Source organism: Pseudomonas sp. E1MeOHC2, from assembly GCF_058745025.1.
In genome coordinates this window covers 2976993-3430449 of sequence record NZ_CP196675.1, presented here as the reverse complement: position 1 = coordinate 3430449, position 453457 = coordinate 2976993, and the positions used below count along the sequence as shown (strand labels likewise).

Below are 453457 nucleotides of genomic sequence, written 5' to 3'. Positions count from 1 at the left end.
ACCAGTCCGGTGGCAACATCAGCCGCCAGATCCGCCGCCTCGGCTCGTCGGTCGACTGGAGCCGCGAACGCTTCACCATGGACGACGGCCTGTCCGAGGCGGTCAAGGAAGCCTTCGTGCGCCTGCACGAGGATGGCCTGATCTACCGTGGCAAGCGCCTGGTCAACTGGGACACCAAGCTGCACACGGCCATCTCTGACCTCGAAGTGGAAAACCACGACGAGAAGGGCCACCTGTGGAACCTGCGTTATCCGCTGGCCGACGGCGCCAAGACCGCCGAAGGCAAGGACTACCTGGTGGTTGCCACCACGCGTCCGGAAACCCTGCTGGGTGACGCTGCCGTCGCGGTCAACCCGAACGACGAGCGCTACCAGGCCCTGATCGGCAAGTTCGTCGAGCTGCCGCTGGTCGGCCGCCGTATCCCGATCATCGCCGACGACTATTGCGACCCGGAATTCGGCACCGGCTGCGTGAAGATCACCCCGGCTCACGACTTCAACGACTACGAAGTCGGCAAGCGCCACAACCTGCCGCTGCTGAACATCTTCGACAAGAACGCGATGGTGCTGGCCAATGCCCAGGCCTTCAACCTCGACGGCAGCGTCAACGAGCAGGTCGATACCACCCTGCCCGCCCAGTACGCCACCCTCGACCGTTTTGTCGCGCGCAAGCAGATCGTCGCCGACCTGGACGCCCAGGGCCTGCTGGTCAGCATCGACGACCACGCCCTGAAAGTGCCGAAGGGCGACCGTTCGGGCACCGTCATCGAGCCGTGGCTGACCGACCAGTGGTACGTTTCCACCAAGCCGCTGGCAGAGCCTGCCATCGCCGCCGTGGAAGATGGCCGTATCCAGTTCGTGCCCAAGCAGTACGAGAACATGTATTTCTCCTGGATGCGCGACATCCAGGACTGGTGCATCAGCCGCCAGCTGTGGTGGGGCCACCGTATTCCGGCATGGTACGACGAGGCCGGCCAGGTCTATGTCGGCCGTGACGAGGCCGAAGTACGCACCAAGCACAACCTGGGTGCCGACGTCACTCTGCGCCAGGACGACGACGTACTCGACACCTGGTTCAGCTCGGGCCTGTGGACCTTCTCCACGCTGGGCTGGCCGGAACAGACCGAGTTCCTCAAGAAGTTCCACTCCACCGATGTGCTGGTCACCGGCTTTGACATCATCTTCTTCTGGGTTGCGCGCATGATCATGCTGACCATGCACCTGATCAAGAACGAGGACGGCACGCCGCAGGTTCCGTTCAAGACCGTGTACGTGCACGGCTTGGTGCGCGATGGCCAGGGCCAGAAAATGTCCAAGTCCAAGGGCAACGTCCTGGACCCGCTGGACATCGTCGACGGCATCACCCTCGACGCCCTGCTGGAAAAACGCACCAGCGGCATGATGCAGCCAAAGCTTGCCGAGAAGATCGCCAAGCAGACCAAGGCCGAGTTCCCGGACGGCATCGCCAGCTACGGCACCGACGCCCTGCGCTTCACCTTCTGCTCGCTGGCCTCCACCGGCCGTGACATCAAGTTCGACATGGGCCGCGTCGAAGGCTACCGCAACTTCTGCAACAAGATCTGGAACGCCGCCCGCTACGTGCTGGACAAGGGCGAGGACTGCGGCCAGAACGGCGAGGCCTGCGAGCTTTCGCTGGCAGACCGCTGGATCATCTCGCAGCTGCAGCGTACCGAAGCCGAAGTGACCCGCCAGCTGGAGCAGTTCCGCTTCGACCTGGCCAGCCAGGCCCTGTACGAGTTCATCTGGAACCAGTACTGCGACTGGTACCTGGAACTGTCCAAGCCCGTACTGTGGGACGAGAACGCCCCGGTCGAGCGCGCCCGTGGCACCCGCCGCACCCTGGTGCGCGTGCTGGAAGTGGCCCTGCGCCTGGCGCATCCGTTCATGCCGTTCATCACTGAAGAAATCTGGCAGCGCATCGCGCCGCTGGCTGGCATTCAGGGCAAGACCATCATGCTGCAGCCGTGGCCGGTGGCCAATGAAAGCCGCATCGATGCTGCTGCCGAAGGCGACATCGAGTGGCTCAAGGAGCTGATGGTCGGCCTGCGCAACATCCGCGCCGAGATGAACATCGGCCCGGGCAAGCCGCTGCCATTGTTCCTGAAAAACGCCAATGCCGATGACCAGCGCCGCCTGCAGGAAAACGAAGCCCTGCTGAAGAAACTGGCCAAGGTCGAGTCGTTCACCGTGCTCGGCGATGCCGACGAAGCGCCGCTGTCGGCCACCGCACTGGTGGGCGATCTGCAGGTACTGGTGCCGATGGCAGGCCTGATCGACAAAGACGCCGAGCTGGCTCGCCTGAACAAGGAAATCCAGCGTCTGCAAGGTGAAGTCCAGCGCGTGGGCGGCAAGCTGTCCAACGCCGCCTTCGTCGACAAGGCACCGCCTGCGGTGATCGAGAAAGAACGCGCCAAGCTGGCCGAGTCCGAACAGGCCCTGGCCAACTTCACCGAGCAGCATGCGCGGATTGCAGCGCTGTAACCTGACAATGCTGACCTGACCAGCGAGGGCCTCGCCCTCGTTCGCGGCACAAGGCCGCTCCCACAGGAATTGGGCTGCCTTCAAGGAGCCCCACTATCCTGTGGGAGCGGCCTTGTGCCGCGAATGGGCCGCACAGCGGCCCCCTGGCCAGCACATGCAGCACCGGACCCGAGCATGACCCAAAACAAACCCACCCTGCACCCGCGCAACCGCCACCAGGGTCGCTACGACTTCCCCAGCCTGATCAAGGCGCACCCCGACCTGGCCCGCTTCACCATCACCAACCCGCACGGTAAACCCAGCATCGACTTCGCCAACCCCGAGGCCGTTCGGGTGTTCAACCGCGCCCTGCTCAAGGCCCAGTACGGCATCCAGCACTGGGACATCCCCGCCGACTACCTGTGCCCGCCCATCCCCGGACGCGCCGACTACATCCATGTGCTCGCCGACCTACTAGGCGAAGACAATGCCGGCGAGATTCCCAAGGGCGCCCAGGTGCGTGCACTGGACATCGGCGTGGGTGCCAACTGCATCTACCCGCTGATCGGCTACAGCGACTACCGCTGGCGCTTCCTGGGCTCGGACATCGACCCTGTGGCACTGGCCTCGGCCAAGGCCATCGTCCAGGCCAACGGCCTGAACAAAGCCATCACCCTGCGCCAACAGGCCAACCGCACGCACATCCTCAGCGGCCTGCTGCAGGCAGACGAGCGCTTCGACCTGACCCTGTGCAACCCGCCCTTCCATGCCTCACGCGAGGAAGCCACCCGCGGCAGCCAGCGCAAATGGAAAAACCTGGGCAAGCAGGACCCCAAGCGCAAACTGCCCGTGCTCAATTTTGGTGGCCAGAACAACGAACTGTGGTGTGAGGGCGGCGAGATCCGCTTCGTGACCCAACTGGTCGGGGAAAGCGCGCAGTACGCCGAAAGCGTGCTGTGGTTCACCAGCCTGGTGTCAAAGGCCAGCAACCTGCCAGGCATCGAGGCTGCGCTGAAAAAAGCGGGCGCCAAGGCCGTGCGCATTATCGAAATGGGCCAAGGGCAGAAGCAGAGCCGCATGGTCGCCTGGAGCTTCCAGGACGACACCGCGCGCCAGGCCTGGCACGCGCGACGTAAAACCCAAGGCTGAAAAAAACCGCGCCCGGGCAAGCCGGGCGCGGTTTCGTCAACGCTTCAACAATTACTTGTTGATGGCGTCGGTCAGCACTTTGGCTGGAACGAACTTGACGACTTTCTTGGCAGCGATTTCGATGGCAGCGCCAGTCGAAGGGTTGCGGCCGGTGCGGGCAGGACGCTCGGTGACTTTCAGCTTGCCGATGCCTGGCAGGGTGATTTCAGCGCCGTTTTCCAGTTGGTCAGCAACGATCTGGCCCAGTTGCTCCAGTGCGTTACGCGCGGTGGTTTTCGGTGCGTCGATAGCTTCGGCGATGTCGGCAATCAGTTGGTCTTTGGTCAATGCCATGGTGATGTTCCTTCCCTATCAAATTCAGTGGTTATGCAGCGAGCTACGACGTTATCGGGCCAGCCCCTGAATTTTGGAGGGCCGCGCCAATCGCGTATGTAGATACGTAAATCGGCGTTTGGTTCGACACGACGTTAGCGTGCTGCCAGCAATGCGCCACGCAAGGGGCGCAAGACCGCGCAAAGCTACCACAGGAATGGATAAATATCCGCTGCGCACTTCGATTTAATGCAGGTTTTTCGGGGGTTTTAGCTTAAAACGCACAAATCTGAACAAAAAACGAACAACCGGCATTTCTGCCAACATCCGGCCACTGCATCGCCTTGTCTCTGGGGTAAACTGGACGACTTTTGCAGCGGCGGCCGTGCACCGCCCCAGACTCGCCGAGGACTTCATGCCAATCCGTCACTGTATCGTTCACCTGATCGACAAGAAGCCCGATGGCAGCCCCGCCGTGCTGCATGCACGTGATACCGAGCTCGGCGCATCCGATGCCATCGAAAACCTGCTGGCCGACCTCAACGACAGCTACAACGCCAAGCAAGGCAAGGCCTGGGGCTTCTTCCATGGCGAATCGGGCGCCTACCCCCTGAGTGGCTGGCTGAAGCAATACCTGGAAGCGGAAAAGGACTTCGCCGCGTTCAGCCGCACTGCCGTCGAACACCTGCAAAAGCTGATGGAAGAGTCCAACCTCTCCACCGGCGGCCACATCCTGTTTGCCCATTACCAGCAAGGCATGACCGACTACCTGGCGATCGCCCTGCTGCACCACAGTGAAGGCGTGGCGGTGAACGCCGATCTGGACGTGACGCCATCGCGCCATCTGGACCTCGGCCAACTGCACCTGGCTGCGCGCATCAACTTGTCCGAATGGAAGAACAACCAGAACTCCAAGCAGTACATCTCGTTCATCAAGGGCAAGAACGGCAAGAAGGTCTCCGACTACTTCCGTGATTTCATCGGTTGCCAGGAGGGCGTCGACGGCCCCGGGGAAACCCGCACCCTGCTCAAGGCCTTCAGCGACTTCGTCGAGAGCGAAGACCTGCCCGAGGCATCGGCACGCGAGAAGACTCAGACCCTGGTCGACTACGCCACCACCCAAACCAAGCTGGGCGAGCCGGTTACCCTCGAAGAGCTGTCCAGCCTGATCGATGAGGACCGCCCGAAGGCGTTCTACGATCACATCCGCAACAAGGACTACGGCCTGTCGCCGGAGATCCCCGCGGACAAACGCACCCTCAACCAGTTCCGCCGCTTCACGGGCCGCGCCGAGGGGCTGTCGATCAGCTTCGAGGCACACCTGCTGGGCGACAAGGTGGAGTATGACGAGGTGGCGGGCACCTTGATCATCAAAGGGCTGCCGACGCAATTGATCGATCAGCTGAAGCGGCGCAAGGACTGATACCGCCAGTGCGGCCTAGGGGTTGTTGAACGAGGCCACCAGCGCCTCCTTGGCCGATTTCCGCAGCCGCTTTACCAGCCGCTCCTGGCGCAGCGCTTCGCCTTTGTCGGGCCATTGCTCGACATACACCAGCGCCTGCGCCGGGCTGGTCTTGAAATAGCGCGCGCCCTGCCCCTTCTGATGCACCAGAAAACGCCGCTGCGGGTCATCACTGATCCCGCAGTACAGCGACCCGTTGGCCGCCCGTACCAGGTAGACATACCAGGGTTTCACTGCCTGATCCGGCACTGCTTCACTCACGACGCCTGCTCTTTCCATCATTAAGTTGGTGAGCCCACTCATTGAGGGCTTCATCATGTTCAATAAACTGAGCGGTACCCTGCTCTATGCAACGCTACTGACAACCGCATTCAACGCCCACGGTTCGATTGGCGCACAAACCGCCGATCAAATGCAGAGGAACTACGATGCCACCCCCGCGTACTGCAAAGGCAATGCGGTACCTGCCCACGCCTGCTCGGGCGTGCTGATCAGGTCAACCAAGCCTTCACCGCATTATCACACCTGGCATCATAGCCAGAACAGCAAGGACAAGGGCGGCGTATCGTTCTCCTACCTGCGCGCCGACATTCCCACGACCCGCCTGGCAGCCGATGCCCGCAGTGGCTTCACGCTGTTCCCCCTGCTGCAACGGCCCAAAGATTCGCTGCGTTACGAGATGCTGTGCGCCTCGCCCACCGACGGCGATACCTGGGAGCGCGATGCCCGAGGTTGTGGCGACAATCGGCAGACTGCCGAAACCGAAGCTGCTTGCCATGCGCAAGGTATCTTTACCGCCGAGCAATGGATGGAGCAATACAGGCAAAGCGGTGATTACAAGCGCCAATGCGCCTTTGATATCCGCCGCGCGCGCGTTCCCGAACGCGCCGAGGCGTTCCACCAGAGCGTGCGGGCAAAGCAGCTGTACGCCTCCGAACTGCCATTCCCTTGGAACGAAGTGGTGATCGGCGCATGGAATGAGGCAGACGCGGCTAGCCTGCCGATCCAGTCGTTCTTCCATATCGAAGGCGAATACGGCGCCTTGCAGCAGGCGCAGGCCGACCAGCAAGACTGGCACACGACCAACGGCACCTTCATACCCGTGATCCGTGTCCGCCTACCGCGCACCCTCGAAGAACGTGCAACGTTCAGCTACCACGACAGCGATCAGGCCGTGGCATTGCCTTGACTGTGCTGGTACGCCCGCAGGCCCTTGAATGCCTGCTGGCGTACCTTGTTCTGAATCAACGGCGACCAGCCCAGGAGCACCCCGGGCGCGCCGAGGGCCTGGCGCGACCAGCGCCACAGGTCAAAGCTGTCGTCATGCTGGCAGATCAAGCCATCGCGGATGACGAAACGTGCCTGGATGTCGTTGACCACGGTACGGCCAGTCTGGCTGAACAGGTAGGACGCGACCCAGTGCGCGCTGCCTCCGCGTTCGTCCGCACGCACGTTGTCGAAGGTCAGAGTGAAGTCTTTGGCGCGCGTGGTGAGCATCCGCCACATGTCGCCCGCATCCTTGCCGCGCAGGGTGCCGAAAACCGGGTCGCTGAAGACGATGTCGGCGCTGTAACAGGCCACCATGGCCTCGGCATCCAGCCGCTGGAAGGCCTGGTAGAAGCGGGTGATCAGGTCGCGGTTGGCGTCGCTCATGGGGGCAGGTCCATCCTGGGAGTCGAAAGGTGCACGATAATCTGCTCGATGCACTTGCGCCAGTGCCGGCCCATTCGCGGGGCAAGCCCGCTCCCACAGGATGGTGGGGCTTTCAGGCACTGCGGGCTCCTGTGGGAGCGGGCTTGCCCCGCGAATGGGCCAACACTGGCAAACCCAGTCTCAGACTTTTTCGCAGGTCACCTGCACATGCAACGCGCGCCCAGCCCCAAGCCCAAAACAAATGGCGCCAATGCCCAGCACAGCAAAGATCCACCCCACTGCCGCCCAGCCACCGGTGAGGTCGTGTACCAGCCCCACCGCAAATGGCCCCATGGACGCCAGGGTGTACCCGACCCCCTGCGCCATGCTCGACAGGTTCGCGGCCACATGCGCGTCTTTCGAACGCAGCACGATCAACGTCAGCGCCAGGGCAAACGTCCCGCCCTGCCCCAGGCCCAGCAGCACCGCCCACCCCCACAGCCCTGAAACGGGCGCATACAAGCAACCAAACAAACCGGCCAGGGTAACCAGCATGACAATCACGATGGCCAACCGCTGATCCTTGCCGCGCGTTGCCAGCCAAGGTGCACTGAGCGAGCTGATCAATTGCACGATCACCGACCCCGACAGCACCAACCCCGCCTCGGTAGGGCTCAGGCCGCGGCCAATCAGAATCGAAGGCAACCAACCGAAGACGATATAGGCCAGCGAGGATTGCAGGCCCATGTACAAGGTCACCTGCCAGGCCAAAGGGTCGCGCCAAAGGCCACGCACCCGATAGGCAACCTTGTGCAGGCCATGCCCCTGCCGCGCCTGCGGCAGCCACACCAGCATGGCCAGCAGTGCCGGCACCGCCCAGAAGCCCAGCCCCAGCGCCCAGTTGCCGTCGTAGTGTTGAGCCAACGGCACCGTGGCGCCGGCCGCCATGGCCGCCCCCAGGCACAGGGCCATGGTGTACACACCGGTCAACGTACCGGCGTATTGCGGGAAGTCGCGCTTGACGATGCCCGGTAACAGCACGCCGATGATGCCGATACTGGCACCGGCCATGAGGCTGCCGAGGAACACCCCGACCGCCCCAAAGGCACTGCGCACCGCAATGCCCAATGCCAAGGTCACGAGAATGCCGAGGATTACCCGCTCACTGCCAAAACGCCGTGCCAGGATTGGCGCCAACGGCGCGAACAGGCCCAGACACAGCACCGGCAAGGTGGTCAGCAAGCCTGCCTGCGAGGCGCTCAGGCCCAGGCCCTCGGAGACCAGGCCCAATACCGGGGCCATGCTCGACAAGGCCGGGCGCAGGTTCAGCGCCACCAGCACCAGGCCCAGCAGCAGCAACCAGGGCCGGCGCAGCACCACGGGCTGCTGTTGAACCTGCTCGTCATCGGCTTCGGCGTCGATCAACAGTTCTTCGAGTTCCCGCTCGCCGGTGTGGGTGCTACGGGTGATTGATTCCGCCATGGGCCTTCTCGTGTTCAGGATTCGATGAGGGTTCGGCTCAGGCGCTTGGCCCGCTCCGAATCACGTTGTTCGATGGCGTCGAGGATCTCCCCGTGCAGATCGAACGTGGACTGGCAGCGCGGCACAGTGCTCATGTTGCGTTGCAGCGCGGCGGCCACCACGCCGGAAAAATACCGGTACAACTCACTCAATGCAGGGTTGTGGGCGGCATCCACCAGGCGCTGGTGAAACACCAGGTCGCAGGCCACATAGGTATCGATGTCACCGTGAAAGTGCCCGGCACTGCCTTCAAGGGCTTCGCGCAGGGCTTGCAGGTCTGCGTCGGTGCGGCGCAGCGCCGCCAGGCCGATGGCCTCGGTTTCGAGGATATGGCGGGTCTCCCGTGCCTGCTCCGGCGTGCAACGGGCCATCGCCTGCACAGCCATCAACGGGTCCTGGGCGGTACGCAGATAACTGCCATCGCCCTGCCTGATTTCCACCAGGCCACTGAACGCCAGCACGCGCATGGCCTCGCGCACGGTGTTGCGGCTTATGCCCAGTTCCTGGGCCAGCTCCGGCTCGGTCGGAAGGCGCTGCCCAACCTGCCAGTCGCCCTTGAGGATGCGCTCGCGCATGCGCTCTACGGCGAGTTCGACCAGGGAACGCTTGGTCAACTCTACGCTCATCACATTCAACCAATCATCCGATGAATTGACGCAGCTTAATGGATAGCCTTCTGGACGGCAAACCACCTGTTATTTCTGCCAGTTGTGAGCAGAGCGCTTTATTGCAACGCTCGCCGCAACATTCCCGGATACCTCTCCATGCCACTATCACGCTTGCTACTGATGACATGGGTGCTGCTGGCAGGTTGCGACCACGCATCTAACGCCCCCCAACCGAAAACCTTGATCGTCGCCATGGAAGGCGTGCAGCTCGACCACTACGAAGCGCTGGGTGACGCCACCAATCTGAAGCAACGCCTGTATTACGCCAGCGCCTACACCGGCGGCATCACTGGCCTGGCCAGCGAACAGCCAACAGTCAGCGGGCCAGGCTGGATCACCTTGCTGACCGGGGTCTGGAGCAACAAACATGGCGTTGATTCGAATGCCGAGTCACTGCGGGTCGACCCGGCTTTTCCAAGCCTGTTCAAGCGGCTTCGCCAGGCGCTGCCGACCGCCTACCTGTCCAGCGTGGTCAACTGGTCGCCGATCAATACCGCGTTCCTGCTCGAAGATGCCCATGGCAATGATGTGCGCGAAAGCGGCTTATCCGATGTGCAGGTCACCGAGCGCGCGCTGGAAATTCTCGGTAACACACCCGGCGACTTCACCTTCATCCAACTGGGCGAACCGGATAAGGCAGGCCATGACGGGGGGTTCGACGCGCACTACCAAGAGGCGCTGCGCGAAGCCGACAGCCAATTAGGGCAACTGCTGGACAAGATCGACGAGCGGCGCCGCAACCATCCGCGAGAAGACTGGCTGGTAATCGTCAGTACCGATCATGGCCGCGACTATTGGGGCAAAGGCCACGGAGGCGTCACGGAGCAGGAAAAGACCATCTTCATCGCCAGCAACAAACCGTTGAACGAAGAACTGACCCAGCCCAGCATCCCGGAGGAAAAACCAGGGCCGAACAACCTGTATCGCCTTGCCGCGCAGACTTCTGTGGCGCCCACTGTCCTGCGCCATATGGGCCTGGCACTGCAACCGCAATGGCTTCTGGACGGCACACCCCTGCTGGGGGGTACGGGTGTTCGCAAAGCCAGGGCCGATGAAGCCAATGCCCGACTGCGCTGGCACAGTACCGCCAAGGGTTACCTGACCATCCTCAAGAATGGGCATGTGGTTGCACAAGTACCGGCCGCTGCCGAGCAATGGACCGACCCGGATGGCATGGATGACATCAACGATTATGTGCTGATACTCGATGGCACCCCTGCAGCAGTGCGCAACAGGCCAGCCGGAAAACCCTACAGCATCGAGGAAGTGGCCTACTGAGGTCCGTCTTTCAACCCTGAAAGCAAAAACCCCGCCTGGCAACCAGTGCCAGACGGGGTCGGATCGAAGCGCGTGGCTGCGTGAGCCACTCCTTGATCAGTTCAGCGCATCGAGCAATGCCTGGTTCATGTCTGGCGTACCGATGGTAATGCGCAGGAACTGGGCAATCCGCGCCTGCTTGAAGTGCCGCACGATCACACCCTGCTCACGCAGGCGAGCCGCCAACTCGGCCGCATCCTGCTGCGGGTGACGGGCGAAGATGAAGTTGGCCGCCGACGGCAGCACTTCGAAGCCTTTGGCCGTCAGTTGCTCGACCAGCACTTCACGGCTGGCGATCACCTTGCGGCAGGTTTCTTCGAAGTAGGCACGGTCTTCGAACGCCACGGCCGCGCCGACGATCGCCGCACGGTCCAGCGGGTAAGAGTTGAAGCTGTTCTTGATCCGCTCCAGCGCCTCGATCAGGTCCGGGTGGCCAACCGCCAGGCCAACGCGCAAGCCGGCCAGCGAGCGCGACTTGGACAGGGTCTGGGTCACCAGCAGGTTGTCGTAGCGGTCCACCAGGCTGATGGCGGTCTCGCCACCAAAGTCGATGTAGGCCTCATCCACCACCACCACCGAATCACGGTTGGCCTGCAGCAGTTGCTCGACTGCCTGCAACGGCATCAGGCAGCCGGTCGGCGCATTCGGGTTAGGGAAGATGATCCCGGCGTTAGGCTTTTTGTAGTCCTCGATACGGATCTGAAACTGCTCGTCCAACGCCACCTGCTCGAAGGCAATACCATACAGGCCGCAGTAGACCGGGTAGAAGCTGTAGCTGATGTCCGGGAACAACAGCGGCGCGTCGTGCTGGAACAGGCCATGGAAGATGTGCGCCAGCACCTCGTCCGAACCGTTGCCGACAAAGACCTGCCCAGGGGTTACGCCATAGTACTCGGCCACCGCCTGCTTGAGCCGGTCACCATTCGGGTCCGGGTACAGGCGCAGGTTGTCGCTCAGCTCGCCGCGCATGGCCTCCAGCGCCTTGGGCGATGGGCCATAGGGGTTTTCGTTGGTGTTGAGCTTGACCAGGCGGGCCAGCTTGGGTTGCTCGCCCGGCACGTAAGGGACCAGGTCCTTGACGAAGGGGCTCCAGAATCGACTCATGCTCAGTTCCCCTTGTCTTGGGTCAGGATACGGTATTCGGCGCTGCGGGCGTGGGCGGTCAGCGACTCGCCACGGGCCAGGACCGAGGCGGTGTGACCCAGCTCGGATGCGCCCTGCTCGGAGCAGAAGATGATCGACGAACGCTTCTGGAAGTCATACACCCCCAGTGGCGAGGAAAAACGCGCGGTGCCAGAGGTCGGCAACACATGGTTGGGGCCTGCGCAGTAATCACCCAGCGCTTCGCTGGTGTGGCGGCCCATGAAAATGGCGCCGGCGTGGCGGATCTGCGGCAGCCAGGCCTGCGGGTCGGCGACCGACAGTTCCAGGTGCTCGGGGGCAATCCGGTTGGCCACTTCAATGGCCTGCTGCATGTCACGCACCTGAATCAGCGCACCACGGGCGTTGACCGACTTCTCGATGATCTCGGCACGTTCCATGGTCGGCAGCAGCTTGTCGATGCTGGCGGCAACGCGGTCGAGGAACTCGGCGTCCGGGCTGACCAGGATGGCCTGGGCGTCTTCGTCATGCTCGGCCTGGGAGAACAGGTCCATGGCGATCCAGTCCGGATCGGTCTGGCCGTCACACACCACGAGAATTTCCGAAGGGCCGGCAATCATGTCGATACCGACCTGGCCAAACACGTGGCGCTTGGCGGTAGCCACGTAGATGTTGCCTGGGCCGACAATCTTGTCCACCTGCGGCACGCTCTCGGTGCCATAGGCCAGGGCGGCGACGGCCTGGGCACCGCCCACGGTGAACACACGGTCTACACCGGCAATGCAGGCGGCGGCCAGTACCAGTTCATTGACCTCGCCACGCGGGGTCGGCACCACCATCACCACTTCAGTCACGCCGGCGACCTTGGCCGGAATGGCGTTCATCAGCACCGAGGACGGGTACGACGCCTTGCCACCGGGCACATACAGGCCGGCGCGGTCCAGCGGCGTGACCTTCTGGCCCAGCACGGTGCCATCGGCTTCGGTGTATTGCCAGGAATCCTGCTTCTGCCGCTCGTGGTAGATGCGCACGCGCTCGGCGGCTTTTTCCAGGGCGGCACGCTGGGCGTCGGTAATGCGCGTCAGGGCAAGCTCAAGGCGCTCACGCCCCAGAATCAGGTCATCGATGGACTTGGCATCGACGCCATCGAAACGCTGGGTGAACTCGACCAGCGCCGCATCGCCGCGTTCGCGGACGGCTTTGATGATGTCGAGCACGCGCTGGTTGACCGCGTCATCGGACACACTTTCCCAGCTCAGCAGATGATCCAGATGTCGGGCGAAATCCGGGTCAGCAGCGTTGAGACGGGCAATTGCAGTGGACACGGTCATGGCGAGGGCCTCGATTATTAGCGAATGCTCAGGCGCCCTAGGCTACCAGTCCATCCGCGCGGGCACCCGAGAAAAGTGGCTATGACGCGGATAGACGGGCGCGACAGCGGAGGTCGCGCGCAGGAGGTAGAGTCTTAGCCGCGGTGTCGCGATTCGACGGCCTTGCGCAAGGTGTCGATCAGGCTTTGGATGCGGGCATGCTGCATCTTCATGGAGGCCTTGTTGACCACCAGACGCGAGCTGATCGTGGCGATCATGTCTTGTGGCTCAAGGCCATTGGCGCGCAGGGTGTTGCCGGTGTCGACGACGTCGATGATCTTGTCAGCAAGGTTGATCAGCGGGGCAAGTTCCATCGAGCCGTACAGCTTGATGATATCGACCTGACGGCCCTGTTCGGCGTAGTAACGCTTGGCAACGTTGACGAACTTGGTGGCCACACGCAGACGGCCCTTGGGCTCCGGTGCGCCAACCACGCCAGCGGTCATCAGCTTGCAGCAGGCAATCTGCAGGTCCAGCGGCTCGTACAGGCCTTGGCCGCCGTACTCCATCAGCACGTCCTTGCCAGCCACACCGAGGTCGGCGGCGCCATGCTCGACATAGGTCGGCACGTCGGTGGCACGCACGATCAGCAGGCGCACGTCGTCCTGCGTGGTGGGGATGATCAGTTTACGGCTCTTGTCCGGGTTCTCGGTCGGCACGATACCGGCCTCGGCCAGCAATGGCAGGGTATCGTCGAGAATTCGGCCTTTGGATAGCGCGATGGTCAACATGGGAAACGTCGGTCCTTAAGCGGCTACTGCCGGCCAGGTCATCGACCTGGCCGCATTCAATTCTTTATGTGGGAGCGGGCAAGCCCGCTCCCACAACAGATGATTAGCCCGGTACGCGACGAATCTTCGCGCCCAGCATCTGCAGTTTTTCCTCGATGCACTCGTAACCACGGTCGATGTGGTAGATGCGATCGATCAGGGTATCGCCCTCGGCAACCAGCGCCGACAACACCAGGCTTGCGGAAGCACGCAGGTCGGTGGCCATTACCGGAGCACCTTTGAGCGCCTTGACGCCAGTGACGATGGCAGTGTTGCCTTCGACCTGGATCTGCGCGCCCATGCGGTGCATCTCGTAAACATGCATGAAACGGTTCTCGAAGATCGTCTCGATTACCGCACCAGTGCCTTCGGCGATGGCGTTGAGCGAGATGAACTGCGCCTGCATGTCGGTCGGGAACGCCGGGTACGGAGCCGTACGCAGGTTCACAGCCTTGGGCCGCTTGCCGTGCATGTCCAGCTCGATCCAGTCTTCGCCGGTGTTGATGTCGGCGCCCGATTCCTTGAGCTTTTCCAGTACCGCTTCAAGGATGGTCGGGTCGGTGTCCTTGACCTTGACGCGGCCACCGGTGACGGCAGCGGCGACCAGGTAGGTGCCGGTTTCGATACGGTCGGGCATGACCCGGTAGGTGGCCGAGTGCAGGCGCTCGACGCCATCGATGGTGATGGTGTCGGTGCCGGCGCCCTGAACCTTGCCGCCCATGGCGTTGATGAAGTTGGCCAGGTCGACCACTTCAGGTTCACGCGCGGCGTTCTGCAGCACGCTGCGGCCGTTGGCCAGGGCAGCGGCCATCATGATGTTCTCGGTACCGGTCACGCTGACCGTGTCGAAGAAGAAGTGCGCACCGCGCAGGCCACCTTCAGGCGCCTTGGCCTTGATGTAGCCGCCTTCGACCTCGATCTTCGCGCCCATGGCTTCCAGGCCACGGATGTGCAGGTCGACAGGGCGCGAACCGATGGCGCAACCGCCAGGCAGGGCCACTTCGGCCTCACCGAAGCGAGCGACCATCGGGCCCAGTACCAGAATCGAGGCGCGCATGGTCTTGACCAGCTCGTACGGTGCGACCAGCGTCTTGATGGTACGCGGGTCGATTTCCACCGACAGCTTTTCGTCGATCACAGGCTCGATGCCCATGCGCCCGAACAGCTCGATCATGGTGGTGATGTCGTGCAGGTGCGGCAGGTTGCCCACGGTGACCGGGCCGTCAGCCAGCAGGGTCGCCGCCAGAATCGGCAGGGCCGCGTTCTTCGCGCCCGAAATGCGGATCTCGCCGTCAAGGCGAGCGCCGCCAGTAATAATCAGTTTGTCCATTGGAGTCTCGCCGCCAAGTTGGCTCAGGTGCGCTCAGCCCAGGCTGCGCTGCTGAAAAATTTCATGGTTACCGCATGGATGCTGCCATTGGCGATCCAGGGATTAAGGTGAGCATAGATCGCCTGCTGACGCTTGACCGGGCTCAGGCCAGCCAACTCGTCGCTGATCACGTTCAACTGGAAGTTGCAGCCTTCGCCTTCAACTTCGACCCGGGATCCCGGCAATTTTTCTTCAAGGAAGCTTTTAACTTCTACGGCCTGCATGCTCAACCTCAATCGGCGCCCGATGCGCACGGGTCGGCCATCATACAAAAAAGCCCCTCGCCTGCGAAGCCCACTGAGGGCGTGCGCTGACCGAGGGGCCATCTTTCAGTGCGAGGCCATCAACTGGCCAGCACTTCATCGAGGTCGTAGACCTCGGCAATTTCCCGCATATCGTCAGGCATACCGCGTACCTGGCAGGCCTTGCCGGCCGCCTGGGCGTCACGCATGAACGCCAGCAGCAGCGACAGGCCGACGCTGGACGATTTCGCAACAGCCGAGCAATCGAGCACCATCTGCGGCTCGCGCGAGGCGTCGATCAATGCCTTGCCTTGCTTGCGCAAGGCCGGGCCACTGCGATAGTCCAGCACGCCAGCCAGGCGCAGTACGCCCGGTTCGGCCATGCTTACCCCCGCCTCGCTCATTTCACTTCCTTGTCAGGCGAGCTGTCGGCGGCCTGCTTGGCCTTGGCCACTTCGCCGGCCCAGCCGTCGATGGTCTTGTCCAGGTTGTTGCCGTTGCGCTGCATGGCATCGGCGAACTGGTCACGGAACAGCTTGCCGATGTTGATGCCGTTGACGATGACGTTACGCACCTTCCACTCGCCGGCAATGTTCTCCAGGGTGTACTGCACCGGGTACACGGCACCATTGTTGCCGGTCACCTTCATGCCGACGCTGGCACGCTTGCCGTCATCGGCCTTGGCCGGATCGACGACGATGCCCTGGTTGTTGTACTCCAGCAAGGCATTGCCATAGAACTGCATCAGGCTGCGCTTGAAGTTGTCCTGAAAGCGCTGCATCTGCTCAGGCGTGGCTTTGCGCGAGTACTTGACGGTCATGATGCTGCGGGAAATGCCGTCAGCGTCCACCACCGGGCCCAGGATGCGGTTGAGCGCATCGTAGAAGGCGTTGGGGTTGGACTTGTACTGATCCTTGTTGGCCTTGAGGTCGCCAAGCAATTCGTTGGTCGTACCCTGAACCACATCGTGAGGCGTCTGCGCCGCCACGGTCAGCAGGGGGAAGGCCGCCAGCAGGACCAGCAGGCCACGTCGCAGGATCGAAATCATGGAAACTCCTTAATTAGCCGGTTGCGCTTCTTTCGGTTCCTTGCCAACGGAGTTGAGCAGGAACTTGCCAATCAGATCTTCCAGCACCAGAGCCGATTGGGTGTCGTGGATGGTCGCGCCGTCCTTGAGCACCTGATCTTCACCGCCCACGCTGATGCCGATGTACTTCTCGCCGAGCAACCCGGCGGTCAGGATCGAGGCAGTGGAGTCGGTCGGCAGGTTGTCGACGGTCTTGTCCAGCTGCAACGTCACCCGACCGGTGTAGGAATCACGGTCCAGATCGATGGCGGTGACCTTGCCGATGGTCACACCGGCCATGGTCACTTTAGCTCTGACCGTCAAACCGGCGATATTGTCGAAGTACGCATAAACTTTATAGGTGTCGCTGCTCGGGCTGGCCGACAGCCCGCTGACACGCAGGGCCAGCAGCAACAGCGCCAGGATCCCGGCCAGGAGGAACAGGCCGACACCGATTTCCAGGGTGCGGTTTTGCATCAGAAATCTCCAAACATCAAGGCGGTCAGAATAAAGTCCAGACCCAGGACTGCCAACGAGGCGTAGACCACGGTCTTGGTGGTGGCACGGCTGATCCCTTCTGAGGTGGGCTCACAGTCGTACCCCTGGAATACGGCGATCCAGGTCGTGACGAAGGCGAACACCAGGCTCTTGATCAACCCGTTCAACACGTCGTCGGTAAAGGAAACACTGTTCTGCATATTGGCCCAGAACGAGCCTTCGTAGACGCCCAGCCAGTCCACTGCAACCCAGGAACCACCCCAGATACCGACCACGCTGAAGATCAGCGCCAGCAGCGGCAGCGAGATGAACCCGGCCCACAGGCGCGGCGCGACGATGTACTTGAGCGGGTCGACGCCGATCATTTCCAGGCTCGACAGCTGTTCAGTGGATTTCATGTTGCCGATCTCGGCGGTCAGCGCAGAACCCGCGCGGCCGGCAAACAGCAAGGCGGTCACCACCGGCCCGAGTTCTCGCAGCAGGGTCAGGGCAACCATCTGCCCGACCGCCTGCTCGGAGCCGTATTTGGTCAGGATGCTGTAACCCTGCAGGGCCAGCACCATGCCAATGAACACGCCGGAGACGACGATAATCGCCAGCGACAGCACGCCCACCGAGTACAACTGCTTGGTCAGCAGCTGGAAACCACCGCCAATGCCGCCACGCCCGATCAGCGCGTGGAACAGGAACAGACAGGAACGCCCGAGCACTGCCAGCACGTCGATCGCCGAGCGACCGAGCAGGCGAACCCGTTCGAGTAAGGATTTTCTGCGCATCAACGCGCTCCCAGCAGGTCGGCGCGGTAATCAGGCGCAGGAAAGTGGAAGGGAACCGGGCCGTCCGGATCGCCCTTCATGAACTGGCGAATACGCGGGTTGTCCGAGCCCATCAGTTCGTCGGGGGTGCCCTGCCCCAGCACCTGGCCATCACCGACCACGTAAATGTAGTCGGCAATGCTGGCGGTTTCGGCCAGGTCGTGGGAAACCACAATGCTGGTGATGCCCAACGCATCGTTGAGCAGGCGGATCAGGCGCACCAGCACACCCATGGCGATCGGGTCCTGGCCGACGAACGGTTCGTCGTACATGAGGATCTGCGGGTCCAGGGCAATCGCACGGGCGAGCGCCACCCGGCGCTTCATGCCGCCGGACAGCTCGTCGGGCATCAGGTCGATGGCGCCGCGCAGGCCGACGGCCTGCAGTTTCATCAACACGATGTCACGGATCATTTCTTCCGACAGCTGGGTATGCACGCGCAACGGGAAGGCGACGTTCTCGAACACATCAAGGTCGGTGAACAGCGCGCCACTCTGGAACAGCACGCCCATCTGCTTGCGCGCATCGAACAGATCGCTGCGCGACAGCGTCGGCAGGTTCTGCCCGGCGACCCATACCTCACCACCGGACGGGCGCAGCTGCGCGCCCATCAGGCGTAGCAAGGTGGTCTTGCCGCAACCCGATGGCCCCATGATGCCGGTGACCTTGCCGCGCGGGATACGTATGTCGACATTGCTGAAAATGCTGCGCGAACCGCGCTTGAAGGTAAGCCCCTTCAACTCGACCGCGTAGGCGCTATCCACACTCATCTAGACTCCTTGCTAGTGCAGCCTCGTCCTAATTGACGCCGGCCCTCTTCTTGAAGGCACACGCGCCCCTGGCAGGCCGAATAGCGGCGAACTATAGCACCGCTGACAGCGCCGCCCCAAGGCCGGGGAACGAGTCGTTCAGCCCTCAGACAGGCTTTGATGACATTCGTCACAGCAATCGAAAGGGTGAGGGTTTCTTTCATTGCGGCTATAATCGCCGCCTTTTCATCAGGCATTGCTTTTTCGACATGAGCCAATCCAGCGAGCTGATCCAATCCGCCCAACGCACCCTGCGCCTGGAACTCGAGGCCGTAGAGGCCCTGCTTGCGCGCATCGACGACAATTTCGTCAAGGCCTGCGAACTGATCCTGGCAAGCAAGGGCCGGGTCGTCGTGGTTGGCATGGGCAAGTCCGGGCACATCGGCAACAAGATCGCCGCCACCCTGGCCAGCACTGGCACGCCTGCGTTTTTCGTACATCCGGCCGAGGCCAGCCATGGCGATATGGGCATGATCACCCGCGACGATGTCATCCTGGCCCTGTCGAATTCCGGTAGCACTGCCGAAATCGTCACCCTGCTGCCCTTGATCAAACGCCTGGGCATCAAGCTGATCAGCCTCACCGGCAACCCGGACTCGCCCCTGGCCCAGGCCGCCGAGGTCAACCTCGACGCCCGTGTGGCCCAGGAAGCCTGCCCGCTGAACCTGGCGCCGACCTCCTCCACCACGGCATCGCTGGTACTGGGCGATGCCCTGGCGATCGCCCTGCTCGAAGCCCGCGGCTTCACCGCCGAGGACTTTGCCTTCTCGCACCCCGGTGGCGCGCTGGGCCGTCGCTTGCTGCTCAAGGTCGAGAATGTCATGCACAGCGGCGACGAGCTGCCTCAGGTGCCACGCGGCACCCTGCTCAAGGACGCCCTCCTTGAGATGTCTCGCAAAGGCCTGGGCATGACCGTGATCGTGGAGCCGAACGGCACACTGGCCGGGATTTTCACCGACGGCGACCTGCGCCGCAGCCTTGATCGCAACATCGACGTGCACACCACCCTGATCGACGAGGTGATGACCGTGCATGGCAAGACTGCCCGCGCCGAAATGCTCGCCGCCGAGGCCCTGAAAATCATGGAAGACCACAAGATCGGCGCCCTGGTGGTGGTGGACCGCGACGACCGGCCGACCGGTGCCCTCAACATGCATGACCTGCTGCGCGCCGGAGTGATGTAAATGAACCAGAACCTGATGCAACGCGGCAAGGCCATCAAGCTCGCCGTATTCGACGTCGATGGCGTGCTCACCGACGGTCGCCTGTATTTCCTCGAAGATGGCAGCGAGTTCAAGACCTTCAACACCCTCGACGGCCAGGGCATCAAGATGCTCATGGCCTCGGGTGTGACGACGGCGATCATCAGCGGGCGCAAGACGCCAGTGGTCGAGCGCCGGGCGAAGAACCTCGGTATTCCTCACCTTTACCAGGGCCGCGAGGACAAATTGGTGGTGCTTGACGGCCTGCTCGCCGAACTGGGCCTAAGCTATGATCAAGTCGCCTACCTGGGCGACGACCTGCCTGACCTGCCGGTGATTCGTCGCGTGGGCCTGGGCATGGCGGTGGCCAATGCCGCGCCGTTCGTTCGCCAGCACGCCCAAGGCGTAACCCAGGCTCGCGGCGGCGAAGGCGCCGCCCGTGAATTCTGCGAACTGATCATGCAGGCCCAGGGCACCCTGGACGCTGCCAACGCCAACTACCTGTAAGGCTGCCCATGTTCAGCAAGAAAGTCCGCAACGTTGCGCTGCTCGGGGTCATCGCCGCCCTGCTGGTGGCGATCGGCTACTGGAACGTCAGCCCGGAGAGCTTCCTCGACAAGCCGGTGAGCCAGGTCGATGACAGCGCCATCGACTACTACGCGACCAACGCCCACAGCCTGCAATTTCTGCCCGATGGCAAGCTGCAGTATGAAATGACCGCCGACAAGGTCGAGCACCTCAAGGCCAGCGAGATCACCCTGCTGACCACCCCCGACCTGCACATGTACCGTGGCACCGAGTACCCGTGGCACGTGCAGAGCGCCCGCGCCGAGGTCAACCCGGACGGCACCGAGGTCGAACTGATCGATAAGGTCCGCGTTGCCCGCATCGACGAAAAGCAGCGTGAGACCATCATTACCAGCTCACGCATGACTGTGTTCCCGCAGAAGCAATATGCGCAGACCGAGCAAGCCGTTAGAATCGACGGCGCCGGTGGCACAACTACGGGCAAAGGAATGAAAGCGTATTTGAAAGAAAGCAGGATGGACCTGCTCTCTAACGTAAGAGGACAGTATGAGGCTCGTTAAAACCCTCCCCCTTTTGCTCAGCCTGAGCGCAGCACTGGGAAGCGCGAGCGCCTTCGCACTGCCGAACGACCGTGATCAGCCGATCCGCATCCAGGCCGACCAGGCCCACCTGGATGACAAGCAAGGCGTAGCCACCTACACCGGCGACGTGGTCATTACTCAGGGCTCGATGATGATCAAAGGCAACACCGTGACCATCACCCGCTCCGCCTCCGGCGACATCGATGTGGTGACCTCGGTGGGCAACCTGGCCTACTTCGAGCAGCAGCAGAGCGCAGCCAAGCCAGACAAGATGAAAGGCTGGGGCGTGACTATTCAGTACCAGTCGCAGAAGGACCTGGTGATTCTCACCGACCGCGCCAAGGTCGAGAACGAAGGCAACACCACCGAAGGCGAGAAGATCGTCTACAACACCCAGACCCAGGTGGCAACCGCCGGCCGTGGTGGCAACGTGACTACACCGCGTCAGCGTATCGACATGGTGATCCAGCCCAAGAAGAAGGCCGAGTAAATGGCAACCCTCAAAGCCCAGCACCTGGCCAAGAGCTACAAGGGTCGGCAGGTCGTGCGCGATGTCAGCCTGTCGATCGACAGTGGCCAGATCGTCGGCCTGCTCGGCCCCAACGGCGCCGGCAAGACCACCTGCTTCTACATGATCGTCGGCCTGGTCCAGGCTGAGCAAGGGCGCGTGCTGATCGACAACCTCGATGTCAGCCACCAGCCCATGCATGGTCGTGCTCGCGCCGGTATCGGCTACCTGCCGCAGGAAGCCTCGATCTTCCGCAAGCTGTCGGTAGCCGATAACATCATGGCGATCCTCGAGACCCGCAAGGAGCTCGACCGCGATGGCCGCCGCAAGGAGCTGGAGAGCCTGCTGCAGGAGTTCCACATCAGCCACATTCGCGACAACCTCGGCATGAGCCTCTCGGGTGGCGAACGCCGCCGTGTCGAGATCGCCCGAGCCCTGGCGACCGCACCCAAGTTCATCCTGCTGGACGAACCCTTCGCCGGCGTCGACCCGATTTCCGTCGGCGACATCAAGCAGATCATCCACCACCTCAAGACCAAGGGCATCGGCGTACTGATCACCGACCACAACGTGCGTGAGACGCTGGATATTTGCGAAACCGCCTATATCGTCAATGATGGCCGACTGATCGCCGAAGGCGATGCCGAAACCATCCTGGCCAACGACCTGGTCAAAGAGGTTTACCTGGGTCACGAGTTCCGACTCTGACCCCGGGACGCACCTGGAGCACTGGCAAATCGCCCGTATTGGGGTTTAAGTTGTTACGGTGCTCTAGGCAAACGCTACAATTTAAGGCATAAAACTTGCTTGAAATGGCGCTCCGGCGCCCTCGTGTAGTGGATGGCGCATGCGCGCCGGCGAACAAGGTATTAAGCCCCTGCCATGAAACCATCGCTCGTCCTAAAAATGGGCCAGCAACTGACGATGACTCCTCAGTTGCAACAGGCCATCCGCCTCCTCCAGCTCTCCACCCTGGACCTCCAACAGGAAATCCAGGAAGCGCTGGAGTCCAATCCGATGCTCGAACGTCAGGAAGACGGCGAAGACTTCGACAACAGCGATCCGATGGCGGACAACGCCGAAAACAAGCCGGCCGCCGAAGTCCAGGACAACAGCTTCCAGGAAAGCACTTCAAGTGCCGAAAACCTGGAGGACGGTGAGTGGAGCGAGCGAATCCCCAACGAGCTACCGGTCGATACCGCCTGGGAAGACATCTACCAGACCAGCGCCAGCAGCCTGCCAAGCAACGATGATGACGAGTGGGACTTCACCACCCGCACATCGGCCGGCGAGAGCCTGCAAAGCCACCTGTTGTGGCAACTGAACCTGGCACCGATGTCCGACACCGATCGCCTGATCGCCGTCACCCTGATCGACAGCATCAATGGCCAGGGCTACCTGGAAGACACCCTCGAAGAAATCTGCGCCGGTTTCGACCCTGAACTGGATATCGAGCAGGACGAGGTCGAAGCGGTGCTGCACCGCATCCAGCAATTCGAGCCTGCCGGCATTGCTGCACGCAACCTTGGCGAATGCCTGCTACTGCAACTGCGCCAGCTACCGGCCAGCACACCTTGGATGGCCGAGGCCAAACGCCTGGTCACCGACTTCATCGACTTGCTTGGCAGCCGCGATTACAGCCAACTGATGCGGCGCATGAAGATCAAGGAAGACGAGCTGCGCCAAGTCATCGAACTGGTGCAAAGCCTCAACCCGCGCCCCGGCTCACAGATCGAATCGAGCGAGCCCGAGTACGTGGTGCCCGACGTCATCGTGCGCAAGGACAGTGACCGCTGGCTGGTGGAACTGAACCAGGAAGCCATCCCGCGGCTGCGCGTCAACCCGCAGTACGCAGGCTTTGTCAGGCGCGCCGACACCAGCGCCGACAACACCTTCATGCGCAACCAACTGCAGGAAGCGCGCTGGTTCATCAAGAGCCTGCAGAGCCGCAACGAAACCCTGATGAAGGTCGCCACGCAGATCGTCGAGCATCAACGCGGCTTCCTCGACCATGGCGACGAAGCGATGAAGCCTTTGGTCCTGCATGACATTGCCGAAGCCGTGGGCATGCACGAGTCGACCATTTCGCGGGTTACCACGCAGAAATACATGCACACGCCTCGCGGCATCTACGAACTGAAATACTTTTTCTCAAGCCACGTCAGCACCGCCGAAGGCGGAGAATGCTCGTCCACGGCGATCCGCGCGATCATCAAGAAACTGGTTGCGGCGGAAAATCAGAAAAAGCCATTGAGTGACAGCAAGATCGCTGGTTTACTGGAGGCACAAGGCATCCAGGTAGCCCGTCGCACCGTCGCCAAGTACCGCGAGTCTCTCGGCATTGCACCGTCGAGCGAGCGCAAGCGACTGATGTAGCCCCTGGGGTGTGCCACAGCGTTTTTGGGGCAGGTGCAAGACTTGCCTCTTTATGCACGGGCAATAAAGGAGAAGCTGTATGCAAGTCAATATCAGTGGACAGCATGTAGAAGTCACCCAGCCGCTGCGCGAATACGTGCTTGAAAAGCTCGCCCGCTTGGAGGGTCACTTCGACAAGATCACCAATGTGACTGTCATCATGAAAGTCGAGAAGCTGCAGCAAAAGGTCGAAGCGACCCTGCAGATTCCAGGCGGCGAAGTGGTTGCCAACGCCGAACACGAAGACATGTATGCAGCAATTGACGCCTTGACCGACAAGCTCGACCGCCAACTGAAAAAACACAAGGAAAAACAGCAAAGCCTGCTGCAAGGTGCAGCTGCTCGCTGATCCCCCTCATCCATGATCCGACTTGAAACCATCCTGACCCCCGGCCGTTCCCTCGTGAACGTGCCGGGCGGCAGTAAGAAGCGCGCCCTCGAAAAGGTCGCCACCGTCATCGCCGAACAAGTGCCAGAGTTGGAGATGCAAGACGTCTTCGAAAAACTGGTCGCCCGTGAAAAACTCGGTTCGACCGGGTTCGGCAACGGCATCGCCATCCCCCACTGCCGTCTCCACGGATGTACCGCTCCGGTCAGCGCATTGCTGCACCTGGAAGCGCCGATCGAATACGACGCCATCGATGGCGCGCCTGTGGACCTGCTGTTTGTCCTGCTGGTGCCCGAAGCTGCCACCGATGCGCACCTGGAACTGCTGCGCCAGATCGCCAGCATGCTCGATCGCAAAGAGGTTCGTGATCGTCTGCGTGCCGCCAGCAGTAACGAGGCCCTGTACCAGGTTGTCCTGGACGTACAGAACGAGCACTGAACATGCGCCTGATCATCGTCAGCGGCCGGTCCGGCTCCGGCAAGAGCACCGCCCTCGATGTCCTGGAAGACAACGGTTTCTATTGCATCGACAACCTGCCCGCCGGGTTGCTACCGCAGTTGGCGGAAAATGCGTTGATCAATACCGAATTGCTGCAACCCAAGGTGGCCGTGTCGATTGACGCGCGCAACCTGCCCAGCCACCTGACGCGTTTCCCCGAGCTGCTCGAAGGAGCGCGTGCCCGGCATATCAAGTGCGACGTTCTGTACCTGGACGCCGACGAAGACACGCTGCTCAAACGCTTCTCCGAGACCCGTCGGCGCCACCCGCTGACCAATGCCAACCGCTCCCTGGCAGAAGCGATCCGTGTGGAAAGCGATATGCTGGGGCCGATCTCGGACCTGGCTGACCTGAAGATCGACACCACCAGCCTCAATCTTTATCAACTGCGTGATTCGATCAAGCTGCGCCTGCTCAACCAGCCCGAGCCCGGTACCGCGTTCCTGGTCGAATCGTTCGGCTTCAAGCGTGGCATGCCGGTCGATGCTGACCTGGTGTTCGACGTGCGCTGCCTGCCCAACCCGTACTGGAAGCCCGAGCTGCGCGAGCACTCCGGCCTCGATCAACCCGTGATCGACTACCTCGCCGCCCAGCCGGATGTCGAAGACATGTTCAACGACATTTCCAGCTACCTGCTCAAATGGCTACCCCGCTTCGCCGCCAGCAACCGCGCCTATGTCACCATCGCCATCGGCTGCACCGGCGGCCATCACCGGTCGGTGTACCTGACCGAACGCCTTGGCCAGTTGCTGCAGCAATCACTGAAAAACGTCCAGGTCCGCCACCGCGACCTCTAGCCCACAGGATCTGCCTCACGATGCCCGCCCGCGAAATCACCATCATCAACAAGCTGGGCCTGCATGCCCGGGCGGCGGCCAAGTTCGTCGGCGTGGCCGGGCGTTTTCCTTGCCAGGTCCGGGTAGGCCGTGCGCCAGACAAGCTGGTGGACGGCAAGAGCATCATGGCGGTGATGATGCTCGCGGCGGGTAAAGGCACCCAGGTGCACCTGCTAACCGAAGGCGAACAGGACAATGACGCGCTGGACGCATTGGTTGAACTGATCAACAACTACTTCGACGAAGGCGAGTAGGGAACGCTGGGGCTCGCCACAACACGTTCAGCGCCTGTGAGACCGAGCACCGCCCGCGCGGCGCATCGCGAGCAAGCTCGCTCCTACATCCGTTTCGGGCCAATTATTCCTGTGGCATTGGCGCGCGCGCCCTTGGCGTATGGCACGAATATCGTGTCGTGAAAACAAGGCGGTCGCGCACGTTGGCGTAGGCGTAACTGGCCCGAAACGGATGTAGGAGCGAGCTTGCTCGCGATGCGCCGCGCGGGCGGCGCTCGGTCTTACAGGCGCAGACAATCTCCCGCCGAGCCATTGCGACCACGCCGCGATCGGTATCGGTGCGATAAATTCAAGACATCGCCGTATCCATCACCATCATCAGGCAAAAGCCGATACATAGCCCCAGACTGGCCAAGCGGTGATGCCCATTGCTGCGCGACTCGGGGATGATTTCCTGGGTCACCACCAGCAGCATCGCCCCTGCGGCACACGCCAAACCCAACGGCAGCAGCAGCTCGGCAATGTTGACCAGCCAAGCGCAGATCACCGCCGCCACGGGTTCGACCAGGCCTGAGGCGGCACCGATCAGGAATGCCTTGAATCGCGGCATGCCCGCCCCCGCCAACACCAGCGCAATCACCAGGCCCTCGGGCACATCCTGTAAGGCGATGCCCATGGCCAGGCTGTCGGCATCGGCCATGCCACCACCCGCTGACACGCCAATGGCCATGCCTTCAGGAATGTTGTGGGCGATGATGGCGATGACGAACAGCCAGATTCGCGCGGCGATCACTGGCTGGTTATCCGTGCCGACCAAGGCTTCCGGCGAGGCGCCGGAGACCTTGAGGTCGACCAGAAACAGGCACAAGGCGCCGAACATCAGGCCAAAGCTGATCAGCCCTCCCGCGCCCCAGGGGCTGAAGCCGATGCCCTGGGCCGCTTCCAGCCCAGGAATGATCAGGGAGAATGCGGTAGCCGCCAGCATCACACCCGCGCCAAAACCCAGCAGCGTGTCGGCCAAAGCCACCGGCATGTTACGAATGACCAACACCGGTACCGCGCCCAGGGCTGTCCCCAACGCGCACAGTGCGCCCCCCTCGAGGGCGCGCAGCATACGTGGTTCCAGGCCCAGCCAGGCAATGCCCTGCGCCAGCAGCAATGCTGTGCCAACCAGCAGCAGCAAGGTTCCTATCGCCAGGCGAAACAGACGCACGCTGCTGACGGACAACACCTGTGAACGCATACCGGATCGACTCACTTCAAGGCTTCGAGATAACGACGTTCCACTTCCGCCCAGTCGACGACGTTGTAGAAGGCACCGATGTATTCAGGGCGACGGTTCTGGTATTTGAGGTAGTAGGCGTGCTCCCACACATCCAGCCCCAGGATCGGCGTGTTGCCGTGCATCAGCGGGCTGTCCTGGTTGCCGCTGCTTTCAACCACCAGCTTGTTGTCCGGGGTGACGCTGAGCCAGGCCCAGCCGCTGCCAAAGCGGGTCAGCGCAGCCTTGGTGAACGCATCCTTGAAGGCGTCGAAACCACCGAGCTCGGCCTCGATCGCCTTGGCTACCTGACCTTGCGGCTCGCCGCCACCCTGTGGCGCCATCACGGTCCAGAACAGCGAGTGATTGGCGTGGCCGCCCCCCTGGTTGATCACGGCAGCCTGCAGTTTCTCCGGCAATTGCTTGACCGCGGCTACCAACTGCTCCACTGGCCACTCGGCCCATTCGCTGCCTTCGATGGCGGCGTTGAGGTTGTTGATGTAGGTCTGGTGATGCTTGCTGTGGTGAATCTCCATGGTCTGGGCATCAATGTGCGGTTCCAGCGCATCGTAGGCATAGGGCAATGCGGGCAAGGTATGTGGCATGTCAGTGGATTCCGTAAGCATGGGTTCTGGGCGTCACGTCTGCCTTGGCGGCCAGTTCGCTGGCCTCGGGTGCGTGACGGTTGAGCAGGCGCTCGGTACGCGGGTACTGACCGTACTCGTCGATAAAATTCAGCAATTCGGTGTAGGTGCGCCCACTGTGGCGCAGCGCCGCATCCCGCAGCGCCTGGGGCAGGCGAGCCTCCTGGCTGGCCTGAAGCAAGCGCTGATGCGCAGCGCACAGGTAGTCGGCGCTCTCGTGCGGCTGGTTCAGGCGCAGGTGCAGGTCGGCCAGGTTGTGATGGGCGATGACAAACACCGCCACCGCTTCGTCGACGTCATGCCAGCGCTCGAACAGCACCTGGGCCAACGCCAAGGCCTGCAGGTAGTGTTCCCGTGCATCGACCCACTCACCCTGCTCGAACAGGCGATTGGCAGTTTCCGTGGTACGTTTCCAGTGCTGCATGGCTTATCTCCTGGGCGGTGACGCAGGGTCAGATGCCGCCAGCGGTGAGTTTCTCCGGGTCCAGCAGCGCTTCCAACTGGTCGCGCGACAAGTCGGTATGCTCCAGTGCCACGTCGATGATCGGGCGGCCCTGCTTGTACGCGGTCTTGGCGATTTCGGCGGCCTTGAGGTAGCCGATGATCGGGTTCAGCGCAGTGACCAGGATCGGGTTGCGCGCCAGGGCCTCCTTGAGCTTGCTTTCATTAACCTTGAAGGTGGCGATGGCCTTGTCGGCCAGCAGACGGCTGACGTTGGCCATCAACTCGATGCTTTCCAGCAGGTTGCGGGCGATCACCGGCAACATCACGTTCAGCTCGAAGTTGCCCGACTGGCCGGCGATCGCGATGGTCGCGTCATTGCCGATCACCTGCGCGGCAACCATGGCAGTGGCTTCCGGGATCACCGGGTTGACCTTGCCTGGCATGATCGAAGAGCCTGGTTGCAGGCCCTGCAGTTCGATCTCGCCGAGGCCGGCCAACGGACCGGAGTTCATCCAGCGCAGGTCGTTGGCAATTTTCATCAGCGCCACGGCGGTGGTCTTGAGCTGTCCCGAAAGGGCTACTGCAGTGTCCTGCGAACCGATCAGAGCAAACAGGTTGTGCCCGGGGGTGAACTCAACCTGGGTCAGGCCACTCAGCTGACGCGCGAAACCGGCAGCGAATTGCGGATGGGCATTGATGCCGGTACCCACGGCGGTGCCGCCCTGGGCCAGCGCCTGCAGGCTCGGCAGGGTTGCCTCGATGTGCGCCTGCGCACCGTTGATTTGCGCTGCCCAGCCGTCGAGTACCTGGCTCATGCGCACGGGCATGGCGTCCATCAGGTGGGTGCGGCCGGTCTTCACAAACGGGTGCACCTGCGCCGACTTGGCCTCGATCACTTGCACCAGATGACGCAAAGCCGGCAGCAGCTGCTCATGCAGCGCCAGGGCAGCACTGACGTGGATGGTGGTCGGGATGATGTCGTTGCTGCTTTGGCCACAGTTCACATGGTCGTTGGCATTGACCGTATCACCGAGCACTCGGCTGGCCAGGGTGGCAATCACCTCGTTGGCGTTCATGTTCGAGCTGGTGCCGGAACCGGTCTGGAACACATCCACCGGGAAGTGCTGGATGAAATCTTGCGCCAGCAGTTGTTCGACCGCCTTGACGATGGCTTGGCCCTGCTCGGCGGTCACCTGCTCCAGCTCGATGTTGGCCTTGGCCGCTGCGGCCTTGGCCAGCAGCAATGCGCGAATGAACTGGGCCGGCATGCGCTGGCCGCTGATCGGGAAGTTGTCGACCGCGCGCTGGGTCTGGGCGCCATACAGGGCCTCGGCAGGCACCTGCAGCTCACCCATGCTGTCACGCTCGATACGGGTATTACTCATCGTCTAATCCTTGCATCAGTTCATCGGGAGAAATCGAAGGCAGCAGCACGCAGTTGGCCAATTGCAGGGCGTAGGGCTGCCAGCGCTGGTTTTGTTCGCGGCGGTCGAGGTTGCGCAGGTCCAGTAATGGTCGCCAGGCCTGGTCCAGGCACAAGCAGCGCCAGTGCCAGGGCAACATGCGATCGCAGGCGGTATCCAGCAGCAGGCGGAAGGCGGTCAGGGCCACCGTCCATGGCGAGGTTTCGGTGCAGCACACCAGGTAGCGGCCTTCGGCCAGGTAATGCTCGATCAGACGTGGCTCATCGGGCTCGAGCGCGCAGCGAATGCGCCGGCTGAGCCAGCGCCAGTTTTCCAGGTAGGGCAACTCGTGGAGGACAGATTTCATGAACACCATCGCCAAGCAACTGGGTAATGATATTCATTATTAAGTGATAAATAGAATCACTTCAAGTGGGCATCGACCAAAGCAGGGAGGTATGGCGCATAAAAAAACCCGGCGCTAGGGCCGGGTTCTCTCAATCAGTTTGAAACAAACGGTGGCTATACCGCCCTCTTCGCGGGCAAGCCCGCTCCCACAGGGATCGCACCACATGCGAAAAATGTGCAGTACCCGCAAGCGGCCAGCGCAGGTTACCTGTCAGCTCCCGGCAACGGTCATCCGCTCGATCAACACAGAGCCTGTGTGAATGTTGCTTCGCGTCTCAAGATCGTTACCGATCGCGACAATTTGCTGGAACATGTCCTTCATGTTCCCGGCGATGGTCACTTCCTGAACCGCATGCTGGATCTCGCCATTTTCGACCCAGAAGCCTGCGGCACCGCGTGAGTAATCGCCCGTCACCATGTTCAGGCCATGCCCCATCAGCTCGGTCACCAGCAAGCCACGCCCCATGCGGCGGATCAAGGCAGCCTGGTCTTCGATGCCGTGGGTAACATACAGGTTGTGCACGCCGCCGGAGTTGGCTGTGCTCGGCAGGCCGAGCTTGCGCCCAGAATAAGTGCCCAGCAGGTACGACACCAGCTCGCCTTTGTCGACGAACGGCTTGGCGTAAGTCGCCAAGCCGTCACCGTCGAACGCAGCACTGCCCAACGCGCGAGGAATAAGTGGGCGCTCATCCAGCGTCAGCCAGCTTGGGAACAGGCGCTGGCCAAGGGTGCCTTCAAGGAACGACGACTTGCGGTACAGATTGCCGCCGGAAATGGCCGACAGGAAGCTGCCGAACAGGCCGCCGGCGAGCTCTGCAGAGAACAGCACCGGCACTTCGCACGTTGGCACCGGGCGCGCCCCGAGGCGGCTGGCCGCACGCTGGGCTGCACGCTGGCCGATACTGCGCGGATCGGCCAGCAAGTTGCCCTGACGGTTCACGTCATACCAGTAGTCGCGCTGCATCTGCCCTTCGCCCTCGGCGATCATCACGCAGCTCAGGCTGTGTCGGGTCGATGCATAGCCACCGATGAAACCGTGGCTGTTGCCATACACCCGGCACCCTTGATGGGTGTTGAGCGTAGTGCCATCGGCGTTGAGGATGCGCGGATCGGCGTCGAACGCCGCAGCCTCGCAGGCCAGGGCCATCTCGATCGCCTTCTCGGGTTCGATATCCCAGTCGTGGTAAAGGTCCAGGTCCGGGATGTCGCGGGCCATCAGCGCCGCGTCGGCCAGACCGGAGCATTCGTCTTCAGACGTGTGTTTGGCGATAGCCAGGGCTGCGGCAACGGTCTCGCGGATCGCCTCGGGGCCACTCGCCGAGGTACTGGCCGAGCCTTTGCGCTGGCCGACATAGAGGGTGATGCCAAAGCCCTGGTCACGGTTGAACTCGACCGTTTCGACCTCGCGCTGGCGCACCGTGGTGGACAGGCCCTGCTCCAGCGACACCGCCACTTCGCAGGCACTGGCCCCCTGGCGACGCGCTTCGGCGATGATCGCTTCGACCTGCTCCTGCAATGCTGGCAGGTCTTTGGGGCCTACGCTCTGGACTGCACTCATGGTTCTCTCCACTCAAATTCTGCGTTCGGCGAGGGTCATTCTACGACCGGGCCGGACAAGCGGCCCCCGACTGGTTATCATGGCGGCGATTTCTAGCGGACTGCCACCATGGTTGATTCAAACGACGCCTACGACGGCGAAAAAAGCAAAACCCAGATCAAGCGCGAACTGCATGAGCTGGTTGAACTCGGCGAGCGCCTCACGACGCTCAAGGCCGACACTCTGGCGCGTCTGCCGTTGACCGACGAGCTACGCAAGGCGCTGGCCGAGGCCAGCAAGCACACCGCTCACGGCGCCCGTAAACGCCACATGTCGTTCGTCGGCAAGCTGATGCGTGTCCAGGACCTGGACGCTATCCATGCCCTGCTCGAACAGATGGACAGCTCGACCCGCCAGTACAACGAGCGTTTCCACGGCCTGGAACGCTGGCGCGACCGGCTCATCGACGGTAATGACGAAGACCTCGAGCGTTTCGTCAATGAATACCCCGATACCGATCGCCAGCAACTGCGCTCGCTGATCCGCCATGCCCAGCACGAAAAAGCGCGGAACAAACCGCCTGCTGCTGCGCGCAAGGTGTTCAAGTACATCCGCGACCTCGACGAGTTACAGCGCGGGCTACGTTGATCGGCCTGGGGCCGCTTTGCGGCCCATTCGCAGCGCAAGGCTGCTCCCACAAGGAGCGTGTGCACCTGTAGGAGCAGCCTAGTGCTGCGAAAGGACCGCACGCGGTCCCCAAAGCCATCACGCCCCGGTACCGCCAACCGTGATCGCGTCCAGCTTCAATGTCGGCTGCCCTACCCCTACCGGTACCGACTGCCCATCCTTGCCACACGTGCCCACGCCACTGTCCAATGCCAGGTCGTTACCGACCATCGACACCCGGCTCATGGCCTCCGGCCCGTTGCCAATCAGGGTCGCACCCTTGACCGGCGCGGTGATCTTGCCGTCCTCGATCAGGTAGGCCTCACTGGTTGAGAACACGAATTTGCCGCTGGTGATATCCACCTGACCACCACCCAGGTTGGCGCAGTAGATGCCTTTTTTCACCGAGGCGATGATTTCCTGCGGGTCACTTTCACCGGCGCGCATGTAGGTGTTGGTCATGCGTGGCATCGGCAGATGGGCGTAGGATTCGCGGCGGCCGTTACCTGTCACGGCCATGCCCATCAGGCGGGCGTTCAATTTGTCCTGCATGTAGCCTTTGAGCACGCCATTCTCGATCAGGGTGGTGCACTCGGTCGGGGTGCCTTCGTCATCCACGCTCAGCGAACCACGGCGGCCCTCAAGGGTGCCGTCGTCGACGATGGTGCACAGCTTCGACGCCACGAGCTCACCCATGCGGCCACTGAACGCCGAGCTGCCCTTGCGGTTGAAGTCGCCTTCCAGGCCATGGCCAACCGCCTCATGCAACAGCACGCCCGACCAGCCTGACCCCAGCACCACTGGCAAGGTGCCCGCCGGCGCAGGGATCGCCTCCAGGTTCACCAGCGCCTGACGCAACGCTTCACGGGCATAGCCCATGACTTTCTCTTCAGTGAAGAAGCGGTAGTCGGTACGCCCACCGCCCCCCTGACCACCGCGCTCGCGGCGGCCATTCTGTTCGACGATGACGCTGACGTTGAAGCGCACCAGCGGGCGCACGTCGGCGGCCAGGCTGCCATCGGCGGCGGCGATGAGAATCCGCTCCCAGACCCCGGCCATGCTCACGCTGACCTGCTGGATACGCGGGTCCAACGCGCGGGTTGCGGCGTCGACACGCTTGAGCAGGTCGACCTTTTCAGCGCGGCTGAGCACGTCCAAGGGGTTGTCCGGCGCATACAGGGCCGTCACATCCTGGCTGCGGAACGCCTGGACTTTACCGTTCTGCCCGGCACGCGAGATGGAACGCGCGGCGCGGGCCGCCGAGGTCAGGGCTTCCAGGTTGATGGCGTTGCTGTAGGCGAAGCCGGTCTTTTCACCGGACTGGGCACGCACGCCCACGCCTTGGTCGAGGTTGAAGCTGCCCTCTTTGACGATGCCGTCCTCCAGCGCCCAGGTTTCCGAGATCTGGCCCTGGAAATACAGGTCGGCGGCATCGATGCCTGGGCCTGCCAACTCACCCAGCACAGCCTGCAGGCTGTCCAGGGTCAATCCGCCTGGGGCCAGGAGCTGCTCGCTGACGGTGGATAACATCTGGCTCATAGTCACTCCGAGGTGTGCGCAGGCCGCAAGGCGTCCTGCGAGAAAAAGCGCCGGTGCGAAACCACCGGCATGCGCGCCCGAATGGACGCTTGTTCATCAATGTCGCGCTCGGCGAGCAATACCGCTTCGCCCTGCGCCTGTTGCGCAACGATCCGCCCCCAGGGGTCGACGATCGCTGCATGGCCGTGGGTTTCCCGTGGCCCTGGATGGGTGCCGCCCTGCGCTGCGGCCAACAGGTAACACTGGGTCTCGATGGCACGCGCGCGAATCAGCACGTCCCAGTGCGCCGCACCCGTCACCGCGGTAAACGCGGCAGGCGCGGTGATCAGCTCTGCCCCAGCTGCGCGCAATGCACTGTACAGCTCGGGGAAGCGCAGGTCATAGCATACGCTCAGGCCCAGGCGCCCCACCGGGGTATCGGCCACGACCACCTGCGCGCCATGGGCATAGTCGTCGGACTCACGGTAGCGCCCCCGGTTGTCGGCGACGTCCACGTCGAACAGGTGCAATTTGTCGTAGCGCGCCGCCACTTCACCCTGTTCATCGATCAGCAGCGAGCAGGCATGGGCCTTGGCATCAGGCTGGCCGACCGGTGGCAGAGGCAAGGTGCCGGCAACAATCCATAACCTGAGGTCACGAGCGGTGCGTTTCAACCAGGGCAGGATCGGCCCCTCTCCCAACGCTTCGGCCCGCCCGATCGCGGCGGCATCCTTGCGCCCCATCGCGGCGAAGTTTTCTGGCAGCACGGCCAGCCGCGCGCCACCGAACGCCGCCTGCTCAAGCAGGGCGCCGGCACGCTGGAGGTTGGCCAGCACGTCGTCCTGGCTGACCATCTGGATCACCGCTGCCTTCATGGAGACTCCTAGCGCGATTTCTCGAAAGGTTTCACAAATGTGATTCTAGGCTCTTTCCACGGCCCTTCGACGCGGTAGTGCACACTGGCAAAGCGCGATACCCGGTCACCGATCAACCGATCGACCAGAAACAGCGCGCCCCCCACCGCTGGCGCCCCGACGATCAACGCCGCCAGGGGCAGGTTGTTGGTCACCGGCAGGCTAACCTGCAAGTTGGCATCCACCCGGTCACGGACCAGGTCCAGGGTGCCGTCGAGCTCAAAATTGCTCGAAGGGCCGGTTACGGTAATCGGCTCGCGGGTCACGTACACACCATTGCTGGCCACCAGCAGGCCCTTGACCCGGTCATAGGCCAGGCCTTTGTCGAACAGGTCGGAGAAGTCCAGGCGCAGGCGGCGGCCAATGGAGTTGAAGTTGAGCAGGCCGAACACACGCAAGGCCTGGGCACTGCCCTCGACCTCGACGAACTGGCCGGTACGCAATGCGGCGTCCATGCTCCCGGAGAAGCGGTTCAGGCCCACCCAGGCAGGCGAGCCGGGCCAGCGGCCATCGACATCCAGGCGGAAATCGCGGCTGGTCACGGTAGGCGCGAAGCCCCAGGCCTTGAGCACATCGGCCAGATTCTTGCCGTCCAGGCGCCCTTTGTACCAACTGCTGCTGCTGCCTGGCTCGCCTTCCCAGCCACCCCCGCCGTCAATACGCAGGCCTTTGAAATCAAGGTCGATATCATCTGCCGAAACGCCACGTGCGGTCGGGCGCAGCTTGATCGATGCACTACCGAACAAGTCGTCGCCGCGATAAAGCTTGTCAATGGTCAGGTCCAGGGCAGGCACCTTGCGGGGGTCGAACGATGCCAGCGGGTCGGGCCCCTCCTCGGCCTGCGCCTGGGCCGGGTCGGCCGCCGGCAGGCGCAAGGTCTGCAAGCGAACCGACATAGGCGCGGCCTTGGCGTCAGGCACGCGCGCATTGCCGATGACTTCCTTGCTGTCCAGGCGCAGGTCCCACGCCGGGCCACCACGGGCCAGGCGCACCACCGCCTGGTTCAGGTCCATGCCGAAGGCCTTGAGCTGACCAATGCTCAGGTCAACGCTTTGCAGGTTCTGCCGGGCACTGCCTCCGGGGTCATCGCCGCCCAGGCTGGCCATTTGCGCCTGCCAAGGCGCGAGGTCCAGGGTTTCCAGGCGACCGCGCACCCGCAGCCCCTGGCCCGCCGGCACTTGCGCCTGGCCTGCACCCAGCAGCAGCTCACCACGGCCTTGGGCCAGTTTGTCGGCGGGCGCGGCATAGGCGAAGCGCGCAAGGCCGGCATAGCTGGCGTCGAAACGCCGCTCCTGGCCTTCGAGGTTCATGCTGAAACGGCTGTCGCGGGTATCCGCCGCGGCCTTGCCGAAAGGTGCCGGCAAGTCGATGGCCAAGCCCTTGAGCGACGAGTTGACGCTGAGGCTGTTGTCCCGGCTACCCAGGTTGACCTGCAACTGATAGGGCAGCTCGCCCGAGGCAGGCAACGCCTGCTTGAACTGCAGCCAGTCGGTCAGCGCTTTCAACGCAACCTGGCCATTGGCGTTGATCCGGGTCTGCATCTGCCCAGGCCCGCCCTCGGCGACGATCTGCGCGGTTACCGGCTTGCCGAATGCCTGCAGGCTGATGCCCTTGCCGCTCAGGCCCTTGTCGAAATCGAAGTTGAAGTCCCCCTTCAGGCGGCTCAGTTCCAGGCTCGGGGGGGCCACCTTGAGGCGGGCGTCAGCGGTGGCGAACGCCACCTCAACCTTGGGCCGCTCCCCGTGTGCCAGGGGGATATCGAGCTTGACCTTGCCCTTGAGCGGGCCCTCGCCCTCCCAGCCAGCGAAGATTTCGCCCGTGCCAATCGGGGCTTCCTTGAGAATTTTCAGGCCATCACCCAGGCTGCCGTCGAAATCGCCATCGAGGTACAGGTGGCTGTGCTGGTCGCCGTCGACGTGGGGGATATCGACACTGACGTCACTGACCTTGGTGTCGAGCAACAGGCCATGGTGGGCCTTGATGCGCACACCGCTGTCCTCAATCAGCACATCGCCATCAACCTGCTGCACTTGCGGCCAGCCGGGCTGGAAGTCCAGCGCCGCATCGCGCACCTTGAAGAACAGGCTGATACTGCGGGCCTGCGGGGCGGCGCCGTGGTTCAGCGAACCCTGGTACTGGAAGTAGCCCTCATCCACGGTGCCCTTGACGATCGCACTGCGCAGCCATTCGTCGAGGGCCGGGCTCAGCACTTCGGGCAAGTACTTAGCCGTGTAGCGACCATCGCCGTCGGTCAAGCCGACCCGCAGGTCCATGTAGTCCTCGCGGCCCTCTTCGAACAGCAGGCGGATAAGGAAGTCACCGGCGATCTTGCCCTCCTCGCCCAGCACCTTGAGGTAGGGCGCGACGAGGGTGAAGCCTTCCTTGTCGAGGGCCCAGGTCAGGCGGGCATTGGCCTGCAGGTAATGCCAAGGTTTGGCGAAAATCGGGTACAGGTGCAGCATGAAGGCGTCAGTATCGAGCCGCAGTTCTCCATGGCCCAGGTCGCCACTGATGCTGCCACTGACGTTACCGGCCGCCGGGGCACCGTGATAGGCATTGAAACCGACCTTTTCCAGGTTGGCGGCAAATTGCAGACGCTGGTCGCCCTCGGCCTTGGGCCGCGCCTCCAGGCGTACGTTGCGCAGCGCACCGGTGACCTTCAGGCCATCGACCACCGCCATGAGGTTGTCCGGCAGCGGCGCCAGGGCATCGATCACCGGGGTCAAAGGGGTGAGGTCGAGGCGGTCGGCCTGCACTTCCCAGCGTTCTTCCGCGGGATTCTGGCCTGGGCGCTGACGCAACTGAAGGTGGGATTCCCATCGGGTCTTGCCGATATTCATGGCCAGGGAATCGACCACCACGTCAAAACCTTGTTCGTTGCGCTGGAACCAGGCGGCCAGCGCCAGGTTGTCCAGGGTGGCGGCCTTGCGCTCGGCATAGGCCCCTTTAAGCTGGGGAGCATTGAGCCGGACCACCGCTTGTTGCAATTGGCCTTTGCGCCAATCGACCCAGAACTCGCCCCCCGCACGCAGCGCCTCGGCATGCCACTGGCCTAGCAGGCGCGGCGGCAGCCAGCGTGCCCAATCACTCTGTGGCAGGCTCAGGTAGGCTGCAACCTCACCGTCGCGCCAGGCTTCGGCCGACGCGCGGCTGCGCAGGTTCAATGCCAGGGGCTGGCCGTCAGGCAGGGTTGCGCGCAGGTCCAGGGCCTGACGCGAAGCACCGGCCTGCAGGCCCGCGCTCACATAGGTCAAGGTCAAAGGGTCGCGCTGCCAGGGGTGCAAGGTAACCTGGCTGTCGAAGACATCGATACGCCCCAGTTGGCGCAAACGCTGCAACAACTCGGCGGGGTCGAGCGGGGCATCGTCCTTCTTCGGCAGGCCTTCGAGGTTCCAGGCGCCTTGGGCGTCTTCGCGCAGGATCAGTTGCAAGCCGCCCAGTTGAATACGGGCCAGACGTACCTGGCGGGAGGTCAGGCTGGCCCAGAGGTCCGGCACCAGCTTGACGTCGTCCAGGCGCAATGCGGTGGCGCCTTCGCCCACTTGCAGGTCGCGCACGCGCAACACAGGCGCCAGCCCGCTCCAACGCCCCTCCAAAGCACCGACATGCACCGGCAGGCCCAGCGCCTGCTCGGCCTTGCTTTGGACATCGGCGCGGTATTCGGCCACCAGCGGCACCAGTTGCCGGCCGAGGCTGACATACAGCGCCACCAGAACCGCCAGCAGTGCGCACAAGCCCAACCCCCAGCGGGTCAAGGCGACAAGAACGCGGTTCAGACGTCCCATGGCCATGGCCCTCCAGGTCGTTTATCCATGATGGCCCCAAGTACCGGTTTTGCCAGCCCGACCATCCTGTGATGCGTTTTGGAATGCCTCAGAGCAGCACCACATCGTATTGTTCCTGCGAGTACATCGACTCGACCTGGAAGCGAATAGTTCGACCGATGAAGGTTTCAAGCTCCGCCACGTTGCCGGACTCCTCGTCTAGCAGCCGATCGACCACCTTCTGGTTGGCCAGCACGCGGTAACCCTCGGCCTGGTAGGCACGGGCCTCGCGGAGGATCTCACGGAAGATTTCGTAGCAGATGGTCTCGGGTGTTTTCAGCTTGCCACGGCCCTGGCACGCCAGGCAGGGTTCGCACAGCACCTGTTCGAGGCTCTCGCGCGTGCGCTTGCGGGTCATCTGCACCAGGCCCAGCTCGGTGATGCCGATGATGTTGGTCTTGGCGTGATCACGTTCGAGCTGTTTTTCCAGGGTGCGCAGCACCTGGCGCTGATGCTCTTCATCTTCCATGTCGATGAAGTCGATGATGATGATGCCGCCGATGTTGCGCAGGCGCAGTTGCCGGGCAATGGCGGTGGCGGCCTCAAGGTTGGTCTTGAAGATGGTCTCTTCAAGGTTGCGATGGCCGACGAAGGCACCGGTGTTGACGTCGATGGTGGTCATCGCTTCAGCGGGGTCGACCACCAGATAGCCACCGGACTTGAGCGGCACCTTGCGCTCCAGGGCGCGCTGGATTTCGTCTTCGACACCGTACAGGTCAAAGATCGGCCGTTCTCCTGGGTAATGCTCTAGGCGGTCGGCAATCTCCGGCATCAATTCGCCGACGAACTGCGTGGTTTTCTGGAACGTTTCCCGCGAGTCGATGCGGATTTTCTCGATCTTCGGGTTGACCAGGTCGCGCAGGGTACGCAGGGCCAGCCCGAGGTCTTCGTAGATCACCGTGGGCGCGCCGCAGCTCTGGATCTGGCTGCCGATCTGCTCCCACAGGCGGCGCAGGTAGCGAATGTCTTGCAGGATCTCTTCGGCACGGGCGCCCTCGGCGGCAGTGCGCAGGATGAAGCCGCCAGCGTCCTTGATGTTCTCGCTGTCCATGCAGCTGCTGACCACCTGTTTGAGGCGGTCACGCTCGGCTTCGTCTTCGATCTTCAGGGAAATACCCACATGGCTACTGCGCGGCATGTACACCAGGTAGCGCGAAGGGATCGACAGCTGGGTGGTCAGGCGAGCGCCCTTGGTGCCGATCGGGTCCTTGGTCACCTGCACCACCAGGGCTTGGCCTTCATGCACCAGCGCGGTGATGTTCTCTACCGCCGAGCCTTCACGCTGGGAGATCTCCGAGGCATGGATGAACGCGGCCCGTTCCAGGCCGATGTCGACGAACGCCGCCTGCATGCCCGGCAGCACGCGCACCACCTTGCCCTTGTAGATATTGCCGACGATGCCACGACGCAGGGTGCGTTCGACGTGCACTTCCTGCAGCACCCCGTTTTCCACCACCGCCACACGTGACTCCATCGGGGTGATGTTGATCAGGATCTCTTCACTCATGGCAGGCTCTCGTCAAAGGTCTTGGATAATGATGGATCGCGCAGGCAGCGCTGGCTACCGCTGCTTTGTTACCTCTGGAGAACACGCGGGCAGTTGCCAGCAGGCGATGCCGAACGCAGCGAGCAGTTCGGCGGTTTCGCTCAGCGGCAAACCGACCACGGCGGAGTAACTGCCTGTCAGGCCGGTGACGAACACCGCGCCCAACCCCTGGATCGCATAGCCACCGGCTTTGTCCGCAGGTTCGCCGCTGGCCCAGTAGCGTGCTGCTTCATCGGCACTGATGGCGCGAAAGCGCACGCTGCTGGAGACGCACAGGCTTTGCGTACGCACGCCGTCGCTCAGGGCGACAGCGGTCAGCACCTGATGCTCGCGGCCAGACAGCTCAGCCAGCATGGCCAAGGCATGTTCGCGGTTTTCCGGTTTTCCGAGAATACGACCATCGAGGACCACCGCCGTGTCTGCGCCAAGCACCACAGCCGGGCCCTGGAGGCCGGCAAGGCCAGCCTGCGCCTTGGCCCGGGCAAGGCGCTCGACATAGGCTTGAGCGCCTTCAGCGGCGAGCGGCGTTTCATCGATGGGGGCGCTGAGCGTGGTGAACGGTACGCCGATCTGGGTCAGCAATTCACGACGACGTGGCGAGCCAGAGGCCAGGTAAAGCGGGTTCATGTAGACATCTCCCTGTCAGTCGCGGCAACGCCGTCAATTTATATGCAAGCGTCGGCGCAGGTCGCGCAGGGCAAAACTGATCCATGGCCAGAGCAAGGCGCTGATAACCGCCGACCACACCAGCGCCAGGGTCGGCAGGCGGTTGCCGGTCAGCGCGCTGAGCCACAGCTGGATCAACTGGGCAATGCCGAAGATCACCAAGATCACCAGGCTCTGCTGCCACATGGGGAACATGCGCAGGCGCTGCTGCAGGGACAACACCAGGAAGGTGATCAAGGTCAGGATCAACGCATTCTGCCCGAGCAACGTGCCATACAGCACATCCTCGGCCAGCCCCAGCACGAAGGCCGTGGTCATGCCGACCTTGCTCGGCACCGCGAGCGTCCAGAACGACACCAGCAACGCCAGCCACATGGGCCGGAACACTTCCATGAACTGGGGCATCGGCGAGACGCTGAGCAACAGGCCAATGGCGAAAGTCAGCCAGATGACCCAGCCGTTGTTGCGGCGTGATGCAGCCATCATTGCCTCCGGGGTTGGGCGGGCGCTGCCGCCGGTACAACGGGTGCCGCTGGCGCTACAGGTGCAGCAGCGGGCGGCGTGGCAGGTACCGTCGGCGCTGCAGGGGCGACAGAGGCAGGTGCCGTGGCAGCTGGGACGCCTGGCACGCCATTGGCGCCAGGCTGAGCAGCGATCGACGTGCCCTTGCGATCGGCCTCTTCCTGCGCAATCGCAGCGTCCGTGGCGCGCTGCTCCGGGCTGCGCCGGTCACTGAACACCAGCAGCATGTAGCGGCTGCGGTTGAGTGCGGCAGTGGGGATGGCGCGGACAATGGCAAACGGCTGGCCGGAGTCGTGAATCACTTCGTTGACCGTGGCCACCGGGTAACCGGCCGGGAAGCGCTGACCCATGCCGGAGCTGACCAGCAGGTCGCCTTCTTTGATGTCGGCGGTGTCGGCCACATGGCGCAGCTCCAGGCGCTCCGGATTACCGGTACCGCTGGCGATGGCGCGCAGGCCGTTGCGGTTGACCTGCACCGGAATGCTGTGGGTGGTGTCGGTCAGCAACAATACCCGCGAGGTGTAGGGCATCAATTCGACCACCTGGCCCATCAGGCCACGGGCATCGAGCACCGGCTGGCCAAGGAACACGCCATCGCGCTCACCCTTGTTGATCAGGATGCGGTGGGTGAACGGGTTGGGGTCGACGCCGATCAGCTCGGCCACTTCGACCTTCTCGTTGACCAGGGCCGAAGAATTGAGCAACTCACGCAAGCGCACGTTCTGCTCGGTCAGGGCCGCCAGCTTCTGCAGGCGCCCCTGCAACAGCAGGGCCTCGGTCTTGAGCTTCTCGTTTTCAGCGATCAGTTCGGTACGGCTGCCGAACTGGCCGGCCACACCTTGCCACATGCGCTGTGGCAGGTCGGTGATCCAGTACGACTCCATCAGCACCATGCCCATCTGGCTGCGCACGGGCTTGAGCATGTCAAAGCGCGCGTCGACCACCATCAGCGCGACCGACAGCACTACCAATACGAGCAGGCGAACGCCCAGCGAAGGGCCCTTGGAGAAAAGCGGTTTAATGGGCCGTTCCTCGTGGACGACTCAGGAGGTCATTGGACATGGGACAACGCACCAGCCTGGTTGCGGGTTGACGGAAACGACGCCCGAACGGACGCCAGCCCAGCGCATACAGGTAGCACTGCGCGTGCTACCTGTAAACCGGGCGCTCAGATGCAGCGGGTATCACTCGCTGGAGAGCAGGTCCATCGCGTGCTTGTCCATCATCTCCAGGGCGCGACCGCCGCCACGGGCGACACAGGTCAGCGGGTCCTCGGCGACGATCACCGGCAGGCCGGTTTCCTGGGCCAGCAGTTTGTCGAGGTCGCGCAGCAGTGCGCCACCACCGGTCAGCACCAGGCCGCGCTCGGCGATGTCGGAGGCCAGCTCCGGTGGCGATTGCTCCAGGGCGCTCTTGACCGCCTGGACGATGGTCGCCAGGGATTCCTGCAGGGCTTCGAGGACTTCGTTGGAGTTCAGGGTGAAGGCACGCGGCACGCCCTCGGCCAGGTTACGGCCACGGACATCGACTTCGCGCACTTCGCCGCCCGGGTAGGCGGTGCCGATTTCCTGCTTGATACGTTCGGCAGTAGATTCGCCGATCAAGCTGCCGTAGTTGCGGCGCACGTAGGTGACGATGGCTTCGTCGAAACGGTCGCCGCCGACGCGAACGGATTCGGCGTAGACCACGCCGTTCAACGAGATCAGGGCGATTTCAGTGGTACCACCACCGATATCGACGACCATCGAGCCACGGGCCTCTTCGACCGGCAGGCCGGCACCGATGGCGGCGGCCATTGGCTCTTCGATCAGGAACACTTCACGGGCACCGGCACCCAGGGCCGACTCGCGAATTGCGCGGCGCTCTACCTGGGTCGACTTGCACGGCACACAGATCAGCACGCGTGGGCTGGGCTGCAGGAAGCTGTTTTCGTGAACCTTGTTGATGAAATACTGCAACATTTTTTCACAAACGCTGAAGTCGGCAATGACGCCGTCCTTCATCGGACGAATGGCAGCAATGTTGCCGGGCGTACGGCCCAGCATGCGTTTGGCTTCGGTACCGACGGCGACGACGCTTTTCTGATTGCCATGGGTACGGATGGCAACAACCGAGGGCTCATTCAGGACGATACCGCGCTCACGCACGTAAATAAGGGTGTTGGCAGTACCCAGGTCGATGGAAAGATCGCTGGAAAACATGCCACGCAGTTTCTTGAACATGGGAAAGTGACCCTGGGGAAAGCGTGGGTAAAAAAGTGCGGCAAACTCTAACAATGGCAGGGATTTTGGGCAAGGAGCCAATATGTTAAATTGGTCGTTTTTCCGAGCACGCCAGCAGATGATCGCGGCCGTATGACCGCCAGAATGCCGACATGTTCCTCATCACGGACCCTAATTCCGTTCTTTGTTTCCCTTGGAGATCCCCATGGCGCTTGAACGCTGCGACGTGGAAAAGATCGCCCATCTGGCCCGTCTGGGGCTGAATGATGGCGAACTGCCACGTATTACCGATGCACTGAACAGCATTCTCGGGCTGGTCGACCAGATGCAAGCGGTCGACACCACGGGCATCGAGCCCCTGGCCCACCCCCTGGAGGCCAGCCAGCGACTGCGTCCTGACCAGGTCACCGAACGCAACCAGCGCGAGGCCTACCAGGCCATCGCACCCTCGACCGAAAGCGGTCTGTACCTGGTTCCCAAAGTCATCGAGTAAGGGATAGAGCCTGCCATGCATCAATTGACCCTGGCCGAGATCGCCCGCGGACTCGCCGACAAGTCGTTTTCCTCCGAAGAGCTGACCGGCGCCCTGCTGGCGCGCATCAAACAGCTCGACCCACAAATCAACAGCTTCATCAGCGTCACCGAGGAGCTGGCCCTGAGCCAGGCCCGTGCCGCTGACGCCCGTCGCGCCGCAGGCGAGAGCGGTGCACTGCTGGGCGCCCCCATCGCCCACAAAGACCTGTTCTGCACCAACGGCGTACGCACCAGCTGCGGCTCGAAGATGCTCGACAACTTCAAGGCGCCGTATGACGCCACCGTGGTCGCCAAGCTGGCCGAAGCCGGCATGGTCACCCTGGGCAAGACCAACATGGACGAATTCGCCATGGGTTCGGCCAACGAATCCAGCCACTATGGCCCAGTGAAGAACCCGTGGAACCTCGAGCACGTCCCTGGCGGCTCGTCGGGTGGCTCGGCTGCGGCAGTCGCCGGTCGCCTGCTGCCGGCCGCCACCGGCACCGACACTGGCGGCTCGATCCGACAGCCGGCAGCGCTGACCAACCTCACCGGCCTAAAACCGACGTACGGTCGTGTTTCGCGCTGGGGCATGATCGCTTACGCCTCCAGCCTCGACCAGGGCGGCCCCCTGGCCCGCACCGCTGAAGACTGCGCGCTGCTGCTGCAAGGCATGGCCGGTTTCGACGCCAAGGACTCCACCAGCATCGAAGAGCCGGTGCCGGACTACAGCGCCAACCTCAACGCTTCGCTGCAAGGTCTGCGCATCGGCCTGCCGAAGGAATACTTCGGCGCCGGCCTCGACCCACGCATCGCTGAGCTGGTGCAAGCCAGCGTCAAGGAGCTGGAAAAGCTCGGCGCCGTGGTCAAGGAAATCAGCCTGCCGAACATGCAGCACGCCATCCCGGCGTACTACGTGATCGCGCCGGCTGAAGCCTCCTCCAACCTGTCGCGCTTCGACGGCGTGCGCTTTGGCTACCGCTGCGAAGACCCGAAAGACCTGACCGACCTGTACAAGCGTTCCCGTGGCGAAGGCTTCGGCGCCGAAGTGCAGCGCCGTATCATGGTCGGCACCTACGCCCTGTCGGCCGGCTACTACGACGCCTACTACGTGAAGGCGCAGCAGATCCGCCGCCTGATCAAAAACGACTTCATGGCCGCCTTCGAAGGCGTCGACCTGATCCTCGGCCCGACCACGCCTAACCCGGCCTGGAAGCTTGGTGCCAAGAGCAGCGACCCAGTCGCCGCCTACCTTGAAGACGTGTACACCATCACCGCCAACCTGGCGGGCCTGCCGGGCCTGTCGATGCCTGCTGGCTTTGTCGATGGCCTGCCGGTCGGCGTGCAGCTGCTGGCGCCATACTTCCAGGAAGGCCGCCTGCTCAACGTCGCGCACCGCTACCAGCAAGTGACCGACTGGCACACCCGTGCCCCCAACGGCTTCTGAGGAGTTCACACATGCAATGGGAAGTTGTGATCGGGCTGGAAATTCATACTCAGCTCGCCACCCAGTCGAAGATCTTCTCCGGCAGCGCCACCACCTTCGGCTCCGAGCCGAACACCCAGGCCAGCCTGGTTGATCTGGGCATGCCCGGTGTACTGCCGGTGCTGAACCAGGAAGCCGTGCGCATGGCCTGCATGTTCGGCCTGGCGATCGATGCCGAGATCGGCAAGCGCAACGTGTTCGCGCGCAAGAACTACTTCTACCCCGACCTGCCCAAGGGCTACCAGATCAGCCAGATGGAGTTGCCGATCGTCGGCAAGGGCCACCTGGACATCGCCCTGGAAGACGGCACCATCAAGCGCATCGGGGTAACCCGTGCGCACTTGGAAGAAGACGCCGGCAAGAGCCTGCACGAAGACTTCAGCGGCTCCACCGGCATCGACCTGAACCGTGCCGGCACGCCACTGCTGGAAATCGTCTCCGAGCCGGACATGCGCAGCGCCAAGGAGGCCGTGGCCTACGTCAAGGCCATCCACGCCCTGGTGCGCTACCTGGGCATCTGCGACGGCAACATGGCCGAAGGTTCGCTGCGTTGCGACTGCAACGTGTCGATCCGGCCCAAAGGCCAAACCGAGTTCGGTACCCGCTGCGAGATCAAGAACGTCAACTCGTTCCGCTTCATCGAACGTGCGATCAACAGCGAGATCCAGCGCCAGATCGACCTGATCGAGGACGGCGGCAAGGTCATCCAGGAAACCCGCCTGTACGACCCGAACAAGGACGAGACCCGTTCCATGCGCAGCAAGGAGGAAGCCAACGACTACCGTTACTTCCCCGACCCGGACCTGCTGCCGGTGGTCATCGAGGACAGCTTCCTCGAAACCATCCGCGCCGGCCTGCCGGAGCTGCCGCCACAGAAGGTCGAACGCTTCCAGAGCCAGTACGGCCTGTCGGCCTACGACGCCAACGTGCTGGCCTCCAGCCGCGAACAGGCGAACTACTTCGAAGAAGTGGTGAAAATCGGTGGCGATGCCAAGCTGGCAGCCAACTGGGTCATGGTCGAGCTGGGCAGCCTGCTGAACAAGCTGGGCATCGAGATCGACCAGGCGCCGGTGAGCGCAGAGCAGCTTGGTGGCATGTTGCTGCGTATTCGCGACAACACCATCAGTGGCAAGATTGCCAAGACCGTGTTCGAGGCCATGGCCGCCGGTGAAGGCGATGCCGACAGCATCATCGAGAGCAAAGGCCTGAAACAGGTTACCGATACCGGTGCAATCGAGAAGATGCTCGACGAGATGCTGGCAGCCAACGCCGAGCAGGTCGAACAGTACCGCGCCGCCGACGAGGCCAAGCGCGGCAAGATGTTTGGCTTCTTTGTCGGCCAGGCGATGAAGGCGTCGAAGGGCAAGGCCAACCCTGGGCAAGTGAACCAATTGCTCAAGGCCAAGCTCGAAGGTTGAGCTGAAAAATGCGGCGAGGGCTGCGCCCTCGTTCGCGGGGCAAGCCCGCTCCCACAGGTATTCCACAGCTTCAAAGCCAGTGAAATACCTGTGGGAGCGGGCTTGCCCCGCGAAGGGCCGCACAGCGGCCCCAATGGCAGCTATTCCACAGCTTCAAAGCCAGTAAAATACCTGTGGGAGCGGGCTTGCCCCGCGAAGGGCCGCGCAGCGGCCCCAATGGCAGCACCGGAGCATCAGACTTGCTAAAACGATCCCTCAGCACCCTCGCTCTTTTCTCCCTGCTGGCCGGCTGTGCCAGCCACGATATCGACCCCCGCGGTTACGACAAGACCGGCACCGCGTCCTATTACGGCTCCCGTCACCACGGCAAACGCACCGCCAGTGGCGAGCCCTTCAACCAGCACGGCCTTACCGCCGCCCACCGCAGCCTGCCGTTCGGCAGCCGCGTGCTGGTCACCAACCTCGCCAACCAACGCAGCGTGGTGGTGCGCATCAACGACCGCGGCCCGCACACACGTGGCCGGCTGATCGACCTGTCACGCGCTGCAGCAGAAAAAATCGGCATGCTCCGTAGCGGAACGGCGCGCGTCCGGGTACAAGGTCTGAGCGACTGACCGACTGGAGCCCCGACCATTTTCGACCTGGCCACCCTTCCCACCTTCAGCCTCCTGCAACTGGGCGTCGCCTTGCTGCTGCTGGTCTGCGGTGCCGAGCTGCTGGTACGCATGGCCCTGCGCCTGGCCCTGCGCTTGCACGTGCGCCCTCTCATCATCGGCCTGAGCCTGGTGGCCTTCGGCAGCACCGCACCGCAGCTCACCGTGAGCCTGCAGGCCGCCTATCAGGGGGCACCGGATGTCGCGGTCGGCAGTGTGATCGGCAGCAACATCTTCAACGTGTTGGTGATTCTCGGCCTGGCCGCGCTGATCATCCCGCTGCGCGTATCACGCCAGCTGGTGCGCCTGGACCTTCCCCTGATGATCGTCGCCAGCGCACTGGTGTACGCACTTGCCGCCAATGGCCACTTGAGCCGCTGGGCGGGTTTGCTGCTGTTGCTGGCGCTGCTGGGCTATCTGGCGATGCTCTGGCATCAATCGCGTCATTACGCCCGCACCTACCCTGCCCCCAGCGGCATCATGATCAGTGGCGCACGCTTCTGGTCAGGCACGCTGCTGCAGATTGCCCTCGGCCTGGGTCTATTGAGCCTGGCCGGGCACCTGCTGCTGGAGGCCGCCGTCGAGGTGGCCACCGACCTGGGCCTGTCCGAACGCATCATCGGCCTGACCGTGGTCGCGGTGTGCACGTCACTGCCAGAGCTGGCCGCCGCGATGATCGCCGCCCTTCGTGGCGAGCGGGAAATCGCCGTGGGCACGGTAATCGGCAGCAACCTGTTCAACCTGCTGGGTGTGCTGGGCCTGACCGCACTGATCACCCCTGAACCGCTGTCGATCTCACCCAACGCACTGGCCTTCGACCTGCCCGTGATGCTGGGCGTCGCCGTCTTGAGCCTGCCGGTGTTCTATTCGGGCTACCGAATCACCCGCGCCGAAGGCCTGGTGTTTCTCTGCCTGTACCTGGCCTATGGGCTGCATGTGGTGGCCTTTACCACCGGCATGCCCTTGGCCGGCCGCCTGGAGCGGCTCATGCTGTTCTACGCACTGCCAGTGCTCGCGGTGGTGTTGCTGTACACCACCGTGCGCGCCTGGCGGCGGCAGCACTGAGGTCGGTAGAGGGCGCTAGGGTACGCCTTAGCCCCTGGCCTGCCGAGCCTTCTTCAAGCGGAACGCCACCCACAGCACCGCAATCCAGCCCGGAATCAGCATCACCGAGATGCGAATCGGCGGCGTCAGGTACATCACCACCAGAATCAGCACGATGAACGCCAGGCACAGGTAGTTGGTCACCGGGTGCCCCCAGCTCTGGTAGAACGGCGCAATGCCCGCCGCCAGCTTGGCTTTGCGGAACTTGAGGTGGGTGATACTGATGCTCGCCCAGTTGATCACCAGCGCCGACACCGCCAGGGCCATCAGCAAGCCGAAGGCTTCACCCGGCATCAAATAGTTAATCAGTACGCACATGCCCGTGGCGAACGCCGAAACACCCAGCGCCGTCAGCGGTACGCCACTGCGGCTGACCTTGAGCAACTGACGCGGCGCATCGCCCTGGCTGGCCAGGCCGAACAGCATGCGGCTGTTGGCGTACACGCAGCTGTTGTAGACCGACAACGCAGCCGTCAGCACCACGATGTTGAGGATGGTCGCCACCAGGTCGCTGTCCAGCTCGTGGAAGATCATCACGAACGGGCTGCCCCCCTGCACCACCTTCTGCCACGGGTACAGCGACAACAGCACCGCCAGGGCACCGATGTAGAAAATCAGGATGCGGTAGACCACCTGGTTGGTGGCTTTGGGAATGCTCTGGCGCGGATTGTCCGCCTCGGCTGCGGTAATACCCACCAGCTCCAGCCCGCCGAAGGAGAACATGATCACCGCCAGGGCCATGACCAGCCCGGTAACCCCATTCGGGAAGAAGCCGCCGTACTGCCACAGGTTGGCCACGCTGGCATCCGGGCCGCCATGGCCACTGCTCAGCAGCCAGGCACCAAAGCCGATCATGCTGACGATGGCCACCACCTTGATCAAGGCGAACCAGAACTCCATCTCACCGTAGACCTTCACCTGCGTCAGGTTGATGAGGTTGATCACCACGAAGAAGATCGCCGCCGTCGCCCAGGTGGGGAAGTCTGGCCACCAGTACTGCACATAGATGCCCACGGCCGTCAGCTCGGCCATGCCCACCAGCACATACACCACCCAGTAGTTCCAACCCGAAACAAAACCTGCGAACTCGCTCCAGTACTGGTGAGCGAAGTGGCTGAAGCTGCCGGCGACCGGCTCTTCGACCACCATTTCGCCAAGCTGGCGCATGATGAAGAAAGCCATCAGGCCGGCAATGGCGTAGCCCAGCAAAACGGAGGGGCCAGCCAGCTGAATGGTCTGGGCGATGCCCAGGAACAGCCCGGTGCCGATGGCCCCACCCAGCGCGATCAGCTGGATATGGCGGTTCTTCAACCCTCGCTGCAAACGCTCGGGCGTGCTCTGGTCTTGCATGAAGTGTCCTTTAGCTCAGTGAGGCAGTGTTATTGCTGTTATTTGCAGTCAAGGATCTAGATCCATCCGCCCCACTGCAATATGAAAATACCGATATTGGTGGTGATCGCCGCCATTAGCGTAGTGATCACGATGATCGATGCCGCCAATTCATGGTTGCCGTTGGCCGCCCGCGCCATGACGTAGCTGGCCGCCGCTGTGGGGCTACCGATGTACAGGAACAGGATGCCCAACTCGGCACCGCGAAAACCGCAGAGCCAGGCACCCAACGTGCCGACCAGCGGCAACCAGACCATCTTCACCAGGCTGGCATCGATGGCCAGCCTGCCACTGTCACGCAGCGCCGCCAGTGACAAGGTGCCACCGATGCACATCAGCGCCAGCGGCAGGGTCATCTGCGCCAGGTAGTCGCCCGAGGTGAGCAACCAGTTGGGCAACGGCACCTGCCCATAGGCCATGGGTGTAGCCACCAGCACGCTGATGATCAACGGGTTGCTGAAGATGCTCTTGCAGATACTCCACGGGTCGGACTTGAGGTCCGGGCTGTACACCGCCAGCACCACCGCAGACAGCGAGTTGTACAGGAGGATCACCAGGCCTGCCAGGACCGCGCCTAACGAGATACCGTAGTCGCCGTACAAGCTGGCGGCCAGGGCCAGGCCAATCACGCCGTTGTTGCCGCGAAACGCGCCTTGGGTGTAGATGCCGCGATCCGCTGGCGGGCAACGCCAGATGGCCAGGCCCCAGGCCACGCCGAAACCGACCAAGGTGGCAACGACGAAATACAGGAGCACGCCAGGTTTGACCGCTGTTGCCAGGTCGGCGTGATAGATGCCCAGGAACAGCAGGGCCGGCATGCAGACATTGAATACCAGCTGCGACGCAACACGGTTGAAGTTGTCGTCGATCAGGTGGATGCGTTTGAGCAGTACGCCCATGAACAACATGGCGAAGACTGGTGCCGTGATGTTCAGCGTCTGGATAAGAAGGGCGAGCATGCGCAAGCGATCCTGCAGGGAGTTGCCGTCAGGGGGCTAATGATACGTCAACGGCTGCGAGTTGCGGGGATCGGGGTGTGATTAAGGGAAGTCTCCGACAGGTAAGGCCCTTTCGCGGGGCAAGCCCGCTCCCACAAGAACACTGTCGCCGGTTTGTGCGGCGCTTTTCTGTGGGAGCGGGCTTGTCCCGCGAAAGGGTCAACGCCGATTCAGCGCCGAACCGGCCGCTTCTGCAGTTTGCGCTGCAAGGTCCGCCGGTGCATGCCCAGCGCACGCGCCGTTGCCGAGATATTGCCCTCGTGCTCGGTCAGCACGCGCTGGATGTGCTCCCACTGCAGGCGGTCGACCGACATCGGGTTTTCCGGCACCAAGGCGTCCAGGTCGGCATGCTCGGACAGCAGAGCAGCGAGTACATCGTCAGCATCGGCCGGCTTGCACAGGTAATTGCAGGCACCGCGCTTGACCGCCTCCACCGCCGTGGCGATGCTGGAGTAACCCGTCAGGATCACCACGCGCATCTCCGGGTCCAGCTCCAGCAGCTTGGGCAGCAACACAAGCCCCGAGTCGCCTTCCATCTTCAGGTCCAGCGTGGCGTAGTCCGGCAAGTCCTGCTGGGCCAGGATCAGCCCCTCCTCGGCGGAGCCTGCGGTGCTCACGCGAAAGCCCCGACGGCTCATGGCGCGCGCCATGACTCGGGTAAAGGTGGCATCGTCATCCACCAGCAGCAGGTGCGGCAGCTCTTCGCTTTCAACCTGGGATTCTTCGCTCATCATTCATCTCCTCGCTTGCCATGGGGCAGGCGCAGTTCGGTCAGGGTGCCACCCTGCTCATGACTATAGAGTTTCACCGAACCGCCCGCACGCGTCACGCTGGCCTTGCTCAAGAACAGGCCCAGGCCGAAGCCTTTGCCCTTGGTGGTAATAAAGGGTTTGCCAATCGCTTCGGCGATAGACGGGGGTACACCGGGGCCATGGTCACGGATACTGATGACAATGTCCTGGGCATCCCAGTCCAGGCGCACCTCGAGATCGTCCGGGCACGCGTCGGCTGCATTGTTCAACAGGTTCAGCAGGGCCTGGGTCAGGTCAGGCGGCGGCGTTAGGCGCGGTACCTGGCCGTCTCTGAGCCGCTGGAAGCGGTAGCTGGCCTCGGGCCGCATCAGGTGCCAACGGTTGAGCGCCTCGTCCAGCCAGGCAGTGACGTCCTGCTCGACCATGGCCAGGCGGCGGTTGGCCTCGGCGGCACGCACCAGTTGCTGCAAGGTTTCCTTGCACAGTTTGACCTGGTCCTGAAGGATCTGCAGGTCTTCCTGCAACAGCGGGTCGGGGTGGTCCTGGCGCATTTCGTTGAGCAGCACGCTCATGGTCGCCAGCGGAGTACCCAGCTCATGGGCAGCGCCAGCGGCCTGGGTGGCCACGGCCAGCAACTGCTCATCGCGCAGGCTCTCTTCGCGGCGCTCGGACCGCAGTTGCTCCTGGCGTCGCAGCTCTTCGGCCATGCGCGCGGCAAAGAAGGTGATCACCGCAGCCGCCAGGGCGATGCTCAGCCACATGCCGTAGACCTGCATCTTGTCCCGCGCCATCGGCAGCCCCTCAAGCGGGTAGAACTGCACCAGCAGCAGGCTGTAGGCGGTCAGGGCAATGCCCGAGAGAATCAGCGAATAGAGCCACGGCAAGGTCACCGCAGCAATGGCCAGCGGCACCAGGTAATAAGAAACGAACGGGTTGGTCGAACCGCCGGAGTAATACAGCAAGGCACTGTGGATCAGCAGGTCACAGGCAAGCTGCAGCGCATATTCCAGTTCGGTGACGGGCAGCGACAGGCGCAGGCGCAATGCGGTGAACGCGCACAGGATCGACGACAGGGCCAGCGTCGCCGCCAGCGAAAACCACGGCAGGGGCAGCAGGTCGGTCCAGTAGGCGACGCCCACGGAGCCTGCCTGGGCAGCCAGGACCAGCACGCGGATGACAGTCAGGCGCCAGAGGTTCTGACGGGTAGCGGACAACGGTTGTACGGCAGCGAGCATGAGCTCTCCTGATGAGTGCTCCAGAAAATCGGCTGGAGTATACCGAAGCCGGGCGCCTCGCTGCAGCGATGCGGCAAAGCGCCACACTTTGTCACAGGTGCATAGTGGCACTTTTGAACCCACTACACTGTTCCCGGTCTGATGGGCCATGCGTGGAATGGATGACCAAAACCCACGCCCTTTTATTGCCAAGGAGTCTTACATGCAAATCCCTCGTCGCGGCACTGCCCTGATCCTGTCTTGCGGCCTGCTCGCCAGCCTGCCCGCGCTAGCGGCCGATGAGCCGCGCTTCAACCAGGTGTCGCTGCGTGCCGAAGTCAGCAAAGAAGTGCCGCGCGACCTGATGGTCGTGACCCTCTACAGCGAAGCGCAGAACACCGACCCGGGCAAACTCGCCAAAGAGATCACCGAGACCATGAACAAGGCTGTGCAACAGTCGCGTCAGGTCAAGGATGTGAAGATCAGCCAGGGCAGCCGCAACAGCTACCCGGTCTACGACAGCAAAGGGCAGAAGATCACCGGCTGGCGTGAACGCGCCGAGCTGCGCCTGGAAAGCGCCAACTTCCCGGCCCTGTCGCAACTGACCGCCGACCTGCTGCAAGACCTGAAAATGGGCGGCATGGACTTCTCCATTGCCCCGGCCACGCGCAAGGCCAGCGAGGACGACTTGCTCAAGGACGCTGTCAATGCCTTCAAGGCACGCGCCCAGTTGGCCACCGAGGCGCTGGGTGGCAAGGGCTATAAAGTGGTCAACCTGAACCTCAACAGCAGCGGTTATCCACGCCCTTACCTGCGCAGCGCGCCGATGGCCATGAAAGCCATGGGCGCTGACGAAGCGGCGCCAGCGCCGGATATCGAGGCAGGTACCAGCGAAGTGAGCATGAATGCCGATGGCTTGATCGAAATTCAGATGCCCTGATGACGCTGGGGGCGCTTTGCGCCGCGATGGGCTGCAAGGCAGCCCCAATTACGCAACTTAAGATATTTCCTACGCACTTTTAAGGTGCAGCTTACAAACCCCGCCTCTTCGAAACATCCCGCAATTGCCATCATTTTGCCCGCGCAAACGTTCAACTTCGCCGAAAGTTATACCGATGCGACATCCATGTACGCCCGTACCACCTTTCTGGCGCCAACTATCCTTGTGAGTGTTGCATTGGGAATAGCCCCTGCATAAGTATCCTCAGGTCGGCTCACGAGGCCGCCTCAATCGAAAAATGACAACAATGAGGCCACCATGCTCAAACACGCAGTCATTCCGTTCCTGCTCGGCGCAGGTTTGCTCGCTGGCGCACCGCTCGCCCACGCGGCGTCCAACCTGGTGTTCTGCTCCGAAGGCAGCCCGGCAGGCTTCGACCCAGGGCAGTACACGACGGGAACCGACTTCGACGCCTCGGCCGAGACCGTGTTCAACCGCCTGACCCAGTTCGAGCGCGGCGGTACCGCTGTGATCCCGGGCCTGGCGACAAAATGGGAAGTGTCCGACGACGGCAAGACGTACACCTTCCACCTACGCGAAGGGGTCAAGTTCCACACCACCGACTACTTCAAGCCCAGCCGCGAATTCAATGCCGACGACGTGCTATTCACGTTCAACCGCATGCTCGACAAGAACCACCCGTTCCGTAAGGCCTACCCCACCGAATTCCCCTACTTCACCGACATGGGCATGGACAACAACATCGCCAAGGTGGAGAAAGTCGACGACCACACCGTCAAGTTCGGCCTCAACGAAGTGGATGCCGCGTTCATCCAGAACCTGGCGATGAGCTTTGCCTCCATCCAGTCCGCCGAGTACGCCGACCAGTTGCTCAAGGGCGGCAAGGCCGCCGACCTCAATCAAAAACCGATCGGCACCGGCCCGTTCGTGTTCAGCAAGTACCAGAAAGACGCGCAGATCCGCTTCAAGGGCAACAAGGACTACTGGAAACCCGAGGACGTGAAGATCGACAACCTGATCTTCGCCATCACCACCGATGCCTCGGTGCGCATGCAAAAGCTGAAGAAGGGCGAGTGCCAGGTCACGCTGTTCCCGCGCCCGGCCGATATCGAGCCGCTCAAGGCTGACAAGAACCTGCAAATGCCGCAGCAGGCCGGCTTCAACCTCGGCTACATCGCCTACAACGTAATGGACAAGATCAAGGGCAGCAACGAGCCCAACCCCATGGCCAAACTCGAAGTGCGTCAGGCACTGGACATGGCAGTGGACAAAAAAAAGATCATCGAGTCGGTTTACCAGGGTGCCGGCCAACTGGCAGTGAACGGCATGCCGCCCACCCAGTGGTCCTATGACGACACCATCAAGGACGCCGCCTTTGATCCGGAGAAGGCCAAGCAGCTGCTCAAGCAAGCCGGCATCAAGGAAGGCACCGAGATCACCCTGTGGGCCATGCCGGTGCAACGCCCGTACAACCCCAATGCCAAGCTGATGGCCGAGATGCTGCAAGCGGACTGGGCCAAGATCGGCATCAAGGCGAAGATCGTCAGCTATGAATGGGGCGAGTACATCAAGCGCTCCAAAGGTGGCGAACAGGGCGCCATGCTGATCGGCTGGAGCGGCGACAACGGTGACCCGGACAACTGGCTGGGCACCCTGTACGGCTGCGATGCCGTTGACGGCAACAACTTCTCCAAGTGGTGCTACAAGCCCTACGACGACCTGATCAAACAGGCCAAAGCCACCTCGGACCAGGCCAAGCGCACCGAGCTGTACAAGCAGGCGCAGCACATCCTCAAGGAGCAGGTACCGATCACCCCGATCGCCCACTCCACCGTCTACCAACCCATGAGTGCCAAGGTGAAGGACTTCAAGATCAGCCCATTTGCGCTGAACGCCTTCTACGGCGTCAGCGTGGACAAATAGGGTAGCCCCCGGCACCCGCCGCGCAGCGGGTGCCTGCCCCACCACAGCCTTAACCCTCCCGCCGCCCGCTGCTACCCGCAGCGGGATAGGCACCCTGTTGCCGCCATTCGTACCCCGAGGCGGCCAAACAGACGAACAAGGACTTGCCATGCGCCATGCCACCGCCCTTTCGACCCTGCTTGCGCTGGGCCTGATGAGCCAATCCCCTGCGTTGCTCGCAAAAAACCTGGTGTTCTGCTCCGAAGGCAGCCCGGCCGGGTTCGACACCGCCCAGTACACCAGCGCCACCGACAACGATGCTGCCGAACCGATCTACAACCGCCTGGCCGAATTCGAACGCGGCGGCACCGCCGTGCACCCGGCCCTGGCCACGAAATGGGACATCTCCGAAGATGGCCTGCGCTACACCTTCCACCTGCGCGAGGGCGTCAAGTTCCACGCCAACAAGGCGTTCACCCCAAGCCGCGACTTCAATGCCGACGACGTGCTGTTCACCTTCAACCGCATGCTCGACAAGGGCCACCCGTTCCGGTTGGCCTACCCCACCGAATTCCCCTACTTCATCAGCATGGGCCTGGACAAGAACATCGCCCGCATCGAGAAGGCTGGCCCACTGACCGTGGTGTTCACCCTGAACACGGTCGACGCCGCGTTCATCCAGAACATTGCCATGAGCTTCGCCTCCATCCTTTCCGCCGAGTACGCCGAGCACCTGATGGCCAGTGGGCGACCCAGCGACATCAACCAACAGCCCATCGGCACCGGCCCGTTCGTGTTCCAGCGCTACCAGAAGGATTCGCAAATCCGCTTCAAGGGCAACAAAGACTACTGGGCACCGGAAGAGGTAAAGATCGATAACCTGGTGTTCTCGATCAACATCGACCCCTCGGTGCGCATCCAGAAACTGCGCCGCAACGAATGCCAGGTCACCTTGCACCCGCGACCGGCTGACTTGCCGGCGCTCAAGGCCGATACAAAACTCGACGTGCTGCAACAACCCGGCTTCAACCTCGGTTATATCGCCTACAACACCCAGCACCCCCCCTTCGACCGCCTGGAAGTACGCCAGGCGATGGACATGGCGGTGAACAAGCAGGCGATCCTCCAGGCGGTGTATCAGTATTCCGGGCAGTTGGCGGTGAACGCCATGCCCCCCACCCAGTGGTCCTATGACGACAGCCTCAAGGACGCCCCCTTCGACCCGGATAAAGCCAAGCAGTTGCTCAAGCAGGCCGGGGTCAAGGAAGGCACCGAAGTCACCCTTTGGGCCATGCCGGTACAGCGCCCGTACAACCCAAACGCCAAGCTCATGGCCGAAATGCTTCAGGCCGACTGGAGCAAGTTGGGCTTCAAGGTGCGGATCGTCAGTTACGAATGGGGTGAATACCTCAAGCGCATGAAAAGCGGCGAGCACGACATTGCCCTGATCGGCTGGACCGGTGACAACGGCGACCCGGACAACTGGCTCGGCACCCTCTACAACTGCGACGCCATCGGCAGCAACAACTACTCCCTGTGGTGCGACCCGCAGTACGACAACCTGGTCAAACAAGCCAAGCAAGTGACCGACCGCGCACAACGCACAGCCCTCTACCAGCAGGCCCAGCAGCGGCTCAAGCAGCAGGTGCCGATTACCCCGGTGGCGCATTCCACGGTGAACCAACCGATCAGTGCAAAGGTTTCCGACTTCAAGGTCAGCCCCTTTGGCCGCAATGATTTTTCCGGTGTGAGTGTTGATTGATTTTTAAACCTGCACTGGCCTCTTCGCGGGCAAGCCCGCAAAGAGGCCAGTGCTGGCAACACACTCTCCCCCTGATTAGCCCGGCACCCCCAGGCAACCCTGGCAACACCGCAGCAACACGCCCGGCTCACAAGGCCGGTAATAACTAGAAAAAGGAAAGGGAGCTTTCACCTTGAGAATATTCACCTCAACCGCACTGGCCTTGACCATCGGCAGCTTCTGCTCCGTGGCCGAGGCCGAACCCCAGAGCCAGGACTACGTCCCCTTCAGCCTCAAAACCAGCAGCGAACAAGACCAGGCTAAAGGCTTCGTCGACGGCCAGAGCCTGACCGGCTCCACCCGCAACTGGTATGCCCGCGAGCGCGCCACCCGCGCCCCGCTGTGGAAGTACTACAAAAGCGACGGCACCCGCCACGACACCCACAGCCGCGAGAACTGGCTGCAAGGCACCATTCTGAATTACAGCTCGGGCTTTACCCAAGGCACCGTGGGCTTCGCTGTCGAAGCGGCCGGCTACAACGCCGTTGCCCTGCTGCAGGACCGCCAGGCCATCGCTGGCCCCAACAACCGGACACTGACCCACAGCGACGGCGACCCCATCGGCCAGTGGAGCAAACTGGGCCTGGGCAACATCAAGGCCCGTGTGTCCAACACCACCCTGACCGTCGGCCGCCAGCCGGTGGACACACCGATGATCGCCTACATCGGCAATCGCGCCCTGCCTTCGAGCTTCCAGGGCGCCTTCCTGCACAGCGCCGAATTCGACAACCTGTCGTTCGACCTGGGCACCTTCGACCGCGTCTCACCGCGCACCGAGCAAAGCCTCAGCAAGTTCCGCAGCGAGTACGGCGCCGCTGGCGTCGAGACCGACCGCGCCAGCACCGCCGGGGTCAACTACCAGCCGTTGCGGAGTTTGAACACCAGCCTGTACGCCACCAAGGTCGACGACTTCTGGAACCAGTACTACTTCGGCGCCAACCATGTACTCGGCGACAGTGGCGTGCTGAGCCTTTCCACCGGCCTGAACTACTACAAGACCGTGGACGCAGGCAGCAAGAAGATGGGCGAGATCGACAACGACACCTACAGCCTGTCGCTTGCCCTGACACACCAGGCCCACACCCTTTCGGCCGCCTGGCAGCAGGTCAACGGCAACGAGTACTTCGACTACCTGCACGAAACCAACGGCATCTACCTGGCCAACTCGCTGCTTTCGGACTTCAACGGCCCGAACGAGAAATCGCTGCAGATTTCCTATGTGCTGAACATGGCGCCGTACGGCGTGCCGGGCCTGAAGTTCAACCTGTACAACGCGCGCGGCTGGGGTATCGATGGCACGCATTACCGTGGCACCGCCTATGACGTCGCTGGCATGGACGGCGAGACCCACTACGAGTGGGGCATCGGCACCAGCTACGCAGTGCAGAGCGGCCCGCTGAAGGACACCAGCATCCGCGCCACCTACACCGCGCACCGCGCGAGCAAGGCCCAGGCCGATGGCAGCCTGGACGAGTTCCGGGTGGTGACCACCATTCCGTTCAACATCCTCTGACCCATGACGCCACGGCCTGCTTCGCCAAACTGAAAAAAACAGGCCGTGGCGGCTACGCTGGAATCAATGCTTGCAGGGAGTACTCATGAAATCGCTACCGCTTCGCGCTGCCCTGGCAGCGCTCATCCTGGGCAGCGCCACGCACCTTGCGGCCAAGCCGCTGGTGGTGTGCACCGAAGCCAGCCCCGAAGGCTTCGATATCGTCCAGTACACCACTGCGGTTACCGCCGACGCCTCGGCCGAAACGGTGTTCAACCGCCTGGTCGATTTCAAACCCGGCACCACCGACATCGAGCCGGCCCTGGCCGAACGCTGGGACATTTCCGCCGATGGCCTGACCTACACCTTCCACCTGCGCCAGGGGGTGAAGTTCCACACCACCGACTACTTCACCCCAACCCGCGACTTCAATGCCGACGATGTACTGTGGAGCCTGCGCCGCCAGCTCGACCCGCAACACCCCTGGCACGCCAAGACCAGCGTCGGCTACCCGTATTTTGAAAGCATGGCCTTTGGCAAATTGCTCAAGTCGGTGGACAAGACCGACGCACACACCGTGGTGATCACCCTGACCCGGCCAGAAGCGCCGTTTCTGCGCGACATGGCCATGGCCTTCACTTCAATCTACTCGGCCGAATACGGCGACCAACTGCTCAAGGCCGGCAAAACCGGTGACCTCAACAGCAAGCCGATCGGCACCGGCCCGTTCATTTTCCAGCGCTACAACAAGGACGCCCAGGTCCGCTACAAGCCCAACCCGGACTATTTCCGCGGCAAGCCACCGGCCGATGCCCTGATTTTTGCCATCGCCAACGACAGCAATGTGCGCCTGCAAAAGCTTCGCGCCAACGAATGCCAGGTAGCGCTGTACCCCAAGCCCGACGACGTGCCGTCGATCAAAGCCGACCCTAAGCTCAAGGTCGCCGAAATCGAAGCGCTGGTCACCGGCTACATCGCCATGAACACCGAGCACAAATACCTCAGCGATGTGCGGGTGCGCAAAGCCATCGACATGGCGTTCGACCGCCAGACCCACGTCGACCAGTTGTTCGGCAAAGGCAACGCCGTGGTCGGCATCAACCCCTACCCGCCTGCCATGATCGGCTTCAACAGCAGCAACAAAAACCCGCCCCGCGACCTCGACAAGGCACGTGCACTGCTCAAAGAGGCCGGCGTGCCGGAGGGTACCGTCATCACGCTGTTCACCCGCAACGGCGGCGGCCCAACCAACCCCAACCCTCGGCTGTCGGCCGAAATGCTCCAGGCGGACCTGGCCAAGGTCGGCATCAAGCTCGATATCCGTGTCATGGAGTGGGCAGAGATGCTGCGCCGGGCCAAAAAAGGCGAAGCCGACCTGGTTTCCACCGGTTGGGCCAGCGACAACGGCGACCCAGACAACTTCCTCACCCCGCTGCTCAGTTGCGAGGCGGCGAAAAATGGCGAGAACTACGCACGCTGGTGCAACTCGAAATTCCAGGCGCTGATCACCCAGGCCCGTGAAGTGACCGACAACGGCGAGCGTGCAAGGCTCTATAGCGAGGCATTGAAGGTGTACGATGACGACCAGCCCTGGATCAGCATGGCCCATCCGAAGATGTTTACCGCCATGCGTGACAATGTGGAGGGTTACGTGATCAACCCTCTGACCAACAACAACTTCGCCACCACTCGGGTGAAGTAGAAAAACAACGACCGCCGGCAGCCCACACGGGGACCGGCGGCACTGCCGTGACGCGCTGACTGCCGCATGGCCTGAAGAGGTAACCCCGACAATGTTGAGTTTTATTGCCCGGCGCCTGGGCCTGCTGATCCCGACCTTCTTCGGTATCACCTTGCTGACCTTTGCGCTCATACGCCTGATCCCCGGCGACCCGGTGGAAGTGATGATGGGCGAGCGCAGGGTCGACCCCGAAATGCACGCCCAGGCCATGGAGCGCCTGGGCCTGAACAAGCCGCTGCCGGTCCAGTACCTGGACTATGTGGGCAAGCTCGCCCAGGGTGACCTGGGCGAATCGCTGCGCACCCGCGAAAGCGTGTGGACCGAGTTCCTCACCCTGTTCCCCGCCACCCTGGAGCTGGCCTTCGCCGCCCTGCTGTTCGCCGGCATCGTCGGCCTGTTGGCCGGGGTGATCGCCGCGCTCAAGCGCGGCTCGTTGTTCGATCATGGGGTGATGGGGATTTCACTCGCCGGTTACTCCATGCCGATCTTCTGGTGGGGCCTGATCCTGATCATGTTCTTCTCGGTAAGCCTGGGCTGGACGCCCGTGTCCGGGCGAATCGACCTACTTTACGACATCGAGCCGAAAACCGGTTTCATGTTGATCGATACCCTGCTCAGCGACGAAGAAGGCGCGTTCAAGGACGCGGTGATGCACCTGATCCTGCCGGCCATCGTGCTGGGCACCATTCCGCTGGCGGTGATTGCCCGCATGACCCGCTCGTCGATGCTCGAAGTGCTGCGCGAAGACTACATCCGCACTGCCCGCGCCAAAGGCCTGTCGCCGGCCCGCGTGGTGTTCGTGCACGGCCTGCGCAATGCGCTGATCCCGGTGCTCACCGTGTTCGGCCTGCAGGTCGGCACGCTGCTGGCCGGTGCCGTGCTGACCGAAACCATCTTTTCCTGGCCGGGCATCGGCAAATGGCTGATCGAAGCCATCGGTGCCCGTGACTACCCCGTGGTCCAGAACGGCATCCTGTTGATCGCCTGCCTGGTGATTCTGGTCAACTTCGTCGTGGACATCCTCTACGGCCTGGCCAACCCACGCATCCGTCATCAGCGCTGAGGCCTTCGTCATGACTAGCCCGATTACAAAACCCGTCACACCGGCAAGCCCGGTGGACCAGAGCCTGCTCTACCCCTCGCCGTACAAGGAATTCTGGCACGCCTTCGCGCAAAACAAGGGCGCGGTGATGGGCCTGGCCTTCATGTGCCTGGTGGTGTTCTGCGCGCTGTTCGCGCCGTGGGTCGCGCCACATGACCCAAGCGAGCAGTACCGCGACTTCCTGCTGACCCCTCCGGTGTGGCTCGAAGGCGGTACCTGGCAATTCATCCTCGGCACCGACGAACTGGGCCGCGACCTGCTGTCGCGCTTGATCCAGGGCGCCCGGCTGTCATTGCTGATCGGCCTGTCGTCGGTGGTGATGTCGCTGATCCCAGGGATTCTGCTGGGCCTGCTGGCCGGCTTCTTCCCGAGCTTCCTCGGCCCATCGATCATGCGCCTGATGGACGTGATGCTGGCCCTGCCGTCGCTGCTGCTAGCCGTGGCCATCGTCGCCATCCTCGGCCCTGGCCTGATCAACACCGTGATCGCCATCGCCATCGTCTCGCTGCCCGCCTATGTGCGCCTGACCCGCGCCGCAGTGATGGGCGAACTCAACCGTGACTACGTCACCGCCGCCCGCCTGGCGGGTGCCAGCTTGCCGCGCCTGATGTTCGTCACCGTGCTGCCCAACTGCATGGCGCCGTTGATCGTGCAGGCCACCTTGAGTTTCTCTTCGGCGATCCTCGACGCCGCGGCCCTGGGCTTCCTCGGCCTGGGTGTGCAACCGCCGACCCCCGAGTGGGGCACCATGCTGGCCTCGGCCCGCGACTACATCGAGCGGGCCTGGTGGGTGGTGAGCCTGCCGGGGGTGACCATTCTGCTCAGCGTGCTGGCAATCAACCTGATGGGCGACGGACTGCGCGATGCGCTGGACCCGAAACTCAAGAACGCCGCCTGAGGAGAACGCCATGTCACTGTTGCAGATCAACAACCTGAACGTGCGCTTCGGCGACGCCAACGCGGTACCGGTGGTGGACGGCCTGGACCTGGCGGTGGATGCCGGCGAGATCCTGGCCATCGTCGGCGAATCCGGCTCGGGCAAATCCGTCACTATGATGGCCCTGATGGGCCTGATCGACGCCCCTGGGCGCATCACCGCCGATGCCATGACGTTCAACGGCACCGACATGCTCAGGCTCAGCGGCCGTCAGCGGCGCAAAGTGGTGGGCAAGGACATCGCCATGGTCTTCCAGGACCCGATGACCGCGCTCAACCCCAGCTTCACCGTGGGCTACCAGATCGAGGAAGTGCTGCGCCAGCACCTGGGCCTGAAGGGCAAAGCTGCGCGCCAGCGTGCCTTGGAGCTGTTGAAGAAGGTCGAGATCCCGGCTGCGGAAAGCCGCCTGGACGCCTACCCGCACCAACTGTCCGGCGGCATGAGCCAGCGCGTGGCGATCGCCATGGCGATTGCCGGCGAACCCAAGCTGCTGATCGCCGATGAGCCGACCACCGCCCTCGATGTGACCATCCAGGCACAGATCATGGAGCTGCTGGTCAACTTGCAGAAGGAGCGCAACATGGCGCTCATCCTGATTACCCATGACCTGGCCGTGGTGGCCGAAACCGCCAAGCGTGTCTGTGTGATGTATGCCGGGCAAGCCGTGGAAGTGGGCCAGGTGCCCGAGCTGTTCGACGTCCCAGCCCACCCCTACAGCGAAGCACTGCTGGCGGCGATCCCCGAGCACAGCATCGGCGCTGAGCGCCTGGCCACCCTGCCCGGCATCGTCCCTGGCCGTTATGACCGGCCGCAAGGTTGCCTGCTGTCACCGCGCTGCCCGTACGTGCAGGACAATTGCCGGCAACAACGCCCGCCCCTCGCCCCCCAGGCCCACAGCCTGGTGCGGTGCTTCTACCCGCTGAACCAGGAGGTGGCGTGATGGCCGTCGTACTTACCGCACGGGAGCTGACCCGGCATTACGAAGTCTCCCGTGGCCTGTTCAAGGGCCACGCCCTGGTGCGCGCACTCAATGGCGTATCGTTCGAACTGGAGGCGGGCAAGACCCTGGCCGTGGTCGGCGAGTCCGGCTGTGGCAAATCGACCCTGGCACGCGCCTTGACCCTGATCGAAGAGCCATCTTCCGGCTCACTGCAGATCGCCGGCACCGAAGTCAAAGGCGCCAGCAAGGCCGAGCGCAAGCAGTTGCGCCGCGATGTGCAGATGGTCTTCCAGAGCCCGTATGCCTCGCTCAACCCGCGCCAGAAGATCGGCGACCAGTTGGCCGAGCCACTGCTGATCAACACCTCGCTGAGCAAGGCCGAGCGGCGCGAAAAAGTGCAGAAGATGATGGAGCAGGTCGGCCTGCGCCCCGAGCATTACCAGCGCTACCCGCACATGTTCTCGGGCGGCCAGCGCCAGCGTATCGCCCTGGCCCGGGCGATGATGCTGCAACCCAAGGTGCTGGTGGCGGACGAACCCACTTCGGCGCTGGACGTGTCGATCCAGGCGCAGGTGCTGAACCTGTTCATGGACCTGCAGAAAGAATTCAACACGGCCTATGTGTTCATCTCGCACAACCTGGCGGTGGTGCGGCATGTGGCGGATCAGGTGTTGGTGATGTACTTGGGAAGGCCGGCGGAGATGGGGCCGAAGGCGGATATTTACGAGAAGCCGCTGCATCCGTATACCCAGGCATTGCTGTCGGCGACGCCGGCGATTCACCCGGACCCGTTGAAGCCGAAGATCCGCATTGTGGGGGAGCTGCCTAACCCGCTGAACCCGCCGGATGGGTGTGCGTTTCACAAGCGCTGCCCGTATGCGACGGAGCGGTGTGCTGTTGAAGTGCCGGCCTTCAGGCAGGTGGGGACCCGGCAAGTCGCCTGCCATTATGCGGAGCAATTTCTCTAGGTCGGTGTGACATTCTTCGCGGGGCAAGCCCGCTCCCACAGATATCTCACTGTTCTTGAGAGCAGTGGGATATCTGTGGGGGCGGGCTTGCCCCGCGAAGGGCCGCAAAGCGGCCCCATCGTCTCAATGCATGAATATCGCGATCAGGATAATCACCGGAATCGGCACCCCAAGCATCCACAGCAGTAATGAGCGCATGATGTTTCTCCTTCCTTAACGTTGAATGCTTCGATGGGTCGTGTAACCCACGCCGTCCCCTTCCAGCCACACCACGCGGTCGCGCTGACGGCCACCGAACAATGCAGCCAGGCTGGCAAAGAACGCCCCGCAGAGCAGCGCAACGAAGGTCCACAGCGCGGTCCAGGCCGCCACTTTGGCCGCCGTATCAGCCGCCTGTTTGGCTTGCACCTTGGCCTGCTGCACCTGAGCGTACACTTCGTCCACCCGCGCTTCGGCTTGCGCCTGGCTCAAGCGAGTACGCTGCGCGACCAATTGTGCGAGGTAGGCGCGATCACCTTCGGCCATTGCGCCACCCTGTGCGATCGACTTGGCCAGGATCCGCGCCGCTACACCGTTGGCAGCATCGTCGCTGACCGCTGCCGGGCCATCGCTACGGAACAGGCTGTCGACGAAATACCCATGGGCATCAGGCTTGGGCGCCATGCTCGCAGCAGCCCCGACCGCAGTCGCACCCGCCTGCACGCCTGCGCCGGCCAAGCCACCGACGGTGCCCACGATCAACAGGGCGGCAACCAGCGTGGCCACTGCCCACGCCAGGAAGCCATGGGCCGTATCGCGGAAATACACTTCATCGCCGTGCAGATTGGCCCACTTCACCCGCAGCCGGCCGGCGATATAGCCGCCCAGGCCTGAAGCGAGAATCTGCGTCAACAGCAACCAGATGATCGCCGACACGCCCAGGGTCTGGGCGCTGGCGCCTTCATCGGCCCAGGGCGAAGTGGCCGCGAAGCCCAGGCCCGCACCCAGCACCACAAGGATCAATGACAACGCGGCAGCCGCTGCGGCCCCCGCGAAGATGGCCGCCCAGGACACGCCTGAGCGTTGCTGTGTATCTACATAGGGGTAATCGGCAGAGGGGATCATGGTGTTTTCGCCTTTGTAGTGATCAACAAGTCCGTTCGCCCTGTAGCCGGTGCACGGGATGTGCCAGTTGTGTCAAAGAATGACATTCAGCGAAATCAATCACTTAATGCGCAGAGCTACTCATTGACCGTGCAAAATGCGGGATTAAAGGCTTACCGACGCCGTGTTCTGCAATGCCGGTCGATCTGGCACTATCTGTACATGAGCACCCTGCGCCCAACTGACGGCCCTAAGCAGACGCCATCACCGCCGAAGTTGTGATGCGCTACACCTGTGCTGGAAACACCGCGACCTCGACCGGGTGCTCGCGCTCACATTGACCGATTGTGGAGCCGAACCTGATGCAACCCCTGCGAACCCTCAGCCTGTGGATGGACCAGCTCGACGAGCCGCTGTGTGCCCGCCCGGCGCTGCGCGAAGACCTCGACGTAGACGTGTGCATCATCGGTGCCGGCTACACCGGCCTATGGACTGCGTATTACCTCAAGCGCCAGGCGCCACACCTGAGCATTGCCGTGATCGAAGCCAACATCGCCGGTTTCGGTGCCTCCGGGCGCAACGGCGGCTGGCTGATGGGCAATATGCTCGGCGAAGACCGCCTGCTCGCCACCCTGTCGCCGCAACAACGCCGCGCCAGCATCGACCTGCTGCAGGGCATCCCCGACCACGTCCACGCCGTGCTGCAGCGCGAAGCCATCGACTGCGACTACCGCAAAGGCGGCGTGCTGTATTGCGCCGCCCGCTACCCGGAACAGGAGCGCAGCCTGCGCGCCTACCTCGACGACCTGTACCGCCAGGGCATGACCGAGGAGGACTACCGCTGGCTGCGGCCCGAGCAGTTGGATGGGCACCTGCGGGTGAGCAACGCCTACGGCGCGATCTACAGCCCGCACACTGCAACCATCCAGCCCGCCAAGCTGGCACGCGGCCTGGCCCGGGCGGTTGAGCGCCTGGGTGTGCCCCTCTACGAAAATTCCCCCGCCATCGACTGGCAGCCTGGTGAAGTGCGTACCCCCCAGGCGCGCATCCGCTGCCAATGGATGGTGCCCGCCGTAGAAGGGTATGCCGCCAGCCTGCCACCGCTGGGCAAGCATCAACTGCCGGTGCAGAGCTTGCTGGTCGCCACCGAACCACTGCCAGAGTCGACCTGGGAGCAGATCGGCCTGAGCCAAGGCCAGGCGTTCAGCGAAAGCAGCCGTCAGGTCACCTACGGCCAGCGCACCGCCGACAATCGCCTGGTGTTCGGCGCTCGCGGCGGCTACCGCTTCGGCGGCCGGCTACGCGAAGACTTCACCCTGAACGAGGCCGAAGTCGAGCTGCGTCGCTACCTGTTCAGCGAGCTGTTCCCACAACTCAGGCATGTGCGCATCACCCACTCCTGGGGCGGCAACCTGGGCATGGCCCGGCGCTTCCGCCCGCACATGCTGTGCGACCGTCAGCGTGGTATTGCACTGGCCGGTGGTTATGGCGGCGAAGGGGTTGGTGCCACCAACCTCGGCGGGCGGACCTTGGCCGCACTGATCCTCGGCCAGCAGAACGAACTGACCGGCCAACCCTGGGTACTCGACAACCGCCCATTGTCGAGCCTGGCCAGTTGGCCGCCCGAGCCCTGCCGCTGGCTGGGCTACAACGCGATCATCCAGAGCTTCGTCCACGAGGACCGCACCCTCGCCAACCCCGCCAGCGCGCCCTGGAGACGGCGCCTGGCCAGCTCGCTTGCGGACTTCATGGAAGGTTTCATGCATTGAGAAGGCGGTAGAGAGACGGCGCCCGAGAGATCGACCCCGCCAGGCCCCGTATCAAAGCCGGAAACTGGCGTAGGAGCAGCCTTGCGCTGCTCCTACAGGGCTCTAGGTCAACTCGACGATCAGTGGTGTTCGCGAGTAGCGCGGAACTTGACGTCTGGCCAGCGCTCTTCCATCAGCGCCAGGTTGACCCGGGTCGGGGCCAGGTAGGTCAGGTGGCCGCCACCGTCGATGGCCAGGTTTTCCATGGCCTTGACCTGGAATTCCTCGAGTTTCTTCTTGTCGTCACAGCTGATCCAACGCGCCGACCAGACGGTGATCGGCTCGTAGGCGCACTCGACCTTGTACTCTTCCTTCAGACGGCTGGCGACCACATCGAACTGCAGCACACCGACCGCACCGAGGATGATGTCGTTGCTGCGCTCTGGGAAGAACACCTGGGTCGCGCCCTCTTCTGCCAGCTGCTGCAGGCCCTGGCGCAGCTGCTTGGACTTGAGCGGGTCCTTCAGGCGCACGCGGCGGAACAGCTCCGGGGCGAAGTGCGGAATACCGGTGAAGCCCAGCGCTTCGCCCTCGGTGAAGGTGTCGCCGATCTGGATGGTGCCGTGGTTGTGCAGGCCGATGATGTCGCCGGCAAAGGCCTCTTCCAGTTGCTCACGTTCGGACGAGAAGAACGTCAGCGCGTCACCGATGCGCAGGTCCTTGCCGGTACGCACGTGGCGCATCTTCATGCCCTTCTCGTATTTGCCCGAGCAGATACGCATGAAGGCGATACGGTCGCGGTGTTTCGGGTCCATGTTCGCCTGGATCTTGAACACGAAGCCTGTGAACTTCTCTTCCACCGGCTCCACGGTACGCTCGTGGGCCACACGGGCCAGCGGGCGCGGCGCCCAGTCGACAACAGCGTCGAGCACATGGTCGACCCCGAAGTTGCCCAGTGCGGTACCGAAGAACACCGGCGTCAGCTGGCCGTTGATGAACTCGTCCTGATCGAATTCATGGCAGGCGCCCTGTACCAGTTCGAGTTGTTCGAGGAAGCGATCATATTCGTCCCCCAGGTGCGAACGGGCTTCATCGGAATCGAGCTTCTCGATGATTTTTACCTCGGTACGCTCATGGCCGTGGCCTGGGGTGTAAACGATGATGTAGTCGCCGGCCAGGTGGTACACACCCTTGAAGTCGCGGTAGCAACCGATCGGCCAGGTAATTGGCGCGGCCTTGATCTTGAGGACCGCCTCGATTTCGTCGAGCAGTTCGATCGGGTCGCGGATGTCACGGTCGAGTTTGTTGATGAAGCTGACGATGGGCGTGTCGCGCAGGCGGCAGACGTCCATCAGCGCGATGGTCCGCGGCTCTACACCTTTACCGCCGTCGAGCACCATCAACGCCGAGTCCACTGCGGTCAGGGTGCGGTAGGTGTCTTCCGAGAAGTCTTCGTGACCGGGGGTGTCGAGCAGGTTGATCATGTGCTCGCGGTACGGGAACTGCATCACCGAGGTGGTGATGGAGATGCCGCGCTGCTTCTCCATTTCCATCCAGTCGGAGGTGGCGTGGCGGTCGGACTTGCGCGACTTCACGGTACCGGCGACGGCAATGGCCTTGCCCATCAGCAGGAGCTTCTCGGTGATGGTGGTCTTACCGGCGTCGGGGTGGGAAATAATGGCGAAAGTGCGGCGCTTCGCGACTTCGGCGGCCTGGTTGGTCATGGGAAATCGCCTGACTGGGGATCGAAAAGGGGCAGTATCATACCTGAAGTAGCACGCGAGACCAAAATGCGTGCCGACCGGACGTGCCCCCCTCTTATCGCGCCGCTGGAAAATCAGACGTGTGAAACCGGGTCCTCAGTAAAACCCTCGATTGTGACCGGCGCGCGTCCCGGCAAATGAACCACCAACTCCAGCCTACCGCCCATGGCTTCCAGATACGTTCGCAGGGTGGAGATCAACATATCACTGCGATTTTCAACCTTCGAAACGTTCCCCTGACGCACGTCGAGACGCTCCGCCATCCCTTCCTGAGTGATCTCAAGCTGCTTGCGCAGCGCCTGAAGCGTCATTTCTTCGCGGATAAGTTCACGGCCGCGCTTTTCGACTCTCGCTCTGCGCTCAGGAGAAAGCTCGCTCATCACCTCTTCAAGTGTCTTGTACATGTTTTCAACCTCTGGACAGGTGTCGATCAAAGCGCTCATCGGCACGCTCGATCAGGCTTCGGTAAAACCTATGCTGACTGATGCCGGCTTTATCACCCGCAACCAACAGAAGCGCACAACGTGTCTTGTCGAACGCGAACGCGACTCGCCAAACACCGCCATCGGCGCTGAAACGCAACTCTTCATGTTCGAGTGCTTCGAGCCATTCAGGGTATCCACACGAGGTCTCCCAAGAGCAGGGCCTCGGCGTTCAAGCAGTTGAAGTTGGGACAGCAATTCGTCCTGTACTTCATCGGCCAATTGCTCGAACTCGACCATGAATTCCATGCACATCCCTATAGACCACACGGCCAACATACCTCCGAAGGAATATTCCCTCAAGTGAATATTGAGTTAATTTCAGCGGAGATATTGCCTCTCGTGCAAATCGCTTGATAGCAGGTAATCCAACGCCTTTAGCGAGGAATTGCGCTGTTTTTTCGTACGAACATTCGATACCTCCAGTGATTAACACTGGCCAAATGCCGCCTCAGATGGGAACCTTTACGCCCACGGAGACGTCCACTCCCCTGCAACCCGCTTCGCTTGGGGACTGGTTTCATCAGCATTTTCGGGCCCGACGGGGTTCGGCTCATGGCCTGATCGCAGCCTTCGGTTGCTTCACGCTGCTACTCGCGAACACACCACTCGCTGCCAGGTATGGCCGGCCAAAAAGAGAGTGTGCTCGCCGACTACACAAGGAGTCCGCCTGTGGCTACACGCTACGGAAAAGGGCTGTTGGGATGCGCCACCGTGCTCGTCATCCTGGCCCTGCTGATCCACTGGATCGGCACTGACACAATCGCGCGTTACCGCGACGATCTTGGGTTCTACCTGCAAGCGCACCTGGTACTGGTGCTGGCTTCGATGGCGGCGGCGTTGGCCGTGGGCATCCCCGCTGGCATTGCGTTAAGTCGACCGCACCGGGTCGACAAAGCCGAACGCTTCATGCAGTTTTTCAACGTTGGCAACACCATCCCCCCTCTGGCCGTTCTGGCCATCGCGCTCAGTATCCTGGGCATCGGCGCCGGGCCCGCGATCTTCGCGCTGTTCCTCGCCTCCCTCCTGCCCATCGTGCGCAACACCTACGAGGGCCTTAAAAACGTCCCCGCCTCGCTCAAGGAAGCCGCCACCGGCATCGGCATGACCCCGCGCCAGCAACTGTGGCAAGTGGAGCTGCCCAATGCCGTACCGATCATCGTCGGCGGCGTGCGCGTTGCACTGGCGCTGAACGTGGGTACTGCGCCCCTGGCGTTTTTGATCGGCGCCAACAGCCTGGGCAGCCTGATTTTCCCTGGCATTGCCCTGAACAACCAGCCACAGCTACTGCTGGGCGCCGCCTGTACGGCGCTGCTGGCACTGTTGCTCGACGCCCTGGTGAGCTTCTCCAGCAAGCGCTGGCTGGAACGTGGCCTGGCCCAATAAAACGAGGGAACGTATGAAAAAGAGAATCGCCTTGCTGCTGGGCGCGGCCCTGCTGTTCGCAGGTTTTGCCCAGGCAGCGGACAAACCGCTGATTCGCATCGGTGCGCGGGTGTTCACCGAACAGACCGTGCTCGCCGAAATCACCGCCCAGTACCTGCGCGCCAACGGCTTTGACGTGCGCGTGACCACCGGCCTTGGCAGCAGCATCGCCCGCCAGGCCCAGGAAACCGGCCAGCTCGACCTGATGTGGGAATACACCGGTGTGTCGCTGGTGTCCTACAACCACATCGACGAGCGCATGCCCAACGCCGAGGCCACCTACGCCAAGGTCAAGGCACTGGATGCGAAGAAGGGCCTGATCTGGCTGACGCCATCGAACTTCAGCAACACCTATGCCCTGGGCCTGCCCCCGCACGTTGCCGAAGCCTACCCACAGGTCAACTCGATCAGCGACCTCAACCGGGTGCTACGTGACGAGAGCGACCGCCCCCATCTGGTGGCCCTGGACACCGAGTTCGCCAACCGCCCCGATGGCCTGGTAGGCCTGCGTGAGCTGTACGGGTTGCCGCTGGACCGGCGCAACATCCGCCAGATGGACGGCGGCCTGGTGTACACCGCCATGCGCAACAACCAGGTATTCGCCGGCCTGGTCTACACCACCGACGGCCGTCTGAGCGCGTTCAACCTCAAGCTGCTGAACGACGACAAGCACTACTTCCCCGACTACACCGCCGCCCCGGTGGTGCGCAAGGCCGTGCTCGACGCCAACCCGCAACTGGCCCCCCTGCTCAAACCGCTGGCCGAGCAACTCGATGACGAGACCATGCGCCAGCTCAACGCCAAGGTCGACGTCGAACACCAGAACCCGACCGCGGTGGCCGCAGCCTTCCTGCGTGAACACCCTCTGAAGGAGGTACAGCCATGAGCCTGCTCGACACCTTCGCCCACCTCGACTGGGCCCAGGTCCTGCAGCTGACCTGGCAGCACATCATGCTGGTGGGCATCGCCGTCAGCCTGGCGATCCTCGTCGGCGTGCCACTGGGCATCCTGATGACCCGCTTTCCGGCCGTCGCCGGCCCCCTGCAAGCCAGTGCCACGGTGCTGTTGACCATCCCGTCGATCGCCCTGTTCGGCCTGCTGCTGCCGTTCTATTCCAAGTTCGGCCAGGGCCTTGGCCCGCTGCCGGCGATCACTGCGGTGTTCCTTTATTCGCTGCTGCCGATCCTGCGCAACACCTACCTGGCGCTGACCAACGTCGAGCCCGGCATCCGTGAAGCCGCACGCGGCATCGGCATGACCTTCGGCCAGCGCCTGCGCATGGTCGAGCTGCCCATCGCGGTGCCGGTGATCCTTGCCGGTGTGCGCACTGCCGTGGTGATGAACATCGGCGTGATGACCATTGCCGCGACCATCGGTGCCGGCGGCCTGGGTGTGCTTATCCTCACCTCCATCAGCCGCAGCGACATGTCGATGCTGCTGGTCGGCGCCGTGCTGGTCAGCCTCCTGGCGATCATCGCCGACCTGCTCCTGCAAACCCTGCAACGTGCCCTGACTCCAGAAGGACTGCGCTCATGATCGAACTCAAGAACCTCAGCAAAACCTTCAACGTCAACGGCAAGGATGTCAAAGCCGTGGACGCCGTCAGCCTGACTGTCAACGAAGGCGAAATCTGCGTGTTCCTCGGCCCCTCGGGCTGTGGCAAAAGCACCACGCTGAAGATGATCAACCGCCTGATCACGCCGACCTCCGGCCAGGTGTTCATCAATGGCGAAGACACCAGCGCGCTGGACGAAGTGACCCTTCGCCGCCACATCGGCTATGTGATCCAGCAGATCGGCCTGTTCCCCAACATGACCATCGAAGAGAACATCACCGTGGTCCCGCGCCTGCTCGGCTGGGACAAGCAGAAGTGCCACGACCGCGCCCGTGAGCTGATGCACATGATCAAGCTCGAACCCAAGCAGTACTTGCAGCGCTACCCGCGCGAGCTGTCCGGCGGCCAGCAGCAGCGCATCGGCGTGATCCGCGCGCTGGCGGCCGAGGCCCCGGTGCTGTTGATGGACGAGCCGTTCGGTGCGGTCGACCCGATCAACCGCGAGATGATCCAGAACGAGTTCTTCGAGATGCAGCGGGCGTTGAACAAGACCGTGATCATGGTCAGCCACGACATCGACGAAGCGATCAAGCTAGGCGACAAGATCGCCATCTTCCGCGCCGGCAAGCTGCTGCAGCTGGACCACCCGGACACCTTGCTGGCACACCCGGTGGATGATTTCGTGAGCAACTTCGTCGGCCAGGACAGCACGCTGAAACGCCTGCTGCTGGTACGCGCCGAAGATGCGGCGGACAACGCGCCGTCGGTGAGCCCGGAAACACCGGTGAGCGATGCGCTGGAGCTGCTGGACGAGCACGACCGCCGCTATGTGGTAGTAACCGACGCGCAGAACAAGGCGCTGGGGTATGTGCGCCGGCGCGACATGCATCGCCAGCAAGGGACCTGTGGCGACTTCCTGCGCCCGTTCAATGCCACGGCTTCGCACGATGAGCATTTGCGCATCCTGTTGTCGCGGATGTACGAGTTCAATCGGGCGTGGTTGCCGGTGCTGGATGCCGAGCAGGTGTTTTTGGGCGAGGTGACGCAGGAGTCGATTGCGGCTTACTTGAGCTCGGGGCGATCGCGGGGGGCGAAGACCAGTATCGTTTCGCCGGCTGAGGCGGTGGTTTCCTAGAAAGCTGGGGGCGCTTTGCGCCCCATTCGCGGGGCAAGCCCGCTCCCACAGGTTCTGCGCAGCGCAAAGCCTGTGGGAGCGGGCTTGCCCGCGAAGAAGGGGATGCGGTATCAGAACCCTACACTGGCCTGCACATAGAAGGTCCGCGGCTCACCCACATAAATGCCGGCATTGTTATCACTGGAGCGGGTGAAGTACTGCTTGTCGAACAGGTTCTTCACCCCCGCCGCCAGCTTCAGGTTGGACAGCTTCGGCCCGAAGTCATACCCGCCACGGGCATGCCAGGTCACGTAACCCGGAATGTCGCCATACTGCCCATCGGCGCTCGGCTCGGTGATGTAGTCGCCGTTGAAGCTGCCATCGGCATTGATCCCGGTACCCGGCGCGCGCTGCTTGGATTGGGCGTAGGCGTCCAGGTTCCAGGTCCAGTGGTTGATCTCATAGCGCACACCGGCAGTGGCCACCTGGCGTGAGTAGAACGGCAAATCGCGGCCCTTGAAGCCTGGAATCTCGCCTTCGTACGTAGCGCGGGTGTAGGTGTAGCCGCCATTGACCGACAGGCCTTCCAGACGCGGGTCCAGCCCGGCCAGGTCATAGCGCACCGAGGCCTCGATGCCCTGGTGCTGGGTGGCGCCCAGGTTGGTCCAGCCGACATCGTTGCTGATGTACTGCAGCTCATCATCGAAGTCGATGTAGAACGCCGTCAGCTCACCGGCGAAGCCGCCGTTGTCATACCGCGTACCAATTTCGTAGGTCTTGGCCTTTTCCGGCTCCAGGCCGTTGGCCGTGCTGTTGCCGGTGCCGCCCTGGCCCAACTGGAAGTACTGCAGGCTGCCAAACGAGGTCTCGTAGTTGGCGAACACCTTCCAGGCATCGGAAATGTGGTACATCACACTCAGCGCTGGCAACGGCTCGTTGCTGGTGATGCTGCGTTTCTTCTCCGCCACCGGACGGTTGTTGGCGTCCAGCACCGGGCGGTCGCGCCAGTCGGTGTTGATGTGCTCGAAGCGGATGCCCGGGGTGATGGTCCAGTTGCCGACATCGATCTTGTCATCGATGTAGTAGGCGCTGGCCTCGGTGCCGCCGCTGCGGTCCTGGAACACATGGCCGTCGGAGGTCGGGGTGGGCGTCGGTACGTTGTCGATCAACGCCAGGCGAGTGGACTGCTCGCGCATGGCTTCTTTGAGGTAGCGGTAGCCAACACTGACTTCCTGGGTGGTCGGGCCGGCGAAGAAGATCCGCGACACCCGTGGCTCGATGGCGAAGGTGTGGTAGTTGCGCGGGTACGACGACAGGGTCTTCATGTCCCGCGAGGCGATGGCGCTGCCGCGAAAGCTGTCGGTGTAGTAGGTCAGCACTTCGAACTGGGTAGCGTCGTCGAGCTGGCGTTGCCATTTGAACGACACATCCTTGCGCCGGCCAGCGAAGTAGTCGTAGTCACGCAGCGACTGGTACGGATTGCTGTCGTACTGCGCCTGGGTCAGGCCACCGGGCATGTCGGCACGGCCATCGTAGTAATGGAAGTTGAGCCAGAACTCATCGACGTCGGTCGGCGCCCAGTGGGTCTTGAGGATGACGTCGTCGATGTCGTTGCCGTTATTGCTCTCGCGGTAGCCGTTGCCGTTCACCCCGGTATACAACAGCGCGACGCCCATGCCGTTGTCGGCGGTGCCGCCGACGAAGGCCGATTCGGTGTGTTTCCAACCACCGTGCTGCGAGGTTTCCAGGGTGGTGGAAAGCGCTGCCGAGGCTTTCTGCGGGATGGCCCGGGTGACGAAGTTGATCACCCCGCCGACGTTCTGCGGGCCATAGCGTACGGAACCGGCGCCGCGCACCACGTCGATGCTGTCGAGGTTACCCGAGGAGATCGGCGCCATCGACAGCTGCGGTTGGCCATAGGGGGCGAAGGCGGCAGGAATGCCGTCAATCAGCACGGTCGAGCGTGGCGACAGCCGCGAGGTCAGGCCACGCACGCCAACGTTCAGCGACAGGTCACTGCCACCGGTGCCGTTGGAGTCCTGCACCTGCACGCCGGGGATGCCACGCAGCACGTCGCGCACATTCATCGCGCCCTTTTCCACCATGGCCTCGCGACGTACCACGGTGCGCGCACCCGGGTGGTTCTGCACCACGGCCTGGTCGGCATCGCCCAGCCAGTCGCCGACCACCTTGATGTCGGTTGGCGCCAGTTCCAGGCTACCGCTGCCCAGGTCAAGGGTGGTCGGCAGCGGCTTTACCACTACGGTGTCCTGGGACATCTCGAAGGTCAGCCCGCTGCCTTGCAGCAACTGCTGCAGCGCCTGCACCGGCGCCAGGTTGCCGGACACCGCCGGCGCCTGTTTGCCGGCTACCAGCTCTGGGCTGTAGAACAGCTGCAGGTTGGTCTGCTGGCCCAGTTGGCTCAGCGCCGAAGCCAACGGTTGCGCCTGGATCTGGATTGCAGCGCCTGCCTGTTCGGCGTGGCTGTTGACGGCCACGGCACTGACCGCGAGGGCCAGCGCCAGGGCGCGCAAGCGTGGGAAGGGCTTGTTGTTATTCACGTCGTCAAGACATCCTGAAGTTCGGGATAAACGCCAACCGCATGCAAATGTAAATGCTTGGCAGTTGCAGCTGGCGAGGAAGACGAACGAGCTGAAAAAAACCTGAATCTATTTCGCGATAATTTCGCGAGAGCCGTCTGCATGGGCCTTGATGGCCACCGGCAGGATGCTCGGCAAGGCCCGCAGCAGCGCATCGGTGTCGTCGGTGCTGAAGGTACTGGACAGGCGCATTTGCGCCACCTTGCCGGGGGCTACGCGCAGTGGCTGGGTGCGGTAGCGCGAAGCTTCGGTCACCACATCGGCCAGCGTTGCGTTGTCGAACACCAGCTTGCCCTGGCGCCAGGCGGTCAGCGCAGCGGCGTTCACCGCGTAAGGCGCCGCCACGTTACCTTGTGCATCTATATGCGCGCCCAGGCCGGCCGTCAGTTGCGCCAGCGAAGTATCCTTGCCCTGCACACGTACCGAACCTTGCTCCACTGCCACGCGGGTGGCACCAGGGTCCAGGCGCACATCGAAGCGGGTACCGGTGACGGTCACGCTGCCCTGGGCGGTATCGACCACGAACGGGCGGCTGCTGTCATGGGCGACGATGAACATCGCTTCGCCCGCATCAAGCTGAATGTGCCGCCGCCCGGCGCTGAAATCGACCTGCAGTTGCGTACCACCGTTGAGCGCCAGCTGCGAGCCGTCCGGCAGTTCGACCTGGCGGCGCTCGCCGAAGGCGGTCTGCAACTGGTCTTGGTGGTTGAGGCGCTGGTACTGCCAGCCACTCCACCCCAACCCCAGGGCAACCACCGCCACCCCGGCCGCCAGCGCCTGGCGCATGACGCGCCGCCGTGGCAATTGCTGGACCGGCTCAGGTTGGCACAGCGCGTCGAGGCGCTGGCGCGGAATGAAGTCGGCGGCGCGCCAAAGGCTGGAAAGCTGCTCATATTCTTCACGATGTCGAGGGTCTGCCTCCAGCCACCCTTGCAAGCGCGCCAGCAGCCCGGCATCCCGCGGCGCATCCTGCACGCGGGCGAACCATTCGGCCGCCTGCTCGCGGACGGTATCGGCCCCGTGCTGTTTCATCGAAAAGGTCTCCTGACTCATCATGCCGACACGTCCAGCTGTTCACGCAGGTGTCGGAGCGTGCGGATCATATACTTTTCGACCATGTTCTTGCTCAACCCCATCCGCTCGGCAATCTCGGCCTGGGTCAGGCCTTCGAGCTTCTGCCAGATGAACACTCGACGGCAGTTGAGTGGCAGCTCGGCCAGCGCCCGCTCCACGCTGTCAGCAAGTTCCAGGGCATGGACGTAGGCTTCAGGGTCGCCGTTGCTGGCGGCGCTTTGGTCAAAGGCTTCCAGCTCCAGCGCCTGGCGCCGGTCTTCGCGGCGAAAACCGTCCACGGCAATGTTGCGCGCCGTCTGGTGAAGGTAGGCGCGTGGCTGCTCGACCTGCTCGCGGGGGTTTTCCAGAACCCTGACGAAGGCATCGTGGGTGAGGTCCTCGGCCTGCTGACGACTGCGCAGCTTGCGCGTCCAGGTGCCGATCAGCTCATGGTAGTGGTCGAGGAAGCCTTTGGGTCCAGACACGGTCGGGGTCGTCAGGGAGGCAGAGATGGGTGCGAATAGTAATGTTTCTCATCAAAATCGGCAAATCCGCCAGTCGGTAACAAAAAATTTTTGCGGATTTCATGGACGGAAGTACCTGAAGCGTGTGGCCATAAATATGAACACCTTGCGCCTTTTCGCGGGCAAGCCCGCTCCCACATAAGCCATGCAAAGCCTGTGGGAGCGGGCTTGCCCGCGAAGAGGCCGACAGGGTCCTTCCACAATATTTAACGCTTGAAACATCCCAGGGAACATCTGCCGGTCACACGAGTCGGTTATTCAAACGATGGGGCCTCAATCCACGACGAACACGCCCGGATTGCCTGTTGATCTTGCATTCTTCACGCCCTAAAGTGCGCGCCGAACGTCCATGCTGGAAACGATCCATCCGGCTCAAGTACTGAGTAGGCGAACCAAAGTGGGGATACGGAGGACGTTCAGTTTGCAGCCACTTATCTTTTCAGTTTGCCCATGGAGTCCCTGAGCATGTCGATCCAGGTCGAAGACTATTTCGCACGTGACACCTTCCAGAAAATGAAGGCGTTCGCCGACAAGCAAGAAACCCCGTTCGTACTCATCGATACCCAGATGATCAGCCAGGCCTATGACGACCTGCGCGCCGGTTTCGAATTTGCCAAGGTTTACTACGCGGTCAAGGCCAACCCGGCGGTCGAGATCATCGACCTGCTCAAAGAGAAAGGTTCGAGCTTCGACATCGCCTCGATCTACGAGCTGGACAAAGTGATGGACCGTGGTGTCAGCGCCGACCGCATCAGCTACGGCAACACCATCAAGAAGTCCAAGGACATCCGCTACTTCTATGAGAAGGGCGTGCGCCTGTTTGCCACCGACTCGGAAGCCGACCTGCGCAACATCGCCAAGGCAGCGCCGGGCTCCAAGGTTTACGTGCGTATCCTCACCGAAGGCTCCACCACTGCCGACTGGCCTCTGTCGCGCAAGTTCGGCTGCCAGACCGACATGGCCATGGACCTGCTGATCCTCGCCCGCGACCTGGGCCTGGTGCCATACGGTATTTCCTTCCACGTCGGTTCCCAGCAGCGCGACATCAGCGTCTGGGACGCGGCCATCGCCAAGGTCAAAGTGATCTTCGAGCGCCTGAAGGAAGAAGACGGCATCGAGCTGAAGCTGATCAACATGGGTGGTGGCTTCCCGGCCAACTACATCACCCGTACCAACAGCCTCGAAACCTACGCCGAAGAGATCATCCGCTTCCTGAAGGAAGACTTCGGTGACGACCTGCCGGAAATCATCCTGGAACCTGGCCGTTCGCTGATCGCCAACGCCGGTATCCTGGTCAGTGAAGTGGTGCTGGTGGCGCGCAAGTCGCGCACTGCGGTCGAGCGTTGGGTGTACACCGACGTGGGCAAGTTCTCCGGCCTGATCGAAACCATGGACGAGTCCATCAAGTTCCCGATCTGGACCGAAAAGAAGGGCGAGATGGAAGAAGTGGTCATCGCCGGCCCGACTTGCGACAGCGCCGACATCATGTACGAGCACTACAAGTATGGCCTGCCGCTGAACCTGGCCATCGGTGACCGCCTGTACTGGCTGTCCACCGGTGCCTACACCACCAGCTACAGCGCGGTGGAATTCAACGGCTTCCCGCCGCTGAAGGCTTACTACCTGTAATGAACAACGGGGCCGCAAGGCCCCGTTTTCATGTGTGCTGGCTTGTGCCGCTCTTCGCGGGCAAGCCCGCTCCCACAGGTATGGCGCGACTCTCAGGCCTGTCAAAAATCCTGTGGGAGCGGGCTTGCCCGCGAAGAAGCCAGCACTGTAGTGATCAATCCTCGCGCTGTTCGAGCTCCTCGGCATACCCCGCTGCATACCCCGCCAGCAAAGGCCCAGCCCCCCGCAATGTAGCCACTGCACTGCGCAGAAAATTCACATTCCCCTCAACCCGCGCCCGCTCCAGCCAAGGCCCCGCCTCGGCCGTCTGCCCGCGCTCGACCAGCACCAGCGCCAGGCTGAACATTCCACGGAAATCCCCCGCCTCGGCCGAGCGCCGATACCAGCGCACCGCCCGCGCCGGGCTGGGCGCCGTAGCAATGCCCTGCTCCAGATAACGCCCATACAGGTTCATCGACTTAGCATGCCCCAACTGCGCAGCCTTCTCGTAGCACATCAGTGCCTGCACCTGATTGGCTGGCACCCCACGCCCGGTCGCCAGCAGGTTGCCCAGGTTATACAGGCCCCAATCCAACCCGGCATCGGCCGCGCGGGCATAGTGAACGGCAGCCTGCGGCAAACTCACCTCGCCGCCCCAACCATGCTCCAGGCAACGCCCGAGCATGTTGTGCGCCATGGCACTGCCACCTTGTGCAGCGATGCCGAACCAACGCCGGGCGACGGTGGCATCCTCTTGGATTCCACGCCCATCCAGCAGGATCTGCCCAAGCAACAACTGCGCCTCGAGCGCACCCTGCCCCGCCGCGGCCAGAATCGCCTGGGCGGCCTTGCCGGGGCTGTCTTCGAGCATGGCCTTGAGGCCTGCAACATCCACCACTTCCTCACGACGCAACGGGTATGACACGGTTCAGACCTCGGCCCAGCGGCGCAGCAGGTTGTGGTAGGTCCCCGTCAACTGCAGCAGCGAGGGGTGATCAGGCACATCGGCGGTGAGTTGCTGGATGGCATTGTCCATCTCGAACAACAGCGCCCGCTGGCTGTCCTCGCGCACCAGGCTTTGTGTCCAGAAAAACGCAGCATAGCGCTGGCCGCGGGTTACCGGGTTGACCTTGTGCAAACTGGTGCCGGGGTACAGCACCAGGTCACCGGCCGCCAGCTTCACCTGCTGCACGCCGTAGGTGTCCTGGATCACCAGTTCGCCGCCGTCGTAACTGTCCGGGTCGCTGAGGAACAGCGTCGAGGACAGGTCGGTACGCACGCGCTCCGGGCTGCCCTTGGGCTGGCGCAGGGCATTGTCGATGTGGAAGCCGAAGTTGCCACCTTCGCGGTAGCAGTTGATCAGCGGTGGAAAGACCTTGTGTGGCAACGCTGCCGACATGAAGCGCGGGGTGTTCCACAGGCGGTCGATCAGCGCGCTACCCAGTTCTTTGGCCAGCGCATGGCCTTCTGGCAACTGCAGGTTGTGCTTGGCCTTGGCCGATTGATAGCCCGCCGTGACCTTGCCGTCGGCCCAGTCGGCCTGCTCCAGGGCCTCGCGGATACGCGTGAGTTCGTCGGCATCGAACAGGCCGGGGATGTGAAGCAGCATGGCGGCGGCACCTGGGCAACTGTAAAGGCGTCAATGATATTGATTCCCTTTTACATACCACAAGCCCCATTTGCCGCTTAAGACGTTTCAGCCGTCGAAAACCGTAAGGGCAAACTGTAAAGATTGTAAATTCTTCACGAATGGTAACGACTCTCAATTGTTAGTCACAATTGCTTACATTAAGATCCGGCGCCTTATCACCTTGGGGAAGGTCCTTACCAATGCGTCACTACGTGCCATCTGCTGTGAGTTCACCACGCCTGATCGTGACCGCCATCGGCGTCGCCATCACTGCCTCGACCGCCTACGCTGCCGAGCCTGCCGCCAACAGCGCCGTCACCCTGGACGCCACCAGCGTCAACGGCAAGGCCGAACAGGCCAGCACCGATTACAAGGTCGAGAAGGCTTCGTCGCAAAAGTACACCGCGCCGCTGGTAGACACACCGCGCTCGGTCACGGTGATCCCGCAGCAGGTCATCAAGGACACCAACGCCCTCAGCCTGCAGGACGCCCTGCGTACTGTACCTGGCATCACCTTTGGCGCCGGTGAAGGCGGCAACCCGCAAGGTGACCGTCCGTTCATCCGCGGCTTCGATGCCCAGGGTGACACCTACCTGGATGGCGTGCGTGATACCGGCGCGCAAACCCGCGAAATCTTCGCCATCGAGTCGGTGGAAGTGGCCAAGGGCCCGAACTCGGCCATCGGTGGCCGCGGCGCCGCCGGCGGCACCATCAACCTGGTGAGCAAGCGCGCGCACCTGGGCAACTCGCTCGACGGCGCCTGGACCTGGGGCAGTGACCAGACCCAACGCTACACCTTCGATGGCAACTACCAGTTCAGCGACACGGTTGCCGGTCGTCTCAACCTGATGACCCACGAGAGCAACGTCGCCGGCCGCGACAAGGTCAACTACGACCGCTGGGGCATCGCCCCGTCCCTGGCCTTCGGCCTCGGTACCCCAACCCGCGTCAACCTCGACTACTACCACTTGGAAAGCGACGACCTGCCAGACTCGGGCATTCCGTACACCATTCCTGCTGGTGGCAGCGGCGCGCGTACTTCGGCGCACCCAAGCAAGCCGAACGACGGTGGCGACAGCGACAACTTCTACGGCCTGACCGGCCGTGACTTCCGCAAGAGCCGTGTCGACATCGCCACCTTCGCGATCGAGCACGACCTGACCGACTCGCTGACCATCAAGAACACCCTGCGTCACGGCAACAGCATGCAGGACTACATCCTGACCCAGCCTGACGACAGCAAGGGCAACGTCAACAACGGCAGCGTCTGGCGCCGCGCCAACAGCCGTGTGGGTAACACTGCGACCACCACCAACCAGACCGACCTGTTTGGCGAGTTCTATGTGGGCGGCATGAAGAACAGCTTCTCCACCGGCATCGAACTGAGCCGGGAAGAGAGCAAGCGTTCGTCGTACACCGTCGATACCGATACCGTGCCTGGCGGTACTGCAAACACCAACTGCACCCCGAGCATGATCGGCGCCAGCAGCGGCTACAACTGCACCTCGCTGAGCAACCCGAACCCGGACGATCCTTGGAACGGCAGCATTGCACGCAACTACGCGGGCACCGACACCAAGAGCAACACCCGCGCCCTGTACGTCTTCGACACCCTGGAGCTGACGCCTGACTGGCTGCTGAACATGGGCCTGCGTTACGACCACTTCGACACCCAGTACCGCACCTACGACGCCTCCGGCGCCACCGTGGTGAACACCAAGGGCGTTGCCTCCAAGGGCCGTGACACCAGCGAGTTCATCACCGGCCAACTGGGCCTGGTCTGGAAGCCGGCTGAAAACGGCAGCATCTACGTTTCCTATGCCACCTCCGCTACGCCACCAGGCGCAATGTTGGGTGAAGGTACCGAAGGCAACCCGCTGGGCAACACCAGCGACCGCGCCGGCAACCTGCTGAGCAGCGACATGGAGCCGGAAGAAACCACCAACTACGAGATCGGCACCAAGTGGGACCTGCTCGACCAGCGCCTGTCCCTGGCCGCCGCGCTGTTCCGCACCGAGAAGGAAAACGCCCGCGTCCAGGTGGACACCACCACCTACGAAAACGTCGGCGAAACCCGCGTGCAGGGCATCGAACTGTCGGCCAGCGGCAAGCTGACCGATAAGTGGCAAGTATTCGCGGGCTACACCTACATGCAGGCGCGCCAGATCGACGGCGGCGCGCTGGGCAAGGCCAACGATGGCAACCAGCTGCCGAACACGCCAAACAACAGCGCAAGCCTGTGGACCACCTACTCGATCACGCCGAAGCTGACCATCGGTGGTGGCGCGTTCTATGTGGATGACGTGTACGGCAGCGTGGCCAACACCACCATGGTCGACAGCTACGTGCGCTACGACGCCATGGCCGCCTACAAGCTGACCAAAAACGTTGACCTGCAGCTGAACGTGCAGAACCTGACCAACGAGGTGTACTACGACAAGGCGTTCTCCACCCACTTCGCCAACCAGGCGGCGGGCCGGACCGCACTGCTGACCACCAGCGTTCACTTCTGATGTGAAGGTGCATGCGCCGACCGATACCGGCGCATGCACCTGCAATCTTGGTTGCAAACGAGGACCCTGTGGGAGCGGACTTGCCCGCGAATGGGTTGGTGGATTCACCGACGCATTCGCGGGCAAGCCCGCTCCCACAGGGTTTGTGTGTATCAATGATTCGCCCATACCAAGGCATAATGCTCGCCGCCTGAACTGAAACGGCAACACAAGGTGATCGATGTGGTGAAGAAGACGCTGTTCCAATTGCACTGGTTCTTTGGCATCACCGCTGGCCTGGTGCTGGCCTTGATGGGCATCACCGGCGCGCTCTACTCGTTTCAGGAAGAACTGCTGCGCGCATTCAATGCCGATGTGCTCAAGGTCGAAGTACGCCCGGAGGGCGTGTTGCCGCCCGCCGAGCTGGTGCAGCGGGTCGAGGCCGCGCAAGGCGACAAGGTGTCGATGCTGTGGGTCGACCTGCACGAAGGCAACGCTGCGCGGGTCTTCTTCACCCCGCCGCCGGGCCAGCGCCGTGGCGAACTGCGCTATGCCGACCCGTACACCGGCGAGCTCAAGGGTGAAGTGGCCGGGCAAGACTTCTTCAACCTCATGCTCAACCTGCACCGTTTCCTGGCCATGGGTGACAGTGGCCGGCAGATCACCGGTGCCTGCACCCTGATGCTGATTTTCTTCTGCCTTTCCGGCCTGTACCTGCGCTGGCCGCGCAAGGCGCTCAACTGGCGCACCTGGCTGACCTTCGAGTGGGCCAAGAAAGGCCGCGCCTTCAACTGGGACCTGCACGCCGTGGCCGGTACCTGGTGCCTGCTGTTCTATCTGCTGTTCGCCCTCACCGGCCTGTTCTGGTCGTATGAATGGTACCGCGAGGGCCTGAACAAGTTGCTGGCCGACGCGCCGGCCGCTGGCCAGCAGCAAAAACGCGGCGAAGGCCGGGGCCGCCACGGGCCGCAGAAAGTCGACAAGAATGCCCCGCCGCTGGTGGTCGACTACGATGCCATCTGGGCCAACCTCAAGGATGCCGCCGGCCCAGGCCTAGCCATGTACAACCTTCGCCTGCCACCTGCGGGCGGCCAGCCGGCCAACCTGTTCTACCTCCTCGACGATGCCGCGCACCCGCGTGCGTTCAACACCCTGGTGCTGGACCCGGCCACCGGCCAGGTGAAAAACCACGACCGTTACACCGACAAATCCTTCAAGGCGCAACTGCTACAGAGCGTTTACGCCCTGCACGTGGGCGAATACTTTGGCCTGCCGGGGCGGATCATCGTCACCCTCGCCAGCCTGACCATGCCGCTGTTCTTCGTCACCGGCTGGCTGCTGTACCTCGACCGCCGCCGCAAGAAACGCCAGGTTCGCGCCGCCCGTGGCAGCGTTGACAGTGCCAGTACAGGCAGCGACAGCTGGCTGATCGGCTTCGCCAGCCAGAGCGGTTTCGCCGAACAGCTGGCCTGGCAGAGTGCCGGGCAACTTCAGGCGGCAGGCCTGCCCGTGCAGGTCCGCGCCTTGGCCGAGCTGGGCGAAAATGACTTGCGCCAGGCCCGCCGCGCCTTGTTCGTGGTCAGTACCTTCGGCGACGGCGAAGCCCCTGACAGTGCCCGCGCGTTCGAACGCAAGGTGCTTGGCCAACCCTGGGCGCTGCACAACCTTCACTATGCCGTGCTCGCCCTGGGCGACCGTCAATACCCGCACTTCTGCGGCTTTGCCCGTCGCCTGCAAGCCTGGTTGGGTGAGCGCGGTGCCAGCACTGCGTTCAGCCCGGTGGAGGTGGACAACGCCGACCAGGCGGCCCTGCAGCAATGGCAGCAGGAACTGGCGCAGCTGACCGGCGCACAACCGGTAACGGCCTGGCAGCCGCCGAGTTTCGGCAACTGGGCCCTGGTACAGCGTGAGTTGATGAACCCTGGCAGCCAGGGCCTGCCGGTTTACCTGATCGGCCTGCGCGCCGAAGCACCTGCCAGCTGGCAGGCCGGCGACCTGGTGGAAATCCTGCCGCGCAATGGCCAGCCGCGGGTGGATGCCTTCCTTGACGGCCTGGGCCTGAATGCCAACACGACCGTGCAACTGGACGGCCTGAGCGAAACCCTCGGCCAGGCGCTAGCCAGTCGCCAACTGCCCAGCCGCCGCGATCAACTGGTGGGCCTGCACGCACAGGCGCTGGTCGATGCGTTGGTGCCAATCGGCACGCGTGAATACTCCATCGCCTCGATCGCCAGTGACGGTGTACTGCAACTGATCGTGCGCCAGGAGCGTCACCCAGATGGCAACCTCGGCCTGGGATCCGGTTGGCTGACCGAGTACCTGCCGGTGAATGGCGTGCTTGGCCTGCGCCTGCGCCGCAACAGTGGCTTCCACCTGCCCGAGTCGCCGGTGCCGATGATCCTGATCGGCAATGGTACTGGCCTGGCCGGCTTGCGCAGCCTTTTGCGCGCGCGGGTCAACGCGGGCGAACAACGCAACTGGCTGCTGTTCGGTGAGCGCAATCGGGCGCATGACCTGCTGTGCGGCGACGAGCTGCAGGGTTGGCTCGACAGCGGCGACCTGGCACGCCTGGACCTGGCGTTTTCGCGGGATCAGGCAGAGAAGGTGTATGTGCAGGATGTGTTGCAGCAGCAGGCTGATGAGTTCAAGCGCTGGGTGGCGGATGGCGCCTGTGTGTATGTCTGCGGCAGTTTGCAGGGCATGGCGGCCGGCGTTGATGCGGCGCTGAAGGGCATTCTCGGCGATGAAGTGGTCGAGCAGTTGATCGAAGATGGGCGGTATCGCAGGGATGTTTACTGATCGCCTATTGATGTAAACAGTACCGGCCTTTTCGCGGGACAAGCCCGCTCCCACAGGTTCCCTGCCGTACTCATGTCCAACGAGGTTCCTGTGGGAGCGGGCTTGCCCCGCGAAGAGGCCGGTAAGGATTCAGTGCAAGTCGAAGGTATCGGCATCCAGGTTGGCGGGGAACTTGGCCCGGTACGCCGCCAGCTCCGCCGCCCTGAGCACCACCGTGAACACCCCGTCCGCCTCGCCTGCACTGAGCAGGCTCTCACCCTGGAAGTCCAGCACCTGGCTGTCGCCAGAATAGGCAAAGCCCTTGCCATCGGTGCCCACGCGGTTCACCGCCGCCACAAAGCACAGGTTTTCGATGCCCCGCGCCGGTAGCAAGCGGTTCCAGTGCTGGCGGCGCGCGGCCGGCCAGTTGGCGGTGTACAGCAGCAGGTCGGTGTCCTGGGCATCACGGCTCCACACCGGGAAGCGCAGGTCGTAGCAGATCAATGGGCGCACCCGCCAGCCTTTGATTTCGAACTGCACCTGGCGCTCGCCGGGGGTGTAATGCTTGTGCTCGCCCGCCATGCGGAACAGGTGGCGCTTGTCGTAATGCAGAATCTCGCCATCCGGGCGCGCCCAGAGCAAGCGGTTGCGGTGGCTGCCATCGGCGGCCTGGATGATCACGCTGCCGGTGATCACCGCGTTGTACTTCTTCGCCTGGGCCTTGAGCCATTTGTAGGTCGGGCCGTTCTCGGGTTCGGCCAGGGTTTCAGATTGCATCGAGAAGCCGGTGGTGAACATCTCCGGCAGGATCACCAGGTCCACCTCCCCCACTTGCTTGAGCAATTCCTCGAAGTGCGCATAGTTGGCCTCGCGGTCGTGCCAGGCCAGGGTGGTTTGCACCAGGGCGATTTTCAGGTCGGGCAGTGTGCTCAGATCGCGCATAGTTTTTCCGCTGCCTGACGCAGCGTCTCCTCACGTTTGGCAAAGCACAGGCGCACCAGGCGTTGCTCGGGGATGGGTTGCTGGTAGAACACCGACACCGGAATGGTCGCCACGCCGTGCTCGCGGGTCAGCCATAGCGCCATGTCAACGTCGTTCAGGTCCGGGCGGATCTGCGAATAGTCCACCAGTTGGAAGTAGGTGCCGGCCGTGCGGCGCAAGCTGAAGCGCGAACCTTCGAGCAAGCCGCAGAACAGGTCGCGCTTGGCCTGGTAGAAGCCTGGCAGTTCGTCAAGGTGCTGCGGGTGCTCGGCCATGAAATCGGCCAGCGCGCACTGCAAGGGCGTGACGCCACAGAAGTTGACGTACTGGTGCACCTTGCGCAGCTCGGCGCTCAGGGCCGGGGGTGCGATCACGTAGCCGGTCTTCCAGCCAGTGACATGGTAGGTCTTGCCGAACGAACTGACCACGAAGGCACGGCTGTAAAGCTCGGCATGGGCCAGCACACTGGCGTGGCGTACGCCGTCGTAGACCAGATGTTCGTAGACTTCGTCACTGACCAGGTAGATATCGCGATCAGCGATCAACCGCGCAAGCTGGTCGAGGTCTTCACGGGTGATCAGCGCGCCGCTGGGGTTGTGCGGCGAGTTGAGGATGACCATGCGCGTACGCGGGCTCAAGGCATCGCTGAACTTCTGCCAGTCGATGCGGAAATCGCCGTCGCTCAGTTGCACATGCACGCAGCGGCCACCGGCCAGTGCCACGGAAGGCTCGTAGCTGTCGTAGCACGGGTCGAAGACGATCACCTCGTCACCGGCGTGGATCACCGCCTGAATAGCGCAGAAGATCGCCTCGGTGGCACCGGGGGTGATGGTCACCTCCTGGTCGGCATCCACCAGGGCGCCATACAGCCGCGCGACCTTGGCCGCTACCTGTTGGCGCAGGGCCGGCAGGCCGGTCATCGGTGCGTACTGGTTATGCCCGGCGGCCACATGCCGGCCCACTGCATCGAGCAACGCCTGCGGGCCGTTGAAGTCGGGGAAGCCTTGGGAGAGATTGAGCGCGCCAGTCTGCACGGCGAGCTGGGACATGGTGGTGAAGATGGTCGTGCCGACATTCGGCAGTTTGCTGCGGATCATGGAGCCCTCTTTCCTGGGGTTTATCCGGCACGGGGGTGGAGCCCGAGCATAGCGGATCAAGCAGTCAGGAAAAAGGTTGAAACAATAGGGGGATTGCTTTGGATCAAGGGCCTATTCGCGGGCAAGCCCGCCCCCACAGGTACCGCGCTGTCCTTAAGGATGTGCGATCGCTGTGGGAGCGGGCTTGCCCGCGAAGAAGCTGACGCGAAATCAGCGCTTGTCGCGGCGCTTCTTCTCGGCCTTCTTGTGGTGCGACATCAAGCGGCGCTTCTTGTTGACCTGGCGATCGGTGAGGGTGTTTTTCTTGCCCTCATACGGGTTCTCACCGCCCTTGTACTCGATACGGATCGGCGTACCGACCAGTTTCAGCACACGGCGGTAGGTGTTTTCCAGGTAACGCGAGTACGACTTGGGAATGCTGTCGGTCTGGTTGCCGTGGATCACGATCAGCGGCGGGTTGGCACCCCCCAGGTGGGCATAACGCAGCTTGATGCGGCGGCCATTGACCAGCGGCGGCTGGTGCTCGCTCACGGCATCTTCGAGGATCTGCGTCAGGCGGCTGGTCGGCCAGCGGGTCACCGCCGACATGAAGGCGGCCTGCACCGACTTGTACAGGTTGCCCACGCCCGTGCCGTGCAGCGCGGAAATGAAGTGGATGTCGGCAAAATCGACGAAGAACAGCCGGCGTTCCAGCTCGGTCTTCACGTAGGCGCGCTCACCCGACTCCATGCCATCCCACTTGTTCAGGGCGATGACGATGGCGCGGCCGGCTTCGAGGGCGAAGCCCAGCAGGTTCAGGTCATGGTCGACCACACCTTCGCGGGCATCCATGACGAAGATGACCACGTTGGCATCCTTGATCGCCTGCAGCGTCTTGACCACCGAGAACTTCTCGACTTCCTCGTGGATCTTGCCGCGCTTGCGCACCCCGGCGGTGTCGATGAAGGTGTACTTCTCGCCATCGCGCTCGAACGGGATGTAGATACTGTCACGGGTAGTACCCGGCTCGTCGTAGACCACCACGCGCTCTTCACCGAGCATGCGGTTGACCAAGGTCGACTTGCCGACGTTCGGGCGGCCGATGATGGCGATCTTGATGCCATCCTTCTCGCTTGGGCCAGGAATGCGCACGGCTTCCTCACCTTCGGCGACGTCCTGGTCGAGGGCTTCGTCCTCGGCATCGCGCGGCAGGTGGCCGAGCACGGCTTCCATCAAGGCGTTGATACCACGGCCCTGGGAACCCGCCACCGGAATGGCATTGCCCATGCCCATCGGCGAGAACTCGGCGCGGGCAACATCGGGGTCGATGTTGTCGATCTTGTTGGCAACCAGAATCGCCGATTTGTTCCGCTTGCGCAGGTGCTCGGCGATCATCTGGTCTGCCGCGGTCATGCCCGCACGGGCATCGACCAGGAACAGCACATAGTCGGCTTCTTCGATGGCCATGAGCGACTGCTCGGCCATTTTCTCGTCCATGCCCACTTCGTCACCGGTGATACCACCGGTGTCGATCAGGATGAAGGAGCGACCCTGCCAGGAGGCATCACCATACTGGCGGTCACGGGTCAGGCCCGACAGGTCACCGACGATGGCATCGCGGGTTTTGGTCAGGCGGTTGAACATGGTGGATTTACCGACGTTCGGCCGTCCCACCAGGGCTATTACGGGAACCATGCGGCTCTCCACTCTTGAATTCTTGAAAATGCAAAGGCCGCTGCAAGGCAGCGGCCGGAGTTTGTGCGGCGTTTCCTACACCGCGGCTCAAGACCGTTGGCGGTCTTGAGCTTAGCTTCAGCGGACGGTCAGTGCCTCGAGCTTGCCGCTGTTGCCGAAGACGTAGATGGTGTCGCCGACCACCAGGGGCCGGGCGCGCAGGCCATCGCTGTCGATGCGCTCACGGCCGACAAAGCGACCATCGACCTGGCTGAGCAGGTGCAGGTAACCCTCGAAGTCACCCACCGCCACGTAGCTGGAGAACACTTCCGGTGCCGACAGTTGACGGCGAGCCATGGAATCGTTGGTCCACAGGGCGCTGGAAGAGCGCTCGTCGACGCTTTCAACGGTACCCGAGGCTTCGCTGACATAGACGTTACCGTAACCCTGGGCGACACCCACGTAGCTGGAAGCATCACGCTGCCACAGCACGCGGCCGCTTTCCAGGTCCAGGCCCGCTACGCGGCCCTGGTAGGTGCTGACGTACAGAGTACCACCGGACAGCAGCAGGCCGCCGTCGATATCCACCACGCGATCCAGCTCGGAACGCCCCTGCGGGATGGCCACACGGCTCTCCCACACTGGCACGCCGTTGTTGATATCCACCGCGATCACTTTGCCGGTGGACAGCCCGGCAACCGCCATGCGGTTGGTCACGATCGGCGCACCGGTGCCACGCAGGGTCAGTACGGCCGGGGTGCTTTCGTAGATCCAGCGGCGGTCGCCGGTCGCGGCATCGAGGCCGATCAGGCGGTCGTCCTGGGTTTGCACCACCACCACGTCACCATTGTTGGCGGGTGGTGCCAGCACTTCGCTGGTCACGCGCGAGCGCCAGCGCTCTTCACCGGTGCTGGAGTCCAGCGCGATGACTTCGCCCTTGAGGGTACCGAGCATGACCAGCCCGTAACCCACGCCGACGGCGCCCGACACCTGCAGATCCAGGTCTTTCTTCCACGCCACGTCGCCGGTGATACGGTCAAGGGCGAAGACTTCGCCGTTGACGTCGGAGGCGTAGATACGGTCGTTTTCGATGGCCGGAACCAGGGTGTTGTACGTCTCGCCCTGGCCGTCACCGATCGAGCGGCTCCACTGCTTCTTGAGTACCACTTCCTCGGTGAACTTGGTCAGCTCGGCCGGGGGCAGTTCCTTCTTGCTGTTGCTGCTGCAACCCGCGGCCAGTACGGCCAGGGTCAGCACTGCTGCTTGTTTCCAACCGATCACGTCACGCGTCCCCTTTGGCCAAGTCATCCAGCTTCAGTTGCAGGCCACCGACCGCCGCTTCATCGGACAGTGCGGCCTTGGCTTTCTCATAAGCGCTGTGAGCATCGTCGGTGCGGCCCAGCTGCACCAGCAGGTCGCCCTTCAATTCTTCGCGGCTGGCCAGGAACGCCTTGTCGGCGTCGCCGTCGAGCAGCTTGAGGGCCTCTTCGGCCTTGTCCTGGGCTGCCAGTACACGGGCCAGACGCTGACGCGAAATTTCGCCCAGGGTGGCATCGGCAGGCTTGTCCAGCACACCCTTGAGCTCGGCGGCGGCGTCGTCGAGCTTGCCGCTCTCGACCGCGACCTTGGCCACGAACAGGCTGCCGTACTGGGCGTAGGCGGTACCGCCGAACTCGCTCTTGAGCTTGCCGGCCAGTTCGGCGACCTTGGTCGCGTCGGGCTGGCCGCTCGGCGTCAGGCTGGTCTCAAGCAACGCCTGGTACAGCTGCGAGGCACCTTGCGACTGGTTGTTCTGGTACTTGTGCCAGGTATTCCAGCCCAACACCACCACGCCGGCCAGCAGGGCACCGGTCAGCAGCGGCTTGCCGTTGCGGTTCCACCAGTCCTTGACCCCTGCCAGGTCATCATCATCGGTACTCGACACCCCAATACTCCTTTTCGCCTATTCGCTTGTTGAACCGCGTTACGCCTGAGCGACCGCGGTTTCCAGGTGCTCAGCCAGAGCATCCCAGGCAATGTTCTGTTGTTCGCCTTGGCCACGCAGGGGCTTCAAGCCGATCTCTTGCTTGGCCAGTTCGTCGTCGCCCAGAATCAGGGCGAACAGCGCGCCGCTCTTGTCGGCTTTCTTGAACTGGCTCTTGAAGCTGCCGCCACCGGCGTTGACCACCAGGCGCAGGCCCGGCAGGCGATCACGCAGGCTTTCGGACAAGCGCAGGCCCGCCAGTTCTGCCTGCTCGCCGAAGGCGCACAGGTAGACATCGACCTGACGGCTGATCGACTCAGGCACCTTGCCGAGGGTTTCCAGCAGCAGGATCAGGCGCTCGATACCCATGGCGAAACCGACGCCGGTGGTAGGCTTGCCGCCCATCTGCTCGACCAGGCCATCGTAGCGGCCACCAGCACAGACGGTGCCCTGGGCGCCGAGCTTGTCGGTGACCCACTCGAACACGGTCTTGCTGTAGTAGTCCAGGCCACGCACCAGCTTGGTGTTGATCACGAACGGGATGCCGGCAGCATCAAGGCGGGCCTTGAGGCCTTCGAAGTGCACGCGGGACGCTTCGTCCAGGTAGTCTTCGAGTTTCGGCGCGCCGACCAGCACCGCCTGGGTGTTCTGGTCCTTGCTGTCGAGGATGCGCAGCGGGTTGCTTTTGAGGCGACGCTGGCTGTCTTCGTCCAGCTGCTCAAGGCGTGCCGAGAGGAACTCGACCAGCGCATCACGGTAGCGCGCACGCGCTTCGCTGGTGCCCAGGCTGTTGAGCTCGAGCTTGACCGCGTCCTGGATGCCCAGCAGGCCCCACAGGCGCCAGGTCAGCATGATCAGCTCGGCGTCGATGTCCGGCCCGTCGAGGTTGAACACTTCCACGCCGATCTGGTGGAACTGGCGGTAGCGGCCCTTCTGCGGGCGCTCGTGGCGGAACATCTGGCCGATGTACCAAAGCTTCTGCACCTGGCCATTGCCAGTGATGCCATGCTCTAGCACGGCACGCACGCAGGCGGCGGTGCCTTCGGGGCGCAGGGTGAGCGAATCGCCGTTGCGGTCCTCGAAGGTGTACATCTCTTTTTCGACGATGTCGGTCACTTCACCGATGGAGCGCTTGAACAGCTCGGTGAACTCCACGATCGGCGTGCGGATCTGGCTGTACCCGTAGGTGTCCAGCAGGCCGGCCACGGTGCCCTCGAAGTAGCGCCACAGAGGCGACTGTTCTGGCAGGATGTCGTTCATGCCACGGATGGCTTGCAGCGATTTGCTCACGAAAAGTCCTTACGAATGCTGTGTGTCAGCCACGGGCGATCAGCGCCGCGTCGGCCTCGACCTTCTCGGCCGCTTTCTGGCGGATGAGCTTTTCCAGCTCATCGACCAGGTTGTCATTGGTCAGCTTCTGCGCTGGCTTGCCGTCGATGTAGATCAAGTTCGGCGTACCGCCGGTCAGCCCCACATGGGCTTCCTTGGCTTCACCGGGGCCGTTAACCACACAACCGATCACCGCGACGTCCAGCGGCACCAGCAGGTCCTCCAGGCGCCCTTCCAGCTCGTTCATGGTCTTGACCACATCGAAGTTCTGCCGCGAGCAGCTCGGGCAGGCGATGAAGTTGATGCCACGCGAACGCAGGTGCAGCGACTTGAGGATGTCGTAGCCGACTTTCACTTCCTCGACCGGGTCGGCGGCCAGGGAGATACGAATGGTATCGCCAATGCCTTCGGCCAGCAGCATACCGAGGCCGACGGCGGATTTCACTGTCCCCGAACGCAGGCCACCGGCTTCGGTGATGCCCAGGTGCAGAGGCTGGATGATCTGCTTGGCCAGCAGGCGGTAGGCTTCGACGGCCATGAACACGTCCGAGGCCTTGACGCTGACCTTGAAGTCCTGGAAATCCAGGCGGTCCAGGTGCTCGACATGGCGCAACGCCGACTCGACCAGCGCAGCTGGGGTTGGCTCGCCGTACTTCTTCTGCAGGTCCTTTTCCAGGGAGCCTGCGTTGACGCCGATACGGATCGGGATACCGCGGTCACGGGCCGCATCGACCACAGCGCGTACACGGTCTTCACGGCCGATGTTGCCCGGGTTGATGCGCAGGCAGTCAACGCCCAGTTCGGCTACACGCAAGGCGATCTTGTAGTCGAAGTGAATATCGGCGACCAGCGGCACGCTCACCCGTTGCTTGATACGGCCGAACGCCTCGGCGGCGTCCATGTCCGGCACCGAGACGCGCACGATATCGACACCGGCATCGACCAGACGCTGGATCTGCCCCACGGTGGCGTCGACATCGTTGGTGTCGGTGTTGGTCATGCTTTGCACCGCGATGGGCGCATCACCACCCACCGGCACATTGCCGACCCAGATTTTGCGGGATTCGCGACGTTTGATCGGAGATTCGCCGTGCATGACTTACTGTCCCAACTTCAGGCGAGCGGTCTCGCCACTGGTGAACGGAGCAACATCGACGGCCTGGCCGTTGTAGCTGACCTGGGCGCCACGGGCAAAGCCCAGGCGCACCGAGAATGGCGGCTTGCCGGTCAGTTCCAGGTTGTCGCCCTTGCGCTTGACGGCGCTGAACAGCACCTTGCCGTTGCCGTCGCTGACCTGGGTCCAGCAATCGGCAACGAACTGGATCGCGACCTTGGCGCTACCGGCTGGCACTGCGACAGGCGCAGCCGGCTGAGCGGCGGCTACCACCGGTGCAACAGCAACGGGGGCCGCGGCCACAGGTGCTACCGGAGCGGGCGTTGGCGTTGGCGTTGGCGCTATGGCTGCCACTGGCGCTTGTACTTGCGGCGCCGGCGCGGGCGTTGCAGCCGGGGTTTGCGCAGGGCTGGCGGGTGCTTGCTCGGCAGCGGGAGCCGGCTGTTCGCCAGCGGCCTGCTCCAGCGGCAACGGTGCGCTCTCGGGTTGCTGGCCTGCGCTCACGGCCTGGTCTTCAGGCTCGTCCAGCGGGTGGATCTGCGTGGTGCCGTCGGCGCTTTCGACCTCGACGTGCTCCAGGGCAATCTTGGCCAGGTCCTTGCCACGCAGGCTGCCCTGGTCCTGCCACCAGACGAAACCGCCGCCGACCACCGCCACCAGCAGCAACAGGCTGACGCCGCGCAGGATGTTGTGCGACAGACGCACGGGCTCTTCGATGCGGCCCAGCGAATGCACTTCGCTGCCCTTGGCGTGGGTGCCAGTGTAACGGTCGAAAGCCTCGACCAGAGCGGCCTGGTCCAGGTCCATCAGTTTGGCATAGGCGCGGATATAGCCGCGGGCGAAAGTATGCCCAGGCAGCTTGTCGAAGGCGCCGGTTTCCACGTGGTTCAACGAACTCACAGTGAGGTTGAGCTTGCGGGCTACCTCGGCTTGTGACCAGTCCCGCTTCTCACGGGCCTGGCGCAAAAGCTCACCGGGGTTCTGGCCAGGCGCTACTGCTACTTCGGGATGCGCGGCGTTCATCGTTGCTCCGACAGGTATTGCTGATATTCCGGCGTACCGGGATAAAGTCGTTGTAATTGCTGGCCCAGGTCGGCCACTGTGCCCTGCTCGTCGAATACCCGGGCAAGGCGGCTACCCAGCAGAAGGCTACGGGCGTCAGGGTCGCTCAACCGGCTGAAACGATCGTAGTAGTCCAGGGCAGGCACATAATGCCTGTTTTCGTAGGACAACTCAGCCATTTCCAGCAACGCCTTGGGTTGCCGTGGGTTGAGTTGCAACGCTTTGAACAGATACGCGTGCGCCTGGTCTCGACGCTCGAGCTTCAGGGCGGTCAAACCAAGGTTCTCGTACACGCGGGAGCGTTCAGGATACAGGGTATCGGCGCTGGCCAGGCGAAACATCTGCTTGGCCTCGGCAAAACGCCCCTGAGCATAAAGGAAACTGCCGTAATTGTTGCGAATTCGCGTGTCACCCGGGCGGACTTGCAGGGCTTTTTGAAAGTGCTGCTCGGCCAGGGCCGGCTCACCTTCAGCCTGGAACAGCAGTGCCAGCGCAGCATGTGCACCGGCATCACTGCCGTCCAGGGCAAGGGCTTTGCCCAGCGGCGCCTTCGCCTGCTCGGTCAAACCTTGTTGCAAATACCCAAGACCAAGCTGCACATACGCCCTACCCGCCTCTACCCGCCCTTGGCGGCTGGCCAGTGGGTCGTTCGCGCCACCCGACACGCAGCCGGCCAGCAGCAAAAGCGCAAGGATCGACAGCGCGGCGCGCAGGCTCATGGCGGGGTTCTCGGTCAGTGGCGCGCAGCGCTGTCTTGCAGCTCGGCGTCGGCAGACAGCTGGCGCACGGCGATGTAGCGCTCGCTGCGGCGGGTGCGGTCGTTGACCTGACCGACCAGCTGACCACAGGCGGCGTCGATGTCTTCGCCACGGGTGGTGCGGGTGGTGACGTTGAAGCCACCATGGTGCAGCAGGTCCTGGAAGCGGCGGATAGCGTTATTGCTAGGGCGCTCGTAACCGGAATGCGGGAACGGGTTGAACGGGATCAGGTTGATCTTGCACGGCACGTCGCGCAGCAGTTCGATCATCTGTGCGGCGTGCTCGGGCTGGTCGTTGACGTCCTTGAGCAGGGTGTACTCGACGGTGAGCACGCGCTTGCCACCCAGGGTGGCCATGTAGCCCATGCACGATTCCAGCAGCACTTTGAGCGGGTACTTCTTGTTGATCGGCACCAGCTGGTTGCGCAGCTCGTCGTTCGGCGCGTGCAGCGACAACGCCAGCGACACGTCGATGTGCTTGGCCAGTTCGTCGATCATCGGCACCACGCCCGAGGTGGACAAGGTGACGCGACGCTTGGAAATGCCATAGCCCAGATCATCCATCATGATCTTCATGGCGGCGATGACATTGTCGAAATTCAGCAGAGGCTCGCCCATGCCCATCATGACCACGTTGGTAATCGCGCGGTCGACTTTGGCCGGGACGGTCCCGAAGGATTTGTTGGCAAGCCACACCTGGCCGATTACTTCGGCGGCGGTGAGGTTGCTGTTGAAGCCTTGCTTGCCTGTGGAGCAGAAACTGCAGTCCAGGGCGCAGCCGGCTTGCGACGAGACGCAGAGGGTACCGCGGTCGTCGGTTGGAATGTAGACGGTCTCGACGCAGCTGCCGGAGGCAACGCGGATCACCCATTTACGGGTGCCGTCGGCGGAAATGTCTTCACTGACCACTTCCGGAGGGCGAATTTCAGCAACAGCCTCGAGCTTTTCGCGCAAGGCCTTGCCGACGTTCGTCATGGCGGCGAAATCATCGACGCCAAAATGGTGAATCCATTTCATCACCTGGCCGGCACGGAAGCGCTTCTCCCCGATAGAGTCGAAGAATTGTTCCATTTCCGGCTGGGTCAGGCCCAACAGGTTGATTTTGCCAGTAGATGTCGTCATGGATTCACCCTCACCCGTAAGCTTTCGCTTAGCGAGTGGTTACCTCGGTAGCAGCGAAGAAGTAAGCGATTTCGCGAGCAGCAGCAGCTTCGGAGTCCGAACCGTGAACGGCGTTGGCGTCGATCGACTCGGCGAAGTCAGCGCGGATGGTGCCGGCAGCAGCTTCTTTAGGGTTGGTAGCGCCCATCAGCTCACGGTTCAGTGCGATGGCGTTTTCGCCTTCCAGAACCTGAACAACAACCGGGCCGGAAGTCATGAAGGCAACCAGGTCGCCGAAGAAGCCGCGCTCGCTGTGCTCAGCGTAGAAGCCTTCGGCTTCGGCTTTGGACAGTTGCTTGATTTTCGAAGCAACGATTTTCAGGCCGGCGTCTTCGAAGCGAGTGGTGATCTTGCCGATGACGTTTTTGGCAACTGCGTCAGGCTTGATGATCGAGAAAGTACGTTGAACAGCCATGGAAAACTCCAGAAATATGAGTGTTGCGAAAAATTAAACCCGCGAATTATACGCGGGTTCAAGGGGATTGCCTAACCTGCAGCGTCGCACTTAGTCGGCTTCATCAATCCAGGCCGCCTGGATGGCCTCGAGCACTTTCTCACCGCCGCGTGACGGATCGTCGCTGAAGTCAGGCAATGCCAGCACCCAGCGGTGCAGATCGACGAAATTCACATAACGAGGATCGACGTCCGGCTTGCTTTCTGCAAGCTGGATGGCGATCTCAAGTACATCAACCCATTTCAGACTCATGCAAAAATCCTCAGTGGGGCGCTTCGGCAGCGTGGTTAAGCGAATACTTGGGGATCTCGATGGTCAGGTCTTCATCACCGACGACCACCTGGCAGCCGAGGCGCGACTGGGCCTCCAGGCCCCAGGCCTTGTCCAGCATGTCCTCTTCGAGCTCGTCGGCTTCCTCGAGCGAGTCGAAACCTTTGCGAACAATGCAGTGGCAAGTAGTGCAGGCCTTGACGCCACCGCAGGCGCTTTCCATCTCGATGTGATGATCGTGGGCCAGCTCCAGGATGTTGGTCCCGGTCGGTACCTCCACGGTCAGCCCTTCTGGGCAGAACTTCTCGTGCGGCAGGAATGTCACCAGCGGCATCGGTTACTCCTCGATCTCATTCAGGTTGCGCCCGGCCAGTGCGGCTTTGACCGTCGAATCAAGGCGACGGGCGGCAAATGCATCGGTCACCTGCGACAGACGCTTGGTCTGTTGCTCGATGGCGGGGCCATCGGTGCCGGTCAGCAAATCACGTAGTTCTTGCATCTGGAATTCGATGGCTTCGCGCTCTTCGCTGCTGAGCAAGCGTTCGCCGTCGGCGTCCAAGGCGCCCTGTACCGCTTCGAGCAGGCGTTCGCCGTCAACCTGGTGTTCACGCAGCTGACGCGCCTGCTTGTCACTGCCTGCGTGCTCGAAGGAATCCTTGAGCATGCGGGCGATCTCACCGTCGGTCAGGCCGTAGGACGGCTTGACCTGAATGCTGGCCTCGACGCCCGACCCCAGTTCGCGGGCAGCGACACTGAGCAGGCCATCGGCATCGACCTGGAAGGTCACGCGGATCTTCGCGGCGCCGGCAACCATCGCCGGAATGCCGCGCAGCTCGAAGCGCGCCAGGGAGCGGCAGTCGCTGATCAGCTCGCGCTCACCCTGCAGGACGTGGATCATCATGGCCGACTGGCCATCTTTGTACGTGGTGAACTCCTGCGCGCGCGCCACCGGAATGGTGGTGTTGCGCGGGATCACCTTCTCCATCAACCCGCCCATGGTCTCAAGCCCCAGGGACAGCGGGATGACGTCGAGCAGCAACAGCTCACCACCTTCGCGGCGGTTGCCAGCCAGGGTGTCGGCCTGGATGGCAGCACCGATGGCCACCACCTGATCGGGGTCGATTGAGGTCAGTGGGGTACGGCCGAACAGCGTGCCGACGGCGTCGCGTACGCGCGGCACGCGGGTCGAACCGCCAACCATGACCACCGCACCGACTTCTTCCAGCTCGACGCCGCTGTCGCGCACAGCGCGGCGGCAGGCCTTGAGGCTGCGGGCGATCAAGGGCTCGATCATGGCTTCGAAGGCTGCGCGGCTCAGCTCGCCCTGCCAGGCGCCGTGACTGACGCTGACCACGTCGGCATCGGTCAGGGCCTCTTTGGCGGCGCACGCGGCCTGCAGCAACTGGCGCTGAGTCGCCGGGTCCAGGTCGGAGGAAAGGCCTGCCTGCTCGATGATCCAGCCAGCGATGGCGTGGTCGAAATCATCACCGCCCAGGGCGGTATCGCCGCCGGTGGCCAGGACTTCGAAGACGCCGGCAGTCAGGCGCAGAATGGAGATATCGAAGGTACCGCCGCCCAGGTCATAGATGGCCACCACGCCTTCGGCGTTCTGGTCCAGGCCATAGGCCACGGCCGCTGCGGTCGGCTCGTTGAGCAGGCGCAGCACATTGAGGCCTGCCAGGCGCGCGGCGTCCTTGGTGGCCTGGCGCTGAGCGTCGTCGAAATAGGCCGGCACGGTGATCACCGCCCCCACCAGATCGCCACCGAGTGTTTGCTCGGCGCGCTCACGCAGTACCTTGAGGATGTCGGCGGACACTTCCACCGGGCTTTTCGGCCCCTGGACGGTGTCGATGAACGGCATGTGCGACTCACCGCCAATGAAGCGGTACGGCAGCTGTTCGCCCAACTGCTTGACGTCGGCCAGACCACGCCCCATCAGGCGCTTTACCGACAGCACGGTGTTCAGTGGGTCGCTGGAAGCGGCATCGCGCGCAGCCTGCCCGACTTCGCTGCGCCCTTCGAGGTAGCGCACCGCAGACGGCAGAATGACATTACCCTGCGCATCGGGCAGGGGCTCGCTACGACCGCTGCGCAAGGCAGCGACCAGAGAATTGGTGGTACCCAGGTCGATACCCACCGCCAGGCGGCGCTGGTGCGGCTGAGGGGTCTGACCGGGTTCGGCGATCTGCAGTAGGGCCATGCTTATCTGAATACCTTAGGCGTCATCACGGGAGACACCGGGTTAATCGTCGAGGCGCTCTTCCAGTTGGCGCACTTCTTGGGCGAGCTTGTCGAGGAACTGCATGCGGCGCATCAGGCGTTCAGCCTTCTCGCGCTCGTCTGCGACATCCCAGCAGGCGGCGAAATCCTCGTTCAGCGTGTCCTGAGCGACCTTGAGGCGCTTCTTGAACACGCCAACACCATCAAGGTCGGCTTCGTCCTGCAGCTCTTCGAGCTCTTCACGCCACTGCATCTGCTGCAACAGGAAGTCGGGGTCGTGGACCGTGACTTCCTGGGGCACTTCGTGGCCACCGATGGCCAGCAGGTAGCGGGCTCGGCGCGGCGCACTGCGCAGGGTCTGGTAGGCGTCGTTGAGGGCCGCGGATTTTTCCAGCGCAACGCGCTGCTCACGCTCGGAAGCGTCGGCAAAGCGATCGGGATGGACTTCGCGGGCCAGCTCGCGATAGCGAGTGGCCAGCTTGTCGAGATCCAGGCGGAAGCTTGGCTGGAGGTCAAACAGTGCGAAATGACAAGGAGTACCCACAGCCAGCCTCAGACGTTGAAGCTTTCGCCGCAGCCACACTCACCGCGCACGTTGGGGTTGTTGAACTTGAAGCCTTCGTTCAACCCTTCCTTGACGAAGTCCAGCTCGGTACCGTCGAGGTACACCAGGCTCTTGGGATCGATGATCACCTTGACGCCGTGGTTCTCGAAGACCGTGTCTTCGTCAGCCAATTCGTCGACGAACTCCAGCACATAGGCCAGGCCCGAGCAACCGGTGGTGCGCACGCCCAGGCGAATACCTTCGCCCTTGCCGCGCCCTTCGAGGGAACGCCGCACATGGTTGGCGGCGGCTTCTGTCATGCTGATAGCCATCGAAACTCCTTACCTCGCAACAGGCGACTTAGATCAAGCCTTTCTTCTGCTTGTAATCGCGTACGGCTGCCTTGATGGCATCTTCGGCGAGTACCGAGCAGTGGATCTTGACCGGCGGCAACGCCAGTTCTTCGGCCAGCTGGGTGTTCTTGATGGTTTCGGCTTCGTCCAAGGTCTTGCCCTTCATCCACTCAGTGGCGAGGGAGCTGGAGGCGATGGCCGAACCGCAGCCGTAGGTCTTGAATTTGGCGTCTTCGATGACGCCCTGCTCGTTGACCTTGATCTGCAGACGCATCACGTCACCGCAGGCCGGCGCGCCGACCATGCCGGTACCGACATCCGGGTCTTCGGCGTTCATCTTGCCGACGTTACGTGGGTTTTCGTAGTGGTCGATGACCTTTTCACTGTATGCCATGGTGCAATTCCTTCCTCATCAGGGAGCCGCTCTTGCCGGCGACTGCTTAGTGGGCGGCCCACTCGATCTTGGAGATGTCAACGCCGTCTTTGTACATATCCCACAGCGGCGACAGCTCACGCAGTTTGTTAACGGCCTCGCAGACTTTCTGCGCGGCGTAGTCGACTTCTTCTTCAGTGGTGAAGCGGCCGAAGGAGAAGCGGATCGAGCTGTGCGCCAGCTCGTCGTTGCGGCCCAGAGCACGCAGTACGTACGACGGCTCGAGCGAAGCGGAGGTACAGGCCGAACCGGACGATACGGCGATGTCTTTCAGGGACATCAGCAGCGACTCGCCTTCGACGTAGTTGAAGCTCAGGTTCAGGTTGTGCGGCACGCGGGCAGTCTGGCTGCCGTTGACGTACAGCTCTTCAAGGTCCGAGACCTGCTTGAAGAAGCGGTCGCTCAGGGCCTTGATGCGCGCGTTCTCGCTGGCCATTTCCTGCTTGGCAATGGCGAAGGCTTCGCCCATACCGACGATCTGGTGAGTCGGCAGAGTGCCCGAACGCATGCCGCGCTCATGGCCACCACCGTGGATGATCGCTTCCAGACGGACACGCGGCTTGCGGCTGACGTACAGCGCGCCGATGCCTTTAGGGCCGTAGACCTTGTGCGCCGAGAACGACATCAGGTCGACCTTGAGCTTCTGCAGGTCGATTTCGACCTTGCCAGCCGACTGGGCGGCATCGACGTGGAACAGCACGCCGCGGGAGCGGGTCAGCTCACCGATGGCGGCGATGTCGTTGATCGAGCCGACTTCGTTGTTGACGTGCATCAGCGAGACCAGAATGGTGTCGTCGCGCAGCACGGCCTCGACTTGGGCCGGGGTGACGATGCCGTCTTCGCCTGGCTCCAGGTAGGTGACTTCGAAACCTTCACGCTCGAGCTGGCGAGCGGTGTCCAGGACCGCCTTGTGCTCGATCTTGGAGGTGATGATGTGCTTGCCCTTGGTCTGATAGAAGTGCGCGACACCTTTGAGTGCGAGGTTGTCGGACTCGGTGGCACCGCTGGTCCAGACGATTTCGCGCGGATCGGCGTTGATCAGTTCGGCGACCTGGCGACGACCGTTCTCGACCGCTTCTTCGGCTTTCCAGCCGAAGACGTGGGAGCGCGAAGCCGGGTTACCGAAGTTCCCGTCGACCAGCAGGCAGTCGGCCATTTTCTGGGCGACGCGGGGATCGACCGGGGTGGTCGCGGAGTAATCGAGGTAGATCGGCAACTTCATGGATATCTCCTATCAGGCGGTGGCGTCGCTCGTCGCTTTCATAAAGGTCAGTCGACGGCGGACGTCTCAATCTTGTCCAACTGGGCGGATCGGCCTGCGACACGACGCAGGTCCTGGCGCTGGGCGACTTCCTGCACCTCACGGCGCTTGACGAGGTCGGCCAGGCTGATGCCGCTGAGGAATTCATGGATCTGCTGGCTGAGATCGCACCACAAGTGGTGGGTCAGGCAGGTGTCACCGGCATGGCAATCCCCAAGGCCCTGGCAACGGGTGGCATCGACCGATTCGTTGACCGCGTCGATGACCTGCGCCACCTGGATGGTTTCCATGCCCCGCGACAGCTGATAGCCACCGCCTGGACCGCGCACACTGGATACCAGGCTGCTGCGGCGCAGCTTGGCGAACAGCTGTTCCAGATAAGAGAGGGAAATGCCCTGGCGCTCGGAAATGTCGGCCAAAGACACCGGCCCATGCTGCGCGTGCAACGCCAAGTCAAGCATGGCTGTCACGGCGTATCGGCCTTTGGTAGTCAGTCGCATGGCTATTGGGTACCACGGGAGTTACAGGATGTGAGCGAGTATGCGATTCCCGAGCATTTAAGTCAACTATTAGACCTACTGCTTTAGTCGGGTTTTGCGTCGGGAGGCGGGCGCGATTGTAGCAGACGAGGGGCGTGAGCACACGCCCCGTATGTCACTATGATTTCAGCGCGGCGCGATCAATGCGACTGAGTGTCGCGCTGGGCGCCCTGGGCAACTTCGGTGAAATCGTCTTCCGGCAGTGCCGGCAACTCCTTGGCGCAGTAGTCACTGCCCATCTTGGTCAGCGCACCGCACATGCCTTCCAGGCGCTCATCGACCGCTTGCAGATGGTCGAGCATCTGGCCGATGGCGCGCGCAACCGGGTCGGGCATGTCGCCACTGACGCCATAGGCATCGAAGCCGATCTTCTCGGCCATGGCTTTGCGCCGGGCTTCGACTTCGGTCTCTTCGCTCTTGACGATAATGCGGCCTGGGATGCCGACGGCGGTCGCCCCTGCCGGCACCGCCTTGGTGACCACGGCGTTGGAGCCGATCTTGGCCCCGGCACCGACCGTGAACGGGCCCAGCACTTTGGCCCCCGCCCCCACCACCACGCCGTTTTCCAGGGTCGGATGGCGCTTGCCTTTATTCCAGCTGGTACCACCCAGGGTCACGCCCTGATAAAGCGTGACATCGTCGCCAATCTCGGCGGTCTCGCCAATGACGATGCCCATGCCGTGGTCGATGAAGAAGCGCCGGCCAATGGTGGCGCCGGGGTGGATTTCGATCCCGGTCATCCAGCGCCCGAAGTTCGACACCAGCCGGGCCAGCCATTTGAAATCACGCGTCCACAAGGCATTGCCAAGCCGGTGCAGCCAGATGGCGTGCATGCCGGGGTAGCAGGTCAGCACCTCAAAGGCGTTGCGCGCAGCGGGGTCACGGTGGAATACGCTTTGAATATCTTCACGCAGACGTTCGAACATCTGTCAGCCCTTCCTTTTATGCGGTTCGCCCCGAGCCACTTTCTGGGTCTCGGTGAGGATACCGCGCAAAATGCTCATTTCCGGACGCTCGACGGAGCTTCGCCCATACAAACGGCGCAGGCGCGCCATCAGGTGCTTGGGCTTCTCGGGGTCAAGGAAGCCGATGTCCACCAGGGTCTTTTCCAGGTGGTCGTAGAACAGCTCCATTTCGTCCATGGTCGCCAGCTCGCTGGCGTCGACCTTCTCGACTTTGGCCGGTGCATCCTCGGCCGCCAGCCAGGCCATGCGCACCTCATAAGAGAGCACCTGGACAGCGGCAGCCAGATTCAGCGAGCTGAAGTCGGGGTTCGAGGGAATGTGCACGTGGAAGTGACATCGCTGCAGTTCTTCGTTGGTCAGGCCGGCGTGCTCGCGACCGAACACCAGGGCGATTTCCTCGCCGCCCAGCGCATGCCCCACAGCCTTGGCCCCGCATTCGCGAGGGTCGATCAGCGGCCAGGGAATACTGCGCTCGCGGGCACTGGTGCCCATCACCAGGTTACAGCCGACCAGCGCCTGCTCCAGGCTGTCGACGACCTGGGCGTTGCCCAGCACATCGTCGGCGCCCGAGGCACGCGCACTGGCTTCGGCAGCGGGAAACTCTTTCGGCTGCACCAGCACCAGACGCGACAAGCCCATGTTTTTCATGGCACGCGCAGCGCCGCCGATGTTGCCGGGGTGGCTGGTATTGACCAGAACAACACGAATATTTTGCAGCACGGTGTTGTGCTCTCAGAGGCAGATATCAGGGCCTTCGATCTTACAGAACCGACAGACGTAACGCCATGAAAGCAAATGTGACACTTCTGCCGTCAAAGATTTCTGCTAGAATGATCGGCTTTCTTCTTTAACATCTCCAGGTGACCCGCCCATGCAGCCTATGCTGAATATCGCCCTGCGCGCCGCTCGCAGCGCCAGTGAACTGATTTTCCGCTCCATCGAACGCCTGGATAGCATCAAGGTCGATGAGAAAGAGGCCAAGGACTACGTTTCCGAAGTCGATCGCGCCGCCGAACAGAAAATCGTCGACGCCCTGCGCAAGGCCTACCCGAACCACTCCATTCAGGGTGAAGAGACCGGCATGCACGCGGGCACCGGCGAAGAAGGCAAGGACTACCTGTGGATCATCGACCCACTGGACGGTACCACCAACTTCCTGCGTGGCATCCCTCACTTCGCCGTCAGCATCGCCTGCAAATACCGTGGCCGCCTTGAGCACGCTGTGGTTCTCGACCCGGTTCGCCAGGAAGAATTCACCGCCAGCCGTGGCCGTGGCGCCCAGCTCAATGGTCGTCGCCTGCGCGTCAGCTCGCGCACCAGCCTGGACGGCGCCCTGCTGGGTACCGGCTTCCCGTTCCGTGACAGCCAGATGGACGGCCTGGACAACTACCTGGGCATGTTCCGCGCCCTGACTGGCCAAACTGCCGGCATCCGCCGCGCGGGCTCCGCCAGCCTGGACCTGGCTTACGTCGCCGCTGGCCGTTTCGATGCCTTCTGGGAGTCGGGCCTGTCCGAGTGGGACATGGCTGCAGGCGTACTGCTGATTCAGGAAGCAGGCGGCCTGGTAAGCGACTTCAACGGTGGCCATGACTTCCTCGACAAGGGCCACATCGTCGCTGGCAACATCAAGTGTTTCAAAGCGGTACTGACGGCTATCCAGCCGCACCTGCCAGAGAGCATGAAGCGCTAAGCGCGAATTGCATTTAAAGAAGCACCCCTTGGGGTGCTTTTTTATGGGCACGCAGAGCGCTTGGCATTTAGCTGACTGTGCAACGTATTGATAAAACACCGGATCCCAGCAAACAGCCACTCAATGGCAGTTGCTATTAATTGCTGTTTCCAAGGCTGCCGTGGTCTTCTCATTCAACTCGATGCGCAGCGCTACCGCCCGCTCAACGCCAATTTGCAACGCTGGGCCGAAGCGGCTGATATCCAGGCCCAGACGAATCAACATCTTCTCGACCCCTACCGTGGTCACTGTGACAAACTGTTTTACACCACAATCTACGGCATAGTTGACGATGGCATGAATGGCCTGCGTGGTGCCCTGCGAGAAACCGAACCGATTGCCGTCAGGCAGCTCGATGGCAAAGCGGCTAAGCTCCCAGATTGTGTCGGAGCAAGGCGCAGGATGCCCATGCAGCAGCTCAGGGAACGTATGCGCCAGCATGTTCGGGCCGGTGGTCGGCAGTATCCGCCAGCAACCACACACATAGCCCTCATCGTCATTGCGGTTGATGATCATGTAATAGGGGTCGAGTGCATCGTAACCATCGATCTCCATGTCATTGATCAGCGGAATGTCCCACATCTTCTTAACTTTGAAAATACGCGCCCGAAGTTTATGCATGGCATTCAGCGCTTGTGGGTCGATGTTCGTGCGGCGATCAATGGAGATAAGCATAGTGGCAAATACCGGCAGGGGTTGGAGTTGCCGCCCACGGTATATTCACGCTGAATAAATAAAATCCTACCTAATTTGGGAGGTGGCCGAAGTTAATCAGGCTTGTTAATTTTTCGGCTTTTGCAGGATGGATTCCCGATGAAGCTACTCAATACCTCAGCTGTGCGCGAGGTCGCCCATCAAGCCATCAGCCTGCGCCTGGGGCTCAAGCAGAGCCAGACCGAGTTCTGGTCAAGATTCGGCATCAGCCAGGCCTGCGCCAGCCGCATCGAATGCACCAGCCAAGTCCCCGCCCCGGTATACATCCTGCTGCGCCTGTACCTCAGCGGCCGCCTTGAGGAAAGCGACCTGGCGCAACGCCCGAAGTAGCACTCAAGGCGTGATCGATTTTTGCTGGATGGCCTTGAGCACCGCCATCTGACGCGAGCTGACCTGAAACTTGCGGCGGATGTTCTTGAAGTGGAAGTCGATGGCCGAGGTCGTGCACGACAGGATCATCGAGATTTCCCAGGTCGTCTTGCCTGCCGCGCTCCACTGCAGCACTTCTTTTTCCCGGCTCGTCAGGTGTACCGGCGTGGAGCACTCAATGCGCGCCCTGAGCATCCCCTCCATCGCGTAATCGCGCAGCAGGGTCGCCATGGGCAAGGACTGGATCATCGCGACCGCCGCCTGCGCGCCGCTCTCGTCTGGCTTGAGACAGAGCATGCCTGCCTCGCCTCGCGGGCCATGCAAGGGCAGCGCAAGCCCTTGCTCCAAGCCATGCGCCGCGGCTTCCTCGAAGAATTCCGATTCAGAGGGACGGCAGTAGTTTTCCCGGTCCCACAGCAAGGGCCGGTTTGCATTCAGGCAATGCTGAACGACCGGGTCAACCGCAGCGTAAGACTCGGCATCGTAACGGGTACGCCACGCATCAGGGTAATCGCTGTAAATCAGCACCTGCTGATTGGCGTCAGTGGGCGCAGGCTTGAGACCGATCAGAAAGTTCGAATATCCCAGCTTGCGGGTCAAGATTTTCAGGTGAGCCAGCCAGTCCTCAAAGCGCTCCATTTCGCTGAGTTGCAGCAGCTCATCCATCACCAGTAGGGCCATTCCCTTCCTCGTAGACACCGTTTGACGGTGGTCTCATGTCGAGACAACACGCGAGGGAATATCGACTCCCTCATTCAGGTGGGTCGATAAGATAGTTACATGGCACTTTGAAATCAACGTGCGAGTAATGTCCGCCGACGAGATACACGCGCGACGCAAACGGTCGCAGACACTATTCAGTTGCCGGCGCGGCCACAACCTCCCTGTTCTGGGAGGTACCAGGCAGCGCGCGCAACCTATTTACTAGCGTGGCACCAGCCTGCACCGGCAGGCGGCACTACTTTGCACATGGACGGCACGGGAAGACACCTGAAGCTGTATTTCGGCTGACCCTCAAGGAGACCCCTGCATGTTCCAGCAACAGTTCTTTAGCATGGTTGCGCGCCATCGTGACTATCCGGCGGTCGTCGACAGCCATGGCAAAACCCGCAGCTATGGCGAATTGCTGCAGGACATCGACCAATTGCGCGCCAGGCTGCACGCCGCAGGCCTGCGTGAAGGCGACGTGGTGGCCACGCAACTGGAAAACAGCACGGGTTATGTCGCGCTGCTGTTTGCCATGGCCAGCCTTGGGCTCATTCATTGCCCTGTGAGCGTGACCAGCAGCATTCATCAGCGGGCCATGCGCCTGGGCCAGGTCGGTGCCTCCCTACTGATTACCGAAGCCGGCATCGTGCCCGCTGGCCTTGGCGTGCCAGGCTTCACCCTGCAATCGCCAACACCTGTAAACATCAAGACTCCAGCCTGGCGGGACTGCGCCGGGCTGATGCGCATGCAGGAAACCTCAGGTAGCACCGGCACCCCAAAGCTTGCGCTGTGGCGCCAGGACCGGCTGTACCGAGAAATCATGCACTGGGTCGAGAGCGCCGGCCTCGACGCCGGCGCGCGCTACCTGAACATTCATACCCTGGATGGCGGGCACGCAGTGGACCTGCATGTATTCCCGGCCTTGCTGACGGGCGCCACGCTGTATCTGGGCGATGCGGCGCAGGTGGAGAACACCCTGCGCACTCTGCACGAACAGCGCATCAGTGTGATGAGTGCACTGCCGTCGCAATACCTGGAACTGGCCCGTACCGCGCAGAGCCGTGGCATCCGCCTGCCGGCGCTGAGCAAACCCTTCTGCGGCGGCACCTACCTGGATGATCATGTGGTGCTTGAATGCGAGCGCCACCTGGGCGTGCACCTCAGGCGGATCTATGGCTCAACGGAGTTCGGCATGATCCTGGCCAACTTCGCGCCAAAACTGCAGGTCGGCTGCGGCATGCGCCCGGTGGGCGATGTCGAGGTGACGCTGGAGCCCCTGGACCCTGCACAACCGGAGGTGGGTGAAGTGATCGCTCGCTCCTCGCACCGTGGCTCTGGGTACTTCCCGCCAGCGCCCATTCCCTGCGAAGACCACGCCTATGCCACCGGTGATATCGCCCGGCGCCTGGCCGACGGCAGCTTGATGCCCATGGGCCGCGCAAGCGATGCGCTGCTGACGAAACAAGGTACCCAGTTCGCACCCGCCCTCGAAGCGCAGATTGCACAGGCCATGAAGTTCGAAGGGGTGGTGATACTGGTGGACGAGCAGGATCGTCGTCGCGCCCAGGTGGTGGTGCAGGCCAGTACGGCTGACGCCCATGAGCGGTTGGCCGATCTGACCGGGGGGCTGGAGCGACTCGGCATCTGTGCCGGTATCGCAGTGCTTGAGCGGATTCCATTGACGCCCACCGGTAAGCCGGACCGTGTGCGGCTTCGCAAGCTGTTAGCCGCTCAAGCAGTGCTGTAGGCGATCGACCGTAGGATCGCGTTTAACCAGAGCGCGATCACTGCCCCGCCTGGTTCTCACTGAGAATCAGCTTGCCATTCTTGTCCAGGGGGATGGTCGAGCCTGGCTCGTGGTCCATCTTCACCTGCCCCACCTGGTCGCCGATGGTGTACTTCACGTTGTAGCCAACGACTTTGTCACTGATGTCATTGACCGTGTTGCAGCGGGTTTGCGTCGTGGTGTAGGTGTCACGCTCCTGCATGCCTTCCTGCACCTTGTTACCGGCATAACCACCACCGACCGCACCGGCCACCGTGGCGATCTTCTTGCCGGTGCCGCCACCAATCTGGTTACCCAGCAGGCCACCGGCCAGGGCGCCCACTACGGTACCTGCGATTTGGTGCTGGTCCTTGACCGGCGCCTGACGCGTCACAGTGACATCCTTGCAGACCTCACGCGGCGTCTTGACCTGCTGCTTGATTGGCTGCACGTCGGTGACCTGGGCGTACTCCGGCCCTTTGTTCACCAAGCTGTAGGTCGCCACAGCACCTCCGGCAGTCACACCGACAGCACCCAGCACCGCACCCACCAGCATTGATTTATTCACGTGAACCTCCTGATCATACCCGCGGGGCTTGGCCCGCCTTCGCCCTGCCTTGGAGCAAAAAAAAAGGCGCGAGTTCAATACTCGCGCCTCTTGATTCGCCAAACGGCGTAGGAAAAGCCCTTACGGACGCTCGTCCACACCCTCAGCCTTGGCTGGCGGAATCAGGTCTTCGCTGTTCAGGTTCAGCCAGATCAGTACCACGTTGGCGATGTAGATCGACGAGTAGGTACCGGCCATGACACCAATGAACAGTGCCAGCGAGAAGCCGAACAGGTTGTCACCGCCGAAGAACAGCAGCGCAGCAATGGCCAACAGGGTCGAAACCGAGGTGGCGATGGTACGCAGCAGGGTCTGGGTGGTGGAGACGTTGATGTTCTCGATCAGCGAGGCCTTGCGCATCACGCGGAAGTTCTCACGCACCCGGTCGAACACGACGATGGTGTCGTTGAGCGAGTAACCGATGATCGCCAGCACCGCCGCCAGCACCGTCAGGTCGAAGGTGATCTGGAAGAACGACAGAATGCCCAGGGTCACCACCACGTCGTGGATCAGCGAGATGATCGCGCCGACGGCGAACTTCCACTGGAAGCGGAAGGCCAGGTAGATAAGGATACCGCCCAAGGCCAGGAGCATGCCCATGCCACCCTGGTCACGCAGCTCTTCACCCACCTGCGGGCCAACGAACTCGACGCGCTTGAGTGTGGCCGGGTTGTCGCCGCCGGCTTTTTGCAGTGCCGCGGCTACCTTGCTGCCCAGCTGCGGGTCATCGCCCGGCATCCGCACCAGCAGGTCGGTGGTAGCGCCAAAGCTCTGCACCACGGCTTCGTGGAAACCGGAGTCAACCAGCTCGGCACGGACCGCCTTGAGGTCGGCCGGGCGCTCGTAGGTCAGCTCGATGAGCGTACCGCCGGTGAAGTCCAAACCGAAGTTCAGGCCCTTCTGCCACCAGCTGAACAACGCCAGGACGGTGAGGAGCACAGTGATGGCGAACGCGACATTGCGCACGCCCATGAAGTTGATGGTTTTCATCGCAGCTCCCTCAAACCCACAGCTTCTTGATGTCACGCCCGCCGCAGGTCAGGTTGACCATTGCACGGGTCACCATGACGGCGGTGAACATCGAGGTGAAAATCCCGAGGGACATGGTGACCGCAAAGCCCTTGACCGGGCCGGTACCCATGGCGAACAGGATGCCGCCGACCAGCAGGCTGGTCAGGTTGGCGTCGATGATCGCGGTATAGGCGCGGTTGAAACCTTCATGGATGGCGCGCTGCACCGACATGCCGGCTTTGAGCTCCTCACGAATCCGCGAGAAGATCAGCACGTTGGCGTCCACCGCCATACCCATGGTCAACACGATACCGGCGATACCCGGCAGGGTCAGGGTCGCACCCAGCAGCGACATCAATGCCAGCAGCAAGACCATGTTGCCCGCCAGGGCGATGGTGGCGATCACGCCGAAGCCGCGGTAGATGGCGATGATGAACAGCGAGACGAACAGCATGCCCCACAGCGACGCATCAATACCCTTGGTGATGTTGTCCGCACCCAGGCTTGGGCCAATGGTACGTTCTTCAGCGAAGTACATCGGTGCGGCCAGACCACCGGCACGCAGCAGCAGCGCCAGTTCGGACGATTCGCCCTGGCCGTTCAGGCCGGTGATGCGGAACTGGCTGCCCAGTGGCGACTGGATGGTCGCCAGGCTGATGATCTTCTTCTCTTCCTGGAAGCTCTGTACCGCCACTTCCTTCTCGACGCCGTCGACGGTCTGCTTGACGTAGCGGGTAACCGGCTTCTGCTCGATGAAGATCACCGCCATGCTGCGGCCGACGTTGCTGCGCGTGGCGCGGCTCATCAGCTCGCCGCCGTGGCCATCCAGGCGGATATTCACCTGCGGGCGGCCATGCTCGTCGAAGCTGGCCTGGGCGTCGGTGACCTGGTCACCGGTGATGATCAGGCCACGCTCGACCGGGGCGGAACGGCCGCCCTCACGGAACTCGAAGACCTCGGTGGTCGCCTTGGACGCACCCGGTTCGGCGCCGAAGCGGAACTCCAGGTTGGCAGTCTTGCCGAGGATACGCTTGGCTTCGGCAGTGTCCTGCACGCCTGGCAGCTCGACCACGATACGGTTGGCGCCCTGGCGTTGAACCAGCGGCTCGGCCACGCCCAGCTCGTTGACACGGTTACGGACGGTGGTCAGGTTCTGCTTGATCGAGTATTCGCGGATCTCGGCAACTTTCGCCTGAGTCAGCGCCAGACGCAGCACGGCGAGGTCATTGCGCTCGGTGGCGGTCAGGTCGAAATCATTGAAATTCTTGCGGATCAGGGCGCGTGCCTGTTCGCGGGTTGCATCGTCAGAGAAGCCCAGCATGATGCCGCCATCCTGCTGAGGCAGGCTGCGGTAGCGGATGCGCTCTTTGCGCAGGAGGGTCTTGACCTCGCCTTCATAGACTTTCATGCGGGCGGTCATGGCCTTGTCCATGTCCACTTCCAGCAGGAAGTGCACACCACCGGACAGGTCCAGGCCCAGTTTCATCGGGCTTGCACCCAGGTTGCGCAGCCATTGCGGAGTGGTCTGAGCCAGGTTCAGGGCCACGACGTAATCATCGCCCAGTGCCTTGCGCACTACATCCTTGGCCGGAAGCTGGTCTTCCTGGTTGGTCAGGCGAATCAGCGCACTGCCCTTCTCACCCAGGCTACCGCCCTTGACGGTGATACCCGCATCGGTCAGCGCCTTGGTAACGCGATCGAGGTCGGCCTGGCTTACCTGCAGCGCCGAACTGGCACCACTGACTTGCACCGCCGGATCATCTGGGTAGAGGTTGGGAGCGGAATAAATAAAACCGATCGCCAGTACCAGCAAGATCAGTGCGTATTTCCACAGAGGGTATTTGTTCAGCATCACGCCGCCCGTTCAAGACGCGGGGCGCGTTGCGCGCCCCGACTGGAAAAATAAAACCGGTAACTCAGATAGCCTTGAGCGTACCTTTTGGCAGGGTCGCGGCGATGGCGCCCTTCTGGAACTTCAGCTCGACGGTGTCGGAAACTTCCAGCACCACGAAGTCATCGGTAACTTTGACGATCTTGCCGGCGATGCCGCCGTTGGTGACAACTTCGTCACCTTTTTGCAAGTTGCCCAGCAGGTTCTTCTGCTCTTTGGCGCGCTTGGCCTGAGGGCGCCAGATCATCAGGTAGAAGATGACCAGGAAGCCGACCAGGAAGATCCACTCGAAACCGGTACCGGCTGGGCCGGCGGCGGGTGCAGCTGCGTCCGCGTAAGCGGCGGGAATCAGAAAGCTCATGAGGCACTCCATTACTGAATTTTAATATTTAAGTGCTGACAGTCAGCCCAAGGGCGGCACAGGCAGCCCGCGCTTGGCGTAGAAGGCGTCGACAAAGGCGGCCAATTTACCCTGTTGAATAGCCTCGCGTAAACCGGCCATCAAGCGCTGGTAATGGCGCAAGTTGTGGATGGTATTCAGCATGCTGCTCAACATTTCGCCGCATTTGTCCAGGTGATGGAGATACGCGCGGGAGAAGTTGGTGCAGGTGTAGCAATCACAGGTCGGATCCAGCGGCGATTCATCGTGGCGATGGAACGCGTTGCGGATCTTGATTACCCCTGTATCGACGAACAGATGGCCGTTGCGCGCGTTACGCGTCGGCATCACGCAATCGAACATGTCGACGCCGCGGCGCACACCCTCAACGAGATCTTCCGGTTTGCCTACCCCCATAAGGTAACGAGGTTTGTCAGCGGGCATCTGATCCGGCAGGTAGTCCAGCACCTTGATCATCTCGTGCTTGGGCTCACCCACCGACAGGCCGCCGATGGCCAGGCCGTCGAAGCCGATGTTTTCCAGGCCTTCCAGCGAGCGCATGCGCAGGTCCTGGTACATGCCGCCCTGGACGATGCCGAACAGCGCCGCGGTGTTGTCGGCATGGGCGTTTTTCGAGCGCTGGGCCCAACGCAGCGACAGCTCCATGGAGGTGCGCGCCACGTCGTGCTCGGCCGGGTAAGGGGTGCACTCGTCGAAAATCATCACCACGTCCGAGCCCAGGTCACGCTGGACCTGCATGGACTCTTCTGGGCCCATGAACACCTTGGAGCCGTCGACGGGCGAGGCGAAGGTCACGCCTTCCTCTTTGATCTTGCGCATGGCGCCCAGGCTGAATACCTGGAAGCCACCGGAGTCGGTGAGGATCGGGCCTTTCCACTGCATGAAGTCGTGCAGGCCGTTGTGCTTCTTGATCACCTCGGTACCCGGGCGCAGCCACAGGTGGAAGGTGTTGCCCAGGATCATCTCGGCGCCGATGGCCTCGATGTCGCGCGGCAGCATGCCCTTGACCGTGCCATAGGTGCCGACCGGCATGAACGCCGGGGTTTCCACGGTGCCACGAGGGAAGGTGATGCGACCACGACGGGCCTTGCCGTCGGTGGCCAGCAGTTCGAAGGACATTCGACAGGTGCGACTCATGCTTGATCCTCGGGCCCGCGTGGCGCCGGATTGCGGGTGATGAACATGGCATCACCGTAACTGAAGAAGCGGTACCCCTGCTCGACCGCCGCCGCGTAGGCGGCCATGGTCTCGGGGTAGCCGGCGAAGGCCGAGACCAGCATCAGCAGCGTGGACTCCGGCAGGTGGAAATTGGTGACCAGGGCATCGACCACATGGAACGGCCGGCCCGGGAAGATGAAAATATCGGTATCGCCACTGAACGCCTTGAGCACGCCATCGCGCGCCGCGCTTTCCAGCGAACGCACGCTGGTGGTGCCCACGGCAACCACGCGCCCGCCACGGGCACGGCAGGCCTCGACGGCATCCACCACATCCTGGCTCACTTCGAGCCACTCTTTATGCATGTGATGGTCTTCGATCTTGTCGACCCGCACCGGCTGGAAGGTGCCCGCGCCGACGTGCAGGGTCACGAAGGCCCGCTCCACGCCCTTGGCGGCGATCTTTTCCAGCAGCGCTTCGTCGAAGTGCAGGCCGGCCGTTGGTGCAGCTACAGCACCGGCACGCTCGGCGTAGACGGTCTGGTAACGCTCACGGTCGGCGCCTTCGTCGGGGCGGTCGATGTAAGGTGGCAGCGGCATGTGCCCGACGCGTTCGAGCAGTGGCAGCACCTCTTCGGTGAAGCGCAGCTCGAACAGCGTGTCGTGGCGCGCGACCATTTCGGCCTCGCCACCGCCATCGATGAGAATCTGCGCACCGACCTTGGGTGCCTTGCTGGAGCGCACATGCGCCAGCACCCGGTGGCTGTCGAGCACGCGCTCGACCAGCACTTCCAGCTTGCCGCCGGAGGCTTTCTGGCCAAACAACCGCGCCGGGATCACCCGGGTGTTGTTGAAGACCATCAGGTCGCCGGGGCGCAGGTAGTCGAGCAAATCGGTGAATTGCTGATGTACCAACGCGCCGCTCGGCCCATCGAGGACCAGCAGACGGCTGCCATGGCGCTCGGCCAAAGGGTGGCGGGCGATCAGGGAATCGGGGAGTTCGAAGGAAAAATCGGCGACGCGCATGATGATGTTCGGTTCGGCAGGGCCGGGAAGTTTAGCCCAATGTGTGAAAATTGACCATGAAACCCGATTGACCGACCGAAGGCACCTCTCTATACTGCGCGCCACTGCCCTGATGGCGGAATTGGTAGACGCGGCGGATTCAAAATCCGTTTTCGAAAGGAGTGGGAGTTCGAGTCTCCCTCGGGGCACCAAGATCCGGAAAAAACCGACCTTATGGTCGGTTTTTTTTCGCCTGAATTTTGGCTGGCTGCGCGGTGTTTGATTTTGTTCCGGGTCGGCATCAGGTACGCGCCATGGCATTGCATTATGGCTAACAGGCGCATGCCTTCAGATCTGCAGCGTTCTCAAGAACGAGCGCCGCCCGCGCGGCGCTCGATCTAAAATGCACTACTAGAGCCGCGGCAAGCACTTCTCAGGCCCACAACTCAGGCTGCCAACGACGAAAATGCCCAGGCCAGCCAGTCACTCGCTATGACCTGGCTTTGTGCTCTGGTCGCCATGTTTACCAAGGGCCGATCTCGTTTCACCAGTCATAGGTCAGGTTTGCGGTGACCGTTCTTCCCTGCCCATAGGTGCACTCCCACACACCGGAGCACCGGCTTACGTAACGTTTGTCATCGATGTTCTCGACATTGGCCTGAATACGCACGCCCTTGATTGCCAAAGGTGATTTCTCCAGGTCGTAAGCGATCATGCCGTCATAGACCGAGTACGACGGGACATCGAATTCACGGTAGGCCCTGCTCGTCCCGGGGCTGCTACGCACGTAACGAACGCCAACCCCAAAACCCAGGCCGCGCAGGCTGCTGCTCTCTGGCATCTTGTAATCCAGCCATGTAGCAGCAGTCAGTGGCGATATACCTACCGGATGGCGACCTTTCATCTCGTCGTTGTCCTTGGTGTACTCGGTGTCGACACGCGAGACCGAGGCGATAAGATTGAGGTTGCGGGTCAGCTCAGCTTTGCCTTCGATCTCCAGGCCAGTCGAGCGCAATTCACCCGATTGGTTGCTGTAGCCCAAATGAACCGAGTCCGCCGTCAGGACATTCCTGCGGTCAATCTGATAAGCCGACACCTGCACGAAACTGTTGGAACCTGGCGGCTGATACTTGATACCCACTTCGTATTGCTTGCCAGTCGATGCATCGAAGGTATTGTGGTGAAAGTCAGTGCCGGTATTGGGCTGGAATGACTCGGAATAGCTGAAGTATGGGGTGATACCGTTGTCGAACAGGTAGCCGAAGCCGACACGACCAGAGAACTTCTCATCCTTGATGCTGTTGTCGACTTTGTACAGAGGTTGCTTGTTTTCAGTTACAGCCCAGTCATAACGGCCACCGATGGTCAGGAACCAGCGTTCCCACTTGATCTGGTCCTGCAGGTACAACCCGGTCTGGCGGATGGTGTTATCCCAGGTATTCTCGGCAACCAGGCTGAAATCGACTGGCTGACCATAAACCGGGTTGTACAGATCAATACCGGGCGGGTTGTTCTGGTAGCGGCCGAGGAACCTGGAATTGAAGTGGTAGTAGTCGGCCCCCAACAGCAGCGTGTGGTCGACCTCGCCCGTTTTGAATACGGCCTGGGCGGTGTTGTCGATGCCATAGACCTTGTTGGTCTGCGCCCAGTCGATGGCGTAGCGGCCAATCGAGCTCAGGTCGTTTGCACCACTGACCTGGTTGGGGATGAACTCGTAGCCGTGCAGCAAGGATACAAAGCGGTCGTCGACATAGGCATAGCGCGCGTTCTGCTTGAGCGTCCAGACCTCGTTCAGCTCGTGGGCAACCTCATAGCCGAGGGTGTACTGATCTCGGTCGTAGGACGCATAGTTGGGCTCACCAATGAAGCGGTCGCGGTCGATAGTGCCGTTGGGGTTGGCCAATACCGTGCCCCACACAGGGAGACCCTGCGGCTCGGGTGTGTCGTTATCCTTCTGAAAATGGCCGTAGAACGTCAGGGTGGTGCGGTCGTTGACGTTCCAGGTGAAACTTGGAGCAAGGGTCATGCGTTTCTGGTCGGCATAGTCGACTTCCGAATTCACGTCGCTGACCACCCCGGTAAGGCGATACAGAAAAGTACCCTGTTCGTCGAGCGGGCCGCCAAGGTCGAAGGCACCATACTTGCGATCATGGCTACCCGCCCCCAGTTTGACCGAGCGCAAGGTTTCGGCTGTGGGGCGCTTTGATACCATGTTGACGATGCCCCCCGGCTGGTTTTGGCCATACAGCACGGAAGCCGGCCCTTTGAGTACTTCGACGCGTTCGAGCAGGTAGGGGTCGATCTGCAGGGCGCCGCCGGTACTGCCGCCGCCGTAGGGCAGGTGCAAGCCGTCCAGATACATGGGCGTAGCGTTGAACCCCCGCGAGGTGGGTTCGTCAAACGCCTTGACCCGTGCCGAGAAGCCATCGACTTGTATGCCGGGTGTATAGCGCAAGGCCTCGCTGACCGAGAGTGAGCCACGCGCCTTCATTTCGTCCTGGGTGATGACGTTGATGGTCTGCGGGGTTTCCAGGATAGACGTATCGGTCTTGGTGGCTGTGGCAGTGCGCTTGGCGACATACCCGTCCACCGGGCCGTAAGCTGACTCGCCCTGTGCGTTTACATTAGTCGCCCCAAGCTCCAGGGCCGTACCGTCCTGCGGCAACGGCTGCAGGCCGTACACGTTGCCCCCGCGAGGTATGGCCTGCAGGCCGGTCCCGGCAAGCAGCCTTTGAAACCCTTCTTCAATTCCGTATTGCCCCTGTAGACCAGGGCTGGTAAGCCCTCGCGTCAGTTCCGAGGTGTATTGCAGGGTAATTCCCCCTTCACTGGCAAACCGGCCAAGTACCTGGGCCAGGCTCCCGGAGGCGATGCTGTAGCCGTGCTGCGCCTTTTCAGGCGCAGCCAATGCTGATGCACCGCTGCCCTGCAGGGCAATGGCCAGGGCACTGAGGGCGAGGACGCGTCGATAGCTGGATGCACGCGGTTTACCCATGATCGGATCGGTCGTTAAACGCGTTGAACTAGAGCGGATCATTGAGAAATTGTCCCTATGTATGTGGCAGTTCCACAGGTAAGGACTGACGAATTGGCAAAACGGGCCAATTCTCATTAACGCGCGGTGACGGTCACCCAGTACCGGGTCCGGTAATCGACCTGAACCGGCAACGTGGCGGGCAATGCGGCCAGGATGGCGTCGGTATTGTCCAACTGGAACGCACCGCTGAGCAGCAGCTGCCCTACATCGGCCTGGCAGCGAAGCCAGCCCGGTCGATACCGGCCCAGCTCGCTGAGGAATTCGCGCAGCGGCATTTCGTCGACCACCAATTGGCCACGCGTCCACTGGCTGTCTTGTTCACGTGCAACCGCCAGGGCGCCCTGGCCCCAGGCGTCGAAGGTAATCTGCTGACCGGCATCGAGGGTTGGTTCTGGACCATGAGTCGGTATTACCCGCACCGCCCCCTCAAGCACGGACAGTTGAGTAGCGCCCTCTCGCTGGCGGACCACGAAGCGAGTACCCAGGGCTTCCATCAGGCCTTGCTCGCTGGCTACGCGCAATGGCCGGTGATGAGCGCTGAGGGTATCGGGCCCACTGTCCACCAGAATTTCGCCACGGCGCAGGCTTATCAGGCGTTGATGCGCATCGAAATCTACATCCACTGCGGTGTCGGTGTTCAGGTCCAGAACCGTACCGTCGGCCAGTGTCAGCTGCTTGCGTTGGCCAACGCGGGTGGCATAGGCCTGCTGAGGCACAAGCTGGCGGTAACCTGCATAACCAAGCGGGGCAACGATAGCCAGCGCCAGCAGTTGCTTGATCATTTGTCGACGTTCACGGTTCAGGGTACCCATGGCCAACTGCTGCGGCAGCAGCCCCAACTGTGCCCGCACCCGCTGCGCCTTCTGCCAGGCCCGCTCGTGCTCGGGCGCCGCCGCGCGCCAGCGGGCACAGGCATCACGCTGGGCCACGCTGATCGCTTCGTCGAGCATCAGCATGTGCCAGTGGGCCGCTTGCCGTGCCACTTCCGGGGTGATTCGGTTTTGCTGGCTGAGCATCAGAAGTCGTCGTCGAACAGGATGCAGGCTTCCAGGGCGTTGGCCATGTGCCGCTTGACCGTGCGCTCGCCGATGCCCAGGCGGCGCGCCACCTCGACATAGGTCAGGCCCTCCAGTTGCACCAACAGGAACACCGAGCGCACGACCGGTTTGAAGGTGTCGAGCAATGCGTCCAACTGCTGCAGCGTTTCGCGCATTGACCACTGTTCCTCGGCAGATAGCGCAAACAGTTCTGGCAGTTGCGCGAGCATTTCGAGGTAGGCGCGCTCCAGCGACTGGCGGCGAAAATGGTCGTATACCAGACGTCGGCTTACCGTTGCGAGATAGGCACGCGGCCTTTGCAGGCTTAGGCTTGCCCCCGCTTTCTGCTGCGCCTGAAGGATCCGCAGAAAAGTGTCCTGTGCCAGGTCAGCGGCCTGGGCAGAGCAACCCAGCCGACGGTAAAGCCACTGCTTGAGCCATCCGTTGTGCTCTGCGTAGACCTGACTCAGATCATCGTTCATCACGGGTATCCCTCCGAGGCGAGGATGGCACCTTAGATGATAACGATTATCAAATCAATCCAGGCGGGCTTTGCCTTCGCCAAGAACAGTCAGCAGGGTTTGCTACCAATATCTTCTGCAAAGCGCAGCAAGTAACCGTCAGGGTCGAGCACCAGAAAATTGCGCTGCCCGAACAGAGATTCACCGCTGCGGTACCAACGCTCTTCAACCGGGTTTCTAAGCGGATGCCCAGCCGCCTCCAGTGCCGAAACCAGCGCTGATGCGTCCGGGCATGCGATAGACAAGTTGATCCCTCGCCCATAGGGCGGTTCAAGCGGGCCGACCCGCCAGGGCGATTCACTGTGCCAGTCCTGCTCCAGCATCAGCTGGCTGCCGCCGAAGGACAGGAAGGCGAAATGGTCTTCTGGGCGCTCATACTCGATCTTGAAACCAAGGATGTCGCAGTAGAAGGCAAGGCTTCGCGTAAGGTCGGAAACGATGAGCTCGGGGACAAGGGAATTAAGCTTCAGCATTATTGACTCCTTTCAATTGTGATCTGCAAACAGGCTCGAGCAATGTGTGGCAATGCCCACTCAATGTCACCGCCCAGCCTCGACCCATATCCAGCTCAGCCTGCAACAACGGCTCGAACTGCGCTCAGGATTTTGATTGGCGAGGTCATGGCACTTTGAAAGCAGCTCAATGTAGCTCAATACAGCTCAATTGAGCTCACCTCGAATGGGGGGGTTGTGGCGGTGGCTGCCGAACCTTGAGCAGTCGGCGGTGATCTCCAACTGAGGCAGTGCTAGCCTGTGAGCGGGGCTTGGCCGCAAACGGCCAGCCAAACCACTGCAAAAGGACCTGCCATGCACCTGCACCACCGCCCTGTTCAGCCCAGCGACATCCCTGCCATCTGCTGCTTCCCCCAGGGCCCGGACGAACTGTTCTACATGTTCCCCAAAGCAACCTACCCGCTCACACCTGCGCAACTCACCGAGGCCATCGCCCAGCGCAACGGTTCTACGGTGGCAGAAGGCGACGGCACGGTGCTGGGCTTCGCCAACTTCTACAAAGCCGAGCACGGCGGCGTGTGCGCCCTGGGCAACGTGGTAGTGGCGCCAGCCGCCCGCGGCCGTGGGGTGGCGAGCTACCTGGTAACCGCCATGATCGAGCTGGCCCGCGAGCAGTTTGCGGCGCGAGAGATTTGGGTGTCGTGCTTCAATCACAACACGGCGGGGTTGCTGCTTTATCCACAGCTGGGCTTTGTGCCGTTCGGCATCGAAGAACGCCAGGCGCCAGATGGGAAGCGGGTGGCGTTGGTGCAGATGAGGCAGGTGCTGGCCTAGCCTGCGAAATCTAGGCTCTGTACGAAAAGTTTTGTGGGAGCGGGCTTGCCCCGCGATGGAGTGCGAAGCGCTCCTGTACCTGATATCAAATAGTGTCAAAGACGCCGCGAACTCAGGCTTTGCTGCCGCGTTGCGGCAGATCGCGGTGCAAGCCCGCTCCCACAGCGATGGATGACTGACGACGTGTGGGGCTGAACAAAAAGCTCCACGCCTAGGGCACGTATGACTTTAAGCACTGTATCAAAGCGGCGCTTAGCGCCTGGGCTAAGTGCTTTATAGAGGCTTTCTCGACCTAACCGTGCCGCCTCACCTTTGCGAAGAGAATTCAGTAGCGTCCGATACCTCAGTCAGTTTTTTCTTTCAAACACGCCCAAAAAAATGTCTTGCAACATCAGCTGCCGAACCATACCCATCCCTCGACGTCCGATCCTGCATCCCCCGCGTTTCGAGGTACCCCGTGTGAAAGAGATCATCGCCCGCAAGTACCGCCTGGTGGTGAAGACCATCGGTTACATCGGCTGGTCGCTGTTCTGGCTGCTGATCTGGGATGTGCTGGTCACCATCGACTTCATGCTGTTCTTCAACAGCAAGTTCACCCTGCCGTTGATTCCCTTGACCTTGCTAGGTTCGGCGCTGGTGGTGCTGGTGAGCTTTCGCAACAGCAGCGCCTACAACCGCTGGTGGGAGGCGCGCACGTTATGGGGCGCATTGGTCAACAGTTCGCGCAGTTTTGCCCGGCAGACGCTGACGCTGATCGATGACCCGGATGACGGGCTGAACCCGATCAAGGCGACCTTGCTGCGCCGGCATATCGCCTATGTGAACTGCCTGGCCGCGCACTTGAAGGGCAACCACTGCGCGGATGAACTGATAGCGTTCATCCCGCAAGCGGAGTTCGAACGGCGCAACCGCTCGAACAACTTCGCCAACGACATCCTCAGTGGCTCGGCAGCCCTGCTGGCGCGGGAATACCAGGCCGGGCGCCTGGACAGCATTCGCCTGGCGCGGCTGGAATCCACGCTAGTGGACCTGTCCAATGCCCAGGGCGGCATGGAACGGATTGCCAATACACCACTACCCTACCCTTATGTGTACTTTCCACGGCTGTTCATCACGCTGTTCTGCCTGATCGTGCCGGTGGGCCTGGTCGAGTCGTTGGGGTGGTTCACGCCATTGGCATCGACGGTGGTGGGGTTCATGTTGCTGGCCATCGAGCGGATCGGCACCGACCTGCAAAGCCCCTTCCGTTTCAGTGAGCACCAGATCCAGATGGACACCATCTGCGAGACGATCGAGCGCAACCTGGAGTCGATGCAACGGGAAGCGCAGCATGGCGAACTGACCACCTGATGCATGCGCGGGCTGCCCAGCAGCCCCAGTCAGGCGCGCACATACCGCTGGCGCAGCACATCACTCAAGGCATCCACCAGCAACACCAGCACCAGCATGGCGATGATCACCGTGCTGGCTTGCGCCTCCTGGAACAGGCTCAAGGTGGTGTAGAGCATCTGCCCCAACCCACCCGCCCCGACAAACCCCAACACGCTGGCCATGCGGATGTTGTTCTCCCAGCGGTACAGGCTGTAGGCCAGCAACTGCGGCCACAGGTTAGGCAAGGTGCCAAAGCAGAATGCCGCCACCTGACTGCCGCCCTGCAAGCGAATAGCTGCAGCAGGCTCTGCCGGCGCGTTCTCCAACGCCTCGGCAAACAAGCGGCCCAACACGCCGGCTGTGTGTAACCCCAAGGCCAGGGTCCCGGCATTCGGGCCAAGCCCTGCGGCCAGCACGGTGAGCGCCGCCCAGACCAACTCGGGGATGGCCCGCAAGGCATTGAGCAGTACACGCGCCGCTGCCTGCAGCGGCCAGCCGAAGCGGCCCGCCGCCGGCAACGCCAGCAGCATCCCCAGCATCACCGCCAACAAGGTCCCCAAGCCCGACATCGCCAGGGTCTCCAAGGCGCCATGCCACACCGCGCGCAAATGCTCGACGGACAGGTCCGGGTGCAGGAATCGCCCCGCGTACTCGCCCATCTGCCCTAAGCCGCCATCGCCGACCAGCGCGTGCAGGTCCAGCTCCAGATAGGCGAACGAGGCCACCACTGCGGCGATGATCACGCCGAGCACCAGCAAGTTGATCGCCCGGTTCATGCCAGCCTTGCTCGCAGAAAGCGGCTGAGCAGGTCAGCCAGCGATACCAGCAGCAGAAACGTCAGCAGCATGCTCGCCACTTCCGCGCCGGCAAACATACGCATCGACAGGTCGATCTGCTGCCCCAGCCCGCCAGCGCCGACAAACCCCATCACCACCGAGGCACGCACTGCGCACTCCCAGCGGTACACGGTGTACGACACCACCTCCGACACGGCATTGGGCAAAATGCCGTAGAAAAAGGCCATCAGCCGACCACTGCCCGCCTGCAACAGGGCATGGGCCGGGCGTTGGTCGACCGACTCGAAGATTTCGGCGTAGACCTTGCCGAGCATGCCGCTGTAAGTAATGGCGATGGCCAGCACTCCTGCCGTTGGCCCAAGCCCCACGGCACGCACGAACAGCAAGGCCCAGACGATCTCCGGCACGCTGCGCAGAAAGATCAGCAGCCCGCGTACCGGCAACCGCAGCACCCGCGACCACCATCCTGCCCGCCCGCCTCGTGAAGCCGCCCGCAGCGACAAGGCACGGCTGGCCAGCAGGCTCGCCGGCACCGCCAACAACAGCGCCAGCGTCATGCCGGCCGTGGCCACGGCGAGCGTCTGCAAGGTGGCCTCGTACAGCAGTTGCAAAAATGCCGAATCATGCGCCGGCGGCCAGAAAGCCTGAGTGAAACTGGCGATCTGCTGGCGGTTCTCTGCCTGCCACAGCACACCTGGGTTCAGCTCGCTCAACTGCAGGCCCGGCCATAACACCGCTACTGCCAGCAGGGTCAGCAGCAACCGTGGCAGCGCCGCCGGGTCGCGGGCCCTCAGCATCGTGGTATCTGCACCGTCAGCACCGCTGCAGGCCCTTGCAAGGGGGGCGAAGACAAGTGTTCGTTGGCATAGAGTGCATCGAGCATTTGCGGGCTGACCGCCTCGGCCGGGCTGTCGAACACCACCTGCCCCTCACGAATGCCGATCACCCGTGGAAAGTGCGCCAGCGCCAGCTCGACCGCATGCAGGCTGGCCACCAGCGTTACACCGTTGGCCTGGGCGTGGCGGTTGAGCAATGCCAAGCTGTGGTCGGCTAGAACCGGGTCCATGGCCGAGACAGGCTCGTCGGTCAGCAGCAATTGCGGGCGCTGATACAACACCCGTGCAATACCCACCCGCTGCAGTTGGCCGCCGGACAGTTGCCCGCACTGGACGAACAATTTGTCTGCCAGCCCCAGCTCGGCCAATGCCTGACGCACGCCAGGCACATCGGTCGGGTACAGCAGGTTGAACAGGCCACGCAAGATGCCCCACTGCCCCAGCCGCCCCGCCAGCACCGCCGTCACAACCCGCTGGCGCGGCGGCAAGGGCGGTGCCTGATGCACCAAGCCGACCCGCGCCCGCAAGCGCTGACGCGCCCTACCAGATAACTGCCAGGGTTGCTCAGCAAACAGCTCCAGGCGCCCGGCACTGGGCTGGATGGCCGTGGCCATCAAGTGCAGCAGGCTCGACTTGCCCGCGCCAGAGGGGCCGATGATCGCGACCCGCTCGCCCCGCTCGATACGCAGGTTGAGCGCGTCCAGGGCGCGGACCTGGCCGTGGTGCAGGCTGGCATCGTGCAACTGAATGGCCACCCGAAGGTCAGTCACTTGAGCAGGCCGGCCTCGCGCGCGGCTTGTTCGGTGCCCTTGTAGTTCTCAGGCTTGGTCTCGATGAAGCGGCTGGCGGCCTGCAGGTCGAGGATCGCCTTGTGCTCGGGGTTGGCCGGGTCCAGGTCGAGGAACGCCTGCTTGATCTTCGCCTTGAGTGCCGGCGCCATGTTGCCGCGCACGGTCCAGTTGTAGTCGTAATAGGTCGGGGTGGTGGCAAACACCCTCACCTTGCTGGTATCGACCTTGCCGGCATCCACCAGCTTTTGCCAGACGCTGGCATTGAGCACCCCTGCATCGACCTTGCCAGCTTGCACCCAGGCCGCAGTGGCGTCATGGGCACCGGAGTAGGCCACCCGGCTGAAGTAGTCCTCAGGCTTGATGTTGTCCTCTTTGAGCATGAAGTAACGCGGCATCAGGCTGCCCGAGGTGGACGAGATGGAGCCGAAGGCGAACGACTTGCCCTTGAGGTCGGCCAGGCTCTTCACATTGGGGTTGGCGGTGATGAACTTGGACGTGAACTGCGCGTCCTGCTCACGCTGCACCAGTGGCGTGGCGGTCGGGTCTTTCAAGTGCACCTGGACAAAGGTGAAACCGCCCAACCAGGCCAGGTCGAGGCGGTCGGAGGCCAATGATTCGACCACCGCCGGGTAGTCGGCGACCGGCACGAATTTCACCTCCATGCCCAGTTGCTTGGACAGATACTCCCCCAACGGCTTGAATTTACGCTGCAGCTCGGTTGGCGCTTCGTCGGGGATGGCACTGACCCGAAGGGTTTCTGCAGCCTGGGCGACAACGGCACAGCAGGACAGCACGAGGCCGGCGGCGAGCGCCAGAGGGCGTTTGAGCATGGGCATTCTCCGGGTCATTGGCGGGTATTGAGTCGGCAGCCGCGCCGACCGTGAAAAGTATATGTGCCCATGGCGCAATGGCCAGCTTTGCTACAATCGCGCAACAATTTGATCTGCTGAGGTACGTATGAGCGAGCCAATCCGCCTGACCCAGTACAGCCACGGCGCCGGTTGTGGCTGCAAGATCTCCCCCAAGGTACTGGACGTGATCCTTGCCGAAAGCGGCGTCCAGGCCCTGGACCCGAAACTCTGGGTCGGCAACGCTTCGCGCGACGACGCCGCCGTGTATGCCCTGGACGAGGAACGCGGCGTGGTCTCGACCACCGACTTCTTCATGCCGATCGTCGATGACCCGTATGACTTCGGCCGTATCGCCGCCACCAATGCCATCAGCGACATTTACGCCATGGGCGGCGACCCATTGATGGCCATTGCCATCCTTGGCTGGCCGATCAACGTGCTGGCGCCAGAAGTGGCCCGCGAAGTGATCCGTGGGGGGCGCGCGGTCTGCGCCGAAGCGGGCATCCCGCTGGCCGGCGGCCATTCCATCGACGCCCCGGAACCGATCTTCGGCCTGGCCGTCACCGGCGTGGTCAGCAAGCGTCATCTCAAACGCAACGACACCGCCACCGCCGGTTGCCGCCTGTACCTGACCAAGCCGCTGGGCATCGGCATCCTCACCACCGCCGAGAAAAAAGCCAAGCTGCGCGAGCAGGACCAGGGCCTGGCGCGCGACTGGATGTGCACCCTCAACACCCCCGGCAGCCGCTTTGGCAAACTCGAAGGCGTGATGGCGATGACCGACGTCACCGGTTTCGGCCTGCTGGGCCACCTGGTGGAGCTGGCCGAGGGCAGCGGCCTCACCGCGCACCTGGACTACGCCGCAGTACCGCGCCTGCCCAGTGTCGAGCATTACCTGGCCGAGGGCTGCATCCCCGGCGGCACCTTGCGCAATTACGAAAGCTACGGCCACAAGATCGGCGCCCTGAGCGAGGACCAGAAGCACCTGCTGTGCGACCCGCAAACCAGCGGTGGCCTGCTGGTGGCGGTCAGCCCTGAGGGTGACGCGCAATTCCTTGCCGTGGCGGCCGAACTGGGCCTGCAACTGTCACCTATCGGCACACTGGTCGAGCGACAGGGCCACGCAGTCGAGGTGCTTTGATGCGCCCCGACTGTAGCGATTATCGCCAGCTATTTTTGAACGACGTGCCGATGATGGACATCCGCGCACCGGTCGAATTCGCCAAGGGCGCCTTCCCCGGCGTCGTCAACCTGCCGCTGATGAACGACCAGGAACGGCAGAAGGTCGGCACCTGTTTCAAACAGCAAGGCCAGGCCGCCGCCATCACGCTTGGCCACCAACTGGTCAGTGGCGCGATCAAGGGCGAACGCCTGCATGCCTGGGCCAGCTTCGCCAAGGCGCATCCCGATGGCTACCTTTATTGCTTTCGCGGTGGCCTGCGCTCGCTGATCGTTCAGCAGTGGCTGCGCGATGAAGCGGGCATCGACTACCCACGGGTCAAGGGCGGCTACAAAGCGATGCGCACCTTCCTGCTGGACACCACCCAGCAGGCCGTGGAGCACTGCGATTTCGTCCTGATCGGCGGCCTCACCGGCACCGGCAAGACCGATGTACTGCATCAGCTGGGCAACGGCCTGGATCTGGAAGGCCACGCCAACCACCGCGGCTCCAGCTTCGGTAAACGGGCCACCGCGCAACCGGCGCAAATCGGCTTCGAAAACAAGCTGGCCATCGATGTACTGAAAAAGCGCGCGCGTGGCATCGAGCAATTCGTGCTTGAGGATGAAGGCCGTATCGTCGGCAGCTGCACCGTGCCGCTGGCGTTGTACCAAGGCATGCAGCAGTACCCGTTGGTATGGCTGGAGGAGAGCTTCGACAACCGTGTTGAACGCATCCTGCGCGATTACGTGGTCAACCTGAGCGCAGAGTTCGTCGATGTGCACGGGGGCGAAGCCGGCCGCCGACTGTTTGCCGAACGCATGCTGTCGAGCATGGCCAATATCCACAAGCGCCTGGGTGGCGAACGCTGCCAGCGCTTGTCCGCCATCTTGCAGCAAGCACTGGAAGAACAGCAGCGCAGCGGCGCGGTGGACCTGCACCGGGGCTGGATCGAAGGGTTGCTGAAGGAGTATTACGACCCGATGTATGCCTATCAGCGCGAGGCCAAGGCTGAACGTATCGAGTTTGCGGGGGATGCCATTGAGGTTCGGGAGTACCTCAAGGCCCGCGCGCAAAGGCAGAAACACTAAGGCCGCTTAACCAACCGCCAAACACCTTGCACCGATGTCGTCTGTAGGAGCGGCCATCTCACTGCCCCGGGCTGAGCACCCGCTCAAGCTCGGCTGCCCGGTCCCGGGTCATGTCCATCCCGCACACGCCGCCTTCCAGCTGCGCCATGGTGCCGCCACTGGCCTGTACGTGGAACGTGCAGTTATCATCGCGGTAAGCGATCCACTTACGCTGCACCTCGCGCAGGCGTTTCTGCTGCCCAGCCTCCAGCTTGCCCATCAACTGTTTGTACACCCGGTTCAAGCGCTGGTCCTGCAACTGGGTTTCGGCCTGGATGCAGTTGCTCATGGCCACTGTGCTGGACGCCTGGTCCATGCACTGCCCGTAGCCCGGCGAATAGTCTTCGGCCATCGCCAGCGGCAGCACACAGGCCAACGCCAAGCCAGTCAGGTAATACCTGTTCATCAAAATGCTCCCTGTGGGTGTCAAAACGTCTGCGGTTGTTCCGGCGGCATCAGCACCTTGCCCGGTTCGAAACGCAATGACGGCATCTGGGTCGCGGCATACAACGCGACACCCAATGCCGCTATCAAGGCCACATCAAACCAGCGCCAGCCGGGCATGTCGTCGGCACTGCGGGCCTTCCAGCAGTGCCAGGCCTGGCCTGCGCAGAACACCAGCATCGCTGTCAGCCACAGATAGAAGCCCGCGCCAAAGCCGGTGCGCTCGTGGAACGCGTAGCTCTGGCTGTCTGGCAAGCGGTCGATGCCGAAGCTGCTGGCGGCCAGGTACAGCGCCGCCAGCCCGCAGACCAACGCCAGCCGGCGGAACCGACGATGGGCAAGAATCGCCACGGCCAGCAGCGGGTTGGCAAACCACTGGTACAACCCGAAGGGCATGCCCCATGGCCCGTACAGCAACATCTGCAGGGCGGGCATATGGCGGTCGGCAGCCATCAGGGCGCCATCGAAACAGAGGCTGAATAGAAACAGCAGCAAGCTGGCGCTGAGATAGAAAACGGGCAAAGGGCGCACCTGGAGAACACGGGACAGGCTGCGACCATAACCCAGGCCCTGCCCCGCTTCCAGAGCTTCAGAAGTCTCCGCTCGCCGCAACACTATGCAACCGGTGGTTCCAGCAGCAGCCCATAAAGGCCCGAGTCGGACAGCTCACCGGCCACGCACCAGCGCGCCCGCAGGGTGCCTTCGAGCACGAAGCCCTGGCGTTCGAGCGTGCGCGCCGAGCCTTGGTTACGGGGGGCTATCTCGCCCTCCAGGCGGCGCATGTGCAGGGTGTGGGCGAGGTAGTCGATGAAGCAGGTCAGCGCCTCGTCCATGTAGCCCCTGCCCTGTACCGCGCTGGCCAGGCAATAGCCGATCTCGCCACGGCGCGAGACGTCGTCAATATTGAACAGCTGGACCATGCCGATCAATTCGCCGTTGTCACGGCGGTACATGCCGAGCTTAAGCTGGTCGCCATTGGCGTAGGCTTCGCGGTCGGCGGCCAGGGCGCTTTCGGCTTCGGCCAGGTTGTGCCAGGGGGCATGGTGCCAATAACGCATGACCTCGGGGTCGGCCATGATCGCCAGCCATTGCGCGGCATCGCCATGGCGCATCGGGCGCAACTGCAGGCGGGGGCTGTCGAGGCAGAGGTCACTGGGGAAACTGCGGGGTGGGGTCACGCCGGATCTCCTGTCCATTGCTGGGGAGATGACAGTTTAACGTCAAGCGGGGCGGCTGGGGGATGCGTTGGGTTTTATCGTGTGTTTGAGAGTGGGTGACTCGGTGCGGGGACTGCGTCATGGCCAGTAGGTGCCTGGCGGGGGTTTTGCGTTGGGGCGCAAATCGAGCGCCGCGCGGGCGGCGCTCGATCTCAAGGACGCTGCAGCACTTTCGCCATGCGCCTATCAGCCGTTACTCGCCGTTTAAAAATGGCTCAACCGCCCCGGTTCAACCCCATTTCCATGTCATTGATCAGCGCCTTGGCCATGGCACTGAGAATCCGCGCGGCGCTGCCTGCAACCTTGTTGCCCTCCATCTCGGCCTCTTCGCTGAGGTGGCGTATGCACCCAAGCAGCACGGACAATTCGTCGAACGCGTGATCAAGAGGGATGCCCGGCTCGATACGAAACAGTTCGAGAAACGTCTCCACGCCAGCAGTGGTGTGGGTTTTCAGGTGATTGCTCATAGCACTGCCTCCTGCGCCTTCATGTGGGCGAACAGCGCATACAGCAGTTCGGTATGGATCGACATGTTTTCGAGGAGGATGCAGCGTTGAGCGCGGTCTTCGGCTTTGAGGTACAGCTCGATGGTTTGGGAAAGGCTGCCCATGAGCCTGACTGTTTGGCACTTCGCGTCTTTTTGAGACAGGTCGGCGGTTATCGAGATGTATGGGATTGGGAAAGTGGGTGGGTCTGGAACGAGCTTCTTCATAGTCACCTCAGAATAATTTTCAGAAGCAACCACTCATCCTTCTCACAGATTGGGTGGCAGCCGTACGCGAGGTGAGAAGACCGTGTCTGGAGGCACCACGGCCAGACCGAAGTCTGCACGCGCACGGCTGCCATAACTGGCAAGCCACCTCATCAGCGGGCTTCTCACACCCGATCGCCAATAGCAGCGACGGCGAGACGTTAACCCTGAGGTACTTGCCAGACTATCAGACGGCGTCCGACACAAGTCGTAGGATAATTCCACGCGCTTGCCAATCTGAAGCACTTGGTTTCAAGTTCAGAATTTTCTTACAGCTGATGGCCCTTTCGCGGGCAAGCCCGCTCCCACCAGTATCTCCGGTGCCATCAAGAGCAGTGGAGAGCCTGTGGGAGCGGGCTTGCCCGCGAAAGGGCCGGCACAGACGACCCAAAAACAGTCAGGCCACCTCAGCCCCATCATCATCCGGCCAATGCGGCTCGTTGGCCCCAGGCGGGGTCAACGGCGGCAGCCCATAAGCCGCGCGCGCATCGTCGCAGCTGGGGTTATGCACCCCACCCTCCCACGACGCTTCGAACTCCCGGCAAGGGCTCGAGCGGTTGGCGTAGATGGTGCACGCCACCTCTTTGCCGATCTCGCCGGCAAGGCTGACGCAGCGGCAAGGCTTGGCATCGGTGCCGATCATCGCGACCCGGGTCGGGTTGATCTGCACCACCAGGTCGTCAGGCACAACACCCCCGGCAGACTGGCATTCGCCCCAGAAGAAAGACACACGGAAGTACCCGCAGCAGGCGCCGCAGTCAAGGCAAGGGTTATATTCGGACATGAGACCACGGAGGGAAGGTTGTTGTTATCGGGGCTGGGCCCGCGGCGCCATTTTCATTCCAACCGGGGCTGGCTGGATAGAGGGGGAATGCAAAAAAAATTGCCGCTGATCCGGCAAGCCTCAAGGCCCGCAAAACGGGCGGACAGCACACCTGCCACCCGCCCGACTGGGTTAACGCAAGGCCTTGTAGGTGTTGGCATCCCAGTGCTGCAGGCCAAGGCCTTCGCTAGGGTCATAGCTGTCGCCGCTCACCTGGCTGAAGCGCGTACGGGCTTCACCGCAGTGCACCAGTCGGTCGTCCCTTTCACCCTCGGTGATGACGGTATACGACTGGCTGCGCATGGCCTGGTAGTCCTCATCGGCGGCCGCCATGGCCAGGTGATGCTGCATCAGCTGGTTGTCATCCAGCACCAACTGCTTGTCCAGCTCGACACCCCAACGGCTCAGGCAGACTTCGGCGAAATGCCGCACGATCAGCCCGGGCTCGATCAGCACCTTTCCATCGCCTGCGCCATCGGCTGAAGCATTACCTACCAGCGTGGCATGGCGGCCGGGCATGGGGTAAATGCACATGCGTGTGCCACTCTCGACAGAAGGAATCACGCAGGCAAACCCTTTGGAGCGTTCATCCCGCGAATAGAAACCGACGTATTCCCTGACATTGCCCGCCAGCGTTACCCGTTGCGCCTGGATGTTGCCTACACCCGGCACTGGGTCGATGGCAAAGATGTTGACCGGGATATCCCGCAGCATCGGGTCCTCGGCCATCGCATTGGCCAGCATATGGCAGCTGACACCGCCCCGGCTCCAGCCCACCAGGTTGACCTGGGTCGGCAGGCGCGGCTTGCGGAACATCGTGATGATCTGCTCTTGCAGTGCCTGCGGGGTTGGGTGGCGATCGCCGTAGTCATAGGTTCGCCAAAACCAGGACGCCGTGGCGGATGCATCCGGGATCGGTACGCCTGCGTCTTTGAGCCGTGCGTAATCTTGCTCGGTGAGTTTGGTGCGCTGCCAGCTGCATTCGCCCTTTATCACCTGCAGTACATGGCCCACATTCTCTTCCCAACCACGACCGAACAACTGACCACTCCAGTTGAAGTAGCCACCCGGCTCGACGAACAAATCATCGTCCTGAAGGTTGCCACTGCCCGGCCCATCAACCGCAACCCAGTGGGCGAACTCGCGCCCCTGATCATTGCCGGCCAATGTCGAGACCAGTTCACCGTTCCAGAAATTGGGGTTGGCAGCATCGAAGCGGTGGGAACCCGTACCGCAGAAATAGGCTGTAAATACACTCATTTGGATACCCGAAAAGGAAAAATGAGTGCTCAAGGTAGTCGTGCGAATAATCGGCAGGCAGTCGGAAGGCCACCCCCATCGACAGAACTGGGGCCGCCGAGCGGCCCCTTGCTGCTTACTTCTGGGTCAGGCCATCGGCCCTGAACATCTGGCGGATACCCCGGATAGCCTGGCGAATACGGTCCTGGTTCTCGATCAGCGCAAAACGCACGTGGTCGTCGCCATAATCGCCAAAGCCGATACCCGGCGACACGCAAACCTTGGCCTCGGCCAACAGCTTCTTGGAAAACTCCAGCGAGCCAAGGTGCGCATACTCCGGCGGGATCTTCGCCCACACGTACATCGATGCCTTGGGGTTCTCGACCATCCAGCCCAGTTCGTGCAAACCCTTCACCAACAGGTTGCGGCGCTGGCGGTACTGCTCGGCGATATCGCGCACGCACTGTTGGTCGCCTTCAAGCGCCGCGATGGCTGCCACCTGCAAGGGCGTAAAGGTACCGTAGTCGTGGTAGCTCTTGATGCGCGCCAGGGCATTGACCAGCTCTGGGTTGCCCACCATGAAGCCAATACGCCAGCCGGCCATGTTGTAGCTTTTGGACAGCGTGAAGAACTCCACCGCAATGTCCTTGGCGCCTGGCACCTGCATGATCGAAGGTGCTTTCCAGCCGTCGTAGACGATATCGGCGTAGGCCAGGTCGTGGATCACCAGCACACCATACTGCTTGGCCAGTGCCACCACGCGCTCGAAGAAGTCCAGTTCCACGCACTGCGCGGTAGGGTTGGACGGGAAGCCGAGGATCATCATCTTTGGCTTGGGGATGGACTCGCGGATGGCCCGCTCAAGCTCATTGAAGAAGTCCACACCCGGCACCAGTGGCACCGAACGCACCTGGGCGCCGGCGATCACGGCGCCGTAGATGTGGATCGGGTAGCTGGGGTTGGGCACCAGCACCGTGTCGCCCTGGTCGAGGGTGGCGAGCATCAGGTGGGCCAGGCCTTCCTTGGAGCCGATGGTGACGATGGCTTCGCTTTCCGGGTCGATGTCGACCTCGTAGCGGTCCTTGTACCAGTTGGAGATGGCCCGGCGCAGGCGTGGGATGCCGCGGGAGGTGGAGTAGCCGTGAGTGTCTTCGCGTTGAGCGACCTGAACCAGTTTCTCGACGATGTGCGGCGGGGTCGCGCCATCGGGGTTGCCCATGCTCAGGTCGATGATGTCTTCGCCACGGCGTCGGGCGGCCATCTTGAGCTCGGCGGTGATGTTGAAGACATAAGGGGGGAGACGATCAATGCGCGCGAAGCGGCGCGGCGAACCTGGGTTGGCCATGGTTTCCTCTGAGTACGTAAGCGCCCGGAACCGTCCGAGCGACGTTGGCCGATGTGGCGGCCTGGATCAGAAGATAGTGCCGAAACAGGATTCGTGTAAAGGACAAAATCCTGTTTTGTTAGAATTTTTCAGATGTATTTTTTGAAAATTAGAGAATTATGTTTTCAGGGGCGGCCTCTTCGCGGGGCAAGCCCGCTCCCACAGGGATCGCACCGGTGGGAGCGGGCTTGCCCCGCGAAGAGGCCGGCACAGGAGAACACCCATAAAAAAACCCCGGCACATGGCCGGGGTTTTCGTGTAACAGGCAGCGGTATCAGCGTGCGTAGGTCATCAGCACGTCCGCAGCGGTCTGGCTGTCTACCGACATCATCACGCTCAGGGCAGTGACGGTGAGGATCGAGAAGCCGAACACCTTGCGGGCCCACTTGCTGTCGTCCTCGGCCTTGTAGCCACCCCATGCCATGTACAGCCAGTACAGGCCCATGGCAGCAGCCACGGCCATGTAACCGAGGCCGGCGTAACCGCCGAGGGTGAGCATCAGGGTCGCGAGCACGAAGGCCAGCACGTACAGCACGATCTGCTTCTTGGCTGCAAGAATACCGCGCGCCACCGGCAGGACCGGGATGTTGGCAGCGCTGTAATCCTTGAAGCGGAAGATGGCGATCGCAAAGCTGTGCGGCATCTGCCACAGGCTGAACATCACCAGCAGGGTCACTGCAGCCAAGTCGAAGCTGTTGCTCACGGCGCAGTAGCCGATCACCGGAGGCATGGCACCCGAAAGGCTGCCGACCAAGGTGCCGTGCACCGATTTACGCTTCAGCCAGAGGCTGTAGAAACCGACGTAGACGATGAAGCCGATCAGCGCACAGAACGCCGACAGTGGGTTGGCCTGGACATACAGCAGGCTGAAACCCGCCACCCCAAGCAGGGTGGCGTAGATCAGCGCGAGGGGCAGCGACATGCCGCCCTGGACCATGACGCGGTTCTTGGTACGTTCCATCTTGATGTCGATGTCGCGGTCGATGCAGTTGTTGAACACACAACCCGACGCCACCACCAGAGAAGTACCTACCACCACCGCCAGGAACAGGGCGAAGTCCACATGGCCCTTCGCGGCAAGGAAGAAACCGCCTGCCACGGAAAGCACGTTACCGAAAATGATCCCCGGTTTGGTGATTTGGATAAAGTGCTTAACGGACATGCAGTCTTACCTCACTTGGCCATCATTTCGATGTGGATGTTGAACATGATCCACAGCGACAGGCCGACCAGCAGTGCAATTACCATGGCGGTAAACAGGAACGTCGACACGTTGGAACGCTGCTCTTTCGAGCGGTCCATGTGCAGGAAGTACACGAGGTGCACTACTACCTGAATCACAGCCATCGCGACCACGACCAGAACGGTCAGGTTCTTAGGCAGGCTTGGGAACATCACCAGGCCGAACGGGATCGCGGTCAGGATGATCGACAGTACAAAGCCGATCATGTAGGACTTCACGCTGCCGTGATTACCTTCGTGATGAGTGTCGTGTGCGTTAGCCATTACAGAACCCCCAGCAGGTAGACGACGGTGAATACGCAGATCCAGACCACGTCCAGGAAGTGCCAGAACAGGCTCAGGCAGCTCATGCGGGTCTTGGCAGTCGGGGTAATGCCCTTGGTGCTGATCTGATACATCAGGATTGCCATCCAGATCAGACCTGCAGTCACGTGCAGACCGTGGGTACCGACCAGCGCGAAGAACGCCGACAGGAAGCCACTGCGCTGCGGGCCGAAGCCTTCGGCGATCAGGTGATGGAATTCATAGATTTCCATCGCGATGAACGCAGCACCGAACAGGAAGGTCACAGCCAACCAGCCCAGTACGCCTGCTTTCTTGCCATCGAACAGCTTCAGCATGGCGAAGCCGAAGGTGATCGAGGACAGCAGCAGGAAGGCAGTTTCGACCGCTACGAAGTCGAGCTGGAAAATGTCATGACCCGACGGGCCGCCGGCAAAACTGCCGGACAGCACCGCGTAGGTGGCGAAGAGCGACGCAAACAAGATGCAGTCGGTCATCAGGTACAGCCAGAAACCGAGTACGGTCATCTGGCCCGAGTCGTGGTGGTGATCGTCGTGCCCATGGTCGTGACCATGAGCAGCGCCGTGGATTACTTGACTGGACATTGATTACACCCGTTCAAACGATTCGACACGTGCGCCGCCAGCAGGCAGTGCACCGGCCTTGGCCAGGGCTTTCAAGCGCTCGCCTTCGATACGCGCCACTTCCTCGGCAGGCACCATGTAGCCCTGGTCGTCACGCGCAGCGTGGCGAACGAAGACAGCGATGGTTGCAACCAGGCTCGCACCTACCAGCCACCAGATGTGCCAGATGAAGGCAAAGCCGAAGACGGTCAGCAGCAGGCCCATGAACAAACCGGTAGAGGTGTTGCTCGGCATGTGGATCGCTTCGTACTTGCCCGGCACCTTGTAGGCAACACCGGCTTCTTTGGCTTCGTGCCAGGCGTCCAGACCAACTTTCTCAGGCATGTGAGCGAAGTTGTAGAACGGAGGTGGCGAAGAAGTCGACCATTCCAGGGTACGGCCGCCCCATGGGTCGCCGGTCACGTCCAGGTTCTGGTTGCGGTCGCGGACCGAAACGAAGATCTGGATCAGCTGGCAAGCGATACCGAACAGGATCAGCACGGCGCCGACAACAGCTACCCACAGGTAGGGTTCCCACAGTGGGTTGTCGGAGTGGTTCAGACGACGGGTCATGCCCATGAAGCCCAGGGCGTACAGCGGCATGAACGCAACGTAGAAGCCCGAGATCCAGAACCAGAAGGCAGCTTTGCCCCACTTCTCGTTCAGGGTGAAACCGAAGGCTTTCGGGAACCAGAAGGCGAAACCGGCGATGTAGCCGAATACCGCGCCACCGATGATCACGTTGTGGAAGTGAGCAATTACGAACAGGCTGTTGTGCAGAACGAAGTCAGCACCTGGAACGGCCAGCAGAACGCCGGTCATGCCACCGATGGAGAAGGTGACCATGAAGCCCAGGGTCCAGAGTACTGGCGCGGTGAAGCGCAGGCGGCCCTGGTAGATGGTGAACAGCCAGTTGAACAACTTCACACCGGTCGGGATCGAAATCAGCATCGTCGCCAGACCGAAGAAGGTGTTGACGCTCGCGCCGGCACCCATGGTGAAGAAGTGGTGCAGCCATACCGCAAAGCCAAGAATGGCGATCGCGCCCGATGCATAGATCATCGAGTGGTGACCGAACAGGCGCTTGCCTGCGAAGGTCGAAGTCACTTCCGAGAACACGCCGAAGGCCGGCAGGATCAGGATGTAAACCTCAGGGTGACCCCACGCCCAGAACAGGTTGACGTACATCATCGGGTTCCCACCAAGCTCGTTGGTGAAAATGTGGAAGTCCAGATAACGGTCAACAGTCAGCAGAGCGAGTGCAGCGGTCAGAATCGGGAAGGAAGCAACGATCAGCACGTTGGCCCAGGTGCAGGTCCAGGTGAAGATCGGCATGTCCATCAGTTTCATGCCAGGTGCGCGCATCTTCATCACGGTGACGAGGAAGTTCACACCGGTAAGCGTCGTACCCAATCCGGATAGCTGTAGCGCCCAGATGTAGTAGTCGACACCCACGCCAGGGCTGTACTGAATGCCCGCGAGCGGCGGATAGGCAACCCAACCGGTCTTGGCGAATTCGCCGACGCCCAGGGAGATGTTGACCAGCAGCACGCCTGCCAGCAGCAGGTAGAAGCTCAGGGAGTTCAGGAACGGGAAGGCAACGTCACGTGCACCGATCTGCAGAGGCAGGGCCAGGTTCATCAGGCCGGTGAAGAACGGCATCGCCATGAAGATGATCATGATCACACCGTGAGCGGTGAAGATCTGGTCATAGTGTTCAGGCGGCAGGTAGCCTTCGGATCCACCAGTGGCGGCAGCCAGCTGGGTACGCATCATGATGGCGTCGGCAAAGCCGCGCAGCAGCATGATCATCGCGACGATGATGTACATCACCCCGATTTTCTTGTGGTCGACAGTCGTCAGCCACTCGCTCCACAAGTAGGTCCACTTGCGGAAATAGGTGATAAGACCGACGACAGCGATACCGCCGAGCGCGATCATGGCAAGCGTCACCATGACTATCGGCTCGTGATAGGGTATCGCCTCCAGGCTTAGTTTACCGAACATCTCTTACTCCTCTGCACCGGCAGCTGGTTGCATACTCGATTCCACACCCTTGGTAGTGGCCAGATCTTTGCTGCCTGCTTCTTCGTGGACCGGCTTGCCGCGGTTCATGCCTTCGTACTTGTCGACGATGGACTGGAACAGCTCTGCCGGGGCCTCGCTGTACAGCGCGACTGGGTTGTATTCGCTAGGTTTGGCCAGAGCGTCGTACTCGGCTTTGCCCAGTTTCAGCGGCGACTGCTTGACCTCGGCGACCCATGCATCGAAGTCGGCCTGGGAAGTGGCAGTAGCCTTGAATTTCATGCCGGTGAAACCAGCACCGCTGTAGTTGGCGCTGATACCGTCAAACACACCGTTCTCGTTGGCGATCAGGTGCAGTTTGGTGGTCATGCCGGCCATGGCGTAGATCTGGCCGCCCAGACCCGGGATGAAGAACGAGTTCATCACGGCGTCAGAGGTGACGCGGAAGTTGATCGGGGTATTGGCCGGGAAGTTGATCTTGTTGACCGTGGCAATGCCCTGTTCCGGGTAGATGAACAGCCATTTCCAGTCCAGCGCGACCACGTCGATCTGGATCGGCTTCACGTCGGAATCCAGCGGACGGTAAGGGTCCAGCTTGTGGGTGGAGTGGTAGGTGAAGTAACCCAGGGCAATGATGATCAGGATCGGGATGATCCACACCGCGGCCTCGATCTTGGTCGAGTGCGACCAGTCAGGCGTGTAGGTGGCGGCCTTGTTGGAAGCACGGTACTTCCAGGCGAACACCAGGGTCATGATGATGACCGGCACCACCACCAGCAGCATCAGGCCGGTAGCGATGAGGATGAGGTTCTTTTGCTCAATGCCGACCTGACCTTTCGGGTCGAGCAGGGTCCAGTTGCACCCACTGAGTAAAAGCATGCCTAAAAAGGGCAATATGCCAAACAGTCTGGGGTAACGCTTTTTACTCATCTCACGACCTCTAGATCAGCTTGCTTCAATGCAATTTGTGTTTTGGTAGCCAACACTTCGTCCTGCCAAGTGCGGCATTTCGCGCCCGTAGTCACTCCTGCCAGGGGTCCGACTGCAGGACCTTGGCTAAAGCGGTTTAACGGTGCTTATGGTTTCGTAGGCAACAGGCCTGTACTTCAGACCAAGTCCATTTGGTGCGGGAAAACGCGGAGGGGTGTCCGCTCGGTATCGCCGCTGGGCGAAACTTGACGAAGTCAGCAAAAGGGAGCGCTGAGGCTTCCTTCAATCCTGCGACTCGCAAGCAGTGCCGAACGGAAATTGGGGGCGATTGTAGATAGGTCGCCAACCCTTGACTATGACTTATTGAGCAACAGTCTTTTACAGAATCTGCAACAATGCGACGCGATGGATCAACTTCGCGACAGTTTGTCGCACCCCGCCGGGTAGCCCTCAAAGCCGCATTCTACAAGGCTTTGTCATTGATCTGGATCAAGCGGGGAGCAACTTTCTGCGCATCAGGTGCGGTGCAAAAGCCCCGATGTAATTCGGGACTTTTGTCTAAGCCTGACGTCGGTTGCGGTAGATACCCAGCGGCACCAGGATAGCGGTGAGCACGAACGCGACAAGCGCCCATTGCGCCAGCGACAGGCCGAGGATCGGTGGGTACGGCGTGCTGCAGAAGCCATCGACCTGGAATGCCAGTGGCCACAGCTTGGCCAGGGGCAGGTCGTCGACGATCGGCTGCAGGGTATCGATGCCGCAACTGACCATGGGGTTGGCGAGTATATACACATGGTTGCCGGCCGCAACGATTCCGCCAACGGCACTGAGCACCACCAGGCCTTCGAAGAAGGTCAGGCTGCGGCGCCCAGGCATCGCGGCGGCGATGAACGCGAACACGGCAATAAACAGAAGGGCATAGCGCTGCAGGATGCACAGCGGGCAAGGCGCCTCGCCAAGCACGATTTGCATGTAGAGGGCGCCACCGATCAGCGACAGGCAGATCAGCCCCAGCAGCACCAGAAAGCGCCGTTCCCGATTCAGGCGCGATGTTTGTTCGTTCATTGCCGGTTCCTTCGATGGATAGTGGCCGCGTGGTCCGCCTGCCTGAGCGCAATTCTACACGCTGGGCAGGGCCTTTGAGCGTGCCGAGGAGGCAACGTGACAGCACTGCGCGGGGCTATCCGGAGATGGCTGAGACCGGCCGTAGCGACATCGGTTCAACGTCGCGAGGCAAAAAAGCGGCTACCCGGGTGCCGTGCAGGGGCAAGCCCCTCGACACCCGGGAGTGAAGGATACCGTGATTAAAGGAGGATTAAAGATGAAAGCTTGGACGCCTGTTTCATCTTTCCTTTATATAAGCAGGCAGGAGCAGCCTTGTGCTGCCCCTGCACTGAAACCTGCGCGAACCAGAGGCGTTTACTCCAGCGCCGCCGCCGGCCCGAAGAACTCGTAGCGGCTCTGCTGCTCAGGCACACCCAGGCCCTTCAACTGGCGTTTGACCGCTGCCATGAAGCCCTTGGGCCCAAGGAAGTAGGCATCGACGTCACGTTCACGCGGCAGCCACTCGGCCAGCAGGTCTTCGCTCAACAGGCCTACGGCATCGGCCGCAGCACCACCTTGCGGCTCGGCATAGCAGTAGAAGCGCTTGAGCTGTGGATGACGCGCGGCCAGGCCGTCGATCCAATCACGGAAGGCATGCACGGCGCCGTTACGCGCACAGTGGATGAAATGCACTTCACGCTGAGTCTGCAGCGCCGCTTGCAACATCGCCAAGGTCGGGGTGATACCCACACCGCCACTGATCAGCACCAAGGGTTTTTCACTGGCGGCCAAGGTGAAATCGCCGGCGGGCGGGAACAGCTGCAGGGTCTGGCCCACGACCAGTTCGTCATGCAGGAAGTTGGAGACCTTGCCACCGGCTTCGCGCTTGACGCTGATGCGGTATTCCTTGCCATCGCACAGGGCCGACAGGGAGTAGTTGCGACGCTGCTCGGCACCGTCGATGAACAATTGCAGGCCAATGTACTGCCCAGGCTCGGCTTTGAGCACCGGCTTGCCATCCACCGGAGCAAAATAGAACGAGACGATCTCGCTGCTCTCCTGCTCGCGGCGTACCAGGCGAAACTCGCGGGTACCACGCCAGCCACCGGCGGCTTCTTCTTTCTCTTTATAGAGGCTTTCTTCGGCGCCGATGAGGATGTCGGCGAGCTGACCATACGCGGCGCCCCAGGCAGCGATCACCTCAGGGGTGGCGATTTCCTTGCCGAGCACTTCTTCGATGGCACGCAGCAGGCAGCTGCCCACGATCGGGTAGTGCTCCGGCAGAATCTGCAGGGCGACGTGCTTGTTGATGATCTGACCGACCAGGCCGCCGAGTTGTTCGAGCTGGTCGATATGGCGGGCATACATCAACACGCCGTTAGCCAACGCACGTGGCTGGTCGCCGCTGGCCTGGTGGGCCTGGTTGAACAGCGGTCGTACCTCAGGGTACTCGTTGAGCATCATCTGGTAGAAGTGAGTAGTCAGCGCTTCACCGCCGCTTTCCAGCAGGGGGACAGTGGCTTTGACGATTGCACGTTGTTCGGCATTGAGCATTGCAACAACTCCTGAGCCTGTGGCTTCAAATGATGGCTTTAGCTACTTCACCATTCGTGCCAACTTTTACAGCCAGCAAAATCAGGGGGTTGACGCAGGTCATGTCAAAAAGACCCACCCCGGCGTATAGTCATATTGACCAACAGGAGTCCCTATGACTGCAAAACCTCTGCTCACCGCCCTCCTCCCTTTGGTCAGCGACCTGTCCCGCGACCTGAGCGACCAGGAACGTTACCGCCGCCTGCTTCAGGCCATGCGCGGGCTGTTGCCGTGCGACGCCGCCGCGCTGCTGCGCCTGGACGGAGAGTGGCTGGTGCCGCTGGCGGTGGATGGGTTGAGCCCCGACACCCTGGGCCGACGCTTCCGGGTCAGCGAGCACCCGCGCTTCCAGATCCTGCTCAGCCGCCCGCACCCCACCCGCTTTGCCAGCGATTCGGAACTGCCCGACCCATACGACGGCCTGGTCAACGCCCCGGATGCCGACCTTGAAGTGCACGACTGCATGGGCTGCCCATTGATGGTCGATGAGCGCCCCTGGGGCCTGCTGACCCTGGATGCACTCAGCCCTGGGCAGTTCCAGAGCCTGGAACTCGATGCCCTGCAGGCCTTCGCCAGCCTGGCCGCCGCCACGGTGACCGTGGCCGAGCGCATCGAGCACCTGGCCCTGCGCGCAGAGGATGAACACCACCGCGCCGAGATCTACCGCCAGGCCAGTACCCAGGACAAGGAGCTGATTGGCCAGAGCGCCGCGCACAAGCGCCTGGTGGAGGAGATACGCCTGGTCGGCGGCAGCGAACTGACCGTGCTGATCACCGGCGAGACCGGCGTCGGCAAAGAGCTGGTGGCCCAGGCCCTGCACCAGGCCAGCAACCGTGCCGACAAACCGCTGGTCAGTCTCAACTGTGCGGCACTGCCCGACACCCTGGTGGAAAGCGAGCTGTTCGGCCACGTGCGCGGCGCCTTCACCGGCGCCCATGGCGAACGCCTTGGCAAGTTCGAACTGGCCAACGGCGGCACGCTGTTCCTCGACGAAGTCGGCGAGTTGCCACTGACCGTACAAGCCAAGCTGCTGCGCGTACTGCAGAGCGGCCAGTTGCAACGCCTGGGTTCGGACCGTGAACACCGGGTCGACGTCCGCCTGATCGCAGCAACCAACCGCGACCTGGCAGCAGAAGTACGCAATGGCAACTACCGCGCCGACTTCTACCATCGCCTGAGCGTGTACCCACTGCATGTTCCCCCGCTGCGTGAACGCGGGCGCGATGTGCTGCTATTGGCGGGCTACTTCCTCGAACAGAACCGCTCGCGCCTGGGCCTTAACAGCCTGCGCCTGAGCAGCGAAGCCCAGGCCGCGCTGCTGGCCTACGACTGGCCAGGCAATGTGCGAGAACTGGAACACCTGATCGGCCGCTCGGCACTCAAGGCGCTGGGCCAGCACCCCGACCGACCACGCATCCTCACCCTGGAAGCCATCGATCTGGACCTGCGTGCCGTCACCCCGGCGAACCCTCTGCCCTCCCCCACGCCTCTGCAGGAGGCGACACTGCCCGAAGGCGGGCTGCGTGAAGCGATTGACGGCTACCAACGCCAGGTGATCGAAAGCTGCCTGCAACGGCACTCGGAAAACTGGGCAGCCGCCGCGCGCGAACTGGGCCTGGACCGCGCCAACCTCAGTCGGCTGGCGCGTCGGCTAGGGCTTCGCTAGGGCCTTCTTGCCAGACGGCACCCTCTGCACATTGAACCGGGCCAAGAAAGCCCTGCGCGAACGCTGAAAAAGGCCCGGTCACATCCTCCTGTGGGAGCGGGTTTACCCGCGAACACCGGCGAAGCCGGTGCCATGTCGGCGCCTTCTCGATAGGCGGCATTGCTTGTGGACTAAAGCGCAGCACGAACACGCCGATAACCCGTTATCCCTCTATTCCCCACGAAGGTCACCATGGCCACGCAAAAAGCTCGCGCGGATTCGCTGTCCCTGCTGCTGTTCACGCTGCGCAGCGGCAAGCTGATGGCAATCAACCTGCTCAAGGTCAGCGAGATCATCCCCTGCCCTGCACTGACCAAGTTGCCTGAATCGCACCCCCACGTGAAGGGCGTGGCGACCTTGCGTGGCAACTCGCTGTCGGTCATCGACCTGTCCCGCGCCATCGGCGAGCGCCCGCTGGCCGACCCGCAGGGCGGCTGCCTGATCGTCACCGAAATAAGCCGCTCACGCCAGGGCCTGCATGTTCAGGCCGTGAGCCGCATCGTTCATTGCCTGAGCACCGATATCAAACCGCCGCCCTTCGGCTCGGGCAACCGCTCGTTCATCACGGGCGTGACGCGGGTCGACAACGCACTGGTGCAGGTGCTGGACATCGAGAAAGTCATTCATGCCATTGCCCCACCCGCAGCCGAGCCACAGCACGGCACCCTGACCGAAGAAGACGCAAGCCTGCTGGCCGCCGCCAACATCCTGGTGGTGGACGACAGCCTGGTAGCCTTGCAGCAGTCGGTGCACACCCTGCGCAACCTCGGCATCGAATGCCACACCGCGCGCAGCGCCAAGGATGCGATCAACGTGTTGCTGGAATTGCAGGGCACCGAGCAGGAGATCAACATCATCGTCTCGGATATCGAGATGTCCGAGATGGACGGCTACGCCTTCACCCGTACCCTGCGCGAAACGCCAGACTTTCAGCACCTGTATGTACTGCTGCACACCTCGCTGGACAGCGCCATGAGCGGTGAGAAAGCCAAACTCGCAGGGGCCAACGCCATCCTTACCAAGTTCTCCTCGCCGGAGCTGACCGATTGTCTGGTGGTGGCGGCGCGGGCGGTGGTGTTTGCCGAGCGTTGATATATTAAGCGACAAACTCCCCGGCTTGCCGTCAGGGGTGACTCGGGCATAATTCGCTCCCCTCGGAAGATTTTTGCCGGAATCGCGTATGAAGTTTCTCAGCTCCCTCCTTGTCGTTTGCGCGCTCTTCAGCGGTGTTGCCCAGGCCTCCAGCAGCCAGGCCTGGAACGAGCAGCGCCAGCAGATGCTCAAGGCGTGCCTTGCCGCCAGCCAGTTCAAGGACGCCCACGCGCGAGGCAAGCCCGCCGAGTTCGATGACCAGGTCGGCATGAGTGCCCTGCTGATCGAAGGCGTCTACCCGCAAAAACACATGCAGCAACGCACCGGCACCGAACTGTGCCTGTACGACCGCCAGCACCAGCGTGCTTTCGTCAGCGAATGGAACCCGGAAGCCAAGTGACCGACAGCGTGCAATTCGCCTGCACCGGCTGCGGCAAGTGCTGCACCGGCCACCATGTGCCACTGACCCTCGACGAAGCCCGCCAGTGGGCGGCCTCCGCTGGCCAGGTAATTGTCTTGAACGAGGCCTTCGTGGCCGATGGCCCAGGCATGCCAGTCGAGCAGCGCGAGCATGTGCTGCGCCGCTCTTACCCGGTGGCCTGCGGCGACACTGAAGCCCGCGTTTCGGTAACCTTCGCGGCATTCAACCCGGGGCGCTGTCGCAACCTCGACGATAACGACCTGTGCACCATCTACGACGAGCGCCCACTGGTGTGCCGTATCTACCCGGTGGAGATCAACCCGCATATCCCACTGCGGCCAGAGAGCAAAGACTGCCCGCCCGAAGCCTGGCAACAAGGGCCTGAGCTGATTCACGGCACGCAACTGGCCGACCCACAGCTGGCGGCGCTGGTGCAGGCGTCGCGCCAGGCAGACCGTGATGACATCGCGGCGAAGGTTGCCGTATGCCAGGCGCTAGGCATGACCACCAGTGCGCTGAAAGGGAATGGGTTTACCGCTTATCTGCCGGACATGGGAGCCTTTGCTGCCGCGCTGGCGCAGGTGCCGGCGGACAACGGTGCGCGGTGGACGCTGCATGTGCAGGATGAAGAGCTAACGGCCAGTTTGCAGGGCCATGGCCTGCATACCACCTGCGACACGCCGGTTTATTACGCTTTTATTGGTTTTTGATGGGATTGCGGGGTGGGCCCAGGTGCATGGTTTGAGCCTTGTGGTGTAGCGGCGCTCGATCTCGAAACCACCGCAAAACCTTCGGCAAACCCTTCGGCAAACCCGAAACTGACAGGCCTGTCAGCCAGGCGTCATGCTGCCGACCCGGTCCTGGGGCTATAAGCTTGAATACAGACAACCGTCCCCACCCTTCTGGCCCAGGTGCCCGCTCCGATGCGACGTCCGTCCCGTTCTGTCTTCCTCGCCGCGTTGGCGCTGCTCATCCTGGTAGCGCTGGGCGTTTGGCTCAGCCAGCGTAAGGAGGCCCCCGCCCCCCGTACGCAGGCCGCTATTCCGGTGCGCGTGGTCAGCGTCGCCGAGCAGGACGTGCCACGCTATGCCAGCGCCATCGGCTCGGTGCTGTCGCTGCACAGCGTCGAAATCCGCGCACAGGTAGAGGGGGTGTTGACCCAGGTGCTGGTCAAGGAAGGCCAGTGGGTGAAGGAAGGCGACCTGCTCGCGACCCTCGACGACCGCGCCATCCGCGCCAGCCTCGACCAGGCGCGCGCGCAACTCGGGCAGAGCCAGGCGCAAATCCAGGTAGCCGGTGTCGACCTCAAGCGCTATCGCCTGCTGAGCACCGATGACGGGGTGTCAAAGCAGACCCTCGACCAGCAGCAGGCGCTGGTCAACCAGTTGCAGGCCACGGTCAAGGGCAACCAGGCGGCCATCGCCAATGCCGAAGTGCAGCTGTCCTATACGCAGATCCGCTCACCGGTGACCGGCCGGGTCGGCATCCGCAACGTCGACCCCGGCAACCTGGTGCGCAGCAGCGACACCCAGGGCCTGTTCAGTGTGACCCAGATCGGCCCCATCGCCGTCGAGTTCGCCCTGCCGCAACAGATGCTGCCCACCCTGCAAAGCCTGCTCAAAGCACCCACCCCGGCGCTGGTGCAGGCCTACATGGACGCCGACGGTGAACGCAGCCTGCTGGGTGAGGGCCACTTGGCGTTGATCGACAACCAGATTTCCGCGACCACCGGCACGGTACGGGTCAAGGCCGAGTTCGACAACAAGGACGGGCGCCTGTGGCCCGGCCAACTGGTCACCCTTCGCTTGCGCACGGCCATGCAAGAGAATGCCCTGGTGGTACCGCCGCCGGTGGTGCAGCGCGGTCTCGACGGCCATTTCGTCTACCGCCTGGACGGTGACAAGGTCACCAGCGTGCCGGTCAAGGTGCTGTACCAGGACAGCGGGCTGAACATCATCGCCGGGGTCAAGGCGGGTGATCGCCTGGTGCTCGATGGCCAGTCGCGGCTCAAGCCGGGCTCGCGGGTAGAGGTCACCGCCGATGCGCCCGCCTCTTCGGAAATGGCCGACCGTCGGAGCCAGCCATGAACACGCGCAACGGGGTTTCGGCGTGGTGCATCGACCACCCCATCGCCACCCTGCTGCTGACGTTCGCCCTGGTGCTGCTGGGCGCCATCGCCTTCCCCCGCCTGCCGGTGGCACCGCTGCCAGAGGCCGACTTCCCGACCATCCAGGTCACTGCCCAATTGCCGGGTGCCAGCCCGGAGACCATGGCCTCGTCGGTCGCCACGCCGCTTGAAGTGCAGTTCAGCGCCATCCCCGGGATGACCCAGATGACCAGCAGCAGCGCGCTGGGCTCGACCACCCTGATCCTGCAGTTCACCCTCGACAAGAACATCGACACCGCAGCCCAGGAAGTGCAGGCCGCCATCAACACCGCCACCGCGCGCCTGCCACAAGACCTGCCCAACCCGCCGACCTGGCGCAAGGTCAACCCGGCCGACAGCCCGGTGCTGGTGATGACCGTCAGCTCGAACCAAATGCCCGGCAATGACCTGAGCGACTATGCCGAAACCCTGCTGGCTCGCCAGCTGAGCCAGATCGACGGGGTTGGCCTGATCAACATTACCGGGCAACTGCGCCCGGCCATCCGCGTGCAGGCGCAACCGGAAAAGCTGGCGGCCATCGGCCTGACCCTCGCCGACCTGCGCCTGGCCATCCAGCAGACCAGCCTCAACCTGGCCAAAGGCGCGCTGTACGGCGAGCACAGCGTGTCGACCCTCGCCGCCAACGACCAGCTGTTCCACCCCGAAGACTATGCCCAGCTGATCGTCTCGTACCGCGACGGTGCACCCGTACACCTGCAGGACGTGGCCAAGGTCATCAACGGCGCCGAGAACGCCTACGTCAAGGCCTGGTCCGGTGACCTGCCGGGGCTGAACCTGGTGATCTTCCGCCAGCCCGGTGCCAACATCGTCGACACCGTGGACCGGGTGCTGGCCGCGTTGCCCAAGCTGCAGGAAATGCTCCCGGCGTCGATCGAGGTGTCGGTACTGCAGGACCGCACCCAGACCATCCGCGCCTCGTTGCACGAGGTGGAGCTGACCTTGATGATCGCCGTGGCCCTGGTGATCGGGGTGATGGCGTTGTTCCTGCGCCAGTGGTCGGCGACCCTGGTGGTGTCGAGCGTGCTCGGGGTGTCGCTGATTGCCAGCTGCGCGCTGATGTACGTGTTCGGCTTCAGCCTGAACAACCTGACCCTGGTGGCCATCGTCATTTCGGTGGGGTTCGTGGTGGACGATGCCATCGTCGTGGTGGAGAACATCCATCGCCACCTGGAAGCGGGCGATGACAGCCGCACCGCTGCACTCAAGGGCGCCGGTGAAATCGGCTTCACCGTGGTCTCGATCAGTTTCTCGCTGATCGCCGCCTTTATCCCGCTGTTGTTCATGGGCGGTGTGGTCGGGCGGCTGTTCAAGGAGTTCGCCCTGACCGCCACGGCCACCATCCTGATTTCGGTGGTGGTCTCGCTGACCCTGGCGCCCACCCTGTGCGCGCTGTTCATGCGCCGCCCGACCGGCGCGCAGCACGGCGGCTTCGGTGAGCGCCTGGTCAAGTGGTACGAAAAAGGCCTGAACCGCGCCCTTGCCCACCAGCGCCTGACCCTGGGCGTGTTCGGCCTGACCCTGGCCCTGGCGGTAGTGGGTTATGTGGCCATCCCCAAGGGCTTCTTCCCGTTGCAGGACACCGGCTTCATCCTCGGCACCAGCGAAGCAGCAGCGGACGTGTCGTACCCGGCCATGATCGAAAAGCACCAGGCCTTGGCCAAGATCATCGAGGCCGACCCGGCGGTGCGGGCGTTTTCCCACTCGGTCGGCGTCACCGGCAGCAACCAGACCATCGCCAATGGCCGCTTCTGGATTGCCCTCAAGCCTCGCGGCGACCGGGATGTGTCGGCCAGCGAGCTGATCGACCGGCTGCGGCCCAAGCTCGCTCAGGTGCCGGGCATCGTCCTGTACATGCGCGCCGGCCAGGACATCAACCTCAGTTCAGGCCCGTCACGCACCCAGTACCAGTACGTGCTCAAGAGCAACGACGGCGTGGCGCTGAACCTGTGGACCCAGCGCCTGACCGACCGCCTGCGCGAAAACCCGGCGTTGCGTGACCTGTCCAACGACCTGCAGCTGGGGGCCAGCGTCACCCGCATCGACATCGACCGCCAGGCCGCTGCGCGCTTCGGCCTGACCACCACTGACGTCGATCAGGCGCTGTACGACGCCTTCGGCCAGCGCCAGATCAGCGAGTTCCAGACCGAGACCAACCAGTACAAGGTCATCCTCGAACTGGACGCCCGCCAACGCGGCAAGGCCGAGAGCCTCAACTACTTCTACCTGCGCTCGCCCTTGAGCAACGAGATGGTGCCGTTGTCGGCGGTGGCCCATGTGGCGCCGCCGAGCACCGGGCCCTTGTCGATCAGCCACGATGGCCTGTTCCCGGCCGCCAACCTGTCGTTCAACCTGGCCCCCGGCGTGGCCTTGGGCGATGCGGTGAGCATCCTTGAGCGCACCCAGCGCGAGCTGGGCATGCCGGACTCGATCAGCGGCAACTTCCAGGGTGCGGCCCAGGCCTTCCAGAGCTCGCTGTCGAGCCAGCCTTGGCTGATCCTGGCCGCGCTGGTGGCGGTGTACATCATCCTGGGTGTGCTCTACGAGAGCTTCGTCCACCCGCTGACCATCATCTCCACCCTGCCCTCGGCGGGCTTGGGTGCGCTGATGCTGCTCTGGGCCATGGGCCAGGACTTCAGCATCATGGGGCTGATCGGCGTGGTGCTGCTGATCGGCATCGTCAAGAAAAACGGCATCCTGCTGATCGACTTCGCCCTTGAAGCCCAGCGTCATCACGGCCTGACACCCGAGCAGGCGATCCACCAGGCCTGCCTGACGCGCTTCCGGCCGATCATCATGACCACCCTGGCCGCCTTGCTCGGCGCGGTGCCGCTGATGTTCGGCTTTGGCACCGGTGCCGAGCTGCGCCAGCCGCTGGGCATTGCGGTGGTGGGCGGGCTGTTGGTGAGCCAGGCCCTGACGCTGTTCACCACCCCGGTCATATACTTGGCCCTGGAGCGCCTGTTCCACCGCCGCCGAGCCGCCAATGCGACCGCGCCAAGTGCCAGTTGAGACAAGACCATGCGTGTGCTGATCATCGAAGACGAAGAAAAAACCGCCGACTACCTGCACCGTGGGCTGAGCGAGCAAGGCTTTACCGTGGACCTGGCGCGTGACGGTATCGACGGCCTGCACCTGGCCCTGGAAGGTGACTACGCGGTGATCGTGCTCGATGTGATGCTGCCAGGCCTGGACGGCTATGGCGTGCTGCGCGCCTTGCGCGCACGCAAGCAGACGCCAGTGATCATGCTGACCGCCCGTGAGCGGGTCGAAGACCGCATCCATGGCCTGCGCGAGGGCGCCGACGACTACCTGGGCAAACCCTTTTCGTTCCTCGAACTGGTCGCCCGCCTGCAGGCCCTGACCCGTCGCAGCAGCAGCCACGAACCGCTGCAGATCCAGGTTGCCGACCTGTGGATCGACCTGATGGCGCGCAAGGCCAGCCGGGCCGGCCAGCGCCTGGACCTGACCGCCAAGGAGTTCTCGCTGCTCAGCGTACTGGCGCGCCGCCAAGGCGAAATCCTGTCCAAGACGGCGATTGCCGAGCTGGTCTGGGACATCAACTTCGACAGTGACGCCAATGTCGTCGAGGTGGCCATCAAGCGCCTGCGGGCCAAGCTCGATGGGCCCTTCGACAACAAGCTGCTGCACACCATCCGAGGCATGGGCTATGTCCTGGAAAGCCGTGCGGGCTAACTCCATCGCGCTGCGCCTGTCGGCGCTGTTCATCCTGGTGGCGGTGGGGGTGTTCCTGCTGATCGGCTCGGCGTTGTATCGCCAGGTCGACCACAGCCTCGACCTGCTGCCGGCCGCCGAGCTGGATGCGCGCTTCAGTGTGCTCGAATCCACCCTCAACCGCTTCGGCACGGCCGATCACTGGGCCAAGGTCAGCAACAAGCTCAACCTGCTCAGCGAAGAGGACAAACGCATCCGCTTCTGGGTAGTCAGCAGCGACCCGGCATACGAGTATGGCCACCCCAGCGAGCGGGTCCGTGCGTTTGCCGAAGGCCCGCAGGGCATGCGCGACCTGCGTCTGCCCGACCAGCCCTACCCCTACAAGGTGCTGGTCAGCGAGCTGCCGGCACTGGCCGACCGCCCGCCGCTGCGCTTTCTGATCGGCATCGACACCGAAACCTTCTGGCAGGCGCAGCACAGCCTGCTGGTGGCCATCGTCGGCCTAGCGGTGCTCGGTGTGCTGCTGGCGTCTGTGCTCGGTTACTGGGTAGCCCGCATCGGCCTGCGCCCGTTACTGGCGCTGTCCAATGAAGCCCAGGCGCTGGCACCGCCACGCCTGAACGGGCGCCTGCAGACCCACGACCTGGCCCCGGAGCTGGCGCAGTTCGCCGGGGCCTTCAACGCCGCACTCGACCGGGTCAGCCAGGCCTACTCGCGACTGGAGGCGTTCAACGCCGACGTCGCCCACGAGCTGCGCTCGCCGCTGACCAACCTGATCGGCCAGACCCAGGTGGCACTGACCCGCGGCCGCAGCGCCGAGCATTACTTCGAAGTGCTGCAATCGAACCTCGAAGAGCTCGAGCGCTTGCGCAGCATCATCAACGACATGCTGTTCCTGGCCAGCGCCGACCAAGGCAGCAAGGCCACCGCACTGACCGAGGCCTCGCTGGCCGAGGAAGTGGCGACCACGCTGGACTACCTGGACTACATCCTCGAAGACGCGCACGTCAGCGTGACGGTCAGTGGCGATGCCCAGGCGCCGATCGAGAAAGCCCAGCTGCGCCGCGCGCTGATCAACCTGCTGAACAACGCGGTGCAGCACACCGCGCCCAACCAGCAGATCCAGGTGCGGATCGACAGCGGGCCGGAGCAGGTCAGCATCGCCGTGAGCAACCCGGGGCCGGCGATCGATGATGCGCACCTGCCACTGCTGTTCGAACGCTTCTATCGGGTGGATGCGGCGCGCAGCAACAGTGGCGGTGGCAACCATGGGTTGGGCTTGGCGATCGTCAAGGCGATTGCATTGATGCATGGCGGAGAGGTTTTTGTGCACAGTGAGGCCGGCGCCAACACCTTTGGCATTCGCCTGCCAAGCGCTCAACTACGCGGGTTTCCAGCAAAAACCTGAGCAATCGCCGCACGATCGTTACCTTTTGCGCAATAGTGCTTATCGTACTTCGCTCTGTTTCAAGTGCCTTCAAGGGACTAACTTTAGCCCTGTCCTCATTAGCACTTGCATCGCAAGAAGGTAGTTTCAAATGTCCAACAGTATGGGTATTGCCAGCGTCTTCGTTCTGTCTTCCCTGTTGTTGTCGCCCCTGGCCATGGCCGAAGAATCCCAGGCTTTCGTCGCCCGTAATGCAGAGCTCGCCGCCGTCCATCAAGAGGCCCGCGACGCTGTAGCCGCACACCAGGCCGATGCCGTAAAAGACGCGAAGCAGAACGCTTCCAAGGTCAACAGAGACGCTAACGCCGACAGCTGATCAGCCGCTGTACCTGCTCCCGATTTCCCTTGGCTACGCCATGGGCACCGCCGGTGCCGATATGTTAGCCTTTTAAAGCCGCTGCCGATCAGCGGCTTTTTTTATGTGCTTTAACTCTCAGCCCCGCTGTAATTTCCCCAATAAAAAAGTTGCACATTCAAAAATAAAAACTGCCCCACCGTCAGACCAAAGGAGCTAGTACCGGTGCCTTCCGCGTTTCGTTTTACCCCGTTGTTCATTGCATTGACTGCAATGATGCCTATCGCCGCTCAGGCAGATGAAGACAAGGCTGATGGCTTCATCGAAGGTTCTTCTTTCAAGCTGCATTTTCGTAATGCCTATTTCAACCGCGACAACCACAACGCCGGCGCGCGCGACACCCGCGAGTGGGGCCAGGGCGCGGTTGCGCGCTTCGAGTCCGGCTATACCCCTGGCGTGATCGGCGTTGGCGTGGACGCCCATGCCATGCTGGGCCTCAAGCTCGACGGCGGTGGCGGCCATGCCGGCACCAGCATTCTGCCGGCGCATGTCAAGGACGATGGCGAGTTGGGCGCGGCCCCGCATTCGTTCTCTACCGCTGGCGCGGCGGTCAAGCTCAAGGCCTTTGACACCGTGCTCAAGGCGGGTGACCTGTTCCTCACCAACCCGGTGATCGCGGGCGGCGAAAGCCGCATGCTGCCGCAGACCTTCCGCGGTGTGAGCCTGACCAACACCAGCATCGACGGCCTGCTGCTCGAAGGCGGCCAGGTCAGCTTCACCAAGCCGTACAACCAGAGCGGCCACCGCCGCATCGACACCTACTACGGCTCGCTGGACGAACACGACAAGAGCAAGCACCTGAACTGGGCCGGCGCATCGTGGAGCGGTACCGAGAACATCACCGCCAACCTTTACGCCGCCGAGCTGAAGGACATCTGGAACCAGTACTACGCCGACTTCGACTACACCTATGTGGTCAACGACCTGGTCAGCCTCAACCCGGGCGTGCACTTCTACCACACCCAGGACACCGGCCAGGCCCTGCTGGGCAAGATCGACAACAACACCTACAGCGTGCACTTCACCGTCAACGCCGGGTTCCACAGCGTCACGGCCGCCTACCAGCGGGTCAATGGCGATACGCCGTTCGACTACATCAACCTGGGCGACAGCGTGTACCTGGACAACTCGCGCATGTACTCGGACTTCAACGCGCCCAATGAGCGCTCGTGGAAGCTGCAGTACGGCTATGATTTCGCAGGCCTGGGCATCCCTGGCCTGAGCACGACACTGTCGTATTCGCGTGGTGAGGCAGACCTGACCAAGGCTGACCAGGGCAACACGCACTACGACTACTACCGCGCCGACGGCAAGAATGCCAAGCACTGGGAACGTGACCTGGACGTGAAATACGTGTTCCAGGAAGGCGACTTCAAGGACCTTTCGGTGCTGGTGCGTTATGCCGCACACCGTGGCAGCCAGGGTTATGCGTCGATCGACAGCAACAGTGACAACGATGAACTGCGCGTGATCGTTGATTATCCGTTGAACGTGTTCTGACCCGCTCCTAGATTTCATTGACTTAACGCAGACCCAGTGGGAGCGGGCTTGCCCCGCGAACACCGGCGCAGCCGGTGCCAGGCACCGCATGAGGCCATTCGCAGGGCAAGCCCGCTCCCACCGGATTGAAGGCAGGCTTGCGACCACTGTTCTCTGCACCACCGCGTGATTCCGTCGGACAAATCTTGTCCGACAATCACCACTTCCCTAGAATGTCGCCGCCGCGAATGGCCCTGCCTCAGCAGTAGCGAGCATGCTCACCCGATCACCGCGTTTTGCACTCTACAGGTCGCACCCCGAGCTGATCCTCAACCTGGGCAGTTGCCTCGCCGTGCTCGCCATCGTGGCCATCGTCAGCTACCTGCTCGCCCGTGAGCGCGACAGCGTTGAGCTGTCCGCCATCCGCTCCTCCAACAACATCGTCCAGTTGATCGAAAGCGACATCGTGCGCAACGCCGAACTCTACGATCAGTCGTTGCAAGGGCTGATTTGGGCGGTCGGGCGCAAGGAGTTGCCAGAAGTGCCCGGCGCGTTGCGCCAGCGCCTGTTGTTCAATGAAGCGTTCGTCGACCGTAAACGCGGTGACGTGCTCTGGCTCGACAAGCAAGGTAACGTGGTGGGCGATTCCACCAGCGCTATTCCACGCAAGGCCAACTTCGCCGACACCGGGGTGTTCAGGGCGCATGTACGCGACGCCAACCTCGGTTTGCTGGTCGGCCCGCCCTTCAAGGCCAGGCTGGGCGACCTGGACTGGTGCATCAGTTTCAGCCGGCGCATCGCTGGCCCCGACGGCCAGTTCGCCGGCCTGGCCGTGGGTGCCCTGCGCCTCTCTTACTTCAGCGAACTGTTCAAGCGCCTGGACATCGGCGATGACAGCAGCATCAACTTGTTCAATACCGACGGCCAGCTGCTGGCCCGCCAGCCTACCCGCCAGCAAGACCCGCCGATTGGCACCAACTATGCCGAACGCGCCAATTTCAAACGCATCCTGGGCGAGCGCAGTGGCAGCTTCACCGCCCGCTCAGCCACACATGGCACCCCACGCATGTACACCTTCGCCCGAGTGGCCGACCTGCCGCTGATCGTGTTGGTGGTGCATTCGGCCGATGAAGTGTTCCAGTCATGGCGGCGTACCGTGATTCTGGTGGGTGTTGCCACCGGTGTGCTGTGCATCGGTATCCTTTGGCTGTCCTTGCTGCTGGGCCGCGAGCTGCGTCGTCGCCACGAGGCCGAACAGGGCCTGGCCACGCTGGCCGCCACCGACAGCCTGACCGGCCTGGCCAACCGCCGCCGGCTGGATCAGGTGCTGCGCCAGGAGTGGGCACGCGCCCAACGCAACCACAAACCGTTGGCGGTGCTGATGGTGGATGTGGACCATTTCAAGGCGTTCAACCAGCGCCATGGCCATGCGGGTGGCGACCATGCCTTACGGGAAGTGGCGAAGTGCATCGAGGGGTGTATCAGGCGCCCGGCGGACCTGGCGGCACGCTATGGCGGCGAGGAGTTTCAGGTGATATTGCCGGAGACCGACCTGGCCGGCGCACGGCTGCTGGCCGAGCGCATTCGGGCCAGCGTCGCGGCGCTGGCGCCCTTTGCCAATGACACCCGTGCAGTCACGGTAAGCATCGGCATCGGCCTGTACGAAGCAGGCCCTCAGCACGATCTGGCGAGCGTACTGGGGGCTGCGGACGAGGCGCTCTACCGGGCCAAGGCCAATGGCCGTAACCGGGTAGAGGGGCCTACCCTTTAGGAGCGGGCGCGGGCTGCGTTACGCAGGGCCTTGACCTGGTCGTGGTTACGCTGCACACCTTGCAGTTGTTTTTCTACCAGGGTGTAGGTCTGATCACTGGCGGTGCGGCCAAGCTTGACCAGTTTTTCGCGCGCTTCCTTGTAGGCTTTCAGGGCATGGTCCTCGCCTCGCTCAACCTCATTGAGCACGGCCTCCTCATCCTTGCCGGTGACCATTGCCTTGAGGTTGACCCAGCCACGGTGCAGGTCGCCGCTGATGCTGGTGGAGGTCTCCGGGTCACCCCCCAGGCGGCGCACTTCACTTTGCAGCTCACCGGCGGCATTGGCGCACTCACCAGCACGCTGGACGAAGAAGGCTTTGAGCTCTGGGTTTTTCACATCATCGGCCGAGGCCTTGAAACCTTTTTCGCCATCCTTGCTGTATTCGATCAGGTCGTTGAGCACATCGATTACGTCTTTGTTGGGGTTGCTCATGTCACGAACTCCTTGGCAGGTGATAGTCATCTGTAATGGAGCAGCGTTCGTGCCAACCCTTGCAGTAAAAATAAATTCTTTAAAATCAATGAGTTAATTTTTGATTGAAGCCGACGAAAGCGGCGTTCTGCATGATTGGCGCTTTGGCCTTCGTGCAGATTGCAGTATGGTCGGCGCTTTCCCACAGCCAGGTGCGCCGATGAAACCGGAAACCCTCGAACTGCTGGTCACCCGGACCATGCCCTTTGGCAAATACCAAGGCCGGATCATTGCCGACCTGCCAGGTGACTACCTGGCCTGGTTCGCGCGCAAGGGCTTCCCGGCCGGGGAGCTGGGCGGGTTGCTGGCGCTGATGCATGAAGTCGATCACAACGGCTTGATGGACTTGCTGGAGCCTTTGCGCCAGAAGCATCGGCGCTAGCCAGGGGCGCTTGGCGCCCCTCTACCTCACCCCTTCACCGGCGCCACTGCCAGCTCCACTTGCTCGCTCTTCTTGATCACCGCATACACCACAGCCGTCAGCAGGCTCCCCGCCACGATCGCCAGCAAGTACAGCAACGCATGGTTGATGGCATTAGGGATCAGCAGCACGAACAGGCCACCGTGCGGCGCCATCAGCTTGCAGCCGAAGTACATCGACAGAGCACCGGTCAAGGCCCCCCCAGCCACGCTCGCCGGGATCACCCGCAGCGGGTCCTTGGCGGCAAACGGGATCGCACCTTCAGAGATAAAGCACAGCCCGAGAGCCAGCGCGGCCTTGCCCGCCTCGCGTTCACTCTGGGCGAACTTGCGCCGGGCAAGGAAGCTGGCAATGCCCAGGCCGATCGGCGGCACCATGCCAGCGGCCATGGTCGCCGCCATGGGCGCGTAGCTCGACGAAGCCAGCAGGCCCACCGAGAAGGCATAGGCCGCCTTGTTGATCGGGCCGCCCAGATCGACGCACATCATGCCGCCGAGCACCAGCCCCAACAGGATGGCGTTGGTGGTGCCCATGCTGTCGAGGAAGTGCGTCAGCCCTTCGAGCATGGCCGCCACCGGCTGGCCGACCACGTAGATCATCACCAGGCCGGTGAATAGGCTGGCCAGCAGTGGAATGATCAGGATCGGCTTGAGCGCTTCCAGGCTGCTCGGCAGCCGTGCCCAACGGGCAATGGCCTTAGCGCTGTAGCCGGCCAGAAACCCGGCGATGATGCCACCGATGAAGCCCGCGCCCAGGGTGCTGGCCAGCAGCCCGCCGATCATGCCGGGCGCCAGGCCCGGGCGGTCGGCGATCGACCAGGCGATATAGCCGGCCAACAACGGCACCATCAGCTTGAACGCCGCTTCGCCGCCAATTTGCATCAACGCCGCCGGCAAGGTGCCTGGCTCTTTGTAGGCCTCGATACCGAAGACGAACGACAAGGCGATCAGCAGACCGCCCGCCACCACCATCGGCAGCATGAACGACACCCCGGTGAGCAGGTGCTTGTACACGCCGGTCTTCTCGCCCTTGCCTGTGCTGGAAGCCGCAGCGGCATCAGCAGCGTTTTCCACCTTGGCTTCGGCCAGGGCCTTGTCCAAGGTGGTGTGCGCCTGCTTGAGGGCAATGCCGGTGCCGCAGCGGTAGATGCGCTTGCCGGCAAAACGCGCCGTGGGGACTTCGATGTCGGCGGCCAGCAGCACCACGTCGGCCTCGGCGATGGCTTGGGCGGACAATGGGTTGCGTGCCCCCACCGAACCTTGAGTTTCCACGGTGAGTTGGTAGCCCTTCTGCTGCGCGGCCTGCTGCAAGGCCTCCGCGGCCATGAAGGTGTGCGCGACACCGGTCGGGCAGGCCGTGACCGCCACGATCCGTGCGCCAGCGGCCGTTGCCGCTACAGGGCTGTTGGGCACATCCACCAACAGCTGAGCCTTGGCCGCCGCCTCGTCGAGGAAACCCTCGCGGTCGGCCAGCGCCTGGGACGGCGTGCTCTGGTACACGCGCTTGCCAACGAAACGGGCCAGGTCCACCGGCCCGGTGCTGACCACCAACACCCAATCGGCTTCGCTGATCTGCGCCGGCGTCAGCTGCCGCTCAGGGTGCTCGGCATCCTGCACCTCGACGCTGGTGCTCCAGCCGCGACGCTGGGCAGCTGCGGCCAGCAAGCGCGCGCTCAAGACACTGGACACCTGGCCGTTGGGGCAGGCGGTGACAATGGCAATGTTCATCGGCAACCCTCTTGTTGTTCTGTCAGTTGCACACCGGCTTCAAGGCGTATCAGTTGCTCGCGGTCACGAATGCCAAAGCCGACCTGGGTCACGGCTTGGGCTGCGATGGCAGTAGCCCGGCACAAGGTCTGGGCAGGCGTCTCGCCCAGCAACAGGCCATGGACCATGCCGGCCACCAGCGAGTCCCCCGCCCCCACGGTGCTGGCAACCTGCACCTTAGGTGGCTGGGCCTGCAGGGCGAGGTCGCGGGCAAACCAGCTGACGCCCTGCTCGCCGGCGGACACCACCACATGCTCGACACCGCTGGCCAACAGCCGCTCGGCCGCAGCGCGTTGCTGCGCTGGGCTTTGCACGTCCAGGCCAAGCACCTCGCCCAGTTCCTCGGTATTGGGTTTGACCAGCCACGGCGCGCTTTGCAGGCCGGCACGCAGGGCTTCGCCGCTGCTGTCGAGGGCGACCTTGAGGCCTTGGGCCTTCAGTTGTTCGAGCAACTGGCGGAACCACTCGGGGCTGATACCCCGGGGCAGGCTGCCCGCCACCACCACTGCATCATGCCCTGGGGCGATCTGTTCCAGCCGCCGCAACAACGCAGAGCGGGCGGCCTCATCGACCTCTGGCCCCTCGCCGTTGATATCGGTCACGCGGCCATCGGCTTCGACCAGCTTGATGTTGCTGCGCGTCTCGCCGGGTACGCGGACAAAACAATCGGCAAAGCCACGCCAGTCGATCAAGGCCTCGAACGGCTGCAGGTTGTCCTGCCCGAGAAAGCCACCAACAGTGACGCTGTGACCAAGGTCGGCCAGTACCTGGGCAACGTTCAACCCTTTGCCCGCCGCATGGCTGTGTTGGGCCTGGCTGCGGTTGACGTGCCCGGGGCGCAAGGTATCGAGGCCGATAGTGATATCCAGCGCCGGGTTCAGGGTAAGGGTGAGGATCTTGGCCATCAGTAACGCTCCACCAGCGCGCGAACCGCCGCGGCGCTGTCCTGTTGCAAGGCTTCGCGCGCCAGGGCGCGGGCCGTCTGGTGATCGGCCTGGCGGACCAGGGCTTTGACTTCGGCAATGCTGCGGGCGGCGACGCTCAATTCGTCCACATCCAGGCCAAGCAACACGGCCACCGCCTGCGGGTCGGCGGCCAGCTCGCCGCACACGCCCACCCACTTGCCTTCGGCATGGGCAGCGCGCACGGTCATGTCGATCAGGCTCAACACCGCCGGGTGCAGGCCGTCGGCCTGGGCCGAAAGGCTCGGGTGGCCACGGTCGATGGCCAGGGTGTATTGGGTCAGGTCGTTGGTGCCGATGCTGAAGAAGTCCACTTCGCGGGCCAACTGCGGCGCCAGCAAGGCTGCCGAGGGCACTTCGACCATGATGCCCAGTTGCAGGTCTGCCACCGGGATTTCCTCACGCAAGCGCTCGACCATGGCCCGCGCTTCGCGCCATTCGTGCACCTGGCCGACCATCGGGAACATGATCCGCAGCGGGCGCTGGTCGGCAGCGCGCAGCAGTGCGCGCAACTGGTCTTCCATGATCTGCGGTTGCTGCAAGGTCAGGCGCACACCGCGCACGCCGAGGAAGGGGTTGTCTTCGGCAGCGATCGGCCAGTAAGGCAGCGGTTTGTCACCACCCACATCCAGGGTGCGCACCACCAGGGGCCGCCCACCGAGGCCATCGAGCACGCGGCGGTATTCGGCTTCCTGGGTGGCCACGTCCGGCGCCTGGGGGTGGGCCATGAAAATCAGTTCGGTGCGCAGCAAGCCGACGCCTTCGGCGCCCTGCTCCACGACCTTGTCGATACCGCTGCTCTCGCCGATGTTGGCGAACACCTCGACGGCATGGCCATCGCGGGTGACTGCAGGCTCATGCCGGTCGGCCCAGGCCGCCTGCAGGCGCTGCTCGCGCTGGTCGCGCTCGGCCAGGGCGCGGTGCAGTTCAGCGGCCGCTGGGGCAACACTGACCACGCCGCGTTGCCCATCGAGCAGCAATGGCGTGCCGGCATCGAGCAGCAAAATCGCCGCACCGGCGCCGACTACAGCGGGGATGCCAAGGGCGCGGGCGACGATGGCGCTATGGGCCGTCGCGCCGCCCTGAGCGGTGACGATACCGGCAACCCGGCTCGGGTCCAGCCGGGCCACATCGGAAGGGCCGACCTCGGTCATCACCAGCACATAAGGCTGCTCAGGTTCAACGTGCGCCTGCACGCCGCACAATTGGGCCAGCACGCGGCGGCCGATGTCGCGCAGGTCGGCGGCACGTTCGGCGAGCAAAGCGTCGTGCAGCGACTCCTGCTGCCTCGCTGCCGCCTCAATCACTGCCATCCACGCCGCCGGGGCGCTTTCGCCCTGGGCCAGGCGCTGCTCGACATCGTCGGCCAACGCCGGGTCGGCGAGCATTTCCTGGTGAGTGACAAAGATCTCGCCAATGGCCTTGTCGCTGCGCTGCACCAAGGTGTGCAGCTCGCTGTTCACCGTTGCCAAGGCATCGCGCAGCTTGACCCGTTCCTGGGCGAGGGATTCACCGCGCAGGGGGTAATCGATGGCGCGCTCGACGCAGACGTGGGCCGGCCCATGGGCGATGCCAGGCGCCGCGCCAACACCCTGGATCCGACTGCCCGCAGCGGGTGCCTGAAGCACTTCCAGCGGCGTGCAGGCAAGCGGTGCAGGGCTTTGCGGCAGCGGCTCGACGTCCTCGCCCAGGCCTGCTTCGATGGCCGCCAGTAGCACCGGCAACGCATCAGCGGCGATGCCGGGTTCGGCTATCAGCTCCAGTTCCTGACCACGCCGGGCGCCGAGGCTGAGCAGCTTGCTCAGGCTTTTGACCGACACCGCCGGCTGCGCGCTGTCGGTAAGCCGCACCCGGACTTCACCCTCGAAGCCCTTGGCCAACTGCGCCAGCACCTTGGCCGGGCGGGCATGCAAACCATGCGGGTTGGCCAGCACGATGCGCGCACTCGGCCAATCCACCGGCGCCTCGCCGCCCAGCACCTGCAGGACCGCACGGCTGTTGGTGGCCTGGTAGAGCATCTGCCCGCGCCCTTCGATCAGCACCTCGCACAAGCGCTCAAGCAAGGCCTGATGAGCGGCGCCAAGGCTGGCCAGGCAGAACAGGCCGTTAAGCGGCTGATCGCGATAGCGCAGGGGTTGCTGCGGGGTAATGAACGCCAGGCCAGGCTGGCGCACCTGGCGTTCGCTGTGCAGCCACCACAGGCCCTCGCCCAATGGCAACGGCTCGGCCTGCTGCAGCACGGCAGCAAAGCCACTGTCGACGCAACCGGCGCGCTGCAGCAGGCGCGCACCGCGCCAGGCCAACTCATCGAAATCTTCAGCTGGCAGGTTCAGACCGACCAGTTGCGCATCCAGCGCCAACGCCTGCGGCGCGCCTTGCAACAGTTTGAGCAAGGCCTCGGCCGAGCTGGCCCGACGCAGCGCTTCGGCAAGGTCCGTCTCGCCCAGGGCGCGGGTCAGCAATTGCAGCAAGCGCAGGTGTTCATCGGAGCGGGCGGCAATGCCGATGGCCAGGTAGACCCTTTGGCCATCACCCCAGTCCACGCCTTCGGGGAACTGCAGCAGGCGCACACCAGTGGTGTGGACCAGGTCCCGGGTCTGCGGTGTGCCGTGGGGGATGGCAATGCCCTGGCCGAGGAACGTCGAGCCTTGCGCCTCGCGGGCCTGCAGGCCTTGCAGGTAGCCCTCGGCGACCAGGCCGTCGGCAACCAGCTGATCCGCCAGCAGGCGCAATGCCTCGGCCTTGTCCGCGGCCTTCTGGCCCATGGCTATTTGCCCTGTGGCGAGCTCGAGCATGACCTTCTCCTTTTGCAGTGCCCAGGTCGGGTACTGAGGTATTGTTGTGAAATTCACGAAAACGGCCAGTTCAACCGCCTTGCACAGATAGCCGCCGAGGCAGAAAATTTGGCAGCTGAATCGTTTAATCTGACCAGGCGGCCACGTTACTCGATAATCTCCCGAGGAAAAAGCCCCATCCTGTCGGACAATTGCGACAATGGTCGTCTGCGCGTGAGCGCAGCTCCGGGTCAAACTATCCGGTCTGGCCTCGCAGCCAGCCCCGGTAATAACAAGGAAAATTCGGTGAAACTCAGCGATATCGCCCGTCTGGCCGGTGTGTCCGTGACCACTGCCAGCTACGTCATCAATGGCAAGGCCGAACAGCAGCGCATCAGCAGCAGCACTGTCGAGCGCGTGCGCGCAGTGGTCGAGGCCCATGGCTTTACGCCCAACCCGCAAGCCGCTGGCCTGCGCAGCCGGCATACCCGTACGTTGGGCTTCATTCTCCCGGATCTGGAGAACCCCAGCTACGCGCGCATTGCCAAACAGCTCGAACAAGGCGCCCGCGCCCGCGGCTACCAGTTGCTGATTGCCAGCAGCGATGACCAACCGGACAGCGAGCGCCAATTGCAGCAGTTGTTCCGCGCCCGTCGTTGCGATGCACTGTTCGTCGCCAGCTGCCTGCCAGCCGAAGACGACAGCTACCGTGAACTGCAGGACAAGGGCCTGCCGGTGATCGCCATCGACCGCCGCCTGGACCCCGCGCACTTCTGCTCGGTCATCAGCGATGATCGCGACGCCAGCCGCCAGTTGGCCGCCAGCCTGCTGAGCGCGGCCCCGCGCAGCATCGCGCTGATCGGCGCGCGCCCGGAGCTTTCGGTCAGCCAGGCCCGTGCCGGCGGGTTCGACGAGGCCCTGCAAGGCTATGCCGGTGAGGTACGTCGCTACCAGGGCGAGGCGTTCAGCCGCGAATGCGGTCAGCGCCTGATGCAGCAACTGATCGACGAACAGGGTGGTTTGCCAGATGCCCTGGTGACCACCTCCTACGTGCTGCTGCAAGGCGTGTTCGACACCCTGCAGGCGCGCCCCGCCGACTCGCGCCAGCTGCAGCTGGGCACCTTCGGTGACAACCAGTTGCTCGACTTCCTGCCACTTCCGGTCAACGCCATGGCCCAGCAGCACGGGCTGATTGCTGCCACGGCGCTGGAGCTGGCCCTGGCAGCCATCGAGGAGGAGCGTTACGAACCCGGCGTGCACGCCATCGGTCGAACCTTCAAGCAACGCATTACAGCGGGCTGAGCATGCGCCTGATCGACACCCACACCCACCTCGACTTCCCCGACTTCGACGCCGACCGCTCGCGCCTGCTGGCCAACGCGGCGGCGCGCGGGGTGGAACGCATGGTGGTGCTGGGGGTGTATCAGGCGAATTTCCAGCGGGTATGGGACCTGGCCTGCGCCGAAACGCACGTGTTTGCAGCCCTTGGGCTGCATCCGGTTTATCTCGACCAGCATCGCCCGGAACACCTTGCCCAACTGCGCGACTGGCTGGAGCGCCTGCGCGGCGACCCACGCCTGTGCGCCGTGGGCGAGTTCGGGCTGGACTACTACCTGGAAACGCTGGACAAGGGCCGCCAACAGGACCTGTTCGAGGCCCAGTTGCAGCTCGCCTGCGACTTCGAGCTGCCCGCGCTGCTGCACGTACGCCGCAGCCATGCCCAGGTGATCGCCACGCTCAAGCGCTACAAGCCGGCCCGGGCCGGGGTCATCCATGCATTCGCGGGCAGCTACGAAGAGGCGCGCGAATACATCAAGCTCGGTTTCCGCCTTGGCCTTGGCGGGGCGGCTACCTGGCCGCAGGCGTTGCGGTTGCGCAAGACACTGGCACGGCTGCCGCTGGACAGTGTCGTGCTGGAGACCGATGCGCCGGACATGGCCCCGGTAATGTACCCCGGGCAGCGCAATAGCCCGGAGCACCTGCCGGAGATTGCCGTGGCGTTGGCTGAGGTGATTGGCATAGAGGTGGACCTGTTGGCTAACGCCAGCAGCAAGAATGCCTGTGAGTTATTTGGCTGGTAGTGCAGGCCCTTTCGCCCATAGAACAAAACTTGACTCAGTGATTTAACACCGACGCTGTGGGAGCGGGCTTGCCCCGCGAACACCGGCGAAGCCGGTGCCATGCTCCGCGTGGCAGGTCAGACCAGCACGGTCCACAACGCAAACCCGGCATACCACAGCACCGCACAGCGCAGCAGCAACTCCCACAGGCTGTCTAACCGGCTCAGGCCACGCTGGCTGTCCTCCTGCTCGGGAATATCGTCGGCAATCCGGCCAACACGGGCCACCAGGTGCCCGGCGCTGATGTGCCAGTTGAGCAGCTCGTGCAGCATGACGCGGGTCACGGCGACGAAGTTGCCAACCAGCGCGAAGCTCAAGGTCATTACCCGCACCGGCAGCCAGTCCATGATGTGCCGCAGTTGCTCGGCACGCGCCTTGAGCGCGGGTTGCTTGCTGTGCTCACCGCACAGCGCCAGCAGGCGATAGGCCAATGCCGCACCTGGGCCGAGCACGAAATACCAGAAGATCACGGCAAAGAAGCTCTGATAGGCCTGCCACAGCAGGTAGCCTTGCACGCGCACCAGCAGGCTATGGGGTTCGTCGGCCACCAGGCCCAGGTCGCGCTCGGCAACGTGCAGGGCAGCCTGATCATCACCGCGCCGCCAGGCATCGCGAAAAGGCCCCAGTGCCGCCTTGGCGTCGCCACGGCCCAGGCTGTAGATCAGCACCAGCAAGTGCACCGGCAACGCCAGCAGCCCATAGGCCACCGGCTCCAGCACATGCAGCAGCAGGACCAGCACCGCCACCGGCGCCAGCACCAGAATGGCCAAGGTCCACCAGGGGTGCACCTTGCCGCTACGCTCCAGGCGCACCAGCTCACCCAGGAAAAAACCGTCGCGCTGTACTTGATGGCGCAATGCCGAGAATTTCTCGACCCACAGTGCCAGCAGCAAAACCAGAAAACTCATGGGTTGTCCTCGTTATCCTTCACGGTTTGGCGATAGCGATGCCAGTCGAATGCCGGGCCTGGGTCGGTCTTGCGCACTGGCGCAATGTCGCTGTGGCCCTGGATGCGCGCAAGGCTGATGACCGGCCAGGCGTTACGGATCTGCCGGGTGAGCTGCTCCAGCGTGGCGTACTGGGCATCGGTGTAAGGCAGGTCGTCAGTGCCTTCGAGCTCGATGCCGATGGAAAAGTCATTGCAGCCCTCGCGCCCGTCGAAACTCGACACCCCGGCATGCCAGGCGCGGTCGAGCAACGACACGAACTGGGTCACGGCGCCATTGCGCTCGACAAACAGATGCGCCGATACCGTCAGGTGACTGATGCTCGCAAAATAGGGGTGTTCATTGGCGTCCAGGCGGTTCTGGAAGAATTCCTGAACCTTGCCGGTGCCGAAACACGCTGGCGGCAGGCTGATGTTGTGGATCACCAGCAAGGAGATCGACTCGCCCTCGGGGCGTGCATTGAAGTTCGGCGAAGGGCAGTGGGTGATTCCGTGGAACCAGCCGGTGGCACGGTCCAATTGCATGGGGTAGATCCTGAAAAAACGCCGGGTACAGAGCAGCAGTATGCCCTGCGTCCGAGGCCGTTTGCATGTGAATCATTGTAATGGTGGTTCAGCGGACCTGCCGTTGCCGCAGCCCTTCGAGCACCGCCTCCAGCGCCCGCTCGAACAGCAAGCCGTCATCGAGCACCCGCACTTCCCCCCGCTGCATCGCCAGGGCAAGGCTGCCAATGTTCCACTCACGCACTTTCATGCCCGTGCGATTGGCGAAGACCAGCCGATCGCTGCTGTCGATACGCGCCACCAGCTTACAGCGCAGTGGCTGGTCTTCATCGAACACCTCGACCCAGGTGCCGATACGCAAACGCTGCACCTGGCGCTGCTCCGAGGCGTGGCCGTCGGCCACGTGCAGGGGCGCACAAGCCGGCTCTTCGGCCAGTGCCAGCACGATGTCCTCGGCCACAAGCACCGCCTCAAGCTCCGGGTGGTCATCGGCCAGGGGCCCTTGCGACGTGGAGCAGGCGCGCAGGTGCAACTGCTCCAACTGCAAAAAGAAGTCGCGGGTAGCGGTCGAGTCCAGCGCCACGCCAGCCAGGCCTTCGCGCAGTGCCTTGAGCAGCCCAGGCAGCGCTTGCAGCAATTGCTCACACGCCTGTGGGCCGTGGTGCGGGGCGATGCTGGCAAGCAGCGCGTCCAGGGTGGCCAAGGCGTTGTGCCAGGCCTGGGAGCCCTCGCCCTGCTTGAGCCACGCCAGCAACATCACCTGGCTCCAGGCCTGCACCAGCATCTGTACCACCACCTGCGGCAACACCCGTCCACGTAGACGCTGGTTGAGCACGTGCTGCACCTGCTGGCGAGCTTGCAAGGTGCGCGCCCGGCCCTCTTCGGCGTCGCGCGTGCGTTGTTCGAGCAGCTCGTTGCGGCGGCGTTCGTCCTGGCTGAAAGCGATAAAATCGTCGAGCAACTCGGCGAACAGGCTCGGGTCTTCGGTAAAGTCGTTGAGCAGGCGCTGAATGATTCGCTCCACCCGCACATGCAAACTGTCGCGCAATCCTTCACCCCCCTTCTCCCAACCGATCGCAGCACCCGCAATCTCGTTGAGCAAGCGGCGGGCCGGGTGGCTGGCACGGCTGAACAGCCCTTTGTCGAGCAGCGCGACCTTGAGCAGCGGAATATGCAGACGCGCGATCAGCGCCCTGAGGCTGGCCGGAAGGTTGTCGTCGTTGTGGATGTACTCGAACAGCAGGCCGACCAGATTGATCATGTCTTCATCGGCCGTGGCGATGCGCCGGCGTGTGCCACTGCGCACACTTACGCGCAACAGCAGTTGTTCAAGCTGCTGGCCGAGCTCGAAGTCATCTGCCGCCTGCGTGGCGGGTACATAGTGCTGCAGGTGTGAGAGCAGGCGTAGCAGGTCGGCGGTGCTGATCGGCCGGGCAGCGGCCACGGCCTGCAAACGCGGCGCGATCTGCCCCCGCGCCGGGGCCAGGAGTGTTTGCAGCGAAGCAAAATACGCTTGCCCCGCACTGTCGGCGCCCACCTGCACCTGTGCCTCCAGGCTTGCCGGCCGACGCCCGGCGCTCATGCGCCGGTCCTCGGCGCGCCGCCGTGGGGCCGGTTGCAGCTCGGGCAGCACGCCGGCTGCGGCGAGCAACTGGTTGGCCTCGGCATAGAGCACATCCACATCGCGCAGCACGTAGCGTTCGAAAAGCTTGAGCAGGACCAGCTTCACCCGTAGACCAACCCCCAGGTTGCGGCCGGCTTCGAGGAAATAGCCGCACAGGGCGGCGGGCCCAACTGGGTTCTGCTGCTCGCCCACAGGGCGATCAAGCAATGCCTGCAAGCGCAGGCCCAGTTGCTGCAGGGCAACGCCATCGCGCGACAGCACCCGCGCGACCATGCCATCGAGGGCCGACGCACGCTCTCGTTGGCTCTTGTTGCCGGTGCTTTCCCCGCCATCCAGGCCGCCCAAGGGGTCGAGCTTGCCGATGCTGGCGAAGGTGCCATAGAACGTATCGAGAAAGCCGCGCTCGATGCTTTTGCGCTTCAGACGCAAATCACGCATCGCTTCGAAATACAGGTTTTGGTCGCAGCGTTCAAAGGCCTTGTCGGCCATCTCGAAAAGGGTGTCGTCGGCGTTGTCGAACAAGCCTTGCAGGCCTTGACGCAATTGCAGTGCAGCTTTGTCCCGCACTTGCAGGAGCACCACCGGAAGGCAAGGCAGAGGCGTGCGCGCGCCCCGGTCGATGGCTGCCGCCAGCGGCACCACCTTGCCTTCTTTATGCATCCTGAACTCCTTGCAGGTTCGCTTGCCCGTCAGTGCAATGAATCGTCAAAACCATGACGCCAAATACTGGGCACCAGTATCGGCAAAAATTCTGATAGCTGCCAGCGCCGTATCGCTTGCAGGAAAATGACCCTGTTCTGGGTCAGACGCTCACACCGACCGACCAAAGGTCACTCGCTATGCGGCTGTACACACCGGCCCCCTGCCCTATAATCGCCGGCATCTAGCTTGTGGAGCCGACCATGCCGAACCTACGCCTCGCCGACCTGACCGCTGAAATCGAAGCCAACGTGCGCCGCGCGCTGCTGGAGGACATCGGCAGTGGCGATATCACCGCGCAGCTGATCCCGGCCGAGCGCCTGGCCAAGGCGACCATCATTACCCGCGAGGACTGCGTGATCGCTGGCACCGCCTGGGTCGATGCCGTGTTCCGCCAGCTCGACCCACGGGTGGCCGTGCACTGGCAGGTAGCCGACGGCGAGAGGGCGGTGGCCAACCAGCCGCTGTTCCACCTGGAAGGCCCGGCACGCTCGCTGCTCAGTGGTGAGCGTAGCGCGCTGAACTTCCTGCAGATGTTGTCTGGTGTCGCCACGCGCGCGCGCTTTCTGGCCGACATGGTCGAAGGGACCCAGGTACGCCTTCTCGACACCCGCAAGACCCTCCCAGGCCTGCGCCTGGCGCAAAAGTATGCGGTCACCTGCGGCGGTTGCGACAACCACCGTATCGGCCTTTACGACGCCTTCCTGATCAAGGAAAACCACATCGCCGCCAGCGGTGGCGTGGCCGAGGCAGTGGCGGCGGCGCACCGTATCGCCCCTGGCAAGCCGGTGGAAATCGAGGTGGAAAGCCTGGACGAACTGCGCCAGGCCCTGAATGCGGGTGCAGATATCGTCATGCTCGACGAGCTGACCCTGGATGAAATGCGCGAAGCGGTGCGCATCACCGCAGGCAAGGCCAAACTTGAGGCCAGCGGCGGCGTCAACGAGAGCACTTTGCGGGTTATTGCCGAGACTGGCGTCGATTACATCTCCATTGGTGCCATGACCAAGGATGTGAAAGCCGTTGACCTGTCGATGCGCTTGAGCCTCTGAGGGCGCGCGGCGCTTGTACCCCGGATAACATGGGTCATTGTGGGAGCGGGCTTGCCCGCGAAGCGGCCCGAACAGGCGCAGAAAATTCCAGGCATAAAAAAACCGGCCAGATGGCCGGTTTTTTTTCGGGCTTGGATCAGAACGCGGCGTTGGCCAGGCCGTCCAGATAACGCTCGACGTCCAGCGCGGCCATGCAGCCAGCACCGGCCGAGGTGATGGCCTGACGGTAAACGTGGTCTGCCACGTCGCCGGCTGCGAACACACCTTCGACATTGGTGGCAGTGGCATTGCCTTCGCGGCCGCCGTTGACCACCAGGTAGCCGTCCTTGAGGGTCAGCTGGCCTTCGAACAGCGAGGTGTTCGGCGTGTGGCCAATGGCGATGAACACACCGTCGACCTTGATTTCGTCGCTGCTGCCATCGTTGTTCTTCAGGCGTGCACCGGTCACACCCATGTTGTCACCCAGCACTTCGTCCAGGGTGGCGTTGAGCTTGAGCTCGATCTTGCCTTCGGCCACGCGGGCGTTGAGCTTGTCGACCAGGATTTTTTCGGCGCGGAAGGTTTCGCGACGGTGCACCAGGGTCACCTTGCTGGCAATGTTGGCCAGGTACAGCGCCTCTTCAACGGCGGTGTTGCCGCCGCCGACAACCGCTACCGGCTTGTTGCGGTAGAAGAAGCCGTCACAGGTGGCGCAGGCCGAAACACCCTTGCCCATGAAGGTTTCTTCCGACGGCAGGCCCAGGTAGCGGGCGCTGGCGCCGGTGGCGACGATCAGGGCATCACAGGTGTAGGTGCCACTGTCACCCTTCAGGGTGAACGGCTTGCTGGCCAGATCTACAGCGTTGATGTGGTCGAAGACGATCTCGGTCTCGAAGCGCTCGGCGTGCTCCTGCATGCGCTGCATCAGGGCTGGGCCGGTCAGGCCATGGGGGTCGCCCGGCCAGTTGTCGACTTCGGTAGTGGTGGTCAGCTGGCCACCGGCCTGCATGCCGGTGATCAGCAGCGGCTTGAGGTTGGCACGGGCAGCATAGACTGCGGCGCTGTAACCGGCAGGGCCGGAACCGAGGATGATGACGCGCGAATGACGTACTTCAGACATGTCGAACTCCTGTCGAGCCGGCCGCACGGGGCCAGCATCGGTGTGCCGGCGGTGCCAGCTGGAATTTAAAAAGGACCCACGCAACCTTGGGGAAGGCTACAACGCGTTGGTCCAAAACCTAAAAGTTGAGCGCACTGTAGCGAGGTCGCAAAGATTAAGGAAATATCCTTCGACAATCCACCTCATAGGCATCGTCTATCCAGCAATTTCATTCACCAAAAACGCCCTGATGCTTTTGTTACAGCCGGTTTCTCCGGCATCGCCCGCCTTTCGTCGGCGCAACAAACTCGGTAAGGTCAGCGCGTTTTCCTTATGTTCGGAGTGTCTCGATGCAAGCCCCTGTCCTCTCTGGCCCCCAGTATCTGCGCGAAGGCCTGAAACTGGTGCTGAGCCCGAACCTGCGGTTGTTCGTGCTGCTGCCCCTGGCAGTCAACCTGCTGCTGTTCGGCGGCCTGATCTACTTTGCCGGCCATCAGTTCAGTGTGTGGGTCGACGCGCTGATGCCAACCCTGCCCAGCTGGTTGAACTTCCTCACGTACATTCTCTGGCCACTGTTCGTCGCGCTGGTGGTGCTGATGGTGTTCTTCACCTTCACCCTGGTGGCCAACGTCATTGCGGCGCCGTTCAACGGTTTTCTGGCCGAAAAGGTCGAGGTGGTGGTGCGTGGCGAAGACAATTTCCCCGCCTTCAGCTGGGCTGAGCTGGTGGCCATGGTGCCGCGCACCTTCGGCCGCGAGATGCGCAAGCTGGGCTACTTCCTGCCACGGGCCATCGGCCTGTTCATCCTGTCGCTGATCCCGGTGGTCAACGTGGTTGCCGCGCCGCTGTGGCTGATCTTTGGTGTCTGGATGATGGCTATCCAGTACATCGACTACCCGGCGGACAACAACAAGATGAGCTGGCAGGACATGCTGGCGTGGTTGCGCCAGAAGCGCTGGCAGTCGCTGGGCTTTGGCGGCATCACCTACCTGGCGCTGATGGTGCCGGTGGTGAACGTGCTGATGATGCCGGCGGCGGTGGCGGGGGCTACGTTGTTCTGGGTGCGTGAGCGCGACTAACGCCAGGCGCGGCCTTGTGTGGGAGCGGCCTTGCGTCGCGAAAGGGCCGCGTAGCGGCCCCAGGTTTTTAGCATCGCCGCAGACATTGCCGAGGCTGCTACGCAGCCCTTTCGCGACGCAAGGCCGCTCCTACCCGAGCCGGCTGGAGAACTGCCCGACTACATCCACCACCCGCTTCGCGCCGTCCTGGATTTCGACGATCACATGGCCAGTTTCATCGGCCAGCGACAGCCCCTGCTCAGCCTGACGCTTGCTGGTGTCGATAATCGCTACCGCAGCCTGGGCCAATTGCTCGTTCTGCTGCACCACCCTGGCAATTTCTTCGGTAGCAGTGCTGGTACGCGAGGCGAGCTGGCGTACTTCATCAGCGACCACGGCAAAACCACGCCCCTGCTCGCCCGCCCGGGCCGCTTCGATGGCGGCGTTAAGCGCCAGCAAGTTGGTCTGCCCAGCAATGTCGCTGATGGTCTTGATGATCGAGCCGATCACTCGCGACTGGGTATCCAGCGCCTGAATGCCTTCGGCCGCTTCCTGCATCGACGACTCCAGCCCCCGCATGACGCTTACGGTCTGTGTGACCACGTCGGTGGCCTTGCGCGCACTGGCGTCAGTACTGAGGGAGGTGTTAAAGGCGATGTCCGCCGCCTCGGCAACCGCTTGCTCCTGGTTGACCTGGTCGGTGATCACAGTGGCAAACTTGACCACTTTGTACAGCACATCATGGGCATCAAAGATCGGGTTATAGGAGGCCTCCAGCCAGATGACCCGGCCATGGGCATCGATACGCTTGAACCGTTCAGCCACGTACTCGCCCCGGCGCAGCTTGTCCCAGAACGCCTGATAGCCCGCCGAATTGGCCTCGGCCGGTTCGCAGAAGATGCGGTGATGCTTGCCACGGATCTGCTCCAGGCGGTAGCCGACCGATGTCAGAAACCGTTCGTTGGCGGTCAGGATGGTGCCGTCGAGGTTGAATTCGATCACTGCGGTGGAGCGCATCAGCGCCTTGATCAGGCTTTCATGCTCACGCGATGTTTCGATGGTGCGGGTAAGGTCGCTGGAGTGCAGGCTGAAATACTTGATGCGCCCTTCGCTGTTCTTGACCGGCTGCAGGATGGAGCGCAGCCAGGCTTCCTGACCATTGCCGCGCAGCAGGCGGAAGGCCCCGTTAAGATGCTCGCCACGGCTGATCGCGGTTTTCATGCGCTGATAGAAGTCGAGCGTCTTCACATGGGCCGGGACAATGTCCTCGAGCTTGCGCCCAAGCAATTGGTCGGCACGGTAGAGCATCTCGCTCTCGAAGTTACCGTTGACCATCTCGATCCGTCCCTGGGGGTCGAGCTGGAGCACCAGCATCTCGCTGTCGAGGCTGCTCTTGACCTGCTCGACGGACATCAGGTCTTCACGCAGTTGCTGGATTTCTTGCTTGAGCTTGTTGTTGAACATTACCGCTCTCCTGGAGCGCAGCACGTAATCGAATGCATCTTCATCGGCTGCCGGTACTCGCTTCTTGAGTGCCCTCCACGCAAATATTCATAAAGTTGCAACAACCGGCAATCAGGCGTCACCTGCACGTCACGAGGCCGTCACATGGGCGCAATGATGCAAGCGGAAACTTTTTGTCATGAATACACCCGCCCTACGCATCACCCTCGTCAGCGAAACCTTCCCACCCGAGATCAACGGTGTAGCCAACACCCTTGGCCGCCTCTGCGAAGGGCTGCGCCAACGTGGGCATGACATCGAGATCGTACGCCCCCGCCAGGCCGGCGAAGCGCCTGTGCACAACGATCCGCATGTGCTGCTGTGCCGCGGTTGGGGCTTGCCCGGCTACCCCGGCCTGCAATGGGGCGAAGTGTCCATGCACAAGCTGCTGCGGCGCTGGCGCAGGCAACGCCCGGATGTGCTGTACATCGCCACCGAGGGGCCGCTGGGGCTGAGTGCACTGCGTGCGGCGCGGCGCCTGGGGGTGCCGGTGGTCAGCGGCTTTCATACCAACTTCCCGCAGTATTCCGGCCAGTATGGCCTGGGTCTGCTGGCACGGCTGCTCACCCATTACCTGCGCTGGTTCCATCGCCGCACGGCAATCACCCTGGTGCCCAGCGTCAGCCAGCGCCTGGAACTGGAGCGCCGTGGTTTCGAGCGCCTGGAGCTATTGGCTCGCGGGGTCGATGCCTGCCTGTTCAACCCTGCGCGGCGCAGCCAGGTGCTGCGCGAAAGCTGGGGGCTTGGCCCGGATGATATCGCCGTGCTGCATGTCGGGCGGTTGGCGGCAGAAAAGAACCTTGGCGTGCTGCGCCCGTGCCTGGACGCCCTGCAGAAGAGTTATCCACACAAGCGCCTGCGCCTGATCGTGGTCGGTGATGGCCCGCAGCGCGCCAACCTCCAACAGCAGGTGCCTGATGCCGTGTTCTGTGGTGCCCAGCGCGGTGAGGTACTGGCCGAGCACTATGCCAGCGGCGACCTGTTCCTGTTCCCAAGCCTGACCGAGACTTTTGGCAACGTGGTGCTTGAAGGCATGGCTTCAGGGCTGGCAGTGGTCGCCTACGATGAGGCAGCCGCCGCGCAACATATTCGTCATGGGCACAGCGGCGCGCTGGCGATGCCAGGGGATCAGGCGGCGTTTATCGATGCAGCGTGCTGGTTGCTGGAAGAGGAGGAAACCCTGCGAAGGGTACGCTTGAATGCGCGTCAACACGCCAGCCGCCAGGGTTGGCCGGGGATTGTCGAGCAGTTCGAGAATTATCTGAGTGTTGCTACAAGAGAGAATAGCGCACAGCCGGGGAGCACCAGCTCAGTGGTCGAGGTCAAACCTGAGTCATCTCAGACGCAAGGATGAGCGGAGATCGCCAGCTACCGTGAGCCCCTTATGGCTTGCGCGGACTCATTCACGGCCAGCAAGGCTTTTTCTGTATTGGCGATCCGAACACGAACTTTCTCGATTTCTACTGAAAGTACATCAGCGATATACTCTGGTGATTCGTCGAAAATGATCTTGCTACCTTCTTTCCCTTGCACTGCATTTGAATGACGCTTCGTCAATAACGCATAGTTATTCTTATGATATTCAAGGCTTTCGCTCAACATCATCTTGCCTACTTTTCTTTCTGCAGGTGTTAAAGCGGTATGCGGCATAGGCTTGCCCGCCGATGATTCGATCGGGTAAATCTCGTCAAAAATCCGCTTCCCGTGCTTGGCTTTAACATACTCATACATAATTGAGTCTGTTGCCTTGAGCACTCGTTCCCCCGCATTTCTCAGCATCCCTTTGAGCGCCTTCAGCATATGGCCTGACGGATCGCTGTGATTGACAGGATCACCTTTGCAATACGCGTAGGTGTTCATGCCGGCGGCACCGAAGGGGCTCCAGTCATCAGGTGCGGTAAACCGCATCAAGACAGGGCTGTAAAGGCGGTAACCCTTGCCTAGCAGATAGCCTTCCGTCAAAGACTCGGGTACCTGACCGGTAAACCCAGGCAGTAAAGGATGGGGGGCCTGGTAACCGTAGGGGGCGTAGAGGCGAAACTCTACTGGCTGTTTGGGGTGGGATTGCATGGCCGGTGATAAAGCATCATTGACCAGCAGTATCGATGTCTGTGCATCGGCGCTTTTAATCACGACTGCATGTGCGTGCTCTGCCACATCGAAGACACGTCGCTGCTCTTGCTCATGATGTAGCAGCGTCAGGCGATGCCCTTGATAAAAATACATAAGCGCCATTTGCCAAACCTCGTGATGCGGTTCGCGAGGTTGAAGTTTGACAGCGCACCTACTATTGCCGCTACTGGCAAAAATATCAGTTCATATCGGCGATGGGCCGCAAAGCGGCCCGTGTGTTCAGCCCAGCGCTTTCTCGATAGCCTGCACCACCGCAGGGTCGTCCGGCGCAGTCCTTGGCGAGAAACGCGCCAGCACGCGCCCATCCTTGCCCACCAGAAACTTTTCGAAGTTCCAGGTGATGTCGCCGGGAAATTCAGCCCCTTCCCCCGCCAGCAGGCGATACAGCGAATGGCGGTGCGGCCCGTTGACCTCAAGCTTGGCGCCCAGCGGGAAGCTCACACCGTAGTTGAGGCTGCAGAATTCCTGGATCTCTTTCTCGCTGCCTGGCTCCTGGCCGGCAAACTGGTTGCACGGCAGCCCCAGCACACTGAACCCCTTGCCCTTAAACTGCTGTTGCAGCTTCTCCAGCGAAGCGTATTGCGGCGTCAGGCCACACTTGGAGGCAACGTTGACCACCAGCACCACTTGGCCCTTGAACGGTGCGAGGGGCAGCTCCCCGCCGTTCAGTGCCTCCAACTTCAGGTCGTGAAATGCACTCATGTTGTAATCCCCTCTCAGGTTCCCGATTGCCGCGGGGGGCGAAATCCGCCCAATAAAAAGGCGCTCGTCCAAGCCGTCCACCTCCCGTTGGGAAGGCAAATCGGCTTGCCCGAGCGCCTGGCGACTCTCTGAGCTTAGCGCAGAAAATCAGTGGTGATGGCCACCTTCACCGTGGATGTGACGGTGCGCGATTTCTTCTTCGCTGGCGTCACGCACGTCGACAACCTTGACCTGGAAGGTCAGGCGCTGGCCGGCCAGCGGGTGGTTGCCGTCAACGGTGACGTCGTCGCCGTCGAGGTCGCGAATGGTGACGATCTGCATCTGGCCATCCGGTGCCGAAGCGTGGAACTGCATGCCGACTTCCAGCTCGTCAACGCCTTCGAACAGGCTGCGGTTCAGGGTGCTGACCAGCTCGGCCAGGTATTCACCGTAGGCGTCTTCCGGCTCGATGGAGACGTTCAGCTCGTCACCGGCCTGCTTGCCTTCCAGCGCCTTTTCCAGGCCCGGGATGATGTTGCCGGCACCGTGCAGGTAAACCAGCGGCGCGCCACCGGCGGAGCTGTCGATGGTCTCCCCGGCGTCGTTGGTCAGGGTATAGTCGATGGAGACAGCCTTGTTGGCGGCGATCAGCATGGGGCAAGACCTTTTGCAAAAGTATGTAGAGCGGACAAGTGTAACCAAGCCATCGCCCGATTGCGAACGTGCCTCGGCTGAGGAACGGTCCATCAGTCGGATCACAGGCTTCCATCAGGACCAAGAAGGCCACTGGGTGGTCGAGTTGTCGTGCGGCCACACCCAGCACCTTCGTCACCAACCTCCTTGGCAGGCGCGCCCGTGGGTGCTCGATGCCGAACAGCGCCAGCAGCGCATCGGCGAGGCTTTCGCGTGTGGCTGGTGTGCACAGGCAGCCGATAGCGCTACCCTTGGCCGTTGACTCCTTGCACCGCTTTAATTCGAGAAGCACGCATGCAAACATTTTTCATTGCGCCGACCGACTTTGGTGTCGGCCTGACATCGATCAGCCTGGGCCTGGTTCGCACCCTCGAACGCGCAGGCCTGAAGGTCGGCTTTTTCAAGCCGATCGCCCAGCCCCACCCGGGTGATACCGGCCCTGAGCGCTCCACCGAACTGATCGCACGCACGCACGGCATCAAGCCGCCCATGCCGCTGAGCCTGGCCCACGTCGAGCGGATGCTCGGCGATGGCCAACTGGATGAGTTGCTGGAGGAAATCATCCGCCTCTACCAACAAGCCTGCATCGGCAATGACGTGGTCGTGGTCGAAGGCATGGTGCCAACCCGCCACGCCAGCTATGCGGCGCGGGTCAACCTGCACCTGGCCAAGAGCCTGGATGCCGAGGTGATCCTGGTATCGGCCCCCGAAAACGAGGTGCTCAGCGAGCTGTCCGGGCGCGTCGAACTGCAGGCCCAGCTGTTCGGCGGCCCTCGCGACCCGAAAGTGCTTGGGGTCATCCTCAACAAGGTGCGTACCGACGAAAGCATGGCGGACTTCGCCACGCGCCTGCGCGAACATTCGCCATTGCTGCGCGGCAACGACTTCCGCCTGCTCGGCTGCATCCCCTATCAGCCCGAACTGAACGCCCCGCGCACCCGCGACGTGGCCGACCTGCTCGGCGCCCAGGTGCTCAACGCGGGGGACTACGAGCAGCGGCGCATGAGCAAGATCATCATCTGTGCGCGTACGGTGGCCAACACCGTGCCGCTGCTTACATCCGGCACCCTGGTGGTGACCCCAGGCGACCGGGACGACATCATCCTTGCGGTAAGCCTGGCGGCAATCAACGGCGTGCCCCTCGCCGGCCTGCTGCTGACCAGCGACAGCAAGCCCGATGCACGCATCCTGGGGCTGTGCCGTGGCGCCTTGCAGGCCGGCCTGCCGATTCTTTCGGTGAGTACGGGTTCGTACGACACGGCTAATCAGCTCAATTCGCTGAACCGCGAGATCCCAGTGGATGACCGCGAGCGTGCCGAGTTCATCACCGATTTTGTCGCCAGCCATCTCGACGCTGCCTGGCTGCATCAGCGCTGCGGCACGCCACGCGAGCTGCGCCTGTCGCCAGCGGTGTTCCGCTATCAACTGATCCAGCGCGCGCAGCAGGCCAACAAGCGCATCGTCCTGCCAGAAGGCGCCGAGCCACTGTTGGTGCAGGCAGCGGCAATCTGCCAGGCCCGTGGCATCGCGCGTTGCGTACTGCTGGCCAAGCCCGAGGAAGTCGAAGCGGTCGCCCGTGCCCAGGGCATCACCCTGCCTGCAGACCTGGAAATACTCGACCCTGAGTTGATTCGCGGGCGCTATGTCGACGCGATGGTCGATTTGCGCAAGAGCAAGAACCTCAATGCCCCCATGGCCGAGCAGCAACTGGAAGACCCGGTGGTGATCGGCACCATGATGCTGGCCCTGGATGAGGTCGACGGCCTGGTCTCGGGCCTGGTGCACTCCACCGCCAACACCATCCGCCCTGCCCTGCAGCTGATCAAGACAGCACCAGGCGCCAGCCTGGTGTCGTCGGTGTTCTTCATGCTGTTCCCCGAGCAGGTGCTGGTGTACGGCGACTGCGTGATGAACCCGCACCCAAGTGCTGCAGAACTGGCAGAAATTGCCCAGCAGAGCGCCGAATCGGCACACGCCTTCGGCATCGCGCCACGGGTGGCGATGATCAGTTATTCAAGTGATTCGGCGAGCGATGAAGAAGTCGACAAGGTGCGTGAAGCGACACGCCTGGCACAGGCCGCCGCGCATGATCTGCTGATCGACGGGCCGTTGCAGTATGACGCCGCAGCCAACCCGGCCATCGCCCGGGAACTGGCACCGAACAGCCCGGTTGCTGGGCGTGCCACGGTGTTCGTTTTCCCGGATCTGAATACCGGCAACACCACTCACAAAGCGGTGCAGCGCAGCGCCGATGGTGTCAGCCTGGGGCCGATGCTGCAGGGCTTGCGCAAACCGGTGAACGATTTGCCGCGAGGGGCTCAGGTTGACGACATCGTGCATACCATCGCCCTGACGGCGATTCAGGCCAGCGTCGTGCGTTGAACGTCAGGGGGCGCCTGGCGCCCCCGTCTCGCTTTTACGGGTACTGCTGAACCTGCCCCTGCTGGTCATACTGCTGGCCGGGAATTGGCTTCAGGTTGACCTCTACACGACGGTTCTGCGCGCGGCCGTTGGCGTCGGCGTTGCTGGCGATTGGCTGGTCCGGGCCCAGGCCACGTGCGGAAATGCGCGAAGCATCGACACCCTGCGAAGTCAGGTAGGTGCTGACCGCTTGCGCACGGCGCAGGGACAGGTCCATGTTGTGCTGGCGGCTGCCGGTGCTGTCGGTGAAGCCAACCACTTCGATGGTGTTCTGGTTGAACTGCTTGAACGAACCGGCCAGGTTGTTCAGCGGCGAGTAGAAGCTTGGCGCGATGTTGGCCGAGTCGGTGGCGAAGGTGATGTTGCCTGGCATGATCAGCTTGATCTGGTCGCCCTGGCGCTGCACCTCGACGCCGGTGTTGGCCATTTGCGCGCGCAGCTCGGCTTCCTGCTTGTCGGCGTAGTAGCCGTAACCCGCAGCGGCGGCACCCACTGCGGCAGCGCCGATCAGTGCGCCTTTACCCCGGTTGTTGTGGTCGATGGCGGCGCCGGCGATGGCACCGGCCAGCGCGCCCAGGCCGCCGTACTTGGCGGTCTTGCTCATCCCCGTGGAGCCCTGCGCCTGACCCTGGTTGTCGTACGGGTTCTGGCTGGCGCAGCCCGTCATCAGGGCGGCGGCGGTTGCGACGATAATCAGACGACGCATGGTGAACATGGACAAGCTCCTACTGAAATTCATAAATGCGGCAGGCCGCGAATGGCTCTATGCCAGCCTTGGATTGCCAAGATGGCAAAAAATTCCATGAACGTGTTTTCACCGAGGTTCATGCCCGCACAAACGGGTTCTCGCGCATCTCGTCACCCAGGCGGGTATCGGGCCCGTGACCTGTGACCACGATGGCCTCTTCATCCAGCCGGTACAGCCGCTCCTTGATCGAACGAACGATAGCCCGCTGATCGCCGCCCCACAAATCGGTGCGGCCGATACCGCGACGGAACAAGGTATCGCCGGCAATCAGCAGCTTGGCATCAGCGAACCAGAAACTCATCGACCCCGGCGTATGCCCCGGGGTGTGCAAGGCTACGCCACAACCGCAGGCCAGCTCCTCGTCATCGCCCAACCAGCGATCTGGCGGTGGCACCGGGGTGTAAGGCACGCCGAACATCTGGCATTGCATCTCAAGGTTGTCCCACAGCGACTGGTCATCTTTGTGCAGGTGCAACGTCGCGCCAGTCAGCGCCTTGAGCTTGCCTGAGGCGAGGAAGTGATCGAAGTGCGCATGGGTGTGGATGATGCTCACCAGGGTCAGGCCGTGGGCCTGCAGGCGGGCGAGGATTTTCTCCGGGTCACCGCCTGGGTCGACGACGATGGCCTTTTTGGTCAATGGGTCGCCGATCAGGGTGCAATTGCATTGCAACGGGCCTACGGGGAAGGTTTCACGGATGAGTGCTGACGGTGTCATTTCCATGGGTGAACACAGGAACCAATTAATCGAAGAGGGTTTGCACCCGAGCCAGCGCGTCGAGGACGACTACCTCGGGAACGGTTTCAACACGTTTGGCACTTCTGGCTTCGAGATCCACAGTGCGGATCTGGTTGCAGAGCATTACACCTTGCGTCTGCGTGCCCGCACCACTGAGGGTAACGGCAAACCCTGCATGCCTTGCAAAATCGCCACCTTGGGAGATAGGGACAATGACCGCGAGCCCCGCAGCATTGAAGGCTGCAGGCGTGAGCACCAATGCAGGTCGCCCTGCCCCCTGCTGCGCTCGACCGACGGTAGGGTCAAGATTGACGCGAACGATGTCGCCTCTGGCGAACTTGGCCCGCTTCACACTTCCCGCCCCACTGGACGCATCGCGTTCCAGTCGGCCATATCCTCTGGCTCCGGTGCGCTCAGATCACACTGTGCCATCAATTCTTCAAGGGTGTATTTGGGTTTTGTTCTGAGGGGCTTGAGCACCATCGTTTCGCCCGCCGTATCCAGGCTCAGCGTTGAGCCGACACCCAGTTGCAGCTGCTTGAGCACCGCTGCCGGCAGACGAATCGCTGCACTGTTGCCCCACTGCTGAATCTTGATCTGCATAAGTATCTCCCAAGGTAGATACATAGTAGAAACCCTCCAAGTGATTGCAAGTGAAATGTAGAAACGTCGTATCTACACTGTCACTCGCTTGGCTTTAACAAAAGCCCTGTAATCACTAGAAGGAAATGCCTTACATCGCCTTGGGAATCGACTCTCGGGAGCAATACCAGAAACTATCTAGTCAGGTGCAATGGCCACGACAAGGCTCAGGGCAAGAACAACCTGAACAACCCGCCTCCCAGCGCCCCACCATTGGAAATTTCGATCCGCCCCTTCACCCCATCGCTCTCATGCAACGCTGCGATCCGCGCGGCGAAATACAGGCCCAGGCCGGTACTGCCGCTGTGTGAGTCGATGCCCTGGATGAACTCTTCCTGGCGTTCGAGCATGCGCTGTGGATAACCTGGGCCGTCATCGTTGACGCAGATAACCAGCTGATTCGCCTCTTCCTCGATGCTGATCAACAACGCATGCCCGGCAAACCGGGTGGCGTTGGTGATCACGTTGGCAATCACTGATGCCACCAGCTCGCGGTCGAAGAAGCCCAGCGGGTTATCGGTGTCGATGCGCCAGGTGGCAAGGATGTCATTGTGCTTGAGCACTTCTTGATGGGCGGCCAACTGGGCTTCGATGAAGTCGTCCAGCTCATGGTAGTCCGGGCAGACCGGCAGCTGGTTCACGCCCAGTTTGTACAGCCCCAGCAGTTGCACCAGCATACCGTTGAGGTGACGGAACTCGTGTTCCATCACCCCTTGCTCGGTACCGCCGCGCAACTCTTCGGGCAAACGCGCCAGCCACTGGTCATGGGACTGGATCAGCGCTGACAGGGAGTTTTTGAGGTCGTGCACGGTGGAGGCGATCACCGTGGAAAAATCCAGCCCCTGATTGTCTTGATTCATGCGCCGAACACTCGGATGTGCAGTTTGCCATAGCGGTCATAGCGGTTGTCGCTGGCAGGGATGCCGGCCACGCGGGTCAAGGCGTCGCGGCATTCCTGCATGATCGCAGGCTGTGGGTCATCCCCCCCGATGCGCAGCAGCGCCTGGGCGGTGTTGAGGGCGATGCTGATGTTCTTGGGTTGCAAGGCCAAGGCCTTGCGGAACAACTGCAACGCTTCGTTGAGCTGACCTCCCTGGTAACTGCGCACTCCTTGGCGGTTAAGGGTGACTGCCTCGGTGATTGCATTGAGTACGGCCGGATCATCCGTCAGCTTGGCCACCCTCTGCATCACTTTGGGGTCGTCGCCGTAACTTTCAACGCAGCTTTTGAGCACGCCGATAGCGGCCGCTTCCTGCCCTGAGGCCTGCAACTGAGCAGCCACCGTCAACGCGGCATCGACCGAGAAGAACTGCTCCATCTTGTCCAGACGCTGCATGGCCTGCTCGGTGAGCTTGGCGGCGGTCTCGGCATCCCCGGCCTGCTGCAGGCTGGCGGCCTTCATCATGCGGGCGCGTACCTGCAGGCCCTGATCCTCAGGGTTTTCCTTGGCCACTTCACTGAGCACGGTGTTGATCTCGACGCGGGTACGGGCGTCCAGGCCGAAGCCTGCGTTCTTGTTCATCAACGCCTGAACCAGGCCAAGGTTGTTCTCGGCATCCTTGTAGCGCGAACTTTGCCCCTGGTTCACCGCATGGCGGAACGCTTTCGAGGCGGTTTCAAAATCTTCGTTGCCCAGCGCCAGCTTGCCCAGCGTGGCCTGTCGGCGTACCGACAGCGGCGACAGGCGTACCGCTTCTTCAAGCATGTTCTGGGCGCGCTTGTTCTCGCCTTGCGCCACCAGGGCCTCGGCCATGCCATCGTACAGGCCCGGCATGATCGGGAAGGCCTTGAGTGCCTGTTCGTACACGCCCTGGGCCTGTGCATGCTGGCCACGCTTGTGCATCAGGCTGCCCAGCGCCGAATACACCCACGGCTGCGGACGGCTGGCGAGAATGGCCTTGAGGAACTTTTCCAGCTCATCGAAGCGATTGAGGTTGCGCAGCGCATCGGCCCGATAGCGCAGGCACAGGGGTGCAAAGCGCGGGTCCTTCTTGCACAGTTCAGCGCAGGCCGCCAGGACTTCAGCCGGGCGCCCACGGTCCAGCGCCTGGAGGATGGGCTTGAGCAAGGTCTTGCGCTGGAACAGCTTCTCGACACGCTGGGCCAGCCCAACCCGGTTGAACGGCTTGGTCAGGTAGGCATCGGGCTCATGCTCGATGGCACTGAGGACAATGGCCTGGCTGCTCTCTGCCGTCACCATGATGAACACGCACTCATGGCTGATGTGCTTGTCGAGGATCAGGTCTTCGAGCACCTGCTGGCCGTTCTTCTTGCCGTCGCCCAGGTGGAAGTCCTGCAGGATGAAGTCATAACGTTTCTGCGCACACATGCGCAGGGCCTGCTCGCCGCTGTCGGCGGTGTCCACGTCGCGCACACCCAGTTCGCGCAGCATGGACCGGGTCGACGTACGAAAGTCGGTGAAGTCGTCGACGATCAGAAAGCTCTTTTGCCCGTACTGCAGCATCAACACGACCTGTATTGGGATGATTGAAAAATCGCGCAAGGCGATGCATACCACCGAATGCTGTATCGGCAGCCAGTCGGGAAAGATGAGGATAGAGCATGCAGCGCGCTGAACGATGGCGGGCAATGGCCTCAAGCCATCACTTTAGCGGGCACTGCCTCAGGCCAGCAAGCCCAGTGATTTGGCCTTGGCCACCGCTTGAGTCCGGCGCTCGACGCCCAGCTTGCTGTTGATGTGGCTGGCATGGGTCTTGACGGTATGCAGCGAGATGAACAACCGTTCGCTGATCTGCTGGTTGGAGCAGCCCTGGGCGATCAGCTCAAGCACAGCCCGTTCGCGGCCGCTCAATGCCTCGCCACTGCCACTGCTGAGCACAGGCAACTGGGGCAACCGTTTGAGCAGCTCTACTTGAACCGGGCAAGCCGAGCGCGCCGCGAGCTGCTCGTGCAGCCACTGTGGGTGTTTTTCGAGCAAGGGTTGGAACGGTTGCAGAACGCCGCCCTGCGCGGCTTCGAGCGCCTTAGGCAGCAGCCCGGCAGCCTGCGCGTCACAGCCTTGCGCGAGCAGCAGGGCGATCCACTGGCACAGGGCGCTGACGGCCAGCAGCATCCCGCCACTGACCAAGCCTCGTTCGACCAGCCCCGACAGGCGTTGAACCGACGCATCAGTGCGTAGCTGGATACGCTCCAGCAATGCCTGCTGCAGTTCGATGTGCAGGGGTAATAACGGGTGGAACTCCGGCGCTGCCGCAGGCTGCTCGCCACCGTAGGTCTGCCCCAGTCGCAGCAACCAGGGCTCGGCAAGATCGGTGCGCCCCTGTGCCAGCCACAGCTCGCACTTCACCAGGGTAATCATGGCCAGATAGTAAATCGGCGGAACATCCCAGATGTGCATCAGCCGTTCCGCCTCGGCTAACTCAGCGAACGCTTCGGCGAAGTGGCCCTCCCGGCCATCAAGCGTAGCAATGACACAGTGGCCGATCAGCACGCTGATGTCTCGACAAGCCCGCGCCTCACCAAGCCCCGCACGCAAGCGCGCACGGCCCTGGGCCGCTTGCAGCCGCGAGACCAGCAGGTAGCCTTCGTATAGGGTCAGCCGCGCCCGCACTGCATACAACCGCTGCCCCGAAAGCCCTTGCAGGCGCTGCAAGCCCTGGCGCACTTCGTCCAATGCCCGCAACACTTCGCCGCGGGCGTGCAGCACCCGTGCCCGGTCATAATGCGCCAAAGCCTCGAACAGCGGGTTACCGACGCGCTGGGCCAGCTCCAGGGCTTCGCGGTTCCAGCCCCGCGCGTGCCAGAAGTCGGCATCGGCAATGGCCAGGTTAGACAGTGTCGACAGGCACACCAGGCGCTGGCCATACCGTTTGCACGGCAGGCTCTGCAACGCTTCACCGCAGTAGGCCAGGGTGCGTTCACGATCACCCCGACCGCGCGCAATCACCCCGCTCAGGGCCAGCCACTGGGCCAGCATGGACTTCTGCGCGGTCGCCGACGGCGCAGGCAGAAAACGGCTGAGGTAGCCTGCCAGCTCTTCGGCCGCATCCAGCTGACAAGCCAACCCCAACGCCCAGCTGTACAGCACGATCAGGCGCGGCGTGCTGATCAGCAAGCTCTCGGGCAGGTCCATTTTCCAGCGCAGCAGCATGCCGACGTTCTGCTCGGCCAGCAGTTGCTCCTCGGAGAGGCTCTGCACCAGGTCGGCAGCGACATCTAGGTGGCCGGCACGCAGCGCCTGTTCAACCGCCTCGTCCAGCAAACCCTGGGCCTCGAACCAGCGACAGGCACGCAAATACAGACGCGCCAGCGGTTCGCTGGCCTGGCGGCTACGCAGCAGGTCGGAGAACAGGTGATGGTAACGAAACCAGTGGCCGTGTTCGTCCAGGGGCACCAGAAACACCTGATGAGCCTGCAGAAAGCGCAGGATGTCGGCGCTGTCCTGGCGGTCACGCAGGGCATCGCAGAGCGGCGCGCAGAAGCGCTCCTGGCACGCCGTGTCGAAGAGAAAAGCCTGTACGTCCGCCGGCAGGATTTCGATGACTTCTTCCAGCAAGTAGTCGCGTATCAGCCCTTCGCCGCCGTGCAAGGCGTGGGGCAAGGCATGCTCATCGCCTGATTCGCTAGCCGCCAATTGCCAGAAGCGCAAACCTGCCACCCAACCGTCACTGCGCTGGATCAGGTTGTCCAGCGCCTGGCCACGCAGGCCGGTGGGTTGCCGGCCGATCACCGCCAGCGACTCGTCGGGGGTCAGCCGCAGGTCCTGCTCGTTGAGCTCGGTCAGTTGCCGCGACAGGCGCAGCCGCGCCAAGTGCCAATCCGGGCGCTGGCGACTGGTGATCAACAGCACCAGGCCACTGGGCAAGTGATTGAGGAAAAACTGCAGGCAGCGGTCGAGCACCGGCCCCTGGGCCAGGTGGTAGTCGTCCAGCACCAATAAGAGGGGGGTATCGGCTTGCAGGTACTGGGCAAGTTCGTCGAGCAGGCCGTCGATCCACTCCTCGAAGGCGAATGGCTGGTGGCGCTGGCGCATTTTCAGCAGGCCCATGGCCTGGCCACCCAATGCAGGGCAATACTGCTGCAGGCCTTCGAGCAGCCGCTCAAGAAAACGGCCAGGGTCGGCATCGCGCTGGCTCAGGCCAAGCCAGAGGCTGCGCCAGTGCTCAGGCAGTGCTTCGCAGAATTCGATGGCCAGCGAGCTCTTGCCAAAACCCGCCGGCGCGTTGACCAGCAGCAACCGCCCGCTGAGGCCGGCATGCAGGCGCTGGCACAGCCGCGCACGCGGCACATGGCCATCCGGCAGCGGCGGCCGGAAGAAACGCCCGTCCAGCAGGCCCAGGGCCTGGCTGGCGAATCCATGCGTACGGGACAGATCTGTCATGGCCGGCTCGTTCTGGGTGGAAGACAACGGCGATACGGATGCTTGCGAGACTAGCGGGTAACGCAGCGCATTTGAAGATGATGGGCACAATTAGGCCGCAAAAGACTACGACAAAAAGCAACAACACTGATAGACGCGGGCTGGATCGGGGCTTTGGCGGAATATTCACCGGCTTTATCACCGGTTTTGCAGGGCCGCGCAATGTTGGACCTGAACAGAAACGCCCCGGCAAGCCGGGGCGTTCTGGGGATCACACGGAGGTGGCACTCAACGGTTCAACGAACGCCTGACTGACGCAGCGCCGCTGGCTGGAAATCGGCCTTGCTGGCACTGAAGCCGAAGTCATAGGCACGCTTCTCTTCGTTTTTCATGCCCAGCGCCAGGTAACGACCCGACTGCAGGTCGTAGATGGTTTCCAGGGTGTACCACGGTACCTGCATGTTGTAGTAGTCCTGGGAGTGCGCTTCGGACACCCGCCACAACTGGCCACGCCCGTCATACTGGTCGATCACGGCAGCCTGCCAGGTGTCTTCGTCGATGTAGAAGTCACGCTTGGCATAGATGTGCCGCTGGCCAGGCTTGAGCGTCGCGACCACATGCCACACCCGGCGCAGCTCGTAGCGGGCCAGGTCCTGGTTGATGTGCCCGGCCTTGAGGATGTCGGCGTACTTCAGGCTCGGCGAGTCGAGTTTGTAGCTGTTGGAAGCGATGTACAGCTCCTTTTTGCCCTCGAGCTTCCAGTCGTAGCGGTCTGGCGCGCCGTTGAACATGTCCAGGTTGTCCGAGGTACGCAGGCCGTCGGCAGCGGTGCCTGGGCCGTCGTACGACACTTGCGGCGCCTGGCGCACGCGGCGCTGGCCGGCGTTGTAGATCCACGCCTTGCGTGGCTCCTTCACCTGGTCCAGGGTCTCGTGTACCAGCAGCACCGTACCGGCCAGACGCGCTGGGGCGGTCACTTCCTGCTTGAAGTAGAAGAGGATGTTGCCTGGGTTGTTCGGGTCGTAGTCCTTCATCTTGTCGCGGAAGACGAACTGGTCCGAGAAGTACACCAGGCTGTAAGAACCGTTCTGCTGCGGTGTGGCCTGAGTTACCAGGCGGCTGACGCTGCCGCCACGGTAGCGGGTGATGTGGTTCCAGATCACCTCAAGGCCGCTGTGGGGGATCGGGAACGGCACGGCGGTGCGGAAGTTGTTCAGGCCGTTGCCGCCTTCGACCAGCGTGGTCTTGGTGGCGTTTTCCTTGATGGCAGCGAAGACGTCGTCAGGTACCGAGGAGCCGCGGTGGGTCTTGAACACTGGGATCTTGAAGGTATCCGGGTAGCGCTTGAACATCGCCACCTGGCCCGGCGAGAGCTTGTCCTTGTACTGGTCGACGTTCTGCGCAGTGATGGTGAACAGCGGCTTTTCGCTGCCATAAGGGTCGGAAAGGAACCCTTTGGCATCAGCACTGCCCGCCGTCTTCGACAGCGGTTGCCAGGCACTGATCGAGCCATCGGCGTTACCGGCCTTTTCGGCGCCCATCGGGGTAAGGGTGCCGCCCAACTTGGCCGCCTCATCGGCAGACACCGCTGCCATGACGCTGGTCGCCAGCAGGGACAGCCCCAGCACACCGGCTTGCAGCAGACTTCTGGTCTTGTTCATGTCGTGTCGTCCTGGATCAGTATTCTTAGAAGTTCACGCCGAAGCTGAGGGCGACGAAGTCGCGGTCATCCACGGTGCTGTACTTGCCGTCGAAGAAGTTGGTGTACGACAGGCTCGCCGTGTAGGTGTTCTGGTACTCGGCGTCCAGGCCCAGGCTGACGGCCTTGCGGCCTTCCTCGAAGTTGGCGCCAGGGCCAGGCGAGTAGCCGGAAACGTCATGCGACCAGGCCACGCTGGGCTTGAGGTTGACCCCGGCGAAGACGTCGTTGTAGTCCCAGATGACCCGGGCGCGGTAACCCCAGGACGTGCTGGTGGTGTAGCCGTCGTTCTCGCATTTGCGATTCAGGTTGGTGGTGGATGCCCCGGCACCTGCGCCAGCGATGGTGCTGCCATTGAGTGCCTGGCAGGTATCCGCACCGCCGGTGGCAGGCAGCGGGCCAGGCCCGAAGACCGGGTCACGGCCGTAGCGGGTCTCGCGTGCGTTTTCCAGGCCGCCGACGTGGGTGACCCCAACCTCGCCCACCACGGTCATGCGGCTGGCGCCCATTACCTGGTCGAAGAAGTGCGTCAAGGTGGTCTGGAACTGGGTGATTTCCTTGCGACGGTAGCCGTGCAGGTCCTGGCCTGGGGTACCGGAGAGCAGCGAAGCGTTGCTCAGGGCACCACCAATCGGACGCACACCGGAGAACAGGATGTCGGTGGTATTCAATTGCACGGGCGCATTCGGGCGATAGCTGACTTCACCACTCCAGGCCGTACCCGTAGGCAGCGTGGTGGAGAAGCTCAGGCCATACAGGCGGATGTCCTCGGGGTACTCGACGAAGTACTCGGAGTTGCCGGCCACGATCAGCGGTGCCAGCGCCCGCAACTGTGCAGGCAGCGCGCTCAGGCCGGCGAACACCGACGGTGGGGCGCCGGTGGCGCTGAAGATCGGCGCGCGGCTGTGGTAGTTCATGAAGTAGGCACCGAACTCGGTGTCCAGCGGGTCGAACATGTAGCGCAGTGCCACGCCGAACTGGCCGCTGTCGCGGGCATCACGGTCGGCGCCGCGGCGCACCATCACCCCTTCCTCGTTGATGTCCACGCCCCGGGTGGCGAGGAACTGCTGGGCCGCGCCCGGCACCGTGCGGCTGCTGTTGAGCACGCGCAGGTTGTCGGTACAGCCGTCGGCGATGATGTCTGGCTGGGAGAAGAACGTGCCGCAGTTGTCGACGACGGTCTGGTCCCATTCGATCTGGTAGAAGGCCTCGGCCGACAGGTTGTCGGTCAGGCTCTGGGAGATGTAGAACATGTTGACCGGGATCAGGCCTTCCTTGACCTCGGCCCCTGGGCGGCGGAACGCGGACACGTCGATCGGGTTGATCGAGTTGATGCCACCGCCGATGAAGGTACTCTCACCCCAGCTGACAACCTGCTTGCCCAGGCGCACCGAGCCTGGCATGTCGCCAATCGAATAGTTGTGGTAGACGAACGCATCGAGCAGTTCGGCGCCGGAAGACTTGGCGCCTTCCTTGCGGTTGGAGTCGCTGATGTCCTTGAACTCACGGCCCTCGTCCTTGAGTTCGAAGTCGTACCAGTACTTGCCACGTACGAACACCCCGGTGTCGCCGTACTTGAGCTCCAGGTCGTGGATGCCCTTGAAGATCTTGGAGAAGGTCTCGCCACGCTTGAAGTTGAGGTGGCCGTCATCGGAGGTCTGCGACAACCCCTTGCCGCCATTGTTGACCCCGATCAGGTTCTTGTTCGGGCTGGCGGTCGACCAGCTGGCGCCGACGGAGAGCGACGAGTCGAACTGCCCTTCGATTTCCCCAATGTTGAAGCTGACAGCGAAAGCAGGGCTTGCGAGCGTGGAAGCAAGGCTGACGGCCAAGGGCAACTTGGCCCGGCGCCAGAACAGGTTTGCAGATTTCATCGACGCTACTCCATGTACTTTTTTGTTATGGCAGTGAGTCCTTTCAGAAACGGTCCGTGGGACCGGTATGCAGGCTTGCGCCTGCGGCAACACGGCTTGCGCGTGTCGCCCTCCCCCATTCCTGAAAATCCCCTGGCCCCGACTATAGCCAGCAAGGCACAGGCGCTTGATCCCTCTAAAGTGTGATTTGCGCTCCGTGCCGCCAACTCGCTCCGCTGTTTTTCTGGTTACGCGCTGGCAAGGCTGAAGCATGGCGCATTTTAGCTGTTTGGCAAGGCAACGAGCTCTCTAGCATGCGGGTCGTGCTCTGGCGTGCACGACCCGCATGGTGCTTACAGCGTCGAAAGAAACGTGCTGTTACTGGCCTGCCACTGGACGATGTCCTGGCGGATGCGTTTCTTGTCGAGTTTACCGACACTGGTCTTGGGAACTTCAGTAACAACGGCGATCTGGCTGGGAATCGCCCATTTGTTGATGTGCCCTTGCTCGACAAAAGGCTTGAGGTGCTCCTTGAGCGACTTGGCATCGATGGCCTGCCCATCGCGCACCACCAGCAAGGCGAAGGGCCGCTCGCCCCACTGCGGGTCGGCGATGCCCACCACCGCCACTTCGCGCACCGCGGGATGACGGCTGATCAGGTCTTCGAGGTCGAGCGAGGAGACCCACTCACCGCCGGTCTTGATCACATCCTTGATGCGATCGCGGATATCGATGTAGCCCATGCCATCGAGGGTCGCGACGTCTCCGGTGTGCAGCCAGCCGCCCTGCCACAGCTCTTTGCTCTTTTCCGGCTCTTTGAAGTAGCCCATCGTCAGCCAGGGGGCACGCAGCACCAGTTCGCCCTGGGTCTCGCCATCGGCTGGGAGGAAATTACCCTCGCCGTCGACGATCGCCGCTTCGACCAGGGGTACCGGCACACCGGCCTTGATCCGGTAGGTGACACGCTCATCCTCACTGCCCGCCTGCAATTCATCGTTCAGGTGCGCAGCCCCGATCAGCGGGCAGGTCTCGGACATGCCATACGCCGCAGTCAACTGGATGCCGCGCGCCAGGGCCGCCTGGTAGAGCGAGCGGTTGAGCGCACTGCCGCCGATGATGATCTTCCAGCCGGCGAAGTCCTGGCCTTGAGCGGTCGGGCAATTGAGCAGCATCTGCAGAATGGTCGGCACGCAATGGGAAAAGGTGACCTTCTCTTCGCGCCACAGCTTGACCAGCATGTCCGGCTCGTAGCGCCCCGGGTACACCTGCTTCATGCCAAGCATGGTGGCGGCGTAAGGGATGCCCCAGGCATGCACGTGGAACATCGGGGTAATGGGCATGTACACATCGTTGCTGCCAAGCAGGCGCACGCTGTCGATGCTGCCGGTCACCGAGGTTTCGGCCAGGGTGTGCAACACCAGCTGCCGATGGGTGAAGTACACGCCCTTGGGGTTGCCGGTGGTACCGGTGGTGTAGAAGGTGGTGGCCACCGAATTCTCGTCAAAATCCGGGAAGTCGTAACGCGGGCTGGCGGCGGCAAGCAGTTGCTCGTACTCGCCGACCAGGTCGGGCAGGTCGGCGGTCTTGTCTGGGCCGTCGGTCAGCAGCACGGTCTTATCGACGGTCGTCAACTGCCCGGCGATGGCCTGGTAGAGGCCGACGAAGTCACTGTTGACCAGCACCACGCGGTCTTCGGCGTGGTTCATGGTGTAGAGGATCTGCTCCGGTGACAGGCGCACGTTGATGGTATGCACCACCGCACCGATCATCGGGATGGCGAACATGCATTCCAGGTAGCGATGGCTGTCCCAGTCCATCACCGCCACCGTGTCACCGGCCTTGACGCCGGCTTCGGTCAGCACATTGGCCAGGCGTGCGATACGCTCGTTGAGCTGTGGATACGTCAGGCGCAACTGGTCGCGATAGACGATCTCGCGGGTTCTCTCGTAGCGGCTGCCAGACATCAGCAGGCGCTTGATCAACAGGGGATAGGCGTAGGCACCTTCGGCGGGTTTGATGATGCGGGTCTGCAACATGGGTATCCCTTTTCTGAAAAGCGAGCCGGACAAGTCTGGATCTACTGTAGTAGCTGAATGTGACGGTCAAATCAGCCGAAGGAATGATTTGGACGAGCGAGGTATGAGTGGCAGGCGTTGACGTGCAGCAACTGCGGGCTAGACACTGCGGCTAGCCGCTTCGGACACTGCGCCGAAGCTGATGGCCCTTTTCCCGCCCCGCCACCGGAGACCCCCATGCCCAGCCCGCGTCGCGCCGTGTTCCTCGATCACCAATCCCTGGACCTGGGTGATCTCGACCTGTCCCCCTTGCAATCGCAGTTCGATGCGTTCGAGCTGTTTGCCGCCACCCGTCCGGAGCAGGTCGCCGAGCGCCTGCAGGGCGCCGTCGCGGTGGTCAGCAACAAGGTCATGCTCGATGCCGCGGCCCTTGCGGCCAACCCGCAGCTCAAGCTGATCCTGGTGGCCGCCACCGGCACCAACAATGTCGACCTCGCGGCGGCCCGCGCCCAGGGCATCACGGTGTGCAACTGCCAAGGCTATGGCACGCCGTCGGTCGCCCAGCATACCCTCGCCCTGCTGCTGGCCCTGGCCACGCGCCTGTGCGACTACAACCAGGCAGTGGCCGACGGCCGCTGGGCAGAGGCCAGCCAGTTCTGCCTGCTGGACTACCCCATCGTCGAGCTGGAGGGCAAGACCCTGGGCCTGCTCGGTCATGGCGAACTGGGCGGCGCGGTAGCACGGCTGGCAGAAGCCTTCGGCATGCGCGTCTTGAGCGGGCAGATCCCCGGTCGCCCGGAGCGCGCCGACCGCATGGCCCTGGAAGACCTGCTGCCGCAAGTGGACGCGCTGACCCTGCACTGCCCACTGAACGAGCATACCCGGCACATGATCGGGGCCCGTGAGCTGGCCCTGCTCAAACCCGGCGCCCTGGTGGTGAATACTGCACGGGGTGGCTTGATCGACGAACAGGCCCTGGCCGACGCCCTGCGCCAGGGCCGCCTGGGTGGCGCCGCTACTGACGTGCTGAGCGTCGAGCCACCGGTCAACGGCAACCCGCTGCTGGCAGGCGATATCCCGCGCCTGATCATCACCCCGCACAGTGCCTGGGGCGCAGTGGAGTCGCGCCAGCGCATCGTCGGCCAGCTCAGCGAGAATGCCCAGGCCTATTTCGCCGGTCAGCCACGCCGCGTGGTCAGCTGAGCGCAGCGTTAGCCTCTGCTACACTGCGCGACTTTTTTTACAGGAGGCGTCGTCCATGGACCCGCGCAGTGAAGTGTTGCTCCGCCAGGCGGACCTGTTCCAAGGCCCGCTGCTGCTCGCCGGCGCGCCCGCCGACGACCTGCTCGGCCACCTGCCCATGGCCCATGGCTGGACCTGGCATGCCGGTGACCAGGCCATGCTCGAAGGCCGCTTTGCTGGCCGCAGCCATTACGGTGTCGAAACCCCTGCGGTGGCCTTCGACAGCGCCGTGCTGTTCCTGCCCAAGTCCCGCGAGCTGGCCGCCTACCTGCTCAACGCCCTGGCCTCGCGCCTGGCCGGGCGCGAACTGTACCTGGTCGGCGAGAAACGCGGCGGCATCGAAGGCGCGGCGAAGCAACTGCAGGCCTTTGGCAAACCGCGCAAGCTCGACAGCGCCCGGCATTGCCAGTTGTGGCAGGTGACCGTCGACCACGCGCCTACGGCCACGCCGCTGGAAAGCCTGGCCGAGCGCTTCGAACTTGACCTCGAAGATGGCCCACTGCAGGTGGTCAGCCTGCCGGGCGTGTTCTGCCATGGCCGCCTCGATCGCGGCAGCGCACTGCTGCTCAAGCACCTCGATGGCCTGCCGAGCGGGCATGTGCTGGACTTCGGCTGCGGCGCCGGGGTGCTGGGCGCCACGGTAAAACGCCGCTATCCACAAAGCCGGCTGACCCTGCTCGACGTAGACGCGTTTGCCGTGGCCGCCAGCCGCCTGACCTTGGCCGCCAACGGCCTGGAAGGCGAAGTGATCAGCGGTGATGGCATCGATGCGGCCCCTGCCGACCTGAGCGTGATCCTGAGCAACCCGCCGTTTCATACCGGGGTGCACACCCATTATCAGGCTTCGGAGAACTTGCTGAAAAAATCCGGCTTACATCTGCGAAAAGGCGGCGAAATGCGCCTGGTGGCAAATAGCTTCCTGCGTTACCAGCCGCTGATCGAGGGGGCGCTGGGCAACTGCCAGGTACGTGCCGAGGCCGATGGTTTTCGTATCTATCAGGCAACACGCGGTTAAAAACAGCACTTGCCGAAACCGATTCGGCTAGGCAGAATCCGCACCGTCCTAGGGGAGTAGTCTCCCGCGAGCACCCAGCTCGCCCGGCACGCGTCAACATACTTGGCCCACAGGCCATGGCGCGTGCGACCCACTATGCAGAGCCTGCATAGAGAGATCCGCACAGACGGATCCGCGGTTTGACAAGACCTATGACACGCACACCTTACCCGGGGCGGGAAGGCTGTACGTGTCATAGCCGTGTCGACCCGCCCCCGTAGGAAACCTGATGCTGGAATCTCTGCTGGTCCCCACCGCCATCGTTGCCCTCGCCGAAATCGGCGACAAGACGCAACTGCTCGCGCTCATTCTCGCTGCCCGCTTTCGCAAGCCGTGGCCGATCATCGCCGGTATTATCGCCGCTACCCTGGCCAACCATGCTGCGGCTGGCGCCGTAGGTGCGTGGGTCGGCGGGTTCTTCAGCGACTCGGCTCTGCACTGGATCCTGGCCGCCAGCTTCACCGCCACGGCACTGTGGACGCTGGTGCCGGACAAGATGGATGACGATGAAAACCCTGCGCGCCGCTTCGGCCCGTTCCTCACCACGCTGATTGCGTTCTTCCTGGCTGAGATCGGCGACAAGACCCAGGTGGCAACGGTGATGCTCGCAGCACAGTACCCGCACCTGATCATGGTCATCATTGGCACCACCCTGGGCATGCTGATTGCCAACGTGCCGGTGGTACTGGCGGGTAACTTTGCGGCGGACAAGCTGCCGTTGACACTGATTCGTCGACTGGCGGCTACCGCGTTTGCCGTGCTGGCGGTGGTGGCGGTGTATTCGGCGATGAAGGCCAGTGGCTGGGTGGGCTAACGGAAAGCTGGGGGCGCGTTGCGCCCCTTTCGCGGCGCAAGGCCGCTCCCACAAGCCGGTCGCTGCACCCGTGGGAGCGGCCTTGCGCCGCGAAAGGGCCGCAAAGCGGCCCCCATGTCAGTGATTACTTCTTGGCAGCCTGATACAGCGGCATCACCTTCGGAATGGCTGCCTGCAACGAGGCAATGCGGCTCTCGGACGCCGGGTGAGTGCTCATGAACTCAGGCGGTGCGCCTTCGGAAGCCTTGCTCATCTTGTTCCACAAGGTGATTGCGGCATTCGGGTCGTAACCGGCACGTGCCGACAGCTCCAGGCCGATCAGGTCCGCCTCGTTCTCGTTGGAACGGCTGTTGGGCAGGGTCATGGCGTAGTTCACCACGGTGTCGGCCATGGCCATGCTGCCCTGGCCCAGGCCGAAGATAGCGCCGGCGCCCTGGCGGGCCATTTCCACGCCATAGGCCTTGGACATCGCTTCGCGGCTGTGCTCACGCAAGGCGTGGGCAATTTCATGGCCGACCACGGCTGCGATCTCGGCATCGGTCAGCTTGAGCTGGTCGATCAGGCCGGTATAAACGATGATCTTGCCACCGGGGCCGCAGTTGGCGTTGAGCTCATCGCTCTTGATCACGTTGACCTCCCAGTTCCACTGGGCGGCATCCGGGCGAAACTTCGGCGCCTGGGCGATCAGCCGGTCGGCGATGACCTGCACGCGCTTGGCGTCGGCGCTGGACTTGTCCAGCACGCCTTTGTTCGACGCCTCACCGAGGGTCTGCTGGTAGGACTGGGCGTACATCTGGTTGACCTCATCGGTCGAGAGCATGCTGAACATGTACTGCTTGCGCTCGACACCGACGGCACCGCCGCTGGTGGTATTCACCGCCTGGCAGCCTGCCAGCAGGATACCGGCACTCAACATACTGACAACAAATGACTTACGCATGAAAACACTCCCTTTTACATGCGGCGTATCCTAGGCCTAGTCGCCAGGACCCGCCATAGCCGCAGGGAAGAATTTTACCGACGGTGCAACCGCGCAATCAGGCCGGCGTCAGGCACTCCGGTGCATCCAGTTTCGGGTCATTGACGAAATTGGCCAATGCCCGCTCACGCAGCGCCGCCGGGGGGCTGGCCAGCAGCTCATGCAAACGTGTCATCGGCGTGTCAGGGTCCAGCCACGCCGCCTGCCCCGCCTCGTCCAGAATCAACGGCCGGCGCTGGTTCATGGCCGCCTGGGTCACCACCGCGCAGCTCAACCAGACCTGGTCCTGTACCGGGTAGGCCTCCCACACCGCCGCAAAATACAGCGAAGAACCCTCCCCCGGCGTCAGCCAGTAGGGGCGTTTGCGCACTGTGCCGCGCCATTCGTAAAAGCCGTTGGCCGGCATCAGGCAGCGGCGCTGGCGAAAGGCTTCGCGGAACATCGGTTGCTCGGCGAGGGTTTCGGCACGGGCATGGGCAGGCGTACGGGAAAGGTCGGTGAGCCAGGCCGGGGTCAACCCCCAACGGGCCTTGGCCAGTTGCTGCTGGCCGTCGATCTGACGCTGAATCAGCACCGAGGCACCGGGCGAGATATTCCATTGAGCCGGCTGGCCAACCGGAAAGCCCGGCAGACTGGCAAGGGCCTGGGGCCAGCGAAACAGGGCGTAACGTCCACACATGGGCGAATTCTGAACCTAGCAGATCAAGGTACCGGGATAACTTTCCGGTTCGTCACCAACCAGTGGCTGGGCGTCATTGTACGCATCGATCAGCTGCCGTGCGTACTCGGCCTGCTCGTCGGGCACGGCGAGCGCCAGCAAGCCCTGCATCGGCAGCTCACCCGCAGCACCGACCAGGTCACGCCCCACCAGGTGCACCGAAACCCCTTCGCTGACGAGCATGCCCATCAGCATTTCAGCCTCCAGCAGACTCTCCGGTTCGTAGATCCGCTGCATCAGGCATCGTCCTCGCGTCTGACCTCAAGCATCCATTCGTCACCGTGCACCTGCAAAATGAACACCACAGGCTGGCAACAGACCTGGCAATCCTCGGTGTAGACCTGGTCGCCACCGGAAATATCGACAGTGGTTTCCACGCGTTCGCCACAATAAGGGCAATCATAGAAGTCGGTTTCCAGCATCGCGGCCTCCGCAGTGACTTATGCGTATAATTGCCGGTCTGATTACAGGGCCTGTGCGTGTTCGAGCCGTTTTTCGAACCCCGCCCCTACCTTACTACCCTAGCCGTTTCCAACAAGAGAGCATGATGGGCGAATTCGATGCCATCCGACCGTACGACGACGCTGAGGTCCCTGCCGTGCTGGCACGCCTGCTCAGCGACCCGGCATTCCTCGATATCCTCACCCACTTCCGCTTCCCGCGTGCGGCCGGCCCCCTCGGATGGCTGCTCAAGCCGCTGATCGCCCGTCGCCTGCGCAAGGAATTCGCCGGCGTCACCTGCGTTTCGACCTTGCAGGACAAAGTCGAGTACTACGTCGATCAAACCATCGAACGCGCCACCGATGGCGTCACCTATTCTGGCGTCGAGCAACTCAAGGCCGGCACCGCGTACCTGTTCCTGGCCAACCACCGCGACATCGTCATGGACCCGGCCTTCGTCAACTACGCCGTGTACCACGCCGGCCTGCCGACGCCACGCATTGCCATCGGTGACAACCTGCTGCAAAAGCCCTTCGTCAGCGACATGATGCGCCTGAACAAGAGCTTCATCGTGCACCGCTCGCTCAGCGGTCGTCGCGAAAAGCTGGCGGCCTACCAACTGCTCTCGGCTTACATCAGCCACTCGATCCGCAACGATGGCACGTCAATCTGGATTGCCCAGGCCGAAGGCCGCGCCAAGGACGGTGACGACCGCACCGATTCAGCGATCCTCAAGATGTTCCACATGAGCCGCAAGGACGAACCGTTCGGCGCGGTCATCCAGAGCCTGAACCTGACGCCGGTTTCAATCAGCTACGAATACGACCCCTGCGACCAGGCCAAGGCCCGCGAGCTGTACATCCGCGCCACTACCGGTACCTACAAGAAGGCGCCGGGCGAGGACGACAACAGCATCGCCAAAGGCATCACGGGCTACAAGGGCCGGGTGCACATCAACTTTGCCCCGCCGGTGACCGAATACTTCGAAGACACCAAGCAGTTGGCAGCAGAAACAGACCGGCAGATCCTCGGTGGCTACCGGCTGTTCCCGGTGCACTACCTGGCCTACGCGATGTGGGACAAGAAGGATGAGGCACTGCAAGTGCCGAGCGCCGAGAAGCTGTTCCCAGGCGAAGAGCTGGCACGGGCCAAGGAAGAATGGCAGCGTCGCCTGGATGCCTGCCCTGAAGAACAACGGCCGTACCTGGTATTGCAGTATGCGACGCCGGTGCGTAACCAGTACCAGGTCAAGCAGCAGACACCGGTTGCCTGATCGATGGTGGGGCTGCCTTGCAGCCCCAGTGGTTCACACCCAGGTGCTGAACCAGGACAGCAGCAGTGCCATGGCCAGGCACGAAAAACCGAGGATGTAGAAGTAACGCGGCACCCTCAGGTCAAACGCATCCACCCGCCCTTCATCCACCGCCAGGCTCTCACGCGTGACCGCCTCGCGCCGCCGCGCGTTGTGCAGCAGCATCCCGCCTGGGCAGGTCATCAGCAATGCCAGCAGATTGATCAGCTTGGTGGGATGGGCGGCCAGAACCCCCCAGAGCACTTGCAAGGACATCACGCAACCTCGGTTTGAACGTCAGCGAAGGCCGGCATTCTACCCAAGTCCGGCCTGGGCGCCCGGCCTTGGCGACAAAGTGTCACTTAATTTCATCTGTCATCGGCTCGTCATCAGAACAGGCCACCCTGTCGGCCTTTTCCCGATCCGGAGCTTGTTCATGCTGCATGCCGAAAACCAGGACCGCCTCTATCTTGTTGCCCAGAGCGACGAACAGCAGGCGTTGATCGATGGTTTTGCCATCAATGTGCAGGACCGTCAGTGGCTGGTCTACTGCGCACTGGGCGGGCATGCCCACCAGGATTTGCCGGAGGTGGATGTGGCCACCGGCTTCAGCGTGCTGGATTTTCATATCCAGGCGGGCTGAAGCCACCAATAAAAAACCCGCTGCCTGACAGCCAGGCAGCGGGTTTTTTAGTGCAACTGAACGGTTATTGGCCCAGCACCTGCCCGATGGTCGGGTCTTTGAACAGGCGGGTCAGCGCGTCGCTCAGCACATCGCTGACCAGCTTGGTGTTGGTTTCCTGGTTCGGCGCCATGCCAAAACGCTGATCCAGCGAAGCGCCGTAACGGCCACTGTAGCGGCGGTTGGCATTGGACACGTCAGCACGGAAGGTGGCGCCGATGGTGGCCTCGGTCACGTACAGGTTGTCTTTGGGCGACTGGTACTTCAGTTCGGCCAGGGTCACGGTCAGCTGCGGCGCATTGTAGGCGCTAGGCGTCGGGGTGAAACCGAGCAGGCGCACAGCGGCTTCGGCCTGGGCCTGCAACTTGGGCAGCACATCATTGCCACTGACACTGATGGTGCTGGTCTCGGGGTACATGCCACCACGCGTGCCCAGGGACTGCGAAGCCCGACCATCAACAACCTTGACCACGACCGGCTGACCATGGCCGACAGGTGCGAGCTGGGCGGTGAGCTTGGGTTGCGGGCTGAGTTGTTGCGGGCTGTGGGCACAACCGACCAGGCTAAGGCTGGCCACGGCGATCAAACCGAACAACAGACGTTGCAACATGCGCGTTTCTCCAGAAAATGCGGCTAAGGCGCACAGTATACCCAGCCTCATACAGACCAGTCATCGCCAAGGCTGCGCTGTCACAATCGTTTCATGCCCCTGCCGTTATCCTTGGCCCAGCCCTAACACACAGGACTCGCCGCCATGGCCTCGCTCTGGACCCTGCTCTTCCAACGCCCGCGCCACCTCGCCTACGCCCACCTCGACGCCGAGGGCAGATGCCTGGCGTTCAAGCACTGCAGCCAGCCGCCAAGCGGCAGTGGCTGGGTTCAGGTCAGTGAAGTGCAGCTCGCCTGGCTGGGCCGCCAATTGCCCGCCAGCGCCCGGGTTTGCACTCGCGCAAACAACCGTTGGCAACAACGCAGCCTGCCGGCCTGACAAACGCTGCAATAAAAACCACGAATAACGACCTTTCTGCCCGCGACATCGCTATAATCTCCCCCCGATTATAAGGACGTCTCCTGATCGGGCCCCGCATTTGCCGCTTGACCCCGGCACCTTCACCGCTTCGCCCACAGAGAGCCTTCCACTCAGGTCTTGCATCGGCTGTCGTGCCTGCTTTTCCGGCCCTTCGCACTGCATGAACCTGTGGGTTGCCATCGCGCAGTCCCCTTTTGAGGTTCACGTCTCCAAAAGAGCGTGAAAAAACGGTTTTTCACAACTTCACGAGAGTGTGGCGAGCAAATGAACAGTCTGGCATGTGCAAAAGCGGCAGATGTGTCCCGAACAGCCCTGAACAGGCGGCAACTGAGCTCATCCCGAATGAGTGACTGAGGCCGTTCCATAACGCACGCTCGACACCTTGACCATAAGTCGAATTGCCGCACCTGTGGCAAACGGGGTTCAATACCTGAACCCGAAGACTGATTGGCGGTGTCCGCGGAAGTTGCAAGAACTGCGAAAAGTCGGACATGGCGATCCTGGCAAACCCAGGGATCCTATGCTGTCAATTAGGTAGCTGTAGATTGTGGAGACGCGTTAAATGGCGCAGAACGAATCGGTTGATGTAGTACTGGTAGGCGCGGGCATCATGAGTGCCACCCTGGCCGTACTGCTGAAGGAGCTCGACCCGACCCTGAAGCTTGAGGTCGTCGAGGCGATGGACTCCGGGGCCGCGGAAAGCTCCAACCCCTGGAACAACGCAGGTACCGGCCACGCAGGCCTGTGCGAGCTTAACTACACGCCCCAGGCCGCCGATGGCAGCATCGACATCAAAAAGGCCGTGCACATCAACACCCAGTTCGAGGTCTCGCGCCAGTTCTGGGCCTACCTGAGCAAGAAGAGCAACTTCGGCTCGGCGCGTGCTTTCATCAACCCTGTCCCGCACCTGAGCTACGTCGAAGGTGACAAGGGTGTTTCCTTCCTCAAGAAGCGCTTCGAGCTGCTCAAGCAGCATCACGCCTTCGCCGAGATGGAATACACCGAAGACAAGGCCGTGATGAAGGACTGGATGCCGCTGATGATGCCGGGCCGCCCGGCCGACCAGCAGATCGCCGCCACGCGCGTGGCGAAAGGCACCGACGTCAACTTCGGCGCGCTGACCAACAAGCTGCTCAAGCTGCTGGGCGACTCACCGGACACGCAGGTCAAGTACAGCAAGAAAGTCGTCGGCCTGCGCCGCAACGGCAACGGCTGGACCGTGAGCATCAAGGACGTCAACAGCGGCGGCAGCCGTGAAGTCGACGCTCGCTTCGTGTTCCTGGGCGCTGGCGGCGCGGCCCTGCCACTGCTGCAGGTTTCCGGCATCCCCGAGAGCAAAGGCTTCGGCGGCTTCCCAGTCAGCGGCCAATGGCTGCGCTGCGACAACCCAGAAATCGTCAAGCTGCACCAGGCCAAGGTCTACAGCCAGGCCGCAGTCGGCGCGCCACCGATGTCGGTGCCGCACCTGGACACCCGCGTGGTGGACGGCAAGACTTCGCTGCTGTTCGGCCCATACGCAGGCTTTACCACCAAGTTCCTCAAGCACGGTTCGTTGATGGACCTGCCGCTGTCGGTACGCATGGGCAACATCGGCCCGATGCTGGCCGTGGCCCGCGACAACATGGACCTGACCAAGTACCTGGTCAGCGAAGTGATGCAGTCGATGGAGCAACGTCTGGAGGCCCTGCGCCGCTTCTATCCGCAGGCAAAAGCCGAAGACTGGCGCCTGGAAGTGGCCGGCCAACGCGTGCAGATCATCAAGAAAGACCCGAAAAAAGGCGGCATCCTGCAGTTCGGTACCGAGCTGGTTTCGGCTCAGGACGGCAGCCTGGCGGCGCTGCTCGGCGCATCGCCAGGCGCTTCGGTGACCGTTTCGATCATGCTTGAACTGATCGAGCGCTGCTTCCCCGAGCAGGCCAAAGGTGCCTGGGCTGCCAAGCTCAAGGAAATCTTCCCGGCTCGCGAGAAGGTCCTGGCAACCGATGCCGCGCTGTACAACAAGATCAGTGCCGACAACGATGCCGCGTTGGAGTTGGTGGAAGACAGCCCGGCCAAGCATTACGCCTGAACCGGCTGAAACGAAAAAACGCCCCTCGGGGCGTTTTTTTGTGCCTGCATTTTGGCCTGTACCGGCCTCTTCGCGAACTGCATCACTTTCAAGGGCGGTGGAGCACCTGTGGGAGCGGGCTTGCCCGCGAAGAGGCCGGTACAGGCTTAACAATCAACTGCGGGCTTTATCGATGATCTCGATGTACTCGGGGGCATTGCGCTGGTCAGCGATCTGCTCGACGAAGGTCTTGCCGTGCTCGTCCTTGCCATCCAGGTCCAGCCCTGCCTCGACGAAGAAGCCGACGAAACGCTCGAAGTCGTCGACACGCAGGCCACGGTAAGCCTTGACCAGCTTGTGCAGCGACGGCGAAGTGACGCCATCGGCCGGCTCGAACTGAAGGTACGACTTGATGTAGTCGTCGCTGATTTCGTCACCGATTACCTGTTTCTTGTCTTTACGCATTGCCGACTCCAACTGGACCATCACGGGATTTCGAAGGCCGGCAGTTTACCCCCCGCAGGGCGCACGCCTCAACGCGTACGTACGGTCCCGGTGTGCAGGTCGGCCCAGACATGGCCGTTGCCATAGGTCAGAAACTGCACATACAGCGTTTCGTTGCGCAGCAGGTCCATGATCACGCGGTAATCGCTGACCGGGTAGTTGAGGCTCAAGGTGCGGGTTTTCTCGTCATAGACCGGTTTCTTCAAACTCTTGCCGGGCTCGCCATCAAAGGTCAGCAGCACCTGAGCGAGGGTGGCCCCCTTGCTCAGCGGCTTGCCTTTGAGGCGCATCTGCAATGAAGCGGTGATCGGGATCGGTTGCTGGTCGGACTGGCGCTGGGCACCGACCACCACCGAATAATCGGTCACTTGCAGCAGTTGCTGACCGGTCGGCGCTTCCTGGCGTAGCGACAGGTCATCAGGCGGCAGAAACTGGCTGTGCAGCGGTGCTGCACAGATCGGCAGGCTGACCGCCAGCAGGAGGGGAAGAATCGCACGCATGTGGGGCTCCTTGGCTTGAACAGGCACTCTAGCATGCTGTGTTCAGCCTGTACCGGCAGCCCGCGGTCAATCGAACTGCGCGCGCATCCAGGCCTGGTATTCGTCCACGCCCGCCTCGCCTTCGCGCGGCGCCCAGTGGGCATGTTCGCCCTCACCCACCGGCCGGTACGGCCCGGCCTTGCACTCGAACAACATGCTGTCGGGCTCAAGTACCACCAACCCGTGGTAGGTACCCGGCGCCAGGTCCACACCCAGGCAGTCGCCGCCCGCCTGCAGCACCCGCTTGTCAGTCACCGCGCCCTGCTCATCGAAGATCAGCAAGCCAAGGCGCCCCCTGAGCACGATCAGTGCTTCGGCCTTGTCGTCACTCAGATGCCGATGGGGCGGAATATAGGTCGTCGGTTGCAACCCGACCGCCATGCGGTGGCAGGGCTCTTCCATCTCATGGAAGTTGTGGTGCTGCCGCCCACGAGGGTTGGCGGCAGCCTTCTGCGCCAGCCCAGCGAACAGCGATTGGTCGATGAACGCAGGCTGGCGCATGGTCACATCCCCTTGACGGCGAAGATGCCGTTGGCGTTGCGCCAGTAACCTTTGTAATCCATGCCATAGCCGAAGATGTAGCGATCGACGCACGGCAGGCCGACGTAGTTGGCTTTAAGGTCCGGGCTGGCCTTGCGGTCGTGGTCCTTGTCGATCAGCACGGCGGTGTGCACCGAGCGCGCACCGGCGTGCTTGCAGAACTCGATGATGGCGCTGAGGGTGTGGCCTTCGTCGAGAATGTCGTCGACGATCAGCACGTCACGGTCGATGAACGACACTTCCGGCTTGGCTTTCCAGAACAGCTCGCCGCCGCTGGTCTGGTTGCGGTAGCGAGTGGCGTGCAGGTACGACGCTTCCAGCGGGAACTGCAGGTGGGTCAGCAGCTTGCCGGCGAAGATAAGGCCACCGTTCATCACACAGAAGACCACCGGGTTCTTGTCGTGCAGGTCGTTGCAGATCTGCTCGCCGACCTTGGCGATGGCCGCTTCGACTTCGGCTTCGTTGTACAGACAGTCAGCTTCGCGCATGACTTGACGGATGTGCTCGAGATCGGCGGGCATTGCGCTCTCCAGGGGGGTATTTTGGAAAAGCGGGCAAAGGTACGCATCCGCTCGTCACAGATCAAGCGTTTATGGACTAACGTGCAAAAGGACTACACGACAGCACAGGTTGAATAGATTAACCTAGCGCGGTTTTTTTGCCCGCCTTTCGGAGCCCCCTATGCCCATTCGTGAGATCCGCCATCCGCTGATCCGCCACAAGCTCGGCCTCATGCGCCGTGCCGACATCAGCACCAAGAATTTTCGCGAACTCGCCCAGGAAGTCGGCGCGCTTCTGACCTATGAAGCCACCCAGGACCTGCCGCTGGAAACCTACGAGATCGACGGCTGGTGTGGCAAGGTGCAGGTCGAAAAAATCGCCGGTAAGAAGATCACCGTCGTCCCGATCCTGCGCGCCGGCATCGGCATGCTCGACGGCGTACTTAGCCTGATCCCAGGTGCCAAGGTCAGTGCCGTTGGCGTCGCGCGCAACGAGGAAACCCTCGAAGCCCACACCTACCTGGAAAAGCTCGCGCCGGACATCAACCAGCGCCTGGCCCTGATCATCGACCCGATGCTGGCCACCGGCGCCTCGATGGTCGCCACCATCGACCTGCTGAAAAAGGCCGGCTGCAAAGAGATTCGCGCCATGGTCCTGGTTGCAGCACCGGAAGGTATCGACACGGTGGCAAAAGCCCACCCGGACGTACAGATCTACACCGCGTCGATCGACCAGCGCCTGAACGAGCACGGCTACATCGTGCCGGGCCTGGGTGATGCCGGCGACAAGATCTTCGGCACCAAGCAAAAGGACGCCTGACCATGCAGGACGGCTTCAACGACCCGCTCTGGCGCCAGGTCGTTTCGGGCGCGCAGATGCTGTTCGTGGCATTCGGCGCGCTGGTGCTGATGCCACTGATCACCGGCCTCGATCCGAACGTCGCGCTGTTCACCGCCGGCATCGGCACGCTGCTGTTCCAGCTGGTCACCGGCCGTCAGGTACCGGTGTTTCTGGCGTCGAGCTTTGCCTTCATCACCCCGATCATCCTTGCCAAGGGCCAGTTCGGCCTGGCTGAGACCATGGGCGGCGTCATGGCCGCAGGCTTCGTCTACACCTTCATGGGGCTGATGGTAAAAATCAAAGGCACCGGCTTCATCGACCGCATGCTGCCGCCCGTGGTCATTGGCCCGGTGATCATCTCCATTGGCCTGGCCATGGCGCCGATCGCCGCCAACATGGCCATGGGCAAGGGAGGTGACGGTGCTGCACTGATGCCTTACAAGACCGCCATGCTGATCTCGATGCCGGCACTGCTGACGACCTTGATCGTCGCGGTCTTCGGCAAGGGCATCTTCCGCCTGGTACCGATCATCTCAGGGGTGCTGGTGGGCTTTGCCCTGGCGTTCGCCTTCGGTGTGGTCGATACCGCCAAGATTGCTGCCGCGCCGTGGCTGGAGATCCCCAATTTCACCGCGCCGGCGTTCAACTGGCAGGCCATCCTGTTCATCGTGCCGGTAGCACTGGCACCTGCGATCGAGCACATCGGCGGCGTGATTGCAGTGGGCAGCGTCACCGGGCGCGACTACCTGAAAAAGCCCGGCCTGCACCGCACCCTGCTGGGTGACGGCCTGGCAACCACGGCTGCCGGCCTGTTCGGCGGCCCGCCCAACACCACCTACGCCGAAGTAACCGGCGCGGTGATGCTGACCAAGAACTACAACCCGAAGATCATGACCTGGGCGGCGGTGTTTGCCATCACCCTGGCCTTCATCGGCAAGTTCGGCGCGCTGCTGCAGAGCATTCCGGTACCGGTCATGGGCGGCATTCTGTGCCTGTTGTTCGGTTCGATCGCGGCGGTGGGCATGAACACCATGATCCGCCACAAGATCGACTTGGCCGAAGCGCGCAACCTGGTGATCGTTTCGGTGACCCTGGTATTCGGTATTGGCGGCGTGTTGATCGGCAGCGGTGACGGCCCGGACGACTGGGGCCTGAAGGGCATCGCCCTGTGCGCCGTGGTGGCCATTGCCCTGAACCTGATCCTGCCGGGCAATGACGGCTGGAAGAACAAGAAGCTGGATGACCAGTTGCCTTGAGCCAGCGGTAGCCTGAACCGGCCTCTTCGCGGGGCAAGCCCGCTCCCACAGGCAACACCGCCAAGCGGTGAACTGTGGGAGCGGGCTTGCCCCGCGAAGAAGCCGAGGCAGGATTCAAGCCTTCTCGCACATCCCCGCCAGCACCCTCACCCACTCCGGGTGATCATTCAGGCAAGGCACCAGCACCAGCTCTTGCCCACCTGCCTCGACAAACTGCTCGCTGCCGCGCATGCCAATCTCTTCTAGCGTCTCGATGCAATCGGCAACAAACGCTGGGCACATCACCAGCAGCTTCTTCACCCCCGCCCTGCCCAGCTCATCCAGCCGCGCCTCGGTGTAGGGTTCGATCCACTTGGCGCGCCCCAACCGCGACTGGAACGACACCGACCACTTGCCATCTGGGATGCCCATTTTCTGTGCAAAGGCCTTGGCCGTGGCCAGGCACTGCCCGCGATAACACACGGCACGCATGTCGGCACTGGCGTCCTTGCAGCAATCGGCCGCCTGGAAATCGTGCTTGCCAGTGGGGTCGAGCTTTTTCAGGTGCCGCTCGGGCAACCCATGGAAGCTCAGCAGCAGGTGGTCATAGTCCTGCTGCAGGTAAGGCCTGGCGCTCGCGGCCAACGCCTCGATGTATTCCGGGTGCTCGTAGAATGGCTGCAGTACGCGCATCTGCAGCGGCAACTGGCGCTCGCTGACGGTCTGCTGCGCCAGCTTCACCACGGTGGTCACCGTGCTGTCGGCAAACTGTGGATAAAGCGGTGCCAGGGTGACCTTGCGCACGCCCTGTGCGGCCAGGCGCTCCAGCACCTCGGGCAACGCCGGCTGGCCATAGCGCATGGCAATCTCCACCGGGCCATGGGGCCAGTGCTTGACCATCGCAGCCTGCAGCCGACGGGTCAGCACCACCAGCGGCGAGCCTTCGTCCCACCAGATAGACGCGTAGGCGTGGGCCGACTGTTCCGGGCGCTTGACCAGGATCAGCGACACCAGCAAGCGCCGCACCGGCCAGGGCAGGTCGATCACGTACGGGTCCATGAGGAACTGGTTGAGGTAACGGCGCACATCGGCCACCGAAGTGGAGGCCGGGGAACCCAGGTTGACCAGCAGCAGGGCATGATCGGTCATGCAGCGTCCTATGTCAGAGGCGGCTGGACACGTCGTCCAGGGCCGATTGCAGATCGTTGAAACGGAAGGTGAAACCTGCCGCCAGCAAGCGCACCGGGCGCGCCCGCTGGCCACCCAGCAGCAAAGTCGACAGCTCGCCAAGGCCCGCCTTGAGCAGCAGCGCAGGCACGGGCAGCACTGCCGGCCGGTGCAGGGCCCGGCCCAGTCGCTTGGCGAACTCGCGGTTGCGCACAGGCTCTGGGGCGCAGGCATTATAAGGACCGCTGGCGTCCTTGTGCTGCAAGAGAAAATCAATCAGGGCGACCTGGTCGTCTATATGGATCCAGGGCATCCACTGCCGACCATCACCCAACGGCCCGCCCAGCCCCAGCTTGAAGGGCAACCGCAGGCGCGACAAAAAGCCGCCATCGCTGGCCAGTACCAAGCCGGTCCGCACCAGTACCACACGGATGCCTTGCGCCTGCGAACGCTGGGCGGTTTCCTCCCAGGCGATGCACAACTGGCTGGCAAAATCTTCGCGTACCGGTTGAGACGCCTCGGTCAGTTCGCGCTCGCCGCCGTCCCCATACCAGCCCACCGCAGAACCGGAGATGAGCACCTCCGGGCGCTGCTCCCGGCTGCCCAGCCACGCCAGCAACTGCTCGGTGAGCGTGACCCGGCTGGCCCACAGCAGGTTGCGCCGGGCCGCCGTCCAGGGCCGATCGGCAATCGGCGCGCCGGCCAGGTTGATGACCGCGTCGAGATGATCGTCCGCGTCCAACTCGTCCAGCCGGGCAATGCCACGCACCCCGCTACCGCAACGTTTTGGCACCTGCTCAGGCCGGCGGCTCCATACCGTGAGGCGATGGCCCTGGCCGAGCCAGCGCTGGCACAGGTGCTGGCCTATCAAACCGGTGCCGCCTGTCAGCAATATATGCATGGCTGTGTCCTCGCAGAATGCGGCTGTGGTCTATTTTTAAAACAAGGCACTTTTTTGACCCGACGCTCTCGGATAAACATAGGCCAACCTGCTCTATAAAGCGGAATAACCTTATACAAAAGTTGTGCATTGTACAGGTTTGCCTGACAGCGTAGTCTGCTCACAGCAAGGTTTGAAGAGGCCATCATGACAGTACCTATTGCCATCATCGGTGCCGGTATCGCCGGTCTGTCCGCCGCCCAGGCGCTGCAAAAGGCCGGGCAATCCGTGCACTTGTTCGACAAAGGCCACGGCAGTGGCGGGCGCATGGCCAGCAAGCGCAGCGATGCTGGCGCGCTGGACCTTGGCGCCCAGTACTTCACTGCCCGTGACCGGCGCTTCGTCGATCAGGTCCAGCAATGGGTCGCTGCGGGATGGGCAGCGCAATGGAAGCCGCAACTGTACAACTACCGTGACGGCGAACTCACACCGTCTCCTGACGAGCAGACTCGCTGGGTTGGGGTGCCCCGCATGAGCGCCATCACCCGTGGCCTGCTCAAGGATGTGACGGTCAATTTTGGCTGCCGTATCGCTGAAGTGTTCCGCGGCAAACAGTACTGGCACCTGCAAGACACCGAAGGCTGCAGCCACGGCCCGTTCAGCCGCGTGGTGATTGCCGTGCCCGCGCCCCAGGCCACCCCGTTGCTGGCCTCGACGCCCAAACTCGCCGCCGTGGCCGCCGGCGTGCAGATGGAGCCCACCTGGGCCGTTGCCCTGGGCTTCAAGACGCCACTGGACACCCCGATGCAAGGCTGCTTCGTACAAGACAACCCGCTCGACTGGCTAGCCCGCAACCGCAGCAAGCCTGGGCGTGACGAGCAACTCGATACCTGGGTGCTGCATGCCACCTCGAACTGGAGCAGGCAGCATATCGACCTGTCCAAGGAAGAGGTGATCGAGCAGTTGTGGGGCGAATTCGCCGAACTGGTCGGCTGCGTGGTGCCGGCCCCCACCTTCGCCCTCGCCCACCGCTGGCTGTATGCACGCCCGACAAGCAACCACGAGTGGGGCGCTTTGGCGGATGCCGACCAAGGCCTGTACGCCTGTGGCGACTGGTGCTTGTCCGGGCGCGTCGAAGGCGCCTGGCTGAGTGGCCAGGAAGCAGCCCGACGGCTACTGGAGCATCTCGATTGACCGGGCCTTGAGGCTCTAAAAAAACTAGTTTGCATAACGTCACGGCTGTGCTGGAATAAACTTGTACAAGATAGTTTATGCGTACAGGTTTTTTCGGAGACAGCCATGCAAGCCCCTTCCGCCCACAGCAAGCCTCGCATCGCTATCAGCGCCTGTCTGACTGGCCACAGTGTGCGCTACAACGGCGGGCACAAGGCATCCGACCTGTGCCGCACGCAACTCGAAGCACATTTCGAATGGCTACCGGTTTGCCCTGAAGTCGCTATTGGCCTCGGTGTCCCGCGCGATCCTATTCGCCTGGTGGGCGACCCTGAGCAACCGGAAGTGGTCGGCACCCGCAACCCCGGCATGGACCTCACCGGGCCGCTGCGCCTCTATGGCGAGCAGATGGCCGGCGAGCTCGACGATATCTGCGGCTACATCTTCATGCAAAAATCGCCCTCCTGCGGGCTGGAGCGGGTCAAGGTCTATCAGGACAACGGCCACCCCGCTTTCCATGCCGGGCGCGGTGTGTATGCCCAGGCCTTCTGCAGCCTTCGCCCAGACCTGCCGGTGGAGGAAGAAGGCCGCCTTCACGATGCGGTGTTGCGCGAGAACTTCATCAGCCGCGTCTACGCCTATGCCGATTGGCAGCGCCTGCTGGCCGAGGGCCTGAGCCGCGGCGCACTGGTGCGCTTTCACTCGCGCTACAAGTACCTGCTGATGGCCAACAACCCTGATGCCTACCGTACACTGGGGCGACTGCTCGGCAGCATGAGCCGGGATGACGACCCACGGCTCATCGGCCCACGCTATTTCAGCCAGTTGATGCAGGCCCTGCGCCGCTGCGCCAGCCGTGGCACGCATTGCAACGTGCTGCAGCACCTGAGCGGTTACTTCAAGGATGCACTGACCCAGCAGGACAAAACCGAACTGCAGGCCATCATCAGCCAGTACCAGCAGGGCGTGGTACCGCTGATCGTACCGCTGACCCTGCTCAAGCATCACCTGCGCAAACACCCCGACCCTTATCTGATGCAGCAGGCCTACCTGCAGCCACACCCCGAAAGCCTGGGGCTGCGCAATGCCGTCTGAAAGCCTGCTGCCCATCGGCGAACTCGCCCGCCGCACCGGCGTCAACCCGGTCACCCTGCGTGCCTGGGAACGTCGTTATGGCCTGCTCAAACCGCAACGCACCGCCAAAGGGCATCGTTTGTATTCCATCGCGCAGGTCGAACGGGTCGAAGCGATCCTGGCCTGGCTGCAGCGCGGCGCATCGGTGGGGCAAGTGCGCGAGCTGCTCGACAAACCGGCCAACACCGCCCCACAAAGCGATTGGCAGGCGCGACAGGCGCAGTTGATCGAGGCCATCGCCAACCTCTCGCAACGCGCACTCGACCAGCAACTCAACCAGGCCATGGCGCTCTACCCCGCCATCACGTTGTGCGAACAGCTGCTGCTCCCCCTGCTCGATAGCCTGGACCTGCGCTGGCGCAACTATTTCAATGCACGGCTCGAACAGGTGTTTTTCCACAGCTGGCTGCGCAGCAAGCTCGGCGCCCGTGTGTATCACGACAACCAACTGCTGCAAGGCGCGGCAGTGCTGCTGGCCGAAGACAGCGAGCGTGCCTTCGACCCAGGTCTGTGGCTGTGTGCCTGGTTGCTCAGCAGCAACGGCATCCCTGTTGAAGTGCTGGAACAACCGGTGGGTGGGCCGCAACTGCAACGGGCGATTACCGCGCTGCAACCCCGCGCCCTGCTCCTGCACCTGGGACCACGCATCGACATCAAGGCCTTGCAGCGCACGCTGCAGGGAATGTCAGGGACGAAACTGCTAGGCGGTGCCACGCTCGCCCTGCATGAAACGCAACTGACCGCCCTCGACCTCCCCCACCTCTTCCTGTTCGATACCCCGCAGGCGGCATTGCGTGTGCTTCAAGGCAATGGCCGCCGGCCTGTAGAGATGAATGCGCCATGCAATTGATCTGGCTGCGCAGCGACCTGCGCATCGAAGACAACACCGCCTTGAGCGCCGCCTGTGAACGCGGCCCGACCCTCGCCCTGTGGCTGCTCAGCCCCGGCCAGTGGCAAGCGCACGACGACGCCGCCTGCAAAGTCGACTTCTGGTTGCGTAACCTGCGCGAAATACGCCATTCATTGGACGCGCTCAACATTCCACTGCTGATCCGCTCGATTGACACTTGGGAGCAAGCGCCAGTCGCGATAATGTCGCTATGCCATCAGTATCGGATCGAAAGCGTGCACTGGAATGACGAATACGGCATCAACGAACAGCGTCGGGACCAGGCTGTGCGTGTGCTTTTGCAACGATCCGCAATTCAGGCGCACAGTTATCTCGACCAACTGTTCTTCCGTCCGGGCACGATCCTGACCCGCAGTGGTGATTACTTTCAGGTCTTCAGCCAGTTCAAGAAAAACTGCCTGGAACACTTGCACCGCAGCCTCCCGGCGCTAGCCCGACGGGTAAAGCCCCAGGCGCCTGTGGCGATCGCAAGCGACCCAATACCCGAACACGTGGACGGCTTCGACACACCCTCGCGCACCTTGCGCGACTACTGGCCGGCTGGCGAAACCGAGGCACAAGGCCGTCTGTCGCGCTTTCTCGATGAAACAGTAGACGACTACCAGCACCTGCGTGACCTCCCGGCCAAGCCCGGCACCAGCCAGCTTTCCGCTTACCTGGCTGCTGGCGTGATCTCGCCCCGGCAATGCCTGCACGGCGCCTTGGCCTGCAACCGTGGCGAGTTCGACAGCGGCAGCACCGGCATCCAGACCTGGATCAACGAGTTGCTCTGGCGGGAGTTCTACAAGCACATCCTGACGGGTTATCCACAGGTTTCCCGGCACCGCGCCTTCCGCGCCCAGACCGAAGCCTTGCCCTGGCGCGATGCGCCTGAAGACCTCGCGGCCTGGGAACAGGGGCGCACCGGCTTTCCGATCATCGACGCGGCCATGCGCCAATTGCTGCACACCGGCTGGATGCACAACCGCCTGCGCATGATCGTCGCCATGTTTCTCAGCAAGAACCTGCTGATCGACTGGCGCAAGGGCGAACGGCATTTCATGCGCCACCTGATAGACGGTGACCTGGCAGCCAACAATGGTGGCTGGCAGTGGAGCGCGTCCACCGGGACCGATGCCGTGCCCTATTTCCGCATCTTCAACCCGGTCTCGCAGTCTCAGCGCTTCGACCCGCAAGGGCGTTTCATTCGTCACTGGGTGCCGGAATTGCAGGCACTGGATGAGAAAGCCATTCATCAGCCCGTGAAGTCTGCAGATCTTTTTGCTACTAATTCGTATCACAATCCAATTGTCGATCTCGGCAGCAGTCGCCAACGTGCCTTGGAAGCCTTCAAAGGCCTTCCGCGCCGGCAGGACCAGAGGGCAGTATCGTGATCAAAGCGCGTAGTTTCTGGGTAACAGGGGCTAGTAACGGGTTGGGGCTGGCACTGGTCCAGCAGTTGCTCGAACACGGGTACCGGGTGGCCGCCAGTGGCAGGGAATGTGAAGCACTGGATGCACTGGGCGAACAGTTCGCCCCGCACTTGTTGCGCCTACCGGGCCAGTTACAGGTGTTGGATCAGGTCGATGCAGCCAGCCAGTTGCTATTGAACACCTGGGGTTCGCTGGACTGCCTGATCATCAATGCCGGTACCGGTGATTACCTCGCCGACGACATCCCCGACCACGAGCTATTCGAGGCTATCGCCTCCAGCAACCTGCTGGCCAGCGAACACTGCCTGGCCAGTGCCTTGCCGCTGCTGGCGAAGGGTGATGCGCCTCAAGTGATGGCAATCCTCAATCGCTACTCGGCCTCGCAGCTGTTTGCACCCACCCAGGTTGCCAGCGGCTTCAACAGCACTGCACAGTGGCTTCGCGAGCAACGCCTGGTGCTCGACAATCTGCAGATCGCGCTGACGGTGGTGGGGCCGCAATCATTGAAAGCACCCGTGACTGCGGCGCAAGCGATACCAGAGGCATGGACGGCGCAGAGTGCTGCCGAGGAACTGCTGCGCCGATTACCGCAACGCGAACCGGAACTGGTGCTGGAGACGCTGGACCTGAACAGCTTGTGGCCATTGTCACATTGACCGTGTAGGCGCCGTGCTTCAAAGCGCCATACGGTAATGCAGGCTGTAGCTCTCTACACCATCGTTGGGCTGCGTGATGCCGGCATTGGAATAGTGAATGGCGCGCACGCCAATTTCATGCCCACCTGCAAAGCGCAAACCGAAACCAATCCGATCTTCGAACTGGAACGCCGAACCCAGTTCGTTGCTTTCAACCTCGGTACTGGAAAACGCTGCGACGCCAATCCCTGCTTCGATGTAGGGCTTTACTGATTCGCCTGCGAACTCGTAGACGAATACCGGTGCAAACGAGAGGCTGTGATTACTGGCCGTCTTGTCGCCATCCCAGTAGCTGTAAGCGCCATCCCAGTAACCGGTCAGGCGGCCAACGCTGCTCTGCCACCAACTCGCGTCCCAGTTAGACTGCAGCCCCAGCCGGTAGACCATGGTCGAGTCACCGGTCTGCCCCACCGAAAACGAAACATCGGCAGCCTGTGCCGACAGTGCTTGCCCCAAGGTAAAGACGGCAGCCGCCGCCAAGCCGAGCAGTTTCCTCATAAGAAACATCCTTCTTTCTGATGCTGTTATTAGTGTTCGCCTCATGCCAGGCAAACCGGTAGAAATCGGCAGTGGTACGATAGTTCAGTTGCTTTTCACGTTTTTTTCACAACGTAAAGCTTTGCACACTGTCGGACTTATGCCACAGCAACGGTAGGATTTCTCTTAGGGATTGCGGGTCAGCGCTGGTCCAGAAGCGGGTATCCAGTGCCGGCCCCTCGGCCAGCAAATCGCTCGCGCTCAGCAGCCGCTGAAGTTGGCGTGCCACGGCGGCGCCGGTATCGATGATGGCCACATCTGCCGGCACCATGTCGGCCAGCAGTGGGCGCAGGAAGGGGTAATGGGTGCAGCCGAGAATCAGCGTATCGCAGCCAGCCGCCAACAGCGGCTGCACGTAGCCAAGCAACAACTGGCGCAATGCAGGGCTGCCCAGGTCGCCGCTTTCGATCCGCTCGACCAGCCCTGGGCAAGGCTGGGTGACCACACGCACATCGCTGGCGAAGCGGTCGAGCAACGCCGCGAACTTGGCACTTTGCAAGGTGCCGGTAGTGGCCAGCACCCCAACCACACCGGAGCGGGTAGCTTCGGCAGCGGGCTTGACCGCAGGCTCCATGCCCACCAGCGGCCAGTGCGGGTACAGTTCGCGCAGGTCGGCAACGGCCGCCACGGTAGCGGTATTACAGGCCAGGACAAAGGCCTTGGCCCCTTGCTGCTGGAAGAACTCGGCAATACGCCGGCAGCGCTGGCGGATGTAATCCGCCGACTTTTCACCGTAAGGTATATGCCCGCAATCGGCCACATACAGCAGTGATTCATTGGGCAGCAGGCGCTGGATCTCGGCAAGCACCGACAAACCGCCGACCCCCGAGTCCATCACGCCAATCGGCGCCGAACGCTCAGCCATCGCGCTTGCCGCAGACTGCGCAGGCCGGGTCGCGCTTGACCCGCAGCTCACGTATGCGCGTGCCGAGGGCATCGATCAGCAGCAGGCGGCCCACCAACGGCTCGCCGAACCCGGCCAGCAGCTTCATGGCTTCCAGCGCCTGCAGGCTGCCTACCAGCCCCACCAGCGGGCCGATGACGCCGGCTTCGCTGCAGGTCAGTTCATCCTCGCTGCCATGGCCATACAGGCAGTGGTAGCAAGGGCTGTAGTCACGTCGCGGGTCGAACACCGAAAGCTGGCCTTCGAGACGGATCGCCGCCCCACTCACCAACGGCTTGCCGGCAGCGACACAGGCGGCGTTGACCGCCTCGCGCGTGGAAAAATTGTCGGAGCAGTCGAGTACCAGGTCGACTGCAGCCACTGCGGCGGCCAGCGAATCCTCGTCCAGCGCCTGGCGGTGAGCGACCAGGCTGATCTCAGGGTTGATCGCCTCCAGGCGCTGTAGCGCCGAGTCCACCTTGCTCATGCCGACGCTGGCGCTGTCGTGGATCACCTGGCGCTGCAAATTGGTCAGGTCGACGGTGTCGAAGTCAGCCAGGTGCAGCTCACCCACACCCGCCGCGGCAAGGTACAGCGCCACAGGCGAGCCCAACCCACCGAGGCCGACGATCAGTGCCTTGCTCTGCTTGAGCCGCAGCTGGCCGTCGATATCGATCTGAGCCAGCAGCACCTGCCGGCTGTAGCGCAACAGTTCCTGATCACTCAGCATGGCAGGCGCCCCAGGGTGATGCGTTCATGGCTGCCCAGGTCCTTGCGGCTGGCAACCTCGTCAAAGCCTTGGTCAGCCAGCAGGGCGCGTACCGCCGCTGCCTGATCGTAGCCATGTTCCAATAACAACCAGCCACCGGGCTGCAGGTGCTGCGGCGCCTGGGCGATGATCACGCGCAGGTCGTCCAGGCCATCGGCACCCGCCACCAGCGCGCTGCTGGGTTCGAAGCGCACGTCGCCCGCGACCAGGTGCGGGTCTGCGTCGGCAATGTAGGGCGGGTTGCTGACAATCAGGTCGAAACGCTCATCGCCGAGGCTGTCGAACCAATGGCTGACACGCACCTGGACATTACCCAGGCCCAGGCGCTGGCGGTTGCGCTCGGCCAATGCAACAGCCTCCTCCACCCGGTCCACCGCCGTCACCTGCCAGGCCGGGCGATCGCCGGCCAGGGCCAGGGCGATGGCGCCGGTACCGGTGCCCAGGTCGAGCACCTTGGCCGGTGTCGCAGGCTGAAGCTCAAGGGCGGTTTCGACCAGCAGCTCGGTGTCTGGACGCGGGATCAGCGTGTGCGGCGCCACTTCCAGGTCGATCTTCCAGAACCCCTGCTGCCCGAGGATATAGGCGACCGGCTCGCCACTGCGGCGGCGTTGCAGATAACCGGCATAGGTTTCGGCAGCTTCGCTGCTGACGATGCGCTCGGGCCAGGTGTGCAGGTAGCTGCGCGATTTGCCGATGGCCGCGGCCAACAACAGTTCGGCATCCAGCCGCTCGGTGGGCGATTCGGGCAACTGCGCATTGCGCAGCAAGCTGGCGATGATGGTCATCAGTCCCCCAGGGCGGCCAATTGATCGGCCTGGTACTCGGCCAACAGCGGTTCGATCACGGCGTCTACGCCACCGGCGAGGATGTCGTCCAGCGAATACAGGGTCAGGTTGATGCGGTGATCGGTGACCCGGCCCTGTGGATAATTGTAGGTGCGGATTCGCTCGGAGCGGTCACCGGAACCCACCAGCAGCTTGCGCTCGCTGGCAATCGCGTTCTGTGCGGCGCTGGTCTGCATGTCGTTGAGCTTGGCCGACAGCCAGGACATGGCACGGGCACGGTTTTTGTGCTGCGAGCGTTCTTCCTGGCACTCGACCACCATACCGGTGGGCAAGTGGGTGATGCGGACCGCCGAGTCGGTCTTGTTGATGTGCTGACCGCCGGCGCCGGAGGCGCGGTAGGTGTCCACGCGCAGGTCGGCCGGGTTGATCTCGATCACCGCCTGCTCATCCGGCTCGGGCAACACAGCCACAGTGCACGCGGACGTGTGGATGCGCCCCTGGGACTCGGTCTCAGGTACCCGCTGTACGCGGTGCGCACCCGACTCGAACTTAAGTTTGCCGTAGACGCTTTCGCCTTCGACGCGGGCAATGATTTCCTTGTAGCCGCCGTGTTCGCCTTCGTTCTCGGAGAGAATCTCCAGGCGCCAGCCGCGTTTTTCGGCGTAACGTGAATACATGCGGAACAGGTCGCCCGAGAAGATCGCTGCCTCGTCGCCACCCGTGCCAGCGCGGATTTCGAGGAACACGTTGCGCCCGTCGTTGGGGTCTTTAGGCAGCAGCATGCGTTGCAGCTGCGACTCCAGCACCTGCAGTTGCTCCTTGGCTTCGCGCACTTCCTCCACGGCCATTTCGCGCAGGTCCGGGTCGCTGTCCTTGAGCAGCGCCTGGGCTCCTTCAAGGTCGCCCTGGACTTTGCGCCACTCTTTGTAGGCAACGTAGACCGGTTCGACTTCGGCGTATTCGCGGGAATAGGCACGGAAACGCGTCTGGTCGGAAATGACCTCAGCGTCACCGAGCAGTGCGGTCAGTTCTTCGAAGCGGTCCTGGATAATATCCAGTTTGTTCAGCAGCGACGCTTTCATTGCAAGGATTTGTCCGTCGAGCCCTCGTTGAGGGCAAAGAGTTCCTGGGCCATGGCCAGCGCATCGAGGCGGCCCTCGGCCGAGAGCTTTTTCAGCTGCACGCTTGGCGCGTGCAGGAGTTTGTTGGTCAGGCCCCGGGCCAGTTGGGCCAGCACATCCTCGGGGTTACCGCCGTTGGCCAGCAGGCGCTGGGCTTTTTGCAGCTCTTCATCGCGCAGGCGCTCGCTCTGCTGGCGGTAAGCCTTGAGCACGTCCACCGCGGCCAGCTCGCGCAGGCGCACCATGAAATCTTCGGCACCCACCGACACCAGCTCTTCGGCAGCCTGGGCGGCGCCCTGGCGGCTCTTGAGGTTTTCCGCGACCACATCGTGCAGGTCATCGACGGTATACAAGTAGACGTCGTCGAGCTCGCCGACTTCCGGTTCGATGTCACGCGGGACGGCGATGTCGACCATGAAGATCGGCTTGTGCCGGCGCTGCTTCAGCGCACTCTCGACCGCGCCCTTGCCAAGGATCGGCAACTGGCTGGCGGTGGAACTGATGACGATGTCGCTGTTGGCCAGCTCCTGCGGGATGTCGGCCAGCAGCACGGCATGCGCACCGAACTGCTCGGCCAGAATGCTGGCGCGCTCCAGGGTGCGGTTGGCCACCACGATACGGCGCACGCCTTGCTCGTGGAGGTGACGGGCGACCAGGGTAATGGTCTCGCCGGCACCGATCAGCAGGGCCTGGCTGCGGCCCAGGTCACTGAAGATCTGCCGCGCCAGGCTCACCGCAGCAAACGCCACCGACACCGGGTTTTCACCGATCGCGGTGTCGGTGCGCACCTGTTTGGCAGCGCTGAAGGTAGCCTGGAACAGACGCCCGAGCAGCGGGCCGACCGTGCCGGCCTCACGCGCTACGGCGTAGGCGGACTTCATCTGGCCGAGAATCTGCGGCTCGCCGAGCACCAGCGAATCGAGGCCCGAGGCCACGCGCATCATGTGCCGCACCGCATCGTGCTCTTCATGGATGTAGGCGCTGGCGCGCAGCTCATCCAGGCTCAGGCGGTGATAATCGGCCAGCCAAAGCAGTACGGCCTCGGCAGACAGGTGGTCCTGCTCTATATAAAGCTCGCTACGGTTGCAGGTCGACAGGATCGCCGCCTCACGGCTGGCGGTCAGTCGGCAGAGCTGCTGCAGGGCGTCCACCAGCTGCTCTGGGGTAAACGCCACGCGCTCGCGTACGTCTACCGAGGCAGTCTTATGGTTGATACCAAGTGCAAGAAAGGCCATGCAAGGTCGCTGGTTGTGACGAGAAGCCGATAATTGTCCTCTTTCGCAGGTTCCAGAACAACCACCGTTCGCTATTGTCGTGCAGGAGCGTCGGAACCTGCCCGCCCCTGCCATGGTCGCAGTTAACCAAATGCTTCGCAGGTGGGTTTGCCACCGCGCTTGTGTCATCATGCCCCGACCGCCGGTGAGTCCTTTTAAGCCCTTCTATGAACAGACCCTACGCACTGCTGCTTGCCTTCGCCCTGCTTCAGGGTTGCCAGAGCCTGGCCCCGCAAAAGGCCGACCCTCCCGTTGCCGAGGCCGGCGCGGGCGAAGCCGAAAAACCCGTGGTGTACGGATCGTTCAAGCAAGACACCCTTTACAGCCTGCTGGTGGCGGAGCTGGCCGGCCAGCGCAACCGCTTCGACATCGCCCTGGCCAACTACACCGACCAGGCCGAGAAAACCCAGGACCCTGGGGTTTCCGAACGCGCCTACCGCATCGCCGAATACCTCGGCGCCGACGAGCCCGCCCTGGAAAACGCACTGATCTGGGCCCGCAACGACCCGGACAACCTCGACGCCCAGCGCGCCAGCGCCATCCAGCTGGCCCGCGCCGGCCGCTACGACGATGCCATGGTCTACATGGAGAAAGTCCTGCAGGGCCAGGGCGATACCCATTTCGACTTCCTTGCCTTGTCGGCCGCCGAGACTGACCAGAGCACCCGCGATGGCTTGCTGCAGAGCTTCGAACGCCTGCTGGTCAAGTACCCGGACAACAGCCAGCTGGTGTTTGGCAAGGCGCTGCTGCTCAACCAGGACGGCAAGACCGAAGAAGCGCTCGAACTGCTCGAGGCACATCCGCCGCAAAACGGCGAGATTGCCCCGATTCTGCTGCGTGCCCGCCTGCTGCAAGCCCTCGACCGCGGCAAAGAGGCTCTGCCCCTGTTGCGTGGCGCAATCCGTGACAACCCGGATGACAAACGCCTGCGCCTGACCTACGCCCGCACCCTGGTCGAGCAGGACCGCATCGCCGATGCCAAGGGCGAGTTCATCAGCCTGGTCCAGCAGTACCCCGAGGATGACGAGCTGCGCTACTCCCTGGCCCTGGTCTGCCTGGAAAACAAAGACTGGGACGAAGCCGAAGGCTACCTGCAGGAGCTGATCGAGCGTGACAGCAACGTCGACGCCGCCCACCTGAACCTGGCCCGCATCCGCGAGGAGCGCCACGACCCCGAAGGCGCCTTGCGCGAATACGCCCTGGTCGGCCCGGGCCCCGACTACCTGCCGGCGCAACTGCGCCAGGCCGACATCCTGATTGCCAACGGCCGCGGCACCGAGGCTTCGCGCTTGCTCGCCGAAGCCCGCGAAGCGCAGCCGGACATCGCCATCCAGCTGTACCTGATCGAATCGGAAAGCTACAGCAACAACAACAAGGACGCCCAGGCCAACCAGGTGCTGCAGCAGGCTATCCAACGCTACCCGGACGACCTAAACCTGCTGTACACCCGCGCCATGCTGGCCGAAAAACGTGATGACCTGCCGCAGATGGAAAAAGACCTGCGCGCCATCATCGCCCGCGAGCCAGAAAACGCCATGGCCCTCAACGCCCTGGGTTACACACTGGCCGACCGCACCACCCGCTACGCCGAAGCCAAGGCGCTGATCGACAAGGCCCACCAGCTCACCCCAGACGACCCGGCGGTGCTCGACAGCCTGGGCTGGGTCGCCTACCGCCTGGGCAACCTGGACGAAGCCGAAGGCTACCTGCGCCAGGCACTCGAACGCTTCCCCGACCATGAAGTGGCCGCTCACCTGGGCGAAGTCCTGTGGGCCAACGGCAAACGCCGCGAAGCCCGCCAGGTCTGGGCCAAAGCCTTCGAAGCCCAGCCCGACAGCCCCATCCTGCGCAAGACCGTACTGCGCCTGACCGGATCAGAGACTCTTTAACGCCATGTTCCTGCGCCATTGCATCACCTTCACCCTGATCGCCCTGCTCGCGGGCTGTGCCGGCTTTGGTAGCCGCGAAGCCCTGCAGGGCCAAGGCAACCCGCAACAGTGGCGCCAGCACAAAGCGCAGTTGAGCACCCTTGATGGCTGGCAGATCAACGGCAAGGTCGGCATCCGCGCCCCGCGCGATTCCGGCAGCGGCACGCTGTTCTGGCTGCAGCGCCAGGACTATTACGACATCCGCCTGGCAGGCCCGCTGGGCCGTGGCGCTGCCCGCCTGACCGGCCGCCCCGGTGGCGTGGTGCTGGAAGTGGCCAACCAGGGCCGCTATGAAGCCAGCAGCCCCGAGGCGCTGCTGGAAGAACAGCTGGGCTGGCAACTGCCGGTTTCGCACCTGGTCTGGTGGGTACGCGGCCTGCCCGCACCCGACAGCAAGAGCCAGCTGACCCTGGACGGCGACAGCCGCTTGGCCAGCCTGCGGCAGGATGGCTGGCAGGTGCAGTACCTGAGTTATACCGAGCAGAACGGCTACTGGTTGCCCGAGCGCCTGAAACTGCACGGCAAGGACATCGACGTCACCTTGGTGGTCAAGGACTGGCAGCCACGCCAGCTGGGGCACTGATTTATGAGCACCCTTACCCTGCCCGCCCCAGCCAAGCTCAACCTGTGGCTGCACATCATCGGCCGCCGCCCGGATGGTTACCACGAGCTGGAGACGGTGTTCCAGTTCCTCGACCACGGTGACGAGCTGAGCTTCGCCCTGCGTGAAGACGGCGTGATCCGCCTGCATACCGAAATCGAGGCCGTGCCCCACGACAGCAACCTGATCGTGCGCGCCGCACGCCAATTACAGGAACACTCCGGCACGGGCCTTGGCGCCGACATCTGGCTGACCAAGGTCTTGCCCATGGGCGGTGGTATCGGCGGCGGCAGCTCGGATGCCGCGACCACGCTACTGGCGCTGGCGCATTTGTGGCAACTGGACTGGGATGAGGATCGCCTGGCCAGCCTGGGCCTGAGCCTGGGCGCGGACGTGCCGGTATTCGTTCGCGGCCACGCGGCATTTGCCCAGGGTGTCGGCGAGCAACTGACCCCGGTCGACCCTGACGAACCCTGGTATGTCGTGCTGGTGCCGCAAGTGTCTGTCAGTACTGTAGAAATTTTTTCACATCCGCAGTTGACACGTGATTCCCTCCCCCTTAAGATGCGCCCCGTTCCCGAGGGAAACAGTCGAAATGACTGCCAACGGGTGGTTGAGCAGAGTTATCCAGAAGTTCGAAACGCATTGAATTCTCTGGGTAAATTCACTGAAGCTCGGCTAACCGGAACTGGAAGTTGTGTGTTTGGGGCCTTCCCAAACAAAGCCGAAGCTGATAAAGTTCTGGCCCTTCTTTCAGCGACCCAAACAGGGTTTGTGGCGAAAGGAAGCAATGTTTCGATGTTGCATCGCAAGCTGCAAAGTCTGGTCAAGAAGTCGAGTGCCTAGTGCTCGCAGCAACAGATACAGGGGCGTCGCCAAGCGGTAAGGCAGCAGGTTTTGATCCTGCCATGCGTTGGTTCGAATCCAGCCGCCCCTGCCATTTTCCTTATACTCATCCAGGTATACCCTCAGCCTTCAGGTACTGCGCGTGTCCAAGATGATGGTCTTTACGGGGAACGCTAACCCCGATCTGGCTCGGCGTGTCGTACGTCAGCTGCATATCCCTCTCGGTGACGTCTCTGTCGGTAAATTCTCCGACGGCGAGATCAGCACTGAGATCAATGAAAATGTTCGCGGTAAAGACGTTTTCATTATTCAGCCGACCTGTGCCCCGACCAACGATAACCTGATGGAACTGGTAGTGATGGCCGACGCCTTCCGCCGCTCCTCAGCATCCCGAATCACCGCCGTGATTCCCTACTTCGGATACGCCCGCCAGGACCGCCGTCCGCGTTCGGCACGTGTAGCCATCAGCGCCAAAGTCGTCGCTGACATGCTCACTGTCGTAGGTATCGACCGTGTACTCACCGTCGACCTGCACGCTGACCAGATCCAGGGTTTCTTCGATATTCCTGTCGACAACATCTACGGCTCGCCCGTACTGGTCGACGATATCGAAGACCAGCGTTTCGAGAACCTGATGATCGTTTCCCCGGACATCGGTGGTGTCGTGCGCGCACGTGCCGTCGCCAAGTCCCTGGGCGTCGATCTGGGTATCATCGATAAACGCCGCGAGAAGGCTAACCACTCCGAGGTTATGCACATCATCGGCGACGTCGAAGGGCGCACTTGCATCCTGGTAGACGACATGGTCGACACCGCCGGCACCCTGTGCCACGCGGCCAAAGCCCTGAAAGAACACGGCGCTGCCAAGGTTTACGCCTACTGCACGCACCCTGTCCTGTCGGGCCGCGCGATCGAGAACATCGAGAAGTCGGTACTGGACGAGCTGGTGGTGACCAACACCGTTCCGCTGTCCGCCGCTGCTCAAGCCTGTGACCGTATCCGCCAGTTGGATATCGCACCGGTTGTCGCTGAAGCGGTACGCCGCATCAGCAATGAAGAATCGATCAGTGCGATGTTCCGCTAAGCGGAATACGTATTGATGTGAAGCGCCCCGCCCCAGCATGTGTTGGGGCGGGGCTTTTTTGCCCACCCCGTTTGGCGCTGGTCGCAAACGCCTGCGGGAGATGGCTATTTTGGAGAAGCAAAATGACTGATTTCATCCTGAACGCCCAAGCGCGTACTGACCTGGGGAAAGGTGCGAGCCGCCGCCTGCGTCACTCGCTGAGCATCCCTGCCGTTGTCTACGGTGGCGATAAAGAAGCTCAATCCCTGACCATCGTGTCGAAAGAAATCGCCAAGCTGTTCGAAAACGAAGCTGCCTACAGCCACGTGATCGAACTGAACGTTGACGGCGTCAAGCAAAACGTCATCGTCAAAGCCATGCAGCGTCACCCTGCCAAGCAATTCATCATGCACGCTGACTTCGTTCGCGTCGTTGCTGGCCAGAAGCTGACCGCCAAGGTTCCGGTTCACTTCATCGGCGAAGAAGCCCCGATCAAGAAAGGCGGCGAGATCTCGCACGTTGTTTCCGAGATCGAAGTGTCTTGCGAAGCCAAAGACCTGCCTGAGTTCATCGAAGTTGACCTGGCTAACGCCGAAGTCGGCAGCATCATCCACCTGTCGGACCTGAAAGCTCCGAAAGGCGTAGAGTTCGTCGCTCTGGCCCACGGTGATGACAAAGCTGTTGCCAACGTTCACGCGCCACGCGTTGCTCCAGAAGCTGAAGGCGCTGCCGAGTAATCCACTCGCACGCCGGTGTTGATCGGGTTACAGTGCCCCGCGCCCTGTAACCCACCAACTCCAAGGAAGAGCCCCTGACGTGACCGCCATCCAGTTGATCGTTGGCCTGGGTAACCCCGGCCCCGAATACGAACAGACCCGGCATAACGCAGGGGCTCTTTTCGTTGAACGCATTGCCAGCGCCCAGCGCGTCTCCTTGACCGCTGACCGCAAGTATTTCGGCCTGACGGCTAAATTCAGCCATCAGGGCAACGACGTTCGTCTGCTCATCCCCACCACCTACATGAACCGTAGCGGCCAGTCCGTGGCGGCCTTGGCCAATTTCTTCCGCATCAAGCCGGAAGCGATTTTGGTGGCACATGACGAACTCGACCTGCCTCCAGGCGTCGCCAAGCTTAAACGCGGCGGCGGCCATGGTGGGCACAACGGCCTGCGCGACATCATCGCGCAGCTCGGCAACCAGAACGACTTCCACCGCCTGCGGCTTGGCATCGGCCACCCGGGTGACGCCAAACTGGTCTCCAACTTCGTCCTGGGCCGCGCGCCGCGCGCCGAGCAGGAGAAGCTCGATGCCAGCATCGATTTTGCCCTCGGCGTGCTGCCAGATGTCCTCGCTGGCGATTTCGCCAAGGCGATGCGCGAGCTGCACAGCCAGAAGGCCTGATTTCCTAGAGAGGGAATACCCATGGGTTTCAATTGCGGCATCGTCGGCCTGCCCAACGTCGGCAAGTCCACCCTGTTCAACGCCCTGACCAAGTCTGGCATCGCGGCGGAGAACTTCCCTTTCTGCACCATCGAGCCGAACAGCGGCATCGTGCCGATGCCCGACGCGCGTCTGGCTGCACTGGCGGAAATCGTCAAGCCTAACCGCATCCTGCCGACCACCATGGAATTCGTCGACATCGCAGGCCTGGTGGCGGGCGCGTCGAAAGGTGAAGGCCTGGGCAACAAGTTCCTCGCCAACATCCGCGAGACCGACGCCATCGCTCACGTGGTGCGCTGCTTCGAAGACGAGAACGTGATCCACGTTTCCAACAGCGTCGACCCCAAGCGTGACATCGAGATCATCGACCTCGAGCTGATCTTCGCCGACCTCGACAGCTGCGAGAAGCAACTGCAGAAGGTTGCCCGCAACGCCAAGGGCGGCGACAAGGAAGCCCTGGCGCAAAAGGCCATTCTGGAAAAGCTGATCCCGCACTTCACCGAAGGCAAACCGGCGCGCAGCCTGATGAAGCACATGGCTGACGACGAAAAGGCCGTCATCCGTGGCTTCCACCTGCTGACCAGCAAGCCGGTGATGTACATCGCCAACGTCGCTGAAGACGGTTTCGACAACAACCCGCACTTGGACGTGGTCCGTGCCATCGCCGAAGAAGAAGGCGCGGTCGTGGTGCCGGTGTGCAACAAGATCGAAGCCGAAATCGCCGAACTCGACGACGGTGAAGAGAAGGACATGTTCCTTGAGGCCCTGGGCCTGGAAGAGCCTGGCCTGAACCGCGTGATCCGCGCCGGTTACGAGCTGCTGAACCTGCAGACCTACTTCACTGCCGGCGTGCAGGAAGTCCGCGCCTGGACCGTCCGCGTTGGCGCCACTGCGCCACAGGCAGCCGGCGTGATCCACACCGACTTCGAAAAAGGCTTCATCCGCGCCGAAGTGGTCGCGTATGACGACTTCATCCAGTTCAAGGGTGAAAGCGGCGCCAAGGAAGCCGGTAAATGGCGTCTGGAAGGCAAAGACTACATCGTCAAAGACGGTGACGTGATGCACTTCCGCTTCAACGTCTGACGTTCAGCGTTTGCCTGCCGACAAAAGCCTCCGAACGGGGGCTTTTGTGTTTCTGCAGAGTTACGGACTCTGTGGGAGCGGGCTTGCCCGCGAAGCATGCAACGCGGTTTATGGCACCGGCTTCGCCGGTGTTCGCGGGTAAACCCGCTCCCACAGGGCCCGCGCCCGCAGGCACCAACTAAGCTGTCTCCAACGGGACCTCAAGCGGTAAATACGCCCGCCCCCTGGAGCCTGCACCATGCCCGAAACACCCCCTCCCCCACGCTTCGACTGGCAACGCTGGCTACCTGGCGTGGTCACCCTGCTGCACTATCAGCGGGCCTGGCTGCCCAGGGACATCGCTGCCGGGCTGGTACTCACCAGCATGCTGGTGCCCGTGGGCATCGCCTACGCCGAAGCCTCGGGCGTACCCGGCATCTACGGCCTCTACGCCACCATCATTCCGCTGCTGGCCTATGCCCTGTTCGGCCCCAGCCGCATCCTGGTGCTCGGCCCAGATTCGGCACTGGCCGCGCCTATTCTGGCGGTGGTCGTGCAGTACGCCGCCAGCGACCCGCAACGCGCCATCACCATCGCCAGCATGATGGCCCTGGTCGCTGGCGTGTTCTGCATGGTCGCCGGGTTATTGCGCCTGGGCTTCATCACCGAATTGCTGTCCAAGCCGATCCGCTACGGCTACATGAACGGCATCGCCCTGACCGTGCTGATCAGCCAATTGCCCAAACTGTTCGGGTTGTCCGTCGACAGCCAAGGCCCATTGCGTGACGTCTGGAACCTGACCCAGGCCCTGCTCGCAGGCCAGGGCCACTGGCCCAGCTTCATCATCGGCGCCGGTAGCCTGGCGCTGATCCTGCTGCTCAAACCCTTCAAGCGCTTGCCGGGCATTTTGATCGCCGTGGTGCTGGCGACACTGGCGGTGAGCCTGCTCGACCTCGACCAAATGGGCGTCAAAGTCCTTGGCCAACTGCCCCAAGGGCTGCCGGACCTGGTGTTCCCCTGGTTGAGCGATATCGACCTGGTGGAGGTGCTGCTCGGCGGCATCGCGGTGGCGCTGGTGTCGTTCGCCGACACCAGCGTGCTGTCACGCTCCTACGCGGCCCGCCTGAAGACGCCGGTCAACCCCAACCAGGAGATGTTTGGCCTGGGTGTGGCGAACCTTGCCAGTGGGCTGTTCCAGGGCATCCCGATCAGCAGCAGTTCGTCACGTACACCTGTCGCCGAAGCCGCCGGTGCCAAGACCCAGCTCACCGGCATCATCGGTGCGCTGGCCGTGACCGTACTGCTGCTGGTGGCGCCCAACCTGATGCATTACCTGCCCAACAGTGCACTCGCCGCCGTGGTGATCGCCGCCGCACTGGGCCTGTTCGAGTTCGCCGACCTCAAGCGCATCTTCCACATGCAGCAGTGGGAGTTCTGGTTGTCGTTCACCTGCTTCGTCGGCGTGGCGGTGTTTGGTGCCATTCCCGGTATCTGCATTGCCGTGGCGATTTCAGTGGTCGAGTTTCTGTGGGATGGCTGGAGGCCGCACTTTGCGGTCCTTGGCCGGGTGGATGGCACCCGTGGCTACCATGATGTGCAGCGCTACCCGCATGCCCGGCGCATTCCCGGGCTGGTGCTGCTGCGCTGGGATGCGCCGCTGTTCTTTGCCAATGCCGAACAGTTTCAGAGCACCGTGCTGGCCGCCGTGGATCAGTCCCCTACCGCGGTGCAGCGGTTGATAATTGCCGCGGAGCCTGTGACCAGCATCGACATTACCTCTGCGGACATGCTCGCCGAGCTGGACCGGGCGCTGGAGGCGCGCGGTATGGAGTTGCAGTTCGCCGAAATGAAAGACCCGGTAAAAGACAAGATGAAGCGCTTTGAACTGTTCCAGCACATGGGGGAAAAGGCGTTTCACCCCACCGTCGGCGCTGCGGTGGATGCCTACCTGGAGGACACTGGGGTCGACTGGCAACCCTAATGCACCCACTGCTGTGCCCTGCGCCGGTCGATCCAGATCAGCAGGGCACTGGCATACACCGATACCGCCAGAAACAGCGCCATGCGCACCGCGAACGCGCGGTAAACATCCTGCCCCGCCGCGCTGTCCTGCACAGACTGCCCCAGCAGTATCAGCATGGTCGTCAGGCAACTGACCCAGTAGGCCGTGCTGTGCCGCGTCGCCACAGCACGGTAGAGCCGCCGGGCCTGCCAAAGCGAGAACAGCAACACCCACAAAAAAAACATCCACAGGTGCACGAACAGGCTCAGTGCGCTCCACAGCAGGATCGCCAGCAACCCGGCCAGCAAGGTCGAACCAATCAGCTCTCGGCTGGCATTACGGGCATGGGTCTCGCTGGCCTGCTGACCGAGGCTCACCGACTTCATGATCAGCGGCATGAACGCGTCGGGTGCAATCAGCGCCAGCAAAAACGCGGGCATGACGATGAGTGTGGCGCGCAGCGCAACCCAGCTGGCACGCTCGGCGGCGAGCGGCGGCGGTGCTGGCTGCGCGGGGGCATCGGCAGGTTCCGGGAACATCACATGCGCCAGCGCCGTGCCCAAGGTTGCCAGGAGCATGCCTTTGGACAAGGCCTCGACCACCGACAGCGCCAGGGTGAAATCGCTGGTGCCCGCTGCGGCGATCATGGTCAGGCCGATCACCAGCAAGTTGGCCAACAGGCCGTTGCCGCCTTTCAGGGCATAACGCAGCACCAGAAACACACCCACGCCAACCAGCAGTACCCCGCTCACCGGTGCATGGCGCAGTAAGGGAATCAGCAACAGGCCACTGCCACAACTCAGCAGCACCAGCACCGCCAGCGCCGGTGCCGCGCGCAACGGCAGCGGCTGGCTGCGCATGGCCAACAGCAGGACCGCGAACACCGGTGCCAAAATCGGCACAGGCAGGCCAATGCCGAAGCTGACCGCCAGGCACAGCGCCACGCCCCAGGCCAGGCGTAGTGCGCGCTGGCGCCGCAGTTCAATAGGCATACGAGAGCCAGCCCATCAACCACATGAACGCACGGCCCAGCACGTTCAACGGGTTGCCCTCGCTGGGCAGCGCCATGACCTCGGCCTGGCCACCCACCCGCAACCCCGCCTTGTCCTGCAACTGGTCACGCTCAAGTTCAATGATCACCGGAAAGCGTTGGGCCGAACGCAGCCACTCACGGCTGTTCTGGACGCTCGGCAGCGTACCCGGCGGGTTGCTCTGGCCCACGCTGACGCCATAACCGATGCTGCGTATGCGCCCTTTCAGCACAGCCCCAGGCAACGCATCGAGCACCACCAGCACCGGTGTACCGGGGCGCAGGCGGCCGAGGTTGTTCTCGGTCAGGTCAGCGCTGATCCACACGTCATGGATCGCGATCAAGGTCATCATCGGGCTGCCGGCGCCCACATAGTGGCCAACGTCAGTGCGCAGGTCGGTGATCAACCCGTTGGCATCGGCGCGCACCACCGTTCGCGCCAGGTCCAGGCGGGCCTTTTGCACATTCGCCGCGGCGCTGCGCAGCTGGGCATTGTCCGCTTGTGCCCCACCCTGCTGCTCGCGTGCCCGCACCACTTCGGCACGCGCTGCCGCGACCTGGCTAATGGCCTGATCGCGCGTGGCCTGCGCGCCTTCCAGGCGGCGCTGTGAAACCGTGCCGGGGTCTTCCTCGATCAGCCGCTTGAGCCGCTCGGCGTCCTGCCTGGCCTTGCGCTCGTTGGCCTGGGCCGCCAGCAATGCCGCCTGGGCCGAATCGATGCCGGCGGTGTGGGCACCGATCTGCCTGCCCACCGTATCGAAGTCGGCCTCGGCGCGGGCCAGGGCAATGCGGTACTGCTCCTGGTCCAGCTCGAACAGCACCTCGCCCTTGCGCACCTCTTGGTTGTTGCCCACGGCCACGCGCTTGACCTGGCCGGCCACTTCGGCGCTCACCGGCACCACGTAGGCTTGCAGGCGGGCCTGTTGGGTATAGGGCGTGAAGCGGTCGGCCAGCAGGTACCAGAACAGGCTCACGGCAATCAGCAGCAATACCCAACGCAAGCCACGGTCGGGCGCTTGCGCGGGGGGTGTTTGCGGGGTGTCGGTCATTTTTGCTCACCGGGTTGCTGTGCGCTGGGGGCAGGTTCATCCAGCAAGTCGCCCCAATCGGTGCGTTGCTGCATCTGTCGACGCGTGGCCGGGTCGATCGGTGCACGGCTTGGGTCCCAACCGCCGCCCAGGGCCTTGTACAAGGTCACCAGGCTACTGACGGCATTACCGCGGCTGACCAAGTAGCCGTCCTGTTGTTGTAGCAGTAACTGTTGCGCGTCGAGCACCCGCTGAAAGTCGGCGAAACCTTCGCGGTATTGCGACATGGCCAGGCTCAACGAGCGCTGCGCGGCTTGCGAGGCTTGGTCGCGAATACTCGCGCTCTGCAGCGAGCGCACCAAGCCGCTGGCGGCGTCGTCGGCCTCGCGGGCGGCTTCGCGCACACTTTGCTGATACAGCTCGATCAGTTGCTGCAAACGCGCATCCTCGACGCGTACGGCGTTCTTGCGCCGGCCGTAGTCGAACGGGTTCCAGATCAGGCTGGGCCCGGCAGCCAGGTCGAACGTGTTGGGCAGGTGACTGGCCGAGACGAACGTCCAGCCGAGGCTGCCCAACAGGCTCAGCTGTGGATAAAGATCGGCTTCGGCCACCCCGACCAGTGCCGATTGCGCCGCCACGGCCTGCTCTGCGGCGCGGATGTCCGGGCGACGTTGCAGCAGGCGGGCAGGCACGTCCTGCAACAATGCGCGGTCCGGCAGTGGCAACTGCCCGTAATGCGACTGCAGCTCCGGCAGTGGGCCGGGGGGCCGCCCGAGCAGCGAGCAGAGCACGTTGCGCAGAGCGTTGAGCTGGTTCTCGAACTCGGGGATGGTCGCCTGAGTCGCCAGGTATTGCGTACGGGCCTGCTGCCAATCGAGTTCGTCATGCTCGCCATGGCGGAACAGCCGCTCGGTGATCTCCAGGCTGCGCGCCTGGCGCTTGGCGTTTTCCTCGGCAATGGCCAGGCGCGCCTCGGCGGTACGCAATGCAAAGTAGGTGTCGGCGACCTGTGCACGCAATAGCAACAGGGCATCGGCGTAGTTGGCCTGGGAGGCGAAATAAAGCGCATCGGCAGACTCGATGGCGCGGCTGAACCGCCCCCAGAAGTCGATTTCCCAGGCGATGTCGAAGCCTGCGCTGGATTGCCAGAACACCGAGTCGCGGGCAGTGTCGGTGCCGGATTGGTCTTGCTTGAGATAGAGGCTTTGCGCCCGCACCTGCTGCAACTGCGGGTAGCGCCCAGTCTGCACGATGGCCAACTGCGCACGTGCCTCGGCGATGCGCAGGCCGGCCACGCGCAGGTTGCTGTTGTGGGCGTCGGCTTCGGCGATCAGCGCATCCAGTGTCGGGTCGGCGAACACCGCCCACCACTGGCGAAAGTCCACCGTGGCGTCGCGCCGCCCGGCCTGCTCCAGCAGGGGTGTGCTCCACGGGTCCAGCCAGGCCGTTTGTTGGGGGTGAAAGTCTGGCCCGACCTGGGTGCAGCCTGACAGCAAGGCAACCAGGCCCAAGGCGCGACGCCAGGTAGGTGCAGGCATGCCAGGCCCCGGCTCAGGCCGACGGTTCGACAGGGTTTTCGGGTACCTGCAGCGCGACCCATTGCCAGAACAGCACGTAGGTCACACCCAGAATCACCGGGCCGATAAACAGGCCGATAATGCCTTTGACCACCATGCCGCCCAACGCACCGATCAGCACCACAGGCATCGGTACATCCACCCCGCGCCCCAGCAGCAGCGGCTTGAGCACGTTGTCGGCAAGGCCGGCGACGAAGGTGTAGACGGCAAACACGATGGTCGCCACGGTGAAGCCCTCGGCATGGAACACGTAGGCGATGACCGGCAGCGTGATCAGCGTGGCTGGCGCCTGGGCGATACCCAGCATGAGGATGGCAATCGCCAGCATCCCCGCCGCCGGCACGCCCTTGATGACAAAACCTACGCCAATCAACAGCATCTGGATGAAGGCAATGCCGATCACGCCCTGGGCGACGGCGCGAATGGTAGCGGTACACAGCTTGGCAATCGACCTGCCGCGCTGCTCGCCGGATACCCGCATGGCAATGCGCTGCGCCGCCAGCTCGCCACGCGCGCCGAAGGCCATGATTACCCCCGAGATGATGATCGCCGCGATGAACATCAGAAACGCCCCCCCGGCACTGGCCGCTGCCCCCAACAGCACACGCCCGGTGTCCTTGAGCTGCGGCATCATGCTGTTTAGCACCTCGCTGAGGCTCTCGGAAGCCGCCAGCCATAAGGCATACAGACGCGGCCCGAGCAACGGCCAGGAAGCCACCGACTCGGGAGGCGCCGGCACGCTCCAGGCGCCGCTCTTGAGCAGTGTCAGCATGCCGTCCACCGACTCGGTGATCGACACCACCACCAGGTAGATCGGCACCAGCAACACCACCAGCACCAGCAACACCACCAGTGTCGCCGCATAGCCGTCCTTGAGCCCCCAGCGCCGCGTGATACGGCAGTGCAGCGGGTACAGCGTGACCGCCAGGATCACCGCCCATAGCATCAGTTCCAGGAAGGGCTGGAACACCTGAAAGGAGAAGATTACCAGGGCAGCCACCAAGCCTGCCTTGATCAAGACATCAAGCAAGCCCTGCGACAGGGCGCTGTCCAGCTTGAAACTCGGCTGCATGCTTCACCTCCGAACAGTCGGTACGCCGTCAGGCGCGAGTCAGTGGTCGGTTTCAGACGCGGGACGGGTGGCGTCGGCGTCGCGCAACTGCCGTGAGAGGCCCATCATCACCAGCGGCACCACCGCCATCGACAGGGTGATGGCCAGCACCAGCAAGTCGTGGACCTGCTGCTCAAGCACCTGGTGCTCAAGCGCCAGTTTGAACACCACGAAAGCAAACTCACCGCCAGACGCCAGTACCACCCCCAGGCACAGCGCCTGGGGGCGATTCAGCCCGCCGGCCGTGCGGCCCAAGGCAACCAACAGCGGCAGCTTGACGCCCACCAGCAACAGCGTGAGCCCCAGCACCGCCAAGGGCATGCCGAACAACAAGCGCAAGTCGGCGCTCATGCCCACACCGACGAAGAACAGCCCAAGCAGCAGCCCTTTAAGCGGCTCGATCTGGGTCTCAAGCTCGTGGCGAAACGGTGACTCGGCCATCAACACACCGGCAAGGAACGCGCCGAGGGCCATCGAGACGCCGACATGCTCCATCACCCAGGCGGTACCTAGCACCACCAGCAAGGCGGTAGCGGTGGACAGCTCCGGCAACCCGGAGCCGACCGTCCATTTGAATACCGGGGTCATCAGGTAGCGGCCGCCAACAATGATCACGCCAATGCCGACCGCCACGCCCACCAGCGGCCACGTGCCCTCATCGGCGCGGCTGACATCACCGCCAAGCAAGGGCACCACGGCAATCAGGGGGATGGCGGCAATGTCCTGGAACAACAGAATCGCCACGGCCAGGCGCCCGTGCGGCTTGCCCAGGTCCTTGCGCTCCGCCAGCACCTGCAAACCGAACGCCGTGGACGACAGGGCCAGCCCCAGCCCCAGCACGATGGCCGCCGCCTTCGACTGGCCGAACAGCCAGTACGCGAGCAGGCCAAGCACTGTGGCGGTCAGCCCGACCTGCAACGAGCCAATGCCGAACAGCGCGCGGCGCATGGTCCACAGACGGCGTGGCGAAAGCTCCAGGCCGATCACGAACAGCAGCATCACCACGCCCATCTCTGACAGGCGTGCGACGTTGTCCGGGTTACCCAGCAAACCGAGCACCGAGGGGCCGATCAGGATGCCGGCCAGCAGATACCCCGGCACGGCGCCCAGTTTCAAGCGTTGCGCCAGTGGCACCAGCAGTACCACGGCCAGCAGGAACACCACCGTTGCCTGAAGCAAGCTGCCGTCATGTGGCATAGGTCTACACCCTGTAGGCTCCCCGCAGGGAGGGGGTCAGTAACGCGCTTCGACAACCTTGAACGGGTAGTTCACTGCCTTGTACTTGCCGACCTTGCCGCGCTTGGGCAACTTCACGACCTGGTCGCGGGTGATGTCCTTGTAGGGGATGCGGCCGAGCAGGTGGCTGATGATGTTCAGCCGCGCGCGCCGCTTGTCGTTGGAGTGCGCCATGAACCACGGTGCCCAGGAGGAATCCGACGCGGCGAACATGTCATCGCGGGCTTTGGTGTAGTCGTCCCAGCGGGTGTACGACTTCAAGTCCATCGGTGACAGCTTCCACAGCTTGCGGCCGTCGTTTATGCGGTCCTGCAGGCGTCGGGTCTGCTCTTCGGCACTGACCTCCAGCCAGTACTTGATGAGGATGATCCCCGACTCGACCATCATCTTCTCGAACAGCGGCACCACGGTGAGGAACTTGTTGGCCTGTTCATCGCTGCAAAAGCCCATGACGCGCTCGACGCCGGCGCGGTTGTACCAACTGCGGTCGAAGATCACCACTTCACCCGCGGCGGGCAGATGGCCCAGGTAGCGTTGCACGTACATCTGGGTCTTTTCCCGCTCGGTCGGCGCAGGCAGCGCCACCACACGGAACACCCGAGGGCTGACCCGCTCGGTAAGGGCCTTGATGGTCCCGCCCTTGCCCGCGCCATCGCGGCCTTCAAAGACGATGCACACCTTCAGGCCTTTGGCCACGACCCATTCCTGCAGCTTTACCAACTCGACGTGAAGTTGCTTGAGCGCCTTCTCGTAGGCCTTGCCGCCCAGTTTTTCGGGCTGTGCCTGGGGGTCCTTGTTCTTGGCTGACTTCGACATGGCGCGCTCCTGCTGGCGAATGAAGATTCAGTATGGTCGATCCATGGCGGTTTGCCGCTTCGCTTATTACGCCCGCACTGTCCCTTGCTGGTGCGTGGTTTGCTCGGTCTGTGTGTGTGTAGGAGCGCCCCGGCAAGGCCGCTCCTACACAGGATCGCCCGGCGTGTGGGGAAGTGCGCTACTTGGCCAGTTTGTCGTAGCTGGTCATCAGGTTGCGGTAGTCGGGAATGTGATTGGAAAACAGCGTCCCCAGCCCTTCGACGTCGTTACGCCAGTCCCGGTGCAGCTCGCAGGCCACGCCGAACCAGGTCATCAGTTGCGCCCCGGCAGCCTCCATGCGCCGCCAGGCCGAATCACGGGTCAGTTCGTTGAAGGTGCCAGAAGCATCAGTGACGACGAAGACCTCGAAGCCCTCCTCCAGCGCCGAAAGTGCCGGGAACGCCACGCAGACTTCGGTCACCACGCCGGCAATCAGCAGTTGCTTCTTGCCCGTGGCTTTGACGGCTTTGACGAAATCTTCGTTGTCCCAGGCATTGATGTTGCCGGGGCGCGCAATGTAGGGGGCATCGGGGAATTGCGCCTTGAGCTCGGGGACCAGCGGGCCATTGGGGCCGGTTTCGAAGCTGGTGGTGAGGATGGTCGGTAGCTTGAAGTACTTGGCCAGGTCTGCCAGGGCCAGGACGTTGTTTTTGAAGCGATCCGGGTCGATGTCGCGTACCAGCGAAAGCAGGCCGGCCTGGTGATCGACCAGCAGCACTGCAGCGTTGTCCTTGTCCAGACGCTTGTATTGGAAGGCCATGGTGGAGCTCCTTGCATCAGCGGATTGGGAGTATCAGCGTAGGCAAGGATGAGCGATGGCGGGAACCGTCAGTCGGGGCGCATCACGCCATCAGTACTCACGGCGCTTGCGAAACGCCCAGCGCCCCACCAGCACGGTGAAGGTCGCCACCAGTGCCACCAGCACCCAGAAGCCGTGCGGGTCGTCCGACAGCGGCACGCCCCCGACGTTCATGCCGAAGAAGCCGGCGATGATGTTGATCGGCAGCGCCAGCACAGTTACCACGGTGAGGGTGAACAGGGTTCGGTTGGTTTGCTCGTTGAGCTTGGCGGCGATCTCTTCCTGCAGCAACTTGATCCGCTCGCCCAAGGCGGTGAGGTCACTGATCACCAGGGTGAACTCTTCGGTGGCCGCGCGCAGCTGACGCATGTCCTGCTCCTGCAGCCATTCCGGTGGGCGGTTGAGCAGTCGCAACAGGGCCCCGGGTTCGAGCGCCAGCAGGCGCTGCAGGCGCACCAGTACCCGGCGCATGCTGCTGAGTTCGGCGCGGTTGTCACTCAGGCGCTGGGACAGCAACTGGTCTTCGATGCGATCAACGCTGGTGGTGGTTTCGCGCACGATCTGGGTCAACACATCACCCTGGTCGCGCAGCAGATGCACCAGCAGTTCGATGGACGAATGAAAACGCTCGCCACGCTTGACCGACGAGCGCAGCTTGTCCACCGAATGCAACGGCTGCAAACGTGCGCTCACCAGCAGTTGGCTGCTGGCGCAGGCCCACAACGTGGAGATGTCCGAAGACACCAGGCCGAAGTTGAAGACCACGTCGTTGACCACCGCCAACAGTGCCGAATCGGCATGCTCGATACGGGTCGAACGAGAACCCTCGCGCAAGGTTTCGAAGAAGGCCTCGGGCAGCGTCAGGTGGGCGCGCAGCCAACGCTCACAGGCGGCATGGGCCAGGTTCAGGTGCAGCCACAGAAACTCGTCGGGCTCGGGCGGCTCGCCGAGCTTGCGCAGCAGCTGCGCCGAATCGATCTCGCGACCGGGTTGGCCTGGGCGGAAGGCAAAAGCATAGAGCAGGCCGAACAGGTCGTGGTCCTGTTGCGGGTGCAGCGCGGGATGACCCATTCGAACTCGCAATGAGGCATTGGGGTTGATGGCAGAAATGTTGCGGGATGTAAGTTGCAGTTCGATGACAGCAGGATCGGCTTGTGCCGATCACTTCGCGGATAGCCTGCCCACCTGTCGAGCAAGCTTGATATATGCTGAATTTGTGCAAATATTGTGCACGTGAGAAGCAAAAATCGCCAGGAGGTCAACCATGGCCAGTAATGCAGTATTGGAACTTCACCCCACCACTTTCGAAGGGTTGATGGAAGCGCTTCGCGAAGTTAACCGGGTCATGTTTTCCCCTGAGCGGTTCTTGAAAGTGTTCTCGATGGACCAGCAGACATTCGCGGCCCGTGCCCACGTCCATCGCAATACGGTGCGTAACGCCCCCGAGTCGGAAAAGATCCAGGCATACATTCGCGATGCTGTACGGGTCCTGCGCGCTGTGACCGACATGGGTACCGAAATGACCAAGGCCATTTTCTGGTTCAAGAACGAACCCCTTTCCACCTTCGATTACAAGACCGCAGAAGAGGTTGTCAGCGAAGGCCGGACTGAACAGTTGATCGCCTTCCTCCAGTCGTGGGAAGCCGGCGCTCAAGGATGAAGATCACCTCTTATCTAAACTTGGCCTGTTACCGCCTGCACACACCGAAGTGGGCGGTAGCGCCAATGTCCGGAGCGGGTGCAGCTACTCAGGGCGGTCGGGCCAATCGCAAGGGGCTGGAGGCTCTCTACCTGTCCCTGGAGCCAGTAACGGCGGTGGCAGAGTTCCAGCAAGGTAGCTCGTTTCTACCTCCTGGCCTTCTGGTGAGCTACTCGCTCACGCTGGACCGAGTGATCGATTTTACCGGTGGCTACCAAGAAGACTGGCCGGCAATCTGGAAAGACTTTTTCTGCGACTGGCGAAAGATTCGCTTCAACGAAGGTGTCGAACCGCCCAGTTGGCTCATTGGTGACCTCGTTCTTGAAGTCGATTGTGCAGGGATCGTTTTTGAGTCCGTTGCGCACCCCGGTGGTAAGAATCTTGTGCTCTACACCGACCAACTTCCCGCGCACGGTTCCCTCACTGTGAACGACCCGCGTGGCGATCTACCTAAGGATCAGTCGTCCTGGCACGGCCCCAAGCGCTGACCGGCCCAGGTGCCCTTACGCACCTGCGTGAAGCCGGCAGTTAGTCAAAAAGTTCACACTTTCCTGAACTGATTATTTGCCCCCAGCGATTTTTCCCCCCACCCACCGCCACCAGAATCGCTCACCACAATCACAAAAACCGTGAGGCCACTCCCGTGGACCAAACACTCCAGGTGCGGCAGGCCAAGGGTTTTACCGTGCTGGCGTGTAGGGGCCCAATGGCCCGCGCTGGGTGTGCTGAAAAGCATCACCCACACGCCGGTAATCACTGCCCAAATGGCCTGACTGGAATCCGCCCATGACCACTTCTCACTACATCAACGGCCGCTGGGTCGAAGGCCAAGGCAGCGACTGCATTAGCGTCAATGACCCTGCATTGGGCCTGCCCTTCGCCGAACTAATGGCCGCCAGCGTTGCCCAGGTCGACCAGGCCGTGGCTGCTGCGCGCCAAGCCCTACCTGCCTGGAAACAGACCAGCGCCAGCGAGCGTGCAGCGTACCTGCGCGGTTTTGCAGAGCAACTCGGGCAGCGCCGTGAAGCGTTGATCACCCTGCAGATGCGCAACAACGGCAAGCCCCGCCACGAAGCCGAAATCGACCTGGACGACGCGATTGCCACGTTCAGCTACTACGCCGAGCTGGCTGAACAACTGCCGGAAAAGAACCGCAACGTGCCCCTGGCCGCACCCGGCTTTACCGCCCGTACTCGCCTGGAGCCCGTCGGCGTAGTCGGCCTGATCGTGCCGTGGAACTTCCCGCTGGTGACCAGCGCCTGGAAGCTCGCGCCCGCCTTGGCCGCAGGCTGCACCGTGGTGCTCAAACCCTCGGAGGTCACCCCGCTGGTCGAGCAGGCTTACGGCCAGATCGCCGATACCCTCGGGCTGCCCGCCGGTGTGCTGAACATCGTCAACGGCAAGGCCGAAACCGGCGCGGCGCTGAGCAACCACGCGGGCCTGGACAAGCTGTCGTTCACCGGCAGCAACAGTGTCGGCAGCCAGGTGATGCGCAGCGCCTCTACCCAATGCCGGCCCGTGACGCTGGAGCTGGGCGGCAAGTCAGCAATCGTGGTGTTCGATGATTGCGATATCGACCAGGCCGTGGAATGGATTGTCGCCGGCATCAGCTGGAACGCCGGTCAGATGTGCTCGGCCACCTCGCGCCTACTGGTGCAGGACGGCATTGCCGATACGCTGCTGCCGCGCTTGCAGGCAGCACTGGAGAACCTGCGGGTGGGCAACCCGTTGAACGAAGAAGTGGACATGGGCCCGCTGACCAGCCAGGCGCAATGGCTGAAGGTTGCCAGCTACTTTGCTACCGCACGCGAAGAAGGCCTGCAATGCCTGGCTGGCGGCAAGGCGCTGGACCGTGAAGGCTGGTTCGTCAGCCCCACGCTGTATGTGGACGTACCAGCCCACAGCCGCCTGTGGACTGAAGAAATCTTCGGCCCGGTGCTGTGCGCACGGCGCTTCACCACTGAAGCGCAGGCAATCGCTGAAGCCAATGACAGCCGCTTCGGCCTGGTGGCCACGGTCTGCTCGGCCGACCTGGAACGCGCCGAACGGGTTGCCGATGCGCTGGAGGTTGGCCACGTGTGGATCAACTCGGTGCAGGCCGTGTTCGTCGAGACCTCGTGGGGCGGGACCAAAGGCAGCGGGATTGGGCGCGAGCTTGGGCCTTGGGGTTTGTCGGGGTACCTGTCGGTGAAGCATGTGACGCGCTGCCTGGGTTAACCCCAGCGCTGGTAAAGAAGCCCCTTGCTGACGGTTGTCACAAGGGGCTTTTGCTTTACGCTTGATTCCGTTTCACAAACGCCCTCATGGTCACGTGACTTTCCAGTCATCCCACAAAGTCCCACTCCCTGGTACCCCCACAATCACAACACCAGGCCGGACCACCATGCACCCTCAACGCACCGCCTTGCACAACGAACTGCACGCTCGCCCGTCGCTGTATTTCGACGGCCCGGCCCATGTCTTCCACCTCGCCCTACTCGGCGGCGATGCCGCGTGTGCCGCGCTGCTGCAACGCTGCTGCCCAGAGGCGCAGGACACCAACGCAGCGCAGGGCATCACCCGCCTGGACGGGCACCCGTTCAAGTGGGAACGGCACACCGAGTTCTTCACCCTGACCCTGGTCGTGCCCTGCGCCACCGCCAACACCGAGTGGCAAGCCCTGCCGCAGGTACTGGCCGAAGCCATCGCCCCGCAAACGGCGCAGGTGATCAACGCGGTGCAGGTGCTGGTGCGTGACGAACAGGACCTGGACCTGCCCCGCTATGGTTTCAAGGACCCGTGCGGTTCCTGTGTGGGCGGTGGCGATGCGTCGGTGTGGAGCGATTTTCGCCTGACCGAGGACGGCACCAACCGCTTCCTGTTCATCAACCGCCGCCTCAATGCCTACCGCCAGGGCCGGATGATCCGGCGCCTGCTGGAGATCGAGACTTACCGCATGATGGCTTCGCTGACTTTGACCACGGCCAAGGCCCTGAGCCAGGAGCTCGACGCCTTCGACAAAACCCTGGTGAGCCTGTCCGAACGCAGCACCGGGGGCGATGGCCATGACTCCAAGGGGTTGCTTGACGCCATCGCCCACCTCTCGCGCCAGGTGGTCAGCCACACGGTGAAGACCCGTCACCGCTTCGGTGCAACCCAGGCGTATGCGCAACTGGTGTTCGAGCGCTTGGGCGAACTGCGCGAAAGCCACGTGGGTGATTGCCAGCGTTTGGGCGTGTTCATCGAACGTCGCTTCAAGCCCACCGTGCGTTATTGCGCAGCCACCGAGCAACGGCTGGAACAGCTGGCGAAGAATGTCGCCAACCTGGGCGACCTGCTGCAAGCGCGGGTGCAGGTGGAAATGGAAGAGCAGAATGCGGAGATCCTGCGCAGCCTCAATGCCCGCGCCGACGCCCAGGTGAAGATTCAGCGGGCAGTGGAGGGGCTGTCGATCATTGCCATCACCTATTACCTGCTGAACCTGTTCAAGCTGCTGTACGGGGGGCTGAATGTGCTGGGGGTGGGGCTGACGGCGCGGGATGGGTTGTTGGCGATGGCGCCGCCAGTGCTGTTGGTGCTGCTGGTGATTCTGGTGAGGATCAGGCAGGCCAAGCAGCATTGAAGCCGGGGCTGCTGTGCAGCCCATTCGCGGGGCAAGCCCGCTCCCACAGGCCCCCTGCTGCCTTCAGATCAAGCAAAATCTGTGGGAGCGGGCTTGCCCCGCGAATGGGCCGCACAGCGGCCCCCGCTTCACACCGACTCGTCAGCCGGGCGCGCGGTCTCTTGCACCAACACCATGCTTTGCGGCGACGACAGCGGAATGCCCTCATCGCGCAACCGACCAAGAATGGTGAACAGCAGGTCACTGCGTGTGCTGGACACCTGCCGCGGCCCGGCCACGTAACCACTGACCGCAATCACCATGCCACTGGTCGTCAGGTCCTTGAACGACACCGAAGTCGCGGGTGCATCCAGGATCGCCTCGTGCTCGTGGTACGCCGCCAGCAGCAGCTCCCGCACATGGTTGGCATCGGTCTCCAGTGGCAGGGTCAGGGTAATGCTGACGACCCCCAGGGCATTGCCCATGGTCACGTTGCGCACGTTCTGGGAAATGAACTGCGAGTTGGGCACGATCACCGTCGAGCGGTCGGACATCTGAATTTCGGTGGCGCGCACGTTGATGCGACGGATATCACCCTCGACACCCGCCAAGCTGACCCAGTCGCCCACCTTCACTGGGCGTTCGGTGAGCAGGATCAGGCCGGAGATGAAGTTCTGCACGATCTGCTGCAAGCCAAAACCAATACCGACCGACAGCGCACTCACCACCCAGGTCAGGCTGGTCAGGTTGATGCGCAAGGTCGACATCACCAGCATGGCCAGGAACAGGAAGCCCAGGTAACCCACCAGCGTTACCAGCGAGGCACGCATGCCGGCGTCCATGTCGGTTTCCGGCAGCAGGCGCTCGCTCAACCAGCGCTTGAGCACACGGATGCCGAACATACCGCCGAAGAACATCACCACCGCCAGCAGGATGTCCTGCGGCACGATGTTCAGGTTGCCGAGCATCTTGCCGCCGGTGTCGTCCCAATCACCTAGGCTGAGCAGCAATTCACCGGGGCTGGTGCCCGAAGGGGTGAAGGCCAGCAGTACAGCCAGGAACAGCAACACAGTACGGCCAATACCGGCCAGTATCGTGCTGGCCTGGGCCTGGTGGCGTGGCGCCAGGCCCAAGGTCGATGCCAAGGCCAGGCCACCGGGCTGACGCGGCGACAACAACGTTTCGCACAGGTCGCCCAGGAAGGTGGTCAACAGGTAGGCACAGGTGGCCACCACGCTGATCCACAGCAACTTGGCGGTCAGGAAGTAGGCCAGGGTCAGGAAACCGGCCAGCAGTGCCAGCAAGATCAGCCCCACCCACACCACGATGACGAAGGGGATCAGGCCCGCCAGGCCGGTCGGGCGCTCCAGGTCGTGCTTGCGCAAGGTGCGGCGGTAGCGCAGCAAGGCCACCGAGAAGATCACCGCCACCACCAGTGCGGTCAGGCCGTTGGTGGCCACGGTCAGCGCCAGGCTGGTGCCGATCACGCTGTTGATGCGCTCCTGGGTCAGCAGCACCATCAGCGCCAGCGCCAGCAGTTTCGGGAACCAACCCAGGGCGCTAGCCACCTCATCATGGATCGGCGGCAGGCGCCAGGACGGGCGTTGCAGCATCAACATGGCGCGGCCCAGGCCGGAAATGAAGGCGCTGAACACCACCAGGGTGAGGATGTGGTTGGTCAGGCTGGCGATATCCGAGCCCAGCTCGGCGCTGCTTTCCAGGCCCCAGCGCAGCAGCGACACGGAGCCGGCAATGGTGCCCAGCGTCGCCAGGCTGACGCTCAGAGCCAAGGCGCTGCGACGCAGTCGGCCTTCCGGCAGCCAGCGGATCATGGCGTCCGCCAGCAAACGTTCGAGCAGCCGGCGGACCAGCGTCCACACCAGAATCGCCGCTACCAGGCTGGTGAGGAACAACCAGCGATGCTCGGCACTGAATGCGCTGGCCACGGCATCGGCAGCCTCGCCACGCAGGTCGCGCAGGCGCGCCAGGTCTTCATCGGTGGGGCGGATCAGTGACTGCCAGAACGCCGGAGTCAGCGGGCTGGTGGCGCGGCTGGTGACCTGCGAGTTGAACTGGCTGCGGCGCAGGTTGACGATCTGCGTGGACAGATCGCGAGCCGACTGGGTCAGCTTGGTCGCCTGTTCCTGCTCAGCCAGTACGGTCTTTTTCTGTGCCTCAAGGTCTTTGCGCTGAAGGGTGATGCTCGTGGCCTCATCCTTCTGCAGCGGGCCCAGCACCTTGAGTTTGTCGTCCAGGCCTTGCACGTCAGTGGCGCGCAGCGCACTGAGGGCATCGGCCTGACGCTGCACCTGCATGGCCGCCAGGCGCAGCTGTGAGAGCACGTCGTCATTGGCGTTGCTGGTCACCCCCTGACGGATCAGGTCGAGTCGATCATTCAACTGCTCAAGGCTCGCGTTCTCGTCGAGAACCGGCAGCTCGGCAGCCGCCAGGCTGGAGACTGGCGTGGCCGGGGCGGACCAGGCCGGGGTGGCCAACGCCACCATCAGGGCCAATACGCCTAGGCAATAACGGGCAAGGCTGACACGCCTCATCGAACATTCCTCTATACATTTCGATTTGGCGGGGGATTCTACGCGGCTTGAAGCGATCAGGAGAGTGCCGTTTCTCGCTTGAGCAGTTGCTGCTTGCGCTCGACGCCCCAACGGTAGCCGCTGATATCGCCGTCGCGGCGTACCACCCGGTGGCAAGGGATGGCCACGGCAATGCAGTTGGCCGCGCACGCCATGGCCACCGCGCGCACCGCTTTGGGCGCGCCGATACGCTCGGCGATGTCGGTGTAGCTGACCCGACAGCCGGCAGGTACCTCGCGCAAGGCCTGCCAGACTCGCTCCTGAAATGCCGTGCCTTGCACATCAAGGGGCAGCGCCAGGCCCAGTGCGGGGGCTTCCACGAAACCCACCACCTCGGCGACCACGCGCTCGTATTCGCTGTCGCCGCCGATCAGCCGGGCGTTGGGGAACTGGTCCTGCAACCCGTGCAGCAGTGCCTCGGGGTCATCGCCCAGCAGGATCGCGCAGATGCCCTTCTCGCTCTGGGCCACCAGAATCGCACCCAGCGAACACTGGCCAAGTGCAAAGCGAATGGTCGCCCCCAGCCCACCGGCACGGTAGGCCTTGGGGCGCATGCCCAGGCGTTGCTCGGCACTTTCGTAGAAGCGGCTGTTGGAGGTGTAGCCAGCGTCGTAGATGGCGTCAGTCACCGAGCGCTGGCCCTTTTCCAGGTGCTCGCGCAGGCGCCGGGCGCGGAATGCCGAGGCGTAGGCCTTGGGGGTCAAGCCGGTTTCGGCCTTGAACAGACGGTGCAGGTGAAAGGGGCTGACCGCCAGTTGTGCGCTGAGCTGGTCGAGGTTCGACGAAAACTCATCGCCCTCGATCAGGCGGCAGGCGCGTGTGACCAGCTCACTACGCCGGGTTGCAGTGGCACGGCTTGCGCTCGTGCAACGCTTGCAGGCCCGGTAACCCGCACATTCGGCGGCGTTGGCATCGTTGTAGAACTCGATGTTTTCGCGCTTGGCCATACGCGCTTTGCAACCTGGGCGGCAATAGATACCGGTGGTGCGTACGGCGTAGACGAAGTGGCCGGCGGCGTTGCCGTCGCGGGCCTGCACGGCCTGCCAACGTTGTTCGGGGGTGGTGTAGGGTTTCATCGCGCCTCCCATTCGGTTTACACCTGTAGCGGCCTCTTCGCGGGCAAGCCCGCTCCCACAAGTACCCCACTGGTCACGAGCACAGTGGCAATCTGTGGGAGCGGGCTTGCCCGCGAAGAGGCCGGTACAGGCACTGCAACGCCCTCAGGCCCGCCACAGGTACCAGGCCGCCACAGGTACCAGGCCGCCACAGTCCGGTACGGGTGCCAGCCACCGCCCAGCGAGCGCATCTGCGCCGGTGTTGGCGCCTTCTCCAGCCCCTTGAGCCGACGATACCCCTCGCGCACCCCGAAATCGTCCACCGGCAGAATGTCCGAGCGTTCAAGGCTGTAGATCAGCAACATCTCCACCGTCCACCGCCCTACCCCACGCAGGGCCACCAGACGCTCGATCAACGCTTCATCGGGCATGCCCAGCGCCTCCTCGCGGCTGGGCACCACGCCCGCGAGGCGGGCCTGGGCAATGCCCTGGATGGTAGCTGCCTTGCTCGCCGAAAAGCCGCATGCGCGCATCGCCTCTGGCGTTACAGCCAGCAGTTGGTCCGGTGCAGGAAAGCTGCCCTCGGGGAACAGCGCCAACAGCCGCCCCAGAATCGACTCGGCAGCGCGGGCATGCAACTGCTGGTAGGCAATCGCCCTAACCAGCGCCTCATAAGGCTCGCGTCCCGGCGTCGCCTGGTGCAGGCACGGCCCAATTGCAGCAATATGCCGCGCCCAGTCCGGGTCCGCGCCGGCAAGGTATCGGGTCGCTTCGCGGTAGGTTTCGGGCGAAAGGTCAGCCAGGATCATGGCGGTTCCAACATGTTGACTAGAGACCTAGCTTAGCCCAGCCGTTCATCGGCGAAACGCCGGATCTTGCGGGGCTAATTCCTGGCATACCATTGCTCTGTGCCGCGCTCCGCGCATAGAATTGAGAACTATTCACAATCGCACACCCCCACGGGATCAGGCCTCCGATACGATGCAGATCAACGACACGCTCAAGCCAACCGAGCTCGCTCTGCTCTATCAGTCCCACCACGCCTGGCTCAGCGGCTGGTTGCGCAGCCGGGTCGGGTGCCATGAGCATGCCGCCGACCTGGCCCAGGATACCTTCGTACGGCTGTTGCGTGCCCGCCAGGTCTCGCCGCTCAAGGAGCCTCGTGCTTATCTGAGCGCCATCGCCCGTGGGCTGATGATCGACCAGTTCCGCCGCCGCGCCCTGGAGCGCGCCTATCAGGAAAGCCTGGCCCATCTACCTGAGGCCGACGTGCCCAGCGAGGAACACCGGCTGGTCATCCTCGATACCTTGGAGCGCCTCGACCGCGCCCTGCACGCGCTGAAGCCACGTGTGCGGCAGGCCTTCTTGCTGGCCCAGATCGACGGGCTGAGCATCGCGCAGATCGCCCAACGCCTCGATGTCTCCCGCGCGACTGTCGAGCGCGACCTGGCCAGGGCCCTGGGTGTCTGCTATCGGTTGCGTTATGTCGAGCTCTGACAGCACGCCCGCGCAGGCCCAGGTCGACCAGGCCATCGACTGGCTGGTGAAGTTGCGCTTCGACACCCCCAGCCCGCGTACCGAGCGGCAATTTCAGCAATGGCTGGCCAGCCACCCACAAAACCCTCAGGCCTGGCAGCGCGTCAGTAGCCTTAGCGACGAGCTGGCGGGGCTACCCAAGGCACTGAGCCGACGCACCCTCGACGCCCGCCAACGTCAGCACACCAGCCGCCGTGACCACCTCAAGCTGCTGGCGCTGCTGGCCGTCGGGGGCAGCCTGGGCTGGGCTGCGCGCGAGCCATTGGGCCTGCCGCAGCTACTGGCTGACAGCAGCACCGCCGCAGGTGAGCGCCGGCAGTTACAAGGCAGCGATGGCAGCCGTATCCAGCTCAACACCGCCAGCGCCATCGACCTGCGCTACAGCAACGAACAACGTCAGCTTGAACTGATACGGGGCGAGGTCAGCCTGGACAGCAACGCCAACGACAGCCGCCCATTCCGTATCGATACGCGTGTCGCCACCCTGGCCACACTCGACGGCCAGTTGCTGCTGCGCGAAAACGACAATGGCTTGTTGCTGGCAGTACGCCGTGGCGAGGTCACGCTGTTCCCCGCGTCTGCCTCAGCGCGAGGGGTGCAGGCCGGCGAAACGTTGCAAGTGCTGGCCAACGGCAGCTTGCAGGCCGTGAGCCTGCACAGCGACCCCTGGGGCTGGACCGACGGCGTGCTCAGCGTGCAGCAGATGCCGCTGGGTGAATTTACCGCCGAACTCGCCCGCTACCGCCCGGGCCTGCTGCGCTGTGCCGACGAAGTGGCAAATCTGAAGGTCTCCGGCACGTATCAGCTGGCCGACACCGAACACATTCTGAAACTGCTTGCACGCAGCCTGCCGGTGCGGATCGACTACCGCACACGCTATTGGGTGAGCATCGGCGCCGTCTGAACACCGTGTGATCAGTCCGCCACCGCTCGCAAGCGCCCTGCCCGCCGGTACGACTGCCGGGCAAAGCAGACGAACAGCCCTGCCATGATCGCCAGCGCCATCGGCAGCCCGTGCGGTGCCACATCCATCGCCGCGCCACTGACCAGCGGCCCGACCAGGCTACCCACGCCCCACAGCAAGCCGACGCTGGCATTGGCCGTGACCAGGTCCTGCCCTTTGAAGCGCTGCCCGATCAGCACCAGCGCCAAGGTATAGATGCCCCCCGCCACAGCGCCCAGCACCACCAGCAGCGGCCACAGCAACCAGGTCATCTGCAGCAGCCACGGCAAGCCGATGCCAATCAGCATCGCCACCAGGCCGCACACCAGGTGCAGCCCAGTGCGCTCGACCCGGTCGGCCAACCAGCCCAAGGGCAGCTGGAACAACATGTCGCCGGCAAACACCACCGTCACCATCAGCGCCGCCACACCCACGGCAAACCCGTGGCTGGTGGCATATACCGGCAGCAGCGACAGCACCACGGCGTCGAAGAAGGAGAAGAACAATACCGCCACGCACAAGGCCGGCGCCACGCGGAAGAAGCCGGCCAGGCCGAAGCTTTTGTCGCCTTCTTCATGCTCGACGTAATCGTTGGGCACGGTCAGCACGATGCACAGCAGGGCCAGGCCATAGCAGGCGGTGACCACACCGGTGATCCAAGGGCTGTTAGCCCCCAGCACGGCCAGCATCGCCGGGCCAAGGACCTGGAAACCGGTGAAGCTGGTGGCGTACAGGGCCATGATCTTGCCGCGGTTGTGCTCGGGGCACAGCTCGTTGACCCAGGACTCGCCCAGAATGATGGCGATACCCATGCCGACGCCCAGGCCCAGGCGCAGCAATGCCAGCAGCCAGATCGAGTCGAAGGCGGACTCCAGCAAGGCAATGCTGACGGTGCACAAGCTGAAGCACAGCAGGTAGATGGTGCGCCGGGTCAGCAGCCGGCAGCAGGCATCGACCATGAACGCCGAGAGCATCATCCCTGCCGCTGGGATGGCCGAAATGATGCCGATTTCAAGCGTGCCTGCGCCGGCCTCATGCAGACGCAACGACACCAACGGCAGGCTGGCCCCCAGGCTGAAGCCCACCACCGACACGGCGAACAACAAGCCCGCCAGCAAACGCATGTTCATTTACCACTCCTTGCAAACCGAAAAGACGAGCAAACACGAGCGCGTACGCCGGGACGGCGGACGACGCAAAAGCGCGGATCAGTTCAGGGCGAGGTGTGGCGAGAAGGTGAAGGCAAACAGCACGCTGCGCCGACGCTTGAGCACCGTGTCGCTCGGCCATGCACGACGCAGGGCCTGGAGTGCAGGCTGGCGAGCATGTGGGAGGGACGGGTTACGGCGCATTGCTTTGACTACGCAGGTTGGTGAAAAGAGGCGGCACTCTAGGCTAACGGTGGTCGGGCCGTCAATCATCAGGGGCCGCAGCAGCGCGGCCCCCTGCAGGCTCAACGCTTGCCGGTAGACGGCAGCAACACCGCCAACAACCCGAACAACGGCAGGAACGAGCACACACCATACACATACTCGATACCGCGCAGGTCAGCGACATACCCCAGCAGCGCCGCGCCGATCCCGCCAAAGCCGAACATCAGCCCGAAGAAGATCCCGGCAATCATGCCCACGCTACCCGGCACCAGCTCCTGTGCATACACCACGATGGCCGAAAACGCTGAGGCCAGGATGAAGCCGATCACCACGCTCAACACCGTGGTCCAGAACAGGTCGGCATACGGCAGTGCCAGGGTGAACGGCGTCACGCCCAGAATCGAGAACCAGATCACCGCCTTGCGCCCGATACGGTCACCGATCGGGCCACCAAAGAAGGTACCGGCCGCGACTGCGCCGAGGAACAGGAACAGGTGCAGTTGCGAGCTGGCCACCGAGACGTCGAACTTCTCGATCAGGTAGAAGGTGAAGTAGCTGGTGAAACTGGCCATGTAGAAGTACTTGGAGAACACCAGCAGGCCCAGCACGATCAGCGCCGCAATCACCCGCTTGCGCGAGATGCCATGGGTGGCCTGCACGGCCTTGCGGGCCTTGGCCTGGTTCAGGTGCTCCTTGTACCAACTGCGCAGCATCAAGGTCACGGCGAAGAAGAACAGCCCTGCCAGACCGAACCAGGCCACGTGCGTCTGCCCGAACGGAATCACGATCGCCGCAGCCAACAGCGGCCCCAGCGCCGAGCCGGTGTTACCACCCACCTGGAAGGTCGATTGAGCCAGGCCAAAGCGCCCGCCCGATGCCAGCCGCGCGATGCGTGAAGTCTCTGGGTGGAAGGTGGACGAACCGATACCCACCAAGGCCGACGCCAGCAGAATCATCGGGAAGCTGCCGACGAAGGCCAGCATGACGATGCCCACCAGCGTGCACAGGGTACCCAGCGGCAACAGGTTCGGCGCGGGCCGACGGTCGGTAAAGAAGCCAACCCAGGGTTGCAGCAGCGAGGCCGTGATCTGGAAGGTCAGGGTGATCATGCCGATCTGGGCGAAGCTCAGGTCGTAGTTGGCTTTGAGCATCGGGTAGATCGCCGGCAACACCGACTGGATCAGGTCATTGATCAGGTGCGCCAAGGCGCAGAAGCCGATGATGCGCATCACCAACGGGTTGGCTGGGTTCGCCGCAGCGTTGGTGGACGCCGTGGAGGTGCTACTGATGGCCATGTGCCTGAATCTCCGTGCGCAGATTTGGGATCCGATTATCGGGAAACAAATAGATACATAGCTACCTTTTTTATCCCTCTGTCGAAACGTACTTGTAAATGGTTCTCAATATAATTAGCATCCTCGACTCATTCCCCTGTCATCGTTGGGCAAAACGGCCCCTATCGTGAGCAGACCGATCCCATGAGCCCGATGCCCGCCAAGCAATTCCAGCCCGATCCACAGCAGGAAGCCCTGGAGTGGTTCTCGCGTTTGCGTCAAACCGGCTGTGACGAAGGCGAACGCCAGGTATTCGCCGCTTGGTGCCAGGCGCCGCAAAACGCCCAGGCCTACGCTGAGCTGGAAACCTTCTGGCAACAACTGCAACCCCCACCGGCTCGCCCCCGCCCGCGGCAGATAACGGCCCGCCGCAGCCACCTGGGCAAATGGCTGGCCCTGCTGTTTTTGCTGGTGCTGGGCGCTTTGGCTTACCTGTACTGGCCGCTGATGCAGCGCCTGGGCAGCGAGATGCACACCGACGTTGGCGAACGCCGCAGCCTGCGCCTGGCCGACGGTTCGACCGTGCACCTGGACAGCGCCAGCGCGATGAACGTGGACCTGCGTGGGCGTACCCGTCAGTTGCACCTGGTCCAAGGCCAGGTGTACCTGGAGGTGCTGCTCGATGGCCGGGCCATGGAAGTGGAAGTGGGCGATGCGCGCATCCAGGTATTTGGTACCCGCCTGCAAATCGCACGCTATGCACACCATGACGAACTGGTAGTGGTCAGTGGCAAGGCAATGGTGGTCCAGGGCGGCGAGCAGCGCCTGGTCTCGGCCGGCGAGCGGGTGACGTTCGATGGCACGCGGATCGATAGCGTGCAAAAGGCTGATCTGAAGACCGCCGACAGTTGGCGCAACGGCCGACTGCGTGCCACCGACATGCCACTGGGGCAGGTGCTGGAACGCCTGGCGGGGTATCAGGGGGAACGCCTGTGGATACTCGACGAGCAAACCGTCCATCGGCGTGTAAGCGGCGATTTCAACCTCGACCGCCCTGCCGAAAGCCTTGCCGCACTGGCCAGCACCCAGCAATTACAGCTGCAGGGCGTGCTCGGGCATTGGCTGATCGTTCGCTAAGGGCGCCCCTGGCGGCTAAGTTTTTGAAAGCGTGCAAATTTTTTTTGAAATGAGTGTTGACAGAGGGGCATCACAAGGGAATAATGCGCGCCATTGGCTACATAGCTCAGTTGGTTAGAGCATAGCATTCATAATGCTGGGGTCCGGGGTTCAAGTCCCTGTGTAGCCACCAAACATGATAAAGGGCTTACCGAAAGGTAGGCCCTTTTTCTTTGCCTGCGAAAAAGTACGGCCTGTGGGGGCAGCCTTACAGGGCCGCGTCACATCAACGAACACCCGTCACGGCCACAGCCAGACCCAGCCCGATCAGTGCCACGCCGATCACCCGGTCTACCAGCCGCTGCCGCTCGATCATCGCCTTGCGCAGTGCCGTGCTGGAGAAGAACACCGCTACCAGGCTGAACCACACCCAATGGGCAAAGGACATGAACGCGCCATAAGCGAAGTCCAGCGCCAGCGGGCTACCCGGCTGGACCACCTGGGTGTAGGCGCTGATGACGAAGAGCATGGTCTTGGGGTTCAGGGCATTGGTTAGAAAACCTGTGCGCAGTGCCGCCCACACGCTGGCGCCGGTGTGCTGACCGATACCGTCGAGGCTGATTCGCGTGGCGTTGGTCAGCGATTTGTAGCCCAAGTAGATCAGGTAACCCGCGCCTACCACCTTCATGAACAGGAACAGCGATGGGCTCTGGCTGATGATCACGGCGATGCCCAGCACCGTGTACAGCACATGCACCTGCACGCCCAAGGCGATCCCCACGGCAGCCGCCAGCCCGGCCTTGCGACCCTGTGCATAACTGCTGCGAGTGACCATGGCGAAGTCGGCCCCAGGGCTGATGACGGCGAGGATAGTGAACAGGGCTACAGCGATGAGTTCAGTCATTGGCGGGTCTCGATTGGCGATGAAAATGCACAGACACGCCGATTATCCTGGGCTTATGGGCAGCGAAAAATCGATTTATAGTGGCGGTTATTCGATAGTTTTCCTCACAGAGGTGCAGTGCCTGGTCTGGCCTCTTTGCGGGGCAAGCCCGCTCCCACAGTGCATGTCTGTTATCGGTGGGCGCGGGCTTGCCCCGCGAAGAGGCCAGAACAGGCACCACAAAACCATGAAACTGCCTCCCCTCAACGCCTTCCGCTACTTCGACATCGCCGCCGAAACCGAAAGCTTCGTGCGCGCCGCCAAGCGCCTGCATGTCACTCACGGCGCGGTCAGCCGCCAGGTTCGGCTGCTTGAGGAAAGCCTCGGCATCGAACTGTTCGAGCGCCGCAACCGGGCCATTTTTCTCACCGCCGCCGGCCGCGCGCTGCAGGGCACCACCCAGGCCATGTTCGAACAGCTCGAAGGCGCCGTGCAGCGCCTGCAACAGCAGGCGCGCGACAATGTGCTGGTCCTCTCCTGCGAACCCACCATCGCCATGCGCTGGCTGATACCGCGCCTGCCCCGCTTCCACACCGCCCACCCCGACCTGCAACTGCACCTGGTGGCCGCTGGCGGGCCACTGGACTTCACGCGCAGCGGCGTCGATCTGGCACTGCGCCGCGACGACTTCCACTGGGACCGCCAACTCCATCACCGCAAGATCTGCGACGAATGGATCGGCCCGGTCTGCCGCCCTGGCGCCGTCACCGGCCTCGATGGCCAGCGCCTGCTGCACAGCCGCACGCGGCCCAGTGCCTGGCCCACCTGGCTGCGCCTGAGCGAGCAACTGGCCAGCCACACCGAGCGTAGCGACTATGAGCACTTCTACCTGTCGATCCAGGCCGCCAGTGCGGGCCTCGGCCTGGCCATGGGGTCAGCCTTGATGGTGCGCGACGAAATCGACAGCGGCCAACTGCAGGCCCCCTTCGGCTTCTTGCGCGACGGCTCTGCCTACCATCTGCTCAGCCCACATCCGCTGGACGATGGCGGCAAACGCCAGCGTTTCGCCGAATGGGTGATCGGCGAATGCCAGGCCTGTTTGGCTCACTTGGGCTTGATACAGAACGACGAGCCCGCACTGCCGTCGCCACCCCAGGTGCGGTAGCCGGCGGTGTCGATATGAATGCGACCTGACGGGTAGCGACCCAGGCCCATGTTCCAGGCCTGGCCATGTTGTTGCCAGAAACGGCACAGTGGATTGGGGTCGGCCCAGGCCGGCAACAGGATATCGACGGCGAATGCGCGGGTATGGGCGCTGTTGGCGGCGCCACCAGCACATCGGTTGAGGCCAGGATCACGGTAGGCCGAGACCACTTCGAACTGGCGCAGGATGCCTTGGCCGTCAAGGCTTTTGAGCAGTGAGAGGGTCGAGCGTACCGCTGGCCATTGGCTGGCAGGTGGCACTGCGAAAGGTGAAGCCCGGCACAGCCGCCAGTCCGAGGCCGAGCGAAGCAGTTGATGGATAGGCACCACCCCGTACAGGCGCGCATCCACCAGCATTTCGCGGAACGGGCGCGTCTGATGATCGCCAGCCCATTGGGCGAACATCCACAGGTCGCGGTCATCGGCGTGCGCCGCATTGATCACCCACATGCCCGCCGCCAGCAGTAGCCACTTCGCCCTTGTCATCCCTGCCCCCGGCTCAAGCCTCAAGACCTGCAATTAGGGCCGTTTTGCAGCCCATCACTGCGGTTCGTCGCCACGACAAACCCGCTCCCACAGGTATAGTGCAGTTCTTTAAAGACTCGCACCGCCCCCTTTACCAATTACTCCAACGCCCGCAACCGATACTGCGGCGGCAGTTGGGCAAACCCGCTGATGGTGGTGTCCAGGCTCTTCCAACGCCCGTCCTTGATGCCATAGATGCAGCCATGCACCGACAGCTCCTGCCCACGGTGCCAGGCGTTCTGCACGATGCTGGTGTGGGCCACGTTGGCGACCTGCTGGATCACGTTCAGCTCGCACAGGCGATCGACTTGCGCCTCTTCGGTTTCCAGCTTGGCCAGCTCGCCGCGCTTTTCGTAGTACAAGTCGCGGATCGAACGCAGCCAGCCGTCGATCAAGCCTAGCTGGCGGTCCTGCATGGCTGCGCGCACACCGCCGCAGCCGTAGTGGCCGGTGACCAGGATGTGTTTGACCTTAAGCACTTCGACGGCGTACTGGATCACCGACAGGCAGTTAAGGTCGGTGTGCAGCACCACGTTGGCGACATTGCGGTGGACGAACAGGTCGCCGGGCAGCATGCCAACGATCTCGTTGGCCGGCACGCGGGCGTCGGAGCAACCGATCCAGAGGAATTCCGGGGTTTGCTGACGGGCCAGCTTGGCGAAGAAATCGGGGTCACGCTGGGTGATGGCATCGGCCCAGCGCGCGTTGTTGTCGATCAGTTCCTGCAGGTCGTGCATGGTCTTGCCTCATCAGGTTGTACCTGTGTGACTGGACCTGCCCCTGCAGGGTCACTCTTCGAACAGGGTGCAGGCCATCACCAGGGCATCTTCGCGGCCGCCGGCGATAGGGTAGTAGTCGCGGCGGCGGCCGATTTCGTTGAATCCGTAGCGCTCGTACAACCGATAGGCCGACTGGTTGCTGGCACGCACTTCCAAAAAGCACTCGCGGCCATTGAGCTGATAGGCCCGCGCCATCAGGTGTTCGAGCAGACACAGGCCCAGGCCGCAACCCTGATTCTCGGGTTTGACGGTGATGTTGAGCAGGTGCGCTTCATCAATGATCACATTGATAACGCCATGGCCGACCTGCTGCTGGCCATCGAACATCAGCCACACTTCGTAGGACTTAAGCGCATCCTGAAAGATTCCCCGGGTCCAGGGATGACTGAACGCGGCATATTCGATCTTAAGCACGGCATCCAGATCCGCCTCGGTCATCGGGCGGAAACTGATCGAGTCACTCATTCAACGCTCTTCCAGCGCGCCATCAGCTGGCGCATGGCTTGCCAGACGTCCGCCTTGCGTTGCGGCTCGTCCATCAACAGTTCAAGGCCCGGCAAGGCCCAGGCATCGCCCAGGCCGTCGAGCTTCAGTGTTTGGTAGTAGGTTTGCGCATCGGTATTGCCGGCAAAACGCAGCGCAGGCAGCCCGATCAGCCACAAGCAACTGCAAGGGGCTTCTTCCAGGCGCGCCTGGATGAACCCCTGGACGAAATCACGTGCAGCGTCCGGGCCCTGGTCCATGTTGCCGCGCACCAGCAGCGGCCAGCGCACCGGTTCGCCGATGATCTGCGGGGCGTCGGGCAGGCCGGCGGCGCGCAACATGTCCTTGAGTAGCAGGTAGGACGGGTCGCGGCTCTGGAACGGCTGGCCCGTGGCCAGCTCCACCAGCAGCAGGCAGCTGCCGGCGCGCAGCAGCTGCAACGCGAAGCGTGGTGGTGGCACCGGCACCGGGCGCGGGGCCGGGGCCGGCTCTTCTGCCTCGACGGCCTTGGCCGCAGGTTTTGGAGTGCTGCCAGGACGTGGAATTTCGATTTTCGGGCGTTCGCCGGCGCGTGCCTGGGGCGCGATGGGCGCCGCGTTGGCGGCCGGCGCCGGCTTGACGTCGAAGTCGATGTCTTCGACCGGCCCCACCGGCAACAGCAGTTCGGGGCGTGACGGTGCGGCGAACGGCAGTTCGGCGCGCGGCAGCCAGTGCACCACTTGCATGGCGGAAAGGTAGGCGCGGCGACGGGGTTCGGTCAGCAAGGGACGGGTATCCGAGGGGCTAAATCAATCAAGCATTCTAACGCCGTTAGCATTCGCGTGCCGCAACTGGTCGGCGGATTTTTATTGGCTGTACCGGCCCTTTCGCGGGCAAGCCCGCTCCTACAGGGGCTGCGTCGCTGACAATACCGGCGGCAGGCGCCGAGATGCCCCCAGCAAAATAAGGGACATTTCTCATTACAGACCAAGGGGTGAAATCCTCCCCCCTGGATGCAGTACAATCGCCCCCTTTTTCTTGGCAACGAGTCGAAGCCAATGATCGAACCCAAGCGCGTCCTGCGCGCCCTAGCCGAACACTGGGCCCTGATCGAGCCGCTGTGCGAACGTTTCGACCAGGGCACCCTGAGCCTGGTCGAACTGCGCCAGCATGTGGCCCGCCAGCAGGTCGAAAGCACCCCGCAGGACATCACCCAACTACTCGACGTGTGGATCCGCCTGGATATCCTGGTCCCGGTAGCCAAGAGCCCGAACCGCTTCGAGCTCAACGCCCAGATCCACGACTTCCTCGCCTACCTGCGCCGCGAGCACCGCTTGGGCCTGTGCCTGGAGATCGAAGCCTACCTGCGCCACCTGGAGCGCCTCGCCGGGCATATCCAGGACGCCTTCGACAACCGCGACAGCGACGACCTGGCACGCCAGCTGCGCCTGCTCGACATGCGCGTGCGCGATGTGCTCAAGAAGCTCGACAACGACGAGCAGGCGCTGGTGGCCGTGGCCGAGCGGGCCAAGACCAGCAACCGCCAGATCCCGCTGCGCCAGCGCTATGCCGAAGTCCTCGCGACCTGGGACGAATACGTCGAGCCGATGATCCAGCTGGTAAACGCCGATGGCGCCTTCGAACAAGGCGTGCGCAAGGTCGAAACCGTGCTGCTGCGCCTGCTGGGCGAACAGGCGCGCCTGGGCCACCTGGTCGACGACGACATGCTGCTGCGCACCCACGCGCGTATTCTGGAAATGCAAACCAGCGCCCAGCTGACCTTGCGCCACGCCCGTGAACTGCTGCTGCCCTTGCGCGAAGAAGCGCGCCGGCACAACGCCGTGACCCGTGGCGCCGCGCTGGCGCTGTCGGTGATCCGCCGCAAGGGCATCGATGCCGTGCCGCAAGCGGCCATGCCGATGTTCACCCGGCCGCAAAGCACCTTCCTTGGCAGCGCCAGCCAGGTCGAGGCCTATGTTTACGCCTTGGCCCGTTTCGAGCCCAAGCCCGCGCGCTTCCCCAAGGCGCACAAGACCGACAAAGACCCATTGCCGCGCGCACCCCGTACGGTGAAGGAAATGCTCGAACGCTGCGAGCAGGCCCTGCCACTGCCAGACCTGATGGTCTGGCTGCTGGACCAGGAGCCCGAAGGCGCCACCGACGAACTGCTGTACTGGTTCTCGCGCCTGTCCCGTGAGAAGCGCTTCAAGCGCGAGCGCCTCGACCGCCGCGACTACACCACCCACGAACACCTGGTCAGCCTGCGCTCGTTCGCCCTGACGTCCAGCCGTGAAGACGTCGCCAGAACGACTGCCGAATCCAACGCGAGCCCAGCCAATGCATCTTGATCTTTCCGAACTGTCCCAGCTCGCGCCGATCTTCCGCGAGCTGTTCAAAGGTTTCCACGTCAGCCGCCGTGACCCGGAGCTGTACGCTCAGCTGTCGAACTTCCAGGACCAGTACCGTACCTTGTTCAAGGCCCTGGGCTTCGAGCTGGTATGCGACACCCGTGGTTTCTATTACTTCGTGCCCGAGCTTGCCGCCGCGCAGGTCAACAAAACCGCCCAGCGCCTGTCGTTGTTCACCTTCATCCTGGTCGAGCACCTGGCCGACCAGGGCCGTGACCCGATGGCCGTGCTCGACGGCGGCAGCATCGGCCGCGATGAACTGCCCTCGCTGCTGGACAAGTACCGCGACCTGTTCCTGCAGGCCGAAGTGCAAACCGTCGAAGAGCTCGAAGAAAAAATCCTGCGCCGCATGACCCAGCTCGGCTTCGCCCATGAGGAAGGCGGCATCTACCGCTTCCTGCCGCCGATGCACCGTTTCCTCGACGTCTGCCTGTCGGTCCAGCAGGACCGCGACCTGGCCGCCACCCTGCACAGTGACCTGCCTTTGCCCACGCCGGTACTGGTCGAGGAAGAAAGCCCGGAGCAACTCAACCGCACCGACGACCCGCTCGACCTTTCACCCTTCGACGGCGACGAGAGCGAAGAGGACGCCCTGGCCAGGGCCATCCGCGAAGAGCAACAGGAGATTGACGCATGAGCCAGGAACGCTACGGCATCCGCCGCTTTGCATTGCTCAACACCGCCGGTTACAGCCTCGGCCTGTTCCCGCTGGAACACCCGTTGTCGGTCTACGGCGCCAACAACCTGGGTAAATCGGCATCGATCAACGCCCTGCAGTTCCCGATCCTGGCGCGCATGTCCGACATGAGCTTCGGCAAGTACAGCCTGGAGCAGTCGCGTCGCTTCTACTTCGCCAGCGACACGTCCTACATTCTCTGCGAACTGAACCTGCCTCACGGCCCGCACGTGATCGGCGTGGTCGGGCGCGGCCCAGGTGGCGGTTTCGGCCACCAGTTCTTCGCCTACAAAGGCGAGCTGGACCTGGCCCACTACCAGAAGAACGACACCTGCCTGCGCCAGAAAGAGCTGTTCACCAACCTGGAGCGCCTGGGCCTGAAGGCCTACGAGCTCAAGCCCGACGAACTGCGCCGCCTGCTGGTCGGTGGCCACACTTCGGTGCCGCTGGACCTGACCATGATTCCGCTGCGCTCGACCAGCGAGCAAAGCCTGAAAACCTTCCGCGCGCTGTTCATCAACCTGCTGCACATGCGCGAAATCACCGCTGCCAAGCTCAAGCAACTGTTCCTCGACGCCTTCGAGCACAGCCTGCGCTCGGGCAGCGTCGACTACATCGCGGCCTGTGAAGAAGCCTTCCGCGACGTACGGCGCATGGAGCAGGACTACAACGCCCTGGTCGCCGCCGGCCCGTTGGTCGAAGCCCTGGCCGGTGGCGTGGCCCAGCGCGACATCCTGCGCGGCAAGCTGCACCGCCTTTCGCCGCTGCTCGACAACCTGCTGGGCACCTGGCAGGAATACGCCATGGCGCGCAAGGAAGAGTTGGTTATCCAGTCCGAGCATTACCGCGGCGAACAAGACCGGCTGCAGAACGACCAACGTGGCGGCACCCAGGAGCTGATGCGCCTGGAGCGTGAGATCACTGGCATTCAGCGCTGGCTCGGCGAGCTGTCGGTGCTCAAACACCGCTTCGCCCTGGTCGATGACGTCAAGGTGCTGGAGCAGCAGTTGCTGGCCGCCAAAGACGCCCACGACGAACTGGCCGGCGCCCTGGCCCAGTCGCGGCAGTTCTCTGCCGAAGACCTGGACGAGCGCGTACGCGACCTGGAAAAACGCCTCAAGCAGGTCCGTCAGCAGCTCGACCACGCCGACAACAACAGCTATGCCCGCCTGCGCGAAGAGTTCTCCCAACAGGATGTCGACCGCCTGATGCGCCTGTTCAACGGTGCGCTGTTCAGCCTGCCACTGGGCGAGCGCGGCATCGAGCTGGACGACAGCGACCTGTGGGTAAAGTCGCTGGAAGCGGTGCTCGACGGTTTCAAAGGCGAGCGCTTCGAAGCGCCCGGCCTGTCCATCGACCTCACCCACATCGACCCTCCAGCACTGCAGGCCCTGGCCGACCGCGCCGCCCTGCGCGACCAGAAAGAGCGCCTGGAAAAAGAGCTCAAGCAGCTCAAGACCCAGCAGGCCGTAGCCGCCGACCGCTCCGCCTCCAAGGCACAGACCGAGACCCTGTACCAAGCGGTACTGGATGCGCAGAAGGCATTGGAAGACTTCCGCCGCAGCGAAACCCTGGCGGCCGAAGAACCCGAAAAACTGGAGCACCTGTCGCAACTGGAAGCCGCTCAGGACGAGCTCAAGCGCTCCAGCGATGCCTTCACCGAGCGCGTCCAGCAGCTGTCGGCCAAGCTGCAACTGGTCGGCCGCCAGCTCGGTGACCTGGAGTCCAAGCAACGCACCCTGGAAGACGCCCTGCGCCGCCGCCAGTTGTTGCCGGCGGACCTGCCCTACGGCACGCCATTCATGGAAGCAGTCGACGACACCATGGACAACCTGCTGCCGATGCTCAACGACTACCAGGACAGCTGGCAGGGTTTGCAGCGGGTGGACAACCAGATCGAGGCGCTGTACGCCCAGGTGCGCCTCAAGGGCGTGGCCAAGTTCGACAGCGAAGACGACATGGAGCGCCGCCTCCAGTTACTGGTCAACGCCTATGCGCACCGCACCGATGAGGCCTTGACCCTGGCCAAGGCGCGCCGCGCCGCAGTCACCGACATCGCCCGGACCCTGCGCAACATCCGCAGCGACTACGACAGCCTTGAGCACCAGCTGGCCTTGTTCAACCGTGAGATCAACAAGCGCCAGGTATCCAACCTTCAGAGCTTCCGCGTGGTGCTGGCACCGAACAAGGAAGCGCTCAAGCACATCGACCAGATCATCCACAGCGCCGGCCAGTACGAAGAAGGCGAGACCCTGTCGGTGTTCGACCTGACCCAGAACTCCGACCAGGACCACAAGAACGAAGAGGCCAAGGAGTACCTGGCACGGCTGGTGGCGGCCAACCACAACCAACTGGGCCTCAAGGACCTGTTCGAACTGGCGTTCGAGATCACCAAGGTCAATGGCCAGCCGGTGATCCACGCCGACATCGACGGCGCTGCGTCCAACGGCACCACCATGACCATCAAAGCGCTGACCAACATGTACTTGTTGCTGCACCTGATGGACCGTGACCTGGCCGGGCGCATTCGCCTGCCGTACTACCTCGACGAAGCGGCAGACATCGACGAACGCAACCAGACAGCACTGCTGGAAACCAGCCTGCAGCTGGGCTTCGTACCGATTCTGGCGAGTGTAAAGCCGCAGGTGTCGGCCAAGGTGGCGATCGACCTGGAAGGTGGCAGCGGGCCGAATGGCATCTACATCGATGAGGCGGACTGGAAGTTCATCAGCCGGCTGGATGAGGTGCAGGTGGACGTGCGTGAGGATCAGGCCGAAGAACTCGCCTGATTGTTGTGAATTGGGGCTGCTTTGCAGCCCATTCGCGGGGCAAGCCCGCTCCCACAAGTTTTGCGCCAGCGGAGTATCTGTGGGAGCGGGCTTGCCCCGCGAATGGAGGCCAAAGGCCTCCCAGCATCTATCAGGCTATCAGTGAGCCCAAGGCAAGATCGGAATCGCCGTCACCGCATTCTGCGGGCTGCCCTCGATCATGCGGTCGCTGTACACCAGGTAAACCAAGGTATTGCGCTTCTTGTCGAGAAAGCGCACCACCTGCATGGTCTTGAACACCAACGAGGTGCGTTCCTTGAACACTTCCTCGCCGTCTTTCAACTCACCCTTGAAGTTGATCGGCCCCACCTGACGGCAGGCGATCGACGCCTCTGCACGGTCCTCAGCCAGGCCCAGACCACCCTTCACACCGCCCGTCTTGGCCCGCGACAGGTAACAGGTCACGCCCTCGACCTTAGGGTCATCGAACGCCTCGACCACGATGCGGTCGTTGGGTCCAACGAACTTGAACACGGTGGACACCTGGCCGATCTCCTCGGCACCGGCCAGCATCGGCAACGCCAACGCCGCCACAGCAATCATCCTTTTCAACATGTGCACTTCCTCAGACCAGAACCAGGTTGTCACGGTGCACCAGCTCGGGTTCCGCGCTGTAACCGAGCAGGGATTCGATGGCATCGGACGACTGGCCGATGATCTTCTGCGCTTCAAGCGCACTGTAGTTGGCCAGACCGCGGGCCACTTCCAGGCCGTCCGGGCCGACGCACACCACCATCTCGCCACGGCGGAAACTGCCCTGCACGGTCTTCACACCCACAGGTAGCAGGCTCTTGTTGGCCTGGCGCAGCGCCTGCACGGCACCGGCGTCGAGCACCAGCGTGCCGCGGGTCTGCAGGTGCCCGGCCAACCACTGCTTGCGCGCTGCAAGCATGCCGCGCTCAGGCGACAGCAAGGTACCCAGGCGCTCGCCTGTCTTGAGGCGGTCAAGCACGCGCTCGATACGGCCACCGATGATGATGGTGTGGGCACCCGAACGTGCCGCCAGGCGAGCCGCGCGCAGTTTGGTCTGCATGCCGCCACGGCCCAAGGCGCCGCCAGTACCACCGGCCACGGCGTCCAGCGCCGGGTCGTCTGCGCGGGCTTCATAGATCAGCTGGGCTTCGGGGTTGTTACGCGGGTCGGCATCGAACATGCCGTCGCGGTCGGTGAGGATCACCAGCAGGTCGGCCTCCACCAGGTTGGCCACCAGCGCAGCCAGGGTGTCGTTGTCGCCGAAACGGATTTCGTCGGTGACCACGGTGTCGTTTTCGTTGATCACCGGCACCACGCCCAGGTCGACCAGCGTGCGCAAGGTGCTGCGGGCGTTGAGGTAACGTTTGCGGTCGGACAGGTCGTCATGGGTCAGAAGGATCTGCGCGGTGTGCTTGCCGTGCTCGCCGAAGCTCGACTCCCAGGCCTGTACCAGGCGCATCTGGCCGATCGAGGCGGCCGCCTGCAGCTCGTTCATCGCGCTCGGTCGCGAGGTCCAGCCCAGCTGGCTCATGCCAGCGGCCACGGCCCCGGAAGAGACCAGCACCAACTCCACGCCTGCCTCACGCAGTGCGACCATCTGCTCGACCCAAACGGCCATTGCGCCGCGATCGAGGCCCTTGCCATCAGCGGTCAGCAGCGCGCTGCCAATCTTCACGACCCAGCGCTTGGCGCCCGTCACCTTGCTTCGCATCTTCTTCCAACCTATGTCGAATCTGTAGATACCGTAGATACAAAAACGCCGCTCCAGAGAGCGGCGTTTAGTGTACTGCAACCGGTCAGTCGCGCACGTAAATGATTTCTGGGCCGTCTTCGTCGTCCTCGAAATCATCGTCCCAACCGTCATCGTCGCCGATGTCGTGGACGCTCTTGACGCCAGTACGACGCAGGGTACGCGCGTCGTCCAAGGCCTGCAGCTGGGCACGGGCTTCGTCTTCGATGCGCTGGTCGAGGTCGGCCAGCTCTGCGGCGTAGGCCGGGTCGTTGGCCAGGCGGTCGGCGCGGTCTTCGAGGTAGCGCATGAGGTCGTGGCTGAGCTTGTCGGTGCCCTGCTTGGAAATGGCCGAGATCACGTAGACCGGGCCTTCCCACTGCAGACGCTCGACCACTTCCTTGACCCGCTCGTCACGCTCGTCGTCCATGACCATGTCGGACTTGTTCAGCACCAGCCAGCGCTCGCGCTCGGCCAGCGACGGGCTGAAGCGGGTCAGTTCGTTGACAATCACTTCGGCGGCATCGGCCGGGCTGCTTTCGTCCAGCGGCGCCATGTCGACCAGGTGCAGCAGCACACGGGTACGCGCCAGGTGCTTGAGGAAACGGATACCCAGGCCGGCACCGTCGGAAGCGCCTTCGATCAGGCCGGGGATGTCGGCAATGACGAAGCTCTTCCAGCGGTCGACGCTGACCACACCCAGGTTCGGCACCAGGGTGGTGAACGGGTAGTCGGCAACTTTCGGCTTGGCGGCCGATACCGAACGGATGAAAGTGCTCTTGCCTGCGTTCGGCAGGCCGAGCAGGCCGACGTCGGCCAACACCTTCATTTCCATTTTCAGGTCGCGCTGATCACCTGGCTTGCCCGGGGTGGTCTGGCGTGGCGCACGGTTGGTGCTGGACTTGAAACGGGTGTTACCCAGGCCGTGCCAGCCGCCTTGGGCGACCATCAGCTTTTGGCCAGGGGTGATCAGGTCACCGATCACTTCCTGGGTGGTGGCGTCGATCACCGTGGTGCCGACTGGCACGCGCAGGAACAGGTCTTCACCCTTCTTGCCGGTGCAATCGGTGCTGCCACCGTTGGCGCCACGCTGGGCCTCGTGGTGACGGGTGTAGCGGTAGTCGACCAGGGTGTTGAGGTTTTCGTCGGCAACCATGAACACCGAGCCACCGTCGCCGCCGTCACCACCATTGGGGCCGCCGTTTTCGATGAATTTTTCGCGACGGAAGCTCATGCAACCGTTACCGCCGTCACCGGCTTTGACTCGAATCGATACTTCGTCAACAAACTTCATTAAAACCGCCTCTCGCCTTCCGACGAGCTGAATACTTAAAAAACCTGAGGCTCTTGCAAAAATGAGCGCGGCGGCCCCGTACGACCGTAGAAACCAACGCCGGCAGCCCATACAAACAGCTTTGCAAGAGGCTCACCACAAACGAAAAAGCCCCGTCGCATGACGGGGCTTCTGGAGCGAGGTCGCGATTAAGCGGCGACGATGCTCACGTAACGGCGGTTGAACTCGCCTTTCTTCTCGAACTTGATCACGCCTTCGATCTTGGCGAACAGGGTGTGATCCTTGCCCATGCCAACGCCGTAGCCGGCGTGGAACTGGGTGCCGCGCTGACGGACGATGATGTTGCCGGCCTTGACGACCTGGCTGCCATACATCTTCACGCCAAGGCGTTTCGATTCTGAGTCGCGACCGTTACGGGTACTACCACCAGCCTTCTTGTGAGCCATGGTTCAATTCTCCAAATAAATTCAGGGGATCTAGGGGATTAAGCCTGGATGCCGGTGATTTTGATCTCGGTGAACCACTGGCGGTGGCCCATACGCTTCATGTGGTGCTTACGGCGACGGAACTTGATGATGCGGACTTTATCGTGACGGCCTTGCGAAACGACTTCTGCAACAACTTTAGCGCCAGCGACAACTGGTGCGCCGATGGTGACTTCTTCACCGTTGGCAACCAGCAGAACGCGATCGAAAGTCACGGATTCGCCAGTGGCGACTTCCAGCTTTTCGATCTTGAGGAATTCACCTTCAGCGACTTTGTACTGCTTGCCGCCGGTAACGATTACTGCGTAAGACATGGTATTTCTCCGATAATCCTGCTCACCCAGCGCTTTATATATTGAGTATTGGCTGGCATGGCTGCATGGGGCTGGAACGGCCCGGTGCAATTGCGTAAGGCAGGTGCTGCCCAGGAAGTTAGGGTGCGCGATTGTACGCAACCCCGGTTTTGCTTGCAAGTACCGCCCCGGCGGTGCGGGCACCGCGCCTTGACACACCGGGACCCGCGACCTAGCATGCCGCGCAACGTCAATGGAGCAGCCGATGCAACCCCAAACCTTCTACCGCGCGGTGGCTGATGATTTCAGCGCCGTCGACGAGATCATCAAGAAGCAGCTGACCTCGCGCGTGCCGCTGGTATCGAAGATCGGCGACTATATCACGTCGGCCGGTGGCAAGCGCCTGCGTCCCCTGCTGGTCCTGCTCTGTGGCAAGGCCCTGGGCCGCGAAGGCGATGACCTGCGCCTGCTGGCAGCGACCATCGAGTTCCTGCACACCGCCACCCTGCTGCACGACGACGTCGTCGACATGTCGGGCATGCGCCGTGGTCGTTCCACCGCCAACGCGCTGTGGGGCAACGCGCCAAGCGTGCTGGTGGGTGACTTCCTTTATTCGCGCTCGTTCGAAATGATGGTCGAACTGGGTTCGATGCCGGTCATGCAGATCCTCTCCAAGGCCACCCGCGTCATCGCCGAGGGTGAAGTGCTGCAACTGTCGCGTGTTCGCGATGCCAGCACCACCGAAGAGGTGTACATGGAGGTCATCCGCGGCAAGACCGCCATGCTGTTCGAAGCCTCGACCCACAGCGCCGCCGCGCTGGCCGGCGCCAGCGAAGCGCAGCGCGAGGCCCTGCGGACCTTCGGCGACCACCTGGGCGTGGCCTTCCAACTGGTCGACGACCTGCTGGACTACAAGGGCGACTCGCAGACCTTGGGCAAGAACGTCGGTGACGACCTGGCCGAAGGCAAGCCGACCCTGCCGCTGATCTACACCATGCGCGAAGGCACGCCTGAGCAGGCTGCACTGGTGCGCAAGGCCATCCAGAAAGGTGGCCTTGAAGACCTCGAGCAGATCCGTGCAGCGGTCGAAGCCTCGGGCGCGCTGGACTACACCGCGCAGATGGCACGTGATTACGTGGCCAAGGCCATCGAGTGCCTGGAAGTGCTGCCGGCCAGTGAATACCGCGATGCCCTGGTTGAGCTGAGCGAATTTGCGGTAGCGCGTACGCACTGACAGACCAAGTCGCCTTCTTCGCGGGCAAGCCCGCTCCCACAGGATTTTCGCCGATTCCTGTAGGAGCGGGCTTGCCCGCGATGCTTTTGCAAGGACAAAACACTTCCGGGACAAAACCTTATACAATATGCGCCTTTAACCGCCTGTCTGTTTAAGGAACCGAAGTGAGCACTTTGCCGCCCTGCCCCAAATGCAATTCCGAATACACCTATGAGGATGGCAGCCAGCTGATCTGCCCCGAGTGCGCCCACGAGTGGTCGGCCAACGGCGAGGCCGAAGCCGCCAGCGATGACGTGGTGAAAAAGGATTCGGTCGGCAACGTCCTGCAGGACGGCGATACCGTCACCGTGATCAAGGACCTCAAGGTCAAGGGCTCGTCCCTGGTGGTCAAGGTCGGCACTAAGGTCAAGAACATCCGCCTGTGCGACGGCGACCACGACATCGACTGCAAGATCGACGGCATCGGCGCCATGAAGCTGAAGTCCGAGTTCGTGCGTAAGGTCTGATTACACTGTGCGACGGGGCTACCTTCCGGGTGGCCCTGACAGATCCTGCAACAGGGTCAATGCACCGTCCGGCAAAAATACGCCAATAGACCCTTGCTATTTTGATAATAAGAATTATTCTCATTGGAACCGCTATCCAAGGAGAATAGCCATGACTTATCTGATCGACGCCTGGCTAGACCGCCCTCACCCTTACCTGCGCATCCTGCATCGCGAGACTGGCGAAGTCTGTGCCGTGCTCGAAGAAGAAGCGCTCGATGAACTGCGAGACCAGGGCGACCTGGACATGAGCGGGCTGAATTCGAGTGAACCTGGGGTGCTCAAGGAGCTGGTGCGGAATTTGTTTCTGTTCTGCTATGCGCGGGCATTGCGCCCTGGGGGGACAGACTGGAATTGATGTTTGCAGGCCCGGCCTCTTCGCGGGCAAGCCCGCTCCCACAGGTTCATCACTGGCCTTGAGTGCCGTGGCGATCCTGTGGGAGCGGGCTTGCCCGCGAATGGGCTAGAGCAGGTCTTACAGAACGTCGAGCAGCTCGACGTCGAACACCAGGACGCTGTGCGGCGGGATGCTGCCGACGCCTTGGGCGCCGTAGGCCAGCTCGCTCGGCACGTACAGGCGCCATTTGCTGCCAGCGTTCATCAGCTGCAGGGCTTCGGTCCAGCCAGCAATCACGCCACCTACCGGGAATTCAGCCGGTTGGCCACGGTCGTAGGAGCTGTCGAACACGGTGCCGTCGATCAGGGTGCCGTGGTAGTGGGTGCGCACGTTGCTTTCGCGGGTCGGCTTGGCGCCAGCACCGGCGGTCAGCACTTCGAACTGCAGGCCCGAAGCCAGGGTGGTGATGCCTTCGCGCTTGGCGTTTTCGGCGAGGAATTCCTTGCCAGCGCCAGCAGCAGCTTCAGCCTTGGCAGCAGCCTCGGCTTGCATGATGTCGCGGATGACCTTGAAGCTGGCCGACAGGTCGGCTTCGCTGACGCGGCTGTCGGCGCCGTTGAAGGCGTCGGTCAGGCCGGCCAGGATGGCGTCCAGGCTAACGCCTGGTGGCGGGTTGTCACGCAGTTGGCCGCCCAGCTGACGGCCGATGCCGTAGCTGACGCGCGTTTCGTCGGTAGACAGGTTGAGTTCGGACATGGTCGTGCTCCACTGCAGGGCGCAGTGAAGCCGCGCCCTTGATGAAAAGGGCGAGCAGCCTAGCACACTGGGGCGCCGGGAGCAGCTACCAGGCCGAGCGGTGAGAAATCGGCACTTTCAGGTCTTCTTCCGGGTGCGTGCCCATGCCGCACATTTCGTCCTGCACTGACCAGTGCAACAGGTTCAGCGACAGCAATGGCAGGGCTTTGAGCAGGTCACGTGCCTCCTCCACGGAATGCACGCGCAAGCGTTGCCCATGGCTGTCGGAAAGCGGGTGCGCACGGCCCTTGACCCGGGCCTCCAGAAGATAATCACCACCTTCGATGGCGATCAAATTGAGTTCGTCGACATGGCCAACCCTGGCCTCGGTATTGAGCTGATGCAGGTTCATGAGAACACCTCGCAGCGGGAACCGCGCATGAGTGCTCATTTTTTGTACAGCGGCTAGGAATACACAAGGTAAAACTGACGCCACTCGTCAGTTTTACCCCTTGGCGGACTCAGTGCTTGGTGAGCTTGTCCAGGTAGCCCATGCAGAAGGCCGACACCACGAAGGTCATGTGGATGATCACGTACCACATCAGGTAGTCGGTGGAGATGTTCTGTGCATCCATGAACACCCGCAGCAGGTGAATGGACGAAATGGCCACGATCGAGGCGGCAACCTTCATCTTCAGCGAAGAAGAGTCCATCTTGCCGAGCCAGTTGAGCTTCTCTTTGCTGTCGTCGATGTCCAGTTGCGAGACGAAGTTCTCGTAGCCGGAAATCATCACCATCACCAGCAGGCCGCCCACCAGCGACATGTCGATCAACGACAGGATCACCAGGATCAGGTCGGCTTCGCTCAGGGCAAACACGTTGGGCAGAACGTGAACGACTTCCTGGAAGAACTTCAGGGCCAGGGCCAGCAAGCCGAGGGACAAGCCGAAATAGATAGGGGCGAGCAGCCAGCGCGAGGCATACATCGCGTTTTCGAGAATACGTTCCATGGAGGGTAAGGGACTCGTCAGGTGACTAAAAAAGCGACGGCGAGTATAGCCAGCCACCTGTTACAGCAAAAGCTGAATCGAATGGGGGCCGCTTGGCGGCCCCAACCCCCAATCAACTTTCAGGATGAAACTGATAGTCCCCCAGGTTGCGGCAGCGCTCGCCATTGATCCGACGTAGCTGCGCCTGCAGGTGCAGGCACCAGATCTGCGGGTCTTCGGCAACCTGATAGCCATGTAACGTGAGGCTGTCGACGATGGCATTGAGCACCGACTCGGCTACCAGCGGCCCGTGAAAAGGCCCCTGGGCCTTGATGGCCGAAGGTTGTTCACCGGCCATGCCGGCGGCGAACAGCAGCGTCCACATACCGTTGTCACCGGCCAGTGGGCGAATGCTGCATTCGATGCGGGTCACCAGGCCCAGGCACTGGCGAGTAAGGCTGAGGTTGCGCATGGCCGCGTCCCCTCCAATGAGCCCTGTTCAGCCCGAAACCCTCAGGCTGTTTCCATCCTGAACCCTGATACCGTCCTAAGTACTAGCATATAGGCTCCAGCATAGAAGAACAGCCCAGAAAGATGGAAAACCGGCGCTGAACGGTAGCACATCGCCGCCAGCGCCGATTTATTGACTCAGGCGGGTTTGGCCTGCGCAATTATCTCCTCCAGGCGCTCCTTTTCCGCCTCTTTGATGTCTTCTTCGCTGATCATTTCGGCGATTTCACGCAGGCGTTCCACCACGCGAGCATTGACGCTGCCCTCGGTGAACTCGCCCTTGTCGTCCGCCACCCCGGCCTCCTCGCCCACCAGCAGGCTCAGCGCCTCGTCAGCCTGGCTGACCGCGTAGACGTGGAACTGCCCATTTTCGACCGCCTGCAGCACCCGCTCGTCGAGCATCAACGTAGCGACGTTGGCGCGCGGAATGATCACCCCCTGCTCGCCGGTCAGGCCGCGGGCCTCGCACAGGCGGAAGAAGCCTTCGATCTTCTCGTTGACCCCACCCACCGCCTGCACTTCGCCGAACTGGTTGATCGAGCCGGTGATGGCGAAGCACTGCTTGAGTGGCGTGCGCGACAACGCCGAGATCAGCGTGCATGCTTCGCCCAGCGACGCACTGTCACCGTCCACGTAGCCGTAGGACTGTTCCAGGGCGATGCTCGCCGAAATCGCCAGCGGGAATTCCTGGGCGTAGCGGCTACCCAGGTAGCCCGTGAGAATCATCACCCCCTTGGAGTGGATTGGCTGGCCCAGGTTGACCTCACGCTCGATGTCGACGATGCCGCTGCCGCCGGGGTAGACGGTGGCAGAGATACGCGCCGGCATGCCGAATGCCGAATCACCCACTTCCAGCACCGTCAGACCGTTGCACTTGCCGATGGCCGCACCTTCGGTGTCGATCAGGATGATGCCGGCGAGCATGTCGTCCAGCACCCGCTGCGAAACACGCCCGGTGCGGGTGGCCTTGGCCTTGAGCGCGCGCTCGATGTGCCCGGCGTCGGTCATCTCGTCGCTGGCCAGCTGGCGGATGAAGTCGGCCTCGCTGACCAGCTGGAACAGGTCACCGATGCGTGCCGACAGCCGCGACTGGTTCTCCGCCAGCCGGGCGCTGTAGGTGGCCAGGCGCGCCACGGCGTCGCTGGTCAGCGGCGCCATGCCTTCTTCGTTGGTGCGGGTGCGCAAGAGCTGGGCGAATTGCTCCAGGTTCTCGTCGACCATGGGCATGTCTTCGTCGAAGTCCACCAGCACCCGGAACATTTCCTGGAAGTCCGAATCGTGGTCCTGCAGCGCGTAGTAGAGCTGACGCGAGCCAATGATCACCAGTTTGACGTTAAGCGGGATCATTTGCGGCGTCAGGCTGACGCTCGCCACCCGGCCCAGCTCACCCAGCGGCGACTCCATCTTCAGCTTGCGCGACTGCAGCGCACGCTTGAGGGCATCCCAGACGAAGGGCTCGCCGAGCATCTTCTCGGCTTCCAGGATCAGGAAGCCACCGTTGGCCCGGTGCAAGGCCCCCGGACGCAACTGGCGGTAGGAGGTGTACAGCGCGCCCTGGTCGGTGCTGTATTCGATCCGGCCGAACAGGTTGTCGTAGGTCGGGTGCGGCTCGAACACCACTGGCGCACCACCATCGTGGTGATGACCGACCACCAGGCTCGGCGCGTACTGCTCTTCGAGCATCTTGCGCGCCACGGCGTCGGTCTTGCTGTCATCGACCAGTTGCTCGACCACGGTGCGCAGCAGGTTCAACTGCACCGACTGCAGGTAGGCGCAAACGGCCGCGTTCTCGGCGTACTTTTCCGACAGCGGCGCCAGCAGCGGCTGCAGGGCCAGGGTAATGGTTTCTTCGTTGAGATGACGCAGCTGGTTGTTCGACTCACGCTTCCACTGTGGCAGGCTGGCCAGCTCTTCGTTGAGGCGCTCCTCAAGCTCGGCGATATCCTCGTGGAACCTTTCACGGACTTCTTCGGGCAGTTGCGCGAACTCGGCCTCGTCCAGCGCCTTGCCTTCGGCCATCGGGGTGAAGGCGACGTTGCTGGCGTCGCGGTACAGGGCCACGTCTTTCTCCAGCGAGGCCCGCTCGATCACATCCAGGGCGCGGTCATAGCGCTGGTTGAAGGTGCGGTCGATGGCGCCCTTCTTCTGCTGGTACGACGGGTGCTCGAACACCGCCGGGAAGGTCGACAACAGGTTGTCGATCAGCCCGTTCATGTCGGCGATGAACTCACCGGCGCTGCCCGAGGGCAGTTCCAGGGCACGCGGTTCGCGGGTGTCCTCGTAATGGTTGACGTAAACCCAGTCGGCTGGGGTGTGCTGGCGCTTGCCCTCGGCCTTGAGGTAGCGCTTGACGAACGAGAAGCGGCCCGTGCCAGGCTCGCCCATCACATACACGTTGTAACCAGGGCGAGGCATGGCCACGCCGAATTGCAGGGCCTCGACTGCTCGCTCCTGGCCCAGGACGCCTCGAAACGGCTCCAGATCGTCGGTGTGGGTAAAAGCAAACTGCTCGGGGGAAAAACGCCGGGTCAGGGCTTCAGGCGCAAGACGCAGGCGCGCAGCGACAGGATCGGGCATTGGGTTTCCTTACTTCGGCGGGGCGGATACGCAGCATTCTGGCGCTGCCCGCGCGCGCCTTGCAAGGCCGGGCGGGACTTTATGTCGCAGTCGCGATAACGCAGGCCTTCGGGCAAATTTTTCGCAATCAACAACGCAACCTTTAGATCGTGCCTAAACTCCAAACTGCGCGGGTGGGTGAAATGCTTTCCCGACCTGGCAACCGAGTTGCCAGAAACCCTGACCCTTGGTTAAGACAAATAGAGAACAAATGCTATGAAACGGATTCTTCTGGGTACTCTGTTCACCGTGGTCTCTCTCAACGCCATGGCCGAAGCGCCTGGCGGCCCGAACTGCGGCTGGGGCAACATGCTGTTCGAAGGCCAACGCGGTACTCCGGCCCACTTCCTGGCTTCCACCACCAACGGCACCTCCGGCAACGCCACCTTCGGCATGACCTCTGGCACCAACGGCTGCTCCACCAAGGCTTCGCTGACCTATGGCGGCAAGTCCTGGTTCGCCATGAACGGCATGATGAACGAGCTGTCCGAAGACATGGCCATGGGCAAGGGCGAGGCGCTGACCACCTATGCCGTGGTACTGGGTGTGGCGCCTGAAGACCGCACCTACTTCGAGTCGGTCACCCACCAGCACTTCAGCCAGATCTTCAGCAGCGCCGACGTGACGGCCGAAACCGTGCACAGCAATACCCTGGCCGTTCTGAAGAACGATCCACGCCTGGCCAAATACGCCACCGAGGCTTAAGCGCAGCATCCCCGCCCCCCTGTCGGGGCGGGTTTCGCCCTTTCTTTCGGCATCGTAAAGAAGTAGTTGCCCGATATGCTCAAACGCCTCGCTTACCTGGCGCTGTGTGCCTGCGCCCCTGTTCATGCTGCGCCTGCGCTGGATGAAGGCCGTATTCAGCAACTGGCCAGTACCCCCTACTGGATCGCCCTGGGCCACTACGAGACCGCCAAGCTCGGTGGCTGGCGAAGCTATGTGGACGACACCCAGTTCTTTCTCGCCGAGGATGGCGCGCACCACCCGGACCAGGAGTTACGGGCCACGGTGCAGGCGCTGTATGCGCCGGCCAGCCTGGGCGACAAGCATGCCCAATGCGTCTTTCCGGCCCGCACCCGCTGGCTCAAGGAGCAACTGGGGCTGACTGACCTGCCACAGCCCGACTGCCAGGAATTCAAGACCTGGTACGCCTCGATCGACCCGCACAGCGCCGCGCTGATCTTCCCGGCGGCCTACCTGAACAGCCCGTCGTCGATGTTCGGCCACACACTGCTGCGCATCGACCAGTCCAACACCCGCAGCGACGACACCACGCTGCTGAGCTACGCGATCAACTTCGGTGCCTATATCGAAGGCAGCGACAACAGCATCCTGTATGCCTGGAAGGGCCTGATGGGCGGCTACCCAGGCCTGTTCGCGTTGATGCCTTACCAGGAGAAGCTGTCCGAGTACCGCAGCCTGGAAAACCGCGACCTGTGGGAGTACCAGCTGGACCTCACCCCGCAAGAGACCGGGCGCATGGTCGAGCATGTGTGGGAGCTCAAGCAGATCCAGTTCGACTACTTCTTCTTCGACGAGAACTGCTCCTACCGCCTGCTGGAACTGCTGCAGGTGGCCCGGCCCAGCCTGGACCTGACCTCGCAGTTTCCGCTGACCGCGATCCCTACCGACACGGTCAAGGCCGTGCGCCAGTCTGGCCTGGTGTCCAGCGTCAACTACCGGCCTTCACGCGAGCGCGAACTGCTGGCCCGCGCCGAACCGCTCGATCATCACGAAAAGCAGCAGGTGCTGGCTGTCAGCGCCGATACCGCACGGCTACAAAGCCCCGAATTCACCGCCCTGCCCCGCGAGCGCCAGGCGCTGGTGCAAGATGCCGCCTACCGCCTGGAGCGTTACCGCGCCAACGGCCAGGCGCGCGATCCGGGCCAGGCCACGCGCAGCTTCGAGCTGCTGCGGGCGATCAACCGCAACCCGCCGCCTGCGCTGGATATCGAGCGCCCGGGGCTGCCCGAGGATGGCCATGACTCACGCACCTGGCAGCTGGGTGTCGGTACGCGGGAAGACCGTGCCTACGCCGAGTACGGCCTGCGCATGGCCTATCACGACCTCAACGACAACGCCTACGGTTTCCCGCTGGGTGCGCAGATCGAGATTCTGCAGCTTAAAGTGCGCCAGTACGAAGGCAATGACTGGCAGGTACAGCGCCTTGACCTTGCCACCATCCGCTCCCTGACGCCGCGTAACGAATTGCTCAAACCCTGGTCATGGCAGGTGACCGGCGGCCTGGAGCGGGTACCCGGCAAGCATGACGACGAGGTGCTGGTGAGCCATGTGAATGGCGGCGCCGGCGGTACCTGGCAACTGGCCGATGGCCTGCTGGGCTTTGCTCTGGGCACAGTGCGGGTCGAGCACCACAACGACTTCGCCGAGTTCATCGCCCCGGCAGCGGGGTTCAACAGCGGGCTGCTGTGGCGCAACGGGCTGGGCAACCTGACGCTGGAGGCGAAGGGGGACTTCTTCACCAATGGCGAGGTGCGGCGCAGCGTGAGCCTGAACCAGCAATGGGAAATCAGCCGCAACCTTGGCCTGCGGTTAAGCGCTTCGCGCGAATTCAGCCACCTGGCGACGGCGCAGAACGAGGTGATGCTGGAGCTGAAGTGGTACCACTACTGACTCTTTGACACTGTTTTGACAGCTCGCCGACAAATCGCCACCTAGACTCTCCAGCATCAACCGGAGGGTCTAGTGGTCATGTCGCGGTACTGGTTAGGCCTGTGCATTGCCTTTTTGCTGTCAGGGTGCGAAACCACCCACGAACAGATGCTCAACCACGGTTACCCCCCCGCCTACGCCGATGGCTTCCAGGATGGCTGCAGCAGTGGCCGCCAGGCGGCTGGGCTGATGGTCGGGGACTTTCGCAAGGACGTGCCGCGTTACCTGCACAACCGCCAGTACGAAAGCGGCTGGGACGATGGTTTTCGCCAGTGCCACGCCCTGCAGAACAGCGAAGACCAGCGTGAATACCGCGACCGCTACTGGGACCAACGCGACCGTGACTGGGAGCACGAGAAGGACCGCGATGCCGCACGGGCCTATCGCCACAAGTAGGTCGTAAACTGACATCCCTTGAAACCGGCGGCCTGCCATCATGGTCTCCTGCACAAGGAGGCCACCATGAGCCGAGCGTTCGTCAACGAAGACCAGGCCGCCGCCCAGGCCGACCAGCCGGTGGAGCGGCGTGTCAGCGAGCAACCCAACTACGTCACCGCCCTGGGCCTGGCGCAATTGCAGCAACGGGTGGCCGAACTCAACACAGTGCGCAGCCAGTTGCAGGCCCAGGGCGAGCATGCAGACAAGCAGCGCCTGGCCGATGCCGAACGCGACCTGCGCTACTTCAGCGCACGGGTGCAGAGCGCCCAGGTGGTGCCTGCCGCAACCTCGCAAGACAAGGTGCAGATTGGTAGCCGGGTGAGGTTTGTGGATGAACAGGGCCAGGCGCATGAGGTGCAACTGGTGGGCGAAGATCAGGCCGATGCGGGCCGCGGGTTGATCAACTGGGGCTCGCCACTGGGGCGGGCGTTGTTAGGCGCGGGGCCGGGGGATGAAGTGGTTTGGCGGCGGCCGGTGGGGGATCAGATGATCGAGGTGGTCGCCATCGAGGGTGAGGTTTGAGGGCCTTGGGGCTGCTCTGCAGCCCATTCGCGGCACAAGGCCGCTCCCACACAGGTTGGACTGCCCCCAAGAAGTTGGACACCAATCCAACCCTTGGGGGCAGTCCACAGGTTGTGGGAGCGGCCTTGCGCCGCGAATGGGCCGCAAAGCGGCCCCAACAATCTTGAATCAGACCACGCCCTGCGCCAGCATGGCATCCGCCACTTTCACAAAGCCGGCGATGTTCGCGCCCTTGACGTAGTTGATCGTGCCATCCGCCTCTTCACCGTAGTGAACACACGCATGGTGGATCGACTGCATGATGTTGTGCAGCTTGCTGTCCACTTCACCGGCCGTCCACAGCAGGCGCATGGCGTTCTGCGACATCTCCAGGCCCGACACGGCCACGCCACCGGCGTTGGATGCTTTGCCCGGGGCGTACAGGATGCCCGCGTCCAGGAAGATATCCACAGCTTCGAGAGTGGTCGGCATGTTGGCGCCTTCGGCGACGCAGAAGCAGCCGTTGCGCAGCAGCGTGCGGGCGTCTTCGGTGTCCAGCTCGTTTTGCGTGGCGCATGGCAGGGCGATGTCGCACGGCAGGCTCCACGGGGTCTGGCCCTTGCGGAACTCCAGGCCGAACTCGCCCGCCAGCGTGCTGAGGCGGCCACGCTTGACGTTTTTCAGCTCCATCACGGCGTCCCACTGGGCGTCGGTCAGGCCGGCTTCGGCGTACAGCGTACCTTCGGAATCGGACAGCGAGATGACCTTGCCGCCCAGGTCCATGACCTTGCGCGCGGCATACTGGGCCACGTTGCCAGAGCCGGAAACCGCCACACGGCGGCCATCGATACGCAGGTCACGGCGCTTGAGCATTTCTTCAGCAAAGTACACACAGCCGTAGCCGGTGGCTTCCGGGCGGATCAGGCTACCGCCGTAGGTCATGCCCTTGCCGGTCAGCACCGAGGTGAACTGGTTGGCCAGGCGCTTGTACTGGCCGAACATGAAGCCGATCTCGCGGGCACCCACGCCGATGTCACCGGCAGGTACGTCGATGTCGGCACCAATGTGGCGGTACAGCTCGCTCATGAATGCCTGGCAGAAGCGCATGACTTCCGCGTCGCTCTTGCCCTTGGGGTCGAAGTCCGAGCCGCCTTTACCGCCGCCCATGGGCAGCGAGGTCAGCGAGTTTTTGAACACCTGCTCGAAGGCCAGGAACTTGAGCACACCCAGGTTCACCGACGGGTGGAAGCGCAGGCCGCCCTTGTAAGGGCCGATGGCGCTGCTCATCTGGATGCGATAGCCGCGGTTGACCTGGACCTTGCCCTGGTCATCGACCCACGAAACGCGGAACAGCACGGCGCGCTCGGGTTCGACCATGCGCTCCAGGATACCGGCCTGCAGGTAGTGGGGATTGGCTTCGAGGAACGGCCAGAGGGTGCGCAAGACTTCTTCCACTGCCTGGTGGAACTCGGGCTGGGCAGGATCGCGTTGTTTGAGGCGCGCGAGGAAATTATCGACAGATTCGATCATGGTAGACATCTCACCAAGAGGATTGGACTTATTGGTTTTTTTTCGAATGTACCAAGAAGCAATCGCACGAGAACAGGGCGGAATGTCGTTTTTTTGAAATTATTTGGTGCGTTTTATATAAGTGTATACAAACCATCAATAAATTTGTTAGCAGGAATGGCCTCTTCGCGGGGCAAGCCCGCTCCCACAGGGCCCTGTGCATACGGGTGATTCTGTGGGAGCGGGCTTGCCCCGCGAAGCGGCTAACACCGATTTTATGCCAGGCACAAAAATGGGGCCCCTGAGGGCCCCATTCTTGTGCAACGCTAAACCCGCTTACTGGGCCAGCTTCTTGTGCCGTACACGGTGCGGCTGGGCAGCAGCATCGCCGAGGCGCTTCTTGCGGTCGGCTTCGTACTCGGTGTAGTTGCCTTCGAAGAACATCACGTTCGAGTCGTCTTCGTACGCCAGGATGTGAGTGGCCACACGGTCCAGGAACCAACGGTCGTGGGAAATCACAATGGCGGCGCCCGGGAAGTCCAGCAGGGCTTCTTCCAGGGAACGCAAGGTTTCGACGTCAAGGTCGTTGGACGGTTCGTCGAGCAGCAGGACGTTACCGCCCTCCTTCAGGGTCAGGGCCAGGTGCAGACGACCACGCTCACCACCGGACAGGTCCTTGACGAACTTCTGCTGATCGCCGCCCTTGAAGTTGAAGCGACCCACATAGGTGCGCGACGGGATCTCGTAGTTACCGATACGGATCTGGTCGGAACCGTCGGAGATCTGCTGGAACACGGTCTTGGAACCGTCCAGGTCTTCGCGGCTCTGGTCGACGCAGGCCAGTTGCACGGTTTCGCCGATTTCGATGCTGCCCGAGTCCGGCTGCTCTTTGCCCATCAGCATGCGGAACAGGGTCGACTTACCGGCGCCGTTACCACCGATCACGCCGACGATGGCGCCTTTAGGCATGGCGAACGACAGGTTGTCGATCAGCACGCGGTCGCCATAGCCTTTGGAAACGTTCTTGAACTCGATGACCTTGTCACCCAGGCGCGGGCCGGCCGGGATGTAGATCTCGTTGGTCTCGCTGCGCTTCTGGAATTCCTGCGATTGCAGTTCTTCAAAGCGCTGCAGACGGGCCTTGGATTTGGACTGGCGGGCCTTGGCCCCTTTGCGCACCCACTCCAGTTCCTCTTTCATGGCTTTTTCGTGGGCGCTCTGCTGCTTGGATTCCTGCGCCAGACGGTCCGACTTGGCCTCCAGCCAGCCCGAGTAGTTGCCTTCGTACGGGATACCGGCGCCGCGGTCCAGTTCGAGGATCCAGCCGGCGACGTTGTCGAGGAAGTAACGGTCGTGGGTAATCGCTACCACGGTGCCGGGGAAGTCGTGCAGGAAGCGCTCCAGCCAGGCCACCGAGTCGGCATCCAGGTGGTTGGTCGGTTCGTCGAGCAGCAGCATGTCGGGGGCCGACAGCAGCAGGCGGCACAGGGCCACACGGCGCTTTTCACCACCGGACAGGTGTTCGATTTTCGCGTCCCAGGCCGGCAGGCGCAGGGCGTCGGCGGCGACGTCCAGTTGGCGCTCGAGGTTGTGGCCATCGGCAGCCTGCAGGATCGACTCAAGCTTGGCCTGCTCGGCGGCCAGCTTGTCGAAGTCGGCATCGGGTTCTGCGTAGGCGGCGTAGACCTCGTCCAGGCGAGCCTGGGCGTCCTTGATCACACTGACCGCTTCCTCGACCACTTCACGCACGGTCTTGGCTGGGTCGAGTTGTGGTTCCTGCGGCAGGTAACCGACGTTGATGTCGGGCATCGGACGGGCTTCGCCGTCGAATTCCTTGTCGACGCCCGCCATGATGCGCAGCAGGGTCGATTTACCCGCGCCGTTCAGGCCGAGTACGCCGATCTTGGCGCCTGGGAAGAACGACAGGGAAATGTTCTTGAGAATTTCGCGCTTCGGCGGCACGACCTTGCTCAGCCGATGCATGGTGTAGACGTATTGAGCCAAAACCAAGCCCTCTAAATAGGTAAAGACATCGACGAACGCCCGGCAGTGGGCCAGGGGGATGTGTTTACGGGGTGTCATTGAACAAAGTCGACCATTCTACGCCAACGCACGGCGTTGCATAGGAGGGTCGGGTGGGGGGATCAACAGGGGCCGCTGTGCGGCCCATTCGCGGGGCAAGCCCGCTCCCACTGGTCCGTAAGTTCGCACAGTACCTGTGGGAGCGGGCTTGCCCGCGAAGAGGCCAGAACTGACCTTAAAAAGCTCAGACGTGACGCTGTTTAGCCTTGCCCCGCGGCAACCGGCAACGGTCGCCCTGCTCGGCCAGGCGCGCGGCCCAGGCAGCCTTGACGCTCATCCCGCCTTTGCGGGCAGGCTGTTCAACGGCCTTGGCCGGCTGCGCAGCAGGCGCACTGACAACCTTGGCAGCCGGCTTGGCCGCGACCGCTGTCACTGCCGCCTCTGCCGGTGCTGCCGCCGCCTTGGCGGTCTTGCGCAGTTCGGCCAGCGACGGGGCCTTGCTTTTCGAGGCGGCTGCCGCCTCGGGTTTGACCAGCGAACGCTGGCACGACTTACAGGATACGTCCGTGGTCACGGCAGTGCTGACAAGGGTCTGACTGCTGCGCCCACAGGCGGAATCGAGGCCATTGGAGGAAAAGTGAGTAACCAAAACCGAACATCTCCGAAGCGTTGTCATTGAAGCGGGCGGCATTCTCGCACAGGTTGCAGGGGCTTGCAGAACCACGGGCCGCCACCACGACCGTCGGCAGGGCGAGCACCACCGCACAACTGGACTGGCACTTTGCCACAATCCTAGGCATGCTAGCCCGTTTCGGGTGTCCGGCCTTATAGTGCGCCACCGCGGTCTGGCAACCAGACACCGGCACCCAGGTGCATGATCAATCCCTGCCATCGCCAGCCCAATCGCAGGACCAACGCTTGACCAATCTCTCTCAACCGTCGTCGCTGCGTCCCACGCCAATGGCTCCCGTCGCGTCCCTGCGCGGGTCGATCAAGGGTGCGCTGGCCCTGTTGGCCCTGATTCTGCTGGGGCTGCTTTTGTGGCAGCTGTTCGCCCAGTTCCGCCATACCCAGGCCGACCTGCGCAAGCAGAGCCTGGAAGCCACCGCCGAGCTGGCCGACCACCTCGGCCTGAACATGGCGCTGAAGGCCCAGCAGGCCGTGAATGTGGTGCAGCCCTACGTCAATGCACCGACGCCTGCGGCCCTGCCCAGCTTGCTCGACACCCTGCGCCAACGCCTGCCCGCCCTGCGCGACATGGCCTGGCTGGACCCCTCCGGGCAGATCCGCGCCGACAGCCTCACCAACAGCCCAGACCGCCAACTGATTGACGAGCTGCTCACGCTGAACCAAGGGCGCCCTTACTTCTTCGCCAATGCGGCGGACAACAGCACCATTTACCTGTTGCTGCGCCAATCCGCCGAGCAAGACCGCGGCTATTGGCTGTTGCGCCTGTCGCCAGCCTACTACCGCACCCTCACCGTGCACCTGGACAGCCCAGGCCACCCGTTGTGGCTGCTGGAAAACAGCCGCAGCGGCGCGGTGCTGGACCGCCATGCCACCGCCCAGGCCAGCCCGGCGCCGCTGCAGAGCGTGATGCTGGCCTTTATCGACAACAGCACCTGGCAACTGCGCGGCCTGTTCGACGCCGAGCGGGCCCAACAGAAGTTGCTGCCGGCACTGATCGGCAAGTGCCTGCTGGTGTTGTTCTGCGCCCTGCTGCCGGTGCTGGCGCTGATCAACATGCGCCGCCGCCAACGCGCGCTGCAAGAAGACCGCCGGCGCTATCAGGAAATCTTCGAGGGCACCGGCGTCGCCCTGTGCGTGCTCGACCTCTCCAGCCTGCCCGGCCAGCTCGACCGCTACCACCTGCGCAATCGCGCAGCACTCAAGCACAGCCTGGCCCTGGACCCGAACCTGCGCCGCGCGCTGCTGCAAGAACTGAAGATCACCGAGATCAACCAGGTGGCGCGCCAGTTGCTCAACGTCGAGTGCCACGAAGGTGCCTGGCGGCGACTGATCGATGGCAGCGGCGATGGCCGCGACAGCATCGGCATGCAGCTGATTGATGCACTGATCGAACAACGCTCGCTGCTGGAGCTGGAAGTCCGCCTGCCGGCACCACTGGGCGGTGAATTGCACCTGTGGCTGATGGCCCGCCTGCCGCTGCAGCGCCGTGACTACCAGGCGGTGATCCTCAGCATCAGCGACATCACCAGCCGCAAGCAGGTGGAGTTGTCGTTGCTCGAACGCGAGAGCTTCTGGTCGGACGTGGTGCGTACCGTGCCCGACCAGCTCTACGTGCAGGACGTGCCCACCCAGCGCATGATCTTCAGCAACCGCCACCTCGGCCAGACCCTGGGCTACAACCGCACAGAGCTGGCGCAGATGGGCGACCGGTTCTGGGAATTGCTGCTGCACCCTGAAGACGCCACGCACTTCGAGGCACTGCGCCAGCATCAGCGTGAAACCGGCCACGCCCAGCCGCTGCATTGCCAACTGCGCTTCCGTCACCACGACGGTGGCTGGCGTTGCTACGACATCCGCGAACAGGTGCTGACCCGCGACAACGATGGCCAGGTGACCCGCATCATCGGCGTGGGCAAAGACGTCACCGTGCAAATCGAGGCCAGCCAGTCGCTGCGCGACAGCGAACAGCGCTACCGCATGCTGGCCGAAAGCATCAGCGACGTGATTTTCTCCACCGACAGCCAACTGCAGCTCAACTACGTCAGCCCCTCGGTCAAAACGGTACTGGGTTACCAGGCCGAGTGGATCTTCAACAACGGCTGGCAATCGATCATCGCCAACCCGGCCCAGCTGACCGGCATCTACAGCCTGATGGAACGCGTCAGCAATGCCATGGGCGACTGCGAACAACTGGCCCAGTTGCGTAGCCAGTTGCCCACCCAATTGTTCCTGTTCGACTGCTTGCGCGCCGATGGCCGCAAGATCCCGATCGAACTGCGCCTGGTGTTGGTGTGGGACGACCAGGAGCGCTTCGAAGGCGTGCTCGGGGTTGGCCGCGACATCAGCCAGCAACGCCGCGCCGAAAAAGACCTGCGCATGGCCGCCACGGTATTCGAGCACTCGACCTCGGCCATCCTCATCACCGACCCGGCCGGCTACATCGTCCAGGCCAACGAGGCGTTCAGCCGGGTCAGCGGCTATGCGGTCAGCGACGTGCTCGACCAGTTGCCCGGCATGCTCACCGTCGAGCAACAGCAGGAAGGCCACCTGCGCTACGTGGTCAAGCAACTGCACCAACGCGGCAGCTGGGAAGGCGAAGTGTGGCTCAAGCGCCGCGACGGCGACCACTACCCGGCTTGGGTCGGAATCACTGCGGTGCTGGACGACGAGGGCGACCTGGCCAGCTACGTGTGCTTCTTCACCGACATCAGCGAGCGCAAGGCCAGCGAGCAGCGCATCCACCGCCTGGCCTACTACGATGCCCTCACCCACCTGCCTAACCGCACGCTGTTCCAGGACCGCCTGCACACGGCCCTGCAACAGGCCGAACGGCAAAAGGCCTGGGTGGTGTTGATGTTCCTCGACCTGGACCGGTTCAAACCGATCAACGACTCCCTCGGCCATGCTGCGGGCGATCGCATGCTCAAGGACATGGCCCTGCGCCTGCTGGCCTGCGTGGATGACGACGACACCGTGGCGCGCATGGGCGGCGATGAATTCACCTTGCTGCTGCAGCCGCGCTCAACCCGCGAGATGGCGCTCAACCGCGCCATCCACGTGGCCGAGAACATCCTCGCCAGCCTGGTACGGCCCTTCGTGCTGGAAAACCGCGAATTCTTCGTCACCGCCAGTATCGGCATCGCCCTCAGCCCGCAGGATGGCAGCGAGTTGAGCCAGCTGATGAAAAACGCCGACACCGCGATGTACCACGCCAAAGAGCGCGGCAAGAACAACTTCCAGTTCTACCAGGCCGAAATGAACGCCAGCGCCCTGGAGCGCCTGGAGCTTGAAAGCGACCTGCGCCATGCCATGGAGCAGAACGAGTTCATCCTTTACTACCAGCCGCAGTTCAGCGGCGATGGCAAGCGCCTGACCGGTGCCGAAGCCCTGTTGCGCTGGCGCCACCCAACCCGCGGCCTGGTGCCGCCGGGCGATTTCATCCCGGTGATCGAAGAGCTGGGCCTGGTGGTGGATGTCGGCGACTGGGTGCTGCGCGAAGCCAGCCGCCAGCTCAAGGCCTGGCACAAGGCCAAGGTGCGGGTGCCGAAGGTGTCGGTGAACATCTCGGCGCGGCAGTTCTCCGACGGCCAGCTGGGCACGCGCATCGCCAACATTCTGGAGGAAAGCGGGCTGCCACCGGCGTGCCTGGAGCTGGAGCTGACCGAAAGCATCCTGATGCGCGAGGTCAACGAGGCCTTGCAGATTCTGGCCAGCCTGAAAAACCTCGGCCTGAGCATCGCGGTCGACGACTTTGGCACGGGTTACTCGTCGCTCAACTACCTCAAGCAGTTCCCCATCGACGTGCTGAAAATCGACCGCACCTTCGTCGATGGTTTGCCCGAGGGCGAGCAGGACGCGCAGATTGCCCGGGCGATCATTGCCATGGCCCACAGCCTGAACCTGGCGGTGATCGCCGAAGGCGTGGAAACCCACGAGCAGCTGGAGTTCTTGCGTGAGCATGGTTGCGACGAGGTGCAGGGCTACCTGTTCGGGCGGCCGATGCCGGCGCATCAGTTCGAGGCGCAGTTCGCCAACGAGACGCTGTTCATGTTCCAGTAGCGGGCCAGTGCGGTCTTTTGGCGCCGCAAAAAACGGACCTTGAAGTCAACTCCAGCCCAGGCAGGGCGCGGGATGCAACATGAAGGCCTTTGGTCCGCGACTTGACGTCACTTCATATGCCAGGCGCGAAGCAATCGGTTAGAATGCCCACCCAATTCAGCCCGATCCTTGAGGACCGCCATGTTCAGCCGTGATTTGACCATTGCCAAGTACGACGCCGAGCTCTTCGAAGCCATGCAGCAAGAAGCTTTGCGCCAGGAAGAGCATATCGAGCTGATCGCTTCGGAAAACTACACCAGCCCGGCGGTAATGGAAGCCCAGGGTTCGGTACTGACCAACAAGTACGCCGAAGGCTACCCAGGCAAGCGCTACTACGGTGGTTGCGAGTACGTCGACGTGGTCGAGCAACTGGCCATCGACCGCGCCAAAGAGCTGTTCGGCGCCGACTACGCCAACGTTCAGCCACACGCCGGTTCGCAAGCCAACTCCGCCGTTTACCTGGCCCTGCTGTCGGCCGGTGACACCATTCTGGGCATGAGCCTGGCCCACGGTGGCCACCTGACCCACGGTGCTTCCGTAAGCTCCTCGGGCAAGCTGTACAACGCCATCCAATACGGCATCGACGCCAACGGCCTGATCGACTACGACGAAGTCGAGCGCCTGGCTGTAGAGCACAAGCCAAAAATGATCGTTGCCGGCTTCTCGGCCTACTCGCAGGTGCTGGACTTCCCACGCTTCCGCGCCATCGCCGACAAGGTCGGTGCCTACCTGTTCGTCGACATGGCCCACGTTGCTGGCCTGGTTGCCGCAGGCGTGTACCCGAACCCTGTGCCGTTCGCCGACGTGGTCACCACCACCACCCACAAGACCCTGCGCGGTCCACGTGGCGGCCTGATCCTGGCCCGTGCCAACGCCGACATCGAGAAGAAGCTGAACTCCGCCGTGTTCCCAGGCGCCCAGGGCGGCCCGCTGGAGCACGTCATCGCGGCCAAGGCGATCTGCTTCAAAGAAGCCCTGCAGCCTGAGTTCAAAGCTTACCAGCAGCAAGTGGTGAAAAACGCCCAGGCCATGGCCAGCGTGTTCATCGAGCGTGGTTTCGACGTCGTTTCCGGCGGTACCGAAAACCACCTGTTCCTGCTGTCGCTGATCAAGCAGGAAATCTCCGGTAAGGACGCTGACGCCGCTCTGGGCAAAGCCTTCATCACCGTCAACAAGAACTCGGTCCCGAACGACCCACGTTCCCCGTTCGTCACCTCGGGCCTGCGTTTCGGCACCCCGGCTGTGACCACTCGTGGCTTCAAGGAAGCCGAGTGCAAAGAGCTGGCCGGCTGGATCTGCGACATCCTGGCTGACCTGAACAACGAAGCGGTGATCGATGCCGTGCGTGAGAAGGTCAAGGCTATCTGCAAGAAGCTGCCGGTTTACGGCAACTGATAGGCGCCAGCCTGATGTGAAAAAGCCCGGCCTTGTGCCGGGCTTTTTCGTTTTTGCCTGCTTTGCGGAACCTGTTCCAAATGGGCCCGCTGCGCAAGACACCCTAGCCTGCAGCCTCCCCTACACCAAACCGGAGGCCGTCAATGGCGGATCACAAAGCGCATTCTTTTATTGCTGCCCTGCAAATTGCCGAATCACCCGTAAACAGCCTGGACTGCCTGAGCACAGGGCCCGTGATTGTTGCGACACCCAACCACTTAACGGGCCCCGGCGTTGACGGAGCCAAAGCACTCGGCATGCTCAACGGCACGGACGAAGACTGGCAGCACGGCCAGGAGCTGGGGCTGATCACGTTCGACAAAGGCGCCGATCCCTGTGCCCTGCTGCTGTATTTTCGCCACAGCGATGCAGGTTATCGGCTGTATGTGCGCAGCGGCCCGCACTTCGGTCAAGGCGTGTTCACGACCAGTGATGGCCAGCTGGCCATTCAGCCCATCACGTCGCAAGACCCCACGGTGTGGACGCTGACCGATGCGCAAACAGGCAACCCTTTCGACCTGACGCAACTCGAAGACAACCGCCGAGAAATCCAGATGAACAGCAGCAACGGCCATGCGCTGGAGATTCACAATCTCTATCCAGTGGGTGGCTTTCTGGCGTGCTACGCCGCTGCCCAACCGTGCACCTTGAGCCTGTTGATCAAACAACGCGGGGTGGATTGGCTCAACACCTGATGTCGCCTGTACTGCCCTCACGTATTACCCTGTGCCGCTCCAACACAACCGAGCGCGCACAGGACCCTGCCTTGACCAGAGAGCAACTCGAAACCCACCAGATTCCGGTCTACTTCGCTGCCGTGCTCGCAGCCGCTGCCTTCGGCCTGCTGGCCCACGACGCCGCACACCACCTGCAAGCCCTGATCACCCCAGCCATTGCCGTGCTGATGTACGCGATGTTCCTGCAGATCCCCTTCCTCGACCTGCGCCAAGGCCTGGGCAACCGCCGGTTCATCAGTGCACTGCTACTGGCCAACTTCGTCCTTATCCCACTGCTGGTGTGGGCAATCACCCGCGGCTTGGTCGCGCACCCGGCAATCCTGATCGGTGCCCTGCTGGTGCTGCTGACACCCTGCATCGACTACGTGGTGGTGTTCACCCACATCGGCAAAGGCGACTCACGCCAGACCCTCGCCGCCACGCCAGTGCTGCTATTGATGCAACTGGTGCTGCTACCGGTGTACCTGGCGTTGATGCTGGGCGATGGCAACGAAGTGGCGATTTCCATCACCCCCTTCGTGCAAGCGTTTGCCCTGTTGATCGTGTTGCCGATGATCCTCGCCGTGCTGACCAGCGCCAGCGCCCGTCGCTCACGCGTGGTATCGAAGTGGAACGACGCCTGGGCGTGGATGCCGGTGCCAGCGATGGCACTGGTGCTGGTGGTGGTGATCGGTTCACAGATTGCCGTGGTGCTACGCGATTTCGAGCGTTTGCTGCCGGTGATCCCGGTGTACATCGGCTTCATGCTGCTCGCGCCGGTGATCGGTTTTGCCACCGCGCGGCTGCTGCGCTTACCGGTAGCCGAGGTGAGGTCGGTGACGTTCAGTGCTGCGACCCGCAACTCGCTGGTGGTGTTGCCACTGGCATTGGCATTGCCGGAAGAGCTGCGCGGGTTGGCGGCGGCGGCGGTGATTACCCAGACCCTGGTGGAGTTGCTGGGGGAGTTGATTTACGTGCGGGTCGTGCCCGCATTCGTGCGAGGCTGAGCCGCTCATGAACGCTCAGTGAGGCCTGAACTTTTGCTTGTACCCGCCCGAGCTTATGCTGATAGAATGCGATGAATTCTCATTAACATCTATTCTATCCCGTGCAGTCCACTTCATCGGCAAACCACCCTCGGCATCACGCCATCGATCAGCTCTACAGCCACCACCACAGCTGGCTGCAGAGCTGGCTGCGCAGGCGCTTGGGCAGTGCTGCCGATGCAGCGGACCTGGCCCAGGATACGTTCATGCGGCTGCTTTGCAGTGCCACTGGCGAGCCACTGAACTGCACGACGCCGCGCGCCTATCTGGCCACCATCGCCAATCGCCTGGCCCTCAACTTCTATCGCCGCCGCTCGCTGGAGCAAGCCTACCTGGACGCGCTGGCGCAAACGCCGGAAGCGCTGGCACCTTCGCTGGAGCAACAGGCGCTGGTGCTCGAAGCCCTCGACGAAATTGACCAGGTGCTTGCCCTGTTGCCGGCTAAAACCCGGCAGGCGTTCTTGATGGCACAATTGGAGGGTTACACCCAGGAAGAGATCGCCAGCCGGCTCAACCTCAGTGTGCGCACCGTGCAACGCCACCTTGCGCGGGCGTTTGAGGAATGCATCGTGCTCGCCAGCCAGTGTGCGCAGCATGAGTAACACCCCCATCGACCGGCGCATTGCCCGTGAAGCGGCCAGTTGGTTCGTGCGCTTGCAGCACAGTAGCGCCGGCGCCGCCGAGCATGCCGCCGGCGCCGAGTGGCGGGCGCGGCATGCTGACCACGAACGCGCCTGGCAACTGGCCGAGCGCTTTAGCAGCCGCGCCCAGCAGCTTGCCGGTGAACCCGCACGGGCGGCGCTGGAGCGCCCGCGCAACCTGGAACGCCGGCAGGCGCTCAAAACCCTTGCGTTGCTGATTGCCGCCGCCCCGCTTGGCCTCGCAGCCTACCGGGGGCTGCCGTGGCGCGAGTGGCAGGCGGACGCGCGCACGGCCACGGGCGAGCAGCGCAGCGTGCCCCTGCCAGATGGCGGGCAGATTCGCCTGAACACCGGCAGTGCGGTCGATATCACCTACGACGACAGCGTTCGCCGCGTGCGCCTGATCGCCGGCGAGATGCTGGTCGAGGTGCCCCACGAGCCCGCCAGGCGCCCCTTTATCGTCGATACCGCCGAAGCCCATATCACCCCGCTCGGCAGCCGCTTGCTGGTGCGTCAGTACCCAGGCAGCACGTTCCTCGCCGCGCTGGAAGGCGCTGTCGAAGTGCGCCCGCGCCTTTTACGGGGTAATGACGGCCTGGTGCACCTGGCGGCCGGCCAACAAACCCATGTCAGCCTCCAGGCTGCGCAGGCCCCCATGGCACTGGCGCAGGATCGTCTCGACTGGCTCAACAATGTGCTGCGGGTAGAAAAGACCCGCCTCGATGATTTCATCCGCGAGCTGGGCCGCTATCGACCCGGCCTGTTGCGGTGTGACCGCGCCGTGGCAGGGCTGCTGATTTCCGGCACTTTCCAGTTGCGCGACACCGATCAGGTTCTGCGCGCCCTGAGCCAGACGCTGCCGGTGAACGTCCACTACCGGACGCCCTACTGGGTCACCCTCACGGCGCGCGCGAATACGTAACAAGAATCATTGTCGTGTTTTGCGCACGTTGCGTGTCCCTTCCGTAAGCACATCACTTTCACAGGGCGGGGACAGATACATGGCGACGACGCAGGGCATGCAACCATTGGCGCGGGCAGTACACGCTGCTGCATTGGGCCTGATCATCACAGGTGGCGGCCTGACTGCAGCCGTGTCGCAAGCCGCAGAGCACAGCACGCAGCAGCGCCGTGCCTATCAGGTGCCCGCCGGCAACCTGAGCAGCGCCCTCTCCGAATTCGCCAGCCAGGCCAATATCACCCTGCCCATCGAACCGGGCCTGGTGGAAGGTTTGCGCAGCCCCGGCCTGAACGCCGCCACCAGCGTGCAAGACGGCCTGCAGCAATTGCTGCAAGGCACCGGTCTGCAAGCCTCACCGCAGGGCAATGGCCTCTACCTGCTGACACCGCAGGTAGCGGCGGGCACGGGCCTGGAGCTAGGCGCTACCAGCATCACCGGGCAAGGCCTGGCGGCCACCACCGAGAACAGCGGTTCCTACACCACCGGCACTATGCAGACGGCCACCAAGCTGCCCTTGAGCCTGCGCGAAACGCCGCAATCGGTCAGCGTGGTCACGCGCAAGCGGATGGACGACAAGGCCATGACCACCATCAGCGATGTGGTCAAAAGTGCGCCGGGGATTTTCCTCAGTAACTCCGGTGGCGCTGGGCGGCCGTCTTTCAGCGCTCGTGGTTTCGACGTCGACAACATCATGTACGACGGCTTCCCCACCAGCTTCCTGACCTACCTGCCCAGTGGCGAAGCCAACCTGGCCATGTACGACCGGGTAGAGATCGTGCGCGGCGCCACGGGCCTGGCCCAAGGCGCCGGTAACCCCGGTGGTGCCATCAACCTGGTGCGCAAACGCCCCACCCGTGAGTTCCAGGGCACGCTCACCGGCAGTGCCGGCAGTTGGGACGATTACACCGGCACGCTGGATGTCGGCGGCCCGCTCAATGAAAACGGCACCCTGCGCGCCCGCACCGTGGTCTCCAAGCAGGACGCCAAAAGCTTCCGCGACTCGGTGGAGAGTGACCACGATCTGTTCTACGGCGTGGTCGACGCCGACCTGACTGAAAGCACCACCCTCACCCTCGGTGCCTACCGGCAGAAAAACCACACCAACTACATCTGGGGCGGGTTGCCCATGGCCCGTGGCGGTGGTCACCTGGGGCTGCCACGGGACACCTTCCTCGGCCATGACTGGGAATATTCGGACAATCGCACCACCGGCTATTTCGCCACCCTCGAACATGCCTTCGCCAATGACTGGTCTCTGCGCCTGGCGGCCATGCAGACCAAGACTGACACCGACGTGCTGGCCTCTTCGGCCTGGGAATACGATCGCCACTATCTGTGGACCGAGGCCATGGAACAAAAGGAAAAAGGCTACGACCTGGCCCTCAGCGGCCCCTTCCAGCTGCTCGGCCAAACCCATGACCTGACCGTGGGCGTCAGCAAGCGCCAGCTGGATTACCGTTCCGGCAAGGCCTGGAGCGATTTCATCGACACCGGCAGCAACCCCTTCGAATGGAACCCCCGTGGGCATGCCAAGCCGGATTACGTCACGGGCCCCAACGGCCTCCCCGAGACCACCACCCAGGACAGCGTCTATGCCAGCAGCCGCCTGCGCTTGACCGACCCGCTGTCGCTGATTCTTGGTGGCCGCCTTGACTGGTACGACTTCGACGACAGCGAGAACAGCGAAAACAACTACAAGATCACCCGTAATCTGACCCGCTATGCCGGCCTGATCTACGACCTGAACGCCAATCACTCGGTCTATGTCAGCTACACCGATATTTTCAAGCCACAGACCAGCAAAGGCATAGACAGCAAAGTGCTCGACCCTGTGATGGGTGAGAACTACGAAGTGGGCATCAAGGGTGAATACTTTGGTGGCGCACTGAACGCCAGCTTGGCGGTCTTCCAGATCGACCAGAAAAACCGCGCCCAGGAACTGCCTGACGTCAAAGGTTGCGGCTCAGGCGCCGCCAGTGCCTGTTACGAAGCAGCCGGCCTGGTGCGCAGCAAAGGCATCGACCTGGAGATCCAGGGCGCCCTGACCGACAACTGGCAGCTGGCTGCCGGCTACACCTACACCCAGACCAAATACGTCAGCGACGCCAACAAAGCCCGCGAAGGTGAAGATTTTGACCGCGCCAAACCGCGTCAGCTGTTCAAACTGTCCACCCTCTACACCCTGCCCGGCGAGCTGCAACGCTGGCGCGTTGGTGGTGACATCTACCAGCAAAGCCGCATCCGCACCTCGGGCGGCGCCGGTGCTACTGCATGGGAAAACCAGCAAGGCTCGTACACCGTGGTCGGCCTGGTGGCAGGCTACAAGGCCAGCGAGCAGCTGGACCTGCAGGTCAACGTCAACAACCTGTTCGACCGCACCTACTACAGCAGCGTGGCCAATGGCGGCTGGAGCCCGTATGACATTTATGGTGATCCACGGAACGTGAAACTGACGGCGCGGTACAGCTTCTAGTCGGCGGTGCCTTTCGCCATCTACTGATTTACCAGGGCCGATGTGGGAGCGGGCTTGCCCCGCGAACACCGGCAAAGCCGGTGCCATACACCGCGAGGCCCTTTCCCCTATCGCCGACCGCAGCGTCGGCGATAGAACGCCCTCCCCGCTTACAACGTATTCATCTCAGCAATATCCCGCACCACCTGATCCGCAGAGTGGTCGAACATCGCCTGCTCCTGCACATCCAGCGGCAACTCGATCACCCGCACAATCCCCTCCTCCGCCAGCACACACGGCACCCCCATGGCGATATCGGTTCGCCCATACTCACCCTCCAGCACCACGACCGCCGGCAAAATCCGGTTTCGCCCATTGGCGATCGCATCCACCATCTGCGCAATAGCCACCCCCGGCGCATCACAGGCACTGCCCAGCTTCTTCAAGCCCAGAATCTCGCCGCCACCCTTGCGTGTACGTTCCACAATCCGCTCAATCTGTTCGCTGGACAGAAAGTGAGACAACGGCACCGACCCTACCTGGCAGTAGCGCATCAACGGCACCATGCTATCGCCATGCCCGCCCAGCACCAGCGCTGTGATATCCCGAGCAGAAAACCCCGTCTCCTCCGCGATGAAACACTTCATGCGCGCGGTATCCAGCACCCCCGCCTGCCCGAACACCTTGTTACGGCCCTGCCCGCTGAGCGACCATGCCCGATAGGTCAGCACATCGACGGGGTTCGACACCACCAGCACCGTCGCCGTTGGCGCATGGCGTTCGATATCCCGCATGACGCCATCGATAATCGGCAGGTTGATACTCAGCACATCCTGCCGTGACTGCCCCGGCTTGCGCGGCACACCTGCCGTGATCACCACCAGCTCAGACCCCTCCAGCATTTCGGCCTTGGACCCGCCGTAAACCCGGGTATCGGAGCCAGACTCGACTGCTGCCTGCCACACATCCAGCGCCTTGCCCTGCGCCAGCTCGCCTTGCACATCGATCAGCATCAACTCACGGCAGAACTCATCCCGGGCGATGATCTGCGCCGCCGCCTCGCCCACCATGCCGGCACCCACGATTGATAGTTTGTTCACCTGACACCTCCCAGCGGCGCGTGCCACCAGGAACACGCCTGCGTTATAGAGAGAAGTATTGCCTGCTAATGCCCAAAGGCCACCCTGAGGTGGCCAGTGGTCGTTTTATGGGGGGACGGTTAGCTTTGAGGAAGTACGCCGGTTAGTCGGCCGAGCTCTGATCGCGCTGAGACATCACCTTTCCGCACTGTTCGCTGGCCAGGCGGCTGATGATCTGGATCGCTTGATGGATGCCGGCTGTGTTGCGGAAGCTCAGGCGCGGGTTGTGCTCGCATTCCAGCATTTCGTCGTGCTGGACCAGGGCTTCGCCGAGCAGTTCCAGGGTCCAGGCGTAGCTTTGGAGGGTGGAGAGGCGTTCGTGGTCAGTCATGGGGGGCCTCCAGGGGTTTGGAGGTGGGGTGACGGCGGAGAGCGGATGCGAGGATCTGTAATGGCCTTCTGGTGGTCATGCATGAGTTCCTTTCGTTATGGAACTGCCACCGCTCGCGGCCAAGCAAGTTGGGGTGGCAGCAGTACGCGGGTTGGCCGACCGGGACGAAAGGAGCCCGGCACACCCGAAGGTGTCCCGCGCACCACCGCCATAACGCGACATCGCGGGCACAAAAAAAGCGCCTGCGATGAAGACTGGGCGCTGATGCGCCTTTCGATTCCGACCGGCCAAGGTCGCGTCGCCGATGCTTCGGCGACTGGGGCAATTTATCCCTGTGAGGGGGCTATTGCAAGGTTCGGGGCTGTGTGAATGTTCGCCCAGCGGCGTAGGGCACCCAGCAATTGCCGCCAAATTGCCGCCGCACCCAGCGGCCACGAAAGAATCACTCATTTTACTACTTGAACTGTGAATTTGACTCCAGAGGCATGGGATTCCCTAAGCAACAGAACATGTGGTCGGCGTATTTTTGCGATCAGAGATGGCAGCTAAGCGGCAACATAGATAGAATTTGAAGCCACTTAAAGCTCCCACTAACAATCACCTCGATCCGCCAACTAACTTTCGACAGCCATAAAAGGAATTTATAAGTGATTCGAACTATGCGAGCCATCACCACCGCACTACTCTCCTTATCCCCGCTAGCACTCGCAAGCAATGAGTATTCGCCTCAGTTCGGCGCCTGCATGAACAAGGCCGAGGGCGTTACAAGTGCAATGGTAGAGTGCTATAACGAAGAGCTAGAAAAAGAAGACGCACGCCTGAATAACGCCTATAAAAATGTAATGACCGCTTTCTCACCGGAGAATAAGCAGAAGGTGCTAACGGCTCAGCGTCTTTGGATAAAATTCAGGGATGCCGATTGCAATTTATATTACACCCTGTCGGGCGGAACAATGGACCTGCTCAACGGCGCCGACTGCACACTCAGTATGACGAAGAAACGAGCCGACGACCTCGTCTGGCTATCAAGGAACGGTGGCGAATAGCTCTCCCCCCTCATCGGCCATTCGACTGATGCGAAGCAAACCGCCACACCAGAGTAATTATTGGAAGGACCACCGTGCTTACCCTCATTTTATCGATTGCCTGCTCAGCTGGCTCAGGCTGTGACTACAACGAGTATAAAGTTGCCGAGTTTTACAACAAGAACTATGCAAGCAGCATGTGCGCTGCACTCGCCAATACGTTAATGTTAGCGCGCTCACCGCAAGATAAAGAGCGAGACGCGTTATTCCGTTGCCTGGACAACGATGACCCCAAAAATGCGGGGCGCCAGCTTTACATCTCCGACGCGCCCCAGACCGTTATGTTTATAGAAACATGCCCTTTCGATGAACGAAGTGGTCGTTTCAAGAAACAAGGTAGCGCAGAATGCGAAGCACAAGACATCGCGACATTCTATGGGGATCACGCCTCGGCGATGTGTCAAAATAGGCTCAACAATACTCAACCTTTATACGCAGCTCAGTATGATATCCGGGCATTCAATGGCCATTTGAACTGTGTGACCATGGATGCAGAGGCTGACGCACTTTAGTTTATCTCTAGCCTAATCGATATGGTCTGCATGTCGATTAGCCTGCCTAAGACAGCCGAGGCGTCACCCACGTCTGAGTAGGACACCGTCGGCGAAACGGAGCGAGGACGTGATGAGCTTATAAGCAGCCTCGGGCAATCGTTTGCCGGTTCTCGGTACATTAAGTGCAGACATTTAGCGGACCAAGCTACGAATCACAACAAAATAACTGCCAAGCCAACAACCCCAGAGGCAACTAGCCAGCCCGTCGAAGCCATCGCGTGGAAAAAACCAGGAATGAATGGCCTTTTCTCAAGTTTCACAAGCACAAGGCAAAGCCAAGGCATGAGGATGACGTAAAGCAGTGGAACATAGACAATTGTCTGAAGGACCAGCGTCAGTCCACCAGCCCAGTCATTCCAGTTGTGTGGTTTGGCCATGGTGTTTTCCTTTTCTTGAATGGGACAAGTGAATCGTCCACTTCCTACTGCCTCAATCCGAATTCTTATGGCCAAGGCCCCGAGACTGCTCCCAAACGCTCTACTGGTGCGGAGACAGACGGACGGTTGTTGGCCGTGAGGTCCCGGTTTTCGCGGGACTGGAATTTGGTGGATTTTTTGGCGTACCTCATTGGGTATCTATAAAAAAAATCAGCTAGTTATGGCTTTCAGTGGAATCGAATCGGGAATTGCGGAGGCTCCTCCCACCCACTTCAAATGTAAGCGATCCATAAACCCCACCCGTTGCATGAAGGGCGGGGAAATCAGGTATTCGAGCCGGGCACCTGCCCTGCTTGAGTCCTTAACCCGAACAACTGGTCAGCTATCCGGGAAGGTACTGCCCTTTCGCCGATTGCTGACGGGAACTGCCGGCCTCGGTGCGCTGCTGTCCATCGCCGGCATGGTCCTGATGGTTCGCGCCATGAGTGGCGAACCGGACGTTACCGAACTGCGCCCTCACCTCGAGATGATGTTGCTCGAGACGGACGTCGGGATGGCCTGGGCCGTGCGGATGATAGCGCTGGCGGTCGCAGGCTTGGCGGTGATACCAAATTCACGTGCCCCTGGCATCAGCCTGGTGATCGCCGCCACGGCCGGCGGCATTGCCCTCGCCAGTCAGGCCTGGAGCGGGCATGGCGCCATGGATGAAGGCAATCGCCGTTACTGGCACTTCACGGCAGACATCCTGCACCTGCTGGTGGCGGGCGCCTGGCTTGGCGCGTTGCTGGCGTTTGGATTGATGGCGCAAAACCGCGTGCTGCAATCCGAAGTGCATATTCGCTTGCTGGCTCGCGCCGTTAAACGATTCGAAGGGGTCGGTGCGCTGATCGTTGTGATCATCACTGTGACCGGGGTAGTGAACTACCTGTTCATCGTCGGGCCGCGGCTGGATGGCGCTCTGCTCAGCCACTACGGAATACTGCTGGCGCTCAAAGTGCTGCTGTTTGCCGGGATGCTGGTACTGGCGGCGTTGAACCGTTTTCATCTTGGGCCATTGCTGGAGCGGTCGTTGCGAGAAAGCCAACATCACGTGGCGGCCCGTGCTCTTCGGCGCAGTGTGGTGGTGGAAATGGTCGTCGCGTTATTGATTGTGGGGTTGGTGGCGTGGTTGGGGACGTTGAGCCCGGAAGTGGAATGAGTCGTCTTCAGAGGGCGCTCCCACAGGAGCGCCCTTCTTCATTGCCGACCGCGTATCAGTCGCCGTGCAACAAACCGGAGCTGTACTCGCCAAAGCTATTGCCTAGCGCGCTGCCATGAAAATTCATCCTGTTGGCGTTGCTGTTGGCAGGCCCTGGGCCAAAGCCGGACGGCTGCACGGAGTCGACCGAATAATCGCGAGGAGAACTCACACTCGAACAGGCGCTCAACAGCACGGCACCCGCGATCAACGAGACCTTGATCAGGTTTGCGATCATCTTTTTATTCCTGTGGATTGAGGTGAGGAGGACGTGACATTCAGTTGCCATCCTATGCCTCGCCCGTGCCGGACATCATGAAGTTTTGCGGAGCGACAGCGTTGGTTCAGGAACGCTGTGCGCCCGGTGATATCCGCCCCTTCCACAGAGCTGCGGCGACGACAATCAGGCAATAATGTCGGCGTTGACGAGTGTGGTAACACCGACCAGGGAAATCTCGAATTCCGCCGCCGTGTCGGCATCGGTGCTGCCGAACAGGATGCCGCCAGCGAAGCGCACCTGCCCGGTCGCGTTAGCGCTGAAGGCGCTCGCCCCGATAAAACTGAAAGCTTCATTGATGGCGGTGGCCACGTTCGCGTCCAGGGTCGACAGGTCGATTTTGTCGCCCTCGGCGGTTTTGAAATCCCCGATCACATCGCGCAATGTGCCCAGGCCCATTTCACTCAAGGCATCGAAGTCGAAACGATCGGCTCCGACACCGCCATTGAGCTGGTCAACACCCACCCCGCCTATCAGCAGGTCATTACCGGCACCGCCGTTGAGGACATCATTGCCCGCGCCCCCCGTGAGGGTGTTGGCGGCCGCATTGCCGGTCAGGGTGTCGTTGAAGTTGCTGCCGGTCAGGTTCTCGAAGGACAGCAGCGTATCGCTGCCTGAGCCACCCGTGGCCTGAGCGGTGGTCACAGCCAGACTGGCCACCACCGCACTCGTGGCAAAGGCATAGGACGCGGTGTCGATGCCGTCGCCGCCATTGAGGATATTGTTGCCGGTCCCGGCAAACAGCGTGTTGTTCAAGGTATTGCCGGTGCCGTTGGCTGCCGTGGTTGCCAGCAGCCGCAGGTTCTCCACGTTAGCGCCCAGCGTATAACCGGCCAGGGAGCTGTAGACAGCATCCGTGCCGCCGGTGGCGGCAACCGCATTGGTTTCACTGACCACATCGCTGACGCTATTGACGATGTAGATGTCCGAACCGTCGCCCCCCTCCATGGTGTCATTGCCGGCACCACCATCGAGGGTGTCATTGCCGGCACCGCCATTGAGGACATCGTTGCCCGCGCCCCCGCTGAGGGTATTGGCGGCGGCATTGCCGGTCAGGGTGTCGTTGAAGTTACTGCCGGTCAGGCTTTCGAAACCCAGCAGCGTATCGCTGCCTGAACCACCCGTGGCCTGGGCGGTGGTGACAGCCAGACTGGCCACCACTGCGCTCGCGGCAAAGGCATAGGACGCGGTGTCGATGCCGTCGCCGCCGTTGAGGATGTTGTTGCCGGCGCCGGCAAACAGCGTGTTGTTCAAGGCATTGCCGGTACCGTTGGCGGCCGTGGTTGCCAACAGGCGCAGGTTTTCCACGTTGGCGCCAAGGATGTAACCACCCAGGGAGCTGTAGACAGCATCCGTACCGCCGGTGGCGACGACCGCATTGGTTTCACTGACCACATCGCTGACGCTATTGACGATGTAGATGTCCGAACCGTCGCCCCCCTCCATGGTGTCATTGCCGGCACCACCATCGAGGGTGTCATTGCCGGCACCGCCATTGAGGACATCGTTGCCCGCGCCCCCGCTGAGGGTATTGGCGGCGGCATTGCCGGTCAGGGTGTCGTTGAAGTTACTGCCGGTCAGGCTTTCGAAACCCAGCAGCGTATCGCTGCCTGAACCACCCGTGGCCTGGGCGGTGGTGACAGCCAGACTGGCCACCACTGCACTGGCGGCAAAGGCATAGGACGCCGTATCGATACCGTCGCCGCCATTGAGGATATTGTTGCCGGCCCCGGCAAAGATGGTGTTGTTCAAGGCATTGCCGGTACCGTTGGCGGCCGTGGTTGCCAACAGGCGCAGGTTCTCCACATTGGCGCCAAGGATGTAACCACCCAGGGAGCTGTAGACAGCATCCGTACCGCCGGTGGCGTCGACCGCATTGGTTTCACTGACCACATCGCTGACGCTATTGACGATGTAGATGTCCGAACCGTCGCCCCCCTCCATGGTGTCATTGCCGGCACCACCATCGAGGGTGTCATTGCCGGCACCGCCATTGAGGACATCGTTGCCCGCGCCCCCGCTGAGGGTATTGGCGGCGGCATTGCCGGTCAGGGTGTCGTTGAAGTTACTGCCGGTCAGGCTTTCGAAACCCAGCAGCGTATCGCTGCCTGAACCACCCGTGGCCTGGGCGGTGGTGACAGCCAGACTGGCCACCACTGCACTGGCGGCAAAGGCATAGGACGCCGTATCGATACCGTCGCCGCCATTGAGGATATTGTTGCCGGCCCCGGCAAAGATGGTGTTGTTCAAGGTATTGCCGGTACCGTTGGCGGCCGTGGTTGCCAGCAGCCGCAGGTTTTCCACGTTGGCGCCAAGGACGTGGTTCGCCAGGGTGCTGTTGACCGTATCGATACCACCGGTAGCAGCAACGGCATTGGTTTCGCTGACGACATCGAACAGGTTATCGACGAAGTAGGTGTCCGAGCCGTCACCGCCAGTCATCCTGTCTCTGCCAGCACCACCATTGAGGGTGTCGTTGCCGGCATCGCCGTTGAGATGGTCGTTTGCGCTGCCGCCCGTGAGGGTGTCGTCACCCGCGCCGGCATCGATGACGACGCTTCCGACACCCGCCCAGGTCAGCACGTTGGCCGCGGCATCGCCCGCCAGGCCGGTGAGTTTATTGCCGTTTGCATCGAACCGCTGGAAGTAAGTACCTTCACCTGCCCCGTCCTGGCCGGTGGACTCCCAGACAACCACATAACCACCATCGGCCAGAGTGGTCACCCGCGTGATGACCTGGTCGCCCACTACCGTCGTATTGACACGGGTTTCCGCACCGACCGGAGCGCCGCTGGCATTCAGACGCTGGGTGAAGACACCGGAAGCATCACCCGGACCGTTACCCACCCAGGTGACCAGGTAGCCACCATCGAACATGGCCGAAACATGAGGCTCCGACTGATCACCGGCGATAGTCGTATTGACCCGGGTCTGCACACCCACCTTGGTGCCGGCGGAGTTATAGAGCTGGGCAAATACGTCTATCTGGCCCGGGCCGTTGATGGTTTCAGGGTAAGACTCCCAGACGACCAGGTAATTGCCGTTGGCCTGCACCGCGACCATATGCTCGGTCTGGGTATCCACTGACGGTGTATTGACCAGGGTTTCCGAACCCACCTTGGCGCCCGCCGAGTTAAAGCGCTGGGTGATGATGCCATAGTCATCACCCGGGCCATTCCCTTCCCACACCGCCAGGTAACCACCGTCGGGAACACCAAAAATCTGCGGAAAATCCTGCGCCCCCAGGGTAGTGGTGTTGACGTGAACTTCCCCACCGACCTTGACCCCGCTGGCATTGAAGCGCTGCAGAAAAGACCCGAAGTTGCCACTGGCTTCCTCGGCCCCCCATGCCACCACATAACCACCGTCGGCCAGGGCAGTAATTTCAGGGGAATCGCGCAAGCCCGCCAGGGTTGTATTGACAACAGTTTCGCCGCCGAGCCTGGTGCCGTTGGCGTTGTACTGCTGAGTAAAAATGCATTGCTGCCCCCCGGTATTGAGACCGGACCAGGTCACAACGTAGCCGCCGTTAAGCAGCCCGACCACCGAAGGCTGAAACTGCTCGCCCGCAAGCGTGGTATTGACCAGCGTCTCGCCCCCCACCTTGGCACCGCTGGCGTTATAGCGCTGGGTAAATATTCCAGTGGTCTCGCCAAGACCATTGCCCTGCCAGACGATGACAAAACCACCGTCGATCAACCCATAGATATTCGGATCCTCCTGATTGCCTGCAGTCGTGGTGTTAATCAGAGTTTCACCAAAATTTGGCATGACACAGTCCTTCTGCAAGATGACGAGAGACCGGGAGACTTGTGAGTCTGAGAATATCTGCGCGCCATCAAAACGCTAGCTCGTCCGTCGGATGAGTGGCCGGTTGATTGGCGATTCGGGGAAACAGGAATTGGTAGCGGTGTATTCCGGTAAGGCATCCTTGTCGAGGTTGACTTGCAACGGCGGCTTTGCAGCCCTGTTTGGATGGACCCGCGTGAAAGAGCAGCCAGCGCCGATCTTGCAGGCTTACCCGCGATTGAATGCGCCATGACCATTTGGCAAGGCCGTGACGTTGTCGCCTACCGGACGGGAAAACTCATGCGGAGTGATATGGCCCGATCTGTTGGCGTCAATGTAGTTACTCCACCACGCCATGATCAACCGACGCTGCTCCAGAAACTGGGCCTTGTGGATGTATGCAGCGCGCACGCGATTACACTCCTGATGGCTCATCTGCCGTTCAATTGCCGCGTCCGTCCACAGCCCTGATTCGAGCAAGGCACTACAAGCCATGGTCCTGAAACCATGCCCGCAGACGTCCTTAGTGGTGTCGTACCCCATATTGCGCAGTACCTGGTTAACCGTATTCTCCGACAAGGGCTTCCAGTACCTGTGATCACCGGGCAATACGAGTTGAGAGAAGCGATTCAAGCTGCGCAGCTGTTCAAGGATTTCGATCACTTGAGGCGACAGCGGCACTATCTGAATGTCCCCACTCATCTTGGTCCCGCGTGTGGAATAGCGGACGCCTTCAATCGGCTTGCGGGTATCGGGGATCTCCCACATTGCCCTTTGCAGATCGAATTCATCCCACCGTGCAAAGCGCAGTTCGCTGGAGCGCACAAACACATGCAACGTCAGCAGCACTGCGAGCCGAGTCAGCTCGCGACCGGTGTAGTTGTCGATTCGATCCAACAGTTCAGGAAGGCGGTTCAGCGAGAGTGCAGGACGGTGCACGGTGCGCGGCGCTTGAATCGAGCCGGCCAGATCGAGCGCCGGATTTTGAGTGATCTGCCGCGCCCGCTTCGCACCCCGCATGATCGTGGATAGATAGTTCTGCACACGCAGCGCTACATCCATGGTGCCGCGATCCTTGATCCGCTGAGTGACCTCAAGCAGATCGTGGGTGTCGAGTTCAGCGATAGGCCGCTGACCAATCAGTGGAAACACATGGGTGCGCAACCTGCTCAGGACCGTTTTCGCGTGCCCCTCAGTCCAGCGCCGGGACATTTCGACGTGCCACTCCAAAGCGACGGTTTCAAAGAGAAGACTCGCCCGCTGGGCAGCAATCTTGGCCTTCTGCTTTTCTTCCATCGGATCAAGGTTGTCGAGCAACAGAGCCTTGGCTTCATCGCGCTTGGTTCTCGCGACAGCCAACGAAACGATGGGGTACTTGCCGATGATCAGCGTGCCTTCCTTGCCGTTGGGTTTGAAATACCGCAGCCGCCAAGTCTTCGAGCCACTGGGCGTGACGTACAAGTACATGCCCCGCCATCGAACAATTTGTAGGCGCGATCACGCAGTTTGGCCGTACGGCATTTGAGGTCGCTGAGCGGAATGGCTAGCCGTGGCATAGGGGTACGTTCTCCATTCAGGAAAGACGCTGTACCCCAAAAATACCCCCGGTTATTGGGGATTTTGTTGGTTCCCGACGGAGGGTCGTGGAAACGAAAAACCGGCCAGAAGGCCGGTTTAGAGAGCTTCCAAAGCATTCAGCGGAATGCAATGGAGCTGGATGTGGTGCGGAGACAGGAACCTAACATGGTGGAACTATCCCAGTAAAACCTGGGATACAAGACTCACAACGATAAAATGTATCCCTAAACGTATCCCTAAACATAAATCTACTCCCCCATGCATCACCTAGACCCTGATCCACCAGTTGCCAGTCCCACTGGGGAAAAAGACTCATGCCACTACCTTCAGCTCACGAATGCTGCGCGATTGTGTTGGATCGGATAGTGTTTTGCTCCCCCACATGGAGTCCTTATTCGATGGCCCGAACCAACCCCTCAACGAACCAAGCTTCCGCTCCTCCTATTCGTGTTCAGAACATCCAGAAAGGAATTGAGCGGTTAGGTGAACGCATCAATGAGCTTCAAGCTTTCGATCTGAGTAGCCTTCGCCAGGGTCCAACCGCTGCGCTTAAAGGGTTAGAGGTGTCGATCAGACAGACTCTGGAGCGGTGTTTTGGTGAGAGCTCTACGACTTACAGGGACTTAGAAAGTGCTGCCGTTCTCTCGTGGCGACCAGGCATTGTCAGGAGAGGCGCGCCGTCCCCAGACTATGAAGGTCGGATGAGAAAAAACTTCGAACGGTCTATAGCGCTACTCACCCAAGGTCAGCGGTCGCTCGAGGAAGACTTAGCCGACTACCAGCAGGAAGAGGCCGCTCCCCTTTCAGACCATAGCGCACCGACAGCGCTGTCCAGACAAGTTTTTGTAGTGCACGGCCACGACGATGGGTCTCGCGAGATGGTAGCCCGCTTCCTAGAGAGAATCGGCTTTGACGCCATCATCTTGCATGAGCAGGCCAACCAAGGCCGGACCGTGATCGAGAAGGTGGAGAGATACGGTGGGGTGGGATTTGCTGTAGTACTTCTCACCCCCGATGATGAGGGTTGCGTCAAAGGTGGTACGCCTTCACCCCGTGCTCGCCAGAACGTGATTTTGGAGCTTGGGTATTTCATCGGTCGCCTGGGACGGGGAAGGGTCTGTGCTTTGAAGCGGGGATCGTTGGAAATTCCTAGCGACTACGCGTCCATGCTTGAACCTCTGAAAGAACCCAGGCTACGGGGGCACCTCGGGCGGTGCTGTTGCTCAGCTTCACTGGCAGCGGGAAGGCGTAGCTCGCCGCCATTCGAGAGCTAGGAATAGCTTCAACTTGACCTAGCACCTCACGCACTACATCCGGCAGCGAAAACGACTGGGCAAAGCACAATCGCTCGTAAATGAGATCTCGCTGCCTGAACGTCTCATGGATTACCCGCCTTGCTTGACTGGAATACCCCAAGCCTTCTTCGAGCCAATATGAAGCTGCCTGGTTTATCACATCAAATGCCTGGCGAAAGTACTCACGAAACTCAGGGAAAAGTGCAGCTTCCGCTACAGCATCCTCCATCATTTGGATCTCATCGAGCAGGCTACTGATGTCAGTATTCGCGAGCTCGAACGTGAATTGCTCCAGCTCAGTTTCGGACCAGATCACACCCCATGCCCCCTTGATCGAAAAATGAGCCTGCGCGATAGATGATCGATAAGCTGCCGACAGGGCCGACAGGCAACAGTGGTGCGAAACACCATATAGCGTTGATACACCTGCTTGTCCGCGTGGGCCAGCGATGTGTTACCAGTCCGGAGGCTAGGATTTTCAACGGTTCCACCAGCCTCGAAACACGAGTTACACATGAAACACCCAATTGGTGGCTACGATCCACGAGCATTGACGACCGTAACGCATCGCTGGCTCTCGATGCCTCATGCGTTTCTTGAAGTCTCAAATTTCGCTCGCGATAGCATCTCGGTGGGCAAAGTCGTACGGGGTGATCGCTTCCACTCGATTGGCGTCCAAATAATCTGCCCACCACTGCACCATGAGCCTGCGCTCCTGAATGTGTTCTGCTTTGTGGATATACGCTGCGCGCACTGTGTTTCGCTCCTGATGGCTCATCTGTCGTTCGACGGCGTCTTTACTCCACAACCCCGACTCAACCAGTGCTGAACAAGCCATCGTCCTGAAGCCGTGGCCGCACACCTCTGACTTCGTGTCATACCCCATGCGTCGAAGGGCCTTATTGACGGTGTTTTCGCTCATGGGTTTCCAGTGATGGTGATCACCTGCAAATACCAAGTCGAATCGGCCGGTGAGATCACGGATTCGCTCCAGGACACTAACTGACTGGCGACTGAGCGGGACCAGGTGTGGTGTGCTCATCTTCGAACCGCGATGGGAATTCTTTACGCCCTCGATAGGCGCTCGCTCACCAGGGATTTCCCACATCAACCTCCCCATGTCGATCTCTCCCCAGCGAGCGAATCGGAGCTCACTGGAGCGGATGAATACCAACATGGTCAGCTGCACCGCAAGCTTGGTCAGGCCGCGCCCGCTGTCGGCATCTATCCGCTGAAGAAGCTCAGGTAAGCGTTCGAAGGGCAAAGCAGGCCGGTGCGCTGTTTTGCGGGTGGCCGTGGCGCCTTGCAGATCGATTGCAGGGTTGAAATCCAGATGGCCATGCTGAACCGCCATGCGGAGGATGCCTGTCATGTACTGACGTAGGCGTGCAGCAGTATCCAAAGTATCCCGCTTTTCTGCCGCTTTAAGCGGAACGAGCAGATCTCGTGTTTTCAACTCCGCGACAGGGCGATCACCGAGAGTGGGCAACAGGTGGGATTCAATGCGTCGCCAAACGGTGGAGGCATGACTAGGTGTCCACTTACGAGCGCAAGCCGCATGCCATTCCTGAGCAAGCAAACGGAATGTATTCGCCCGGGCGTTAGCCGCTTCCTGTTTGTCCAAGCGCGCCTGCTCGATGGGGTCTTTCCCAGCAGCAAGGAGTTCAAGCGCCTGAGCGCGTCGCTCCCTGGCCGCTTTCAAGCCGAGCGCCGGATAGTTGCCGAACGTAGCTAAACCATCACGGCCATCAGGTTTGGTGTACTTCATACGCCAGGTCTTGACCCCTGTCGGCTTAACCAGCAGGTAGAGGCCTTTGCCATCGAACAGCTTGTAATCCTTCTCCCGAGGCTTGGCCGCATCACATTTGGGATCGGTGAGAGGCACCACTGTGCGCGCCATAGGGATACGTTTCCTTGTCGAACCGAGATATCCCTAACCATATCCCTAAATCGCGTAGATGCCCAGAGACAAAATGAGACAGACAGAAACAACAAAGCCCGCACTAGGCGGGCTTTGCTGGGTGTTTCGTAGACAGTCATAGACTTCTGGAAACTAGTCTCTGGTGCCGGAGACAGGAATCGAACCTGCGACCTTCGCGTTACGAGTGCGCTGCTCTACCGACTGAGCTACACCGGCGTGTAGCGCAACGTACCACTGCCGCAGCCGTTACGCAAACCCCTGTTTCCCTTCGCTTATTCCCCTACCCTCACGCCCCTTTGCAACCCCGCGGCGCCAGGTCTTCCTCGATGTTGGTGGTGCAACTCCACCCGGTCGCGGTGCGGGTCAGGGTAATGGCTTTGCCAACCACGGTGGCCGGGGCATCGACCAGGGTGCATTCAATCTTCCCGGTGCCATCTGCAGCCTTGCCTTCAGCCGTAATCGCGCAATGCGCCGTCGCCGGCTGCCCGCCCAGCGACCCTACATCCAGCACGTCCTTGCCTTCGTTCAAGCGCAGGTCCATGGGGGGCTTGAGTGACGAGATCTCCAACAGCCCGGCCGCCGCCTTGGTGCGGGACTGGTGGTTGGTGTACATCGGTATGGCGATGGTCGCCAGAATGCCAATGATCGCGACGACGATCATCAGTTCGATCAGGGTGATACCGCGTTGCCCTTTCATGAACGTTTTCCTTGTTTATACGCATACACATTTGGGGTCACTCTCGACCCCAGGCTGGCAGCGGCGCAGTAGGCCTGAACAGACACCTTTTGTCACCCCTCCCCGCCTGGGCGTCACCTTCGCTGAACTACTCTAGTGAGCATCAGGGAAGCACGCCCTCTCATGGGCACGGCAAGCTGTTTCCAAGCTTGTCGCTCGGGCAAAAAAGGACCTTTGCATGAACCATTCGATACGCCTCTACGCCTGGCAGGGCACCGACGCCAATGGCCTGGCTGTTAACGGGCAAACGCCTGGGCGTAGCCCGGCTTATGTGCGCGCGGGGTTGCTGCGCCAGGGCATTCTGGTGGCCAGCTTGCGGCCGGCCGGTGGCCTGGTGTGGCGGTGGCCGAAGCGGCCTGAGAAAACCGACTCGGCGGGCTTCAGCCGGCAACTGGCGACCTTGCTCAAAGCCGGGGTGCCGTTGCTGCAGGCGTTCGAGGTGATGGGGCGCAGTGGGTGTGATGCGGGGCAGGCGGCGTTGCTGGTGCGATTGAAACAGGATGTGGCGTCGGGGCTGGGGCTGGCGGATGCGCTGCAGCGCCACCCGGGGTGGTTCGATACGTTGTACTGCAACTTGGTGCGGGTGGGTGAACAGTCCGGCACGCTCGATCGGCAGCTTGAGCAGTTGGCGGGGATGCTGGAGCAGCGTTTGGCCCTGCACAAGAAGGTGCGCAAGGCGATGATCTATCCGCTGCTGTTGTTGTTGACCGGGCTGGGGGTTTCGGCGGTTTTGTTACTGGAGGTGATCCCGCAGTTTCAGAATCTGTTCGCGGGGTTTGATACGGCGCTGCCGGCTTTTACGCAGTGGGTCATCGACTTGTCCACAGGGCTGGGGCGTTATGCGCCGCTGTTGCTGATCAGTATGGCGCTGCTGGGTTTGGCGGGGCGCCAGCTTTACCGCCAGCATGCGCCGGCGCGTCTGTGGATATCTCAGCAGGTGTTGGGCCTGCCGGTGTTCGGCAAGCTTTTGGCGCAGGCGGCGATGGCGCGCTTTGCGCGCAGCCTGGCTACGTCGTATGCCGCTGGGGTGCCGCTGCTGGATGCCATGGGGACGGTGGCCAAGGTGAGTGGTGGCGAGCTGCATGAGCAGGCGATTTTGCGGTTACGCCAAGGCATGGCCAATGGGCAGGGGCTGAACCAGGCGATGGCAGCCGAGCCGCTGTTCCCGCCGCTGCTGGTGCAGCTGGTGGCCATTGGTGAGTCCAGTGGCACGCTGGACACGATGCTGGAAAAAGCCGCCAGCCATTACGAAGAACAGGTCAGCCAGGCGCTGGAGCAGTTGACCAGCCTGCTGGAGCCCGCCATCGTGCTGATCCTGGGCCTGTTGGTTGGCGGCCTGGTGGTGGCGATGTACCTGCCGATCTTCCAGCTGGGTAGTTTGATCTGAACATGACTTTATGGACCTTCCTGGCAATGCAGCCGGCTTACTTCATCATCCTGGCGACGGTGCTCGGGCTGTTGGTGGGCAGTTTTCTCAATGTGGTGGTGTATCGCCTGCCGATCATGCTGGACCGCCAGTGGCAGCGTGAGGCACAAGAAGTGCTGGGGTTGCCGGTGGCCGAGCACGCGCGTTTCGACCTGTGCCTGCCGGCCTCGCAGTGCACGCAGTGCGGGCATCGGATTCGGGCGTGGGAAAACGTCCCGGTCCTCAGCTACTTGGCGTTGCGCGGGCGCTGTTCTGCCTGCAAACACCGCATCAGCGCGCGTTACCCGTTGGTCGAGTTGGGCTGTGCGCTGCTGTCGATGGTGGTGGCCTGGCGCTGCGGGGCCAGCGTCGAGGCATTGACGCTTCTGCCGCTGACGTGGGGGTTGCTGGCCCTGAGCCTGATTGACTATGACCAACAACTGCTGCCCGACGCTATCGTGCTGCCAGAGCTCTGGCTTGGGTTGATCGTCAATTATTTCGGGGTAGTGGTGCCCTTGCCCGATGCGGTGTGCGGCGCCGTGGTCGGCTACCTCACCCTGTGGACGGTGTACTGGCTGTTCAAACTGGTGACCGGCAAAGAAGGCATGGGCTATGGCGATTTCAAGCTGTTGGCACTGATCGGCGCCTGGGGTGGCTGGCAGGTGCTGCCGCTGACATTGCTGCTGTCGTCGGTGGTGGGGGCGTTGGTGGGCGTGTGTCTGCTGCGTGTACGCAAGCATTCCATCGGTACCGCCATGCCGTTTGGCCCTTATCTGGCCATTGCGGGGTGGATTGCCGTGCTCTGGGGTGATGAAATATACGCCTCTTACATGCAACTGCTTGGATTCTGATGACCACTGCAGCTTTCACCCCCTGGATTCTCGGCCTGACCGGCGGCATCGGCAGCGGCAAGAGTGCCGCCGCCGAGCGCTTCGTCGAGCTTGGCGTGCACCTGGTCGATGCCGACCAGGCCGCGCGTTGGGTGGTTGAGCCTGGTCGCCCGGCGCTGGCGAGTATTGTCGAGCGCTTCGGCCCCGGCGTGCTGCTGGACGACGGCCAGCTCGACCGCGCCGCCTTGCGCCAGCTGATTTTCGCCGACCCCGCCCAGCGCCAATGGCTGGAAGCGCTGCTGCACCCACTGATCGGGCAGGAAATCTTTAGCTACCTGGCCAAGGCGCAATCGCCTTATGCCGTGTATGTGTCACCCTTGCTGATCGAGTCTGGCCAATATCGCAAGACCCAACGCGTGTTGGTGATTGATGCACCGCAGGCGTTGCAGGTGCAACGCACCCTGCAACGGGACAACACCAGCCCTGAGCAGGTGCAGGCCATTCTGCAGGCCCAGTTGGCCCGCGACGAGCGCCTGCGCCATGCCGACGATGTAGTGGTCAATGACCGCGACCTTGCCGCGTTGCACGAGCAGATCGACCGTCTGCATCACTTTTACCTGACTTTACGAGGAGGCCAGCCATGAGCCAGCCATTGACCGTCGATTGCCCGACCTGTGGCGCACCTGTGGAATGGAACGAGAAAAGCGCGTTCCGGCCGTTTTGCTCTGATCGCTGCAAGCTGATCGACCTGGGGGCCTGGGCGGCCGAGGAGCACAAGATCGCGGGTTCGGAAGAGTCCGAAGATGAGCTGTATTCCGGGGACCTGGAGCCGCGGCACTAAGCTGATCCCTGGGTTGCTGTGAGGCCCATTCGCGGGCAAGCCCGCTCCCACATGATTTGCGCAGACCCAAAAGTTAGCGCCACACCTGTGGGAGCTGGCTTGCCGGCGATGAGGCCGGAACAATCAATAGAAGCCAGTTACTGCCACAGGGGCCTCACCACCACTCACTGGTCATCCTTCCACGGCGCCTGCAGATACCGTGTACGGTTGAACGTTTCCAGCCACTCCGGGCAAAACACCACCAGCGCACTGATCACCATGCCGTTGATGAACGCCTCGGGGAACATCATCAGCCACAGGTAGCCCACAAAATCACTCAGCCACTCGGGCATGGCAAAACGCCCGTCCAGCCACAAAATCCCCAACCCGGCCAACACACACACCAGCACCGTCAGCGCCGCCGGAAAAAACCCTGAACAAAAGATATACACAAACAGGTTTCGCGGTTGCGCGCGCTCGACCGCGAGGGCGCACAGTTCGGTAATCAGCACCGGCAAGCCAATCAACAGCAGGCCGTTGACGCCTAAAGCCGCCAGGTCCTGGCGCCCCAGCGCCAGCAACCCCAGCTGCGCAAGAAAGCCCCCCAGCACCGCCAGCGGCCAGTCCAGCAGCAGAGTGACGGCCGTCATGCCAATGAAGTGATACGACACGCCGGTGTCAAAATCGCGCCTGACCAGCCACAGGGCAAACAGGCAGAACACCGTACCAAACAGCAGATGCTGACGACGCCGGTCGCTGAACAGCTCCACCCAGCGGGCGCGGCTGGCGGCCCAGAGCAACAGTGGCACGTAACCAAGCCAGCCCAGCGTGAGGCTGGTGCTGGACAACACCTGTGCACTGATCACCTGACGAATACCCCTCTCTCCCCTGTGGATAAAAGTGAGTCTACACCCATTCTCCGTTTCATCCGGCTGCTGTAGGCTGGCGCCTCCCCGCAATGCAGGACGCATTCAAAATGTCGGAAGGAATCAACCTCACCCTGCTGCTCGCAGCAGTGCTCAACGCTGTGATCGGCCTTTTGCACCTGGCTATTATCGTGGTCGGCCCGCGTTGGTACCGCTTGTTCGGTGCAGGCGAGCGTATGGCCGTGGCGGCGGAAAAAGGGCGTTGGTATCCGGCACTGATTACAGCGGCCATCGCAGTGGTGTTGCTGATCTGGTCGGCTTACGCACTGTCCGCAGCCGGCTTGATCGGGCGCCTGCCGTTGCTGCTTCCGGCCATCTGCCTGATCACCCTGGTCTACCTGGCGCGGGGGCTGCTTGGGCCGTGGCTGTTGGCTGGCACCGGGCGTACGCGGCGCTTTATCGTGGTCAGCTCGCTGATCTGCCTGGGGTTTGGCTTGGTGCATCTACTGGGTGTGGTGCAGCAATGGCCGGTGCTGGGCTGATTTCTACGCACAAACAGCATCTTACCGTCATCGATTAGCGTCTAAGCTTGTCTGCATGGATGACTCAGACTACCTGCGCCTGCTTACCATCCAGGCCGAACAAGCCAATGCCTTTCTCTCCAATGCACGCAAATGGGAGCGTGAGCGTTGGGTATGCCAACGCCTACTGCAAGGGTTGAACATTCCCTACCGCAGCGAAGACTTCACCCCGGCCGGGCAGGAGCCGCCGGACGTGCTGTTCCGCGATGCGGCATTCGAGGTGTTTTTCGTACTGGACGAAGGCCGTCGCCTGAACGATGAGTGGCGCGAAGAGCTGCAACGCCGGCGCAGCGCGTTTTCCCTGGCCCAACTGGTGCGCCGCGAGGCACGCCCGCGGCGGATCAGTGCCACCGAATTGCTGGTGCGCCTGGCCCCGACCTTGCGCAAGAAGGCGCACAACTATAGGGAACGTGGGCTGGAGCTGAACGAGCTGGACATCATCGCGTTCGCCAGCCTCAAGCGCGAAGTGCTCGACCTCAACACCCACTTCCCGCCGCCCACCGAATACCTGCGCCAGGGTTGGCGCTCGCTGTCGCTGGTCGGCCCGACATTCGCCCGTGTGTTGTTCGCCCACCCCGATGCGCCAGACTTCCTGCGCGCCAACCTAGGGCGCAGCATTGTCTTCGATGTAGGCATCAGTCTTTGATCCAGTGCCGAGAGTCTTTGCGATGGCGTACACTCGGCGCCAGAGATAGAAAGCATTATCATTTGTTTCAAGCGCTTGCCTGAACGCTGTAGCGTTTGCGCAGTCACAAACGTCTATCTGACGAGGCCCACCATGACCAGCCGCCTGAATCCAGAAGATCAGCGTCGTGTCGATGAGTATCTACGCGCCCCCCAGCACCAAGTCGAGCGCAGGCCCTTCCGGCCATGGCTGCTCCTTGTACTGGTGGTGGCCGTGACCATTGGTCTGGGCCTCATAAGCCGCCTGTTGAGTGGACTGGTGCTATGAGCCGCCTCGCGCTCGCCCTCCCCTCATACCGTGTGCGGCCGGCCCCAAGGGCCACGAATTCCGTAAACCTTATGAGATATCCCCATGACTCATCGCATCGTGATTGTCGGCGGCGGCGCCGGCGGCCTGGAACTGGCGACCCGCCTGGGTAAAAGCCTGGGCAAGCGCAAGCACGCCGACATCACCCTGGTCGACGCCAACCTGACGCACATCTGGAAGCCGCTGCTGCACGAAGTGGCGGCCGGCTCGCTGAACTCCTCGGAAGATGAACTGAACTACGTGGCCCAGGCCAAGTGGAACCACTTCAACTTCCAACTGGGGCGCATGAGCGGCCTGGACCGTGAAGGCAAGCAGATCCAACTGGCCGCCACCCTCGATGAAGAGGGCCGCGAGCTGGTGCCTGCGCGCACCCTGAGCTACGACACCCTGGTCATCGCCGTGGGCAGCAACACCAACGACTTCGGCACCCTGGGCGCGGCGCAGCACTGCCTGTTCCTGGACACCCGCAAGCAAGCCGAGCGCTTCCACCAGCAACTGCTCAACCACTACTTGCGCGCCCACGCCGGTGACGTGGCCAGCGAGAAAATCAGCGTGGCCATCGTCGGCGCCGGTGCCACTGGCGTGGAGCTTGCGGCCGAGCTGCACCACGCCGCGCACGAGCTGGCAGCCTATGGCCTGGACCGCATCCAGCCCAAGGACATGCACATCACCCTGATCGAGGCGGGCCCACGGGTTTTGCCTGCACTGCCTGAGCGCATCAGCGTGCCGGTGCACAAGACCCTGGAAAAACTTGGGGTGAAGGTGATGACCAATGCGGCGGTCAGCGAAGTGACCGAGGATGGGATGAAAACCAAGGACGGTGAAGTGATCCAGGCCAGCCTCAAGGTGTGGGCGGCCGGTATCCGTGCGCCCGGCTTCCTCAAGGACATCGATGGCCTGGAAACCAACCGCATCAACCAACTGGTGGTGCGCCCTACCCTGCAGACCACCCGCGATGACAACATCTTTGCCTTCGGTGACTGCGCCGCGTGCCCGCAACCGGGTAGCGATCGCAATGTGCCGCCACGGGCCCAGGCTGCACATCAACAGGCGTCGATGCTGGCGCAAAGCCTGAAGGCGCGGCTGGAGAACAAGGCGCTGCCGACTTACGCGTACAAGGACTACGGTTCGTTGGTGTCGCTGTCGCGCTTCTCGGCGGTGGGTAACCTGATGGGCAACCTGATGGGGAGCGTGAAGCTGGAGGGCTGGTTGGCGCGAATGTTCTATGTGTCGCTGTACCGGATGCACCAGATGGCGCTGTACGGGTTCTTCCGCACGGCGATGATGATGCTGGGTAGCAAGATTGGGCGCGGTACAGAGCCGCGGTTGAAGCTGCACTGAAGAATGCTGGGGGGCGCTTTGCGCCCCTTTCGCGGCACAAGGCCGCTCCCACAAGAGCCCACCATTTCAGATGATTGCGGTTCCTGTGGGAGCGGCCTTGTGCCGCGAAAGGCCTGCACAGCAGGCCCAGAGATTGTTCAGATAAAACCGAGACAAAAGAAAAAGGGCATCTCAGTCGAGATGCCCTCTTTACATGGTGGGTCGTGTAGGATTCGAACCTACGACCAATTGGTTAAAAGCCAACTGCTCTACCAACTGAGCTAACGACCCTGAAAATGGTCGGGGTGAGGGGATTCGAACTCCTGACATCCTGCTCCCAAAGCAGGCGCGCTACCGGACTGCGCTACACCCCGAGATTGGCTCCGCGACCTGGACTCGAACCAGGGACCCAATGATTAACAGTCATTTGCTCTACCGACTGAGCTATCGCGGAACTGAACTTCGGTACATCTTTACTGCTTCGAAGCCTGTGTTAGCTTCGAACTCTTTAGCTTCTTCGCTTTCGCTTTGTCGCTGCTGAGGCCGGCTATTCTACATTCTTCGTTTTGCTTGTCAACCACTTTTTTTCATTCAACTTACTGATTTCTAAGTTGTTTTGCTAACACCGATGTTCCTGGTGATTCGCTTAGTGCCTGACAACGCGGCGTATATTAGGGGCACTCTTAAATCCGTGCAAGCGTTTTTTTCAAAAATTTCAGCAAGTTATGAAAAAAACTGGCGAGGCCCCGATTTTACGGGGTTTGGGCGGGTCTCTTCGCGGGTAAACCCGCTCCTACGGGGCTCTATGGTGGCGGCAGAAACGCTGCGCCCATAAAAAAGCCCCGCAGATGCGGGGCTAGTTTTTGCAGCGGATGGATCAGGCAAACACGATTTCTTCGCCTTCTACTTCGGCAGTGATCGCCGAACCCGGCATGAATTTGCCGGCCAGGATCATTTGCGCCAGCGGGTTCTCGATCCAGCGCTGAATCGCACGCTTCAGTGGCCGTGCGCCATACACCGGGTCGTAACCCACCGCGATCAGCTTGTCCAACGCCTCTGGGCTCAAGCTAAGCGACAGTTCGCGCTCCAGCAGGCGGCTACGCAGGCGTCCCAGCTGGATCTCAGTGATGCCGGCGATCTGGTCACGGCCCAATGGCTCGAACACCACCACTTCGTCGACCCGGTTGATGAACTCCGGACGGAAGTGCGAACCCACCGCATCCATCACCGCCGCACGCTGTGCCTCACGATCACCGACCAGTTCCTGGATCTGCGCGGAGCCCAGGTTGGAGGTCATCACGATCACCGTGTTGCGGAAGTCCACGGTACGGCCGTGGCTGTCAGTCAATCGGCCATCCTCAAGCACCTGCAGCAGCACGTTGAACACGTCCGGGTGCGCCTTCTCCACCTCGTCGAGCAGCACCACCGAATAAGGCTTGCGCCGTACCGCTTCGGTCAGGTAACCGCCCTCCTCGTACCCTACATAGCCTGGTGGTGCGCCGATCAGGCGAGCCACGGAGTGCTTCTCCATGAACTCGGACATGTCGATGCGCACCATCGCCTCTTCCGTGTCGAACAGGAACTCGGCCAAGGCCTTGCACAGCTCGGTCTTACCCACACCGGTCGGGCCGAGGAACATGAACGAACCACTTGGCCGGTTCGGGTCGGACAACCCGGCGCGGGAGCGGCGTACGGCGTTGGCCACGGCGGTGACGGCTTCGTGCTGACCGATCACGCGCTGGTGCAGCAAGTCTTCCATCTTCAGCAGCTTCTCGCGCTCGCCTTCGAGCATCTTGGCAACCGGGATGCCGGTCCACTTGGACACCACTTCGGCAATCTCTTCCTCGGTGACCTTGTTGCGCAGCAGCTGGTTTTCCGACTTGCCGTGCTGGTCGACCATCTGCAGGCTGCGCTCCAGGTCCGGGATTACCCCGTACTGCAGCTCGGCCATGCGGCTCAGGTCGCCTTTACGACGGGCGGCTTCCAGCTCCTGGCGGGCCTGCTCGATCTTTTGCTGAATCTGCGCCGAGCCTTGCACTTCGGCTTTCTCGGAGGCCCAGATCTCTTCGAGGTCGGAATACTCACGCTCCAGCCGCTCGATTTCCTCGTGCAGTTTTTCCAGGCGCTTCTTCGCGGCTTCGTCTTCTTCTTTCTTCAGTGCCTGGGATTCCACCTTCAACTGGATCAGGCGACGGTCCAGACGGTCGAGCACCTCGGGCTTGGAGTCGATTTCCATCCGAATGCGGCTGGCCGCTTCGTCGATCAGGTCAATGGCCTTGTCCGGCAACTGGCGGTCAGTGATGTAGCGATGGCTGAGCTTGGCCGCCGCAATAATCGCGCCGTCGGTGATGGCCACCTTGTGGTGCACTTCGTAGCGTTCTTTCAGGCCGCGCAGGATGGCGATGGTGTCTTCCTCGCTCGGCTCCTCCACCAGTACCTTCTGGAAGCGCCGCTCCAGGGCGGCGTCCTTCTCGATGTACTGGCGGTACTCGTTGAGCGTGGTGGCGCCAACGCAGTGCAGCTCGCCACGGGCCAGGGCCGGCTTGAGCATGTTGCCCGCGTCCATGGCGCCCTCGCCTTTACCGGCGCCGACCATGGTGTGCAGTTCGTCGATGAACAGGATGATCTGGCCTTCCTGCTTGGACAGCTCGTTAAGCAGCGACTTCAGGCGCTCTTCGAACTCGCCTCGGTACTTGGCACCGGCGATCAGGGCCCCCATGTCCAGCGCCAGCAGGCGCTTGCCTTTAAGGCCGTCGGGCACTTCGCCGTTGATGATGCGCTGGGCCAGGCCTTCGGCGATGGCGGTTTTACCCACGCCAGGTTCACCGATCAGCACCGGGTTGTTCTTGGTACGCCGTTGCAGCACCTGCACGGTACGGCGGATTTCGTCGTCGCGGCCGATCACCGGGTCGAGCTTGCCCTCTTCGGCACGCTTGGTCAGGTCGACCGTGTACTTGTCCAGGGCCTGGCGCGACTCTTCGGCGTTGGGGTCGTTGACCGCCGCGCCGCCACGCAGGTTATTGATGGCGTTTTCCAGGGCCTTCTTGGTCACGCCCTGGCTCAACAGCAGTTTGCCGAGCTTGCTGTTCTCGTCCATGGCGGCGAGCAGCACCAGCTCGCTGGAGATGAACTGGTCGCCCTTCTGCTGGGCCAGGCGGTCGGCCTGGTTGAGCAGGCGCGCCAGGTCCTGGGACATGTTCACGTCGCCAGTGGGGTTCTGGATTTTCGGCAGTTGGTCGAGTTCTTTCACCAGTGCCTGACGCAGGCTGTTGATGTCGAAGCCGACCTGCATCAGCAGCGGCTTGATCGACCCGCCCTGCTGTTCAATCAGTGCCTGCACCAGGTGCAGGGGCTCGATGGCAGGGTGGTCCATGCCTACGGCGAGGGACTGAGCGTCGGATATGGCTAATTGAAGCTTGCTGGTTAAACGGTCTATTCGCATGAGAGTACCTTCCTGTTAGGGCAGGTCGGAGCGATGGACAGCGCCTTTAATGAAGAAACCTGCCAGAGATGACCAATAGATAAGGGTGATTCTGGAAGATTCAAGCGTAGCGGGGTTGACCGGGGTCAGCCTTTGGAATGCTGGGGGCGCTGTGCGGCCCCAGTTTCTTGAATTCAGCGAGGTTGCAGCCACACCAGTGAAACAAACCGCCCACCCTGCGGTGTACGGCGATAGGAGAAGAACCGCTGATCGCTGACCGTGCAAAAGCCACCGCCATAAACGGCAGTAACGCCACGGGCAGCCAGGCGAATTCGCGCCAGCGCATAGATGTCGGCCATCAGCTTGCCCGGCCGCGCGCCCTCGACAAAGGCATTGGCGGCCTCCGGGTGCACGGCGGTAAAGGCATCACGCACTTCCAGCCCCACTTCGAACGCCTGCGGGCCAATGGCCGGTCCCAACCAGACCAATACCTCTTCAGGTGGCAGGGCCAAACGGTCGAGGGTGGCTTCCAGCACCCCGCCCGCCAACCCGCGCCAGCCGGCGTGGGCGGCGGCCACACGGGTACCCGCTCGGTCACAGAACAGCGCGGGGAGGCAATCGGCAGTCATCACAGTACAGGCAATGCCAGGCTGGTCGGTCCAGCTGGCGTCGGCCTCGGCCACCACGGCCGGGTCGGCATCCGCCACCACCAGGCCATGCACTTGCTTGAGCCAGGCAGGCTGGATCGCGAACTCGTCGCTCAGACGGCGGCGGTTCTCGGCAACCGCGACTGGGTCATCACCGACGTGATCACCCAGGTTGAACGCTTCATAGGGCGGCAGGCTGACGCCGCCCTGACGCGTGGTGACACAAGCGCGAACCGAGGCCGGGGCCGGCCAGTCAGGAAACAGCAGCGCCTGCGTCAGACCCTTCATCCGATAAAGCTCTCGCGGTCTTCGTTCAACAACGTCAGCAACCAGAGGAAGTCATCCGGCAACGGCGATTCCCACTTCATGACTTCACCGGTAATCGGGTGGGCCAACGCGAGGAAACGCGCATGCAGCGCCTGACGCGGGAAGGTCTTGACCGCCTCGACCATGGTTGGGCTGGCAGCCGGCGGAATGCGGAAGCGCCCACCGTACGTCTGGTCGCCGACCAGTGGGAAACCAACATGGGCCATGTGCACACGAATCTGGTGGGTCCGGCCGGTTTCCAGCTTGACCCGCACGTGGGTGTGCGAGCGGAAGCGCTTGAGCACACGGTAGTGGCTGACCGCCGGCTTGCCGCCGTCGGTGACCGCCATGCGCTGGCGCATGCCGCCGTGGCGACCGATCGGGGCGTCGATCTTGCCGCCGGAGGTCACCACACCAATCACGATGCACTCATAAATGCGGCTGACTTTGCGACTTTGCATTTGCTCGACCAGCCTGGTCTGCGCTTGCAACGTCTTGGCCACCACCATCAGACCGGTGGTGTCCTTGTCCAAGCGGTGGACAATACCGGCGCGCGGCACATTGATGATGTCTGGCACGTGGTGCAGCAGTGCATTGAGCAAGGTACCGCTGGCATGGCCGGCAGCCGGGTGCACAACCAGCCCGGCAGGCTTGTTGATCACCATGATATGGTCGTCTTCGTAGACGATATCCAGGTCGATGTCTTCTGCGATCCACTCGCCCTGGGCCTCTTGTTCGGCCTCCAGGACAAGCACAGAGCCACCATAGACGGTGTCTCGAGGGCGCACCACGGCACCATCGACCGTCAGGCGGCCCTCTTTGATCCACGTAGTAAGCCGCGAACGCGAGTACTCGGCGAACAATTGGGCGGCGACCTGGTCGAGGCGTTGACCGCCCAGATCGGACGGTACCTCTGCGCTAAGTTGAATGATCTCGGACATGCTCGATTCGGCGGGCGCACAGCCTTTGGTTTCGGCTGCGAGCTTGTGGTTAAATACGGCTTCTTTTGTCCCGGGGTTGGCCGGGGCGCTCATCATAACAGGACGGCACCGCCCAAGACAGCGGCCGTCAAAGGGACGCAAGCCGCCATGCGAGTGAAACACCTGCTGCTGATCGCCATCCTCGGGCTTACCGCGGCCTGTTCCTCTAATAAGGAAGTCATTGACGAGAACCTCAGCGAAGCCGAGCTTTACCAGCAGGCTCAGGCTGACCTGGACAATTCCAGCTACACCAGCGCCGTGAACAAGCTCAAGGCCCTGGAATCGCGCTACCCGTTCGGCCGCTACGCCGACCAGGCGCAGCTCGAGCTGATCTACGCCAACTACAAGAACACCGAGCCGGAGGCCGCCAAGTCCGCCGCCGAGCGTTTCATCCGCCTGCACCCGCAGCACCCGAACGTCGACTACGCCTACTACCTCAAGGGCCTGACGTCGTTTGACCAGGACCGTGGCTTGCTGGCGCGCTTCCTGCCGCTGGACATGACCAAGCGTGACCCGGGTGCCGCCCGCGACTCGTACAACGAGTTCGCCCAGCTGACCAGCCGCTTCCCGAACAGCCGCTACGCGCCGGACGCCAAGCAGCGCATGATCTACCTGCGCAACCTGCTGGCCTCCTATGAAATCCACGTGGCCGACTACTACCTGGGCCGCCAGGCTTATGTAGCAGCCGCCAACCGTGGCCGCTACGTGGTCGAAAACTTCCAGGAAACGCCGTCGGTCGGCGACGGCCTGGCGATCATGGTCGAGGCGTACCAGAAGATGCACCTGGACGAGCTGGCTGCCACCAGCCTGGAAACCCTCAAGCTCAACTACCCTGACCACCCAAGCCTGGTCGATGGCGAGTTCCAGCCCAAGCAGACCGAGTCTGACGGCCGTGGCTGGCTGTCCAAGGCGACCCTGGGCTTGATCGAAACCGAGACCCCGTTGCCACCGGGCGAGACCCGCGCCAACCAGGACGTGGTCAAGCAGTTCCAGGACGCTCGCGCCGAGATGCCGCAAGAGCTGCTGCCGAAGGACGAAAATGGCGATGTGATCCTGCCGGAAGGCCCGAAAGAAGCCGAGCAGGACCGTTCGTGGTTCAGCTACATGACCTTTGGCCTGTTTGACTGAGTGTGTGGATAAATAGAAAGGGAGGCCTGAGGCCTCCCTTTTTTATTGACTGCGCCCTAGACTGTCGCCTTCTTCATTCGACAAGCTGGACACCATGGTTCGCCTACTTTTCTGGATCGCCCTGATCGCCGCCGCGTTCTGGCTGTGGCGCAAGTTCAAGATCAGCCAGCAATCGCACTCTGAGCCGAAGCTCGACGACCCGCTGAAGATGGTGCGCTGCGCCCATTGCGGCGTGCACCTGCCTAATGACCGGGCGTTGAAGCTGGGCAAGGATTGGTATTGCAGCCAAGCGCACCTTGAACAGGGGCCGGGGCAATCGCGCTGAGGCGGGATTCGGTGAAGGGGGGGCGCTGCGCGCCCCAATCGCGACGCAAGGCCGCGCCTACATGCACAGCGTAATCGCCGGTAGGAGCGGCCTTGTGTCGCGAAAGGCCCGCAAAGCGGGCCCGGCACTCTCAGCCCAAACGCCCTGCCGGCGCATACGGCGCCGGGTCGATGATCGGCTCAGCCCCGATCAGCAAATCGACAAACAGCTGGCAAGACGCTGGCGCCAGCACCAGGCCATTGCGGTAATGCCCGCAATTGAGCCACAACCCTTCATGCCCAGGCACTGGCCCTATGTACGGGATGCCTTCCGGCGAGCCAGGTCGCAGCCCCGCCCAATGCCCCACCACCGTGGCCCGTGCCAGCTCCGGCAGCAGCTCGACCGCCGAAGCCTTGAGGCTCTCCAGCGCCTGCTCGGTTGGGGTCTTGTCGTAGCCGGCATGCTCCAGCGTACTGCCCACTAGAATGTGCCCGTCGCGGCGCGGAATCGCGTAGCGCCCCTTCGCCAGCACCATGCTCGGCAAGAAGTCTTCGGCACACTTGAACAGAATCATCTGGCCCTTCACCGGCTCCACCGGCAGCTCCAGGCCAAGCGTGCGCAGCAGATCGCCGCTCCAGGCACCTGCGCTCAATACCACTTCATCGGCATCGATCACGCCGTCTGCCGTCTGCACGCCGGTGACGCGCTCACCCTCATGGCGGAAGCCAGTGACCTGGCAGTGTTCACGCAGGCTCACGTTAGGGAGCGCCAGCAAGGCCGCTTTGAGCGACTTCACCAAGCGCGGATTGCGCACGTTGGCCACGCCCGCCATGTAAATGGCGCGCTTGAAACCAGGCCCCAGCACCGGCACCGCGTCATAGGCGGCCGAGATATCCACAGCACTGAGCGGGCGCCGCTCGCGCTCGGCCCAGGCCAGCGCCTCGGCTTCATCGTCCAGGTCCAGCCAATACAGCCCGGTGGTATGCACCTGCGGATCGATGCCCGTAGCAGCGAACAGGTGCTCGCCCAGCTGTGGATAAAAATCCTGGGACCAGTGCGCCAGGGCGGTTACCGCCGGGCTGTAGCGCCATGGGTACAACGGCGAGACGATGCCGCCACCGGCCCAGGACGACTCGCGGCCAACCTCACCTTGGTCGCAGACCACTACCTGCCCGACGTTCGCCGCCAGGTTGAACGCCGTCAGCAGGCCAATAACCCCACCGCCGACCACCACTACTTGCTTGCTCATCTGTCGATCCAAACACCTGAAGTAAAACCGCGATGCGCCGGGCATCATTCATGCTTCAGCTTCCCCAACACTGCTCGCTGCCGTCCAGGCGGCCCGGATTCCTGCGCACGCCGCTTTGATCAAGCTGAAAATCACCGCAGCGATCATCGGCCATCAGGCCATTGGGCAGCCGCCTCGCGCTCAGCGTGAAGGTATCGCTGCCACGTTGGGCCTGCAGGCTGTAATGACGGTTGGCAGTGGGCAATGCCAGCTCGCCCTCGGCGTATTGGCCCGTGCGCACGCGGTGGCGCTCCAGGCGCAAGGCGGCGTCATGCAGCAGGCCAACCACTTCGCTGCGTGCGGCTCGCTTGAGCTGGTCGCTGTAACTGGGGTAGGCAATGGCTGCCAGAATGCCGGTCACGGCCACGACAATCAACAATTCGATCAGGCTCAGGCCTTGCTGCATGTCAGGGTTCCCTCAATCTTTGTCGCCAGAGGATGCGCCGCACCTCACCGCCCGACAGGGCATACACCGCTTCCAGTACATGCCGCGACTCGGCTTGCCGGCTGACGGCAGTCACCCTGAACAAGGTGGCCTGCTGGCCCTCGGGCAAGTGCACGACGCGCTCGCTTGTGCCAAGGTTCTGCACGTGGAAGAAGCCGCTTTCGCTGCCCTGCCAGCCGCCCTGCAAGGCGTGCGGGCGTTGTGGTGGTTGGCAGGGCTTGCACACCGGGGGCGTTGCCTGCGTTAGCTGCGCAGCAGCCAGCAGCAGTGTCTGTTCGGCTTGCTCAAGTGCCTTGAGCCCATCACGCCAGTAGCCGGTCATGCGTGTTTCCACCAACGCATCGCGCAGGGCCGAGGCCGCGAGCAGGCCAAGCAGCGCGCTCAGTACCAGCGCTAACAGCAACACCACGCCGCGTTGGCGCTTCATAACTCGGCCACTGGGTTGCGCAGCGCCACACTCAGCACATGCTGCTGTTCGATGCCCAGGGTGGGTTCGTACAGGGTCAAGTGCACATCCACCCGCCCGCCTTGCGGTGTCTCGACAAGCGCCACACGCATCTCGCGCACATGGTCGACCAACGGTTGCGGGCTACCTCGTCGCCGGAACTTCAACGTGCCCTCCTCCAGTACATAGACGTGCCGGCTGATAGGGAACGCCAACAGCTGTCCGCTGCTTTCAGCTCGTCCCTTGTACACGTGGGCCTCGTCAGTGCAGTTGGTCAGCAGCGTCCAGCCTGGAGCACCGGTATGCCCAGGCAGCTCAGCAACCACCAGACTCAGGCTGGTGGGGCCTACTTGCAGTGGGTGGGCGAAGGCTTGGCGCGCTGCCGGGTCTTTGAAATCGCCGGGCTGCAAACGCAGGCAACCGAACATGCCGGCCATGCGAATGTCCTGGGCCATGCGTTGCAAGGCCAACCGGGCATCACCCTGCAGCCGTGCGGCCACACCCTGCAGACGCCAGGTTTCATGGGCAGACACAAACAGCTGGCTGGCTGCTGCCAGCAGCAGCAAACCGATGGCGAGCGCCAGCACCACTTCGAGCAAGCCAAAACCGCGCTGTGCGTGGTTCATCGCTGCACCTGCCGCTCGCCTGCTGCCCTGGTTTGCTCTCGCTGTGTGTGCACCAACAAGGCGGCCTGCGCGTCGTGCCGTGCGGCCTCGGTTGCCTGCAATGCGCGCACCTGCAGGGCTGCTGCGGCAAACATGCCCACGGCCACCACCACCATGGCCAGCAGTACCTCCAGAAGCGTCATGCCCCGTTCCATCGTTCGCATCCCTGCGCCCCTACGACTTTTCCTGCAGCTGATTACTCGCCGGGCGACTGGATCAATTGCCCTGCGACGTTGAAGCTGAAGCGAAGCACTTCCAGGGAGAAATGCACGGTGCGGCAACAGGGTGCAACACTGATACAAATGATGTTGGCGCTGGCCATGGCGGCCGTTCTGACACAGCTGGGGATGCCTGCCTACACTGGCATCTCTGACGACTTACACAGCGCAGCCGCAGCACGGGACCTCGCGCAGGCGCTGCGCAGTGCGCGCAGCCACGCATTGCTGCAAGGCCAGGCGGTGCTGGTGCAACCCATAGAAGGCGATTGGGGAAAGGGGTGGCGTGCGGTGCTTGAGCACAATCAGCAGGTGCTGCGTGAACACCGTTTGTCGCGACCGCTGAAAATTGCCCACAACACCCGGGGGCAAGTGAGGTTCAGTGCATTGGGGGTTCCGCTGGGGCTCAACAATGCAACCCTGGAAATATGCGAGCGCTCCTCCCCCACCGGCCAGCATCACGTAGTGCTGTCAACCAGCGGCAGGGTCAGCCTGCGCACGGGTGAGCCCGAGAGGGGCTCACTGTGCGCACGTGCCTGATCAGATCAGCGAACGAACCCGCAGCTCTTTAGGCATCGAGAACGTGATGTTCTCCTCGCGCCCATCGAGCTCTTCGGCGCCAGAAGCGCCCCACGCCTTGAGCTGCTCGATCACGCCACGCACCAGCACTTCCGGTGCAGAAGCGCCCGCAGTGATGCCGATGCGGGCCGCGTCACCAAACCAGCTGCGCTGCAGGTCCTCGGCACCATCGATCAGGTACGCAGGGGTACCCATGCGCTCGGCCAGTTCACGCAGGCGGTTGGAGTTGGAGCTGTTCGGGCTGCCGACCACCAGTACCACGTCACATTCGCCGGCCAGTTGCTTGACGGCATCCTGGCGGTTCTGGGTGGCGTAGCAGATGTCGTCCTTGCGCGGGCCACCGATGTTCGGGAAGCGCGCACGCAGGGCATCGATGACACGGCTGGTGTCATCCATCGACAGCGTGGTCTGGGTCACGAAGGCCAAGTGGTCCGGGTCGCGCACCTGCAGCTTGGCGACATCCTGCTCGTCTTCGACGAGGTAGATGGCGCCGCCGTTGCTGGCGTCGTACTGCCCCATGGTGCCTTCGACTTCAGGGTGGCCTGCGTGGCCGATGAGGATGCATTCACGGCCGTCGCGGCTGTACTTGGCCACCTCGATGTGCACCTTGGTGACCAGCGGGCAGGTGGCATCGAACACCTTAAGACCACGCCCGGCCGCTTCCTGGCGCACGGCCTGGGAAACACCGTGGGCGCTGAAGATGACGATGACGTCGTCAGGTACCTGCTCCAGCTCTTCGACGAAGATGGCACCGCGGTTGCGCAGGTCTTCGACCACGAACTTGTTGTGCACCACTTCGTGACGCACGTAGATCGGCGGGCCAAAGACTTCCAGGGCACGGTTGACGATCTCGATCGCCCGGTCGACCCCCGCGCAAAAACCGCGAGGGTTGGCGAGTTTGATTTGCATGCTCGGCTCCAGGCTTACAAGGCCTTCACGTCGAGGATCTGCACCTCGAAGCTCAGGGTCTTGCCAGCCAGTGGGTGATTGAAGTCGATGGTCACTTGCGCGTCATCGAACGCCTTGACCACGCCCGGCAGCTCGGCGTTGGCGGCGTCATTGAAGATCACCAACAGGCCTTCGGACAACTCCATGTCGGTGAACTGCGAACGCGGCATCACTTGCACATTCTGCGGGTTCGGCTGGCCGAAGGCGCTCTCAGGGGCCACAGTGACGGTGCGCTTGTCGCCGGCCTTGAAGCCGAACAGCGCGGCTTCGAAACCTGGCAACAGGTTGCCATCACCGACCTTGAACACGGCTGGCGACTTGTCGAAGGTGCTGTCGACAGTATCGCCGTTTTCCAGGTGCAGCGCGAAGTGCAAGGTGACTTCGGTGTTCTGGCCAATACGGATGTCAGTCATGGACAGGCTCCTCGGACTTCTTGCTCTTGAACATATCCAGCGCCAGCATTACCGCGCCAACGCAAATCGCACTGTCGGCCAGGTTGAAGGCCGGGAAGTAATGGCGGTTCTGCCAGTGCACCAGGATGAAATCGACTACGTGGCCAAGCACGATGCGGTCGTACAGGTTCCCCAGCGCACCACCCAGCACCAGCGCCAGCGCGATGGCCAGCCAGGTCTCGCTGCGCCCAAGGCGCTTGAGCCAGACCACCAGCACCGCACTGACCACCACGGCGATCACGGCAAACAGCCAGCGCTGCCAGCCGGCGCCATCGGCGAGGAAGCTGAAAGCCGCCCCGGTGTTGTAGGCCAGGGTCCAGCTGAAGTAGTCCGGGATGACCACGATCTGCTGGTACAGGCTCAATTTGCCTTCGAAGTAAACCTTGGTGACCTGGTCAAGGACCAGGACCACCAGGCTCAGCCAGAGCCAGGCAAGGCGCCCGAAGCGCCCCGCTGCAGGGTTAGGCATAGTGGCGCACCTCACCCGAACCGCTCAGGTTGTCGACGCAACGGCTGCAGATTTCCGGGTGCTCCGGGTGGCTGCCGACGTCGGCGCGGAAGTGCCAGCAGCGGCCGCACTTGGCGTGGCCGGACTTGACCACTTTCAGCTTGAGGCCTTCGACTTCGGTCGCCACGGCGTCAGCCGGTGCCTGCACAAACGGCACCACGCTGGCAGCCGAGGTGATCAGCACGAAGCGCAGCTCGTCGCCCAGCTTGCTCAGGTCGGCGCTCAGGCCTTCCTCGGCGTACAGGGTAACTTCGGCCTGCAGGTTGCCGCCGATGACCTTGGCGGTACGCTGGTTTTCCAGCTCCTTGTTGACCGATGCCTTGACCGCCATGACCCGATCCCAGTAGGCACGGTCCAGCTCGATGCCTTCTGGCAGCTCGCTCAGGCCCTGGTACCAGCCGTTGAGCATCACCGACTCGTTGCGCTCGCCCGGCAGGTACTGCCAGATTTCGTCGGCGGTGAAGGACAGGATCGGCGCGATCCAGCGCACCAGCGCCTCACTGATGTGGTACAGCGCGGACTGGCACGAACGGCGGGCGACACTGTTGGCGCCGGTGGTGTACTGGCGGTCCTTGATGATGTCGAGGTAGAAGCCACCCAGCTCCTGCACGCAGAAGTTGTGGATCTTCGAGTAGACGTTCCAGAAACGGTACTCGCTGTAGTGCTCTTCCAGCTCGCGCTGCAGCAGCAGCGTGCGGTCCACTGCCCAACGGTCCAGGGCCAGCATGTCCTCTGGGGCCAGCAGGTCGCGGGCCGGGTCGAAGCCGGACAGGTTGGAGAGCAGGAAGCGCGCGGTGTTGCGGATACGGCGGTAGGCGTCGGCGCTGCGCTGCAGGATCTGCTCGGAAACGGCCATTTCACCGGAGTAGTCGGTGGCCGAAACCCACAGGCGCAGGATGTCGGCACCCAGGGTGTTGTTGACCTTTTCCGGCTCGATGGTGTTGCCCAGCGACTTGGACATCTTGCGGCCGTTCTCGTCCACGGTGAAGCCGTGGGTCAGCAGCTCGCGGTACGGCGCGTGGTTGTCAACGGCGCAACCGGTCAGCAAGGACGAGTGGAACCAGCCGCGGTGCTGGTCGGAGCCTTCCAGGTACAGGTCGGCGACCGGACCGGTGGCGTGGCCGATGTCGTGCGAGCCACGCAGCACGTGCCAGTGGGTGGTACCGGAGTCGAACCACACGTCCAGGGTGTCGGTGATCTTGTCGTACTGGCCGGCTTCGTCGCCGAGCAGTTCAGTGGCGTCCAGCTTGAACCAGGCCTCGATGCCCTCTTGCTCGACGCGCTTGGCCACCGCTTCCATCAGTTCGACGGTACGCGGGTGCAGCTCGCCGGTCTGCTTGTGCAGGAAGAACGGGATCGGCACGCCCCAGTTGCGCTGACGCGAGATGCACCAGTCCGGGCGGTTGGCGATCATCGAGTGCAGGCGCGCCTGGCCCCAGGCCGGGACGAACTTGGTGTCTTCGATGGCCTTGAGCGCGCGCTCACGCAGCGGCTCGCCGGTGGTTGGCTGCTTGTCCATGCCGACGAACCACTGCGCGGTGGCGCGGTAGATCAGCGGGGTCTTGTGGCGCCAGCAGTGCATGTAGCTGTGGCTGATGGTTTCGGTATGCATCAGCGCACCGACTTCGCTGAGCTTCTCGACGATGGCCGGGTTGGCCTTCCAGATGAACTGGCCGCCGAAGAATTCCAGTGACTCGACGTACACACCGTTGCTCTGCACCGGGGTGAGGATGTCGTCGTTGACCATGCCGTAGCGCTTGCAGGTGACGAAGTCGTCTTCACCGTAGGCAGGCGCGGAGTGAACCACACCGGTACCGGCGCCCAACTCGACGTAGTCTGCCAGGTAGAGTGGCGACAGGCGGTCGTAGAACGGGTGGCGGAAGTTGATCAGCTCCAGGGCCGAACCCTGGGCGGTGGCGATAACCGAGCCTTCCAGGTTGTAGCGCTTGAGGCACGACTCGACCAGCTCTTCGGCCAGCACCAGCAGGCGCTCGCCGGTATCGACCAGGGCGTACTTGAACTCCGGGTGGATGTTCAGCGCCTGGTTGGCGGGGATGGTCCACGGGGTGGTGGTCCAGATCACGATGGCGGCGGGCTTGGCCAGCGAGGCCAGGCCAAAGGCAGCGGCCAGCTTGTCGGCGTCGGCGACCGGGAAGGCCACATCGATGGTCTGGGATTTTTTGTCGGCGTATTCAACCTCGGCTTCAGCCAGGGCCGAGCCGCAATCGAAGCACCAGTTCACAGGCTTGAGGCCCTTGAACACGAAGCCTTGCTTGACCATCTCGGCCAGGGCACGGATCTCACCGGCCTCGTTGGCGAAGTTCATGGTCTTGTACGGGTTGTCCCAGTCACCCAGCACACCCAAGCGGATGAACTCGGTCTTCTGCCCTTCGATCTGCTCGGCGGCGTATTCGCGGCACAGCTCACGGGTGCGGTCGGCCGACAGGTGCTTGCCATGGGTGACTTCGACCTTGTGCTCGATCGGCAGGCCGTGGCAGTCCCAACCCGGCACGTACGGCGCGTCGAAACCGGACAGGGTCTTGGAGCGGACGATCATGTCCTTGAGAATCTTGTTCAGCGCATGACCGATGTGAATCTTGCCGTTGGCATAGGGCGGGCCGTCGTGCAGGACGAACTTCGGACGATCCTTGCCAATTTCGCGCAGCTTCTGGTACAGGCCAATGCTGTCCCAGCGCTGCAGGATCTGCGGTTCGCGCTGAGGCAGGCCGGCCTTCATGGGGAAGGCGGTGTCCGGAAGGTTAAGCGTGGCTTTGTAGTCGGTCATTTCAGGCTCTTCGTTAGCGGTTGAGCGTGCCAATGTGCACGTGCGGCGGCGATGTCCGCGTCGATCGCCGACTTCAGCGCCTCCAGGGAGGCGAATCGCTGCTCTTCACGCAGCTTGTGGTGGAACTCCACCGTCAGACGCCGGCCATACAGGTCGCCGGCATAATCCAGAAGATGAATCTCCAGGTGCGGGCGCCCATCACCGGCAACGGTGGGGCGCACGCCGATATTGCCAACACCCGGCCAGGCCTTGCCGTCGATTTCGATGCTGGCCAGGTAAACCCCGGACAGCGGCACGCGGCGGCGCTTGAGCTGGATGTTGGCGGTGGGCGTGCCGAGTTGGCGCGCCAGTTTCTGGCCGTGCAGGACGCGGCCAGTGATGCGGTACGGGCGGCCCAGCAGGTGCTCGGCCAGTTCGAAGTTACCTTCGGACAAGGCCTTGCGCACTTCGGTGCTGCTGACCCGCAGGCCGTCCTGGATCACGGTGTTGGCGGCTTCGACGGTGAACCCGTACTTGTCGCCGGCCTCGACCAGGAAGGCAAAATCGCCTGCGCGGTCGCAGCCAAAGCGGAAGTCGTCGCCCACTTCAAGGTGACGCACGCCCAGGCCGTCTACCAGGATGGCTTTGACAAATTCATCGGCGCCAAGCTTGCTCAGGCGCTGGTTGAATGCCAGGCACAGCACCCGGTCGATACCCTCGGCGGCCAGCAGTTCGACCTTGTCACGCAACCGTGCCAGACGCGCCGGCGCGGTATCGGGGGCAAAGTATTCGCGCGGCTGTGGCTCGAAGATCACCACGCAAGTCGGCAGGCCAAGTGCCTGGCCGCGCTCACGCAGACGCGCCAGGATTGCCTGGTGGCCACGGTGAACCCCGTCGAAGTTGCCAATGGTGGCGACACAGCCCCGGTGCTCGGGGCGCAGGTTGTGAAGACCTCGAACCAGCTGCATAACGCGCTTCTTGCTCATAAAGTGGCCGATTATAACCACACCCGGGCGCCGGTGACAGGCAGCAGCGCCCGGGTGTGGCGTGGAATGCGAAAAACCGACGCCTGACGTGCTCTGGGCTTCAGTGCAGGGCCTTGCGGGCGAAATGCCGAGGCCGGAAGCCACACAGGTACAGGCAGCCGAAATAGGTTACGACACCCGCCAGGATCAGCGCCCCGAGACGCGCGAAGCGCTCGAGCATGCCGCCCTGCTCCCAGGCCGGCATATAGTGCATGCCCGCCAGCAAAACCGCCGACATCAATGTCACCGCCAACACCAGTTTAAACAGGAAGCGGGTCCACCCCGGTTGCGGTTCGAACAGCCCTTGGCTGCGCAGTTTCCAGAACAGCAGGCCGGCATTGAGGCAGGCACCGAGGCTGATCGCCAGGGCCAGCCCGGCATGCGCAAGCGGGCCAACCAGGGCCAGGTTCAACAACTGGGTGCACACCAGCGTGAACACCGCGATCTTCACTGGGGTACGGATATTCTGCTGCGCATAGAAGCCTGGTGCCAGCACCTTGACCAGAATGATCGCCAACAGGCCCACAGAATAGGCCATCAACGCGCGCTGGGTCATCGCCGCATCGAACGCGCTGAACTTGCCGTACTGGAACAGCGCCACGGTCATCGGCTCGGCCAGAATGGCCATGGCCAGGGTGCAGGGCAACACCAGCAGGAAGCACAGGCGCAGGCCCCAGTCGAGGATGCGTGAATACTCTTCGCGGTCCTTGTTGGCATAGGTCTTGGCCAACGTTGGCAGCAAGATAGTGCCCAGCGCCACGCCCAGCACGCCGGACGGCAACTCCATGAGCCGATCGGCGTAGTACATCCACGACACCGAGCCGGCCACCAGGAACGAGGCGAAGATGGTGTTGATGATCAGTGATATCTGGCTGACCGAGACCCCGAGGATCGCCGGCAGCATCTGTTTGAGCACGCGCCATACACCGGTGTCGCGCAGGTTCAGGCGGGGCAGCACGAGCATGCCGATCTTTTTCAATGCCGGCAGCTGGTACAGCAGTTGCGCCAGGCCACCCGCCAGTACGCCCCAGGCCAGCGCCATGATCGGCGGGTCGAAATACGGCGTGAGCGCCACGGCGAAGATGATCATCGCCACGTTCAGCAAGGTCGGGGTGAACGCCGGGACGGAGAAACGGTTCCAGGTATTGAGGATCGCACCCGCCAGGGACGACAGCGAGATCAGCAATATATAAGGAAAGGTCACCCGCAACAGGTCGGTGGTGAGCGCGTATTTTTCGGCACTGTCGACAAAACCTGGCGCGGTGGCCCACACCACCCAGGGTGCCGCGAAGATACCAACGGCCGTGACCAGGGCCAGGACCAGGGTCAGCAAGCCGCTGACATAAGCGATGAAGGTGCGGGTCGCTTCGTCGCCCTGCTGGGTCTTGTACTCGGCCAGAATCGGCACGAAGGCTTGCGAAAACGCGCCTTCGGCAAAGATCCGTCGCAGCAGGTTGGGCAACTTGAACGCGATGAAAAAGGCATCAGTGGCGATGCCGGCACCAAACACACGCGCCAGAATGGTGTCGCGCACAAAGCCCAACACCCTGGAAATCATGGTAATCGAGCTGACCGCAGCCAGGGATTTGAGCAAATTCATCGAAAAGATTCACGTCAGAGACAGAGGACGCTGCAGACAGCGTTCGAATGTGCGATACTCCCGCGCCTTCGCAGGGGAGCCAAAAATTCCCGAGTTTACAGGTCGCGCAGCAGAAAGGAATCTTTCCCTCTTGTTGGCGCACCGCTCGGCGGAACCTTGCAGGTGGCCTTGACATCCGTTCGACTGATCGGCATGATTCGCGGCCTATTTTGTTTGCTATTTACCTAAAGTCTTTCGAGGAGCTCGACGGTGGCCAACACACCTTCCGCCAAGAAACGTGCAAAACAGGCTGAGAAGCGTCGCAGCCACAACGCCAGCCTGCGTTCCATGGTCCGCACCTACATCAAGAATGTAGTTAAAGCCATCGACGCAAAAGACGCTGAAAAAGCGCAAGCCGCTTACGTTCTGGCTGTACCTGTAATCGACCGTATGGCCGATAAAGGTATCATCCACAAGAACAAAGCTGCTCGCCACAAAGGCCGTCTGAATGGCCACATCAAGGCGCTGAAAGAAGCTGCAGCTGCCTAAGCGACATGCTTGTCAAAAAACCGGCCCTAGGGTCGGTTTTTTGTTGCCTGCAATTTAACCGCTCACGCGCTTCTGTAGGAGCGGCCTTGCCGGGGAAAGGGGCTGCGTAGCAGCCCCAGCGTTATCTATGGCGAAGTCAAAACCGGGGCTACAAGGGCCCTGCTGATAGAAAGATCACTTGGCTATCTGGATCTTAGGCGCCCACTGCAGCCATTGGTCCTCTGCCTTGTCGAACAGGGCAAAGGTCTGCTGCGGCCGCGCCGGGTTGCCCATCTGCTCGCCATCCGGTGTGGCAAAGGCAATACCGCCATCGATGAGTGTCTCCAGCGATTCGGTACGCACCGTCGCCCCCTTGAACAGCCCCCAATCAAAGCCAAAGCCACTGCTGTTCCAGAAACGGCTGCCACTGCGCACCAAGGCTGCATAGCGCGGCTCGATAAGGATATGGATCAGCACGCGATCGGCACTCTGGCCCAACTCGAAGCCCGTCACCTTGCCTACCGCGACCTCACGGTAGGTCACCGGCACACCCGGCTTGATCGAGCCGCGCCGCGGTGCACTGAGCGTCAATGGCAGGCCGACCTCAGGCCCGGCAATCTGCGGGGCATCGGCCAGGGCGATGAAATCACGTTGCGTGCCCTTGTCCTTGGCCGCCGGCTGCACTTCCAGGTATTGGCCGCCAATCAAGGTGTCGAGATTCTCAGTGCGCACCAGGCCTAAGGCAGGCTTGACCACCCAGAACTGCGTACCGACGCGCGCAATTCGCTCTGCAGCTTCGGTGATACGCGCCCGCAGCAGCACGGCCTGCAAGTCTGCGGTGAGGTCGACGCTCTCGATACTGCCAACGTCCAGGCCACGGAAGCGAATTGGCGTACCCGGCTTCAGGCCATCGGCACGGTCCACACGAATCGTGACCAACGTACCCGCACGATTGACCGCCTCCTGGCTCTCATGCAGACGGAACCGTGGAATATGACGCTTGAGCGCTACATCAGGCCTTGGCGTATCGAAGGCGATGCCGCCAGCCATGAGCGTCTGCAGTGACTCGCTCTTGATCTTGATGCCCGACAGGCCACCGGTCAGGGTAATGCCGCTGACGTTCCAGAAGCGCGACGAGCCGTTGACCAGGTTCTCGTATTCCTTCTCGATATGCACACCGATCAGGATGCGATTGCTATTGCGGGCGAACTGGTAGCTCTGCACGCTGCCCACTTTCACCTGGCGATACATCACCGGGCTACCGATTTCCAGCGAGCCCAGGGTATCGGCGAACAGCACCATGTGCAGGCCCGGGGCCTTGAGATCCAGCGGCGGCGCCTTGGGTCGGGCTTCGAACTCACGCAGCGGCTTGGCGCCTTTCTCGCCGGGGCGAATGGCAATGTAGTTACCTTTTACCAAGGCCTCCAAGCCTGTGATGCCGGCCAGGGAAATGGACGGCTTGACCACCCAGAACTGCGTCCCTTCGACCAGGTAGTCCTCGGTCAGCGGGTCAAGGGTGAGCTCAGCCATGGCGCTGCCGAGGTTATCCTCCATTTTCAGCGCTTTCAGCGAGCCGACCTGAATCCCCTTGTACATCACCGGCGTGCGACCGGCCTGCAGGCCTTCGTAGTCACTCAGCTTGACCTTGATACGGATCCCGGCCTGGGCTGCATCGAAGTCCTCATACAGGCGAAACGGCAGGCTGGGGTCGGTTGGCGGGCTGTCCTTGCGGTATTCCGGGGTCGCGAAGGCAATACCGCCGGCGACGATGCTCGACAGGGACTCGCTACGCACCTTCACCCCCGACAGGCTTGCATCGATACTGATACCGCTGGCGTTCCAGAATCGCGTGTGTTTGCGCACCAGGCTGGCGTAGGCCGGCTGGATGAACACCTTGATCTCGACCGTGTCCTGATCGTCAGAAAGCCGGTAGCTCTTCACCCGGCCGACCTGGATCTGCTTGTAGAACACTGGGCTGTCGCGATTGAGCGAACCCAGTCGATCGGCTTTGAGTATCAGGTGCAAGCCCGGCTCACTGTCCGACAAAGGCGGCGCTGTGGACAAGGCAGTGAAGCGCTTGGCCTTCTCCCCTTCACCCGGGCTGACGGCGATGTAGTTACCTGAGACCAACGTCTCCAGGCCGGTAATACCCGCCAGGCTGACGCTTGGCTTGACCAGCCAGAAGCGCGTCCCGGTGGTCAGGTGCGACTGAGCAGCCTTGTTCATCTCAATGGTGGCAATTACACCCTGGTTGGCACCTTTGGCATCCAGCACCAAAGCCGTCACCTTGCCGACCGGCATGCCTTTGTAGATGACTTCGGTCTTGTTGGCGACGATCCCTTCACCCGTGGTGAAGCGAACCTCGATTTCCACACCCGCATCACGATAAGCCTGCCATGCCAACCAGCCACCGATCATTAACGCGATCAGCGGCAGGATCCAGATGGCCGACCAGTTCGAAGCTGGGCGGGTTTTTGCCGTTGGCAGGTCACTCATGGTCGTCATCCGACTCCGTGTTATCCCAAATCAGTCGGGGATCGAAAGTTAAAGCAGCGAGCATCGTCAGAATCACCACACTGGCGAAGGCGACAGCGCCCAGGTTGGCTTCGACACTGGCTATTCGCCCAAAATTCACCACCGCCACCAGAATGGCGATGACGAAGATATCGAGCATGGACCAGCGTCCGATGAATTCGATAAAGCGGTACATCAGGATCCGCTGGCGCGCCGAAAGTGGCTGGCGACGCTGAACGGAGTACAGCAGCAAACCAATACCCACCAGCTTGAAGGTAGGCACCAGAATACTGGCAATGAATACCACCGCAGCGATTGGCACCATGCCGTGCTTGAGCAGGGTAATGACGCCCGACATGATGGTATCGGGGCTACCCTGGCCCAGTGTGCTTACAGTCATGATCGGCAACAGATTGGCAGGGATGTACAAAATGGACGCCGCAATCAGCAACGCCCAGGTACGCACGATACTGTTCGGCCGGCGGCCATGCACGATGGCACCGCAGCGTGTGCACGTCTGCGAGGCGCTGTCGGCCTCCTGCCTGTTCAGTTCGTGACACTCATTGCAGACAAGGATGCCTGCATCAATCGCCCGCATGGAGATCCTCCCCCGAAAGCGCACTCCAGATCTGATGCGGTGACATCACCACCTCAAGCCACACCTGAATCAACAACAAGCTGATAAAGCAGAACAGCCCCAACCCCACGGTCAGTTCAGCCAGGTCCACCAGCTTGACGATCGCCACCAGCACGCCCATGAAATAGACCTCGAGCATGCCCCAGTCGCGCAAGTGGTGATAGATGCGATAGAACAACAAGCCATAGCTGCGCCCCACGTCCAGCCGAATGCTCAGCAGTACCGCCAACTGGCACAACAGCTTCGCCAAGGGAATGGCCATGCTGCACAGGAAGACTACGACGGCTACGCCGCGCATTTGTGAGTTATACAGGCCCACCACGCCGCTCCAGACCGTATCGTCCGACGTCTGGCCAAGCAGGTGTAACTGCATGATCGGCAGAAAGTTGGCAGGCACGAAAAGTAGCAGGGCGGTGAGCACCAAAGCCAGGCTGCGGTTGACCACATTGTGCCGGTGGGCGTAAAGCTCATAGCCACAGCGCGGGCACTGGGCTTTTTCATCGTGCTGCAGCACGGGCTTGCGCATCAGCAGGTCGCATTCGTGGCAAGCCACGAGTTCGTCCAGCGGCAATTGGGCCAGTGCTTCGGGTTCGACAGGGTTGGGCATATCGAGCTTCTGAATGGATGCGTGGGCTCTATTCTAGTGATCTGACTCGAAATGTGGGAGGCGACTATTGACCGGTTCGCGAGCGGTTTTTGTTCCAGGAAAAGACAAAACCCCTACCTGCTCGCGCAGATAGGGGTTTTGCGAAATGAATCTTGACGATGACCTACTCTCACATGGGGAAACCCCACACTACCATCGGCGATGCATCGTTTCACTACTGAGTTCGGGATGGGATCAGGTGGTTCCAATGCTCTATGGTCGTCAAGAAATTCTGTAGCCAGAATGTCCAGATGAACAGCCCAGCGAATTCGGATATGCGATATTTGTGGTTACGAACTTTCGGTTATTTCGTCTTCACCACCACAATTCGGCGTCTTACGCTCAAATTGCTTGGGTGTTATATGGTCAAGCCTCACGGGCAATTAGTATTGGTTAGCTCAACGCCTCACAGCGCTTACACACCCAACCTATCAACGTCGTAGTCTTCGACGGCCCTTTAGGGGATTCAAGATCCCAGTGAGATCTCATCTTGAGGCAAGTTTCCCGCTTAGATGCTTTCAGCGGTTATCTCTTCCGAACATAGCTACCCGGCAATGCCACTGGCGTGACAACCGGAACACCAGAGGTTCGTCCACTCCGGTCCTCTCGTACTAGGAGCAGCCCCTCTCAAATCTCAAACGTCCACGGCAGATAGGGACCGAACTGTCTCACGACGTTCTAAACCCAGCTCGCGTACCACTTTAAATGGCGAACAGCCATACCCTTGGGACCGGCTTCAGCCCCAGGATGTGATGAGCCGACATCGAGGTGCCAAACACCGCCGTCGATATGAACTCTTGGGCGGTATCAGCCTGTTATCCCCGGAGTACCTTTTATCCGTTGAGCGATGGCCCTTCCATACAGAACCACCGGATCACTAAGACCTACTTTCGTACCTGCTCGACGTGTTTGTCTCGCAGTCAAGCGCGCTTTTGCCTTTATACTCTACGACCGATTTCCGACCGGTCTGAGCGCACCTTCGTACTCCTCCGTTACTCTTTGGGAGGAGACCGCCCCAGTCAAACTACCCACCATACACTGTCCTCGATCCGGATAACGGACCTGAGTTAGAACCTCAAAGTTGCCAGGGTGGTATTTCAAGGATGGCTCCATGAGAACTGGCGTCCCCACTTCAAAGCCTCCCACCTATCCTACACAAGCAAATTCAAAGTCCAGTGCAAAGCTATAGTAAAGGTTCACGGGGTCTTTCCGTCTAGCCGCGGATACACTGCATCTTCACAGCGATTTCAATTTCACTGAGTCTCGGGTGGAGACAGCGCCGCCATCGTTACGCCATTCGTGCAGGTCGGAACTTACCCGACAAGGAATTTCGCTACCTTAGGACCGTTATAGTTACGGCCGCCGTTTACCGGGGCTTCGATCAAGAGCTTCGCTTGCGCTAACCCCATCAATTAACCTTCCGGCACCGGGCAGGCGTCACACCCTATACGTCCACTTTCGTGTTTGCAGAGTGCTGTGTTTTTAATAAACAGTCGCAGCGGCCTGGTATCTTCGACCGGCATGGGCTTACGGAGCAAGTCCTTAACCCTCGCCGGCGCACCTTCTCCCGAAGTTACGGTGCCATTTTGCCTAGTTCCTTCACCCGAGTTCTCTCAAGCGCCTTGGTATTCTCTACCTAACCACCTGTGTCGGTTTGGGGTACGGTTCCCAGTTATCTGAAGCTTAGGAGCTTTTCTTGGAAGCATGGCATCAACCACTTCGTCGCCTAAAGGCAACTCGTCATCAGCTCTCGGCCTTGAGATCCCGGATTTGCCTAAGATCTCAGCCTACCACCTTAAACTTGGACAACCAACGCCAAGCTGGCCTAGCCTTCTCCGTCCCTCCATCGCAATAACTGGAAGTACAGGAATATTAACCTGTTTTCCATCGACTACGCTTTTCAGCCTCGCCTTAGGGACCGACTAACCCTGCGTCGATTAACGTTGCGCAGGAAACCTTGGTCTTTCGGCGTGGGAGTTTTTCACTCCCATTGTCGTTACTCATGTCAGCATTCGCACTTCTGATACCTCCAGCAAGCTTCTCAACTCACCTTCACAGGCTTACAGAACGCTCCTCTACCGCATCATCATAAGATGATACCCGTAGCTTCGGTGCATGGTTTGAGCCCCGTTACATCTTCCGCGCAGGCCGACTCGACTAGTGAGCTATTACGCTTTCTTTAAAGGGTGGCTGCTTCTAAGCCAACCTCCTAGCTGTCTAAGCCTTCCCACATCGTTTCCCACTTAACCATGACTTTGGGACCTTAGCTGACGGTCTGGGTTGTTTCCCTTTTCACGACGGACGTTAGCACCCGCCGTGTGTCTCCCATGCTCGGCACTTGTAGGTATTCGGAGTTTGCATCGGTTTGGTAAGTCGGGATGACCCCCTAGCCGAAACAGTGCTCTACCCCCTACAGTGATACATGAGGCGCTACCTAAATAGCTTTCGAGGAGAACCAGCTATCTCCGAGCTTGATTAGCCTTTCACTCCGATCCACAGGTCATCCGCTAACTTTTCAACGGTAGTCGGTTCGGTCCTCCAGTCAGTGTTACCTAACCTTCAACCTGCCCATGGATAGATCGCCCGGTTTCGGGTCTATACCCAGCGACTAAACGCCCTATTAAGACTCGCTTTCGCTACGCCTCCCCTATTCGGTTAAGCTCGCCACTGAATATAAGTCGCTGACCCATTATACAAAAGGTACGCAGTCACCTAACAAGTAGGCTCCCACTGCTTGTACGCATACGGTTTCAGGATCTATTTCACTCCCCTCTCCGGGGTTCTTTTCGCCTTTCCCTCACGGTACTAGTTCACTATCGGTCAGTCAGTAGTATTTAGCCTTGGAGGATGGTCCCCCCATATTCAGACAAAGTTTCTCGTGCTCCGTCCTACTCGATTTCATTGATAAGAGATTTTCGTGTACGGGGCTATCACCCACTATGGCCGCACTTTCCAGAGCGTTCCACTAATCTCAAACCAACTTAAGGGCTGGTCCCCGTTCGCTCGCCACTACTAAGGGAATCTCGGTTGATTTCTTTTCCTCAGGGTACTTAGATGTTTCAGTTCCCCTGGTTCGCCTCTTGCACCTATGTATTCAGTACAAGATACTCAGCTTATGCTGAGTGGGTTCCCCCATTCAGAGATCTCTGGATCACAGTCTGTTTGCCGACTCCCCAAAGCTTATCGCAGGCTACCACGTCTTTCATCGCCTCTGACTGCCAAGGCATCCACCGTATGCGCTTCTTCACTTGACCATATAACCCCAAGCAATCTGGTTATACTGTGAAGACGACATTCGCCGAAAATTCGTTTTGCTCTTTCGAGCCCACAAATTTTACCTTAGCCTGATCCACTACCAGTGAAAGTAGTGTTCAGTCTATTTCTATCACATATCCGAATTTTTAAAGAACGATCCGACAAAAGTCAGAAATCAACATTCATCACCGAATGTTCATTTCTAAGTTCTGACAAGCTACTGCATACTGCGGAAGTGGTGGAGCCAAGCGGGATCGAACCGCTGACCTCCTGCGTGCAAGGCAGGCGCTCTCCCAGCTGAGCTATGGCCCCGTAGTCTAGGCTGCACCATGTAATGGTAGGTCTGGGCAGATTTGAACTGCCGACCTCACCCTTATCAGGGGTGCGCTCTAACCAACTGAGCTACAGACCTATAACAGGGTCGCGTTACAGCATCGTCTTTATACAAGTGAATCAAGCAATTCGTGTGGGAGCTCATCAGCAGGCTGATGTCGTCGATTAAGGAGGTGATCCAGCCGCAGGTTCCCCTACGGCTACCTTGTTACGACTTCACCCCAGTCATGAATCACACCGTGGTAACCGTCCTCCCGAAGGTTAGACTAGCTACTTCTGGTGCAACCCACTCCCATGGTGTGACGGGCGGTGTGTACAAGGCCCGGGAACGTATTCACCGCGACATTCTGATTCGCGATTACTAGCGATTCCGACTTCACGCAGTCGAGTTGCAGACTGCGATCCGGACTACGATCGGTTTTGTGAGATTAGCTCCACCTCGCGGCTTGGCAACCCTCTGTACCGACCATTGTAGCACGTGTGTAGCCCAGGCCGTAAGGGCCATGATGACTTGACGTCATCCCCACCTTCCTCCGGTTTGTCACCGGCAGTCTCCTTAGAGTGCCCACCATAACGTGCTGGTAACTAAGGACAAGGGTTGCGCTCGTTACGGGACTTAACCCAACATCTCACGACACGAGCTGACGACAGCCATGCAGCACCTGTGTCAGAGTTCCCGAAGGCACCAATCTATCTCTAGAAAGTTCTCTGCATGTCAAGGCCTGGTAAGGTTCTTCGCGTTGCTTCGAATTAAACCACATGCTCCACCGCTTGTGCGGGCCCCCGTCAATTCATTTGAGTTTTAACCTTGCGGCCGTACTCCCCAGGCGGTCAACTTAATGCGTTAGCTGCGCCACTAAAATCTCAAGGATTCCAACGGCTAGTTGACATCGTTTACGGCGTGGACTACCAGGGTATCTAATCCTGTTTGCTCCCCACGCTTTCGCACCTCAGTGTCAGTATCAGTCCAGGTGGTCGCCTTCGCCACTGGTGTTCCTTCCTATATCTACGCATTTCACCGCTACACAGGAAATTCCACCACCCTCTACCGTACTCTAGCTTGCCAGTTTTGGATGCAGTTCCCAGGTTGAGCCCGGGGCTTTCACATTCAACTTAACAAACCACCTACGCGCGCTTTACGCCCAGTAATTCCGATTAACGCTTGCACCCTCTGTATTACCGCGGCTGCTGGCACAGAGTTAGCCGGTGCTTATTCTGTCGGTAACGTCAAAACAGCAAGGTATTCGCTTACTGCCCTTCCTCCCAACTTAAAGTGCTTTACAATCCGAAGACCTTCTTCACACACGCGGCATGGCTGGATCAGGCTTTCGCCCATTGTCCAATATTCCCCACTGCTGCCTCCCGTAGGAGTCTGGACCGTGTCTCAGTTCCAGTGTGACTGATCATCCTCTCAGACCAGTTACGGATCGTCGCCTTGGTGAGCCATTACCCCACCAACTAGCTAATCCGACCTAGGCTCATCTGATAGCGCAAGGCCCGAAGGTCCCCTGCTTTCTCCCGTAGGACGTATGCGGTATTAGCGTTCCTTTCGAAACGTTGTCCCCCACTACCAGGCAGATTCCTAGGCATTACTCACCCGTCCGCCGCTGAATCGAAGAGCAAGCTCTTCTCATCCGCTCGACTTGCATGTGTTAGGCCTGCCGCCAGCGTTCAATCTGAGCCATGATCAAACTCTTCAGTTCAATACTGCTTGGGTTTTTAAGAAACCCTAAACTTGGCTCAGCAATCTCAAATGACTATGTGATTTCTCGCATGGTCACTTGTGATGCTGATAATCTTTGTGACTATCAGTCCATACTCACAAGCACCCACACGAATTGCTTGATTCAATTTGTTAAAGAGCGTTTGGTTAAGAGCTTTTCGTCTCAACCGAGGCGCGCATTCTACGCTTTCCTCAGAGCCTGTCAAGCGTTTATTTTGAAGTTTTTCGCGAGAATCTCGTTTAGCTTCAAACACTTAACTCGCTGCGACCTCTCGTAGCGGGAGGCGAATTCTACAGCGTTTAGAAGCGCTGTCAACCACCATTTCAACCGCTGACGATCTTTCGATCGAAGCACTTCCATCATCACCTGAATCGATTAACTCTTTGATACTCAAGGAGTTTCTCGTTCCAACTACGCTGGAAGTGGGGCGCATTATAAGGGGATTCGAAACCCCGTCAACCTTTAATTTCAAGAAACCTTAATATCGCTGAAAACAAAGCGGGGAGGCCTTCCGGCCTCCCCGCTTCTCTTCATCCCTTAAAGGCTAGGGAAGGCGAACTGCGACGCTTCATGGCTAGCCCGCTGCGGCCACCGCTGGGTGATCGCCTTGCGACGAGTATAGAAACGCACCCCATCCGGACCATAAGCATGCAGGTCACCAAACAGCGAACGCTTCCAACCGCCGAAGCTGTGGTACGCCACCGGTACCGGCAGCGGCACGTTTACACCGACCATGCCCACTTCGATCTCGTCACAGAACAGGCGCGCTGCCTCACCATCACGGGTAAAGATGCAGGTGCCGTTGCCATATTCGTGATCGTTGATCAGCTGCATGGCTTGTTCCAGGCTGTTAACCCGGACCACGCACAGCACAGGGCCGAAGATCTCTTCTTTATAGATGCGCATCTGCGGGGTGACCTTGTCGAACAGGGTGCCACCCACGAAGTAACCATCTTCATTACCTGCAACCCGCAAGCCACGGCCATCTACCACCAGCTTGGCGCCAGCAGCCACACCGTCGTCGATGTAGCCAACCACCTTGTCGCGGGCAGCAGCAGTAACCAGCGGCCCCATATCCAGGCCACACGAGGTACCGGCACCAATCTTCAGTGCTTTGATCTGCGGCTCCAGCTTGGCGATCAGTGCATCAGCGACCTGGTCACCCACGCACACCGCCACCGAAATCGCCATGCAGCGCTCACCGCACGAACCGTAGGCGGCCCCCATCAGGGCGCTGACGGCGTTGTCCAGGTCGGCATCGGGCATCAGCACGGCATGGTTCTTCGCCCCCCCCAGGGCCTGTACGCGTTTGCCGCGTTTGGTGCCCTCGGCATAGATGTACTCGGCGATCGGGGTCGAGCCGACAAAACTCAGCGCTTTCACTTCCGGGGCTTCGATCAGCGCGTCCACGGCTTCCTTGTCGCCATGCACCACATTAAGGATGCCCTTCGGCAGACCGGCTTCCAGCAGCAGCTGGGCAATGTACAAGGTCGAGCTCGGGTCACGCTCGGAAGGCTTGAGGATGAACGCGTTACCGCAGGCGATGGCCAGCGGATACATCCACAGCGGGACCATGGCCGGGAAGTTGAACGGGGTAATGCCAGCGACCACGCCCAGCGGCTGGAAGTCGGACCAGGCATCGATGTTAGGGCCGACGTTGCGGCTGTACTCGCCTTTCAACACTTCTGGCGCTGCGCAGGCAAACTCGACGTTCTCGATGCCGCGCTTCAGTTCGCCGGCTGCGTCTTCGACGGTCTTGCCATGCTCTTCGCTGATCATCTGCGAAATCTTGGCTTCGTTCTGCTCCAGCAGTTGCTTGAAGCGGAACATCACCTGGGCGCGCTTGGCTGGTGGGGTATTGCGCCAGGCCGGGAAGGCCGCCTTGGCCGAGTCGATCGCTTCCTGTACGGTCGCACGACTGGCCAGCTCGACCTTGCGTACAGCCTGGCCGGTGGACGGGTTAAAGACATCGGCGGTGCGCTCACCCTTGGAAACCAGCTCGCCATGGATCAGGTGCTGAACAATGCTCATGCAAAACTCCAGATATAGAAGGTAGAAGCAGGCGCGCATATATATGCACGCGCCTGGCATCGAAATCGGAAAGATCAGTCGATCAGGTTCAGGTTTTCGCCGACGGCGTCGAACAGGCGATCCAGTTCCTGCGGCGTGGTGTTGAACGTTGGGCCGAACTGCAGGGTGTCGCCACCGAAGCGTACATAGAAGCCTGCCTTCCACAGTTTCATCGCCACTTCGTAAGGGCGGACGATGGCATCACCGTCACGGGCGGCGATCTGGATGGCGCCGGCCAAGCCGTAGTTACGAATATCGACGACGTTCTTGGTGCCCTTCACGCCGTGCAACAGCTTCTCGAAGTGCGGCGCCAGCTCGGCGGCAGACTGCACCAGGTTTTCCTTCTGCAGCAGGTCCAGCGCGGCGATACCGGCGGCACAGGCTACCGGGTGGGCCGAATAGGTGTAACCGTGCGGGAACTCCACAGCGTATTCCGGCGTCGGCTGGTTCATGAAGGTCTGGTAGATCTCGCTGCTGGCAATCACCGCACCCATCGGAATGGCGCCATTGGTTACCTGCTTGGCGATGCACATCAGGTCCGGGGTCACGCCGAAGGCTTCAGCGCCGGTCATCGCGCCCATGCGGCCAAAGCCGGTGATCACTTCGTCGAAGATCAGCAGGATGTTGTGCTGGGTGCAGATTTCACGCAGGCGCTTCAGGTAACCCTTCGGCGGCGGCAGTACACCGGCGGAACCCGCCAGCGGCTCGACGATCACCGCAGCGATGTTGGAAGCATCGTGCAGCTCGATCAGCTTGAGCATTTCGTCAGCGAGGGCAATACCGCCCTCCTCCGGCATGCCCTTGGAGAAGGCGTTCACCGGCAGCACGGTGTGAGGCAAGTGGTCGACGTCCAGCAACTGGCCGAACATCTTGCGGTTACCGTTCACGCCACCCAGGCTGGTACCGGCGATGTTCACGCCATGGTAGCCACGGGCACGGCCGATGATCTTGGTCTTGGTCGCCTGGCCTTTCAGACGCCAGTAGGCACGCACCATCTTCAGCGCGGTGTCGGCGCACTCGGAACCGGAGTTGGTATAGAAGACGTGATTCAGGTCGCCTGGAACCAGATCGGCAATCTTTTCTGCCAGCTGGAACGACAGCGGGTGGCCAAACTGGAACGCAGGGGAATAGTCCAAGGTACCCAGCTGGCGGGCTACCGCCTCGGTGATTTCCTTGCGGGTATGCCCGGCGCCGCAGGTCCACAAGCCAGACAGGGCGTCGAAAATCTTGCGCCCCTTGTCATCCACAAGGTAGTTACCTTCCGCCGCCACAATCAGGCGTGGGTCGCGATGGAAATTGCGGTTGGCGGTGTAGGGCATCCAGTGGGCATCCAGCTTCAGCTGGCTGGCGATACCGGTGGTGGCGGTTTCGGGCATGTTCATCGGCGGTTCCTCGGAAGACGAATAGGCAACGATGGATGTTGTTGCGACTAAATTGGCACGGCGATAAAGTCTGAAAAAGCCTGCATTTCTAATCTTCAGATAGGGCAACACTAAACTAATGAGCCGACGCCCCGACCCACTCGCCCAAGTCAGCGATTTTGACATTCGCCTGTTGAAGATCTACCGCAGCGTAGTCGAGTGCGGCGGCTTCTCGGCAGCCGAGAACGTGCTCGGGATCGGCCGCTCGGCCATCAGCCAGCAGATGAATGACCTGGAGCAGCGCCTCGGCCTGCGCCTGTGCCAGCGCGGCCGGGCCGGTTTCTCGCTGACCGAGGAAGGCCGTGAGGTCTACCATTCGGCCTTGCAGTTGCTCAGTGCCCTGGAGAGCTTCCGCACGGAAGTCAACGGGCTGCACCAGCACTTGCGTGGCGAGCTGAACATCGGCCTTACCGACAACCTGGTGACCCTGCCGCACATGCGCATCACCCATGCCCTTGCCGAGCTCAAGGACCGTGGCCCAGATGTGCGTATCAACATCCGCATGATCGCCCCCAGCCAGGTCGAGCACGGCGTGCTCGACGGCAGCCTGCACGTCGGCGTGGTGCCGCAGACCATCGCGCTTTCAGGCCTTGAATATCAACCGCTGTATAGCGAGCGCTCGCTGCTGTATTGCGCAGTGGGCCACCCGCTGTTCTACGCCGACGATCAACAGGTAGATGACGAGCGGCTCAACAGCCAGGAAGCCATTACCCCCACCTTCCGCTTGCCCGCCGATATCCAGGCCCATTACCAAGCCCTGCACTGCACGGCCAGCGCTTCGGACCGCGAGGGGATGGCGTTCCTCATTCTCACGGGGCGCTACATCGGCTACCTGCCAGACCACTACGCCAGCTTCTGGGTGCAGCAAGGTCGGCTGCGTGCCCTCAAGCCCCGGCAGCGCTTCTATGACCTGAGTCTGAGCTGGGTCACACGCAAAGGGCGGCGGCCAAACCTGGTGCTGGAAAGCTTCCTGGATAGCCTGGCAGCGACACGCTGATGCCTGTCTGTGACGCAAACGCTTGTCACTTCGGCGCAGGAAGGTAATCTTGTCCGACAGCCGCTGCCACTGACCCGTACGGAATCGTCCATGACCCTTGAAGTCCCAGCGCATCGCCTCTCCGCCTCGGGCAAGCCCGCCGGCCGCATCCGCCAGAAGAACGAACAGGCCATCATCCAGGCCGCCGAAGACGAATTCGCCCGCCATGGCTTCAAGGGCACCAGCATGAACACCATCGCCCTGAAGGCCGGTTTGCCCAAGGCCAACCTGCATTATTACTTCACCAACAAGCTGGGCCTGTACATTGCCGTGCTCAGCAACATCATCGAGTTGTGGGACAGCACCTTCAACGCCTTGAGCGTCGAGGACGACCCAGGTGAAGCGCTGAGCCAGTACATTCGGACCAAGATGGAGTTCTCGCGGCGCAACCCGCAAGCCTCGCGGATTTTCGCCATGGAAGTGATCAGCGGCGGCAGTTGCCTGAACGAATACTTCAGCGCCGACTACCGTGAATGGTTCCGTGGCCGGGCAGCGGTATTCCAGGCCTGGATCGCAGCAGGCAAGATGGACCCGGTCGACCCGGTGCACCTGATATTCCTGCTGTGGGGCAGCACCCAGCACTATGCCGACTTCGCCACGCAGATCTGCCAGGTCACCGGCCGCAGCCGCCTGACCAAGCAGGACATGGAAGACGCGAGCAGCAATCTTATCCACATCATTCTCAAGGGGTGCGGCATCAAGCCGAGCGCCTGACAGCCATTTATGCCTTCTACCCTGCTCGACCTCTGTGAATTTCGCGAAGAAATCCGCAAAAGCCGCTTCATCACCCTCGCCGGCCCGATTACCAGTGCTGCCGAGGCGATGAGCTTCATCGAACGCCACAGCGATCTGGCCGCCACCCACAACTGCTGGGCCTGGAAGCTCGGCGGGCAGTACCGCAGCAATGACGATGGCGAGCCGGGCGGTACCGCCGGGCGCCCCATTCTGGCCGCCATCGAAGCGCAAGACTGCGATCAGGTGGTAGTGCTGGTGATCCGCTGGTACGGCGGTATCCAGTTGGGTACCGGTGGCCTGGCCAGGGCCTATGGCGGCGGGGCCAACAAATGCCTGCAACAGGCTCCCAAGCGCCTGCTGGTGCAGCGCAGCGAATTCACCTGCAGTTGCAGCTTCAGCGAGCTGGCGCTGGTGAAACTGCGCCTGGCAGACGTTGACGGCCTGGTGCTGGATGAACAATTCACTGCCAATGGCGTAGACCTGCGCATTGCGGTGGGGGCAACCCACCTGGCACCGCTGCAGCAGCAGCTGGCCGACCTGAGCCGGGGGCGCATTCTGCTCGAAGCCCGCTGAACATTGCTCACAAGAACTGTGGGCCTGCCTGTGGATAAGCTTGGGGCACTCTCTTGCAGGCTAGTCGTTTCAAGGCCTGCAGAGCTTTGATCATATTTTGATCACTATTTGATGACAGCCGTAAATAACTGAAAGCCTGGGAGTTATCCCCAATCCTTGTGGCTGAGACAAACCTGCCAGACCGTTCAGCTTGCACACAATAACTGTGGAACAGCCTGTGGATAACCCGTTAGCCAACAGGCGAAGCGCCCGTCTACACACGGCCTGGCGCCATCGATCATTTTTTAACCAAGCGCAACGCAGGCACAGCCAGCGACTCTGCAGTATGCTCAATTCCTTTTCCTACACCGATAAAGGAATGTTCCTATGGCTAACTCAAGAACTGCCCTCATCATCGGCGCCTCACGCGGCCTTGGCCTGGGGCTGGTGCAACGCTTGCAAGAGGATGGCTGGAACGTCATCGCCACCGTGCGCGACCCAAACAAGGCCGGGGCCCTGGCCAACGTTCCCGGTGTACGCATCGAGCAGCTGGAGATGAACGACACCGCTCAGCTCGATGGCTTGAAGCAACGCCTGCAAGGCGAGGTGTTCGACCTGGTGTTCGTCAACGCGGGCGTCATGGGCCCCCTGCCACAAGACCTGGAGGCCGTCCGCAACCAGGACATCGGCGACCTGTTCATGACCAACGCAGTGGCCCCCATCCGCGTCGCCCGCCGCTTGGTCGGCCAGGTGCGCGAGGGCAGCGGCGTGCTGGCCTTCATGAGCTCGATCCTGGGCAGCGTAACCATCCCGGACGGCGGTGAGGTCTGCTTGTACAAAGCCAGCAAGGCGGCCCTGAACTCGATGATCAACAGCTTCGTCGTCGAACAACAGCGCCCCGACCTCTGCGTGCTGGCCATGCACCCTGGCTGGGTGAAGACCGACATGGGCGGCGAGAACGCCGAGATCGACGTGCTGACCAGCACCCGCGGCATGCTCGAGCAGATCAAAGCGCAAAGCGGCAATGGCGGCCTGCGCTTCATCAACTACAAGGGCGAACCACTGATCTGGTGAATTGAAAGCCGCGTGGCGAGGCAGTAGACTCAATGCCTCGCCCCCGTGGCGGACCTGGATCAGCAGACAGGGCAACACTGAGCTGGCTAACCTGAACCCACTTTCAGAGGAGCCGGCACCATGCCTGCGACCCGTATCTGGTTAAAATCCCCCCTCGCCATCTTCACCGCCAACGGCACCGACGCCCGTGGCGGGCTGGTCATCGAAGACGGCCGCATCACCCAACTTCTTGCCCTCGGCGAAAGCCCTAGCCAACCTTGCGACCAAGTGTTCGATGCCCGCGAGCATGTGGTCACACCTGGCCTGATCAACACCCACCATCACTTCTACCAGACCCTCACCCGTGCCTGGGCACCTGTGGTCAACCAACCGCTGTTCCCTTGGCTGAAAACGCTCTACCCCGTATGGGCACGCCTTACCCCCTCCAAACTGGCGTTGGCCAGCCAGGTAGCACTGGCCGAACTGCTACTGTCGGGCTGCACGACCGCCGCCGATCACCACTACCTGTTCCCCCAAGGCCTGGACAATGCCATCGACGTGCAAGTCGAGGTGGTACGCAAGCTGGGCATGCGTGCGATGCTGACCCGCGGCTCCATGAGCCTGGGCGAAGACGATGGTGGCCTGCCACCGCAGCAAACGGTGCAACAGGGTGAGGTGATCCTGGCTGATAGCCAGCGACTTATCCACAGCTACCATGAACGCGGCGAAGGCGCGCAGATCCAGATTGCCCTGGCGCCCTGCTCGCCCTTCTCGGTCACGCCCGAGATCATGCGGGCCAGTGCCACGCTGGCCGAAGAACTCGATGTGCGGCTGCACACGCACCTGGCGGAAACCCTTGATGAGGAAGATTTCTGCCTGCAGCGTTTCGGCCTGCGCACCGTCGACTACCTGGACAGCGTCGGCTGGCTCGGCCCGCGCACCTGGCTGGCTCACGGCATCCACTTCAATGGCGACGAAATCGCCCGCCTCGGCACGGCTGGCACCGGCATCTGCCACTGCCCCAGCTCAAACATGCGCCTGGCCTCGGGCATCTGCCCAACCGTCGATCTCGAAGCTGCTGGCGCTCCCGTGGGCCTGGGCGTTGATGGTTCGGCCTCCAACGATGCCTCCAACATGATCCTCGAAGCCCGCCAGGCCCTGTACCTGCAGCGCCTGCGCTATGGCGCCGAGCAGATCACCCCAGAACGTGCCCTGGGTTGGGCGACACGCGGCTCGGCACGCCTGCTCGGGCGCCAGGACATCGGCGAGCTGGCCGTCGGCATGCAAGCTGACCTTGCCTTGTTCAAACTCGACGAGCTGCGCTTCTCCGGCAGCCATGACCCACTGTCGGCGTTGCTGCTGTGCGGGGCCGATCGCGCCGACCGGGTCATGGTCGGCGGCCAATGGCGGGTCATTGATGGCCAGATCGAAGGCCTGGATATCCAGGGCCTGATCGCCGATCACCGCCAGGCAGCCGCGCAACTGATCGCCGGTTGATGCCACACAGGGCCTGGCCCGGCGCATTGCCTGGCCAGGCCCTGTAGAATGGCGGCAACCGTACCTGATCGAGATAACCAACTATGTATGACTGGTTGAACGCCTTGCCAAAGGCCGAACTGCACCTGCACCTGGAGGGCTCGCTGGAGCCTGAGCTGCTGTTTGCCCTGGCCGAGCGCAACAAGATCGCCCTGCCTTGGGCCGATGTCGAAGCCCTGCGCGGCGCCTACGCCTTCAATAACCTGCAGGAGTTTCTCGACCTCTATTACCAGGGCGCGGATGTACTGCGTACCGAACAGGATTTCTACGACCTGACCTGGGCTTACCTGCAACGCTGCAAAGCGCAGAACGTCATCCACACCGAACCGTTCTTCGACCCACAAACCCACACTGACCGTGGTATCCCCTTCGAAGTGGTGCTCAACGGCATCAACCAGGCGCTCAAGGATGGCCGCGAGCAACTGGGGATCAGCAGTGGCCTGATCCTGAGTTTCTTGCGCCACCTCAGTGAAGAAGAAGCGCAAAAGACCCTCGACCAAGCCCTGCCCTTCCGCGATGCCTTCATCGCCGTAGGCCTGGACAGCTCCGAAATGGGCCACCCTCCGAGCAAGTTCCAGCGTGTATTCGACCGCGCCCGCAGCGAAGGCTTCGTCGCCGTTGCGCACGCCGGTGAAGAAGGCCCGCCCGAATACATCTGGGAAGCCCTGGACCTGCTGCACATCAAGCGTATCGACCACGGCGTGCGCGCCATCGAAGACGAGCGCCTGATGCAGCGCATCATCGACGAGCAGATCCCCCTTACTGTGTGCCCACTGTCGAACACCAAGCTCTGCGTGTTCGATCACATGAGCCAGCACAACATCCTGGACATGCTCGAGCGCGGCGTGAAAGTTACCGTCAATTCGGACGACCCTGCCTACTTCGGCGGCTACGTCACCGAAAACTTCCATGCCCTGCATACCCATCTGGGCATGACCGAAGGCCAGGCCCGTCGCCTGGCGCAAAACAGCCTGGACGCGCGGCTGGTCTGATCGGCAAGTGACGTTGCGGTTACCCGACCTGCAACGTCGTCACGCGGGCAATGCGATTGATGTGCTGGATGCCCAGCGCCGAGATATGCAATGCCCGCGTATCCTCGGACTCGCGCATCCAGCCGGACTGCAGAAACAGCCTGAACAAGGCCTGCCCGAGTATGCCCCCCAAGTGAGCGCCCTGGTTGTTCCAGTCGGTGCAGCGGCAGATCACGCAAGCCCGTTGCTGATGCGGCGCCAAGGCATCAATGTAGACACCGACCAGCGCCAGCTCTGCCCGCCCCAGCTCACTGACCATCAGGTGGCGATCAGTGCCCTCCAGCCAACCCGCCACCACCAGGCGGTGATACAACTCACCGGCCAGCTCCCCGCCAAGATGGTCACCGCATCGCCGCGCTCTGCGTATCGACATGGGGAGTTGCATCGCTGTCGCCTCGGACGGGTTCTCTTTGGCACTGCCCAACTGCACGCTTGCCAATGCTTCCACTGCGGCCCCTACCTGAGGGGTAGCCAGGCGGAAGTAGCGTTTGCGACCGCGCGCTTCATGCCTGAGCAAACCGGCCGAAGACAGCAAAGAAAGGTGGGCGCAGGCCGAAGATGATGTCAACCCGGTCATCATCGCGAGCTCGTTCGCCAGTCGCGGTGTGCCGTCGATCAACGCCCACAGCATGGCACTGCGTTTGGGGTCGGCCATCAGGCTGGCGATCTGGCTGATACTGCTGACTGCGTTCATGTTCCTGTAACTCCCTGCACGTTCACATGTGGATGCAATGGCCAACCCTGGCAATGCGGATCGCCTGCCTTATGAATGACCGGCCGCGACAGGGAACTCCCGCTCGCTGGCACTGGCTCTGGTGGCCAGTATAAGCCGCAGAAAACCCCACTCAGGCAGCTAGCCGACGCAGCCCGCCTGTCTGAAGTCCACTGGGTATGCCTACCCATGAGAGATGATGTGCAGGTTCGCCAATCCCGTCGGAACCGCGCAAATGAACAGTGCCCCAGATCTCAGCGGGGCACAGACAGGGCATGAGGAAAAGTCGCCCAGCGTACGTTCGGATGCGGCCGACAGCGGGCTTCCATAAGTAGCGCAAACAAAAGCGAAGCTTCTACATGCTTCCAGGCATTACTCCTGGGGCAGCATGACGTGAGGGTGAACTAAGAGGGTTGTTGACCGTCAGTCAGCGCGCAGACGGCGGTCATGGCATGCACAGAACACAGCGCTACACTTCATCCGCTCTCAGCCCATTGGAGGTATGCCGCGATGAAAATTGTCGTCAGTGCGTCGAGCCGGAACCCGATCTGCCCCTGGCAGGTTCAGCTCGACCAACACGTGGTGAGTTTCCGCAGCGAGGCCGAAGCGCGGGCCTTCGTCGCCACCTTGGAAACCCGCCTGCAGGCGCCGCACCCGCTTATGCGGGACGCCTGGCCTGCAAGCGCCGGGTCAGCAGCGCGACACTGACCACCAGCACCCCGCACAAGCTGATCACCAGTGTCATCGGCACCGCACTGCCATCGTGCAACAACCCGACCAACGCCGCCGCGCCTGCGGCGACGCTGAACTGCAGGCAGCCCATCAGTGCCGAGGCGCTGCCTGCTCGTGCGCCCTGCCCGCTCATGGCGCAGGCCGAGGCATTGGGGATGATGCAACCCAGGCTGGCGATACACACGAACAACGGTACCAACAGCGGCCACAACTGGCTCGGCCGCAGTGCAGCAACACCCAGCAGCACCAGGCCTGCGGCCAGGTACATCCACACTGCGCGCACCAACAGGAAGGCCGGGCCACGCTTGGCCAGCAAGCGCGCATTGACCTGCGCCACGAGGATAAAGCCCGCCGCGTTGGTACCGAACAGCCAGCCATAGTGCTCGGCAGGTACGCCATACAACTTGATGAAGACGAATGGCGACCCGGCGATGTAGGCAAACATACCGGCAATGGCGATGCCCCCGGTCAAGGCATGGCCGAGAAACACCCGGTCATTGAGCAGGCGCAGGTACTGGCGCAGCGCCCCGGACAGCGGCTGGCGCGGCATGTTCGCCGGCAAGCTCTCGGGCAGGCCCAGGCTGACTGCCAGCAGGCAGGCCGCGCTGAACAGGCTCAACACCAGGAAGATCGACTGCCAGCCTGCCAGGTTCACCAGCACCCCACCCAGCATCGGCGCAAGGATCGGCGCCAGGCCCATTACCAGCATCAACTGCGAGAACACCTTGGCCGATGCCACCGGGTCGCACTTGTCACTGACAATCGCCCGCGACAGCACCATCCCGGCGCATCCGCCCAAGGCCTGGACGAATCGTGCCAGGACCAGGGTGTCGAGGTTGGGCGCATAGGCACACGCCAGAGAAGCCAGGGTAAACAGCGCCACGCCGAACAACAGCGGTTTGCGCCGCCCGAAGCGGTCGGCCACCGGGCCATAGGCCAACTGGCCGATGGACAGGCCAAGGAAGTAGGCGGCCAAGGTGGTCTGGACGTGTTTTTCATCGGTGGCGAAAGCCTGCGCCATGGCCGGGAAGGCGGGCAGGTAAAAATCGATCGCCAAAGGCCCGAACGCACTCAATGCGCCCAAGATCAGCACCATTCGCAGGTTCATCAGGAATCCATAGCAGGCTAAGCAAGTGCGTGATTCTACCTGCTAAGGACCCCATCAGCATGAAAACATTTGCAACAAACGGGGCCGCGTTGCGACCCCACCGGCTATCACGCCACTTCGGCCTGGTAGCCCTCGTCACGGATCGCAGTGAGGATCTGCTCCACCGCCATCGCACTCTGAACCCGCACCTGCTTGCCAGCCAGATCCACCTCCACCTGGGCCGTGGCATCTTGCGCCTGCACAGCCCGGGTCACCGCTTTGACACAATGGCCACAGGTCATGCCTTGTACGTTGAACACTTGCATGGGGTTAACTCCTTCAGGTTTTGATGCAGCTTCAAGCTTGCCATCGGGTCAAGGTCAAGCCCTTGCAAGCGTCCGGGCTGGAAATCCGCGCTCACGTCGGCCAAGCTGCGCCTTTGACGATCAGGCAAACAGGAGATTATTCATGTTCAGGGCAGCATTGGGCGTCGTCGGGCTTTTGAGCGCGCTGGCTGCGGTGCCACCGGCCAGCGCCGAGGGCAATTCGGACTACAGCGTACTGATTATTTCCCGGGAGCGCCTGGAAGTGGCCACCAGCTGCGAAATCGGCGTCTACCTCAACGATCAGCTCTCCGGTCGCGTGTTCCAGGAGCAATCAACCTCCTTCAACCTGCCACCCGGCCCTGTGGATGTACGCCTGCGCCTACTGCCAGGGCAGGCACCCGGTTGCGCGCCGGGTATCGAAGACCAGCGCAGCACGCGTTTGAGCTTGCAGGCGGGCCAGATCAACAAATACCGAATTGCCATGGGCCACAATGGGCTGGAATTGAAGCGCGCTGGCCTCGGCTATTGACCTTACCTACGTGGCAAGGTTGATGCTGAAGGCTAATCCAAGGAGGAGAGCCATGCCCGCATCCACCACGTTCGACCTGCCGATTTCCGGCATGACCTGCGCCAGCTGTGCTGGCCGGGTCGAGCGCGCCCTGCGCAAGGTCGATGGCGCTGAACAGGTCAGCGTCAACCTCGCCACCGAACAGGCCCGGGTCCAGGCTCCGGCCAGCAGCCTGCCGGCCTTGCTCGACGCCGTGCGTGAAGCCGGCTATGGCGTACCCACCCGTACTGTCGAGCTGCAGATCGGCGGCATGACCTGCGCCAGCTGCGTGGGCCGTGTCGAACGCGCACTGGGCAAACTGCCCGGCGTCGAGCAGGTCAGCGTCAACCTGGCCAGCGAACGCGCGCACCTCGAAGTGCTTGCAGCCCTCGACGACAGCCTGCTGATAGACGCCGTGCAAAAGGCCGGCTACAGCGCCAGCCTGCCGCACGCGGGCAACGATGATCAGCGCGATGCCCAGCGCCGCCTGCGCAACGAGCGCCTGGCCGTCGGTGCTGCCCTGCTGCTGGCCCTGCCACTCGTGCTGCCGATGCTGGTACAGCCCTTCGGCCTGCACTGGATGCTGCCTGCCTGGGCGCAGTTTCTGCTGGCAACGCCCGTGCAGTTCATTCTCGGTGCGCGCTTCTATGTGGCCGCCTGGAAGGCCGTGCGTGCCGCTGCCGGCAACATGGACCTGCTGGTGGCCCTTGGCACCAGCGCCGGTTACGGCCTAAGCCTGTACCAATGGGCACAAGCCCCTGCCGGCATGGAGCCACACCTGTACTTTGAAGCCTCGGCGGTGGTCATTGCCCTGGTCCTGCTGGGCAAATACCTCGAAAGCCGCGCCAAACGTCAGACCGCCAGCGCCATCCGTGCCCTTGAGGCGCTGCGCCCCGAACGTGCGGTGCGCGTGGTCGATGGCCGCGAGGAAGACGTCGCCATCGCCCAGTTGCGTCTGGGTGACCTGGTCGTGGTCAAGCCCGGTGAGCGATTCCCGGTCGATGGCCAAGTCGAAGAAGGCAGCAGCCATGCCGACGAGGCCCTGATCAGCGGCGAGAGCCTGCCAGTGCCCAAGCAACCTGGCGACCCCGTCACCGGTGGTGCCATCAATGGCGAAGGTCGGCTGCTGGTACGCACCCAGGCATTGGGTACCGAAACCGTGCTGGCCCGGATCATTCGCCTGGTCGAAGATGCCCAAGCGGCCAAGGCGCCCATTCAGAAACTGGTAGACCGCGTCAGCCAGGTGTTCGTCCCCGCCGTGCTGGTGATCGCGCTGATCACGCTGATCGGCTGGTGGCTGGCCGGTGCCCCGCTGGAAACCGCCCTGATCAATGCGGTCGCCGTCCTGGTGATCGCTTGCCCCTGTGCACTGGGCCTGGCCACGCCGGCGGCGATCATGGCCGGCACCGGTGTCGCTGCCCGCCACGGCATCCTGATCAAAGATGCCGAAGCCCTGGAGCGAGCCCATGCGGTCAACCGGGTCGTGTTCGACAAGACCGGTACCCTGACCTCCGGCAGCCCACGGGTGGTTCACAGCCAGGCGCTGGTCGGCAGCACCGCCGAACTGCACCGCTTGGCCGGCGCCCTGCAGCGCGGCAGTGAGCACCCCTTGGCCAAGGCTGTACTGGATGCGTGCGCCGAGCAGCAGTTGGATGTACCAGCGGTCATCGACAGCCAGTCACTGACCGGGCGTGGTATCGCCGGGCGGGTGGAAGGCCGTGATCTGGCCCTGGGCAATCGCCGCCTGCTTGACGAGAGCACGCTGCAACCCGGCGGCCTGGCCGCCAAGGCCCATGCCTGGGAGGCCGAAGGGCGTACGTTGTCCTGGCTGATCGAGCGCGGCGCGCAACCGCGTGTGCTGGGCCTGTTCGCCTTCGGCGACAGCCTCAAACCGGGCGCTGCGCAGGCTATCGATAGCCTGCATGCCCGACACATCAGCAGCCACCTGCTGACCGGCGACAACCGTGGCAGTGCCAAGGTCGTTGCCGATGCCCTCGGGATCGACGATGTGCATGCCGAAGTGCTGCCTGCAGACAAGGCCGCCACCGTGACGGCACTCAAACAGGACGGCGTGGTGGCAATGGTGGGCGACGGCATCAACGATGCCCCGGCCCTTGCCGCTGCAGACATCGGCATCGCCATGGGTGGCGGCACCGACGTGGCCATGCAGGCTGCCGGCATCACCCTGATGCGCGGCGATCCACGCCTGGTACCGGCAGCCCTGGAGATCAGCCGCAAGACCTATGCAAAAATCCGCCAGAACCTGTTCTGGGCGTTCATCTACAACCTGGTCGGTATCCCCCTGGCCGCGCTGGGCTACCTCAACCCGGTACTGGCCGGTGCCGCCATGGCCCTGTCCAGTGTCAGCGTGGTCAGCAACGCGCTGTGGCTCAAAACCTGGAAACCCACCAGCAGCTCCCAGGAGGCCCCATGAACATCGGCCAGGCCGCCCGCCGCAGCGGGCTCAGCACCAAGATGATCCGCTACTACGAGTCCATCGGCCTGCTCAAGCCCGCCACCCGCAGCGACAGCGGCTACCGCCTGTACCAGCCGGAGGACCTGCACAGCCTGGCCTTCATCAAGCGGTCCCGCGACCTGGGCTTTTCCCTGGAAGAGGTCGGCAAGTTGCTGACCCTCTGGCAAGACCGCCAGCGTGCCAGTGCCGACGTCAAGGCGCTGGCCATGCAGCACATCGATGCGCTGAACCGGCGCATCGAGGAGCTGGTGAGCCTGCGCGACACCCTCGGGGACCTGGTCTCCCACTGCCAAGGCGATGAGCGGCCGGACTGCCCCATTCTGAAAGATCTGGCAAAGGGAAATGTGGGCGGATGTTGCCACTGAACCTTGTCAGGGCACATTGGTATGCCATATTCGCCTAAACACGACCGAATCATCGCCTGGTGCGACATGCCCTAACAAATACGGGCATTTTCCTTCATCTAATCCCGGACGCTGCCGATGCAGTTACTACCTGCCTCGTGTGTCGACAATAAAAAATTCCGGGAGCGTCGATGAGCATCAAACAGAAACTGACCTGGGCATTCGCGGTCATCGCCGGCTTGCCCATCGTCCTCGTGGCCACCTTGGTGGTCCTCAACCTGCGCGGCGAAGCCCGCGACGGATTCCTCGACAGCAGCAGCCGGGAAATTCGCCAGGTCAGCAACGCGATGAGCATCTTCTTCCAGGGCATCAACCAGAACGTCGAATACCTGGCCTCGCAACCCATGATTGCGGCCACAGGCAACAACCTGAACAAGTTCATGAGCGCCAACCCCTCGTATGAACTGGGCGAGCAGGACAAGCAGGTACTTGAATTCTTCACTCGCCTAGCCGATTCGCACCCCGGCTACGCCTACCTTTCCTACGGCGTCAGTGACGGCGGTTATGTCGGCTGGCCGGCAGGGCAGAAGTTCGTCAACTACGACCCGCGTACTCGCCCGTGGTACCAGTTGGCCGTGGCCAACCCAGGCAAGACCCTGCGCACCGGCGCCTACTACTGGGCCGCCGACGACGCCGTGTTGGTCAGCACCGTACGCGCCGTGGCCAACCAGCTTGGCAACCCCGGGGGCGTGGTCAACATCGACGTGTCGCTCAAGGGCCTGACCGAGATCGTCAGGCAGATCAAGCTGGGCGATAGCGGCTACCTGCTGCTGGTGGAAAACAACGGCAACGTGATGGTCGACCCGCGTGATGCGAGCCACAACTTCAAGCAGCTGGGCAGCTTCGGCGACGGCTATGCCGACCTGGCCAAGGCAGGTAAAGGCCTGGTCGAAGTCGAACTCAACGGCGTGCGCTACATGGCCAACATCTACCCTGACGAGCAACTGGGCTGGACCTTCATCGGCCTGATCGAGCAGAGCGAGGTGATGCAGACCACCACCCGCCTGACCTGGCTGATCGGCACCATCGCGCTGGCGCTGGCCGCGCTGTTCGCCGTGGTCGGTGCAGCCTTCGCCAAGCTGATCGTGCGCCCGATCAACAGCGTGACCAGCGGCCTGGAAGACATCGCCCAGGGCGAAGGCGACCTGACCCGCAACCTGGACGTTCGCGGCCGCGACGAAACCGCCCAACTGGCCAGCTGGTTCAACCAGTTCCTTGGCGCGATTCGCAGCCTGATCCAGCACATCGGCTCTGCGGCCAGCAAGATCTTAACCACCTCTACCAGCTCGACCCGTGTTTCCAGCGACATGGCCGAGGCTGCGGGGCGCCAGCGCGAAGCCGTGGACATGGTCTCCACTGCCTTCCACGAAATGGTCGCCACCGCCAACGAAGTCGCCCGCTCCTGCAGCCAGGCCGCACAGTCGGCCGACAGCGGCCAGCAGCAGGCCCGTGAAGGCCAGCAGCAGATCGATGCCGCAGTCCACAGCGTCGATCGCTTGAGCCAGGAAATCGAGCAGTCAGCCCAGTCAATCCAGCAGCTGGAACGCGACAGCAACGCTATCCAGTCGATCCTCGGCACCATCCGCTCGATTGCCGAACAGACCAACCTGCTGGCCCTCAATGCCGCGATCGAGGCCGCCCGTGCCGGTGAACAGGGTCGGGGCTTTGCCGTGGTCGCCGATGAAGTACGGGCCCTGGCCAAGCGTACCGCTGACTCCACCGCCGAGATCGACGGCCTGCTGGGCAACCTGGCCAGCCGCACCGCCGACGTCGCCGAGCAGATGCACGCCAGCCTGGAAGTGTCGCAGCAGTCGGTCAGCCGCATTGGCCTGGCCCGCGACAGCTTTGGCCAGATCCGTGAGTCGGTGGACGTGATTCGCGACATGAACACGCAGATTGCCACGGCGGCCGAAGAGCAGCATCAGGTGGCCGAGGACATCAACCGGCACATCAGCCAGATCCACGGCGATGCGCAACTGGTGGCCGAGCTGGCCCAGGCTGCGCGCCAGGACTCGGAGAGCCTGGCAGGGCTGTCCAACGAGCTGGACTCGCTGGTACGACGCTTCCGCACCTGATTGCCCTAGCGGCCACTGCGCGGGCAAGCTCGATCCCTGTGGGAGCGGGCTTGCCCGCGAAGAGGTCGGTACAGGCTACCTACCGCTAAAGCTTCAGCTCCCCAGGCGTCGCCCCAAACAACTGCTTGAACGCCGCGATGTAAGCCGAGGTCGAGTCATAACCACAGCCCAACGCCGCCTCCGTCACATTCTCCCCCGCCTCCAGCAACGCCAGCGATGACAGCAAGCGCATACGCTGACGCCAGTTGCGAAAGCTCAACCCGGTCTCGCGCTGAAACAGCCGCATCAGCGTCTTCTCCGAACACTCCAGTTGCCGGGCCCATTGCTGCAGGGTCTGCGGCTGGTCTGGCGCCGCAATCAGGCCATTGCACAACGCCAGCAACCCCGGATGGCGCGGTAGTGGCAACGAGAAGCCGACTTCAGGCAACGTGCGCAACTGGTCGAGCAGCACCGCGACCAAGCGCGATTCGGCGCTGTCACTTTCCGGGTAGTGCGCCGGGAACAGGCAGAACTGCTTGATCAACTCCCGCGCCAGCGGCGTCACTTCCAGCACCCGGCATTGCTCCGCAGCCCACGGGCAGGCGTCGCGGCGTACGTACAGGCTGCGCATTTCGGCCTGCATCGACGTCACCACTTCGTGTTCGGCATCCGCCGGAATCCATACGCCCCACTGGGGGGGCGCAAAATAGCTGCCATCGCGGGTGTACACACCCAGTACGCCACTGATGGCGTAGGAAAACTGCACCCAATCGTGCTGATGGCGCGTCGTCCAGGAGCCGGCGCCGAGGCTTTCGGCGCGGGCATACAGAGGCCTTGGCAGGTGATCCAAGGCGGGGATGGGCCGGGGTTGTCCGATGATCGGCATAGCGGTTTCTTGTAGTTCTGATCGGACAAGCCTAACAGCTGGTGGGTATGACCGTGACATCTGAGTCGCCAGCTTCGCGGTATGCAGGCTGATCACCGCTCGACGATGACCGTCACCCCTTGCCCGCCTGCCGCACAGATCGATATCAAACCGCGCCCCTTCCCCGCTGTGGCCAGCAGTTTGGCCATGTTGGCCAGTATCCGCCCCCCGGTCGCCGCAAACGGATGCCCCGCCGCCAGCGAACTGCCCTTGACGTTGAGCTTGCTCCGGTCGATGGCCCCGAGCGGTGCATCCAGCCCCAGGCGATCACGGCAGTAGCCTGCGTCCTCCCACGCCTTGAGCGTACACAGCACCTGGGCGGCGAACGCTTCGTGGATTTCGTAGTAGTCAAAGTCCTGCAGGCTCAGGCCATTGCGGGCCAACAAGCGCGGCACCGCATACACCGGTGCCATCAGCAGCCCTTCACGGCCGGTGACGAAATCGACCGCCGCCGTCTCGCCGTCAACCAGATAGGCCAGCACCGCAAGCCCTTGCTCCTGCGCCCATTGCTCCGTCCCCAGCAGCACCAGCGAAGCACCATCGGTCAACGGTGTGGAGTTGCCAGCCGTAAGCGTGCCCAGGCCACTGCGGTCGAATGCCGGCGCAAGCTTGGCCAGTTGTTCCAGGGTCAGGTCCGGGCGTAGGTTGTTGTCGCGGCTGAGGGCCAGAAATGGCGTGAGCAGGTCATCCTGCCAGCCTTCGGCATAGGAGGCGTCCAGCCGCTGATGGCTAAGCAAGGTCAGCGCATCCTGCTCGGCGCGATCGATCCGCCAGGCCTGCGCCATGCGCTCGCAATGCTCGCCCATCGACAGGCCTGTGCGCGGTTCGCCATTGCGCGGCAACTCAGGTATCAGGTGGCTGGGGCGCAACTTGAGGAACGGTTTCAGCCGCTCACCCAGGCTTTTGCCGCGGTTGGCCTCCAGCAGAATGTGGCGCAGCCCTTCACTGACCGCAATCGGGGCATCGGAGGTGGTATCCACACCGCCGGCGACACCGCTGTCGATCTGCCCCAGGGCAATCTTGTTGGCCACCAACAGTGCTGCCTCCAGCCCCGTGCCGCAGGCCTGCTGGATGTCGTAGGCCGGTGTGCGCGGTGACAGGCGTGAACCGAGCACGCATTCGCGGGCCAGGCTCATGTCACGGGAATGCTTGAGCACCGCGCCCGCCACCACTTCCCCTAGCCGTAGCCCATGCAAGCGGTAACGCTCGATCAGGCCCTCAAGGGCAGCGGTCAGCATCGCTTGGTTGCTGGCGGTGGCGTAGGCGCCGTTGGAACGGGCGAAGGGGATTCGATTGCCGCCCAGGATCGCGACCCGGCGAGGTGAACGCATGCGCATGTTCCTCCTGAAACACTTTAAACCGTACAGCCTAGGTGTTTTTACCGCATTCGAACGACCTTGCCACAAAGTTGGTCCACACTTTCAAGCTTGCCTTCAGGGAGACCCACTCATGAGCGATCGCTACCTCGGCTTTGCCAACTCCAACCTCGGCCGCCGCCTTGTGGATGCCCTTGGCCTGCCCCACCCGGCCCCGCTGGAGCGCTGGCAGGCTGGCCGCCTGCGCCCGGTGGAAGGTGCCTTGGTCGTGGGTGGCGGGCCCCTGACGCGCCAGGTCGAGGCCATCGCCCCGCGCCTCACCGACGCGCTCTACAGCTTCAATACCGAAGGTTTGCAAGCACCAGCCTGGGTCGCGGGGCTGGGGCCCAAGCTCAAAGCTGTGGTGTTCGATGCCACTCACCTTTCCGACAGCGACGAACTCAAGCAGTTGCGCGAATTTTTCCAGCCATTGCTGCGCAGCCTGGCGGCTTGCGCCCATGTGGTGATCCTCGGCCGCGCCCCGGAAAGCCTCGACGAGCCACTGGCCAGTGTTGCGCAACGGGCACTTGAAGGCTTCAGCCGCTCACTGGGCAAAGAGCTTCGCAATGGGGCGACTGCGCAGTTGCTGTATGTCGGCCATGGCGCCGAAGACCAGCTGGAAGGTGCCCTGCGCTTTTTCCTCTCGCCCAAGAGCGCGTTCATTTCGGGCCAGGTCCTGCGACTTGAGGCCTGCGCCAGCCAGGTCGAGGACTGGACCCGCCCACTGGGCGGACGACGCGCCCTGGTAACGGGTGCCGCTCGCGGTATCGGCGCGGCGATTGCCGAAACCCTCGCGCGCGACGGTGCCGAGGTGGTGCTGCTGGATGTGCCGCAAGCTCGGCAAGACCTCGAAGCCCTCGCCGCGCGGTTAGGCGGCAAGGCGCTGGGCCTGGACATCTGCGCCAATGACGCTGCGGCGCAGTTGCTCGAAGCGTTGCCCGGGGGTATCGACATCGTGGTGCACAACGCCGGCATCACCCGCGACAAAACCCTCGCCAACATGACACCGGAGTACTGGGATGCGGTGATGGCGGTGAACCTCAAGGCGCCGCAAGTGCTAACCCAGGCGCTGTATGACGCTGGCGCACTCGGCGAGAGCGCGCGCATCACGCTGTTGGCTTCGGTCAGTGGCATCGCCGGTAACCGAGGGCAGGCCAATTATGCCGCGAGCAAGGCCGGGTTGATCGGCTTCGCCCAGGCCTGGGCCGCAAAGCTCTCAGCGCAGGGTGCCAGCATCAATGCCGTGGCCCCCGGTTTCATCGAAACGCACATGACCGCCGCCATGCCCATGGGGCTGCGCGAGGCCGGGCGCCGTTTAAGTTCACTGGGCCAGGGCGGGCGGGCGCAAGACGTCGCCGAAGCCATCGCCTGGCTCAGCCAGCCCGGCTCCGGCGCGGTCAATGGCCAGGTGCTGCGGGTCTGTGGCCAAGCGCTGATGGGAGCCTGACCATGACCCGACACTGGCACGACCTGCACGCCCCAGACTCCCGCGCCAGCCTTTACCTGCGCGCGGCCAGCAAGCGCAAGATCAGCGGCGACAGGCTGCCAGCATACGGCCTGCGCTGTGTCATTCGGGTCCAGCCCGACAACCTGGCAGCCTACCGCCGGCTCTGCCACTTCACCGACGATGGTCGTCTGCCAGGCACTTATCCCCATGTCATGGCCTTCCCCTTGCAGTTGCAACTGCTGACGGCCCACGACTTCCCCTTCCCCTTGCTCGGGCTGGTGCACCTGCACAACCGCATCGAGGTGCGGCGGCCACTGGGCGGCATCGACGGGCTACGTTTCGCCGTCTACGCCGACAACCTGCAACCCCATGCCAAGGGCGCTACTTTCGACCTTATTACCGAAGCCGAAGATGGCCTGGGCCTGCTCTGGCGCGAAAGCAGCCGCATGCTGGTGCGCGGGCTACGCCTGGAAGGCCAGGCCATCGAGCAGGCAGACAGCGAGCCTGAAGCATTGGTAGAGGCGAGCCGCTGGTATGCCGACAGCGATATCGGCCGGCGTTACGCCAAGGTCTGCGGGGACTACAACCCGATCCACCTGAGCGCCGCCAGTGCGCGACTGTTCGGGTTCCCCAAAGCCATTGCCCATGGCATGTGGAGCAAGGCCATGGCACTGGCGGCGCTGCGCGGGCACTTGCCAAGCAGTGGCTATGGCTTCGAAGTGGAGTTCCGCAAGCCGGTGCGCTTGCCTTCAGAGGTGGTGCTCAGTGCCACTGAAGCCGGGGGCGAAGGTGAGCTACGGCTGGATGGGCATGGCGAGTTGCTGCACATGGTTGGCCGCTGGGGTGGCCTGTAGGAGCGGCCCTCTTGCTTTGCATCGAGCCTGCGCCGAAGCTATGCGGCATTAGGAGACCCCCGATGAACCTGCAAGAACTCACCGAACGCCTACACCGGATCCGCGACAATAACGACTGGCGCGGCTTTCACAGCCCGAAGAACCTGGCCATGGCCGCCAGCGTTGAAATGGCCGAACTGGTAGAAATCTTCCAGTGGCTGAGCGAGGACCAATCCCGCCAGTTGCCTGCCGACACACTCGCCCACGCCGGCCAGGAGGTGGGCGATATCGTCCTCTACCTGTTGCTGCTGTGCAGCGAGCTGGGCCTGGACATGGACCAGGTGGTAAGGGCCAAACTGGCCGACAGCGAAAGGCGCTTCGCCCGATGAACGACCGTCACTTCGATGAGCTGGCCACCCGCTTCGCCGAGAAAATCTACGGCGGCGCCAAGGGCGCCATTCGCCTGGCCGTGCTGCAGGCCGACCTCGCCGAAACCTTGCCCGACCGCCCGCTGCGCATACTCGACATCGGTGCAGGCTTGGGCCACATGGCCCTGTGGCTGGCGCAGCGTGGCCATCACTTGACCCTGGCAGAGCCCGCCGCGCCCATGCTCGACGGGGCCCGTGCGCGCTTTGCCGAGGCGGGCCAGACGGCCACCTTCATCCAGGCGCCGTGGCAGGACCTGCTCGGGCAACTGACCGAACCCTACGACCTGGTGCTGTGCCACGCCGTGCTCGAATGGCTGGCCGAACCCGAAAGCATCCTGCCGGTGCTGCACCAGCTCACCGCCCCTTCCGGGTGGCTTTCGCTGGCGTTCTACAACCGCGACGCGCTGGTCTATCGCAACCTGCTCAAGGGCCATTTCCGAAAATTGCGCAGCAACCGCCTGGAAGGTGAAAAACAGAGCCTGACCCCGCAGAAACCCCTTGATCCACGTGAACTCAAGGCGCAACTTGATCCTATGTGGCAGGTCGAAAGCCAGAGTGGCGTCAGGGTGTTCCACGACTACATGCCCAAGGAGTTCCAGGCCAAGGCCGAACTGCTCGACCTGCTGGAAATGGAGCTGGCACACCGCCGACACCCAAGCTTTGCCGGGCTCGGTCGCTACCTGCACTGGATCTGCCGCCCCCGCTGACCCCGCCCGCCGGGAGGAATACATGCCGTACCGTCTGTTGTGCCTGGCCTTGCTGCCCCTCGCCCTGGCTGCCTGCCAGGGCAGCAACCCCTATGTCGCCAGTGGCCGCCCGATCCCCCCCGCCCCTGCGCAGGCGGCCACTACGTTCGATGCCAGTGCCTACCCAGCACCCGCCCGTGACTACGGGCACTATCGCAGCTGGAGCTGGCGCGGCGGGCAGTTGCCCAGCGGCACAGCCAATGCTGACCCGGCACAACTGGCCGATGCCATCAGCGGTGCGCTCGACCAGCATGGCCTGCGCCCTGCCAGGGGCAGCGCCGGCGATTTGCTGGTAAGCGCCGACATGCGCCTGGAAAAGCGGCTGCGCCAGGTGCGTGACTACGACACCTACGACCCCTACTACGGCCCATACCCCTATGGCGGTGTTGGTTATGGCGGCTACCGCAATGGCTACGGTGCTTACGCCAGCGCGCCGATCGTGCGCACCTACGAGGTCGAGGTGATGGTGGTACGCATCGACCTGTACGACGCACGCAACGGCCAGCCGGTGTGGAGCGCCAGTGCTGAAAGCAACAGCGACAAGGACTCGCCGCGTGATCGCGAAAGCGCCTTGCGCGATTCTGTGCACAAGGCGCTCAGCGGCTATCCTCCCAGTTAACGTCTAACGGAGAACCATCATGTTGCGCCGTCTCGTTTTACTGTCATTCGCGCTAGTGCTCGCGGCCTGCTCGAGCAACAACGTCCAGCAGGATTTCGACGCCAGCCGCGATTTTGCCGCCTACCGCACCTGGGCGTGGCAGGAGCCAGGCTTGCAATACCGCCCGGACGACCCCCGCATCAAAAGCGACCTGACCGAACAACGCATTCGCCAGGCCGTTGCCGACCAGCTCGACCAGCGCGGCCTGCGCCCGGCACAGGGCAATGCGCGACCTGATCTCAAGGTGCGCGCCTACCTCATCGTCGAACAGCGTCAGCAGCAGATCACCACCAACTACGGCGGTGGCTGGGGGGGGTACTGGGGCGGCTACTGGGGCGGGCCGATGTACAACGAAACCCGCAGCGTGGACTACAAGGTTGCCACCATCCAGGTCGACATGTTCGATGGGCGTGACGACAAGCTGGTCTGGCGTGGCAGCGCCGAACAGATCATGAACAATTACCCGCCAAGCCCGGAAGAACGTAACAGCGCCATCCAAAAGACAGTGACCAATGTGCTGAGCAACTACCCACCGGGTAGCAAGAAGTAAGGGTTCGCGGCCCATCCCCGGCTTGCCGGCGATGGGCCGAAACCGGCCAGCACTACCTGCGACATCGTCCATTCCCGTCACGCCTTTTTCCCATCCGGCCGCGCCCGCTTGCAAGTTCGCGTCTACCCTCAACTCAAGGAAACCTGACTGACCGGGTAGATGTGTTCAACAATTGGGGAAGGCGACCTGCCAATGCAAAGCATTGTTCTCTTGATGTGGCTTGCCTTGTGCTCCGAACAGGATGTGCGTCAACGCCAGATCTCCAACCTGCTAACCCTCGGCGTCGCGGCCTGCGCGCTGGCCTGGCTGTTCGCCACCGGCCACAGCTGGATCGGCGCCGATGCCAGCGACGCCGGCTGGGCACTGGCCATCGTCATGCTGCTGACGCTGCCCGGCTACATGCTCGGGCGTTTCGGCGCCGACGACGTCAAGCTGATGGGCGCCCTGGCCCTGGCAACCAGCCCTCAGTATGTGCTCGGCACCTTCATCGGGGCCGGTGTCACGGTGCTGCTGTGGCTGCTCACGCGTCGCCGGTTGTGGACCCTGCTCAACCCCAAGGTGAAGAAGCGCTTGCAGGCCCTGACGGAGGAAATGGGCGACAAACAGGCCTTCGTGCCGTACGTGCTGGCGGGCTTTCTTCTCACCGCTGTATGGATCCAATAATCAGCCCTGTGGTCCTATAACTTGTACAGGCCTTGTACAGAATCGCCAAGTACGACTACTTTTAAGCTGCCAGAGTGTCTGGCCCGGGAGCAGGGCCGATTACGAACAGGGAGTTGATCGTGAACAAGCCGTCCAGTGAAGTGAAGGTACTGGTGGTCGATGACCAGCCATCAATCGTCGAACAACTGTGTGAATTCCTCGAAAGCCAGGGCCACCGTTGCGTCCCGGCCCACTCCACCGACCAGGCCATCGAGCGCTACCTGGCCGACAAAAGCATTGGCCTGGTGCTGTGCGACCTGCACATGCCGCAGCGCGATGGTATCGAGCTGGTCAACGCATTGAAGGCGCTCGCCGGCACCCAGCGCATGTTCGAAGCGATCATGCTGACCGGCCGTGCTGAAAAACAGGATGTAATCCGCGCGTTACGCGCAGGTTTTGCCGATTATTATCAGAAGCCGATGAACCTCGACGAACTGCTCGAGGGCGTGCGCCGTCAGGAGCAGGCATTGCTCGAACGCCAGCGCAACATCAAGGAGCTCGGCGGCCTGAACCAGCGCCTGCAGGATTTGGCATCATCCGTTGACGAGCTCTACCAGGACCTTGAAAAGGCCCGTGGCCAAGGTGTACATCGCCGTGCCAGCGATGTCGAGGAAAGCGAAAGCGAGCTGCCAGCGGTGTTCGAGAAGCTGTCGCCGCGCCAACTGGAAGTGGCCCGCCTGGTGAGCACAGGCAAAACCAACTACCAGATTGCCTGCGAATTGGGCATTACCGAAAACACCGTGAAACTCTACGTTTCCCAGGTGCTGCGCCTGACCCGCATGCACAACCGCACGCAACTGGCGCTCGCGTTGACGCCGAGTACTTCACCGGTGCATCAGCGGTTTACCGCTCATTGAAATGCTGGCCCTGTCATCGGCAGCCGACTTGCCGGCGGTAGGCCTCATTCCATCTGATAGGTCAGGCTAAGCGTCAAGCGTGGCCCCCGGCTCATGCTATCCAGGGCAACATCCGCCAAAGGCTTCGCCACCTCTACAGCACCATTGAAGTAGCGCCCATCCCCCAGGCGTAGCCCAAGCGCGACTGACGTCATCCGCGCATCCTCGACCCTGCCTGCGTTGTACCAGGCGCGGGCAGCATCGAGTACCGCATAGGGCTGCACTACCTTCAGCCAGTTGCCGTTGTGCCGAACGCTGTAGTTGAACTCATACGCCACACCCCAGCCCTTGTCCCCCGCCGCCTGGTCCCGAGGATAACCGCGGCCGAAGCTCTGCCCGCCGAACACCGCCCGCTCGCTGTCGGGCAGTTTGTCGTCACTCCAGAACAGGGCACCCGACACTACCCCCTGCCAACCGTCGAACAGCTGATCACTCTGTAACCCCGCCAGGCGCAGACGCAAAAAATCGAGGTCATAGTCCACGTCGCTGCGCGCCCCCAGGTAATCCAGGCCTTGATAGACCCCGGCACTGACGATACGCAAGCGGTGAGCGTCAGCCTTGCGCCAATTGCCCTCGAAGGACAGCGCGCGGACATAACTGTCGTACTCGTGTGCCCGCAAAAGCCCCGCCGGCCGATCTTCGATATGCTCGCTGACCGCATAGAAACGCCCCGCCACCGTCATCCACTCATCCGCCTTGACGATCAGCGGCTGGCCAAGGCCAACCGAGTAACGCTCGCTTTCACGCTTCTGCGTGAGATCGCTGCCGTCATCCAAGCGAATACGGGTGCCCGGCGTACTGCGATAGCGCGAAGCAGAGACCAGCAACTGGCTGCCTTCGGCATCCAGGTACTGGCTGTAATCCAGTCGTTGGTAATGGGCCTGATCATCCCCGGGAGGTAGCAACAGGCTTGCCGTAAATTGTTCGCCATAGCGGGTCTGGGCATTGCTGAAGAGGGTAAACAGTGCCTGGGCGTCCTCACGGCTGCCATCGTTCACAGTCAAACCGGCAGCAAACGGCGTACGCCGAGCATGCACCCTCAGGCGTGCGGCGCCCTCAGGCGACTGCGCCGCTGTCAATTCGGCGTCCATTGCCACGCCCGGGATACGTTCGGCAAGGCCGATGTAGCGATCGAGCGTTTCCTGGGTCAACGGGCGTTCGGCCGGAAGCCGCTGCAACAACTGCTCCAGGTAAGCGCGGGCCGGGCCGATGTCGCCTTCGAGCCGGTAGCCCTGGATATAGCCCTCTACCAGCACCACATGGACACGGCCGTCGGCAAAATCCTGCGGCGGCAGGTAAGCGTAGGACAACAGGTAACCGTCCTGCCGGTAGCGCTGGGTGAGGCGCTCGGTGAACGCTTGCAACTCACCCGGTGTTGTTTCGCGCCCGATCAACGGCTGGAAGTGTTCGCGCAGCTCACTCAAAGGGAACACCGTCCCACCCTCGAAGCGCACCTTGCGCAACACCAGCCTGGAATCCATGGGCGCCCAGCCAACAGTACGGGCAGTTGGCAGCGCCAGCCGCAGGCTGGGGGTGACGGGGCGGTAGGCGTCTACTGGCAGGTTGACGGCGGGCAGGCGACGCTCGTTTTCATGGCTGTCGAGAAAGCCCGGTAACGGCTCTGCCTGGGCCAAGAGGGCCCAAGGCAGCAATAACAGGGGCACGACCAGAGGACGCATAGGACGCTCCATGATCCCTTGGGTACCGGGGCGCCGGCCGGTCACACCCGTCTTTTGCAAAGCGTAGGTGCTGGCCCGGCAATCGTCGAACGGCTACTCGCTGACCTGAAATACCACCCGCGCGGTCTCGCCACTTTCGTCCAGCGCGCTGAGTTCGATCTGCCCGGCGCGTTCGAAGCGCACCAGCAGGCTGTCCTGGCCCTGGGTTTCGCCCAACGGCTGGCCATTGAGGAACCACCAGCGTCGGCCGCCGCCACCGAGGGCCGACACGTACACCTGCAATGGCTCGCTGCTGGTTGCCGGTCGGCGCAGGTTGTCACCCGGGCGCACACCAACGATCGACAGCGGCGGCGCACTGGCGGGCGCCTGCGGTGGGCAGGCCGGGTCCACTGCCGGCAGCCGTGCCGCACGCCGCTCGATACGCGGCAGCCAAGGCTCCAGCGGGGCTGGCCAGAGGGCGATGTCGCGCACCTTGGCCCCAGGGCAACTGCCATCGACGCGCAGCCCTTGAGCATTGACCCAGACGCGCTCGCGCAAACCCATCCCGAGCGGTTGGTCGGCCGCCTGCAAGGTCGGCGGCGTGGTGCCGTCGAGGGTCCAGGCAAAACGCTGGCGGCGGCAGTTGGGGTCTTGCCGGTTCATCGGCTGGCCCAGCGGCCAGCAAATGGCTGCCACGCCGATGGTATCGGGCACCCGCTCGACCGGCACGCTGATACCGCGCTGGGCATCGCGGTTGCTCAACAGGTCATGCACCTGAAGCATCAAGGGGGCCGCAGAGGCCAGGCCGAACTGCCCAGGTACGGGCGTGCCGTCGGGGCGGCCGATCCATACACCGATCAGGTAGCGCGGGCCAACGCCAATCGACCAGGCGTCACGAAAGCCGTAGCTGGTACCGGTTTTCCAGGCCAGTTGCGGGCGCTGCACCAGTTCGGCATGCGGGTCACGGTCCGGGCGCGCTTGGCCGCTGAGAATACGCCGGATAATCCACGCCGCCCCTGGCGACAGCAGGCGTCGCTCCACCAGCGGGTCCTGGGGCTGCAGGCGGATGCGTGCACTGTTGCCGGCCCGGGCCAGCGCCGCATAGCCGCCGACCAGTTCTTCCAGGCGGCTGCCCGCGCCACCGAGGATCAGCGAAAGGTTAGGCTCGGCCAAGGGCGGTAGCATCAGCGGCATACCGGCCATGCGCAGCTGCGCCGCAAAGCGCTTCGGGCCATAGGCTTCAAGCAGTTGAACCGCTGGCAAGTTGAGCGACAGGGCCAACGCCGAACTGGCCGACACCGGCCCGCTGAAGCCCATGGAGAAGTTGCCCGGCCGATAGTCGCCGTAACGCCTGGGCACATCCTGCAGCAGCGATTCGGAGTGGATAAGCCCGTCGTCCAAAGCCATGCCGTAGAGGAACGGTTTGAGCGTCGAACCGGGCGAACGCAACGAACGCACCATGTCGACATGGCCGAAGCGTCGCTCATCGGCCAGGTCGATCGAGCCCAGGTAGGCGCGCACTGCCATGGTCTGCGCATCCACCACCAGAATCGCCGCCGACGTGCGCTCCGGCAGCCGTGCGCGCCAGCCCAGCAACAGGTCTTCGAGGCGCCGTTGCAAGGCGGCGTCGAGCGTGGTGCGAATCAGCGGTGGGCTATCGGCCGTATTCAGCCGCCGCGCCAGCAATGGCGCCAGGGCCGGCTCCTGGCGCGGTGCCAGCAGCAAGGGTTCTTCGGCGGCCTCCTTGAGTTGTTGGGTTGGCCACACCTGGTATTCGCCCAGACGTTGCAGCACCTTGTCGCGGGCGCGCTGGGCACGTTCGGGGTGGCGGTCCGGGCGCAAGCGGCTGGGTGCCTGGGGCAGCACCGCAAGCAGTGCCGCTTCGGACGGCGTCAGGTGTTTGGGCGACTTGCCCAGATACGCCCAGCTGGCAGCCGCCACGCCCTGCAGGGTGCCGCCAAAGGGCGCGCGGTCGAGGTAGATCTGCAGGATTTCGCGCTTCGACAGGTGCCACTCCAGCTGTGCCGTGCGCCATAGCTGGCGCAGTTTGCCGGCCAGCGTCCGGTCATGCGGATCGAGCAGGCGCGCCACCTGCATCGACAGCGTACTGCCGCCCGACACCACGCGCCCACCGCGCAGGTTCAGCCAGGCAGCGCGAGCCAGAGCCAGCGGGTTGACCCCTGGATGGCGATAGAACCAACGGTCCTCGTAGGTCAGCAATGCTTGCAGGTACAGCGGCGAAACCTCATCCGGGCTGACCGGATAGCGCCACACGCCCTCGGCGTCGGCAAAGCGCCACAACGGCGTGCCATCTTCGGCCAGCACCACCCGCGCCAGGTCGTCGCCTGGCAGGGGCAACGGCCAGATCCGGTCGGCCAGCCACAACAGGCCAACAGCCAGCACCAGGGTGATGACCCCGCCACGTAGAATCCTGCCCGCGCGCGTGCGCGGCCGCGCTAAGCTTGGCATCGGGAACCGACTTGGCCAACTGATGGCCAAAGGCTTGGGAACGGCAACCTCGCCGGTGTGTTGATCAGGAAGCAACTATGCATGTAGAAGATTTTTTCGGGTGGCTGGGCCACGCACTCGGTTCGTTGATCCGCTTTATCGTTGACGCATTGAGCGGGCTGTTCAACCTGCTGGCCAATGCCGGGGGCAATTTCATCGATGGCTTGGCGCGCACGCTGGGCATGGACACCTCGCTGGTCAGCATCCTCGCCCTGGTCGTCGGCTTGATGCTGCTGTACTCGGCCATCCGCGCCTTCATGCGCGCTTCGATCATTCTCGGGATCATCTGGTTGGTGCTGGGGTTGTGGGTGATGAGCTGGGTGATTCACTGAGGGCATCGCCGCATCGTGCTATGGGTGCGTGTGTGTGCTTGCGTCGCGAAAGGGCTGCTACGCAGCCCTTTCCGACCGGTCCGGCGCCCCGGCAAGGCCGCTCCTACACGCGCGCCCGAGAACACATTAGCAATGCCGCGACGGCAGTGGCTCAGCGGGCTTTGACAGTCATCTCGCCTTGCCCATCGCCCACTGCCTGCAGGTTCGGCCTATACATCGACTCGACCTGCGGCGGTGGCACACGGTAGGTGCCCGGCGTCACTGCCCGTGCCAGGTACAGCAGGTGCGTGGTGCCATAGCCATCCAGTTTGAGCGCGGCCACATACCGGTCATCACGGTACTCCTGGTGCACCACGCTGGCATTTTGCATCGACTCACGCCACGCCTTCACCGCGCTGCTGGCGTTGTCCAGGCTGGCCGCACTCTGTGCCAGGTTCTGGTTTTCCAGCTCAAGGCCGGCTGGCAGCAGATCAACCACCAGCGCATCCGGCACACGCGCTTCGGCCTTGAGGGCCAAGTGCACCAGCACCAGATCGCCGCTGCGCAGGTTGTGCAGGTCCAGCGGCTGGCCGTTCATGCCCAGGTATTCACGACGAATTTCCATGCCATTGCCGCCAGCCGAGGGAGCCTGGCGTGGATAACCAGAAAGCGTCAGCTGCTGGTAGAGCGTTTCGCTGCCTTCGTTCTTCACAGTCAAGGGCGACGCCAGCAGCGGGCCTTCAAGCTTCAGGCCCGTTTCGGCATTGTTGAATTCGCGGATCTCGCCTGCGCTGTCCAGGCGCGCCTGCCACTTGCCTTCCGGCTTGCCGAGCAAACCACGGCCAGCGAGGAACAGCGCGTTGCGCTCTTGGGTCGAAAGCCAACGGTTGGCCGCCAACTCGTCAGACAGCGCAAACAGGCGTTGGTCAACCTGGTTACCGGCCAGGTTGCTCTCCTGCAACAGCGCCAAAATCAATGCCTGGTCACGCAGCGTGCTGCCGTAGTCGGCCATCCAGCCTTTGCTGCGGCCAACACCCAGCCCAGCTTGCAAGGCCTGCTCGGCGCGTGGTTTGTCACCCATCTTCTCCAGCGCCACCGCCAATTGCACCAGCGGCAAGCCGGAGCGGGCATCGGCACGGCGCTCGAACAGCCCGCGCAATGCGCCCAACGGCGCCTGCTGGCTGCGCGACAATACCAGGGCGGCATAAGCCTGCACGGCGAAGCGGGTATGGTCGGCGTTCTCGCTGTAGTCGACCTCGATCAGGTTACGTTCCTGCAGGTAGCGCAGCAGGCGTTCATTGGCCTTCTTCAGCGCCTCGGCCGGCACGCCGTAGCCCTGGTCACGGGCGCGCAGCAGGAAGTCGGTGACATAGGCGGTCAGCCAGTACTCCTCTTCGCTGTCCGAACTCCACAGGCCGAAGCTGCCGTTGTAGCGCTGCATGCCCAGCAGGTGCTCGATGCCCATCTCGATCTTGCGTTTGCGCACGTCGGCCGGCTCGCCCTTGATCCCCAAACGCTTGAGGCTTTCGGCATCGGCGTACAGCGACGGGTAAAGGCCGCTGGTGGTCTGCTCCAGGCAGCCATAGGGGTAGGCTTCGAGGGCGCGAATCTGTTCGGCCAGGTTCAGCGGCGGTCGGCTCGACAAAACCAGGCTGGCTTCAAGGCCCGCCGGTTCGAAGGCCGCCAGGTCAGCGTCGGGCAACGACCAGGGCTGGTCCTTCAAGGCAACCCGGTAGTGCTTGAGCATCGCGGGATAAGCCGGGCGCACACCCAAAGTCCACTCTCGCTCGAAGGCAGTGGCCGGCTCGTTTGGCAGTTGCAGGCCATTGACCCGCACGCGCACCTTACCCTGCCCCAGGCCGCCCTGGGCCTGCACCGGAATCATCAGCGTGCGGCGCTGGCCCTCATCCAGCGCGACGCTTTGTACCGCGCTCGCGGCAAGGCTCAACTGGCCTTCGGTGCTGATTTCGACATTCAGTTGCTGGGCACGGCCCGACAGGTTGGCCAGGTCCAGCGCCAGGCTGGTGCGGTCACCACCGGCGAGGAAGCGCGGCGCCGAAAGCTCGGCGATCAGCGGTGCAGCCACCACGGTCTTGCCCTCGGCCATGCCGAAGTGATCCTCGGTCCAGGCCTGCGCCATCAGCCGCAGTTCACCGTTGAAGTCGGGGATATCGACAGTGGCCTGCCCTTCGCCCTTCTCATCCAGGGTCACCGGCAGGCTCTGCTGAGCGACGATGGTCACCGTGGTGTTGGGGCGCTTGCCCCCCTTGGCCATGGCCGCGTCACCACCAAATGCCAGGCTGGCCAGGCGGCCCTGGCCGGCCTCGATCAACTGGCCGTAGATGTCCAGTTGATCGGCGCCATAGGCTTTGCGGCCGAACAGGCTGGCGAACGGATCGGGGGTTTTGAAATCGGTGATGTTGAGGATGCCCACATCAACCGCAGACAACAGCACATGCACCTGCTGCCCCGCAGCCGCTGCGCTGCCATCGGCATTGGCCACCTTGAACTTCACCGTCAACGGCTGCTTGGGCCGCATTTTCTCCGGCGCCTGCAAGCTGACCGCCAGCTTGCGCTCGGCACGGTCCAGCGGCAGGTGCAGCACGCCCACCGCGCGTTTCGGTGTGGCATTGGCCTTGCGCTCACCGGGGCGGATCACCAGGGCACTGATATACAAATCGTGGCGTGCCCACTTTTTGTCCAGTTGCACGTCGAAGGTCTTGCCTTCGGCCGGCACCTCGATTTCTTGCCACCACAGGGGGCCATCACTGGATTCGATCATCAGGTAGCCATTGCCGGCGGCAGGCGGTGTCACCGTGACCTTGGCCGACGCACCATCGGCGTAGGACGGTTTGTCCAGGGCCAGCTTGACCTGGTCCGGGCGCACCGCGCCGCCTTCGGCGTTGTCCTGGGCGCGGTAGCCGGCCCAGAAGCGCTCGCTGGAGACCAGGCCGGTTTCTGGGTCTTCGACCTCGACCCGGTAAGGGCCCCACTCGACCTGGAACGACAACTTGGCCGTCGAGCCGGCCTTGACACTGACGGTCTCCTCGTTCTGGGTGAGGAATTTCTCGTTGTAGTTGTAGCTCCAGCCGTCGCTCTGCGAGTAGTTCCAGTAGTAGTCACGGCGCTCGCGGATCAACCGCACCTTGAGGTCGTTGGCTGCCAGCTTCTTGCCGTCACGGTCGGCCACCAGGAACTCGAATTCCACGGGGCCGTCACTGTCGGTTTCCTCACCCTCGAACAGGCCGCGCAGGCCCGGCAAGCGCTCGGCAGGCCAGATCGGCTGTTCCAGACGACGGGTGATCGGCCGGCCGCCAGACTCCTGCAGGCTCGCCTGCACGGTCAGTTGCAGCGGCGAGCGGGCTTCGGCCCAGCGGCTTTCGATATCGACCACCGCCTTGCCGGCCTGGTCGAGGGTGACTTCGTCCAGCTCCAGGTCCTGGTTCAGTTCAGTTTCGGTGACCGAGCCGAACTGGTAGCCCGGCAGCGCCGGCACCGCTTCGCGCAGCGGGCGCACGTAGGCTTGGCCACTCAGGCGGTTACCCGCAGCGGGCGCGCCGTAGAGGTAGCGGCCATTGACCTGGATGTGGGCGTCCTGATCTGGCGCAAGCGGCGTGCTGCTGCCTTTGAGCTCCAGCGCCAGACGCTCGGGGAGGAAGTCTTCGACCAGAAACTCGTAGACCTGCTTGCGCCCGCCCCCCAGGTCGAGCAGCAATTGCCAGCGACCGGTCGGTGCTTCGCTGGCCAGTTGCAGCTGGTACTGATACAGGCCACTGCCATCCGCCTCCCAGACGAACTTGCGACTGACCTGCTCATCGGGGCGACGCACTTCCACGCTGACCGGCTGAGCCTTGACCGGCTTGCCATCTTGATCGCGCAACAGGCCGTTGAGCAGCACCGTCTCGCCCGGACGATACAGGTCGCGGGGGCCGAAGATGAACAACTGCAAAGGGTTGGATTGAGGGCCGGTGATATCGAATTCGGCCAGGTCCAGGGCGGCGGTGTTCAGGCGCAGCAATGTGGTGTGCACGCCTTGCGTGGCAATCAGGGTATCGGCCTTGGGCGTGATCGGCAGTTGCGCGTGGCCGTCGCCATCCGTCTTGGCCTGGGCCAGCAGCTTGCCCTTCTCGTCATGCACCTCAAGGTTGACGTCCTTGATCGCCTTGCCCCCTTCCAAGGCCTGGGCGAACACGTCGAGGCGGTCGCGGTAACGGTGCGCAGAGACGCCAATGTCGCTGAGGCTGAACAAGGTCGCCGGCTGCGAGTAGTCGTAGGTACCCGAGGCACGCATCACCGCCAGGTACACGCCCGGTGCCTGCAGCGGCTTGATCCCGGCGATCGGCAGCAGCACGGTCTCGCGGGTGTTGCGCGCAGGGTTGAGGTCGAAGCGGCCGCTGTAGACCAGCTCGGCCATGTCCAGGGTTTCCTTGGACTGGTAGTAGTACAGGCTGCTGTTGCGTCCCCAGTTGACCAGGAACGTCGAAAGCATCTCGGGCTTCACGCGGAAGAACTCGACATCGACCTTGTCGACGTTGAGCGCGATCACCGGCAGGCCTTCGGCCAGGCGTGTGGGCAGCAGCGAGCCACGGCTGGCGAAGCCGATGGTCGGCTGCATGTCGCGGGTTTCCAGGCGGGTCACTGATTCGCTGTCCAGCTGCTTGCCATTGACTGCCAGCAGGCCTTTATCGACGGTCAGTACCAGCTTGCGCTGTGGCTCCAGGTGGCGCAGGCGCAGTTCCATCTGGTTGTCGGAGAGTTCCCAGGCGCCATCGAGCTTACCTTTGACGGTGTCGACCAAGTGCACTTTGGTGGCGAAGTCCTGCTTCGCATCCAGCGGTGCGGAGAAGCTGATCGACAGCGCACTGGCGCCATCGAGCTGCACTTCCGAGACATCCAGCACCGTGAGCTCACGGCCCTCGTAGCGCTTGGCGAGCGCAGCCGGGTCTTCGCGCTTGGGCGCGGGGGCTTCGGCGAGCGCGGTGGCAGCGGGTTTCTCGGCCGGCGCCGGCTTATCCGGCGTGGAAGAGTCACAGGCACTGAGCAAAGCCAGCGCGCAGGCCAGCAACAATCCTTTGTTGAACATGGAGTAGGAACTCTTTGGCAGCGTGTACGTGAGGGCAGCAACTATAGCGCAAGGTCAGGTGCAGCACCCGGCGTTGCGCGTCAGGTGAGACCATGGTCGCGCGAATTGGTTGCCTGGCCGTTACACTGTGGCCCTTCAGGAAAGCGGCCCCAGATCCCCAGGACCACCAATGACCTCACTGACTGCCGACTGGCGCCATCGCCCCACCCACCACAAGGTCTGGGCGCTGGCCGCGCCGATGATCCTGTCCAATATCTCCGTGCCGCTCGTGGCGCTGGTCGATAGCACCGTCATCGGCCACCTCCCCCACGCCCACCAGTTGGGTGCCGTGGCCGTGGGCGCCACGTTGTTCACCTTCATGGTCGGCCTGATGGGCTTCCTGCGCATGGGTTCCACCGGCTTCGCCGCCCAGGCTGCCGGCCGTGGCGACGGTGCGGCGTTGCGCCAAGTGCTGGTGCAAGGGCTGCTGCTGGCGGTCGGCTTCGCCGTGTTGATTGGCCTGCTGGCCCTGCCGTTCAGCCAGCTTGCACTTCATGCGATGCAACCCAGCGCAGCCCTGCAGCAATCCACCGAAGACTTCTTCCACACCCGCCTGCTTGGCCTGCCCGCAGCACTGGCCAGCTACGCACTGGTTGGCTGGTTTCTGGGCACCCAGAACGCGCGGGCACCGTTGGCCATTCTGCTGACAACCAACCTGCTGAACATCGTCTTGAACCTATGGTTCGTCCTGGGCCTGGATTGGGGGGTATTGGGTTCGGCGCGGGCATCGGTGATTGCCGAGTGGAGTGCCGCCCTGCTGGGCCTGGCCCTGACCCGCCCGGCCCTGCGGGCCTACCCGGGGCATGTCGTGTGGGTGGCACTCAAACGCTGGCAGGCCTGGCGGCCGCTGCTGGCGGTCAACCGCGATATCTTCCTGCGTAGCCTGGCGCTACAACTGGTGTTCCTGTTGATTACAGTGCAGGGCGCGCGTCTGGGCGAGTCCACCGTGGCGGCCAACGCCCTGCTACTCAACGGCCTGCTGCTGACCGCCTACGCCCTCGACGGGCTGGCGCATGCGGTGGAGGCACTGTGCGGCCATGCCATTGGCGCCCGTGATCGCGACACCCTGCGCCGCTCGCTGGTGGTCGCCTGTGGCTGGTCGCTGATCACCAGCCTGGGGTTTGCCGGGTTGTTCCTGCTGGGTGGGCACTTGTTCATTGACTTGCAGACCGACATCGACAGTGTGCGGGCGGCGGCCTATCCGTATTTGCCCTACCTGGCGGTGTTGCCGTTGATTGCGGTGTGGAGTTACCTGCTGGACGGGTTGTTCATCGGCGCGACGCGGGCACGGGAGATGCGCAATGCGATGTTGGTGTCGGTGCTGATTGCACTGCCGGTGGCGGTGGGCATGAGCGGGTTCGGCAACCATGGCCTGTGGTTGGCGTTTCTCGGGTTCATGGGGTTGCGGGCGGTGACGTTGGGGTGGGTGGGATGGAAGTTAAAAGATCAGTGGATCAGCGGGCAAGGAAACACAATATGAAAAAGATGTTTGGTTGACTGTTTCCAAGCCTCAGGCCGATAAATGCAGCACCCAAGGAGGGGGGCTTATCTTAACTGCCTACGAGCAAGGAGCCATCCTGTACCCTCCACCCGCGCCATCAGGTATATCTGTTCTAAGCAACATGCATGCTGCAAGCCGAGAGCGTAACTACTTCAAGAATGGCGGCAGTGCTTTCCTAGTGTCATGGTTCTATTCAAAGGTTAGAAATCGAGGCGAATGGGACTACAAGCAACAGGGAAGAGAGTACGAGGCCTTAGGTAACTTCAACTATGGAGCAACTGGAACTGCTGCGGGTCTTTCCGAAGCGTTCCTATTGCGGGGTGCCGGATGGGCACAAAGCCGAGCGGGCACCAGTAACTCATCCTTTGGATCATGGTGGGGTGAGTCTCCTTACGGTGATGATCCTGAAGACCAGGAATGGATCAGGAAAGGTATCGAATATGCCAAGTCACACGGCTACTAGGTGGCTGATAGGAGGGTTGTTTGTACTCACCCTTGGGCAAGCCCTATGGATTTTCTCCGCAGGCTCAACTCCAGCACTGACCAAGATCGTATCGGTAACGCCAATTAGCAAACACAGTGCCGTTTATGAAGTGCTCAGCGATGCTGGCGGTGCAACGGTGCCGATGACCTACCTGTACTTTGTAGCTGAAAAAAAACAGCCAGATGATCGGGCATTGCAGAGCCTTCGGACGCTTACGCCCTTCCTCGTCACTCGACAATCGGGAGCAGTGAAATACGTTGAGGGTTTGAGAATATCGGCTCGCACAGAGGAACAGGTCTACAGCTATTCGAGTACCACAGCCCTCAGAGAAAATGGCGCAGTCTTGCCTGTTACAGTCGAGCTCACCGCAACGGCTCGACAAAAGTAAAAACTAAAAGGGGCCGCATAACGGCCCCTTTGATTCTCAGGAGGACAGATAGGAAGAACGCGTCAGCCCAAGGCGCAGCGCATCCAGGAACTGAGTCCGCTCACGCGCAGTGATCTTGGCGCTGGCCACCTTGTCACGGTAGTGGGTCATCAACTCCTCCGGCGACAAGTGCACGTAACGCAGCATGTCTTCGATGGTGTCGTGGGTCTCGATACCGGCGTGGTACACGCTGCCATCGGCGTTCTGGTAGATGTTCACCGAGTCGGTGTCACCGAACAGGTTGTGCATGTCACCCAGGATTTCCTGGTAGGCACCGACCAGGAACACACCCAGCAGGTAGTCCTCGCCTTCCTTCAGCGCATGCACCGGCATGCTGGTCTCGATGCTCTGCTCGTCGACGTACTGGTTGATCTTGCCGTCAGAGTCGCAGGTCAGGTCCTGCAGTACCGCGCGGCGCATCGGCTCTTCGTCCAGACGGTGCAGCGGGATGATCGGCAGCACCTGGCCGATGGCCCAGGTATCCGGCAGGCTCTGGAACACCGAGAAGTTGCAGATGTACTTGTCGGCCAGCTTGTCGTTGAGCTCGTCCAGCACCTGGCGGTGCGAACGCTGGCGCGCCTTCAGCGAGTTGTGCAGGCGACGGCACACGGCGAAATAGCACTGCTCGGCCAGGGCCTTCTCGGCCAGGCTGATCTTGCCATCGGCGTACTGCGCGGCCACGTCACCCATGTAGTGGGTGGCGCGCCAGTAGGTCTCGGTGACCATCTCGATGTCGGTCGGGCCAAGCAGGTCGGCCAGCCACTGCACGGTCTGGGGCAGGCTTTCCTTGTTTTCAATGGTCGGTACGTCGTCGTTGTGTTTCTCGACGTCGGTCACCTGGATCACCAGCATGGCATGGTGCGCGGTCAGCGAACGGCCACTCTCGGAGAAGATGTGCGGGTGCGGCAGGCCCTGCGCGTCGCAGAACTCCTTGAGCATGCCCACCACTACGCCGGCATAGTCATCCATGTCGTAGTTGATCGAGCTGGCATTGCGCGAGTGGGTGCCGTCGTAGTCCACACCCAGGCCACCACCGACGTCGATGTGATCGACCGGCAGGCCCAACGCACGCAGCTCGCCGTAGTAACGGATGGCTTCCTTGAAGCCGTGCTGGTAGTCGGCCAGGTTGGCGATCTGCGAGCCCATGTGGAAGTGCAGCAGGCGGATACCCTGGTCAAGGCCTGCATCGCGGAAGCGCTGCACCACCGAAATAAGCTGCGCGGCAGACAACCCGAACTTGGACTTCTCACCACCGGTGTCGGCCCACTTGCTCGACGCCAGCGACGACAGGCGCACGCGCAAGCCAACCTGCGGCTTGACCTTGAGTTCGGCGGCCTCGTCGATCACCAGGGCGACCTCGGATTCCTTCTCGATGACGATGAACACGTTGTGGCCCAGCTTCTGGCCCATCAGCGCCAGGCGGATGAACTCCCGGTCCTTGTAACCGTTGCAGACGATGGTGCCGCCCTTCGGCGCCAGCGCCAGCACTGCCAGCAGCTCGGGCTTGGAACCGGCCTCCAGGCCAATCGAGACGTTCTGGGTGGCGATGATGTTTTCCACCACCGCTTCCTGCTGGTTGACCTTGATCGGGTACAGCGCGGTGTACTGGCTCTGGTACTCAAGACGCGCGATGTTGGCGTCGAAGGCTCCGGTCAGCTGGCGCACGCGGTCTTGCAGAATGTCGGGGAAGCGCACCAGCAGCGGCAGCGACAACCCGCTCTGGCGCAGTTCGTCGACCTGTTCGAACAGGTCGATCGGCGCGCTCTGGGGGCCGTTAGGGCGCACTTCGACGCGCCCGGCTTCATTGATGGCGAAATAACCAGCGCCCCAATGGCGGATGCCGTAAACACTGCGGCTGTCGGCCACGGTCCATTGGCTACCATCGTCTTTGCGTGTGCGTCGTACGGACATTCAAGTCCCCTATAAATAAGTCCAAGACACTGCCCCAACAAAAGGGCCGGCGCAGTGTAGAAGCTGAAAATGACGATTCGTCCAGTTCAGGGGTAGACCCTTCCAACAGGAACGAGTTTAGAAAGCACTGGGCAAAAATTCGCGCACTGGCCTCAGCCGCCGGACTTTTTAGCCTTGAAACCCTGTTTGGTCAGCTCGTCGATCAACAGCTCGACATGGTCGCCCTGAATCTCGATAACCCCGTCCTTCAAGGCGCCACCGGTACCGCAGCGGCGCTTGAGCGTTGTGGCCAGCTCCTTGAGCTGATCGAGGGGCAGCGGCACGCCGGTGACAGTGGTCACGGTCTTGCCACCGCGGCCTTTGCTTTCACGGCGCACACGGGCAATGCCATCGCCTTGCGGGATGATTTGCTGCTTGCAGATGCAGGCATCCACCGGCTGGCTACAGTCAGGGCAGTGCCGACCGGCATCGGTGGAGAACACGAGACCGCCAAGGGCGGAAAAGGAAGAAGCTTTCTTGGCCACTTTTGTTCCTCTGTGCTGAGGACAAAAACTGGTCGGCGGGAGCCGACCGCGAAGCCCCACTCTGGCAGGGGCGGCGCTACTGCCGCAAGATGCTGCGACAGCCCGAAAAGGGCGCGCAGTGTAACGATAAATCAGGGGATTGCTAAGTACTGGAATGCGCCATTTTGCGAATGTTTTGCGACCCTTCGCGGGCAAGCCCGCTCCTACAGGTACTGCACCGTTCTTAAAGACTCCGGTAAACCTGTGCCCGCGAATAGGCTGCAACGCCGTGCAACTAGGACAAGCTGGCTTTGTACCGCTGCAACGCCGCCAGTGAGTCCGGGCAATACGGCTTGCCCAGGCTTTCTTCCTCCGCCTGCTCCAGGCTGATGAACCGCGCCTCGCTCACCTCTTCCGGCTGCAAGCGCAACGGCGCATCGGACACCGCCGAATACACCGCACACCACAAGCGGTTGTCGGGTTGGTCGAAGTAGAAGCGTTCATGAAAGCGCAGCTCGACGCCGTCGATCCCCAGTTCCTCGGCCAACTCACGCGCAGCCGATTCGGCATACCCCTCGCCCGCCGTCACCATGCCGCCCGCCGCCACATCCCAAAAGCCTGGGTACAGCGCCTTGCTCAAGGTACGCCGGTGCACGCACAACTCACCGGCGCTGTTGAACAGCAGGATGAACGTGCAGCGGCCAATCAGGCCGCGCTCGCGCAGGTCTGCCCTGGGCAGGGCGCCAAGGACCTGGTCGGCCTCATCGACCCAGGCGACCAGCTCACGGTCGGAAGCCGCCCGGTGGGCGGCCTCCTTGGTGCTGATGGCCACGATCAGCCCTGCGACAGCAGCTGACGCAGGTCGATGACCGCAGCGTTGGCCCGGGAGATGTAGTTGGCCATGACCAGCGAGTGGTTAGCCCACATGCCGAAGCCGCTGCCGTTGAGCACCATCGGGCTCCACAGCGCTTCCTGCGAGGCTTCCAGCTCACGGATGATCTGGCGCACGCTCACCGTGGCGTTCTTCTTGGCCAGTACGTCGGCGAAGTCCACCTCGATGGCCCGCAGCAGGTGCGACAGCGCCCAGGCCTGGCCACGGGCTTCGTAGAACACGTTGTCGATCTGCAGCCATGGGGTTTCGACCAGTTCCTCGTCAACCTGCGGCGCCTGGCCAGGCTGTACCGACTCGGTCTTGAGGGTCGTGTTGAGCTTGACCCGGCCAACGCTGGCCGACAGGCGCTGAGACAGCGAACCCAGACGGGTAGCCACATCGCCCAGCCAGTTGTTCAGGTTGTCGGCGCGGGTGTAGAAGATCGCGCCCTTGTCGCCTGCGGCAAGGCGTGTCTGGTAGCGGTTAAGCGACTTGATGCCTTCCTCGAATTCCGACTCGCTCGACGGCAGGATCCAGCTTTTGTTGTCAAAGTTGAAGCGCGGTTCGGCCTTGGCCAGGTCGGCGTCTTCAGTGGACTGCGACTGCGAGCGGGCGAAGTCCTTGCGCAGTGCGCGGGACAGGTCGCGGACCTGAACCAGCACGCCGTATTCCCAGCTCGGCATGTTGTCCATCCACAGCCCCGGCGGGAAGCGGTCGTTGGAAATGTAGCCACCTGGCTTGTCCAGCAAGGTACCGGCGACAGTCTTGAGGGTTTCGATGGTGGTGTAGCCAACTACCATCTGCTGGCCGTTACGCTCGGCCGCGGCCTGGGCGTTCTGCTGCACCGGGAACAGCTCCGGCTCCTGGCTCCAGTACCAGCCCAGGCCGATGCAGACCAGCAGGTACAGACCGATCAGGGTACCCAGGGCACGGCTCCAGAGGCCGCCAAGGTAGCTACGGGCGGCGGCGCCACGGCCATCAACACGCTCGCGGGGTTCGGCTTTGGCCTCGCGGTTTTTCCAGTCCAGCATGGCATTGTCCTTAATCAGTCTCGACGGTTCAGGGGCTTGGACCACAGGCGTGCGCCAGGGTGCCACGGCAAGCCCGCGTCGCAGCACTATAAAGCAGACATGGCCGTACGCATAAGCGACCAAGCAGTCAGTAACTGAATATTCGTTCTAAACCCTTTGTTGACTGAGGGCACTCACCCAAAGGAAAAGAGCTGCTAGCATAGAGCCATCATCGAACCTGCATACCCCCCCACCCATAAGTAGCCAGGACATGAGCGAAGCAGTCGATCCGAGCCAGCAGAGCCCCGCCCAGCACCTGTCGCGTACCGGCCTGCGCAAGGATGACCAGCTCAACCAGGTGCCGTTGCCGCCCCTGCGCAAGCCGGTGTACATCCTGCTGCAGGACCATGAGCGCGCCCAGCGTCTGGCCCAGCAGCTGGAGTTTTTCGGCCTCGGCGTACAGGCCCTGTTCAGTGCCGATGCGTTTCGCGCATCGCTCGCTGAATGCCCGCCATCGGCCATCGTCATGGACGTCGACTTCACCGGCGCCGGCCAGGGCCTGCTTTTGGCCGCCCAAGCTCAGCAACGTGTGCAGCAGCCGATTCCGCTGCTGTTCTTTAGCCATCACGAAACCGACACCCCCACCCGGCTTGCCGCCGTGCGTGCTGGCGGCAAGGAGTTCCTGACCGGCACTCTAGAGGCGTCCAGCCTGCTGGAGAAGGTCGAACTGCTGACCAACGCGACCCCGCACGACCCGCTGCGGGTGCTGATCATCGACGACTCGCGCACCCAGGCGCTGCACACTGAGCGGGTGCTCAGCAGCGCAGGCATGATCACCCGCAGCCTGACCGACCCGATCGGCACCATGGCGGAACTGGCCGACTTCCAGCCCGACCTGATCATCCTCGACCTGTACATGCCCGCCTGCACCGGCCCGGAGCTGGCCAAGGTGATCCGCCACAACGACCGCTACGTCAGTGTGCCGATCATCTACCTGTCGGCCGAGGACGACCTGGACAAGCAACTCGATGCCATGAGCGAAGGCGGTGATGATTTCCTGACCAAGCCGTTTCGTTCGCGCCACCTGATCACCACCGTGCGCAACCGCGCCGCCCGCGCCCGCCACCTCAAGGCACGCATGGTGCGTGACAGCCTCACCGGGCTGTACAACCACACTCATATTCTGCAACTGCTCGAAGATTGCAGCTTCCGCGCCCGGCGCGAGCAGCAGCCGTTGAGCTTCGCCATGCTCGATATCGACCGCTTCAAGCAAATCAACGACCGCCATGGCCACCCCATGGGCGACCGGGTGATCAAGAGCCTGGCATTGTTCCTCAAGCAACGGCTGCGCAAGACCGACTTCATCGGCCGTTATGGCGGCGAAGAGTTTGCCATCGTCATGCCTAATACCGCACTGGACGCTGCGCACAAGGTGCTGGACGAAATCCGCCGGCGTTTTGCCGAGATCCTTTATCCGGCGCAGCCGCGTGACCTGAACTGCACGTTCAGTGCCGGCGTGGTGCAGCTGGACGACGAACTGGATGCACTGACCATGGCCAGCGCAGCGGACGAGGCGTTGTACCGGGCCAAGCACGCGGGGCGTAACTGCGTGGTGCGCGTGGAGCCCTAGGCAGGCAAAGTGCCATCTTTTTTTTGACGCCAGGACACAGACGTCATCACTGCGTAACAAAACCGCAATAACTTCAGGCGCTTACCTCGCCCCCTCCCCGCAGGAAGTTCGCGGCTATGCGCCTGAAGTGGCTGACCAATTTCAACACCCTGTTGCTGGTGACTGTCTGTATCGCCCTCGGCGTGACCTTGTGGTGGTCACAGCGTGCCCTGGAGCGCCCCTATCAGATGATGGAGCGCTACCTGGGCCTGTCCCAGCAGTTCCAGAACCAGGCGGCGCGCAACATTCAGGCCTATTTGGCCAGCGGTGATGCCTTGCGCCATGCCGCCGCCATGGAGGCCAACCAACAGTTGCAGGCGGCATTGGCCGAATGGCCCGACGCGCTGGCCAACAAACTGCGCCCCAGCCTCGACAGCCTGCAGGCCTTTACCGCCGAAGAACTGCTGGCGGCCGGCAAGTTGGCCGGCGACCCGCAAGCACTGCTGTTGCAGGCCGAGCGCGAACTGGGGGCCAACTTCGAACAACTGGCCGGTTACGCCCGCGACAGCGGCAGTGCCGAGGCCAACCGTTACCTGGTGCCCTTGCTTGATGCCAGCGTGCACCTGGGGCGCCTGTCGCTGGCCCGCGACAAGCTGGTCAGCAGCGGCCGCCCGGAACTGGCCGACGAAGTGGAGCGCGAGCTGCAACTGATCCGCACCCAAGCTCAGGCCCTCGACAGCTTGCCGTTGTTGGGCATTACCCGTGCGGCCGAGTCCAATGCCGACGATTTCGCCGCCATGATGGGCCTTCAAACCCAGGCCAGCGAGCAGCAGGAAGACATCGCCGTGGGCCTGAAGCGCGAACTGCAGAGCCTGCTCAATCGCTACCCGGCCGAACTGCAACGCACCCGCGAGCAGATCGAGCGCCGCGCCGCCCTGGCCGCCAGCACTGGCCAGCGCCTCGACGCGGTGCAACAGGCCATCGCCGGGCTGGAGCCGGAAGTCCGTGGCGAGCACGCCAACATTGCCGCCGAAGTGCGTATCAGCCAAGGCCTGATGATCGGCCTGATCCTGCTGATCGCCCTGCTCATCGACACCCTGCAAAGGCGCTTGGCGCGCACCTTGACCAGCCTGGCCCCGGCCCTGTCGCACTGGGCCGAGGGCGACTTCGCCGCCCCCATCAGCCTGGGCAAGACCAACCGCGAGCTGCACGACATCCAGGCATCGCTCAACCGCCTGCGCCAGTACCTGGTGGAGCTGGTCGGCACCCTGCGCCACAATGCCGAGCAAGTGGCTGGCAGCAGCCACGCCCTGGCCGGCATGAGCGCCGCCCTGCACGACGGTGCCGAGCGCCAGGCCGGCGACACCGGGCAGATCCGCGACGCGCTGGGTGAGTTGGAAGCGACCATTCAGCAAGTGGCCGGCGATGCCAGCGCGGCCGCCGACGCCAGCCGCGATGCAGGGCGGGCGGTGGAACACGGCCAGGCGGTGATCGGCCAGAGCTTGTCGGGTTTGCGTGAGCTGGTCGACGAGGTGCAGGGCAATGCCCGCATGATCGAACAGCTGGCTGAAGAGTCCGCCACCATTGGCGGTGTGTTGACGGTGATCCGCTCGATTGCCGAGCAGACCAACCTGCTGGCCCTCAACGCCGCGATCGAGGCCGCCCGCGCGGGCGAGATGGGCCGTGGCTTCGCCGTGGTGGCTGATGAGGTGCGCTCGCTGGCACAGCGCACTACGGGCGCGACCGGCGAGATCCAGGCGCTGATCGACCGTTTGCAACAAGCGGCTAGAGGCTCGGTGGCGGGCATGCGGGCCCAACTCGAACATGCCGAAGCCACCGCCAACCAGGCCCAGGCTGCAGATGGCGCGCTGGATGAAATCGTCCGCGCCATTCGGACCATTGCCGATACCGCCGTGCGAATTGCCGATGTCACGGCGCAACAGAGCGGCGCGGTGAGCGAGATTCGCGACCACAGTGAACGGATTCATGCGTTGGGCGAGGACAACTTGCAGCGCATTGGCGAGGGGCGTGAGCAAGGGGAGCAATTGCTGAACCTGGGCAGCGAGCTGAGTACGGCTGTGCGGGCGTTCAGGGTTTGATTGTTTGCCTGTGCCGGCCCTTTCGCGGGGCAAGCCCGCTCCCACAGGATCTTCTCTGCGTTCGAGGTTGGCGGTAAACCTGTGGGAGCGGGCTTGCCCCGCGAAAGGGCCAGTACAGGCGAATCAGCCATCGGCCATGTGTCGCCCTCCCAGACGCCACACGCCAAACCAAGACCAACTCCGCTATCATGCCCAGCACGTTCCACCTCGCGAGTCCGCCATGCGCCGCCTGTTTCTCCTGCTGTTCCTGCTGCTGGCCAGCCCTGCCTTCGCCACGGGCCTGCTCGACAATCGCCCCAGCGCCACCCTCGGCGCCGCTTCGCTGTCCAACACCGCCGATTTCCTGCCCGTGCACGAAGCGTTCAAGCTCAGCCTGATCCAGGCCGACGCCCAAACCATCAAGCTGCGCTTCGTCGCCACCGACGGCTATTACCTTTACCGCCACCGTTTCCAGTTCCGCACGGAACCGGCCGACGTGGCCTTGGGCACGCCCGTCATCCCCAAGGGCGAAGCCAAGCACGACGAGTTCTTCGGTGACGTCGAGGTGTATCACGGTGTGCTCGACATCGAACTGCCACGCACCGACCCACGCGCATTCACCCTGTTGGTGGGGTACCAAGGTTGCGCCGACAAGGGCCTGTGTTACCCGCCGGAAACCGAGCGCCTGAGCATCGATGGCGAAGGTGGCACCCGCAGCGCGGCACCTGCCACAGGTGAACAGGCCTGGAGCTGGAAATCCCTGCTGCTGTTCTTCCTCGCCGGCGTCGGCCTAACCTTCACCCCCTGTGTACTGCCGATGCTGCCGATCCTCTCTGGCGTGGTCCTGCGCGGCCAGGCCGGCGGCCTGCGCGGCCTTGCGCTGTCGCTTGCTTACGTCATTTCGATGGCTGCCAGCTTCGCCGTGCTGGGCGCGCTGATGGGCCTGTTCGGCGCGGGCCTGAACCTGCAGGCGCGGCTGCAGTCGGCGTGGATTCTGGTGCCTTTCGCGCTGTTCTTCGTGGTGTTCGCCCTGGCCATGTTCGGCCTGTTCGAACTGAAGCTGCCGCACGCCTTGAACAGTCGCCTGGACACGCTCGCCCACCGCACCAAAGGTGGCTCGCTAGTAGGTGCGGCGGTACTGGGTGTGCTCTCCAGCCTGCTGGTGTCGCCTTGCGTGTCGGCGCCACTGGCCGGTGCGCTGCTTTATATCAGCGCCAGCGGCGATGCCTTGGGGGGCGCGCTGAAGCTGTTCGCCCTGGGCCTGGGCATGGGTGCGCCGTTGCTGCTGGTGGCCACCGGCGGGGCGGCCTGGCTGCCAAAGAGCGGGCCTTGGCTGAACACGGTGAAAAACGCCATCGGTGTGTTGCTGCTGGGCCTGGCCATCGGCCTGCTCAGCCGCGTGCTGCCGGGGCCGCTGACCTTGCTGCTGGTCGGCTTCCTGGCGGCCGGCGTGGCGTTATTCCTTGGCGCCCTGGAATTCGTCATCAAGACCCCGCGCCAGCGCCTGGCGCAACTGCTCGGCCTGGCCTTGCTGGTCTACGCCCTCGCCTGCTGGTACGGCGCCCTGAACGGCCAGGGCGACCCCCTGCGTCCATTGCCTGCACCCACCCTGGCCGCAGGCGGCACCAGCCCCGCCGCCACGGCCGATGCCTGGCAAACCATCACCACCCCCGCCGCGCTCGACGCCGCCCTGGCCCAGGCCAAGGCCGCCGGCCAGCCGGTGCTGCTCGACTGGTACGCCGACTGGTGCATCAGTTGCAAGGTGATCGAGCACGAAGTGCTCAATGCACCCCAGGTGCAATCGCAACTGAGCGCCTTCACCTTGCTGCGCTTCGACATCACCGAAAGCAACGCCGAGCAACGCACCCTGCTGGACCGCTATCAACTGTTCGGCCCGCCTGCGCTGTTGTTCTTTGCACCGAACGGCAGCGAAATGACCACTGATCGGGTGATTGGCGAGATAAACGCCGGCGATTTTGCCGGGGTTGTGACGCGCGTGCGCGGCAAACTCGGTCTATAACTTCCCGCGGGCCACGAAAAATCCTCAATAGAGTGACCGGATTTAATCATCCGGTCACATACTTCGCGCGAATCTCGGACATCGTGCTGGCTATTGCAGGGAACTGGACACTTGCAGTCGCTTTGCGGCACACTCGCCGCGCTGTGTCGAATTGCCCTACAAATCCAAGGAATCCGCAGATGGCTACGCTACTGGTGCTCCACGGCCCCAACCTCAACCTGCTCGGGACCCGCGAGCCGGGCCACTACGGCGCCGTGACCCTGGCCCAGATCAACCAGGACCTGGAGCAACGTGCCCGCGCCGCAGGCCACCATCTGCAATACCTGCAGAGCAATGCCGAATACGAACTGATCGACCGCATTCACGCCGCACGCAACGAGGGTGTGGACTTCATCCTGATCAATCCGGCTGCTTTCACCCACACAAGTGTCGCATTACGTGACGCATTGCTTGCGGTGAGCATCCCATTCATCGAAGTGCACCTGTCCAACGTGCACAAACGCGAACCGTTCCGTCACCACTCCTACTTTTCCGATGTAGCCGTAGGGGTGATTTGCGGCTTGGGCGCCAGCGGTTATCGCCTGGCCCTGGAGTACGCGCTGGAACAACTGGCTGCCAACGCACAGCCCTGATGACAGAGACCCTGGCCTAAGTGGGCCGGGGTTAGAGAGAAACGTTTTAGACACGTTTTCAATTACGCCCCCTGACCGAACCTTTGGGAGTTGATGATTAATGGATATCCGTAAAGTCAAGAAACTGATCGAACTGCTGGAAGAGTCTGGCATCGACGAACTGGAGATCAAGGAAGGCGAAGAGTCGGTCCGTATCAGCCGTCACAGCAAGACCCCAGCTGCTCAACAGTTCTACGCACCGGCCCCGATGGCTGCCGCACCTGTAGCGGCTCCAGCCGCTGCCGCCGCTGCACCTGCCGCCGAAGCCGCTGCCGCTGCACCTGCCCTGAAAGGCACCGTGGTTCGCTCGCCAATGGTCGGTACCTTCTACCGCAAGCCATCGCCGACCTCGCCTAACTTCGCTGAAGTTGGCCAGTCGGTGAAAAAAGGCGACACCCTGTGCATCGTCGAAGCCATGAAGATGATGAACCACATCGAAGCCGAGTTCGGCGGTGTCATCGACGCCATCCTGGTAGAAGACGGCCAGCCGGTTGAGTTCGACCAGCCGCTGTTCACCATCGTTTGAACCGCGGAGAGCCAACGATGTCTGCGAAGCTCGAAAAAGTCCTGATCGCCAACCGCGGGGAAATTGCCCTGCGGATCCTGCGTGCCTGCAAAGAGCTGGGCATCAAGACCGTCGCCGTGCACTCCACGGCTGACCGCGAACTGATGCACCTGGGCCTGGCAGACGAATCGGTCTGCATCGGTCCTGCGCCATCCAAAGGTTCCTACCTGCACATCCCGGCGATCATCGCTGCCGCCGAAGTGACTGGCGCCACCGCGATCCACCCGGGCTACGGCTTCCTGGCCGAAAACGCCGACTTTGCCGAGCAGGTAGAGAAATCCGGTTTCGCCTTCATCGGCCCGAAAGCCGACACCATTCGCCTGATGGGCGACAAGGTTTCGGCCAAGGACGCGATGATCAAGTCGGGCGTACCGACCGTACCAGGCTCTGACGGCCCGCTGCCGGAAGACGAAGAAGTCGCCCTGGCGATTGCCCGCGACGTCGGCTACCCGGTGATCATCAAAGCCGCCGGTGGCGGTGGTGGTCGCGGCATGCGTGTGGTGCACAAGGAAGAGGACCTGATCTCTTCGGCCAAGCTGACCCGTACCGAAGCCGGTGCTGCGTTCGGCAACCCGATGGTCTACCTGGAGAAGTTCCTGACCAACCCACGTCACGTGGAAGTTCAGGTACTGTCCGACGGCCAGGGCAACGCCATCCACCTGGGCGACCGTGACTGCTCGCTGCAGCGCCGCCACCAGAAGGTGCTGGAAGAAGCGCCGGCACCGGGCATCGACGAGAAGGCCCGTCAGGAAGTCTTCAAGCGTTGCGTCGATGCGTGCATCGAAATCGGCTACCGCGGTGCGGGTACTTTCGAGTTCCTGTACGAGAACGGTAACTTCTACTTCATCGAGATGAACACCCGCGTACAGGTTGAGCATCCGGTGTCGGAAATGGTCACTGGCATCGACATCGTCAAGGAGATGCTCAGCATCGCCGCTGGCAACAAGCTGTCGTTCCGCCAGGAAGACGTGGTGATTCGTGGTCACTCCCTGGAGTGCCGGATCAACGCCGAAGACCCGAAGAAGTTCATCCCGAGCCCAGGCAAGGTCAAGCACTTCCACGCCCCAGGTGGCAACGGCGTTCGCGTCGATTCGCACCTGTACAGCGGTTATTCGGTTCCGCCGAACTACGACTCGCTGATCGGCAAGCTGATCACCTACGGCAAGGACCGCGAAGAAGCCATGGCGCGCATGCGCAATGCCCTGGACGAGATCGTCGTCGACGGCATCAAGACCAACATCCCTCTGCACCGCGACCTGGTGCGTGATGAAGGTTTCTGCAAAGGCGGCGTCAACATTCACTACCTCGAGCACAAACTGGCCAGCCAGGAGTGATCGCGTAGTGTGATGTACCAAAAACCCCGGACGAGTTCCGGGGTTTTTTATTGGCTGGGATACCGTGCATGGCACCGGCTTCGCCGGTGTTCGCGGGACAAGCCCACACATCTGCTTCGGGCCCGAAACAAATGTGGGAGCGGGCTTGCCCCGCGAAGCGCCGCGCGGGCGGCGCTCGATCTCACAGGCGCTGAAAATCCTGAGGCAAGCCCATCACCCCTTCATTCTAGGCATCTCGATCCGGTGCTCATGCACCCGCCTGTACAGCGTCGCCCGCGATATCCCCAACGCCCGCGCCGCATCAGCCGGCTTCCAGCGGTGCCGGATCAACGCATCGAGCAACAGTTGCCGAGCCGGGCTGCAGGCATCCACTTCGGCAGAAGCCACGGCATCGCCACGCACCTCCTGCGGTAAATCTCCAAGCCGCACCCACCCGCCCTCACTCACCGCGCAGGCATAGCGCAACACCTGGCGCAGTTGCCGCAAATTGCCCGGCCAGCGGTACAGCAACAGCGCCTGCAGCGCATCGTCGGCCAGCACCACCTCGACCCCGCAGGCCTCGGCTTCTTCGACCAGCAACCGATGAATCAAGCCCAGCCGATCCTCCCGCTCACGCAACGGCGGCAATTCGAACCTGGCGTTGGCCAAGCGGAAGTACAGGTCCTCGCGAAAGCGCCCGTCCGCCACCATCGCCACCAGGTCCCGGTGCGTCGCGCAAATCACCTGGATGTCCACCCGCTCACGCCGGGCCGCCCCCAAGGGTGCCACCTCGCCCTCGGCCAGCACGCGCAGCAGGCGGGTTTGCAGGTTCAGCGGCATGTCGCCGATTTCGTCGAGAAACAGGGTGCCGCCATCGGCCTGCTGCAAAAGCCCTTGCATGCCTTTGCTGGAGGCACCGGTAAATGCCCCGGCCACATAGCCGAACAGCTCGCTCTCGATCAGGCTTTCGGGGATGGCTGCGCAATTCAAGGTGACGAAGGGCCCCTCACGCCGCTGGCTCTGCAAATGCAACTGACGGGCGAAGACTTCTTTGCCCGAACCCGTCTCGCCTTGCACCAGCACCGCCAGGTTGCAGTCCTTGACCCGCGTGGCCAGGCGTAAATGCTGCTCGATGCGCGCGTCCTGCGTTTGGCGCAGCGGCTGCGGCCGCTGGCGCCGTTGCGGCGCGCTGACCCGGCCATACAGCTCGCCCCAGCCTGGCAGGCGTTGCGCCGAGGCCGCGTTGATGTAGCGCAGTTGGCCCAGGTCGAACAGCTCGCCGATGTGCTCAGGCAAGCGGCCCAGGCGCTCAACCAGCCGCTGGCGGGCCAGGCTGTTGATCGCCTGCAGGCGGCCGTCGGCATCCCAGGCCAGCAGGTAGTCCGGCTGGCTCTCGACGTAGCCCGGCGTGCCGTGCGCGCGCATGACCCAATGGCCCTGGGCACTGTGCATAAAGAACGCGTTTTCTATCTCGCGTGCGGTCTGCTCGACCAACTGCCGAATCAAGTGCTGGCTGCGGCGATCGTCCGGGGACTGCAAGGCCGACACATCCACCACGCCAAGCAGCTCGCCAAGCGGGTCGAACACCGGCGCCGCCGTGCAGGTCAGGCCAATGAAGGCGGCGCGAAAATGATCGCGCTTGTGCACCGTGACGGGCGCCTTGCTGGTCAGCACCGCCGCCACCCCACAGGTGCCCTCCTCGCCTTCCGACCAACAGGTGCCCAGGTACAACCCCGCCTTGCGGCAGTCATTGCGGATGGCTGACTCGACCCGGTAATCGATGGTCTGCCCCTGGGCATCGGTAAGCAGCACGCAATAGTCGGCGCCGCGCACCTGCTCATGCAGCCGCGCCACGGCATCGCTGGCAATGCGCAAAAACAGCTCCGCGCGCTCGCGGCACTCGTTAAGCAGGCTTTGGGAAAGGATACGTGGCCCCTGCTGGGAGCCTGGATCGAGGCGATACAGGTCCATGGAGCGGCGCCAGGAGTCGAGGATCAGTGGCGGCACCGGCGCCTGTGGCAGGCGATCGGCGTTTTTCAGCACCCGGCTGACGCAGTCGACATGGGCTCGGGAGTTCGCGGCAAGCATTCAGGCCCTCCGGTTCTCATTGCTGTTTTTATCGTTGTGCGGCCATTAAGCACTTGCGCACAAGCCCCGACAAGCACTGTGTGATTACCGGCTCGCTTGAGACGCAGCGTCTCAGCGTCTCGGCAAACGCAGCCGCGCGGTGGCACCCCGCGTCTCGCCGGCCCTGCCCGGGACACACCAAACCCTATCGAGAAACCGCTCTGGCACGGCCACTTCAGGCAGCTCGAAGAAAGCTGGCACCGCCCTTGCTCTGACCCTGACAAACAAGAACATGAGGTGCGCCATGCCGCAACCCACCCCGACTGTCGGGATCATTGCCAACCCTGCCTCCGGCCGCGACCTGCGCCGCCTGACCGCCAGTGCCGGGCTCTATTCGAGCACCGACAAGGCCTCGGCGATCCAGCGCCTGCTCGCCGCCTTCGGTGCCTCCGGCATTGGCCGGGTGCTGCTGCCGACCGACATGACCGGCATCGCTGCCGCCGTGCTCAAGGCCAGCCAAGGCCCCGGCGCCCGCGACCAGCACTGGCCGAACATCGAGATTATCGACCTGCCGCTGACCCAGACCGTTGCCGATACCCGCTTGGCCACCCGGCGCATGGTCGAGCACGGCGTGGCGATGATCGCAGTGCTCGGCGGCGACGGCACCCACAAGGCAGTCGCTGCCGAGGCCGGTGACATTCCACTGCTGACCTTGTCCACCGGCACCAACAATGCCTTCCCTGAACTGCGCGAAGCCACCAGCGCCGGCCTGGCAGGTGGCTTGCTCGCCAGCGGCCGGGTGCCCGCCAGCATCGGCCTGCGCCGCAACAAGCGCTTGCTGGTGAAGGTGCCCGAGCAGCAGCTGGCCGAGTGGGCCCTGGTGGAGGTCGCCGTGTCGCCCCAGCGCTTCATCGGCGCCCGCGCCCTGAGCCGCAGCGAAGACCTCAGCGAAGTGTTCGCCTGCTTCGCCGAACCCCACGCCATTGGCCTGTCCGCCTTGTGCGGCCTGTGGTGCCCGGTGTCTCGCCAGGACGCCAACGGCGCCTGGGTACGCCTGAACCCCGGCGCCGAACAGGCCCTGCTCGCCCCCCTGGCACCTGGCCTGCTGCAAGGCTGCGGCATCACCGCCAGCGGCCCGTTGACGCCAGGCGTCGCCCATCGCCTGAGCCTGGCCAGCGGCACCCTGGCGCTGGACGGCGAACGCGAGATCGAATTCGCCGAACACGACACGCCCACCATCACCCTGGACCACCAGGGCCCGCTCACCGTGGACGTCGAGGCCGTGCTGGCCCACGCCGCCCGCCATCACCTGCTGGCCGTTGCCCGCGGCCACCGGCTACACCCTGCAACCGCGTGTTGAGACAACCCTGGAGAACAACAAGATGTCCAATCAACTCAGTACAGAACAATTGCTGCATGCCTATGAAGTGATGCGCACCATCCGCGCATTCGAAGAGCGTCTGCACGTGGAGTTCGCCACCGGCGAGATTCCCGGCTTCGTCCACCTTTATGCCGGTGAAGAAGCGTCCGCCGCAGGCGTCATGGCCCACCTGCGCGACAGCGACTGCATTGCCTCGACCCACCGCGGGCATGGCCACTGCATCGCCAAGGGCGTGGATGTGTACGGCATGATGGCCGAGATCTACGGCAAGAAGACCGGTGTGTGCGGTGGCAAAGGGGGTTCGATGCACATTGCCGACCTGGAAAAAGGCATGCTCGGCGCCAACGGCATCGTCGGCGCCGGTGCGCCACTGGTTGCCGGCGCCGCCCTGGCCGCCAAGCTCAAGGGCCGCGATGACGTGTCGGTGGCCTTCTTCGGCGACGGCGCCTCCAACGAAGGTGCGGTGTTCGAAGCCATGAACATGGCCTCGATCATGAACCTGCCGTGCATCTTCGTCGCCGAGAACAATGGCTATGCCGAAGCCACCGCCTCGAACTGGTCGGTGGCCTGCGACCATATTGCCGACCGCGCCGCCGGCTTCGGCATGCCTGGCGTGACCATCGATGGCTTCGACTTCTTCGCGGTGTACGAAGCCGCTGGCGCGGCCATCGAGCGGGCGCGCTCCGGGCAAGGCCCGTCGCTGATCGAGGTCAAGCTCAGCCGCTACTACGGCCACTTCGAAGGGGACGCGCAAACCTACCGCGCCCCGGACGAAGTGAAGAACCTGCGCGAGTCCCGCGATTGCCTGATGCAGTTCCGCAACAAGACCACCCGGGCCGGCCTGCTCAGCGCCGAACAGCTGGACGCCATCGACGCGCGTGTCGAAGACCTGATCGAAGACGCCGTGCGCCGCGCCAAGTCCGATCCCAAGCCACAGCCCGCCGACCTGCTCAGCGACGTCTACGTCAGCTACCCCTGAGCCGCGGATTACAAGAACAAGAGGAGAATCACCATGGCAAGAAAGATCAGCTACCAGCAGGCCATCAACGAAGCCCTGGCCCAGGAAATGCGCCGCGACAGCACGGTGTTCATCATCGGTGAAGACGTGGCCGGTGGCGCGGGTGCGCCCGGCGAGGAAGATGCCTGGGGCGGCGTGCTGGGCGTGACCAAAGGCCTCTATCACCAGTTCCCAGGGCGGGTGCTCGATGCGCCGCTGTCCGAAATCGGCTATGTCGGCGCCGCCGTCGGTGCCGCCACCCAGGGCCTGCGCCCGGTGTGCGAACTGATGTTCGTCGACTTCGCCGGCTGCTGCCTGGACCAGATCCTCAACCAGGCCGCCAAATTCCGCTACATGTTCGGCGGCAAGGCGGTCACCCCGCTGGTGATGCGCACCATGTACGGCGCCGGGCTGCGCGCGGCCGCCCAGCACTCGCAGATGCTCACTTCGCTATGGACGCACATCCCCGGCCTGAAGGTGGTCTGCCCGTCCTCGCCGTACGATGCCAAGGGCCTGTTGATTCAGGCGATTCGCGACAACGACCCGGTGATCTTCTGCGAGCACAAGCTGCTCTACAGCATGCAGGGCGAGGTGCCGGAAGAGGTTTACACCGTGCCGTTCGGCGAAGCCAACTTCCTGCGTGATGGCGACGACGTAACCTTGGTGACCTACGGCCGCATGGTCCACATCGCCCTGGAAGCCGCCAACAACCTGGCCCGCCAAGGCATCGACTGCGAAGTACTGGACCTGCGCACCACCAGCCCGCTGGATGAAGGCAGCATTCTGGAAAGCGTGGAGAAAACCGGCCGCCTGGTGGTGATCGACGAGGCCAACCCGCGCTGCTCCATGGCCACCGACATCAGCGCACTGGTGGCGCAGAAGGCCTTCGGCGCCCTCAAGGGCCCGATCGAGATGGTCACTGCGCCACACACGCCGGTGCCGTTCTCCGATGCCCTGGAAGACCTGTACATCCCCGACGCGGCGAAGATCGAGGCCGCCGTGCGCAAGGTGATCGAAGCTGCAAGGAGCGCCGCATGAGCCAGATCCATACGCTGACCATGCCCAAGTGGGGCTTGTCGATGACCGAGGGCCGGGTGGACACCTGGCTCAAGCAGGAAGGCGACCCCATCAACAAAGGCGACGAAGTGCTGGACGTCGAGACCGACAAGATCAGCAGCAGCGTCGAAGCCCCCTTCAGCGGTGTGCTGCGCCGCCTGGTGGCCCAGCCGGATGAAACATTGCCGGTCGGCGCATTGCTGGCCGTGGTAGTCGAAGGCGAAGCCGACGAGGCCGAGATCGATGCCGTGGTGCAGCGCTTCCAGGCCGAATTCGTCGCCGAAGGTGGCGCGGACCAAGTGCAAGGGCCTGCCCCGCAAAAAGCCGAAGTGGGCGGCCGCCTGTTGCGCTGGTTCGAACTGGGCGAAGGCGGAACGCCGCTGGTGCTGGTGCATGGCTTTGGCGGTGACTTGAACAACTGGTTGTTCAACCACCCGGCATTGGCGGCCGAACGCCGCGTCATCGCGCTCGACCTGCCGGGGCATGGTGAATCGGCCAAGGCCCTGCAACGCGGCGACCTGGATGAACTGAGCGAAAGCGTGCTGGCGCTGCTCGACCACCTGGAGATTCCCCGGGCCCACCTGGCGGGGCATTCGATGGGCGGCGCGGTCAGCCTGAACGTGGCGCGCCTGGCGCCGCAGCGGGTGGCCAGCCTGAGCCTGGTGGCCAGTGCAGGCCTGGGGGCGGCGATCAACGGGCAGTACTTGCAAGGTTTCGTGGCCGCGGCAAACCGCAACGCACTCAAGCCGCAGATGGTGCAGCTGTTTGCCGACCCGGCGCTGGTCACCCGGCAGTTGCTTGAGGACATGCTCAAGTTCAAGCGGCTGGAGGGCGTCGACGCAGCGTTGCGCCAGCTGGCGTCGGCCATCGCCGAAGGCGACCAGCAGCGCCACGACCTGCGCGGTGTGCTGGGGCAGCATCCGGCGCTGGTGATCTGGGGCGCCAAGGACGCGATCATCCCGGCCAGCCATGCCGAAGGGCTGGAAGCCGAAGTGCTGGTGCTGCCAGACGCCGGCCACATGGTGCAGATGGAGGCGGCCGAACAGGTCAACCAACAATTGCTCGCCTTCCTGCGCAAGCACTGACCCTTACGCGTGAGCCTGGAGACAATAAAAATGAATGACCTGAGCCACACTCACATGCGCGCTGCCGTCTGGCATGGCCGCCATGATATCCGCGTCGAACAGGTGCCCTTGCCTGCCGACCCTGCGCCTGGCTGGGTGCAAATCAAAGTGGACTGGTGCGGGATCTGCGGCTCCGACCTGCATGAATACGTCGCAGGGCCGGTGTTCATCCCGGTAGAGGCGCCCCACCCGCTGACCGGCATTCAGGGCCAGTGCATCCTTGGCCACGAATTCTGCGGCGAAATCGCCAAACTCGGCGAAGGCGTCGAGGGCTTCGCGGTCGGCGACCCGGTGGCGGCGGACGCCTGCCAGCATTGCGGCACCTGCTACTACTGCACCCATGGGCTGTACAACATCTGCGAGCGACTGGCCTTCACCGGCCTGATGAACAATGGCGCCTTCGCAGAGTTGGTCAACGTCCCCGCCAACCTGCTGTACCGGCTGCCCCAGGGGTTTCCGGCAGAAGCCGGCGCGCTGATCGAGCCGCTGGCGGTAGGCATGCACGCGGTGAAAAAGGCCGGCAGCCTGCTTGGGCAAACCGTGGTGGTGGTGGGCGCTGGCACCATTGGGCTGTGCACCATCATGTGCGCCAAGGCCGCTGGCGCGGCGCAGGTCATTGCCCTGGAAATGTCCTCGGCGCGCAAGGCCAAGGCGCGCGAAGTGGGTGCCAACGTGGTGCTGGACCCTAGCCAATGCGATGCCCTGGCAGAAATCCGCGCACTGACTGCCGGGCTTGGTGCGGACGTGAGCTTCGAGTGCATCGGCAACAAGCACACCGCGAAGCTTGCCATCGACACGATTCGCAAGGCGGGTAAATGCGTGCTGGTGGGTATCTTCGAAGAACCCAGCGAGTTCAACTTCTTCGAACTGGTGTCCACCGAGAAACAGGTGCTCGGGGCCCTGGCGTACAACGGGGAGTTTGCCGATGTAATCGCCTTCATCGCTGACGGAAGGCTGGATATCCGCCCGCTGGTGACGGGCCGGATCGGGCTTGAGCAGATCGTCGAACTGGGCTTCGAAGAACTGGTGAACAACAAGGAGGAGAACGTGAAGATTATCGTTTCGCCGGGCGTGCGTTGATGTAACAAAAGCTCAAAGCCTGTCGCCCCCTGTGGGAGCGGGCTTGTCCCGCGAACACCGGCGAAGCCGGTGCCATGCTCCGCGCGGCCTCATTCGCGGGGCAAGCCCGCTCCCACAATGTGGACTGCCCCCAAGAGGCTGGGCAATCTCTCATAGAGCAAACTCAACTCACTGAGTTAGCAGCAACTCTGTGGGAGCGGGCTTGTCCCGCGAACACCGGCGAAGCCGGTGCCATGCTCCGCGTGGCCTCATTCGCGGGGCAAGCCCGCTCCCACAATGTGAACTGCCCCAAGAGGCTGGGCAATCACCCACAGATTCCCCCAATGCGCTCGCTGTCTCAGGATCCCATTCTGCGTCATACTCGGCAGACCTATTGCCCGGTCTCCACCATGCGTCCACTGCTCCCTATCACCTTGATCCTGTTGCTCGCCGCGTGCGGAGATGGCGAATCGCTATTACCTCCGGACGCGCGCCTGCCTGACGGCGGGCGTTACCGGGGTGAGGTGGTCGACGGCCTGCTGCAGGGCGAGGGCCGCATCGACTACCCCAACGGCAGTTGGTACGCCGGTGGTTTCAAGGATGGCCAGTGGCATGGTCAGGGCGAGTGGCACGGTCGAAATGGTGAAGTCTACCGTGGCCAGTTCGCCGAAGGCCTGTTCCAGGGGCTGGGCGACCTGACCACACCGGGCAGCCACTATGCCGGTACCTTCAAGCACGGCCGCCGCGACGGTGAGGGCACCCTCAAGCAAACCGACCAGACTTACCGTGGCCAGTTCAAAGACGACCAGTACGAGGGCGCGGGCGAGTTGGCGCTTGCCGACGGCAGCCGCTACCAGGGCCTGTTCGCCAAGGGCAAGCCGAACGGCGCCGGGGTGCGCAGCGATGCCAGCGGCAACCAGTTCAGCGGCCGTTTCGTCGATGGCCAGCTGCAAGGCAGCGGTACCTACAACAGCGTCGACGGCGAGCAGTACATCGGCGAATTCAAGGACAACCGCCTGGAGGGCCGCGGCCGCTATGAAAGCGCCGACGGCGACGTATGGATCGGCGAGTTCAAGGACGGCTCACTCATTGGCGAAGGCGAACTGCTCGGCAGCGATGGCAGCCACTACAAAGGCGGTTTCGTTGACTGGCACCTTGCTGGCCAAGGCAACCTGAAACTGGCCGACGGCAGCCAGTACATCGGCGGCTTCGAAAACGATGCCTACCATGGCCAGGGCCGACTGACCCTGGCCAACGGCAAGGTCGAGGGCGGCACCTGGGTCAACGGCGTACGCGTGCGGGACGCAAAAGGCACGCTGTTGCCCGACCCGCTGGACCTGGCCCTGCTCAATCAGGGCCGCCTGCTGGAAGACGCGCTGGCACGCGTACCGCACAGCGCACCGGCGATCCAGCTTTACAGCCTGGTAGTGGCTGGCGATGGCCAGCAAAGCGTGTTCCTGCGTGAAGCCGACTATGTCAGCAACATGCTCAAGGTACGTTTTGGCGCCCGTGGCCAGGTCACCCTGGTCAATCACCGTGACCACATGGCCAGCCGCCCCATGGCCACCCGCGAAAACCTCACCCGCGCCGCTCGCACCCTGGCCGAGCGCAGCGGCCCCGAGGACCTGGTGTTCATCTACCTCACCAGCCACGGCAGCCACGACCACCAATTGGTACTCGACCAACCACGCCTGCAACTGGCCGACCTGCCCGCCGACGAACTGGCCAGTGCCCTGGCACCGCTGAAAGATCGCGACAAGGTAATCGTCATCTCTGCCTGCTATTCCGGGGGCTATATTGCACCGCTCAAGGACGATCGCACGCTGATCATGACGGCCGCGCGCGCCGATCGGGTGTCTTTCGGATGCTCCGAAGAAGCTGACTTCACCTACTTTGGCGATGCCCTGTTCGCCGAAGCGCTCAACCAGACCGACGACCTGAAACAAGCGTTTGAACTGGCGCGCGCCAGCGTTGCCGAAAGAGAACTAAAGGAAGGTTTCGAAGCCTCTGAACCGCAGCTTTGGGCGCCGCCAGCAGTACTGGCACACTGGCAGCACCTAAGGCGGCAACAGGCCGAAGAAGCGCTACGCAATGCTGCACAGGCCACCGTGGAGGAGCAGGCAAAAAAGCCCCGCAACCACTAAGCTTGTGTGTAACAAGGGAGAGACATCATGTATTTGACGCCTCAGCATGTCTTGCTTGCCGGTGCCACGGGTCTGACGGGTGAACACCTGCTCGACCGCCTACTCAACGAACCGACCATCAGCCGGGTGCTGGCGCCTACTCGCCGGCCACTGGCCGAACACCCGCACCTGGAAAACCCAGTGGGCGACCCGGCGGTGTTCCTCCCGCAGCTGGCGGGGCGTGTCGATATCGCCTATTGCTGCCTGGGCACCACGCTCAAGCAGGCAGGCTCCGAATCGGCGTTCCGCGCCGTGGACCTGGACATGGTCGTGGCCTTCAGCAAACGTGCCAGGGAACTGGGAGCACGGCACCTGCTGGTGGTCAGCGCACTCGGCGCCGACCCTAAGTCGTCGATCTTCTACAACCGGGTCAAAGGCGAAATGGAAGAGGCGCTCAAAGCCCAGGACTGGCCGCAGTTGACCATTGTCCGGCCCTCGCTGTTGCTGGGTGATCGCATTAAGCCGCGCTTTGGCGAACAACTGATTTCGCCGCTTTCCAAGCTGATACCTGGGAAGTATCGGGGTATCGAGGCGTGCACCCTGGCGCGGGCGCTGTGGCGCTTGGCGCTGGAAGAAGAAGACGGGGTGCGGGTTATCGAGTCGGATGAGCTGCGCCGGCTGGGCAAAAACTAGCATCGCGGTGGGTGGCACGGGCTTCGCCCGTGCTCGCGGGGCAAGCCCGCTCCCACAGGGGCGTCGATACCGTCATCACAGGCCGCCGGTAGCTTGGAAGCCGACCCCCGCCGCCGTCAGCAACGACAACGGCAACAGCAGGGTATCAAGCAACAGGCTGCCGGGCAGATCCAGCCCAGGATAAGCCGGTGCCAGCGCCCCGAAGTGATCCTTGGGGCAGCACCCGCCGTTCATCACATACAGGTCCAGCCGGGTCCCGGCATACACCACCGGCGCGCCCGGCTTGTTGGCATCCAGGGTGCGCACCGTGGCGCAGCCACTGAGCAGCGTCAGCACCATCAACCCCGACAGCGCTCGCTTCAATCATCCACCCCGAAGTGATGCTCACCCCAACGCGGCAGCATGTCCTGGGGAATGTCCAGCAGGTTGAGAATGCGCGCAACGACGAAATCGATCAGGTCGTCGATGGTCTGCGGCTGATGGTAGAAGCCTGGGGCCGCCGGCAGAATAACCGCACCCATCTGCGACAGCTTGAGCATGTTCTCCAGGTGGATCGTCGAAAACGGCGCCTCGCGCGGTACCAGGATCAGCTGGCGACGCTCTTTGAGCGTGACGTCAGCGGCACGCTCGATCAGGTTGTTGCAAGCGCCGGTGGCAATCGCCGACAAGGTACCCGTGGAACACGGCACCACCACCATCGCCGCCGGCGCGCCAGAGCCCGAGGCCACCGGCGACATCCAGTCTTCCTTGCCATACACGCGGATCTGCCCATCGGCAGCGCCGGTGTATTCGGTCAGAAACGCCTGCATCGCCTGGGGCTTTGGGGGCAACAGCACGTCGGTTTCGGTGGACATCACCAACTGCGCGGCCTTGGAGATGAGGAAGTGCACCTCGCGGTCCTCACGTACCAGGCAGTCGAGCAGGCGCAGGCCATATTGGGCGCCCGAAGCGCCCGTCATGGCCAGGGTGATGCGCGCCGGCCCGCTCACTTCAGCGCCTCGGCCAACTTGCCGTGCAGGCCGCCGAAGCCGCCGTTGCTCATGATCACCACGTGGGTGCCTGGGCGCGCCTGACCCTTGATGCGCTCGATGATCGCCTCCAGGCTGTCGGCGACCACGCTCGGCACCTTGCACTGCGCTGCCGTGGCGGCCAGGTCCCAGCCCAGGTTGGCCGGGGCGTACCAGATGACCTGGTCGGCATCGTTGACGCTCTCTGGCAGGCCATCACGGTGGGCGCCGAGCTTCATCGAATTGGAGCGTGGCTCGATCACCGCGATCACTGGCGCTTCACCGACGCGCTTGCGCAGGCCGTCGAGGGTGGTGGCAATAGCCGTCGGGTGGTGGGCGAAGTCATCATAAATGGTCACGCCCTGAACCTCGGCGACCGTCTCCATACGCCGTTTGACGCTCTTGAAGGCGCTCAGCCCGGCGATGCCCATGGCCGGCACCACGCCAACATGGCGAGCGGCGGCCAGGGTGGCCAAGGCGTTGGCAACGTTGTGCTGACCGGTTAGCGCCCAATCGACCACGCCCTGGGCTTCGCCCTCGAACAGCACTTCGAAGCGCGAACCGTCGGGGCTGAGCAGGCGCGCCTGCCACTGCCCGCCTTCACCGGTGGTTTGCACCGGGGTCCAGCAGCCCATGCCGATGACCCGCTCCAGCGCCTGCTCGGTGGTCGGATGAATCACCAGGCCTTCGCTCGGAATAGTACGCACCAAATGGTGGAACTGCCGCTCGATGGACGCCAGATCGGGGAAAATATCTGCGTGATCGAACTCAAGGTTGTTGAGGATCGCAGTGCGTGGGTGGTAGTGAACAAACTTCGAGCGTTTATCGAAGAACGCACTGTCGTATTCATCGGCCTCAACCACGAAGAACGGGGTGTCGCCCAGACGCGCCGACACCGAGAAGTTCTGCGGCACACCGCCGATCAGGAACCCCGGGCTCATGCCCGCGTGCTCCAGCACCCAGGCCAGCATGCTGCTGGTGGTGGTCTTGCCATGGGTACCGGCGACGGCCAGTACCCAGCGGCCCTGCAGCACATGGTCGGCCAGCCATTGCGGGCCAGAGACATAGGGCAGGCCCTTGTTCAGCACGTACTCCACCGCCGGGTTGCCCCGCGACATGGCGTTGCCGACCACCACCAGGTCGGGTGCCGGGTCTAGCTGAGCCGGGTCGTAGCCCTGGGTCAGTTCGATGCCCTGGGCTTCGAGCTGGGTGCTCATCGGGGGATAGACATTGGCGTCGGAGCCGGTGACACGGTGGCCAAGCTCTTTGGCCAATACCGCCAGGGAACCCATGAACGTGCCGCAAATACCGAGAATGTGAATATGCATGGTCGACCTCGCAAAACATCGAGGCAGGGTAGCCCAGGGCGCGGGAAATCGCACCCGCTGTTTCGCTCAGCCGGCCCGTGCGATGCCGTGTTTGCGCAGTTTTCGATACAAGGTATTGCGGCTGATGCCCAGATGCTCGGCAACGCGGGTCAAGTGCCAGTGTTTTGCCTCCAGCACTGACAGCAGAGCTTCGCACTCAGCGTCCTCAAGGCGCACTGGCGCGCTCTTGTGGGAGAGACTGTTTTGCTCATCATCTCGAAGGCTAGTGCTAAACCCGTGTGGGAGCGGGCTTGCCCCGCGAACACCGACATAGCCGGTGCCATCCACCGCGTTGCCTGCTTCGCGGGGCAAGCCCGCTCCCACAGGGGCCGCATTACTCCGGAAAGTCGCGGGCAGGTCGGAGAACCCGATGAAAGTGTTATCGCAAAGCGCCACGAGCGTGCGCAATACATTGCGCATCTGCCGCACGTTCCCCGGCCAGGCAAAGTCCAGCAGTGCCTGACGTGCACTGGGCTCCAGTTCGACCCGTTGCCCCTGCGCTTCCTGACGCAGCAGAAAGTCCAGCAACGGGCCCTTGTCACTGCGCTCACGCACTGCTGGCAAGGCCACTTCCAGCCCGTTCAACCGGTAATACAGGTCTTCGCGGAAACTCCCCTGCGCCACCCGCTCCAGCAGGTCGCGGTGGGTCGCGCTGACGATGCGCACGTCCACGGCCTGGGGCTCGCCGCCAATCGGCACCACCTGGCGCTCTTCCAGTACGCGCAACAAGCGCGTCTGCAAGGCCAGTGGCATGTCACCGATCTCGTCCAGCAACAGCGTGCCGCCATCGGCCTGTAACAACTTGCCGCGCATGCCTTCCTTGCGCGCGCCGGTAAAGCTGCCACCGCGATAACCGAACAGCTCGCTTTCGATCAGGCTCTCCGGGATCGAGGCGCAGTTGATTGCCACGAACGGCTTGCCGCGACGTTGGCTGGCCTGGTGCACGGCCTGGGCAAATGCCTCCTTGCCGCACCCAGTCTCGCCGCGCAGCAGCAGTGGCACATCACGTTCGAACACCCGCACGCAGCGGCGGAAGTCGTTTTGCAAGGCCGGGTCGAGCAGGCAGATACCCGGTTCTGGTTCGCGCTGGGGCCGAGGTTGGCCAAGCGGTACCGACCAGACGGGTGCACGCGCCTGGCCGCGCAGGCTGGCAAATACCTGGCGGCCGTCGCGCGTGAGCAAGGGCCAGACGGTGCTGCCGCCGGGTACGGCGCGGCTGAACAACTCGTCAGGGCTGCAGGCAAAAAAACGGTCCACCGGTTTGCCCAGCACGCCACCGCGAACGGTGCCCAGCAGGTTGAGCGCGCTCTGGTTGGCAGCGCAAATCCGCCCATCACCCTCGAAGGCCAACAAGCCCTCGCTGAACAAGCCGACCGATTCGGCCTGCAGATGAAAGCGCAGCAGCCACTGCTGCTGGAAATGCCGCAGGAAGTAACAGCTCTCGATCATCTTCGCCGACAGATTGACCAGGGCCATGGTGTGGAACTGGCTCTGCCGCGAGACATCGGGGCGCGCCGACGACACGTCGAGCACCGCCAGCAGCTCGCCATGCGGGTCGAACACGGGGCTTGCCGAGCAGGTCAGGCCGGTGTGGCGGCCACGGAAATGTTCGTGTTGATGGATGGTCAGGGCCTGGCGCTCGACCAGGCAGGTACCGATCCCGTTGGTGCCCTCGCGCGCCTCGCTCCAGTCGGCGCCCAGCCACAGCCCTGCCCGCTCGAAGATGCGCCGCTCGCTGGGGGCGCTGACACAGTTGAGGATCACCCCGCGGGCATCGGTCAGCAGCACCGCATGGCCAGCGCCAGAGAGCTGCTGATGCAGGCTGTTCATCTCGGAGTCGGCAATTTTCAGCACCTGATGCAGGCGCTCGCGGGTTTCCAGCAGCCGCCCGTGTTCAAGCACCACGGGGGCTTCGATCAGCGTCGGGTCGAGGTGGTAATCCTCAAGGCAGCGCAGCCAGGAACGGGCGATCGCCGGGTCACTGCCGCTCTCCCCGGCTTCACCGTGGGCAACGGTGTGAACTTGCTGGGCATGGCGATTCAAGTGATTGCTCTGCATTTGTTGTCGTTCTCCGCAGATGACGCGTGCAGCCAGCATCCTCCACCCGACGGGGCTTTGCAATGCACCGTACCGCAGCGTGTCGCAAACGGTACAAAGTGTCACCCAGGCCGTGCCACCGCTGGCACAGCGCGATTTCAAAAGCCCCTGAAAACCGCGCCAAGCGCTTGATTTACCTCAACCTCAAAACACTGGCCCAACCTTTGCTCTACGCTTTTCAACTCCCTAACAAACACAATAGCCAGGAGACACACCATGCGTTACGCACATCCCGGTACCGAAGGCGCGAAGGTTTCCTTCAAGAACCGCTACGGCAACTACATCGGCGGTGAATTCGTAGCTCCGGTCAAGGGGCAGTACTTCGAAAACACCTCCCCGGTGAATGGCAAGCTGATCGCAGAGTTTCCCCGCTCCACTGCCGAAGACATCGAGAAAGCCCTGGATGCCGCCCACGCCGCCGCCGACGCCTGGGGCCGCACGTCTGTCCAGGACCGCTCCAACGTGCTGCTGAAGATCGCCGACCGCATCGAGCAGAACCTTGAAGTCCTGGCCATTGCCGAAACCTGGGACAACGGCAAGCCGATCCGCGAAACCCTTAACGCCGACATCCCGCTGGCGGTCGATCACTTCCGTTACTTCGCCGGTTGCATCCGCGCCCAAGAGGGCGGCGCCGCCGAAATCAACGAAGGCACCGTCGCTTATCACATCCACGAGCCACTGGGCGTGGTCGGCCAGATCATCCCGTGGAACTTCCCGCTGCTGATGGCCGCCTGGAAGCTGGCCCCGGCCCTGGCCGCCGGCAACTGCGTGGTGCTCAAACCCGCCGAGCAGACACCGCTGGGTATCACCGTGCTGATGGAACTGATCGGCGACCTGCTGCCCAAAGGCGTGCTCAACGTCGTCCAGGGTTATGGCCGCGAAGCAGGCGAAGCCCTGGCTACCAGCAAACGTATCGCCAAGATCGCCTTTACCGGCTCGACCCCGGTCGGCTCGCACATCATGAAATGCGCCGCCGAGAACATCATCCCGTCCACCGTCGAGCTGGGCGGCAAGTCGCCTAACGTGTACTTCGAAGACATCATGCAGGCCGAGCCGAGCTTCATCGAGAAGGCCGCCGAAGGCATGGTGCTGGCGTTCTTCAACCAGGGTGAAGTGTGCACTTGCCCGTCGCGTGCTCTGGTGCAGGAGTCGATTTACGACCAGTTCATGGAAGTGGTGATGAAGAAGGTCCTGCAGATCAAGCGTGGCGATCCGCTGGACACCGACACCATGGTCGGCGCCCAGGCGTCGCAACAGCAGTTCGAGAAGATCCTGTCGTACCTGGAAATCGCCAAGGAAGAAGGCGCCGAGCTGCTGACCGGCGGCAAGGTGGAAAAACTCGAAGGCGCGTTGGCCACCGGTTACTACATCCAGCCGACCCTGCTCAAGGGCAACAACAAGATGCGCGTGTTCCAGGAAGAAATCTTCGGCCCGGTGGTCAGTGTCACCACCTTCAAGGACGAAGCCGAAGCCCTGGCGATTGCCAACGACACCGAGTTCGGCCTCGGTGCCGGCGTGTGGACCCGCGACATCAACCGCGCCTACCGCATGGGCCGTGGCATCAAGGCGGGCCGCGTATGGACCAACTGCTACCACCTGTACCCGGCGCATGCCGCGTTCGGCGGGTACAAGAAGTCCGGCGTTGGGCGTGAGACGCACAAGATGATGCTCGATCATTACCAGCAAACTAAAAACCTGCTGGTGAGCTACGACATCAATCCGTTGGGCTTCTTCTAAACCACATCGCCTTCTTCGCGGATTTACCCGCGAAGAAGGCGGCACTGACAGACACACATCCACAGCGGTTCCCGTGCACGAACCGCTCTGGCTCGCTTCCTGCAGTACCTATCACCATGGGCTGGAAGTCCCTCCGGCCACCAAGAAAAACAACAGGTGAAACTATGCCAAGCGATCATTCCGGCAATGCGCCGGCAGGCTCTTCCGTAGACTTCGAAAAAGTCGGCTCGGACTATTTCCAGCAACGTGAACTGAAAAAAGGCGCAGCCGGCTGGGTGCTGCTGGTCGGCCTCGGGGTCGCCTATGTGATCTCCGGCGACTACGCCGGGTGGAACTTCGGCCTGGCCCAGGGCGGCTGGGGCGGCATGTTCCTCGCCACCTTGCTGATGGCCACCATGTACCTGTGCATGTGCTTCTCGCTGGCCGAGCTGTCGTCGATGATCCCCACCGCAGGCGGCGGCTACGGCTTCGCCCGCAGCGCCTTCGGCCCCTGGGGCGGTTTTCTCACCGGTACGGCGATTCTCATCGAATACGCCATCGCCCCAGCAGCCATCGCCGTGTTCATCGGCGCCTACTGTGAATCACTGTTCGGCATCGGTGGGTGGGTCATCTACCTGGCCTTCTACATCGTGTTTATCGGCATCCACATATTCGGTGTCGGTGAAGCGCTGAAGCTGATGTTCATCATCACCGCTATCGCCGCCATTGCCCTGGGCGTGTTCCTGGTGAGCATGGTGCCCCATTTTGATGCAGCCAACCTGTTCGACATCGCCAAGACGGACGCCGTCGGCGCCAGCAGCTTCCTGCCGTTCGGTTATGTCGGTGTGTGGGCCGCGATCCCCTATGCGATCTGGTTCTTCCTCGCCGTCGAAGGCGTGCCCCTGGCCGCCGAAGAAACCAAGAACCCGAAACGCGACCTGCCACGCGGCCTGATCGGCGCGATGCTGGTATTGCTGGCCTTCGCCCTGCTGATTCTGGTGATCGGCCCTGGCGCTGCAGGCTCTGAGGCACTCAAGGCCTCCGGTAACCCGCTGGTCGAGGCGCTGTCCAAGGCCTATGGCGGCTCCACCTGGATGGGCAGCTTCGTCAACCTGGTGGGCCTGGCCGGCCTGATTGCCAGCTTCTTCTCGATCATCTATGCCTACTCGCGGCAGATCTTCGCGCTGTCCCGCGCAGGCTACCTGCCGCGCAAACTCTCCCAGACCAACAAGAGCAAGGCGCCGGTACTGGCCCTGATCATCCCCGGCATCATCGGTTTCGGGCTGTCGCTGACCGGCCAGGGTGACTTGCTGATTCTGGTCGCAGTGTTCGGCGCAACGCTGTCCTACGTGCTGATGATGGCGGCGCACATCACCCTGCGCATCCGCAGGCCGAAGATGGAACGGCCGTATCGCACCCCTGGCGGCATCTTCACCTCGGGCGTAGCGCTGGTGCTGGCGTGCATTGCCGTGGTGGCGGGCTTCCTGGTCGACCCGCGGGTTGTGATTGGCGCGGCGGTGATCTATGGAGTATTAATTGCCTACTTTGCGTTCTACAGCCGCCACCACCTGGTAGCGGGCACACCGGAAGAGGAATTCGCCGCGATCCAAAAGGCCGAAGAGGCCCTGCACTGATCGCCGACACCCGCCGCGGGCCAGCCCCGCGGCGCTCTGGAGAATCTGTATGGCAAGTTTCGTACACACGGTAGGCCACCTGGTCTACCGCTTCGACAGCCTCAAGGACGTGATGGCCAAGGCCAGCCCCGCACGTTCGGGGGACTTCCTGGCGGGTGTCGCCGCCAGCAACGACGGTGAGCGGGTCGCCGCGCAAATGGCCCTGGCCAACATCCCGCTCACGCACTTTCTGAGCGAAGCGTTGATCCCCTACGAAGAGGACGAGGTCACCCGCCTGATCATCGACACCCATGACGCCCAGGCCTTTGCGCCGGTCAGCCACCTCACCGTGGGCGGCCTGCGTGACTGGCTGCTCAGCGAAGCGGCCGACGAAGACAGCCTGCGCGCGCTGGCACCGGGCCTGATACCGGAAATGGCGGCGGCGGTATCGAAGATCATGCGGGTTCAAGACTTGATCCTGGTGGCGCAGAAGATCCGTGTGGTCACCCGTTTTCGCGGCACCATGGGCCTGCGCGGTCGCCTGTCGACCCGTCTTCAGCCCAACCACCCAACCGACGAGCCGGCGGGTATCGCCGCCAGCATTCTCGACGGTTTGCTGTACGGCAACGGCGACGCCATGATCGGCATCAACCCGGCCACCGACAGCATCGCCTCGATCTGCGCCATGCTGGAAATGCTGGACGCCATCATCCAGCGCTACGACATCCCCACCCAGGCCTGCGTGCTGACCCACGTCACCACCTCGATCGAAGCGATCAACCGTGGCGTACAGCTGGACCTGGTGTTCCAGTCGATCGCCGGTACCGAGGCCGCCAACGCAAGCTTTGGCATCAACCTCAACGTATTGCAGGAAGGCTACGAGGCGGGCCTGTCGCTCAAGCGCGGCACCCTCGGGCAAAACCTGATGTACTTCGAGACCGGCCAGGGCAGCGCCCTGTCGGCCAACGCCCACCACGGCGTCGACCAGCAAACCTGCGAGACCCGCGCCTACGCCGTGGCCAGGCATTTCAAGCCGTTTCTGGTCAACACCGTGGTCGGTTTCATCGGCCCGGAGTACCTGTACAACGGCAAGCAGATCATCCGCGCCGGCCTTGAGGACCACTTTTGCGGCAAGCTGCTTGGCGTGCCGATGGGCTGTGACATCTGCTACACCAACCACGCCGAAGCCGACCAGGACGACATGGATACCCTGCTGACCCTGCTGGGTGTGGCCGGGATCAACTTCATCATGGGCATCCCCGGCTCCGACGACATCATGCTCAATTACCAGACCACATCGTTCCATGACGCGCTGTATGCACGCCAGACCCTGGGCCTCAAGCCCGGCCCGGAATTCGAGGCGTGGCTGGCACGTACCGGCATCTTCACCCAGGCCGATGGCCGGGTGCGCTTCGGTGAAAACCTGCCGCCGGCCTTCCGCCAGGCATTGGCACAGCTTGCATAGGGATGACCATGGACCCTCGCACAGTAACCCCCGACAACCCCTGGCTGGCCCTGCGCACCCTGACACCTGCGCGTATCGCCCTGGGGCGCACGGGCACCAGCCTGCCGACTGGTGCGCAACTGGACTTCCAGTTCGCCCATGCCCAGGCCCGCGATGCCGTGCACCTGCCGTTCGACCATGCCGGGCTTACGGCCCAGCTCAATGACCGTGGGCGTGACAGCCTGGTGTTGCACAGCGCCGCCCACGACCGCGACCAATACCTGCAGCGCCCCGACCTGGGGCGACGGCTGAACGACGACTCGATCGCGACCCTGCGCCAGCATGCCCAGGCCAATCCGGGCGGTGTCGACCTGGCCATCGTGGTCGCCGATGGCCTCTCGGCCCTCGCCGTACACCGCCATACCCTGCCTTTTCTGACCCGTTTCGAAGAGCAGGCCGCGGCCGACGGCTGGACCAGCGCCCCGGTGGTGTTGGTAGAGCAGGGCCGCGTGGCCGTGGCCGACGAGGTGGGCGAGCTGCTCGGCGCCCGGATGACCGTGATGCTGATCGGCGAACGCCCGGGGTTGAGTTCACCCGACAGCCTCGGCCTGTACTTCACCTACGCGCCACGGGTCGGCCTGACCGACGCCTACCGCAACTGCATCTCCAACGTACGCCTTGAGGGCCTGAGCTATGGCATGGCAGCCCACCGCTTGCTGTACCTGATGCGTGAAGCCTGTCGGCGGCAGCTTTCTGGGGTGAATCTGAAGGATGAAGCCGAGGTCCATACCCTCGACAGCGATACCCCCGCCAGCCAAAAAGGAAACTTTCTGCTCGGAAAAGGGTAAAAATCATGTCACGGAAGGCGGATTGCGCTTCTCGCCCGCATTGGGCAGCATGCTGTTGAGAGCGGTTGGCAATCCGCTGTTTCCCCAAATGGATCCTGAGGGCCGCACATGCGTATCATCAAGGCAACCCTGGAACACCTCGACCTGCTGACCCCACTGTTCGTCAAATACCGCGAGTTCTATGGGCAATTGCCCTACCCGGACAGCTCACGCAGTTTTCTGGAGAAGCGCCTGAAGCGGGACGAGTCGGTGATCTACCTGGCTCTGGCAGATGAAGACGACAGCAAATTGCTGGGCTTCTGCCAGCTGTATCCAAGCTTTTCGTCGCTGTCGCTCAAGCGCGTGTGGATTCTCAACGATATCTATGTGGCCGAAGATTCGCGACGCATGCTGGTGGCCGACCACTTGATGCGCGAGGCCAAGAAGATGGCCAAAGAGACCAATGCCGTGCGGATGCGGGTGTCGACCAGCGCCAACAATGAGGCAGCGCAAAAGACGTACGAGTCCATCGGGTTTCGCAAGGACACCGAGTTCGAGAGCTACATCCTGCCGATCCATCAGGATTGACTGGGCCGGCCTCTTCGCGGGCAAGCCCGCTCCCACAGGGATAGCAGCGCTTCTGAAGTTGGCGCTGTACCTGTAGGAGCGGGCTTGCCCGCGAAGAGGCCTGCACAGGAAAAAAACCTGCCGTAACCCCCCGCTACAAACTCCCCGGGCATGATGCTCACTTCGCCGTATAATGCCCCACTTGTCATGTGTGAAAATTTACCCCTCCCCTGGTAACCGAGCCTACGCCCCAGAACACAGGTGCTGTACATGGATTTCAACCCGCTGGACCTTATCCTGCATCTCGATGCCTACCTCGATCTGCTGGTCACCAATTACGGTCCCTGGATCTACGCCATCCTGTTCACCGTGATCTTCTGCGAAACCGGCCTGGTGGTAATGCCATTTCTGCCTGGTGATTCGCTGCTGTTCATCGCTGGCGCCGTGGCGGCCGGTGGCGGCATGGACCCGGTACTGCTGGCGGGCCTGCTGATGGCGGCGGCAATCCTGGGCGACAGCACCAATTACGTGATTGGCCGAACGGCCGGCGAACGCTTGTTCAACAACCCCAACTCGAAAATCTTCCGCCGCGACTACCTGCAGCGCACCCACGAATTCTACGAGCGCCATGGCGGCAAGACCGTGACCCTGGCGCGCTTCCTGCCGATCTTGCGCACCTTCGCGCCGTTCGTCGCGGGTATCGCCCACATGCACTACCCGCGCTTCCTCGGCTTCAGCGTCGCCGGTTCGCTGCTGTGGGTCGGTGGCCTGGTGACGTTGGGCTACTTCTTCGGCAACGTGCCGTTCATCAAGCAGCACCTGTCGCTGATGGTGGTGGGTATCATCTTCCTGTCGCTGGTGCCGATGGTCCTCGGCCTGCTGCGCGGTCGCCTGGGCCGCGCGGCCAAGGCTCACTGATCACCGCCATGTGGTCTTTCAGCGCCTGGCGGCGTCGGCGCACCCTGAAGCGCTACCCGATCACCCCCAAGCAATGGCAGGCAGTTCGCCAACACCTGCCTTTGCTCGATGGCATCAGTGATGACGAAGATCGCTGGTTGCGCGAAGCCTGCATCCTGTTTTTGCTTGAAAAGCACCTGACCACTCTGCCCGGTGTCGAGCTGAGCGATGAGCAGCGCCTGTTCCTGGCCGCCCAGGCGCAGCTGCCACTGCTGCACCTCGGTGACCTCAACTGGTACCAGGGTTTCCACGAGATCATCCTTTACCCCGACGACTTCAAAAGCCCTCAGCGCCACCGCGATGCCAGTGGCGTGGAGCATGTGTGGGACGGCGAACACAGCGGTGAAGCCTGGCAACAGGGCCCGGTGATCCTGGCCTGGAACGGCGTGCTGGCCAGTGGTGGGTGGGAGGCCTATAACCTGGTCATCCATGAGTTGGCGCACAAGCTCGACATGCTCAATGGCGATGCCAATGGCCTGCCGCCGCTGCACAGTGGCATGCCAGTGGATGAGTGGGCGACGGCCATGCAGCAGGCCTATGACGACCTCAACCGTCAGTTGGACCTGAACCCCGACGCCGAAACCGCCATCGACCCCTACGCCGCGGAAAACCCTGCGGAATTCTTCGCTGTCACCAGCGAATACTTCTTCAGCGCCCCCGACCTGTTGCAGCAGGCGTATCCACAGGTGTACCAGCAACTGTCGCTGTTTTACCGCCAAGACCCACTGGCGCGCCTGAGCCAGTTGCAGGCCGAACACCCCGATTACCGCGAAGGCCACGCCTGACGCGGCCGCACATCAGGCCGGGCGTGGCAAGCCCATGCGGAATGTGCCTATAATCGCCGCCACTTTTTGGTCAACTACGGGGGCACTGCCCAATGAGCTACAGCAAGATTCCGGCGGGCAAAGACCTGCCGAACGACATCTACGTCGCCATCGAGATCCCGGCCAACCACGCGCCGATCAAATACGAGATCGACAAGGACAGCGACACCCTGTTCGTCGACCGTTTCATGGCCACCCCGATGTTCTACCCAGCCAACTACGGCTTCATCCCGAACACCCTGGCCGACGACGGTGATCCGCTGGACGTGCTGGTCGTGACCCCGTACCCGGTAGCGCCAGGTTCGGTCATCCGTGCCCGCCCGGTCGGCATCCTGAACATGACCGACGACGGCGGCGGCGACGCCAAGGTCATCGCTGTGCCGCACGACAAGCTGTCGCAGCTGTATGTCGACGTCAAAGAATACACCGACCTGCCAGCCCTGCTGATCCAGCAGATCGAGCACTTCTTCGCGAACTACAAAGATCTCGAGAAGGGCAAGTGGGTCAAGATCGAAGGCTGGGACGGCGCCGACGCCGCCCGCGCCGCGATCACCAAATCGGTCGCTGCCTACAAGGGCTGATACCGGTTGCTGAAAAACCCCGCCCAGGCGGGGTTTTTTATGCCCGAGCGAACGTCCTGCAGGTAAAAACTCCTACACCACCCTACGCCATCGCCCTACATCGAAGTACTTTTCGCACAAGCCGCATCAACACCCGGTTCATATGCCTGCTGGCACCCGGCCGCTACACTCCCGGCCATGAACACATCCGGTGACCGCCTCAAAGCCCTGCTCCACGAATGTGGCTTGACCCCTTCCGATTTCGCCGCCCAGCGCAGCGTCACACCCCAGCACGTCAACAATTGGTTTAGACGCGGTGTTCCGCTGGCTCGTCTCGACGAAATGGCCGACCTGTTCTGCGTGCATCGCCGCTGGCTACGCAGTGGTGAAGGCCCCAAACACCCCAACCCGATCTTGCGCAGCGGCCCGCCACGGCCAGCCCAGGACAACCCGCCCACCCCGCTGTCAGCACACGGCGGCCGCATGTTGCAGGTGCCCTTCCACGCACTGCAGCACGGCCTACTTACCCCCATCGCCAGCAAACACCTGCGCCTGCCCTCCAAAGCATTGAAAGCGCTGGGCGTTGCGCCGGACTGTGCCATCTGCCTGGCCATGCCTGCCGCCAACATGGCCCCGCTGATCCCACTGGAGGCCACCTTGGCCGTGGACCTGGGCATGACCGAAGTGATCGAGGGCGAAACCTACGCCCTGCTGCACAATGGCACCCTCAGGGTGAACAACCTCAGCCTCGGCCAGCACGGCACCCTGTACCTGCACAGCCATGACCGGCGCAACTACGCCGTCGAGCGCTACACCCGCGCCCAACGCCAGGCCCAGGGCCTGGAGATTCTCGGCTGGGTCTTTCATTGGTCGCATTTCCGCCGGCATCGCCCCAGTTGAAACACGCTGTGCCATTTTTTGCTGGGCAACCTGCGCGAGCCCTTGTATGCTACGCGGCACATTTAGCCCCGACCGGCGCAAGCCGCGTTCCAGAGGGCTCGGCAACACCCCATACGGGCGTTGACCATCTCTATCAGGCCCTTGTGGCCACACAGTTAAGGCGGTTGCGGCTTACCATAAATTAGTCGGAAGCGTCCCCGAGAAGCCGGCCACAAGCCGGCTTTTTAATTTCCATTTTCCCGTCCTGAATAAGGTTTACACCTCCCATCCCGAATTTCCGGAGAGTCAGATGGAGCAAGGTGTAAAGCGCACACAGCGGGATTACTCACTGTCTTTTAAATTGGCGGTGGTTGATCAGATTGAAAAAGGCGAACTGACCTACAAGCAGGCCCAGGCGCGGTATGGCATCCAGGGTCGGTCGACGGGTCTGGTATGGTTGCGTAAGCACGGTCGGCAGGATTGGAGCCAGGGGGCCTCGATCCGCGACGAGAGGAGCTGCGCGATGTCTGACCCCAAAACGCTTACTCCAGAGCAGCGGATCAAGGAGCTTGAGCAACAGCTTGAGCTGATGAGCCAGAAGGCCCAGTTTTTTGAAACGGTCGTTGATGTTCTGAAAAATGACTATGGTGTCTCGGTCGTAAAAAAGCGATCCGGCAAGTCCTCTCGCAAGGTCAAGTCGCAGGACTGAGCATTGCCAGGGCTTGTCAGTTTCTAGGCATCAGTCGACAGGCTTACTACAAGCGCAACCGAGCTGCTGATGGCAAAGAGCGCCAGGCAGATCGGGTGGTTGAGTTTGTTCAGCAAGTCCGGATGCGCCAGCCTCGTCTGGGTACACGCAAGCTGCACTATCTGCTGCATTGCCAACCGGACAAACGATTCCAAGTCGGCCGAGATAGGCTGTTCCAGGTCTTGGGAGAGCGCCGTCTGCTAGTGCTGCCTAAGCGGGCTTACCACAAGACAACACAAAGCTTTCATCGCTTCTACCGCCATCCCAACTTACTCAAGCCGGGCCCAAGCCAAGTCGTTCCGACAAGACCGGAGCACGTCTGGGTTGCCGATATTACTTACCTGCCCGCACGTAACGGCCCGCTATACCTGAGCCTGGTAACGGATGCGTACTCCAGGAAAATTGTTGGCCACCACGTCCATGAAAGCCTGCATGCCGAGTCAGTGGCGCAAGCCTTCAAGCAGGCATTACGAAAGCGACGTCGTCGCCAGCCATTAGTCCACCATTCGGATCGAGGCATCCAATATTGCTCGGCGCTGTACCAGTCACTGCACCAACGGCACGATGTTCAGTGCTCCATGACTGATGGGTATGACTGCTACCAGAACGCGCTGGCCGAGCGAATCAACGGAATCCTCAAGATGGAGCTGCTGTTGAGCAGCCCTGAAGATCTTGAGCAGGCGAGGCAGATGGTTGACGAGGCAGTGCAGATCTACAACACAGAACGGCCCCATATGGCCCTGAAAAATAAAACGCCCGATGCAGTGCATCGGGCGTTTTGAGGCCTGTCGGCCTACCTGAACAGGTGTAAACCTATTTCAGGACTAGACACATAAGCTCACGCATTACCTTGCTTGGACGTAGCTTGATCGTCCCCCTCCAAAACATATTTCGCGGCGCATCGCCTGCTACGCAAGCCGAATCCCGCCATCGCCGCATTGCAAATAGGAAGTGTTCTCGCTAGAGTCTGCCGCTTTCCACTTGCCCCCTTCCGCTGCGGCTATCCTCATGTCAAGCATGACCACCGAAGAGCTCGAACAGGCCTACAAGGCCCATGCGCGTGAGCTTCGCCTGTTCCTCTATCGGCAGTTGAACAACCCCGAGGCGGCCTCCGACCTGGCGCAGGAAACCTACTTGCGCCTGTTGCGCCAGCGTCCACACAAGCCCGTCGGCAACCTGCGCGCCTTCATATTCCGCATCGGGCGCAATTTGGCCATCGACCACATACGCAATCGCGGCATGCGCGAGCGTAATGACCAGGGGCTGGAATACCTTTACGAAGTCACCGGCGAAAGCCCCGGACTGATCGACAAGGTGGCCGCTCGCCAGGAGCTGGAATTGCTTGAACGTGTGCTGCAGCAACTACCTCCACTCACCCGGCAGATTTTTCTGATGGGGCGCCTGCAGGGCATGAACCACAAGGACATCGCCCGCGAACTCGCCGTGTCGGTCAGTACCGTGGAGAAACACCTGGCGAGCGCACTCGACTTTCTACGCCAATGCCTGCAACGTTGAACCCAATGTCGCCCGACCAAAACCCGCAAGCGCTTATCGACAAGGCTGCCCATGAATGGGTGGTGCGGCTGACCTCGGGTGACGCAAGCCCCGACGACATTGCCGCTGCCCGCGAATGGTGTGCGCAACATCCGGCACATCACGCTGCATTTGTCGCTGCACGGCGCCTGTGGCATCTCAGCGGTCACCTGCCAAAGCCTGCCCGCATCCGTCGGCGCAACAAGGGCGTGCGCTGGGGCGTTGCGGCCATGCTGCTGCTCGGTCTTGGGCTGTCCACTGCCCGTTACAACGACTGGGACGCCGATTATCGCACCGCTATCGGCGAACAAAAGTGGGTGGAATTGGCAGATGGTTCGCGCATTACCCTGGACGCCGACTCGGCGCTGGATGTGCAGTGGCTGGCCACAGGCAGGCAGATCACCTTGCGCAAGGGCACGGCGCTGTTCGACGTGGCCCATGACCCATCGCGCCCATTTCGCGTCGAGGCCGGTGACCTGAGTGCCACGGCATTGGGCACGGTGTACAGCGTAAGCCGACGCTCGGACACCAGCGAAGTCACCGTGGCACAAGGCCGCGTCGCCGTCGCCGGCCCCGGTGCCACGGCGACTCTGCAAGCAGGTGAACAGGTGGCCTGGACACACAGGCAACTGTCGGCCGTGCACAGCATCGACCCCCAGCGGGAATTGGCCTGGCAGAAGGGGCGATTGGTGTTCGACAACATGCCGCTGGGCGATGTACTCACACAATTGCAGCACTATCGCCCAGGCTACGTGCTGCTGGGCGACGCCGCGCTTCACACCCTCACCGTCAGCGGTACCTTGCGCCTTGACCGCTTGGACGAAGGGATCGACACGTTGGCGCAGGCGTTTGGCCTGAAAAGCCAGCGCTATACCCATTACCTGCTGGTACTCACCCGGCAGCAGTGAAGCTGTCACGAAGGTTGCGTGCATTAAATTTACGGGTTCAGCGGCGCCCATCGTCTTCCTCTCAAAATTAACGATAACCATTTGCGTTTTATTTTGGGGGACATGATGTTCAATGCTGTTGCTGCCTTTCGCCTTCGACCGCTACCCGCTGCGCTGATAATTGCACTGCTGCCAGCTGCGGCCTTTGCCGAACCCATGTCGTTCAAAATCGGCGCCCAACCGCTGGCCAGCGCCCTTGATCACCTTGCCGAACAGAGCGGCTTGCAGGTGATCTACAACGGCGAACTGGTCCAAGGCTTGCAAAGTCCCGGCGTGAACGGCCTCCAAGAGCCGCAAGCAGCGCTTGAACATCTACTCAGCGGCAGCGGCCTGGCCTGGCGCAGCGTCGGTGCCGCCAGTGTGACGCTGTACAAACGCCCTGCCGACAGCAGTGCACTGGAGCTGAGCGCAACGTCGGTCATTGCCCAGACACTGGATGACAGTACAGAGAACACTGGGTCGTACACTACAGGCTCGGTCGCGGTGGGCAGCAAGGTCGCCAAGTCGCTGCGTGAAGTGCCGCATTCAGTTTCAGTCATTACCCGTCAGCAGATAGAAGACCAGAACCTTCATAACCTCACCGACGTGATGGACAAGACCCCAGGGGTCACCTCGCGCAAGGCCACGCAGCGGGCGGGTTCATCCTTCGGTAACGACAGCAACTTCTATTCGCGCGGTTTCGAGGTATCTAACGTACAACTCGATGGGGGCGCCCCGATGGACCCGTCGATGAGCGGATTCGGTTCGGTCAGCCAACTCGACATGGCACAGTTCGACCATGTCGAGTTCCTGCGTGGCGTCGATGGCCTGTACTCAGGGGCCGGTGATCCCGGCGGCACTATCAACATGGTGCGCAAACGTGCACTGGCACACAACCAGTTGGCCTTTTCCACGTCTGCCGGCAGCTGGGACAACTATCGCTCCGAGGCGGATATCACCGGCCCGCTGACAGAACAAGGCAATGTGCGCGGGCGGCTGGGCATTGCCTATCAAGATCGCAAGTATTTCTACGACCCCGGTAACATGACCACCAAAGTGGCGTATGGATCTTTGGAGTTCGACCTTAGTCCCGACACATTGTTGACCGTCGGCGGCAGTTATCAGGAAGCACAAGGTGTCATCAACTTCGCGGGGTTGCCGCGCGCCATCAACGGCGACGACCTGAAACTGTCGCGTAAGCACGCATTGACCACAGACTGGAACACCAGCCACGAGAAGACCGCGCAGGGTTACATTCGCCTGCAACACAGTTTCAGCGAAGACTGGGCAATGACGCTTGATGCCATGCGCATGGAAATGGACCGGGACGCCAAGGGCATCTTCGGCTATGGCGCCGTCAACCCGATCACCGGCAACGGTCATTTCATCACTGGGTATCCTGCCAAGACAGGGATGGACCGGGACGCCTACAGTGCGACCCTGAAGGGTGGCTTCGACTTGTTTGCACGCCACCACGAACTGGTGATCGTGGGTGACTATCAAAAAGGCAAAGCTTACAGCCGGCAACGCATGAGCAACTTCATGGAAGCGCCAATCAACATTTTCAACCCGGTCATGCCAGCGGATAACGGCGACTTCCCAGTAAAGGACGATTACTACACCTCTACTAAAACGGGCCTGTCAGGCATGCTGCGCATGAGCATCACCGATCCGATGAACGTGATTCTCGGGGCACGCGTGGCCAACTACAAACACGCCGATGACAGCTTCTACAAGAACGCTGATGGCACTTCGGCAGGCAGTCAGGGCAAACGCGCCCTGGAGGACAACGGTGTCGTGACGCCTTATGTCGGCGTCACGTATGACCTCACCGATCAATGGACAGCCTACACCAGCTACGCCGAAACCTACCGGCCGCAGTACATGCAGCTGAAAGGTCCGTACCCTGGCAGCCCACTGGATCCATCCGAAGCCAAAAGCTATGAAGTAGGACTCAAGGGCGAGCTGTTTTCGGGCCGGCTCAACACCTCTTTTGCGCTCTACCGCGTAGAACAGACAGGCGATGCCGCGGCGGACGGCCCATCCCAGGGGTGGAACCAGGGCAAGCAGTGCTGCTTCATCAATCAGGGCGAAACCATCAGCCAGGGGCTAGATGCCGAGATCAGCGGCGAACTGCAACCAGGCTGGCAAATGAGTGCGGGCTACACCTACAACCACAGTCGCGATGCCGACACACAGAACGCAGAGTACCGTGCCATTACGCCCAAGCATATGGTCAAGCTCTGGACGACCTATCAACTGCCCGGGATGCTGCACAACTGGAAGGTTGGCGGCGGGGTGGTGGCTCAAAGCGCGACCTATGTCAGTGGCACGGTGCGTGAATACAATCCCGTCAGTGGCGAATTCGATGGGGCCGAACAAGACTTCAAGTTCATTGAACCCGGTCGTGCCATTTGGAGCACCAGTGTGGACTACAAGATTGACGAAAACTGGTCAGCAACCATCATCGCCAACAATCTCTTTGACAAGCGCTACTACGAGACCTTCGGCAGCAGTGCCTCGGGTAACTTCTATGGCGAGCCTCGCAGCTTGGCCCTGACCGTGCGCAGCAAATTCTAGGCACCCAAAACGGCGGCGGCAAAAACTCGCTATGCCACCGCCCTCACCCACCTTCAGAACCGCGTCACCACCCCCATCCGCACCGTCCGCCCCGGTGCCGGCATGAAGCTCTGCGCCAGCGGGTCCAGGTAATAGCGATCGGTCAGGTTCTGCAGCGAAACATTCACCTCGGTGTTCTCAAGCAACTTGTACTTGAGGAACAGATCGAACAGCGCCACCGAACGGTATTCGATTTGCGGTGTGGTAGCGCCGGACTGCCAGGGTTTGTCGAGGGTGCTGGTAGGCCCCGAGGTGTAGGTCACGCGGCCGCCCACCGTCAGTGCTTCGTCGAAGAAGCGCAGGCCGGTGGTCAGGTTGGCTGAAAAGCGTGGTGGGTTCTGGGTGTTGGTGTAGGAGCCCATGAAGCTGCCCGGTGTGCAGTTTGGCGTGTCTTGGGTCTTCTGGTACGGGTTGGCCGTGGCGCGCAGCTTACCGGCAAAGTCCGAGTCGCAGGTTTCGGTCTTGAGGTAGTAGGTGGCCGACAGGTCGGCGAACACGCGGCCAGCGTCGTAGTTTGACTGCAGCTCAAGGCCGCGGGTGCTGAAGCTGTCAGTGTTGCTGAAGGTCATCAGGCCCCACAGGCCAGGGCTTGGGTCGTAGTAGCGGGTGATGTAGTTGTTGATCTTGTTATCGAAGTAGGCAAGTTTGATCGCCGCCGAGTCGTGGTCGGTAAAGAGGTTGTCGCGCAAGGCGCTGACGCCGATTTCCCAGCTCTGCGAGCGCTCAGGCTTGAGGCTTTTGCCGGGGGCGACTTGCTGGGTGCCCTGGCTGGTCTCGAACAGAGAAGGCAGGCGCAGGCCTTGGGTGTAGGTTACGTAGAAGAACGTGTCCGGCATCAGCTCGACATTGATGCCGAATGCCGGCGAAAAGCCGCCGCCGCTGCTGCTGCCCTGCGGGGTATGGTCGTAGCCTGTGACCACACTGCTGATGCCTTCGGGGTCGACCCGAACGCTGGTTGCACCGAAGTCGTTGAAGCGCACGCCGTTGAAGGGCTCGTTGCTGTTGCCGAAGACGATGCCGTTGTTCAGCCGGGGGTCGGTGGCGTCGGTGTACTGGCCGTTCTGGTCGGGGAACCAGGTCATGCTGCCCCAGCCCTTGGGGCCACTCGCCGACACATAGCGCACCTCGCGATTTTCACGCCGGGCGGTGGCCAGCACGGTATTGTCCTTGGTGCGGAAGTGGCTGTAACGGCCACCGCCCCACAGGGTCAGTTGCTCGATCGGCTGATACTCAAGCTTGCCGTTGAAGCTGAATTCCTGCCTGGAAGCGTCGCGCAGGGTGCGGTTGGCATCGATGTCGTGCTGGGTGATGAGCACTCTTTTCTGCGGTTGCAGGTCTTCCAGCTGGAACGAGCCGCCCAGGTCCAGCTTGAAGTCGCCATGGGCCGTCTCGAACCTAGAGACGTTGTTCAGGTCGCCGCCGATGCGGCGGTTGTCCTGGCGTGTCCAACTGCGATCAGAACGGAACAGCTGGGAAACAGGCGCAGTCCATGCCGAACTCAACGAGCTGGTCTTGGCATCGGTCATCCACAGGTTGCTGGTCAGGTCCACCCACGGGTTGCCGACGGGCAGGTAGTGGTAGCGGGCGGTGTAGGTATCGATCTTCACCTCGCCCAGGGGGTACTGGTAGATACCGGCTGTACCGAAGCGGTAGATGTCAGAAGGCATGATCTCGGCGCTACGCCCGTCGTAGCGGCGGTAGCCCAGGTCCAGGGTGTGATCGTCGGCTATCCGCCAGGTTGCCTTGAGCAGATACGAGTCGGTTTTCGATGAGGAGTTGAGCACTTCCTCGCCGGCGTTGTAGGTCATCGCCACGCTGGGCTGTTCGCTGCCGTAGTCGTTATAGAGGCGGTATCGGTCCTGGCCTTTCTTGCCGGAGAAGTAGTTGCCTTGGTTGCGGTGCGCATACGCTGCCACCACATCCAGCCGCTCGGTGGTAAAGGCAAACGCGGCGCTGCCAGAGTCGGCTTCGGAGCCGAACAGGCTGCCGCGATTGTCGCGCGGTGGCGCCGACAGGCGTTCATCCTTGGCGCTGGCACTACGATGAGCGGGGTCTACGCCGTTGTCCCAGAAGTCGCCTTTCAGGCGCACGCCGACCTGGTTACCGTCAACCAGGATGTCTTGCACGCCGATCGTCTGCATTTCCACCGTGCCACCAATGGCCCCAGACTTGGTTGACGGCCCTTTGTTCACGGTTACGCTGCTGATCAGGTCGGGGTCGATGTAGCTGCGTTGCTGGGTACCGCCATAGCCGCGATAAACATCCAGAGCCTGCTCCGACCCATCGACCTTCACCGCCACCCGGCTCTGCCCCTGGATACCACGGATGTTGACGTCCAGGGCGCCGCCGTTGCGGGTATCGCCGACCTGCACACCGGGCACGCCGTTGAGCAGATCGCCTACCGAAACCCGGCCGAAGCGGTCGATCTGCTCGCTGTTCAAATGCACCGATGAGCGTGGTGCTCTGTAAGTGTCCGCCTGAGGCCCCTGTGCAGCGGCATCGACCAGCGTCGGCGATAGCTCTGCCGCAGCATTCGATGCAACGCCCTGCGCTATCAGCACGTAGCTCCCTGTCGAGTTCGCCACCAGTTGCAGACCGGTATTGGCCAGCAATCGCTGGATGCCCTGGCTGACCGTATACCGGCCCTTCAAGGCGGGTGCCGTGCGGCCTCGGGTCAATTCAGGGTCATAGGACACCAGTAACCCGGACTGGCTGGTGAAACTGCCCAGGGCTGCGCCCAACGGCCCTTGAGCAATGTTGTAGTCACGCGGCGTGGCATCGTCCAGGCGGGTCGCGACGGTTGCAGCCGCGCGGGTGTCCTGGGCCAGGGCCAGGCTGCTGTTCAGCAGGCCGGCACCGCAGCAGCTGATCATCGTGCAACGCAGGGCGAAGGTGATTGGCGACAGGCAAGGCCGAGGGCGCAGAGCAGGTGTAGGACAACGGACTGGGAGCATGCTTTTCTCGCTCGTAGGGTTTGCGCCCACCACTGGCTGCGGGCTGTTACCTCTTCTGTCGCACGAGATCGAAAAAAGGATATGTGTGCACGGGCACCGGCTGAATTTACCGATTCGGCCTTGTGATCTGAGCAATTCTAGTGATAATGGTTTTCATTTGCGACAGTCTTGCACCTATTCGACCTACGATGAATGCGCCCTTCTCCCCGCCGAACAGTACCGAGCCGTGCAGCGTCGAGACGTTGTACATCGAGAATCACGCCTGGTTACGCAACTGGCTCGCCTACCGGCTGAGGTCGTGGGGACGCGGGGTGGCCGACGATCTGGCGCATGATATTTTCCTGCGGGTACTGACCAGCCGAGAGGGCGCGCGGGTCGAACCGATCCGGCAACCACGCGCCTACCTGACCCGCATCGCCAACTGTGTGCTGGTCAGTTGGCGGCGTCGGCAGTCGCTGGAACGTGCCTGGCTCGAAGCCTTGCTGCTGCTGCCAGAACCCGAGCACCCTTCGCCTGAGCTGCAAAGCGTGATCCTTGAAACCCTGCACGAGATCGACAGGGTGCTCGACACCCTGCGCCCACGCGTAAGGCAGGCGTTTCTGATGGCAACGCTGGACGGCATGAAACAAAAGGACATTGCCGCCGCCCTGAACATCGCATTGCCGACAGTCAAAAAATACATCCACGAGGCCTACCTGACCTGCCTGACGCAGATGCCCGATGAATAACAGCACGGCGACGTTTGACGATGCCATTTCTCAGCAGGTGTTAGCCCAGGCGGCCTCATGGCTGATGCTGATGCAGGAAGGGCCACTGCTGCCGGCCCAACAGCTCGAACTGGAGCGCTGGCGGCATGCCAGTGCCGAGCACGAGCGGGCCTGGAAGCGGGCGCAGCGCCTGCTTATTCGCCTCGGTAGCCTGCCGCCAATGCTGGCAAAGCAGACCCTGGATCGCCCGACAGGCAGGCGCGCTGTATTGCGCAGCCTGCTCGTGTTGATCGGTGCCGCACCGCTCAGTTGGTTGGCATGGCGCTCAGGCGCTGGCAGCGATTACCAGACGTCGGTGGGCGAGCGCCAACACGCACGGCTCGCCGACGGCACACAAATCACCCTCAATAGCGACAGCGCCGTGGACGTGCTTTTCAACAGCGCGCAACGCTTGCTGCACGTGCGCCGTGGCGAGGTATACATCGTTACCGCCGCCGACCCACGCCCGCTCATGGCACAGACCCGACAGGGCCAACTGCTGGCCCTGGGCACACGGTTCAGCGTGCGCCAACTGGGCGATGAAACCTTGCTCGCCGTGTACGAAGGCGCCGTGCAGGTAAACCCGGAGCTCGCCAGCGTGGCACCGGGCGAGAACATTATCCGTGCTGGCCAGCAAGTGCGCTTCAGCCGCGAGCGCCTGGGCAGCATCGAAGCGGTGCGTGAAACCACGCTGGCTTGGCGCAGCGGTTTGCTGGTGGCAGACGACATGCCCCTGGGTGAGTGGGCGCAAGCGTTGATGCGCTACACCCACCAGCGCCTTGAATACGCCCCCGCCTTGGCCGAACTGCGGGTGTCTGGCACGTTCCCCCTCGATGACCTGCCGCTGGCCTTGGCCATGCTCGCGAAGACCTACACGCTGCAGGTTCATGAGGCCGACAGGCAGGTGTTCATCAGCCGTTGATCAGGACTGCGACCGCAAACATACGACTCAATCACAACTGCGCGTACTTGAGCACGTACAGACACAACTCCCGATACACATCGACGGGGAGCTTTGTCATCAAACTGTGCGCCAGACCGAGGGTCTTGCAGTTGAGTTCGGCCATCGCTCGGCGATGAACCGTCCCAAGTAAACCGGCATGGACGACCTGCGCATATTGAATATACGAGCAGGGAAAGTCAGACGCAGGGCTTCGCAAGACCTTGAAGTCGACCTTCAAATGCGGGGCCTTGAAGAACGGCGTCCCCTTGTAATCACCCTGAGGGGTGAGCACGCCCTTCTCGGTACAAACGCTGTAGCATACAGGCCGGCTTGATTTGTCAGTCTCCAGTCCCCGCTGATAAATGACAATCTCGGAGTTCAGCACTTGCGTACAGGCATTCTCGAACGCATCAATGATTGATCTGGCATTGATTTGCGCCTCTTCTATTTGCGTGAGGCTTACCACCCGCTCAAGCTGTTCATCGGCGACGCTGGTGACTGCGCGATCGAGGGTAGACCAGTGACTGAACTCTTTCTGGCACGCGATCAGGTGAACTTCGGCCTGATAGCCTTTTTTGGCTGCTTCTGGAGGAAATGCTGCAAACCCAAGGTTATCGAGCGCGGTTTCCATAATGAGGCTGTAGTGGTTGTCCATTGCGTACGTACAGATCATTTCCCCCAAACGCCAGATGAAGCGCTCCGTATTGTCATAAACGTGCAACACGCCCTTGTCCTTCATCTTTTCATAGTGGGGGTGCAGTTCGCGGTAGTGCGGCTTGTACAGACGTACATGATTGGCATATTTGCCGTCTTTGAGCAGTACGTTTTCCAGCAAGAACGTCTTGCCCGCCCCTTGAGCGCCGGCAACAATAAGCATCTGGGGTTTAAATACCCCATCCCCCACGTAATTACGTTCCTTATTATCGAATAGCTCTTGAGTCAATGAACTGAACGCAGCATGCACATCTCTGTCTGTAAACGAATAGGTTTCGGTCATGGCAGAAGTTTCCTTTCATCAGCGGGGTATGAAGGCCATTAACATAAAGCGGCGATAAGCCGCACAGCGCGTAAATATCTAATACATTCGCCCCTGGACACTGCTGCCTGGCAGTTCATATCAGCGAACGTCGTAGATCACAGGCTTGCCAGCAGGGAGGCACTGTGCTGTATGCTTGCCGGGTCTTCAGGGCGGGGTGTAAGTCCCCACCGGCGGTAAATCGAAAGATGAGCCCGCGAGCGCCCCGGCCATGCCGGGGGTCAGCAGATCTGGTGAGACTCCAGAGCCGACGGTCATAGTCCGGATGAAAGAAGGCGTCAGGCAGGGGCCATTCGGGCGCCTCTGCGCGCGCGTTTTGTTCGCCCCGAGACGTTCATCGATCATTCACGAGGAGCGTTTCATGTCCCCTATGCTGCAAAAGCAATTCCCCAACATTTCTGCCGCCATTGCCGCCTTCCAGGCCGGGCGCCCTGTCCTGCTGCTGGACGACGACGACCGCGAGGACGAAGCGGACATCATCGCCGCCGCTGAAAACATCTCGTTGCAGACCATGGCCATGATGATTCGCGACTGCAGCGGCATCGTTTGCCTGTGCCTGGACGAGACCACCGTGGACGCCCTGCAACTGGCGCCGATGGTGCAGAACAACCAGGCGCGCCATGGCACCGGGTTCACCGTCACCATCGAAGCGGCGGACGGCATCACCACTGGCGTGTCGGCACAAGACCGTATTACCACCATCGCGGCGGCGCTCAGCTCGACGGCCGAGCAGCGCCATATCGTCAGCCCCGGGCACGTGTTCCCGTTGCGCGCGCGCAATGGCGGGGTGCTGACCCGTCGTGGCCATACCGAAGGTTCAGTAGACCTGGCGCGCCTGGCCGGGCTGCGGCCGGCAGCAGTGCTGTGCGAGCTGATGAACCCCGATGGCAGCATGGCGCGCGGGGAGCAGGTGATGGTTTATGCGCGGCAGTACAATTTGCCGGTGCTGACCATTGAAGAGCTGGCGCGGTATCGCGAGTCGATGGTGGAGCTGGAAGCTGTGACAGCTTGATGAATCCCCGGGGCCGCTTTGCGGCCCATTCGCGGGGCAAGCCCGCTCCCACAGGATCACCTCAGCCTTGCAGCCAACATTATTTCTGTGTGCGGGCTTGCCCCGCGAATAGGCCGGCACACCCAGCCTCGGCATCCCGAAAGTTTGCTCCCCCTGCCCTGCTCTGCTAGTGTCGCGCCGTTCAGAACGCCACCGAGACAGTCGCCATGGCCCGCAAAAAAGCCTCCCTCGATTTCGAGCAATCCCTCGCAGACCTGCAAGCCCTGGTCGAGCGCCTGGAGAACGGCGAGTTGTCGCTGGAAGATTCGCTGGCCGCCTTCGAGCAAGGCATCGCCCTGACTCGCGATTGCCAGGGCGCACTGGCCCAGGCTGAGCAGAAAGTGCAAATCCTTCTGGAACGCGACGGTGAGCTGGCAGCCCAGCCCTTCGACGCCGAGCCGCAAGCATGATCAGCACTTATCAGGCCAGCTGCCAGGCCCGCGTCGACGCCGCTCTCGAACCGCTGTTCGAGGCACCCACCAAAGAACTCGAACGGCTCTACGCCGCCATGCGCTACAGCGTGATGAACGGCGGCAAACGTGTTCGTCCGCTGCTCGCCTACGCCGCCTGCGAGGCGCTGGGTGCGCCTGCCGAACAGGCCAATGGCGCGGCCTGCGCGGTCGAGCTGATCCACGCCTATTCGCTGGTGCATGACGACCTGCCGGCCATGGACGACGACGACCTGCGTCGCGGCCAGCCCACCACCCACAAAGCTTTCGACGAAGCCTGCGCCATCCTCGCCGGCGACGGCCTGCAGAGCCTGGCCTTCAGCGCCCTGCTCGACCCGCGCCTGAGCCCGCAGTCCGACACCCTTCGCTTGGCCATGGTCCAGGCCCTGGCCAAGGCTGCCGGCCCGGCGGGCATGGTGGGCGGCCAGGCCATCGACCTGGGTTCGGTTGGCATCAAGCTGGACCAGCAAGCACTGGAATTCATGCACCGGCACAAGACCGGCGCGCTGATCGAAGCCAGCGTGCGCCTGGGCGCCCTGGCCAGCGCCCGCGCCGAGCAGGTGCAACTGGATGCCTTGCAGACCTACGCACAGGCCATCGGCCTGGCGTTCCAGGTGCAGGACGACATCCTCGACGTAGAAAGCGACACCGCCACCCTGGGCAAGCGCCAGGGCGCCGACATCGCCCGTGACAAACCGACCTACCCGGCCCTGCTGGGCCTGGAAGCCGCCAAGGCCTATGCCATCGAACTGCGCGACCAGGCGCTGTTCGCATTGCAAGGCTTTGGTGAAAATGCCGAGCCGTTGCGGGCGCTGGCGCGCTATATCGTCGAACGCCGCAACTGATTCATCAGGGCCGCCGAGCGGCCCCATGCTCCCCCCTCTGAATGGGCACTTTTCCCACAATGGGGTAAACTGCCGCGTCTTCACACCTATAACGACTCGCCTGATGCCCACGACGTTTCAAGAGATCCCCCGCGAACGCCCGGTCACGCCGTTGCTCGACCGCGCTGACACGCCTGCCGGCCTGCGCCGGCTGGCCGAAGCCGACCTGGAGACCCTGGCCGACGAGTTGCGCCAGGAACTGCTCTACACCGTGGGTCAGACCGGTGGGCATTTTGGCGCCGGTCTGGGCGTGATCGAGCTGACGATCGCCCTGCACTACGTCTTCGATACCCCGGACGACCGGCTGGTATGGGACGTCGGCCACCAGGCCTACCCGCACAAGATCCTCACTGGCCGTCGCCAGCGCATGCTCAGCCTGCGCCAGAAGGACGGCATCGCCGCCTTCCCGCGGCGCAGCGAGAGCGAGTACGACACCTTCGGCGTCGGCCACTCCAGCACCTCGATCAGTGCAGCGCTGGGCATGGCCATCGCCGCCCGCCTGCAGAACAGCGCGCGCAAATCGATCGCGGTGATCGGCGACGGCGCCCTGACCGCCGGCATGGCCTTCGAGGCGTTGAACCACGCCCAGGAAGTCAACGCCGACATGCTGGTGATCCTCAACGACAACGACATGTCGATTTCGCGCAATGTCGGCGGCCTGTCCAACTACCTGGCCAAGATCCTCTCCAGCCGCACCTACGCAAGCATGCGCGAGGGCAGCAAGAAGGTGCTCTCGCGCCTGCCGGGCGCCTGGGAAATTGCCCGTCGCACCGAGGAATACGCCAAAGGCATGTTGGTCCCCGGCACCCTGTTCGAAGAGCTGGGCTGGAACTACATTGGCCCAATCGACGGCCACGACCTGCCGACCATGATCGCCACCCTGCGCAACATGCGTGACCTCAAAGGCCCGCAGTTCTTGCACGTGGTGACCAAAAAGGGCAAGGGCTTCGCCCCCGCCGAGGTCGACCCGATTGGCTACCACGCCATCACCAAGCTCGAACCTGCCGACAAGCCCGCCGCGCCGAAGAAGGCCAGCGGGCCAAAGTATTCCGCCGTGTTCGGCCAGTGGCTGTGCGACATGGCGGCCAGCGACAAGCGCCTGGTCGGTATCACCCCGGCGATGAAGGAAGGCTCTGACCTGGTCGACTTCAGCGAACGCTACCCGGAGCGCTACTTCGACGTAGCGATCGCCGAGCAGCACGCCGTCACGCTGGCGGCGGGCATGGCCTGCGAAGGCAGCAAGCCGGTGGTGGCGATCTATTCGACATTCCTGCAGCGCGCCTATGACCAACTGATCCACGACGTGGCGGTGCAGAACCTTGATGTGCTGTTCGCCATCGACCGCGCCGGCCTGGTTGGCGAAGACGGCCCGACCCACGCCGGCAGCTACGACCTGTCGTACCTGCGCTGCATCCCCGGCATGCTGGTGATGACCCCGAGCGACGAAAACGAGCTGCGCCAGATGCTCACTACCGGCCACCTGTACAACGGCCCGGCGGCAGTGCGCTACCCGCGTGGTACCGGCCCCAACGCCCCGATCAGTGGCGGCCTCGAACCCCTGGAAATTGGCAAGGGCGTCATCCGCCGCCAGGGTGAAAAAGTCGCCCTGCTGGTGTTTGGCGTGCAGTTGAGCGAGGCCTTGCAAGTTGCCGAGCAGATCAATGCCACCGTGGTCGACATGCGCTTCGTCAAGCCGCTGGACGAAGCACTGGTACTCGAACTGGCTGCCAGCCATGAGCTGCTGGTGACCCTCGAAGAGAACGCCATCATGGGCGGTGCGGGGGCTGCAGTGGGTGAGTTCCTGGCCAGCCAGGCCGTGGTCAAGCCGCTGCTGCACCTGGGCTTGCCGGACATCTATGTCGAGCATGCCAAGCCTGCGCAGATGCTGGCTGAGTGTGGGCTGGATGCTGCTGGCATCGAAGCTTCGGTGAAAGGCCGGATGGCAAAGCTGGGCCTTTAGATCCTTGGGGCCGCTTTGCGGCCCATCGCGACGCAAGGCCGCTCCTACAGGGACCGCGCTGATCTTTGTAGGAGCGGCCTTGCGTCGCGATCGAGGGCACAGCCCTCGCAAAATGGAACTGCCCATGAAAATCCCGAGCCTCACCGCCACCCTCCTGTGCCTGCCGCTGCCGCTTCTGGCCACTGAACGCGACAACGCCCTAAAACTCCCCGACGTATTGATCAGCGCCAACCGCCAAGTCGAGTCACGCACCGCCACCAGCGCGGCCAACACCGTCTTCACCCGCGCCGACATCGACCGCCTGCAACCCACCAACGTCACCGACCTGCTGGCCCGCGTCCCAGGCGTGCAAGTCGCGCCCACCGGGGGTCGCGGCAGCCTGCCCGGCATTTTCATCCGCGGCACCAAGGCGGCGCAGAGCCTGGTACTGGTCGATGGCGTACGCATCGCCAATGCCACCTCTGGCGACAGTGGCCTGCAATTTCTTACCGTCGATCAGATCGAGCGTGTCGAAGTGCTGCGCGGCTCCCGCTCGGCCATCTACGGCAGCGACGCCATCGGCGGCGTGATCCAGATCTTCACCCGGCGCAGTAGCGGCCCTGGCCTGCAACCGCGCCTGCGCCTGGCCGCCGGCAGCAACCAGACCTGGCAACGTAGCCTGGGCCTGGCCGGTGGCGACGACGCCACTCGCTTCAACCTGGGCGCCAGCCTGGACGAGACTGCCGGCATCGACGCCACCGGCCCGTCCTTCGCCAGCGATGGCGACCATGACGCGTACCGCAACAGGTCATTCAACCTCAGCCTCAGTCACACCTTCGGCGAACGCTTCGAGGCCGGCCTCAACCTGCTCGACAGCCATGGGCGCAGTGAATACGACAACCCGTACGGGCGCTTCGACCCGGTTACCTTCGAGAGTTTCGGGCAAAAGCCCTACACCGACTTCAGCGTCAGCAGCCTGGGCACCTACTTCGATGCCCAGCTCAGCGACACCTGGCATTCACGCCTGGAACTTGCCCACAGCGAAAACCGTGACGACAAACGCGACAAGCTCAGCGATGAGCGCTCCGTGTTCAACACGTATCGCGATCAAGTTACCTGGCAAAACGACCTGGCCTTGAACGACCGGCACACGCTGCTGATCGGCGGCGACTGGTACCAAGACCGGGTGCACGGCAGCACCGACTTCACCGAGGACAGCCGCTGGAACCGCGCCGCCTTCGTTCAACATCGTTACAAAGGTGAGCGGTTCTCCACCGAACTGGGCGTACGCCGCGACCAGAACCAGCAGTTCGGCGGCCAGACCACCTGGAGCGGTAGCCTTACCCTGCCACTGAACGCGCACAACGATGTGCTGCTGTCCTACAGCGAAGGCTTCCGGGCACCGACGTTCAACGACCTGTATTACCCACAGTTCAGCAACCCAGACCTGAGCCCGGAGCACTCTAAAAGCTACGAATTGCAATGGCGCAGCCAGCTCACCGCAGACAGCCGCCTGGAGACTTCGCTGTACCGCACCGACCTGCGCGACGCGATCATCTTTGGCCAGGACTCGATCCCACGCAATGTCGCCTCGGCGCGCATCAACGGCCTTGAACTGTCGCTGGACCAGCAATGGGGCGCTTGGCGCAGCCAACTTGGCCTGGCGCTGATCGACCCACGTGACCGCGACAGTGGCCATACCCTCGCCCGCCGAGCTCGCCGTACCTTGAGCCTGGACCTGGACCGAGCATTTGGACCGTTCAGCGTGGGCGGGAGCTGGCAGGCCGTCAGCGCCAGCTACGATGACGAAGCCAACCGCAACCGGCTCGCCGGCTTCGGCCTGCTTGGCCTGCGCGGTAGCTGGGCGGCAACGGATGAACTGAAACTGGAAGCGAAGCTGGACAACCTGTTGGATCACAGCCACAGCCGCGCCCTGTACAGCTATGAAGGCGCCAGCCACCGCTACCGCGAAGAAGGCCGCACGCTGTTGTTCAGCGTCACCTGGACGCCGGCGCTCTAGCGTCGAGCAACGCGCACAGGCGGGCGGTGGCCTCGATCATCTGCCCACTGGGCCGCTCCAACCCCTTGTCCGGCACGACCAGCAAACGATCATCGGCCACCGCAGCGAGGCGTGGCCAGGCCCTCCAGGTGTCCAGCTGGGCCTGATCACCCGCCAGAATCACCTGGGGGTTTTGCAGCAGCACCGATTCCACGCTCACCTGTGGTGCCGGCTGGCTCAGGTCGGCGAAGACATTGCGCGCGCCGCACACGGCCAGGGCATCACTGACCACCTGCCTGCCCCCGAGGGTGTACAACGGCCGGTCCCAAACCTGGTAAAACACCCGCAGCGGCTGCTCACGCCGATACTGCTCGCGCAGTTGCCGCAGCCTCTCGCGCAGGGCTTGCGCATAGTGCCGACCCTGCTCGTCACGGCCAACGCGCCGGGCGATGGCCTCGATCTGATCGATCAACTGGTTGATGTCGTGAGGTTCGGCACTGAAGGTGGCAATGCCCAGGCGCTTGAGCTGATCCCACTGTGCAGGCGCCACACTGCCGGGCCAAAGCAGCAACAGATCAGGCTGCAAGCTGAGCAGGCGCTCCATGTTCAGTTGCCCTTGGCGGCCGACCGAAGGCACATCACGCAACGCTGACGGGCGATCACCGCCGTCGAGCACGCCGACCAGCAGGTCATCGGCGTGCAGCTCAAGCATGATTTCGCTCATCGAAGGCGCCAGGCTCACGACCCGCAGCCGCTCACCGGCACTGGCGGTACAGGCGCACAGCGCCAGCAGCCAGAGGAAGACGCGCATCAGCCCAGCTGACGCGGGATGCGGTACAGGTAGAGCACCACCACAGTCGATACTGCCAGGAGGATCTGCGGCACAGCCTCAAGCCCCACCAACACGGACAGCGCGGCGACCCAGGCAGGGAAGCAGGCATACAGCATGGCCATGCGCCGCACCCGCGCCAATTCGATCCAGGCTGCCGGCTCTTCGGCGCTGCCGAGCACCTTGGAGGTGGCGATCAGCGCACGCTTGTAGGCACCAAAACGCGGCAGGCTGAGGAACATGGTCGCCGCACCGGCGATGAACAGTGGCATGGCCAGCACCGGGATCAACCCATCACCGCCACCAAATGCCCAGGCCATCACCGGCAGCGGCACCAGGCCCACCGCCAGGTATTGCCACCAGGCCAGCGCCAGGCGTCGCTTGACCTCGGCGCGAGTCACGCCTGGGGCACCTCGCCTTGGTGTTCGTTGCCCAGCATGTGCCCGAGCTTGCCGGCTTTGGTCGCCAGGTAGTAGCGGTTGTGCGGGTTGTGGCCGGTATGCAGCGGCACGCGTTCGGCAACGACGATATTCATGTCGGTCAGTGCCTTGACCTTGCGCGGGTTGTTGGTCATCAGGCGCAGCGATTTCACGCCCAGGTGCTCAAGCATCGGCAGGCAGATCGCGTAGTCTCGCTGGTCGGCAGCGAAGCCCAGGCGTTCGTTAGCTTCGACGGTATCGGCGCCACCATCTTGCAGCTCATAAGCGCGGATCTTGTTCAACAGGCCGATGCCACGGCCTTCCTGGCGCAGGTACAGCAGCACGCCACGGCCTTCGCGGGCGATGGCCTGCAGGGCGGCTTCCAGTTGCGAACCACAGTCGCAACGCTGGCTGAACAGGGCATCGCCGGTCAGGCACTCGGAGTGCAGACGCCCCAGCACCGGCTCGCCATCGGCAATATCACCCAGGCTGAGCACCACGTGCTCACGGCCGGTGGCTTCTTCGAGGAAACCATGCATGGTGAAGGTCGCAAAGGGAGTCGGAAGTTTAGAGGCGGCAACAAAGACGACGGGCACGTTGTGCTCCTGAATAAGTTGGAAATTTCTCGTGAGGCGATTGTATCAGCAGGTCGGCGCCTGCGCGCTCGTTGAATACCGACGGTTAAGATCGAAAAGTTCGATGCTTAGCAGCGCGACATCACCGCGACTGGCTGTCGGCAGCGAATGGATACGGCTGCTTCCAGTGCTCGAAAATCGGCTTCAATTCACCACTGCGCACCAGCTCGGCCATGCGCTTGTCGAACAGATCTCGCAGCGCCTTGGACTGATCATTGTGGGCGAACGCCAGGTACAGCGGTAATTCGGCTACGTGGGTTATACGAAAGCGCGCGGGGTCAGAAGCCTGGCCAAGCACGTACTCGACCTCGGTCAGCGCATCGATGTAGAAGTCCACGCGGTCATGCTCAAGCATCGGCAGAATGCCTTCGCGGCGCTGGATCTCGCGGAAGTTGTGCACATTGGGCAAGTAGCTGGCGTAATCGTAGCCACGCACCCAGGCCAGGCGATACTGGCCGACCGTGCTCGGGGTAGGCACAGGCTTGCCGGCAAGCCCCAAGGCATAGATATGGTCCATGTCGAAGTGCCAACGCGGGTAGAGGTTGTCGTCACTCTCGTCCTTGTAGGAGCCTACCCAGGCATCGGCCTCGCCACGTTTGACCAGCCCCACCGCACGGCTGTAGGGCGCGCTCTGGGTGACGACCTTGACCCCGGCAGGCTCGAACACCTTGCGCAGTACATCCCAGGCAACCCCGGTACCGTCGGCGTTGGTGTAGTCGAGCCATTCTTCGCTGACCAGATGGACCTGCTTCGGCACACCTTCGGCCGCCCCCACCCAGGGAGCAAAACCCAGCAGTATTGCCAACAGCACAGTCCTTATGGCCATTCACGCGCTCCCTGTCTCAGGCAACCGCCCACACCAGAACCTGCATGCCCAGCCAGGCAAATACGCCGGCCAGGATATCGTCGAGCATGATCCCGACCCCGCCATGCACATGGCGGTCGATCCAGCGGATCGGCCACGGCTTGAGGATGTCGAAGAAGCGGAACATCAGGAACCCTGCCAGCAACCATTGCCAGCCCTCCGGCACCAGCCAGAGGGTGATCCACATGCCGACCATCTCGTCCCAGACAATGCCTTCATGATCGTGCACGCGCAAGTCATTGGCGACTTTGCCGCACAGCCAGAAGCCAAACAGCATGGTAACGCCCAGCAACAGCCAATAACCCCAGTCCGGCAGCATCTGCCACAGCGGAATGAAGGGTATGGCTACCAGCGAGCCCCAGGTACCCGGCGCCTTGGGCAAGGTGCCGGAGCCGAAGCCGAAGGCGATGAAGTGCCACGGGTTGCGCCAGACCGAGGGCGGAACGAACTCCGCAGGCACCTGATTGGGGTGATCGGTCACGGTGTCTCCCTAAAATGTTGATAGCCGCGTTGCCGCGGGGTGATGTCCTGACCCTGCCGGTCACGCAGGCAGACGCCCTGGCCATCGAGCACCCGCCCGATGACATGGAACGCCGCCAGGCCTTGGGCCTGCAGGGATGAAAGCTGAGCCGGCGGCAAGGTGAACGCCAGCACATAGTCGTCCCCCCCGGTCAAGGCAGCCTGCACGGCAGCCTCATGACCGAGGAAGCCCTGCAGAGCGGATGACACCGGCACCTGGTCCAGGTTCACCTCAAGCGCCACGCGGGAGGCCTTGGCGATATGCCCGCAGTCGGCCAGCAGGCCGTCGGAAATATCCAGTGCAGCCGTAGCACGCCCGCGCAACAGCTGGCCCAGGGCAAACTGCGGCGAGGGTGACCAGTAGTGATCCAGCAACGGCTGGGCAAGGGCGGCATCGGCCTGGCGCTGGCCAAGGACCAACGGCAAGGCACCCGCCGCGTTGCCCAGCTCACCGCCCACGCACAACAGATCACCCGGGCGGGCACCGCCACGGCGCAACGCCTGGCCGGCCGGCACGCGGCCGAACACGGTCATGGTGATACTCAAGGGGCCGCGGGTGGTGTCGCCGCCTATAAGGCTCAGCTGGCAACGCCGGGCCATGCGGTTGAGGCCGTCAGCGTAGGCTTGCAGCCAGTCGGCGCTGACCTCGGGCAAGGTCAGGGCAAGGGTGAAACCGATGGGCGTGGCACCCATCGCCGCCAGGTCACTGGCCGCCACGGCCAGCGAGCGCTGGCCGAGCAGCAGGGGGTCGCAGGCAGCGGGGAAATGCACGCCGGTCACCAGGGTGTCGGTGGACACCGCCAGCTGCTCGCCAGCGGGCAAGTCCAGCAACGCGCAGTCGTCACCGATACCCAGAGCCACGCCTTCACCGCCTTGCGCGCAGGGCGCGGCGGCAAAGTAATGGCTGATCAGCTCGAACTCACCCATGGTCCGCCAGCGCCGGGATCAGCGCTTGTTCGCCTTGACTTCCGCTTCGCGCAGCGAAGGGGCGAGCTTGTCCAGCACGCCGTTGACGAACTTGTGGCCATCGGTGGCACCGAAGACCTTGGCCAGCTCGACACCTTCGTTGATCACGACGCGGTAAGGCACATCGACGCGCATCATCAGTTCCCAGGTGGACAGCCGCAGCACAGCCAGTTCAACCGGGTCGAGTTCTTCCAGCGCGAGCGCCAGGCAAGGCTTCAGGGCCGCGTCGATCTCGTCCTTCTTCGCCGGAACCCCATGCAGGATCTCGCGGAAGTAGGCGCCATCGACATCGGTGAAATCGTTATCGACCCGGAACTGCGCTTCGATCTCGTTCACCGACTGACGGGCCATGTGCCACTGGTACAGTGCCTGGGTCGCGAGCTTGCGGGCTTCGCGGCGCTTGGCGCTCTTCGAGGGCTTGCCGGCATCCGCAGGTTTTGGATCGCGCGGGTTGAAACGATCGCTTTCGTCGCTAATCACTTGGCCTCCAACTGCGCCAGCAGGCTGACCATTTCCAGAGCGGACAGGGCAGCTTCAGCACCTTTGTTGCCAGCCTTGGTGCCGGAACGCTCGATGGCCTGCTCGATGGAGTCGACGGTCAGAACGCCGAAGGCCACCGGAACACCGAACTCCATGGACACCTGGGCCAGGCCCTTGGTGCATTCGCCCGCCACGTATTCGAAGTGCGGGGTACCACCGCGGATCACGGCGCCCAGGGCGATGATCGCGTCGTACGCGCCTTGCTGGGCGACCTTCTGTGCCACCAGCGGGATTTCGAACGCGCCCGGGGCACGGATGATGGTGATGTCGCTTTCGCTGACACCGTGGCGTACCAGGGCATCAACGGCACCGCTTACCAGGCTTTCGACGACGAAGCTGTTGAAGCGGCCAACCACCAAAGCATAGCGACCTTTGGGGGCGATGAAGGTACCTTCGATGGTCTTCAGGGTCATTCCGATGTTCTCATCTTCAAGAGCGAGGCCGCTCGCTGGCGGCCTCGGGAGGGTTTGGACTCGAGCGTGAGGGCGCGGGCGCCGTCTCAAGTCACTCGGAGGGCACGTATTCTACAACTTCCAGATCGAATCCGGATATCGCATTGAACTTCATCGGCGAACTCATCAGGCGCATCTTGCGCACACCGAGGTCACGCAGGATCTGCGAACCGGCGCCGACGGTGCTGTAGGTGGTCGGTGCCTTGGTCGGTGCATCGCCCGCGCTTTCGCGGATGTGCGCCAGCAGCACGTCACCGTCCAGCGGGTGGCCCAGCAGCAGCACCACGCCACTGCCGGCCTCGGCCACGGCAGCCATGGCCGCACGCAGGCTCCAGCGGCCCGGCTGCTTGACCAGCAGCAGGTCGCGCAGTGGGTCCATGTTGTGCACGCGCACCAGGGTCGGCTCTTCGGCGCAGATCTTGCCCAGGGTCAGTGCCATGTGCACGTCGCCTTCCACCGCGTCGCGGTAGGTGACCAGGTTGAACTCGCCCAGCTCGCTCTCCACTGGCTGCTCGGAGACGCGCTGCACGGTACGTTCGTGGATCATGCGGTAGTGGATCAGGTCGGCGATGGTGCCGATCTTCAGGCCGTGCTCGGCGGCGAACACTTCCAGCTCGGCGCGGCGCGACATGGTGCCGTCATCGTTCATCACTTCGCAGATCACGCCGCTCGGCTCGAAGCCGGCCATACGCGCCAGGTCGCACGCGGCTTCGGTGTGGCCGGCGCGGGCCAGGGTACCGCCAGGCTGGGCCATCAACGGGAAGATGTGGCCTGGACTGACGATGTCCTCGGCCTTGGCTTCCTTGGCGGCGGCAGCTTGCACGGTACGCGCGCGGTCGGCAGCGGAGATACCGGTGGTGACGCCTTCGGCGGCTTCGATCGACACCGTGAACTTGGTGCCAAAGCCGGAACCGTTGCGCGGCGCCATCAGCGGCAGCTTGAGCGTTTCGCAGCGCTCACGGGTCATCGGCATGCAGATCAGGCCACGGGCGTGCTTGGCCATGAAGTTGATGTGCTCAGGCAGGCAGCACTCGGCGGCCATGATGATATCGCCTTCGTTTTCGCGGTCTTCGTCATCCATGAGGATGACCATTTTGCCCTGGCGGATGTCTTCGACCAGTTCTTCGATGCTGTTGAGCGCCACTCGGCACCCCCTTCTCAATCAGGATTTCAAGAAGCCGTTGGCGGCCAGGAAGCTTTCGGTAATGCCACTGCCCTTGCTCGGTTCGGCAGCCTTGTCGCCCAGCAGCAGACGCTCCAGGTAACGGGCCAGCAGGTCGACCTCAAGGTTTACCCGACGACCTGCGCGGTAGTCGGCCATGATGGTTTCGGACAGGGTGTGCGGGACAATGGTCAGCTCGAATTCGGCGCCATTGACCTCATTGACCGTCAGGCTGGTGCCGTCGACGGTGATCGAACCCTTGTGGGCGATGTACTTGGCCAGCTCCTTGGGTGCACGCACGCGGAACTGGATGGCGCGGGCGTTATCGCTGCGCGAGATGATTTCGCCGACACCGTCGACGTGGCCGCTGACCAGATGACCGCCCAGGCGGGTGGTGGGGGTCAGGGCCTTTTCCAGGTTGACCTTGCTGCCGCTCTTGAGGTCGATGAAGGCGGTGCGCTTGAGGGTCTCGACGCTGACGTCGGCCCAGAACCCGTTACCCGGCAACTCGACAGCGGTCAGGCAGACGCCGTTGACGGCGATGCTGTCGCCGAGCTTGACGTCACCCAGGTCGAGCTTGCCGGTCTCGACGTAGACGCGCACGTCGCCACCCTTGGGGGTCATGCTGCGGATGGTGCCGATGGATTCGATGATGCCGGTGAACATGGGGTCTTCCTCAAGAACGGGTTGCGCAGGGCAAGCCTGGCATTATACGCCGGGCGCCGGCAGGGGGATGGCCGTGACCCGCCAGTCATCGCCTACTGCGCGCATTTCGGTAATTTTCAGTCGCGGCGCTTCGCTCATCTTCGCCAGAGGCCAGTCCAGCAGCGGGCGGGCCTGGGAGCCAAGGAAGGTGCCGGCGACGAACAACTGGTATTCGTCGATCAGCCCTTGCCGGGCGAACGCGCCGACAAGGCCTGCGCCGGCTTCCAGCAAAATCTCGTTGACCCCACGCTCGGCCAGCACACGCATCAGCGCAGGCAGATCGACCTGGCCATCGGTGCCTGGCAGGTTCAGCAGCTCATGGCCCGCCTCGGCATAACGCGCATCTGTAGCAGCGGCAGTCACCACCAGGGCCGGGCCGGCCTGGAAGAATGGCGCGTCCAGTGGCAGCCGCAGGCGGCCATCGACCAGCACGCGCAAAGGCGTGCGGCTCAGGGCCAGGGCGCGGGTTTCGTCATCCAGGCCAAGCTCTGCGCCACGCACGGTCATGCGCGCATTGTCGGCCAGCACGCTGGCGGCGCTGGTGAGCACCACACTGGAGCGGGCGCGCAGACGCTGAACGGCAGCACGGGCGGCAGGGCCGGTGATCCACTGGCTTTCGCCGCTGGCCATGGCGGTGCGGCCGTCCAGGCTCATGGCCAGCTTGGCCCTGACAAACGGCAGGCCGTGTTCCATGCGCTTGAGAAAACCTGGGTTGAGGGCGCGGGCCTCGGCTTCGAGCACGCCGCTGCTGACCTCGATACCCACCTCTGCCAGGCGCCGCAGCCCCTGCCCCGCCACCTGCGGGTTGGGGTCCTGCATGGCAGCCACCACGCGGGCCACGCCGGCCTTGACCAGCGCTTCGGCGCACGGCGGCGTGCGGCCATGGTGGCTGCAGGGTTCAAGGGTCACATAGGCGCAGGCGCCGCGGGCACGTTCACCGGCCTGGCGCAGGGCGTGCACCTCGGCGTGCGGCTCGCCGGCGCGCACGTGCCAGCCCTCGCCGACCACTTCGCCATCACGCACGATCACACAGCCCACGCGCGGGTTGGGGTGGGTGCTGTAGACACCCTTGCGGGCCAGCTCCAAGGCGCGGGCCATGTAGTGGGCATCGAGGATCGCGGTCTGGCTGGGCATGCTCACTCTTTAGCTGGCTCACGGGCCAGGCGGTCGATTTCTTCGCGGAATTCGTCGAGGTCCTGGAAGCGTCGGTAGACCGAGGCGAAGCGGATGTAAGCCACTTCGTCGAGCTTGCGCAGCTCGGCCATGACCATTTCACCCACCACCAGTGACTTGACCTCGCGCTCGCCGGTGGCGCGCAGCCGGCTCTTGATGTGCGCCAGCGCAGCTTCCAGGCGCTCGACGCTGACTGGGCGTTTTTCCAGTGCCCGCTGCATGCCTGCACGCAACTTGTCTTCGTCGAAGGGCTGGCGCGTGCCGTCTTGCTTGATCAGCCGCGGCAGCACCAGTTCGGCGGTTTCGAAGGTGGTGAAACGCTCGCCGCAGGCGACACACTCGCGACGGCGGCGCACTTGCTCGCCCTCGGCGACAAGACGAGAGTCGATGACCTTGGTGTCGTTGGCACCGCAAAAGGGACAGTGCATGGTGGCAGGCAACAAAAAAAGGGAGGGCCATGGTAGCGCATCCCACTGGCAAGACAAGCCAAAGGGGTTAACATCCAGGGAAATCTGCCCGTGAAGGATGACCCAATGCACTATCGAGCGCTCGTCGTGCTGTGCTGCGCCGCCTTGCTCGCCGCTTGCGGTAGCGACCGGCCCAAGCCCGATCAAGCCCAGGCGCCCGCGCCAGCAAAATCGGCCAAAAAGGCACAACCCCTTGGCCCCTTGCCCGCTTACCAGCGCGAACTGAGCGGTACCTTGCTACAAATCCCGGCCGGAGCCGATGTGGAGCTGGCCTTGCTGGTCATCGACGAGCGCGACCGCCCGCAACGCCTGCTGGCCAGCAGCAACCTGACCGGCACCGGGCAGGCGCTGCCTTATCAGTTGCGCTTCAACCCCGAGGCCTTCCCGCCCGGCGCCCGCGTCGAGCTGCGCGGCCGCGCCAGCAATTCCGGCCAGTTGATCATGCACCTGCCCCCCGTGCGCATCACCCAGGCGCAAACTCAGGCCACCGGCCCGCTGCGTTTCGAGAAGGCACCCTAAGTGGCACCACTGGCACTGCAACAGGCCCTCAGCGGCCTGATCGGCGAAGCGCGCCTGGTGGTCAGCGAGCTGCCTGAATGCGCACTGAAACTCTGGTTGATCGACGACCAGAACATGGACCGCGCGTTCAGCAGTGAAGAAACCCGGCGCATTCTTGAAGAACCGCCGTACTGGAGCTTTTGCTGGGCCAGCGGCCTGGCCATGGCCCGCTACCTGGCCGCGCACCCGGAATGGGTGGCCGGCAAGCGCGTGCTCGATTTTGGCGCCGGCTCCGGTATCGCCGGGATTGCCGCAGCACGCGCTGGCGCCCTTGAAGTGGTGGCCTGCGACCTCGACCCGCTGGCCCTCGACGCCTGCCGCGCCAACGCTGCGCTGAACGGCGTGGAGCTTGGCTACAGCAGCGATTTTTTCGCCGAGGACGACCGCTTCGACCTGATTCTGGTCGCCGATGTGCTGTATGACCGCGCCAACCTGCCACTGCTCGATGCCTTCCTCGGCCGTGGCCGTCAGGCCCTGGTAGCCGACTCTCGGGTTCGCGACTTCAGCCACCCGCTGTACCGGCAACTGGGCGTGCTCGACGCCCTGACCCTGCCAGACTTGGCCGAGCCTCACGAATTCCGCCGGGTCAGCCTGTACCACGCGAGCCGCGAGCCTTTATAGTGGTGCCATTCACGGTTTTGCGAGAGTCAAGATGAGTCAGGAAACGCCATACATCTTCGATGCCACTGATGCCAGCTTCCAGCAACTGGTCATCGAAAACTCCTTCCACAAGCCCGTTCTGGTGGACTTCTGGGCCGAGTGGTGCGCGCCGTGCAAAGCGCTGATGCCATTGCTGGCGAAGATCGCCGAGGGTTATCAGGGCGAACTGCTGCTGGCCAAGATCAACTGCGACGTGGAGCAGCAGGTTGTCGCCCAGTTCGGCATTCGCAGCCTGCCGACCGTGGTGCTGTTCAAGGACGGCCAGCCGGTCGACGGCTTTGCCGGTGCGCAGCCGGAGTCGGCGATCCGCGCCATGCTCGAACCGCACGTGCAGATGCCTGCCGCCCCTGAAGCTTCGCCGCTGGAACAGGCCAAGGCGCTGTTCGCCGAAAGCCGCTTCGCCGAGGCCGAAGCCGCGCTGCAGCAGTTGTTGAGTGAAGACAACAGCAATGCCGAGGCGCTGATCCTTTACGCCCGCTGCCTGGCCGAGCGCGGTGAACTGGGTGAAGCCCAGGTGGTGCTGGATGCAGTCAACACCGACGAGCACAAGGCGGCCCTGGCCGGTGCCAAGGCGCAGCTGACCTTCCTGCGCCAGGCTGCCAGCCTGCCGGAAGTCGCCGACCTGAAAAGCCGCCTGGCACAGAACCCGGAGGATGATGAAGCGGCCTACCAGTTGAGTATTCAGCAGCTGGCCCGCCAGCAGTATGAGGCGGCGCTGGAGGGGCTGTTGAAGCTGTTCAAGCGTAACCGTGGCTACGAGAACGGGCTGCCGCAGAAGACGCTGTTGCAGGTGTTCGAGTTGCTGGGCGGTGATCATCCGTTGGTGGGTGTGTACCGCCGCAAGCTCTCTGCCGCCCTGTTCTGAGCTGATTGTTGCTGCGAGGGCGTCGCCCTCGTTCGCGGGCAAGCCCGCTCCCACAGGTACCTCGCTACTCTCAGAGACACCTCAAAATCCTGTGGGAACATCACCCGACCCAGTGATACACCGGCGCATCCGTGCCGCTCTCCACCTTCACCTCACTGCTGTGGCGCAACCGCACCAGCAGTCGCTTGCCCGCTGCGGTACTCCCCGCCAGCCCTTCCAGGCGGTCCAGCAACTCCGGCCCATTCATCTGCCCGGCCTGGCGCAACACCTCACGCGCTGCCGACCATTGCCCGTCATCCTGCCTCGGCGCAGCTGATGTGGTCGCCGCAGCTTCAGCCGCAGCCGGCACCTCGATCTGGCGCCCCAACTGCGCCCACTCGGCCGGCTCCAGCTCGACAGTCAGGTCCACTGGCCAGTCACCAATCTGTCCACGAATTCTCACGATGTTTTCCTTGAGCACAGGTCAATGTGGCCATGCTACAGCAACATGAAACCTGCGCCACACAGGCTGGCGGCGCAGAGAAAAGTTGTTATAACATTACCAAATCATTCCCAGCCCGCTCCTGGAGTCATCCATGCGTCGCCTGCTGCTCGCCCTGCCCTTCGCCCTGCTGCCCCTTTCCATGGCCCATGCCCACGATGAGCACGACCATGATCACGCCCACGGCACCCTCGGCGCCCACGAGCACGGCGTGGCCAAACTCAATGCCGTGCTCGATGGCAATACCCTGGAGCTGGAGCTGGACAGCCCGGCGATGAACCTGGTCGGCTTCGAACATGCCGCCAGCAGCGATGCCGACAAAGCCAAGGTTGCCGCCGTGCGCCAGCAGCTCGAACAACCGTTGCAACTGTTCGGCCTGGCAGCGGCCGCAGGCTGCAAGGACGATGCGCAGGCGCTGGAAAGCCCCTTGTTCGGCGCTGCCCCGAAAGCCGACGACGATGGCGACGAACATGAGCACGGCCATGAACACAGCGACATCGGTGCGCATTATCAACTGACCTGCGCGAACCCGGACAAGCTCGCCCAGGTCGACCTTGCCCCCCTGTTCAAGGCCTTCCCAGCAACCCAGAAGATCAACGTTCAGCTGATCGGCCCGAAAAGTCAGAAAGGTGTTGAAGCGACGCCCGCCAAGGCTGCGGTCGCGTTCTGAATGGGCCAACCGCTGATCGAACTGCATGACGTGGTCTTCGCCTGGCCAGGCCAGCCGGCCCTGCTGGATATTCCCACCTTCCAACTGGAGGCCGGCGAGGCAGTGTTTCTCAAAGGCCCAAGCGGCAGCGGCAAGACCACGCTGCTGGGCCTGCTGGGCGGCGTGAACCTGCCTGGGCAGGGCAGCATCCGCCTGCTCGGCCACGACCTCAGTGGCCTCGGCCAAGGCGCGCGCGATCGCTTCCGGGTCGACCACACCGGTTACATCTTCCAGCAGTTCAATCTGCTGCCGTTTCTGTCGGTGCGCGAGAACGTCGAACTGCCGTGCCGCTTTTCGCCCAGCCGAGCCACACGTGCGGCCGAACGCCATGGCAGTGTCGACCAGGCGGCCGCCACACTGCTCGCCCACCTGGGCCTGGGCGACCCCGCCCTGCTTGCCCGCCGCGCCGACAGCCTGTCGATCGGCCAGCAGCAACGGGTTGCCGCTGCGCGGGCATTGATCGGCCAGCCGGAACTGGTGATTGCCGACGAGCCGACCTCGGCACTCGATGCCGACACCCGTGAAGCGTTCATCCGCCTGTTGTTCGACGAGTGCCGGGCAGCCGGCGCCAGCCTGTTGTTCGTGAGCCACGACCAGAGCTTGGCACCGCTGTTCGACCGTCACCTTTCCCTGACCGAACTCAACCGCGCCGCCAAGCCCCGGGAGGCCTGATGTACCTGCTTCGTCTTGCCCTGGCCAGCCTGGCCAACCGCCGTTTCACCGCGTTTCTCACCGCCTTTGCCATCGCCCTGTCGGTGTGCCTGCTGCTGGCCGTGGAGCGGGTTCGCACCGAGGCCCGCGCCAGCTTCGCCAGCACCATCAGCGGTACCGACCTGATCGTTGGCGCCCGCTCTGGCTCGGTGAACCTGTTGTTGTATTCGGTGTTCCGCATCGGCAACGCCACCAATAACATTCGCTGGGACAGTTACCAGCACTACGCCCAGGACCCACGGGTAAAGTGGGCCATCCCCATCTCGCTGGGCGACTCGCACCGCGGCTATCGCGTGATGGGCACCACGGGCGACTACTTCAACCACTACCAATATGGCCGTAGGCAGCACCTGGAACTGAGCCAGGGCCGTGCCTTCGCCGATGACCCGTTCGAGGTGGTACTCGGCGCCGAAGTGGCCGAGGCATTGCACTACAAATTGGGCGACAAACTGGTGCTGGCCCATGGTGTGGCGGCGATCAGCCTGGTCAAGCACGACGACAAGCCGTTCACCGTGGTCGGTGTGCTCAAGCGTACGGGTACACCGGTCGACCGCACCCTGCATATCAGCCTGGGGGGTATGGAGGCCATCCATATCGACTGGCACAACGGCGTGCCCGCCCGTGGCGCGGGACGCATCAGCGCCGAACAGGCCCGCAGCATGGACCTGCAACCTGCCGCCATCACCGCGTTCATGCTTGGCCTGAACAGCAAAATCGCCACTTTCAGCCTGCAACGGGAAATCAACGAGTACCGCAACGAACCCTTGCTGGCGATCTTGCCGGGGGTCGCCCTGCAGGAGCTTTGGAGCCTGATGGGTACCGCAGAGCAGGCGCTGTTCGTGGTCTCGCTGTTCGTGGTGCTGACCGGGTTGATCGGCATGCTCACGGCGATTCTCACCAGCCTCAACGAGCGCCGGCGGGAAATGGCGATACTGCGGTCGGTCGGCGCCAGGCCGTGGCACATCGCGGGGCTGCTGGTACTGGAAGCGCTGGCGCTGGCTACAGTCGGGATCGCGGCCGGGCTTGGGTTGCTATATGCGGGTATTGCCTTGGCCCAGGGGTACGTACAGGCCAACTACGGTTTGTACCTGCCGCTGGCCCTGCCGAGCGCTCACGAATGGACCTTGCTGGCTATCATCCTGGGCGCCGCGTTGCTGATGGGCAGCGTACCGGCCTGGCGCGCCTATCGGCAGTCGCTGGCCGATGGCTTGTCGATCCACCTCTGAGAGCCTGCAATGATCAAGAACCTCACCGCCTTCTTCGCGGGCAACCCCGCTCCCACAAGGCTCGCCACAGGCGTCAGACCTTGTGGAGTACCTGTGGGAGCGGGCTTGCCCGCGAAGAGGCCAGCCCTGCAGACGCTGCTGATCCTGCTTCTGACAGTGGCGCTGCCATTGTGGGCCGCCGAGCCCCGCGAACTGGACTGGCCCGCCCTCATCCCGGAAGGCGCGCCGGTCATCCCGCCGCAGCTCGCGCCGCTGCACGACCTGTCGCAGCTCAGCAATGCCCTGGCCGCCGAATCGGCGCCCGCCGCCCGCCAGCAGGCGCCGGACGCCCCGGTGGTGAAAAGCCTCGATGGCCAGCAGATCAAGCTGCCCGGCTACATTGTGCCGCTGGAGGTCAGCGAAGAAGGCCGCACCACCGAGTTTCTGCTGGTGCCCTACTACGGCGCCTGTATCCACGTGCCGCCACCGCCCTCGAACCAAATTGTGCATATTGTCAGCGAGATGGGCGTGCGCGTCGAAGACCTCTACCAGCCCTACTGGATTGAGGGAAAGATGCAGGTTAGCGCCTCCAGCAGCGAACTGGCCGACGCCGGATACCAGATGGAAGCCGAGAAAATATACGCTTATGAGCTCAAGTGAGAACTGTTTCGGATTCGTTACGACGCTTCTTTGAGCTGGGTCAAACTTTCCGTTTAGACGCATCCGTACCATTGGACTACTCAATTACTAATGTCCTCTGGGAGCTTCCATGAACAAGTCCTTGCTCGGCGCCTCGCTTGTGGCCCTTGCGCTCGTCGCCCCTGTCGCGCACGCCTACCAGGCGGGCGATATGATCCTGCGCGCCGGTGCCATCACTACCGCGCCGAACGAAAGCAGCGGCGACCTCAAGTTCGATGGCAACAAGGTGTCGGGTACCAAGGCGACCCTGGACAGCGACACCCAGCTGGGCCTGACCTTCGCTTACATGCTCACCGACCATATCGGCCTGGAGCTACTGGCGGCCACCCCGTTCAAGCACACCGTTGGCGTCAAGGGCCTGGGCGGCGGCCTGGACGGCAAACTGGCCGACATCAAGCAACTGCCACCGACCCTGTCGCTGCAGTACTACCCGATGGCGCCAAACTCCCGGTTCCAGCCGTATGCCGGTGTGGGCATCAACTACACCCTGTTCTTCGATGAAGACCTGAGCAGCACGCGCAAGCAACAGGGCTTCAGCAACCTCAAGCTGCAGGATTCGATCGGTATCGCCGGCCAGCTGGGCATGGACTACATGCTCACCGACAACCTGCTGGTCAACGCCTCGGTCTGGTACGTCGACATCGACACCAAGGCCAGCGTCAACGGCCCGACCGCGCTGGGCTACAGCAAGACCAAAGTCGACGTCGAAGTCGACCCGTGGGTCTACATGGTCGGCCTTGGCTACAAGTTCTGATCCCTGGCAGGGAGTGCGGCCACGGCCGCGCTCCCTGTGTTCGACCACAGCCAGCAACCCAGGGCTGTCGCGCTGATCCCCGCCCCCAACCCGCACACCGCCGCCCATCCCCACCGGGCATAGACCCAGGTCGCCAGCACCGCGCCCAGGCCGCTACCCAGTGAATAACAGCACATGTAAGCGCCAATCAGCCGGCTCGCCAGCGCGCTGCGCCCCGCCAGCAACAGGCTTTGGTTGGTGACATGCACCGCCTGCACGGCAAAATCGAGCAACAACACGCCCAGTAGAAACGCCAGCAGAGAATGCTCGACGAACGCCGTCGGCAGCCAAGACACCGTCAGCACGCCCAGGGCCAGGCCGGTGGTACGTTCGCCCCGACCTTGGTCGGCCAAACGACCCGCGCGGGAAGCCGCCAACGCCCCCGCCACACCCGCCAGGCCAAACAGACCGATCTCGGTATGGCTGAGTGCCAGTGATGGCGCACTCAAAGGCAATACCATGGCGCTCCACAGCACACTGAAGGCGGCGAAGATCAACACGCCGTACAACCCTCGCTGGCGCAATAGAGGGTCCTGCCTGAACAAGGCGAACAGCGAACCAATCAGTGCCAGGTAACCGGGCCGATGTGTCGCAGGCCGGGCGCCAGGCATGCCCTTGCAGAGCAGGCCGGCCATCATCACCAGTACCCCGGCCGCAGCGAAATAGACAACCCGCCAGCCTGCCACGTCGGCAACAAAGCCGGATACCAGGCGCGCCAACAGAATGCCCAGCACCACCCCGCTGGTGACCGTGCCCACCGCTTGCCCTTGTTGAGCGGGGGTGGCCAGGGTAGCGGCATGCGCCACCATCACCTGCACCATGACGGCCATCAACCCGACCATCGCCAGCGCCACCAGCAGCACCGCCCAGTCCCACGCCATGCCAACCGCCACCAACGCCACGGCCGAGGCGAGTAATTGGCCGACGATCAGGCGCTTGCGGTCGATCAGGTCACCTAACGGCACGATCAGCAGCAAGCCCAGCGCATAACCGGCCTGGGTCGCGCCAACCACCCAGCCGATGCGCTGCTGGCCTACCCCCAGGTCCCGTGCTATCGACTCAAGCAAGGGCTGGGCGATATACACCGTGGCAACCGCCATGGCACAGGTGAGGGCCAGTAAAAGGGTTATCGCGTGGGTCAGGTCGGGTTGTTTTGTGTTCGCGCTGTGCATGGCGTACCCCATCAATCTGGTTTCAAATTAAAACCATATGTGGATTTTTAGCAAATGTGGTTTTAATCTGCAACCAGAACCCTTGAGAGAGCCGTGCAATGCTCGACGAAACGAACGCCCAATGCCCGGTAGCCCGAGCCCTTGAAATACTCGGTGACCGCTGGGCGCTGATGATCTTGCGCGATGCCTTCGATGGCTTGCGCCGCTTCAGCGAGTTTCAGAAGAACCTCGGGCTGGCCAAAAACATCCTGGCCTCACGGCTCAAGTTATTGGTGGAGAGTGGGCTGTTGGCGCTGCAGCCAGCATCGGATGGCAGTGCCTACAAAGAGTACGTGCTGACCGAAAAAGGGCGTTCGGTGTTTCCGCTAGTGATTGCCTTGCGCCAGTGGGGGGAGCGCTTTTTGTTCGAGGCGGGAGAGACGCGATCGGCGTTGCTGGAGCAGGCGACGGGGCAAATCATCGCCCCCCTGCAGGTGCGCGCGCAGGATGGCCGGGTGTTAGGGCCTGACGATTGCCAGCGCAGGGTGGTGCAACACGGGTAAAACAGGGGCCGCTTTGCGGCCCCTGGGGTTTTCAGGCCTTGCCCAGCAAACGGGACAAACCTTCGACCAATGGCGTTGCCTCGGGGAAATCGAACCGCGCCAGCAAACGCTGGTTATCCGCCCGCGAATGGCGAATATCACCCGAGCGTGCCGGGCCATAGCTGATCGCAGGCAGGCTGCCGATTACCTTTTCCAGGGCGGCCAACAATTGATTGAGTGAAGTGGCCTGGTTCAGGCCGATATTCACCGCCCCTTCCTCGACCTGCGGCTGCTCCAGCGCCTGGATCATCACTTGCACCAGGTCCCCCACATAAAGGAAATCGCGGGTCTGCTCGCCATCACCGAACACCGTGATCGGCAGCCCTTGGGTGGCACGCTCGCTGAAGATACTGATCACGCCAGAGTACGGTGATGAAGGGTCCTGGCGCGGGCCGAAAATATTGAAGAAGCGGAAAACCACCGGTTCCAGACCATGCTGGCGGCGGTAGAAGTCCAGGTACTGCTCACTGGCCAGCTTATCCACCGCGTAGGGGGTCAGCGGCGCCTTGGGCGTATCTTCGGCAATCGACTCGCCCTCGCCGTTGTTGCCATACACTGCGGCGCTGGAGGCGAACAGCACCCGACGCACGCCGTGCACGCGCATGGCTTCGCAGACATTGAGGGTGCCGATGAAATTGCTCTGGTGAGTCCTCACCGGGTCCTCGACCGAAGCCTGCACCGACGCCACGGCCGCCAGATGCACCACCGCGCTACAGCCAGCAGCCGCACGGGTGACCAGACCGGCATCGGCGACATCGCCTTCGATCAGCTCCAGGCGTGGATGCGCGATCTGCAGGTTGTCCCGCCTGCCGGTGGACAGGTCGTCGAGAATGCGTACGGCGTAACCTTTGTCCAACAGCGCATCGCACAGGTGAGAGCCGATGAAGCCGGCACCGCCGGTGATCAGGATGGGGGCATCAGCCATGGCGGTAGAAACGGTCCAGTAGGGGCGGCAGGCCGGCGCGCCAGGCGCGCGGCTTGATACCGAAGGTGTGAAGAATTTTCTTGCAGGCCAGCACCGCGTGCTGTGGCTCTTCGCTGGCATCCGGCCGAGCGGCATGGGCCTGCGGCGTGGGCGCCTGCACCGCCAGCTGACGGTACTGGCCGGCCTCGGTGAGAATCGCCTGCCCCAGCGCCAGCGGTGTGGTCGCCTCGTTGCCGGCGTAATGGTAAGTGCCCCACAGCGGCGCGCTGCAATCGAGCTGCTTGAGCACCGACAGGATCACCCGGGCAGCATCGTCGACTGGCGTGGGGTTGCCGCGCCGGTCGTCCGCCAGCAGCAGTTCCTGGGGTTGTTCGGCACGGGTGAGGAAACGGCCCAGCGCACCATCGACGCTTTCATCGAGCAGCCAGCCAAAGCGCAGCAGCACGTGTTGTGGGCACGTCGCCCGCACGCTCTGCTCGATACGCCACAGGGCCTGACCACGCAGGCCCAGCGGCACCGGCTCGTCTTTCTCGCTGTAGGCCGTGGCCCGTGACCCGTCGAACACCCGGTAGCTCGAAGGCTGCACCAGGGTGATCTGGTGGTGCTGGCACAATTCTGCCAGCCGCTCCACTGCCCGCTCTTGCTGGGCCAGACGCTGCTCGCTGACCGACTCGGCCTGGAACCAGTCGAAGTAATAGGCCAGGTTGACCAAGGCATTGGGGCGATGATCGTCAAGCAGCTGAGTGAGGCTGGCCGGGTCCCAGCCGCTCTCGGGCGGGCGCGGTGCCAGGAATGCAATGTCCTCTTCAGCCCCGAGACGAATCAGCGCTTGCCCGAGGGCATTGCCACCACCCAACAGCATTAGGCGCATACGCATAGAGTCAGCAGATCCGGAGAGGTTGATTGAGGGAAAGGGGTCATTTTGCGGTTTCCGGGCGGGGAAGTCCAACCCAGGGCCTAGTGAATACCATGGGCGGTGATGATTTCAAATTTCAACACCACAACCAGCATAATTCCCTTACCTTCAGTCTCAACCTCGATGAGCAAGCCACAGGGCTTAAACCTCAACTAGCCTGCTCTGCGTGGTTCAACTCCGATCACTGGTTCTTATCCGCCAATGGTTCCACGACCTGTTATTCATAGAGGCCAACATGCAAGCACAGTGGGGCACAGATTTTCGTCTGAAATGGCAGTTCAACGAACCCGCCCCTGGCCAAGAAGTATTCATCGAAGAAGCCTTCGGAAACTACCAGCAGCAAGCCCGATTACTGGTCCCTGATCGCGAACGCGCACCTCCTGTGTTTGTCGTCGGGGGCGCGCGCTCGGACTTCACTCGGCTCAACCCACTGCTCTATCGCTTGCAATCCGCAGGTATCGGATCGCTGACTGGCAATCTGTCAGGGCATAGTTTCGCCAGTGAACCGGGTGCGGTTTCGCCCTCACTCGCGACCAACCTCGAAGAGGCGCAGCGTTTTCACCGGCATATTTCGGCTCAATGCCGAACGCTCATTGGCCATAGTCTAGGCGCTGCAATCACACTGAAACTGGCAGCTCAATTGCCGCAAGTGGACAGGCTGGTGTTGATCTGCCCCGCTGTTTATCCAGACCTCGCGCAACGGGTGCCATTCGGCCCGGCCTTCACAGCGGCCATCAGCACGCCCTATGGCTTTCTGGACTGCGACAGCTACGCCTTCCTCAAGCAGTTTCAGGGCAGCGTACTGATGGTGATTGGCGAATACGACGGGCTCAACTCACAGCGATTCGGCAAAGGGCCGGGCACTAGCGCCGGTAACCTGTGGCTTGCCGGCACCGAGCGCTACAGCCCGATTCCTGAAGAAGTCACCCAAGCCCTGATCCGGGCAGTATCACCGGCGCGTTTGCAATGCCTGTTTCTTACAGATTGCGACCATGGCATCGCCGCCCATCTGCGCAGTACCCCGGCAATCGCGGACCAGGTCGCCGACGCGGTGGAAGCGTTCATCCTCGACGATGCGTGACACGTGACGGGCTGACCCTCACTCGATTTCGAATAGCCCATTACTCAATGGCCCCACGCTCAACCGCTCGCGCACGTCGTCATCGATGCGGGGGTCATCCGGCCGGTACAGCTTGACCTGGCGATAGGCATTGATGCGGTTGATCTCCTCACCCAGGTACTCCCACACCACGCGGGTGCAGGCCGGGTTGCGTCGGTCGCCGCTGGAAACCCCCGTCTTCAGGCCGTTCAGGCGGGTGATGCGGCTTTTGAAACTGGGGATGAGGATGGTCTGGCTCATTTCATTGAGGGTCAGCGACTCGTAGTCGATCAGGAACATCCGGTCCTGCAACTGGAACGCCGCACCCAGATAGCGGCATCGAACCTCGGCGTGCAGATCGGTGGCGCTGCTGCGCTCCTGACGCTCCTGGCGCTCGAACAGGAAGCGGCCGCGCTCTTCGCGCAGGTGCACCAGCGACAGCAGGATCGACCCCGGTACTGACATGCAGTTGGAGTACTCGAAGTAGTAACCACAGTAGCGCGACAGGTTGCCGGCGTGCTCATGCAAGGGCCGGAACAGCTCACTGATCGGGTCGGTTGGCTGATCGGCCACTGCCGACACGCGGGCACCGATCAGCCGGGCGAACTGCTCGGGGGGCACATTCAGTTCGT

Annotated in this window: 420 protein-coding genes, 9 tRNA genes, 3 rRNA genes, 6 pseudogenes and 2 riboswitches (2 of these 440 only partly in view); of the genes and pseudogenes, 196 read left to right on the top strand and 242 right to left on the bottom strand. The window is 62.5% G+C overall.

The features are described 5' to 3' along the window. Positions 1-2501, top strand: the 3' portion of a protein-coding gene (locus ACSSU5_RS15505) for a valine--tRNA ligase (protein WP_492559221.1). It extends 346 nt beyond the left edge of the window; the window shows 2501 of its 2847 coding nt (coding positions 347-2847); the start codon falls outside the window, past its left edge; it ends in the stop codon at positions 2499-2501. Between the two features lie 174 nt (positions 2502-2675). After that, positions 2676-3629, top strand: a complete 954-nt coding sequence (gene rlmF / locus ACSSU5_RS15500) for a 23S rRNA (adenine(1618)-N(6))-methyltransferase RlmF (RefSeq protein ID WP_492559220.1) — start codon at positions 2676-2678, stop codon at positions 3627-3629. A gap of 51 nt (positions 3630-3680) precedes the next feature. On the opposite strand, the gene ACSSU5_RS15495 is transcribed toward rlmF, so the two are convergent. Next, a complete protein-coding gene (locus ACSSU5_RS15495) occupies positions 3681-3962 on the bottom strand; it encodes an HU family DNA-binding protein (RefSeq protein WP_264310136.1) in 282 nt (93 codons plus the stop codon). A gap of 394 nt (positions 3963-4356) precedes the next feature. Here ACSSU5_RS15495 and yejK point away from each other — a divergent pair, with 394 nt between their 5' ends. After that, positions 4357-5364 (top strand): nucleoid-associated protein YejK, encoded by a 1008-nt coding sequence (yejK, locus tag ACSSU5_RS15490; protein ID WP_264310137.1) that lies wholly within the window; start codon positions 4357-4359, stop codon positions 5362-5364. A 15-nt stretch (positions 5365-5379) separates the two neighbouring features. Here the strand turns inward: yejK and ACSSU5_RS15485 are convergent, their stop codons facing one another. Next, entirely contained in the window at positions 5380-5682 is a 303-nt protein-coding gene (locus ACSSU5_RS15485; protein WP_413470142.1) for a GIY-YIG nuclease family protein, read from the bottom strand. A 37-nt stretch (positions 5683-5719) separates the two neighbouring features. Between ACSSU5_RS15485 and ACSSU5_RS15480 the strand changes: the two genes are divergently transcribed. Further along, positions 5720-6592, top strand: a complete 873-nt coding sequence (locus ACSSU5_RS15480) for a hypothetical protein (RefSeq protein ID WP_492559219.1) — start codon at positions 5720-5722, stop codon at positions 6590-6592. Here ACSSU5_RS15480 and ACSSU5_RS15475 read toward each other — a convergent pair. The 3 genes from ACSSU5_RS15475 to ACSSU5_RS15465 form a co-directional block, all read right to left on the bottom strand. Continuing rightward, a complete protein-coding gene (locus ACSSU5_RS15475) occupies positions 6571-7056 on the bottom strand; it encodes a nuclear transport factor 2 family protein (RefSeq protein ID WP_264310140.1) in 486 nt (161 codons plus the stop codon). The two genes, ACSSU5_RS15480 and ACSSU5_RS15475, sit on opposite strands and share 22 nt — an antisense overlap. Before the next feature lie 180 nt (positions 7057-7236). Then, positions 7237-8517, bottom strand: coding sequence for a CynX/NimT family MFS transporter (locus tag ACSSU5_RS15470; RefSeq protein WP_492559218.1), 1281 nt, complete (start codon positions 8515-8517; stop codon positions 7237-7239). 14 nt (positions 8518-8531) lie between these two features. Beyond that, positions 8532-9182 carry a FadR/GntR family transcriptional regulator gene (locus ACSSU5_RS15465; protein WP_492559217.1) on the bottom strand — a complete coding sequence of 217 codons (651 nt, stop codon included), beginning with the start codon at positions 9180-9182 and terminating at the stop codon, positions 8532-8534. Between the two features lie 138 nt (positions 9183-9320). Between ACSSU5_RS15465 and ACSSU5_RS15460 the strand changes: the two genes are divergently transcribed. Next, positions 9321-10502 (top strand): alkaline phosphatase family protein, encoded by a 1182-nt coding sequence (locus tag ACSSU5_RS15460; protein WP_492559216.1) that lies wholly within the window; start codon positions 9321-9323, stop codon positions 10500-10502. 96 nt (positions 10503-10598) lie between these two features. On the opposite strand, the gene hisC is transcribed toward ACSSU5_RS15460, so the two are convergent. From hisC to ACSSU5_RS15410, 10 genes are all read right to left on the bottom strand, one after another. Beyond that, positions 10599-11645, bottom strand: coding sequence for a histidinol-phosphate transaminase (gene hisC / locus ACSSU5_RS15455; protein ID WP_492559215.1), 1047 nt, complete (start codon positions 11643-11645; stop codon positions 10599-10601). Positions 11646-11647: 2 nt separating this feature from the next. Further along, positions 11648-12973 carry a histidinol dehydrogenase gene (gene hisD, locus ACSSU5_RS15450; protein ID WP_492559214.1) on the bottom strand — a complete coding sequence of 442 codons (1326 nt, stop codon included), beginning with the start codon at positions 12971-12973 and terminating at the stop codon, positions 11648-11650. A gap of 134 nt (positions 12974-13107) precedes the next feature. Beyond that, complete coding sequence (gene hisG / locus ACSSU5_RS15445; RefSeq protein ID WP_264310146.1) at positions 13108-13743, bottom strand: ATP phosphoribosyltransferase; 636 nt, start codon at positions 13741-13743, stop codon at positions 13108-13110. A gap of 103 nt (positions 13744-13846) precedes the next feature. Then, positions 13847-15112 carry a UDP-N-acetylglucosamine 1-carboxyvinyltransferase gene (gene murA / locus ACSSU5_RS15440; protein WP_264310147.1) on the bottom strand — a complete coding sequence of 422 codons (1266 nt, stop codon included), beginning with the start codon at positions 15110-15112 and terminating at the stop codon, positions 13847-13849. Between the two features lie 23 nt (positions 15113-15135). Further along, positions 15136-15375 (bottom strand): BolA family protein, encoded by a 240-nt coding sequence (locus ACSSU5_RS15435; protein ID WP_003255121.1) that lies wholly within the window; start codon positions 15373-15375, stop codon positions 15136-15138. A 119-nt stretch (positions 15376-15494) separates the two neighbouring features. After that, positions 15495-15797 (bottom strand): STAS domain-containing protein, encoded by a 303-nt coding sequence (locus ACSSU5_RS15430; protein WP_264310148.1) that lies wholly within the window; start codon positions 15795-15797, stop codon positions 15495-15497. Continuing rightward, on the bottom strand, positions 15794-16441 hold the full coding sequence (locus ACSSU5_RS15425; RefSeq protein WP_264310149.1) for an MlaC/ttg2D family ABC transporter substrate-binding protein: 648 nt from the start codon (positions 16439-16441) through the stop codon (positions 15794-15796). The genes ACSSU5_RS15430 and ACSSU5_RS15425 overlap by 4 nt, the downstream gene beginning before the upstream one ends. A 9-nt stretch (positions 16442-16450) precedes the next feature. Beyond that, the gene (gene mlaD, locus ACSSU5_RS15420; RefSeq protein WP_016501327.1) at positions 16451-16936 is read right to left on the bottom strand and encodes an outer membrane lipid asymmetry maintenance protein MlaD; all 486 of its coding nucleotides are present in this window, start codon (positions 16934-16936) and stop codon (positions 16451-16453) included. After that, entirely contained in the window at positions 16936-17733 is a 798-nt protein-coding gene (gene mlaE, locus ACSSU5_RS15415; protein ID WP_114167698.1) for a lipid asymmetry maintenance ABC transporter permease subunit MlaE, read from the bottom strand. Before mlaE ends, mlaD begins: the two co-directional genes overlap by 1 nt. Next, a complete protein-coding gene (locus ACSSU5_RS15410) occupies positions 17733-18542 on the bottom strand; it encodes an ATP-binding cassette domain-containing protein (protein ID WP_264310150.1) in 810 nt (269 codons plus the stop codon). Before ACSSU5_RS15410 ends, mlaE begins: the two co-directional genes overlap by 1 nt. A gap of 248 nt (positions 18543-18790) precedes the next feature. On the opposite strand from ACSSU5_RS15410, the gene ACSSU5_RS15405 reads away from it, so the two are divergent. From ACSSU5_RS15405 to ACSSU5_RS15360, 10 genes are all read left to right on the top strand, one after another. Then, positions 18791-19765 (top strand): KpsF/GutQ family sugar-phosphate isomerase, encoded by a 975-nt coding sequence (locus ACSSU5_RS15405; RefSeq protein ID WP_264310151.1) that lies wholly within the window; start codon positions 18791-18793, stop codon positions 19763-19765. After that, positions 19766-20290 carry a KdsC family phosphatase gene (locus tag ACSSU5_RS15400; protein WP_264310152.1) on the top strand — a complete coding sequence of 175 codons (525 nt, stop codon included), beginning with the start codon at positions 19766-19768 and terminating at the stop codon, positions 20288-20290. It abuts the gene before it with no gap. Between the two features lie 8 nt (positions 20291-20298). Next, positions 20299-20871 carry an LPS export ABC transporter periplasmic protein LptC gene (gene lptC / locus ACSSU5_RS15395; protein WP_264310153.1) on the top strand — a complete coding sequence of 191 codons (573 nt, stop codon included), beginning with the start codon at positions 20299-20301 and terminating at the stop codon, positions 20869-20871. After that, a complete protein-coding gene (lptA, locus tag ACSSU5_RS15390) occupies positions 20858-21382 on the top strand; it encodes a lipopolysaccharide transport periplasmic protein LptA (protein ID WP_264310154.1) in 525 nt (174 codons plus the stop codon). The genes lptC and lptA overlap by 14 nt, the downstream gene beginning before the upstream one ends. Further along, complete coding sequence (gene lptB / locus ACSSU5_RS15385) at positions 21383-22108, top strand: LPS export ABC transporter ATP-binding protein (protein WP_492559213.1); 726 nt, start codon at positions 21383-21385, stop codon at positions 22106-22108. A 174-nt stretch (positions 22109-22282) separates the two neighbouring features. Beyond that, positions 22283-23776, top strand: a complete 1494-nt coding sequence (locus ACSSU5_RS15380) for an RNA polymerase factor sigma-54 (protein ID WP_492559212.1) — start codon at positions 22283-22285, stop codon at positions 23774-23776. 79 nt (positions 23777-23855) lie between these two features. Next, positions 23856-24164 carry a ribosome hibernation-promoting factor, HPF/YfiA family gene (hpf, locus tag ACSSU5_RS15375; RefSeq protein WP_264310156.1) on the top strand — a complete coding sequence of 103 codons (309 nt, stop codon included), beginning with the start codon at positions 23856-23858 and terminating at the stop codon, positions 24162-24164. A 12-nt stretch (positions 24165-24176) separates the two neighbouring features. Beyond that, positions 24177-24641: a PTS IIA-like nitrogen regulatory protein PtsN gene (gene ptsN / locus ACSSU5_RS15370; RefSeq protein WP_264310157.1), complete on the top strand. Its 465-nt coding sequence runs from the start codon at positions 24177-24179 to the stop codon at positions 24639-24641. Between the two features lie 2 nt (positions 24642-24643). Beyond that, positions 24644-25498, top strand: coding sequence for an RNase adapter RapZ (rapZ, locus tag ACSSU5_RS15365; RefSeq protein ID WP_492559211.1), 855 nt, complete (start codon positions 24644-24646; stop codon positions 25496-25498). A gap of 20 nt (positions 25499-25518) precedes the next feature. Next, positions 25519-25791: an HPr family phosphocarrier protein gene (locus ACSSU5_RS15360; RefSeq protein ID WP_264310159.1), complete on the top strand. Its 273-nt coding sequence runs from the start codon at positions 25519-25521 to the stop codon at positions 25789-25791. Positions 25792-26119: 328 nt separating this feature from the next. Here the strand turns inward: ACSSU5_RS15360 and ACSSU5_RS15355 are convergent, their stop codons facing one another. From ACSSU5_RS15355 to pmbA, 6 genes are all read right to left on the bottom strand, one after another. Next, complete coding sequence (locus ACSSU5_RS15355; RefSeq protein WP_264310162.1) at positions 26120-27013, bottom strand: ZIP family metal transporter; 894 nt, start codon at positions 27011-27013, stop codon at positions 26120-26122. Positions 27014-27024: 11 nt separating this feature from the next. Then, a complete protein-coding gene (locus ACSSU5_RS15350) occupies positions 27025-27636 on the bottom strand; it encodes a superoxide dismutase (RefSeq protein ID WP_264310163.1) in 612 nt (203 codons plus the stop codon). Between the two features lies 1 nt (position 27637). Continuing rightward, positions 27638-28099: a DUF2753 domain-containing protein gene (locus ACSSU5_RS15345; RefSeq protein ID WP_264310164.1), complete on the bottom strand. Its 462-nt coding sequence runs from the start codon at positions 28097-28099 to the stop codon at positions 27638-27640. A 28-nt stretch (positions 28100-28127) separates the two neighbouring features. Next, positions 28128-29504, bottom strand: coding sequence for a class II fumarate hydratase (locus tag ACSSU5_RS15340; protein ID WP_264310165.1), 1377 nt, complete (start codon positions 29502-29504; stop codon positions 28128-28130). Continuing rightward, the gene (locus ACSSU5_RS15335; protein WP_264310166.1) at positions 29497-29898 is read right to left on the bottom strand and encodes a FagA protein; all 402 of its coding nucleotides are present in this window, start codon (positions 29896-29898) and stop codon (positions 29497-29499) included. The genes ACSSU5_RS15340 and ACSSU5_RS15335 overlap by 8 nt, the downstream gene beginning before the upstream one ends. 243 nt (positions 29899-30141) lie before the next feature. Then, on the bottom strand, positions 30142-31488 hold the full coding sequence (gene pmbA / locus ACSSU5_RS15330; RefSeq protein ID WP_264310167.1) for a metalloprotease PmbA: 1347 nt from the start codon (positions 31486-31488) through the stop codon (positions 30142-30144). Between the two features lie 108 nt (positions 31489-31596). Here pmbA and yjgA point away from each other — a divergent pair, with 108 nt between their 5' ends. Continuing rightward, the gene (yjgA, locus tag ACSSU5_RS15325; protein ID WP_027595596.1) at positions 31597-32115 is read left to right on the top strand and encodes a ribosome biogenesis factor YjgA; all 519 of its coding nucleotides are present in this window, start codon (positions 31597-31599) and stop codon (positions 32113-32115) included. A 117-nt stretch (positions 32116-32232) separates the two neighbouring features. Here the strand turns inward: yjgA and tldD are convergent, their stop codons facing one another. The 8 genes from tldD to mreB form a co-directional block, all read right to left on the bottom strand. Then, on the bottom strand, positions 32233-33672 hold the full coding sequence (gene tldD / locus ACSSU5_RS15320) for a metalloprotease TldD (protein WP_264310168.1): 1440 nt from the start codon (positions 33670-33672) through the stop codon (positions 32233-32235). Positions 33673-33674: 2 nt separating this feature from the next. Continuing rightward, on the bottom strand, positions 33675-34526 hold the full coding sequence (locus ACSSU5_RS15315; RefSeq protein ID WP_264310169.1) for a carbon-nitrogen hydrolase family protein: 852 nt from the start codon (positions 34524-34526) through the stop codon (positions 33675-33677). A gap of 8 nt (positions 34527-34534) precedes the next feature. After that, positions 34535-38356 (bottom strand): YhdP family protein, encoded by a 3822-nt coding sequence (locus tag ACSSU5_RS15310; RefSeq protein ID WP_492559210.1) that lies wholly within the window; start codon positions 38354-38356, stop codon positions 34535-34537. Positions 38357-38438: 82 nt separating this feature from the next. Beyond that, positions 38439-39896 (bottom strand): ribonuclease G, encoded by a 1458-nt coding sequence (rng, locus tag ACSSU5_RS15305; protein ID WP_027595592.1) that lies wholly within the window; start codon positions 39894-39896, stop codon positions 38439-38441. A 54-nt stretch (positions 39897-39950) separates the two neighbouring features. Further along, positions 39951-40562, bottom strand: coding sequence for a Maf family protein (locus ACSSU5_RS15300; RefSeq protein ID WP_264310171.1), 612 nt, complete (start codon positions 40560-40562; stop codon positions 39951-39953). A 33-nt stretch (positions 40563-40595) separates the two neighbouring features. Next, the gene (gene mreD, locus ACSSU5_RS15295; RefSeq protein WP_019473693.1) at positions 40596-41084 is read right to left on the bottom strand and encodes a rod shape-determining protein MreD; all 489 of its coding nucleotides are present in this window, start codon (positions 41082-41084) and stop codon (positions 40596-40598) included. Further along, a complete protein-coding gene (mreC, locus tag ACSSU5_RS15290; RefSeq protein WP_492561324.1) occupies positions 41084-42145 on the bottom strand; it encodes a rod shape-determining protein MreC in 1062 nt (353 codons plus the stop codon). Before mreC ends, mreD begins: the two co-directional genes overlap by 1 nt. 162 nt (positions 42146-42307) lie before the next feature. Continuing rightward, on the bottom strand, positions 42308-43345 hold the full coding sequence (gene mreB, locus ACSSU5_RS15285) for a rod shape-determining protein MreB (protein WP_003255163.1): 1038 nt from the start codon (positions 43343-43345) through the stop codon (positions 42308-42310). A 205-nt stretch (positions 43346-43550) separates the two neighbouring features. Here mreB and gatC point away from each other — a divergent pair, with 205 nt between their 5' ends. The 5 genes from gatC to ACSSU5_RS15260 all read left to right on the top strand — a co-directional run bounded on the left by gatC (position 43551) and on the right by ACSSU5_RS15260 (position 48480). After that, positions 43551-43838: an Asp-tRNA(Asn)/Glu-tRNA(Gln) amidotransferase subunit GatC gene (gatC, locus tag ACSSU5_RS15280; RefSeq protein ID WP_264310172.1), complete on the top strand. Its 288-nt coding sequence runs from the start codon at positions 43551-43553 to the stop codon at positions 43836-43838. Between the two features lie 15 nt (positions 43839-43853). Next, a complete protein-coding gene (gene gatA, locus ACSSU5_RS15275; RefSeq protein ID WP_492559209.1) occupies positions 43854-45305 on the top strand; it encodes an Asp-tRNA(Asn)/Glu-tRNA(Gln) amidotransferase subunit GatA in 1452 nt (483 codons plus the stop codon). Between the two features lie 11 nt (positions 45306-45316). Then, on the top strand, positions 45317-46762 hold the full coding sequence (gatB, locus tag ACSSU5_RS15270; RefSeq protein WP_264310174.1) for an Asp-tRNA(Asn)/Glu-tRNA(Gln) amidotransferase subunit GatB: 1446 nt from the start codon (positions 45317-45319) through the stop codon (positions 46760-46762). A 239-nt stretch (positions 46763-47001) separates the two neighbouring features. Beyond that, complete coding sequence (locus tag ACSSU5_RS15265; protein WP_264310175.1) at positions 47002-47376, top strand: septal ring lytic transglycosylase RlpA family protein; 375 nt, start codon at positions 47002-47004, stop codon at positions 47374-47376. A gap of 60 nt (positions 47377-47436) precedes the next feature. Further along, positions 47437-48480 (top strand): calcium/sodium antiporter, encoded by a 1044-nt coding sequence (locus ACSSU5_RS15260; RefSeq protein WP_492561323.1) that lies wholly within the window; start codon positions 47437-47439, stop codon positions 48478-48480. Between the two features lie 27 nt (positions 48481-48507). Here ACSSU5_RS15260 and ACSSU5_RS15255 read toward each other — a convergent pair whose 3' ends face one another. The 4 genes from ACSSU5_RS15255 to ACSSU5_RS15240 form a co-directional block, all read right to left on the bottom strand. Next, positions 48508-49869, bottom strand: a complete 1362-nt coding sequence (locus ACSSU5_RS15255) for an amino acid permease (protein WP_264310176.1) — start codon at positions 49867-49869, stop codon at positions 48508-48510. A 56-nt stretch (positions 49870-49925) separates the two neighbouring features. After that, complete coding sequence (locus tag ACSSU5_RS15250) at positions 49926-50867, bottom strand: AEC family transporter (RefSeq protein WP_264310177.1); 942 nt, start codon at positions 50865-50867, stop codon at positions 49926-49928. Positions 50868-51076: 209 nt separating this feature from the next. After that, entirely contained in the window at positions 51077-51637 is a 561-nt protein-coding gene (locus ACSSU5_RS15245) for a response regulator transcription factor (RefSeq protein ID WP_264310178.1), read from the bottom strand. Next, the gene (locus ACSSU5_RS15240; protein ID WP_264310179.1) at positions 51637-52893 is read right to left on the bottom strand and encodes an ATP-binding protein; all 1257 of its coding nucleotides are present in this window, start codon (positions 52891-52893) and stop codon (positions 51637-51639) included. The genes ACSSU5_RS15245 and ACSSU5_RS15240 overlap by 1 nt, the downstream gene beginning before the upstream one ends. 202 nt (positions 52894-53095) lie before the next feature. On the opposite strand from ACSSU5_RS15240, the gene ACSSU5_RS15235 reads away from it, so the two are divergent. The 9 genes from ACSSU5_RS15235 (at position 53096) to ACSSU5_RS15195 (ending at position 64716) form a co-directional block, all read left to right on the top strand. Next, positions 53096-53812 (top strand): SIMPL domain-containing protein, encoded by a 717-nt coding sequence (locus tag ACSSU5_RS15235; protein ID WP_492559208.1) that lies wholly within the window; start codon positions 53096-53098, stop codon positions 53810-53812. A 318-nt stretch (positions 53813-54130) separates the two neighbouring features. Next, entirely contained in the window at positions 54131-55756 is a 1626-nt protein-coding gene (locus tag ACSSU5_RS15230; protein WP_264310181.1) for an ABC transporter substrate-binding protein, read from the top strand. 148 nt (positions 55757-55904) lie between these two features. Then, positions 55905-57497 (top strand): ABC transporter substrate-binding protein, encoded by a 1593-nt coding sequence (locus tag ACSSU5_RS15225; RefSeq protein ID WP_492559207.1) that lies wholly within the window; start codon positions 55905-55907, stop codon positions 57495-57497. A 172-nt stretch (positions 57498-57669) separates the two neighbouring features. Further along, complete coding sequence (locus ACSSU5_RS15220; RefSeq protein ID WP_492559206.1) at positions 57670-59049, top strand: OprD family porin; 1380 nt, start codon at positions 57670-57672, stop codon at positions 59047-59049. 85 nt (positions 59050-59134) lie between these two features. Next, positions 59135-60730 (top strand): ABC transporter substrate-binding protein, encoded by a 1596-nt coding sequence (locus tag ACSSU5_RS15215; protein WP_492559205.1) that lies wholly within the window; start codon positions 59135-59137, stop codon positions 60728-60730. A 91-nt stretch (positions 60731-60821) separates the two neighbouring features. Beyond that, on the top strand, positions 60822-61832 hold the full coding sequence (locus tag ACSSU5_RS15210) for an ABC transporter permease subunit (RefSeq protein WP_016485006.1): 1011 nt from the start codon (positions 60822-60824) through the stop codon (positions 61830-61832). Positions 61833-61842: 10 nt separating this feature from the next. Continuing rightward, positions 61843-62769, top strand: coding sequence for an ABC transporter permease subunit (locus ACSSU5_RS15205; protein ID WP_264310185.1), 927 nt, complete (start codon positions 61843-61845; stop codon positions 62767-62769). Between the two features lie 10 nt (positions 62770-62779). Then, positions 62780-63748 (top strand): ABC transporter ATP-binding protein, encoded by a 969-nt coding sequence (locus ACSSU5_RS15200; protein WP_264310186.1) that lies wholly within the window; start codon positions 62780-62782, stop codon positions 63746-63748. Then, a complete protein-coding gene (locus ACSSU5_RS15195; protein WP_264310187.1) occupies positions 63748-64716 on the top strand; it encodes a peptide ABC transporter ATP-binding protein in 969 nt (322 codons plus the stop codon). Before ACSSU5_RS15200 ends, ACSSU5_RS15195 begins: the two co-directional genes overlap by 1 nt. Positions 64717-64929: 213 nt before the next feature. Here the strand turns inward: ACSSU5_RS15195 and ACSSU5_RS15190 are convergent, their stop codons facing one another. Continuing rightward, positions 64930-65820: a hypothetical protein gene (locus ACSSU5_RS15190; RefSeq protein WP_492559204.1), complete on the bottom strand. Its 891-nt coding sequence runs from the start codon at positions 65818-65820 to the stop codon at positions 64930-64932. Positions 65821-66161: 341 nt separating this feature from the next. On the opposite strand from ACSSU5_RS15190, the gene ACSSU5_RS15185 reads away from it, so the two are divergent. Continuing rightward, positions 66162-67568 (top strand): NAD(P)/FAD-dependent oxidoreductase, encoded by a 1407-nt coding sequence (locus tag ACSSU5_RS15185; RefSeq protein ID WP_264310189.1) that lies wholly within the window; start codon positions 66162-66164, stop codon positions 67566-67568. A 119-nt stretch (positions 67569-67687) separates the two neighbouring features. Here ACSSU5_RS15185 and ACSSU5_RS15180 read toward each other — a convergent pair whose 3' ends face one another. From ACSSU5_RS15180 to ACSSU5_RS15170, 3 genes are all read right to left on the bottom strand, one after another. After that, on the bottom strand, positions 67688-69271 hold the full coding sequence (locus tag ACSSU5_RS15180; protein WP_492559203.1) for a peptide chain release factor 3: 1584 nt from the start codon (positions 69269-69271) through the stop codon (positions 67688-67690). Between the two features lie 113 nt (positions 69272-69384). Further along, positions 69385-69753 (bottom strand): helix-turn-helix domain-containing protein, encoded by a 369-nt coding sequence (locus ACSSU5_RS15175; protein ID WP_264310191.1) that lies wholly within the window; start codon positions 69751-69753, stop codon positions 69385-69387. After that, positions 69719-69892, bottom strand: coding sequence for a type II toxin-antitoxin system RelE/ParE family toxin (locus tag ACSSU5_RS15170; protein WP_492559202.1), 174 nt, complete (start codon positions 69890-69892; stop codon positions 69719-69721). The genes ACSSU5_RS15175 and ACSSU5_RS15170 overlap by 35 nt, the downstream gene beginning before the upstream one ends. Positions 69893-70464: 572 nt before the next feature. Here ACSSU5_RS15170 and ACSSU5_RS15165 point away from each other — a divergent pair. From ACSSU5_RS15165 to ACSSU5_RS15150, 4 genes are read left to right on the top strand one after another with little or no spacing between them, the layout of a single operon-like run. Continuing rightward, positions 70465-71178, top strand: a complete 714-nt coding sequence (locus ACSSU5_RS15165) for an ABC transporter permease (RefSeq protein ID WP_264310193.1) — start codon at positions 70465-70467, stop codon at positions 71176-71178. A 13-nt stretch (positions 71179-71191) separates the two neighbouring features. Beyond that, on the top strand, positions 71192-72103 hold the full coding sequence (locus ACSSU5_RS15160) for a glycine betaine ABC transporter substrate-binding protein (RefSeq protein ID WP_492559201.1): 912 nt from the start codon (positions 71192-71194) through the stop codon (positions 72101-72103). Beyond that, on the top strand, positions 72100-72753 hold the full coding sequence (locus ACSSU5_RS15155) for an ABC transporter permease (RefSeq protein WP_008090677.1): 654 nt from the start codon (positions 72100-72102) through the stop codon (positions 72751-72753). The genes ACSSU5_RS15160 and ACSSU5_RS15155 overlap by 4 nt, the downstream gene beginning before the upstream one ends. Further along, entirely contained in the window at positions 72750-73907 is a 1158-nt protein-coding gene (locus ACSSU5_RS15150; RefSeq protein ID WP_264310195.1) for an osmoprotectant ABC transporter ATP-binding protein OsmV, read from the top strand. The genes ACSSU5_RS15155 and ACSSU5_RS15150 overlap by 4 nt, the downstream gene beginning before the upstream one ends. 110 nt (positions 73908-74017) lie before the next feature. Here ACSSU5_RS15150 and ACSSU5_RS15145 read toward each other — a convergent pair whose 3' ends face one another. From ACSSU5_RS15145 to ACSSU5_RS15135, 3 genes are all read right to left on the bottom strand, one after another. Continuing rightward, positions 74018-76447, bottom strand: a complete 2430-nt coding sequence (locus tag ACSSU5_RS15145) for a TonB-dependent siderophore receptor (RefSeq protein ID WP_492559200.1) — start codon at positions 76445-76447, stop codon at positions 74018-74020. Between the two features lie 108 nt (positions 76448-76555). Further along, complete coding sequence (locus ACSSU5_RS15140; RefSeq protein WP_492559199.1) at positions 76556-77518, bottom strand: FecR family protein; 963 nt, start codon at positions 77516-77518, stop codon at positions 76556-76558. A 20-nt stretch (positions 77519-77538) separates the two neighbouring features. After that, the gene (locus ACSSU5_RS15135; protein WP_264310198.1) at positions 77539-78024 is read right to left on the bottom strand and encodes an RNA polymerase sigma factor; all 486 of its coding nucleotides are present in this window, start codon (positions 78022-78024) and stop codon (positions 77539-77541) included. A gap of 504 nt (positions 78025-78528) precedes the next feature. Here ACSSU5_RS15135 and ACSSU5_RS15130 point away from each other — a divergent pair. After that, entirely contained in the window at positions 78529-79692 is a 1164-nt protein-coding gene (locus ACSSU5_RS15130; RefSeq protein ID WP_264310199.1) for a type III PLP-dependent enzyme, read from the top strand. 154 nt (positions 79693-79846) lie between these two features. On the opposite strand, the gene ACSSU5_RS15125 is transcribed toward ACSSU5_RS15130, so the two are convergent. Together ACSSU5_RS15125 and ACSSU5_RS15120 are read right to left on the bottom strand one after the other, a co-directional pair. After that, positions 79847-80596: a tetratricopeptide repeat protein gene (locus ACSSU5_RS15125; protein ID WP_492559198.1), complete on the bottom strand. Its 750-nt coding sequence runs from the start codon at positions 80594-80596 to the stop codon at positions 79847-79849. 3 nt (positions 80597-80599) lie between these two features. Continuing rightward, positions 80600-81280, bottom strand: a complete 681-nt coding sequence (locus ACSSU5_RS15120; RefSeq protein ID WP_264310201.1) for a Fe2+-dependent dioxygenase — start codon at positions 81278-81280, stop codon at positions 80600-80602. A gap of 221 nt (positions 81281-81501) precedes the next feature. On the opposite strand from ACSSU5_RS15120, the gene ACSSU5_RS15115 reads away from it, so the two are divergent. Next, positions 81502-83814: a TonB-dependent receptor gene (locus tag ACSSU5_RS15115; protein ID WP_492559197.1), complete on the top strand. Its 2313-nt coding sequence runs from the start codon at positions 81502-81504 to the stop codon at positions 83812-83814. A 222-nt stretch (positions 83815-84036) separates the two neighbouring features. Then, positions 84037-86592, top strand: a complete 2556-nt coding sequence (locus ACSSU5_RS15110; RefSeq protein WP_492561322.1) for a PepSY domain-containing protein — start codon at positions 84037-84039, stop codon at positions 86590-86592. A gap of 129 nt (positions 86593-86721) precedes the next feature. On the opposite strand, the gene ACSSU5_RS15105 is transcribed toward ACSSU5_RS15110, so the two are convergent. From ACSSU5_RS15105 to trmJ, 21 genes are all read right to left on the bottom strand, one after another. Then, the gene (locus tag ACSSU5_RS15105; RefSeq protein ID WP_492559196.1) at positions 86722-87513 is read right to left on the bottom strand and encodes an amidohydrolase; all 792 of its coding nucleotides are present in this window, start codon (positions 87511-87513) and stop codon (positions 86722-86724) included. Next, positions 87501-88649, bottom strand: a complete 1149-nt coding sequence (locus tag ACSSU5_RS15100; protein WP_492559195.1) for a pyridoxal phosphate-dependent aminotransferase — start codon at positions 88647-88649, stop codon at positions 87501-87503. Before ACSSU5_RS15100 ends, ACSSU5_RS15105 begins: the two co-directional genes overlap by 13 nt. 210 nt (positions 88650-88859) lie before the next feature. Further along, on the bottom strand, positions 88860-90323 hold the full coding sequence (gene der / locus ACSSU5_RS15095; RefSeq protein ID WP_264310205.1) for a ribosome biogenesis GTPase Der: 1464 nt from the start codon (positions 90321-90323) through the stop codon (positions 88860-88862). A 117-nt stretch (positions 90324-90440) separates the two neighbouring features. Then, positions 90441-91583, bottom strand: coding sequence for an outer membrane protein assembly factor BamB (bamB, locus tag ACSSU5_RS15090; protein ID WP_264310206.1), 1143 nt, complete (start codon positions 91581-91583; stop codon positions 90441-90443). Position 91584: 1 nt separating this feature from the next. Beyond that, positions 91585-92226: a tetratricopeptide repeat protein gene (locus tag ACSSU5_RS15085; RefSeq protein ID WP_264310207.1), complete on the bottom strand. Its 642-nt coding sequence runs from the start codon at positions 92224-92226 to the stop codon at positions 91585-91587. A 39-nt stretch (positions 92227-92265) separates the two neighbouring features. Continuing rightward, the gene (hisS, locus tag ACSSU5_RS15080) at positions 92266-93555 is read right to left on the bottom strand and encodes a histidine--tRNA ligase (protein ID WP_264310208.1); all 1290 of its coding nucleotides are present in this window, start codon (positions 93553-93555) and stop codon (positions 92266-92268) included. Positions 93556-93580: 25 nt separating this feature from the next. After that, positions 93581-94690, bottom strand: a complete 1110-nt coding sequence (gene ispG / locus ACSSU5_RS15075; RefSeq protein WP_027595550.1) for a flavodoxin-dependent (E)-4-hydroxy-3-methylbut-2-enyl-diphosphate synthase — start codon at positions 94688-94690, stop codon at positions 93581-93583. 3 nt (positions 94691-94693) lie between these two features. Then, the gene (locus tag ACSSU5_RS15070; protein WP_492559194.1) at positions 94694-95731 is read right to left on the bottom strand and encodes a RodZ domain-containing protein; all 1038 of its coding nucleotides are present in this window, start codon (positions 95729-95731) and stop codon (positions 94694-94696) included. Then, positions 95728-96489, bottom strand: a complete 762-nt coding sequence (gene pilW, locus ACSSU5_RS15065; RefSeq protein WP_492559193.1) for a type IV pilus biogenesis/stability protein PilW — start codon at positions 96487-96489, stop codon at positions 95728-95730. Before pilW ends, ACSSU5_RS15070 begins: the two co-directional genes overlap by 4 nt. A gap of 14 nt (positions 96490-96503) precedes the next feature. Beyond that, positions 96504-97649, bottom strand: coding sequence for a dual-specificity RNA methyltransferase RlmN (gene rlmN, locus ACSSU5_RS15060; RefSeq protein WP_027595547.1), 1146 nt, complete (start codon positions 97647-97649; stop codon positions 96504-96506). 28 nt (positions 97650-97677) lie between these two features. Then, complete coding sequence (gene ndk, locus ACSSU5_RS15055; protein ID WP_033701183.1) at positions 97678-98103, bottom strand: nucleoside-diphosphate kinase; 426 nt, start codon at positions 98101-98103, stop codon at positions 97678-97680. Positions 98104-98193: 90 nt separating this feature from the next. Continuing rightward, a complete protein-coding gene (iscX, locus tag ACSSU5_RS15050; RefSeq protein ID WP_264310211.1) occupies positions 98194-98394 on the bottom strand; it encodes a Fe-S cluster assembly protein IscX in 201 nt (66 codons plus the stop codon). A gap of 10 nt (positions 98395-98404) precedes the next feature. After that, positions 98405-98746 (bottom strand): ISC system 2Fe-2S type ferredoxin, encoded by a 342-nt coding sequence (gene fdx, locus ACSSU5_RS15045; protein WP_264310212.1) that lies wholly within the window; start codon positions 98744-98746, stop codon positions 98405-98407. 3 nt (positions 98747-98749) lie between these two features. Beyond that, a complete protein-coding gene (hscA, locus tag ACSSU5_RS15040) occupies positions 98750-100612 on the bottom strand; it encodes a Fe-S protein assembly chaperone HscA (RefSeq protein ID WP_264310213.1) in 1863 nt (620 codons plus the stop codon). A gap of 42 nt (positions 100613-100654) precedes the next feature. After that, a complete protein-coding gene (hscB, locus tag ACSSU5_RS15035; protein WP_264310214.1) occupies positions 100655-101176 on the bottom strand; it encodes a co-chaperone HscB in 522 nt (173 codons plus the stop codon). Between the two features lie 8 nt (positions 101177-101184). Beyond that, entirely contained in the window at positions 101185-101508 is a 324-nt protein-coding gene (gene iscA / locus ACSSU5_RS15030; protein WP_008092567.1) for an iron-sulfur cluster assembly protein IscA, read from the bottom strand. 28 nt (positions 101509-101536) lie between these two features. Further along, on the bottom strand, positions 101537-101923 hold the full coding sequence (gene iscU, locus ACSSU5_RS15025) for a Fe-S cluster assembly scaffold IscU (RefSeq protein WP_003248539.1): 387 nt from the start codon (positions 101921-101923) through the stop codon (positions 101537-101539). Positions 101924-101969: 46 nt separating this feature from the next. Next, positions 101970-103184, bottom strand: coding sequence for an IscS subfamily cysteine desulfurase (locus ACSSU5_RS15020; protein WP_264310215.1), 1215 nt, complete (start codon positions 103182-103184; stop codon positions 101970-101972). Positions 103185-103231: 47 nt separating this feature from the next. Then, positions 103232-103723, bottom strand: coding sequence for a Fe-S cluster assembly transcriptional regulator IscR (gene iscR, locus ACSSU5_RS15015; protein ID WP_027595541.1), 492 nt, complete (start codon positions 103721-103723; stop codon positions 103232-103234). Between the two features lie 179 nt (positions 103724-103902). Beyond that, positions 103903-104688 carry a serine O-acetyltransferase gene (gene cysE / locus ACSSU5_RS15010; protein WP_264310216.1) on the bottom strand — a complete coding sequence of 262 codons (786 nt, stop codon included), beginning with the start codon at positions 104686-104688 and terminating at the stop codon, positions 103903-103905. A gap of 3 nt (positions 104689-104691) precedes the next feature. Continuing rightward, positions 104692-105447 carry a tRNA (cytosine(32)/uridine(32)-2'-O)-methyltransferase TrmJ gene (gene trmJ, locus ACSSU5_RS15005; protein ID WP_492559192.1) on the bottom strand — a complete coding sequence of 252 codons (756 nt, stop codon included), beginning with the start codon at positions 105445-105447 and terminating at the stop codon, positions 104692-104694. 151 nt (positions 105448-105598) lie between these two features. Between trmJ and suhB the strand changes: the two genes are divergently transcribed. Next, positions 105599-106417, top strand: coding sequence for a type III secretion system regulator SuhB (gene suhB, locus ACSSU5_RS15000; protein WP_264310218.1), 819 nt, complete (start codon positions 105599-105601; stop codon positions 106415-106417). A 120-nt stretch (positions 106418-106537) separates the two neighbouring features. Here suhB and ACSSU5_RS14995 read toward each other — a convergent pair whose 3' ends face one another. Continuing rightward, positions 106538-107131: an acyl-homoserine-lactone synthase gene (locus ACSSU5_RS14995; protein ID WP_264310219.1), complete on the bottom strand. Its 594-nt coding sequence runs from the start codon at positions 107129-107131 to the stop codon at positions 106538-106540. 138 nt (positions 107132-107269) lie between these two features. Between ACSSU5_RS14995 and ACSSU5_RS14990 the strand changes: the two genes are divergently transcribed. After that, entirely contained in the window at positions 107270-107500 is a 231-nt protein-coding gene (locus ACSSU5_RS14990) for a hypothetical protein (RefSeq protein ID WP_264310220.1), read from the top strand. Between the two features lie 3 nt (positions 107501-107503). On the opposite strand, the gene ACSSU5_RS14985 is transcribed toward ACSSU5_RS14990, so the two are convergent. Further along, positions 107504-108220, bottom strand: coding sequence for a helix-turn-helix transcriptional regulator (locus ACSSU5_RS14985; protein ID WP_492559191.1), 717 nt, complete (start codon positions 108218-108220; stop codon positions 107504-107506). A 349-nt stretch (positions 108221-108569) separates the two neighbouring features. On the opposite strand from ACSSU5_RS14985, the gene ACSSU5_RS14980 reads away from it, so the two are divergent. After that, positions 108570-109994, top strand: a complete 1425-nt coding sequence (locus ACSSU5_RS14980) for a class I adenylate-forming enzyme family protein (protein WP_264310222.1) — start codon at positions 108570-108572, stop codon at positions 109992-109994. A gap of 37 nt (positions 109995-110031) precedes the next feature. Here ACSSU5_RS14980 and ACSSU5_RS14975 read toward each other — a convergent pair whose 3' ends face one another. From ACSSU5_RS14975 to queA, 6 genes are all read right to left on the bottom strand, one after another. Next, on the bottom strand, positions 110032-110580 hold the full coding sequence (locus tag ACSSU5_RS14975) for a glycine zipper 2TM domain-containing protein (protein WP_264310223.1): 549 nt from the start codon (positions 110578-110580) through the stop codon (positions 110032-110034). Positions 110581-110700: 120 nt separating this feature from the next. Continuing rightward, the gene (gene secF, locus ACSSU5_RS14970; RefSeq protein ID WP_264310224.1) at positions 110701-111609 is read right to left on the bottom strand and encodes a protein translocase subunit SecF; all 909 of its coding nucleotides are present in this window, start codon (positions 111607-111609) and stop codon (positions 110701-110703) included. A gap of 10 nt (positions 111610-111619) precedes the next feature. Further along, positions 111620-113482, bottom strand: a complete 1863-nt coding sequence (gene secD / locus ACSSU5_RS14965) for a protein translocase subunit SecD (RefSeq protein WP_264310225.1) — start codon at positions 113480-113482, stop codon at positions 111620-111622. Between the two features lie 64 nt (positions 113483-113546). Then, the gene (gene yajC / locus ACSSU5_RS14960) at positions 113547-113882 is read right to left on the bottom strand and encodes a preprotein translocase subunit YajC (protein WP_027595530.1); all 336 of its coding nucleotides are present in this window, start codon (positions 113880-113882) and stop codon (positions 113547-113549) included. A gap of 42 nt (positions 113883-113924) precedes the next feature. Then, positions 113925-115040, bottom strand: coding sequence for a tRNA guanosine(34) transglycosylase Tgt (tgt, locus tag ACSSU5_RS14955; RefSeq protein WP_077068621.1), 1116 nt, complete (start codon positions 115038-115040; stop codon positions 113925-113927). Between the two features lie 14 nt (positions 115041-115054). Then, entirely contained in the window at positions 115055-116104 is a 1050-nt protein-coding gene (gene queA / locus ACSSU5_RS14950; RefSeq protein WP_264310226.1) for a tRNA preQ1(34) S-adenosylmethionine ribosyltransferase-isomerase QueA, read from the bottom strand. A gap of 106 nt (positions 116105-116210) precedes the next feature. Here queA and ACSSU5_RS14945 point away from each other — a divergent pair. Then, positions 116211-116295, top strand: a tRNA-Leu gene (locus ACSSU5_RS14945). Between the two features lie 332 nt (positions 116296-116627). Here ACSSU5_RS14945 and ACSSU5_RS14940 read toward each other — a convergent pair. The 4 genes from ACSSU5_RS14940 to ACSSU5_RS14925 form a co-directional block, all read right to left on the bottom strand. Further along, complete coding sequence (locus ACSSU5_RS14940; RefSeq protein WP_492559190.1) at positions 116628-119078, bottom strand: TonB-dependent siderophore receptor; 2451 nt, start codon at positions 119076-119078, stop codon at positions 116628-116630. 116 nt (positions 119079-119194) lie between these two features. Then, the gene (locus ACSSU5_RS14935; RefSeq protein WP_264310228.1) at positions 119195-120136 is read right to left on the bottom strand and encodes a FecR domain-containing protein; all 942 of its coding nucleotides are present in this window, start codon (positions 120134-120136) and stop codon (positions 119195-119197) included. Then, positions 120136-120639 (bottom strand): sigma-70 family RNA polymerase sigma factor, encoded by a 504-nt coding sequence (locus ACSSU5_RS14930; RefSeq protein ID WP_264310229.1) that lies wholly within the window; start codon positions 120637-120639, stop codon positions 120136-120138. Before ACSSU5_RS14930 ends, ACSSU5_RS14935 begins: the two co-directional genes overlap by 1 nt. Before the next feature lie 89 nt (positions 120640-120728). Next, positions 120729-121151: a bleomycin resistance protein gene (locus tag ACSSU5_RS14925; RefSeq protein ID WP_492559189.1), complete on the bottom strand. Its 423-nt coding sequence runs from the start codon at positions 121149-121151 to the stop codon at positions 120729-120731. Positions 121152-121484: 333 nt separating this feature from the next. Here ACSSU5_RS14925 and ACSSU5_RS14920 point away from each other — a divergent pair, with 333 nt between their 5' ends. Continuing rightward, positions 121485-121964 carry a GNAT family N-acetyltransferase gene (locus ACSSU5_RS14920; protein WP_492559188.1) on the top strand — a complete coding sequence of 160 codons (480 nt, stop codon included), beginning with the start codon at positions 121485-121487 and terminating at the stop codon, positions 121962-121964. Between the two features lie 185 nt (positions 121965-122149). On the opposite strand, the pseudogene ACSSU5_RS14915 reads toward ACSSU5_RS14920, so the two are convergent. Next, positions 122150-122260: pseudogene (locus tag ACSSU5_RS14915) on the bottom strand (helix-turn-helix domain-containing transcriptional regulator); the annotation flags it as partial. A 163-nt stretch (positions 122261-122423) separates the two neighbouring features. Between ACSSU5_RS14915 and ACSSU5_RS14910 the strand changes: the two are divergent. Beyond that, complete coding sequence (locus tag ACSSU5_RS14910; protein WP_492559187.1) at positions 122424-123314, top strand: bestrophin family protein; 891 nt, start codon at positions 122424-122426, stop codon at positions 123312-123314. Positions 123315-123343: 29 nt separating this feature from the next. Here ACSSU5_RS14910 and phnE read toward each other — a convergent pair whose 3' ends face one another. The 4 genes from phnE to ACSSU5_RS14890 are packed head-to-tail and all read right to left on the bottom strand — an operon-like array spanning position 123344 to position 126589. Beyond that, a complete protein-coding gene (gene phnE / locus ACSSU5_RS14905) occupies positions 123344-124111 on the bottom strand; it encodes a phosphonate ABC transporter, permease protein PhnE (RefSeq protein WP_492559186.1) in 768 nt (255 codons plus the stop codon). Continuing rightward, positions 124108-124929, bottom strand: a complete 822-nt coding sequence (locus ACSSU5_RS14900) for a PhnE/PtxC family ABC transporter permease (RefSeq protein ID WP_264310234.1) — start codon at positions 124927-124929, stop codon at positions 124108-124110. Before ACSSU5_RS14900 ends, phnE begins: the two co-directional genes overlap by 4 nt. Then, complete coding sequence (locus ACSSU5_RS14895; protein ID WP_492561321.1) at positions 124923-125723, bottom strand: phosphonate ABC transporter ATP-binding protein; 801 nt, start codon at positions 125721-125723, stop codon at positions 124923-124925. Before ACSSU5_RS14895 ends, ACSSU5_RS14900 begins: the two co-directional genes overlap by 7 nt. Positions 125724-125734: 11 nt before the next feature. Then, entirely contained in the window at positions 125735-126589 is an 855-nt protein-coding gene (locus ACSSU5_RS14890) for a putative selenate ABC transporter substrate-binding protein (protein WP_492559185.1), read from the bottom strand. Positions 126590-126716: 127 nt separating this feature from the next. On the opposite strand from ACSSU5_RS14890, the gene selD reads away from it, so the two are divergent. After that, complete coding sequence (gene selD, locus ACSSU5_RS14885) at positions 126717-127751, top strand: selenide, water dikinase SelD (protein ID WP_492559184.1); 1035 nt, start codon at positions 126717-126719, stop codon at positions 127749-127751. Then, positions 127751-128860 (top strand): tRNA 2-selenouridine(34) synthase MnmH, encoded by a 1110-nt coding sequence (gene mnmH / locus ACSSU5_RS14880; protein WP_492559183.1) that lies wholly within the window; start codon positions 127751-127753, stop codon positions 128858-128860. Before selD ends, mnmH begins: the two co-directional genes overlap by 1 nt. A 58-nt stretch (positions 128861-128918) precedes the next feature. Here the strand turns inward: mnmH and ACSSU5_RS14875 are convergent, their stop codons facing one another. From ACSSU5_RS14875 to hmpA, 15 genes are all read right to left on the bottom strand, one after another. Beyond that, the gene (locus ACSSU5_RS14875; protein ID WP_492559182.1) at positions 128919-129305 is read right to left on the bottom strand and encodes a lysozyme inhibitor LprI family protein; all 387 of its coding nucleotides are present in this window, start codon (positions 129303-129305) and stop codon (positions 128919-128921) included. Between the two features lie 20 nt (positions 129306-129325). After that, positions 129326-129865 (bottom strand): hypothetical protein, encoded by a 540-nt coding sequence (locus tag ACSSU5_RS14870; protein WP_264310239.1) that lies wholly within the window; start codon positions 129863-129865, stop codon positions 129326-129328. Between the two features lie 92 nt (positions 129866-129957). Then, positions 129958-130521, bottom strand: a complete 564-nt coding sequence (locus ACSSU5_RS14865) for a GNAT family N-acetyltransferase (protein ID WP_492559181.1) — start codon at positions 130519-130521, stop codon at positions 129958-129960. Positions 130522-130775: 254 nt separating this feature from the next. Then, entirely contained in the window at positions 130776-131027 is a 252-nt protein-coding gene (locus tag ACSSU5_RS14860) for a DUF3077 domain-containing protein (RefSeq protein ID WP_238210492.1), read from the bottom strand. Next, on the bottom strand, positions 131024-131170 hold the full coding sequence (locus ACSSU5_RS14855) for a hypothetical protein (protein ID WP_492559180.1): 147 nt from the start codon (positions 131168-131170) through the stop codon (positions 131024-131026). The genes ACSSU5_RS14860 and ACSSU5_RS14855 overlap by 4 nt, the downstream gene beginning before the upstream one ends. Positions 131171-131708: 538 nt before the next feature. Further along, entirely contained in the window at positions 131709-132095 is a 387-nt protein-coding gene (locus ACSSU5_RS14850) for a YkgJ family cysteine cluster protein (RefSeq protein ID WP_085272629.1), read from the bottom strand. Positions 132096-132266: 171 nt separating this feature from the next. Then, positions 132267-133394, bottom strand: a complete 1128-nt coding sequence (locus ACSSU5_RS14845; protein WP_492559179.1) for a hypothetical protein — start codon at positions 133392-133394, stop codon at positions 132267-132269. 115 nt (positions 133395-133509) lie between these two features. Continuing rightward, positions 133510-134718 (bottom strand): alanine transaminase, encoded by a 1209-nt coding sequence (alaC, locus tag ACSSU5_RS14840; protein WP_264310243.1) that lies wholly within the window; start codon positions 134716-134718, stop codon positions 133510-133512. A gap of 313 nt (positions 134719-135031) precedes the next feature. Beyond that, positions 135032-135919 carry a heme o synthase gene (gene cyoE / locus ACSSU5_RS14835; RefSeq protein ID WP_264310244.1) on the bottom strand — a complete coding sequence of 296 codons (888 nt, stop codon included), beginning with the start codon at positions 135917-135919 and terminating at the stop codon, positions 135032-135034. 11 nt (positions 135920-135930) lie between these two features. After that, positions 135931-136263: a cytochrome o ubiquinol oxidase subunit IV gene (cyoD, locus tag ACSSU5_RS14830; protein ID WP_264310245.1), complete on the bottom strand. Its 333-nt coding sequence runs from the start codon at positions 136261-136263 to the stop codon at positions 135931-135933. Continuing rightward, positions 136263-136886, bottom strand: a complete 624-nt coding sequence (gene cyoC, locus ACSSU5_RS14825; RefSeq protein WP_264310246.1) for a cytochrome o ubiquinol oxidase subunit III — start codon at positions 136884-136886, stop codon at positions 136263-136265. The genes cyoD and cyoC overlap by 1 nt, the downstream gene beginning before the upstream one ends. A gap of 3 nt (positions 136887-136889) precedes the next feature. Continuing rightward, entirely contained in the window at positions 136890-138911 is a 2022-nt protein-coding gene (gene cyoB, locus ACSSU5_RS14820) for a cytochrome o ubiquinol oxidase subunit I (RefSeq protein ID WP_264310247.1), read from the bottom strand. A gap of 3 nt (positions 138912-138914) precedes the next feature. Then, positions 138915-139859, bottom strand: coding sequence for a ubiquinol oxidase subunit II (gene cyoA, locus ACSSU5_RS14815; protein ID WP_264310248.1), 945 nt, complete (start codon positions 139857-139859; stop codon positions 138915-138917). 558 nt (positions 139860-140417) lie between these two features. Then, complete coding sequence (locus ACSSU5_RS14810; RefSeq protein ID WP_492559178.1) at positions 140418-140924, bottom strand: disulfide bond formation protein B; 507 nt, start codon at positions 140922-140924, stop codon at positions 140418-140420. Positions 140925-141278: 354 nt separating this feature from the next. Further along, entirely contained in the window at positions 141279-142457 is a 1179-nt protein-coding gene (gene hmpA / locus ACSSU5_RS14805; protein ID WP_264310250.1) for an NO-inducible flavohemoprotein, read from the bottom strand. Between the two features lie 154 nt (positions 142458-142611). Here hmpA and norR point away from each other — a divergent pair, with 154 nt between their 5' ends. From norR to ACSSU5_RS14750, 11 genes are all read left to right on the top strand, one after another. Further along, on the top strand, positions 142612-144162 hold the full coding sequence (norR, locus tag ACSSU5_RS14800; protein ID WP_264310251.1) for a nitric oxide reductase transcriptional regulator NorR: 1551 nt from the start codon (positions 142612-142614) through the stop codon (positions 144160-144162). Positions 144163-144393: 231 nt separating this feature from the next. Next, positions 144394-145293 (top strand): chemotaxis protein, encoded by a 900-nt coding sequence (locus tag ACSSU5_RS14795; RefSeq protein WP_492559177.1) that lies wholly within the window; start codon positions 144394-144396, stop codon positions 145291-145293. 88 nt (positions 145294-145381) lie between these two features. Beyond that, the gene (locus ACSSU5_RS14790) at positions 145382-145693 is read left to right on the top strand and encodes a hypothetical protein (RefSeq protein WP_264310253.1); all 312 of its coding nucleotides are present in this window, start codon (positions 145382-145384) and stop codon (positions 145691-145693) included. Then, complete coding sequence (locus ACSSU5_RS14785; RefSeq protein ID WP_492559176.1) at positions 145690-146424, top strand: YkgJ family cysteine cluster protein; 735 nt, start codon at positions 145690-145692, stop codon at positions 146422-146424. The genes ACSSU5_RS14790 and ACSSU5_RS14785 overlap by 4 nt, the downstream gene beginning before the upstream one ends. Before the next feature lie 213 nt (positions 146425-146637). Beyond that, positions 146638-147801 carry an efflux RND transporter periplasmic adaptor subunit gene (locus ACSSU5_RS14780; RefSeq protein ID WP_492559175.1) on the top strand — a complete coding sequence of 388 codons (1164 nt, stop codon included), beginning with the start codon at positions 146638-146640 and terminating at the stop codon, positions 147799-147801. After that, positions 147798-150890 carry a multidrug efflux RND transporter permease subunit gene (locus tag ACSSU5_RS14775; protein ID WP_492559174.1) on the top strand — a complete coding sequence of 1031 codons (3093 nt, stop codon included), beginning with the start codon at positions 147798-147800 and terminating at the stop codon, positions 150888-150890. Before ACSSU5_RS14780 ends, ACSSU5_RS14775 begins: the two co-directional genes overlap by 4 nt. Before the next feature lie 9 nt (positions 150891-150899). Beyond that, positions 150900-151574: a heavy metal response regulator transcription factor gene (locus tag ACSSU5_RS14770; RefSeq protein ID WP_264310257.1), complete on the top strand. Its 675-nt coding sequence runs from the start codon at positions 150900-150902 to the stop codon at positions 151572-151574. After that, a complete protein-coding gene (locus tag ACSSU5_RS14765; RefSeq protein WP_492559173.1) occupies positions 151549-152961 on the top strand; it encodes a heavy metal sensor histidine kinase in 1413 nt (470 codons plus the stop codon). Before ACSSU5_RS14770 ends, ACSSU5_RS14765 begins: the two co-directional genes overlap by 26 nt. Before the next feature lie 130 nt (positions 152962-153091). Then, positions 153092-153316, top strand: a complete 225-nt coding sequence (locus tag ACSSU5_RS14760; RefSeq protein ID WP_492559172.1) for a hypothetical protein — start codon at positions 153092-153094, stop codon at positions 153314-153316. 204 nt (positions 153317-153520) lie between these two features. Beyond that, the gene (locus ACSSU5_RS14755) at positions 153521-154855 is read left to right on the top strand and encodes an OprD family porin (RefSeq protein WP_492559171.1); all 1335 of its coding nucleotides are present in this window, start codon (positions 153521-153523) and stop codon (positions 154853-154855) included. A 253-nt stretch (positions 154856-155108) separates the two neighbouring features. Beyond that, entirely contained in the window at positions 155109-156605 is a 1497-nt protein-coding gene (locus ACSSU5_RS14750) for a diguanylate cyclase domain-containing protein (RefSeq protein ID WP_492559170.1), read from the top strand. Here ACSSU5_RS14750 and ACSSU5_RS14745 read toward each other — a convergent pair. Then, positions 156602-157078: a ferritin-like domain-containing protein gene (locus tag ACSSU5_RS14745; protein ID WP_264310262.1), complete on the bottom strand. Its 477-nt coding sequence runs from the start codon at positions 157076-157078 to the stop codon at positions 156602-156604. The two genes, ACSSU5_RS14750 and ACSSU5_RS14745, sit on opposite strands and share 4 nt — an antisense overlap. Before the next feature lie 199 nt (positions 157079-157277). Between ACSSU5_RS14745 and ACSSU5_RS14740 the strand changes: the two genes are divergently transcribed. Then, a complete protein-coding gene (locus ACSSU5_RS14740) occupies positions 157278-157499 on the top strand; it encodes a DUF3820 family protein (protein ID WP_027595485.1) in 222 nt (73 codons plus the stop codon). A gap of 26 nt (positions 157500-157525) precedes the next feature. Here ACSSU5_RS14740 and ACSSU5_RS14735 read toward each other — a convergent pair whose 3' ends face one another. Genes ACSSU5_RS14735 through ptsP form a run of 3 tightly spaced genes read right to left on the bottom strand, consistent with a single transcriptional unit; the run spans position 157526 to position 163061 of the window. Continuing rightward, the gene (locus ACSSU5_RS14735; protein WP_492559169.1) at positions 157526-159265 is read right to left on the bottom strand and encodes a PTS fructose-like transporter subunit IIB; all 1740 of its coding nucleotides are present in this window, start codon (positions 159263-159265) and stop codon (positions 157526-157528) included. Next, positions 159262-160209 (bottom strand): 1-phosphofructokinase, encoded by a 948-nt coding sequence (gene pfkB, locus ACSSU5_RS14730; RefSeq protein ID WP_264310264.1) that lies wholly within the window; start codon positions 160207-160209, stop codon positions 159262-159264. The genes ACSSU5_RS14735 and pfkB overlap by 4 nt, the downstream gene beginning before the upstream one ends. After that, positions 160209-163061 carry a phosphoenolpyruvate--protein phosphotransferase gene (ptsP, locus tag ACSSU5_RS14725; RefSeq protein WP_492559168.1) on the bottom strand — a complete coding sequence of 951 codons (2853 nt, stop codon included), beginning with the start codon at positions 163059-163061 and terminating at the stop codon, positions 160209-160211. The genes pfkB and ptsP overlap by 1 nt, the downstream gene beginning before the upstream one ends. 285 nt (positions 163062-163346) lie before the next feature. Between ptsP and cra the strand changes: the two genes are divergently transcribed. Continuing rightward, positions 163347-164342, top strand: coding sequence for a catabolite repressor/activator (gene cra / locus ACSSU5_RS14720; RefSeq protein WP_264310266.1), 996 nt, complete (start codon positions 163347-163349; stop codon positions 164340-164342). Between the two features lie 2 nt (positions 164343-164344). Then, entirely contained in the window at positions 164345-165121 is a 777-nt protein-coding gene (locus ACSSU5_RS14715) for a TatD family hydrolase (RefSeq protein WP_264310267.1), read from the top strand. 116 nt (positions 165122-165237) lie between these two features. Here the strand turns inward: ACSSU5_RS14715 and ampE are convergent, their stop codons facing one another. The 3 genes from ampE to ACSSU5_RS14700 all read right to left on the bottom strand — a co-directional run bounded on the left by ampE (position 165238) and on the right by ACSSU5_RS14700 (position 168894). Beyond that, entirely contained in the window at positions 165238-166068 is an 831-nt protein-coding gene (gene ampE / locus ACSSU5_RS14710; protein ID WP_264310268.1) for a regulatory signaling modulator protein AmpE, read from the bottom strand. Further along, complete coding sequence (ampD, locus tag ACSSU5_RS14705) at positions 166065-166631, bottom strand: 1,6-anhydro-N-acetylmuramyl-L-alanine amidase AmpD (protein ID WP_264310269.1); 567 nt, start codon at positions 166629-166631, stop codon at positions 166065-166067. Before ampD ends, ampE begins: the two co-directional genes overlap by 4 nt. A gap of 88 nt (positions 166632-166719) precedes the next feature. Next, on the bottom strand, positions 166720-168894 hold the full coding sequence (locus tag ACSSU5_RS14700) for a DUF1631 domain-containing protein (protein WP_492559167.1): 2175 nt from the start codon (positions 168892-168894) through the stop codon (positions 166720-166722). A gap of 242 nt (positions 168895-169136) precedes the next feature. On the opposite strand from ACSSU5_RS14700, the gene nadC reads away from it, so the two are divergent. Further along, positions 169137-169985 (top strand): carboxylating nicotinate-nucleotide diphosphorylase, encoded by an 849-nt coding sequence (gene nadC, locus ACSSU5_RS14695; protein WP_264310271.1) that lies wholly within the window; start codon positions 169137-169139, stop codon positions 169983-169985. Positions 169986-170121: 136 nt separating this feature from the next. Here nadC and trxB read toward each other — a convergent pair whose 3' ends face one another. Beyond that, on the bottom strand, positions 170122-171084 hold the full coding sequence (gene trxB, locus ACSSU5_RS14690) for a thioredoxin-disulfide reductase (protein ID WP_264310272.1): 963 nt from the start codon (positions 171082-171084) through the stop codon (positions 170122-170124). 329 nt (positions 171085-171413) lie between these two features. Here trxB and cysZ point away from each other — a divergent pair, with 329 nt between their 5' ends. Beyond that, positions 171414-172142, top strand: a complete 729-nt coding sequence (cysZ, locus tag ACSSU5_RS14685) for a sulfate transporter CysZ (RefSeq protein ID WP_492559166.1) — start codon at positions 171414-171416, stop codon at positions 172140-172142. A 129-nt stretch (positions 172143-172271) separates the two neighbouring features. Here cysZ and ACSSU5_RS14680 read toward each other — a convergent pair whose 3' ends face one another. Continuing rightward, positions 172272-173585 (bottom strand): methyl-accepting chemotaxis protein, encoded by a 1314-nt coding sequence (locus ACSSU5_RS14680; RefSeq protein WP_492559165.1) that lies wholly within the window; start codon positions 173583-173585, stop codon positions 172272-172274. A 178-nt stretch (positions 173586-173763) separates the two neighbouring features. On the opposite strand from ACSSU5_RS14680, the gene ACSSU5_RS14675 reads away from it, so the two are divergent. Next, a complete protein-coding gene (locus ACSSU5_RS14675) occupies positions 173764-174978 on the top strand; it encodes a glycosyltransferase family 4 protein (protein WP_492559164.1) in 1215 nt (404 codons plus the stop codon). A gap of 14 nt (positions 174979-174992) precedes the next feature. Here the strand turns inward: ACSSU5_RS14675 and ACSSU5_RS14670 are convergent, their stop codons facing one another. From ACSSU5_RS14670 to ACSSU5_RS14660, 3 genes are all read right to left on the bottom strand, one after another. Beyond that, the gene (locus ACSSU5_RS14670; protein ID WP_492559163.1) at positions 174993-175859 is read right to left on the bottom strand and encodes an RHS repeat-associated core domain-containing protein; all 867 of its coding nucleotides are present in this window, start codon (positions 175857-175859) and stop codon (positions 174993-174995) included. Positions 175860-175976: 117 nt separating this feature from the next. Then, on the bottom strand, positions 175977-176459 hold the full coding sequence (locus tag ACSSU5_RS14665; RefSeq protein ID WP_264310280.1) for a glutathione peroxidase: 483 nt from the start codon (positions 176457-176459) through the stop codon (positions 175977-175979). A 147-nt stretch (positions 176460-176606) separates the two neighbouring features. Next, complete coding sequence (locus tag ACSSU5_RS14660) at positions 176607-177092, bottom strand: FKBP-type peptidyl-prolyl cis-trans isomerase (protein WP_016501463.1); 486 nt, start codon at positions 177090-177092, stop codon at positions 176607-176609. Here ACSSU5_RS14660 and ACSSU5_RS14655 point away from each other — a divergent pair. Continuing rightward, complete coding sequence (locus ACSSU5_RS14655) at positions 177091-177393, top strand: DUF3565 domain-containing protein (RefSeq protein ID WP_264313978.1); 303 nt, start codon at positions 177091-177093, stop codon at positions 177391-177393. The two genes, ACSSU5_RS14660 and ACSSU5_RS14655, sit on opposite strands and share 2 nt — an antisense overlap. 32 nt (positions 177394-177425) lie before the next feature. Beyond that, positions 177426-179513 (top strand): phosphate acetyltransferase, encoded by a 2088-nt coding sequence (gene pta / locus ACSSU5_RS14650; RefSeq protein WP_264310281.1) that lies wholly within the window; start codon positions 177426-177428, stop codon positions 179511-179513. 34 nt (positions 179514-179547) lie between these two features. Here pta and ACSSU5_RS14645 read toward each other — a convergent pair whose 3' ends face one another. From ACSSU5_RS14645 to ACSSU5_RS14600, 10 genes are all read right to left on the bottom strand, one after another. Beyond that, positions 179548-180267 (bottom strand): YiaD family glycine zipper/OmpA-like lipoprotein, encoded by a 720-nt coding sequence (locus tag ACSSU5_RS14645; RefSeq protein WP_264310282.1) that lies wholly within the window; start codon positions 180265-180267, stop codon positions 179548-179550. 109 nt (positions 180268-180376) lie between these two features. Beyond that, on the bottom strand, positions 180377-181021 hold the full coding sequence (locus ACSSU5_RS14640; protein WP_264310283.1) for an MBL fold metallo-hydrolase: 645 nt from the start codon (positions 181019-181021) through the stop codon (positions 180377-180379). Between the two features lie 19 nt (positions 181022-181040). Continuing rightward, positions 181041-181388, bottom strand: coding sequence for a type II toxin-antitoxin system ChpB family toxin (locus ACSSU5_RS14635; RefSeq protein WP_492559162.1), 348 nt, complete (start codon positions 181386-181388; stop codon positions 181041-181043). Further along, the gene (locus ACSSU5_RS14630) at positions 181385-181663 is read right to left on the bottom strand and encodes an AbrB/MazE/SpoVT family DNA-binding domain-containing protein (protein ID WP_264310285.1); all 279 of its coding nucleotides are present in this window, start codon (positions 181661-181663) and stop codon (positions 181385-181387) included. The genes ACSSU5_RS14635 and ACSSU5_RS14630 overlap by 4 nt, the downstream gene beginning before the upstream one ends. 182 nt (positions 181664-181845) lie before the next feature. Continuing rightward, positions 181846-182538 (bottom strand): sensor histidine kinase, encoded by a 693-nt coding sequence (locus ACSSU5_RS14625; RefSeq protein WP_264310286.1) that lies wholly within the window; start codon positions 182536-182538, stop codon positions 181846-181848. After that, positions 182535-184142, bottom strand: a complete 1608-nt coding sequence (locus ACSSU5_RS14620; protein ID WP_264310287.1) for a tetratricopeptide repeat-containing response regulator — start codon at positions 184140-184142, stop codon at positions 182535-182537. The genes ACSSU5_RS14625 and ACSSU5_RS14620 overlap by 4 nt, the downstream gene beginning before the upstream one ends. Positions 184143-184301: 159 nt before the next feature. Beyond that, a complete protein-coding gene (locus ACSSU5_RS14615) occupies positions 184302-187019 on the bottom strand; it encodes a winged helix-turn-helix domain-containing protein (protein ID WP_492559161.1) in 2718 nt (905 codons plus the stop codon). A 275-nt stretch (positions 187020-187294) separates the two neighbouring features. Beyond that, positions 187295-188659, bottom strand: coding sequence for a DUF1329 domain-containing protein (locus ACSSU5_RS14610; RefSeq protein WP_264310289.1), 1365 nt, complete (start codon positions 188657-188659; stop codon positions 187295-187297). A 25-nt stretch (positions 188660-188684) separates the two neighbouring features. Continuing rightward, positions 188685-190571 carry a DUF1302 domain-containing protein gene (locus ACSSU5_RS14605; RefSeq protein ID WP_264310290.1) on the bottom strand — a complete coding sequence of 629 codons (1887 nt, stop codon included), beginning with the start codon at positions 190569-190571 and terminating at the stop codon, positions 188685-188687. 332 nt (positions 190572-190903) lie between these two features. Further along, on the bottom strand, positions 190904-192586 hold the full coding sequence (locus ACSSU5_RS14600; RefSeq protein WP_264310291.1) for a fatty acid--CoA ligase: 1683 nt from the start codon (positions 192584-192586) through the stop codon (positions 190904-190906). 216 nt (positions 192587-192802) lie between these two features. On the opposite strand from ACSSU5_RS14600, the gene ACSSU5_RS14595 reads away from it, so the two are divergent. The 3 genes from ACSSU5_RS14595 (at position 192803) to ACSSU5_RS14585 (ending at position 195675) form a co-directional block, all read left to right on the top strand. Next, entirely contained in the window at positions 192803-193768 is a 966-nt protein-coding gene (locus ACSSU5_RS14595; RefSeq protein ID WP_264310292.1) for a 2-hydroxyacid dehydrogenase, read from the top strand. A gap of 55 nt (positions 193769-193823) precedes the next feature. Then, the gene (locus ACSSU5_RS14590) at positions 193824-194822 is read left to right on the top strand and encodes a methyltransferase (RefSeq protein WP_492559160.1); all 999 of its coding nucleotides are present in this window, start codon (positions 193824-193826) and stop codon (positions 194820-194822) included. A 39-nt stretch (positions 194823-194861) separates the two neighbouring features. After that, a riboswitch (yybP-ykoY riboswitch) is annotated at positions 194862-194981 on the top strand. Positions 194982-195093: 112 nt separating this feature from the next. Then, the gene (locus tag ACSSU5_RS14585) at positions 195094-195675 is read left to right on the top strand and encodes a TMEM165/GDT1 family protein (RefSeq protein WP_264313979.1); all 582 of its coding nucleotides are present in this window, start codon (positions 195094-195096) and stop codon (positions 195673-195675) included. Between the two features lie 124 nt (positions 195676-195799). Here ACSSU5_RS14585 and ACSSU5_RS14580 read toward each other — a convergent pair whose 3' ends face one another. The 4 genes from ACSSU5_RS14580 to ACSSU5_RS14565 form a co-directional block, all read right to left on the bottom strand. Further along, the gene (locus ACSSU5_RS14580) at positions 195800-196615 is read right to left on the bottom strand and encodes a M48 family metallopeptidase (protein ID WP_264310294.1); all 816 of its coding nucleotides are present in this window, start codon (positions 196613-196615) and stop codon (positions 195800-195802) included. Positions 196616-196712: 97 nt separating this feature from the next. Beyond that, positions 196713-197333 carry an SOS response-associated peptidase gene (locus ACSSU5_RS14575; RefSeq protein WP_264310295.1) on the bottom strand — a complete coding sequence of 207 codons (621 nt, stop codon included), beginning with the start codon at positions 197331-197333 and terminating at the stop codon, positions 196713-196715. A 15-nt stretch (positions 197334-197348) separates the two neighbouring features. Continuing rightward, positions 197349-197609, bottom strand: coding sequence for a DUF2007 domain-containing protein (locus ACSSU5_RS14570; RefSeq protein WP_264310296.1), 261 nt, complete (start codon positions 197607-197609; stop codon positions 197349-197351). Continuing rightward, positions 197609-197794 (bottom strand): CPXCG motif-containing cysteine-rich protein, encoded by a 186-nt coding sequence (locus ACSSU5_RS14565; RefSeq protein WP_264310297.1) that lies wholly within the window; start codon positions 197792-197794, stop codon positions 197609-197611. The genes ACSSU5_RS14570 and ACSSU5_RS14565 overlap by 1 nt, the downstream gene beginning before the upstream one ends. Positions 197795-197916: 122 nt before the next feature. Here ACSSU5_RS14565 and ACSSU5_RS14560 point away from each other — a divergent pair, with 122 nt between their 5' ends. Beyond that, a complete protein-coding gene (locus ACSSU5_RS14560) occupies positions 197917-199086 on the top strand; it encodes a 1-acyl-sn-glycerol-3-phosphate acyltransferase (protein WP_492559159.1) in 1170 nt (389 codons plus the stop codon). A gap of 33 nt (positions 199087-199119) precedes the next feature. Here ACSSU5_RS14560 and ACSSU5_RS14555 read toward each other — a convergent pair whose 3' ends face one another. After that, positions 199120-199380 carry a hypothetical protein gene (locus tag ACSSU5_RS14555; protein ID WP_264310299.1) on the bottom strand — a complete coding sequence of 87 codons (261 nt, stop codon included), beginning with the start codon at positions 199378-199380 and terminating at the stop codon, positions 199120-199122. Between the two features lie 160 nt (positions 199381-199540). Between ACSSU5_RS14555 and ACSSU5_RS14550 the strand changes: the two genes are divergently transcribed. Beyond that, positions 199541-199747, top strand: a complete 207-nt coding sequence (locus ACSSU5_RS14550) for a hypothetical protein (protein ID WP_492559158.1) — start codon at positions 199541-199543, stop codon at positions 199745-199747. Between the two features lie 64 nt (positions 199748-199811). Here the strand turns inward: ACSSU5_RS14550 and ACSSU5_RS14545 are convergent, their stop codons facing one another. Further along, complete coding sequence (locus ACSSU5_RS14545; RefSeq protein WP_264310301.1) at positions 199812-200396, bottom strand: YajG family lipoprotein; 585 nt, start codon at positions 200394-200396, stop codon at positions 199812-199814. A gap of 144 nt (positions 200397-200540) precedes the next feature. On the opposite strand from ACSSU5_RS14545, the gene ACSSU5_RS14540 reads away from it, so the two are divergent. Both ACSSU5_RS14540 and mqo read left to right on the top strand, forming a co-directional pair. Continuing rightward, entirely contained in the window at positions 200541-200774 is a 234-nt protein-coding gene (locus ACSSU5_RS14540) for a hypothetical protein (protein WP_264310302.1), read from the top strand. A gap of 604 nt (positions 200775-201378) precedes the next feature. Beyond that, positions 201379-202884 carry a malate dehydrogenase (quinone) gene (mqo, locus tag ACSSU5_RS14535; protein ID WP_492559157.1) on the top strand — a complete coding sequence of 502 codons (1506 nt, stop codon included), beginning with the start codon at positions 201379-201381 and terminating at the stop codon, positions 202882-202884. Between the two features lie 153 nt (positions 202885-203037). Here the strand turns inward: mqo and ACSSU5_RS14530 are convergent, their stop codons facing one another. The 4 genes from ACSSU5_RS14530 to ACSSU5_RS14515 all read right to left on the bottom strand — a co-directional run bounded on the left by ACSSU5_RS14530 (position 203038) and on the right by ACSSU5_RS14515 (position 204967). Further along, entirely contained in the window at positions 203038-203328 is a 291-nt protein-coding gene (locus tag ACSSU5_RS14530; protein ID WP_492559156.1) for a PA4642 family protein, read from the bottom strand. Between the two features lie 68 nt (positions 203329-203396). Continuing rightward, positions 203397-203867, bottom strand: a complete 471-nt coding sequence (locus ACSSU5_RS14525; protein WP_264310304.1) for a hypothetical protein — start codon at positions 203865-203867, stop codon at positions 203397-203399. A 66-nt stretch (positions 203868-203933) separates the two neighbouring features. Further along, positions 203934-204407: a WbuC family cupin fold metalloprotein gene (locus ACSSU5_RS14520; RefSeq protein ID WP_264310305.1), complete on the bottom strand. Its 474-nt coding sequence runs from the start codon at positions 204405-204407 to the stop codon at positions 203934-203936. Positions 204408-204409: 2 nt separating this feature from the next. Then, a complete protein-coding gene (locus ACSSU5_RS14515) occupies positions 204410-204967 on the bottom strand; it encodes a hypoxanthine-guanine phosphoribosyltransferase (protein WP_264310306.1) in 558 nt (185 codons plus the stop codon). Between the two features lie 160 nt (positions 204968-205127). Here ACSSU5_RS14515 and upp point away from each other — a divergent pair, with 160 nt between their 5' ends. Both upp and ACSSU5_RS14505 read left to right on the top strand, forming a co-directional pair. Continuing rightward, positions 205128-205766 carry a uracil phosphoribosyltransferase gene (gene upp / locus ACSSU5_RS14510; protein ID WP_264310307.1) on the top strand — a complete coding sequence of 213 codons (639 nt, stop codon included), beginning with the start codon at positions 205128-205130 and terminating at the stop codon, positions 205764-205766. Between the two features lie 2 nt (positions 205767-205768). After that, positions 205769-207043, top strand: coding sequence for a uracil-xanthine permease family protein (locus ACSSU5_RS14505; RefSeq protein WP_027594462.1), 1275 nt, complete (start codon positions 205769-205771; stop codon positions 207041-207043). A 114-nt stretch (positions 207044-207157) separates the two neighbouring features. On the opposite strand, the gene hemH is transcribed toward ACSSU5_RS14505, so the two are convergent. Together hemH and ACSSU5_RS14495 are read right to left on the bottom strand one after the other, a co-directional pair. Beyond that, positions 207158-208171: a ferrochelatase gene (gene hemH, locus ACSSU5_RS14500; RefSeq protein ID WP_492559155.1), complete on the bottom strand. Its 1014-nt coding sequence runs from the start codon at positions 208169-208171 to the stop codon at positions 207158-207160. A gap of 13 nt (positions 208172-208184) precedes the next feature. After that, entirely contained in the window at positions 208185-209090 is a 906-nt protein-coding gene (locus ACSSU5_RS14495; RefSeq protein ID WP_264310309.1) for a TIGR01777 family oxidoreductase, read from the bottom strand. A gap of 186 nt (positions 209091-209276) precedes the next feature. On the opposite strand from ACSSU5_RS14495, the gene ACSSU5_RS14490 reads away from it, so the two are divergent. From ACSSU5_RS14490 to ACSSU5_RS14470, 5 genes are all read left to right on the top strand, one after another. Next, entirely contained in the window at positions 209277-210263 is a 987-nt protein-coding gene (locus ACSSU5_RS14490; protein ID WP_264310310.1) for an NAD(P)/FAD-dependent oxidoreductase, read from the top strand. 105 nt (positions 210264-210368) lie between these two features. Beyond that, positions 210369-211337 carry a YbgA family protein gene (locus ACSSU5_RS14485; protein WP_492559154.1) on the top strand — a complete coding sequence of 323 codons (969 nt, stop codon included), beginning with the start codon at positions 210369-210371 and terminating at the stop codon, positions 211335-211337. After that, positions 211327-212226, top strand: coding sequence for a MerR family transcriptional regulator (locus ACSSU5_RS14480; protein ID WP_492559153.1), 900 nt, complete (start codon positions 211327-211329; stop codon positions 212224-212226). The genes ACSSU5_RS14485 and ACSSU5_RS14480 overlap by 11 nt, the downstream gene beginning before the upstream one ends. Next, the gene (gene phrB / locus ACSSU5_RS14475) at positions 212217-213659 is read left to right on the top strand and encodes a deoxyribodipyrimidine photo-lyase (protein ID WP_492559152.1); all 1443 of its coding nucleotides are present in this window, start codon (positions 212217-212219) and stop codon (positions 213657-213659) included. The genes ACSSU5_RS14480 and phrB overlap by 10 nt, the downstream gene beginning before the upstream one ends. Continuing rightward, complete coding sequence (locus ACSSU5_RS14470; RefSeq protein WP_264310314.1) at positions 213656-214354, top strand: SDR family oxidoreductase; 699 nt, start codon at positions 213656-213658, stop codon at positions 214352-214354. Before phrB ends, ACSSU5_RS14470 begins: the two co-directional genes overlap by 4 nt. Before the next feature lie 18 nt (positions 214355-214372). Here ACSSU5_RS14470 and ACSSU5_RS14465 read toward each other — a convergent pair whose 3' ends face one another. The 6 genes from ACSSU5_RS14465 to hemA form a co-directional block, all read right to left on the bottom strand. Beyond that, complete coding sequence (locus ACSSU5_RS14465; protein WP_264310315.1) at positions 214373-214891, bottom strand: acyloxyacyl hydrolase; 519 nt, start codon at positions 214889-214891, stop codon at positions 214373-214375. Between the two features lie 106 nt (positions 214892-214997). Then, on the bottom strand, positions 214998-215795 hold the full coding sequence (gene murI / locus ACSSU5_RS14460; protein ID WP_264310316.1) for a glutamate racemase: 798 nt from the start codon (positions 215793-215795) through the stop codon (positions 214998-215000). Then, the gene (locus ACSSU5_RS14455) at positions 215788-216543 is read right to left on the bottom strand and encodes a molybdopterin-synthase adenylyltransferase MoeB (RefSeq protein WP_264310317.1); all 756 of its coding nucleotides are present in this window, start codon (positions 216541-216543) and stop codon (positions 215788-215790) included. Before ACSSU5_RS14455 ends, murI begins: the two co-directional genes overlap by 8 nt. Continuing rightward, positions 216537-217367, bottom strand: a complete 831-nt coding sequence (gene prmC, locus ACSSU5_RS14450) for a peptide chain release factor N(5)-glutamine methyltransferase (protein WP_492559151.1) — start codon at positions 217365-217367, stop codon at positions 216537-216539. Before prmC ends, ACSSU5_RS14455 begins: the two co-directional genes overlap by 7 nt. Next, the gene (gene prfA, locus ACSSU5_RS14445; RefSeq protein WP_264310319.1) at positions 217367-218449 is read right to left on the bottom strand and encodes a peptide chain release factor 1; all 1083 of its coding nucleotides are present in this window, start codon (positions 218447-218449) and stop codon (positions 217367-217369) included. The genes prmC and prfA overlap by 1 nt, the downstream gene beginning before the upstream one ends. Then, entirely contained in the window at positions 218446-219723 is a 1278-nt protein-coding gene (gene hemA / locus ACSSU5_RS14440) for a glutamyl-tRNA reductase (protein WP_264310320.1), read from the bottom strand. Before hemA ends, prfA begins: the two co-directional genes overlap by 4 nt. Positions 219724-219929: 206 nt before the next feature. Between hemA and ACSSU5_RS14435 the strand changes: the two genes are divergently transcribed. From ACSSU5_RS14435 to ACSSU5_RS14395, 9 genes are all read left to right on the top strand, one after another. Continuing rightward, a complete protein-coding gene (locus ACSSU5_RS14435) occupies positions 219930-221651 on the top strand; it encodes a tetratricopeptide repeat protein (RefSeq protein ID WP_492559150.1) in 1722 nt (573 codons plus the stop codon). Positions 221652-221655: 4 nt separating this feature from the next. After that, positions 221656-222273 (top strand): lipoprotein insertase outer membrane protein LolB, encoded by a 618-nt coding sequence (gene lolB, locus ACSSU5_RS14430; RefSeq protein ID WP_264310322.1) that lies wholly within the window; start codon positions 221656-221658, stop codon positions 222271-222273. Between the two features lie 3 nt (positions 222274-222276). Continuing rightward, positions 222277-223137: a 4-(cytidine 5'-diphospho)-2-C-methyl-D-erythritol kinase gene (gene ispE, locus ACSSU5_RS14425; protein ID WP_264310323.1), complete on the top strand. Its 861-nt coding sequence runs from the start codon at positions 222277-222279 to the stop codon at positions 223135-223137. A gap of 19 nt (positions 223138-223156) precedes the next feature. After that, a tRNA-Gln gene (locus tag ACSSU5_RS14420) sits at positions 223157-223231 on the top strand. A 48-nt stretch (positions 223232-223279) separates the two neighbouring features. Next, positions 223280-224221, top strand: coding sequence for a ribose-phosphate pyrophosphokinase (locus tag ACSSU5_RS14415; protein WP_003247410.1), 942 nt, complete (start codon positions 223280-223282; stop codon positions 224219-224221). A gap of 122 nt (positions 224222-224343) precedes the next feature. Next, a complete protein-coding gene (locus tag ACSSU5_RS14410; protein ID WP_264310324.1) occupies positions 224344-224937 on the top strand; it encodes a 50S ribosomal protein L25/general stress protein Ctc in 594 nt (197 codons plus the stop codon). A gap of 79 nt (positions 224938-225016) precedes the next feature. After that, positions 225017-225601 carry an aminoacyl-tRNA hydrolase gene (pth, locus tag ACSSU5_RS14405; RefSeq protein ID WP_008099045.1) on the top strand — a complete coding sequence of 195 codons (585 nt, stop codon included), beginning with the start codon at positions 225017-225019 and terminating at the stop codon, positions 225599-225601. 21 nt (positions 225602-225622) lie between these two features. Next, the gene (gene ychF, locus ACSSU5_RS14400; protein ID WP_027594480.1) at positions 225623-226723 is read left to right on the top strand and encodes a redox-regulated ATPase YchF; all 1101 of its coding nucleotides are present in this window, start codon (positions 225623-225625) and stop codon (positions 226721-226723) included. Positions 226724-226961: 238 nt separating this feature from the next. After that, positions 226962-228683, top strand: coding sequence for a SulP family inorganic anion transporter (locus tag ACSSU5_RS14395; RefSeq protein ID WP_492559149.1), 1722 nt, complete (start codon positions 226962-226964; stop codon positions 228681-228683). On the opposite strand, the gene ACSSU5_RS14390 is transcribed toward ACSSU5_RS14395, so the two are convergent. The 8 genes from ACSSU5_RS14390 to ACSSU5_RS14355 form a co-directional block, all read right to left on the bottom strand. Continuing rightward, positions 228680-229696: a DUF2955 domain-containing protein gene (locus ACSSU5_RS14390; protein ID WP_492559148.1), complete on the bottom strand. Its 1017-nt coding sequence runs from the start codon at positions 229694-229696 to the stop codon at positions 228680-228682. The genes ACSSU5_RS14395 and ACSSU5_RS14390 overlap by 4 nt on opposite strands. Further along, positions 229686-230783 (bottom strand): HlyD family secretion protein, encoded by a 1098-nt coding sequence (locus tag ACSSU5_RS14385; RefSeq protein ID WP_492559147.1) that lies wholly within the window; start codon positions 230781-230783, stop codon positions 229686-229688. Before ACSSU5_RS14385 ends, ACSSU5_RS14390 begins: the two co-directional genes overlap by 11 nt. Then, positions 230780-232300, bottom strand: coding sequence for an efflux transporter outer membrane subunit (locus tag ACSSU5_RS14380; protein ID WP_492559146.1), 1521 nt, complete (start codon positions 232298-232300; stop codon positions 230780-230782). Before ACSSU5_RS14380 ends, ACSSU5_RS14385 begins: the two co-directional genes overlap by 4 nt. 13 nt (positions 232301-232313) lie before the next feature. Beyond that, entirely contained in the window at positions 232314-233411 is a 1098-nt protein-coding gene (locus ACSSU5_RS14375; protein ID WP_492559145.1) for an AI-2E family transporter, read from the bottom strand. Positions 233412-233450: 39 nt separating this feature from the next. Beyond that, the gene (locus ACSSU5_RS14370) at positions 233451-234647 is read right to left on the bottom strand and encodes a monovalent cation:proton antiporter-2 (CPA2) family protein (protein WP_492559144.1); all 1197 of its coding nucleotides are present in this window, start codon (positions 234645-234647) and stop codon (positions 233451-233453) included. A gap of 36 nt (positions 234648-234683) precedes the next feature. Next, on the bottom strand, positions 234684-235502 hold the full coding sequence (ppk2, locus tag ACSSU5_RS14365; RefSeq protein ID WP_264310331.1) for a polyphosphate kinase 2: 819 nt from the start codon (positions 235500-235502) through the stop codon (positions 234684-234686). A gap of 178 nt (positions 235503-235680) precedes the next feature. Then, positions 235681-236301, bottom strand: a complete 621-nt coding sequence (gene ycaC / locus ACSSU5_RS14360) for an isochorismate family cysteine hydrolase YcaC (protein ID WP_264310332.1) — start codon at positions 236299-236301, stop codon at positions 235681-235683. 90 nt (positions 236302-236391) lie between these two features. Further along, entirely contained in the window at positions 236392-237411 is a 1020-nt protein-coding gene (locus ACSSU5_RS14355) for a transporter (RefSeq protein WP_264310333.1), read from the bottom strand. Positions 237412-237604: 193 nt separating this feature from the next. On the opposite strand from ACSSU5_RS14355, the gene ACSSU5_RS14350 reads away from it, so the two are divergent. The 4 genes from ACSSU5_RS14350 to ACSSU5_RS14335 all read left to right on the top strand — a co-directional run bounded on the left by ACSSU5_RS14350 (position 237605) and on the right by ACSSU5_RS14335 (position 241640). After that, positions 237605-238000, top strand: coding sequence for a DUF2384 domain-containing protein (locus ACSSU5_RS14350; protein WP_264310334.1), 396 nt, complete (start codon positions 237605-237607; stop codon positions 237998-238000). Continuing rightward, entirely contained in the window at positions 237997-238527 is a 531-nt protein-coding gene (locus ACSSU5_RS14345) for an RES family NAD+ phosphorylase (RefSeq protein ID WP_264310335.1), read from the top strand. The genes ACSSU5_RS14350 and ACSSU5_RS14345 overlap by 4 nt, the downstream gene beginning before the upstream one ends. A 298-nt stretch (positions 238528-238825) precedes the next feature. Then, positions 238826-240256, top strand: a complete 1431-nt coding sequence (locus ACSSU5_RS14340; protein WP_492559143.1) for an aldehyde dehydrogenase family protein — start codon at positions 238826-238828, stop codon at positions 240254-240256. 166 nt (positions 240257-240422) lie between these two features. Next, positions 240423-241640, top strand: a complete 1218-nt coding sequence (locus tag ACSSU5_RS14335) for a DUF3422 domain-containing protein (RefSeq protein ID WP_492559142.1) — start codon at positions 240423-240425, stop codon at positions 241638-241640. A 128-nt stretch (positions 241641-241768) separates the two neighbouring features. On the opposite strand, the gene ACSSU5_RS14330 is transcribed toward ACSSU5_RS14335, so the two are convergent. The 3 genes and pseudogenes from ACSSU5_RS14330 to ACSSU5_RS14320 all read right to left on the bottom strand — a co-directional run. Then, positions 241769-244171: a DUF3772 domain-containing protein gene (locus ACSSU5_RS14330; RefSeq protein WP_492559141.1), complete on the bottom strand. Its 2403-nt coding sequence runs from the start codon at positions 244169-244171 to the stop codon at positions 241769-241771. Positions 244172-244227: 56 nt separating this feature from the next. Beyond that, positions 244228-245286 carry a bifunctional DNA-binding transcriptional regulator/O6-methylguanine-DNA methyltransferase Ada gene (ada, locus tag ACSSU5_RS14325; protein WP_264310339.1) on the bottom strand — a complete coding sequence of 353 codons (1059 nt, stop codon included), beginning with the start codon at positions 245284-245286 and terminating at the stop codon, positions 244228-244230. A 167-nt stretch (positions 245287-245453) separates the two neighbouring features. Then, positions 245454-246074 (bottom strand): annotated as a pseudogene (locus tag ACSSU5_RS14320) (DNA-3-methyladenine glycosylase family protein); the annotation flags it as partial. A gap of 172 nt (positions 246075-246246) precedes the next feature. On the opposite strand from ACSSU5_RS14320, the gene ACSSU5_RS14315 reads away from it, so the two are divergent. Continuing rightward, a complete protein-coding gene (locus ACSSU5_RS14315) occupies positions 246247-246762 on the top strand; it encodes a sigma-70 family RNA polymerase sigma factor (RefSeq protein ID WP_492559140.1) in 516 nt (171 codons plus the stop codon). Beyond that, positions 246749-247705 (top strand): FecR domain-containing protein, encoded by a 957-nt coding sequence (locus ACSSU5_RS14310; protein WP_264310342.1) that lies wholly within the window; start codon positions 246749-246751, stop codon positions 247703-247705. The genes ACSSU5_RS14315 and ACSSU5_RS14310 overlap by 14 nt, the downstream gene beginning before the upstream one ends. A gap of 11 nt (positions 247706-247716) precedes the next feature. Here the strand turns inward: ACSSU5_RS14310 and ACSSU5_RS14305 are convergent, their stop codons facing one another. From ACSSU5_RS14305 to ACSSU5_RS14295, 3 genes are all read right to left on the bottom strand, one after another. Beyond that, positions 247717-248874, bottom strand: coding sequence for an MFS transporter (locus ACSSU5_RS14305; protein WP_492559139.1), 1158 nt, complete (start codon positions 248872-248874; stop codon positions 247717-247719). Positions 248875-248952: 78 nt separating this feature from the next. Next, on the bottom strand, positions 248953-249096 hold the full coding sequence (locus ACSSU5_RS14300) for a hypothetical protein (protein WP_492559138.1): 144 nt from the start codon (positions 249094-249096) through the stop codon (positions 248953-248955). 101 nt (positions 249097-249197) lie between these two features. Then, on the bottom strand, positions 249198-250412 hold the full coding sequence (locus ACSSU5_RS14295; RefSeq protein WP_264310344.1) for an MFS transporter: 1215 nt from the start codon (positions 250410-250412) through the stop codon (positions 249198-249200). A 192-nt stretch (positions 250413-250604) separates the two neighbouring features. Between ACSSU5_RS14295 and ACSSU5_RS14290 the strand changes: the two genes are divergently transcribed. Next, positions 250605-251528 (top strand): FecR family protein, encoded by a 924-nt coding sequence (locus ACSSU5_RS14290; protein WP_492561320.1) that lies wholly within the window; start codon positions 250605-250607, stop codon positions 251526-251528. Positions 251529-251623: 95 nt separating this feature from the next. Further along, positions 251624-251700, top strand: a tRNA-Met gene (locus tag ACSSU5_RS14285). 93 nt (positions 251701-251793) lie between these two features. On the opposite strand, the gene ACSSU5_RS14280 is transcribed toward ACSSU5_RS14285, so the two are convergent. Further along, entirely contained in the window at positions 251794-252411 is a 618-nt protein-coding gene (locus tag ACSSU5_RS14280; RefSeq protein WP_264310345.1) for a LysE family translocator, read from the bottom strand. 226 nt (positions 252412-252637) lie between these two features. On the opposite strand from ACSSU5_RS14280, the gene ACSSU5_RS14275 reads away from it, so the two are divergent. Continuing rightward, on the top strand, positions 252638-253555 hold the full coding sequence (locus tag ACSSU5_RS14275; RefSeq protein WP_492559137.1) for a LysR substrate-binding domain-containing protein: 918 nt from the start codon (positions 252638-252640) through the stop codon (positions 253553-253555). Here ACSSU5_RS14275 and ACSSU5_RS14270 read toward each other — a convergent pair. From ACSSU5_RS14270 to ACSSU5_RS14255, 4 genes are all read right to left on the bottom strand, one after another. Further along, complete coding sequence (locus tag ACSSU5_RS14270) at positions 253495-254079, bottom strand: D-Ala-D-Ala carboxypeptidase family metallohydrolase (protein ID WP_492559136.1); 585 nt, start codon at positions 254077-254079, stop codon at positions 253495-253497. The genes ACSSU5_RS14275 and ACSSU5_RS14270 overlap by 61 nt on opposite strands. A gap of 137 nt (positions 254080-254216) precedes the next feature. Then, positions 254217-254855, bottom strand: coding sequence for a carbonate dehydratase (gene can / locus ACSSU5_RS14265; protein ID WP_033701363.1), 639 nt, complete (start codon positions 254853-254855; stop codon positions 254217-254219). A 51-nt stretch (positions 254856-254906) separates the two neighbouring features. Continuing rightward, complete coding sequence (rimI, locus tag ACSSU5_RS14260) at positions 254907-255362, bottom strand: ribosomal protein S18-alanine N-acetyltransferase (RefSeq protein ID WP_264310348.1); 456 nt, start codon at positions 255360-255362, stop codon at positions 254907-254909. After that, the gene (locus tag ACSSU5_RS14255; RefSeq protein ID WP_264310349.1) at positions 255359-256144 is read right to left on the bottom strand and encodes an energy transducer TonB; all 786 of its coding nucleotides are present in this window, start codon (positions 256142-256144) and stop codon (positions 255359-255361) included. Before ACSSU5_RS14255 ends, rimI begins: the two co-directional genes overlap by 4 nt. A gap of 273 nt (positions 256145-256417) precedes the next feature. On the opposite strand from ACSSU5_RS14255, the gene mksB reads away from it, so the two are divergent. The 3 genes from mksB to mksF are packed head-to-tail and all read left to right on the top strand — an operon-like array spanning position 256418 to position 261232. Then, the gene (gene mksB, locus ACSSU5_RS14250; RefSeq protein WP_264310350.1) at positions 256418-257707 is read left to right on the top strand and encodes an Mks condensin complex protein MksB; all 1290 of its coding nucleotides are present in this window, start codon (positions 256418-256420) and stop codon (positions 257705-257707) included. Beyond that, positions 257697-258404 (top strand): Mks condensin complex protein MksE, encoded by a 708-nt coding sequence (gene mksE, locus ACSSU5_RS14245; RefSeq protein WP_264310351.1) that lies wholly within the window; start codon positions 257697-257699, stop codon positions 258402-258404. The genes mksB and mksE overlap by 11 nt, the downstream gene beginning before the upstream one ends. After that, on the top strand, positions 258401-261232 hold the full coding sequence (gene mksF, locus ACSSU5_RS14240) for an Mks condensin complex protein MksF (RefSeq protein WP_264310352.1): 2832 nt from the start codon (positions 258401-258403) through the stop codon (positions 261230-261232). The genes mksE and mksF overlap by 4 nt, the downstream gene beginning before the upstream one ends. Before the next feature lie 138 nt (positions 261233-261370). On the opposite strand, the gene ACSSU5_RS14235 is transcribed toward mksF, so the two are convergent. From ACSSU5_RS14235 to rplU, 5 genes are all read right to left on the bottom strand, one after another. After that, positions 261371-261826, bottom strand: coding sequence for a CreA family protein (locus ACSSU5_RS14235; RefSeq protein ID WP_264310353.1), 456 nt, complete (start codon positions 261824-261826; stop codon positions 261371-261373). Between the two features lie 10 nt (positions 261827-261836). Next, on the bottom strand, positions 261837-262955 hold the full coding sequence (proB, locus tag ACSSU5_RS14230) for a glutamate 5-kinase (RefSeq protein WP_264310354.1): 1119 nt from the start codon (positions 262953-262955) through the stop codon (positions 261837-261839). Positions 262956-263040: 85 nt separating this feature from the next. After that, positions 263041-264267, bottom strand: coding sequence for an Obg family GTPase CgtA (gene cgtA / locus ACSSU5_RS14225; RefSeq protein ID WP_264310355.1), 1227 nt, complete (start codon positions 264265-264267; stop codon positions 263041-263043). A gap of 188 nt (positions 264268-264455) precedes the next feature. After that, on the bottom strand, positions 264456-264713 hold the full coding sequence (rpmA, locus tag ACSSU5_RS14220; RefSeq protein WP_008092023.1) for a 50S ribosomal protein L27: 258 nt from the start codon (positions 264711-264713) through the stop codon (positions 264456-264458). 38 nt (positions 264714-264751) lie between these two features. Next, positions 264752-265066, bottom strand: a complete 315-nt coding sequence (rplU, locus tag ACSSU5_RS14215) for a 50S ribosomal protein L21 (protein ID WP_003247466.1) — start codon at positions 265064-265066, stop codon at positions 264752-264754. A gap of 244 nt (positions 265067-265310) precedes the next feature. Here rplU and ACSSU5_RS14210 point away from each other — a divergent pair, with 244 nt between their 5' ends. The 3 genes from ACSSU5_RS14210 to ACSSU5_RS14200 all read left to right on the top strand — a co-directional run bounded on the left by ACSSU5_RS14210 (position 265311) and on the right by ACSSU5_RS14200 (position 267182). Then, positions 265311-266279, top strand: a complete 969-nt coding sequence (locus ACSSU5_RS14210; protein WP_264310356.1) for a polyprenyl synthetase family protein — start codon at positions 265311-265313, stop codon at positions 266277-266279. A 164-nt stretch (positions 266280-266443) separates the two neighbouring features. Then, positions 266444-266785 carry a zinc ribbon domain-containing protein YjdM gene (locus ACSSU5_RS14205; protein ID WP_027594521.1) on the top strand — a complete coding sequence of 114 codons (342 nt, stop codon included), beginning with the start codon at positions 266444-266446 and terminating at the stop codon, positions 266783-266785. A gap of 151 nt (positions 266786-266936) precedes the next feature. Continuing rightward, positions 266937-267182, top strand: a complete 246-nt coding sequence (locus tag ACSSU5_RS14200) for a PA4570 family protein (protein WP_003256316.1) — start codon at positions 266937-266939, stop codon at positions 267180-267182. A 117-nt stretch (positions 267183-267299) separates the two neighbouring features. Here the strand turns inward: ACSSU5_RS14200 and bamJ are convergent, their stop codons facing one another. The 5 genes from bamJ to ACSSU5_RS14175 form a co-directional block, all read right to left on the bottom strand. Next, on the bottom strand, positions 267300-267917 hold the full coding sequence (gene bamJ / locus ACSSU5_RS14195; RefSeq protein ID WP_264310358.1) for a BamJ family beta-barrel-assembly machinery protein: 618 nt from the start codon (positions 267915-267917) through the stop codon (positions 267300-267302). Between the two features lie 85 nt (positions 267918-268002). Next, the gene (locus ACSSU5_RS14190; protein ID WP_264310359.1) at positions 268003-268308 is read right to left on the bottom strand and encodes a DUF6482 family protein; all 306 of its coding nucleotides are present in this window, start codon (positions 268306-268308) and stop codon (positions 268003-268005) included. Between the two features lie 109 nt (positions 268309-268417). Beyond that, positions 268418-268906, bottom strand: coding sequence for a TIGR00645 family protein (locus ACSSU5_RS14185; protein ID WP_016501546.1), 489 nt, complete (start codon positions 268904-268906; stop codon positions 268418-268420). 112 nt (positions 268907-269018) lie between these two features. Next, positions 269019-269357 carry a PA4575 family protein gene (locus tag ACSSU5_RS14180; protein WP_016713353.1) on the bottom strand — a complete coding sequence of 113 codons (339 nt, stop codon included), beginning with the start codon at positions 269355-269357 and terminating at the stop codon, positions 269019-269021. Positions 269358-269533: 176 nt separating this feature from the next. Continuing rightward, complete coding sequence (locus ACSSU5_RS14175; protein ID WP_264310360.1) at positions 269534-271972, bottom strand: Lon protease family protein; 2439 nt, start codon at positions 271970-271972, stop codon at positions 269534-269536. A gap of 255 nt (positions 271973-272227) precedes the next feature. Here ACSSU5_RS14175 and ACSSU5_RS14170 point away from each other — a divergent pair, with 255 nt between their 5' ends. From ACSSU5_RS14170 to ACSSU5_RS14155, 4 genes are all read left to right on the top strand, one after another. After that, positions 272228-272716, top strand: a complete 489-nt coding sequence (locus ACSSU5_RS14170; RefSeq protein ID WP_027594526.1) for a DUF3015 domain-containing protein — start codon at positions 272228-272230, stop codon at positions 272714-272716. A gap of 75 nt (positions 272717-272791) precedes the next feature. Next, positions 272792-274645 (top strand): Lnb N-terminal periplasmic domain-containing protein, encoded by a 1854-nt coding sequence (locus ACSSU5_RS14165; RefSeq protein WP_264310361.1) that lies wholly within the window; start codon positions 272792-272794, stop codon positions 274643-274645. A 78-nt stretch (positions 274646-274723) separates the two neighbouring features. Continuing rightward, positions 274724-275080, top strand: a complete 357-nt coding sequence (locus ACSSU5_RS14160) for a hypothetical protein (RefSeq protein WP_264310362.1) — start codon at positions 274724-274726, stop codon at positions 275078-275080. A 66-nt stretch (positions 275081-275146) separates the two neighbouring features. Continuing rightward, entirely contained in the window at positions 275147-275644 is a 498-nt protein-coding gene (locus ACSSU5_RS14155) for a GreA/GreB family elongation factor (protein ID WP_264310363.1), read from the top strand. Positions 275645-275812: 168 nt separating this feature from the next. Here the strand turns inward: ACSSU5_RS14155 and gdhA are convergent, their stop codons facing one another. The 3 genes from gdhA to ACSSU5_RS14140 form a co-directional block, all read right to left on the bottom strand. Beyond that, a complete protein-coding gene (gene gdhA, locus ACSSU5_RS14150) occupies positions 275813-277153 on the bottom strand; it encodes an NADP-specific glutamate dehydrogenase (RefSeq protein ID WP_264310364.1) in 1341 nt (446 codons plus the stop codon). A gap of 315 nt (positions 277154-277468) precedes the next feature. Further along, a complete protein-coding gene (ettA, locus tag ACSSU5_RS14145) occupies positions 277469-279136 on the bottom strand; it encodes an energy-dependent translational throttle protein EttA (RefSeq protein ID WP_264313981.1) in 1668 nt (555 codons plus the stop codon). A 262-nt stretch (positions 279137-279398) separates the two neighbouring features. Next, on the bottom strand, positions 279399-279803 hold the full coding sequence (locus tag ACSSU5_RS14140) for a hypothetical protein (protein WP_492559135.1): 405 nt from the start codon (positions 279801-279803) through the stop codon (positions 279399-279401). Positions 279804-280072: 269 nt separating this feature from the next. Between ACSSU5_RS14140 and ACSSU5_RS14135 the strand changes: the two genes are divergently transcribed. The 7 genes from ACSSU5_RS14135 to ACSSU5_RS14105 all read left to right on the top strand — a co-directional run bounded on the left by ACSSU5_RS14135 (position 280073) and on the right by ACSSU5_RS14105 (position 291213). After that, entirely contained in the window at positions 280073-283903 is a 3831-nt protein-coding gene (locus ACSSU5_RS14135) for a sensor domain-containing protein (RefSeq protein ID WP_492559134.1), read from the top strand. Positions 283904-284083: 180 nt separating this feature from the next. After that, a complete protein-coding gene (glyA, locus tag ACSSU5_RS14130) occupies positions 284084-285337 on the top strand; it encodes a serine hydroxymethyltransferase (RefSeq protein ID WP_264310367.1) in 1254 nt (417 codons plus the stop codon). A gap of 296 nt (positions 285338-285633) precedes the next feature. After that, positions 285634-286071, top strand: coding sequence for a hypothetical protein (locus ACSSU5_RS14125; protein WP_492559133.1), 438 nt, complete (start codon positions 285634-285636; stop codon positions 286069-286071). 71 nt (positions 286072-286142) lie between these two features. After that, positions 286143-287099, top strand: a complete 957-nt coding sequence (locus ACSSU5_RS14120) for an arsenic resistance protein (RefSeq protein WP_492559132.1) — start codon at positions 286143-286145, stop codon at positions 287097-287099. A gap of 101 nt (positions 287100-287200) precedes the next feature. Beyond that, positions 287201-287740 (top strand): sigma-70 family RNA polymerase sigma factor, encoded by a 540-nt coding sequence (locus ACSSU5_RS14115; protein ID WP_264310370.1) that lies wholly within the window; start codon positions 287201-287203, stop codon positions 287738-287740. Beyond that, on the top strand, positions 287733-288701 hold the full coding sequence (locus ACSSU5_RS14110; RefSeq protein ID WP_492559131.1) for a FecR family protein: 969 nt from the start codon (positions 287733-287735) through the stop codon (positions 288699-288701). Before ACSSU5_RS14115 ends, ACSSU5_RS14110 begins: the two co-directional genes overlap by 8 nt. A 79-nt stretch (positions 288702-288780) precedes the next feature. Continuing rightward, the gene (locus tag ACSSU5_RS14105) at positions 288781-291213 is read left to right on the top strand and encodes a TonB-dependent siderophore receptor (RefSeq protein WP_492559130.1); all 2433 of its coding nucleotides are present in this window, start codon (positions 288781-288783) and stop codon (positions 291211-291213) included. A 149-nt stretch (positions 291214-291362) separates the two neighbouring features. On the opposite strand, the gene ACSSU5_RS14100 is transcribed toward ACSSU5_RS14105, so the two are convergent. Next, entirely contained in the window at positions 291363-292292 is a 930-nt protein-coding gene (locus ACSSU5_RS14100) for a malate dehydrogenase (RefSeq protein ID WP_264310373.1), read from the bottom strand. A 142-nt stretch (positions 292293-292434) separates the two neighbouring features. After that, positions 292435-292662: a hypothetical protein gene (locus ACSSU5_RS14095; protein WP_492559129.1), complete on the bottom strand. Its 228-nt coding sequence runs from the start codon at positions 292660-292662 to the stop codon at positions 292435-292437. 743 nt (positions 292663-293405) lie between these two features. Between ACSSU5_RS14095 and ACSSU5_RS14090 the strand changes: the two genes are divergently transcribed. Together ACSSU5_RS14090 and ACSSU5_RS14085 are read left to right on the top strand one after the other, a co-directional pair. Beyond that, positions 293406-293708 (top strand): lysozyme inhibitor LprI family protein, encoded by a 303-nt coding sequence (locus tag ACSSU5_RS14090; protein WP_492559128.1) that lies wholly within the window; start codon positions 293406-293408, stop codon positions 293706-293708. Between the two features lie 74 nt (positions 293709-293782). Continuing rightward, entirely contained in the window at positions 293783-294259 is a 477-nt protein-coding gene (locus tag ACSSU5_RS14085; protein WP_492559127.1) for a hypothetical protein, read from the top strand. 194 nt (positions 294260-294453) lie between these two features. Here ACSSU5_RS14085 and ACSSU5_RS14080 read toward each other — a convergent pair whose 3' ends face one another. After that, positions 294454-294678 (bottom strand): hypothetical protein, encoded by a 225-nt coding sequence (locus tag ACSSU5_RS14080; protein ID WP_492559126.1) that lies wholly within the window; start codon positions 294676-294678, stop codon positions 294454-294456. Between the two features lie 190 nt (positions 294679-294868). Between ACSSU5_RS14080 and copD the strand changes: the two genes are divergently transcribed. Further along, positions 294869-295876, top strand: coding sequence for a copper homeostasis membrane protein CopD (copD, locus tag ACSSU5_RS14075; RefSeq protein ID WP_492559125.1), 1008 nt, complete (start codon positions 294869-294871; stop codon positions 295874-295876). A gap of 55 nt (positions 295877-295931) precedes the next feature. On the opposite strand, the gene ACSSU5_RS14070 is transcribed toward copD, so the two are convergent. From ACSSU5_RS14070 to ACSSU5_RS14060, 3 genes and pseudogenes are all read right to left on the bottom strand, one after another. Further along, on the bottom strand, positions 295932-296153 hold the full coding sequence (locus tag ACSSU5_RS14070; RefSeq protein WP_492559124.1) for a hypothetical protein: 222 nt from the start codon (positions 296151-296153) through the stop codon (positions 295932-295934). Between the two features lie 165 nt (positions 296154-296318). Next, the gene (locus ACSSU5_RS14065) at positions 296319-299963 is read right to left on the bottom strand and encodes a beta strand repeat-containing protein (protein WP_492559123.1); all 3645 of its coding nucleotides are present in this window, start codon (positions 299961-299963) and stop codon (positions 296319-296321) included. Between the two features lie 246 nt (positions 299964-300209). Then, positions 300210-301537: pseudogene (locus ACSSU5_RS14060) on the bottom strand (tyrosine-type recombinase/integrase). A gap of 336 nt (positions 301538-301873) precedes the next feature. Here ACSSU5_RS14060 and ACSSU5_RS14055 point away from each other — a divergent pair. After that, positions 301874-302662, top strand: a pseudogene (locus ACSSU5_RS14055) (TIR domain-containing protein); the annotation flags it as partial. Positions 302663-302708: 46 nt separating this feature from the next. Here the strand turns inward: ACSSU5_RS14055 and ACSSU5_RS14050 are convergent. From ACSSU5_RS14050 to ACSSU5_RS14035, 4 genes and pseudogenes are all read right to left on the bottom strand, one after another. Next, positions 302709-302804 (bottom strand): annotated as a pseudogene (locus ACSSU5_RS14050) (helix-turn-helix transcriptional regulator); the annotation flags it as partial. A 654-nt stretch (positions 302805-303458) separates the two neighbouring features. Continuing rightward, the gene (locus ACSSU5_RS14045; RefSeq protein WP_492559122.1) at positions 303459-304754 is read right to left on the bottom strand and encodes a tyrosine-type recombinase/integrase; all 1296 of its coding nucleotides are present in this window, start codon (positions 304752-304754) and stop codon (positions 303459-303461) included. A gap of 161 nt (positions 304755-304915) precedes the next feature. Beyond that, positions 304916-304991 (bottom strand) — tRNA-Thr (locus ACSSU5_RS14040). A 70-nt stretch (positions 304992-305061) separates the two neighbouring features. Beyond that, positions 305062-305472, bottom strand: coding sequence for a pilin (locus tag ACSSU5_RS14035; protein WP_492559121.1), 411 nt, complete (start codon positions 305470-305472; stop codon positions 305062-305064). A gap of 217 nt (positions 305473-305689) precedes the next feature. Between ACSSU5_RS14035 and ACSSU5_RS14030 the strand changes: the two genes are divergently transcribed. The 4 genes from ACSSU5_RS14030 to yacG are packed head-to-tail and all read left to right on the top strand — an operon-like array spanning position 305690 to position 308587. After that, positions 305690-306898, top strand: a complete 1209-nt coding sequence (locus tag ACSSU5_RS14030) for a type II secretion system F family protein (protein WP_492559120.1) — start codon at positions 305690-305692, stop codon at positions 306896-306898. A 2-nt stretch (positions 306899-306900) separates the two neighbouring features. Next, entirely contained in the window at positions 306901-307767 is an 867-nt protein-coding gene (locus tag ACSSU5_RS14025; protein WP_492559119.1) for a prepilin peptidase, read from the top strand. Next, positions 307767-308390 (top strand): dephospho-CoA kinase, encoded by a 624-nt coding sequence (coaE, locus tag ACSSU5_RS14020; protein ID WP_264310390.1) that lies wholly within the window; start codon positions 307767-307769, stop codon positions 308388-308390. The genes ACSSU5_RS14025 and coaE overlap by 1 nt, the downstream gene beginning before the upstream one ends. Further along, the gene (gene yacG, locus ACSSU5_RS14015) at positions 308387-308587 is read left to right on the top strand and encodes a DNA gyrase inhibitor YacG (RefSeq protein WP_027594560.1); all 201 of its coding nucleotides are present in this window, start codon (positions 308387-308389) and stop codon (positions 308585-308587) included. Before coaE ends, yacG begins: the two co-directional genes overlap by 4 nt. 164 nt (positions 308588-308751) lie before the next feature. Here the strand turns inward: yacG and ACSSU5_RS14010 are convergent, their stop codons facing one another. Then, complete coding sequence (locus ACSSU5_RS14010) at positions 308752-309432, bottom strand: energy-coupling factor ABC transporter permease (RefSeq protein ID WP_264310391.1); 681 nt, start codon at positions 309430-309432, stop codon at positions 308752-308754. Positions 309433-309542: 110 nt separating this feature from the next. On the opposite strand from ACSSU5_RS14010, the gene ACSSU5_RS14005 reads away from it, so the two are divergent. The 4 genes from ACSSU5_RS14005 to ACSSU5_RS13990 all read left to right on the top strand — a co-directional run bounded on the left by ACSSU5_RS14005 (position 309543) and on the right by ACSSU5_RS13990 (position 312345). Beyond that, positions 309543-309974, top strand: coding sequence for a hypothetical protein (locus ACSSU5_RS14005; protein ID WP_492559118.1), 432 nt, complete (start codon positions 309543-309545; stop codon positions 309972-309974). Between the two features lie 55 nt (positions 309975-310029). Continuing rightward, the gene (locus ACSSU5_RS14000) at positions 310030-310659 is read left to right on the top strand and encodes a DUF1780 domain-containing protein (protein ID WP_264310393.1); all 630 of its coding nucleotides are present in this window, start codon (positions 310030-310032) and stop codon (positions 310657-310659) included. A 132-nt stretch (positions 310660-310791) separates the two neighbouring features. Next, positions 310792-310965, top strand: coding sequence for a DUF3094 family protein (locus ACSSU5_RS13995; RefSeq protein WP_013970765.1), 174 nt, complete (start codon positions 310792-310794; stop codon positions 310963-310965). Positions 310966-311049: 84 nt separating this feature from the next. Beyond that, a complete protein-coding gene (locus ACSSU5_RS13990) occupies positions 311050-312345 on the top strand; it encodes an NAD(P)/FAD-dependent oxidoreductase (protein ID WP_264310394.1) in 1296 nt (431 codons plus the stop codon). Positions 312346-312539: 194 nt separating this feature from the next. On the opposite strand, the gene ACSSU5_RS13985 is transcribed toward ACSSU5_RS13990, so the two are convergent. From ACSSU5_RS13985 to rluD, 6 genes are all read right to left on the bottom strand, one after another. Next, a tRNA-Lys gene (locus ACSSU5_RS13985) sits at positions 312540-312615 on the bottom strand. A gap of 6 nt (positions 312616-312621) precedes the next feature. After that, positions 312622-312698, bottom strand: a tRNA-Pro gene (locus ACSSU5_RS13980). A 4-nt stretch (positions 312699-312702) separates the two neighbouring features. Continuing rightward, positions 312703-312778 (bottom strand) — tRNA-Asn (locus tag ACSSU5_RS13975). A gap of 423 nt (positions 312779-313201) precedes the next feature. Further along, a complete protein-coding gene (clpB, locus tag ACSSU5_RS13970; protein ID WP_264310395.1) occupies positions 313202-315766 on the bottom strand; it encodes an ATP-dependent chaperone ClpB in 2565 nt (854 codons plus the stop codon). A 173-nt stretch (positions 315767-315939) separates the two neighbouring features. After that, positions 315940-316680, bottom strand: coding sequence for a peptidoglycan editing factor PgeF (pgeF, locus tag ACSSU5_RS13965; RefSeq protein ID WP_492559117.1), 741 nt, complete (start codon positions 316678-316680; stop codon positions 315940-315942). Next, entirely contained in the window at positions 316677-317639 is a 963-nt protein-coding gene (gene rluD, locus ACSSU5_RS13960) for a 23S rRNA pseudouridine(1911/1915/1917) synthase RluD (protein WP_492559116.1), read from the bottom strand. The genes pgeF and rluD overlap by 4 nt, the downstream gene beginning before the upstream one ends. A gap of 147 nt (positions 317640-317786) precedes the next feature. On the opposite strand from rluD, the gene ACSSU5_RS13955 reads away from it, so the two are divergent. Both ACSSU5_RS13955 and ACSSU5_RS13950 read left to right on the top strand, forming a co-directional pair. Continuing rightward, complete coding sequence (locus ACSSU5_RS13955; protein ID WP_492559115.1) at positions 317787-318806, top strand: outer membrane protein assembly factor BamD; 1020 nt, start codon at positions 317787-317789, stop codon at positions 318804-318806. Between the two features lie 94 nt (positions 318807-318900). Then, positions 318901-319131: a PP0621 family protein gene (locus tag ACSSU5_RS13950; protein ID WP_264310398.1), complete on the top strand. Its 231-nt coding sequence runs from the start codon at positions 318901-318903 to the stop codon at positions 319129-319131. A 130-nt stretch (positions 319132-319261) separates the two neighbouring features. Here the strand turns inward: ACSSU5_RS13950 and thiO are convergent, their stop codons facing one another. The 6 genes from thiO to ACSSU5_RS13920 are packed head-to-tail and all read right to left on the bottom strand — an operon-like array spanning position 319262 to position 322275. Further along, the gene (gene thiO / locus ACSSU5_RS13945) at positions 319262-320359 is read right to left on the bottom strand and encodes a glycine oxidase ThiO (protein WP_492559114.1); all 1098 of its coding nucleotides are present in this window, start codon (positions 320357-320359) and stop codon (positions 319262-319264) included. A 55-nt stretch (positions 320360-320414) separates the two neighbouring features. Beyond that, positions 320415-320804 carry a type IV pilin protein gene (locus ACSSU5_RS13940; RefSeq protein WP_492559113.1) on the bottom strand — a complete coding sequence of 130 codons (390 nt, stop codon included), beginning with the start codon at positions 320802-320804 and terminating at the stop codon, positions 320415-320417. 1 nt (position 320805) lies between these two features. Beyond that, on the bottom strand, positions 320806-321270 hold the full coding sequence (locus ACSSU5_RS13935; protein WP_492559112.1) for a hypothetical protein: 465 nt from the start codon (positions 321268-321270) through the stop codon (positions 320806-320808). Next, positions 321267-321914 carry a PilW family protein gene (locus ACSSU5_RS13930; RefSeq protein ID WP_264310402.1) on the bottom strand — a complete coding sequence of 216 codons (648 nt, stop codon included), beginning with the start codon at positions 321912-321914 and terminating at the stop codon, positions 321267-321269. Before ACSSU5_RS13930 ends, ACSSU5_RS13935 begins: the two co-directional genes overlap by 4 nt. Further along, the gene (locus tag ACSSU5_RS13925) at positions 321911-322117 is read right to left on the bottom strand and encodes a prepilin-type N-terminal cleavage/methylation domain-containing protein (RefSeq protein WP_264310403.1); all 207 of its coding nucleotides are present in this window, start codon (positions 322115-322117) and stop codon (positions 321911-321913) included. Before ACSSU5_RS13925 ends, ACSSU5_RS13930 begins: the two co-directional genes overlap by 4 nt. Before the next feature lie 32 nt (positions 322118-322149). Then, the gene (locus ACSSU5_RS13920; protein ID WP_264314020.1) at positions 322150-322275 is read right to left on the bottom strand and encodes a hypothetical protein; all 126 of its coding nucleotides are present in this window, start codon (positions 322273-322275) and stop codon (positions 322150-322152) included. Between ACSSU5_RS13920 and ACSSU5_RS13915 the strand changes: the two genes are divergently transcribed. Beyond that, positions 322226-322708 carry a GspH/FimT family pseudopilin gene (locus tag ACSSU5_RS13915; RefSeq protein WP_264310404.1) on the top strand — a complete coding sequence of 161 codons (483 nt, stop codon included), beginning with the start codon at positions 322226-322228 and terminating at the stop codon, positions 322706-322708. The genes ACSSU5_RS13920 and ACSSU5_RS13915 overlap by 50 nt on opposite strands. Here ACSSU5_RS13915 and ispH read toward each other — a convergent pair whose 3' ends face one another. The 6 genes from ispH to murJ form a co-directional block, all read right to left on the bottom strand. After that, the gene (gene ispH / locus ACSSU5_RS13910) at positions 322709-323656 is read right to left on the bottom strand and encodes a 4-hydroxy-3-methylbut-2-enyl diphosphate reductase (RefSeq protein ID WP_264310405.1); all 948 of its coding nucleotides are present in this window, start codon (positions 323654-323656) and stop codon (positions 322709-322711) included. It abuts the gene before it with no gap. Positions 323657-323670: 14 nt separating this feature from the next. Continuing rightward, on the bottom strand, positions 323671-324108 hold the full coding sequence (gene fkpB / locus ACSSU5_RS13905) for an FKBP-type peptidyl-prolyl cis-trans isomerase (RefSeq protein WP_264310406.1): 438 nt from the start codon (positions 324106-324108) through the stop codon (positions 323671-323673). Continuing rightward, the gene (gene lspA, locus ACSSU5_RS13900) at positions 324101-324616 is read right to left on the bottom strand and encodes a signal peptidase II (protein ID WP_264310407.1); all 516 of its coding nucleotides are present in this window, start codon (positions 324614-324616) and stop codon (positions 324101-324103) included. The genes fkpB and lspA overlap by 8 nt, the downstream gene beginning before the upstream one ends. Beyond that, a complete protein-coding gene (ileS, locus tag ACSSU5_RS13895; protein ID WP_264310408.1) occupies positions 324609-327440 on the bottom strand; it encodes an isoleucine--tRNA ligase in 2832 nt (943 codons plus the stop codon). Before ileS ends, lspA begins: the two co-directional genes overlap by 8 nt. Further along, positions 327437-328387: a bifunctional riboflavin kinase/FAD synthetase gene (gene ribF / locus ACSSU5_RS13890; RefSeq protein WP_264310409.1), complete on the bottom strand. Its 951-nt coding sequence runs from the start codon at positions 328385-328387 to the stop codon at positions 327437-327439. Before ribF ends, ileS begins: the two co-directional genes overlap by 4 nt. A 118-nt stretch (positions 328388-328505) precedes the next feature. Then, positions 328506-330044, bottom strand: a complete 1539-nt coding sequence (gene murJ, locus ACSSU5_RS13885) for a murein biosynthesis integral membrane protein MurJ (RefSeq protein ID WP_264310410.1) — start codon at positions 330042-330044, stop codon at positions 328506-328508. A gap of 249 nt (positions 330045-330293) precedes the next feature. On the opposite strand from murJ, the gene rpsT reads away from it, so the two are divergent. Continuing rightward, the gene (gene rpsT / locus ACSSU5_RS13880) at positions 330294-330572 is read left to right on the top strand and encodes a 30S ribosomal protein S20 (protein ID WP_003247625.1); all 279 of its coding nucleotides are present in this window, start codon (positions 330294-330296) and stop codon (positions 330570-330572) included. A 174-nt stretch (positions 330573-330746) separates the two neighbouring features. Here the strand turns inward: rpsT and ACSSU5_RS13875 are convergent, their stop codons facing one another. The 10 genes from ACSSU5_RS13875 to aptA form a co-directional block, all read right to left on the bottom strand. Further along, a complete protein-coding gene (locus ACSSU5_RS13875) occupies positions 330747-333047 on the bottom strand; it encodes a PqiB family protein (RefSeq protein WP_492559111.1) in 2301 nt (766 codons plus the stop codon). Then, the gene (locus ACSSU5_RS13870; RefSeq protein ID WP_264310412.1) at positions 333040-333663 is read right to left on the bottom strand and encodes a paraquat-inducible protein A; all 624 of its coding nucleotides are present in this window, start codon (positions 333661-333663) and stop codon (positions 333040-333042) included. Before ACSSU5_RS13870 ends, ACSSU5_RS13875 begins: the two co-directional genes overlap by 8 nt. After that, positions 333650-334309, bottom strand: a complete 660-nt coding sequence (locus ACSSU5_RS13865; protein WP_264310413.1) for a paraquat-inducible protein A — start codon at positions 334307-334309, stop codon at positions 333650-333652. Before ACSSU5_RS13865 ends, ACSSU5_RS13870 begins: the two co-directional genes overlap by 14 nt. Positions 334310-334459: 150 nt before the next feature. Next, positions 334460-334575, bottom strand: a 5S ribosomal RNA gene (gene rrf / locus ACSSU5_RS13860). Between the two features lie 135 nt (positions 334576-334710). Then, positions 334711-337602: ribosomal RNA gene (locus ACSSU5_RS13855) — 23S ribosomal RNA — on the bottom strand. Between the two features lie 237 nt (positions 337603-337839). Then, positions 337840-337915: transfer RNA gene (locus ACSSU5_RS13850), tRNA-Ala, on the bottom strand. A gap of 23 nt (positions 337916-337938) precedes the next feature. Continuing rightward, positions 337939-338015, bottom strand: a tRNA-Ile gene (locus ACSSU5_RS13845). 87 nt (positions 338016-338102) lie between these two features. Beyond that, a 16S ribosomal RNA gene (locus tag ACSSU5_RS13840) occupies positions 338103-339639 on the bottom strand. The 16S, 23S and 5S rRNA genes sit together here with 2 tRNA genes alongside, the layout of an rRNA operon. 558 nt (positions 339640-340197) lie before the next feature. Beyond that, positions 340198-341691, bottom strand: coding sequence for a CoA-acylating methylmalonate-semialdehyde dehydrogenase (locus ACSSU5_RS13835; RefSeq protein ID WP_258655021.1), 1494 nt, complete (start codon positions 341689-341691; stop codon positions 340198-340200). 74 nt (positions 341692-341765) lie between these two features. Beyond that, complete coding sequence (gene aptA, locus ACSSU5_RS13830) at positions 341766-343112, bottom strand: omega-aminotransferase AptA (protein WP_264310415.1); 1347 nt, start codon at positions 343110-343112, stop codon at positions 341766-341768. A gap of 118 nt (positions 343113-343230) precedes the next feature. On the opposite strand from aptA, the gene ACSSU5_RS13825 reads away from it, so the two are divergent. From ACSSU5_RS13825 to ACSSU5_RS13800, 6 genes are all read left to right on the top strand, one after another. After that, positions 343231-344148 (top strand): LysR family transcriptional regulator, encoded by a 918-nt coding sequence (locus ACSSU5_RS13825; protein ID WP_264310416.1) that lies wholly within the window; start codon positions 343231-343233, stop codon positions 344146-344148. Between the two features lie 90 nt (positions 344149-344238). Beyond that, positions 344239-344901 carry a TetR/AcrR family transcriptional regulator gene (locus ACSSU5_RS13820; RefSeq protein ID WP_264310417.1) on the top strand — a complete coding sequence of 221 codons (663 nt, stop codon included), beginning with the start codon at positions 344239-344241 and terminating at the stop codon, positions 344899-344901. 9 nt (positions 344902-344910) lie between these two features. Beyond that, positions 344911-345495 (top strand): IMPACT family protein, encoded by a 585-nt coding sequence (locus ACSSU5_RS13815; RefSeq protein ID WP_264310418.1) that lies wholly within the window; start codon positions 344911-344913, stop codon positions 345493-345495. Between the two features lie 366 nt (positions 345496-345861). Next, entirely contained in the window at positions 345862-346548 is a 687-nt protein-coding gene (locus tag ACSSU5_RS13810) for an SDR family oxidoreductase (protein WP_264310419.1), read from the top strand. 120 nt (positions 346549-346668) lie between these two features. Then, positions 346669-348024 (top strand): 8-oxoguanine deaminase, encoded by a 1356-nt coding sequence (locus ACSSU5_RS13805; protein WP_492559110.1) that lies wholly within the window; start codon positions 346669-346671, stop codon positions 348022-348024. Positions 348025-348107: 83 nt separating this feature from the next. Beyond that, positions 348108-349055, top strand: a complete 948-nt coding sequence (locus ACSSU5_RS13800) for an adenosine deaminase (protein WP_264310421.1) — start codon at positions 348108-348110, stop codon at positions 349053-349055. 19 nt (positions 349056-349074) lie between these two features. Here the strand turns inward: ACSSU5_RS13800 and ACSSU5_RS13795 are convergent, their stop codons facing one another. Beyond that, on the bottom strand, positions 349075-349788 hold the full coding sequence (locus tag ACSSU5_RS13795; protein WP_264310422.1) for an ArsR/SmtB family transcription factor: 714 nt from the start codon (positions 349786-349788) through the stop codon (positions 349075-349077). Between the two features lie 528 nt (positions 349789-350316). Between ACSSU5_RS13795 and ACSSU5_RS13790 the strand changes: the two genes are divergently transcribed. Beyond that, entirely contained in the window at positions 350317-350514 is a 198-nt protein-coding gene (locus ACSSU5_RS13790) for a hypothetical protein (RefSeq protein ID WP_264310423.1), read from the top strand. Here ACSSU5_RS13790 and ACSSU5_RS13785 read toward each other — a convergent pair. Then, positions 350465-351646 (bottom strand): multidrug effflux MFS transporter, encoded by a 1182-nt coding sequence (locus ACSSU5_RS13785; RefSeq protein ID WP_264310424.1) that lies wholly within the window; start codon positions 351644-351646, stop codon positions 350465-350467. The genes ACSSU5_RS13790 and ACSSU5_RS13785 overlap by 50 nt on opposite strands. A gap of 107 nt (positions 351647-351753) precedes the next feature. After that, a complete protein-coding gene (locus ACSSU5_RS13780) occupies positions 351754-351951 on the bottom strand; it encodes a heavy-metal-associated domain-containing protein (RefSeq protein WP_264310425.1) in 198 nt (65 codons plus the stop codon). A 142-nt stretch (positions 351952-352093) separates the two neighbouring features. Between ACSSU5_RS13780 and ACSSU5_RS13775 the strand changes: the two genes are divergently transcribed. From ACSSU5_RS13775 to ACSSU5_RS13755, 5 genes and pseudogenes are all read left to right on the top strand, one after another. Next, a complete protein-coding gene (locus ACSSU5_RS13775) occupies positions 352094-352480 on the top strand; it encodes a hypothetical protein (protein WP_264310426.1) in 387 nt (128 codons plus the stop codon). A 52-nt stretch (positions 352481-352532) separates the two neighbouring features. Further along, on the top strand, positions 352533-354932 hold the full coding sequence (locus ACSSU5_RS13770) for a heavy metal translocating P-type ATPase (RefSeq protein WP_492559109.1): 2400 nt from the start codon (positions 352533-352535) through the stop codon (positions 354930-354932). Next, positions 354929-355339, top strand: a complete 411-nt coding sequence (cueR, locus tag ACSSU5_RS13765; RefSeq protein ID WP_492559108.1) for a Cu(I)-responsive transcriptional regulator — start codon at positions 354929-354931, stop codon at positions 355337-355339. The genes ACSSU5_RS13770 and cueR overlap by 4 nt, the downstream gene beginning before the upstream one ends. Positions 355340-355509: 170 nt before the next feature. Next, positions 355510-356595 (top strand): annotated as a pseudogene (locus ACSSU5_RS13760) (HAMP domain-containing protein); the annotation flags it as partial. A 90-nt stretch (positions 356596-356685) separates the two neighbouring features. Continuing rightward, complete coding sequence (locus tag ACSSU5_RS13755; protein ID WP_492561319.1) at positions 356686-357453, top strand: methyl-accepting chemotaxis protein; 768 nt, start codon at positions 356686-356688, stop codon at positions 357451-357453. A gap of 85 nt (positions 357454-357538) precedes the next feature. Here the strand turns inward: ACSSU5_RS13755 and ACSSU5_RS13750 are convergent, their stop codons facing one another. Next, the gene (locus tag ACSSU5_RS13750) at positions 357539-358318 is read right to left on the bottom strand and encodes an AraC family transcriptional regulator (protein WP_264310430.1); all 780 of its coding nucleotides are present in this window, start codon (positions 358316-358318) and stop codon (positions 357539-357541) included. 92 nt (positions 358319-358410) lie between these two features. Beyond that, complete coding sequence (locus ACSSU5_RS13745) at positions 358411-359688, bottom strand: acetyl-CoA C-acetyltransferase (protein ID WP_492559107.1); 1278 nt, start codon at positions 359686-359688, stop codon at positions 358411-358413. 118 nt (positions 359689-359806) lie between these two features. Here ACSSU5_RS13745 and ACSSU5_RS13740 point away from each other — a divergent pair, with 118 nt between their 5' ends. The 8 genes from ACSSU5_RS13740 (at position 359807) to ACSSU5_RS13705 (ending at position 365933) form a co-directional block, all read left to right on the top strand. Continuing rightward, a complete protein-coding gene (locus tag ACSSU5_RS13740) occupies positions 359807-361159 on the top strand; it encodes a 3-oxoacyl-ACP reductase (RefSeq protein ID WP_492559106.1) in 1353 nt (450 codons plus the stop codon). 2 nt (positions 361160-361161) lie between these two features. Beyond that, the gene (locus tag ACSSU5_RS13735) at positions 361162-362013 is read left to right on the top strand and encodes a MaoC family dehydratase (protein ID WP_264310433.1); all 852 of its coding nucleotides are present in this window, start codon (positions 361162-361164) and stop codon (positions 362011-362013) included. A 62-nt stretch (positions 362014-362075) separates the two neighbouring features. Then, the gene (locus ACSSU5_RS13730) at positions 362076-362381 is read left to right on the top strand and encodes a MazG-like family protein (RefSeq protein ID WP_264310434.1); all 306 of its coding nucleotides are present in this window, start codon (positions 362076-362078) and stop codon (positions 362379-362381) included. Then, positions 362378-363127 (top strand): methyltransferase, encoded by a 750-nt coding sequence (locus tag ACSSU5_RS13725; RefSeq protein WP_264310435.1) that lies wholly within the window; start codon positions 362378-362380, stop codon positions 363125-363127. Before ACSSU5_RS13730 ends, ACSSU5_RS13725 begins: the two co-directional genes overlap by 4 nt. Before the next feature lie 22 nt (positions 363128-363149). Next, positions 363150-363785 carry a DUF4136 domain-containing protein gene (locus tag ACSSU5_RS13720; protein WP_264310436.1) on the top strand — a complete coding sequence of 212 codons (636 nt, stop codon included), beginning with the start codon at positions 363150-363152 and terminating at the stop codon, positions 363783-363785. A 19-nt stretch (positions 363786-363804) separates the two neighbouring features. After that, positions 363805-364374, top strand: a complete 570-nt coding sequence (locus ACSSU5_RS13715; RefSeq protein ID WP_264310437.1) for a DUF4136 domain-containing protein — start codon at positions 363805-363807, stop codon at positions 364372-364374. 192 nt (positions 364375-364566) lie between these two features. After that, the gene (locus ACSSU5_RS13710) at positions 364567-365037 is read left to right on the top strand and encodes a prepilin peptidase (RefSeq protein ID WP_264310438.1); all 471 of its coding nucleotides are present in this window, start codon (positions 364567-364569) and stop codon (positions 365035-365037) included. A gap of 119 nt (positions 365038-365156) precedes the next feature. Further along, positions 365157-365933, top strand: coding sequence for a response regulator transcription factor (locus ACSSU5_RS13705; RefSeq protein ID WP_264310439.1), 777 nt, complete (start codon positions 365157-365159; stop codon positions 365931-365933). Positions 365934-365977: 44 nt separating this feature from the next. Here the strand turns inward: ACSSU5_RS13705 and ACSSU5_RS13700 are convergent, their stop codons facing one another. Next, positions 365978-367651, bottom strand: coding sequence for a ShlB/FhaC/HecB family hemolysin secretion/activation protein (locus tag ACSSU5_RS13700; protein ID WP_492559105.1), 1674 nt, complete (start codon positions 367649-367651; stop codon positions 365978-365980). Positions 367652-367744: 93 nt separating this feature from the next. Beyond that, positions 367745-370099, bottom strand: coding sequence for a peptidoglycan glycosyltransferase PbpC (gene pbpC, locus ACSSU5_RS13695; RefSeq protein WP_264310441.1), 2355 nt, complete (start codon positions 370097-370099; stop codon positions 367745-367747). A 77-nt stretch (positions 370100-370176) separates the two neighbouring features. On the opposite strand from pbpC, the gene ACSSU5_RS13690 reads away from it, so the two are divergent. After that, a complete protein-coding gene (locus tag ACSSU5_RS13690) occupies positions 370177-370470 on the top strand; it encodes a hypothetical protein (protein ID WP_027594960.1) in 294 nt (97 codons plus the stop codon). A 151-nt stretch (positions 370471-370621) separates the two neighbouring features. Here the strand turns inward: ACSSU5_RS13690 and ACSSU5_RS13685 are convergent, their stop codons facing one another. Next, entirely contained in the window at positions 370622-375532 is a 4911-nt protein-coding gene (locus tag ACSSU5_RS13685; protein WP_492559104.1) for an alpha-2-macroglobulin family protein, read from the bottom strand. Positions 375533-375701: 169 nt separating this feature from the next. Here ACSSU5_RS13685 and ACSSU5_RS13680 point away from each other — a divergent pair, with 169 nt between their 5' ends. Further along, positions 375702-377051 carry an MATE family efflux transporter gene (locus tag ACSSU5_RS13680; RefSeq protein WP_492559103.1) on the top strand — a complete coding sequence of 450 codons (1350 nt, stop codon included), beginning with the start codon at positions 375702-375704 and terminating at the stop codon, positions 377049-377051. Between the two features lie 142 nt (positions 377052-377193). Continuing rightward, positions 377194-377535, top strand: a complete 342-nt coding sequence (locus ACSSU5_RS13675) for a polymorphic toxin type 44 domain-containing protein (protein ID WP_492561318.1) — start codon at positions 377194-377196, stop codon at positions 377533-377535. 445 nt (positions 377536-377980) lie between these two features. On the opposite strand, the gene speA is transcribed toward ACSSU5_RS13675, so the two are convergent. From speA to ACSSU5_RS13655, 4 genes are all read right to left on the bottom strand, one after another. Continuing rightward, on the bottom strand, positions 377981-379894 hold the full coding sequence (gene speA, locus ACSSU5_RS13670) for an arginine decarboxylase (RefSeq protein ID WP_264310445.1): 1914 nt from the start codon (positions 379892-379894) through the stop codon (positions 377981-377983). A 152-nt stretch (positions 379895-380046) separates the two neighbouring features. Beyond that, positions 380047-380418, bottom strand: a complete 372-nt coding sequence (locus ACSSU5_RS13665) for a translation initiation factor Sui1 (RefSeq protein ID WP_492559102.1) — start codon at positions 380416-380418, stop codon at positions 380047-380049. A 274-nt stretch (positions 380419-380692) separates the two neighbouring features. Next, on the bottom strand, positions 380693-381229 hold the full coding sequence (locus tag ACSSU5_RS13660; protein WP_264310447.1) for an NUDIX hydrolase: 537 nt from the start codon (positions 381227-381229) through the stop codon (positions 380693-380695). A 2-nt stretch (positions 381230-381231) separates the two neighbouring features. Next, the gene (locus ACSSU5_RS13655; RefSeq protein ID WP_264310448.1) at positions 381232-382299 is read right to left on the bottom strand and encodes a DUF2333 family protein; all 1068 of its coding nucleotides are present in this window, start codon (positions 382297-382299) and stop codon (positions 381232-381234) included. A gap of 250 nt (positions 382300-382549) precedes the next feature. On the opposite strand from ACSSU5_RS13655, the gene ACSSU5_RS13650 reads away from it, so the two are divergent. From ACSSU5_RS13650 to accC, 6 genes are all read left to right on the top strand, one after another. Continuing rightward, entirely contained in the window at positions 382550-383908 is a 1359-nt protein-coding gene (locus ACSSU5_RS13650) for a diguanylate cyclase (protein ID WP_492559101.1), read from the top strand. 116 nt (positions 383909-384024) lie between these two features. Then, on the top strand, positions 384025-385986 hold the full coding sequence (locus ACSSU5_RS13645) for a methyl-accepting chemotaxis protein (protein ID WP_492559100.1): 1962 nt from the start codon (positions 384025-384027) through the stop codon (positions 385984-385986). A 220-nt stretch (positions 385987-386206) separates the two neighbouring features. Next, positions 386207-387985 carry a protein-disulfide reductase DsbD gene (locus ACSSU5_RS13640; RefSeq protein WP_492559099.1) on the top strand — a complete coding sequence of 593 codons (1779 nt, stop codon included), beginning with the start codon at positions 386207-386209 and terminating at the stop codon, positions 387983-387985. A gap of 179 nt (positions 387986-388164) precedes the next feature. Next, entirely contained in the window at positions 388165-388617 is a 453-nt protein-coding gene (aroQ, locus tag ACSSU5_RS13635) for a type II 3-dehydroquinate dehydratase (protein WP_492559098.1), read from the top strand. Between the two features lie 100 nt (positions 388618-388717). Continuing rightward, the gene (gene accB, locus ACSSU5_RS13630) at positions 388718-389182 is read left to right on the top strand and encodes an acetyl-CoA carboxylase biotin carboxyl carrier protein (protein WP_264310452.1); all 465 of its coding nucleotides are present in this window, start codon (positions 388718-388720) and stop codon (positions 389180-389182) included. A gap of 17 nt (positions 389183-389199) precedes the next feature. Next, the gene (gene accC, locus ACSSU5_RS13625) at positions 389200-390555 is read left to right on the top strand and encodes an acetyl-CoA carboxylase biotin carboxylase subunit (protein WP_264310453.1); all 1356 of its coding nucleotides are present in this window, start codon (positions 389200-389202) and stop codon (positions 390553-390555) included. A 213-nt stretch (positions 390556-390768) separates the two neighbouring features. On the opposite strand, the gene ACSSU5_RS13620 is transcribed toward accC, so the two are convergent. After that, a complete protein-coding gene (locus tag ACSSU5_RS13620) occupies positions 390769-392622 on the bottom strand; it encodes a sigma-54-dependent Fis family transcriptional regulator (protein ID WP_492559097.1) in 1854 nt (617 codons plus the stop codon). Between the two features lie 283 nt (positions 392623-392905). On the opposite strand from ACSSU5_RS13620, the gene ACSSU5_RS13615 reads away from it, so the two are divergent. The 7 genes from ACSSU5_RS13615 to ACSSU5_RS13585 all read left to right on the top strand — a co-directional run bounded on the left by ACSSU5_RS13615 (position 392906) and on the right by ACSSU5_RS13585 (position 401034). Beyond that, a complete protein-coding gene (locus ACSSU5_RS13615) occupies positions 392906-393961 on the top strand; it encodes an ATP-NAD kinase family protein (protein WP_492559096.1) in 1056 nt (351 codons plus the stop codon). A 22-nt stretch (positions 393962-393983) separates the two neighbouring features. Continuing rightward, on the top strand, positions 393984-394961 hold the full coding sequence (locus ACSSU5_RS13610; protein ID WP_027594944.1) for a thiamine pyrophosphate-dependent dehydrogenase E1 component subunit alpha: 978 nt from the start codon (positions 393984-393986) through the stop codon (positions 394959-394961). A gap of 33 nt (positions 394962-394994) precedes the next feature. Beyond that, the gene (locus ACSSU5_RS13605) at positions 394995-396017 is read left to right on the top strand and encodes an alpha-ketoacid dehydrogenase subunit beta (protein ID WP_264310456.1); all 1023 of its coding nucleotides are present in this window, start codon (positions 394995-394997) and stop codon (positions 396015-396017) included. Beyond that, positions 396014-397120, top strand: coding sequence for an acetoin dehydrogenase dihydrolipoyllysine-residue acetyltransferase subunit (locus ACSSU5_RS13600; protein ID WP_492559095.1), 1107 nt, complete (start codon positions 396014-396016; stop codon positions 397118-397120). The genes ACSSU5_RS13605 and ACSSU5_RS13600 overlap by 4 nt, the downstream gene beginning before the upstream one ends. 54 nt (positions 397121-397174) lie before the next feature. Next, positions 397175-398239, top strand: coding sequence for a 2,3-butanediol dehydrogenase (locus tag ACSSU5_RS13595; protein WP_264313983.1), 1065 nt, complete (start codon positions 397175-397177; stop codon positions 398237-398239). Positions 398240-398628: 389 nt separating this feature from the next. Next, positions 398629-400362 carry a C13 family peptidase gene (locus tag ACSSU5_RS13590; protein WP_492559094.1) on the top strand — a complete coding sequence of 578 codons (1734 nt, stop codon included), beginning with the start codon at positions 398629-398631 and terminating at the stop codon, positions 400360-400362. A gap of 27 nt (positions 400363-400389) precedes the next feature. Further along, a complete protein-coding gene (locus tag ACSSU5_RS13585) occupies positions 400390-401034 on the top strand; it encodes an oxidoreductase (RefSeq protein WP_264310459.1) in 645 nt (214 codons plus the stop codon). Positions 401035-401109: 75 nt separating this feature from the next. Here the strand turns inward: ACSSU5_RS13585 and ACSSU5_RS13580 are convergent, their stop codons facing one another. From ACSSU5_RS13580 to ACSSU5_RS13565, 4 genes are all read right to left on the bottom strand, one after another. Beyond that, on the bottom strand, positions 401110-401397 hold the full coding sequence (locus tag ACSSU5_RS13580; RefSeq protein ID WP_264310460.1) for a YceK/YidQ family lipoprotein: 288 nt from the start codon (positions 401395-401397) through the stop codon (positions 401110-401112). Continuing rightward, entirely contained in the window at positions 401394-402023 is a 630-nt protein-coding gene (gene ubiX, locus ACSSU5_RS13575; protein ID WP_264310461.1) for a flavin prenyltransferase UbiX, read from the bottom strand. Before ubiX ends, ACSSU5_RS13580 begins: the two co-directional genes overlap by 4 nt. After that, positions 402020-403369: a UDP-N-acetylmuramate:L-alanyl-gamma-D-glutamyl-meso-diaminopimelate ligase gene (gene mpl, locus ACSSU5_RS13570; RefSeq protein ID WP_264310462.1), complete on the bottom strand. Its 1350-nt coding sequence runs from the start codon at positions 403367-403369 to the stop codon at positions 402020-402022. Before mpl ends, ubiX begins: the two co-directional genes overlap by 4 nt. 66 nt (positions 403370-403435) lie before the next feature. Further along, a complete protein-coding gene (locus tag ACSSU5_RS13565; protein ID WP_492559093.1) occupies positions 403436-405466 on the bottom strand; it encodes a sigma-54-dependent Fis family transcriptional regulator in 2031 nt (676 codons plus the stop codon). 255 nt (positions 405467-405721) lie between these two features. Between ACSSU5_RS13565 and exaC the strand changes: the two genes are divergently transcribed. The 13 genes from exaC to ACSSU5_RS13500 all read left to right on the top strand — a co-directional run bounded on the left by exaC (position 405722) and on the right by ACSSU5_RS13500 (position 420679). Continuing rightward, entirely contained in the window at positions 405722-407242 is a 1521-nt protein-coding gene (gene exaC / locus ACSSU5_RS13560; protein ID WP_264310464.1) for an acetaldehyde dehydrogenase ExaC, read from the top strand. Between the two features lie 164 nt (positions 407243-407406). Next, positions 407407-408855 carry an ethanolamine permease gene (gene eat / locus ACSSU5_RS13555; RefSeq protein WP_264310465.1) on the top strand — a complete coding sequence of 483 codons (1449 nt, stop codon included), beginning with the start codon at positions 407407-407409 and terminating at the stop codon, positions 408853-408855. A gap of 49 nt (positions 408856-408904) precedes the next feature. Continuing rightward, on the top strand, positions 408905-410299 hold the full coding sequence (locus ACSSU5_RS13550) for an ethanolamine ammonia-lyase subunit EutB (protein ID WP_492559092.1): 1395 nt from the start codon (positions 408905-408907) through the stop codon (positions 410297-410299). An 8-nt stretch (positions 410300-410307) separates the two neighbouring features. Beyond that, complete coding sequence (eutC, locus tag ACSSU5_RS13545) at positions 410308-411126, top strand: ethanolamine ammonia-lyase subunit EutC (protein WP_264310467.1); 819 nt, start codon at positions 410308-410310, stop codon at positions 411124-411126. Positions 411127-411234: 108 nt separating this feature from the next. After that, complete coding sequence (locus ACSSU5_RS13540) at positions 411235-411693, top strand: GNAT family N-acetyltransferase (RefSeq protein ID WP_264310468.1); 459 nt, start codon at positions 411235-411237, stop codon at positions 411691-411693. Positions 411694-411942: 249 nt separating this feature from the next. After that, positions 411943-412590, top strand: coding sequence for a DedA family protein (locus ACSSU5_RS13535; RefSeq protein ID WP_027594930.1), 648 nt, complete (start codon positions 411943-411945; stop codon positions 412588-412590). A gap of 8 nt (positions 412591-412598) precedes the next feature. Continuing rightward, positions 412599-413414: a M90 family metallopeptidase gene (locus ACSSU5_RS13530; RefSeq protein WP_264310469.1), complete on the top strand. Its 816-nt coding sequence runs from the start codon at positions 412599-412601 to the stop codon at positions 413412-413414. Between the two features lie 92 nt (positions 413415-413506). After that, positions 413507-414034 carry an inorganic diphosphatase gene (gene ppa / locus ACSSU5_RS13525; RefSeq protein WP_016497835.1) on the top strand — a complete coding sequence of 176 codons (528 nt, stop codon included), beginning with the start codon at positions 413507-413509 and terminating at the stop codon, positions 414032-414034. A 177-nt stretch (positions 414035-414211) separates the two neighbouring features. After that, positions 414212-414913: a LexA family transcriptional regulator gene (locus tag ACSSU5_RS13520; RefSeq protein WP_492559091.1), complete on the top strand. Its 702-nt coding sequence runs from the start codon at positions 414212-414214 to the stop codon at positions 414911-414913. A 289-nt stretch (positions 414914-415202) separates the two neighbouring features. Next, a protein-coding gene (locus ACSSU5_RS13515; RefSeq protein WP_492559090.1) for an IS3 family transposase occupies positions 415203-416422 on the top strand; the annotation gives its coding sequence in 2 pieces (ribosomal slippage) (positions 415203-415551 and positions 415551-416422; 1221 coding nt in all). Positions 416423-416648: 226 nt separating this feature from the next. After that, positions 416649-417155 carry an RNA polymerase sigma factor gene (locus ACSSU5_RS13510; protein WP_492559089.1) on the top strand — a complete coding sequence of 169 codons (507 nt, stop codon included), beginning with the start codon at positions 416649-416651 and terminating at the stop codon, positions 417153-417155. A gap of 5 nt (positions 417156-417160) precedes the next feature. After that, positions 417161-418081 (top strand): FecR family protein, encoded by a 921-nt coding sequence (locus tag ACSSU5_RS13505; RefSeq protein WP_492559088.1) that lies wholly within the window; start codon positions 417161-417163, stop codon positions 418079-418081. Between the two features lie 267 nt (positions 418082-418348). After that, the gene (locus ACSSU5_RS13500; protein ID WP_492561317.1) at positions 418349-420679 is read left to right on the top strand and encodes a TonB-dependent siderophore receptor; all 2331 of its coding nucleotides are present in this window, start codon (positions 418349-418351) and stop codon (positions 420677-420679) included. Between the two features lie 53 nt (positions 420680-420732). Here the strand turns inward: ACSSU5_RS13500 and ACSSU5_RS13495 are convergent, their stop codons facing one another. Beyond that, complete coding sequence (locus ACSSU5_RS13495) at positions 420733-423672, bottom strand: TonB-dependent receptor (RefSeq protein WP_492559087.1); 2940 nt, start codon at positions 423670-423672, stop codon at positions 420733-420735. Positions 423673-423860: 188 nt separating this feature from the next. On the opposite strand from ACSSU5_RS13495, the gene ACSSU5_RS13490 reads away from it, so the two are divergent. Then, positions 423861-424400, top strand: coding sequence for a sigma-70 family RNA polymerase sigma factor (locus tag ACSSU5_RS13490; protein WP_264310475.1), 540 nt, complete (start codon positions 423861-423863; stop codon positions 424398-424400). Then, positions 424393-425340, top strand: a complete 948-nt coding sequence (locus ACSSU5_RS13485; RefSeq protein ID WP_492559086.1) for a FecR domain-containing protein — start codon at positions 424393-424395, stop codon at positions 425338-425340. Before ACSSU5_RS13490 ends, ACSSU5_RS13485 begins: the two co-directional genes overlap by 8 nt. Positions 425341-425371: 31 nt before the next feature. On the opposite strand, the gene ACSSU5_RS13480 is transcribed toward ACSSU5_RS13485, so the two are convergent. Continuing rightward, positions 425372-426358 (bottom strand): zeta toxin family protein, encoded by a 987-nt coding sequence (locus ACSSU5_RS13480; protein ID WP_492559085.1) that lies wholly within the window; start codon positions 426356-426358, stop codon positions 425372-425374. A 178-nt stretch (positions 426359-426536) separates the two neighbouring features. Then, a riboswitch (FMN riboswitch) is annotated at positions 426537-426678 on the top strand. Between the two features lie 80 nt (positions 426679-426758). On the opposite strand from ACSSU5_RS13480, the gene ribB reads away from it, so the two are divergent. The 5 genes from ribB to ACSSU5_RS13455 all read left to right on the top strand — a co-directional run bounded on the left by ribB (position 426759) and on the right by ACSSU5_RS13455 (position 432740). Further along, positions 426759-427409 (top strand): 3,4-dihydroxy-2-butanone-4-phosphate synthase, encoded by a 651-nt coding sequence (ribB, locus tag ACSSU5_RS13475; RefSeq protein ID WP_264310478.1) that lies wholly within the window; start codon positions 426759-426761, stop codon positions 427407-427409. Between the two features lie 206 nt (positions 427410-427615). Next, the gene (locus ACSSU5_RS13470; RefSeq protein WP_033703432.1) at positions 427616-427858 is read left to right on the top strand and encodes an exodeoxyribonuclease VII small subunit; all 243 of its coding nucleotides are present in this window, start codon (positions 427616-427618) and stop codon (positions 427856-427858) included. Continuing rightward, complete coding sequence (gene ispA / locus ACSSU5_RS13465) at positions 427855-428742, top strand: (2E,6E)-farnesyl diphosphate synthase (RefSeq protein WP_264310479.1); 888 nt, start codon at positions 427855-427857, stop codon at positions 428740-428742. The genes ACSSU5_RS13470 and ispA overlap by 4 nt, the downstream gene beginning before the upstream one ends. Before the next feature lie 103 nt (positions 428743-428845). After that, positions 428846-430741, top strand: coding sequence for a 1-deoxy-D-xylulose-5-phosphate synthase (gene dxs, locus ACSSU5_RS13460; protein ID WP_264310480.1), 1896 nt, complete (start codon positions 428846-428848; stop codon positions 430739-430741). A 112-nt stretch (positions 430742-430853) separates the two neighbouring features. Then, a complete protein-coding gene (locus ACSSU5_RS13455) occupies positions 430854-432740 on the top strand; it encodes a TonB-dependent receptor domain-containing protein (RefSeq protein WP_492561316.1) in 1887 nt (628 codons plus the stop codon). On the opposite strand, the gene ACSSU5_RS13450 is transcribed toward ACSSU5_RS13455, so the two are convergent. The 12 genes from ACSSU5_RS13450 to nrdR form a co-directional block, all read right to left on the bottom strand. Further along, positions 432718-433530, bottom strand: a complete 813-nt coding sequence (locus ACSSU5_RS13450) for a cobalamin-binding protein (protein ID WP_492559084.1) — start codon at positions 433528-433530, stop codon at positions 432718-432720. The two genes, ACSSU5_RS13455 and ACSSU5_RS13450, sit on opposite strands and share 23 nt — an antisense overlap. After that, a complete protein-coding gene (locus ACSSU5_RS13445; protein ID WP_264310483.1) occupies positions 433530-433949 on the bottom strand; it encodes an MFS transporter in 420 nt (139 codons plus the stop codon). The genes ACSSU5_RS13450 and ACSSU5_RS13445 overlap by 1 nt, the downstream gene beginning before the upstream one ends. Then, on the bottom strand, positions 433946-434563 hold the full coding sequence (ribA, locus tag ACSSU5_RS13440; RefSeq protein ID WP_027594912.1) for a GTP cyclohydrolase II: 618 nt from the start codon (positions 434561-434563) through the stop codon (positions 433946-433948). The genes ACSSU5_RS13445 and ribA overlap by 4 nt, the downstream gene beginning before the upstream one ends. A 121-nt stretch (positions 434564-434684) precedes the next feature. After that, positions 434685-435428 carry a substrate-binding periplasmic protein gene (locus tag ACSSU5_RS13435; RefSeq protein ID WP_264310484.1) on the bottom strand — a complete coding sequence of 248 codons (744 nt, stop codon included), beginning with the start codon at positions 435426-435428 and terminating at the stop codon, positions 434685-434687. 16 nt (positions 435429-435444) lie between these two features. After that, the gene (locus tag ACSSU5_RS13430; protein ID WP_264310485.1) at positions 435445-435948 is read right to left on the bottom strand and encodes a phosphatidylglycerophosphatase A family protein; all 504 of its coding nucleotides are present in this window, start codon (positions 435946-435948) and stop codon (positions 435445-435447) included. Continuing rightward, the gene (gene thiL / locus ACSSU5_RS13425) at positions 435945-436913 is read right to left on the bottom strand and encodes a thiamine-phosphate kinase (RefSeq protein ID WP_492559083.1); all 969 of its coding nucleotides are present in this window, start codon (positions 436911-436913) and stop codon (positions 435945-435947) included. Before thiL ends, ACSSU5_RS13430 begins: the two co-directional genes overlap by 4 nt. Positions 436914-436931: 18 nt before the next feature. Further along, positions 436932-437432, bottom strand: a complete 501-nt coding sequence (nusB, locus tag ACSSU5_RS13420) for a transcription antitermination factor NusB (RefSeq protein WP_264310487.1) — start codon at positions 437430-437432, stop codon at positions 436932-436934. Continuing rightward, positions 437429-437905 carry a 6,7-dimethyl-8-ribityllumazine synthase gene (gene ribH, locus ACSSU5_RS13415; protein WP_003255395.1) on the bottom strand — a complete coding sequence of 159 codons (477 nt, stop codon included), beginning with the start codon at positions 437903-437905 and terminating at the stop codon, positions 437429-437431. The genes nusB and ribH overlap by 4 nt, the downstream gene beginning before the upstream one ends. Positions 437906-437996: 91 nt before the next feature. Next, entirely contained in the window at positions 437997-439088 is a 1092-nt protein-coding gene (gene ribBA, locus ACSSU5_RS13410) for a bifunctional 3,4-dihydroxy-2-butanone-4-phosphate synthase/GTP cyclohydrolase II (RefSeq protein ID WP_264310488.1), read from the bottom strand. An 18-nt stretch (positions 439089-439106) separates the two neighbouring features. Continuing rightward, a complete protein-coding gene (locus ACSSU5_RS13405; RefSeq protein ID WP_027594907.1) occupies positions 439107-439772 on the bottom strand; it encodes a riboflavin synthase in 666 nt (221 codons plus the stop codon). A 42-nt stretch (positions 439773-439814) separates the two neighbouring features. After that, complete coding sequence (gene ribD, locus ACSSU5_RS13400; protein ID WP_492559082.1) at positions 439815-440945, bottom strand: bifunctional diaminohydroxyphosphoribosylaminopyrimidine deaminase/5-amino-6-(5-phosphoribosylamino)uracil reductase RibD; 1131 nt, start codon at positions 440943-440945, stop codon at positions 439815-439817. Between the two features lie 2 nt (positions 440946-440947). Continuing rightward, entirely contained in the window at positions 440948-441412 is a 465-nt protein-coding gene (nrdR, locus tag ACSSU5_RS13395; protein ID WP_009685710.1) for a transcriptional regulator NrdR, read from the bottom strand. A gap of 105 nt (positions 441413-441517) precedes the next feature. Here nrdR and ACSSU5_RS13390 point away from each other — a divergent pair, with 105 nt between their 5' ends. Genes ACSSU5_RS13390 through trxA form a run of 3 tightly spaced genes read left to right on the top strand, consistent with a single transcriptional unit; the run spans position 441518 to position 443534 of the window. Then, positions 441518-441970, top strand: coding sequence for a YbaY family lipoprotein (locus tag ACSSU5_RS13390; protein ID WP_264310490.1), 453 nt, complete (start codon positions 441518-441520; stop codon positions 441968-441970). Next, positions 441971-442630: a class I SAM-dependent methyltransferase gene (locus ACSSU5_RS13385; RefSeq protein ID WP_264310491.1), complete on the top strand. Its 660-nt coding sequence runs from the start codon at positions 441971-441973 to the stop codon at positions 442628-442630. Positions 442631-442661: 31 nt separating this feature from the next. Then, positions 442662-443534, top strand: a complete 873-nt coding sequence (trxA, locus tag ACSSU5_RS13380) for a thioredoxin (RefSeq protein WP_492559081.1) — start codon at positions 442662-442664, stop codon at positions 443532-443534. Between the two features lie 100 nt (positions 443535-443634). Here the strand turns inward: trxA and ACSSU5_RS13375 are convergent, their stop codons facing one another. Further along, on the bottom strand, positions 443635-443976 hold the full coding sequence (locus ACSSU5_RS13375) for a hypothetical protein (RefSeq protein WP_492559080.1): 342 nt from the start codon (positions 443974-443976) through the stop codon (positions 443635-443637). A gap of 133 nt (positions 443977-444109) precedes the next feature. On the opposite strand from ACSSU5_RS13375, the gene ACSSU5_RS13370 reads away from it, so the two are divergent. The 5 genes from ACSSU5_RS13370 to ACSSU5_RS13350 all read left to right on the top strand — a co-directional run bounded on the left by ACSSU5_RS13370 (position 444110) and on the right by ACSSU5_RS13350 (position 448093). Then, positions 444110-444685, top strand: coding sequence for a DUF2796 domain-containing protein (locus tag ACSSU5_RS13370; protein WP_492559079.1), 576 nt, complete (start codon positions 444110-444112; stop codon positions 444683-444685). Continuing rightward, positions 444686-445396: an ATP-binding cassette domain-containing protein gene (locus ACSSU5_RS13365; RefSeq protein ID WP_492559078.1), complete on the top strand. Its 711-nt coding sequence runs from the start codon at positions 444686-444688 to the stop codon at positions 445394-445396. It begins immediately after the preceding gene. After that, positions 445396-446661: an ABC transporter permease gene (locus ACSSU5_RS13360; RefSeq protein ID WP_264310496.1), complete on the top strand. Its 1266-nt coding sequence runs from the start codon at positions 445396-445398 to the stop codon at positions 446659-446661. The genes ACSSU5_RS13365 and ACSSU5_RS13360 overlap by 1 nt, the downstream gene beginning before the upstream one ends. A 126-nt stretch (positions 446662-446787) precedes the next feature. Then, positions 446788-447300, top strand: a complete 513-nt coding sequence (locus ACSSU5_RS13355) for a DUF3299 domain-containing protein (protein WP_264313984.1) — start codon at positions 446788-446790, stop codon at positions 447298-447300. 109 nt (positions 447301-447409) lie between these two features. Then, positions 447410-448093 (top strand): OmpW/AlkL family protein, encoded by a 684-nt coding sequence (locus ACSSU5_RS13350; protein WP_264310497.1) that lies wholly within the window; start codon positions 447410-447412, stop codon positions 448091-448093. Here ACSSU5_RS13350 and ACSSU5_RS13345 read toward each other — a convergent pair. Further along, on the bottom strand, positions 448081-449304 hold the full coding sequence (locus ACSSU5_RS13345; RefSeq protein ID WP_264310498.1) for an MFS transporter: 1224 nt from the start codon (positions 449302-449304) through the stop codon (positions 448081-448083). The genes ACSSU5_RS13350 and ACSSU5_RS13345 overlap by 13 nt on opposite strands. Before the next feature lie 98 nt (positions 449305-449402). On the opposite strand from ACSSU5_RS13345, the gene ACSSU5_RS13340 reads away from it, so the two are divergent. Then, entirely contained in the window at positions 449403-449846 is a 444-nt protein-coding gene (locus tag ACSSU5_RS13340; RefSeq protein ID WP_492559077.1) for a winged helix-turn-helix transcriptional regulator, read from the top strand. A 31-nt stretch (positions 449847-449877) separates the two neighbouring features. On the opposite strand, the gene ACSSU5_RS13335 is transcribed toward ACSSU5_RS13340, so the two are convergent. After that, complete coding sequence (locus ACSSU5_RS13335) at positions 449878-450810, bottom strand: NAD-dependent epimerase/dehydratase family protein (protein ID WP_264310500.1); 933 nt, start codon at positions 450808-450810, stop codon at positions 449878-449880. Beyond that, positions 450803-451687 carry an NAD(P)-dependent oxidoreductase gene (locus ACSSU5_RS13330; RefSeq protein WP_264310501.1) on the bottom strand — a complete coding sequence of 295 codons (885 nt, stop codon included), beginning with the start codon at positions 451685-451687 and terminating at the stop codon, positions 450803-450805. The genes ACSSU5_RS13335 and ACSSU5_RS13330 overlap by 8 nt, the downstream gene beginning before the upstream one ends. A 274-nt stretch (positions 451688-451961) precedes the next feature. Here ACSSU5_RS13330 and ACSSU5_RS13325 point away from each other — a divergent pair, with 274 nt between their 5' ends. Further along, positions 451962-452807, top strand: a complete 846-nt coding sequence (locus ACSSU5_RS13325; RefSeq protein ID WP_492561315.1) for an alpha/beta hydrolase — start codon at positions 451962-451964, stop codon at positions 452805-452807. 18 nt (positions 452808-452825) lie between these two features. Here the strand turns inward: ACSSU5_RS13325 and ACSSU5_RS13320 are convergent, their stop codons facing one another. Further along, positions 452826-453457, bottom strand: the 3' portion of a protein-coding gene (locus ACSSU5_RS13320; protein ID WP_264310503.1) for a helix-turn-helix domain-containing protein. The gene runs 178 nt beyond the window's last position; 632 of the gene's 810 nt are visible here — the last part of the coding sequence; the start codon falls outside the window, past its right edge; the stop codon is at positions 452826-452828.

Bases quoted from the DNA above. Each gene is read 5' to 3' on its own strand.
- ACSSU5_RS13955 (WP_492559115.1), top strand. From the start codon at position 317,787: ATGCGAGTGAAACACCTGCTGCTGATCGCCATCCTCGGGCTTACCGCG.
- ACSSU5_RS14305 (WP_492559139.1), bottom strand. From the start codon at position 248,874: ATGAACATGCGTTTGCTGGCGGGCTTGTTGTTCGCCGTGTCGGTGGTG.
- selD (WP_492559184.1), top strand. From the start codon at position 126,717: ATGAGCGAGCCAATCCGCCTGACCCAGTACAGCCACGGCGCCGGTTGT.
- ACSSU5_RS14045 (WP_492559122.1), bottom strand. From the start codon at position 304,754: ATGGCGCGCACAGTGGTGCCTCTCACCGATCCCAAATGTGATGCGGCC.
- ACSSU5_RS14860 (WP_238210492.1), bottom strand. From the start codon at position 131,027: ATGAGCAATCACCTGAAAACCCACACCACTGCTGGCGTGGAGACGTTT.
- ACSSU5_RS13330 (WP_264310501.1), bottom strand. From the start codon at position 451,687: ATGCGTATGCGCCTAATGCTGTTGGGTGGTGGCAATGCCCTCGGGCAA.
- ACSSU5_RS14025 (WP_492559119.1), top strand. From the start codon at position 306,901: ATGACTTTATGGACCTTCCTGGCAATGCAGCCGGCTTACTTCATCATC.
- ACSSU5_RS14545 (WP_264310301.1), bottom strand. From the start codon at position 200,396: ATGTTGCAACGTCTGTTGTTCGGTTTGATCGCCGTGGCCAGCCTTAGC.
- ACSSU5_RS14660 (WP_016501463.1), bottom strand. From the start codon at position 177,092: ATGCTGATCGCCGCCAACAAGGCTGTCTCCATCGACTATACCCTGACC.
- trxA (WP_492559081.1), top strand. From the start codon at position 442,662: ATGAGTCAGGAAACGCCATACATCTTCGATGCCACTGATGCCAGCTTC.
- ACSSU5_RS14210 (WP_264310356.1), top strand. From the start codon at position 265,311: ATGCAACCCCAAACCTTCTACCGCGCGGTGGCTGATGATTTCAGCGCC.
- ACSSU5_RS13485 (WP_492559086.1), top strand. From the start codon at position 424,393: ATGAATAACAGCACGGCGACGTTTGACGATGCCATTTCTCAGCAGGTG.
- ACSSU5_RS14065 (WP_492559123.1), bottom strand. From the start codon at position 299,963: ATGCCAAATTTTGGTGAAACTCTGATTAACACCACGACTGCAGGCAAT.
- ACSSU5_RS14765 (WP_492559173.1), top strand. From the start codon at position 151,549: ATGTCCTGGAAAGCCGTGCGGGCTAACTCCATCGCGCTGCGCCTGTCG.
- rng (WP_027595592.1), bottom strand. From the start codon at position 39,896: ATGAGTGAAGAGATCCTGATCAACATCACCCCGATGGAGTCACGTGTG.
- ACSSU5_RS15215 (WP_492559205.1), top strand. From the start codon at position 59,135: ATGAAATCGCTACCGCTTCGCGCTGCCCTGGCAGCGCTCATCCTGGGC.
- ACSSU5_RS14095 (WP_492559129.1), bottom strand. From the start codon at position 292,662: ATGACTGACCACGAACGCCTCTCCACCCTCCAAAGCTACGCCTGGACC.
- cyoC (WP_264310246.1), bottom strand. From the start codon at position 136,886: ATGTCCAGTCAAGTAATCCACGGCGCTGCTCATGGTCACGACCATGGG.
- lspA (WP_264310407.1), bottom strand. From the start codon at position 324,616: ATGCCTAACCCTGCAGCGGGGCGCTTCGGGCGCCTTGCCTGGCTCTGG.
- ACSSU5_RS15335 (WP_264310166.1), bottom strand. From the start codon at position 29,898: ATGGTGTTCATGAAATCTGTCCTCCACGAGTTGCCCTACCTGGAAAAC.
- ACSSU5_RS13750 (WP_264310430.1), bottom strand. From the start codon at position 358,318: ATGCCGATCATCGGACAACCCCGGCCCATCCCCGCCTTGGATCACCTG.
- ACSSU5_RS14125 (WP_492559133.1), top strand. From the start codon at position 285,634: ATGCTCAACGGCACGGACGAAGACTGGCAGCACGGCCAGGAGCTGGGG.
- ACSSU5_RS13685 (WP_492559104.1), bottom strand. From the start codon at position 375,532: ATGTTCAACAAAGGATTGTTGCTGGCCTGCGCGCTGGCTTTGCTCAGT.
- ACSSU5_RS13360 (WP_264310496.1), top strand. From the start codon at position 445,396: ATGTACCTGCTTCGTCTTGCCCTGGCCAGCCTGGCCAACCGCCGTTTC.
- ACSSU5_RS14655 (WP_264313978.1), top strand. From the start codon at position 177,091: ATGGGGCAAGACCTTTTGCAAAAGTATGTAGAGCGGACAAGTGTAACC.
- ACSSU5_RS13590 (WP_492559094.1), top strand. From the start codon at position 398,629: ATGCGTCCACTGCTCCCTATCACCTTGATCCTGTTGCTCGCCGCGTGC.
- ACSSU5_RS14770 (WP_264310257.1), top strand. From the start codon at position 150,900: ATGCGTGTGCTGATCATCGAAGACGAAGAAAAAACCGCCGACTACCTG.
- ACSSU5_RS15245 (WP_264310178.1), bottom strand. From the start codon at position 51,637: ATGAGCGAAGAATCCCAGGTTGAAAGCGAAGAGCTGCCGCACCTGCTG.
- ACSSU5_RS14940 (WP_492559190.1), bottom strand. From the start codon at position 119,078: ATGGGTAAACCGCGTGCATCCAGCTATCGACGCGTCCTCGCCCTCAGT.
- nadC (WP_264310271.1), top strand. From the start codon at position 169,137: ATGCCGAACCTACGCCTCGCCGACCTGACCGCTGAAATCGAAGCCAAC.
- lptB (WP_492559213.1), top strand. From the start codon at position 21,383: ATGGCAACCCTCAAAGCCCAGCACCTGGCCAAGAGCTACAAGGGTCGG.
- ACSSU5_RS13470 (WP_033703432.1), top strand. From the start codon at position 427,616: ATGGCCCGCAAAAAAGCCTCCCTCGATTTCGAGCAATCCCTCGCAGAC.
- ACSSU5_RS14680 (WP_492559165.1), bottom strand. From the start codon at position 173,585: ATGTTCAACAACAAGCTCAAGCAAGAAATCCAGCAACTGCGTGAAGAC.
- ACSSU5_RS13680 (WP_492559103.1), top strand. From the start codon at position 375,702: ATGACCTCACTGACTGCCGACTGGCGCCATCGCCCCACCCACCACAAG.
- ACSSU5_RS14665 (WP_264310280.1), bottom strand. From the start codon at position 176,459: ATGAGTGCATTTCACGACCTGAAGTTGGAGGCACTGAACGGCGGGGAG.
- ACSSU5_RS13610 (WP_027594944.1), top strand. From the start codon at position 393,984: ATGTCCAATCAACTCAGTACAGAACAATTGCTGCATGCCTATGAAGTG.
- ACSSU5_RS14740 (WP_027595485.1), top strand. From the start codon at position 157,278: ATGAAACCGGAAACCCTCGAACTGCTGGTCACCCGGACCATGCCCTTT.
- rluD (WP_492559116.1), bottom strand. From the start codon at position 317,639: ATGTCCGAGATCATTCAACTTAGCGCAGAGGTACCGTCCGATCTGGGC.
- ACSSU5_RS14200 (WP_003256316.1), top strand. From the start codon at position 266,937: ATGACTTATCTGATCGACGCCTGGCTAGACCGCCCTCACCCTTACCTG.
- cyoD (WP_264310245.1), bottom strand. From the start codon at position 136,263: ATGGCTAACGCACACGACACTCATCACGAAGGTAATCACGGCAGCGTG.
- ycaC (WP_264310332.1), bottom strand. From the start codon at position 236,301: ATGGCCTTCCAATACAAGCGTCTGGACAAGGACAACGCTGCAGTGCTG.
- ACSSU5_RS13640 (WP_492559099.1), top strand. From the start codon at position 386,207: ATGCGCCGCCTGTTTCTCCTGCTGTTCCTGCTGCTGGCCAGCCCTGCC.
- ACSSU5_RS13930 (WP_264310402.1), bottom strand. From the start codon at position 321,914: ATGAACCACGCACAGCGCGGTTTTGGCTTGCTCGAAGTGGTGCTGGCG.
- ACSSU5_RS13950 (WP_264310398.1), top strand. From the start codon at position 318,901: ATGGTTCGCCTACTTTTCTGGATCGCCCTGATCGCCGCCGCGTTCTGG.
- accC (WP_264310453.1), top strand. From the start codon at position 389,200: ATGTCTGCGAAGCTCGAAAAAGTCCTGATCGCCAACCGCGGGGAAATT.
- ACSSU5_RS15410 (WP_264310150.1), bottom strand. From the start codon at position 18,542: ATGAGTGTGGATAGCGCCTACGCGGTCGAGTTGAAGGGGCTTACCTTC.
- ACSSU5_RS13565 (WP_492559093.1), bottom strand. From the start codon at position 405,466: ATGCAGAGCAATCACTTGAATCGCCATGCCCAGCAAGTTCACACCGTT.
- ACSSU5_RS15195 (WP_264310187.1), top strand. From the start codon at position 63,748: ATGGCCGTCGTACTTACCGCACGGGAGCTGACCCGGCATTACGAAGTC.
- ACSSU5_RS13585 (WP_264310459.1), top strand. From the start codon at position 400,390: ATGTATTTGACGCCTCAGCATGTCTTGCTTGCCGGTGCCACGGGTCTG.
- ACSSU5_RS14380 (WP_492559146.1), bottom strand. From the start codon at position 232,300: ATGCCTGCACCTACCTGGCGTCGCGCCTTGGGCCTGGTTGCCTTGCTG.
- ACSSU5_RS15380 (WP_492559212.1), top strand. From the start codon at position 22,283: ATGAAACCATCGCTCGTCCTAAAAATGGGCCAGCAACTGACGATGACT.
- ACSSU5_RS13700 (WP_492559105.1), bottom strand. From the start codon at position 367,651: ATGCGTCCTCTGGTCGTGCCCCTGTTATTGCTGCCTTGGGCCCTCTTG.
- ACSSU5_RS13810 (WP_264310419.1), top strand. From the start codon at position 345,862: ATGGCTAACTCAAGAACTGCCCTCATCATCGGCGCCTCACGCGGCCTT.
- ACSSU5_RS14985 (WP_492559191.1), bottom strand. From the start codon at position 108,220: ATGGCCCTACTGGTGATGGATGAGCTGCTGCAACTCAGCGAAATGGAG.
- ACSSU5_RS14570 (WP_264310296.1), bottom strand. From the start codon at position 197,609: ATGCAGCGGATCTACGAACCGGAGAGTCTGCTGGAGGCTGAAATGCTG.
- ACSSU5_RS13940 (WP_492559113.1), bottom strand. From the start codon at position 320,804: ATGCAGCAAGGCCTGAGCCTGATCGAATTGTTGATTGTCGTGGCCGTG.
- cyoB (WP_264310247.1), bottom strand. From the start codon at position 138,911: ATGTTCGGTAAACTAAGCCTGGAGGCGATACCCTATCACGAGCCGATA.
- ACSSU5_RS15480 (WP_492559219.1), top strand. From the start codon at position 5,720: ATGTTCAATAAACTGAGCGGTACCCTGCTCTATGCAACGCTACTGACA.
- ACSSU5_RS15355 (WP_264310162.1), bottom strand. From the start codon at position 27,013: ATGCGTTCACAGGTGTTGTCCGTCAGCAGCGTGCGTCTGTTTCGCCTG.
- ACSSU5_RS13490 (WP_264310475.1), top strand. From the start codon at position 423,861: ATGAATGCGCCCTTCTCCCCGCCGAACAGTACCGAGCCGTGCAGCGTC.
- ACSSU5_RS13755 (WP_492561319.1), top strand. From the start codon at position 356,686: ATGGCCGAGGCTGCGGGGCGCCAGCGCGAAGCCGTGGACATGGTCTCC.
- ACSSU5_RS13740 (WP_492559106.1), top strand. From the start codon at position 359,807: ATGAGCGATCGCTACCTCGGCTTTGCCAACTCCAACCTCGGCCGCCGC.
- ACSSU5_RS14890 (WP_492559185.1), bottom strand. From the start codon at position 126,589: ATGCTCAAACGCCCTCTGGCGCTCGCCGCCGGCCTCGTGCTGTCCTGC.
- eutC (WP_264310467.1), top strand. From the start codon at position 410,308: ATGGACCCTCGCACAGTAACCCCCGACAACCCCTGGCTGGCCCTGCGC.
- mksF (WP_264310352.1), top strand. From the start codon at position 258,401: ATGAGCCAGGAACGCTACGGCATCCGCCGCTTTGCATTGCTCAACACC.
- ACSSU5_RS15400 (WP_264310152.1), top strand. From the start codon at position 19,766: ATGAACCAGAACCTGATGCAACGCGGCAAGGCCATCAAGCTCGCCGTA.
- ampE (WP_264310268.1), bottom strand. From the start codon at position 166,068: ATGAGTTTTCTGGTTTTGCTGCTGGCACTGTGGGTCGAGAAATTCTCG.
- ACSSU5_RS15425 (WP_264310149.1), bottom strand. From the start codon at position 16,441: ATGATTTCGATCCTGCGACGTGGCCTGCTGGTCCTGCTGGCGGCCTTC.
- ACSSU5_RS14590 (WP_492559160.1), top strand. From the start codon at position 193,824: ATGGACCCGCGCAGTGAAGTGTTGCTCCGCCAGGCGGACCTGTTCCAA.
- ACSSU5_RS14980 (WP_264310222.1), top strand. From the start codon at position 108,570: ATGTTCCAGCAACAGTTCTTTAGCATGGTTGCGCGCCATCGTGACTAT.
- ACSSU5_RS14315 (WP_492559140.1), top strand. From the start codon at position 246,247: ATGCAGATCAACGACACGCTCAAGCCAACCGAGCTCGCTCTGCTCTAT.
- ACSSU5_RS15020 (WP_264310215.1), bottom strand. From the start codon at position 103,184: ATGAAGTTGCCGATCTACCTCGATTACTCCGCGACCACCCCGGTCGAT.
- ACSSU5_RS14935 (WP_264310228.1), bottom strand. From the start codon at position 120,136: ATGCTCAGCCAGCAAAACCGAATCACCCCGGAAGTGGCACGGCAAGCG.
- aptA (WP_264310415.1), bottom strand. From the start codon at position 343,112: ATGAACATGCCCGAAACCGCCACCACCGGTATCGCCAGCCAGCTGAAG.
- ACSSU5_RS13710 (WP_264310438.1), top strand. From the start codon at position 364,567: ATGCAAAGCATTGTTCTCTTGATGTGGCTTGCCTTGTGCTCCGAACAG.
- lptC (WP_264310153.1), top strand. From the start codon at position 20,299: ATGTTCAGCAAGAAAGTCCGCAACGTTGCGCTGCTCGGGGTCATCGCC.
- ACSSU5_RS13650 (WP_492559101.1), top strand. From the start codon at position 382,550: ATGAGCGAAGCAGTCGATCCGAGCCAGCAGAGCCCCGCCCAGCACCTG.
- pilW (WP_492559193.1), bottom strand. From the start codon at position 96,489: ATGAGCCTGCGCGCCGCGCTGTCGATCCTTGCGCTTTTGCTGCTGGCC.
- ACSSU5_RS13720 (WP_264310436.1), top strand. From the start codon at position 363,150: ATGCCGTACCGTCTGTTGTGCCTGGCCTTGCTGCCCCTCGCCCTGGCT.
- rpmA (WP_008092023.1), bottom strand. From the start codon at position 264,713: ATGGCTCACAAGAAGGCTGGTGGTAGTACCCGTAACGGTCGCGACTCA.
- ACSSU5_RS13690 (WP_027594960.1), top strand. From the start codon at position 370,177: ATGCATGTAGAAGATTTTTTCGGGTGGCTGGGCCACGCACTCGGTTCG.
- ACSSU5_RS15405 (WP_264310151.1), top strand. From the start codon at position 18,791: ATGAGCCAATCCAGCGAGCTGATCCAATCCGCCCAACGCACCCTGCGC.
- ACSSU5_RS14105 (WP_492559130.1), top strand. From the start codon at position 288,781: ATGGCGACGACGCAGGGCATGCAACCATTGGCGCGGGCAGTACACGCT.
- ACSSU5_RS14090 (WP_492559128.1), top strand. From the start codon at position 293,406: ATGAACAAGGCCGAGGGCGTTACAAGTGCAATGGTAGAGTGCTATAAC.
- ACSSU5_RS14530 (WP_492559156.1), bottom strand. From the start codon at position 203,328: ATGCGTAAAGACAAGAAACAGGTAATCGGTGACGAAATCAGCGACGAC.
- nrdR (WP_009685710.1), bottom strand. From the start codon at position 441,412: ATGCACTGTCCCTTTTGCGGTGCCAACGACACCAAGGTCATCGACTCT.
- ACSSU5_RS14290 (WP_492561320.1), top strand. From the start codon at position 250,605: ATGCCCGCCAAGCAATTCCAGCCCGATCCACAGCAGGAAGCCCTGGAG.
- ACSSU5_RS13435 (WP_264310484.1), bottom strand. From the start codon at position 435,428: ATGGCCATAAGGACTGTGCTGTTGGCAATACTGCTGGGTTTTGCTCCC.
- suhB (WP_264310218.1), top strand. From the start codon at position 105,599: ATGCAGCCTATGCTGAATATCGCCCTGCGCGCCGCTCGCAGCGCCAGT.
- mpl (WP_264310462.1), bottom strand. From the start codon at position 403,369: ATGCATATTCACATTCTCGGTATTTGCGGCACGTTCATGGGTTCCCTG.
- ACSSU5_RS14505 (WP_027594462.1), top strand. From the start codon at position 205,769: ATGCAGGACGGCTTCAACGACCCGCTCTGGCGCCAGGTCGTTTCGGGC.
- iscX (WP_264310211.1), bottom strand. From the start codon at position 98,394: ATGAGTCTGAAATGGGTTGATGTACTTGAGATCGCCATCCAGCTTGCA.
- ACSSU5_RS14495 (WP_264310309.1), bottom strand. From the start codon at position 209,090: ATGCATATATTGCTGACAGGCGGCACCGGTTTGATAGGCCAGCACCTG.
- ACSSU5_RS13780 (WP_264310425.1), bottom strand. From the start codon at position 351,951: ATGCAAGTGTTCAACGTACAAGGCATGACCTGTGGCCATTGTGTCAAA.
- hisC (WP_492559215.1), bottom strand. From the start codon at position 11,645: ATGAGTCGATTCTGGAGCCCCTTCGTCAAGGACCTGGTCCCTTACGTG.
- ACSSU5_RS15235 (WP_492559208.1), top strand. From the start codon at position 53,096: ATGCAAATCCCTCGTCGCGGCACTGCCCTGATCCTGTCTTGCGGCCTG.
- rapZ (WP_492559211.1), top strand. From the start codon at position 24,644: ATGCGCCTGATCATCGTCAGCGGCCGGTCCGGCTCCGGCAAGAGCACC.
- ampD (WP_264310269.1), bottom strand. From the start codon at position 166,631: ATGCAATTGGACCGTGCCACCGGCTGGTTCCACGGAATCACCCACTGC.
- ACSSU5_RS13745 (WP_492559107.1), bottom strand. From the start codon at position 359,688: ATGCGTTCACCTCGCCGGGTCGCGATCCTGGGCGGCAATCGAATCCCC.
- ACSSU5_RS15160 (WP_492559201.1), top strand. From the start codon at position 71,192: ATGAAAAAGAGAATCGCCTTGCTGCTGGGCGCGGCCCTGCTGTTCGCA.
- ACSSU5_RS14790 (WP_264310253.1), top strand. From the start codon at position 145,382: ATGAAGTTTCTCAGCTCCCTCCTTGTCGTTTGCGCGCTCTTCAGCGGT.
- ACSSU5_RS14190 (WP_264310359.1), bottom strand. From the start codon at position 268,308: ATGAACCTGCATCAGCTCAATACCGAGGCCAGGGTTGGCCATGTCGAC.
- ACSSU5_RS14715 (WP_264310267.1), top strand. From the start codon at position 164,345: ATGCGCCTGATCGACACCCACACCCACCTCGACTTCCCCGACTTCGAC.
- ACSSU5_RS15485 (WP_413470142.1), bottom strand. From the start codon at position 5,682: ATGGAAAGAGCAGGCGTCGTGAGTGAAGCAGTGCCGGATCAGGCAGTG.
- ACSSU5_RS13605 (WP_264310456.1), top strand. From the start codon at position 394,995: ATGGCAAGAAAGATCAGCTACCAGCAGGCCATCAACGAAGCCCTGGCC.
- ACSSU5_RS13450 (WP_492559084.1), bottom strand. From the start codon at position 433,530: ATGCGCGTCTTCCTCTGGCTGCTGGCGCTGTGCGCCTGTACCGCCAGT.
- ACSSU5_RS14395 (WP_492559149.1), top strand. From the start codon at position 226,962: ATGCCCGAAACACCCCCTCCCCCACGCTTCGACTGGCAACGCTGGCTA.
- ACSSU5_RS13340 (WP_492559077.1), top strand. From the start codon at position 449,403: ATGCTCGACGAAACGAACGCCCAATGCCCGGTAGCCCGAGCCCTTGAA.
- mqo (WP_492559157.1), top strand. From the start codon at position 201,379: ATGGCGCAGAACGAATCGGTTGATGTAGTACTGGTAGGCGCGGGCATC.
- ACSSU5_RS15360 (WP_264310159.1), top strand. From the start codon at position 25,519: ATGCCCGCCCGCGAAATCACCATCATCAACAAGCTGGGCCTGCATGCC.
- ACSSU5_RS14180 (WP_016713353.1), bottom strand. From the start codon at position 269,357: ATGCGCAACCTCAGCCTTACTCGCCAGTGCCTGGGCCTGGTGACCCGC.
- ACSSU5_RS13550 (WP_492559092.1), top strand. From the start codon at position 408,905: ATGGCAAGTTTCGTACACACGGTAGGCCACCTGGTCTACCGCTTCGAC.
- ribD (WP_492559082.1), bottom strand. From the start codon at position 440,945: ATGCCCAGCCAGACCGCGATCCTCGATGCCCACTACATGGCCCGCGCC.
- ACSSU5_RS14875 (WP_492559182.1), bottom strand. From the start codon at position 129,305: ATGAACAGGTATTACCTGACTGGCTTGGCGTTGGCCTGTGTGCTGCCG.
- ACSSU5_RS14035 (WP_492559121.1), bottom strand. From the start codon at position 305,472: ATGAAAGGGCAACGCGGTATCACCCTGATCGAACTGATGATCGTCGTC.
- mreB (WP_003255163.1), bottom strand. From the start codon at position 43,345: ATGTTCAAGAAACTGCGTGGCATGTTTTCCAGCGATCTTTCCATCGAC.
- ACSSU5_RS15185 (WP_264310189.1), top strand. From the start codon at position 66,162: ATGCAACCCCTGCGAACCCTCAGCCTGTGGATGGACCAGCTCGACGAG.
- ACSSU5_RS14185 (WP_016501546.1), bottom strand. From the start codon at position 268,906: ATGGAACGTATTCTCGAAAACGCGATGTATGCCTCGCGCTGGCTGCTC.
- murJ (WP_264310410.1), bottom strand. From the start codon at position 330,044: ATGAATTTGCTCAAATCCCTGGCTGCGGTCAGCTCGATTACCATGATT.
- ACSSU5_RS13595 (WP_264313983.1), top strand. From the start codon at position 397,175: ATGCGCGCTGCCGTCTGGCATGGCCGCCATGATATCCGCGTCGAACAG.
- ACSSU5_RS15315 (WP_264310169.1), bottom strand. From the start codon at position 34,526: ATGAAGGCAGCGGTGATCCAGATGGTCAGCCAGGACGACGTGCTGGCC.
- hisD (WP_492559214.1), bottom strand. From the start codon at position 12,973: ATGACCGTGTCCACTGCAATTGCCCGTCTCAACGCTGCTGACCCGGAT.
- ACSSU5_RS14995 (WP_264310219.1), bottom strand. From the start codon at position 107,131: ATGCTTATCTCCATTGATCGCCGCACGAACATCGACCCACAAGCGCTG.
- ACSSU5_RS13995 (WP_013970765.1), top strand. From the start codon at position 310,792: ATGACCAGCCGCCTGAATCCAGAAGATCAGCGTCGTGTCGATGAGTAT.
- ACSSU5_RS13535 (WP_027594930.1), top strand. From the start codon at position 411,943: ATGGATTTCAACCCGCTGGACCTTATCCTGCATCTCGATGCCTACCTC.
- ychF (WP_027594480.1), top strand. From the start codon at position 225,623: ATGGGTTTCAATTGCGGCATCGTCGGCCTGCCCAACGTCGGCAAGTCC.
- ACSSU5_RS15430 (WP_264310148.1), bottom strand. From the start codon at position 15,797: ATGAGCGAGGCGGGGGTAAGCATGGCCGAACCGGGCGTACTGCGCCTG.
- ACSSU5_RS13990 (WP_264310394.1), top strand. From the start codon at position 311,050: ATGACTCATCGCATCGTGATTGTCGGCGGCGGCGCCGGCGGCCTGGAA.
- ACSSU5_RS13870 (WP_264310412.1), bottom strand. From the start codon at position 333,663: ATGCGGGCGATTGATGCAGGCATCCTTGTCTGCAATGAGTGTCACGAA.
- ACSSU5_RS13350 (WP_264310497.1), top strand. From the start codon at position 447,410: ATGAACAAGTCCTTGCTCGGCGCCTCGCTTGTGGCCCTTGCGCTCGTC.
- ACSSU5_RS13675 (WP_492561318.1), top strand. From the start codon at position 377,194: ATGCATGCTGCAAGCCGAGAGCGTAACTACTTCAAGAATGGCGGCAGT.
- ACSSU5_RS14520 (WP_264310305.1), bottom strand. From the start codon at position 204,407: ATGCGCCAGCCTGCGTTCATCGACCAATCGCTGTTCGCTGGGCTGGCG.
- ACSSU5_RS14280 (WP_264310345.1), bottom strand. From the start codon at position 252,411: ATGACTGAACTCATCGCTGTAGCCCTGTTCACTATCCTCGCCGTCATC.
- ACSSU5_RS14555 (WP_264310299.1), bottom strand. From the start codon at position 199,380: ATGTCCTTGCAAGTGCTCTGGGGGGTTCTGGCCGCCCATCCCACCAAG.
- ACSSU5_RS13455 (WP_492561316.1), top strand. From the start codon at position 430,854: ATGGAACTGCCCATGAAAATCCCGAGCCTCACCGCCACCCTCCTGTGC.
- ACSSU5_RS14900 (WP_264310234.1), bottom strand. From the start codon at position 124,929: ATGCTGAGGGCCCGCGACCCGGCGGCGCTGCCACGGTTGCTGCTGACC.
- ACSSU5_RS15470 (WP_492559218.1), bottom strand. From the start codon at position 8,517: ATGGCGGAATCAATCACCCGTAGCACCCACACCGGCGAGCGGGAACTC.
- mksE (WP_264310351.1), top strand. From the start codon at position 257,697: ATGCATCTTGATCTTTCCGAACTGTCCCAGCTCGCGCCGATCTTCCGC.
- ACSSU5_RS13345 (WP_264310498.1), bottom strand. From the start codon at position 449,304: ATGCACAGCGCGAACACAAAACAACCCGACCTGACCCACGCGATAACC.
- ACSSU5_RS15225 (WP_492559207.1), top strand. From the start codon at position 55,905: ATGCGCCATGCCACCGCCCTTTCGACCCTGCTTGCGCTGGGCCTGATG.
- ACSSU5_RS15130 (WP_264310199.1), top strand. From the start codon at position 78,529: ATGTCGATCCAGGTCGAAGACTATTTCGCACGTGACACCTTCCAGAAA.
- ileS (WP_264310408.1), bottom strand. From the start codon at position 327,440: ATGACCGACTACAAAGCCACGCTTAACCTTCCGGACACCGCCTTCCCC.
- ACSSU5_RS15340 (WP_264310165.1), bottom strand. From the start codon at position 29,504: ATGAGTAATACCCGTATCGAGCGTGACAGCATGGGTGAGCTGCAGGTG.
- secD (WP_264310225.1), bottom strand. From the start codon at position 113,482: ATGCTGAACAAATACCCTCTGTGGAAATACGCACTGATCTTGCTGGTA.
- ACSSU5_RS13600 (WP_492559095.1), top strand. From the start codon at position 396,014: ATGAGCCAGATCCATACGCTGACCATGCCCAAGTGGGGCTTGTCGATG.
- can (WP_033701363.1), bottom strand. From the start codon at position 254,855: ATGCACGACCTGCAGGAACTGATCGACAACAACGCGCGCTGGGCCGAT.
- ACSSU5_RS13530 (WP_264310469.1), top strand. From the start codon at position 412,599: ATGTGGTCTTTCAGCGCCTGGCGGCGTCGGCGCACCCTGAAGCGCTAC.
- ACSSU5_RS15140 (WP_492559199.1), bottom strand. From the start codon at position 77,518: ATGAAACAGCACGGGGCCGATACCGTCCGCGAGCAGGCGGCCGAATGG.
- ACSSU5_RS14645 (WP_264310282.1), bottom strand. From the start codon at position 180,267: ATGTTCACCATGCGTCGTCTGATTATCGTCGCAACCGCCGCCGCCCTG.
- ACSSU5_RS13370 (WP_492559079.1), top strand. From the start codon at position 444,110: ATGCGTCGCCTGCTGCTCGCCCTGCCCTTCGCCCTGCTGCCCCTTTCC.
- ACSSU5_RS13505 (WP_492559088.1), top strand. From the start codon at position 417,161: ATGTCGCCCGACCAAAACCCGCAAGCGCTTATCGACAAGGCTGCCCAT.
- ACSSU5_RS14775 (WP_492559174.1), top strand. From the start codon at position 147,798: ATGAACACGCGCAACGGGGTTTCGGCGTGGTGCATCGACCACCCCATC.
- ACSSU5_RS14340 (WP_492559143.1), top strand. From the start codon at position 238,826: ATGACCACTTCTCACTACATCAACGGCCGCTGGGTCGAAGGCCAAGGC.
- ACSSU5_RS15190 (WP_492559204.1), bottom strand. From the start codon at position 65,820: ATGATCCCCTCTGCCGATTACCCCTATGTAGATACACAGCAACGCTCA.
- ACSSU5_RS13925 (WP_264310403.1), bottom strand. From the start codon at position 322,117: ATGCGAACGATGGAACGGGGCATGACGCTTCTGGAGGTACTGCTGGCC.
- ACSSU5_RS14700 (WP_492559167.1), bottom strand. From the start codon at position 168,894: ATGCATAAAGAAGGCAAGGTGGTGCCGCTGGCGGCAGCCATCGACCGG.
- ACSSU5_RS13875 (WP_492559111.1), bottom strand. From the start codon at position 333,047: ATGAGTGACCTGCCAACGGCAAAAACCCGCCCAGCTTCGAACTGGTCG.
- ACSSU5_RS14990 (WP_264310220.1), top strand. From the start codon at position 107,270: ATGAAGCTACTCAATACCTCAGCTGTGCGCGAGGTCGCCCATCAAGCC.
- ptsP (WP_492559168.1), bottom strand. From the start codon at position 163,061: ATGCTCGAGCTCGCCACAGGGCAAATAGCCATGGGCCAGAAGGCCGCG.
- ACSSU5_RS14490 (WP_264310310.1), top strand. From the start codon at position 209,277: ATGACAGTACCTATTGCCATCATCGGTGCCGGTATCGCCGGTCTGTCC.
- ACSSU5_RS13520 (WP_492559091.1), top strand. From the start codon at position 414,212: ATGAACACATCCGGTGACCGCCTCAAAGCCCTGCTCCACGAATGTGGC.
- yejK (WP_264310137.1), top strand. From the start codon at position 4,357: ATGCCAATCCGTCACTGTATCGTTCACCTGATCGACAAGAAGCCCGAT.
- ACSSU5_RS14410 (WP_264310324.1), top strand. From the start codon at position 224,344: ATGACTGATTTCATCCTGAACGCCCAAGCGCGTACTGACCTGGGGAAA.
- ACSSU5_RS15255 (WP_264310176.1), bottom strand. From the start codon at position 49,869: ATGCAAGACCAGAGCACGCCCGAGCGTTTGCAGCGAGGGTTGAAGAAC.
- ACSSU5_RS15350 (WP_264310163.1), bottom strand. From the start codon at position 27,636: ATGCCACATACCTTGCCCGCATTGCCCTATGCCTACGATGCGCTGGAA.
- ACSSU5_RS13865 (WP_264310413.1), bottom strand. From the start codon at position 334,309: ATGCCCAACCCTGTCGAACCCGAAGCACTGGCCCAATTGCCGCTGGAC.
- ACSSU5_RS14070 (WP_492559124.1), bottom strand. From the start codon at position 296,153: ATGATCGCAAACCTGATCAAGGTCTCGTTGATCGCGGGTGCCGTGCTG.
- ACSSU5_RS14455 (WP_264310317.1), bottom strand. From the start codon at position 216,543: ATGCTGAGTGATCAGGAACTGTTGCGCTACAGCCGGCAGGTGCTGCTG.
- ACSSU5_RS13325 (WP_492561315.1), top strand. From the start codon at position 451,962: ATGCAAGCACAGTGGGGCACAGATTTTCGTCTGAAATGGCAGTTCAAC.
- speA (WP_264310445.1), bottom strand. From the start codon at position 379,894: ATGTCCGTACGACGCACACGCAAAGACGATGGTAGCCAATGGACCGTG.
- ACSSU5_RS14385 (WP_492559147.1), bottom strand. From the start codon at position 230,783: ATGACCGACACCCCGCAAACACCCCCCGCGCAAGCGCCCGACCGTGGC.
- ACSSU5_RS14780 (WP_492559175.1), top strand. From the start codon at position 146,638: ATGCGACGTCCGTCCCGTTCTGTCTTCCTCGCCGCGTTGGCGCTGCTC.
- ACSSU5_RS14335 (WP_492559142.1), top strand. From the start codon at position 240,423: ATGCACCCTCAACGCACCGCCTTGCACAACGAACTGCACGCTCGCCCG.
- bamJ (WP_264310358.1), bottom strand. From the start codon at position 267,917: ATGTCCGAACTCAACCTGTCTACCGACGAAACGCGCGTCAGCTACGGC.
- hpf (WP_264310156.1), top strand. From the start codon at position 23,856: ATGCAAGTCAATATCAGTGGACAGCATGTAGAAGTCACCCAGCCGCTG.
- ACSSU5_RS14525 (WP_264310304.1), bottom strand. From the start codon at position 203,867: ATGCGTGCGATTCTTCCCCTCCTGCTGGCGGTCAGCCTGCCGATCTGT.
- ACSSU5_RS13835 (WP_258655021.1), bottom strand. From the start codon at position 341,691: ATGAGCATTGTTCAGCACCTGATCCATGGCGAGCTGGTTTCCAAGGGT.
- hscA (WP_264310213.1), bottom strand. From the start codon at position 100,612: ATGGCCCTACTGCAGATCGCCGAACCCGGTCAGACCCCTCAGCCGCAC.
- murA (WP_264310147.1), bottom strand. From the start codon at position 15,112: ATGGACAAACTGATTATTACTGGCGGCGCTCGCCTTGACGGCGAGATC.
- ACSSU5_RS14550 (WP_492559158.1), top strand. From the start codon at position 199,541: ATGCTGCATGCCGAAAACCAGGACCGCCTCTATCTTGTTGCCCAGAGC.
- ACSSU5_RS14620 (WP_264310287.1), bottom strand. From the start codon at position 184,142: ATGCTGCAGTACGGGCAAAAGAGCTTTCTGATCGTCGACGACTTCACC.
- ACSSU5_RS13510 (WP_492559089.1), top strand. From the start codon at position 416,649: ATGTCAAGCATGACCACCGAAGAGCTCGAACAGGCCTACAAGGCCCAT.
- gdhA (WP_264310364.1), bottom strand. From the start codon at position 277,153: ATGATCGAATCTGTCGATAATTTCCTCGCGCGCCTCAAACAACGCGAT.
- yajC (WP_027595530.1), bottom strand. From the start codon at position 113,882: ATGAGCTTTCTGATTCCCGCCGCTTACGCGGACGCAGCTGCACCCGCC.
- prfA (WP_264310319.1), bottom strand. From the start codon at position 218,449: ATGAAAGCGTCGCTGCTGAACAAACTGGATATTATCCAGGACCGCTTC.
- ACSSU5_RS14760 (WP_492559172.1), top strand. From the start codon at position 153,092: ATGTCCAACAGTATGGGTATTGCCAGCGTCTTCGTTCTGTCTTCCCTG.
- coaE (WP_264310390.1), top strand. From the start codon at position 307,767: ATGACCACTGCAGCTTTCACCCCCTGGATTCTCGGCCTGACCGGCGGC.
- trxB (WP_264310272.1), bottom strand. From the start codon at position 171,084: ATGTCTGAAGTACGTCATTCGCGCGTCATCATCCTCGGTTCCGGCCCT.
- hemA (WP_264310320.1), bottom strand. From the start codon at position 219,723: ATGGCCTTTCTTGCACTTGGTATCAACCATAAGACTGCCTCGGTAGAC.
- ACSSU5_RS13480 (WP_492559085.1), bottom strand. From the start codon at position 426,358: ATGACCGAAACCTATTCGTTTACAGACAGAGATGTGCATGCTGCGTTC.
- mreD (WP_019473693.1), bottom strand. From the start codon at position 41,084: ATGGCTGCATCACGCCGCAACAACGGCTGGGTCATCTGGCTGACTTTC.
- ACSSU5_RS13935 (WP_492559112.1), bottom strand. From the start codon at position 321,270: ATGAAGCGCCAACGCGGCGTGGTGTTGCTGTTAGCGCTGGTACTGAGC.
- ACSSU5_RS14000 (WP_264310393.1), top strand. From the start codon at position 310,030: ATGGATGACTCAGACTACCTGCGCCTGCTTACCATCCAGGCCGAACAA.
- murI (WP_264310316.1), bottom strand. From the start codon at position 215,795: ATGGCTGAGCGTTCGGCGCCGATTGGCGTGATGGACTCGGGGGTCGGC.
- ACSSU5_RS15460 (WP_492559216.1), top strand. From the start codon at position 9,321: ATGCCACTATCACGCTTGCTACTGATGACATGGGTGCTGCTGGCAGGT.
- ACSSU5_RS14560 (WP_492559159.1), top strand. From the start codon at position 197,917: ATGATGGGCGAATTCGATGCCATCCGACCGTACGACGACGCTGAGGTC.
- tldD (WP_264310168.1), bottom strand. From the start codon at position 33,672: ATGAGCCAGATGTTATCCACCGTCAGCGAGCAGCTCCTGGCCCCAGGC.
- mksB (WP_264310350.1), top strand. From the start codon at position 256,418: ATGATCGAACCCAAGCGCGTCCTGCGCGCCCTAGCCGAACACTGGGCC.
- yjgA (WP_027595596.1), top strand. From the start codon at position 31,597: ATGGTTGATTCAAACGACGCCTACGACGGCGAAAAAAGCAAAACCCAG.
- gatB (WP_264310174.1), top strand. From the start codon at position 45,317: ATGCAATGGGAAGTTGTGATCGGGCTGGAAATTCATACTCAGCTCGCC.
- cyoE (WP_264310244.1), bottom strand. From the start codon at position 135,919: ATGTCCGTTAAGCACTTTATCCAAATCACCAAACCGGGGATCATTTTC.
- ribF (WP_264310409.1), bottom strand. From the start codon at position 328,387: ATGCAGCTGGTTCGAGGTCTTCACAACCTGCGCCCCGAGCACCGGGGC.
- mnmH (WP_492559183.1), top strand. From the start codon at position 127,751: ATGCGCCCCGACTGTAGCGATTATCGCCAGCTATTTTTGAACGACGTG.
- ACSSU5_RS14735 (WP_492559169.1), bottom strand. From the start codon at position 159,265: ATGAACATTGCCATTGTCACCGCCTGCCCCAACGGCCAGGTGTCCAGT.
- ACSSU5_RS13715 (WP_264310437.1), top strand. From the start codon at position 363,805: ATGTTGCGCCGTCTCGTTTTACTGTCATTCGCGCTAGTGCTCGCGGCC.
- ACSSU5_RS13770 (WP_492559109.1), top strand. From the start codon at position 352,533: ATGCCCGCATCCACCACGTTCGACCTGCCGATTTCCGGCATGACCTGC.
- secF (WP_264310224.1), bottom strand. From the start codon at position 111,609: ATGAAAACCATCAACTTCATGGGCGTGCGCAATGTCGCGTTCGCCATC.
- ACSSU5_RS15205 (WP_264310185.1), top strand. From the start codon at position 61,843: ATGACTAGCCCGATTACAAAACCCGTCACACCGGCAAGCCCGGTGGAC.
- ACSSU5_RS14750 (WP_492559170.1), top strand. From the start codon at position 155,109: ATGCTCACCCGATCACCGCGTTTTGCACTCTACAGGTCGCACCCCGAG.
- ACSSU5_RS15120 (WP_264310201.1), bottom strand. From the start codon at position 81,280: ATGCTGCTTCACATCCCCGGCCTGTTCGATGCCGACGAACTCACGCGT.
- pta (WP_264310281.1), top strand. From the start codon at position 177,426: ATGCAAACATTTTTCATTGCGCCGACCGACTTTGGTGTCGGCCTGACA.
- ACSSU5_RS14515 (WP_264310306.1), bottom strand. From the start codon at position 204,967: ATGCCCGCCGATCTCGAGCACATCCGTCAAGTCATGCGCGAAGCTGAC.
- ACSSU5_RS15105 (WP_492559196.1), bottom strand. From the start codon at position 87,513: ATGCGCGATCTGAGCACACTGCCCGACCTGAAAATCGCCCTGGTGCAA.
- ACSSU5_RS14540 (WP_264310302.1), top strand. From the start codon at position 200,541: ATGGCCTCGCTCTGGACCCTGCTCTTCCAACGCCCGCGCCACCTCGCC.
- ACSSU5_RS13815 (WP_264310418.1), top strand. From the start codon at position 344,911: ATGCCTTCTACCCTGCTCGACCTCTGTGAATTTCGCGAAGAAATCCGC.
- ACSSU5_RS15495 (WP_264310136.1), bottom strand. From the start codon at position 3,962: ATGGCATTGACCAAAGACCAACTGATTGCCGACATCGCCGAAGCTATC.
- hisG (WP_264310146.1), bottom strand. From the start codon at position 13,743: ATGTTGACCATCGCGCTATCCAAAGGCCGAATTCTCGACGATACCCTG.
- ACSSU5_RS14370 (WP_492559144.1), bottom strand. From the start codon at position 234,647: ATGCCACATGACGGCAGCTTGCTTCAGGCAACGGTGGTGTTCCTGCTG.
- ispG (WP_027595550.1), bottom strand. From the start codon at position 94,690: ATGCACGGCGAATCTCCGATCAAACGTCGCGAATCCCGCAAAATCTGG.
- ACSSU5_RS14275 (WP_492559137.1), top strand. From the start codon at position 252,638: ATGAAACTGCCTCCCCTCAACGCCTTCCGCTACTTCGACATCGCCGCC.
- ACSSU5_RS14845 (WP_492559179.1), bottom strand. From the start codon at position 133,394: ATGAGTGTATTTACAGCCTATTTCTGCGGTACGGGTTCCCACCGCTTC.
- fdx (WP_264310212.1), bottom strand. From the start codon at position 98,746: ATGCCGCTGGTGACATTCCTGCCGCACGAGAAGTTCTGCCCAGAAGGG.
- ACSSU5_RS13820 (WP_264310417.1), top strand. From the start codon at position 344,239: ATGACCCTTGAAGTCCCAGCGCATCGCCTCTCCGCCTCGGGCAAGCCC.
- mlaD (WP_016501327.1), bottom strand. From the start codon at position 16,936: ATGCAAAACCGCACCCTGGAAATCGGTGTCGGCCTGTTCCTCCTGGCC.
- ACSSU5_RS15230 (WP_264310181.1), top strand. From the start codon at position 54,131: ATGCTCAAACACGCAGTCATTCCGTTCCTGCTCGGCGCAGGTTTGCTC.
- cgtA (WP_264310355.1), bottom strand. From the start codon at position 264,267: ATGAAGTTTGTTGACGAAGTATCGATTCGAGTCAAAGCCGGTGACGGC.
- ACSSU5_RS15300 (WP_264310171.1), bottom strand. From the start codon at position 40,562: ATGAACCCGCTTTACCTGGCCTCTGGCTCGCCACGTCGTCGTGAATTG.
- ispE (WP_264310323.1), top strand. From the start codon at position 222,277: ATGAGCACCCTTACCCTGCCCGCCCCAGCCAAGCTCAACCTGTGGCTG.
- cysE (WP_264310216.1), bottom strand. From the start codon at position 104,688: ATGTTCGAACGTCTGCGTGAAGATATTCAAAGCGTATTCCACCGTGAC.
- ppk2 (WP_264310331.1), bottom strand. From the start codon at position 235,502: ATGTCGAAGTCAGCCAAGAACAAGGACCCCCAGGCACAGCCCGAAAAA.
- ACSSU5_RS14575 (WP_264310295.1), bottom strand. From the start codon at position 197,333: ATGTGTGGACGTTACGCCCTGTTTCGCTGGCCCCAGGCCCTTGCCAGT.
- ACSSU5_RS13540 (WP_264310468.1), top strand. From the start codon at position 411,235: ATGCGTATCATCAAGGCAACCCTGGAACACCTCGACCTGCTGACCCCA.
- ACSSU5_RS14310 (WP_264310342.1), top strand. From the start codon at position 246,749: ATGTCGAGCTCTGACAGCACGCCCGCGCAGGCCCAGGTCGACCAGGCC.
- ACSSU5_RS13795 (WP_264310422.1), bottom strand. From the start codon at position 349,788: ATGAACGCAGTCAGCAGTATCAGCCAGATCGCCAGCCTGATGGCCGAC.
- ACSSU5_RS15150 (WP_264310195.1), top strand. From the start codon at position 72,750: ATGATCGAACTCAAGAACCTCAGCAAAACCTTCAACGTCAACGGCAAG.
- ribH (WP_003255395.1), bottom strand. From the start codon at position 437,905: ATGACCCTGAAGACCATCGAAGGTACCTTCATCGCCCCCAAAGGTCGC.
- ispA (WP_264310479.1), top strand. From the start codon at position 427,855: ATGATCAGCACTTATCAGGCCAGCTGCCAGGCCCGCGTCGACGCCGCT.
- ACSSU5_RS14235 (WP_264310353.1), bottom strand. From the start codon at position 261,826: ATGTTGAAAAGGATGATTGCTGTGGCGGCGTTGGCGTTGCCGATGCTG.
- ACSSU5_RS13725 (WP_264310435.1), top strand. From the start codon at position 362,378: ATGAACGACCGTCACTTCGATGAGCTGGCCACCCGCTTCGCCGAGAAA.
- ACSSU5_RS13390 (WP_264310490.1), top strand. From the start codon at position 441,518: ATGCACTATCGAGCGCTCGTCGTGCTGTGCTGCGCCGCCTTGCTCGCC.
- ACSSU5_RS13495 (WP_492559087.1), bottom strand. From the start codon at position 423,672: ATGCTCCCAGTCCGTTGTCCTACACCTGCTCTGCGCCCTCGGCCTTGC.
- ACSSU5_RS14330 (WP_492559141.1), bottom strand. From the start codon at position 244,171: ATGAGGCGTGTCAGCCTTGCCCGTTATTGCCTAGGCGTATTGGCCCTG.
- ppa (WP_016497835.1), top strand. From the start codon at position 413,507: ATGAGCTACAGCAAGATTCCGGCGGGCAAAGACCTGCCGAACGACATC.
- ACSSU5_RS13615 (WP_492559096.1), top strand. From the start codon at position 392,906: ATGCCGCAACCCACCCCGACTGTCGGGATCATTGCCAACCCTGCCTCC.
- hmpA (WP_264310250.1), bottom strand. From the start codon at position 142,457: ATGCTCAATGCCGAACAACGTGCAATCGTCAAAGCCACTGTCCCCCTG.
- ACSSU5_RS14345 (WP_264310335.1), top strand. From the start codon at position 237,997: ATGAAGATCACCTCTTATCTAAACTTGGCCTGTTACCGCCTGCACACA.
- ada (WP_264310339.1), bottom strand. From the start codon at position 245,286: ATGAAACCCTACACCACCCCCGAACAACGTTGGCAGGCCGTGCAGGCC.
- ACSSU5_RS14600 (WP_264310291.1), bottom strand. From the start codon at position 192,586: ATGTTGCAGACCCGCATCATCAAACCCGCCGAAGGTGCCTACGCCTAT.
- ACSSU5_RS14610 (WP_264310289.1), bottom strand. From the start codon at position 188,659: ATGAACAAGACCAGAAGTCTGCTGCAAGCCGGTGTGCTGGGGCTGTCC.
- cysZ (WP_492559166.1), top strand. From the start codon at position 171,414: ATGCAAGCCCCTGTCCTCTCTGGCCCCCAGTATCTGCGCGAAGGCCTG.
- lptA (WP_264310154.1), top strand. From the start codon at position 20,858: ATGAGGCTCGTTAAAACCCTCCCCCTTTTGCTCAGCCTGAGCGCAGCA.
- iscR (WP_027595541.1), bottom strand. From the start codon at position 103,723: ATGCGACTGACTACCAAAGGCCGATACGCCGTGACAGCCATGCTTGAC.
- ACSSU5_RS15240 (WP_264310179.1), bottom strand. From the start codon at position 52,893: ATGCTCGCTGCCGTACAACCGTTGTCCGCTACCCGTCAGAACCTCTGG.
- pgeF (WP_492559117.1), bottom strand. From the start codon at position 316,680: ATGAAGGGTCTGACGCAGGCGCTGCTGTTTCCTGACTGGCCGGCCCCG.
- ACSSU5_RS13730 (WP_264310434.1), top strand. From the start codon at position 362,076: ATGAACCTGCAAGAACTCACCGAACGCCTACACCGGATCCGCGACAAT.
- queA (WP_264310226.1), bottom strand. From the start codon at position 116,104: ATGCGCGTCGCCGATTTTTCCTTCGAACTCCCCGATTCCCTGATCGCC.
- ACSSU5_RS14925 (WP_492559189.1), bottom strand. From the start codon at position 121,151: ATGCTGAAGCTTAATTCCCTTGTCCCCGAGCTCATCGTTTCCGACCTT.
- ACSSU5_RS13800 (WP_264310421.1), top strand. From the start codon at position 348,108: ATGTATGACTGGTTGAACGCCTTGCCAAAGGCCGAACTGCACCTGCAC.
- ACSSU5_RS14795 (WP_492559177.1), top strand. From the start codon at position 144,394: ATGGCCACGCAAAAAGCTCGCGCGGATTCGCTGTCCCTGCTGCTGTTC.
- ACSSU5_RS14465 (WP_264310315.1), bottom strand. From the start codon at position 214,891: ATGAGGAAACTGCTCGGCTTGGCGGCGGCTGCCGTCTTTACCTTGGGG.
- ACSSU5_RS15345 (WP_264310164.1), bottom strand. From the start codon at position 28,099: ATGCAGCACTGGAAACGTACCACGGAAACTGCCAATCGCCTGTTCGAG.
- ACSSU5_RS13920 (WP_264314020.1), bottom strand. From the start codon at position 322,275: ATGGCCAGCGCCAACATCATTTGTATCAGTGTTGCACCCTGTTGCCGC.
- ACSSU5_RS15435 (WP_003255121.1), bottom strand. From the start codon at position 15,375: ATGCAGGCCGTAGAAGTTAAAAGCTTCCTTGAAGAAAAATTGCCGGGA.
- ACSSU5_RS14300 (WP_492559138.1), bottom strand. From the start codon at position 249,096: ATGCGCCGTAACCCGTCCCTCCCACATGCTCGCCAGCCTGCACTCCAG.
- lolB (WP_264310322.1), top strand. From the start codon at position 221,656: ATGTTCCTGCGCCATTGCATCACCTTCACCCTGATCGCCCTGCTCGCG.
- ACSSU5_RS14745 (WP_264310262.1), bottom strand. From the start codon at position 157,078: ATGAGCAACCCCAACAAAGACGTAATCGATGTGCTCAACGACCTGATC.
- ACSSU5_RS15070 (WP_492559194.1), bottom strand. From the start codon at position 95,731: ATGAACGCCGCGCATCCCGAAGTAGCAGTAGCGCCTGGCCAGAACCCC.
- ACSSU5_RS14675 (WP_492559164.1), top strand. From the start codon at position 173,764: ATGAATACACCCGCCCTACGCATCACCCTCGTCAGCGAAACCTTCCCA.
- ACSSU5_RS14595 (WP_264310292.1), top strand. From the start codon at position 192,803: ATGCCCAGCCCGCGTCGCGCCGTGTTCCTCGATCACCAATCCCTGGAC.
- ACSSU5_RS14165 (WP_264310361.1), top strand. From the start codon at position 272,792: ATGCTCAAACGCCTCGCTTACCTGGCGCTGTGTGCCTGCGCCCCTGTT.
- ACSSU5_RS14565 (WP_264310297.1), bottom strand. From the start codon at position 197,794: ATGCTGGAAACCGACTTCTATGATTGCCCTTATTGTGGCGAACGCGTG.
- ACSSU5_RS14170 (WP_027594526.1), top strand. From the start codon at position 272,228: ATGAAACGGATTCTTCTGGGTACTCTGTTCACCGTGGTCTCTCTCAAC.
- ndk (WP_033701183.1), bottom strand. From the start codon at position 98,103: ATGGCTGTTCAACGTACTTTCTCGATCATCAAGCCTGACGCAGTTGCC.
- ACSSU5_RS15100 (WP_492559195.1), bottom strand. From the start codon at position 88,649: ATGATCCGCAGCAAACTGCCGAATGTCGGCACGACCATCTTCACCACC.
- clpB (WP_264310395.1), bottom strand. From the start codon at position 315,766: ATGCGAATAGACCGTTTAACCAGCAAGCTTCAATTAGCCATATCCGAC.
- ACSSU5_RS14605 (WP_264310290.1), bottom strand. From the start codon at position 190,571: ATGAAATCTGCAAACCTGTTCTGGCGCCGGGCCAAGTTGCCCTTGGCC.
- gatA (WP_492559209.1), top strand. From the start codon at position 43,854: ATGCATCAATTGACCCTGGCCGAGATCGCCCGCGGACTCGCCGACAAG.
- ACSSU5_RS14485 (WP_492559154.1), top strand. From the start codon at position 210,369: ATGCAAGCCCCTTCCGCCCACAGCAAGCCTCGCATCGCTATCAGCGCC.
- ACSSU5_RS14920 (WP_492559188.1), top strand. From the start codon at position 121,485: ATGCACCTGCACCACCGCCCTGTTCAGCCCAGCGACATCCCTGCCATC.
- ACSSU5_RS14030 (WP_492559120.1), top strand. From the start codon at position 305,690: ATGAACCATTCGATACGCCTCTACGCCTGGCAGGGCACCGACGCCAAT.
- ACSSU5_RS15200 (WP_264310186.1), top strand. From the start codon at position 62,780: ATGTCACTGTTGCAGATCAACAACCTGAACGTGCGCTTCGGCGACGCC.
- accB (WP_264310452.1), top strand. From the start codon at position 388,718: ATGGATATCCGTAAAGTCAAGAAACTGATCGAACTGCTGGAAGAGTCT.
- ACSSU5_RS15115 (WP_492559197.1), top strand. From the start codon at position 81,502: ATGCGTCACTACGTGCCATCTGCTGTGAGTTCACCACGCCTGATCGTG.
- ptsN (WP_264310157.1), top strand. From the start codon at position 24,177: ATGATCCGACTTGAAACCATCCTGACCCCCGGCCGTTCCCTCGTGAAC.
- ACSSU5_RS15465 (WP_492559217.1), bottom strand. From the start codon at position 9,182: ATGAGCGTAGAGTTGACCAAGCGTTCCCTGGTCGAACTCGCCGTAGAG.
- ACSSU5_RS14390 (WP_492559148.1), bottom strand. From the start codon at position 229,696: ATGCCTATTGAACTGCGGCGCCAGCGCGCACTACGCCTGGCCTGGGGC.
- ACSSU5_RS14355 (WP_264310333.1), bottom strand. From the start codon at position 237,411: ATGGGTCATCCCGCGCTGCACCCGCAACAGGACCACGACCTGTTCGGC.
- ACSSU5_RS13805 (WP_492559110.1), top strand. From the start codon at position 346,669: ATGCCTGCGACCCGTATCTGGTTAAAATCCCCCCTCGCCATCTTCACC.
- ACSSU5_RS13365 (WP_492559078.1), top strand. From the start codon at position 444,686: ATGGGCCAACCGCTGATCGAACTGCATGACGTGGTCTTCGCCTGGCCA.
- norR (WP_264310251.1), top strand. From the start codon at position 142,612: ATGACTGCAAAACCTCTGCTCACCGCCCTCCTCCCTTTGGTCAGCGAC.
- dxs (WP_264310480.1), top strand. From the start codon at position 428,846: ATGCCCACGACGTTTCAAGAGATCCCCCGCGAACGCCCGGTCACGCCG.
- ACSSU5_RS14435 (WP_492559150.1), top strand. From the start codon at position 219,930: ATGAACAGACCCTACGCACTGCTGCTTGCCTTCGCCCTGCTTCAGGGT.
- yacG (WP_027594560.1), top strand. From the start codon at position 308,387: ATGAGCCAGCCATTGACCGTCGATTGCCCGACCTGTGGCGCACCTGTG.
- ispH (WP_264310405.1), bottom strand. From the start codon at position 323,656: ATGCAAATCAAACTCGCCAACCCTCGCGGTTTTTGCGCGGGGGTCGAC.
- ACSSU5_RS14110 (WP_492559131.1), top strand. From the start codon at position 287,733: ATGAGTAACACCCCCATCGACCGGCGCATTGCCCGTGAAGCGGCCAGT.
- eat (WP_264310465.1), top strand. From the start codon at position 407,407: ATGCCAAGCGATCATTCCGGCAATGCGCCGGCAGGCTCTTCCGTAGAC.
- cyoA (WP_264310248.1), bottom strand. From the start codon at position 139,859: ATGAGTAAAAAGCGTTACCCCAGACTGTTTGGCATATTGCCCTTTTTA.
- ribB (WP_264310478.1), top strand. From the start codon at position 426,759: ATGTCCCCTATGCTGCAAAAGCAATTCCCCAACATTTCTGCCGCCATT.
- mlaE (WP_114167698.1), bottom strand. From the start codon at position 17,733: ATGCGCAGAAAATCCTTACTCGAACGGGTTCGCCTGCTCGGTCGCTCG.
- ACSSU5_RS14295 (WP_264310344.1), bottom strand. From the start codon at position 250,412: ATGGCCATCAGTAGCACCTCCACGGCGTCCACCAACGCTGCGGCGAAC.
- thiL (WP_492559083.1), bottom strand. From the start codon at position 436,913: ATGGGTGAGTTCGAGCTGATCAGCCATTACTTTGCCGCCGCGCCCTGC.
- ACSSU5_RS14630 (WP_264310285.1), bottom strand. From the start codon at position 181,663: ATGTATCTACCTTGGGAGATACTTATGCAGATCAAGATTCAGCAGTGG.
- exaC (WP_264310464.1), top strand. From the start codon at position 405,722: ATGCGTTACGCACATCCCGGTACCGAAGGCGCGAAGGTTTCCTTCAAG.
- pbpC (WP_264310441.1), bottom strand. From the start codon at position 370,099: ATGCCAAGCTTAGCGCGGCCGCGCACGCGCGCGGGCAGGATTCTACGT.
- rimI (WP_264310348.1), bottom strand. From the start codon at position 255,362: ATGAGTGACTCGATCAGTTTCCGCCCGATGACCGAGGCGGATCTGGAT.
- phnE (WP_492559186.1), bottom strand. From the start codon at position 124,111: ATGAACCGGGCGATCAACTTGCTGGTGCTCGGCGTGATCATCGCCGCA.
- alaC (WP_264310243.1), bottom strand. From the start codon at position 134,718: ATGGCCAACCCAGGTTCGCCGCGCCGCTTCGCGCGCATTGATCGTCTC.
- der (WP_264310205.1), bottom strand. From the start codon at position 90,323: ATGGTTCCCGTAATAGCCCTGGTGGGACGGCCGAACGTCGGTAAATCC.
- ACSSU5_RS14615 (WP_492559161.1), bottom strand. From the start codon at position 187,019: ATGACAGATCTGTCCCGTACGCATGGATTCGCCAGCCAGGCCCTGGGC.
- ACSSU5_RS14580 (WP_264310294.1), bottom strand. From the start codon at position 196,615: ATGCGTAAGTCATTTGTTGTCAGTATGTTGAGTGCCGGTATCCTGCTG.
- ACSSU5_RS13785 (WP_264310424.1), bottom strand. From the start codon at position 351,646: ATGAACCTGCGAATGGTGCTGATCTTGGGCGCATTGAGTGCGTTCGGG.
- ACSSU5_RS14175 (WP_264310360.1), bottom strand. From the start codon at position 271,972: ATGCCCGATCCTGTCGCTGCGCGCCTGCGTCTTGCGCCTGAAGCCCTG.
- ACSSU5_RS15210 (WP_016485006.1), top strand. From the start codon at position 60,822: ATGTTGAGTTTTATTGCCCGGCGCCTGGGCCTGCTGATCCCGACCTTC.
- ACSSU5_RS15475 (WP_264310140.1), bottom strand. From the start codon at position 7,056: ATGAGCGACGCCAACCGCGACCTGATCACCCGCTTCTACCAGGCCTTC.
- pmbA (WP_264310167.1), bottom strand. From the start codon at position 31,488: ATGAGTGCAGTCCAGAGCGTAGGCCCCAAAGACCTGCCAGCATTGCAG.
- ACSSU5_RS14375 (WP_492559145.1), bottom strand. From the start codon at position 233,411: ATGCAGCCGAGTTTCAAGCTGGACAGCGCCCTGTCGCAGGGCTTGCTT.
- ACSSU5_RS13405 (WP_027594907.1), bottom strand. From the start codon at position 439,772: ATGTTCACCGGCATCATCGAATCCATCGGCACCATCCGCAGCATGACC.
- ACSSU5_RS14855 (WP_492559180.1), bottom strand. From the start codon at position 131,170: ATGGGCAGCCTTTCCCAAACCATCGAGCTGTACCTCAAAGCCGAAGAC.
- gatC (WP_264310172.1), top strand. From the start codon at position 43,551: ATGGCGCTTGAACGCTGCGACGTGGAAAAGATCGCCCATCTGGCCCGT.
- ACSSU5_RS14850 (WP_085272629.1), bottom strand. From the start codon at position 132,095: ATGTCCGAATATAACCCTTGCCTTGACTGCGGCGCCTGCTGCGGGTAC.
- ACSSU5_RS14080 (WP_492559126.1), bottom strand. From the start codon at position 294,678: ATGGCCAAACCACACAACTGGAATGACTGGGCTGGTGGACTGACGCTG.
- phrB (WP_492559152.1), top strand. From the start codon at position 212,217: ATGCAATTGATCTGGCTGCGCAGCGACCTGCGCATCGAAGACAACACC.
- aroQ (WP_492559098.1), top strand. From the start codon at position 388,165: ATGGCTACGCTACTGGTGCTCCACGGCCCCAACCTCAACCTGCTCGGG.
- ACSSU5_RS13825 (WP_264310416.1), top strand. From the start codon at position 343,231: ATGAGCCGACGCCCCGACCCACTCGCCCAAGTCAGCGATTTTGACATT.
- iscA (WP_008092567.1), bottom strand. From the start codon at position 101,508: ATGGCTATCAGCATGACAGAAGCCGCCGCCAACCATGTGCGGCGTTCC.
- ACSSU5_RS15180 (WP_492559203.1), bottom strand. From the start codon at position 69,271: ATGACCAACCAGGCCGCCGAAGTCGCGAAGCGCCGCACTTTCGCCATT.
- proB (WP_264310354.1), bottom strand. From the start codon at position 262,955: ATGCGAAGCAAGGTGACGGGCGCCAAGCGCTGGGTCGTGAAGATTGGC.
- pfkB (WP_264310264.1), bottom strand. From the start codon at position 160,209: ATGGCCAAGATCCTCACCCTTACCCTGAACCCGGCGCTGGATATCACT.
- ACSSU5_RS14625 (WP_264310286.1), bottom strand. From the start codon at position 182,538: ATGAATCAAGACAATCAGGGGCTGGATTTTTCCACGGTGATCGCCTCC.
- ACSSU5_RS14160 (WP_264310362.1), top strand. From the start codon at position 274,724: ATGTCGCGGTACTGGTTAGGCCTGTGCATTGCCTTTTTGCTGTCAGGG.
- ACSSU5_RS15175 (WP_264310191.1), bottom strand. From the start codon at position 69,753: ATGAGCGCTTTGATCGACACCTGTCCAGAGGTTGAAAACATGTACAAG.
- ACSSU5_RS13620 (WP_492559097.1), bottom strand. From the start codon at position 392,622: ATGCTTGCCGCGAACTCCCGAGCCCATGTCGACTGCGTCAGCCGGGTG.
- ACSSU5_RS15310 (WP_492559210.1), bottom strand. From the start codon at position 38,356: ATGGCCATGGGACGTCTGAACCGCGTTCTTGTCGCCTTGACCCGCTGG.
- ACSSU5_RS14930 (WP_264310229.1), bottom strand. From the start codon at position 120,639: ATGAACGATGATCTGAGTCAGGTCTACGCAGAGCACAACGGATGGCTC.
- rlmF (WP_492559220.1), top strand. From the start codon at position 2,676: ATGACCCAAAACAAACCCACCCTGCACCCGCGCAACCGCCACCAGGGT.
- ACSSU5_RS15250 (WP_264310177.1), bottom strand. From the start codon at position 50,867: ATGCTCGCCCTTCTTATCCAGACGCTGAACATCACGGCACCAGTCTTC.
- hemH (WP_492559155.1), bottom strand. From the start codon at position 208,171: ATGACCGATCATGCCCTGCTGCTGGTCAACCTGGGTTCCCCGGCCTCC.
- fkpB (WP_264310406.1), bottom strand. From the start codon at position 324,108: ATGACTGACATCCGTATTGGCCAGAACACCGAAGTCACCTTGCACTTC.
- ACSSU5_RS14350 (WP_264310334.1), top strand. From the start codon at position 237,605: ATGGCCAGTAATGCAGTATTGGAACTTCACCCCACCACTTTCGAAGGG.
- ACSSU5_RS15155 (WP_008090677.1), top strand. From the start codon at position 72,100: ATGAGCCTGCTCGACACCTTCGCCCACCTCGACTGGGCCCAGGTCCTG.
- upp (WP_264310307.1), top strand. From the start codon at position 205,128: ATGCCCATTCGTGAGATCCGCCATCCGCTGATCCGCCACAAGCTCGGC.
- tgt (WP_077068621.1), bottom strand. From the start codon at position 115,040: ATGTCCTTCGAACTGCTGGCCACCGACGGCAAGGCCCGTCGTGGTCGC.
- cueR (WP_492559108.1), top strand. From the start codon at position 354,929: ATGAACATCGGCCAGGCCGCCCGCCGCAGCGGGCTCAGCACCAAGATG.
- glyA (WP_264310367.1), top strand. From the start codon at position 284,084: ATGTTCAGCCGTGATTTGACCATTGCCAAGTACGACGCCGAGCTCTTC.
- ACSSU5_RS13790 (WP_264310423.1), top strand. From the start codon at position 350,317: ATGAAAATTGTCGTCAGTGCGTCGAGCCGGAACCCGATCTGCCCCTGG.
- ACSSU5_RS13775 (WP_264310426.1), top strand. From the start codon at position 352,094: ATGTTCAGGGCAGCATTGGGCGTCGTCGGGCTTTTGAGCGCGCTGGCT.
- prmC (WP_492559151.1), bottom strand. From the start codon at position 217,367: ATGACCATCATCGCCAGCTTGCTGCGCAATGCGCAGTTGCCCGAATCG.
- ACSSU5_RS14480 (WP_492559153.1), top strand. From the start codon at position 211,327: ATGCCGTCTGAAAGCCTGCTGCCCATCGGCGAACTCGCCCGCCGCACC.
- ACSSU5_RS14005 (WP_492559118.1), top strand. From the start codon at position 309,543: ATGTCGGAAGGAATCAACCTCACCCTGCTGCTCGCAGCAGTGCTCAAC.
- rlmN (WP_027595547.1), bottom strand. From the start codon at position 97,649: ATGACGACATCTACTGGCAAAATCAACCTGTTGGGCCTGACCCAGCCG.
- thiO (WP_492559114.1), bottom strand. From the start codon at position 320,359: ATGAGCAAGCAAGTAGTGGTGGTCGGCGGTGGGGTTATTGGCCTGCTG.
- ACSSU5_RS14670 (WP_492559163.1), bottom strand. From the start codon at position 175,859: ATGGCGCTTATGTATTTTTATCAAGGGCATCGCCTGACGCTGCTACAT.
- ACSSU5_RS13735 (WP_264310433.1), top strand. From the start codon at position 361,162: ATGACCCGACACTGGCACGACCTGCACGCCCCAGACTCCCGCGCCAGC.
- ACSSU5_RS14270 (WP_492559136.1), bottom strand. From the start codon at position 254,079: ATGACAAGGGCGAAGTGGCTACTGCTGGCGGCGGGCATGTGGGTGATC.
- ACSSU5_RS14640 (WP_264310283.1), bottom strand. From the start codon at position 181,021: ATGGAAATGACACCGTCAGCACTCATCCGTGAAACCTTCCCCGTAGGC.
- ACSSU5_RS13645 (WP_492559100.1), top strand. From the start codon at position 384,025: ATGCGCCTGAAGTGGCTGACCAATTTCAACACCCTGTTGCTGGTGACT.
- ACSSU5_RS13335 (WP_264310500.1), bottom strand. From the start codon at position 450,810: ATGGCTGATGCCCCCATCCTGATCACCGGCGGTGCCGGCTTCATCGGC.
- ACSSU5_RS14810 (WP_492559178.1), bottom strand. From the start codon at position 140,924: ATGAACGAACAAACATCGCGCCTGAATCGGGAACGGCGCTTTCTGGTG.
- ACSSU5_RS14155 (WP_264310363.1), top strand. From the start codon at position 275,147: ATGAGCCGAGCGTTCGTCAACGAAGACCAGGCCGCCGCCCAGGCCGAC.
- rplU (WP_003247466.1), bottom strand. From the start codon at position 265,066: ATGTCTTACGCAGTAATCGTTACCGGCGGCAAGCAGTACAAAGTCGCT.
- iscU (WP_003248539.1), bottom strand. From the start codon at position 101,923: ATGGCATACAGTGAAAAGGTCATCGACCACTACGAAAACCCACGTAAC.
- ACSSU5_RS13655 (WP_264310448.1), bottom strand. From the start codon at position 382,299: ATGCTGGACTGGAAAAACCGCGAGGCCAAAGCCGAACCCCGCGAGCGT.